Consider the following 461373-nt stretch of genomic DNA (forward strand, 5'->3'; position numbering starts at 1 on the left):
CGAGATAAAAGGTGCCTGTACCGCAAACCGACACAGGTAGGCGAGGAGAGAATCCTAAGGTGTGCGAGAGAACTCTGGTTAAGGAACTCGGCAAAATGACCCCGTAACTTCGGGAGAAGGGGTGCTTTCTTAACGGAAAGCCGCAGTGAATAGGCCCAAGCGACTGTTTAGCAAAAACACAGCTCTCTGCGAAGCCGTAAGGCGAAGTATAGGGGGTGACACCTGCCCGGTGCTGGAAGGTTAAGGAGAGGGGTTAGCGTAAGCGAAGCTCTGAACTGAAGCCCCAGTAAACGGCGGCCGTAACTATAACGGTCCTAAGGTAGCGAAATTCCTTGTCGGGTAAGTTCCGACCCGCACGAAAGGTGTAACGATTTGGGCACTGTCTCAACCAGAGACTCGGTGAAATTATAGTACCTGTGAAGATGCAGGTTACCCGCGACAGGACGGAAAGACCCCGTGGAGCTTTACTGTAGCCTGATATTGAATTTTGGTACAGTTTGTACAGGATAGGCGGGAGCCTTTGAAACCGGAGCGCTAGCTTCGGTGGAGGCGCTGGTGGGATACCGCCCTGACTGTATTGAAATTCTAACCTACGGGTCTTATCGACCCGGGAGACAGTGTCAGGTGGGCAGTTTGACTGGGGCGGTCGCCTCCTAAAGTGTAACGGAGGCGCCCAAAGGTTCCCTCAGAATGGTTGGAAATCATTCGTAGAGTGCAAAGGCATAAGGGAGCTTGACTGCGAGACCTACAAGTCGAGCAGGGACGAAAGTCGGGCTTAGTGATCCGGTGGTTCCGCATGGAAGGGCCATCGCTCAACGGATAAAAGCTACCCCGGGGATAACAGGCTTATCTCCCCCAAGAGTCCACATCGACGGGGAGGTTTGGCACCTCGATGTCGGCTCATCGCATCCTGGGGCTGTAGTCGGTCCCAAGGGTTGGGCTGTTCGCCCATTAAAGCGGTACGCGAGCTGGGTTCAGAACGTCGTGAGACAGTTCGGTCCCTATCCGTCGTGGGCGTAGGAAATTTGAGAGGAGCTGTCCTTAGTACGAGAGGACCGGGATGGACGCACCGCTGGTGTACCAGTTGTTCTGCCAAGGGCATAGCTGGGTAGCTATGTGCGGAAGGGATAAGTGCTGAAAGCATCTAAGCATGAAGCCCCCCTCAAGATGAGATTTCCCATAGCGTAAGCTAGTAAGATCCCTGAAAGATGATCAGGTTGATAGGTTCGAGGTGGAAGCATGGTGACATGTGGAGCTGACGAATACTAATAGATCGAGGACTTAACCATATAATATGAAGCAATGTTATCTAGTTTTGAAAGAATATAAAAAAACTTGTTGACTTTTAAAGTTAAATAAGTTATAATGATTCTTGTCTTAAATGAATAGAGTCTGGTAATGATGGCAGAGAGGTCACACCCGTTCCCATACCGAACACGGAAGTTAAGCTCTCTAGCGCCGATGGTAGTTGGGACCTTGTCCCTGTGAGAGTAGGACGTTGCCAGGCAAAATGGAGGATTAGCTCAGCTGGGAGAGCACCTGCCTTACAAGCAGGGGGTCGGCGGTTCGATCCCGTCATCCTCCACCATATATGTCGGAGGGGTAGCGAAGTGGCTAAACGCGGCGGACTGTAAATCCGCTCCTTCGGGTTCGGCAGTTCGAATCTGCCCCCCTCCACCATTCTTAATTAATGGGCTATAGCCAAGCGGTAAGGCAACGGACTTTGACTCCGTCATGCGCTGGTTCGAATCCAGCTAGCCCAGCCATTAAGAGCCATTAGCTCAGTTGGTAGAGCATCTGACTTTTAATCAGAGGGTCGAAGGTTCGAGTCCTTCATGGCTCACCATTTTAACAAAATATGCGGGTGTGGCGGAATTGGCAGACGCACTAGACTTAGGATCTAGCGCCTTTGGCGTGGGGGTTCGACTCCCTTCACCCGCACTTTTAATAAAATAACTCATACATGTCTTGCGGAAGTAGTTCAGTGGTAGAATACAACCTTGCCAAGGTTGGGGTCGCGGGTTCGAATCCCGTCTTCCGCTCCAATTTTCAATATGACATGCCGGGGTGGCGGAACAGGCAGACGCACAGGACTTAAAATCCTGCGGTGGGTGACCACCGTGCGGGTTCGACCCCCGCCCTCGGCACCATATGCGCCCGTAGCTCAATTGGATAGAGCGTTTGACTACGGATCAAGAGGTTAGGGGTTCGACTCCTCTCGGGCGCGCTTTTAATAACGGGAAGTGGCTCAGCTTGGTAGAGCACCTGGTTTGGGACCAGGGGGTCGCAGGTTCAAATCCTGTCTTCCCGATATTCCCAAAAACATGGGGCCTTAGCTCAGCTGGGAGAGCGCCTGCCTTGCACGCAGGAGGTCAGCGGTTCGATCCCGCTAGGCTCCACTTTATTTATTATATGTCTCGGAGGTATACCCAAGTTCGGCTGAAGGGATCGGTCTTGAAAACCGACAGGCGGTGAGAATCGCGCGGGGGTTCGAATCCCTCTACCTCCTCCATTTTCTTTTAAAATGGTTTAGACATAAATAATAAAATATTTTTTCCTTCATGGAGGTATACCCAAGTTCGGCTGAAGGGATCGGTCTTGAAAACCGACAGGCGGCGAGAGTCGCGCGGGGGTTCGAATCCCTCTACCTCCTCCATTTTTTATAAAGTAAATATTTTATCATCGCGGGGTGGAGCAGCACGGTAGCTCGTCGGGCTCATAACCCGAAGGTCGCAGGTTCAAATCCTGTCCCCGCAACCAAATGGTCCCGTGGTGTAGTGGTTAACATGCCTGCCTGTCACGCAGGAGATCGCCGGTTCGACCCCGGTCGGGACCGCCATTTATGTTTGGCTCGGTAGCTCAGTCGGTAGAGCAGAGGACTGAAAATCCTCGTGTCGGCGGTTCGATTCCGTCCCGAGCCACCATTTTTTTATGCCGACTTAGCTCAATTGGTAGAGCAACTGACTTGTAATCAGTAGGTTGGGGGTTCAAGTCCTCTAGTCGGCATCCTTTAGGGGCATAGTTTAAAGGTAGAACTGAGGTCTCCAAAACCTCCAGTGTGGGTTCGATTCCTACTGCCCCTGTAAAGTATATGGGCCTATAGCTCAGCTGGTTAGAGCGCACGCCTGATAAGCGTGAGGTCGATGGTTCGAGTCCATTTAGGCCCACCATATATTATTCCGCAGTAGCTCAGTGGTAGAGCTATCGGCTGTTAACCGATCGGTCGTAGGTTCGAGTCCTACCTGCGGAGCCATGGCCCGTTGGTCAAGTGGTTAAGACACCGCCCTTTCACGGCGGTAACACGGGTTCGAATCCCGTACGGGTCATAAAAAAAGAGTCAGCAATATGCTGACTCTTTTTTATTGTGCGTCCATTCTCCTTTATCAACTGATTTTCCTGAAATAAATAAAGGGATTTAGGAAAAGCTATGGTATGTATAAAAAGGAGGAGATACAAATGACACGAGTGAGAGACTTGATGAGCACTCATATTGTACAGTGTACACCGTTAGACAATGTATATGAAGCTGCTGTAAAGATGAAAGAAGAATCGATTGGATTGATCCCGGTTGTTGAAAATGAACAAGTTGTTGGTCTTGTTACGGACCGAGATTTAGTTGTTCGAGGGATTGCTGAAAAACATCCTGGATCTAATAAAATTACAAATGTAATGACAAAAAACATTGTTTCAGTTTCTCCAGATGATCCTATTGAAAAGGCTACAGAGTTAATGGCACAGTATCAAATTAGACGATTGCCAGTAGTTGAGAGTGGTCAACTCGTTGGGATGTTAGCACTAGGAGATTTAGCTATAAAAGAATCGGCAGATGATCAAGCGGGATTTGCTTTAAGTGAAATATCAGAGCATACGGAATGAAGTGAGACTTTAATTAGTGTAATACGTTACGTATAAAAATCAGATACATTATTCTAGTATATAGGGTTAAGCTAATATGTTAGCATGATGTATCTGAGCCATTATATAATAAGTATACAGTTAGTAATTTCGACAGTTTATTTAAATTTGTCATTCCTAATTATAAATAAGAGAAAAAATGATATACTGATAGATATAAGTATTATGATTGATTTCGAATATAACAATATTCATTGTTAATGATGTGATAATGGATTAATATTTCCTATGTAGATAAAAGGGAAGGGGAATTATATGAAGGCTGTACAGCGCGATCCAAATTGGAATTTGGTTACAGATACATATATAGAACCAAATAATTTCGCTGAATTATTTTCTTTGCTTGTACCTTGTCATCCAAAAGGTGAAGGGAAAGAACGAACTATATTAGTGTGGAAAGAAAAAGAATTTTATAAAGAAGAAAATTTAGCGGCATTTATCGTATATGGAATGAATAAAGCAAAGAATTTACCGCAATTTCATAAAGACGAAATTCCAACTTTAGTACGTATTCTTCGCTTATGCCAAGAAATTGGTTGGTATGAAGAAGCGAATACTTTTATGGTAACTCAAGGGCTAGCTGAGTTTGTTCATACTTCATTGGAATATGAAACGTGGGATCTTTTGACGCAGGCGGTTGCTTTAAACTATTTAATAATTAAATATCGTATTGGTGAATTAACTGATGGAGATGTAGAAATTTGGGATAGAGTTAAATTTAATGAGAAATGTATAACAGACTGTAAACATTTATTATCCCATAAAGAAGTATTAGAATTTACATTTTTTTATATGTGTAAGAGAGCTAAGTCACTATCAAAAGAGCAATTAAATAGTGATATGATGAGTTTAGCGATGTATTGTAATACTTTTGTTTATGACTTATATACATATGATTTATTACGAAAGTATCGTAAGTGTACAGACTTTCTATCATATTATGGACCTAGTCAAGCGGTGTTAGCTTGCCAAAGGGCTGTACTTTCTCAAATTTCAGATCGATTAGACCCACTCAAGACTACTCATGTAGATGATTATTTATATGTAATGAAAGATATGATGGAGCATATGACGATAGGGATAATGGATCGATATGATCATTTTATTGGAAAATTATTATCATATGTGCCATTTTTTGAAATGATCCAAGTTCCACAACATGCATATTATTGTGAAGAATTATTGTATATTTGTAAGGGCATTAAATATAAAGAAGAAATATTACGCAATTATATATTTATACAATTACATGACTGTTTACCATCTTTCTTTAAACTGTTTCTTAAAAATAAGCGTTATGCAACGATTCATGATATTCTGTTCTATTGGTGTGATGATGAACAAAGAATGAGCTTAGAGAAAAAATATAATCTTAGCTTTATTTATGAAAAATATGCTTGTGGATAAAGAGCACTTTCTATATAAATTAAAAAGGATCTCAATTGTGAGATCCTTTTTTTATTAGTAAAGCAAGGAGAATGTAATTAAGACGAGAAATAACATTCCATAAAGGAGAAATTGTGCCGTATAGCTTCCTTGTATACCAAAAAAAGTATTTGTTTTTTTATATAAATTCAATATATATTTTATCGGATTATCTTTGAAAGATTGGTACACAGTGTCTCCTCTTTCTAAGCTTCTTGTTCGTGTTTTTTGTTATTAGGGACATGAATGTATCTAGCTATGAATAATAAAACCGCCATAAAAAATACGGGAAATACGGTAGATAAATAAAAACCATTACTAATAATATTTGTTATTAAAGCACTTAATAGAAAAATGGCATTATAAATATGGGCAATTTTTTGTTTTAGTTGAACTTGAAAAGCTTCCATCATAATTTCTAAAGCAACAAAAGCAATGATAATAGATAAAAATACAGTATTTGTATTATAAATTACTAAGCAACAGATTAGGCCTAAAAAGGCTAAGTATTCAATTAAGAGAGGTATATTGATATTGCGTGGCATACAATTTACCTAACTAAATATGGCAGTGGGTTTACTGCATTTGTTTTTTCAAAATTCCATTCTCCATTGTGTAATTCAAAATGAAGATGTTGCCCGTATGAATGACCTGTGTTTCCCATATGACCTACTAATTGTCCAGCTTGTACTTGATCACCAGCTTGTACAGTGCGATCTTTCATGTGAGCATAGACTGTTGTATATAATTTCCCGTTTATTTGATGGGCGATGAACACAACATTGCCATAGCTAGCTGAATAATATGATTTCACGACTTTACCTGCCGCAGCAGCCTGGATAGAGACATTACCCTGAGCTGCGATATCTATACCATAATGCATTTGTTCCCAGCGCATATCAAATGTTGAGCTAATTTTTCCTTGAGTAGGGAATTTGAAAACGGCTGGAATGGAAGTAGGTTGAGTCGTTTGAGCTTGTGATTGCGTTTGATTTTGCACTACATAATGCTTTGCCACATATCCGTATCCTGTGCCAAAACGAATTTTATACCAAGTTCCTACAGTTTCCACTACTTGTAATTGTGTACCATTTTGTAATGAACCAAGTAGTGCGCTACTTGTACTAGCGTTGCTACGCACATTAAGTTTAGGTGTTGCAACTGTGTATTTCGTATTATTTTGAACTGTGATGCCTTTTACTAAAGGCTGTGAACCATTAGATACGAATGCCTTTTGTACGTAACCTGTTTTGCCATTATGTAAAATTTTATACCATTCACCTTGTTCTTCTTGAATAGTAACGAATTTCCCATTTGGTAATACATCTAAAATTGAAGATTCTAAATTAGGTTCAGAACGAACGTTTAATGCATTGGCATTGACGATATATTGATTATTAGATTGAAGTTTGTTTTTTAGTAGAATAGAATCTTTTTGTACGTAACCTACTTTATTATTAACAGATACTTTATACCAGCCATTAGTTGTTTCAAGTATATTCACTTTCGTATTAAAGCGAATTGTATCAATTGATGAGCTATTTGCGTTATCTTTTGTATGTAAGGCTACTTGATCGACTTTGACATATCCAGTTTTCACATTAGATAATTGTTCAGCGTTGGCTGTTTGTACATTTGTTTCTCCCATAGAAGGAAGTAAAGAAGCAATTGCGACAGTAGTTGCTGTTAAAGCAGTAGCTTTCATATTCATATAATAGAGACCTCCTCTAGTTGTATAGTTGTAATTTTATTATAGTATAAAGATATAATATAGTGGGTGTATTCACATAAATGTAATATGAAATCAATATAAAAATAAATTTTTTGAGGATAATGATTCCTTTTTATCCAATTTATTAGGATAATAATTTCTAAGATAGAATATAAGTGTTATATGGTTTTGTTATTTTGTTGACAATTGAGAAAATTAAAACAGTTGATGATGTCTTATTACGGTGTTATACTGACAGTGATAATTTTATAGTTTGCTAGGAGAGCTGGTGTTGCCAGCTGAGAGTAAGACCTTAAGTCTTTGATCCTTTTTATTACCTGATCTAGATTATGCTAGCGTAGGGAAGCAATTCGGACACTAATAATGAGTCCCCGTTTCTTTGCGTATAGAAACGGGGCTTTTTTATTTGAAAATTTCATATTGAAACCACTAGGGGTGCTTGTTGTGCTGAGAGAGGAATAATCCTTAACCCTTACAGACCTGATCTAGATAATACTAGCGAAGGGAAGTGGAGCAACGAATAAATTATAATTTTATTTGCTGTAACCACTTCTTATTTAGAAGTGGTTTTTTATTTAGATATATAAATTGAAAGGGGATAGAGAAATGAAATTTTGCGATAGATTATTAGAAACTGTACAACCAGTTTGGGAGATGAGTCATAATCATCCATTTGTTGTAGGTATGGGGGATGGTACGTTAGAAAAAGATAAGTTTCAGTATTATATTATTCAAGATTATTTATACTTGTTAGATTATGCAAAGTTATATGCGATCGGTGTTGTAAAGGCAACAAATCCACAAGTTATGGGGAAATTTGCTGAACAAATTGATGGGATATTAAACGGAGAAATGACAATTCATAAACAGTATGCAAAAAGACTTGGAATTTCTATAGAGGAGATAGAGTCTGCAAAGCCATCTGCTAAAAATTTAGCTTATACAAATTACATGATGTCTGTATCTCAAAATGGCACACTTGCGGAATTAATAGCAGCACTTCTTCCATGTATGTGGAGCTACTGGGAGATTGGAAAGCGTTTAAATGATATTCCTGGAGCAAGAGATCATGAGTTCTTTGGTGAGTGGATTCAAGGCTATAGCTCTGAAGAATATGGCAACCTTTGTGTTTGGTTAATCGATTTATTAAATGAAATGGCAGTTGGAAAGTCTGAAAAAGAGCTAGATCGATTAGAGGAGATTTTCCTATATTCCAGTCGATTTGAATATTTATTCTGGGATATGTCCTACCGTAAGGAGATGTGGGGATTTGAGGAGCAAGAACATACTACAGTTTCATAATGTTTCTTTTCATTATGATGAGAAGCCAATCATTAATGAATTAAATGCTTCTATACAAGATAAAGAGTTTGTAAGCATTATCGGACCGAGTGGATGCGGGAAAAGTACTTTATTTCGCCTTATTACAGGTTTAGAAGAAGCGAGTACAGGACAGATAGAACTAACAGAAACAAAGAGCCATCCTGTAGGGTATATGCCCCAAAAAGATATGCTCCTGCCATGGAGAACGATTATTGAGAATGCGGCCCTGCCGCTAGAGTGCCAAGGTGTACAGAAGAAAGAAGCACAAATAAAGGCAAAGGAACTGTTACACAAATTTGGTTTACAAGGATATGAGACAAAATATCCGAAAGATTTATCTGGTGGTATGAGGCAACGCGTATCTTTCATTCGAACTTTATTAACAGGCGGAGAGATATTGCTCTTAGATGAACCGTTTAGCGCGTTGGATGCTTTAACGAAGGCATCTTTGCAGGAATGGTTGTTTGAACAATGGAAAGAGTGGGAAAAAACAATTTTATTTATCACTCATGATGTGGAAGAAGCATTGTTTCTTTCTAATCGAATTTTAGTGGTAGAGCAGCAACCGATAACTACTTTAACCGAGAGGATTGTACCGCTTGATCATAATCGGACAAGAAAAGATTTATATAAACCGGAAGTATTAGCGCTGAAAGATGAGCTTCTTAGTATGTTGCAAAGGCAGGTACTCGTATGATGAACCGGTTGAAGGAGCTATTACCTGCTCTTACACTTTCTAGTATTTTACTTGCTCTTTGGGAAGTAGGCGCAAGAATTGTAGATGAAATGTACATTTTACCGTCACCGTCTGCAATTGTAATGAAGATATGGAAACTAAAAGACATATTATTTATGGTTCATTTGCCAGCAACATTATATGTCGTTTTAATAGGGGTGGCTATTTCTATCGTACTTGGGGTAGGGCTAGCGATGTTAATGAATGCGAGTAATTGGATGGAGAGAGCATTTTATCCATTATTAGTTGCCTCACAAACGATTCCTATTACAGCGCTTGCTCCGCTTTTCGTTTTATGGTTTGGATATACGATCTGGAGTAAGGTTGTTGTTACGGTTTTAATTACGTTTTTCCCAATTGCAGTTAATACGTATGATGGACTGCGCAGTACGAAAAAAGAATGGGAAGAGCTTTTAGTTACGTATGGGGCAACGAAAAAAGATGTTTTTCTTAAATTAAAATTGCCGTCTGCACTTCCTTATTTTTTCTCAGCTTTAAAAATTGCAGTACCGCTTAGTGTAATTGGGGCGGCAATTGGTGAATGGCTCGGTGCACAAGCGGGGCTAGGATATTTCAGTAAGAGAATGATGACGCAATTAGACGGGGCAGGTGTATTTGCACCCATTGTATTGTTATCGTTATTAGCTATTTTCTTCGTCGTACTTATTTCGGTATTAGAAAAGAAATTCATTAGTTGGAGGAAGCATTCATGAAATTTTTAAAACGCATCTTTGTGCTTACATTATTAGTTGCAATGATTGCTGGATGTTCGAGTAATTCAGCATCAGATAAGAATAAAAAAGAGAAAGAAATAACGGTCATGCTTGATTGGTACCCAAATGCGGTACATAGCTTTATTTATGCGGCAATTGAAAAAGGTTACTTTAAAGAAGAAGGAGTAAAGGTAAATATTAAATTCCCTTCTAATCCGACTGACCCATTAACGTTAGCAGCTGCAGGAAAAGTAACAGTTGGCTTATATTATCAGCCAGATGTTGTCATGGCAAAAGCAAATGAACAAATTCCAGTGAAATCAATTGGAGCTGTCGTACGTTCACCATTAAATCATGTTGTATCGCTGAAGTCTGCAGGCATTCAATCGCCAAAAGATTTAGAGGGTAAAACAGTTGGGTATTCTGGAACACCTTTAAGTGAGATGTATTTAAAAACGATGGTAAAAGAAGCTGGTGGTAATCCAGATACAGTGAAAGTAGTCGATGTTGGTTTTGATTTAGTACCAGCATTAATTACGAAAAAAGTGGATGCGGTAACAGGAGCATATATTAACCACGAAGTACCTGTTATGCGTCATGAAGGTCATGAACCAGCATACTTTAATCCAGCAGATTATGGTGTACCGAATTATCATGAGCTCGTATTTGTAACAGGTGATAAAACATTGAAAAAAGATAAAGAAGCTTTGCAAGCTTTCTTGCGTGGTACGAAAAAAGGCTATGATTTTATGAAGAAAAACCCAGATGAAGCATTGAATATTTTATTAAATCATCAAGAAAAAGAAAACTTCCCACTTGTGCCAGAAGTTGAAAAGGAAAGTATGAAAATTTTATTAGAGAAGATGGAAACGAAAGATGAGCCATTTTTATCAGATTCAAAAGGGTCATGGGAGAAACAAAATAAATGGTTGAAAGATAAAGGAATGACGAAAGAAATCGTTCCGGCCGATGAGTTATTCGAAAACATTTTAAAGTAGGCGAATGAATATGAAAAATGAGCTTCATGTAATCTCAAATGGTCACATGTCATTCGAAGAGTTAGTGAATGTAGCGATGCAAATTGAAAGTGAAATTGATTATTTGCATATTCGTGAGCGTGAGAAAAGTACGAAGGAATTGTATGAAGGTGTGGAAAGTCTTTTGAAGAAGGGCTTTCCAGCATCGAAAATAGTGATAAATGATCGAATTGATATTGCTATTTTATTAAATATTCCGCGCGTGCAGCTAGGATATCGAAGCGCAGATGTAAGGTCAGTGAAAGAAAAGTTTTCTTATTTGCATGTCGGTTATTCTGTGCATTCTTTAGAAGAGGCGATTGATGCATTTAAGAATGGCGCGGATTCACTCGTCTATGGTCATGTATTTCCGACAGATTGTAAAAAAGGTGTGCCAGCGAGAGGGCTTGAAGAAATTTCAGACATTGCAAGGTGTTTATCCATACCGATTACAGCAATTGGAGGAATCACTCCGGAAAACACTGGAGATGTTCTTACTAACGGCGTCAGTGGTATTGCTGTTATGTCTGGGATTATAAGTAGTAGTAACCCGTATAGCAAAGCGAAATCTTATAAGGAATCAATAAGAAAGTGGGCGGAAAAACATGTGTAAGAAGTATGATGTAGCGATAATTGGCGGTGGTGTAATTGGTAGTTCAGTTGCACATTTTCTAGCAGAAAGAGGCCATAAAGTAGCGATTGTAGAGAAGCAACAGATTGCATCTGAAGCCTCGAAAGCAGCCGCTGGTTTACTTGGGGTGCAGGCAGAATGGGATGAATATGACCCGCTATTTGAACTTGCGAGAGAAAGCCGTGCTATATTTCCACAACTTGCAGAAGTTTTACGCGAAAAAACAGGCATCGATATTGGGTATGAAGAGAAAGGCATTTATCGCATTGCTCAAAATGAAGATGAGAAGGAAAGAATTCTTCACATTATGGATTGGCAGCAGAAAACCGGTGAAGATTCTTATTTCCTAGCGGGAGATCGTTTGCGAGAGAAAGAGCCGTATCTATCTGAGTCAATTATAGGGGCTGTATATTATCCGAAAGATGGTCATGTTATTGCACCAGAGCTTACGAAAGCATTCGCACATTCCGCATCATTCTCGGGTGCTGATATATATGAGCAAACAGAAGTATTTGATATCCGTATTGAAAATAATAAAGTGACTGGAATTGTGACAAGCGAAGGTATGATCACTTGCGAAAAAGTTGTTATTGCGGGTGGCTCATGGAGCACAAAGTTACTAGGTTATTTTCACCGCGAATGGGGTACATATCCAGTTAAAGGAGAAGTAGTAGCGGTCAGAAGTAGAAAACCACTTTTAAAGGCGCCTATTTTCCAAGAAAGATTTTACATTGCACCAAAGCGCGGCGGACGTTACGTAATTGGAGCAACGATGAAGCCCCGTACATTCAATAAAACTGTGCAACCAGAGAGTATTACTTCTATATTAGAGCGCGCGTATACAATATTGCCAGCATTAAAAGAAGCGGAATGGGAAAGCGCATGGGCAGGATTAAGACCACAGTCGAATCATGAAGCTCCTTATATGGGAGAGCATGAAGAAATAAAAGGTTTATATGCTTGCACAGGCCATTATCGAAACGGCATTTTATTAAGTCCTGTTTCTGGTCAATATATGGCTGATTTAATAGAAGGAAAGCAGGAGAATCACTTGCTAGATTCATTGCTTTCTAAAACAGTTTAGAAAGGGGATGAAAGTTTGAATTTAAAAATTAATGGTAATCAAATTGAAGTGCCAGAGAGTGTGAAAACAGTAGCTGAGCTACTTACACATTTAGAGTTAGATAACAGAATTGTTGTAGTAGAGCGTAATAAAGATATTTTACAAAAAGATGATCATACAGATACATCTGTTTTTGATGGAGACCAAATTGAGATTGTAACTTTCGTAGGAGGCGGTTGATTATGTTAAACATTGGACCATTTTCATTTCATTCTAGACTTTTATTAGGAACAGGAAAATTCCCTGATTTTGATGTGCAGCAAAAGGCAATTGATGTATCTGAGGCAGAAATTTTAACGTTCGCAGTACGTCGTATGGATATATTTGATGCAAAGCAGCCTAATTTATTAGAGAGACTTGATGTAAAAAAATATACGTTATTACCGAATACAGCCGGAGCAAAAAATGCTGAAGAAGCTGTTCGTATTGCAAAATTAGCAAAAGCTTCAGGGCTTTGCGACATGATAAAGGTAGAAGTTATTGGTGATGATAGAACGTTATTACCTGATCCGGTAGAGACGTTAAAGGCATCTGAAATGTTACTAGAAGAAGGATTTATCGTACTTCCGTACACATCTGATGATGTTGTATTAGCACGTAAATTACAAGAACTTGGCGTGCATGCGATTATGCCAGGAGCATCTCCAATTGGATCAGGACTTGGTATTGTAAATCCATTGAATTTGAGCTTTATTATTGAACAAGCGACATTACCAGTTATCGTTGATGCTGGTATCGGTAGCCCGGCTGATGCGGCATTTGCGATGGAATTAGGAGCAGATGGTGTGTTATTAAATACAGCTGTATCAGGAGCAAAAGATCCTATTAAAATGGCACAAGCAATGAAATTAAGTATTGAGGCAGGCCGTTTAGGCTTTGAAGCAGGTCGTATTGCACGTAAACGTTGTGCAACAGCAAGTAGTCCTTTAGAAGGAATGAGCGTAGTTGAATAATCGATATTCTCGCCAAGAACTATTTTCTCCAATTGGAGAAGAAGGACAGCAAAAGATAAGGGAAAAGCATGTGCTCATTATCGGTGCAGGCGCACTAGGTAGTGCAAATGCAGAAATGTTTGTAAGAGCTGGTGTTGGCACAGTAACGATTGTTGACCGGGATTATGTCGATTGGAGTAATTTACAAAGGCAGCAATTGTATGCAGAGAGTGATGTGGAAAATAATCTTCCGAAAGCTGTAGCAGCGAAGAAGCGTCTAGAAGAGATTAATAGTGAAGTAAGAGTAGAAGCGCTCGTTCAAGATGTAACAGCTGAGGAGTTAGAAGAACTCGTTACAAACGTTGATGTAATGATTGATGCAACTGATAATTTCGAAACGCGTTTCATTGTGAATGATATGGCACAAAAATATTCTATTCCATGGATTTACGGAGCATGTGTAGGGAGTTACGGTCTTTCTTACACAATCCTTCCTAGTAAAACGCCATGTTTATCTTGTTTATTACAATCGATTCCGCTTGGCGGAGCGACATGTGATACAGCGGGGATTATATCACCTGCTGTATCTCTCGTCGTTTCTCATCAAGTAACGGAAGCTCTTAAACTGTTAGTGGAAGATTACGAATCACTTCGAGATGGACTTGTATCGTTTGATGTATGGAAGAATGAATATTCATGTATGAATGTGCAAAAGCTTCGTAAACATAATTGCCCTTCGTGCGGAGAGAATGCATTATATCCTTATTTAAACAAAGAAAATACATCGAAAACAGCAGTTTTATGCGGGAGAAATACAGTTCAAATTAGACCACCTCATAAAGAGGAAATAGATTTTGAACGATACAAAGAGCTGCTGCATGATCGTGTGAATGATTTAAATGTAAATCCATATTTATTATCATTTTCTGTGGAAGAAAAGAGATTAGTTGCTTTTAAAGATGGTCGTGTACTTGTACATGGAACGAAAGATATAAGTGAAGCAAAAACAGTTTATCATCGTTATTTTGGATAGAAAAGGATGAGTGGGATGAAAGTAAATAAAGCTTTAACAATTGCAGGATCTGATAGTGGCGGCGGTGCCGGCATTCAAGCAGATTTAAAAACATTCCAAGAGCTTGGTGTGTATGGGATGACGGCTATTACGGCAATTACTGCTCAAAACACGCTTGGCGTTCAAGGGGTATATCCAGTTTCGTTAGAAGGTATTACGGAACAGTTGAATTCAATTGGTACGGATTTAACACCAGATGCTGTGAAATTAGGAATGTTATTTAGCAGCGAAATTATTCAAATTGTAGCAGAACATATTAATAAATTTGGCTGGAATAATATTGTACTAGATCCTGTTATGATTGCTAAGGGCGGTGCATCATTATTACAGCAAGAAGCAGTACAAGCGTTAAAAGAATATTTATTGCCAGTAGCAACAGTTGTAACGCCGAATGTTCCTGAGGCAGAAGTGTTAACGGGGCTAGAAATTCATAACGTTGAAGATAGTAAAGAGGCTGCAAAAGTATTGCATGAATTAGGGGCGAAATATGTACTTATGAAGGGCGGACATGCAGAATATCAAGGTAATGAAGTAATTGATTTACTTTTTGATGGAGAAAAGTTTATTGAATTTAGAAGTGAACGAATTCCTTCAAAGCAAACGCATGGAAGCGGGTGTACATTTGCTTCAGCGGTTACAGCTGGACTTGCGAAAGGATACTCAATTGAAGAGGCAGTTCAAGAAGCAAAACAATTTATTAGTATAGCAATTGAAGAGCCGCTACATATTGGAAGTGGTCATGGACCGACGAATCATTTTGCATATAAATTGAATAAAGCACATGTATAAGTAGACAAAAGTCAGTTGTATAACTGGCTTTTTTTTCTGTTTACTTTTTCTAGATACAAGAGTAATATATCAGCCAGAATATATTTTTTGTAATACGCTGAGTCCAATTATATGGAGCGGAGGAACCAATTTGTGCAGTGTCACTAGGGGTGAATCTTTCAATTTTGAAAGTAGGGCTACTCTCAAAGTCCGAATCCGACAGCTAACTTCGTAAGCGTCTTGAGAGAGGACGGTGCCATGATGGATACATCACTTCATCGATCTGATTAGTATAGGGGAATATCAATCTATGTTTGAGTTCTTTTATGCTAAGGAGGATGAGGTACATGGAACTAACACTTATTTGTGTTGGAGAAGAAAGCAAGGTAAATAGTTTAATAGATTTAGTAGCGTTTCAACATGAGTTAATTATTTTTACCGCAAATGAAGAGATAGCGGCTGAAGTGAGGAATTGTGGGTTTGATTGGACGTATAGCTGTAGTAAGGAGCAGGATTTTGCTAGTGTTTGTGAGTGTATTAAGAAGGTGATTTTACTAGGGGATGAGCTTCCAATTATTAGCTTCTTTACAGAACACATTCGCTTTTCTTTTCAAGCACCTATTACTGTTGTTACAAGGAATAAACGATACCCAGCGAGGCTCTATGAAACAATTGGAGCTACATTTGTCGTGTTTACGAATTGTGATAATATTTCTTTTTTATTTTTTGAATAGGGCGGGGGAGAAGAAGATGAAGGTGTTGTTACTAGGAGATATAGCGAATCGTTGGGCGGTATCGGTAGAGCGAGTTCAAGAATTGGTGGTACTTGATCCTATTTTTCCAAGGCCCTATATCATATTGCCATCGAAAGACGCTTTATATTTAAAAACAGATGTTATCGAATATGAGCAGCTACATGCAGAATTGTCACAAGTTTATATTCGCGGGAGAAATTTACGTGCTTTTTTACGAGGAGAATAAATAGTGAATAAAAATAGAGCGAATGCTAAGTGCAACAAGCTATGCACTTCATGTCATTCGCTCTTTTTATTTCGTATTTAAAAGATCATTTATGTGAAAAAGAAAGAAAAGACGAGAAAACAGATGAAAAAATATTAATAACACTCAATGTAAGCGTTTAAATAGATGGATATTTTCTTATTTTCAGTAATTTAGCTCTTTACAAGTGAAAAATAGAGGAGTATATTTACTCTCATAAATCATTCATAAAATTTCCAAAAAAACCTAAAATCGCTGAGTTCCAGAAATGGAGCGGGGGAACCAATTTTGTGCATTGTCACTTGGGGTGAATCTTTCAGTTTTGAAAGTAGGGCTACTCTTTAGGCCCGAATCCGACAGCTAACCTCGTAAGCGTTTAGAGAGGAGGTTTACTTTTTGTTGTTCATTTTTTGAACACTGAGTAGAGCTCAGTGTTCTTTTTTAATATTTTAATGGTAAATTTTTCCAGAAAGGTGAGAGGGTAGCTATGTTAGATGTTGTAATGATCGGAATTTTTGTTGTGTTAGTCGCATCGATGGCAAGTCTTGCAAGTTGGTCAGATAAAGTTGTGAAAGAAGGGAAGCAATCATGATGATTGTTTTATCAGTTATTGTTGCAGCAATTACGGTGTACTTAGTGTATGCATTATTAAATCCGGAAAAGTTTTAATTAGGGGGAGTCATTCATTATGATCTGGGTTGCAGTCGTTATTACAATGCTATTGTTTATTCTTGTGGCAAAGCCAACGGGAATTTATTTAGAGAAAACCTTTCAAGGTAGTAAAAAGCTAGATAAAGTATTCGGGCCTTTTGAAAAACTTATTTTTAAAATTACGGGTGTAAAAGAATATAATCAAACGTGGAAACAGTACGCATTATCATTAGTTTTATTAAATGGATTTATGATTGTTGTCGTATATTTCATTTTCAGACTACAAGGAGTATTGCCATTAAATCCAGCACACATTGAAGGAATGGAGCCTACGCTCGCTTTTAATACAGCAATTAGTTTTATGGCTGATACGAACTTACAGCATTATAGCGGTGAAAATGGTTTATCTTATTTATCACAATTAATCGGAATTACATTCTTAATGTTTGCAGCACCGGCAACGACGTTAGCGCTCGTTATGGCATTTATAAGAGGGCTAGCTGGAAAAGAACTCGGTAACTTTTTCGTTGATTTTACGAGAGCATTAACGAGAGTGTTTCTTCCTATCACATTTATGGCGGCACTAGTCTTTGTCGCACTTGGTGTACCACAAACGTTAGACGGGGCAGTTACGGCGCAAACGATTGATGGCGCGAAACAAAGTATTTTACGCGGGCCAGTTGCATCATTCGTGTCCATTAAGGAACTTGGAAATAACGGCGGTGGATTTTTCGGAGCCAACTCTACGCATCCTTTCGAAAATCCAGGGCAAATGAGTAATATTTTGCAAATGATGCTTATGATGTTGTTGCCAACAGCACTTCCATTTACGTACGGACGAATGGTAGGAAATAAAAAACAAGGTCGCATCCTTTTCGTTTCACTATTCATGGTGTTTTTACTAGGATTTATAACAATTACGACATCTGAATTAAACGGGAATCCAGCTTTAAATGGAATGGGTATCGAACATGTACAAGGAAGTACAGAAGGAAAAGAAGTAAGGTTCGGAACAGTATTTTCTTCACTATACGCAACAGTAACGACAGCTGCTGAAACCGGAGCGGTGAATACGATGCATGATACGTTAACACCAATTGGTGGGTTAGTACCACTCGTAAATATGATGTTAAACACAGTATACGGCGGCGTTGGAGCAGGCTTTGTGAACATTATTATGTATGCGATTATCGCAGTTTTTATATCAGGATTGATGGTTGGACGGACACCGGAGTTTTTAGGTAAGAAAATTGAAGGGAAGGAAATGAAATTAATTGCGGTAACGATACTATTTCATCCACTGCTTATTTTAGGATTTTCAGCATTAGCTCTTTCAACAAGTTTAGGAACGGATGCTATTTCTCATTCCGGTTTCCACGGTTTGACGCAAGTAGTATATGAATATACATCGTCAGCTGCGAATAACGGATCTGGATTTGAAGGATTAGCGGATAATACACCGTTTTGGAATATTACAACTGGTTTAGTTATGTTTTTAGGACGCTATTTCAGTTTAATTACGATGCTAGCTGTTGCAGCTTCATTGAAAGAAAAGACGGTTGTACCAGAAACAGTCGGAACGTTCCGTACGGATAATAGTTTATTTGGCGGCATTTTCATCGGAACAATTGTAATTGTCGGTGCATTAACATTCTTCCCAATGTTGGTACTCGGTCCAATTGCAGAATTTCTTACATTGAAGTAATGGAGGGTAAATGATGAGACCGGTAGTAGTAAAAGAAAAAAGAGTAAATGAGTCGCAAATACATGTTGTAGAAGAGGAAGTTAGACAAGCGAAAACAATGGATCGTGATATCGTGACACATGCGATGAAACAGTCCTTTGCGAAATTGAATCCAAAAGTCATGATAAAGAATCCGATTATGTTTGTTGTAGAAATTGGATTTATCATTACGTTCATTTTATCGTTTCTTCCAAGTCATTCTAGTAGTGTACCAGGATGGTTTAATATAACAGTTTCTTTCATTCTCTTATTTACAGTTTTATTTGCTAATTTTGCAGAAGCATTAGCGGAAGGACGGGGGAAAGCGCAAGCCGATTCTTTAAAACATTCGAAGAAAGATGTGTTTGCCAATGTTGTAAAAGAAAATGGGAACATTGTTCAAGTTTCAGCAACGGATCTGAGAAAAGGTGATGTTGTTATTGTAAAACAAGGAGAAATGATTCCAAGTGATGGGGAAGTCATAAAAGGATTAGCATCTGTTGATGAATCTGCGATTACAGGGGAATCAGCTCCTGTAATAAAAGAAGCTGGCGGTGATTTTTGTTCCGTAACAGGCGGTACGATGGTTGTAAGTGATGAGATTACGATTATCATTACGAGTAATCCTGGTGAATCATTTATTGATAAAATGATCTCTTTAGTAGAAGGGGCTGCTCGTCAAAAAACACCGAATGAAATTGCTTTAAATACAGTATTAACGAGTTTAACGTTTATTTTCTTAATCGTTGTTGTGACGCTGCCGATTTTCACAAATTATTTAGGGTTTCAAATTGATACAGCTGTACTTGTAGCATTGTTAGTTTGTTTAATTCCAACGACAATTGGTGGATTATTATCAGCGATTGGTATTGCCGGGATGGACCGTGTGACAAAGTTTAATGTGTTAGCAATGTCGGGTAAAGCAGTAGAAGCTGCTGGCGATATTAATACAATTATTTTAGATAAAACGGGTACGATTACTTTCGGGAACAGAATGGCTCATACATTATTACCTGTAGGAAATGAAACGATTGAGCAAGTTGGAAAGTGGGCTGCGATTAGCTCAGTTTTAGATGAAACACCAGAAGGTCGATCTGTTATCGAGTATGTGCAAGCGAAATCTATATCATATAATAGAGAACTTGCGGAACAAGGTGAGTTTGTTCCATTTAAAGCAGAAACGAGAATGAGTGGTGTTGATTTACAGGACGGAACGAAAGTGAGAAAAGGTGCTGTCGGTAGCGTGATTGAATGGGTTCAGTCACAAGGTGGAACAATTCCGAAAGATGTAAATCAAAAAGCAGATTTCATTTCAAAAGAGGGCGGAACACCACTTGTAGTTGCAGTGAATAATCGTATTTACGGTTTAATCTATTTAAAAGATACAGTAAAACCTGGTATGCGTGAACGTTTTGAACAGTTGCGTCAAATGGGGATTAAAACGGTTATGTGTACAGGGGATAACCCATTAACAGCAGCAACCATTGCAAAAGAAGCAGGAGTAGATGAGTTTGTTGCTGAGTGCAAACCAGAAGATAAAATTGCAGTTATTAAAGCAGAGCAAGATAAAGGGAAACTCGTAGCGATGACAGGTGATGGTACAAATGATGCGCCGGCATTAGCACAGGCTGATGTTGGATTAGCGATGAATAGTGGTACAACAGCTGCGAAAGAAGCAGCCAATATGATTGATTTAGATTCGAACCCGACAAAAATTATTGAGGTTGTAGGAATCGGTAAGCAATTGTTAATGACACGTGGTGCGTTAACGACGTTTAGTATTGCAAATGATATAGCGAAATATTTTGCAATCATTCCAGCAATGTTTACACTTGCGATTCCGCAAATGGAAGCATTGAACATTATGAAACTAACATCACCACTGTCAGCGATTTTATCAGCATTACTATTTAATGCAGTTATTATTCCATTACTCATTCCATTGGCGATGAAAGGTATCGCATATAAACCGATGAGTTCGAATGCACTACTTGGCCGAAATCTACTTATTTATGGGCTTGGTGGAGTGATTGTACCGTTCATTGGAATTAAAGTAATTGATATGATTGTCGGCTTGTTCATATAAGGAAGAGGGGAAAGAGATGGCGAAGAAACAAAGTATACTATCACCAATCATCCGTATTACTTTTACATTTTTAGTGTTGTGCGGACTTGTATATCCGCTTATTGTTACTGGTATTGCACAAGCAGTAATGAAGGATAATGCGGATGGAAGTCTAATATATAATGATAAAAATGAAGTGATTGGTTCTAAATTAATCGGTCAAAATTTCACAGATCCACGTTATTTTCATGGGCGTGTCTCTAGTATTGAATATAAAGCAGAAGCGTCTGGTTCAAATAACTATGCACCGTCTAATCCAGATTTAGAGAAACGAGTAGAGAAAAGTATTGAAGAGTGGAAGAAACAAAATCCGAGCGTTCCAGTTACAGAAGTGCCAATCGATTTAGTGACAAATTCAGGTTCAGGGCTTGATCCTGACATTAGTCCGAAGGCAGCTTCCGTGCAGGTAGAGCGTATCTCTAAAATAACGAATATTCCGAAAGAAACGCTAAATCAATTGATTAAGGATCAAACAGAAGGTGCGGCACTTGGCTTATTTGGAGAAAACCGTGTGAACGTTTTAAAGTTAAATTTAGAATTACAGAAACTAATGAAATAGAAACAACGCTACCTCAATCTAAAGGATTGAGGTAGCGTTGTTTCAAAAGAAGGGTTGTGAATGTTTTGTATGCGGATGACTATAAACCAACTTTTCAAAGGCGAACACCAGAAGAGTATTTAGAATATATTCGTCAGCAAAACCGCGGGAAGTTAAAGCTATATGTAGGAGCAGCTCCAGGAGTAGGGAAAAGCTATAAAATGCTCTATGATGCTAGAGAGATGAAAAAGGACGGTATGGATATTGTAATTGGTTTAATTGAAACGCACGGGAGAAAAGAGACAGAAGACGCAATTGCTGATTTAGAAAAGGTTCCTTTAAAAGAAATAGAGTATAAAGGGAAAGTGTTTTATGAACTTGATGTGGAAGGAATTATAAAGCGTGCGCCGCAAGTCGTTGTAGTGGATGAACTTGCACATAGTAATATTCCCAGCTCTAAAAATAAGAAGCGTTATATGGATGTACAAGAATTGTTAGAGGCTGGTATATCCGTATTGTCAGCGTTTAATATTCAACATTTAGAAAGCGTTCATGACATTGTAGCTCAAATTACAAATGTAAAAGTAAGAGAACGAATTCCAGATTTTATTTTACAAAAAGCAAATGAAATTCAGCTCGTTGATGCAACGCCGGAAGTACTTCGGAAGAGGTTAATAGATGGAAAGATATATAAAGAAGAAAAAATTCAGCAAAGCTTACAAAATTTCTTTACGCTTAATAATTTAGGAGCACTAAGAGAATTATCACTTCGGGAAGTCGCTGACGATATGGACGAAAAGATTAGTCAAACAGTGATAGAACCAATCGGAGTGAAAGAAAAAATTCTCGTTTGTGTACAGTACAGTTCAACAGCAGAGAAATTAATAAGACGGGGCTGGCGCATGGCTGATCGCTTAAACGCTGAATTGTATGTATTAAATGTTGAAAGAGAAAATATAGACTCTCTTTCAGCTAGTAAAAAACAAACAATTGAAGAGTGGAAGTCGCTCACGAATCAATTTGATGCAAGTTTTGTATTAGAAGAAGCAAAAGGGAGAAAGCCTGCGGATGTTATTATTGAAGTCGCGAAAAGATTGCAAGTAACACAAATTTTACTTGGGCAATCAGCGAGAACGCGGTGGGAAGAAATTCGAAAAGGTTCTATTGTAAATGAAATTATGAGACAGACGAAACATATTGATATTCATATTGTTGCGGATCAAAGAGTTTAAAATAGAGACCATCTGTAGGTCTCTATTTTGCTTTTTGTGTGGCAGGGAAGCATAGCATTTTCATTGCATATAAGATTACAAGTAAAAACATAATTGCGCCTAGGAAGAAAATCCAAAAGTAATTTTGGTTAAATAAAAGAAATCCACCTATAAGTGGGCCTGTGCCCATACCAAGATAGCGGATGAAGTTGTACATACCGATAGCTGTTGCGCGTTCTTGTACGAATTCTTCCGTTAATAAAGTAGTGTGAGTTGGCATAGAAAGTCCCATACTAAAACCGTACAAAGATGTAACGATAATGATGAATGGGATATTAATGCTATATGTGAAAGAGAATAAAACGACACATATAATTTTGAAGAAACTCGTAATAAATAAAGTTTGCTTTGTTGTGAGGCGTTTTTGCAAAAACTTGTAGCAAAAACTTCCCAGCATGATAGAAAGAGACATTGGTACAAACATAAGACCAATTTCATTTACAGTTAAATGAAATGAATTTGTTAAAATACTCGGTAAAAAAACGAGAAAGCAAAAGTAAATACAAAATTGAATGAAGCCAATAAGAGTAATAGAAAATCCAGTTTTATTTTTTAAGATAAACCAGTAATTCTTTTTTGCTTGCGGTTGCTTAATTACAGTAGGTTTTGTTTCTGGAAGTAGTGAAAGGTTTATCATTAATAAAAGAATGCCAAGTATAGATAAAAATAGAAATACGGATAAGTGGCCATTTATACTGCCGAGATAACCACCAATGAGAGGACCAATCGCAGGTGCGAGGGCAAGTAACATTTGGTATAGGCTCATCGCTTCTCCGCGTTCTTTTCCTTCAAATAAATCGCCGATAATCGTTGCTGAAACTACAGGTATAGCCGCTATTCCTATAGCTTGAACAGCTCTAAAAAAGAGAAATAAATAAATGTTTGCCGAAAAAGCACATCCGATTGAACCAATTGTACTAATGACTAAACTAGGGATAAGGACAGATTTTCTCCCTTTTGTATCAATTAAAGGTCCATATACGAGCTGCATAATTGCAAGAATAAATGTGAAAAGTGAAACTGTTACATTTACAAGATAAGGAGAAGTATGAAAAGAACCTTGAATCATGGGCAAGATAGGTGTGTAAATATTTTGAGCGAAGGAACCAAGTAAGGCACTAATACAGACAACATATAAAATGAAATGTAGTTTGGATTTTTTCATTATGTTAACCTCCTTCTTTTTAGTTTCCCGGGAAACTAAATTTATTTTAACATGTTTTTCTAACTTGTAAATATGAAAAAAAGATTTTAAAATGGTATATAGTTAAATTGTTTCTTTGGAAACTTAGGGGGGCGAACGGATTGGATTATGTAACGAAACAAATGGAAATACTTTCGGACATTCGTACACTTTTGCATAAAAGAGAAGAACATTTGAAAGGACAAAATGAGAAGTTTCTTAGTGAGACAGGTGTAAGTGGTATGTCTTTATCTGAGTTACATGTAATTGAGTGTATCGGGAAAAATGGTCTGATGAATGTAACGGCAATTACGATAGAAATGGGAATGACGAAGGGTGCAATCTCTAAAGTTTGTACAAAGTTATTCCAAAAGAAATTCGTTGAGAAGATGCAAATGTTAGACAATCAAAAAGAAATTTTCTTTCGCTTAACGGAAAGCGGAAATGAAATATATAAAGCTCATGATAAATTGCATAAACAAGCTGAAGAAAAGTGGCTGTTACTCTTAGATAGATATACGAAAGAAGAACAAGATTTTATTCAGAGGTTTATAAAGGATGTCTCCGATCATTTGGAAATATAATTGGAAGAAAAAATTCCGTTTTCTCAAGTCTTTTAAATATAATTTCTGAAAGAACTCATATATAATAGAAAAATATACTTAACATGGTGAATAATTAAAGAGTCAATATATATAGAGGAGAGAGTAACATGCTTGAAAATACAGGGTTAGTATTAGAAGGCGGCGGTATGCGTGGTGTATATACGGGCGGGATATTAGAATACTTTATGGAACAAGATTTATATTTTCCATATGTAATCGGTGTATCAGCTGGTGCTTGTCATGCAGCGTCGTATCTTTCCAGACAAAGAAATAGAAATAAAACGGTCAATATTGATTATGCATCACATCCGAAATATTTATCGTATAAAAACTTATGGAAAAAACGTCAGCTATTTGATATGGATTTCATTTTCCATGAAATTCCAGAAAAGCATGTGCCGTTTGATTTTGAAACATACTTTAATAGCCCGGAACGTTTCCTTGTAGGAACAACGGATTGTGAAACAGGACAGTCTGTTTATTTTGAAAAAGAGGGAACGAATGACGATGCACTAAATTTATTACAAGCTTCTAGTTCATTACCTTTCATTGCACCAGTAGTAAATTACCGTGGTAAGCAATTATTAGATGGCGGGATTTCAGATCCAATTCCAGTTCGTAAAGCACAGGAAGATGGATTTAAAAAATCAGTCGTAATTTTAACAAGAAATCACGGTTACGCAAAGAAAAAATCAAGATTTGGGTGGGTTGCTGCGAAAGCTTATAAAAAATATCCGAATCTTGTTAACACGATGCTAAATCGCTATGAAGTGTATAATGAAACACTTCACTACATTGAAAAAGAAGAACAAGCGGGTAATTTATTTGTTATTCGTCCAGAAGTACCGCTTCAAGTAGATCGTATGGAAAAAGATACAGCAAAACTACAAAATCTATATGAGCAAGGCTATGAAGATGCAAAGAGACAGTTTGCAGATTTAAAAGCGTTCTTGCAAAAATAAGTATTAGGCTGTGGAGAAGAAATTCTCTGCAGCCTTTTTTGTATTGCTTGCTTATCCGTTACTTTTTAAAAATGTATAAATGTTTAAGTGTTTAAAGAGTTTGTAAAACATAGGAGTGTCTTATTGAGGAGAATTTACTTGAGAGGTATTATGACGATGTAGCGCTACTAAACTATTAATTTATGAGGTGATTGTTAATGAAAGGAAAAGTTTTTTCAATTACGACTTTAGTATTATTAGCAACATCAATCTCAACAAGTGCATTCTATCCAACTCTAAGCGGTCACAAAAGCGGTAACCTACTATCTTACAGAGCTCAAACGACTACGAATCAAAACGCATCTCGCTGTTCAGTAGCGATTTCTTTTATTAATTCAAAAGGAAGTTATTCATATATTGAAAGTGCTTCGGATAAATTAGGATCGCATGAATCTGGAAGAGCATTAAATGCCACGGTTAGTAATGGCGCATATAACGCCTTTGGTGCAAAGGGGCTATACTCTGAGCATTATGCTAATGAGAGTAATGACTATCAAGAAGATACACACAAAGGAACTTTTGATAGTAACGGTAACTTACGATTACAGTGGTAAAAAGCATTAAACAGTTGTCTTTATAAATATTTGGATAGGGAGAAGGGGATGTTCATCATCTCCTTCTTATCTAAAAGGAGCAGAGACATGTATTTAGCTTTTAAAAATATAAAAAACAACAAACTGTTTTCCGTCATTCTTCTTATGTCATTTTTTATTTCGTTTCTTTCTATATCAATAGCTGCGCTTTTAACAGAATCTAAACGGAATTTCATATCTGCTTTTCAAATCGGCTTTCCAGAAAAGAATCAAACGTTAACTGTTCCGATAGCGAATACAACTGAATTGGAAGCGATAATTCCTGTCATACAAGATATTTTTGTAAAAAGTGATATTTACGTAGAGCATTTAAAAGCATTAAATAGTTCAGGGGCAACAAAGATCATAGCTGTAAACTTAAAGGATGATTATTATTGGAAGCCATATATTTCTGAAGGAAAATATTTTCATCGTGAAAATGTAAACGATATGGTTGTTGGCGATCAAACGAATGTAGAGGAGTTATATGAATTTGATGATACATATCAAAAAATAGGAACTATATCGAGAAAAGACAGTGATATCGGTGTAGCAGGCATATACGTTCCACTTCAAAACTTACCTACTCTATCTAAAAAAAGTATTATCGCGAGTAAACAATTACAATTAACAGTTGTTAATCCTACATCATCTATTCATAACGAGATAAAAACATTTATGAATAAGAGCAAAGAAGTGCTCTCGGGAGATGTTCAAATACTGAATGAACGAGATCTTCAGGAACTACAGGTAGCACATATAGATCCAGCAAATAAGTATTATTATAAATTCATTCTTGTTGCAGTAGTTTCTGGGCTTTCCGCGGTGTTGTTTTGGATTTATAAAAAAGAAAGAGAGATTTCATTAAAAAAGGCAGTAGGTGCTTCTAATATATCTATTTACTGCGAACTATATATTCAAATTTTGTTTATTTCTCTAGTGGCGATGTTGTTGGTTTTTCTGGCGTTAGAAATGTTTTCTGGAACAATTCATACGTATTTTCAGACATACTTATTAAAACCGTTAACACCATATGTATTGGTATGTAATATTGTTTTTATAATTTTTCTTACAATGTTTGTTACTGTAATTCCAATCAAGCACATTATAAATATATATCCCGGAAAACATTTAAGAACGTAGGTGGTCGTCATGTTTTTTATATTTGATTCTATACAGTCTGTGAAAAAACGGTTGTTACCAAGTTTGATTATAGTAATTTCTTTAATTATTGCATTTTCTTCAGCTATAGAATTTATTAGTAATCTGTCGGGATATCGAAAAATGATGACAGTAGCAAATAATTTATCGACTCATAAAAATTTCTACGAACTTTATGCGACGCAAGATATAACATTGTTTAGTGAAGAAAAAGCGAAAAGTGATTATCAACAATTCATTCAAGGATTATCTAATACGATACCAATAACAAATAAAACCAATTATTTGTTCCGTAACTATTCAATTAGTTTAAAAAAAGAAAATGGAACGATAAAGGCTCTTATTGTTGATAAAGATATTAATAAATACTTTCATATACGAATTTCACAAGGAAGATATTTTGAGGAATCGGAATTTCATAAATCAGTATTTGATATTAGACCTGTTATATTAGGGTCTAATTATATAGAAAAGGTATCTATTGGTGATGTTATACAATCTGGAAAAATGAAGTTGAAAGTAATTGGCTTTTTAGAAAAAAATTCACCATTTACATATCCTCGGAGCGGTGATATATCAGATAATCGTATTACATTATTAGATGACATGGCAATTTTACCAATTGGAATGGAAGAAATAGAGTTCTATAGTGTAGACCTTTTATACAATGGGTTAATTATAGAAACAAATGAGAATATAAATGAATTTCAAAAGAAAGTATTAAAGGTAACGGAAGGTAAGGGATATTCGTATTATGTTACAAATCCGAACAAATTGTTAGAAAACGAAAAACAAGGTATTGATAATATGTCATACCCCTTATTATTAAGCGGTACAGTCTTATTTTTTTCGTTTCTATCTATCGTATTAACATCAATGGCCGCACTTTATATGGAGCGTAAAAATATTTCTATTAAATCAGCGTTAGGTGCAAGTACTTTTCAAATATGTCTTCCATTTATTATTGAGTATATGTTGTTATTCATTTTATCGATATGTATAGGCATTATGTATTTTCAATGGGAGAATAGCGGAGTAATTGAAATTCAAAAAGAGCTAGAAAATAGTACAATATCTTTTTTTGGAACGTTACAAGTCTCTATAGAATCATTGATTGTTATAAGTATGTTATCAATTGTAATGATCTTCATTATATATATAATCATTTATTTCAATGTATTAAAAATAAAAAATACATATATGAAAGAGGTGTTATAGATGATTCAGCTTGCAAATGTGGCTAAGGGCTTTGGAAAAAATAATTTTAGTGCTTTAAATGATATTAATCTCGTAATAGAAAAAGGCGAAATGATAGCTATTATGGGACCCTCTGGTTCGGGGAAATCTACTCTCCTTAACATTATTGGCTTAATCGATAGCCCCTCTGCTGGAAAGTATTTTTTAGATGGAGTGGATACGAGTACATTAAAGTCAAGCTATCATAAGTATAGAAACAAGGAAGTTGGATTTGTGTTTCAGAACTTTTCGCTACTTGATGATTATACAGTTGTTGAAAATGTAATGCTTCCGCTTGTATATAGAAGAATTTCTCATAAGAAACGTATGCAAATATCAAAAGAAATGCTGAAAATGGTAGGGCTTGAGAGGCATATTAACAAATATCCTTACGAGTTATCAGGAGGAGAACAGCAAAGAACAGCAATAGCAAGGGCTTTAGCACAAGATACAAAAATTATACTTGCTGATGAACCGACTGGTGCTCTTGATCAAGAAAATGGGGAAAAAATTATGAGTATTTTACAAGAGATTAACAAAGAAGGAAAAACAGTTCTAGTTGTTACACATGATCAAAAGGTAGCTGCATATTGTCAGAGGACAATACGGTTACTTGATGGTTGTATAGCATAATATGGATGATGGTATGTGAAAAGGTGATACATATGGAAAATGTATATAAAAGACTTAGACATACCGGATTTACTGCAATGCTTATTTTTGGAGGGGTATTTCTACTTCGCTGGCTCATACATGATGAGATGCTAATGGATTAGCTTATTGGGTGTAGTGTAGGGATGGTAATGGTTATTTCGTCAGTTTTCATTCAAAAGTATAGTAAAGAATTACAGGTGAATGAGAAATATTAAAGGTTCCTAATCTCTTTTAAGTAGTTTGGACGTAGAGGAGGCTTGCATATGATTTTTTTATTCGCCGTATATTTTGTTTTCATTATGACGTTGGTAATTACGTTTCTTCTTTCACAAAAGTCATATAAGAAGCCAGTTATTAAATATATACCAACGTTAATATTGTTTATTTTGGCTTTCATTTCTTCTGTTATGTTTGTATTGAATAACGGAATGGGAGAGCTGATGATAGCTGTCTCTTTAGGGATTGCAGCGATAGTGAACGGTCTTTTGCTTCTTGTTTTGAAAGTAGTTCGTGTGATTGTTGCAAAGGGAAAAGAGAGCATCGAATTCGATGCTCTCTTTTTATTTACGCTTCTTTTTAATAAATGAAAAGGCTAAAGCTGTAATTAAAATACTGCCTTTAATGATATCTTGTGCATAATAAGGAACGTTCATCATTGTGAGTCCATTTAATATAATTCCAATTAATACTGAGCCGAGAAATGTTCCGACTATATTTGGTTTCTTGGCGCCGAACATTGCGTAACCGATATAGGCAGCTGCGACTGCATCCATTAATAATGGGGCACCAGCTGAAACTTGTCCTGTTCCAACGCGGCTACATAGAATAATGCCGCCAATAGAAGCTAGTAAACCGCTAATCATATAAGCATACACACGGTAACGGTCAGTAGGGATACCGGCTAGTCTAGCAGCTTCTCGATTCCCACCCGTCATATAAAAGAAACGACCGTACGTTGTTTTTTCTAAAAATAGATGTGCAATTAAAACGACGATAAGCATGATAATGACAGGGACTGGAATTCCTAAAACAGAACCCTGACCGATAAATAAAAAGGATGGAATAAAATGTCCTGTTGCACCGGACATTCCTTCATAAATTGAAGATCCTTTTGAAAATGTTAAGTGTAGTCCATTAACGATATACATGATACTTAATGTAGCTAGTAAATCGGGTAGTTTAATTCGGATAACAAGTAGTGCATTAAATAACCCAACTAATACCCCGCAAAGAATAGGAACAAGGAGTGTAACTAATAGTTCTTGTCGATATAAAACGAGACAAGAAGCAGCGGCAATTGTTGCTAAACTAGCGGTAGAGCCGACTGATAAATCAAACCCATCTACAATCAATGTAAAGGTAACGCCGATTGCAAGTAACGTTACGATGGAAATAGAACGTAAAATATCACTAATATTGTTATATGTTAAAAAAGAATCATTGACGATAGAGAAAAAAATTGTAACACCTATAATAATAGCAATTGTACTAAATTGATAAAAAAGATGAGTAGGTAAATTTGGTTTTTTAGTTTTATGAACGAGATTCAATGGAATAACTCCCTTCAGATAAATGTAAAAGCTGTTCAGGAGATAGTTCGTTTGGTAAGTATTCACCTACAAATTCTCCGTTCGCCAGTATAAGAATGCGATCAGCGATATGTAGTGCTTCATCTTGTTCTCCTGTGAAATAAATTGCGGAACTTCCGTTTTCTGTAATGTTGCGAATGAATTGAAAAATGTCTTGTTTTGCAGCGATGTCTACACCTTTAGTTGGTTCATCCAAAAGAAATAGATTAGGTTTGAATCCATCCCACTTTGCAATTGAGACTTTTTGTTGGTTTCCACCACTAAGTGAATGAATAAGGGCTTTTGGGTCATTTGGCGAAATGCTGAAAGAAGAAATTGCCATGGTGGCATTATTTAATTCGGTTTGTTTTCGTCGCCATCCTGATTGGTGTAAATTTGTGTGACCTATAATATTTTCTGTAAGAAACACGCCTTGTTTTCTTCTTTCTTCGGGTACAAGTGCAATTTTCGCTTTAATTGCATCTCGTGGTGTTTGGATTTTTATTGTTTGACCATCTATTTCAGCGTGATAAGTATGACGAGCGCCAAATAAGGTTTCGGCAAGTGTTGTTTTTCCACTTCCAATTAATCCGTATACCACAACAGTTTCTCCTTTTCGTATTGTAAGAGAAAGGGGAGAACGATCTTCGTGTAATTGAAGTTCTTGTACTTTAAATAATTCTTCGCTTCCGGTTTTTGGTGCTGTATTAATAGGGAGTGTAAGTTGTTTTCCAGTCATTGCTTCCACAATTTGCTGATCTGTAATCTTTGTAATAGCTTCAGAAAGGGAAACCTTCCCATTGTGTAATACAGTTACATCATCTGCGAAATTTCGAATCTCGGATAAACGATGAGAAATTAAGATAATGCCAATACCTTTTGCTGTTAAATCTTTTAATAGTTTCCCAAAGGTTTCAACCTCTTTTGGTCCAAGAGAAGAAGTAGGTTCATCTAATAAAAGATAATTTGTATTGTTAGATAAAGCTCTTGCGATAAGGAGTAATTGTTTTTCATGTAATGAGCAGTTTGAAACATCTTCCGAAACATTTAAATTTACCTGTACAGTTTGCAAATGTTGTTTAGCAAGTGCGATTAATTTTGACTTTGAAAATAGTATTTTATTTTGCATTGCTAAATGATCGATTAGTACATTTTCTAATACAGATAATCCGGGAATAAGTCCGTGATCTACTTCTTGTGTTACGAAAGAAATACCATGCTTTTTTGCATCTCGAGGTGAAGTAAAGGAGACAGACTGATTATCAATTTTTATATCGCCAGCAACTGGTTGAATTTCACCAGTTGCTATTTTTAGTAAAGTACTTTTTCCGGCACCGTTCATGCCTAGTAAAGCGTGCACTTTTCCTTTTTGAATATGAATAGAAACATCTTCTAGAACAGGTGTAGCGATATGATAAGAATGTGTAATGTTTTGAAGAGAGAACGTCATCATTTTTTCTCCTTCTCTAATTTTTTCATCCAAGGGGAATATGCATCTTTTGAGTCTCCCCAACCGTTTATATATTTTGATAACTGATCCATTGTTATATTTTCTTTCGGTAAACTATTTTTCTTTACTAAATAAGGTTCTAGTGAATAAATATCTGGCGTTTGTTCACCAGCAATTTTTTTGTATAAAAATCGTACTTGAACCTTACCTACTTCAGCTGGGTCAGTTGCAGCTGTAGCAGTCCAAGGTGAGTTTTCTTTTTGCATAAGTTGTAAATCTTCATTACTTAAGTCAATGCCATATACTTTTATATCTGTACGACCAGCTTGTTCAAGTGCTTTAACAGCCCCTTTAGCAAACTCATCCCACGAAGCGAAAATAGCTTGTAAATCTCCTTTTTTCGGATATTTCTTTAGTAAAGCTTCTACTTGTGTTTGTGTATCAAGCGGTGTGTTATTACTAGCAGTACCGAATCTTGCAACTTCTTTTATATTTGGATACCGTTTATAAAAGGCATCAATGATAACGTTGCGGCGTTCCATTGGAGCAAATCCGCCAACCCATACGACGGCGATATTTCCTTGTCCATTCAAATCTTCCGCTAACGTTTTTAAAGATTTCCAAGCAAGACTATAGTCATCTTGATCGATAATTGTCACACCTGGCAAGCGTAGATCGTTATCGAACGCAACTACGGGAATGTTCGCCTGTAATGCTTTTTCTACTCCGGGTTTTAGTGCTTCAGAACGGCCATGATCAATTAAAATACCATCAACTTTTGAATTAATAGCAGTATCTAAATTTGCAGCCATTTTTGCTAAATCATTATCAGAATTGTAGACTTGTACACTGCCGCCAAATAGCTCAACTTGTTTTTTGACGCCCTCAATATATTGAGAGGAAAAAGTTCCGATGGACATTTGCATAATTAATGCGATTTTTAATGGCTTCTTCATTTGGATTGGAACTTCTGTTTGTAATTGTTTTTCTACCGTTGTAGTTGCCTGCTTCACAGTTTGTTGCTTTTGTGAAGAGATAGCATCTTGTTCATTTGTACAAGCTGTTAATGTAAATAAGAGAAAAATAAGTACGATGGAACATAGTTTTTTCATAAAAAAATCCCTCCTAAACTAAGAAGAGAGAGGAGGGAGTGAAAATAAAAAACGCCTTTTCATATAGAAAAGACGTCTTATCATATTACTCTTATCTTTCAACACAATGTGTTGTAAGAATTAGCACCGTGCCCATAAATGGGTCGGTTGCCGGGCTTCGTAGGGCTCATCCCTCCACCTGCTCTTGATAAGACATCGAATATTTAACTATTTTGAATTATTCCATGATTCTGTATGGTTGTCAAATGTTTTTTGTAAATAAAAAAACCCTCAGAAAGAGGGTTTTTAATGTGGTAAGAAAATCAATTGATAAGCAAACAAAATTCCAAATACATACACAAGTGGGTGAACAGCACGGAATTTACCTTTTGCCACTTTCATAAGTGGATATGAAATAAATCCAAGTGCGATACCTGTTGCGATACTTGATGTAAGTGGCATGCTTAAGATTACTAAGAATGCTGGGAATGCTTCATCAAATGCGTCCCAATCGATGTGGCGAACTGAACCCATCATAAGACTACCAACGATAATTAGTGATGGTGCAGTAATAGCTGATACACCAGAGACAGCACTTACTAATGGTCCGAAGAATGCTGCTAGTGCGAATAGAATAGCTACTGTAACAGTTGTTAAACCAGTACGACCACCAGCTGCAACACCAGCAGATGATTCAATGTAAGCTGTTGATGGTGTTGTTCCGAACATAGAACCGATTGTTGCTGAGAATGAGTCAGATAGAAGAGCTCGTCCAGCTTTGGGAAGCTTTCCGTCTTTCATAAATCCACCTTGTTGTGCAACGCCAAGTAATGTACCTGTTGTATCGAAAAGTGTAACAAGGAAGAATGAGAATACAACGCCGTATAATCCGTAGTTAATTACGTCAGATACAGCAGTAATTGGATTTGAAACGATAATTCCTTCTGGTAATCCAGGCATTGATGTAACACCGTTTGAGAATGATAATTGTCCCGTGAAGAAAGCGATAATACCAGTTAATAGCATCCCGATAAATAGCGCACCATTTACATTTAAAGACATAAGAACAATCGTAATTCCAAGTCCAGCTAATGCTAGTAGTACTGGAGCAGAGTGAAGATCACCAAGTCCAACTAAGTTTGCTTCATTTTTTGTAACGATACCTGTTAAACGTAAACCGATAAAGGCGATGAAAAGACCGATACCAGCAGTAATTGCATGTTTTAAGTTTTCAGGAATTGCTTCCATTAATTTTGTACGGAAAGATGTGAATGATAACAAAATTAAAATCATACCTGCTACGAATACAGCAGAGAATGCAATTGCGAAAGTCATGCTTTCATGAGCCTTTACAACAGAGTAAGAGAAGTAAGCATTTAATCCCATACCTGGTGCAATTGCGATTGGTAAGTTTGTAAAGATCGCCATAAATAATGTTCCGACAACAGCAGCGATAATGGTTGCTGTAAATGCTTGTTCAAATGGAACACCTGCATCCCCAAGGATAACTGGGTTTACGACAATGATATATGCCATTGTTAAGAAGGTAATAATACCTGCCATAATTTCAGTTTTAATAGAAGTTTTATGTTTTGAAAGGTTAAACATATAAACATCCTTTCTGTTTACGAATAATTTTCACAACAGTTATATATAATATTCGTTTTTTAACTATTTTGCAATAGTTTTGCATAAAAAGTTTACAACAATTCATATTTTGTGTCTTAAATTCAAATATTAATCGTAATATGATGTGCGAATTTCAGTTTTTATTATGCACATTATAAGAAAAAGGAGTTGAAAGAAAACTATGCCGCAGCAAAAAAACTTTGTAACAATGCCGGCGCAACATCAAAATAAACAGCCTGGCATTGAATCATTAATGAATCCTCTACCGCAGTTTGAAGATCCAAATTATAAAGGAAGCGAAAAGTTAAAAGGAAAGAATGTATTAATTACAGGTGGAGATAGCGGAATTGGACGAGCTGTTTCTATCGCTTTTGCGAAAGAGGGAGCAAATATTGCGATTGCTTATTTAGATGAGGAAGAAGATGCTAATGAGACGAAGCAGTATGTTGAGAAAGAAGGTGTAAAGTGTGTATTGTTGCCGGGTGATTTAAGTGATGAACAGCATTGTAAAGATGTTGTTCAAGAGACCGTTCAGCAGCTAGGAAGTTTACAGGTTTTAGTAAATAATGTTGCGCAGCAATATCCGCAGCAAGGACTAGAGTATATTACAGCAGAACAGCTAGAAAAGACTTTTCGTATTAATATTTTTTCTTATTTTCACGTTGCGAAAGCCGCACTTTCTCATTTAAAGCAAGGGGATGTCATTATAAATACCGCGTCTATCGTTGCATACGAAGGAAATGAAACGTTAATTGATTATTCTGCAACGAAAGGGGCAATCGTTGCTTTCACAAGATCACTTTCTCAGTCATTAGTGCAAAAAGGGATTCGTGTAAATGGTGTTGCGCCAGGACCGATTTGGACACCACTTATTCCATCGAGCTTTGATGAGAAAAAAGTATCACAGTTTGGAAGCAATGTTCCAATGCAAAGACCTGGTCAACCATATGAATTAGCGCCAGCATATGTATATTTAGCGTCTGGTGATTCATCCTATATTACAGGGCAAATGATACATGTAAATGGGGGCGTTATTGTAAATGGATAGTTTTCATTTATAAGAGCAAAGTAAAGTTAATTCCACTTATTATAGTGAGCGCTAGGGGGGTATAGATGAAAAAGCTATGTTTCGTCATACTATTATTTTTCATTCTACCGGTTAGTGCTTTTGCTAGTACAGATCATTTAATATTAGTGAATCTTACGACAAACCAGTTGTCTTTTTTTGAAAATGGAAATTATACAAAAACATTCCCCGTAACAACTGGAAGAGATCGTACACCTACGCCTGAAGGTAATTTTTGTATTATAACTAAATATAAAAATAAAGAATACCATCGAAAAAAAATAGCTGGTGGTGCACCAAATAACCCTCTTGGTACGAGATGGCTTGGACTAGATAAAAATGAATATGCGATTCATGGGACAAATCGGGAATGGACAATTGGAAGTAGGGAATCAAATGGCTGTATTCGTATGCATGACAGGGATATACAGTGGTTATATGACCGAGTTCAATTACAGACGAAAGTAATCATTTCTCGGTTTCATACGAGCCCGGAATATGAAGCGAATAAGCTTGGTTATCGTGTTGTGAGCTGGAATGGTCGTAAAGTAGAAGAAGAGCAAATTGGTATGCTTACGTTAGTAGATCGCGTGGATATATATTGGCAAGAACCGAATGGACAGCTAACGAAAGTGAAAATGGTATTGCCAAACGAAAGATATGCAGTGTACTCAAAACGAAAAGATGGAATATATTATATAGGAAACAATTTGTATATTGTGGATGAAACAGGAGAAAAAATTCGTTATGAGCAAATTCCTTCTTCAGCTTTAAGTAATATATATAAACGAAAATATAATGTTCCGTAATAGGCTACCGTATTATAGACGGTAGCTTATTTCTACTTCCAGTTTAACTGCAACTATTGTACTTTGCTGAATATAATACAGTACAGATAGGGGGCGGTTACATTATGAAAAGTGAATTTGCGTTTAAAGTTTTCTTAGTAACGACCTGTTTATTTATCGTGTATTTGTATGCTTTTCTCGTCTTTTCGTTTTATGTTCCATACGTTGATTTAATATTGTTCTTCGGATTTATTTGGGCGTTTGTTAAGGCAAGGGAAGGGGAGAAAAGTATATATCGGCGTATTACGTTATGCGGGACAGCCGTTCTCGTTATTTTGTACTTTTTTATTATGCATGATTTTTGGAGGGGAATGTAAAAAAGCATACGATTAGTCGTATGCTTTTATATCTGTTAATGATGGAAGGGAGGCAATTGCACCGTAATTTGTACATGTGATAGCGCCTACTTTATTTGCAAAGGAGATAAACGCTGTTAAGTCTTTGAAATGATACGAAAGTGTGTGTTCACTTTGGGCAATCTGATATAACATTGCTCCGACGAAAGCATCACCAGCACCAGTTGTATCGACTTGTTGAATAGAAATAGAAGAGACAATGGTTTGACCTTCATTTGTCGCTAGAAGGGTACCGTCTTTTCCAAGTGTAATAGCTACTACTTTTGCGCCATAATTTAATAATTTGAGAGCAGCTTGTTGTAAATCACTCTCTTTAGAGAGCATAGTAGCCTCCTCTTGACTTACTTTTACGAAGTGTGCATGTTTTATAAAGGTTAGACAATCTTGAGAGAATTGTTCTGTATTTGTAATGAGTGCACTTCGATAATTTGGATCAAAAGAAATAAAATGGCCGTTATCTTTCGCATATTGTAACAACTGGAAATACGTTTCTTTTAATGGGCTTGATAGTAAAGCTGTCGCTGAACCAAAATGTATTAAATCATTCGTTTGTATTTTTGATAAATTAATGCTATTGAATTGATATTCACCATCTGCACCACGCATAAAAGTAAAATCACGTTCGCCATCTTGATCTATGGATACGAATGCAAGTGTTGTTTGTTTATCTTTTATGAGCATGGAAGTATCGACTTGCGCACGCTGTAAAGTTTGTTCAAGAAAATCACCAAATGGGTCGTTTCCTACTTGGCCCATAAATGTAGCGTGTCCACCTAATTTTGTAATTGCAGCAGCAACGTTAGCGGGTGCTCCACCAGCTTTTTTTTCGAAATCTGAACCGTTTACTAAAGAAACGTTAGTATTTCGGCACACAAAATCAATTAATAGTTCACCTATACAAAAGACATTTCTCATATAATTCCTCTTTTCAGCTTATATTGTGTGATGGTAAAGTTTAGTTTTGCATCTGAAAAGATTGCGATATGATGTTTCATGTCTTTTCGAGGAAAAACTCGGGAAGTAAAGACTGTTGAACCATCATATAAGAAAATTTCCACGATGCTTTTATCTACAAATATTTGTAGTTCTATCGTATCTTGAATATCGATTTTTTTACAGCGTTCAAATCCATATTCTCCGCCAAATTGATGGTAGAAGTTGCCCCTGTCTATAGAAATAGTACCTTGTTCCCGATTAAATGTAATTGGAAAACATTCCTCCTCATTGTGGAAGAGAGAAAGCCCAAAACACTTTGCATCTTCTGTTTTAAGGGAAGCAATTAATTCGTAGGAGCCTTCATCATCAAGCGTTGATAATACATTTAATCCAGCTGTTATATCTCCTGAGATTTCTTTTTTTGTTGTTCGTAGTTTTGTTAATTCTGAAACTGGTTTTTGTTTTAAGATGTTATCTTCTAATGTTAATTCACGTGGAATTGTTAGGCAATGAGCCCACATATAATCATCAGAAGGATATGTGATTTCACTTGATCCTGCCCAAGCAAACAATAGGCGACGACTAGTAAAGTCTTCTAAAGTTTGAGGAGCATAAAAATCGAATCCTTTATCAACTTCGTAATAGGAATCAACATGGAAATATAAATTTTTAATATCGAAATGGCCTATAGCATAAACGACATTGTATACATTGTGAAAGTTTTCTCCGTCTTTTTCAATTCCTTGCGGTGAAAAGAGAAGTACATCTTTCCCTGATAATTGGAAGTAATCGGGGCATTCCCACATAAATCCAAATTCTTTTAAATTTGTTGTAATTTCGCCTTGGAAATGCCAATTGTATAGGTCTTGTGATTTGTATAGTAATAGAGTTCCTGTTTTATTTTCACGTTGGGCACCGAGTAACATATAGTACATATCATTATGTTTCCAGACTTTTGGATCACGTACATGTTTTGTATATCCGTCAGGAATTATATCAATAACGGGATTATTACTATATTTCGTCATCGTATATTGTGAATCCATTGTTGCCATACATTGTTTTGCATCACGGGAATCATCAGGATTTTTTATATTCCCTGTATAAAGTAAATGAAGAAGGCCATCTTTTACGATAGCACTACCAGAATATGCACCGTGTGATTCATAGCTTTCAGTAGGGATGATGGCTACAGGCATACGCTCCCAGTTAATAAGGTCTTTTGACTTCACATGCCCCCAATGCTTCATTCCATGAATGGGACCAAATGGATACCATTGATAAAAAACGTGATATTCATCATTGTAGTATGATACACCGTTAGGATCATTCATTAATCCAAATGGTGGATGGATATGATAAATTGGTTTCCATGAATCTTGGTTTGCAATTTCATATAAAGAATGTAATTCGTCTTTATTAGATTGCAGTATTGTTTTATATTTTGACATAGTTTTTACCCCGTTATTATTTACTTTCTTTATATAAAATGAATGTGGCAACAAAAGCAGTGATAACTGCAATAGTGAAGCCAATTATATAGTGAATCATGTTCATCATGCCAAGAGGTGCAACAATTGTAAGCATCGGAATACCTGTTAAACCGTATGCATTAGCCGCCACTTGCATCCAAACAACGTAAGCGCCTCCAATTGCGCCGCCAATAGCGGCTGCAATAAATGGTTTACCAAGTTTTAAATTGACCCCAAAAATAGCTGGTTCCGTAATTCCTAAAAATGCTGAGGCTGCTGCGGGAATTGCAATTTCTTTCGTTTTTTTGTTTTTTGTTTTGAAATAAACTGCTAAAGTAGCACCGCCCTGTGCAACGTTCGCCATTGACCAAATAGGGAGTAAGAAATTGACACCGATATCTTTATTTGCAAGTAAGCCCGCTTCAATAGCGTGGAAGCTATGATGTAAGCCAGTAAGAACGATTGTTGAATACAATCCGCCGAATATAAGTCCAGCTACTGGTCCTGCAAATTGATAAATTGTATTTAAAAGGTACGTAATGCCGTCACCGATTTTATATCCAATTGGTCCGATAATAATAAGTGATAAAAAGCCAGTTATAATAATTGTTAAGAATGGTGTAACTAATAAATCTAAAGAGTTCGGAACACGTTTTCGAAGTTCTTTTTCAATTGTACTCATAACATATACGCATAATAAAATAGGTAAAACAGTACCTTGATAGCCAATCATATCAATATCCATACCAAGGAAATGTAAAACAGTTGGTTTTGCATTTGAAAGAGTCCAAGGGTTTGTTAAGCTTGGATGAGTTAATATACCACCAACAACTGCACCTAAGAAAATATTTCCACCAAATTCTTTAGCGGCACTCACTCCAATTAAAATAGGTAAAATAATGAAAGCTGCACTTGAGAACATATCAAGTAATTGGATAAGTGAGTGATCTCCAGGAACTAATTTAAACGCTTTCAACATTCCGAGTAGACCCATAAGTAAACCGCTTGCGACGATAGCTGGAATAATTGGAACAAAAATATTGGATAGTGTCTTTGCTAGGCGGGCGATAGGATTCATTTTTTTCTTAGGTATATCGTTTGATGTTGTAGAATCTAGTTCGGCTATCCCAATTAGTTTTGAGAATTCATCATATACTTTGTTTACTATGCCAGTTCCAAAAATAATTTGATATTGCTCGGTCGTTGCGAAAGCACCTTTTACTCCATCGATGTTTTCGATTTCTGCAGCGTTTATTTTCGTATCATCCTTTAATATAAGACGAAGGCGAGTCGCGCAATGTGTGGCACGAACAATGTTTTCCTTTCCACCAATGTTCTGTAATACTTGAGTTGCAATTTGTTTCATATCCATAAAAATTCCCCCTTACTATAAATTCTCTTTTATGGAACCGGTTCCGTAATAAGTTAAAATAAAAAACAGGGAAATGATGTTGAAAATCCTGTTTTTAAAATGTGGAACCGGTTTTAATTTTATTATAGAGCGCCTTTATATTTTGTCAACGCTTTCTTGGATTTTTAATGTATAACGAGAGTGTAATATTTTTGGTATAGTTTTGTTTTCAACAAGCTGTGAAAGAGAAGTGGCAGCAAGCTTTCCAGCATACTCATAGTCAAACGCAATTGTCGTTAAGCTAGGGTGTACCATTTCTGAAATATCATATCCCCCAAATCCTGTTACAGAAATATCACCTGGTACAGAAAGGGAGTGGGAGTGAATAACTTTCATTGCGCCAAGAGCGATATTATCTGTAGCACATACGATAAGAGTTGGGCGATTATTATCTAAAATATGTTGTACTTGTTTCATGGCATCTTCTATTTGGAAAGATGTTTCGTAATAACAAACACTGCAAGTTGGTTCTAAATTTTCAATGGCTTTTTGAAAACCGTTTTTTCGATTTATACCAACAGAAATATCATCTTTTTCTACTCCTAAATAGGCGATATTTCTATGACCTTGTGATAACACGTATGCTCCTAACTCATAAGCTGCATCATAATCATCATGAACGAGGCAATATTGATCTTTATATTCTTGCCCAACGAATAAAATAGGGATATTTGAATTAGCAATAATTTGTTGATGCTTATTTGTTAAAGTTTTGGTTAATAAAATAATGCCAGCTACTCTTTGCTTTATAAAGTTTTCCATTGCTTGTATTTCAGTTTCAATTGTTTGATTTGCATTTGCTACAAGCATTTGATAGTTATTTTCCTGTAACGTATTATCAATCCCGATAAGTGTTTTCATTGTAGCGAAGGAGTCTAATCGGGGGATAATAACACCAATTAAATTTGTTGTTTTTGCTTTTAAGCTTTGAGCAAATGTATTGGGAGAAAAATTTGTTTCTTGAATAATACTTTCGATTTTAAGTTTTGTTTTATCACTTACATATCCACCGTTTAAGTAACGAGAAACTGTGCTTTTTGCAACTCCAGCCAATTTGGCGATATCTGCAATTGTTTTAGCCATAGTATTTCACCTTCGTATTCATAAAAATGTTAACTTTATTATAGGGAGAATTAGAGAAGACGTAAATAAGAAGGGGGAAAGAAAAAACCACCTCACGTATATGAGGTGGAATAATTGTTAATATTTTGGTTTAAAAGTATGACAACAAGTTTCTACACTCGTTGTTACAGAACTTTCTAGCGTCTCGTTTGTTAAAACTGCGCTTGTATACGAATCATTTGTATTCGAACCCGTTTCTTCAGCATCTGGTTGAACAATGATTGCACTTGCTTGACAAAAGTTACCTTGTCCCCAAAATGAGCAATTGGAAACAGAACATTTTACTTCTGGCATAAAACCCCCTCCTTATACATTAGTTTGGAATTTTACGTCCATTTCATGTGTAGAAGGAGTTTCCTTTTCTCGTTATTTTTTCGTTTGTTCAAACCATTCTTTGAACTTTTCTTTTGATTGTTCGCCGCTAATACGGCTTACTTCTTTACCATCTTTAAAATGAATAATTGTTGGTGTTCCTTGGATATTGTATTTATCCCAAGGCTCGTTTAAATTTTCAATATCAATTACTTTCATATCAACATTTAAATCTTTTGCTAAAGGTACAACAGTAGGAGAGACCTTTTGACAATGAACACAAGAGGTTTGATAAAAGTAAATCGTTTGTTCTTTTTTATCTTCTATATTTTTATTGAGATCCTCAAGAGAAATTTTATTTGAGTAGTAACCTTTTTCATCTGTTGATGCGCTTTTCTTTTCCATTTGTGTTACAGCAAAGATTGCCGCAAATAAGACGATAATAATACCGCCAAATATAAGCATTTTTTTCATTCTTTCATCTCCTTATTTGTTTTTGATGACAATAAAGCTACAAACAGCGATTGTAATAAAGCCGATAAGTGCTAAAAACGGGATTGTCACAAAGCCGAACCAGTTTATGTATTCTCCCGTACATGGTACACGGCCGCAAGCTGCCCCTGCAGCCGAAAATGCTGCGATCTTTTGAATTGCATAGTGATATAAAGAAATACAAGCACCAATACTTGCGATTGGTAAAGAATAATTTGCGATGCGATAGTCTTTTTTTACTACAGCGATACCGAGCCATAAAACGAATGGATACATAAAAATACGTTGATACCAACAAAGGACACAAGGCTCAAATTTCATGATTTCGGAAAAGTATAGACTTCCTAGTGTAGCAATAAAAGAAGCTCCCCACGCGGTAAATAAAGCATATTCTTGCTTTTTTTCTCGTCCCATATTTTATACCTCTCTTATAATAGTTACATACTAAATTATAGTATGAAGTGGTACAGAAAAGAAAGAAAAAATATGTTTATCAATAAAAGTTTTATAAGAGGAAACTTTTATTGATATGAACATTTAAAAAAAGCGCTATTCTCCAGAAGAGAATAGCGCTATAGTTTACATTTGAATTTGCTCTACTTCTTCTATATGTGACTTTTGGGATGCGTGGTCAATATATTGAAATAGGAGCTGCAATTGTTTATCAACTTCTGGCAGTTCTTTACTGTATTGATAAGCGTGTAAAAAATGCTCAATACGCTTAGAAAATAATTGATCGTTCGTTTGAACCATGAGAACGAGTAATTTATCCCAATTACAGCAATACGTGTAATAGAGAGCTTTATCATAGTCGTTATATGTTTGCACTGTGTACCCTCCTTACCGAGAGTTATATATAGTGTGTGATAAGTAAGGAGAAATACACTTGAAAGAATTTGTTAAGAAAAAAAGTGAATGAAAAAAAACGAGGTGTTTCCTCGTTTTTTAAGCTTTTGGCATTGGCGTAGGTGTTGGTTTGCCATAGCCTTCTTTGTATTTATTATCGATATAGTTACGAATTTCAAGCGTTGTTTTTCCTTTTTGTTTCATGGAAGCAGATTCAACTGCGATTTCTAGGCAATTGACGCAAGTCGTTGCATGGGAATCCCAAACAACTTCACCATTCTTTTTAATTTCACGAATAAAACAATTTTTATTATTTTTATGTCCTACACTTTCACCGCAACCGCAGTAACATGGAATCCAATCTAATAGTTCTGCATTTTGTCCAGCGACAGTGTAGATATCTTTCATTTGTGGATCAAGCTTGTCTAGGAAGGTGGGAAGTGTGTCGACTCCTTTTGTTTTCTCTTGAATGTCAGCTTGCTGAGTGTGCGATGCATGGTCATGTTCTTCTTTTTTTGATTCAGAAGATTTTTGGTCATTTGTACTAGTACTTCCGCATCCAGCAAGAATTAAGCTTAGTACTGCAAGTAAAGAAAATACATATTTTTTCATTCGCTTGTCCCCTTTACAAATGTATTAATCAAATTGTATCAGAGATTATGGTGTGTCGGGTGAAGATTTTTTTGACCGATTTTTGAAATGCCATCGTAGTGAATGGAATAGAAATAAAATTGGGATATAAGCGTATACAATGTATAAACCAGCTTGAGATAGGACTGTATTTAATGTGTTGATACTTTCACGGTTTTTAAAAAATAAAGAAGCTGTAAAAACGATGAAAATGAAAAACGGTAATGTAAATTTAAATGAAATATGAAATGAACGCTTCATCGTTTGGCATGATGACCAAATAGTTAAACAAAGGTTTGGCAAAATAATCAGAAACCAAACAAAAATAATAATATATTCAAACCGTTGAATGAAAGGAACTTTAATTATTTTTAACATCGTTAAAGTAGGCCAAATAGTATGATTTAATTGTCCTTCACTATAATACATAAAAGATACAATAGCTAAAACTACATAAATCAAAGTGCTAAAAAAAATTCCTGCATGAGCCCATCTTTTTAAAGACTTACCTTTTTCAATAAATGGATAGAAGATAAGGATTGTTTCAAAGCCGAGAAACTCTAATGCAGATTGCTTTGCAGATATAAGCATGTCAAAAGGTGAATGTGTAAAAATAGGTAAAATATTGCGGAAATGAGCGTATTTCATTGGATAGACTAAAAAGAATACAACGAAAAGAGGAAGTACAATACCCCAAAAACATATCCCTGTCACAGAACGGAACCCACCTTTTATAATGTAGTAAGTGACTAATAAAAACATAAGGGTAAGTTTCCATAACTTAATGGTAGGGAAGATCCAAACTTGTATCACTTCCATATATGTACGAAGAACAGTAAGGCAAAATAATAAGCAATAAAGAGTGAAAATGACAGAAAATATAGAGCCAAACCATTTTCCAAAACTTGTTGTATGAATGCTAATTAAATCTCCATCTTTTTCTAACATTTTTAACATACAAAACAGCACAATATGGGTTGCAATCCCCGCAATAATAAGAGAAATCCAGGCATCATAACCAGCGTTTTTTAAAATTACACGTTGATACCCAAGAACTCCTATTCCAATTTGAAGCGAATGTAATAATATAAAGGCAAAGTATGGAGAGACTGTCTTTGCTTTATTCATTGTATTCATTGCTTATTTCACCTCACTATTCCCCGATTCCAGATTGTACAATATTAAGGTCTAAATTTATATCTACGGCTACGTTTTTATACATATTTCGAATTTGTTTTATATTCCATTTTCTCGTATGACTTCTAATTTCATCGCGTATGCCTAAAGGATCAATTTCCTTTTTTTGAAATTGTTTTATTAAATCTTCACAGTCTTTTTCAACATTTCGTTCAATTTGTTTCTTTATATAGTTGATATTTGTTTCTTTTCTTAAATCAATCCAATTAGGAGAGTTTTTAATTAAACCATTTAATTTTAAATGGATTTTTACTTTTGGTATGTCGCCAGTTTGATCTATATCATATTTATTTTTACCAGCTAAGTTTTGTATAACAACCATACCTTTATGTTTATCCTTTGTTATTGCTGCTTCGTAACGTCCATTTTTCGTAGGATTAATAAGTAATTTTGCTAAAACAGAATGTCTTTTATCCGTATACATAACGACTTTATCGCCTTTCAAAAAGGCAAGTCCTTTGACAGCGACAGAATGATTATCGTCCATTTTAATATAAGGAACATAGGCATCACATACAGAAGAGTAATAATTATATAAAAAAATGTTTAATTCGGTTTGTGGAATGTTCTCATTTCTTATATTTTGCTCGAGTAAATCAGCAATATATAAAGAACCATTTTTTTTTCCGTAATTTAAAAGCTCTTCGGCCGTTCCATCTACAATTGCTAGTTGTACATCACGTCCGATATTTGGATCACGTTGTAAGTTAGTAATAATTTCTCCCATTCCGCGTTCTCCTAGAGCCTTTCCAAATAGGACGACACGCATTTGACCTACAACAACATTGTGAGGAGATTTAGCATTCAATCGTGAAGCGATTGTTTCAAGTGAACGAGCAGATGTTGATTGCGTCTCTGGCTTAGACTTTACACCATGTGTGTATTCTGGGAATAAGATAGTTCCTTGGAATTGTTTGTTTTTTGTGATGTCAAATCCAACGATATGAATAATACGCTGTGTATCCACTATATACGTTTGTATACAGCCAGTTTGTAGAATGAAAAAGATAATAATAATGTATAATAAGAGTTTTTTCATTCATTATCACCATCACGTTTTTGCTTCACTTTGTTTGGATTATAGCGCCATTTTGATTTTGGTCTAAGGAAAGAAGGCCTTTGTGCCGTTTGACTAAATGGTAATCGAAGAAAACCTTCTGCTGTACCTAAACCACGAAATGGATATAAAGGTAATAAATAAGGTGATCCAAGTGATTTTAATTTAATTAAATGAGCTAAAATAAATACAAACCCGACAATAAGACCTAATCCACCAAATGCACCAGCTAAAAGAATAAGTGGAAACCGTAACAACCGGATAGTAGAAGACATTTTTACAGTTGGTGTTGTGAAAGATGCAAGAGCGGATAAAGCAACTGCAATTAATAAAATTGTACTTGTTAAAGCGGCTTCAACAGATGCTTGCCCAATTACAATCCCACCAACAATACCAATTGTTTGTCCAACTTTTGTCGGTAAACGTGCTCCCGCTTCACGAAGCAATTCGATTGTAATTTCTAAAAAGAGTGCTTCTAGAATAGGTGGAAAAGGTACGTTCGCTCTTGAGAAAATAATAGGACCTAGTAAATCAGCAGGAATCATTTGATAGTGATACGTTAAAGCCGCTGTATAAATAGCGGAGGAAAAAAGAGAAAATATAGCTCCGAAAAAACGAATAATACGAAAGAACGATCCAATCATCCACGGTAAATAATAATCTTCTGGTGAAATGAAAAAATCTAGTAACGTTGTTGGTCCTGATAAAGCATATGGAGAGCCATCTGTTAAAATTAAAACTTCACCGTTAATTAACGCAAATACAGCCCGATCTAATCGTTCTGTAGGCAATAGAACAGGAAAAGGTGAATTGCTATTATCACTAATAAATTGCTCAATCATAGTTGCGTCAAATGGGACATCAAAGTCAATGTCTTCTAGCCGTTGTATTGCGGTGTTGATAAATTGTTCATTTGTAATGCCTTCTATATAAGCAACTGCTACTTTCGTTTTTGACATAGTTCCGACGGTCACTTCTTTAAATATGAGTTGCTCCGTTACAATATTTCGGCGTAATAAGTGTATATTTGTATCAAGGTTTTCAACGAAACCGATTTTAGGCCCAATTACGCTATATTCATTTTCTGTATCGTTATTTAATCGTATTCCTAAAACAGTACTTTCGGCACGAATTAAAGCATATTGATCGGGATTCGAATTGTTTTTTAAGCGTATTAAAATATATCCACCTAATAATTTCTCACGAATATCATCAATAGAAGGGGAGGTAACAATATCTTCAATAGAGACGATATTACACAAATCAGAGATGTTTTGGATTCGATCCGATTCCTTTTTTAGAGGAGTTAAAATAAATTGTTTAATAATAAGTGCTTCCACGACAGATTTATAATAAAACAAGCATAATGTTTCATTTTCAAGTACGTTATAAGAGACAAAATCGCTAGATTCTGTCATACTTTCTATAAATTCTGGAATAGAACAAAGTGTTTTTGGATTAGTTTTTTTGGATTTCTTAGATGATAAACCGAACATTTTCTCACCCCTAACATATATCATTTTCTTGTGTTAGTTTTTGGGAAATACGGGAATTTATACTTAAAAATTGAAAGTTCATAAAGAGAAGGAAGAGTATTGAAAAACTCTTCCTTTTTGGCGTATTAATTTGTTTTCTTTTCCTTAATAGACTTCACTAATTTAATCATTTCTGCTCGTATATCTTCTTTTTTTACATTTAATTTTTCTGCAATTTGTTTCATATCCATTCCGTCTTTTTTCATTTTTAGTACATCATCAAGGGGAGTATTACTTTTTTGAGAGATGATTGTTAATACCGTGAGGTGACGTAATCCGATATTATATTCTTTCATTTTTTGTTTTAGCCCGTCTGGTGTAGATTTTTGCATATTTGCTAATTGTTGCAGTAGTGCTTTTTTTGTTTCTTTATTCATATGATGCTTTTTCAACTTACTTGGATCTACCCCGAAATGCTCTGCTGTTTTCTCCCAAGAATTATTTTGCTTATAGTAAGCTAAAACGTCTTTAATTTCTTTTTTACTCATTTTTGCAATGTGGGCAGCTTTCCAAATTTCATGTTTGTTATAGCCGAGTTTTTCAAGCGACTGCATTTCTTCTTCTGAAATTGGTTTATGATGATGCAATGTGACTTCTTTTGGCGTAGCAGCGAAAGTAGGGAAGACGGTTGCACCGAATAATAATGTTGCCATAGACATACTTACTGCGATTTTTTTGTACATGTAAACTCCTCCTAGATGGATAATGTGGAAAACTGTACACATATCATTTCCATAAAATGTGAAATGCTTGTGAACAAATCAAGTTTTTTTATTCACAGTATGAAATGACGTTTTTGGAAGTTTTCCAACATAAAACATTGATTAATAGTGAAAAACTAGGGTATAATCGAAATTGAAAATCAATATCAATAATAAACGTATACATATAGATAAAAATAAGGGAGAGAAAAATATGACTACATATACTTCCATCGCAAATGTGATTAAAGAAAGACGTTCTGTTCGTACATTTACAGATAAAGCAGTAGACAAAGAGTTGTTAATTGAACTATTAAACGACGCAACGTGGGCACCGAATCATAAACATCGTGAACCATGGAATTGTAAATTATACATTGGAGAAGGTCGTAAGAAATTGGTAGATGCAGTATTAAACTCTTTCACAGAAGAAGAAAGAGCGAAACGCGGTAAAATTTTATCGGATCGTTTCTTAAGCACGCCAGCACAAATCGTTGTATATATAAATGAAGACCCACGTCAAATTCAACGTGACGAAGATTACGCTGCAACATGTGCATTTATGCAAAACTTCCAACTTCTTGCTTGGGAACGTGGATTAGGTTGTGTTTGGAAATCAGGCGGATTAAACTACAATCCACTATTTATAGAAGGACTCGGTTTAACTAGAGGTCAACGTATCATTGGAATTCTTCACCTTGGCTATTTCGATAAAGCACCAGAAGGAAAAGCTCGTACGCCGATTACGGAGAAGATGGAGATTATTGAAGGTTAATAGATGAGACATTCTCGTTTTTATGAGGGTGTCTTTTTATTATGCAATCAATCCTCATGAAAGCTTGTTCTCAATCATACACTTTCTTAAGGGAAAGTGTAAGGAGGGAAAATAATGAGAGCAAGTGACGATAAAGCACTGCAATATGCAATTGCGGAAATTACGGAAATTGCGACTGGATTTGGGCTTGATTTTTATCCGATGCGTTATGAAATATGTCCAGCGGAAATTATTTATACATTTGGTGCATATGGGATGCCGACGCGGTTTTCACATTGGAGTTTTGGAAAACAGTTTTTCAGAATGAAATTACAATACGATTTAGGTCTTAGTAAAATATACGAACTCGTTATTAACTCTGATCCATGTTATGCCTTTTTATTAGATACGAACTCGTTAATTCAAAATAAATTAATCGTAGCGCATGTGTTAGCGCACTGTGATTTCTTTAAAAATAATATTCGTTTTTCAAATACGAAGCGAGATATGGTAGAAAGTATGTCAGCGACAGCTGAACGGGTGAAAGCATATGAGCATAAGTACGGAAAAGAAGAGGTAGAAACATTTTTAGATGCTGTACTTGCCATTCAAGAGCATATTGATCCGTCGCTCATGCGTCCAAAACTTGCATGGAGTATTGATGATTTAGAAGAGGAAGAAGTAGAAAAGAAAAAGGTATCGCAATACGATGATTTATGGAATTTAGATGATCGCAATAAAAAGAGGGAACGCTCCAATGTTCGTAAAAAGAAGAAAATCCCACCACAACCAGAGAAAGACTTACTCCTCTTTATTGAAGAATATAGCCGTGAGCTAGAAGATTGGCAGCGGGACATATTAACGATGATGCGTGAGGAAATGTTATATTTCTGGCCGCAGCTTGAAACGAAGATCATGAACGAAGGCTGGGCATCCTTCTGGCATCAACGCATACTTCGCGAAATGGACTTAACATCTGATGAAGCAATCGAATTTGCAAAATTAAATGCGGGCGTCGTTCAGCCATCAAAAACGAGTATTAACCCATACTACCTAGGTATTAAAATGTTTGAAGATATAGAGGAGCGCTACAATAACCCTACTGAAGAAATGAAACGACGCGGCGTAAAACCAGGATCTGGTCGAGACAAAATCTTTGAAGTACGCGAAATCGAATGGGATGTATCGTTCCTAAGAAACTATTTAAATAAAGATCTTGTTATGCGAGAAGATATGTACTTATTCCAGCGCCAAGGAAAAGAATATAAAGTAATAGATAAAGAGTGGGAACATGTACGTGATCAACTCGTAAATATGCGTACAAATGGCGGCTTCCCGTACTTAGTAGTAGAAGACGGAGACTACTTAAAGAACGGAGAATTGTATATTAAGCATAGTTACGAAGGAATCGAGCTCGATTTAAAATACTTAGAAAAGGTATTACCATATCTTCATCAGCTGTGGGGAAGAACAGTGCATATGGAGTCGATTGTGGAGAGTAAGGGCGTTGTGTTTTCTTATGATGGGAAGATGGTGCATCGGAAGTATGTGTGATAAGAGACGCCACTATATGATGTAGTGGCGTCTTTTTGTATTCAACTAAGCAGTGCATGCAAAATAAAAGCAGTGCTTAATACGAATTAGTTTATGTCGTCCTCTCTATTTAATAGTTCTATGAAATATGAATTTTCAGGAGAACGATTTTCAATGGCTATTTTATTGGGGATTTTTTCTAAACTTGTTTTTTGCCATAATCTTGTCTTTAGTTCTTCTATTTGTTCAGAGTTAAAGAAAAAATTCAGCTCAGCTTCTTCAGGGGAAGTTATTTTTATTGTTTTTTCATCAGTTAGACAGTCAAAAGTTATATAATTATTATATTTTCCAACCTGAATTTGTGCCGTATATTCCAGCTTAAGTGGTTTAGGGCTATTATTATAATTTCTACCATAGATATGTCTCCATCCTTTCTATTTATTTTTGTTTATTTCTTATTTTAAAACATATGTTTTTCTGTATATAATATTTTTATATATAAATTTATAGAAATGAAATAAATGTTAAATAATGAATCTTTGATTGTTATAGATATTTCAATTTTGTTCAGAGAGAGATTGAGTGAAGGAGTCAAATAGATCTGAAAAGAAGTTTAGTGAGAAGTGATCTATTTAGGGATTACAATTCATAAGGGGGATGTATTGAACAACTATAGTTATAAAGGGTTAGGTATTTGGATATTCCGAAAAATTTATATATAGATCATAGAGAATAAAGGTGCAGTCTTTTCTTATAATAGGAAGCATATTTGGAGAGGATAGGTAAATTTTCACATGAAGAAGAGGATTTTTATGATGGTTAAGCTTATAATTTGAATTTTACAAGGTAATTAAATTGTTGAGATTCCAGCATTTTAAGAATTTAGCTCATATTCTCTATATCATATAAAATACTTTTAAGATATAATTCTCCAAAATTATAATTATCGAATTGGTTATGTGAGTTTAGAGTAATTAGAATGGGGTAATTTAAATAGTTTTAATTATGGTATGAAAAAGAAATCTTAATCTATGATAAAATTTGGTAAGGATATATAAGAGTAATTAACTATATTTAAGGGAGAATGTCATGAATATAAGTGCTCAAGAAGAACATTTTGGTCAAGTTGTTTCCATATCGGGTATGGATATTATTGTAGAAATGAAACAGGAATTATTAAAAAGTAATTTGGAGCAGAGAATTGTTGGAGATGGACAAACAGTGCTTAAGTTGTTTGTTGGAACTGTAGGAGATATTTTTTTAATTGGTGATCCTGCTACAGATGCATTTCATTATGCTATTTTTGAAGAAGTTAAATTAGTTTCGGAGGTAGAGGATCAAGAGAAGACTGGGGCCCCTTATATAATTAGTTCAAAAAAACAAAAAGCGATAGCAATTGCTAAAATTATAGGTTATCAGGATCAAAGAATAAAAGAAAAATTAAGTTTTAGGAGAGGGATTGGACATTATCCAAAATTTAATTCTAAGTGCTATTTATTAACATCTCAAGAAAAAAAAGATTTATTTGCATTGGAAGGTCAAGGGATAAGAGTGGGACATATGTCCAGTATTCAAGAGGAAGAAGTTGTTATACATACTGATAAATTTTTAAGTAAACACTCTGTAATTTTGGGTTCAACAGGTTCGGGGAAATCTTGCACTGTAGCTAGTATTTTACAAAAGTTATTAAGAGCGCATAGGTATAGCCATGTTGTTTTTTTTGATTTACATAATGAATATTCAGCTGCTTTTTCTTCTGATGATTTTAATCATAGAGTTAATAAATTTTCTGCTAATGATTTTAGCTTACCGTATTGGTTTTTAAACTTTGAGGAGTTCCAATCAGTATTCTTAGGGGATATCGATTTAACAAAAAATAATGATGGAATTAGAATATTGAAAGAACAAATTTTAAAGTTAAAAGAAAATGAACACTCTAAAGTGGAACATAACGTAGGTGAAATCCCAAAGATTAATATAAATTCACCTTTGTATTTTAGTATTGATGAACTTATCCAAGAATTAAAATTATTGAATAAAAAAACTTTGTGGAAATCAGATAATATATCAACTTTTAAGCAAGATATTCAAGAGTATTTACCAAGTACAGGGAGTAAAAAAGTTAAGCGAGAAGATAAACAGATTGATGATTATGTTATTCAAGATCAGAATTATTACAATAAGTTAAATCAGGTTATTGAAAAGCTTCAGAGTATAAGAAATGATAGAAGGTTTAACTTTTTATTTTCTGAGAATCATAATTCATCGGAAAGTTTTATTGGGTATTTGAGTGATATTTTATGTATTCCAGCTAATATTGAACAAAAGCAGATAACTATTTTAGATCTTTCTGGTCTACCTTCAGAGATCACCCCTGTTATTATTGGGATGTTAGCTAGAATTTGTTTTGAATTTAAAATTTGGGAGGAGGATCCTAAAAAAATTCCATTATATCTTGTTTTTGAAGAGGCACATAATTATATTCCGAGGGATACAACCTCCATAACAAAACTTCCTAAAAGATATATTGAGCGTATAGCAAAAGAAGGGAGAAAGTATGGTATTTCACAATTAATCATTAGTCAACGTCCTTCGGATTTATCAACTACAATTGTTTCGCAGTGTTCTAACTTTTTTGTGTTGAGAGTAACAAATCCAGATGATCAAACTTTTATAAGAAAGGTACTTCCAGATCATTTGAATGCTCTGACAAGTATGATTCCCTTTTTCCAAAATGGTGAGGTGTTAATTGCTGGTGAATGTGTACCTATACCAATTAAAGCTGCAATTGATCTTCCAAATCCATTGCCTAATTCTAGTGATGTTTCATTTAGCGATGCGTGGAGTAATTTTGTAAAATACGATATTAAGGATACAATATTGAAGTGGTGGGAAGTTAAAGAAGATGAGTAAAATTATTAACAGTATATCATTAAAGAATTATAGAGGGTTTAATGAAGAATGTCTCCTTTATCTAGCGGACTCTAATAATATTTGTTTTTTAGTTGGACCTAATAATAGCGGGAAATCTTTAATTGCTAGAGTTTTATCTGTTTTTACAATAGATAATATACATCAATTTACGGAACAATTTAATGTTAACGATTATTTTTGTGATAATGATTTTCATGCTTTGGATACAGATAAGGCAATAGTAATGAAGTTTAATATTAATACGAAAGTATTTGAAGAATTTCAAGACCCAGATTTAATAAGTTTATTAAATCTGGATGAAATTGGTCTATGTTTTGAAATTAGAAAAATCAATGGAAATTTTTTATGTTGTATGTACTTAGCTAATAAAGATGATTATTCTCATCAATTTAATGAATCTAAAATGAGATTTGAATTTAAACAAAGAAATTCTTTATTAGATCAGCTAGGGCTAGTTAAAGATCAAATTGAAGCATTAATTTGTAAACTATTTCAAGAGATAAAACGAAGAATTTTAGTATTCGATTCTATTCGCTCTTTTGATCGCGTAGAATCATCTTTTTATAAAAATGGTTCAGATTTGATTAATTGGATTAATGAAAGGAAACATCCAGGTGAGATAACAAGAGCAACTAAGCAAGTTCGTGAATGGTTAAAAGAATACTTCAATTTGGATGAACCTAGCGCAATAAGGGCGGATATTTCAAAAAAACAATTGATATTTACATTTGAAGATATGGAATTTTCCTCTCAAGAAGTTGGTACTGGTTACACAATGTTATATATATTACTTATTGAAATCATTAGAAGTAAAAAAGATCTAATTATTATAGATGAAATAGAGAGTCACTTGCAGCCAGGATTAGTTAGGTTATTAATCAATTTAATTAGAAACCATGGGGAATCACAGTATATTATTGCTACGCATTCTGCCCCTGTTATGGAGACTGCTAAAGGAGAGGATATTTTATATCGATTTAATAAAAAAGATGGCATGTGTAAATTTGAAAACTTTTTTAGAAGGGAAGGTGAGGGAGCTTTAGCACTTCGAGAATTGTGTAATGATTTAGGCGTTATCCCTGGAGATGCGTTATTATGCAATGTAGTAGTATGGGTAGAGGGACCATCAGAAATGTTTTGGATTCGTTCATGGTTAAAACATTATCTTCCTCTGTATAAGAAAAAAAACCATAAAGTAGGAAATTTAATTGAGGGCTTACATTATACAATTTTAATGACGGGTGGTAGTAATATATCTCACCTTTCTTTTAATGAAGATGAGATACCGATAGAACATATAGAAGAGGATAATTTATTAAAGGTTTTAAAAGTAAATCCTAATCCATTTGTAATCGTTGATTCAGACAATGCTAGTCATACCTCAAAAAAATTTCTGAGGTTACTTAGAATTGCTGCAGAGCTTAATAAAGTTAATTTATTAAATACAAAAATTAAAGATACTCATATATCTGAAGAGATTACAAAGGATAACTACTCTGAGGTAACTAACTTGTGGGTTTTAAAAGGTAAAGAATTAGAAAATTATTGTCATCCTCAATTAATTAAGGATTTTTACACAGGACGTGCTTCTTATTCAGTATCTAAAATAAAAGGGGTTCAAGAGTGTTTAGAATGGGATGTATTTAGTGATACTCAAGGTACTGGAGAGATTTTAAAGAGTAGAGGTATAACTAATATCAGTAAGGCAAGTGGTACCATTATTCATAAAAATGAATTAGCACGTTTTGTTTTTAATAATTTGAATGAAATTCATTTTCAAGAAAAACCGAAGGGAATACTATCTCCGAATACAGATATGCTAGAGGATCTTAAATTAAATTTAGACAAAATGCTGGGATATATTTTTGAAATAAATGATATAAGTTGATTAGAAAATAATAAAGCATTTAGAAGGTTGATAAATTAAATTTATTTAGTTTGTTAAACAAGATGATCCTGTATAAGAAATTTAAGTTACAATTTAATTATCTAACTAGTGATATCGAATGTTGATGTTTAAATCTATGTAAAGGATGAACATAAAAGATGGTTACACAAGAAAACTACAAAGAAGTATATGGGGATATGGAGATTAAAAGGATAGATAGGGAGTGCTATGTTACATTGAAAAAATATGAAGGAATCTTACATAAATGTAAAGTAGGATTTCTCTTCGTATTTATTTTGTTTTTTATTTTTTGTTTTTCTTATAAAGAAGTTCAGGTAGGACCGCATTCATTTGAAGAGGTGTTTAGTTGGAAACTTATTATAGGTGCCTTGGTTGCACGGATCATATTTTCTTACGTATCGCGTTATTTGATATATATCATGGTGGAGAGTGTGTATAAGAACAGAATAAAAGAGAATCAGGTCAAGAAAAACAGTGATTCTTTTACAATATTAGGAGTAATCAAAGCAAGTATAATTTTAATTTTATCTCCTGATTTGTCAGCAGCAAAATTTTTTAAAAATAAGTTTCATGAATTTGTGAAAAATAATAAGGATAAATTGCATGAACATAGTAATTTTGAAGGAGAAGACCTCCTTTTGAAAGCAGAAGGGCAAGATTCAGTTCAAGGAAAAGACCTCCTTTTGAAAGCAGAAGGGCAAGATTCAGTTCAAGGAAAAGACCTCCTTTTGAAAGCAGAAGGGCAAGATTCAGTTCAAGGAAAAGACCTCCTTTTGAAAGCAGAAGGGCAAGATTCAGTTCAAGGAAAAGACCTCCTTTTGAAAGCAGAAGGGCAAGATTCAGTTCAAGGAAAAGACCCCCTTTTGAAAGCAGAAGGGCAAGATTCAGTTCAAGGAAAAGACCCCCTTTTGAAAGCAGAAGGGCAAGATTCAGTTCAAGGAGAAGACCCCTTTTTGAAAGCAGAAGGGCAAGATTCAGTTCAAGGAGAAGACCCCCTTTTGAAAGCAGAATCAAAAGGCTTATGCAAAACAAGGAGTATTGATAGTGAAACAAAAAATGAATGTGGTAAGAACTATATTGATAAAGATGATTTATGTATTCAATGTAATGACTCTCTAAAATTCATGACTAAATTTCATGTTAAGTTTTCTAATTGGTACAACTTGGTTATATCTATATTTTTAGCAGTTGCTGTAATTTTTATTGGTATACATGGTAATTATTCATATCCAAAAGGCATAATTTATACTTTGTTTATTTTACTATTGTTGAGGCTTGTTTCTAGAACAATAGAAATAGCTAAAGCATTTTATGATGATGTGGTTCAAGTTGGTGTTAGGATTTATAATAAAAAAAATGAAAAGGTTTATTTGCATGATTGGAAAAATACATACATTAGAAAACCATTGAGAATATCCTTAGCTATACATAGTCTCTTAGAGTTAGTATTGATGTTTACATGTGCCTATATACTAACCTTTATCATGTTTGGCAATCAAATAGGTTTTCAAGATAAAGAAAGTGAAAAATCATTTAAACATGAAATGGTTACAGAAGTTAAAAGTGAACAGAATATTACCAAAGTCTATATAGAAAAAGAATCCAGTTCCAGTAAAATCAATGATTATATAGTTGAAGGTAAAGTTTATGAATTTTTTGTATATGCAGTATCGATATGTTTCTTTAATATTTCATATATAAATTATGGTGTTCCGTTGTGGAATATACTTCATGTTTGGCAAGTTACGATGAGCATGGTATTAATTATTTTATGTATTGCTGCTTATTTTGGAAGAAGTGATGATATGTATAAAAGGGAAAGTGAGTTTTTTGCTAGAACACTTGAAGAAGTTAATGGGCAAAATCCCACGAGAGAAAATAAAAAGGATTCTCAATGATCCTTAAATCGTGCAGGGAATTTAAATAGGAAAGAATTAGTATAATAAAAAAGAACGGAATGAAAGTAAATTTGAATTTCATTCCGTTCTTTTTTATTTGGAAAAAGATCAAATATGCTATTCTTGAAAAAAGGGAGTTACATAGAGAAATGGAGCGATTTAAATGAGCAAAATAGGGGTATGCAAGGTGGATATTACGCCGCCTATAGGTATTGATTTTGTCGGATATCATAGAGAGACAGGAATAAATAATATTGAAGAACGTATTTATGGGACAATTTTTGTATTTGAAAAAGATGAAATGAAAACTGTGTTTATAAGTATTGATAATATTGGGATGTTAGTAGAAGATACGAATATAATTCGTGAGCGAGTAGCAAGTAGGCTTCATGTGCCGTTTGAGCGAATAACAGTTGTTTATACACATACACATTCTGGTCCAGAAACTGTTGGTGAGCAATCTTTAGTAAGGTCGTATAAAACGATTTTAGTAAATAATGTGGTGCAAGGTGCTGTTACTGCGAATAACAACTTGAAGCGATGTGAAGTTGGCTGGGGTGTTACGACAGGTGATATTGGAGTAAACCGAAGAGAGAGAACATCTGATGGAAGAGCGAAGATGGGAACAAATATAGAGGGTGTTGTAGATAAACGAATTGGTATGTTAGCAATAAAAGATGCTGAAACGAAGGAATTAACTGGGATTATAGTATTTTGTACGGCCCATCCGAATGTTTTAAAAGGTGATAGTGATGCATTATCAGCGGACTATCCGGGGATGACAAGAGAGATTCTTGAGAAGATCGTAAACTGTCCTGTTATTATTGTTCAAGGTGCTGCTGGTAATGTGAATGCGAAGTATCGAGGTTCTAAGGAAGCATTAACACAAATGGCTTATACGCTTAGTGGACATGTATTAACGATGTTACCGACAGTTACATATAGCCCAATTGTAAATGTAAGAACGATTTCGAGTATGGTGCAAATGAAGTTGAAGAATATCCCTGAAATTGATGAAATACGAAGCATGGCTTGGTTAGCTGAGAAGCAGTGGGGCGTGAATACGGATAAATGGCTTACTATCGTTTTAGAGAAATATAAGCAAGGTATTCGGCATTTAACTATTGATTTAGAAGTGCAACTGTTTCAAGTGAATGATGGTATGTTTTCAGGTATACCGATGGAACCTTTTTCGGAAACGGCATTAGAAGTGAAAGAGAATCTTCAAAATGAATTGGCTTTCTTTGGTGGATATATGAACGGATATATTGGTTACTTGCCGACAAAGGAAGAAATTTCATATGGTGGTTATGAAGTGGAATTAAGCCTTGTTGTGTATGGGCCGGTTACAAATTTATTGATGCCACCGGAGGAAAATACAGCAGATGTAATCGTACAGAAAGCTATAGAACTATACGTAAAAGAACTTAGAGAGATCTAAGTTCTTTTTTGTTTCAAATTTGTGAAAGAAAGACATATTGATTGAAATTAAATTTTTTATAATTTATTATATACCCATACAGGTATAGGTTTTTTGTGAAGTTTGAGAAAATTAAATACTATGGAGGTTTAAAATATGTCCAGAAAAATAGTTGTAGTAGGCGGAGTTGCTGGCGGCGCATCAGTAGCTGCAAGGCTTCGTCGTTTAAGTGAGGAAGATGAAATTATTATGGTTGAACGCGGTGAATACATTTCATTCGCAAACTGTGGATTGCCATATTATATTGGCGGTGTCATTACAGAAAGACAAAAATTATTAGTACAAACTGTTGAAAGAATGTCGAAGCGTTTTAATTTAGATATACGTGTATTGAGTGAAGTAGTACAGATTAATAAAGAAGAGAAAACAATTACGATAAAGAATGTAACGACAAATGAAACATATAACGAGAAATATGATGTGTTAATTCTTTCACCAGGGGCGAAACCAATTGTTCCATCTATCCCGGGTATTGAAGAAGCGAAGGCGTTGTTTACGTTACGGAATGTACCGGATACTGATCGTATTAAAGCGTATATTGATGAGAAGAAACCACGTCATGCGACGGTGATTGGTGGCGGATTTATTGGAGTGGAAATGGTTGAAAACTTAAGAGAACGAGGGATTGAGGTTACTCTTGTAGAGATGGCAAATCAAGTGATGCCACCAATCGATTATGAAATGGCGGCATATGTGCATGAGCATCTTCAAAAACACGATGTTGAGCTCGTTTTTGAAGATGGTGTAGATGCGTTAGAAGAGAATGGGACTGTTGTACGTTTAAAAAGTGGCTCAATTATAGAGACAGATATGATTATTTTAGCAATTGGTGTACAACCAGAGAGTAGTTTAGCGAAGGATGCAGGATTAGCATTAGGAGTTAGAGGGACGATAAAAGTAAATGAGAAATTTCAAACGTCGGACCCACATATATATGCAATTGGTGATGCGATTGAAGTAAAAGATTTTGTTACAGAAACAGAAACGATGATTCCGTTAGCGTGGCCAGCTAATCGTCAAGGTCGTATGTTAGCAGATATTATTCATGGTCATACAGATTCTGTATATAAAGGTACACTCGGAACTTCTGTAGCTAAAGTTTTTGATTTAACGGTTGCTTCGACGGGAGTAAATGAGAAAATATTAAAACGATTAAATATACCCTATGAGGTAGTGCATGTACAGGCAAATTCGCATGCGGGATACTATCCGAATGCTACGCCAGTGCTAATAAAATTAATTTTTAATAAAGATAGTGGGAAAATTTACGGAGCACAGGCTCTAGGTCGTGACGGTGTAGATAAGCGTATGGATGTTATCGCAACGGCAATGAAGGCAAATTTAACTGTACTTGATTTGCCGGATTTAGAATTATCATATGCCCCGCCCTATTCTTCTGCAAAAGATCCAGTAAACATGGTAGGGTATGCGGCAAGTAATATAGTAGATGGTTTTGTGGAAACAGTCCAATGGCATGAAATAGATCATATTGTTGAAAATGGTGGATATCTTATTGATGTTCGAGAGCCTAATGAACTAAAACAAGGAATGATTAAAGGTTCTATTAATATTCCGTTAGATGAATTACGTGATCGTTTGGATGAGGTGCCGGTAGATAAAGAAATATATATTACTTGTCAACTTGGTATGAGAGGGTATGTAGCAGCACGCATGTTAATGGAAAAAGGGTATAAGGTAAAGAATGTAGATGGTGGTTTTAAATTGTATGGAACGGTAGTACCAGAACGTGTTGTATATTGATATTTTTTCATCTTCCACTTCAAAATTTGGTGGAAGATGAAAGCCTATAGATGAAGGTTTCGCTTTGTGTTTTGTGAATGTATAAGGTAAAAGTTTAAAATAGGGGTTTACAAAATACCCTACAGGGTATAATATATTGTCATAAGCTATAAATGGTGACATAATGGTAATGAGGTGATTATACAATGGAATATAATCAAGATATGAAAAATAGATTGAAACGTATTGAAGGGCAAGTTCGTGGTGTGCTTCGTATGATGGAAGAAGGAAAAGATTGCCGAGAGGTTATTACACAGTTAACGGCATCTCGTTCTGCACTTGATCGTACAATTGGACTTGTTGTTGGAACGAATTTAGAGCAATGCTTGCGTGAACAGTTTGAAAGTGGTAATGGTTCAAATGAAGAGTTAATTAAAGAAGCTGTTCAATTACTTGTAAAAAGCCGATAATCTGTCAAACGTAAGTGTTGACAGATTTTCAAAAACATTTTAATATACCCCTACAGGTATATGTATATAAGTTATGGAGGAATCGACTATGAGTATAAAAGTGGATATGAGTTTAGATTGTAAAGGGTTAGCTTGTCCGATGCCGATTGTGAAAACGAAGAAGGCGATAGAAGGATTGGCATCAGGACAAGTGATTGAAATTAAGGCAACAGATAAAGGATCTACAGTAGATATACAAAGCTGGGCAAATAAAGTAGGGCATCAATATATCGGGACGAAACAAGAGGGCGATGTTTTGATGCATTACATTAGGAAAGCACATGAGCATGAAGTGAACGAAGTAGCAAAGTATCCTCATACAATTACGAATACGGAGTTGGAAGAGATATTATTAAGCGATGAAGAGTGTATTGTATTAGATGTTCGAGAAGCAGCGGAATTCGCTTTTGGTCATATTCCATCGGCCATTTCGGTGCCGTTAGGAGAGTTAGACAGTGCAGTTTTAGATCAGACGAAGCAAATTTATGTTGTTTGCCGAACTGGTAACCGTAGTGATGTAGCTTGCCATATGTTGAAAGAGAAAGGTTATGAAAATGTGAAAAATGTCATTCCAGGTATGTTAGAGTGGCAAGGGAATATAAAGAATTAAATTTTTTTAAATGTAAATATACCATAGGGGGTAAAAAGATGAGTGTTAAATCATTACAAGCAAAAGATGTTGCAGAGAAAGTTTTATTCGGAGAGTTGTTTATTTTAGATGTTCGTAATGAGACGGATTATGAAGATTGGAAAATTGAAGGGAAACAAATCTCATCTATAAATAAACCGTATTTTGATTTGTTAGATGGTGTAGATCATATTGTAAGTGAATTACCTAAAGATAAAGATGTTTTAGTAGTATGCGCAAAAGAAGGGTCTTCTATATTTGTGGCAGAGCAATTAACAGAGGCTGGATTAGAAAATATTTATTATTTAGCTGGTGGTATGAAGGCATGGAGTGAATATGTAAAGCCTGTAAAAGTTGGAGATTTAAAAAATGGCGGAAGTATGTATCAGTTTAACCGTCTTGGAAAAGGCTGTTTATCTTATATGGTCGTTTCAAACGGTGAAGCAGCAGTTATTGATGCAGTAAGAACAGTTGAAGCGTATGAAGAATTTGCGAAAGAGCATGCTGTTACGATTACGAATGTAATGGATACACATTTACATGCAGACCATATTTCTGGAGGACGTAAGTTAGCGGAAAAAGTAGGTGGTACGTATTGGTTACCGCCAAAAGATGCGGAGGAAGTTGTTTTCTCATACGAACCGCTTGTTGAAGGATCTGTTATTACGGTGGGGGGTACTAAAATTGAAATTGACGCATTATACTCACCAGGGCATACGATTGGAAGTACGTCATTTATTGTAGATGATTCCTATTTATTATCAGGCGATATTTTATTTGTAGATTCAATCGGGCGTCCAGATCTTGCTGGGAAAGCTGAAGATTGGGTAAGTGATTTACGTAATACTTTGTATAGCCGATATAAAGAACTATCTCAAAGTTTAATTGTGTTACCGGCTCATTATTCAAAAATAAGTGAAATGGACGAAAGTGGTATTGTTAGTGCAAAATTAAAAGATTTATTTGAGCATAATGCAGGTTTAAATATTGAGGATGAGGGAGAGTTCCGTAAAGTTGTAACAGAGAATTTACCACCTCAACCGAATGCATATCAAGAAATTCGTCAAACAAATATGGGACAATTAAATCCAAATAAAGACGAAGAGCGTGAAATGGAGATTGGTCCAAACCGTTGTGCTGTTCATAATTAATTCGGTTTCAAATGAAATAAACACAGGAGGTATATGAAATGAATGCCAAGCAAGTATTAGATGTAAAAGGATTAGCGTGTCCAATGCCAATTGTAAAAACAAAGAAGGCAATGGAAGCATTACAATCAGGAGAAGTGTTAGAAGTACACGTAACAGATAAAGGTGCGATTAAAGATATTCCAGCATGGTCACAAACAGGCGGTCATGAAGTGTTAAAGCATACAGAAGAAAAAGGCGAATTAAAGTTCTGGATTAAGAAGGCTTAATGATAAAAACAGGAGGTATATGAGATGAATGTAAAGCAAGTATTAGATGTAAAAGGATTAGCGTGTCCAATGCCAATTGTAAAAACAAAGAAGGCAATGGAAGCATTACAATCAGGAGAAGTGCTAGAAGTACACACAACAGATAAAGGTGCGATTAAAGATATTCCAGCATGGTCACAAACAGGCGGTCATGAAGTGTTAAAACACACGGAAGAAGATGGTGAATTAAAGTTCTGGATCAAGAAAGCATAGCATTTCAATAATAGGCGGAGGAGCAAATCATCTGCTTATTATTGAAAGTAAAGAGGATAATCATATATGTTCTATATAGTTATATCCCTAATAGTATTGGTGCTGGGAAGTTTAGTAAAACGTTACATTCCCGTTTTAAATGTTGCATATATTTCGTTAGAACAAGTAAGGAAAATTGAAAGTGTTATTGTAGATGTACGAAATTATACAGAGAGCGACAGTGATAACAATTCTAGAATTATGTGTATACCATATGCGTATTTAAAACGGTATTATCATGAAATACCAAATAAGCCTTTGCATCTTATTGTTCATAATAAAGTGGATCGGAATTTAAGTATACGCTTTTTAAGAAAGAAGGGGTTCCATATTCAAAGTTATAGTATGTATTTGGATAGGAAAAAAGTATAGAAGGAGTTTGAATAGCTTTATGGATGTGAAGACAATATTGAATATAATCTTAATTGTACTTGTATCATGGTTTATTATTTCTCGATTCTTACCAGCTAGAGGAGTAAAAAACATTTCAGGAAAAGAATTAAAACGTATGATGGGACAAAATAATAAACAATTTATTGATGTGCGAACAGCTGGTGAGTATAGAGGGAACAATATTAAAGGGTTTCGGAATATCCCATTAAATGAACTAGCTAATAAGGCGCAACAATTAGATAAACAGAAAGAAGTTATTGTTCTTTGTCAAAGTGGAATGAGAAGTAAGCAGGCTGCAAAAGTATTAAAAAAATTAGGATTTCAGCACGTTATCAATGTTTCAGGCGGTATGAATGGTTTGTGAGGAGGAAATGTAAAATGAAAGAAATGACAGCAAAAGAATTAGAAGAAAAATTGTTACGTAAAGAAGCAGTAAATATCGTAGACGTACGTGAAGTAGAAGAAGTAGCTGCAGGGAAAATTCCAGAAGCGTGTAATATTCCACTAGGACTATTGGAGTTTCGTATGCATGAGTTGGATAAAAAGAAAGAGTATATTATCGTTTGTCGTTCTGGCGGAAGAAGTGCACGAGCTGTTCAATTTTTAGAGAGCTACGGTTTTCAAGTGATCAATATGGTAGGTGGTATGTTAGCGTGGGAAGGTAAAGTAGAATAGGGCGAAACAATTTTTTATAAAAATAAAAATACCCCTATAGGTAATTGGAGGGAAAACAACATGGAACAACAGAAGAAAACAACAATCGTTTTATTTAGCGGAGATTATGATAAAGCGATGGCTGCTTATATTATTGCAAATGGTGCAGCGGCGTATGATCAAGAGGTAACTATTTTTCATACTTTCTGGGGATTAAATGCTTTAAGGAAAGATGAACATGTAGAGGTAAAGAAAACTTTCATAGAAAAAATGTTTGGAAAGATGATGCCACGCGGCGCTGATAAGATGGGATTATCTAAAATGAATTTTGCTGGTATGGGACCAAAGATGATTAAAGGTATTATGAAAAAACATAATGCGATGCCGTTACCAGATTTAATTGATTTGGCGAAAAAACAGGGGATTAAACTTGTCGCTTGTCAAATGACAGTAGATTTATTAGGGTTAAAAGAGGAAGAGATTATGGAAGGAGTAGAGTTTGCAGGAGTAGGAGCTTATTTAGCAGATGCTTCGGATGGGAATGTGAATTTATTCATTTAAATCACCTTCTTTTTAGAAGGCGGGGGATATAAGGTGAGTTTAGTCGTATTACTTTTTATAATTGGGTTTATAGGATCGTTTATATCAGGAATGGTTGGAATTGGCGGTGCGATTATTAATTATCCGATGATCTTATACATTCCGGTATTGCTAGGATTTACTGGCTATACTGCACATGAAGTGAGTGGTATTACAGCGGTGCAAGTATTCTTTGCAACTTTCGCAGGGGCATGGGCTTATCGGAAAAGTAATGATATGGATAAAACGCTCGTTGTGTATATGGGAGCTAGTATATTAATAGGAAGTTTCATAGGTAGTTTTGGTGCTAATGCATTAGAGGAACATACGGTCAATGTTGTTTATGCAGCGTTAGCAACAATTGCTGCTATTATGATGTTCGTACCGAAACGAAATAATGGTGATGAATTGAAATATAATAAATGGATAGCAAGTTTGTTAGCATTTATTGTAGGCGGAGCATCAGGCATTATAGGTGCTGGAGGTTCGTTCCTTTTAGTTCCGATTATGCTAGTTATTTTAAAATTGCCGATACGTACAACGATAGCAACATCTATCGCTATTACGTTTATTTCTTCAGTAGGGATTACAACTGGAAAAGTAATAACTGGACAAGTAGTTGTAATTCCAGCTCTTATTATTGCGATTGCAAGTATCTTTGCAGCGCCGCTTGGAGCGCGAGTAGGGAAAAAGATCAATCAAAAAGCACTGCAATATATGTTATCGATTTTGATTGTAGGTACAGCTATTAAGATGTGGATTGATATGATATTGAAATAAAAGGATGGCGCTGCTTGCAGCCCATCCTTTTATTTATGCCCAAATCACTTTCATTAAGTTTTTATATTCGTCATTTGCTAATTTATATAGCATTCTCGTATGTTCAAAGACAAGTGCTGGATTAAAGTTTGGCTCTGAGAATGCAAGAGATGTTGAAATATCAATTGCATTTTGCTTGTTTAATGTGAATTTTGCAAATCGATAAGATGTATTTAATTCATTAATGGTATGTAAAACATCATTTGTTGCTGCTTCATTAGGTACGTGAGCAACATTGAAGCAGTATATATCTACAGTAGGATGTTCGTTTTGGAAAGCAGCGATAAGTTGAATTTTTGCGCCAGCTTCTGTCTCTAATCCTACTGAAAAATGAACAGAACCATCATTTTCATCTATATTTTCTTCCATGTATATATCGTTTGACTTTAAGTAGTCTTTAAAATCTGAGATGTTATGTTTTACTGCAGCTTTCATATGTATGAGCCCCCTGATAATTGGAATAGATTGCTACTATTTATTATAATTTAAAAATATTAAAAAAGATAGTTAGAAAGTTCTGATTTTTAATTGTGACGGAATAAAAAGAAGCAGTACTCTACCTCCATAGAGAACTGCTTCTTTATTATTCATTGTCGTTAGACGATGTTTCTGTATCTTCATTGCTATTTTTATTTTTCATTTCATTGTTACTTGATTCGCGTTCACTTGTATTTTCAGACTTAGATTCTTTTGTTTTCTCTGTACTTGTTTTTTTCGAATCAGAGTCTGTTTTTGTATATGCAGGTAATCCAAGATGAGTACGAAGATCGTTTGTAACCTTTGCTAATTCTTTTTTATCTGGATTGTAGTAATACGTTCGGCCGCCACCAGCGGATTTGCTACATGTATCGTCACCTTTTTCCATATAGCAGTCGTCACCTTGAATTTGTAATTTCTCGATTTCTGAATCCGATCCGTACTTATAGAATGAAAGCATATCATCAAATGTTAAGTTTGTAACGAATTGTCCGTTAATATCATCAATGATGTTGCCAACTTTTGTTACAGAACCAACACTTGTTAGTTTCTTTAAAATAGCCTCGATAACGAGTTGTTGACGTTGTCCACGCATTGCATCACTATCGATGTGTCTTGTCCTAGCAAGAGCAAGAGCTTCTTCGCCATTTAACTTTTGAACACCTTTTTCTAGGTGAATTGCCTCTGCATTATCATTGCTATCTTGCTCAGTAAATTCAACTGGTACATCAACTTCAATACCGCCCAAGTCATCGACGATTTTTATAAATGATTTAAAGTTAAATTTCACAAAATAATCGACAGGAACATTCATTAATTTTTCAACTGCATCAATGCTTGCTTGTGGTCCACCATTTTTTCCATTTTTAGCAGAACCGAATGCATGAGCGTGTGTAATTTTATCTTTTTTCTTTTCTATTGGAATATAAGTATATGTGTCACGTGGGATACTTAATAGTTTTACAGTTTTGCTATCTTTATTAAACGTTGCAAGCAACAGCGCATCTGTTCTAATAGCTTCACCATATTCTTTTCCTCGGACATCGCTTTCATCAACACCCATTACTAAGACAGAGACATTGTTTGTAATAGGTTTTACAACTCTATCACGTAAATCAGATTTATCACCGCGCGCTAAATCATGTGCGGCATTTCGAACAGCAGAAGATGCTTTATTTACTAAAAACCAAGTATAACCGCCGCCTATTAATAAAACGAATAGTATAGCGCTTATAATAACTTTTATTTTTTTCTTATTTTTTTTCGGGTTACTGCGTGTATTTTCTTGCAAAGATGGGTTTTGCTCCATTTCCTGTACTCCTTCATTTGGATTGAAATACGACACTCATATCCACTTATTATAATGAAATTTGACGAAAAAAAACATTACAAAACATTTACATTTCGTAAAAATTCAATATATTTATAAAAAGTCAGATATTCTATATTATATTTTTTAGATGTAGAATAAGTATAAGTTGTTTTAGTAGAAATGAAAATATGTATTGTGAGAAAGTGATAGAGAAGTAAGATTTGTTGAAATATAGCCAAGAAGAAACGAGTAGGTTTACTTATTTCTTCTATATAATAAAGAAGAAATTTACGGATAAAGGAGAGAGCATAATGAATCATACATCATTCCGAGCAATTGTTGTGAACGAAACAGAAAGTAAGCGGTTTGTAAGAAACGTTGTAGCGAGAGAAGTAAGTAGTTTACCTGAAGGGGACGTATTCATACAGGTTCATTATTCTTCACTAAATTATAAAGACGCTCTTTCAGCCACTGGTAATAAAGGTGTTACGAGAACATATCCTCATACGCCAGGAATTGATGCAGCAGGAGTGATTGTGAGTAGTGAAGATGCTACCATTAAGGTAGGAGATAAAGTCATTGTAACGGGATATGATTTAGGGATGAATACTTCTGGTGGTTTTGGAGAATATATTCGCGTGCCGGCATCTTGGATTGTCCCTTTACCAGAGGGAATGTCATTAAAGGAAAGTATGATGTACGGGACGGCAGGTTTTACAGCCGCTTTATCAGTGTATAAGCTTATTAGAGCAGGAGTAACGCCTAGTATGGACGATGTTTTAGTAACGGGTGCTACAGGCGGTGTAGGGAGTGTAGCTGTTAGTATATTAAGTAAGTTAGGGTTTAACGTAGTAGGAGCGACAGGGAAAATGGAAGAGGAACAGATGCTACTACGTCTAGGGGCGAAAAAGGTGATTCATCGCGCAGAATTGAATGATGAATCAGGAAGACCAATGCTTAAAGGAATATACGCCGGAGTTATCGATACTGTAGGTGGACATATGTTAGAAACAGCTTTAAAAACGGTAAAGTATGGCGGATGTATAACGACATGCGGTAATGTGGCAGGCCATGAATTACAAACAACGGTATATCCGTTTATTTTGCGAGGCATAAGCCTGTTAGGAGTAGATTCTGTACAGTGCCCAGTAGATGTGAGAAGAGATGTATGGACGCTCCTAGCAAATGAATGGGAAAACAAAGAGTTACTATCTTATACAGAAGAATGTACATTAGAAGAATTAGATGAGAAGTTTACACTTATATTGCAAGGAAAGTTAAAAGGAAGAACGGTTGTAAAGATGAAATGAAAAAAGAGACGCTTACTTTAGCGTCTCTTTCTTATTATAATGATTGTTTTAAATTGACTTTACCTTGTTCACCTAAAACACCATCGGCAATATTTACAGCGTGATCACCGATACGCTCTAAGTTACTTACCATATCAACGAAGATGATACTTGCATCACCTGAACAGCTACGTTCGTTCAGACGTAATACGTGACGTTTACGAAGAACACGTTCCATTTGGTCAATTTTACGTTCTTTCGCAATAACAGTTTGAGCTAGTTCAGTATCAAAGTTTGTTAAAGCTTCAACTGCGTCGTGTAATGTTGAAATTGTTAACTCAAGCATTTCATTTAGTTCAGCTAATGCGTCGTCTGATAGGGAGACACGGTTTGAAATTTGGAAATCTACAAGTTCTACAAGGTTTTCTACATGATCACCGACACGTTCAATATCTCCAACAACACCTGCTAGGACTGAATGCTTCTCAGAGTCTGTCGGTGAAAGTGGTTTTTCTGATAGTAAAACTAAATACTCGGTAATTTTTTTATCTAAATTGTTAATAGCTCCTTCTAATTGAGTAGCCATATCAGCATGTTTTTTATCTTGTGTGTTTAAAAATTGATTTGCTTCTTTTAGTCCATCTAATGAAAACTCAGCCATACGGATAATTTCTTTTTGAGCTTCTGTTAAAGCGATAGCTGGAGATTGTTCAATAAAGATTGGGTTTAAATGTTGCGGTTTGAAGTTAATAGATGAATCTTCACCACGGATGATTTTTGTTACAATCCATGCTAATACTGCAATGAATGGGAACTGAATAATTGTATTCGTTACGTTAAACGTTCCGTGTGCAAATGCAATTGTCATTTCTGGATTTAAGTTTAATGACGTTTGGAAATATTGAATTAAATTTGTAAAAGGTATTAATAAAATCGTAAAGATGATTGTACCCACAATATTAAAGATAACGTGAACTAATGCCGCACGTCTTGCAGCAATTGAAGTACCGATTGCTGCTAATACAGCTGTAATTGTTGTACCGATGTTATCACCAAACAATACAGGAAGGGCAGCTTGTAAATCGATTGCACCTTGACCGAATAGTTCTTGTAAAATACCGATTGTTGCACTTGAGCTTTGTACAATTAAAGTGAAGACTGTACCAACAACAATACCTAAAATTGGATTATCACTCATGCTAACTGTTAATTCCTGGAATGACTCTAAAGAACGAAGAGGCTTCATACCTGTGCTCATTAGTTCTAAACCGAAGAATAACATACCAAAACCGAATATAACTTGACCTAAAGAATGTACTTTTTTATTTTTAAAGAAGAATAGTAAGATAGCTCCAACTGCCATAATTGGAAGAGCATATTCTCCGATTTTAATTCCGATAATAAATGCAGTAACTGTCGTACCGATGTTCGCACCCATAATAACACCGATTGCTTGTCTTAATGTCATGAATCCGGCACTTACAAGTCCTACTGTTAAAGCAGTTGTTCCTGAACTTGATTGGATTAATACAGTAACTAACATACCTGCTAGTACACCCATCAGTGGGTTTGTTGTAAAGCGATCTAGAATATCGCGAAGACGATCTCCAGCCGCTTGTTGCAGTCCATCGCCCATGTATTTAATCCCGAATAAGAAAATACCTAATCCACCAATGAACTGGAAGATCATATCTTGAACATTATATTCCACGCATTCCACTCCTTAAATTTCATGTACGATGTAATTATTAACTGAACCGTGAGGCAGTGTAAACGGTTTGCTAGTAAAATTTACACTAAATTTACAAAGAGAAGAAAAGTTTACAATCACTTAAAGAAACAGCTGTATTTTATTGGTTTTCATCTTATATAAATCTTAATTTTGTAAAGAAATCACACTTTTTAGAATAGTATTGTTCGGTTGAATATCAAGGAAAGCGTCTGCGAGTTCATCGTATATTTTTTGATGAAAATTTAAAAAATATGTAGGAAAATGCATGTAATTTTATAACATCAAAAATAAGATAAAAAAGCCACTGGAATTATCCAGCAGCTTTTTCTGTGTTTTTATTTCCATGCTTTTGTCTTCTTACACTTGTGATGTAAATGAATAGGAAAGCAATAAGTAATAGAGAGGAATAACGATATACAGTTGCGTAGTTTGTAAAATGTGCAATGAATCCAAAAATAATCGCGCCAGCACCAATTCCAAGGTCAAATGCTGAGAAGAATGTAGCTGTTGCGACTCCTCGTCGGTGCGGTGCTACTCGGTCAATCATCCACGCTTGTAGTGCAGGTTGAATCGCTCCGAAACCACTTCCGTAGCATGCTGCTGCAATAATTAAGCTTGGAATGGTAGTTGTATACGACAATAAAATAATCCCTGTAAACGTAATAATAACTCCTGGAATAATTACGAAGGAATGACCTTTCGCATCATATAACTTTCCGGAAAATGGACGAGTAACAGCGATTGCAAGTGCATTAAATAAGAAGAAGAGGCTTATATCAGCAATGCCGACTTCCGTAGCAAATAACGTAATAAAGCTTCCGATTCCCCCGTACATTAATGTAATACATAATATTAATAATGAAGGAAGTAAAGCTTTACGTTCAATAAATCCATCAAGGAAGGTACCAGATGTTTGCTGTGGTGATTGCGGCGATTTTTTGATTTGAAGTAGTTTCGTTAATATTAATGAAACAATTGTACAGGAAAGTGCACATAAAAAAAGAATCGTGAAGTTATATGTTTGCATAAGCCAAAGTCCGATAAGTGGACCGAGCGCCATTGCAATCGTTCCAGAAAGACCGAAATATCCCATGCCTTCACCGCGGCGAGCTTGCGGAATTAAATCTGAAACGACAGTTCCATATGTAGTCGTTGTAATACCAAAACCAGCTCCGTGTAAAATTCGAACGGCAAGCAATAGGAAAACAGTTGAAGCGAAAAGATAACTACCCATAGCGAGTAAACAAATAGCAGTACCGATCATTAAAATGATTTTTTTGCTGAATTTTTGCAAGGCATTTCCAGTTAGCGGTCTAACAAAAAGTGCCGCAACAGTAAACATACCGACAACAAATCCAATATTGGAACTTGTACCTCCAATTTCTTTCACATAAACAGGTAAAGTCGGAATTAACATTTGAAATCCTAAAAACATACATAAGTTTGCTAGAATTAGCGCAACAAATTCTTTCGTCCATAACGGTTCTCGTTTTACGAGTATTGCTTCTCCCATATATTCATCCCCTATATAAAAATTTCTCTTTTCTTTCGAGTATATGTATTGGCCAATGAAACAGTCAAGGAAGGTGCCTTGAAAACGTACAACAATTTTCGAGGTAAAAAACTGACAAATTTGTGGAAAGACTACCCAACTATGAAAAAAAGATGTAAAGTATAGATGTATAGACTGGTAGTTGTTATGAATGATAGAAATTGTTTTTTCTTTAAAGAAAGCGGATTCAAAAAGTAGTGAATGAGAAGGGGATATATACTTTTTCGCTACATATATTTGAAAAGGTTTACAATATGATGAAGAAAGAGGCGTGTACATATGAGACGATTAGGTATTTCTATTTATCCAGAACATTCAACAGTAGAGAAAGATAAAGAGTATTTAACATTAGCAAGTAAATACGGATTTACTCGTGTATTTACATGTTTATTATCTGTAGATGGTGAAAAAGAGAAAATTATAGAAGAGTTTAAAGAAACGATTTCTCATGCGAATGCATTAGGGTTCCAAGTATTAGTGGATATTAGTCCATCTGTTTTTGAACAATTAGGTATTTCGTATAATGATTTATCATTCTTCCATGAATTGGGTGCGTACGGTATTCGTTTAGATGTTGGTTTTTCAGGATTAGAAGAATCAATTATGACTTATAATCCGTATGGTTTGAAAATTGAGATTAATATGAGCAATGGTACGAAGTATGTAGATAACATTATGAGTCATAGACCAAATCGTGAAAATTTAATTGGTTGTCATAATTTTTATCCGCATCGTTATTCAGGGTTATCATACGATCATTTCATTAAATGCTCGAAACAATTTAAAGATTACGGTATGAGAACGGCTGCTTTTATTTCATCATTTGATGCAACATATGGACCTTGGCCAGTAACAGAAGGATTATGTACGTTAGAGCAGCATCGTGAATTACCAATGACAACACAAGCGAAGCATTTATTTGCAACAGAATTAATTGATGATGTTATTATTGCGAATGCTTATGCATCAGAAGTAGAATTACAAGCACTAGGTGCATTAAATAAAGAGAAACAAACATTTGATATAGAGTTATATGATACAACGACAGAACTAGAAAAAATTATCGTATTAGACGAACCTCATTTTTATCGCGGGGATGTATCTGAATATATGATTCGCTCTACACAAAGCCGTGTGAAATATAAAAAAGAAGAGTTTAAACCTCATCATACACGTGAAATTAAGCGCGGCGATCTTCTAATTGATAATGAGCAATATGGCCAATATAAAGGTGAATTGCAAATTGCATTAAAAGATATGGTGAATACAGGAAAAACAAATGTAGTTGGTCGAATTGTAGAAGAAGAGATTTTCTTATTAGATTATTTGCAAGCATGGGATAAATTCGGATTTACATTAAAGAAATAGATAAAATAAAAGGGAAAAACTACTGATTTCAGCAGCTTTTTCCTTTTTATATATAAATTGCGAGAGGAAGAGCTATGACAAAGGTGCATCAGCGATTAGTTTCTATTTTAGAGGAGTTTTTAGAAGAGAAATCGATGTTAAATCGAGCTTTTTTAGCGAGCCGTTTACATGTATCAACGAAGACGATTCAAAAAGATATAAAATTATTAAATGATATATTGGAAGAAAATGGAGCGAAAATTGAATCGCAAAGAGGGACTGGATACGAACTAGAAATTATACAAGCGAAGAAGTTTGAAGAGTTTTGCGTGAGTCTATTTCAAAAACAGACGGAAAAGATCCCAACTTCTTACGAAGAAAGGATAGCTTACATTCTACAACGTATTTTAACGACAGATGGGTATGTGAAGCTTTCACAGTTAGCAGAGGAGATTTATGTAAGTAAATCGACTGTAAATTTAATTATGAAAGATGTGACAGATATATGTGGTCGCTATCAATTACAAATTGAAAAGAGACCGTATTATGGTATACGTATTGTCGGAGAGGAGTTTCATATTCGTTCTTGTTTATCACAATATGGTTTACCGCGTTATGACCATACTCCGTTTCATGAGCAATTTGAGCAGAATGATACATACTTATCGCTACCTCATATACCGCTTATCCGTTCGATTATATTAAAGTATATCGAAGGAGGAACGATATACTTATCAGATATAGAAATTGATAATTTAGTCATTCATATTGCAATTGCATTAAAGCGTTGTGAAGATCAACATTATATGAAAGGACTACATGTAGAGCAAGCTGAACTTATAATAAAGAAAGAATACACAATTGCGAAACAGATTGTAGGGGATTTAGAGAAAGAGTTGCATCTTTCATTTCCAGAAGAAGAAGTTTTATATGTGACGATGCATTTATTAAGTACTGCTGTTACAGCGAAAGATCGTTATGAAAATGTGGAAGAACTATTAGGAAAAGATCTATATGCATTCATGCAACATATTCTTTTTAAAGTAGCGGAAGAACGGAATCTTATTTTTTATTATGATGAAGAATTATTATTTGGGTTTGGTGTTCATTTAAAAACGTTATTAAATCGTTTGAAGTATAAGTTAAATACGAGAAATCCTCTTTTGGCAGAAGTGAAAAAGAATTATCCGTATGCTTTTGAAATTGCGGTTCTCGTTGGAGATATAATTGGTGAATATACGGGAGAATCGATTCCGGAAAGTGAAATTGGTTATATTGCGATTCACTTCGGCGGAGCGATGAGCCGTTTACAGGAACAGAATCAAAAGAAAAGATGTTTATTAGTTTGTGCAACTGGTCAAGGAAGTGCCCAACTATTGAAATATAAAATTCTATCACAGTTCCGAGATAAATTAGAGATTGTAGGGATTACAGGTTATTATCAATTGAAAGTAGAAAATCTCTACAAAGAAAAGATAGATTGTATTATTAGTACGATTCATATACCAAGTGGTTTACCTGTGCCTGTTATAAAAGTAAACTCAATATTTGATGATAAAGAGATTAAGTCAATTGGTCAGCAGTTATTTACGCATGTGAATACTAGTGTGCAGCAATATATGAAGGAAGATTTAATCTTTTTAAATCACAGTGCTTCTACGAAGGAAGAGGTTATCCAATTTTTATGTGAGAAAGCTGCTGAGAAAAATTATGTACCAGAAAACTTTTATGACTCTGTTATGGAAAGAGAGAATACATCCCCTACAGCGGTTGGGAATTTAGTTGCGATTCCACATCCGATGCAGTTATTAAGTGAGAAAACATTTTTGATGTTTTGTACACTTGATAAAGCGGTTGACTGGGGAGATAAGAAAGTACAAGTTATTATTTTATTTAGTGTAAAGCGCAATAATAATGAAGATTTACAAAAGCTTTATGATTTTTTATATGATATTATGTCTAATCAAAATACGATAGAGAAATTAGCTCAGGCTGAAGTGGTTGAAGATTTTCAAGAGATATTATTATCGTTATAAGAGAAGTATATAAAAACTTCCGTTACACAACGGAAGTTTTTTATGTTTAATTGTATGCGTTTTCATAATAAGATAACAATATAGAAAAAAGATGGCTTGGGGGAATTTAAAATGACTGATATGCAAACTCCATTTGCGTTAATTTTACATGGTGGCAACGCGAGAAGCGCGTCACTTGAAGCAATTGCTTTTGCAAGACAAGGAGATTTTGAGAATGCGAGTGAAAAGATGACACTTGCTAGGGAAGAAATTTCAGCAGCTCATCGTATTCAAACAGACTTAATTCAAGAAGAAGCAAGAGGAAATCATGCAGAAATCAGTTTACTGTTAGTGCATGCACAAGATCATTTAATGAATGCAATTACAGTGAAAGAACTTGCTGAAGAATTTATCACTCTTCATAAACGAGTAGAAGAGAAAGTGACAGTATAAGATGTACATTTTATTATGTTGTGCAGCAGGCATGTCAACGAGTATGGTTGTAAGAAAAATGCAAGAAGAGGCAATGAAACAAGGGAAGGATTATAAAATTAAAGCAGTTGATTCAGAACTTGTGAAACTGGAAATAAAAAATGCTGATGTTGTTTTAATTGGTCCGCAAGTGAAATATTTATTTCCAGCCGTAGAGTTTCTTGCAAATTCATACAATATACCAGTTGCGATTATAGATCAACGAGATTATGGCATGTGTGATGGTTTGAGAGTACTGAAACAAGCAGAACAATTAGCTTTAGCATAATTATATTTTTTTAAATATAAACATTATAATGTTATAACTTTATTTCATCCTTTCATAGAAAAGAGAAAGAGGAGGGGTTTTGATGAATGGTTTTATGAGTTTTATGGAACAAAAGATTATGCCAACAACACAAAAGATTGCCGGACAGCGACATTTATTAGCAATTCGAAACGGGGTTATTTCTACATTGCCGTTAACGATTGTCGGATCATTTTTCGTTATCTTTTTAAACTTACCAATTGATGCATATATGGAGTGGATTGCACCGTTTCGCCATATTTTAGATATTCCATTCCGATTTACAGTAGGACTAATGGCGTTATACGCAGCATTTGGGGTAGGGGCTTCACTCGCCAACTTTTATCAGCTCAATCAGTTAAGTGCAGGGTTATTATCTGTACTCGCCTTTTTACTAGCATCAGTTGAACCAATTCAAATTACGAAAGCCGTACCAGGTGTTATTGAGGCAGGTAGATACATTTCAGTAGGAACATTAAGTGCAACATCTTTATTCGGCGCAATTGTTACAGCTTTAATTGCAGTAGAAATTTATCACTTTATGATTAAGCATAATATCTCGATTAAATTACCAGATAGTGTACCACCAGCAGTTTCAAATTCGTTTGCAGCATTAATTCCAACGTTAGCAGTTATTCTTTTATTCTGGGGCATTCGTTACGGTTTGAAATTTGATGTAAATACAACAATCACATACTTAATCGCACCACTGAAATCAGTATTAGTAGGAAATAATTTATTCGGCGGTTTATTAACAGTATTCTTAATCGTATTTTTCTGGTCATTTGGTATACATGGCCCTGCGATTTTAGGACCGATCATTCGTCCAATGTGGGATTCGGCAATTCTTGAAAATATGGAAGTATTCACAGCTACAGGAAATGCACATCAATTACCAAACTTATTTACAGAGCAATTTATTCAATGGTTCGTATGGATTGGTGGATCAGGCTCAACGTTAGCTTTAGTAATTATGTTTATGTTCTCTAAATCTAAGTTCTTAAAAGAGTTAGGTAGATTATCATTTGTGCCAGGCTTATTCAATATTAACGAACCAATTATTTTCGGGGCACCAATTGTAATGAACCCAATCTTAATTATTCCGTTCGTTATTACACCGTTAGTGACAACGACAGTATCATATTTCGCAGTTGTTTCAGGTATGATTCCGATGATGATGGCGAAATTGCCATTTACGATGTTAGCACCAATTGCAGCGATTATTAGTACGGACTGGACAATTATGGCTGGTGTACTTGTACTTGTTAACTTTGTTATCTCATTCGTTATTTACTATCCGTTCTTCAAAATGTATGAGAAACAACAATTAGCAGGAGAGGAGAAAGAAAAATGCTCGGAGCAATTATCATCTTAATTACATTTGTAGCGGGGCAGTGTATTGCACATTATTCAAAATGGGTACAAAGCAAATCTTTATTAGTTTTACTACTAGTATCAATTGTATTTATCGGTAGTTCAATGGGTGCCTATGTAATGCTAAGCTTACAATCACCGTACGTAATTATTGTACCAACGATTTTATGTGCAACATGTTTATCTGCAAAATATAGATTTACGAGCATGGCATTAATACAACGTGTGAAGGAGATGCAAAAGCATGGAGCGTAAATTAGGAATTTCACTTTATCCAGAACATTCAACGAAAGAAAAAGATATGGCATACATTTCGGCAGCGGCACGCCACGGTTTTTCAAGAATATTCACATGCCTATTGTCTGTGAATCGCCCGAAAGAAGAAATTGTAGCTGAATTTAAAGAAATTATTCATCATGCGAAAGATAATAATATGGAAGTTATTTTAGATGTAGCTCCGGCTGTCTTTGATCAGCTTGGTATTAGTTATAGCGATCTATCATTTTTCGCAGAGTTAGGTGCAGACGGTATTCGATTAGATTTAGGGTTTGACGGATTAACTGAAGCGAAAATGACGAATAACCCGTACGGCTTAAAAATTGAGCTAAACGTAAGTAACGATATTGCGTACTTAGAAAATATTCTTTCGCATCAGGCAAATAAGTCAGCTTTAATTGGTTGTCATAACTTCTATCCGCAAAAATTTACTGGACTTCCATACGAATATTTCATTCGCTGTAGTGAACGCTTTAAAAAACATGGTATTCGCACGGCAGCGTTTATTACGTCACATGCAGCTAACATCGGCCCATGGGATATTAACGACGGATTATGTACATTAGAAGAGCATCGTAACTTACCGATTGAAGTACAAGCGAAACATTTATGGGCGACAGGGCTTATTGATGACGTTATTATCGGAAATGTTTATGCGAGTGAAGAAGAGTTAGAGAAACTAGGAAACTTAAATCGTTACATGTTACAGCTAAAAGTAAACTTTGTAGACGAGGCGACTGAAGTAGAGAAGAGAGCTACGCTGCAAGAATTACACGTAAGACGCGGTGACATAACAGAATATATGGTACGTTCTACAGAAGTGCGTAAAAAGTACAAAGACTATGACTTCCCAGTGCGCGAAAGTGTACGACAGGAAAGAGGGCAAGTTGTAATTGGAAACAATTCATTTGGTAAGTATAAAGGCGAACTACAAATCATTCTAAAAGAAATGCCGATAGATGAACGGAAAAATATTGTCGGTACAATTACAGAAGAAGAGTTATTCTTACTAGATTATGTAGGAGTTTGGACGCAGTTTACTTGTGTGGAATAGGGGAGTGAAAAAAGAGGATGCTGTGGCATCCTCTTTTTTCTGTTGAAATGGTAGTCTATTGATTCTTCCATTAACAAGGATTTTATACAGAGATAGTGCTTATATTCGTTCAACCGTTATTGAGGTGTTAGCAAAAATAGGGGGAGCAGACTTGTAAATAGTCTATATTGAAGCTTTACAGGATAGAAATGTGATGGTGAAATATGAAGCTGTTCGAGCTAGTTATATGAATGGCGACGAAATAGCAATGAGACCAATTTGCGAACGTGTGAATAAAATTGTTGCTAGAAGACGTAAAAATGAAGTAGAGCCTACGGATGAATCAGAGATTATCATTGCTCTTCGTTTCTTACGAGAAAGAGAGAATGTAAGAATCATAAAAAAGAGTCAGCCTCAATGAGACTGACTCTTTTTTTACAAACTAGTTTAATACTTTAACTGTAACTGTTTTACGTCCCCAGTTACTTGATGTACCTTTGTCTGGCATTAAAACATCGATTTTATTTCCTTTAATAGCTCCACCAGTATCACCAGCGATTGCTACTCCGTAACCTTCAACCCATACTTTTGAACCTAATGGAATAACACTTGGATCAACCGCGATTAGTTTCATGTTTGGATTAGCTGTTAAGTTGTGACCTAAAGCTGATTTTACTTGGTCGCCTGCTTTATAACCATTTTCAAGTGGATCTGCTGTGTAAGCTGTTGCTACAACGCGTAACTCACGAGAAGATGATGGTGCACTTGTTTCAGTTTCTTTTGCAACAGGTTGTTGTGTAGCTGGTTTTTGAGCTTTAGCCGCTTCACGAGCTTTAGCTGCTTCTTGAGCCTTAGCTTCTGCTTGAGCTTCAGCTACTGCTTGAGCTGCTTCACGAGCTTCAGCTGCTTCTTGAGCTTTAGCTGCTTCACGAGCTTTAGCTGCCTCTTGAGCTTTAGCCGCTGCTTGAGCTTCAGCTACTGCTTGAGCTTTAGCTGCTTCACGAGCTTTAGCTGCTTCTTGAGCCTTAGCTTCTGCTTGAGCTTCAGCTGCTTCTTGAGCTTTAGCTTCTGCCTGAGCTTTAGCTGTCTCTTGAGCCTTAGCTGCTTCACGAGCTTTAGCCGCTGCTTGAGCTTCAGCTGCTTCGCGGGCTTTAGTTGCTTCCTCCGCTTTAGCTTTTGCTTGCGTTTCAGCTACTTCACGAGCTTTAGTTGTTGCCACGGCTTTAGCTGTATCTTGAACTGTAGTTGTTTTTTCAGCTTTAACTACTGGTTGAACTTTAACTGGAGCTTTACCTGTTAAGTAAGGAACGTGAACGTAAGCTGTTTTTCCGTTATATTCAAATTGGATCCAACCATTTTCAACTTGGTGTGTTGTTTCGATTACGTCATCTTGTTTCAATTTCCCAAGAATCTCTGAGTCTGTGTTTGCACCAGCACGTACGTTTAATACGTTAGCTGTTACGTAGTAAGTGTCTTTTGTGTAGTCAGCGCTAATGAAAGCTTCCTTACCGCTATTCAATTTTACTTTTGACCATCCGTTTTCTGTATGTAAAACGTTAACTTTATATCCATCTAATAATTTTCCGACAACTTTTGATTCAGTAGTTGGGTTTTCTCGTACATTTAGTACATCAGTTGTTACAAACGTTTCTGCTTTAGCAGATGTTGTGAAAATCCCAAGACCAAAAACCGCTGCTGTTGCTATACCCATAAATTTTTTCATAATAGCCTCCATTGCATTTGTTTTCGTTGACCTCATTATAGCAACCATTATTTTCTTATTTGCGAAAAACATAAAATTACAAAGCTTTCGTAACGGGTCATTAATATTCTGTAATAATTCCAGTAATATCCTAAAAGCGCTTTCTTATAGTTTTTAGGGGAGGTTAGAGCATATGATGCATAAAAAAGGTAGTATTTCAATTTCTGATAGGTTAATAGTATTTCTATAGTGTTACGTAATCGTTTCGTAATCATTACAAAAATGGCGTATTTTGCTGTCGGAACAGAAAAGTAGTTATGTAAAAATAACTATTTTAGTTGTGGAGAAATAAAAATGAGGTGAAATTTAATAAAATATCGCTATAATTGTTACAAAATAAGTCGAGGTATGGAAAAAATTACGCCTTGATTTTGATTTAGCACATAGTATTTTTACAATAATAGGATTCTATAATAGCTTTAGTAGGTTGAAATAATGAAAGGTGTTGATAACGTGAAACATATATAATAGAAGAAACACGATTAAATAGATAAATAAAAAACGTAGGAGTGTAAGCTCCTACGTTTTTGTTTATTCATATCGTAAACATTCAATTGGATCCAGTTTTGCAGCTTTGTTAGCTGGCAGTAAACCGAATATAATACCGATTAACATTGAGATACCTACTGCAAGAAGTCCAAGTTCTTTTGAGACAACGAGTGGCCATCCAGCAAAGATTGAGACGATCCAAGCGAAGAAGATACCGAGCATGAAACCGATGAAACCACCGAGTCCTGTTAAAATACAAGATTCAATTAAGAATTGTGTTAATACTTTACCACGCGTTGCACCAAGAGCTTTACGAATACCAATCTCACGTGTACGCTCTGTTACAGATACAAGCATAATGTTCATTACACCGATACCACCAACAAGTAAGGAGATAGCGGCAATACCACCGAATACCATTTTCATCATACCGATTGATTCATCTAATTGCTTCGTAAATTCACCTAAGTCTTGTGCTTCGAATTTGTGCTCAAATTTAGGAGCTTTCATTTCGTTTAAAACAGAAACGGCTTGTTTTTCTACATTTTTACGTTCTGTCGGAGAGGTCATTGTTAATCTTACAGAGTCATACTCAGTTACTCCTGAAATGACAGGGGCGTTTTCAAGTGATGTATAACCTTCTGACATAGCCATTCCAAACTCATTTTTCGTTTCGTACACACCGACTACTTTATAAGGCTTTCCTTTTATATCTGTGTATAAATTTGGTTCCCAACTATTAAACAATTTATTGAAAGCTTCTTCATTTAATATAACAGCAGGGATTGCTTGGTTTAATTCGCTGTCATTTAATTCACGACCGTGAACTAATTTTATTTTCGAATCTGTCATAAAAGCGCCTGTTCCACCTTTTAAATCAAGATTTACATCTTTTGAACCGGCAGATGCTTTCACTTTCATACTTACATCTGGATACACATCTTTAACGCCTGATACAGTTTGAAGACGGTTTAGCATATCAGGTGTGATTTTTGCACTATCTGTTCCGTAATCAGGATTATTGTAGTAAATCGTTACTTCATTATCTTTTCCTTGGCCTAACTCTTTTTTAAACTTTGCATTTGTACCATCACCCATTGAAATGATAGTAATAATGGCACTAATACCGATAATAATTCCTAGCATCGTTAAGATAGAACGCATTTTATGGGCAAAGATAGAGGAAAGGGCCATGCGTATATTTTCACTCGTGTTCAAAATTAACCTCTCCAATCTTGGACGATATTTCCGTCACGAATTACAATTTGACGTGCTGCAGCTTCCCCGATTTCACGATCATGGGTAATCATAATGATTGTTGAGCCTTGTTTGTTTAATTCGTAAAAGAGGTCCATAATTTGTGTACTTGTTTTCGTATCAAGTGCCCCCGTCGGTTCATCGGCTAAAATGAACTTTGGATTATTTACGATTGCACGTGCAACAGCGACACGCTGTTTTTGTCCACCTGATAATTCGTTCGGTAAGTGAGTAGCACGATCAGCTAAACCTACTTTTGTTAAAGCAGCTAATGAGCGCTCACGTCTTTCTTTTTTATCAACTCCAGCGTAAATAAGAGGTAGCTCTACATTTTGAAGTGCTGTAAGTCTCGGTAATAACATAAAGTTTTGGAATACGAATCCGATTTCCTTATTACGAACGCGTGCCAGTTCTGTTTCAGACATGTTTGAAATATTTTGCCCAGCTAGTTCGTACGTACCTGTCGTTGGTTTATCTAAACAACCGATAATATTCATTAAAGTTGATTTACCAGAACCAGATGGTCCCATAATGGAGGTGAATTCTCCTTGGTTCAGTGTTACGTCAATTCCGTGTAATATTTGAACAGATTCTGCACCATTTTGGAAGGATTTCGTGATGCCTTTTAAGTTAATCATTCAACGACAACCTCCATACCATCTTTTAAGTCTTTTTCAGGTTTAGAGATAATTTGTTCTCCTTTTTTCACTCCAGAAACTTTTGCTTCGCTATCAGTCTCGAATTCAACAGTAACTGCTTGTTCTTTCGCTTTACCATCTTTTACAATGAATACAACATTTTTGTCACCTTTTTTCACGATGCTGCTTTTCGGAACAATTGTACCAGTTGCTTCGCCAGATTTACTTGTTACGTAAACGTGGAAGCCGTTTTGTAATTCTTCACTATTATCTAAAGTGACAGTGAATTGATAGTTAGAAACAGTTTTATTTTCGTCCATGCTCTTTAATGGTGTAGAACTGATTTCTGTTACTTTTCCTGTCCAAGTCTTACCAGCGACCGTTTTTGAGGAAACAGTTACTTCTTGCCCAACTTTCATACTAGCAAGCTCATATTCAGAAAGTTGACCTTTTACTTTAAATGGACCAGCGTGACGAAGTGTAATACCGCTCATACCTGTTTTTTCATCAGCGATTTTTACGATATCATCAATTACGCCATCAGCAGGGCTCGTTACAGAAAGTGTATTTACTTTCTCTTTTGCAGCTTTAATCATTTCATCAGATTTTTCAACTTCAAACTTTTTCATTTCAAGCTGTGATTCTAATTGTTGTACTTCAATTTCAGATGCTTTTAATGCTTCAGCAGGAAGGCCTGCATTTTTATCTTTTTGTAATTTTTGTTTCGCAGCATCAATTTGCTTTTGGAACAATGTTACTTCTTTTTGTGCGATTTTCTTTTGCATTTCTGCTTCTGTTACACCTTGTTTCGCAGTAGGGTCATTATATTTAAAAAGGAGTTGCCCTTTTTTCACTTCATCACCTTTTTTTACAGCTAATTCATACGTACCTTTTGTTGGATCAAATGAAATTGTTTCAATTCCGTTTGGAATGACTTCACCGCCAAATTTTTGCGCGTTTTGGATTTGTTTTTCGGTTACTTTATATCCGCTATATGCCATTGCTACTTCTGAACCGCCGCCAGCAAATGCAAAGTATGATCCAGCTGCAATTCCGATTGCTACTACACTAGTAATTAACACTTTATTTTTCTTCTTCATCTATTTATCACCTTTTCGTTCGTTTTAGTATCTACATTAAGTATAGAAGAGGTAAAGAATCTGACAAATCGTTTTAGCTTACAATAACCTTACAGTTTTGTAAGGTATGAATATGTAAATGTAAGGTAGAGCTTGTCCCAGTGTAAGCAAATGAATTGACTCGTTGTTTCTTTCTTACAATAATATTGTATGAAGGAGAGGAGGAAGGAAGATGGAAGCTTATTTTAGTGCGCATCCATTAAAACCGTTTATTCCCTACTCAAGGCAACATGCCATTATATTATTTATTCTGTTGGTGGGAATCGTTTTTTTATATCAATACCAAGATGTATTACGTCAAAATGAGTGGAATATAACGGTTCGATATGTGATTGCATTTCTATTTATAGGGAGTGAAATTGGACTTCATATGTGGGAGTGGAAAGCAGGGATTTTTGAGCTAGCCACTTCATTACCGTTTGAGTTATGTACGATTAGTTTGTTGTTAGCGTCAATTATGATCATAACGAAAAGTTACCGTATATATGAGATTGTATTTTTTACAGGAATTATTGGTGCATCACAAGCCATTTTAACGCCAAACTTGCAGTATGCTTTTCCGCATTTTCGGTTCATTGAATATTTTATCGCGCATATATTGCTCATTTGGGCGCCACTCTTTATGACTTGGGTGGAAGGATATCGTCCGACAGTACAATCTATTAAACGCACAATGATATTTTTAAACATATTGATTCCGATTGTTTCGTTTGTAAATTACAAAACAGGTGGTAATTATATGTTTTTAGCTCATAAGCCAGAAACAGCTTCATTACTTGATATGTTAGGACCACATCCTTACTATATTATTTCATTAGAACTTGCAGCGCTTATTGGATGTTTTATTTTGTATATGCCGTTTGCGAAAAGAGAAAAACAGTTACACAAAGAATCGTTAGGGTCATAACCTAGCGATTTTATATATAATAAATATTTACAATTCAGAAAATTGAGAATAAAATTGAGGAGTAAATTATAAAGAGAGAAGGGCGAAAATGGTCAAAAAAGTATTTTTGAATGGGATGGAAGTGACGATTCAATTTCTTATTTCGATTTTGGGTATTATTTGTTTAGGGACATTGCCGAAACTATTTTATGGATTTGAGCTGCATGCATCACAGTACATAAAGAGTTTACAAGAAGTGTTTGTGAATTTAATGGACATCTCCAATTTAAAATATGTGGGAGATAAATTTTTATTTCCACAGTTGTTTGTCCATTATAAAGAAACAATTATTATATTTTTAGCTGCTTTTTTCATTTCATTATTTGTAGCATTTTGTATTGTTTATGTAATTATGAGTAGTTCACCGCGTATACAACATCGAATTAAATCATTTCTTATCTTCCTAGAATCCATTCCAGATATCCTTCTTATTTTAGTATCACAAATTTTAGTTGTATGGTTTTTTAAACAAACAGGTTTTTTACCTTTTCAAATTGCTTCAATTGGAGGCGAGTCGATTAGGGGGTTGCCAATATTGTGTTTGAGCATCCCGACTACGATTATGTTTGTAAAAATGATCGTGCTTCGTTTTGAAAATGAACTAGAAAAAGATTATGTACTATTTGCTAAGGCGAAAGGGCTGGGGCGCTTTCATATTTTAAATCGCCATATTTTACGAAATGTGTTGCTTAGTACATTATTCTTTGCGAAAACGAATATCTTTTTTATGTTATCTAATTTATATATTATAGAATGGATTTTTAATACGGGTGGTATTTTTATGTTTTTGAAATCGTATTTCGGTATTAGAGTTGAGGTTTTCATTGTTAGTGTGCTTCTTATATATATTCCGATTTTTATTTTATTTAAATTGTTTCATTATCTCATTCCGGCTGCGATGAAGGAGAGATTATAATATGTGGACGTATATAAAACGTGATAAAAGATTTTGGATAAGTATTGGGTTCCTTCTCCTATTAGTTCTTTTGAGCATCGGAAATACGTTATGGAATGATGGACATATTAGACAAGTTACATTGCAATATGATGCGGATGAAAATCCACAAGTGCCACCGTTTCCACCTTCATTACAATTTTTACTCGGGACAGACCGGAAAGGGTATGACCTGTTACATTTAGTCATTGAGGGCGCGAAGTGGACGATTGGTATATCTATTTTAATTGCGGCACTTAGAATGGTAATAGGTGTGTTTTTCGGTGTCGTACTCGGAACGTATATAAAAAGAGGATTTTCAAAAATTGAGGCTTTCTTTGATAGTTTTACAGTTATTCCGACAGTTATGATTGCGTATTTTTTTCTTCAATCTGCAAATACATTTGGAAGCGGAGAGGAGACAACAACCTTTTTTGAAAGGGCTTCGTTTCAAGTGGTATTACTTGTACTGCTTGTAATGCCAGTTATTGCACTGTATGTTGCGAAGGAAGTTCGTAAATTGCGAACGGAAGAATTTGTTGATGCCGCACGCATATTAGGTGGATCGAGAAGACATATTGTTATAAAACATCTTTTTCCGCACCTCTATATGACGTTTATACTCGTATTTCTTCAGCAGTTTACGCAGACTCTTACTATTTTACTGCACTTAGGATTACTTGAAGTGTTCTTTGGTGGGACTGTAATGTTTGGTGGACAAATAAAAGAGGTGGAATCTTATACGCATGAATGGTCAGGTTTAATTGGAGTATACTTTAGGTCATTAACAGTGAATCCGTGGATCCCTCTCGTTCCGATTACATTTTTTGGACTTACTATTTTTTCAGGAAATATGATTGTAAAAAGCATAGAAGAGGCGATGATGAAAGTAAGGTTAGGAGGAGAGCTAAAGAAGGATGTTGCAGAAGAGGAACAATCTGTTGTGCAGTCGAAAGAAGAGTTATTTACTTTTAAGCATACGATGTGAAAATAAACAGAAGCAAGCATGTATTTCATGCTTGCTTCTTTACTTTATTTTGTAGAAACTTCGCCTTCAGCTTCTGTTTGTGGAATAAAGTATCCGATTATACCACCAATTATTGCTGGAACGATCCAGCCGATTCCTAAGTTATAAAAAGGAATCGTGTGTACGATATTAGCGATAAAACTTGGTATCATTCCCACATTATCAAGTGCATGAATACAACTAATAATGAATGCTGCAATCATTGCCCCGATGTAGACAGAAGGTTTACGTTTCGTATATTTATCTATAAATGATACGAAAATTAAAATAATCGTAATTGGATATAAAATAATTAATACAGGTAATGTAATTTTGATTAATAAACTTAAACCTAAGTTTGAAATCACGAAGCTGAAAATACAAACGTATAGTACGAGCTTTTTGTAAGAAACATTTGTTAGTACTGTTGCGAAATAGTTTGCAAATGCACTTACAACACCAATTGCTGTCGTTAAACAAGCGAAGATAATGGCGATACTTAATAAAACATTACCGCTTGTCCCAAAGAAGTGATACATAACAGTCGCTAATAGTTGACCACCGTTCTCGAATTGTCCTAAGTTGCCGTTTGAAGCACCGATATAACCGAGTAAGAAGTACACAATTGTTAAAAATAGAGCGGCAATGCTTCCGCAAATAATTGTATATTTCGCAATTGATTTCTTCTCTTGTATACCGTTTTGGCGAATTGCATTTACAACGATCGTTGATAATACGAGAGCACCGATTGCATCTAACGTTAAAAACCCTTCAAGAAATCCTTTGAAAAATGGAATTTCTTTATAGTCACCAACAGGTTCTGCAAACGTTCCTGGTGAAAGAATTGCTTTTGTTGCCATAATTGCAATAATTCCAAGTAAAATTGGCGTTAATATTTTTCCGATATGATCTACTAATTTTGATGGATTTAATGATAAGAAGTAGACGACTGTAAAGAAAATCGCACTAAAAACTAACATAGAGTACCATTGGTCTGGGAAAAGTGGTGCAATCCCAATTTCGTAAGATACAGATCCAGTTCGTGGAATAACAAATAGTGGGCCGATTGAAAGATAAATAATGATAGCGAATATTGCTGCGAATTTTGGGTGAACACGGCTTGCTAAAGTGTTAAAACTACCACCGGCAAGGGCAACAGCGACGATAGCTAGTAAAGATAAACCGACGTCTGTAATAATAAATCCTGTAATGGAAATCCACATATTTTCTCCGGAAGAAAGGCCGAGAAGGGGCGGGAAAATCATATTACCAGCACCGAAGAAAACTGCGAATAGTAATAAACTAATCGAAAGTATTTGCGCTGGTTTTAAAGTTGTACGCATATAAAGAAAATCCTCCTAATGAGTGTTTTTGTCGAAAATTCAAATAATTTGTCGAGTAACTGTTATTATTTTAAAGGTCTGATGACTAGAAAGCAATAGGGAATTTTGAAAAAATTAAAAAATAATACATTAAATCGAATAAATATACTATTTGTATGTTTAATAAGAAGGATTTAACTTTAAACGTAAAAAAAACACATATCGCTAGGATACGTGTGTTAAAAATAAATCTTTCGATCGCGTTCTTCTTTTAAAATTTCAACTGCTTCTCGGAAACGTTGCGAATGGACAATTTCTCGTTCACGTAAAAAGCGCAAGCTGTCATTTATGTCGGGATCGTCTGATTGGTTAATAAGCCATTGATATGTGGCACGTGCTTTTTCTTCAGCGGCAATATCTTCGTATAAATCAGCAATTGGATCACCTTTAGCTTGTATATAGGTTGCAGTAAATGGAACACCAGCCGCGTTATGGTAATGAAGTGCGCTGTCATGGTCGACGTAATGAGGATCAAGGCCAGCTGCCTTCATCTGTTCAGGAGTCGCATCTTTTGTTAGTTTATAAACCATTGTAGCAATCATTTCAAGGTGCGCAAATTCTTCTGTACCAATATCGGTAAGGAGGCCAATGACTTTATCAGGAATTGTATAACGCTGATTTAAGTAACGGAGTGCAGCAGCTAACTCTCCATCTGCACCCCCATATTGTTCAATCAATAATTTTGCAAGTGCTGGATTGCAAGTTCCTACTTTAACAGGGTATTGTAATTTTTTTTCATAAATCCACATAGTTTCTCTCCTTTATATTTGCCATGGCCAAGGACCTTTGCTCCATTCCCAAGGGGCATTAGAATAGCTATTTCCGTACTGTTGAAGTGGTCCATATTTTTCTTCCATCTGTTGTTTTAGTACTCTTCGTTTATAGGAAAAGTCATTAAATTGATTAATAGCTGCCGTATCATCTGGGTGGGTGTCTAAGTAAAGCGTTAGTTCGACTAGTACAAAGTCTAATTCTTGGAGATTCTCTAAAAGTCGATAATATTCTTCTGGTAGTGGCTGGTTCACGTCAGTCGTCACCGCCCTTTTTTATAAGGATTTTCGTAATAGTCATAAAAAACAGGCCATAAAGTTCCTTTTTGTAGTGCTTCTTTCGGTGAGAATTGTGGTAAATTTGGCGGTTGAAAACCTAAATATAAATTAGGAGGGGTAGAGTAATATTTTTTACCAATAGGAGGACAAGGATCTTGAGGACTATGGTATGGCACATATGATTTCATATATTTATCCATTAATAAACCTCCCTATATTCTTCATCACTACGTATTGTATTCAGACATAATAGGCATTTATGACACATATAAAAAGGTAATAGGTACAGGGGGAATGAATGTGGAGCAATGTATTGTATTAGAAGTGAAGAATTTAAAGGAAACTTTGTATTTTTATGAAGGGATTTTAGGAATTAAGCCTAGTTTAGAAAGACCTCAATTAGATGTAACGGGGGTTTGGTATGATTCTGATTCAAAGAGAATTAGTTTTGTCATGAATCGCATGTTAGGTGGGCGGGAAAAAGGTGTTACAGATTCATGCGAGGTTTTAACATTTACGATTTCTGACATAGAGAAATTGAAAAAGAAGCTAGCATTTTATGAAATTTTATATACAGAAAATGAATGTGCGAGGAGTATTGTAGTACAAGACCCAGATGGATATAAACTTCAAGTAGTAGAGAAGGGTGAATAAAAGGAGGGGATTTAGTGGAGAGAAATTATGAAGAAAGTGCGTTGTTTGAGCATCAATTTTGGCTAAAGGTACTTACTGATCATTCGCAATTTTTACTTGATGCGTTAGCTCCAAAGGAAAAAGAAGATATAAAAAAAGCTACTTATTTTGTTGAGACGTTTACGGACTTTCTAAAAAAAATTCATACTGTTAATCTCATTGCATTTTCAAAAGAGGCAGAACAAGCTGCTAAGGAGATTCGGACGTTTAAATTAAATATTATACAGAAACAGTTGGAAGGAAAAATTACCATTCATTTTACGCCGACTTTTATTAATCATATGGTAAACGAAGTTGAGGAGTATATAACAGTGTTAGAGTTTTTAAAGAAAGGGGAAGTTCCGCCTGTTTTTCATGAATTACATTATCATCTCGTTTGGCTAACGGATGCGGCAGGTCATGCAGGCTCTATTTCTGGTGGGCTAGATCTTGTTGAAAAAAGGTTGAAAGAGAAAAGTGAAGAATTTACGAAGCACTTTGAACAATTTTACTTAAAGGCAGTTGAGATGACTGGCTATTTACGGACAGAGCTTCATCATTTTCCTGCGTTAAAGAAGTTTACAAAAGATGTTTCACTTGAACTAAAATTATTTTCACATTTTTTACATGAAGTTGAAGAACTGGAGTTATCGAATGAAGTATTAAGTGTATTATCAGCGAGAATGGCAGATCATATGGCAAGGGAAGAATGTTATTATTTATTAAAATTAGCTCAATCATCTGGAATTGAAATGCCGAAATGTAATCCGCTTTAAAGAAAAAGAGGTCAATTTTATTTGGCCTCTTTTTCTGTTTTATTGTCTCTTTTTATTTTTGCTTGTTCAATACTTGCCTGTAATGTCTCCATGATATTGATGATGTTTGGAGTAGGAGAGATTGTTTCCGTTTTTTCTTGTTGTTCAATTTTCTCTTCGATTAATTCGGTAAGGGCTTCTTTATACTCATCTGTATACATTTCTTGTTCAAAAGGATTTGTAAGGTGGTGAATTAAATTAATAGCTGCGGTGAGTTCTTGTTTTTGGATAGGATAATTTTCATTACTTGGTAAGTTAGGTGTATTTGTTATATCGCGAATTTCATTAGGGTAGTGAATGGTTTGTAACATAAGTCCATCTTCAAAGTTACGGATAATAGCTAAATGTTGTTTTTTTCTAATGGAAATATGGATCAGACCAAGTTTATTCGTACGCTCAAGTGCTTCTTTTAATAACAAATACGATTTTTCATGTCCTGGGGTAGGTCCTATAAAATAAGAGCGGTCATAAAGAACAGAATCGATTTCTTCATTTTGGACAAAAGATATAATACGAATGGATCGTGGTTCGTGAGCTTTTTGCAACGCAGCTAATTCTTTTTCATCCATAATAATGTATTTATGAGGTGCGTATTCATAGGCTTTTACAATATCTTTATCATCAATTTCTTCATCCGTACAATCAGGGGCAAATTTTTTATATTTAATAGGTGTCAAGCACTCTTTATGGAGACTTAAAAATTTTATATCGTTTTCTTCTACGGCACTATATAGTTTAATTCCTATATTTAATAGTCCAAGTGAAAGTGAACCTTTCCAGACGGTATGCAAATGAAACATCTCCTTTCGTTCAAAAATGATTATGTATATTATGAGATAGTAAGAAATTTCCTATGCGTTTTTTGTTTTTTACGGAAGGGATTGGAATATAAAAGATATTGACAAGCCCTCCAAAATATTTTAATGTGATTGTATAAAATTGTGTATATAAAGGGGAGTAACTTATTACAGTAAAGTCGTCATTACAGGGAGAAACCCTCGGCTTTATTGGCAACGTTTCGTTGTTAGTGAGACCTTTACCAGCAATGGTAAAGGCCCCTTATTGTCTTTTTTAGGACCCTTACCATATTTGGTAGGGGCCTTTTTGTATACAAAGAGAGGAGAAATAAAAATGAAAAAACTGATTAGTAGATTAAGAGTTGTATTTCATGTTCGTCGATTTGTTCCATTCCTATTTGACTTTTTTACTTCAAAAGAGGTTTCAATAAAGAAGAAAATCTTATCCATTGCTTTTTTAGTTGGTTATGTAGCGATGCCGCTCGATTTAATTCCAGACTTCTTACCGTTTATCGGTATTTTAGATGATATTGGAATTGTGTTATTTATTTTGAACCGAATTGTAAAAATGGCGCCAGTTCAATTACAAGAAAAGCATAACGTAAACGTAGGATAGGAGTTGGAGTAGAAAATATGGAGCAAATGATTTTAGATATAATCGAGTTTTTAAAGCAATTTTCTTATTTTGGAGTTGTGCTAGCATTAACGTTTGAATTTATCCCAGCAGAAGTAGTTTTGCCTATGGTTGGATATTGGGTGTACGAGGGTGATATGAATTTTTGGCTAGCTGTATTAGCTGGAACACTTGGCGGAACGACAGGACCGTTAACGTTATATGCACTCGGTTATTACGGTGGTCGTCCTCTATTAATAAAATACGGGAAATACTTCTTTATTAAAGAAGAACAAATTCAAAAAGCAGATGATTTCTTTGAGAAATATGGACCAGTTGTAGCATTTGTTGGACGCTTTGTACCGGGAGTTCGAACACTTATTTCTGTTCCATGTGGTATGGCAAAAATGAATATATGGAAATTTAGTATTTATACATTTGTAGCAATGTTCCCGTTAACGACTTTATATGTCTATTTTGGAATGAAATTAGGTCCACATTGGGAAAAGGCTGCGGATGTTGTTGGACAATATATGCTACCGATATTATTAGTCGTGATTATTGTTGTCGGTGGTATATTTATCTATAAATTTATGAAAAAAAGAAACAGAACGGAATCTATCTAGTCATTTGAATATTTTTTGAAAATAGATGAATAGTACAGGCAAAAGATTCTGGGGGACATACACATATAGGGAATAACAAAGAGAGAGGGGAAAGGCTATGGCTTGTGAATGCTCAAGTACAGTATTAACATGCTGCTCAGATAATAGTAGTAACTTCGTCCAAGATAAAGTATGTAACCCGTGGTCTAGTGCTGAAGCTAGTACATTTACAGTTTACGCAAACAATGTGAATCAGAATATTGTTGGTACAGGATATTTAACTTATGATGTTGGTCCTGGCGTGAGTCCTGCGAACCAAATTACAGTAACGGTTTTAGACTCAGGTGGAGGGACAATCCAAACATTCCTAGTAAATGAAGGGACTAGCATTTCATTTACGTTTCGCCGCTTTAACATCATTCAAATTACAACTCCTGCAACGCCGATAGGTACGTATCAAGGGGAATTTTGTATTACAACTAGATATTTAATGGCATAGAGAGGGGAATTAGTATGGGTAATTGTAGTACAAATCTTTCATGTTGTGCAAATGGACAAAAAACAATTGTCCAAGATAAGGTGTGTATCGATTGGACAGCAGCTGCAACTGCAGCAATCATTTATGCTGATAATATTTCGCAAGATATTTATGCTTCAGGATATTTGAAAGTGGATACTGGAACAGGTCCTGTTACAATTGTATTTTATAGTGGAGGAGTAACGGGGACTGCAGTGGAAACAATTGTAGTTGCCACTGGAAGTAGCGCATCTTTTACAGTTCGCCGATTTGATACGGTTACAATTCTTGGAACAGCGGCTGCTGAAACAGGAGAATTTTGTATGACTATTCGCTACACTTTGTCTTAATATATGGTGATTTAAAGATTACCAAAAAACGTGCAAACGATTCATGTGTTTGCACGTTTTTTAGTAGACTTTTGATTAGATTCAAAAGCAATAATTTTTTTGTTATAGGCAATCTCGCTTTGATTTACAATAAGTTAATTGGAAGCAGTAACGCCCCTCGATATAAATAGAAGGATCTGATGGAATATCGATAACTGAAACGGATTGTAAATCAAAGCCTGTATATGAAATAGTGTTTCCAGGTAAAGCTGTAAAAGTATTTGTGGTAGAACTTATTATTTGGATAGATAGTGCATTGGTACTATTCCTATTATTGTATATAGAGATAGTGCCAGATAATGAAACAATTCCGTCGTTTTTCCAAATGTTTACTGTGGTGTTGGTTTGTTTTAGTTGTTTTTGAGAAATTGGAATAAAATCATTTGAGATAAGAATATCTCCAGCGAACTCATTGGTAACTAATTCGGCGTCGCCTCTTTCAGGTGGGAGAATAGGAGGAGGACAGGGGCAAGTAGGTTGACAAATGATAGATAAAGGAGCAAAACAGCCGATATTTTTATGAGGTTTCAATGGGTTCCCTCCTTTTCATAAGACTGTTTACTATTATTAAATGTAACAGCATGGCCGATGTGTTAAGAATGGATAAAAAAAATAAAATCGTGATAGTTTCATAGGCTCATATCTCTTCATAGTTTTTATAGGAAAAAGTTAGTTATCTATTAGACAAAAAGTACTTGTTTTATGTAAATGTGGCATTTAATATAAAATTGACTGTATATTTACAAAATTTAAATAAAATACATTTTTAGTTTAAATTAAGTTAATATATGTTCGATACAATAACCAATGTAATTAATTTATTATATGAGGAGGATTCATGTGGAAAGAACAGCTTTACGAAAAGTAAAAGGTCTTATTGGATTATTAATGGTTTTTGTATTAGCATTTGTATCATTTCCGTGGAGCACATCAGTTAAAGCGGAAGAGAAGAAGCAAGAAAAGGCACCGAGTGAGAAGAAGATAGTTTTTCCAGTTGTAAGTGATGTACATATTAAGAATAGTGGGACAGATGATACGTTTCGCTGGAAACGAGCAATCGAACAACTGAATACACTTGCACCTAAACAAGATGCGTTTGTAATTGTGGGAGATTTTACTGATTCAGGATCACTGCAACAATATGATCGTTTCATGCAAGTGTATAATGAAAATGCAAATAAAGATGCTGTGCGAATGAATTCTCTTGGTAACCATGATTATTGGAACGGTTTATCTGTAGAGGGCGCACAGAAGCGTTTCTTAGAAAAAACAGGAATGGAATCGATTTACTATCACAAAGTGGTAAAAGGGTATCATTTCCTTGTTATGTCTCCGGAAGATGGGACAACTCATGGATATTATTCAGACAAGCAAATTAATTGGTTAAAAGAAGAAATGGCAAAGGCACAAAAAGATGATCCAGAAAAACCAATTTTCGTATTTTTACACCAGCATATTAAAGATACAGTATACGGTAGCCAAGAGTGGGGAACAAAAGATAGTGCGAAAATTAACGAGGTGTTAAAAGAATATCCACAAGTTATTACGTTTTCAGGTCATTCACATTATCCGTTAGATGACCCGAGATCGATTCATCAAAAAGACTTTACATCAGTTGGTACATCTTCAGTAAGTTATATGGAAGTTGAAGGTGGTAAAGTACAAGGGACGATCCCGCCAGGAGCTAGTACATTAAGCCAAGGTTTATTAGTAGAAGTAGACGATAAAGAAGTAACGATTAATCGCCGTGATTTCCATACAAATTCTTGGACAGGCGAGCCTTGGAAAATTAAATTACCAGCAAAGAAAGACACATTTACACATGTAGAAGATCGTGATAAAGAAAAACCTTACTTTGCTAAGGATGCAAAGCTTGCTGTATCAAATGTAACAGAAAATGCGGCAACGGTAACATTCCAGCAAGCGTTGGACAACCTTCTTGTTCATTCTTATCGTGTACAAGCTAGAGATAAGCAAACAGGAGAAATTAAAAACAAGCTGTTAGCATTCTCAGAGTTTTATCGTGACCCAGTGCCGAAAGATCTTACATTTACACTTGCAGGGTTAGATGGCGGGAAAACATATACACTTGAAGTAGTTGCAATTGATTCGTTTGGTAATGAAAGTGCGCAGCCTTTAACGGCAGAAATTACTACGAAAAAAGATGATATTGATCCGAATGTAAAAGTGCCAAAGGCTGATGTTTTCGATGTGAATTTTGCAGATGGTACATTTAAAGACAATTCACCATTTGGTACAAAAGGTGATGTGAAGGGCAATGTGACTATTGAATATGATAAAGCATTGAAAAAGAATGTGATGAAGCTAAACGGAAAAGCAAATACATTTGGATACCTTCCGTTTTCAGCAGCACAAAAAGAAAAAGTAGCAAATACATTTACGTTAGAAACTGTATTTTCAATGAATGAAATCCGTGGACAAGGTATTTTGCAAAATACAGAGGGTGGCGGAATTGGTTTTGAGTCTACGGGAAGTGGCTATGTTGAATTATGGGCTCACATTGGCGGTAGTTATAAACGTGTTGGCGTTCAATTAGAAGCAAACAAAACATATCACTTAACAGGAACGTATAACGGAAGTGAAGTAGCTATTTATGTCGATGGTAAAAAAGTAAATAGCCAACCAGCTACAGGGAAAGTGTATCATCCAAATGTACCATTTGCACTTGGAGCGGATCCTGATAGCAATGGAAATGGTGGCATTCCGTTAAATGGACAAATCGCGCTTGCGAAATTATATAGTAAAGCGTTAAGTTCTTCAGAAGTATTAGCGGCGTACAATGAGTTTTCTAACCGTACGAAATTAGAGCAAGTAAATGCGTTATTTGAAGAGCTTGGAAAAGTGAAAGAAGTGCTAGCTGGTACGTATGAGTTTGGTGATAAGTCAGGTCAATATTCAAAGGAAGCATTTCAAGAATTAGAGAAAAGCTATAATCATGCAAAACAAGTGTTTGAAAATGTAGCGAGTACGGGAGAACAAATTGTTCAAGCGTATAACGAATTAAAAACTGCAAATCAAACATTTATACAATCTAAAGTAGTAGAGCAACCGAAAACATTGAAAGAAAAATTACAAATTAATATTGAATCTGCAAAAGCAGTATTGAAAAAAGCGCAAGCTGCAAATGTAACGGACGGTTCAGTGAAATCATTGAGTCAAAAAATTACAGTGGCAGAAGCTGTATTAAAAGATGCGAAAGTAAAAGATGCACAAGTAGAAACGATGAACCGTACTATGGAATATGCGATTTCACTCGTTGAAAAAAGCATAAACAAATAAGAGTGAAGAAAAGAAGCTTATCATGATAGGCTTCTTTTTTGTTATACTAAAAGTAGCATAGAATGAAGGAGCGAATAATTTGGAAGAGAAAAAGCTAAAAAGAATTCTTGAATATGTATGGATCGCGGTTGTGCTCCTTGTAGGATATTATTTCTTAAAAGAAAAAAGTATATGGGTTCTATTTTTAATGACGTTTTTATTAGCGGGTTTAGGCACGTTATTTATTAATTTCTTCTTTGATAGTTTAAATGCATGGAAGAAGAAAAAGAAGGGAACGAAGTAAAGGAGGGAATATATGCAAAAGTGGAAGCTCATATATCAGGTGATTATTTTCCTATTACTTGTAGGTATTGGAATTGTGAAATACGCAACGCCAATAGGAAATTGGGCATCGTTTACAGCTTGCATCGGCATATTTTTCATTTTACAATCGTTAACGAAAAAATATAATAGTACAGAAAAATAGCTTGCCGCTAAAACGGCGAGCTATTTTGTTATGCTTTTTTCTTTTCATCATTTGTTTTTTCGGTAGCTAAGTGACTATGCTTTCTAGAGTAGAAGAAATAGAAGCATAAGCCGACTATAAGCCAAACGGCAAAGCTAATCCATGTTGTTTTAGACAAATTGATCATTAAATATAAGCAGCAAAGAATCGCGACAACTGGTAGTACAGGTACGAAAGGTGTGCGGAATCCGCGTTTTAAGTCAGGGTGTGTTTTTCGTAAAATAAGTACTGCACAGCAAACGAATGTAAAGGCTGTTAATGTACCGATGTTTACTAAATTCGCTAATACGTGCAGATCTAAAAGTCCTGCTAATAAAGCGGCGACAACACCAGTAATCCACGTATTTAATAAAGGGATTTTCACTCTTTTATTTACACGTGCTAATGCTTTTGGAAGTAAACCGTCACGGCTCATCGCATACGAAACGCGAACTTGTCCATACATAACGACTAAGAGAACGGTTGTCATTCCAGTCATCGCTCCAACAGCGAGTAGTCCTGCAATTGTATCTTCGCCAACGAAATGTAAGGCAAACGCAACTGGGTCAGAAACATCTAATTGTGTATAAGGAACCATACCTGTTAAAACGAAAGATACGATCATATATAAAACAGTGCAAATAAGAAGAGAGCCAATAATGCCGATTGGCAAATCACGCTGTGGTTTTTTCGTTTCTTCCGCAGCGGTTGCGATTGCATCAAATCCTAAGAAGGCGAAGAATACAGTAGCAGCTCCAGTAATAATACCGTCGTACCCGAATGGAATGAACGGCGTCCAATTTTCAGGTTTTACATATTTTGCACCTGCTACGATAAAGGCGATAATAACGGCTAACTTAATAAGAACCATAATATTATTAATGCGTGCGCTTTCGCGTATACCAAAACTTAAAAGGCCAGTAATGATGAGTAAAATACAAACAGCTGGTAAATCAATGAGACCACCTTTTCCTACGCCAGGGGCCGAGGCGACTATGGCGGGAAGATGGACGTTAAATCCTTGTAGTAAAGATTGTAAATAACCAGACCAACCGACAGCTACTGCTGCAACGGCAAGTAAATATTCGAGCATTAAACACCATCCGACGATGAAGGCGACGACTTCTCCGACTGTCATGTATGCGTAAGTATACACACTTCCTGAGACAGGAATAGAAGAAGCAAATTCAGCATAACAAAAGGCTACACAAGCACAAGTAAATGCAGCAATAAGAAATGATAGCATAATACCAGGACCAGAATGTTTCGCTGCAACAATACCTGTTAATACAAAGATCCCTGTCCCAATTACGGCGCCAATTCCTAAAAACGTTAAATCAAGTGCGGTTAATGTTCTATCTAGCTGCTTTGGTGATTCAGTACTAAGCGCTTTTTTTCGTAATAATGACTTCACTTTGGACTCTCCCCCCGTTTTTTCATTTCCATAACTGCGAATGTAGTATGAGCCCATTAGAAAAGAGTATGTAAGTAAGTGGAGGTACAGTTATGGGGCATAGCTTTTTAAAATTGCTGGATTAATCTTAATATAATTCAGAATATTTTGTCAAATAAAAATATGACAAATAAAATGCGGATCAATAGGGGAAACTACTTGCAGAAATGGACGGGGGTTAACGACCCACTGATTAAAGTTAAAGTAGGAGAAGATGTTATGTTATTTTATTTTGAACTTGTCGTCATTTTACTTTGTACGAAATTAGCTGGTGATATTAGCGTGAGGCTTGGCCAGCCTTCTGTACTTGGTAAATTAATTATTGGTATTATTATCGGTCCAGCTGTACTTGGTATTATAAATAGTTCTGAATTAATCGATGAACTGAGTGAGATTGGTGTTTTGCTACTTATGTTTATGGCTGGACTTGAAACAGATTTAGAAGAGTTAAATCGGAATTTGAAATCATCATTTGCAGTAGCGGCCGGTGGAATTATTTTTCCTTTCATCGGTGGTTATGTAACAGGATTGCTGTTTGGATTAATACAATCTCATGCAATTTTTTTAGGATTATTACTTTGCGCAACGTCAGTTAGTATTACGGTGCAAACACTAAGAGATTTAGGAAAAATGAATACGAGAGAAAGTACAACGATTTTAGGTGCTGCCGTATTTGATGATGTCATCGTCGTTATTTTATTAGCGTTTGTTATGAGCTTTTTAGGAACGCAAGATGTGAATATAACACTTGTTATCGTAAAGAAAATTATCTTCTTTGTTAGTATTGTTTTTATTGCATGGAAAGTTGTTCCTTGGATTATGAAAATGCTCGTGCCGCTTCGTGTAACAGAAGCGCTAATTAGCGCGGCTCTTATTATTTGTTTTTCTTTTTCGTATTACAGTGAAATGATGGGAATTGCAGGTATTATTGGAGCATTTGCAGCCGGAATTGCCATTTCTCAAACAGAGTATAAGCACGAAGTAGAACATAAAATTGAACCGATTGCTTATGCGATATTTGTGCCGGTGTTCTTCGTAAGTATCGGAATGGAAATTACATTTCAAGGCATTGGAAGTCAGCTTTGGTTCATTATCATTATGACGCTCATTGCGATTTTCACAAAGTTAATCGGATCAGGTTTAGGAGCAAGGTTAACAGGATTCAACCTTCAATCTTCTATAAGTATTGGTGCGGGAATGGTGTCGCGCGGAGAAGTAGCACTTATTATCGCAGCAAATGGACTTACAGCGAATTTATTAGCGAAAGAAAATTTCACAGCGATTGTTATTGTTGTTATATTGACGACGATTATTACGCCGCCGCTTTTGAAGAAGTATTTCGTGTAAAGAGGAAGAGCTTATCTGAAGTAGGTAAGCTCTTTTTTTATTGCAAAAAGCAATGGTCATGTGGCATGAAAGGTCTGTAATTATGGTAAAATCTATGTATGTGATATGACAAGGAGAGGGATGTGTTTGAGGATTACGAAGGGAAAGATTATAGGTGTAATTATACTTCTTTTATTGTGCATACCCTTTACTGCATGGAAAGAATCAAAAGTGAAAGATTTTCCGGTTTCTATTTTCTCGGAAGAAGCAGATGGTGAGTACGATCAGAAGCTGAAATATACTGCTTTTTTACCTGATGTTGCGATTTGGATGAACGGTTGGGAAAAGAAGTGGACAGAAGGGGAAAGAACTGTTTATCAAAAAGGGAATCGCATTGTAAATGTGTTTCATCCTCCTGGCGATGATGGTTTTTACCTTCTTGAAGCAAGAGAAAATCAGTGAACGCAACCGTAAGAAGTGGAGGTTAAATAGTGAAAGCTTCAACGTTACTATTTAAAATTGAAAGTAATATGGATCAATTTTCACCAGCTGAAAAGAAGGTTGCCATGTACATAATGGAGAATGCAGAGATTGTTCCGAACTTAACGACGAAAGAAGTGTCAACGAATGCGGGCGCAAGTGAGGCGAGTGTTGTTCGCTTTTGTAAGTCGATTGGAATCGGAAGTTTTAAAGCATTTAAAATCGCGCTCGTTCGCGAATTAACGATTGCTGATTATAATATTAACGATTTTTCAGTGATGAATACGGAAGATGGACCGTACGACTTGTTTAATAAAGTTACATATGTGAATAAAGCTGCAATTGAGGCAAGTGTTACGGCTATTGATAAGAAGGAGCTGGAGAAAGCAGCAGATCATATTGTAAATGCGGATAAAATTATATTTTACGGAGTAGGCGGATCAGCTACTCCAGCGATGGACGGGGCTTATAAATTTACAAGACTCGGATTTACTGCAATGATGCTATCTGATTTTCATATGATGTTGCCGCTTGTGACGAATTTAAAAGAAGGCGATATATTTGTGGCGATTTCAACATCTGGTCGTACGAAAGATGTACTTGAAATGGCGCAATATGCGAAGAGACAGGGTGCAACAGTTATTGCGATTACAAAGCTTGACCAATCATCACCGTTATATAAAGAGGCGGATATTCGTCTTTGTATGCCAGATGTAGAACAAGATCATCGTATTGCAAGTATTGCTTCAAGAATGACGCAATTGAACATGATAGATGCTCTATATGTGATTACCTTTAATCGCATTGGTAATAAAGTGCTAGATCAATTTATGGAAACAAGAGAAGAAGCTTTGCGATTACGGAAGCTGAAATGAGAAGATGGGGAAACCCATCTTTTTTGCATATGGACGGACATAAATTCGTCATGAAAAGAAATTAAATTTCATAAAATAATAAAGCAATATTGATTTTAAGTTTCTTAAAGTTATAATGAAAGTATGAAATTAAATTTCAAAGTAGGTGGGAATATGTTAGAAAATTTATCGACAGAACATCGCAATGAGAAGACGATGAATTTAGATGAGATGAGCATAAAAGAAGTTTTGCAAAGTATGAATGAAGAAGATCGAACTGTTGCATTAGCAGTTGAAAATGAAATAGAGCAGATTGAAAAAGTTGTGCAGACTGTTATTAAATCTTTCGAAGAAGAGGGCCGATTAATTTACATTGGGGCTGGTACGAGTGGCCGTTTAGGTATTTTGGACGCAGTGGAATGTCCGCCGACATTTGGCACAGACGATAAAATGGTGCAAGGATTTATAGCAGGTGGATTGAAAGCGTTTACTAAAGCGGTAGAAGGTGCAGAAGATCGCGAAGAATTAGCAGAAGAAGATTTAAAAAGTATTGGATTAAATGAGAAAGATACAGTGATTGGAATTGCAGCAAGTGGTCGAACTCCTTATGTTATTGGTGGCTTGAAGTACGCGAATAGCGTAGGAGCGAGTACAGCTAGTATCTCCTGTAATAAAAATGCTGAAATAAGTAAATATGCAAAACTAAACGTGGAAGTAGAAACAGGCGCAGAAATTTTAACAGGATCAACGCGTTTGAAAGCTGGTACAGCGCAAAAACTAGTGCTCAATATGATTTCAACAGCATCTATGATTGGTGTAGGGAAAGTATATAAAAACTTGATGGTAGATGTTCAATCTACAAATGAAAAGTTAATAGAACGATCAAAACGAATTATTGTGGAAGCAACAGGTGTTAGTTATGAAGTAGCGGCAGAGCATTATGAAAAAGCAGAACGTAACGTGAAAGCTGCGATTGTTATGGTGTTATTGCAGTGTGAGTATGGGGAAGCACTGGAGAAACTAAAAGAAGCGAAAGGGTTTGTGAAGAAGGCACTATAAAATAATAGGGAGGGGGATTCTATTATGAAGAAAGAAGAGAGAATGGCCAGAGAAATTTCAGAGCAACTTGGGGGAGTAAAAAATATTCGTGGCATTGCTCATTGTATGACGAGACTACGATTAACGCTTCATGATGAAAGTAAAGTGAACATGGACCTTTTGAAAAAGGTTGAAGGGGTTATGGGCGTTATTGAAGATGAGACGCTTCAAGTTGTCGTTGGTCCGGGAACGGTAAATAAAGTAGCAGCAGAGATGGAAGGTTTAACGGGACTGCGAATTGGTGAGGTGGCAGATCATCACCTTGAAGATCTTGGGCAAGAGATGAAGTCAGAGATTAAGAAGAAAAATAATACACCGGTGAAAAACTTTTTAAGAAAAATAGGAAGTATTTTCATTCCGTTAATTCCGGGTCTTGTTGCGTCAGGTATTATAAACGGGGTTGCTAACTTTGCGAAAAACGCAGGCGCTGATCCGAATGCAACATGGCTACAAATGTTACTACTTATTGGCGGCGGTATCTTTACATTCTTAGGCATTTTAGTCGGTTGGAATACAGCGAAAGAGTTTGGCGGGACACCAGTTCTTGGGGCAATTGCTGGTATTTTAATTTTCAATCCGGCGATGGCGAACGTAAAGTTATTTGGTGAAGCGCTCGTACCCGGACGGGGCGGATTGTTTGCAGTTATTTTTGCAGCGTGGCTTATGGTTGTAGTGGAAAGACAAGTTCGAAAAGCTGTACCAAATGCAGTTGATATTATCGTGACACCACTCATTACTGTGTTAGTCGTAAGTATCGTAACGATGTTAGCAATTCAGCCGGTAGCAGGTTTCTTATCTGAAGGAATTACAAACGGAATTAATGGCATTTTAAATATTGGCGGCGCGTTTGCAGGAGCAGTGCTTGCCGGAACATTTTTACCGCTCGTTATGGTCGGATTACATCACGGTTTAACACCGATTCACATGGAGTTTATTAATCAAACGCACGTAACGCCTTTATTACCAGTACTAGCAATGGCTGGAGCTGGGCAAGTAGGAGCTGCGATCGCCATCTATGTGAAAACAAAAAACAAACGACTTCGTAACGTAATTAAAGGTGCATTACCAGTTGGCTTTTTAGGAATTGGCGAACCGTTATTATACGGGGTTACATTACCACTTGGGAAACCGTTTCTTACAGCTTGTTTAGGGGCAGCTGTCGGCGGTGCATTCCAAGCAGTTATGAAAACAGCCGCACTTGGAATTGGCGTATCAGGATTATCATTAATTCCGTTAATTGCTGATAATAAATATTTATTATATTTCCTTGGATTAGTCGTTGCATATACTTTCGGATTCATCTTTACGTACTTCTTCGGATTTAAAGAAGAAATGGCAGAAAACATATAGAGAAAGGGATTCCTTTCTCTTTTTCTATTTATAGAAAGGGAGATTCATATGATTGGAGTTTCAATTTACCTTGCAAAAGAACGAGTAAAGAAGCAAGAAGAGTGGCTAAAAGTAGCGAAGGAAAACGGGTTTTCATCTATTTTTACATCATTGCACATTCCTGAAGATGATCCAAATACGTATAAAGAGTTAATTCAAATACTTGGAAAGCAAGCTCTCGAAAATGAAATGGAATTAATGGTTGATGTTTCTCCAAAGTCGTTACACCATTTAAGTATGACGTACGAAAATGTGGAAGAGTTAGTAAACTGGGGCATTACTGGTTTACGAATGGACTATGGCATCACGCCGAAAGAAATTGCACGCGTATCTCATAAAATGAAAGTAGCTTTAAATGCGAGTACGATTACAGAATCATTTTGGAAAGAGTTAATCACTGAAAAGATACGGGTAGAGAATGTAGAAGCATGGCATAATTTTTATCCGCGCCCAGAAACAGGACTAGCAAAGTCCTTTTTACAAAAACAAAACGAATATTTACATGCGTGCGGAATAAAAACAATGGCATTTATTCCAGGGGATGGGGAGAAACGGGGCCCGTTATATGAAGGATTACCAACGTTAGAAAAGCACCGCAATATGCGCCCGCTTGAAGCGTATTTAGAACTTGTAAAAGATTGTGGTGTCGATAAGGTGTTAATCGGGGATATAAGCGGAAGTCTAGAAAGTGTACAAGAGATAGCGAGTGCGAGTAGAGGGATTATTCCGCTGCGGTACAAATCGTTTATAACTGATAAAGAAGTATTAAAAATAGTGGAACGAGTGCATACAAATAGGCTGGATCCAGCCCGTGATGTCATTCGGTCTGTAGAATCACGAGAAGAACATAAAGTGATTTTACAGCCGATGCATACAATTACAAGAAAGAAAGGCAGCATTACAATTGATAATGAATTGTACGGTAGATATGCAGGAGAGATGCAAGTTGCTATACATGATTTGCCTGCAGATGAGAAAGTGAACGTTGTTGGCATGGTTGTAGAAGAGGATATTTCTTTATTGCCGTATGTTGGCGCTGGAAAAATGTTTCAAATTTCTTGTGTAATAGAGTAAAAGCCTGAATTAGCGCTATTTTGTAAGAAAACATTATCCGTAAAACGGATAATGTTTTTTGTTTTCTTTAAAAAAGTATTTGACGAATGAAATGAAATACCGTATTGTTTTGACTTGTAAATAAAAGTTCACCCTAACAAAACAAAAAGGAGAGAAAAAAATGAATCAATATATTGGGAATTTAATTATTCGTATCGTGTTAGGAGTAACGTTCTTTGCACATGGTTTAGCGAAGTTTCAATCAGGTATCGATAACGTAGCAGGCTGGTTTACAAGCATTGGCTTACCAGGTGGTCTTGCATATGGCGTAGCAACAGTTGAATTAGTTGGTGGTATATTATTAATTATCGGTTTAGGCGTAAGATATGTAGGATTGTTATTCGCTCTTATTTTAGCTGGAGCTATCGTAAAGGTAAATGGAGCAGCAGGTTTATTAGGAGATGGAAAGAATCCAGGATATGAATTAGACCTTGCATTATTATCAATGGGTGCGTATTTATTCGTTGTAAAAGCAGAAGGATATGTAGATCGTTTCTTAAAAGAGAAAGTAATGAAAACGAAGTAGATTTTATTTATAAATTGTTGACTTAAAGGATTATTGTAACTATAATGATTACAACTTGTGGATTAAGAATAAAACAATTTAATATTTTTTTACACAAGATGTAACTACACGTGTTACATCTTGTGTAAAAATAAATAAAACGGGAGGAAGTAACATGTCTAAATCAAATTTAGAAATGATTCGAAGTACATATGAAGGATCAGCTTCTTCAAATGCAAAACATTTAGTAGAAGCTCTCTCTGAAAAAGCAGAATGGACAGAGGCAGAAGGGTTTCCGTACGGGGGAACTTATATCGGTGTAGAAGCAATAATGGAAAATGTATTTAGCCGATTAGGATCAGAATGGGATGATTATAAAGCAAGTGTAAATACATATCATGAAGTAAGCGGAAAAGATGTAATTATTGCTGAAGGTATGTATTCAGGAGTTTATAAAGAAACGGGAAAATCATTTGAAGCAGCATTTGTTCATGTATGGCAACTTGAGAACGGAAAAATTGTGAAGTTTAAGCAATATGTAGATAGTCATCTTGTTAGAGAAGCGATGAAGAGTTAATGCTTTTTAAATGGGGCGTAGGTATATGCATTACAATTATAATAATTTTCTCGTCTATAGTTGGCGGAAAGAAATTGCTTGCATATGTGGAAAAAGAAAATAAAAATATTCAAACCCAGCAAGTGGCAAACGAAAAAGAGAAGAAAGTTGCAGAAGAATCTCCGCAAGTTAGTGAAGGTGAAATTATTTCTACTATGCACAAAATGGTACACCAAAAGGTAAAATCCTCTGAAAAATGGGGATTTGTAGAAATGACAAACAAGGAAATTTCTAATGTGAAAAGAGATATTGAAAATAGCACAGGTTTTCAATATAAAATGAAGTTATTTTCTATTATAAATAGATGGGAAAAAGGAGATTTTTCTCAAACTGTTGAGGAGCATAACTTTTTATGGAGCCTTCAAGGTGGAGATACTGGCAAGGCGACGGAACGTTTATCGCCAGAAGAGGAAAAGCAGTATATAAAAGAAATGAAGAGAAAATAAAAACATCGCCAACCCAGATGACGATGTTTTTTCATTAAGAATGTTTTCGCATTAAAGGTCTAACAGGCTGAACGGCAACTGTTTTGAAATGAGAAAATAAATAACATCCTGTCACAACGATCATTGTCCCTAAAATTTGAATCCACGTTAATTCTTCTCCGAGGAAAAGGAATGCTAAAATAGCTGTGAAAATGGGATTGAAGTTTAGAAAAATGCCGGATGTAGTTGCTCCTAATTTTTGTACGCCAACATTCCAAAATACCATACAAAGAACTGTGGAAATGAGTCCTGTATATAAAAGTGATGTTATAAAAGAAGTGTTGATATTTGTAACAGTGAAGCTCCCAATGTTAAATGGCAGTAATAAAATAACGCCGAAAATACCAGAGTAAAGCGTCGCCATAAGCGGTGTCGTTGTTTTTGTTGCCCATTTACTACAAACAGAATAGATTCCCCAAATGCAAACAGCCGCAATCATCCATAAGTCACCGCTATTAAAATGTAATGAAAATAAAAGTGCAAAGTTACCTTTTAATAGGACAAGAATAACCCCAAAGAATGAAAGAATCATGGATAGAATTTGAAGTGTATTTACTTTTTCTTTTAGAAATAAGACAGAAAATAGTGCAATAGAAATCGCGTTTAATGTAGAAATAAGCCCTACATTTGTTGCGGATGTTTTTTCTAATGCTAAAAATTGAAAGATGTTAAAAAGAGCAACCCCTGAAATTCCCATCAATATTAACGGAAGTATCGCCGCGCGTGGTGGAATGATTTTTTTTTCTTTAAACCATACCATTGGTAATAAACAAACAATCGCAATCATCCATCTTAAACTTGTAAGTGTCATTGGAGATGCGTGATCAACAAGTGATTTTCCAACGACAAAGTTTCCTCCCCATAATAAGCTCGTTAGTAATAGTAAAAAGACATAAAAATAAGGCATATTAAAATCCCCTTTGTTGTAATCAATGTGAATTGTAAATAATTTTAGCATTTTTCTTTATTGTGTAATATATTCTTTTGTATAATGGATAAAAATCGATAAAATGTTTTGTTATGAATGATATTTAAAGAAAGATGTTCAGTTTTATATAAGTTATAAGGTGTTTTTTCGAATAATCATCGGTAAGAAATAAGGGGGAATTATAATGGAGTCGTCTGTTATTAAAGTGTTGGATGATTTAGATGTACAAATTTTAGATATATTACAGAAGGAGTCACAAGTAAGTAATGCAGAGCTTGCGCGACGTGTTAATTTATCACCAGCTGCGATGCATGCGAGAATAAAAAGATTAGATGGAGAAGGATTCATTGATAAGCAAGTAGCCATTTTAAACCAAGAAAAGCTTGGTTTTGATTTGTTATGCTTCATTTTTATGAGTACGAATATTCATCAATCGGATAAACTTGAAGTGTTGGAAAAAGAATTAGAAGCGATGCCTGAAGTGTTAGAATGTCACTGCTTAACAGGAGAATATGATTATTTATTAAAGGTCGCAAATCGTGATCGTAAAGAATTAGAGCAGTTTATTAGAAAGCTGAATAAGCTTGGTATTACAAAGATACAGACGAGTTTAGCACTTCGTGAAATTAAATATTCGACGGTATTACCGATACGAAATGAGGAACCGAGCATCGATTAGATTGCTTGGTTTTTTGTTTGTATAAAGTGATTGACGAGAAGAAAAGAGAGATGTATTATTATATAAAATTATGTATTAAAATTCATTTAGAGTTATAAATATTAATATCGGGGGCAAGGGAATAGCATATGAAAATCTGTAATGCGGTTACGAGTGATGTGAAAGAAATTTATAGTCTCATTGAAGTTTATGCAAAAGAGGGAGTGGTTTTACCGCGTTCTCTTTTGTCTCTCTATCAATATTTACAATGTTTATATGTTATGAAAGAAGAGGGAGAAATCGTTGGAGTTGCTGGTTTACATGTGTTAGGAGAGGATCTTGCAGAAGTACGATCGTTAGTCGTTTCGCATACATATGCAGGAAAAGGGATCGGACGTATGTTAGTAAACCATGTAATAAATGAGGCGGCGAAAATAAAAGTGAGTAGAGTTATTTCTTTAACATATGAAACGGAATTTTTTCAAAAGTGCGGGTTTGATTTTGTGAATAGAGATGCATTACCTGAGAAAGTGTGGATTGATTGTAGACATTGTCCGAAGGTTGATTATTGTGATGAGGTGGCGATGATTCGGTATGTTGGGTGAAATAAATGTAAAGAAGAGCAGCTAGCAAAAGCTAACTGCTCTATTTAAGGGATCTCTCCAAGGGGGAGTGGAGAAAATATTATGTTACTAGCAGTATTGACAGATTATTAGGAAATATACAAATCGGATGAAAGAAATTTTAAATAAACTTTCGGCATTGACAGTTTTTACAATATTCATGTACAATACACATGAATGACATTCAGTCATTTTCTGAGGCAGGATGTCATTTGCTTGGAAATGTAACAAATACAATAGTAAATGAGGATGATAGTTGTTTATATAGTAGTAATGAAAGATCATATTTTTTTAAAACAAAAATGACTGATAGTCAGTCATAAGAGGTGAGAGGTATGAAAAATAGAGCTTGGTTATATGTCATATTAACATGTATCTTTGAAATTTTTTGGGTGTTTGGTTTTAATACAGCCAATACTTGGTGGCATTGGATTATTATTTTAGGCGTTATCGCTGTTGATTTTCACTTCCTTTCTAAAGCGTGTGAACATCTTGCAACAGGGACTGTATATGCTGTTTTCGCCGGAGCTGGTACGGTAGGTACTTTCTTAATGGATGTATTCCTTTTCGGCGGGAGTTTCAGTGTAGGAAAATTATTCTTTATCGTGATGGTTGTAGCTGGCGTTATCGGTTTAAAGCTAGCTGATAATAAAGAAGATACTATGGAAGGAGCTGCTTAAAGATGGGTTGGTTTTTCGTATTTTGTGCTGCAATTAGTGAAATAGTCGGTGTGATCGGTCTGAAAATGTATAGTAAAGATAAAACGTTAGCAAATGGTGCACTTTATATAGGTGGGTTTGCTACATCCTTCGCATTCTTGTATACATCTTTCTTATTTTTACAAGTAAGTGTCGCGTATGCAGTTTGGATTGGTATCGGAACAGCAGGTGCCGTTTTATTAAACATGTTCTTGTTTGGTGAGTCGAAAAGTAAAGCACGTATCATTAGTGTGGCTCTTATTGTATGTGGAGTGACAGGGTTAAAGGCTCTTTCTTAAAGGTACTTGGCATTTTTATCTCCTAATTTTTTGTTAGGAGATTTTATTATGAAAAAAATGATTTCCTCGCAAAGTTCACTATCATTGACAGTACAATCGATTATCTTATAAAATGAGTGACAGTCATTCAATACGCGTTTGAAAGGGTTTAGATGATGAATAAAAAAGAGAAAATTGTCTATGCAGCTATTGAAGTGTTTCAGGAAAAGGGCGTTGAAAAAACGAAGATTTCTGATATCGTGAAATTGGCTGGCATTGCACAAGGAACTTTCTATTTATATTTTCCTTCTAAGTTATCTGTTATGCCTGCAATAGCAGAAGTGATGGTTGAAAAGATGATACTTGCAGTGAAAGAAAAAGTGCAAAATGATGCGCCTTTTTCAAGTAAAGTGACGCAAGTAATAGATGCGGTGTTTCACTTTATAGCGGAATATCGTGAAATACAAGCTTTAATGTATGCTGGTCTTGCATCTACAGAACATATAAAAGAATGGGAAGCTGTGTATGAGCCTCTTTATATGTGGTTAAGCGAGTTTTTAAGTGCGGCGAAAGAAGCTGGTGAAATTCGTGATTCGGTTCACGCGGAGCGAACAGCGAAGTTATTTATCGCTCTTGTTGAATCAGCAGCGGAACAAGTGTATTTATATGATCATAAAGATGATGAGCAAGTTGAGTTACAAAAGGCAGAAGTACTAGATTTTTTAACACATGCACTACATATAAAGAAATAGTGGGATGAACCTGTCTGAGAAGGTAGGTTCATTTTTGAGGAAAACTGAATGATAGTCATTCACCTAATGAGTATGTATGTGTGGAAGGATACAGTGAAATTCTAACGAGTAGGGGCATTTCTACTCATGATTAGCCCACAAATAGCAGGATAAAGAAAAAGCTTCTTGGGTATTATTTTTTTGAGGGGAGCTTACGGGAAGAGGTGTTGAAAGTGAAGAAACCGATAAAAGAACAAAAGATGGTACTGGTCATTCTTTTGAGTAATATATTTATCGCTTTTTTAGGGATTGGATTAATCATTCCGGTTATGCCGTCCTTTATGAATGATATGGGTTTAACAGGTAAGACGATGGGATATCTCGTTGCAGTGTTTGCAATGGCTCAGCTTATTGCTTCACCTATTACAGGCCGGTGGGTCGACCTTTATGGTAGGAAGAAAATGATAATCATTGGATTATTTATTTTTGGTGTTTCAGAGCTTCTGTTTGGATTAGGAACAGATGTATGGATGCTCTATGCAGCGAGGGTGTTAGGCGGAATTAGTGCTGCGTTTATTATGCCTGGTGTTACGGCATATGTTGCGGATATTACATCTATACAGGAACGTCCAAAGGCGATGGGATATTTATCTGCTGCTATTAGTACCGGCTTTATTATAGGACCTGGAATCGGCGGATTTATTGCAGAATACGGTATACGTGTGCCGTTTTTCGTTGCAGCAGTAATTGCCTTTGTAGCATGTGTGATCTCGATCTTTATTTTAAAAGAACCGTTAACGAAAGAAGAGCTTGCAGAGATTTCTTCTAATACGAAAGAATCAAGCTTTATTGGTGATTTAAAGAAATCATTACATCCAATGTATGCAATCGCATTTATTATCGTATTTGTACTTGCGTTCGGTTTATCGGCATATGAAACGGTGTTCAGTCTGTTTTCTGATCATAAGTTTGGATTCACACCGAAAGATATTGCGGCAATTATTACAATTAGTTCAATCTTTGGGGTAGTTGTGCAAGTATTTATGTTTGGAAAATTAGTTGATATATTCGGTGAAAAAGTGTTAATTCAAATCTGTTTAATTGTAGGTGCAGTATTAGCGTTCGTTTCAACTGTAGTCTTTAATTATTGGATTGTACTTCTCGTTACGTGCTTTATTTTCCTTGCATTTGATTTGCTTCGCCCAGCTTTAACGACGTTTTTATCAAAAGCAGCTGGAAAAGAGCAAGGATTCGTTGCTGGTATGAACTCGACTTATACGAGTTTAGGAAATATCGCAGGACCAGCAATGGGCGGAATATTATTTGATATGAATATTCATTATCCATATGCATTTTCAGGAATTGTTTTAATAGTTGGTCTCGCTATTACATTTATGTGGAGAGAAAAACAGCTAGCTGAAAGTTTTGCGAAGTAATCAAACCCCTTACAACGGTAAGGGGTTTTTGTTTTATAAACTTAATCCAAACCGTTTTAATTCAATAAATATCCCCTCTAATTGCTTTCCTTTATCCGTTAATGTGTACTCTACACGAGGCGGAACTTCTGGATATACTTTTCTAGTGATAATGCTAATGCCTTGTGCTTCTAATTCTTTTAGTCGAAGCGATAATGTTTTCGGGCTAATCCCATCCATTGATTTTTGTAAATCACTAAAGCGTAATGTTCCTTCGATAAGAAGGTCACGGATGATTAAAAACGTCCATTTTGTACGAATTACATCAAGCGTTTTAGCGATAGGACAAGGTATGCCGGGTAAACCTTTCATTAATTCAACTGGATTTATATCGTTCATGGAACTAGCCTCACCGCCATCAACCTAAGCAATACAAATACCCTCAAAATGAAAACATGAATATTTTATTACAAGTTAGTACAAAATTTCGTTCTAGGGGTACTATATACTATAAAATTTCAGCTGAATAACGATGTGGTGGGACCAAAAAAATGCGTTTTAGTCTTTAAACACGCTCAGTTTTTCAAATAGATCTCCCAGGATATTGATAAACATTTCTTTTTCCTCATCGCTGTAGTTTTCCATTACCGCAGAGATTTTACTGAAATGACCGGGTAGAAATTGTTTCAGTTGTTCTTTTCCCTCTTTTGTCAGTTCAATGCTGATTTTTCGTTTATCCTTATTTTGATGCGTGCGGCTGACAAAACCGTCCCTCACCAGCCCGTCCAGCAAACCTGTAATCGTTGCTTTCGTAACGTTTGATTGCTTTGCAAGTTCTGTCGGACTTAACGAGTGGTCTTTTGCGTCGAAGAGTAGCATCAGGATTTTGAATTTTCCTTCAGACAGCCCTCTGCCTGCAAAGTAACGCTCCATCACATGATTTATTTTTTTTGATATATCAAATAGAGATAAAAACAATTCAAGAGAACTGGCATCTATATTGGAATACGTCTCGGTGTGTTCTGTTAAATATTTATATTTAGGTAAATGTTTTAATTCCATTAAAATAAGCTCCCGTTCGTTAGTTATGACACGATTATAAAGGAGTTAATATCATAATACAACCTGACTTAAAGATGATTGACAATTTTTCTGAGGATGTAGTAAAGTAATGTAGTTAGGCGCCTAACTATTTTTAAAGAACTAAAAGGGGTTATTTATATGAAACATATTTTGATAGCTGGTGGGGGAATTGGCGGATTGTCAGCGTCTATTTCCCTTAGTAAAGTAGGATTTTCTGTTACCTTGTGCGAGGCGGCTTTAGAAAATCGCAAAACCGGTGCGGGGATTCTTATGCCGCAAAACGCACTGGCTGTCTTGAAAGAATTGGATGTATTTGAAGAGTGTTGTGAACATGGCTTTCAAACAAAATGGCTGAAAACATTTGATGCACAGGGGAATCTGCAGTTTCAAGTCAGTGAATCCTTTTTAGACGACACACTTCCAGGGCGCAATAATATCCCGCGAAAAACATTAAGTGATATTCTCATCAAGCATGCTGATGCAGCGGGTGTAGATATCAAGTGGGGGAAAAAGGTTGTTGCTTATGAAGAAAGGGCTGAATCGGTCTCTGCCATATTTGACGACGGAGAAAAGATAAAGGCTGATATTTTAGTAGGTTTTGACGGCATTCATTCAACTGTAAGGAATATGATGCTGCAAAAGGAAATAGAAAAAGAGCATCTCGGTATGGGAGCGTGGCGATTTTATTTCGAGCTTCCTGATTACAAATTTGAGGATTCGTCATTGATGTATATAAGCGGAGAAACGCAAATCGGCGTCGTACCATTAGCTGAACGCGCCGGCTATGTCTTTGTGCTCCAGCCTTGCGCCAGCGATTACTGGGATGAGGAAGATACCCGGTTTAATAGAGTCAAAGAGATTCTCTTAGGCTTTCCGGGACTTGATTTTATTACAAAGCATATGTCAAAAGATTACCCTGTTATTTTTAACAAATTGGAACAAGTCGCAGTGCAAGAGCCATGGTACAAAGGCCGCGTCGTCATTGGAGGAGACGCCGCCCACGTCGGAGCTCCGACTCTTGCGCAAGGAGGAGCCATGGCTATTGAGGATGCAATCGTTCTCGCCGAAGAGCTCAAAAACAATAATGACATTGAAGCAGCCTTTCAGGCATACTTCGAAAGAAGAGCACCAAGAGCGCTCAAAGTCCAGAATCTATCCTCAGAAATCGTTCGCCGTAGGCTGAAAGGCCAGACGGGAATAGAAGAGCTGATTTGGGAGTGCCACGAGGTGTTAAGGAAAGGTTATTAAAATCGAAAATTCAAATAAAAGAATTAGGTAAGAGAGAGGAAGACAATTTAATATGGGGAATCAACAAACAACAGCAGAGAACTCTAACATCAGAGCTCTCCCGATTATTACGTCATTTCTTATTGCTGGATTTATCGGCTTGTTTAGTGAAACAGCCTTAAATATGGCGTTAAAAGATTTAATTACAGGTTTTGATATTCTAGAGACAACAGCACAGTGGCTGACAACCGGCTACTTATTAACATTAGGAATTCTTGTGCCAATTTCAGGTTTAATTCTTCAATGGTTTACAACAAGACAGCTTTTTATCGCATCTCTTGTATTCTCCATTATCGGAACATTAATTGGAGCTATTGCACCAACATTTAGCGTATTAATGATTGCCCGCATTGTACAAGCAGTAGGAACAGCTTTACTTTTACCACTTATGTTTAACACCATTCTTGTTATTATTCCACCACATAAGCGTGGAAGAGCTATGGGAATTATCGGGCTTGTCATTATGTTTGCCCCAGCTGTTGGACCAACCGTCTCAGGGTTGATTCTAAAAACGTTAACGTGGCACTGGATTTTTTGGATTTCACTCCCATTATTAATTATCGCATTAGTATTTGGTACATTCTTCATGCAAAACGTAACAAAACTAACAAAGCCAAGAATCGATATTTTCTCAATCATTCTTTCAACAATTGGTTTTGGCGGTATCGTATTTGGTTTCAGTAGCGCTGGAGAAAGTGGAGGCTGGGGAAGCTCACACGTTATTCTTTCTCTTGTTATTGGAGTCGTTGGATTAATTGCATTTTCCCTTCGTCAAATGAAGATGGATGAGCCAATGTTAGACCTTAAGGCTTTTAAATATCCAATGTTCGTTATTGGACTTCTCTTAATTTTAGTATGCATGATGGTGCTGCTTTGTACGATGATGATTTTACCATTATACTTACAAACATCATTAGCGTTATCAACGTTTGCAGCGGGTCTTATGCTTCTACCGGGAGGAATTATTAATGGAATTCTTTCGCCTGTTATGGGGGGATTATTTGACCGTTTTGGTCCTAAATGGCTAGTTATTCCTGGACTTGTCATTGTAGCATGTGCACTGTATGGTTTCTCAACTTTAACATTGGAAACATCTACAGGATTTATTGTTGCACTACACATTGCACTTATGGTTGGAATTTCAATGATTATGATGCCAGCTCAAACAAACGGATTAAATCAGCTGCCACCTGAACTATACCCGCATGGAACAGCGATTATGAACACCTTACAACAAGTTGCTGGTGCTATTGGAACAGCTGTTGGAATTTCAATTCTTTCCTCAGGTTCAAGAAGCTTCCTTCAGACAGTATCTGATAAAGAAAATCCATTAAACCAAGTTCTGGCCTTTACAAACGGTGTTCAAAATACCTTTATCTTTGCTATCATTGTAGTAATTGTTGGATTAATAATCTCGTTCTTTATTAAAAGAGTCAATGTTGAACAGCGAGCATAATAATAAAAAAGTACTGGCATTGCCAGTACTTTTTTATCTCTATAAGACTTAGTGACAGAGGAGCTGCTCTCTTCATAGACTCTTTCTCTTATTTTTTACTATATGCTATATAAAATCCTCATATATATTTAAACTTCTGTTTTTTGTAATGCTCGCTTTAATGCACCGATATATTCTTCCTCAGCTCTTTGGCTAATTTCAGCATTGGGCACTATTAATTCGAATCCATGGTAGCCACCAGGATAAACATGAAATTCTGTTGGTACTCCAGCTTGCATTAATCTATTCGCATATTCAATTGTCTCGTCTCGGAATAAGTCTATTTCACCCACCATTGTATAAGTTGGTGGAAGTCCTGTAAGGTCAGTTGCACGAGCTGGAGCAGCGTATGGGGATACCTCTTCACCGTAAACTGAACCTAAATACATTTTCCACCCAGAGATATTAGTTTTTCTGTTCCATAATTTTGAATCCGTTATCTCAAAAGCAGAAGGTTTTATATTACGATCATCAATCATAGGGCATAGTGGCATTTGGAATATAATTGAAGGTCCCTTTCTATCCCTTGCTAAAAGGGCAAGGGCTGCTGTTAGTCCACCTCCCGCACTCATTCCGGCAATTGCAATTCGAGAAGAATCGACACCAAGATCTTCCGAATTATTAGAAACCCACTGTAAAGCTGCATAGCAGTCCTCAAGTGGTGCAGGGAATGGATTTTCCGGTGCTAATCGATAGTCAACCGAAACCACTATACAGTTGGCTTCCAATACGAACTTTTCACAAAGTTTGTCATCCATTTCGGGTGATCCCACTTGATATCCACCACCGTGTATCCAAAGGACCCCAGGTAAAGCTTTTGTTTTTTTAGTTGGCTCATAAATGCGAACTCTAACTTCAGGCGCTCTTTCAGGCCCAGGTATAAATCGATTAGATACAGTAACTTCATCATTCGATGATAGAACTGTTGCAGTAAAAGATTCTTTAGCCCATTTCCTATATTGTTGGAAATTTTCCGGACTATTATCTACTTCAGGTAATACAGAAAACATTTCTCTTAATTCTGGATGAACTCTATTCTTCATTAAAAATTCTCCTTTATTATGAAATTTTTTGTAGCTACCTTAGTTACTTTCTTGCGAAACCAGTTTTAACTGCTCGCACATAATCATTCCAAGCGTGAATAGATATATCAGTATCCGGATGCATCATTTCGAACCCATGATAAGCTCCAGGATATAAATGGAACTCGACATCAACACCAGCTTCTGCAAGTTTGGTTACATAGGTTAATGTTTCACTACGGAATGGGTCCAATTGACCAACGCATGTGTAGGTACGTGGTAAATTACGATAATCTTCTGCTCGAGCAGCGGCTGCATAAGCGGGAATATGATCCGTTCCATGTAATTCTCCTAAATACATTTTCCAGCCAGCTTCATTTGATTTTTGATTCCAAACAAACCCTTCTTTAATTTCATTGGCAGAAGGTGTGTTATTACGATCATCAATCATTGGATAAAGCGGCATTTGGAAACAAATAGAAGGATATTGGCGATCACGGGCTAATAATGTTAATGCAGCTGTTAGTCCGCCACCAGCGCTCACTCCTGCAACACCAATTCGATTCGAATCAATGTTCAATGTCTCCGCGTTATCAGCAATCCATTTTAATGCTGCATAACAATCTTCAATTGGAGCTGGATAAGGATGTTCAGGAGCTAAACGGTAATCTACAGAAACGACCATACAGTTAGCCTCTTTTGCAATTTTTACAGCAAGATCATCGTTATCATTTATAGATCCCAAGATATATCCGCCACCATGTATCCACAACAGAGCAGGTAAGGATTCATTATTTGATTTTGGACGATAAATTTTTAATCGTAATGGATTTGCATCAGGTCCCTCAATGACTTCATTTGTTACAGAAAGAGTTTCATCAACAATGGTAGGAGGGAAGACTTTTGATGCTTCTTCTCTCATTACTGGCAAACACTCTGGGCGTAAATCTTGATCTGGATACATTTCTAAGCCTGGTAATAATGCTGGGTTTACTCGGTTCTTCATTTTAAAAACTCCTTTTTATTTTTTATGAAAGGTGAAATATTATTTTTAGAAATATAATTGTAAGCTAGCTATGTATAGCAATTTATCATAGGCATTAGAGGAAAACGATAATCAAAAATGTTTATGTGTTTCAAAATGCGACATATATCTCAAAGTGGTTCATTTTTTAATGGGTTTTTAACGATATAAAGTATACACAGTACTAAAACTAGCCTGTATGAAATATTCATTTTCTTGATTTTTTATATGTATTTTGACTGTTATTCTCCTTTTCCGAGGGGATAGGAAAAGGGAAATTAACTATCTTGAAATGGATTGATGTGGGATTTATAAGTTGTATTGTAAAAAAAGAAAAAGCATGCCCTTCTCGCAGTATAAAGAAGGGGCATGCTTTTTCTTTTATTCCAGCTGCTTTAACACCTGGAAAAAATAAAACTGAATGAAATGTACAAAATGAAGCAACAAAGCGTAGGGCTTGATTAAAATTTAAGGCTTTAAAGATTTCAATGCTAAATTCATATAAGTATTCATTCTCTGTTCTAGTGAGTATTTTCCATCTAAAAGACACCAATCTAATATAAGTCCTCTAGCAATTGTAAAAAGATACGTTGTTATTTCTTCTACACTCATATCATTTGTTAATTCTTTTTCAAGTTGTCCTTTGTAAACAAAGCCATTTAGAGCTTCGTAAATGAGTGAAGGCTCATATATAAATGACCTTTTGTTGAAATCGTTAAGAAGATTTATATGTAACTCTAATTTAGTTGTATATTCAGCTATGCATTGGAAGAAAGTTAAAATAGTTGTTTGCATTGTTGTATGTTGATCTATATTTTCTAATTCAACATGTAGATTTTCTTCAATTTGTTGAAATAATTTTTTATAAATATCCTCTTTGGAAGTGAAATAATGATAAAAAGTTCCTACTGATACATTTGCTTTTTTACAAATATCTTCAATTGTTATATTTTCAAATTTCTTTTCTCTCATTAAATTTAAAAACACATGAAATATATTGTTCTGTGTTAGTAAAGCTTGTTGTTTTCTATTTGTCAGAGTTTTTTTGTGCAATGTCTATTCCCCCTTATTTATATATTAACGGATATTTTAAAACCGAAAAAGTAGTTTGAATATTTTGGTTCTTGTTGTATAATCCTCATTACACCGAATGACATTCGGTGAATATTATTCGGTGTAATGAAATTTTTTTGAGAGGAGATTGTTGTATATGAAAACACCTTATCAATCAGTTGTTATGATTCCTACAAATAAGTTGATGGGAAAAAAGGCTTTAGAAGATCCGTATAAACCATTTGCATGGTATAAAGAGATGCGAGAAAAGGAGCCTATTTGTTTTAATCATCAGGCAGACATGTGGAATGTTTTTTTGTACGAAGATGTAAAAACTGTCTTAGAGGATAAAGAGTACTTTTCTAGTATTATGCCTGAGAAGAAAAAGTCTCCATTTCCACAAAGTATTCTTGGGATGGATCCGCCAAAGCATACGCAAATTCGGTCTATTGTAAATCGGTCTTTCACTCCTAAAGCATTAAGGGAATGGGAACCTAGAATCCAGCAAATCACAAACGATATACTCAATCAATTATCTAATCGTGAAACTTTTGATATTGTTAGAGAGTTATTTTATCCGTTACCAGTTATAGTAATTGCTGAAATGTTAGGTGTTTCTGCTAAGGATATGGAAAGGTTTAAGAGATGGTCTGATATTATCGTAAGTTCACCGAGTCATGATGATTCGGATTATTTGGAGGAATTTTTTAATACACGTTTACAAGCAGAAAATGAATTAGGAGAGTTTTTTGAAGAAATTATACAATCCAATCGAGGGAAATCCAAAAAAGATTCAAATAACATTATTTCTTTATTAGTTCAAAGTGAAGCGGACAAAAATATTTCAGGAAAAGAAATAGTACCGTTTTGTAAACTACTTTTAGTAGCGGGAAATGAAACAACAACCAATTTACTTGGAAACGCTTTATATTGCTTCATAGAACATCCAAATGTTTATGATCAATTACAACAGGATGTATCTCTTGTTCCGAAAGCAATTGAAGAAGTATTGCGGTATCGTTCACCAGTTCAAAGAATTGTACGCAGAGTAAAAAAAGAGATTCAATTAAAAGGACAAACTTTACAAGTAGACCAAATCATTTCAGCTTGGGTTGGATCAGCTAACCGTGACTCGCATCAATTCAAAGATGTCGATAGTTTTAACATATATCGTAGACGTAATCCTCATCTTACATTTGGACATGGCATCCATTTTTGTTTAGGTGCTCCTCTAGCTAGATTAGAAGCGAAAATTGTATTAACGGAATTAATAAAAAGATATAAATCATTTTCATTTATTGACCAGGATCTTCCTGTTCCTATCTCAAATAGTAGTTCTATATATGGATTACATTCTTTCCCTGTAAAAAGTGAACTAAATTAAATATTTTGGCTCTGGTATATTCGCGCCAGAGCCAAATTTATATGATCCATCTCAGTTTCATAAAAGGATTATATTCGTGGGGAAATGCCAGATTATCATTAATTTAGGCATACTAAAAGGAGATAAGGATTAGGAAAACAATTACAAATTCATGCAGTACTTAGATTCAATATAGGAGGATACTAAAATTGAGTAATTTCACACGTTTACGCACACAAAACATAATAAAAGATGCGTTTATGGATTTATTAAAAGAAAAAACATTTTCATCCATCACAATCAATCATATTTGTGAAAAAGCAATGATTCATAGAAGCACATTTTACCGTCATTATGAGGATAAATATGAATTATTTAGCGATGTATCAAATTCCATCGCAATCAATCTTTTTGAACAAACAAAAGAAGGATTGGATTTAGAACATACATTGTTTGAGGAAATAATTGAATACATAGATGTTAATCGTGCATTGTTTTTTAATATTACTAGTAAAAATAATAGCCTTGAGTTATACGAAAAATTGATTCGATTTGGTGCAGAAAATTTATATGAAAACTCAATGGAATATAATGATCCGCTTTCGAAAAAAATCCAAAACTCAGATTATCCAATGGTACTGTGTGATTTTTACTGTAGTGGCTTTTTTGAGATTATAAAAAAATGGTTAAGCAATGAATATTCCTATACAAAAGAAGAGTTGATTCAGATTTCTAAGAACTTATTGATAAATGAACCAAATTAAAACAAATGTCTCAATTCGAGACGTATATTATTTTTTGCTCATCGTCTTCCTTAAAAACCTATGATAGATTATTGAACATAGCAAAGGAGGAATGAGTAAGGTTAAAGAGCAAAATAAAATTACCGTTATGCTTTAAAAAACGAATTACGATCTAATATTAAATGAAAATTATATATAATATTCCAATTATTTGAGGGAGGATTTTTTATGAAAGCCGCAGTGTGGTATGGTGAAAAAGATATTCGTATCGAGGAAAGAGAAACAAAAGAGTTACAACCCAATGATGTAAAAGTTAAAGTGGCATGGGCTGGTATTTGTGGTTCTGATTTACATGCATACTTGCATCCAGATTCAGTACCAATGAATAAGAATATGGTAATCGGACATGAGTTCTCTGGTGAAATTGCAGAGGTTGGTTCCCTGGTAACAAAATTTAAAGAAGGGGACAGAGTATGTATTTATCCAATGATGCTTAAAGATCCTTCAAATGCTGAAACTGAACGTTTTATCACTTTAGACGCAGTAGGTGCACAAATCGACGGAGGGTTTGCTGAATACGTGATACTTCCACAAAAAACGATTTTTAAAATTCCAGATAATTTATCACTAGAAGTAGCAGCAATGGTAGAACCAGCAGCTGTATCATTCCAATCAATTAAGGATTCAAATGTAGGAGAAGGAGATACTGTTGTTGTTTATGGCGCCGGCCCTATTGGGCTATTTGCTGTTTTAGGTGCAAAAGCTGCAGGTGCTTCTAATATTATTGTTGTTGATTTATTTGATAGTCGGCTTGCCAAAGCAACCGAAGTGGGTGCGACGCATGTCTTTAATGCTAAAGAAGTAAACCCTGTAGAAGAAATTCGTAAATTATTCCCAGATGGAGCAGATGTGACAATTGAAGCTGCAGGTGTTGAGTCAACATTTAATCAAGCCATTCAATCAACTAAAGTTCGTGGCACAATGATGGTTATCAGCTTCCATACTCAAGATATCCAATTTAATGCTCCTGCTTCCTTACTCTTTAGTGGCGTAAAATTATTGGGATCTGTGGGGTACAGTAATGAAACTTATAATGAGGTCATTCAATTACTCGCTAATGGAAGATTACCTGCACAATCCATTATTACAAGCAAAGTTGATATAGATAATATTGCTGAACAAGGTTTTGAAGCGTTAATTCATGATAAAGCGCAAGCAAAAATTTTAGTTAAATTAAGTGGCGCACATTAATCATATTTTAGATAAAATAACTTGAGAAGATTGAAAAAGAAATAATTAAAAATATAGAGAACTCTTAACTATTTACTCAAGAAATTCAATTCTTTTATCCTCTAATATTTTACGAGATCCTGCTAGAAATGTAGGGTTTGTGCAACGAACTAGTAAATAACAAGCCAAAGATTTAGTTGCTTTGCGTGTATACCCCATGTCCATCAAGCTAAACAAGTAACTTACTAGATATGAAACGATTCTTGGTTCAAAACTAGTAATTGATAGAAAAATAGGCATGCTAAAGAAGCCTATTAAAACGTGATTTTTTCGCTAGGCAGCTTATCTATGCTTCACTGTCGTTTTATACACAATCCCTAGAATATCAAAGACGGTCATCTTCTTATACCTATGACATTTACGACCGTTCTTTTTGAGCAGCTGATAAAGGCGATGCAAAATTTTTAAAAGTTTTTCTGTGCCAACGGCTATCGCTTGAAACAGTAATGGAAAGTAATCTTTAATCATATAAATCGCTTTGTATTCACTCAGCTCTTGTTTTTTCTTTTCAAGCAGAAACTGACGCATTTGAAACATCGTAGAAGAACAGAGGAGAATGCCGATGAGTTGTCCATATAAATGGCACTCTAGGCGTTCTCTTTTTATATTTTGACATTCATCAATTTTAAAGAGTGACTTCCACGTTTTAAACAAAATTTCAATCTGCCAACGAAGTGAATATAATGGATGCACGTAGTTCATCGGTACTTCTTCTAGCGACGTGTTCGTGATATATACATTCATGCCCATTAAACGTTTACTTTTATCCTTCATGACAATGCCTTTCTTCTTTTCACGTATCGCTTGGTTTTTCAGACGTGTTTGCGTTTGATCATCGGTTAAACGATGGATAATAACACGTGCTGGAAGTTTCTGATTTTGACCAATGTATGCCTCGGGGATTTCCATCGTTTCACCAGGGATTAGACCAGACAGCATTTGTGTCATATCAAGCTGGATGTATTCTGTTTGCTTTTTTAACATACCATTGTTGAAATATTCTGGTTCAGGGTTCTTGATATAAATGCGCGTATTCAACTTCAACCGCGAGATGTAGTAAGCCCCTTTATCATGAATAGTTTGTAAGTCTCCTAAATCGAAGTAACCAAGATCACGTAAACACAAATCGCCGGTCTCTACGGTCTCAAGGCAGATGGTACCGTATGTTTTATCATTATTCTTTCCTGGTCCAAGCTGCACGTTAAGAAATTGACCACTAAGTAAATCATATTCCAATTGGATTTTTACGCCTGCCGTATTACTACTCCCACCTGAACCTTGATAGTCAGTAGCCAATTGATCAGGCAGTTGAAACACTGTTGCATCCAAAATACGGATACGATTGAAAGTAGAGATCATATGTGCAGAAAGTGATTGATTTGAACAGAGTTTTTGTTTGAGAAGAGAAGTAAAGACTTCTCGAAGAAATGCGACAGCTGCTGGATTAAAGCGTTGATTCAGTCCTTCTGGGCTCATGAGTGTAGCTGTATTTGTATAAAGCTGACTGCATAATCGAGTAAGAGAATCGCTTGCTACGTGTTGACTAATCCAAATACATAAAGCGGCCAAATCACGTGCGCCATATTTACTTTTACGTTTTACGAAACCCGTCTCCTGTGCGAGCTGTTGAAGGATGCTTGGGGATAGATATCGCTGTAATTCTTCAGCGAATAAATGAAACTCATATTGAATCGATAGAGTCATACAAAACGCCATCCTTTCTGTATTTTTCTACAAAAAGAATAGCGTTTTTTTCGTTATATAGATACAAAGTTAGCTTGAATTTCTTTAGTTGGTCACTTAGCCATAAACTAGGTACAGAAATTCCAATTACTTGCCCTAAGTTTCGTATTATGTAAATACAGTGAGTGATAAACTGAAACCAAATTCAAAAATACCTGTAATTGCTATTCGTCTAATGAATATTTTGCCTAACCATTTTTCAGATAACATAGGTCCAAGTGGGTATGTGATGGGCCACTTTGTGTTTATGTACTTCGAATTAAACAACCCTATTTCTTCTGTAAGCTACCTCTGCTAAAAAAATATCTCCCCCTCATAAACAGAAGATACTTTTTATGAGGAGTATTTATTGAATTTAAGTTTATAAAAATTGAATGAAGGCGATGCAAGTTCTCACTTATTTAGAATAAGAGTAAAGATGATGCTTTATTTGTTCAATGAAATATTGATGGTGTATATTATCGTTAGATACTCGACTTGCCATAATAGCTCCCTCCATTGAAGAGGCAAGAAAAGAAGCGAGCGATATAATGTCTATATCTTCTTTAAGTTCTTGTTTCTCTATTCCTTCCTTTATGAGAGAGGCCATTAACATTACTGTATCATCATAGCCTTTTGCTGCTGCTTTTTGTAATTCTGGAAATACGCCAGTACTTTCAATGGCGCTATTAAGTAATGGACAGCCTCCAGCAATAGGAGGATTATTAGCTGCATCTTGATATACAAGGAAAATTGCAAGGATTTTATCGATTGCTGTTTTTTTATTTTCCATTGCTTTATGAAAATGACTCCACATAATCTCACCACTTTTGTCGTAGGCAGCAAGAACAATTTCTTCTTTATTTTTGAATCTACGATAAATAGATCCTTTCGGTAGTTCAGTGGCTGTCATTATATCCTGAATGGATGTGCGAGTTATCCCATTAGTATTAAATAAATATAAAGATGTTTCAATAATTTTTTCTTTTACCTTATCAACTTTAGTCATGCTTTGTAATCCTCCTAATGAAAACGATCCTAATATTCTAGGTAATGTTTACCCTCTATTTTCTTGATTTTTTTGTAAGTATAAATAAGTTCGGAACAGAAATATCTTATCAATCCCTATCTTATGAAAATCTCAAACAATACAGTTTGAAAAGAAGTTAATCAAATTATATTATCCATGTAAAATAAGTGAATTTGTTGGTTTGAAATTAAGTTTGATTAAAATTTAAGCGAAACCATTGATTTCATCACAAAAAAATCTCACGCATTTTGAAAAAAATTTGATTAAAATGCGTGTGTTGAAATTTTACAAGCTATTTATTTTTATAATAAAGTTTGATAATTTCGGTAAGCGAATTGTTAAAATTTGCCCTCTAATATTATATTTTATTAATTAATTTATCTAATTCTAATTCAGATATAACTTTAATGCCCTTACTTTCTAATAGAGCAGTCGTTACGCCGACTCCTGTTACCTTTTTTCCAACAAACTCACCACTATAAATTTCTTTACTGCCACAAGAAGGGCTATATTCTTTTAAAACTACATGGCTAGCTTGCATTTCTTGTGCTAAATTTAAAGTCTTCATGGCACCATTTATATATAATTCCGTCACATCATTACCGGAACGTTCCATTACTTTTGCTTTGCCCTCTAAAACATCATATCCATCTCCGCCCAAGATTTCAGCTGGTTCTCTCGGTGTAACAAAACCACCTAATAACTCCGGGCAAACAGGTATCGCTTTCTTTTCATCAATTAATTTTTGAATTGTATCGTTTAAACATGCAGTACCATTATATCTTACTGGTTTTCCAGCTAAGCAAGAACTAACTAAAATCATGATGTACATCCTTTCAAATTCATATTCAATTATTACAACAACATTAAAAACTACCCTTTTCTTAACTATGCGAACATCTTAATATTTTTGCTTTTATTTTTATTTTATTAATAATTTATAAAAGGGGTTTAAAAAATTAGAAACTTATAGTATCATTAGTTTTCGAACCGAACCGTCCGGTTTGGTATTTATATAATTATATTTTAGAAGGAGAACCTAATGCAACAAGAAAAATCAAAGATTCTAAGTAATTTCATTATGGAGGTAATAAAGTGAGCTTTATAAAAATGAATACAAAAGAACTTGTTATGCTAATAGTTTATATACTGTTTGCACTACTTCAAATTGGCTTGTTCATATTATTTGGCATATCCCTTTTAACTAACAGCAACTTAGTTGAATCAGAATTTGCTCTTAGTGCCATCGGTTTGACTGTACCTGCTATTGTAGGAATCATTTTCTTTAGGAAAGAAATTATTGAAAGTTTTACTTATTTTAAAGAGAAAACAATTTTGAAAATAGTAAGCGTTCCTATGGTGGTTTTACTTATGGTAATTGTGGAAAATTCTATTATGCATTTTCTAAACATAGGTCAGCTAGAGAACCAAGAACAGGTCCTTACAAAGGGCGCAGAGGTGCCTATTATATTCACAGTACTTCTATTTGGGATTATAGGACCAATAATTGAAGAAATTATATTTCGTCATATATTAGTAAATCGTTTTTCAGAATATATTGGTACTGCTATTGCATCCATCGTTTCGATTATAATTTTTGCAGGTCTTCATTCAAATCAACTTTCGGATCTTGCTATATATTTACCTGGCACGGTGATGCTTACTGCGGCTTATCTTATTTCTAATAGATCCCTTGCATATGTTATAGCGATACATATGTTAAACAATTTTAATGCTATTTTTTAATTACATATGTGATAGAGAGACACATGTAATTGAAGATTGTAAAAAATAGGAGGGTGTCAAACATGATTGTAACAACAACTTCTGGAATTCAAGGTAAAGAAATTATTGAGTATATTGATATTGTAAATGGTGAAGCTATTATGGGGGCCAACATTGTACGCGATTTATTCGCTTCAGTTCGTGATGTTGTCGGTGGCCGTGCTGGTTCTTATGAAAGTAAGCTAAAAGATGCTCGTGATATTGCGATGGACGAAATGAAAGAACTTGCAAAACAAAAAGGTGCGAACGCTATCGTTGGTGTTGACGTAGATTACGAAGTAGTTCGTGATGGAATGTTAATGGTTGCTGTAAGTGGTACAGCTGTACGTATATAAGTAAATAAAAAACGGATCTCCCCTTGAAATTTATAATTTGAGGGGAATCCTGATTCAGTTGCAAATTTTAAAGAATAAAACGAGATGTTGATAAATCATTGTACGTCGAAAAACCACAGTTTGAGTGTAAACTGTGGTTTTTTATATAGAGGCCCCATCCTATTACTATCAGGCAAAATTTTTTTAGTACCTCCTGTGTAGGGATAATAAAGTTGTTCAATTTCAGTAGAATAATTATTAAACAACCTTTCTTTTTCCGACAAGGTTTACAAGAATATTGTGTTAAATGATAATAGTAGTTTTAGATAGAATAAAGATGTTTTTAAATGTAAAGTTCTAATTGTATTTTATAGTAACTTCAGTAATGTAAACGCAAAGGAAGTGTACAACATGAAATGGATACGAATTCCTGTAGGACCACTTAAAGCAAATGCATACATTTTATCTAATGAAGATAAAGCATGCGTAATAATTGATCCTGGTGGCGGTGCGACACGTTCCTAAGTGAAAAGCTTAGGCATTGTCGAACTTACAGTTCAACAGTGAACTGTCATTCCAAGAAGTCAAATGATAGGGTAACGCCTTGAAGGGCTTCCTTTAATACTCCGACATGCAGTGAAGTTAGCAAGAACTGAACTGTATGAAGCTCGGTGAAGTCGGTTGAGAGTTACCGTAATCCTATAGGATACGAAAGTCACTCAGAGGTGGGTGGTGTAACCTATAAACCGGAAGTCTATAAATTACCTATGGTTAGTATGCACTATGAACCAATAGAGTATGGTATGTGCGGACGAATCTCTGATGGTACGGGTCTATATCGGAAGTAAGTCGAAAGGCTTACTGACACAATTAGTGTCGCTACTGTGGATGAGTAAAACTCGCCTTTATGAAAGTCCATATATTGTTACAGGCAATATCAAGGTAGCAGGCTCATAGGAGAAACCTAACGGTATATGCACAGATAGGAATGACGGAACGTGGTAAGCTGTCAACACTGAGGGCTTGCTTCCGATGAAGTGGTTCTAGGGAAAACAATTGTAAATTGTATAACCTAGGTTTATGACAGTGAAAGTGGTGGCACAGTACCTATGAAACGTGTAATGAACGTGGAGGGATAGCCACTAGTCGATTGAAAACTGACTGTTACTTATGGTTGACATGGTTTCGAGTAAGACTAAAGAGATGTAAACCTCCAGTAAATAAGGGGAGGTTACAGCCCATGTTAAAGAAAACTAAACTAAGGCACAGTGAATATTACGACATGCAAAGAAAGTATGATGAGTTATATTCTAATAGCCTTAATGGTAACAATTTCTATAAATTAATTGATATTATCGGTTCGGAAGAAAATATTAGATTAGCATACCGCAACATCAAAACTAATAAGGGGAGTAACACGGCTGGAGTTGACAATTTAACCATTAAAGATATTTGGCACCTAAACGATACAAAGATTATTCATGAAGTTAGGAAACGATTAAATAACTATCAACCACAAGCAGTTAAAAGAGTCCTTATCCCAAAAGAGGGCAGTGATAAGAAGCGACCCCTGGGGATTCCAACAATTTGGGACAGATTAGTACAACAATCTATCCTCCAAGTATTGGAACCTATTTGTGAAGCTAAGTTTCATAACCATAGTTATGGATTTAGACCGAACAGAAGTACACACCATGCACTAAGTAGAGTTGTAAGTCTTATTAACATAGGTCACCAACACTACTGTGTTGATATTGACATTAAGGGGTTCTTTGATAATGTATGCCACAAAAAGCTATTAAGGCAAATGTGGACTCTGGGAATAAGAGACAAATCACTTCTATGTGTTATTTCAAAAATCCTTAAATCTGAGATAGAAGGAGAGGGTATTCCCAATAAGGGTACTCCGCAAGGAGGAATTATTTCTCCTTTACTTTCCAACATTGTTCTAAATGAACTTGATTGGTGGATAAGTAGCCAATGGGAAACCTACAAACCTCACAGAATCTCTACTCGGCATTTAGGGTTTCGACAATATGCTAGGAAGTACACGAATCTAAAATGTGGTTATGTAGTGAGATACGCGGATGACTTCAAAATAATGTGTCGGACTTATGATGAAGCACAACGCTTTTATCATGCGACAGTTGATTTTCTCAAATCCCGCTTGGGATTAGAAATTAACCCCAAAAAGTCCAAAGTGGTTAATCTCAAGAAAAACTCGTCAGTTTTCCTTGGATTCAAAATCAAAGTGGTTAAACAAGGTAAAGCTAAATTTGGATATATTGCAAAAACCAGTATGTCCGACAAAGCTATTACAAAAGCTAAAAGACAACTAAAAGAACGAATCAAAGGAATTCAAAAGGAGCCCACTTCAGAGAAAGTTACTCAATTTAATTCAACCCTTCTTGGTATACAAAATTACTTTAAATATGCGGTTACAATTTACATGGATTTAACGGAGGTAAATTACTCTCTGCGAAGAGTCATAAGAACCAGACTTAGAAACAATATGAAGCACATGAAGTTCTGTGAAACATCTGTGAATTTTAAAAGGAAGACCAAAGGAATACAACCTAACACTAAGATTTACGTTGTACAGAACACTCCACTCTTACCAGTTACAGGAATACATCATAAAAACCCGTGGAATTTTTCGCAGGTTATCTGTAACTATACGGAAACGGGGCGTAATAAAGTACATAGTAATCTTAAGGCAATACCTAAGGATGTTCTCAACCAAGTTATGAGGACTTATTCGAAGAATAAAAGTATTGAGTACAACGATAATAGGATATCAAAATACGTTGCTCAATATGGTAAGTGTTATGTAACTGGTGAGGAAATTGGTATTGAACGTGTTCATTGTCATCACATTGTTCCCATTAAACAAGGTGGGGATGACAAGTACAACAACTTGGTAATTGTAGATTGGTTTATACACAAACTGATTCACATGACGAATCTTAATAAGATTACACATTACCTTCGGTCTTTTAAACTTAACAAGAAACAAATGGATAAACTGAATGTGCTAAGAACTAAAGCTGGAAATGAACCGATAGTAACATAATTTGATTTTAAAGTCAGTTGGAAACGATGGAACGCCGTATGCTAGGAAACTAGCACGTACGGTGTGAGGTGGGGGAAAAGGTGGAGATTACATCAAAGCCTTACCTATCATCATAATCAGACAAAATTAATCAATACATAAAAAAACATGATTTAATCCCCAAAGCTATTCTTTTAACTCATGCTCATTTTGATCATATTGGGGCAGTAGATGAAGTAAGAAGCAAGTGGAATATCCCTTTGTATCTTCATCAGGCAGAACAGGATTGGCTCACTAACACAGAATTAAATCGTTCTGCTTTACCTGGTAGAATTAAAACTACGGCAAAATCAGCAGATTATCTGATTGAAATAGAAGAAGAGATTCATATCGATTCCTTTTCATTCAAAGTATTGTTTACCCCTGGGCACTCACCTGGAAGTATATCTTACTATATAAAAGATGAAAGTATTATTATCTCAGGAGATGTACTTTTTAAAGGTGGTATTGGACGAACGGATATAATCGGAGGAGATCAAAATAGATTAATGAAAACAATTCAGGAAAAACTATTTAGTCTGCCTGAAAAAACACTTGTTTTAAGTGGGCATGGAGACATCACAGATATTCAGACTGAGCGAAAACAAAACCCGTTTCTAAAAAATCTTAGATAATATTTCACCATAAAATAAAAAAAGGATATTCTATAGGGTATTTCTTGTATAATAAAAGGAAAGTTTGGAATAGATATCAATGGAATTTATAAAAATGACTCCTGTTGGATACAGAAATCATCTTCTTGATGTTGCCAACTTTTTTCACAATGTCCTTTTATAGAAAAAGAAAAATCACGCATACAGAAACTAAATTATTTTTTTACATGATTTTATTATAAATTAAACGACTTTATTATTTTTCAATAACTTTATTATTCGTGATCATCTCCAGAACGAAATTTTGTGTTAATTTGTAACAAAAAGTTCTTTTTTCATTTTGTGTTAATTTGTAACAAAAAGTTCTTTTTTCATTTTGGGGTAATTCTGAATTCTTAAGTTGATGCACACATATGGAGACGTTTAATAGTGTGAAGATAAACTAATAAAATATAAATTTATACGCTACTTAGTGACAGAATAAAGGTGGACAAAGTTCCCCCTCATATTCTAAATTCTTTTTGTATATATCTGCATAAGCAATCTTCAATTGCTCACGTAATTGTTTCTTCTCTTCTGTTAACTTTTTAATCTTACGTTTCAAAGAGGCTATAATTACTTCTAATTATAGCCTGTTTAACAATGGTAAGGTTTTTTGGTTTATAAACTTAATCCAAACCGTTTTAATTCAATAAATATCCCCTCTAATTGCTTTCCTTTATCCGTTAATGTGTACTCTACACGAGGCGGAACTTCTGGATATACTTTTCTAGTGATAATGCTAATGCCTTGTGCTTCTAATTCTTTTAGTCGAAGCGATAATGTTTTCGGACTAATCCCATCCATTGATTTTTGTAAATCACTAAAGCGTAATGTTCCTTCGATAAGAAGGTCGCGAATGATTAAAAACGTCCATTTTGTACGAATTACATCAAGCGTTTTAGCGATGGGACAAGGTATGCCAGGTAAACCTTTCGTTAATTCAACTGGATCTATATTGTTCATGGAACTAGCCTCCATAAAATTTTTTGAATGAATTTGCTTTATAGTATCACAAAACTATACTTTTGGTAACTATATGAAAAAAATATCACTACTTCTATAAAGGAAGTTAGTGCATATACAATAGCAATATGAAATACAAAGGGTTTAGATGAGGGGGAGGTGATTTTCATGGGGGTAAAAAAGTTGTTTGGATTTCTTAGTTTGTTTGTTATTTGTATTGTGCTTGTAGCATGTGGCGTGGAGGGAAAAACTGAAGTACAGTTATTAAAAGAAATGCCAAAGGCAAAAACAATGACAATCGATCCTTCACTAAGTAAAATGGAAGCGACCGAAATGGTTCATGCAGCGCAGCGTTTTTATGCATTTTGGGATACAGGTAAAGAGGAGCTTCTTTCGCAGACTGTTACGAAAGATTTTTTCGATAATACGTTGCCAAAAGGGCGACCACAAGGCATTGAAGGGTTAAAGTTTGCAGCACAAAATTTTCGTAAAGTTGTGCCTGATATACATTGCAAGATTGAAGACTTATTGGTTGTTGGTGATAAAGTAACAGCTCGTCTTTCTTTTGCAGGAACGCATAACGGTAAAAATATTAGCTTTTCTGCAATAGATATTTTGCATGTGAAAGACGGAAAGATTACGGAAGACTGGCATTTAGAAGATAATCTTACGTTGAAACAGCAACTTGGGTTAATAAACGAGGAATAGAGTAGGGGAGAGAAAAACGATGAAAAATATATTTATTATAAATGGACATGAAAAATACGGTACAAAGGAAGGACGATTAAATAAAACATTAGTGGATCATATGGTGACGGTATTAAGCGAGAACCATCAAGTGAAAACAACAACGATTCAAGATGGATACAATATAAAGGAAGAACAAGATAAATTTTTATGGGCTGATGTTGTGATTTATCAAACACCGATTTATTGGTTTAGTGTTCCAGGATTATTTAAAACGTATATGGATGAAGTATATGAATACGGTTTGTTCTTTAAAGGTGCAGATGAATACGGAACAGGTGGTTTATTAACAGAGAAAGAGTACATGTTCTCTACAACTTGGAATGCACCTGAAAATTCATTTGGAGATAAGACGAAGTTCTTTGAAGGGGAAAGTCTAGAATCAACGCTTAGTCATTTACACCGCGTGCAGAAGTTTCTTGGGATGAGTCCGTTAAAGAGTTTTGCTTGTTATGATGTGGTGAAGAATCCGGATATTGAACAATATTTATTGAACTTGAAAGATCACTTAGATGAAGTAATTAAATAATAGTTTATATTTGTATGTGAAGAAGGTACTACTATGGATGTAGTACCTTCTCCTTTTATAATGAATCGCATTTTAAGACATGGATGGCTGTATCCATAACTTCGCAAAATTTGCCCAACCGAATGAATCAATTGTTACGTTTTTTAAAGAAGAAGGGTATGTCTTTCTTTTTAAAACGTGATAGTTAAATAAAATGATGTGTTCTGTTTGTAAAAATTCTTCGATCTCATACATGAGCTCGTAGCGCTTTTCTTTATTTTCTTCTAATAAAAATGTATCTAACAAACAGTTAATTTGTTTTTCATAGTGCGGGTCCATGAACCGGTTTACAAAGCAACTTTTATTTTTAAATACATTTAAAAATGCAAGTTCATGATCGGCAGCAAACACTTCTCCGATGAAAATAATATCGGCATGTTGATCGATAGAACGGTTCATATAATCTGAAACGAGAAATGGGTGAAGCTCTACTTGTATACCTAAACTTTCACATCGTTCTTTTAAGAAATATGCATCATTTGCACTATCTTTAAATGCGAAGAAGTAAATATGTATCGTCTCTCCATTATAGGTGCTCTTTTTTAAATACTCTTTCGCTTTTTCTAAAGAGTAAGACCTTTTAGAAGCTTGGCGACTTCTTTCAGGGAAAAAGCTTGATGCAGCAATTGTTCGTCTACCCTCTATGCTACGAAGTATCGTTTCAACATCATATAGTTCTCTCCAAGCCTTTCGAAAGTAAATGTCGTGATGGGGACCAGGTTTTGTAAAGTTGAAGCCAGCATAAATACAACCTATTTCTTCTATTTGTATATCATGCCTTTCATTTTCTTCTTCATTTGGTAGTTCATAATCAGCATCGATTTGCACATGATCAGGAATACTCCAAAATTCAATACGGTCTAATAAAGCGCGCTCTTTAAAATAATGAGAGAATGCTTCGAGTACGATATTATCTTCAGAGTAATGAGAAAGTTTGAAAGGTCCAGTACCTATATAATGGTGATTTTGAATAACTGCATCACGCGGCAAAATTGCTAGTTGTATGGAACTTACATAGTGTAAGAAAAATAAATTTGGTTTTGCTAAATGAAATCGAATTTGCAGTGGTGATGGTGTTTCAATTTGAACAATTTCTGCTGTTAACCATTCGAAAGGAGAGTGAACTTCCTTTAGTCTTTCAAATGAAAATTGTACATCTTTAGAAGTTAAAACTGTTTCGTTATGAAAATGAATGTCCTTTCGTAAATAAAAAGTCCACGTCAGCCCGTCTTCACTTAATTCCCACGTATGCGCAATGTGTGGTTCCATTTTTTCCGTAACATCGTTATAAACGACTAACGTATCAAAAATTTGATTCGTAAGATGGCTCTCTGTAGTTACAGCCACAAAAGCCGGATCTAAGGGGAATATCTTTCTCGATATAGGAATTTTTAATATGTCGTACATATCATTTGAAGGTTCGTATCCAAAATGATGATGTAGTTTATTTTCTATCTTTTTTTGAAGTGCAAGGGGTAGGGGTTCTTTTAAAAGAAGAAAGATATCTTTTAATTTTTCTTGCGCTAACAGTTCATCTGTATAGGACTCAATCGCTTCTACGAAATTATGTATAAATAGAATTTCTGTTTTATTTCCACGTCCTCGCCCTGGAGTCCAGCTAATTAATTGTTCCTCACTCATTTTCTTTAATAAAATCTTTACGTTTTTCGTACTGCAATATAAAACATCTGCTAATTCTTGTAAGCTATTTCGCATATGTTGTTGATCTTGTGCATGTAGTCTTAGTCTAATGTAATAGTCCATAATTTTCATATATACACTTCCTTCTATCATAAAAGGGGAAACTCTTTAGAATATTCTAACCTTTTTCTTCCTTTTTTTCAAAGTAAAATAAGTAAGCGTAAGGAGGGGGAAACAATGGGATTTTGGAGTATGCATCGAAATATAAAAATTAGAATTATAACTTCGTTTTTAACACGTACTGTATCCACGATGATTTTTCCATTTATGGCGATTTATTTTTCAATAAAGTTAGGTAGTGCGATTGCTGGTGCGTTACTACTTATTAATGTCATAGCTTCATTAGTAATTGGTTTATACGGTGGATATGTTGGAGACCGGCTCGGTCGTAAAAAAGTAATGATTATCGGTCAAAGTATACAAGTCATTTCCATCGCTTGTATGGGGATTGCGAATTCCGATTATGTAGATTCACCGTGGCTAACATTTATATTTATGTTAGTGAATAGTTTAGGATCTGGACTTATGAACCCTGCGACAGAGGCAATGTTAATTGATGTAAGTACACCTGAAAATCGAAAAGTGATGTACAGCATTAACTACTGGGCGATTAATTTATCCATTGCAATTGGCGCGATATTTGGAGGACTACTATTTGAAAACTATAGATTACAATTGTTTATCGTATTAACGCTTGTTGCAATTATTACTTTATATGTGATGGCTGTATATATGGAAGAGGTGTATGTAGCTAGAAAAACAGTAGAGAAGAAAAATGTATTAAAAGATATGGCACATAGTTATAAAGTTGTGATGAAAGATAAAGCATTTTTAATTTTTTGTGCAGCAAGTATATGTACATTATCGTTAGAGTTTCAGATTAATAATTATTTAGGAGTACGTTTGCAGAAGGAATTTGAAACGGTGCACTTTTTATTCGGGAATGGTGTTACGTTTGATTTAACAGGTATTCGCATGCTGAGCTGGATTTCTGCAGAGAATACAATTTTAGTTGTATTATGTTCAGCACTTCTTATTAAAATGCTGAAAAGCTTCAACGATTTGAAAATATTATATGTAGGCTTATTCATTTATACAATAGGATTTACAATACTCGGAACGAGCAATAGTTTATGGATTTTATTAATTGCAGGGCTTTTCCAAACGGTAGGCGAGATGATGTATGTGCCAGTGCGTCAATCTATTATGGCAGATATGGTACCAAATGAGGCGAGAGGTTCATATATGGCGATTAATGGAATGGTCTTTCAAGTGGCAAAAATGAACGGGGCATTGGGTGTTATGCTAGGTTCATTTATCGCATCTTGGGGCATGAGTGCTCTGTACTTTATCGTTGGTATGAGCAGTATTTTATTATTTATGAAGGCGATTGGGAGAGAGAAGTATGAGGAGGAGGTTTCTCAAATTGGATAAAACGATATGAAAAGCGATGCTAGAAATCGCTTTTCATATGGCTTTTAAAACGGATCAACTTCAGCTAAATTTGGAGTGGTGCTCGGTTGTAGTAAAAGATTTTTTAACGTTCCTACTTCAGAAAGAGTGACTAATATGTAGCCACTAATCAGTACAATAAGTCCGATGACACGTAACGTTTGTAAGGTTACTTCATTAGTATTCGTTTCCGTTGGATTTGGGGGCGTTGAAGGTGGATTGTTATTCATAAATAAGGCTCCCATCTTTTGTATTTATATATGTGTAAAAGCATGATTTAACTTATGGATAGGAATGATATAGTCATTTTCACTATATGAGAACTGCCTATGAAAAGTGATTAGAAATTTGGGGACGAAGAAGGGGGGAATCCGTAGGTCATTAAAAATGACATTCCTTTTTATTTTTCATACAAATAAAAAGGTTAACCAAAGTAGCTAAACAGCTATTTTGGCTAACCTATAGTAACTATCCTAGTATACGCAATGATTCTTCAATAAACGCTGGGATATCTTCAGGTTGTCTACTTGTTACTAGCTGATTTTGGCATACGACAACCTCTTTGTCATGAAAATTTCCGCCGGCATTTTTCAAGTCGATCTCAATGGATTTATATCCAGTCACATCGCGTCCTTCAAGTGTTTGTGCAGTGATGAGTAGCTGAGGTCCATGACAAATAGCGAAAATAGGTTTTTTCGCATCCATAAATGCTTTACTAAAGCGAACGAAACGCTCATCTGCACGAAGTATATCTGGGGAAAATCCACCCGGTATGAAGAGTGCGTCAAAGTTTTCTGGAGAAACATCATCGATACCTTTATCAATTACAACTTCACTTTTTCCTTGCTTACCGTGTACCGTTTTACCTTTTTCTGCTTCAATAGTTGTTAATTCATATCCCTTTTGTTTAAAAGCTTCTGCTGGCTCTGTGTATTCTGTGTCCTCGAAATAATCCGTTATTAAAATAGCAATTTTTTTACTCATTCTCATCCGCTCCTTACATTATATTATCGGTTCCAGAATCGTCTTTGAGCAATGCGTCGTATTGTCTATTTATTTAATCCCCCCAGTTCGTTTCCCTTGTTAATTTAATACATACCCTTTTTATTAGGACGTAAACATGTATTATCATTTTTTATGTGAAAATTATAAAAATATCGATTGTGCCGGTGATTCTTGTTTGAGAAGGAAAAATAAAAAGCTAAGGAGAGAATTTATTCTCTCCTTAGCTTTTAAGATAATTCTTTTCGTTAAAACGAGGGAACGCGTTGCTTCGTTTTTGGTACAATAATAAATTTGATCCAAAGTAACCCGATAATCATAATGATAAGGCTATGTAAAAATTGACCTGTAGCAATGAGTATAACAATTGAAAATACAATGAGTTGAATGCTTAGCAATATAAAGATTAAGTGAAGAAATTGATTCATTCGTTTCTCAGTATGAATTGGATATAATGCTGCAATAATATTTCCCGAAAAATATTTCCATAGGGAACGGAGCTGCATAGAGATCATATATAGAACGATATATGCGATAGCGCCTTTTACGTATATGTTTGGTATAAAATATAAGGCGAAGGCACCGATCAATCCTAAACGAATATATATACCGAAATAATCATTCCCGCGTAAAAAAGCTAGTGTATGTAAATAGAAGAAAGTTGCTCGTTTTTTATGTAATAAAGGTTCAATCCAAGTTGTAAGCCATTTTCTTTTATTTACTTGCTTATTTAGTTGCGGAACATCGGTGAAGATGCTAGCAAATTGATAAAAACGAACGTTCATTTTTTCTTCTTGTTCAATTATGTAATCCCACGGTATTCGTTTTGTAGGCTGCTTTTTCGTATATAGAAGCAGGAAAGCAAGCAGTAAAAGTAATCCGCCTAATATGAGAATGTTTGCTGAGTAAAACAACATGTAAATGATGAGTGCGTTACAAGTAATACGAATAATGAACCATATGCCGTTTTCATGACTATCACGCCACATCCAATGTATGTACATGTTCCAAGCTTTCGTAATCATTAAAACGATAAAGATTGTACATAAGAAAGGTACAGTTACTTGCAATGATTGTAGCGCAAGTGGAACGAGAATAAGGAACGTAAATAATAATGGGAAAAGCTGAATGATATAATTGTATAGAAGAGATTTTTTGAAATAAGATGTTAATTTCTCTTCTAGTGCTAGTAAATAGACAGCATCAGGTTTTTGAATAAATGTACGGATCGGGCATCTCGTTATAATGAATGTAAGTACAATCGTGATGAGTAGTAAAGATATTCCTTTAGAAGGAGATGCTTTTAGAAACTGAGCATAGTAGTATGCACCAACGCATGAAATAAAGATAAAGCTATATAGTAAACCGTTAATCATACGTGCAAAGTATGTAATGATATTTTGCATATGTTGTTGGAAGCGGCTGCTCCATAGTGATTCAATTGACATGTTTTTCACCTCTTTGTTCTATTATATATGTTTTACAAAAGAAAAAACGAGCAAATTGCGTTATGCAACTTGCCCGTTTTTCTTTTCGTTATTTTTTTTCTGATCACGATTCATTAATGGATAGAAGGCAAAGCCGATTACGAATAAACCAATTCCGAGAAGGAACGTTTTTATATCGGATGCACCCGTTTTAATAACCCATAATGCGTAGCAAAGTGCGATAACTGCGACTATACCATCTGTAATTCTTGCCCGCATTTCATTTTTATACGTTTCACCAGTTGCGACTAGTTTTAACTGGAAGATTGGTGAAACGAGATATGGAATGAGGTAGGCTAGTGTTGATACCGTAATAACGAATGTATAAGCTTCCGCAATAGTCCCTGATAATGTTGAGAATAAGAACACTTGCGACATAATGTTTGTTAATCGTAATGAATAAATTGGACTTCCTTTTTTGTTTGTTTTTGTGAAGAAGGAAGGGAAGAAACCTTCTTTTGCTGCTTGATATGGTACTTCTGAGCTTAATAAAATCCAGCCTAAGATGGAACCGAATAGGGAAGTAAGAGCAAGTAATGCCATCAGTTTCCCGCCGCCATGACCCATTGCAGCGTTTAGTGCGTCTGCTAAAGGACGTTCAGAAGCTTGTAATGTATCAATGTGGAGTACACCCATTGTTAAAATGGTAATTCCTAAGTAAATCGCAACTGTAATAAGTAATCCCGCAACTGTTGCGCGTTTTACCGTTTTTGGAGAAACAGCACGGTTTGATAAAAGAACCGCTGATTCAATTCCGATAAATGCCCAAAGCGTCGTAAGAGCAGCTAAGTTTACTTGTGAAAGAAGGCCATGTGATACACCTGATTTATCGATCATCGGTGTGTACCATTGTCCAAACTTAGAAGCTTCGAATGCAAATAACGTAACGACGATGAATAATAGGAATCCAGTTACTTTCGTTGTTGTTGCTAAGAAGTTTAGCTTTCCAGCTCCGCTTACACCGTTTGTTAATATAATATGAGTTCCCCAAAGTAAGATGGAACAAATCGTAAATGTAATTAGTTTTCCGACTTCTACATTAAAAGAACCGATTGAAAATAGTAGTCGTGTATCTTTCATAATCGGGAAGAAGAGAGATAAATATCCCGCAAATGATGTAATGATGGCAACGTTACTTGCCCAGTTTGCAACCCAATATCCCCATACCATACTGAAACCAGCCATTTTTTTCTTTTTTGGTGTTGAGAATAAAGCATATGCATGACTTTGTGGTCCTGTCGTTAAATCAGGACGACGAATTGCTAAATTACCGAAAACAAGAGCTAGCATTAAAACACCAAACCCTGTTGTTAACCAAGCTAAAGTGACACCGAGAGGGCTTGCTGTTTGTGCCAACGTACTTGGCACCATGAAAATACCAGCGCCAACCATGTTACCGACAACGAAAGCTGTTAGTACCCAAAAGCCCCATTTTTTTTGTTGCATAGAAAATACCTCCAAAGTTAGTATAACCAAGTCAAGCGAGGAGATATGTATGTCTTCCTGAGTCAGGAAGAGAAGTCCCAAACAAAACAAAAAAAGCACGTAATTTGCCGTTACATGCTTTCTATCTTATAAGAAACCCACGACATACCTCTCGATAGCTCTCCACAAACGAAACGTTTGTGACAGTTCTGCACTTATTCAATGCAGACCCAGCAAGCGTGCATGGTGGACACGGGCTTACTTCGGCAATCATTCCTTTCTCATTCGTTCATCAATGCCACTACATCTCCTGAAATGATACTCTTAATGACTGCAACCTCTACCTCACCGAGATACGAATGAGGATTTAAATATTAATTTAACGTATTTAAGAGTAACAAATGAATTTTTATACGTCAATGGATATAGTAATAATCAGATTATAGAGAAGAGTTTGTTATTAAAAGTAAGAGGGATTATTATGCAACATTGAATTTTCATAATATAATAAATGTTATTAGCGCTAGATGATTGAAAAGGGGATGAAGTATATGTCTGTATGTCATAAACATTCAGTAATAGGTGTGTTAGATTCGGGAGTTGGGGGATTAACAGTTGCGAGAGAAATTATAAGACAATTGCCTAAAGAGAGCATTTATTATATTGGTGATAATGAGCGTTGTCCGTATGGGCCAAGAAGTGTAGAAGAGGTACAATCTTTCGTATTTGAAATGGTTGAGTTCCTCAAACAGTTTCCATTAAAAGCTCTAGTTGTAGCATGTAATACTGCTGCAGCGGCTGCATTGACCGCGCTGCAAGAAGCACTTTCTATTCCGGTTATTGGCGTTATACATCCAGGAGCAAGAGCGGCAATTAAAGTGACAAAGAAAGGGGAAATCGGAGTAATTGGAACTGTAGGTACGATAAAATCTAATATGTACGAAAAAGCATTGCATGAGCTTGATACATATTTGAAAGTGCATAGTCATGCGTGCCCGACTTTAGCTACAGTTGTAGAAAATCAATTAGAAGATACAGCATATGTAACCGAGCAAGTGAAACAAGCTTTACTGCCATTAACGAAAGAAGATATAGATACGCTAATTCCCGGATGTACGCATTATCCACTTTTAGAGTCCTATATTAAAAAGGAACTAGGAGAAGATGTAACGATTATTAGTTCTGCGGAAGAAACAGCGATAGAGTTAAGCACAATTTTGCAGCACAAAGGAATTCTGTCTGACAATTTGAATCCGGAGCATCAATTTTTTACAACAGGCTCTGTTTCATCATTTGAACATATTGCGGAGAGATGGCTAGGATATCAAATTTCTGTAAAATGTGTGAATTTACCTATGGAAAAACAACTAGTGAACTAATTTGTATAAAAAGAAGCTGATCTAATTTAAGATCAGCTTCTACATATAAGATTAAACTAAGTTTAATACAGTTACTTTTTCACGTGTCATAGACTCAAGGCTCTTACGAATACCTTGTGCGCCCATACCTGAACCTTTTACACCGATGAATGGGAAGTGGTCAGGGCCGCGCTCTGTGCGTCCGTTAATTTGAACAGAACCAGTTTCGATTTTGTTAGCAATTGCAAATGCTTTGTTAATGTCTTTAGTGAAGACACTTGCTTGCAGACCGAACTCTGATTTGTTAGCAATTTCAATTGCTTGCTCATCTGAAGAAACACGGATGATTGGAAGGATTGGGCCGAATGGCTCTTCCCAAGCAACTTTCATGTCTTCTGTTACGTGGTCGATTAATGTTGGGTAAATTAAGTTACGCTCACGTTTGTTACCGATAACGATCGTTGCACCCTTTTCTACAGCGTCGTCAACTAAACCTTGAACGAAGTCAGCAGATTTATCGTCGATTAATGGAACGATTGTGCTGTCTTGTTCTGGAGATCCAACTGATAGTTTAGCTACTTGCTCTTTTAATAAGCCAACAAGCTCGTCTGCTACGTTTTCGTGTACAAGTACACGTTTAATAGCTGTACAACGTTGACCAGAGTAAGAGAATGCACCGCTTACGATATGGTTTGCAGCATCTTGTAAGTCAGCATCTTCACGAACGATACCAGGGTCTTTACCACCAAGTTCTAATACAAGTGGAATCATTGAAGCTTTTTTCGCTAAATGTTTACCTGTGTTTGTACCACCTGTGAACGATACCATATTGATGCCTTCGTGTTCTACTAAGTAGTCACCAATTACAGAACCACGTCCTGTCGCTACGTTTACAAGACCTTTTGGAAGGCCAGCTTTATGAAGTGCTTCCACCATTTTAATACCACTAATTGCACCTTGAGTTGCTGGTTTGAAAATAACAGCGTTACCCATAATTAATGCTGGTGCAAGTTTTGCAGCAGATAAGTTTACTGGGTAGTTAAATGGTGCGATTGCTAATACAACACCAAGTGGTGCGCGTTGGATAATTGCAAGTTTTGATTTTGTACCGCCCGGGAAGCTATCGCCCATCATGCTTTCTCCGTGCATATGTAAAGCTTCTTCGATCGTATAACGAATGAAATCAGCTGTACGAACAACTTCTTTCTTCGCATCTTTATATCCTTTACCGACTTCTTTCATAATGATATCGGCAATTTCATCTTGCATATTTACGAGCTCATCAGCCCATTTATATAAATACTTTGCGCGATCTTGTAGAGAAGCTTCCGCCCATGATTTTTGAGCTTCTTTTGCAGATGCAATTGCTTCATCTACTTCTCCGCGAGTAATTGCTTGTACTTGTCCAATTACTTCGTGTAAGTATGGAGATGGAATTTCGATTGTTTCTCCTGAAGAGCTTTCTCTCCATTCTCCATCTAAATAAAATTTGTACGTATTGCTAGTTGTCATGATTAGTCCTCCTAAAATAGCAACTTGTAAGAGTGAGTATAAGGTGATTGTATGGGGTTTGATAACATTTTTCAAATGAAATATTTGTGAAAACGATTTCTTATGAAGTTTTTATTTTGTATGCCCTTTCTTACAGAACATTCCCTTATTTCGAAATGATGGATCATATATTTTTATTCAATTTGTAAAAAAACAATTGACAGAATACTCAATAAAGTTATAAGATTATAAATGGAAAATAAATGAAGGGGGTGTGCGTAATGATTGTAATCGTAAATGTAATGGGTTTAGCTCTGTTAAATGGCAGAAAACATTTATATCATTACGCAACCCGTGCGGATATATAGGGCATTTTTGTCTTATAAAAAGCGTACGTTGCGTATATCGTAACGTACGCTTTTATGCATTTTTGTGCATATCGTCAAGCGGCGGTATGCTTTTTTTTGTTTATTTTCCATGTTACTAAATAAAACTTTGGAAGGTGGAAAAATGTGATGAGATTGTATGGGTTACGAAATGTAAATGTGATGGGTCTGGATAGTGGATAGAGAAATGAGAGGTAAACGAGAACGAGAAGGGAGAGATTACATTGTTTTCAGTATTACTAAAGTTAAAGTGGTTTTTTAAAGAGCATTGGAGGAGATATAGTATCGCCATTGGAGCTCTTTTAATTGTGAATATAGTTGAAGTTATTCCCCCGAAAGTGTTAGGGGTTACGATAGATAATATAAAAACAGGAACGTTATCGAACGAAGCTATTATACAGTCTATTCTTATTTTAATTGGGGTTACGATAGTTGGATATGGCCTCACTTTCGTATGGCAACATCAATTGTTTGGCGGTGCATTCGTGCTTGAGAAAACGATGCGCTCTAAATTTATGGGGCATTTACTTAAGATGACGCCGACTTTTTATCAAAAAAATCGTACTGGTGATTTAATGGCGAGAGCGACAAATGATTTAAAAGCAATCGCTATGACAGCTGGTTTCGGTATATTAACGCTCGTAGATTCGAGTTTATATATGCTTACGATTGTCTTTATGATGGGATTTACAATTAGTTGGGAGCTTACATTTGCGGCACTTATACCGCTTCCAATTATGGCGTATGCGATGAATATATATGGAAAGAAATTGCATGAAAGATTTACAGTTGCGCAAGATGCGTTCGGTGATATGAATGATAAAGTACTTGAGTCAATCGCTGGTGTGCGCGTGATTCGTGCATACGTACAAGAAAATGCAGATCAAGAAAGATTTCATCATTTAGGAGATGATGTCTACGAAAAGAATATGAAAGTAGCTAGAATTGATGCACTATTCCAGCCAACTGTGAAAATGCTTGTCGGTCTTAGTTATTTAATTGGTTTAGTGTATGGCGCATATCTTGTATTCCAATCAAAGGTGACACTTGGTGAACTTGTTTCATTTAACGTGTATTTAGGGATGATGATTTGGCCGATGTTTGCAATTGGTGAATTAATCAATGTTATGCAAAGAGGAAATGCGTCACTCGACCGTGTAAATGAAACGTTAGCGTATGAACCAGATGTAAAGGATCCGAAACATCCAAAGCTTGTACAAGAGCCGGATTATATTCAGTTTGATGATGTTACCTTTTCATATCCTTCATCAACTGAAACAAATTTAAAAAAGGTTTCGTTTACATTAAAACAAGGGGAAACGCTTGGTGTTGTTGGAAAAACAGGAAGCGGAAAAACGACGCTCGTACGTCAGCTTCTTCGCCAATATCCGCTTGGAGATGGAGATATTGCAGTCTCTGATGTGACATTAGATCAAATGACGAATGAAAATGTGCTTGGGTGGATTGGTTATGTACCGCAGGAACATATTTTATTCTCAAAAACAGCGAGGGAAAATATTTTATTCGGAAATAGGGAAGCGACTGAAGAGGAACTCGAGAAAGCGATTGAAATTGCAGCGTTTAAAAAAGACTTAGAGTTTTTACCAGAAGGGTTAGAAACGCTCGTCGGAGAGAAAGGTGTTTCTTTATCAGGAGGGCAAAAACAAAGGATTTCGATTGCACGAGCTGTTATTCAAAATCCGGAAATATTAATTTTAGATGATTCTTTATCAGCTGTTGATGCTCGTACGGAAGCGGCGATTATTGAAAATATAAGAACAGAGAGAAGCGGAAAGACGACGATTATTACGACGCACCGTTTATCTGCCGTACAACATGCGGATTGGATTCTCGTGATGGATGAGGGAGAAGTAATGGAAGAAGGTACGCATGATCAGCTTATCCAAAAGGGAGGCTGGTATGCGGAGCAGTTTGAAAGACAACAAGGTGAAAGTGAAAGTGCGGATAGTGGGGTGAAAATATGAGCGTGTCAAAACGATTGTTTCAATATGCGATGAAAGTAAAAGGAACAATTTTTGCAGCGATGCTAATGTTATTTATTTTCGTCATCGCAGAGCTTGCTGGTCCTTTCGTCGCGAAAACGATGATTGACGATCATATCGTTGGAATAGAGAAACCTTGGTATGAAACAGAAAAGAGTGAAGAGGCTGTTTCGTATAATGGCACCTTTTATAAGCGAAGCGATCGCTTCCAAGAAGGTGAGAAAAAAGGAAAAGAAGTACGCGTGATGCAAGTCGGTTTTCAATATTATTTTGTACCGAATAAAGTGAATGTGGAAGGGTCGCGGAATGTAAAAGGTGATATGATTACCGTTCAAAACGGTAAGGCGGTGCAAGTGTATAAAGCGAAAGCATTAACGAAAGAAGAAGTGTTTGCGTTTTATAAACCAGAAATAAACCGACTATTATTACTTGGTGGAGGCTATTTTGCTTTATTAGTAGTCGTTTCATTATTTGCATACGGAAAGCAATTTTTCTTGCAGAAAGCAGCGAACAAAATTATTCAAATTATGAGGGAAGATGTCTTTTCTCATATTCAAACGTTGCCAATTCGTTATTTCGATCATTTACCAGCAGGGAAAATTGTGTCGCGTGTAACGAATGATACAGAGGCCATTCGTGATTTATATGTAACGGTGCTGGCAACATTCGTTTCTAGTATCATCTATATTATTGGGATATTTGCTGCGCTATTTTTACTCGATGTAAAATTGGCGACATTATGTTTACTTATTATCCCAATCTTAATTGTTTGGGCAATTCTTTATAGAAAGTATGCGTCTGTATACAATCATAAAATGCGCTCTCGTTTATCTGATATTAACGGAACAGTGAATGAATCCATTCAAGGGATGCCAATTATTCAAGCGTTCCGTCAAGAGCGTGAAACGAAAAAAGAGTTTGAAGAATTAAATGGTGATTATTTTAAGTATCAAAATAAAATTTTAAATTTAAATGCAGCAACTTCTCATAACTTAGTAGGTGTATTAAGAAATATCGCTTTCACAGGTGTGATTTGGTATTTCGGTGGTGCTTCATTAAGTGCTACAGGCGTCATTTCTCTAGGGATACTATATGCGTTCGTTGATTATTTAACACGATTATTCTCACCGATTACAAATATGGTGAATCAGCTTGCTAACTTAGAACAATCGCGCGTTGCATCAGAACGTGTTTTTGAATTATTAGAGGAAAAAGGGGAAGCAGTAGAAGAAGAACGTATACCTCGCTTACAAGGAAATGTGAAGTTTGATAATGTGTCGTTTTCTTATAATGGAAAAGATGAAGTGTTAAAAAATATTTCATTTGAAGCGAAACAAGGCGAGACAGTCGCACTTGTCGGTCATACTGGCTCAGGAAAAAGTTCCATTATGAATGTACTCTTTCAGTTTTACGAGTTTGAAAAAGGAAAGCTTACAATTGACGGTCATGATGTAAAAGAGATGCCGAAACAAGCAACTCGTGAACATATGGGAATTGTACTGCAAGATCCATTTTTATTTAGCGGAACAGTAGCATCTAATGTTAGTTTAGAAAATGAAAATATTTCAAAAGAGCGCATCGTAAAAGCATTGCGTGATGTAGGTGCTGAAAGATTTGCGAACAATATAAATGAAGAAATTACGGAGAAAGGAAGTACACTTTCAACCGGAGAACGTCAGCTTATATCGTTTGCTAGGGCGCTCGCTTTTGACCCAGCCATTTTAATTTTAGATGAAGCGACATCTAGTATCGATACAGAAACAGAGGCGATGATTCAACAAGCGCTAGAAGTTGTGAAAAAAGGAAGAACGACATTTATTATTGCCCACCGTCTTTCAACAATTAAAAGTGCAGATCAAATTATCGTGCTTGATAGAGGGACGATTTTAGAAAAAGGGTCTCATGATGAATTAATGAAAAAGCGCGGGCGTTATTACGATATGTACAAAACGCAAATGGAAGGGAATCAGAGCGCTTAATAGGTATGGGGAGGAACTTGTGATTTTCACAAGTTCTTTTTTAGTGAATCACGGCAATTAAATAAGAAGTATTATTTTACCTTTCGTACAATAAATGCTATATTAAAAAATGTTACTTATTTTTTGTATGTAGCATTATTTTTCCTTTTTGTTTGATTATGAAGAAAAAGGATAAACTAAATAAGAACATTTTCATTGAAAAATTGTTCAAGATTGCATACAATCAATATAGTTTTTAAATTCCTATCAGAATACTTGGAGGATTACCATCATGAAGAAATTATTTTCAGTACTTGCAGTAACTACATTAGCGATCGGGATTGTAGCCGGCTGCGGTAAAGAAGAGAAAAAAGATACAGCTAGTCAAGACGCGTTACAAAAGATTAAACAAAGCGGTGAACTTGTAATTGGTACAGAAGGTACATACCCACCATTTACGTTCCACGATTCAAGCAATAAATTAACTGGATTTGACGTTGAACTATCAGAAGAAGTTGCAAAACGTTTAGGTGTAAAACCTGTATTTAAAGAAACGCAATGGGATAGCTTACTTGCTGGTTTAGATGCAAAACGTTTCGATATGGTTGCAAACGAAGTTGGTATTCGTGAAGATCGTCAAAAGAAATACGACTTCTCTAAACCATACATTTCATCTTCAGCGGCATTAGTTATCGCAAAAGATAAAGATAAACCTGCTACATTTGCTGATGTAAAAGGATTAAAAGGAGCACAATCTTTAACAAGTAACTATGCAGATATCGCTAAGAAAAATGGTGCGGAAATCGTTGGTGTAGAAGGATTTAGCCAAGCAGCAGAACTATTAGCTTCAGGACGCGTTGATTTCACAATCAATGATAAATTATCAGTGTTAAATTATTTAGAAACGAAAAAAGATGCGAAAATTAAAATTGTAGATACAGAAAAAGAAGCTTCAGAAAGTGGATTCTTATTCCGTAAAGGTAGCACTAAGCTTGTACAAGAAGTAGATAAAGCGTTAGAAGATATGAAAAAAGACGGTACGTATGACAAAATAACGAAAAAATGGTTTGGTGAAAATGTATCTAAGTAGTGCATTGATTTCAGATCGATTGTCTACTTGGATAGATATTATGCAGACTTCCTTCATGCCTATGCTGAAGGAAGCTGTTTTTACGACAATTCCATTAACGCTTATTACATTTATTATCGGTCTTATACTGGCAACGTTAACGGCGCTTGCACGTATTTCAGGTAGTCGTATTTTACAATGGATTGCTCGTATCTATGTATCTATCATTCGCGGAACGCCACTTCTTGTACAGTTATTTATCATTTTCTATGGTCTCCCAACTCTTAATATTGAAGTTGAGCCATATACAGCAGCAGTCGTTGGATTTTCATTAAATGTCGGTGCGTATGCATCTGAAATTATTCGTGCTTCTATCCTTTCAATTCCGAAAGGGCAGTGGGAAGCTGCTTATACAATTGGGATGACATACCCACAAGCGTTAAAACGTGTTATTTTACCGCAAGCAACGCGCGTATCAATCCCGCCGCTTTCGAATACATTTATTAGCTTAGTGAAAGATACTTCATTAGCATCGTTAATTTTAGTAACAGAAATGTTCAGAAAAGCACAGGAAATTGCGGCAATGAACTACGAATTTTTAATTGTTTATTTCGAAGCAGGTCTTATTTATTGGGTTATTTGTTTCTTATTATCAATCGTACAACAGATGTTAGAAAAGCGTTCAGAACGCTACACATTAAAATAATCCTTTTACAAAAGGAGTTTTTGTTTTTATGATTTCAATTCAGCACTTACAAAAAAGTTTCGGAGATAATACCGTACTAAAGCATATAGATTTAACAGTTGAGAAGGGCGAGGTTGTTGTTATTATTGGGCCGTCTGGGTCTGGTAAAACGACATTCCTGCGTTGCCTTAACGTATTAGAAACGCCAAACGCTGGTCATATTCGTATCGGTAATAAAGAGCTTAACTTCTCTCAAAAAGTAACGAAGAAAGATATTGTCAACCTTCGTACGCAAACAGGTATGGTATTCCAGCACCATAATCTATTCCCGCATTTAACAGCACTTCAAAATGTAATGGAAGGGCTCGTTACAGTGAAAAAGATGGGGAAAGAAGAAGCGAAGAAAAAAGCAAACTATTTCCTTGAAAAAGTGGGTCTAGCAGATAAAGTGGATTTATATCCGTTCCAATTATCAGGCGGACAACAACAGCGCGTTGGAATTGCTCGCGCGCTTGCAATGGAACCAGAAGTGTTACTATTTGATGAGCCGACGTCAGCGCTTGATCCTGAACTCGTTCAAGAAGTTCTGAAGGTCATGAAAGAGCTTGCTAAAGAAGGCATGACAATGGTCATTGTAACGCATGAAATGCGCTTTGCACATCAAATTGCGAACCGTGTTATTTTCATGGATGGCGGTGTCGTTGTCGAACAAGGTACACCAGAAGATGTATTTACAAATCCAAAAGAAGAACGTACGAAGAAGTTTTTACAAATGTTGCAATAAATGAAGGAAGGTCTCAAGGCATATGCCTTGAGACCTTTTTGCCATATATATTTATTTGTGGAATCCGCCAAGGCTTTGCTCAGCCATTGCAACTAGACGTTTTGTGATTTCGCCACCAACAGAACCGTTAGCACGAGCTGTAGAATCTGCTCCTAATTGTACACCAAATTCTTGAGCGATTTCGTATTTCATTTGGTCGATTGCAGCTGTTGCTCCTGGTACTACTAATTGATTTGAAGAATTTTGGTTTGCCATAGGAATATATCCTCCTTAGAGTTATAAAAATTTTTTTGGTTGGACTAGCTGGAGTTGAACCAGATTATCGCCCCGTTTGGCGCTAATCCATCGGTAATTAAGTTTGTACTCATAGTATGGATGTTACCTAGAAAGATATACGAAATAATAATTTGTAAATTTTGTAAAAAAATCTTAGTGATTTCGTAAATTATGAAATAAGAGTAATCGTTGTATTTTTTAGAAAGAAGGCTAAACTAAGAGCGATATGAAATATATTTTTCTTTTTGTATCCTGCTATTTTGAGGTAAATGTAAGTAAGAATGGGGCAAGCTGCTCCTATACATAGCTAGATACAATTATATGGAGGAATCGTGATGGGGATTTGCCCGCTTTGCAACGCATTAGAATCACAAACATATTCTTGTCAAAATTGCCAAAGTATACTCCAAGATTATGGGAAGGCTGTAGATTACATAGACGATTATAGTGCGTATATGGACCAAGAATTATTAAGTGCAGTAGATGGATTGACATATAATAATTCAAATGAATATTGCAATCATATTTTTTATTGCGGAGTATGTAACGTGGAAACAGAGTTTGTAGTAAAACTTGTGTAAATAGAAAACTTCCACCTTATGAATGAGGTGGAAGTTTTTGTTTTTGTATTTGTGAGTGAATCATAGGAGACGGGATATGCTCGTTATTTGAGGAAGTCTCTAATTTTATTTGAGACATTTTTTCTTTTGTATCGCGCAAAGAATGTTCAGTTAAGTAGATGGCATATTCGTAAAATAATTGGCGCGTTAGTTCACTCTGTTCTTTTAACTTGGCATCTTGGAATACAGTTCGCCCAGGTTTAGAGTTTGCTTCAAAGAGCCACGGGTTTTCCTGCGTGTCTAAACCGATATCAAAACCGATTTCTCCAATATTTCCGGTTACTTGTTCATCGAGTGCGTAACTAATTTGTAAGGCTGTATGTTTTAATTTATTTTCAATTTGAATTTGTTTCGTTGAATCAGGAAAAAGTTCTTGCAGCAATTTCGTATCGCCACCGCTATTTACATGCGTTGTTAAGCTACCTTTGCCAGCAATTTTTGCGACGATTGCACTGACCATCCATTGGCCGAAATGATTTTTATTTGTATGAATGCGGAAATCAACAGGCTGCCCATCGAAGCGTAGCAAGGAGATACCTTGTTGTACGATAAACTTTTTTAAATCATGTCCTTTTAACACATGGTTCAGAAGTGTTTCTAATGATTGGTACTTTCTTAGTTTATTTTCTTCATTTTCGCGATAACGACAGTAGTAGCAATTCTCTGTTTGGGAATAAAATATTTGATGAATGTTTCTACCGAAGCTACCATGAATCGGTTTCATATAAATGGATTTATACGTTCCGAGAAATCGTTCCACTTGTTCGAAGTGCTGAAATGTTTCTGTGTTTGGTAATAGCGGCATAATGGATTCATCTTTCATAAGAAGTTGATGCACTTCCCATTTATTAAAAAAACCTGGGTTAAACCATGGAATCGCATAGTCATGCTCTAACTTTCTTTTTGCTCTTACGATCGGTTTATAATTTTCGGCTTTCCGATTTGGTAATCGATCGTAAATGACATTCGGTAAAGGGACTTTTTTCTTTATCCATTTTTCCTCATGAAAGAAATACCCTTCAATTGTTTCGTCTTCCCAGTCTATATGTTGCACACCAAAAACGAATACAAATGGTCGTAAGGTGAATGGTGGCGTTAGTAACTCGCCAAGAGAAGTTGAACGGTTCCCTAAAGGATTAGAAGCGTCATCGTTAAAACCAGTTGTGAAAATCCCGATTAATGGTCCGAAAATAATCGTTTGGTTTTGTGTGAATGCATGGATAGTAGTGGAATGAGGCAGTAAAAGTTTCTCTGCAATTTGTTTTCCAATAATGATTTCGCGAGTAAAGGAATAATGAATTTTTACCTCTTCACTTGCAACATGGCGTAGGCCGAAGGAAAGGGATGTAATTGGTGGTGTGATGGAAAAAATATAAGGTAAAGTAATACTATTTGGATGTTCATCTGAAATATTTAACGTATATATGTGCTCTTTCAAAATAGACTTACCCCCTTTCTTTATGGTGTAAAGCGACTAAATTGTAATGGTCCATGATATATTTTTTCGGCTAATGAATCACTATGGCGAATGTAATGTTCGTAAGGGGGAATCGTGTTGACATACATAAGCCAAATTGCCCCTTTTTGATCCATAATAGTGGAAAGCTCTAGCTCGAATAATGAAGAATAAGATGCATCTAGCGTTTGAAACACTTCATTTATAATGTCTTGTAAAGCGTCTTGTAACAATTGTACACCGGTATTAGATAGTACGTATTTAATTTTTGAAAATGCATGCAGAGAGGAATCGTCGGTTACCGAAAGTAAAAGTTGATTCGGAAATGAACTTTTTTGTATAAACTGACCGATAACGTTCCACTTCTGTTCTTTATTTTTTTGTAAAATGGTTCGAATATGGAGTGGGTATGTTAATTGATTTGGAGGTTGCAGCATTGTATGCGTGATGTAACGTGCTGATCGTATATGAGATTTGTACCAAGATATAAATTCATCAGTCCGTTTAATTGGAGTAGAAGTATGGTAGGCATCATTTATCGTATCAACATGAAACGTTTTATTTTTATAAACGACCCGGTACAAACTTTCATTGGAATGTGCGTTAGTAGGACGTATAATAATATCTTTTGTTTTTAATAACAGTTTGAAAACGTTGTGTATCGTTGCTATTTCAAATTTTGGTATATAAGGAGATAATTTTTTATTCGTGAGAAATACATCATGTAGTTTGCTTAAGTCAATGAGTGTGTTATTTAAAAAGGTAGTGGAAGGACGATTGTGTAATGAGCGAATAATTGACTTTGCTTTTTCGACGTCTGTTTCCTCGTTAAAAGAAGAACGATCATATATATAAGAAGGAATAGGGAATATTTGCTCTTTCCATTTTCCTGTATCCGTATCATAAATCAGACCAGAAACAAGATCTGTTTTAGGATCAATACCAAATGGCGTAAACTGGGCAACGACATTATGATAAAGCCGAGCGCGTTTAGCGATTTCGGTGTAATACGTTTGCTCATAATGAGGGTGAGAAGTTAAAATACCGAGAACCAACGAAATCACTCCTTTACTAACAAAATGTTGGCATAATAGGCGAAGCTATATATTGCAAATACGTTTTTATACCATTATACTTTTGTCCGTATGATGATATGCTATAGTTTTGGAGAAGCGAAAGGTTGATTGTAATGAATATATGGTTAAGTATGTTAACGACGACAGGGCTCGGAGCAATTATTGGAGGATTTACAAATCATTTAGCGATAAAAATGTTATTTCGTCCTCATCGCCCTATATATATTGGGAAGTTTCAAGTGCCATTTACACCAGGATTAATTCCGAAGCGCCGCGATGAGCTTGCTGTTCAATTAGGGAAAATGGTTGTAGAACATTTGTTAACGCCAGAAGGAATCGGCAAGAAGTTAACAAATGAAGAGTTTCAAAAAGGTTTAATCCACTGGGCACAAGTAGAAGTGGATAAAGTAATTACGAATGAACAGTCACTGCGACACATGTTAGAAAAATGGGACGTAGCGCATGTAGAAAAAGAAGCAACTGAGAAAATCGAACAGGTGATTACAGAAAAGATTCAGGCATTTTTAGAAGAGTACTATACATATACATGGGAACAAGCTTTACCTCATTCTGTTCATGAGAAAATAGAGAATGCGATTCCAAATGTTTCGGCATTTATTTTAGGGCGAGCAACTCAGTTTTTTGAGAGTGAAGAAGGTAAAGCACGTCTTTCAAAAATGATTGATGATTTCTTTGCTTCTAGGGGGACATTGCTTAACTTAGTCGGAATGTTTTTAGGGAATGTAAGTGTAGTGGATCGTGTTCAGCCTGAGGTTATCAAGTTTTTAGGGCAAGATGGCACAAAGCAGCTTTTAACTGAAGTACTGCAAAAAGAGTTGGAAAAGTTAAAAGGAAGAGATGTAAAAGAAGTAGAAACGTTTGTAGAAAAAGAAATGATTGTAAGCTCCATATTGTCTGCAGTTAAAGTGGAGGAAACAGTAAGTAAATTTTTAAATCAATCTGTGCAGCAAGTATGTGAGCCAGTTCGAGAAACAATTATGGAAAAGGTAGTCCCAGGCGTAGTAACGAAAGGCTTGAAGTGGGGAGCAGAAAACGTAGCGAGTATACTAAATAATCTCCACTTGGCTGAAATTGTGCAGCAAGAAGTGTCCACATTTTCCACGGAGAGACTAGAAGATTTAGTGCTGTCCATTACAAAAAATGAACTAAAAATGATTACGTATTTAGGTGCCTTATTAGGCGGTATGATTGGAATTGTGCAAGGTTTATTACTGTTGTTTCTGAAATAATAAAATACGTACATACAAATAAAAGTGAAATTTCTTCACATCTCTTGCATAGTTTGATATGGTAAGAAGAGGTGCGTATGTAAATGCACGTAAAAGGCAGTGCGTATGATAAGCGCTAGCCTTCTAAAGGAGGAAAATAAAATGACAAAAAACATTCATGATGTAGCATATGAATTACAAAAAGCAATCGCTGAAAACGATGACTTCAAAACTTTAAAAGAGAGCTACGCAGCAGTTCAAGCTGATGCAGCTTCAAAGAACTTATTCGATGAGTTCCGTACAATGCAACTTAGCCTACAACAAAAAATGATGCAAGGTCAAGAAATCACTGAAGAAGACAACCAACAAGCACAAGAAGTTGTAGTTCGCATTCAACAAGATGCTAAAATTACAAAGTTAATGGAAACTGAGCAACGCTTAAATGTTGTAATCGGCGACGTTAACAAAATTATCATGAAGCCACTTGAAGAATTATATAGCGCGCAACAACAAGCGTAATAGTGGAAGACGCCCCTCGGATAGGGGCGTCTTTTTTGTTTAGGGAATTTGATAGTTAGACCACAAAACCTCACTTTCAAAATAGCTATTTTGAAAGTGGTATGTAGTACATCCGTTAATTCTTTTTATTGCTGTTAATTGAAGTTTTAATGTTTTTTTCGTTTAAAAACTTTTCAATCTCTTTTTGCTTCCGTCCATTAGCTTTCTCAAGGTGCTTCGTAAAAGAAAAATCGGCTTTGAATAAGTTACCATCTTGGGCGAGTTTGTTTAATTCTTGATCTAGTTCTACGAAAATAGCCGTAGATGATGACATAAATTCATAGATTTCTTTTGAAGGTTTTTTATAATCAGTAGGTAAATTATTATTACTAATAAACTCATGGAAATTCATATCGTTTTGTTTCGCTAGATCGATTAGTTTTTGTAATTTTTTTCGATCGGAATCAGTGAAATTCTTATCAGGAGTTGTTGAGGCAAGTGGAATGATGTTTTCAGATAACTCCCAGCTATAATCTATATAATCTTTTATATTTTTTCTCATTTCATCTTCATTAATAGTTTCATTCTTTTTTGAGGAAGTGAATATCGTTTCTGGAATTTTAACCGTAACATCTTTAATAGATTGTACATCGTTTTCTTCCTTAGGTTGTGCACTGTTTGAACAAGCTGATAGAAATAAAAGAGTAAGTAGCATGAGTGAATATAAAGTATATTTCTTCATTTTAATCTCCTTTTACATTCATTAGTGTCTTTGTAAAATAGCAATATTCCATTTCAAATACTTTACTAAAAGTGCGTATATATGTTTGACCATTTGGTAAGATATGACGGATATGAGTAAACCGACGCAAAAAGCGATAAACACATTATAAACATCGGAGTAACTAATTTGATGAAACCCTTTAAAAAATCCTAACCCTATTAATAAAATAGGTGAAATGATTAATACTGGAGTAGCAATGATAAGTGCTAGAATAATCGGTAATAAAAAGAGTAGTACGAAAAAGGCGATAAAGATAAAGGCAAAGTTTAAAACACTTAAGCTCATAACAGAAAATAGTGCAGTTATCATATTTTTGAAGCTGCGTTTCTTGTCAGCATTGCTTATTGCATAGGAAACATTCAGTTCTTTCGCGATCGTTTTAGGGTTTCCTAGTTTTCTAGCAATTTCTTCTTCACATTTTCCATCTTGTTTACCACTAATAAAATGAGTTTCATATTCTGAAATAATATCCCCCTTTTCTGAATTAGGTATATTCCGTAGGGAGGAACTAAGTTGGCTTAAAAACTCACTTTTGTTCATTGCGATCACTTCCCTTTATAAAATAATGAATTATAGCTGAGAATCCGCTCTTTGTTGAGAGGGAGATATACTAACTACGAATATCATTCCAATTAATGGGTGTTCCAATATTTACAAATATATCATTTAGTAGTGTTCTTTGCAAGGTACTGTAAACATTTTGGTACCGTGATGAGATGGAAGTTTTTTAGATTTTTTCGAGAAAATATAAAAATATTATTTTAGGATAAATAAAGGGTTGTAAGCGCATTCGTTAATCGGTGTCAAAAAACTGTCAAATTCATATTGTTGGAAAAATAATGTATTTGTAATATAATGATAAATAATACTTCACCACGTTAATTAACTAGGTGAAGTTTAAAATCTTTATTACACAAATTATGAAACAAAGGAATGGTTAGTTTGAGTACAGGTGTAAAAGCAAACGACGTGAAGACAAAAACAAAAGGAGCAGATCTTGTTGTTGATTGTTTAATTAAACAAGGTGTTACACATGTTTTCGGTATTCCAGGAGCGAAGATTGACTCTGTATTTGATGTACTGCAAGAAAGAGGACCAGAGTTAATTGTTTGTCGTCATGAACAAAATGCGGCATTTATGGCAGCTGCGATTGGTAGATTAACAGGAAAACCGGGCGTATGTCTTGTAACTTCAGGACCAGGGACATCAAATTTAGCGACAGGTCTTGTTACTGCGAATGCGGAGAGTGATCCCGTTGTTGCTTTAGCTGGTGCAGTTCCACGTACAGATCGATTAAAACGTACGCACCAATCTATGGATAATGCTGCACTATTCGAACCAATCACAAAATATAGCGTAGAAGTAGAGCATCCTGATAATGTGCCAGAAGCAATATCAAATGCATTTCGAAGTGCGACTTCCACAAATCCAGGCGCTACTTTAGTAAGTCTTCCGCAAGACGTTATGACTGCGGAAACGACTGTAGAGTCTATCGGTGCGCTTTCTAAGCCACAGCTTGGAATCGCTCCCACACATGATATTACATACGTAGTAGAAAAAATAAAAGCAGCGAAATTGCCGGTTATTTTACTCGGTATGAGAGCAAGCACAAATGAAGTGACGAAAGCTGTTCGTGAATTAATTGCGGATACAGAACTTCCTGTCGTTGAAACATATCAAGCAGCTGGTGCGATTTCACGTGAATTAGAAGATCATTTCTTCGGCCGCGTTGGATTATTCCGTAACCAACCAGGTGATATTTTACTAGAAGAAGCGGACCTTGTTATTTCTATCGGTTATGACCCAATTGAGTATGATCCGAAATTCTGGAATAAACTTGGGGACAGAACGATTATTCATCTTGATGACCATCAAGCAGATATTGATCATGATTACCAACCAGAGCGTGAATTAATTGGTGATATTGCCTTAACAGTAAATAGCATCGCAGAAAAATTACCGAAACTTGTATTAAGTACGAAATCAGAAGCAGTGTTAGAACGATTACGTGCGAAATTATCAGAACAAGCAGAAGTTCCAAATCGTCCTTCAGAAGGTGTTACGCATCCACTTCAAGTAATTCGTACACTTCGTTCTTTAATTAGTGACGATACAACCGTTACATGTGACATCGGTTCCCATTCTATTTGGATGGCGAGATGTTTCCGTTCTTATGAACCACGTAGATTATTATTTAGTAACGGTATGCAAACGTTAGGTGTTGCACTTCCTTGGGCAATTGCTGCTACTTTAGTAGAACCAGGTAAGAAAGTAGTTTCCGTATCAGGTGACGGTGGTTTCTTATTCTCAGCGATGGAGTTAGAAACGGCGGTACGCTTAAATTCTCCAATCGTCCATCTTGTTTGGAGAGACGGCACATATGATATGGTTGCATTCCAACAAATGATGAAATACGGTAGAACATCGGCTACAGAGTTTGGCGATGTTGATCTTGTGAAATATGCGGAAAGTTTCGGTGCGACAGGTCTTCGTGTTAACACGCCTGATGAATTAGAAGGGGTATTAAAAGAAGCATTAGCAGCAGACGGCCCTGTCATTATTGATATTCCAATCGATTACCGTGACAACATTAAATTAAGCGAAAAATTATTACCAAATCAATTAAACTAATGGAGGCAGATTTGAGATGACGGTTGCGCAATTAATTGATATTGATGCAAAAAAAACGAAAACGAGTAATGAAGTATATCAAACATCTACAATGCTTGCGCTATTAGATGGTATATATGATGGTGTGATTAGCTTTGAAGATTTGAAAAAACATGGTGATTTCGGTATCGGCACATTTGATCAGTTAGATGGTGAAATGATTGCGTTTGATAACGAATTTTATCATTTACGTTCAGACGGTTCAGCAGAAAAAGTAGAGCCAGAAGAAACAACGCCATTTGCGACTGTAACGTTTTTTGAAAAAGAAATGAGTTATAAGGTAGAACGTCCGATGAAACGTGAAGAAGTAGAAGCATTATTACATGAATTAATGCCGAGTAAAAACTTATTTTACGGTATTCGAATGGACGGTACGTTCCGCGAAGTAAGAACAAGAACGGTTCCAAGACAAGAAAAACCGTATACACCACTCGTTGAAGTGACGAAATCACAACCAATCTTCTCATTTGAAAATACAGAAGGTACGCTTGCTGGATTTTGGACACCAGATTATGCGCAAGGTATTGGTGTAGCTGGATTCCATTTACATTACATTGATGATGAAAGAAGCGGGGGCGGACATGTTTTCGACTATGTTGTTGAAAACTGTACGATCCAAATTTGTCAAAAAGCTCATATGCATTTAGCACTTCCAGAAACAGCTGACTTTATGGCGGCTGAATTATCAAGAGAAAACTTAGAGGATAATATTGCGACTGCGGAAGGTGCGGAGTAAAAAGGGAGAGACTGTTCCATTTTGGAACAGTCTTCTTTTTTGAATAGTTTTTGTTGAATCGTTTATTTCTTTGAAACAAACGGATGCCCTTCATAATAAAAACGCCAAGGATAATGTATAGCTTCTTCTGCGTAGTCAATGTTAATTCGAGGTCCTGCTGTTATTTTATATTGTGATGATATGTGTTCTTCTTCTCGGACGAGTTCAATATGTAATGTGTCACTTTGCAATGATACGCCTCGTTCTTCTAACGTAATTCCGAGAGCACGGCATAGTTTGCCAGGTCCGTTCGTTAAGTTTTTATATTGCGCTTTTGTAATGTCCGTTTTGTTGTAGCGCGCTAGTTTTATTTCTTCTATTCCATCTACTGGCTCAAGGGCTCGAATGAGCACTCCTTGCGGGGTACCAACTGGTGCTGTAATGACGTTAAAACAATGATACATACCGTAAATTAAATATACGTAAGCATGTCCCGGTGCACCAAACATGACTTCTGTGCGATCAGTCCGTCTGCCGCCATAACTATGTGCGGCCTTATCATCGGGACCTTTATATGCCTCTACTTCAACAATGATTCCGCTTCGCTTTATTCCGTTTACAATATGAACAAGTTTTTGTCCGAGTAATTTCTTTGCGACTTCTAACGTATCGCCTTCATAAAAGGAAGGAGGTGCCTGCATTGTACTATCTCCTTTACTGAGTGTATATGTATATAGTAAACCAAATTTTCAGTAGAAATTCTAACTCGTTCTATTTGCTACATTTATTTCATAAATTATGGATAGAGTACAACAGCGAAGAGGGGGAGTGCGACATGATTTATCGCTTACTAGCTCTTAACATAGATGGGACACTACTATACAACAACGGAAAAATTGCAAAAGGATTAAGAGAAACAATTGAATTTGTGAAAAGAAAAGACGTATACGTTACATTATTTACGAGCCGTAATTTTCAGTCCGCTCATAAAGTAGCAAAGGCGTTAAAATTAGATTCGATATTAGTGACACACGGTGGTGCTTTCATTTCAGCAACGTTAGATAAGCCGTACGTTCAAAGAAGGTTATCGGAAGAGAAGACATTTAATATTGTGCAAGTATTAGAGCATTTTGATTGTAACGTCCGCATCTCTCATGAACGGTTTTCAATCGGAAATCGCGAAAGAAATACACCAAACTTAATTGCACGTACTGTGTTATCGAGTGCAGATCCGTTATTTTATCCAGTTCAATTTGTAGATTCATTAGGTGATGCGCTTCGTGATCATCCGGTAGCGGCGCCAAAAATTGATGTTCTTTTCCAAACGAAAGGTGAAAAAGAACGAGGGCTCAATACATTAAGAAAAGCGTTTCAAGATTTAGAGTATGTTGAGTGTGATTCAAAACGAATAGAAATTTTGCCACAAAATGTATCAAAATTACGTGGATTACAATTGCTTGGAGAGCATTTAAATATTTCGCTAAACGAAATGGTTGCCATTGGAGATAGCATGGAAGATTTAGAGGTTATTGAAAATGTGGGTCTCGGGGTAGCGATGGGGAATGCACCTGTAGAAGTAAAACAAGCGGCCGACTGGATTACACGTTCAAATAGTGAGAACGGCGTAGAGTATATGATTAAAGAGCATTTCCGCAAGCAATTCCCGCTTCCGTTTTTGAAGAATCATAAAAATACACCGAAACGATAAAGGAAAAACGTAGCTTTTGGCTACGTTTTTCTTTGTTTAAGCTTCAATAACTTTAAGCATTCGATTTAAAAATGCGGCTGCTTCAGCGCGTGTTGCTGTGCCTTTTGGTACGAATTCATTTCGTTCGTTACCTTTTACAATTCCGTATGCGTAAACATTTTGTAATGCTTTTTTATCGTATGCTAAGTGTTGGTCAGTGAATGGTAATTTCACTTCTTTTCTATAAATCCACTTATATTCTAGTGCACGGTCAATCATAATAACCGCTTCATCACGTGTTATTGTAGCATTGGGATCAAATTTATTATTCCCACGACCATTAATGATCCCTGCGCTAGCGGCGCGGTTAATTCCATCTATTAAAGATGGGTGTGCTTCGTTTAAGTCTGTAAATTTAGCGTTTCCAGTAGGTAATTTTAAAGCTCTCGACATTAAATTTGCAAACTCAGCTCGTGTCACGAGGCGGTTTGGCCAGTAAGAACCATTTCCATCACCGAACATGATTTTTCTAGCAGCTAATTGACGAATGTCTTGTTCATACCAACCACCTGTAATGTCGTCTTTTTCATGAGGGACTTCTGGAGGAATAACCTCTTTACGATGTTCATTATAGTAAGCGTTCGTGCCCTTTAAGAAAGCATCCCATTGCCCGCGTTGAATCATAAATGCAGGACAGTTTTTTCCGCTCCAAAATTGATGCTTTTGAACGTGATCTAGGGAGATATTTAATTCGTTCATTAAGTAAGCCGCTAATTTTCGGGCATTTTCTACCGCTTTCGTATAATTTCCATCACTATTCACAGCAATTTCAATTCCGATAGATTCATAGTTTCCAGTTTTATCTCCAGCATGCCACCCAACTTCATTTAGCGGAAGATGTTGATAAATTTCTTTGTCATCTACTGTAAAATGCCAAGACGCTGAACGATCAGTATTTCCGCGAGCTTGATTATCTAAGTACTTCGCATGATTTAAAGCGTTCGCACCTTTACTTGTATTAGCAGTTTCATGAATTGTAATGTATTTCGGTTCCATTGCGTAGCCAGGGCGAATATTTTCATTTCCTTTTGGAACAATCATTTCTTTAAAAGTAACACCATAAACGTTATTTGTAGGTAAATTAGATGGTGTTTTGAAGAAAGTTGCGCTTCTCTTTTCGATAGCACCTGTTTTTTCAAATAATGATGCTTTCGTACCGTCGAATGTAGCTGAAGGAGCATAAATCCATTTCTCAGTTCCGTTCATTTGAATGTTAAACCAATTCCCAGCTTGTTCAGTAGGAGTTACTGTTTGTGGCTGTAATTTCGTTTCTTCTTTAAACGATTGGAAAGGGAAGGAATATACTGATGCTTCTTCTGTTACGATTAGTTTTTGATTCGAGAGTGTATGAATCTCTTGTACTTCTAAACTATTACTTTCCTTATTAACCCAGCCAGCACCAAACGTAGTTTGTATGTAATATGCATTCCCTTTTTTCTTCGTTGCTTTTACTACTGGTTCAGCAATTTCAATATTTGTTTTCGTTTTTAAGTCATTTGAATTGTATAGTGGAAGTTTTGTTGATAAGTGGAGAAGATATTCACCCGAGATTTCAAGGTCGTTTTCTTCGTCATGTCTATGCTGTTTTGCATGTTCTTCAATGCTTTTTAAAGCTTGTTCATCCATAGACAATTCCGCAGTTTTTTCTATACTTTCTGCGAATGAATGGGTAGGCGCTACAAATGTTTGTAATGCCAAAGATAATGCTAAAATGTTGTAAAACTTTTTTTTCATAGTTGTTTTAACACGTGATAGTCTTTCGTGCGTGTTAAGAGTCCTCCTTTATATGTATTTAAATTAGTAGCAAGTACTAATACGTTCTAGATTGTAACAAGAGTATATTCTAATGTCTATACAGCTAGAGAAAGTTCGTTAAAAATCAATATTCAGTTTGTTTTAAATAGGATATGAAAATAAGGTAAAACCTTCTGTATTGACCTGCAAACGCCCTTCAAGTAAACTAAAGAGAGTTTGCAAATGAAAAGGTGATAATGTTGTTAATTTCAATTAAAACGTTACAAGATGATCGTTTTTTACGTCCGCTACAAAATATTGGCGGCTTATTTTTTGAAGATAGTACGATTGGATTTGAACAAGAGGAAGCAAATCTTATCGTTGATATACACATTGAAGAGAATGTGAAAGCATCAGCTCGTTTAACAGATGTTGCGACTGGAAATGTGTATGAAGAAACATTCGCAAAAGATTTATCTGCTTTTACAGATGAAAAAGAGCGTATGAAGCAAGTGAAGCACGTTGTTTCTTATGTATATCTTTCTGTTCTTCAGCAGTTAACTGGTATTGAACAAAGCTGGGGTATTTTAACTGGAGTTCGTCCAACGAAACTTCTTCATAAAATGCTTCAAAATGGTATGTCAAAAGAAGAAGCACACCAAGAACTTCGTGAAAGTTATTTAATTCATGAAGAGAAAATTGAACTTCTTCAACGTATCGTTGATTGTCAATTAGCGGTAGTTCCGGATTTATATCGTTTGAAAGAGGAAGTAAGTATTTATATCGGTATTCCATTCTGCCCAACAAAATGTGCATATTGTACATTCCCGGCGTATGCAATTAACGGACGCCAAGGCTCTGTTGATTCATTCTTAGGTGGTTTACATTATGAAGTTCGTGAAATTGGTAAGTTTTTAAAAGAAAAAGGTGTAAAAGTTACGACGATTTATTACGGCGGCGGTACACCGACAAGTATTACAGCAGAAGAGATGGATATGCTGTATGAAGAAATGTATGAAGCGTTCCCAGATGTAAAAAATGTGCGTGAAGTAACAGTTGAGGCAGGTCGCCCAGATACAATTACGCCAGCGAAGCTAGAAGTGTTAAATAAATGGAACATTGACCGTATTAGTATTAATCCGCAGTCATACCACCAAGAAACATTAAAAGCAATTGGACGTCATCATACTGTAGAAGAAACAATTGAGAAGTATCATTTAGCTCGTGAAATGGGAATGAACAATATTAATATGGATTTAATTATTGGTCTTCCTGGTGAAGGGTTAGATATTTTCAAGCACACGTTAGATGAAACAGAAAAGTTAATGCCAGAGTCATTAACAGTTCATACCTTATCATTCAAACGTGCTTCTGAAATGACGCAAAACAAACGTAAATATAAAGTAGCAGGTCGCGAAGAAATTACAGCGATGATGCACGAAGCAGAAGAGTGGACGAAAAAGCATAATTACGTACCATATTACCTATATCGTCAAAAGAATATTTTAGGTAACTTAGAGAACGTTGGTTATGCAATGCCGACGCAAGAAAGTATTTACAACATTGTCATTATGGAAGAAGTACAATCAATTATCGGACTTGGTTGTGGTGCATCAAGTAAATTTGTTCATCCGAAAACGGGAGCAATTACGCACTTTGCGAATCCGAAAGATCCAAAATCATATAACGATGGCTTCGTAAAATATACAGAAGACAAACTGAAAATTTTAGAAGAGTTATTTGCATAAGATGAAGGGTGTTCCAAATCGGAACCCCTTTTTTTATATTGTCAGTTTTTGTCGGTAAGTTGATATATTCGAAAAATCGCTGATATAAATTGAGTTGTGGTCGATATATTTGAAAAATCGCCGATATATTTCAAGTTACGTTCGATATATCCGGAAAATCGCCGATATAATTTCAATGACCGCCAAACGGCGCTGTTTGTAAAATGATGTCGATAATAATCAGAAAAATTAGTTAAATCATTAAAGGACAATGTCTACTTATGGACGAAATGATAGATTTATGAAAGAGAAAAGGGGGAAATTGTTGGCATGTACATGACGATAGGGAGAATTTTCGATTTATCTGTTGGTAAGTATCCGAATAAAGAGGCGTTAGTGGAGCCGGAAAAAAATATTCGCTGGACGTATAAACAGTGGGATGAGCAAATAAATAAAACGGCGCACGCTCTATTAGAAGAAGGGGTAAGAAAGGGAGATACTGTATCTGTTTACTTATATAACTGCCGTGAATTTGTAAACGTTTACTTAGCCTGTGCGAAAATTGGTGCAATCTTTAACCCAATTAATTTCCGCTTAAAAGCAAAAGAAGTATCTTATATTCTCCAGGATGCATCCTCGAAAGTAGTTGTTTTTGAAAAAGCAGTTGAGCCAACTGTCGCTATCATTGAACGAGATTTTCCAAATTCGTCTTTTTGGTATGTAGAAGATGATACACCTTCTTATGCTAGCTCCTACCATGAAAAAGTAAATGAAGCATCTTCCGAAAAAGTAGATATTGAAATTGGTGAAATGGATTATTGTTCTATGCTGTATACAAGCGGTACGACAGGTCATCCGAAAGGTGTATTACATCGTCATCGCGAAATGGCTGAGCATAGTATGATTTGTACGTATTTCCTAAAATATAATCGAGATAGTGTTGGGCTTGTTGTAGCACCGTTATATCATTGCGGTGAGTTGAATGCTGGAATTATACCGCGTATTCAAGTTGGTGGAAAGAATGTTATTTTACATCATTTTGACACAGAAACAGTATTACATACAATTCAAGAAGAGAAGATTACGACGTTTTTTGCAGCACCGACGATGTGGAATATGCTGTTGCAAAAAGATTTAACGAAGTACGATTTAACTTCGATGAAGATTGGTATATACGGCGGAGCAGCGATGGCTCCAGCGTTAGTGAAGGAATGTAAAGAACGTCTTTATATTGATCTTGTACAAATTTATGGAATGACAGAAATGGGACCTGTTGTTGCATTTCTCGTAGAAGAGGATCAAATTACGAAAGCAGGTTCAGCAGGAACACCGTGTTTTAGTCACGAAATTCGAATTGTGAAACCGAATGAAGATGCACCGGCAGAGCCAAATGATATATTGCCTCCTTATGAAGTAGGAGAGATTATTTTGCGCGGTCCAACTATGATGGCTGGTTATCATAACCGAGAAGAGGCAAATGCAAAATCGATGTATAAAGGGTGGTATCACTCTGGTGATTTAGGTTACTTCGATAAAGACGGCTATTTATTCGTCGCAGATCGCGTGGATGATATGGTGATTAGTGGCGGCGTTAATATTTATCCGCGTGAAATTGAAGATTTCCTTCATAGTCATCCTGGTATATTAGATGTTGCTGTGCTCGGTGAGCCAGATGAATTATGGGGAGAACGTGTTGTAGCAGTTGTTGTAAAGAAAGATGAACATATTACAGAGGCTGATTTAGAAACGTATTGTAAAGAAAGTGATGAATTAGCGGATTATAAACGTCCGCGTCATTATTTATTTATGGATGAACTGCCTCGTAATGCGAGTGGAAAATTACAAAAATTTGTCCTGAGAGAGTCGTTGAAAGGCGCAAAACAATAAGGAGTAGAACAGTCGTCTATACAGATAAAGCTACCTTTTCTAATACGAAAAGGTAGCTTTATTTTTGAAAAATGATTAAAAAAATGATATTTATCTTTTAGTCAAATCCTCTTTTATTATTATACTAAAATACTTTTTATGGCATTGCACTTTGATTAAAAACGCTTTATATTGCGCTTTAAATAAGGGGTTAGTAAATTACTTAGGTGAGTTTTATAGATGTTGAAATAATAAATTTAGTTAGAGTGGAATGAAGTTATGAAGGAGAATTATCGGTAAAAGATAAAGAAATTCAGTCATCAGATGACCTGATGAACAAAGTGGTCATTTAGTATATTTTGGTAGCATGAATATAGTAACAAATTAATATGTAAATGAACAGTCTTGTAATGTACTTTTATTGGGACTAGTATTTATTGTTGGCTGCCCGAAAAAAGTAGAAATGAACGCAATATAAGTTAATGAATTGTGCTGTTTATTACTTTATGTTTTAGAACTAACGATGGTTTGATGCTGCAAATAATCTTTAGTCCGTACCCCCTTAGTTTAAGGGGTATTTTGGGTGGAATGGATCTCACGGCAAAAAAGATTAACAATTAATATTGGAGGTTTTATGAGTACATATTTAAAAAGAATATCTGTGATTTGTTTTATTTTTACTGTTCTTATTGGACAAATTTTTATGCCTATCATAGGGCATGCTCAAGAATTAAATACGACAGGATTTGTTGATAGTTTTGCATTTGAAAAGACGAAATTAAATTATGGAGAAAAAACCACGATACATGTAGACTTTAGTGAAAAACCTGGAAAGAAGATGAAGTCTGGGGATACATTAACGTTAGCACTTCCGCCAGAATTAAAAGGTTATAGTGGCACAATTCCATTAAAGGATGATTCGGGTCGTATTTTTGGTACGTGCCAGATTAATGCAAATAATGTAGTTTGTACATTTAATGATACGGTAGAAAAGCTTGAAAATATTAGAGGGAACTTTAATTTCACTGTTCAAGGTACGAATGTTGAAGCCGGAAAGACGAAAGATGTACAAACGAATTTAGGGACAGATTTAGAAAAACAAATGGTAAGTATTACGCATCCAAAAGGAGAGGGTACAGAACCGGGGATCTTTTTCTATAAGTCTGGTGATATTCAGCCAGACAAAAGTAATGAAGTGCGTTGGTTTTTAAATATAAATTTAAAGAAACAATATTTACATGACAACATCGTTTTAAAAGATACGTTACAAGAAGGACAAACGCTAAATAAAGATAGTTTTACTATTACTATCAATAATAAAGAGTATTTATCTCTTAAACAATTTCAAGACCGAGGTTATGGATATATTAAGCTCACTAGTGATAACTCATTTGAAGTAGTAATTTATAGACATATGGCGAACGCTACGTCGTTTACCATTTTCTATACATCAACGATTACTGATAGTGGGAAAAAGTTGAAACATCTACAGAATGACTACAAGCTTGATTATCAAATTTTATATGAGAAACCGATTTCTGAATCTAATAGTGTAAAGGTTGAAAATATATCATTTGGCGGCGGGGCTGAAGGGGTTTTACCTGCGAAAGGAACGCTGCAAATTGTAAAACATATTGAAGGAGACGAGAAGAAGTTTATTCCAGGTGTTTCTTTTAAATTGTTTACAGAGTCAGGACAGCAAATTGGTGATTCCTATACAACAAATCGAGACGGAATAGTTGAAGCACCAAACCTTACTCCAGGTAATTATTACGTACAAGAAATATCTGCTCCGAACTATGTAGAGTTTGATTCACAAGCGAAAATTCCTTTCACAATTAAGACGGATGCTACAAATGGAATAAAACTTATGGTTCCAAATAAGTTAAAAACTACATCTGTTGCAGGAACGAAAACGTGGGAAGGCGATAAAGTAAACGATCGCCCGAAAACGATTAAAGTAGATTTACTGCAAAATGGTAAAGTCATTGCAACGAAAGAAGTTACGGCAGAAAATGATTGGAAATATGAGTTTGGAAAGTTACCAGCAGTTGATAGTGAAGGAAAAGCTCATACGTATGAAGTGAAAGAACAACCAGTATCAGGATATCAATCGAAAGTTAACGGATATGATCTTACAAATATAAAAATCCACGAAGTAACAGAAGTAGAAGAACAAGGTAAAGAAGAATCGTTAGAAGAACTGGAAGCTCCAACTAACCCAGAAGAACCGAAAGTAACAGAAGAGCCGAAAGAGCTAGAGAAGCCAGAAGTTACGGAGAAGCCGGAAATTCATGTGAAACCAGAAGAAGAGCAAGTTGAAGAAGAAACAACAGAAGAAATTAAAGAAGAAAAACCGGAAGAACCAAAGGTGACAGAAGAGCCGAAAGAGCTAGAGAAACCAGAAGTTACGGAGAAGCCGGAAATTCATGTAAAACCAGAAGAAGAGCAAGTTGAAGAAGAAACAACAGAAGAAATTAAAGAAGAAAAACCGGAAGAACCAAAGGTGACAGAAGAGCCGAAAGAGCTAGAGAAACCAGAAGTTACGGAGAAGCCGGAAATTCATGTAAAACCAGAAGAAGAACAAGTTGAAGAAGAAACAACAGAAGAAATCAAAGAAGAAAAACCGGAAGAACCGAAAGTAACAGAAGAGCCGAAAGAGCTAGAGAAACCAGAAGTTACGGAGAAGCCGGAAATTCATGTAAAACCAGAAGAAGAGCAAGTTGAAGAAGAAACAACAGAAGAAATTAAAGAAGAAAAACCGGAAGAACCAAAGGTGACAGAAGAGCCGAAAGAGCTAGAGAAACCAGAAGTTACGGAGAAGCCGGAAATTCATGTAAAACCAGAAGAAGAACAAGTTGAAGAAGAAACAACAGAAGAAATCAAAGAAGAAAAACCGGAAGAACCGAAAGTAACAGAAGAGCCGAAAGAGTTAGAGAAGCCAGAAGTTACGGAGAAGCCGGAAATTCATGTGAAACCAGAAGAAGAGAAAGTAGAAGAACCAAATAAGTCAGAAGTAAAAGAGCAGCCAAAAGTTTCAAACAAACCAGAGATTCAAGGTAAAGTAGAAGCAGAAAACAAACAAGATGTACAAAATAAAAATGAAGTATCATCTAGTAAAGAAAGTAATAAGCAATCAAAATTACTTCCTCAAACAGGTGGAGCGGCAGCGGAATCTACTTCCATTCTTGCAGGTATGTTCGCATTAATTTTGGGAGCGATCATGTTTAGACGCCAAAAAAATTAATGGATGTGAGAGCATTAATTTTTTATGTTTTTAGTTTGGGAACAAATGTATAGAAAAAAGCGGAGACGATAAGTCTCCGCTTTTTATATTATTTACGTGAAAATCCTTCTTCATCAAGGTATTCCGCAGCTTCTGGATAAGAGTTGAATGTACCGTCTAAATTTACACCAGCGTACACGTTCCACATATCGTCCTCTGAGATAAGAGTAAGGATATGACCGTCTTCGTTCTGCCATTCTTCTTCTTTTGCAGGTTCTGCAGGAACTACGATTTCTTCTTGTGATAATAGTTCAATTGATTGCTCAATTACTGAACGTAACTCATCTGCTGAAAATTCGCGGATGTTAACCATGCCTTTATCATCCGTTTTGTAACCTTTAATACCACTTGCATATACAAATCCGTTTCCATTTGGATGTAAATGATATACAACGTTCTTTTTATCTAAACGACTTTCTTCAAAGTGAAAGTTCACACGTTTTAATGATACGTTTTTTCTTTCTAATTCTGGGAAAGATTCAATGATCGATAATTTTTCTTCAAAAGTTAGCATAGTGCCTCCAAATATATAATAAAAGATTTAATTTATCTATTATAGCACAGTTACAATGGTTTCCAAAGATGCGATAGGTACTTGTAATTGAATGCGTTTACGTCACGATACTGTAAAAAGTGGACTAACGAATGTATCTATTTAGGTGTACAATGGAAAATGGACTTTATACAAAGGTGGTTATTATATGTTTCAAAAAATAGCAAAGGAATGTTTAGCTGGTTTTACTGTTGCAATTGTTGCGTTGCCACTTGCCATTGCATTTGGTATTGCAGCAACGGGAACGTCTGAGGGAGCACTAGTTGGATTGTATGGTGCAATTTTTGCAGGCTTATTTGCGGCGTTATTTGGTGGTACACCTGGGCAGGTTACAGGCCCAACTGGACCGATTACGGTTATCGCAACAGGGGTTATTGCGACGCACGGATTAGAGGCGAGTTTTATAGCATTTATGATGGCGGGACTATTTCAAATTTTATTCGGTGTATGTAAGCTTGGCTCGTACGTTCGTTACATTCCGTATCCTGTCGTTTCAGGATTTATGAACGGTATCGCATTAATTATTATTTTAGGTGAAATGAAACATGTGCAAAATAGTTTTCTACTCGTCGTATTAACGATTATTGTCATGATTGTTTCCGGAAAGTGGATTAAGGCAATCCCATCTAGTTTAGTCGCATTAGTAGGTGTGACAGCTATGCTTCCTTTATTTTCTTCTGCGTTAGAAGGGCTTACAGTGAGGTTACCGGTTATCGGAAATTTGTCATTAAATAAGGTGATTGAAAAGATTGGGACGATTCCAGAAGCGATGCCAACGCTTCATATTCCATCTTTAAGTGGAACAGGCGTAGCAGAACTTGTTTTACCAGCGCTTAGTATTGCTTTATTAGGATCGATTGACTCGTTGTTAACATCGGTCGTAATGGATAACGTGACGGGGACACGTCATAAAAGTAATAAAGAACTTGTCGGACAAGGTATCGGTAATATGATGAGCGGATTGTTTGGCGGATTAGCAGGGGCAGGTGCGACTGTACGATCTATCGTTAATATAAGAAGTGGCGGTAAAACGGCGTTTTCAGCAAGTATGCATAGTGTTATATTATTTATTTTCATTATGGGACTTGGATCAGTCGTACAATACATTCCACTTGCTGTATTATCAGGTATTTTAATTTTAACTGGTATTGGCATGTTTGATTGGGAGAGCATGAAGAAAATGCATGTAGCGCCAAAAGGTGATGTCGTTGTTATGCTCGTAACGATGATTGTCACAGTGAAGTTTGATTTAATGATCGCGGTTGCGTTCGGTATTATTCTTTCATTCATTATATACATGGTGAAATGTAAAGAACGTAAAGTTTCTATTGTAAAAGAAAAGGAAGCAACATATAAAATTAAGGGACCACTTTCGTTTTTAACAGTGGATCGTGTTTTTTATGCTTTACAAGACGTAAAATCTCCGGTTGTTTTACGTATGAAAGATGCACGCTATATGGATGTATCAGGAGCTATGGCGTTATTGAATTTCATTGAGCAGTCGGATAAGTCAGGATTGAGTGTAACGTTAGAGCAAGTACCTGCTCATATTAAAAAGACGTTAGTAGTGATGGCGAGTAATGAGCAGAAAGATAAATTACTATTTGTAAAAACGGAAACTATATGAAGAAACACCCTTATATAAGGGTGTTTTTGTTGTTTGTAACATTTGTATATCAAGATGTTATGCGTCTGTTGACATTTATTCCTCTTAGCAGTATAGTAACATTCTAGATTAGGTATGTGATATTATAGTAATGTATATGAATTTTGAGATTCCTTTTTTTTCAGAAGGAAGAGCTTTAAGCTGGAGGGAATAATTGATGTACAAACAGTTACCACACGGAGTGAAGATTGGGATTACACGCTCAATTGTTGTTTCTTTTGAGAAGTATATGAAAGAAATTGAATGGAACGAAGAAAAGTTTGATATGCAACAATTTGTTGAACAGTGGAAACAGTATTTATACACAAAATCAACTTGGATCAATAAAGTAGATGACGAGTTGAAAGGACATCCAGATTTCCATCAAGCGTTAGCAATGAAAGTAAATGAAAAAATTAACGAGCTTATTAATGAAAAACCGAGCGAAGAACAAGTGGAGCAATTAAAAAGAAATAAAGTAAAGCATGCAGATGAAATGTGCAAATTAGAAGCTGAATATCATATTGAACGTTTATTCGTAACGAAATAAATTTTACATAAAGAAAAAGCCTGTCCAAAGAGGTGTGATGACCATCTTTTTGAGCAGGCTTTTTGTATGAAAAAAAGTAAGAGAGGCGAGCTTCTCTATGATTAGTCTTGTGGTACAAGTGCCTTCCAAGAAGATAGGTCCATATCTTCTTTTAATATAGATGAAGCAGGGAAGACAAATGACCACGGTTTTGTAGTGTTCGCTTTAATTTCAAGGTTCGGTAATGTGAAAGCGCCTTTAACAACAACTGCACCTGTGGCATCTTCAATATGAAGAGGAAGTTGCTCTAGTTGAATGTTGTCTTTACAACCGTTACGAATAAGAAGCGTTGTATGTAAATCGCCGTTTTCTTTTCGTGCAGCTTGCAGACCTAGGAAGTTAATTTCACCATCATTTGGAGGTGTTAAATTGTCTACGAAATTACGTAAAGCTTCTTTGCTTGCTTCAGGTAACTGAGCTTCCCAAGATGGATCTAAATCTAATACATGCTTACTTTCAAGTTCGAACGCTAATTCCCAATCCGTTTGCGATAATTCAGCATCTGTAATTGTTTCTTGCTCAAATGTAAAGATAAACGGCATATTTACATTTGCAGGAATATCTCCTAATGCAGAAAGGTTGAATGTTTTTCGTGCGCATAATTTTTTCTCTTTATTTAGAAGAATTAATGTAACTTCTTCGAAAGAAATTGGTTTCGGAACAGTGCTGCGAATAAATACAGCTACGTCATAACCGTTATCACGCTTTTCAATCTCAATTCCAGATAAAGAAATTTGATATTCTTCTAAACGTGGTAGTTCTTTATGTAAAAATTGATAAATGTATTTTTGTTCTTGTCCTACTGCACCCCAGCTAGGGTGGAAGTAAAGCGTTGGTTTTACAGTTTTATTTTCAGTATTTGTGCTTTCTTGTCCGAATAGTTGATTACTAGAGACAGTCGTATCTTTTCCGTTTTTCTTCGCTTTTTTTAGGAATGATAACATAATCTTTCACCTCGTTATTGTACGTTTTCAGGAACACCTAAATGTCTTGCAACATAGCGGCACATTTCTTTTTCGAAATTACCATATGTGTATAAAAAGATATCTAAAGCTTCTTTTTGATAAAGACGAGTAGGGTCTTCTTGTTGATATTGTCTTAGTCCGATGCCTTCTTTTAAGTGAGTCATTGCATCTAAGTGATTGACCCAGTTTTGATCTAGGAAATGAAGGGCAACATATCGTAGCGACTGTTGTAAATCAGTATGGCTATCTAGCTCATTTACGCGCTCTTTATAAAGAGATAATGTTTCTTTCAAAACGGATTGTAAATCTTCCGGTGAATGTACATTATTTGCTGATAATGATGGCATATTTTCTACTGATAAAATTTCGTTTAGACTTGCTGTTAAACTAGCAAAATCCCATTCTTCTGGAAGCATACCTTCTACAAGATATTGCTTAGAAATGGCTTCTACAGCATGATCAATCATTGGAATAATAATTTCAATCATATTTGTATCTTCTTGTAATAAGTTATTACGTAATTTATAAATAACGTTACGTTGGTCATTTATTACATCGTCTAACTTTAAATTGTACTCACGCATGGAGAAATGGCTACCTTCACAAATTAATTGTGTACGGTTTACAAAATCATGGACTTTAGAAGTTAGAATAAGTCCTGTTTCATCTGTTTTCAGTGATTTCATTAATTTCTCGACTTCTTCTTGTGCGAAACGTTTTAGCATTTCATCTTCTAAAGAAAGGAAGAATTGAGAGCTACCTGGGTCACCTTGGCGACCAGCACGACCTTTTAGCTGATTGTCAACGCGTCGCGATTCATGGCGTTCTGTCCCGATTACATGTAATCCACCAAGTTCGTGAACACCCTCACCTAGTAAAATATCAGTACCTCGTCCGGCCATATTCGTCGCAATTGTAATTTGACCTTTTTGTCCAGCAGTTGCGATTAAATCAGCTTCTTGTTCTGCGCTTTTTGCATTTAATAATTGATATGTAATATTTGCTTCATCTAAGTAACGGGCAACGGTTTCTGATTGTAAAATAGACATTGTCCCAATTAAAATCGGGCGTCCTTGTTTATTGTGCTTTAGAACATCTTCACGTACAGCTTTATATTTTGCATCGGCTGTTACGTATACGACGTCTTTTTTGTCTTCACGAATGATTGGACGATTTGTCGGAATCGGCATAACTTCCATGTTATATACACGGTTAAATTCTTTTTCTTCCGTTTTTGCTGTACCTGTCATACCAGATAGTGCTGGATACATACGGAAGAAGTTTTGAATTGTAATGGATGCTTGTGTTTGATTTTCTTCAGTGATTTCTAAGCCTTCTTTTGCTTCAAGAGCTTGGTGTAAACCGTCACTTAAAGAGCGACCATCCATAACGCGGCCCGTGAAAATATCTACAAGTAGAATTTTTTCATCGTGTACAATATAGTCAACATCACATTGGAAAGCGACATGAGCTCGTAATGCTTGAATCATATAATGATATAAAGTTTGATGCTCTAAATCATATAGGTTATCGATATCAAATAAATCTTCTATTTTTGTAATACCGTCTTCTGTAAAACTAGCAGATTTCGTTTCTGCATCGTATGTGTAATGAAGAGTATCTTGGAATGATTTAATAACTTTTGCACATAAATAGTGTAAATCAGAGCTGCTTGATTTTTTACCGGCGATAATAAGAGGCGTCTTCGCTTCATCAATTAAAACGCTATCAATCTCATCGATAATAGCAAAATGATAAGGACGTTGCACCTGCTCATCTTTTGAAGCAGCCATATTATCACGTAGATAGTCAAAGCCAAATTCTGTTCCAATACCGTATGTAATATCAGCTTCGTAAGCAAGTTTCTTTTCGGCAGGATCGATTTGAGGAATATTTAATCCAACCTTTAAACCTAGAAATTCATGAACTTGGCCAATTAATTCTTTATCTCGTTTTGCTAAATAGTCGTTTACAGTAATAACGTGAACGCCTTTTCCTTCAAGAGCACGTACGTATGTTGGAAGAGAAGAAACTAATGTTTTTCCTTCACCAGTTGGCATCTCTGCAATATTACCTTCTAATAGTACAAGGCCACCAATTAACTGTACATCGTAGTGACGTAATCCAAGTACACGTTTTGCTGCTTCACGTACAACAGCGAACGCTTCAACTTTTATATCATCCACTGTTTTTCCGTCACGAAGCATGTTTTTAAATGTGATTGTTTTATGACGCAATTCTTCATCAGATAAATCAGATAGTTTTTCTTCCAGATTATTAATTTCTTGAACAAGTTGTTCATACTTTTTTAGTTTTCTCTTCTGAGAATCTCCTAACAGCTTTTTTACCGAATTCAGCATGTTGTAAACACTCCTCTTACTGACAATAGCTACATTATAGCACATGTTTATCCCGAATAAGTAGAAGTAGTAAATTGAAGAAATAACTGGATATAAATAAGGCGTTAGTGTACATACTATATTTAAAACATAGAAAGAAAGAGAGTATTCAATGTATAAGAAATTTGGTATGATAGCTAAATGAGATAAAGTGAAATTTTTCAAAAAAGAGAAGAATATAGCTATCTCGTTTTATGTTGTAATATGTATGGAAATTATATATTGAAAGAAAAGAGCTAGAAGATGAATAATAAGTTTGTGAAAGGCGCTGCGATTTTAACGATTACAACGTTTCTATCGAAAGTGTTGGGAAGTTTTTTTCAAATCCCATTACAAAATATAGCAGGAGATGAAGTACTGGGGATTTTTCGCCTTGTTTTTCCTGTGTATATGATAGCTTTAACTTTATCAGTAGCGGGAGTACCGCTAGCTATATCAAAATTAATCGCTGAACTTCATGAGAAGAATGACGAGAACGGAATTGCCAAACTATTTACTTCAGCATCTATTATTGGAGTAATATTTGGAGTGCTTGGATTTTCAGTTATTATGATTGGATCAAGTATGTTTGCAAATATGCTTGGTGGACAAGATACAAGACTTCCATTAATCGTAACTTCGTTTGCGTTATTAATCGCACCATATATGGCGGTATATCGAGGATATTTCCAAGGTTTTGGAGATATGATTCCTACCGGGGTGTCACAAGTAATTGAGCAGTTCATTCGTGTTTTCTTTATGTTAGCAATTGCATTTTTATTTGTATATTGGAATAAAGAGAGTGATGTTGTAACAGGCGGCGCAATGATTGGTTCTTGCCTTGGAGTAATTACGTCACTTATCTATTTGAGAATGAAGTATGTAAAAAGTATATATCGTTATAAAAGTAATACATATTCACTACAAGATTTTAAAGATAATGCAAAAAAGATACTTCAGGTCTCGATTCCAATTGCAGTTGGAGCATTATCGATGCCGGTGTTAAATTTAGTTGATTCTGTAACGATTCCACATATGTTGCATGAATCCACTACAACGATTCAAGAACAATTTGGTATATATAGTCGTGGATTTGCGTTTACACAATTAATTGTCGTGTTTGCAAGTGCGATGGTATTTCCGTTAATCCCGTTGTTAACGGCTGCATTAACAAAGAAGGATGTAGCGTTAGCAAAACAAACAATTGAACGAACAAATGAGCTTGCCCATGTTTTAACAACGCCGATAACAATCTGGCTCATGGCACTTGCAGTCCCGTTAAATGTTGGATTGTTTACAGATGCGAAAGGGAGCGGAATGTTAGCTATTTTAATTGGTAGTTCGTATTTCACATCACTTATGGTATTATCAATAGGAATTTTGCAAGGAATTAACCGTTCTAAGCAAGCGGCGTGGATAGTTGTTGGAGCGAGTTTTGTAAAAGTCATATTAAATATAGTACTTGTAAGTCAATTTGGCATAACTGGTGCGGCTTATAGTACACTTATCATATATATCATGATTTGTATCGTAAACTATATATACATTCGAAAAGAATTGGCTTATTCAATTCACATGGGGAGATTTTTTGCTGTAATTGGGGTATCTAGTATAGTAGGTATAGGATTATATTTCACATCTACTTTCATAAATGTGGTAGATTCTAGACTTATTGCAATAATATATAGCGGTGTAGCGTTTTGTGTGGCCTTGTTCATATATGGCATATGCGCATTAAAGTTGAACTGGATATCCAAAAAGCAAATCCCATTTTTACGTAAGTAAATGAGTCCATAAATGAGTATGGCTATTTGTATGTTTGTGAAAGAAATCAATTTAAAGTTATCCAACTTTTCTTATTAAAGAGTTGATAGCGATTTGTTGAATGACAAAAAGTTGATTGCGAAATGTTGGAGGAGATTAAGAGTGCGGTTAGTTTTATCAGGATATTATGGTTTTTATAATGTTGGGGACGAAGCAATTTTGCAATCAATTATTCAAGCGCTACATGAAGAGGATCCTACTCTTGAGCTTGTTGTACTTTCGAATGACCCCGACTATACAAGAAAAATGTACGGTGTAGAGGCAGTAAATCGCTGGGATATAAGAGCAATTTATAAGGAAATAAAGAGAAGTAATGGCTTAATTAGCGGAGGAGGAAGCCTCCTTCAAGATAAAACGAGTATTAAAAGTATTTTGTACTATACGGGTATTATGCGAATTGCTCGTTTTTTGAAGAAGCCGTATTATATTTATGCGCAAGGAATTGGTCCAATTACGAAAAGACAAAATCGTTTATTAGTGAAATGGCAAGTATCAAAAGCGGAATATATATCAGTTCGTGATGAAGATTCATTTTTGTATTTAAAAGAAATTGGTATTAAGAAGGATATCGAACTAGTTCCAGATCCGGTATTGGCATGTCAACCAGAAGGAATGAAGTCGGAGTGGTTGCAAAAACATGCGATTCAAGGGAAAGTAATTGCAGTTAGTGTGAGGTATTGGGACGCGAAAGAAGATTATATGAAGAAGCTAGCAGATACGCTGAAAAAATTTAAGCGTGATGGATACCATATTTTATTCGTACCAATGCATGGACCATTTGATCAAAATGCATCACGCGATATTATTAATTTAATGGGAGAAGAAGCTCATATGCTTCCGTATAAGCTCGATATTCATGAGAAAATTTCAATTTTGTCGGAATGTTCGCTTCTAATCGGTATGAGACTGCATGCACTCATACTATCTGCGGTTGCTAATATTCCTATGGTCGGTATTTCATATGATCCAAAGATCGATTCATTTTTACAACAAGTAAATCAGCCGATTATCGGAAACGTAGATGGTGATTGGACGTCTGAAACTTTGTATAATGTCGCAACGAAGCAATTAGAACAAAAAGAATATGTACAAGAAACATTGGAACAAAGAGTAGAAGAATTACGAGAGCAAATTTCAACAGCGTCTCGATACATCATAAGTGACTTGAATTCAAAAGAGTTCAAAAAAAGAGGAATGGGATCTTAATTTAAGAGGACATCCTCTTTTTTATTTTTTGAAAAAGAAAATGTCGAAAGAAAAAAATGAATTTGTAGAAAAATGTCGAATTACGTAAGTGATTGTAAATGTATGCTCATAAAGAAAGAAGTTTGAGAGATAAGATGTACGTTTAAAAATCCTAACATTAATATATATTGAATGTTTGTATTTAACGTTTTATTTAGTAAATGATAAAAAAATAGGTATGGTAATTTTGGGAAATCTGATGGTAATAAAAATGTCGAATCATAGAAAAATAAGTTGTCGATTAATATCGTAATATCTTTATAGTTAAATATTGAAATTGGAAACGTTTTTCTGTTATAGTTGTAAATGGTTATAAGAAGATTGTTATAAATGTAATTCAGACGCGTTTTTCTATTCATTTAAGATATTCAGATTTTGAAATCTGGATTCTTTAAAACAAAAGTCGAAAAAACGATCGTTTCGAATTGTGAAAATTCACTTTTTTGTCGAATTTAAGGTTTTAAATTAGATGAAAAGAGTGTATGATTTCTTTATGATATCTTTAATACGGGATATTCTATTATTCTGTACAAGAAATATTTTAACCACATTTATATCTACTAGTTTCAAAAATAAATAGAATATCTATTTAAAACATTATGTAACTAGTATTACATTCCTAAGGAGGAAATATATAAAATGGCAAAGACTAACTCTTACAAAAAAGTAATCGCAGGTACAATGACAGCAGCAATGGTAGCAGGTGTTGTATCTCCAGTAGCAGCAGCAGGTAAAACATTCCCAGACGTAGATGGTCACTGGTCTAAAGAATCAGTTTACTACCTAGTAGAAAAAGGCGCTATCGCAGGTAACGACGATGGTACATTCGCTCCTGATCGTGAAATCACTCGTGCAGAAGCAGCTACAATGATGGCTAAAATTTTAAACTTACCAATCGAAAAAGGTGCTAAACCATCTTACGCTGATTCTCAAAATCACTGGGCTTCTGCAATCATCGCAGCAGTTGAAAAAGCTGGCGTTGTTCAAGGTAAAGGCGACGGCACATTCGATCCAGACGGAAAAATCGACCGCGTTTCTATGGCATCTCTTCTTGTAGAAGCTTACAAATTAGATACTAAAGTAGACGGTCCTCTAGAGACTAAATTCGATGATTTAAAAGATAGCTGGGGTAAAGATAAAGCTAACATCCTAGTTAAATTAGGAATCTCTGTTGGTACTGGCGACAAATGGGAGCCAAATAAATCTGTAACTAAAGCAGAAGCAGCTCAATTTATTGCTAAAACTGACAAGCAGTTCGGACAAAAAGAAGAAGCTAAAGTTGAGTCTATTAAAGCAATCAATGCTAAAGAAATCGAAGTTAAACTTGGCGCTACAGTGAAAGAAGAAGATGTGAAGAACGCAAAATTCACTCTTTCTCAAGGAACTAATGCAACAGCAGTTACTGCAAAAATTGGTGAAGATAAAAAATCTGTAATCTTAACATTAGATGGAGATGCGAAACTTAAAAATAAAGAAGCTTATGTTCTAACTGTTGAAGGCTTAAAAGCTACTGATGGAAAAGAAATTCCAAAAGCATTAGAAGTTATCTTCTTTAACGATGAAGTAGCTCCAACTGTATCTACAGTATCTACTCCAGACGGAAAACTTAAAGTTGTGTTCAGCGAGAAATTAGATGCAACAAAAGGTGCAACGGTTGTAGTTAATGGTCAAAAAGTTGAGGGTAAAGTTGAAAACAATACTTTCACTTCTACTAATGCTCTAAATCTTGAAAGTGGTAAAGAATTCTCAATCATCGTAACTGGTGCTACAGATTTATCTAATAACGCTATGGAAATGTACGAAGGTAAAGCTACTTATAAAGTAGAAAAAGATACTACAGCTCCAGAAGTTAAAGATGTAAAAGTTAAAGAAATTACTGCTGAAGGAAAAGCAACATTAGAAGTTACTTTCTCAGAAGAACTTGCTGAGAACGGTCAAGGAACAGTTGTAGTTAAAAAAGGTAAAGAAGAATTAAAATCTGCAATTGCTCGTGATACTCAAGACAAAACAAAGGCAGTTATTGAAGTAACAGGTGCTCTTAAAGATAAAGAAACTGCTGCAGATCTTACAGTTGAATTTGTTGGCTACAAAGATTTAGCTAACAACGTAGGTTCTAAAGTATCTAAAGCAGTAAAAGTTTCAAAAGACGTTGTAGCTCCTAACTTCGTAAAAGTTGTAGCTGATCAAGATAAAGCAGCAACATTCACTTTTGACAAAGAAGTAACTGCACAAAACGGAAAACTTCGTGTGATTAACTTAGATACAAGTAAAGATGTAACTGCTGATGTGACTGTTGCACCAGCTAAAGATAATAAAAAGGGTATCACATTAACATTCCCAGAAAAAGGCAACTACAAAGTAGCTGCTGCAAAAGGTCTTGTAAAAGATGCAGCTGGTAACGAGTCTGTAGCATTTACTAAAGAAGTAAAAGTTGTAGAAAAAGAAGCTGAAAAAGAAACAGATAAAGTAGCTCCAGTAGTAAAAGCTGTAGCTTATGATAAAGCTACAAATAAAATTACAGTAAACTTTGAGAAAGAAGTAAAAGGTGGTCAGGTTGCTGAATCAGCTTCTAATGTAAATAATTACACATTAGCTGGTGCTAAATTACCAGAAGGCACTTTAATTGTATTAGACGGTACAAATGCAATTATTGAATTACCATCTACATTTACTTTCGAAAAATCAGAAACAGTTAAATTTACAGTAGCTAATGTTGCAAACAAAGATGGAGTAAAAATGGGTACAGCGAACCTATTACTAGAAGTTAAAGATACAAAAGCTCCTGAATTCAAATCAGCTAAAGTTTCAAATGTAGAGAAGAAAGAAGTAACTCTTACATTCTCTGAAGCTGTAAAAGTTGATGCAACTGATCTTGTGTTTGACTTAAATGGTGTGCCATTTACGGTAGCGGCAGACTCTGCTAAAGCAGCAAAAGAAACTGCTTCTAAAGAAGTAGTACTTAAGTTAGAAACTACAGAGAATGTTAACTTTGCAACTGGTACATTAACTCTTAAAGCTAAAGAACTTAAAGATAATGCAACTTTAAATACAGTTGACACAGAAAATAACAAACTTGTTGCTTTCAAACCAGTAACAGTAACTCGCTAATTGAAATTTATTTCAATAGAAAGAGTCCACATTATGTGGGCTCTTTTTTTGTGATTAATTTTTATATAAAACGATTTCTAAAAAATAAATCATATTTTGCAGATTAGTAGTTCATTTTATTGAGAAACAAATCAAAAGCGCTTTCAAAAATAGAAGAATACCTCATTGATATGTAAAATTTTTGTAAATTAACACCTTTTTCTGTTAAAAAAACATTCGAAAAGAAGAAAAAAATGTCGAAATGAAATAGTTTCAGTCGAATATAGTCTGAAAATTGTATTTATTGTAAAAAATATTTAGGTGATGAAGTGGAAATATGTGCTATAATTCCAATTGTGTATTCGATATGAAAAATATACGAAGCGCATTGAGAGTGGTTTATAGGAAAACAGTTTATTCATTTCTATATTTAAGTATTATCAATATCCTAATAGTACGATCAGAAGACTGAATTATCAGAATGTGTCGAATCTTCTTTTGAGAAAGTTCTTGATAACGAATGGTTTTGTATAGTATGATGAACTTGTTTCAGAAAATGGTATTTAAACCTTATATTTACATCTGACGGTTTGTATCATTTTTTATGTGAACTACTTTTCATTATAGTGTTTTTGTTTATGTTTTTATTGTTTTATGGCTTTTCTAACTAGCTAGTTTTCAAATTTAATATGATGTGAAACTAGTAGCATATTCCTGAAGGAGGAAATATATAAAATGGCAAAGACTAACTCTTACAAAAAAGTAATCGCAGGTACAATGACAGCAGCAATGGTAGCAGGTGTTGTATCTCCAGTAGCAGCAGCAGGTAAATCATTCCCAGACGTTCCAGCTGGACATTGGGCAGAAGAATCTATTAACTACTTAGTAGATAAAGGTGCAATTGTAGGTAAGCCAGACGGTACATATGGTCCAACCGAATCAATCGATCGTGCTTCTGCAGCTGTAATCTTCACTAAAATTTTAAATTTACCAGTTGATGAAAATGCTCAACCTTCTTTCAAAGATGCTAAAAATACATGGGCTGCTAAATATATCGCAGCAGTTGAAAAAGCTGGTATCGTTAAAGGTGACGGCAAAGAAAACTTCTATCCAGAAGGAAAGATTGACCGTGCTTCATTTGCTTCTATGTTAGTAAGTGCTTATAACTTAAAAGATAAAGTTAATGGCGAGTTAGTTACAACATTTGATGATTTAAGAAAACATTGGGGTGAAGAAAAAGCAAACATCCTAATTAATCTTGGAATCTCTGTAGGTACTGGTACGAAATGGGAGCCAAATAAAACTGTAACTCGTGCAGAAGCAGCTCAATTTATCGCATTAACAGATAAAAAGTATGGTAAAAAAGATAATGCACAAGCATATGTAACAGATGTGAAAATTTCTGAACCAGCGAAATTAACATTAACAGGTACTGGTTTAGATAAACTTTCTGCTGATGATGTAACTCTTGAAGGAGATAAAGCTGTTGCGATTGAAGCAAGTGCTGATGGTACTTCTGCTGTAGTAACACTTGGTGGCAAAGTAGCTCCTAATAAAGACTTAAGCATTAAAGTTAAAAATCAATCATTCGTAGCGAAATTCGTATACGAAGTGAAAAAATTAGCTGTAGAAAAACTTACATTTGATGATGATCGTGCTGGTCAAGCAATTGTCTTCAAATTAAACGACGAAAAAGGTAACGCTGATGTTGAGTACTTAAACTTAGCAAACCATGACGTCAAATTTGTAGCAAATAACTTAGACGGTTCACCAGCAAACATTTTTGAGGGTGGAAAGTCAACTTCTTCTACAGGTAAACTTGGTGTTGGCCTTTCTCACGGTGATTACAAAGTAGAGGTTCAAGTTACAAAACGCGGTGGTTTAACTGTTTCTAACACTGGTATTATTTCAGTGAAAAACCTTGATACACCAGCTTCTGCAATTAAGAGTACTGTATTTGCGGTAGATGCAGATAAAAACGGTGTAGTATACGGTAATACATTGACTGGAAAAGACTTCAAACTAAACAGCCAAACGTTAGTGGTTGGTGAAAAAGCACAAATCCATAACGTAGTTGCTACAATCGCTGGAGAAGATAAAGTAGTTGATCCAAACTCAATTAGCATTAAATCTTCAAACAGCGGTATTATCTCTGTAGTAAACAACTACATTACAGCTGAAGCTGCTGGTGAAGCTACACTTACTATTAAAGTAGGCGACGTTACAAAAGACGTTAAATTCAAAGTAACGACTGGTTCTCGTACGTTAAAATCAGTAAAAGCTAATCCAGATAAATTACAAGTTGTTCAAAATAAAGAGTTACCTGTTACATTTGTAACAACTGACCAATATGGCGATCCATTTGGTGCTAACACAGCTGCAATTAAAGAGGTTCTTCCAAAAACTGGTGTAGTGAAAAAATTAGATGTAACAACAACTGATGCTGGCTCAATCGGTACAAAAACAATTGGTGTTACAGGTAATGAAGTAGGCGAAGGTACAATTCACTTCCAAAATGCTAACGGTGAAACTTTAGGTTCATTATATGTGAACGTAACAGAAGGTAACGTTGCATTCAAAAACTTCGAACTTGTATCTAAAGTAGGTCAATACGGTGAATCACCTGATTCAAAACTTGACTTAAATGTGGCTAACACAGTTGAGTATCAATTATCTAAGTACACTTCAGATCGCGTATATTCTGATCCTGAAAACTTAGAAGGTTATGAAGTTGAGTCTAAAAATCCAGCAGTAGCTGAAGCTAAGATTGTTGGAAATAAAGTTGTTGTTAAAGGTTTAAAACCAGGTAAAGTTGATATCCACTTAACGAAAAATGGTGCAACTGCTGGTAAAGCGACATTAGAAATCGTTCAAGAGAAAATCGCTATTAAATCTGTAGACTTCAAACCAGTTCAAACAGAAAACTTCGTTGAGAAGAAAATTAACATCGGTACTGTATTAGAACTTGAGAAGAGTAACCTTGATGATATCGTAAAAGGTATTAACTTAACAAAAGAAACACAACATAAAGTACGTGTTGTGAAGTCTGGCAAAGATAAAGGAACTCTTTACCTTGATACAAATGGTAATGCTCATTATGACATCTTTGACCAAAAACTTGGCGATGTAACAGTAACAGCATCAAGTGATTCAGTATTCAACAACTTTAAAGCAGATATTTATGATGCTTTAACTACTAAGTACACTGACAAAGGTACATTAGTATTCAAAGTATTAGGCGATAAGAATGTTGTAACAAGTGAAATTGGTTCACAAGCAGTACAAGTGAACGTTCTTAACAATCCAAATCTATAAGTCGATTATAGATAAAGTAAAAAATCAGTGGGGATTCATCCCCGCTGATTTTTTAATAGAAAGAAGGCTCTTGTAAATTTACAAGAGCCTTCTTTCTATTTCTTAAACTTAAACATATCCCCACTCAAATTCGAATCACTATACACGAACAATACCATGTTAATGTTGTTGTCTTGAATGTATTGATATACATCTTTTTCGTGATAGTGACGCAGGTCGAGGATAGATGTGTGTTTGAAACTTTGTGCTAAGTGTGGCACGATTGCGTTTGCGAATGAGTCTTTTAGGACTAGGGCGCGTACTTCATTTTGTGCATTGTTATTTTCGATGACGATTTCTGGATAGTCATCTGTGTAATAACCTGCGTATGATGTTGTATCTTTTTGTTTTTCTACGCCGTATATTTCATCTAAGTTTTGGTGAATAGTACCTTGCACATCTTTTGCGGTTACGCTTGTGAAGTTGAAACCGTCTTTCGGTGTGTAGTAGCACAATTTTTCACCATTTGCATCTATGAGTTGGTATAGTTGGTTGTTGAAGCTTCCAACTAAATGTTTGTTTTGCGCACATGTACGAATATAATCTTCTTTTTTTATTTCTTTTCCTTTATATATAGAAGATTGTTGCCCGATTGTGTTCATTATATATTGGTAGCCTAAGAAGGCACCGTCCATATTCCAATGATGGTCTGTTTTGAAATACATGTCTTGTATTTCTTCGTTTGTATAGTTCTGTTTAAAGTGTTCCATCAGTTTTATTGGCTTTACGTCTGCTGGAAGCTTCTTTAGAAAGTAATTTAAATTTTCCTGTGCATATGTGTGAATATGAGAAGGTAATTTAAATGATAATGCATTCGTTTTTGACGGTGGTAAAGCAAAGTAAAACTCAACGTTTTGTTCTTTTAAAAACTGCGACAAATCGTTTATAGCAGGCATGGATTGGTCAATTTCATTATATTTTTTTGTCCACGCCGGGTTTTTCAGGAGCCATTTATCATCAGTTAAAATAATGTCGTTAATGAGAGATTTGCCCATATTAATTTGAGCAATTGTATAGTTTTTAATAAGCTCATCTCGTCCGATTAGTTGATCATTTGTGTATGTTTCGACATCTTTAAAGAAGCTACCAGTTAGGAGAGCTTCTTTCGTAAGTGCTGGTTTTTGAGCGAGCGGCCGATTTTCAACTGGTGAAATGTCTCGGTCTGTTTTGAGTAACGATAATATGCCAAATGAAAAGATAATGGTGAGAAAACCGATAAACAGGATGAGGTTCCCAAATTTTTTCATAATAACGTTTCCTTCCTACATCAGTTAAAACCTGAAATAAATAAATGGATTATATGTTGAGTTAATCAAGTACATAACCGAAATCATAAATAATGTTAGTAATAATATAGGACGTACAAATTGCATTGTGAACATATACGTTTTTGGCGCAAGTTCTAGTATGTTTTTCATTCGTTTTAAAATTGGTGTCGCTGCGATAAAGGCAATGAGAAATACGATAATGTATTCATGTACGTATAACATCGTATTGTCATCGATGAAAGATTGGCCACCTATGCCGAACATCGCTTTTAAATATTGGAAAGAGTAAGCGAAGTTGTCAGCTCGGAAGAAGACCCAACCGATCATAACGATTAGTAATACGTATGCATGTTGCAGAGGCTTCCATAGTTTGTTTAATATTTTTTCGAATCCAGCTTTTTCAATTGAAATAATAAAGCCGTAATATAAGCCCCAGGCGATAAATGTCCAGCTCGCCCCGTGCCATAAACCAGTTAACCCCCATACGATGAAAAGGTTACGATAATTCGCCAGTTTTGAAACGCGGTTTCCGCCGAGCGGGATATATATGTAATCGCGGAACCAAGAGCCGAGTGTAATATGCCATCTTCTCCAAAACTCTGAAATAGATTTAGAGATGTACGGATAGTTGAAGTTTTTCGGGAAATCAAATCCGAACATTTTTCCAAGTCCGATTGCCATATCAGAGTATCCTGAGAAATCGAAATAAATTTGCAGGGTATAGGCGATAATACCAATCCATGCCGTTCCAACACTCATTTCAGATGGTGGTAAGGCAAAGATTTTATCAGCGACAAATCCAACTTGGTTAGCGATTAATATCTTTTTTGCTAGTCCGAGAACGAAAATTTGAATACCTTCTGTGAATCGTTCAAAAGAATGGATGCGCGTTTTAATTTGCTCAGCGACAATATTGTAACGAACAATTGGTCCGGCAATAAGCTGAGGGAAAATAGAGATATATAGCGCTAAGTTAAGTGGATTTTTTTGAACATCCCCATCTTTACGGTATATATCGATGACATAGGACATCGCTTGGAATGTATAAAATGAAATACCAATTGGTAGTGGAATAGGTTCCACATGAATAGATAAGTGCAATGCGTTGTTTAAAATGTCTGTGAAAAATGAAATATACTTAAAATAAGAAAGTAATAGTATATTTCCGACTACAGCCATAATTAAAAATGTGACTTTCATATTTTTTCGTTTATCATAATGATGCACGAGTAGGCCGAAGCAGTAGTTTAATACGATGGAAAAGAGCATTAAAAGAACGAAACGTGGTTCGCCCCATGCATAGAAAATTAAACTAAATGCAAGTAATACGAAATTACGTAGCTCGGCACGCACTATAAAATAGAGAAATAATACGAGAGGTAAAAAGATAAACAAGAAAATCGAACTACTAAATACCAAAGGACTCTCCTCACTTTTTCGAAATACATTTCGTAAAAAAAACGACATATCTATTATATATTCTTTTTTATAATAGTGCCTTTAATATTTTAGCATGTTAATAATTCGATTAAAATAATTATTCTATATAATAGAAGAAAAGCGGTATGGAATCCTTTTGACACCCACTATCTGGATAAGATAAGATGAATAAGGTGTGATTTGTTTAGAAGGGAAGAGATGGTGTGTTATTTAACTCGTTTGAGTTTATTTTTTTATTTTTACCGATAGCATTTCTTTTATATTTTTTATTAAATAAATTTGGACAAACTACTTTAGCAAAAGCTTGGCTTGTGGCAGCATCTTTATTTTTCTATAGTTATTGGAACATAAAGTATTTGCCGCTTATGTTAATATCGCTCATTGTGAACTACTTTATCGGAATGAGGCTCGTGAAGCATAAGAGTAAACTTCTTTTAACAGTAGGCTTACTATTTAATATAGGAATGCTTAGTTATTTCAAGTACTATGATTTCTTTTTGCAAAATGTAAATTCGTTATTTGGAACTCATTTTACATTATTATCATTAACGTTACCGCTTGCGATTAGTTTCTATACATTCCAAAAGATTGCGTTTTTAGTAGATACATATCGCGGGGAAACGGAGGCATGTCATTTTCTTGATTACGCTCTGTTTGTAACATTTTTCCCGCAACTTATTGCCGGACCAATTGTACACCATGCGCAAATTATGCCGCAATTTGCGGATCGTAGTAAAAAGCGTTGGCAATCAAATTATATCGTTCTCGGTATTTTTGTATTTGCCATCGGTATTTTCAAGAAAGTAGGGATTGCAGACGTTTTATCTCCTGTCGTACGGGAAGGGTTTGATGTACAGCAGTCGCTAACCTTTGTTGAAGCTTGGCTTTCATCATTAGCGTTTACATTTCAGTTATACTTTGATTTCAGTGGATATAGCGATATGGCAATTGGAATTGCGTTAATGTTCAACATTAAATTGCCTCAAAACTTTAACTCACCTTATAAAGCGGTGAGTATACAAGACTTTTGGCATCGTTGGCATATGACATTAAGCCAGTTTTTAACGAAATATGTGTATATTTCTCTTGGAGGAAATCGAAAAGGTATTACGCGTACATACGTCAATATTATGATTGTCTTCTTAATAAGTGGACTTTGGCATGGGGCTGGTTGGACATTTATTTTCTGGGGATTTCTGCACGGATTAGCTTCTGTCGTTCATCGTTTGTGGAACAAAGCAGGAGGGCGCATGCCGGCCTGGGTGGGATGGCTCGTGACGTTTTTCTTCATTAATATAACGTGGGTATTCTTTAGAGCAACATCGATGCATGATGCGGTGAAAGTGTTAAAAGGAATGTTTGGATTTAATGGATTCGAACTAGCCAATAGCGTATTCCCGGTATTTATTATTGAGAAGCTACAATTTTTAAAAGGGTACGGTGTTTCATTTACTGAAGCATACCATGTTTCATTATTAAATACGGAAATAGTAGCGTATATTTTCGGAGCATTATGTATTAGTTTCTTCTTGAAAAATTCAATTCAGTTAAAAGACTCATTCCGTCCGACAGTATGGACGGCGTTATTTACTGCAATATTACTTGTGTATAGTGTATTGCATTTAACGAGTATTAGTGAGTTTTTATACTTTAATTTCTAGGTGGAGAATATGAAAAACAAACAGTGGCTTATTTTCGTTTTTGTATGTGTTTTTGTTCCACTTGCAGGTGTTGGAATATTTAATGGCTATGCAGATTCACTTTGGTTATTCTCTCATAAAAATAAGTGGAATAATGTTCAGTTTGGGTTTAATGAGAGACAACAAAAAACGAATTATATAACATATCGTCCGTTTACTTATGATGGCGTTATACTTGGAAGTAGTAGAACAACGTTTATCAATGAGAATGATTTTACTGGATTAAACGCATTTAATTATGCGGTAAGTAGTACAGATCCGCGTGAGTACGATGCGTACATTGAATATGCAAAAGAGAGAAAAGGTAGTGAATTATCTTCTATTGTGATTGGTTTAGATTTCCTTGGAACGAACAAAAATAGAGAAATCGGTTTTGAAAAGCCAGAAGTATATATTAATGAGGCACAAAGCTTACTATATCCAATTAAATCGTATGTGAGTATGGATGGGATTACATATTCCCGAAATACAATTCAAAACTCTATTCATCACAATAAGACTATTGATGTATATAATCGCGATAACATAAAATCGATGCGTGAGTATACGAAAGAAGAGCGTGACACACAAATTGCCGCGCAAGTAGATAAATTTAGTAGAGAGATTTATGGCGGGAATTATGAGTATCAAAATATGAAGGAAATATTAGGAACTGTAAAATCTCATAATCCGAATACAAAGTTTTATATTTTTACAACTCCTGTTTCAGAGCCATTGTTCCGTGCGATGATTCAATCAGGGCGTTGGGAAGATTATAAAAGGTGGCTCCATGATACTGTCGATGTATTTGGAGAAGTACATCATTTCATGTATTTAAATTCAGTAACAAAGAACTTAGATAACTATATGGATGGACATCATTTCAGACCAGAAGTCGGAAAGATAATTGCACATAAAGTTGTAAATGAAGAAGATCGTAATGTGCCGAAAGATTTCGGTATTGTTATTACGAAGGATAATATTGATGAGGTGCTGGAGCAGATTCATGCATCGTTTCAATAGAAAGAAATAGTTTTGTTTCAAAGGTCGAATCGTAATGTGATTCGATCTTTTTTTAGTAGTCCACAAAAAATTTAATTAAGCGAGAAAAAGCAATTATGACTGGAGTAGAAAGAAGCAGCATCTAAATAGATGCTGCTTCTTTCTATTCTATTTCTAAATCAACAATTAAGTAAGCAAGTATAACGACGAAAAAAATGCTAACAGATGGCGCTGTTAATACGTGACCGGACATAAAGCCAATGCCAAGTGATAGGATGAGTGTACTAGCTAATAGCATATGTTTTACAGTTATAATTTTCTTAAAGTTTGTGATCATACGGATGAATAGTTTAATACCGAAGTATAGAAGTGGTATTAAGTAAATAAGGAAACCGATAATTCCAAAGGCGAAAAATAGGTCATGGAAGTCCATTTCAATTAATTTAATTTTAACTGTGTAGTTACCAGCGTAACCCATTCCAAAAAGTTTTTGTGAGAGCGGTGCTTCTTTATAGTATTGTTTGTATACTTTTAAGAATTTGTCCCGATCACTATAAATTAAACTCTTCACTTCAGAGTCTGTTAGTTCACCTTTTGCGTGTTTTTTTGCATCCTCTGGATTTTCTTTAATTACTTTTCCTTCTTTTTTATCCTGTTCTTCTTGTACTGATTTTTTGTATTCGTATATTTGCATGTGGATTCCCATATTTTTTGCGATAGGAGTATGCGGTGTAAGAACAATTAAACCTCCTAGTACAACTGCTGCAACGATGGTGTTTACAAGATATGTGAATCCTTTTTTTTCTTTTTTACGGTTTATTATATATTCAATGAACGAGAAGAAAAGTGCTACGCCTAATGTTAGCACAATTGCACCATATCCAACTTTTGTTCCGACCATAATACTTGCATACATCGCAAGTATTGTTGGAATCCAGTAATATATTTTCGAGAAAGAAGTTGTTTTATAAATCGAATATAAGACAACGATTGGGAACATAATCGCGAAGAGAGCACTTAAATCATTTCCAGCAAAGAACCAACCTCTTGAGCCAATTTTTGAGTGAGGATAGCTTGGGAAATCAGTGCCAGTTTGCATTGCGATAATCATTGTGATGCTTAAAATTAAAGTTGCATATAAGAAATATGTAATGATTTTATGAAACACATATTCTTTATTTTTTAGCTCTTTAAAGACGATAATATATCCAAACAGTAGCACAATTGGATATATGCTCTTTAAAATAAATTTAACTTCTTCTCCAAATGAAACTGGAGATTTAACCATCATATTATTTACAAGACCGATTGCCAGTGCAATGCCGAGTAAACATAAATAGAGAATGTACTTTTTCGCGCCTTGTTGTTTATGATGAAGAAGTAGATAACCTAATGCAAGAAGCATAAAGGCGAAACGGACTACGATTCCGACTGTTGCGCTCATGTGTAATATATAGATTGAAAAAGACGTTAATAAATCTAAAATTGGTTGAAACACGATGAATAGCAGTAGGAAATGCGGGAAGTAGTTATCCGTCTGTTTTAACTTAGTAACCATATGTTCCTCCATTTCTTCATTCCTTTATTTCAGCACCCCTCTATATAATAGGAAGGGGAATGAATTTCTATATTTAATTTTTATATCAGACTTAAGAATACACCATTTCATTGTAATGGTAAATAGATGAAGAGCCGGGATAAACCGACTTTAATTTCTATATTTTTCAACGAAATTGTATGTTTTATGCAAAGTGATATACAAATTACGAGATTATTAGACAGAAAATTAAGAAAAAAGAAGGGTTTTTCACATCCTTTCTATAATTATATAAGTATAATCTTTGTGTAGAAAAGAGGGGTATATATAATGGAAGTAACAAGTAAAACAGAATCTGTCATTGTGAAATATGAAGGGCACGTTGCAACGGTTATGGTCAATCGCCCAGAGGTGTTAAATGCATTAGATGAGCCAACGTTAAAAGAGCTATTACAAAAATTGAAAGAAGTAGCGGAGAGTTCTGCACACATTGTTGTGTTATGCGGGAACGGCCGTGGTTTTTCTGCGGGTGGAGATATTAAATCGATGCTTTCAAGTAATGATGAAAGTAAGTTTGATGGTATTATGAATACTATTTCTGAAGTTGTTGTGACTTTATATACGATGCCGAAGCTTGTTATTAGTGCGATTCATGGACCAACTGCTGGTCTTGGATTAAGTATTGCACTAACAGCTGACTATGTGATGGCAGATATATCATCCATTATTGCGATGAACTTTATTGGAATCGCTTTAATTCCAGATGGTGGCGGCCATTTCTTCCTTCAAAAACGCGTCGGTGAAAATATGACGAAGCAAATTATTTGGGAAGGAAAGAAATTATCGGCGAGCGAAGCGCTTGAAATCGGTTTAATTGATGAAGTAATCGGCGAGGATTTCCAAACGGCTGTGAAGCAAAAAATTAGTGAATGGTCACAAAAGCCGATCAAAGCGATGATTCAAACGAAGCAAATTTTATGTGAAGTAAACCGTTCTAATTTAGAACAAACACTGCAGCTTGAAAAACGCGGCCAATATGCGATGAGACAAACAGCGGATCATAAAGAGGGCATCGCTGCATTTTTAGAAAAACGTTTGCCAGCATTTAAAGGAGAATAAAGTGTAGTAATAGTTTTACTAACGGTTAATTTAAGGTAAAGGGGAGAAAGTGCTAACACATTTTAGTATAATTGTGTTAGCACTTTTTTTAGGAGTAATATATGAAGAAAATTATTGGTGTTATCGTTATTATTTTACTTACATATTATGCTTTGCATAGTACACCATCTCTTGCGGTACGGACTGCACTATTCTTTGAAGGGCATCCAATTGTTGCTTTCTCAGGTGAAGTGAAGAAAGAACGGGATGTGAAAAAAGAGGCGATTCCTGATGAGTACCAAACCTTATATGGCGATAAGAAAGAAGAACCAGAGCATTATTTCTTTCCGGCAGTAAGGGCACACGGATCAGGAATTGATATGTTAAGTGCTTGTGTGAAAAAAGAGTGGTTATTTTATAAGGCAGAGCTCGGCTGCTATTAAACATAGGAGGAAATAACAGTAAACAAAAATTTATAAAACACTCTAAAATTTTATAATTACGGGTTGTGTATTTTACAGAATTTAACATACAATATTTTTAGGTGACGAAAATGAAGAATTATATTTCAATTGGGAAAGCTGCAAACATATTAGGTAAAACACAACAAACTTTACGGAATTGGGATAAAGAAGGTGTTTTTATTGCGGATAGAACATATTGAAAAAAACGAAGAATCCGAATTAGTGGAAGATCTTATAGCAATCACAACCTCTTTTTCTGCAAAAATTCATGGGAAAAGAGGAGGTAGAAAATTAGAAAATGCAATAAAATCCGTATTAGAAAAGGGTGAAAAGGATGAAAACAACGCGGACTTGTAAGATCAATTCTATTACAAAAGAACAAATAGAAGATTTAATTTCTTTAATTCGCACCTTCGAAAGTGCAAAACGATATAGTTTTAATCGTTTAATTGAAGGAGAAAACGAGAAAGAATTGATTAAAAAACTACAACTTAAATATTTGTTAAACAAACGCTTTTGTGAAGATGCAGTTTTGCAAGCACAAACCATCCTTTCCTCCCAAAAAGAACTTCTTCCTGTTTACCTAGAAAACAATCAAAAAAAATTAGAAAAAACATTACAAAAAAAAGATGATTATGAAAGTGGCAGGAAAAACCCAAAAAAAGTTTCATTAGAAATGTGTCTAATTGGATTAAGAAAAAGACAACAAAAATTAGAACAAAAAATTGAAATGTATGAAACACATATTAAAAATGGAACATTACCTCCTATTATTTTTGGTGGACGGAAAAATTTCTATGAAAGAATGAAAGATAAGATATCCAATCAAGAATGGAAAGATTTACGTACAAGGCAATTATATTCTCGCGGAGATAAAAGTAAAAAAGGGAATTTGAACATGCGCATTACAGTTGATGATTGTGGGCAAGGATGGTTAGAAATTGCAAATCCATTAGGACGAACAAATGGAAAAACAAAAAGCCCACGAATCAAAGTTCCGATTATCATTCCATATCATTTTTATCATCAAATCACAAATGTCGTTATGGGAAAGCAAATCGGTGTAAATCCAAAAGGAAAACCGATTATAGAGCATCAAAAATATAGTGTAGAAATCATTCGTAAACAAAATGAATTTTATGTAAATATTACGTTTGATGAAACAGAAATAGGTCGTGTACTAGATTTCAAGGAAACACCACAATCAGATGTAATTGCAGGAATTGATGTAAATCCGGACCGCATTGCAGTTAGTTTATGTACAAAACAAGGTAATTTTAAGGGTTCGAAGATTTTTTACTTACACAATCTTGATACATTTTCAACAAACAAACGCACAACAGTAATCGGACAAATCGTACAACAAATCAAAAAATGGTTAATAGAAAACAATGTAGGTGGTATTGTTTTAGAGGATTTGAAATTCCAACAGTCTCATGATACTGATAAATACAGCAATCGTAAATTTCATCAATTTACGTATAAAAAAATGTTGGATAGTTTAATTCGTATGGCTCTTCGTAACGGATTTTCTGTCAAAACAGTAAATCCTGCCTATACAAGTGTGATCGGAAAATTAAAATATAGTAAAAAGTTTGGTATTAGTGTTCACGAAACCGCTGCGTTCACAATCGTAAGACGTGGATTAGGTTTCCAAGAAAGATTACCTAAAGAAGTTGTTCTATTATTAAAAAACAAAATTACAACAAAACTCCGTATTTTTGTCGCTTCAATGGAAGAAAGCGAAAAGGATACGAATACGAAAAAAGTATATAAAAAATGGCTACAAACGATTAAAACATGGAAAGATCATCACAATTGGAAATTGTGGAGTATTCTTCACAAAACTGTTTATATGAACAATCAACAATTATTATTTAAAATTTAAATATAGAAGGGAGGTACTGGTTTATTTCTTATAACCTCTTGCATATTGCTGACTTGGATGAATGGTAGTATGCAAGGACAGATCGTTCCTAACAGGAACCTGCCGTCATTCTTTCACAATAGGTGGATGAAAAGGTCACAAATCTTACGGACAGGAAAAAGGTGAGATTCCTTTTCGGTAGTTGGCATTTGACTTGGTTCGCCAACAATTTATAGATTTTTATAAGAATTTTAAACCAGGATGGATGATGTCAGCATATAACAAGTTAGTAAGAGATCGTGTTCCAGAGAAAATCTTAATGTCTGGAAAAACATATACAGCACAAAAATTAACAGGACAAGCATACATACAAGCTTTAGCGAAAATTGGAACAGAAGAAATTCGTGAATTTGCTTCTATGAAAGAGCGTGAACATGCGCTTGATTCTCTTGCGGATGCACTGGAAGTAATCATATCATTAGCGCGTGCAGAAGGTGCAACAATTGAAGATGTAGAACGTCTTCGTAAGCAGAAAGAGATAGAGCGCGGTGGGTTTGAAAGAGGTATTTACTTGTTGGATGTTTCAGAAGAATAGATTTGTAGGGAAAGCATAGCATTACTCATTAACGCTATGCTTTTTTGTTGCAATTAAGCTAATAATGAAGAAGATAGCTGTTAATACCCAGCCGGTTGTAATAGAAGTAGTAGTATGAACTGCATAAGAAACTTGTAAACAAAGTAATGATGCTAGAAACAAAATGAGTGTAATGTGTACATATTTTTTTGATATATTCATATTGTATAACTCCTTTTATATACTAAAGTGAATTTTACTATAATTTAGAAAATTAAGCTATATGAGTAGAGGATTTATAGTAAATTCGGTATACTAAATAATAGGAAAAATGAGGAGGAAATGACAATGGCACATCATACGAAAGAAACGATGGAATTGATTAAGGAGCTTGTCTCTATTCCAAGTCCATCTGGAAATACAGAGAAAATTATTCGTTTTATTGAAAACTATGTAAGTGAGTGGAATGTAGAAACGAAGCGTAACAATAAAGGTGCTCTTATTTTAACGGTAAAAGGGAAAAATGATGCACAGCATCGTTTATTAACAGCACACGTTGATACGTTAGGTGCGATGGTAAAAGAAATTAAGCCAGATGGTCGTCTCAGTCTTTCTATGATTGGCGGATTTCGCTGGAACTCTGTAGAAGGGGAATATTGTGAAATTGAAACATCAAGTGGTAAGACGTATACAGGAACGATTTTAATGCATCAAACGTCTGTACATGTATATAAAGATGCAGGTGAGGCGAAACGCGATGAGAAAAATATTGAGGTTCGTATTGATGAGCGCGTATTTTCAGCTGATGAAGTACGTAAATTAGGAATTGAAGTAGGAGACTTCGTTTCATTTGATCCACGCGTTCAAATTACAGAGAGTGGGTACATAAAATCACGTCATTTAGATGACAAAGTAAGTGTTGCGATTCTATTAAAATTAATTAAGCGATTACAAGATGAAAACGTAACATTACCATATACAACTCATTTCTTAATTTCTAACAATGAAGAGATTGGATACGGTGGTAACTCTAACATTCCAGAAGAAACGGTTGAATATTTAGCGGTTGATATGGGAGCGCTAGGTGATGGACAAGCATCTGACGAGTATACAGTATCTATTTGTGCAAAAGACTCTAGTGGTCCGTATCATTATGCACTACGTAAACATTTAGTAGAGCTTGCAAAAACGAACAATATTGAATATAAAGTAGACATTTATCCGTACTATGGATCGGATGCATCAGCTGCGATTCGCGCTGGATTTGATGTGAAGCATGCATTAATTGGAGCAGGTATTGATTCTTCTCATGCATTTGAGCGTACACATGAAAGTTCGATTGCTCATACAGAAGCACTTGTTTATGCATATGTATTATCAGAGATGATTGCAGAATAAGAAAAGAAATAGGCTACCTCTAGTAGCCTATTTTTTGTGTGCAGAGAAATCGACTTTATTTAACAAAGAGTAAATTAATTGTAATTTATTTTACAATATTAAGAAATTAGGTTTACTACATAATTCGAGTATTATAAAATAATAGAGGCGCACTAATTTTTTTTGTTCGGATTTGAAGAGATTTATATATTAAGATTACGCGTTATTAAAAGATGATTGTCGAGAGGAGTATTATTTTTTATGAAGTATCGTGCAGTCGCGGCAGGTATTTTAGCCGCAAGTTTATTATCGTCTCCAGTAAGTAGTTTCGCAGTAGCGAAGAAGTTTTCGGATGTCCCTTCATGGGCGCAACAATCAGTTGATTATTTAGTAGGAAAAAAGGCGCTTGATGGAAAGCCAGATGGAACGTTTTCTCCATCTGAAGCAGTAGATAGAGGGTCAGCTGCAAAAATTTTAGCAGTCGTTCTTGGTTTACCAATTGATCCAAAAGCAAAGCCATCTTTTAAAGATGCACAAAACCATTGGGCAGCTCCGTACATTGCTGCAGTGGAAAAAGCAGGTGTAATTAGTGGAGATGGTACTGGTAAATTTAATCCATCAAGCCAAATTAACCGTGCATCTATGGCATCTATGTTAGTACAAGCATACTCATTAGATAAGAAAATTATTGGAGAACTTCCAACACAGTTTAAAGATTTGGAACCTCATTGGGGTAAGAAACAAGCTAATATTTTAGTAGCTTTAGAGATTTCTAAAGGTACGGGAAATGGCTGGGAGCCTGAAGGAACTGTAACTCGTGCAGAAGCAGCTCAGTTTATTGCGATGGCTGATCAAAATAAAACAGATACATCAAAAAGAATGTATATGAACAGAAACTTTATTACATATCATCAACCATCATTATCATCTGGTATTACTGATGTTCAGCATAAGCCACAAATGGTTGTAGTGAAAGAACAAAGAGCAGACGGCTGGTTAAAAATTGTAACAAGTAAAGGTGAGAAGTGGACACCTCTAACAGAAAAAACAGAAACAATTAACCAAGACTTTACTGCATATGAATTAGCTTCACATAGTTCTAAAGTGCTAGGTACATATAATGCACAAACAGTAACGATTATGGAAGAGAGTGGAAGCTGGATTCGTATCCGCGTAGGCGCTGGTTTCCAGTGGGTTGATAAAAATCAATTAAACCCAGTAAAACAAGAGAACTTCTTAGAAGGTAAAGCGATTATTATTGATCCAGGTCACGGTGGAATTGACTCGGGTAATGTTGGTTATTATGAGAAAGAAAGTGAAACTGTATTAGATGTATCATTACGATTAAAGAAAATCTTTGAGCAAAAAGCACCATTTACTGTTATGTTCACTCGTACAGATAATACACGTCCAGGAGTAAACTCAACAGATTCATTGAAAAAACGAGTAGAGTTTGCACAGGAACATAATGGAGATATTTTTGTAAGTATCCATGCTAATGGCTCTCAATATAAAAATGGACAAGGTACAGAAACATTATATTATCAGTCAGCAAGAGCAAAAGTAACGAATCCGCATGTAGAAGACAGTAAGTTATTAGCACAAAAAATTCAAGACCGTCTTGTAGCAGCACTTGGAACAAAAGATCGTGGTGTGAAACATCAGGACTTATACGTAACTAGAGAAAATACAATGCCAGCTGTATTAACAGAATTAGCATTTGTAGATAATAAGAGTGATGCAGATAAAATTGCTACACCAAAACAGAGACAAGCTGCAGCAGAAGCGATTTATCAAGGTATTTTAGATTATTACGAAGCAAAAGGTAATAACGTATCTTCTTTCCGTTAATAAATAAAAAGAGATTGCCAATTGGCAGTCTCTTTTATTTATTAACGTTTCTCTTTATTTCAGGCATGTGATATCATTTAATTTTATACGAAAAAGTATTGTAATTATAACGATATAGAGGATGATAATAGATTGAATAATCATAGTAAAACACCTGCATGTATATATACGTATGCATTTCGCGAGGAGGAGCGTGCTTTATGTTACTTGGAAATGCGCTCGTTCTTTGGAATGGAGTCTCACGTTAATATTTTGAAAAGTGATGTCAAAATTGACCCGAGTAGAAGTCCTTTTATGAAAGAGCGCGTTGAGGTTATGTATGAAGGAGACAACTTAGAAAGTATTCTAAAACAAGTGGAACAAATTGATTTGGCGGGAGCGTCGTTTAAAGTTATTTTCGTTAAAATCAATGACCTCATTGGAGAAAATAAAATTGAATATGGAGAAAGACGTCTCATTGAACGAGACCTCGGCATGCATATTGAAGGAGAAGCGGATGTTCGTAATCCAGAGCGTGTATTCGGGATTGTTCCTCTTGGAGGACGTTGGTATTTCGGACACTATGTAGAAAGTGAGCCAGTTTGGTATCATCACATAAAAAAACCGCATAGTTATTCGACATCTCTTAGCACACGTGTTGCGAGATCAGTTGCAAATATCGCTGTACCAAATCCAGATGGAGTACGAGCAATTGACCCGTGCTGCGGCATTGGAACAGTAGTAGTAGAAGCACTTTCTATGGGGATTAACATCGTTGGTAGAGATATAAATCCACTTGTAGTGCTTGGAACGAGAAAAAACATCGCACATTTCGGGTTTGAAGGAACAGTAACAAAAGGCCCAATCGAGGAAATTACTGAGAACTACGACGTTGCAATTATTGATATGCCATATGACCTATTTACGCACGCAACACCAGAAGATCAATTCTCCATTCTTTCAAGCGCGCGCCGCATTGCTAAAAAGGTAGTCGTTGTCACAATGGAAACGATGGACGACATGATCCATGAAGCAGGATTTGAAATTACAGATCGCTGCATTACAAGAAAAGGATCATTTACTAGACAAATTCTTGTTTGTGAATAAGAAAGGAAGGTCACCCGTTTGGGTGACCTTTTTTGCTTTGTATGAATGTGTGATTGGTTGGTGGAATGGAGGAGTGGTTTGACGAAATTTGTCGGTAAGTCGATATTCCATGTCGAATCGTCGATATATTTAAAAAATCGCCGATATATTGTGTGGAATCGCTGATAAATTTAAAAAATCGCTGATATATTCTAAGAATCGCCGATATCGTTACATTAGAATATTACTGTTCTTTTAATTTCTCTTGCTGTGCAAGTAATAAATTGCGTAAGACGTGTCCGCGGTAACTTTCTAGTTTTCTTCCTTCATGATAGCGAACACCTAATTTTTTTAGTTCAGCTACGTACCAGCCTTTTGTTCCGTAATACATGGGATCACTTCCTTTTTGCTTTTGAACAGTATATGTTGGGGATGGAAGTAACTTTCCATTGAAAATAATAAGCCTGGCTGTATCGAGTGGTTCCATAAAATAGCTTCTGGATCGTGTATAAAAAAATAGACAGTACTGTATGCTTTTTTAAACAATGTATACAAATTCATACCCTATGCGTTGGCATGATATTTGCAATGAAAAGAGTATCAACATATAGGGGAGAGATAGAAATGAAGGTTAGTAAAGTGTATACGACGATTGATGCTCACGTAGCTGGAGAACCGCTTCGAATTATTACAGGCGGTGTGCCGGAAATAAAGGGAGAAACGCAGCTAGAAAGACGTGCATACTGCATGGAACATTTGGATCATCTTCGCGAGATTCTTATGTATGAACCGAGAGGACATCACGGCATGTACGGTTGTATCATTACACCGCCAGCAAGTGCACACGCTGATTTTGGAGTATTATTTATGCACAATGAAGGCTGGAGCACGATGTGTGGTCATGGCATTATTGCTGTTATTACAGTAGGAATTGAAACAGGCATGTTTGAAGTGACAGGTGAGAAACAAAAGTTCATTATTGATAGCCCTGCTGGGGAAGTCATTGCGTACGCAACATATAGGGGGAGTGAAGTAGAGTCCGTATCATTTGAAAATGTTCCTTCATTTGTATACAAAAAAGACGTTCCTATTAAAATAGATGACTATGAATTTCAAGTAGATATCGCGTTTGGCGGAGCATTCTACGCTGTTGTGGATAGTAAAGAATTTGGTTTGAAAGTTGATTTCAAAGACTTAGCTGCTATTCAAACGTGGGGCGGTAAAATTAAGCACTACATCGAGAGCAAAATGGAAGTAAAGCATCCACTTGAAGAAGGGTTAAAAGGAATATACGGCGTTATTTTCTCAGATGAACCGAAAGGGGAAGACGCAACGTTACGAAATGTAACAATCTTCGCTGATGGGCAAGTAGACCGTTCTCCTTGCGGCACAGGAACTTCCGCAAGAATCGCAACTCTTTTTGCAAAAGATGCCCTGCAAAAGGGAGAAATTTTCGTCCACGAATGTATTACTGACGGGAAATTCGAAGGGGAAGTATTGTCGGTAACAGCGGTACATACATATGAAGCTGTCGTTCCGAAAGTAACGGGGAATGCATTTATTACAGGATTTCATCAGTTCGTTATAGACCCGAGAGATGATTTGAATCGGGGATTTTTGTTAGGATAAGAGGAGGAGGTGGAAATATATGCTAGTTATAAGCGCGAACGAACAACGAAACTTAGTAAATATGAATGAAGTCATTGCATACGCGGCGCTTGCTTTACAAGAATTTTCCGCAGAAAGAACGATCACACCAATACGTATTTCACTACCATTTGCGAATGAGAAAAATACGGCATTAATTATGCCTTCAGTAGCGGAAGGACTTGAAGCACTTGGTCTAAAAGTAGTAACAGTAGTCCCGCAGAACAAAAAGATAGGAAAGAAAACGATAAATGGGATTGTAATGCTATCAGACTTTCAAACGGGAGAACCGCTCGCACTTTTAGAAGGATCCTACTTAACGATGATTCGAACAGGCGCCTTATCCGGAGTAGCGACAAAACATCTAGCTCGTCATAACGCAAAAACTTTATGTATTATCGGGACAGGAGAACAAGCGAAGGGAATTGCCGAAGCAGTATGTGCGGTTAGAGATATTGAAAAAGTCATTTTATACAATCGAACAGAAGAAAAAGCGTATGCATTTGCGCAATATATACAAGAGAAATTCAATACACCTGCTTATGTTAAAACAAATGCAAATGAAGCAATAAGCGAAGCAGACATCATCGTCACAACTACGAACGCATCCACACCAGTCTTCTCAGAAAAACTACAAAAAGGCGTCCATTTAAACGCCGTCGGCTCATTCAGGCCGAACATGCAAGAACTACCATCTCACGCCATTGCTAACGCAACGAAAGTAGTAGTTGAATCAAAAGAGGCAGCATTAGAAGAAACAGGAGACCTTCAAGTCCCGATACAGGAAGGTTTATTTGAAGCAAGCGACATCCACGCTGAACTTGGTCAAATTATAAGCGGAGAAAAAGCTGGTAGGGAGAACAATGAGGAGATTACTGTTTTCAAATCGGTTGGTTTGGCGGTAGTGGATATAATTGTGGCGAAGTATTTGTATGAGAGAGCGGTGGAGCGCGGAGTTGGGAGTAGGATTGAGTTTTGAGGGAGACTGCCTTTTTGGTGGTCTTTTTTGTTGATAGGGTTGGTGCTTGGGTGGGATTGGTTGCTAGTTTGGAAGGTAGTTTTTGCGAAATTTGTCGGTAAGTCGATATGCTGTAGCCACGATCTTCTGGATCTGCCACATGTTTATGAATCTCATCTAATATCTTTTGGATTAGCTCTTCACGAGAGGGCGCAAAACAACTACATCAATGCTCGATGAATCTCCATATATAAGATTTTCGCTTTTTTGTAGTTCCTTCCGAATCTATATATGATTCAAATCCGAATAATACATAGTCCTTCTTAATTTTTGTATTAGAAAATAATATTGTACAAGTAGTTATATATTCATTTTCCTTGCATATTTTTAAATGATATGGAATAAAGGGGGATATGAAAAATGTATATTTTGAATGATATAAATCTTGAAGAAGATACACTTTTAGAATCTTATCCAGTTTGTATGAAGGATAAATATAATGGAGAGATCTCTTGTATGGGTATATTAGTGAAAAGGGAAATAGAAAATCATCATTCAAAATTGGAAGGTACACACTATTATCAATTTGTCTATTTTTATGGAAAAAGCCCTATTAATTTTTCTAAATCAGACTATAAGGAATTGCAAGAAAGAGTCTGCTTTGATATGAATATCGAAATGGTTGCGGATTTTCGATATTCTTTTAGTGAATATAGTTCATCTCCAGGATTGAGTACATCAATTAAAAATAAGAACTCTTTATCGGACATATTAGGGAATGATATTATGCAGGTTAGCTATGAATACCGCATTTAGGAGATGTTCCTCTTAGTACCTGTAAAAACTAAACAGCTTAAAAGTTAAGATTAGAAAGCGCTTATAATGGGTGGTTGAGTCTGTTCATATGGGAAGGATGAACTATAAGAAAGCAGCCGACTTTTATATAAAAGTCGGCAATTTTTCTTTCTATTTAATCTTTAAAAGATATGTTTTAACGGTATAGGTGATTTATGCCAAAAGTCCCCTGGAAATTAGGGTGCTTTAGTTATATATATTTATGGTAGTATCTAATTAGAGAAATGTATTTGTTAAGAGAGATACTTTAAGAAAATAAATTAATTCTATTCAGAGAGGGATAATTATGGGGATATTCAATACAATCAAGAAGTTATTTTCTAATCCGGCTGTTAAGGAACCTAATAATGGTCCAATGGTAAATTTAGAGCGTCATTTAGGTGATATTAAACAAAATAAATATTATGATTTTATTGATAAGGATACAATTCGACCAATATCAACGATTCTATTACAAACGGATAGCAAGCAAACATGGGATTCGTTCTTTTCTGTAGCCAAGAAAAATCCTAAATTAATAAATTTTGAAACCAGGTCTCGTAGGAAATTTCGTCATCTTTATCATAATCAAGATTTACTTGTTGTCGAAGCGGCAGGAACTATTGAAATGATTACTAAAGAGCAAGTACAACAAATCAATTTAAAAGAAACAGCATTAGAAAAAATGCATCCTGTTGCTGTGAATCACATGGGTGCTCTGCTTCACGATAAAGAAAAGGTTGCTTTTGTACATTATAAGAATAAGCAAGCTATTGTATATGAGTTTCAATGGCAACCTTTTAGATTTGCGATAGGTAATGATTTTTGGCTAGTGGGAACCCGGGAAACATATGACGGTCCAGGTAAGCTCTATTGTTTTGACTTTAATGGAGATCTAAAATGGGGAATTGCTTTTAAAGAAACACTCTCTACGATGTTTGGTGAGCTTAGTTTTATGCCTTATTTACTTGAGGTGTCAGCGGATTCAACCGATATTTTTGTCTCGAGTATGGATAGATTGTATAGATTGGACAATAACGGTAATTTAAAAGCTAGAATTGCTATTTCTGAACTGAAAGAAAAAGAATTACAACAAAAACAAGAAGAACTTCAACGTGAATTATCTGCCCCGCCAAAAACTGAAGAAGAAGCAATAAGTATGTTTGCTAAACAATTAGCAGCTCAATTTTCTATGGGATTTGAGAGAATGAGTTTTAATTCGCCATTCGCTGGTTTCGCACATGATCACAAAACTGACATGGTGTTCATTTTAGAAGAGAAGGGGCGAGTTTCTGCCTGGGATAGTAGTGGGAGGCTCAAATGGATTAATGCATTTAAAAATGAAGGTAGATATATTTGTTGGATAGAGAATAAATTGGTTGTCTCTTTTCAATCTGGAGAAACTTTCTGGTTAAACAGAGAAGGGAAGTTTATTTATGGCGCGCAGCTACCAAAACAAGCCACTACTATTCAATTGATTCCTAATCAAGAAAAATATTTAGTTGTGTGTGAAGATAATCGATTATATGAACTACACAAAGACACTGGAAATCTCATAAAAGGTTCAGAAGGGCATCCTGGAATGAAATTATTCATTTTATCTGGTCAAAATGTATTTTTTGATGGAGGGATTCATAATCAAGGATACTTTTGGTTAGCTCCTGAAAATCACCAATGGCAACATTTTGAGGCTAAAACCTTTACAGATGTAGAAAAGATTGATGTTCAAAGTGAGGTGGCACCTGAGATTACTGTGACTAAGCGGTTCTCAGGAAGATGGGAGATAAAGAGTAAAAAAGAGTGGTTTGGTAGTCGGGTTATTGACATGAAAAATCAAAGGGTCTACGTGGTTGAGGAAGGACCGCAGAAATCAATTAATGAATTAGCAAAGTTATCTGATAAACAAAGAGAAAAAGACCGTTTGAGCCATAAATTAGTATGTTATGACCTTGGTGAAAATGTTATTTGGGAAAATCATATATATTCATCTATGCGGTCGCTATTCTTATCTTTAGATGGAGAGGTTTTGTTTACAAGTATACCTTCAGGATCAGAAATTACTTATCTTCCTGGGCATATTGTTACCTATTCAAAAGATGGTCAACAACTTGATAAATTCAAAGTGGATGCTCATGGATTTAATCTGGATTTTATTTCCGAGGACAGGGCTATTGTTCATTTTGCTTCTGATAGAGGGGAGAAGTCTGTTTCTGGTATATTCGAAATCGACGGCAAAGGAAAATGGAGACTAAAAATAAATGAATCCGATGTTGAAAGTGAAAAACGGAATGTGTTCGGCGCAGGATTAAACGATGTAAGTTTACCTAACTTCAGATTAAAAAGAACAGATAAGAAAAAATATGAATTGGAAAGTCGAAATAGTAAAATAGAATTAAAGTTTTCGGCGGCTATTTATGAAGCTTATGAAACAATGGAACATAATTTGGTATTGCGAATAGGAACAAGATTGTTATCGTTCTATAACACGGATTTAGAGAAAATCCTTGAAGTTAAAGAACAAGAAAGTATTCAATCTGTTACATTGGGATCGAGTAGCTTAGTGGTTGTCACAAAAGCAGAAGTAAAAGGTTACAATTATCAAGGTGAAGTCTTATGGAGGTATAGCGCTCTTCCGAAAGCGTTCGAATCAAGGGTATTATGGATTCCGAGTAAGAACATTTATCTATGGATAGTATCAAATAATTTGGAAACAATAGTCGCGGCTATACATGAGAATGGGAACGTGTTAAAAAGTCATTCGTTTAACAAGAATAGTTATCATCATTCTATCTTGGTCTATCCTGAAGAGTGTTGTTTTGTAGCTCAGACAAATGAAATTATTCAAGGATATAGTATTTAATAATTATTATGGAACATTTACGTGAGTAGACGGGAAGAGGGGGGATTTTTTGGCAATCACTACGCATTACAAATGTAATGCAAAAGCTAGTGTTAGGGCATTCACAAGTAGTTGTTGAACTCCTTCGCAAGGGAGAGCTTGAATGATAAGAAAGCAGCCGACTTTTATACAAAGAGTCGGCTGTTTTTCTGTTTATTTAATACTCTAAAGATATACATCTTAAAGAATATAAGATATTTATGTTCAGAACGCCTTGGTAATTGATTAGAGAAATGAGTTTGGAAAATAGATTAATTTTAGTTAGAGAAGAAGAACTTAGAAAAAAATCTAATCATATTATTGATTTTAATATATATCAGTATTTGATTCTATTGGAGTTATTTTTGTTTGTCCCTTATTTTCAAATTGGAGAATAAGGGACAAAGTTTTATGAAGGAGTAAATTTAGACACCAAGAGTATGCAGCTTTTTTACCATTCTCGCCATTCTTCTGTGATGTCTTCTTCGGATTCTAAGCCAGCTATTTGTGCTGCTGTATCGATAAAATCATAGAGATCTTCTCTTGCCATTGTTTCGATAAAGTTGTCATGTTCGACGTTTAATTCATTTATGTTAATAACGACCTCTTGGACGACTTGCATTATTTCGACTTCGGTTGGGTTGTTTCCTAATTTTTGTAAATTGTTGATGTAAGTGTCAAGAACCTTATTTGTTGCACTTATATTTTCTTCAGTGAAAAATTCCCCATCTTCATCATACTCAACCCATGAGGTTGTTGGTTTGTTCTTTTTCAATTCATCAAATGTCATGATAACCTCCTAAATGTGTTTTTTATCTTTAATCTCATTCTACATTTTCGATCATATATAACAACCATTTTAGAGGGGATTTTTTTGTAGATTGGTAGTTTCTACGGAATTTGTCGGTAAGTCGATATGTTGTGCCGAAACGTTGATATAATCGGAGTGGTGTTCGATATAATTGTAAGGTTTTTTTTGTCGCCCATTACATACATTGTTCTTTAAACATTTCGTTGTACTATCTTTTGATTTGAAATAGCTCTTTATATAAATTAATGTTATTGGATTGATTGAAAACTTAAGTTGTTTATCGGAGGAAGAGAAAAGAGAGGGGAAATTATTGTAATGTTCTTGAACAAGATACAAAATATAGAATAGTAGTTAAGTTTATGCTCCAATTACTACAAAGTGCAAATATTAAGGTGCTTTCTAGGAGGGATATTGCAAATGGATAGATGGAAAAAGTTTTCGATGATTGTAGTTAGTATCGTGGTATTTGGTATATTTATAGGATATATGGTAGGAATGTTTTTCAATCCTGGAAGTGAAAATAAGCAAATACAAGAGAGAACAGTTGATGCCAAAGGTGAGGAAATTGACGATTTGGTCAACTCTGAGGGTGTCATAATCGACTCTATGCACAAAATGTTGCATCAAAAAGTAATAGCTGATAAAAAGATTGGTTTTATCGTAATGTCCCCTGAGAATATTAAAAAGCTTCGTCACTTGTTAGATCAAAGCGATAAAATAATTGAAAAAGAAAAATATGTTGTGATTTTAAATCGTTGGGAAAAAGGTGATTTTTCTCAAGCGGTTGAGGAACATAATTATATGTGGGAGCAAGCAGGTGGAGAAAGTACGGGAAAAGCAAAAAGATTAGCTACTCCAAAAGAAGAAACAGCATATCTCAAAGAACAAAGCAAAAAAGAAGGTTCTAGTACAAAAATAGAATAAAGGGTAATAAAGTGTATAGATTCCTAATGGAATTGTATCTTATGCTGCAAGTTCCAAAAATTGATCGATGAACTCTTTCTGATTTTTGACAGACTTGTCCCGTAAATCAACTTGTTCTTTTTTATCTGCTGTTATAAAGTTTAAAAACCTCTACATATAAGTAGAGGTTTTTAAATTGCATATTAATGAATTATACTTTTTCAGATAAACGAAGATCATAGAATACATACTTTTAACTAGATTTATTATTAGCTAGTTTATCCCCACCACCAAGCTCCGCCTCAATCTGCGAAGTTTTCGATGACTCTGCCATACGCCAATACGTAATAAAACTGATTGCGATACATCCAGCTACGTAGAAGTAGAATAGTGATTCCATTCCGATACTCTTTAGCCATAATGCGATGAACTCAGCTGTTCCTCCGAATATCGCAACTGTTAGGGCATATGGTAAACCTACGCCAAGTGCGCGAATTTCAGTTGGGAAGAGTTCTGCTTTTACAATTGCGTTAATCGATGTGTAACCAGTAACGATAATGAGGCCGACCATCATAAGTAAGAACGCCACGATTGGTTCTGTCGTTTTTTCCATAAAGAAGAAGATTGGTGCTGTTAGTAATGTTCCGAGAATACCGAATGCCATTAATAGTGGGCGTCGTCCAATTTTATCGGATAGTAGCCCCGCAATTGGTTGAAGCACAACGAAAATAAGTAGTGCGACAAAGTTAATCCAGCTTACAATTTCTTTAGGAAGACCGACTGTGTTTACCATGAATTTTTGTAAATATGTTGTGTACGTATAGAAGGCGACAGTGCCCCCAAGTGTTAGACCGACTACTGTTAATACTGCTTTCGGATGTTTCATAAGCGCGCGAACGGTTCCTGCACTTTCGCGTTTTTGTGATTTTACGTTTGCGAATTGCTCCGATTCATCCATCGTGCGGCGAAGCCATAATACAGCTACTGCGCCCATCGCTCCAATAATGAATGGAATACGCCATCCCCAAGCTTTCATATCTGGTTCGCTTAGTAATTGCTGAAGAACAATTTGAACGCCTAACGCAACCATTTGTCCAGCAACGAGCGTTACATATTGGAAGCTTGAATAAAAACCGCGGCGACCACTACTAGCCATTTCAGATAAATACGTTGCGGAAGTGCCGTATTCTCCGCCAAGCGATAATCCTTGTAGTAAACGAGCAAGAACTAAAATAATTGGTGCCATAATACCGATGCTTTCATAACTAGGTGTACAGGCGATAATGAAAGAACCACCGGCCATAACTGTAATCGAAAGTGTTAATGCTGCCCGGCGTCCGTGCCGATCTGCATAGCGTCCCATTAATAAACTGCCGATAGGGCGCATTAAAAATCCAACTGCGAAAATAGCTGCTGTGTTCAGTAACTGACTTGTTGGATCTCCTTTAGGAAAGAACTCTGCTGAGAAGTAAACAGCGAAGGCAGAGTAAACGTACCAGTCATACCATTCAATTAAATTGCCGACTGAACCTTTGAAAATATTGCCGGCGACTCGTTTTGAGTTTGCTTGAGCCATAATCATTCCTCCTCTTGCTTAGAAATAAAAGGTATATATGAAAGCGTGTTCATTGTAGTTGAATTGTACTGTCTACGGAATAAAATCTCAATATTATGACAATTTTATTCTTTTTGTACTTTATGTACATGGAGAGTTTTAATGGTTGCTTCATTATTCGTTTTGTCATAATAATAGAAAAAGGAGATTGATAGTTTCGAATATTTTATCAAAGGGTATGGGGTATGAAGAAATCACGCAAAGTGTCATTACAAACGAAAATAGTAAGCTTAATTATCGCGTTAATTTTATTTGTTGTTCTCCTATTAGCAGGAATATTTGTTTACATTCAGTCCGTTGATACGAAGCGCCAAGTGGAGCAGTTAGCACTGCAAACAGCTAAATCTCTATCTTTTATGCCAGCTATAAAAGAAGCTTTTCAAAATAATGAGCATAAAAGTACCATTCAATCTATTGCGGAACAAGTTCGTGAGCAAGCTGGTGCAGATACTGTCATTGTAGAAGATCGCTCTGGGGTTATGTATTCACATTCTAATTCTGAGTTGATTGGAACAAAGAGTAACAATCCATATAACTATGAAGCACTTACTTTTGGCGGTTATTATACGCTCGAAGGAAATGGTGTAAGTGGTCTGGCTTTAATGGCGAAAGCACCCATTATTGTTCATAACGGAGACTATGATCAAGTAGTAGGTGTTGTGACAGTGGAGTTTTTAATAAAAGGCATTGAATCTAACATATTGAGCAGAACGAAAGAAATTATACTCTTTTCTTTAGCTGTATTACTAGCTGGAATTGTTGGTGGCATTCTTTTAGCACGTAGTATTCGTAAAGATACACTCGGTTTAGAGCCGAATGAAATCGCAGCGCTATACCGGGAACGAAGTGCAATATTACTATCTATAAAAGAAGGAATTATTGCTATTGATCAAAATGGTTTTATTACGATGATGAACACATCAGCAGAGGAAATGCTTCATGTAAATGGTGATTATATGCAGCAGCACATTTCAAAAGTTTTACCTAATTTTAATATGGGGAGAGTGCTAGAAAACGATCAAGAAATCGCGTTTCAAGATAAAGTGTTTATTTTAAACATGACACCAATACTCGAAAATAATAATACGGTAGGCGTTGTATGTAGTTTTAGAGATAAAACTGAACTGCAAAATTTAGTGAATACAATATCTGAGGTAAGAAAGTATTCAGAGGACTTGCGTGCTCAAACGCATGAGTTTACAAATAAGCTTTTCGTCTTATCGGGATTATTGCAATTAGGGCATTACAAAGAAGCGATTGAATTTATTCAACAAGAATCTAATATTCATCAAAGCCAAAACCATATTTTATTCCATCAAATTCACGATGCGAAAGTACAAGCTATTTTATTAGGAAAAATCGGAACAGCGTCTGAGAAGAAAATTGATTTTCATATTGAAGGAGATAGTGCACTTCATCCGTTACCAGACCATATAAAAGTTTCGCACCTTATTACGATACTTGGAAACATAATCGACAATGCATTTGATGCGGTGAGTGAACGAGAGGAAAAGAATGTTTCCTTCTTCGTTACGGATATTGGGCACGATATTGTGTTTGAAGTGATAGATAGCGGAGTAGGAATACCAGCTGAAAAAATCACGACCATTTTTCAAAAAGGATTTTCAACGAAAGGAAACAATCGTGGTTACGGACTAGCAAATGTGAAAGAAATGGTAGATGTACTAGAAGGAACAATTGAAATTCAAAATGAGAAAAATGGGGGAGCTATTTTTACAATTTACCTTCCGAAAACATTGAAAGAAAGTACATGACAAACAGGGGGATGGGCATATGTTGAAGGTTGCAATTGCAGAAGATGATTTCCGCGTAGCGCAAATTCAGGAAGAGTTTTTATTAAAAATAAAGGACGTAAAAGTGATCGGAAAAGCATTAAACGCAAAAGAAACGATGGAACTACTACAAAGGGAAGAAATCGATTTGCTTTTATTAGATAATTATTTACCAGATGGAATTGGAACAGACTTATTGCCGAAAATCCATGCTGACTTTCCAAACGTTGATGTCATTATGGTTACTGCGGCGAATGAAAACCATATGCTAGAAAAAGCAATTCGAAACGGCGTAAGCAACTACCTTATAAAACCGGTCACATTAGAAAAGTTCGTTCGCACAATTGAAGACTATAAAAGAAAGAAGCAACTATTACATAGTAGCAATGAAGTAAATCAAGCAATCATTGATAACTTTTTTGGCACTTCACAAACACAAGACATAAAAAACTTACCAACAGGTGTCGATCCGTTAACACTGCAAAAAGTGAAAGGAATTATAAAAGGGTTCGACGAGGGCATTACAATAGAAGAAATGGGGGAGCAAATGGGGGCCTCCAGAACAACCGCAAGAAGATATTTAGAATACTTAGTGGCGACAAACGAGTGCACAGTAGAATACACATACGGAATAATTGGACGACCAGAACGAAAATATCGAATAGGACGAGGGCTATGAAAAAACGATTATTACTATGTATATGGATCATGACAGGAGTAATAGTTGGTTGTTCCTCAGAAAAATCCCATACGAATAAAGTGAACATCGACAAATTAGAAATCGTTGCACCGAACGTTCAAGGGGCAGGCTGGGACTTAACAGCGCGGGCGATGCAAAAAACGCTCGCAGAAGAAAAAATCTTCACAAAACCAATCACAGTCACAAACAAAGTAGGTGGCAGTGGTGACGTCGGATGGAAATATACGAAACAAAAAGGCGGTCACGTGCTGGCGATTAACTCAAGCTTACTCATAACGAACAACCTACTAGGCCACAGTAAACTAACATATAAAGACTTCACGCCGCTCGCGCTACTAGCATCAGACTGGGAAGTCGTTGTCGTATCAAAAGACTCAAACATAGAAAACGCAAACGAACTAATGGAACAACTAAAACAAAACAAGAAAAACTTCAACATCGGAGTTGCCCCAGGCTTAGGAAACGACGATCACCTATCCTTCGTACAAGTAAGCAAAGCCTTCGGCATAAACCCAGCCGAACTACAATTCTTCGTCTACGAAAACAAAGAAAAAATCATAAACGCCCTAACGAACAAACAAATAAACGCCGCAACCATGACCCTATCTGAAGCCGAAAAACAATACAAATCCGGCAAAATAAAAATACTAGCCGTATCCGCACCAAAACGACTAGATCGACTACCAGAAATCCCAACATGGAAAGAACAAGGAATCAACGTCATATTCCAGCACTGGAAAGGAATTATGGGCCCAAAAGATATGACGGAGGAAGAGGTTGCTTATTGGGATAGCATTATTAAGAAGATGGTTGAGAGTGATAGTTGGAAGGGGATTTTGAGGGAGCGGGGTTGGGAGAGTTTTTATAAGGGGAGTGGGGAGACGAGGGGGTTTTTGGAGGAGAGTAGTGGGTGGTATGGGGGGATGGTTGGTGGAGATAGAGGAGATAAGTAATTTTAGTGCTTTGTACTTATAAAATATCGATATCACTCTTAGTATATACATTTATATAAAAATTTCCCTTTATAAAAATAATACGTTATTATAATTTTATAAGTTAAGATAGAAAGGGAAATAAAATGGATGTTAATAATATAGAGTTACCAAAATCACTAAAAGAAGTACTTTGGGACGGGTGGATACTCCTTGGTGTCGTATTTGTTGTATGTACCTTGCTAGTAATTATTAGATCTTATATACCAGATGATATGCTACCTATCATTAAAGGTGCTATAGCATTAGTTATTTTAGGTGGGATATTTTATATAGGTTATTAAAGTAATTATTATGGTTTATGAGTGAAAAGGAGTTAAGATGGCTAAGCGAAAGAAAAAGCAAGATGAATCGATATTGGGATCTTTACTAGTTATGACGTTTTTCGGGGTGTTGTGGAAACCGGAATTTTTAGTACCGATAATAATGGTATCGGCAGCAATTATATTATTATATATGTATGTGAATGTAAAAAAGCTAAGAGAACTTCGGCAATCAGGAATTTATGATATCGATAAAATGAGCGGACACCAGTTTGAAAAATATTTAGGACGTCTATTTCAGGCTTTGGGTTATAAAACAGAGGTTACTAGAGCATCTAACGATTTTGGTGCAGATTTAATTTTGAGAAAAAATGATAGAAGAATTATTGTACAGGCAAAACGCTATAAGAATAACGTTGGAATTAAATCTGTTCAGGAGATTGTTGGTGCAAAAGAATTTTATAAAGCTGATGAAACATGGGTTGTTACAAATAGTGAATTTACAGCTGCAGCATACAAACTCGCTAAAGTGAATCGAGTTGTATTAATTAATCGAGAGAAACTTATTAAGTTAATTAGTCAGGGCAAACGAGAAAAGAGAAATTAGTGATACAAAAGGTTAGGTATAGACTTATGGAAAAGGCACTATGAAAAGTGTCTTTTTGTTTTGGATATAGAAAAATAATCCAGAAAACTTATATTTTAGTATATAATTTAAAATTAGAATGGCGTGTAATAATAAAAGAGAACTTTTGATCATTTTTTATTATTATAAATTATTTATTTATATATATTTATATTTAATTTATATAAATGTAAAACGCACATAATATTAAAAAAGAGGGGATTCTTGTGAGTTTACATATTATACCGAATGATTTGCCGAGCTTAACTCCAGGTGAGAGAAAAGTACTTGAAAAGGTTCGGTCTTTATATAAAGATGTGCAAAGAGAAGCGTATTTATATATTCAGCCAAGAATTAGACATTTAGAACCAGATTTTATTTTAATTGATTCACAAAGAGGTGTAACAATCTTTGAAGTGAAGGATTGGGAACTTTCTTACATTAGTAGAGCGGATAGAAGAAAAATAAATTTAGCAGATGGGAAACTGGTAGATAATCCGTTTTGTAAAGCTAACTTATATCATACTGCAGCACAGAGATTATTTAGTTTGCAAGATGTTTTAAAAAATGAACGGAATGAATTAAAGTTTAAATTACATACTAACGTTATATTTCCGTATCTTCATTCTAATAAGATTGAAGAGAGTGGATTAGATCAAGTATTTAATCAGCCACCAGCGCAGTGTATTTCATCTGACATGTTAAGTGCAGTAAATATAAATCAATTATTTAAAAATGAATTTAGTTTTGTAGAAGAAGATGAAATTATTGCAATACGAACACTATTATTTCCAGAAATTAAGGTTAGTTGTAGCGATAATCAAATCAGTACAAAAGAATTAATTACAGCACTAGATGCAGAGCAAGAGCGTTTCGCGAAGCGTGTACCGTACGGACACTATATGGTAACTGGAGTTCCAGGTAGTGGAAAAACAGTTTTATTGCTAGCTCGTGCAATTCATCTAGTACGTGAACATCCAGAATGGAAAATAAAAATATTAACGTATAATAGGTCGTTAAAAACAAAAATTGAAAACAAATTGAATTCCTTAGCAGCTGATCTTGCCTTTATGAATGTGCGCTTGGAGAATATAGACGTTAGCACTTTTCATAAATTTGCGCTAGATACAGCAAGTATATGTGTACCCCCAAAAAATACAGTGAAGTGGTGGAATGAAGAATTGCCGGAAGTAGCTATACAGCGAGCGCAATCATCATATGATGCTGTTTTAGTGGACGAATACCAAGACTTTCTAGATGATTGGATTCGATTATGTGTGAAGTCTTGTAAAGAACATACTTATGTTAATAATCAAAAGGAAACTGTTACTGGGATAAATTTATTTTTAGCAGGAGATAGACTACAGAGCATTTATAATAACTCAGATCATAGTTGGAAGAGCTTAGGTATTGATATGCGCGGGAGAAGTTCTTTATTAAAGAAATCTTATCGTGCCGGTAGTCAACATATAGATTTAGCCCTTAATTTCTTGAAACAAGAAAAGAAATTGGAAGAGGAAGTAAATAAATTTTATTGTCCAATGAGTGAACTATCTTTTGAGAACGAAATGAAAGATGGAGTTAGTTTTATTGAAGGATCATATGAAGATATTAGTAATAAAGTTTACGAGCTTATTAAGCGCGAGGGCTATAAGCCAGAAGATATATTGATTTTATGTAGAGAGCGAAAAGATTGTGAGAGTATACAGGAAAAACTAAATCATGAAATACGTCAAAAAGTAAAAGTTACAAAAAATATTACTGAAGGACATTTAATTATAACGACATATCATTCATCAAAAGGTCTTGAGGCACCAATTGTATTTTTAGTTGATGTAGACAAGTTTGAGAGAATGCAGATCGAACAAAATGATATTAAACTACGTAAGCTATTATATGTAGGCATGACAAGATCATCTGAGCATTTATACATTCATGCTGGAAGTTATGATAAACCGTCCTTTGGACAAGTATTAAGGAACGAAATATCTTGAGGGTATCCTTGAAAATCTAAAGAGGAGTATAATTGAACTGAATGTTAAAACATTAAAGGTGTAGGACGGGGGAATTATGATGATACATACTTTAGTAAGGGGACAAAAGATAGACGTTACTAATAATCATCCGGAGATTAGAGGTTTACTGGTAGATTTAACTTGGAATGCCCCGATGAATATGGATGTAGATGCATCAGCTTTTTTAGTAGGGTTTAATAGGAAAATTACTAAAGAAGAAGATTTCGTTTTCTATGGACAACCTTATTCTAGTTGTCGATCTGTTCAATTGAATCAAAATGAAACAAATGGAAGTAAACAAAGATTTTCGATAGATTTTACTCATATAAAAGATGAGGTACAAAAGATTGTCTTTTCGATTACAATTCATAATGCGGAAGAGAAGAAACAGGCGTTACGAGATGTTTCCCATATTCAATTGAAAATAAGTAACGCACAATCAGGTTTAGAAATTATTCATTTTCCTATTACATATCCATTTACAGATGAAAGTGCCATTATTGTTGGAGAGCTATATCGACATGGAGGAGGATGGAAGTTCAATCCTATTGGAGCTGGCTATTTTGGAGGGTTAGCTGCATTGTGTACAAATTTTGGAATAGAAATCGCAGAAGATGAAAAACAATTTACTCCTCCTGTAGAGAAGAAAATAGTTCCTACTAAGCCTCCAGTACAAAAAACTATTAACGCAGTGAAGGTTGAATTGAAGAAAAAACAATCTATCAATATACAAAAATCTAAAATGGTAACAGCTACTTTAGAGTGGGAAACAAATAAAGATTTAGACTTATATTGTTTTTACGTAACAACGAATGGAGAGATAGGAAAGGTTTATTATAAAAATCTAGGTTCGTCTAAAGTGTCGCCGTATATTGTGCTGGATGGTGATTCGCAACAACCAGGAAAAGAAACAATTCGTATTTATCGACCAGAAGCTTTAAAATATGTTTTATTTGCTGCGTATAGTGCTGTTGGAAATGGTGTAGGAAGTTTTTATTCTATGAGAGCAAAAGCTGTTGTCGATAATCATATGGGAAGCGTTGTAACAGCACCGTTATTAGAAATAAATGACCATGCTTATTGGGTGTGCATTGCTCATATTGATTTCACCAATTCAAATGAGATGAAAATTTCACACGTAGAAAGTTACTCAAAAGACCATTCAGAGGCTTCACCACTATTGTACGAGAATGGAAAATTCCGAATGGATGTTGGGCCGATTGAATTTAAAAATGAAGAGGATTATCAGAAGTATTTTAAATAGTAGAGTAGAAAATCATACATTAAATTGTATGATTTTTCTTTTATACATAGTTTGGTAAAATAGTAGTAATTGTAATTAATTGTAACGGTGGGGATGAAAATGTTGGAGCAACTCATAATTGAATTAGCTAAAACAACGAAGCAGGTTGAAGATATAAAAGGTGATAAAACTTATTGGATTATAAACAAGGATGATAAAGGATTAGATGTTCAAACTAAAACTTCAAGTGGACAATATGCAAAAGAAGAACCATCTTATTTTAACGTGAGTTTTGAGCTTCTTAAGAATGCTTGGGGAAAGATTATCGCTATGCGTACGGTAAAGAGTAAAGATTTCGGACAAGTGAGTGAATGTAATGCTTTCTTATTAGCCTTCTTTTCACAGCTGCCATTTGTGAATGTAATGGAATCAGGAGCTATTACATTTAAAGAATTCAAAACCGATAACCTACCAAGTGAAAAATATGATAAAGTCATGCTCTTTTTAGAAGAGATAATGAATGGTACATATAATCCAAGTACGTTACGTGAACAAACGGATGAGAATTTATATAGAGTAAAATCGAATGCACGCCAAGATTTGAGATTATTGGGATTTTTGAATGAATCTCATGAAATGAATCAGCTTTTATTAAATGAATATGTTCAATCGGAAGATAAGAATGCTTATATAGCACAGCTAGTTTTAAGGCAGGAATATTTCCGTCATGCTTTATTTGTTCTTGGATTGTTAGAGAAGTATTCAAAGGATGAAAAGAAAGAAGCTTTAGTAGGTTTGGGAATGACGATTGTTCGAAATTCTTTAGGTGATAATCTAATGGTTGAATCGGTAGCGAAGAGGCGTACCGGTAACTTACTAGATTGGCTTGAACAAGTAGGGCTAATTAATGGTGAATGGATTCCTGTTGAACAATATGCAAAAGACGATGGAGAAAAGGGCGGTAGTATGGACAGTAATTTGCGTGAAAAGTTTTTAACGGTTCTGAATGAGTATTTACAGGCAAGAACAGAAAGATTTGCGGGGCATAAAATGGGATCGTTTGTTAGGAATGAAATGACAACGGAAATAACGAGATTACCATTTATTGATCATAGTCAGTATGTTGTTACAGGGTCAGTGGGACAAGGGAATTGGGCTGCTGTTCCATGGCTTGCGATTATGAATAAAGATATTACGACATCTACGCAGAGAGGTTATTATATCGTTTATTTGTTTAGTGAAGATATGGAGCGATTATATTTAACGCTGGCGCAAGGTGTGACAGAAACGACTAAAGAAGAGATGCAAAAAATTAAAGAAGAGATTCGTGAACAAATACATATGTCCCAAAAGGTGAAAAAAGATGATGAGATTTTCCTAGGAACAAGCTCAAAAGCAAAAGGATATGCGAATTCAACAGCGGCTTATATTGCGTACGATGTTAATAAAATGCCAAGTGAAAAAGAGTTAGTAGAGGACCTAGAAGAAATGCTTCGCTATTATGAGGGGTTCATAGCTTATAAAGAGGAAGGAACGAAATATGAAATGATTTATGAAAGGAAAGAAGTGTATTTAGATCAACAATCAATTATCGATCATGTGTCTTCTTATATTCAAAGTAAAGGTTTCTTTTATGAGAAAAATGATCTTGTTAATTTCTTCCTTTCGTTAAAGACGAAGCCATTTGTGATTTTATCAGGTATTTCAGGTACAGGGAAAACGAAAATTGTTCAGTGGTTTGCGGAAAGTTTAGGAGCAACGGAAGAGAATGGACAATTTACACTTATCCCGGTTCGACCTGATTGGAGTGATAGCTCTGATTTACTCGGTTATGTGAACCTTCAAGGCGAGTTTCAAGAAAGACCGTTAATTAAAGTTCTTGAAAATGCAGATGCAAATCCAAATAGACCTTATTTTGTAGTGTTGGACGAGATGAATTTAGCTCGAGTGGAATACTACTTTAGTGATTTCTTAAGTGTAATTGAAAGTCGTAAATGGAAAGATGGAAAAATTGTTACGTCACCAGTTATTCCAGAATCGATTACTAATAAGCACATTACGATTCCATCAAATGTATATATTATCGGAACGGTAAATATGGATGAAACGACACATCCGTTAAGTAAGAAAGTATTAGATCGTGCGAATACAATTGAGTTTAATACCGTTAACTTAGATTATTTTAATTTCTTAATGGATGTAGAAGAGAAGGAAGCTGAAATTGTTTCTGATAGCTCTTTAGCGACCAAGTATCTTCATTTAAAAGAATGCTTTAAAGAAAACGAAGATCTTGTGAGAAATATATCGAACATTTTAATAGAAGTAAATAAAACACTTGAAACAGTTGGAGCTCAAGTTGGGTATCGTATACGAGATGAAATCTGTTTCTATATGGCATATAACGAACAAGGAAAGTTATTGTCATTCGATGAAGCACTTGATTATCAAATATATCAAAAGATTTTACCGCGTCTTGCAGGGAGCGATGGACGAACAGAAGAGGTATTAAAGCAGTTGTATGTATTATGTGCAAATGAAGAATATGATAGTGGCAATAATGACGCTTCATATGCTAAGTATCCTCGTTCAGCTAACAAGCTGTCTCATATGTTAAGGAGGTTCGAGTATGATGGTTTCACCTCTTTCTGGATCTAATAATGAGATAGAGCTAGTTAAGATTGAAACAGAGGAACTATCATTGACGATTAAAGGAAATCCTTATCATGAAAAATATGAGAGTCTAAAAGAATATCACGCTATGAACGCGGATGAAATGATGTATTTTCATGTAGATGGGAAGGTAGAATCTGTATCTGTATCTGTATTTGATGCGAGATTGCAGAGGTTAGATGAAGGGAACGAACACCCGCCAATCTTTTTTGAAAATAGAAGTTATCAGCTTGTTGTTGTTCCGAAAAATAACAAGCAGCTCTCTTTTTATCATGAACATCCAGGATTTCGAAAACAAGTTAGTTCTATTCAAATGGGATCACTTCATGTGTTAATGGGGAATCTTTCGTTTCCGAATGAAGTAGGAAATACAACGTTTGAAATTAAAGACGAGCAAGATACTTTATTAACTGTTACATTTGAAGTTTTCCCGACAAAACTTGATTATAAGGATGATTACAGAGCTTTATTAGATGAAGTAAATGATGAAATTTATAATTTAGCATTTCATTTACTAAAGAGAACTTATTTAGGAGCATCTGCAATTTACGCTACAAATCCATCGAAGAGTGAATTTTATCGTATTTTAAGTGATTCCTTTGAGCGATTTATGAAGTCAATCTCTCATATTAAAAGACAACCGCATCATACGCTTATGACTAGACATCAACTAGTACGAGGAGAAAAAATTCGTAAATTGGATTCTGTCGGAATGAATTATTTACGAAAGCGACCACACTTGCTGCAAGGAGAAAATAATATACCGACTAAAGGCATTACAGCTTATAAGGAAGTTTCTTATGATACGCTGGAAAATCGATTTGTTAAATGGATGATTCAAAGAGTCGTACATAAAATAGATGATTTACTTAAGGCGCTAGAGCCAAAGTCTAGATATACAAGTGGTGTAACGGATGAAGATTTATTAGAACGTGTAAAAAATATGAAGTATCGAATGAAAAATGAATTGAACGATCCATTTTGGAGAGGAATCGGAAAATTAGATCGCTCAGTTTTTTCACTCGTTATCCAAATGGCTGCAGGCTATAGAGATGCGTATCAAATCTTCTTAATGCTATCGCGAGGTTTAACGTTACGAGGACAAATTTTCAAAATGTCAGTAAAAGATGTGGCTAGATTATATGAATACTGGACATATTTAAAACTTGGACAAATTTTATCAAAGAAATATATACCGCTTCATCAAGATGTTATTCAAGTTAAGCAAGATGGTTTATACGTAACACTTGATGAAAGTAAAACTGCCAAAAGAACGTTTAAGCATCCAGAAACAGATGAGACAATCGAACTTTACTTCCAAAAAAGAAACGGTCGACTGCCAACAGTTACACAAAAGCCAGATACGATGCTCGCTATAGAGAAAAAGGGAAAGAGTTATCAATACCAATACATTTTTGATGCGAAATATCGAATTGATTTTGCTGAAATATCTCATTATAAAGGGAAGTATGGCGCTCCTGGCCCAATGGAAGAAGACATTAATACAATGCACCGTTACAGAGACGCACTAGTAATAGAAGAAGAAGGACCATTTGAACGAACAGCTTACGGAGCATACGTATTATTCCCATGGAACCAAGAGGAAGTGTACGAGACCCATCCATTTTATAAAAGTATTGAAAAAGTAAATATCGGTGGCTTCCCGTTCTTACCAAACGCGACAAGATTAGTAGAACAATTTCTAGATCGTCTCATTGAAAAAAGCCCAGAAGAAATTATAAGAGAAGGCATTCTTCCAAGAGGAACAAAAGAAGAATGGCACTCTTCATTAGAAGAAAAAGTATTAGTAGGCAGTGTGAAAACTGAAAGTGACTATGAAACATATAGAAAGAATGGCGTATATCGGCTACCAGTTACACAACTAAAACCAGGATGGCAAGAAGCAAAGTACATAGCATTATATGCACCGAAAAAATGGCACGGAGAAAAAGGTGGCATTCAATATGTAGCCAAAATTAAACACATTCAAATGCAACAAAACGATGATTATGTACATTTCGAACTAGAGCCATGGAAAAAACTAGACCACCTCATCCGCCCAGTAGGATATGGCATTCAAACATATACAATAACAACTATGTCGTTGTTAAAAGAAGTACAAGAACTCCCAGAACTATTTATGAAATCAAAAGAAGAACGAACTCTTTGGAAAACACTGCGCCGTTTTACGAAGCAAGTTAAGGTTGAGCTGGATCATCGCAATTTAGATGAAGCATCTTCTATTAAGAGTTATTATGTGCAGGATGTTCAGATTTGGGTTGATTATGAGAATGTGGTTGTTATGTTGGGGAGAGATGGGCGAGTTAAGGAAGTTCCTTTGGAGTTGGTTATTGGGAGGGGATCGGTGTTGTTTAGGGAGGTTTTAGAGGTACTAAATGTTAGGGAGTAGTAAAAGGGGATTAAATAATGAATAAGAGACCAAATTTATTTTCACATGGAACAAGTGAGTTGTCGCAAGATGCTTTTATTTGTTGGCTAGCAGAGTGGGCGAATCCAGTCTATAAAGAAACCGATGAATGCTTATATGAAGCTGGTATAGATTTTATTAGAAGAATATATGACTTACATAAAAAGAACTTTCCAGCCGCTATTAAAGAAATTAAGATTACAAAACAATTCAAAGGTTTAGATATACTCATTGAAATTAACGGTAATCAGGCTATTTTAATTGAAGATAAAACGTATACAAAAGAACATTCTAATCAATTGAAGCGTTATTATGAAGATGTAATGAAATTTAAAAAATATGAAGAAAATGACCTGTTGCCCATTTATTATAAAATAGGTAATCAAAGTGATTACTCAGCGGTAATTGATGCAAAGTATATGTTGTTTACAAGAAAACAAATGCTTGAATTTTTACAAGAGAATATAGATAGAGGAGTTCAAGATCAAATATTTTTAGACTACTATTTTTATTTAAGAGAAATAGATCAAAAATATGATTCATATAAGACACTTCCATTAAGCGAATGGAAAGGTGAAGCTTGGGAAGGATTTTATGAGGAGTTAAAGCAACGTGGGATCGAAGGCCAATATGGATATGTAGCTAATCCGAATGGTGGATTCTATGCCTTATGGTGGAATGAACAAGAAGATAATAATTGTAAGCAGTATTTGCAGTTAGAAGAAGGACGTTTATGTTTTAAAATACATGTTGCTGATAAGGATAGAAGAAAAGAACTTAGGGATAAGTGGAGTAAGGCGCTAATCGAACGAAGTCATAATTATTCTTTTAATGTAGAGAAACCTAGGTTTGGTAATGGGCGATATATGACTGTTGCTGTGGTGAGGGATTATAGAGTGGAGGATGGACAAGGGAGAATTGATATTTTGGGAACGATGGAAGTTTTAGGGGAAATAGAGAAATTTTTAAAAATGATAAATGTAATTGTGAAATAGATTAGATAAATATTAGTCGGATAAATTGTAAATAACGGGGATATGAAATTTTAAATGATGACCTCCACCCTTTCAAGGTGGCGCTCTCCCTGCTGAGCTACTGGAGAAACATTGATTTAAAGGTGTTTTTACGGGTTTGTATAAACGGAATTCTATTAAAAAAGCAGTGATTTTTGCAAGCTATGTGACCAGTTCGTGACCACAAAATTATGTGCTTAGCTGTCTGTATAATGGTAAGGGGAATGAGGAGACCCATTCCTTTTTTTGATGTAGAGGAGGGATAATTTCCACAATTAGAGGAGGACTTGTGGAGAGAAGAGGCATAGGTTGGTTCAGACACATGGTATGGAAATGTTGAGTGTCCGAGAAAGAAATATGAGAGCGTGGAAGCTGAAAAAGAAACTTGACAATAGAAGGACAGAAATCGAAGAGATTTTAAATCTTGTTGATAATAAGAATTAATTAACATCAGAAGTTGATAAGCTAGGAAAAGATGTTGGGGCTAAGAAAGTCGAGATTAATATGATTTACATCCCAATAAAAACAATTAAACTGTATGAATTAATTAATTAATTAATTCATTGATTTATAACAGACACAAAAAGGAGAATTATCGTGAAAACAAAAAAATGGACAATTTGGGGAATTATCTTTTATATCCATTCAGCAGTATTACTTTTCTTAGGATTTGATAGACTCGGAGGATATCAAAATTCTGAAACATATACCGATTCGAATAAATATGCCTACGTAGGCGGAGATGCGTATAATTATATTATCAATACAAATGTACTTACAGGTTTCTTTGTACTTAGTGCGTCATTCTTTGTAGCAGGTACGATGTTAATAGCAACTGGTTCAATTTTAAGAGCTATCAAGGAAAAGTAAGTGGAGAACAAATACTTGAACCGCCAATAACACTAGATAATTAAAAATGGACTTCCTTCGGGAGGTCTTTTTTTTTATCGTTACCTTTGATTCTATGAAGCAGGACATGACTTACGGGATAGTACAGATTCAACTCTCTGCTCATTACAAGGAGAAGAATGAAGCCTCTAGAATTGTCTGCTAAAGGGTTGTTACAGTTAGAACTTGAGGAAAGAAAAAGAACCACTCTGCCGACCAAGCCGATGGGATGGATATTAGTGACTGCGGAGAAAAGGTAAAGCAGCTTATAGAGGAGCATCTTGCGGCAGTAGGTATTAATGTTGTTCATGAGTCAATTGATATTCTTTCGAATCGATTTGAAAAACAGATAGAGGAAACGAAGACACCAGAAGGTAAAGCGGCTGAAATGGAACATGCCATTCGTCATGAAATACGAGTTAAGTTGGAAGAGAATCCAGTCTACTATACATCTTTAAAAGAACGGCTTGAAGAACTACTTCAACGACGCAAAGACCGCCAGATGAATATCGACGAGTTGTTCGCAGAATATCGTAATATGGTGAATGACATGCGAAATACAGCCCAAAAAGGTGAAGAACAAGGCTTTACCCGTGAACAATATCCATTTTATCAAATGCTGGAGAAAGAAATGCCGCAATATGATGAAGCAGAGGATTTGAAAGCATTAACGCATCTTATAACGGACATCATTCAGCAGGAAGTAGATATAGTGGAATGGACGACTAAAGAAGATGTGAAACGTGAAATGCGAAAGAAGATTAAGAAGCAGCTCCGTGTAAGTCCTTGTCCAAAAGAAAAATTGGAGAGTCTAACACAGCAATTGATTGACTTAGCAACAGTGCATTATAGGAAATAGCATCAGTAACGAAAATAAGCCATCTTTCTTGAGATGGCTTTCCTTCTATTCCAGTGTTAAAGTAGGTCCGTTTACACGTAACCAATCTTTACGTTGTTCATAGTCGGGGAGGATAGAGCGCACAAAGTTCCAGTAGTCATTACTGTGATTCATATATCTTAAATGAGCCAATTCATGCACGAGTACGTAGTCTATAATAGACATTGGTGACATGATAATTCTCCAGTTTAAATAAATGTTACCTTCAGATGTACAAGAACCCCAACGCATTCTCTGCTCCTTAAGTTGCACATCATTAAGTGTAACGCCCATCTTAGCACAATACAGCTCTAAACGTGACTGTACCTTCGCTTTACCGTGTTCAAGATACCGAGCTTTGAACAAGTCTAGCAATTGTTGTCTCTTCTCTTTTTCGTCTAATCCCACTGGAACGGTTGCGATGAATTTACCTCTTACAAAATTTAACTGAACTTTTTGTAGACCTTCTTCTCTATATACTTTTAATCGATAGTTTCGTCCTAAATAAGCAAATTTTTCACCGCTAACAAATTTTTTTGGAAAAGGAGGCTCAGTTATCTCATTCACTTCTTTTAGCTTCTGGAAGATAGTAGGTGCTTTCTTTCGCACAATATCCTCAATTTGTTCGTCGGTAATACCTGTAGGGACTACGAGTCGAGTGCTTTCCATCCATTCAACAATAATAGATACGTCTTTTTTATCGTCGGCATATTCGATGTCATACTCAATAGCTGTAGTTCCATATTGAAAAGTCGGCATATTATAACTCCTTCCCATGCATATCATTATTTTACGGATAGGAACACATTGTGACAACTGTAATTGCAATTGTAATTTTTACTAGGTGTTGTTTTGTATGCTTGTATGCATCAGCATAATTGAGCGTTATAGGTGGTTATGAGAGGATGGCGTATTATATCAGGAGTGAAAAGGTGAGGGGGATTTTCAAATATAGATGGGGACTATTATGAGAAATAGGAGTTGTAATTTGGTATAACTTAGCGACAGAATTAATAGAAGGAAATAATATGGAATACGGTCACAATAGATTTCTACCCGGCGGCTAGAGTTAGAGGTGTAAGTAAAGGTGCTGAAGGAGAAAGGCTATGTAGCATATATGAAGAGGAATTCATTGATATAAAAATAGATTATCCACAATTCACATAGCTGTTTTAAAAGAGTGAAGCATTGGTCATTGTAGAGGTGCATGATATTCAAAATACAGAGAAAAATATATATTGAATATTCTATAAAAAATCTAGGAGAAAATATAGATATATGAGGATTGGAAGGTATATAATTCTAGTTAAGTAGAATTTATCTAGAAGGTGGAATTGAACATGGAGAGCTTTTTTGAAGTTATAGATTATCACAATCTTTCTAAAACACGGCTACGGGAAGAGGTAGGGAAGATGTCACTATCTCAGATTGGAGATATTGCTGAATCGCTATCAGAAACTGTTAAGGCGTCAACATCCCACCAGATGAAGCGTGAAGATATGTTTGATTTGTATCTAGGTGGTTCTTTGAATGGGAGTAGTGATTTTGGTTGCAGGAATTTGTCTTGTCGCTTAGATACTTTAAAGAAAGCAGGAGCATTTAGTGTGCTTTATTCAAATAAAGCCTATATTCCAGATTACTTTAACTCTTATCACCATCTAGTGGGAAAATTAGATGAATCTCAAATGAAACAAAGATTTTTTGATGATCTAATTGTTATAAATGAACTTAGAGGTGCTTTTGAGAAGGGGAAACTGGAACTATTTCATCTAGACCTTTGTCCTACCTGTGCTTCTGTATCATTAGCTGGATTTGATAACATATTTACTAAGGAGTATATTGAGGAACTGACAGACTTTTATTTGGATAATCTTGAAGCTGAAGTTAGGTTTTATAGGGGTGGAAAGCTTTTAAAGATTGAAGATAAATCACAATCCCTATTAGACCATGAGGGGATATTCAGGAATGATAAAATATTACAGAACGTCCCTGATGGAAAAGTTGGCAGAGAGGTTTTGAAGGAGATTGGCCTTGTTAAAAAGCTGATTATGAAAGAATTATCAGTGTTAAAGTTTCACTATGCAAATTCGAGTTACTTAGGAACTCCATTACTCACTGATAGGAATGCGCATGACAAGTTTTTAAGTCAAGTAAATATTCAAAATGAGTATAGTAAATATAATTCAGTTATGCAGCAACTACACCTTGAAACTCCAATTGTTGAAAATGTATCTATTGACAGCATAATTAGGCTCAAAGAAGCAGAAGAGGATGCTTTTGAAAATTATAAAATCACTCTTAAGAAATCAATACAATCATTTGTAAAAGAGAAAGATAGTATTACATCAGAGATGATTCAAGAATTCTATAATGATAATATTGCTTCAGAATTAATAAATCTTAACAGGAAGATGCGGAATAGTAAATCATTAGCGACTAAAAAAACTTTAGGTGGTGCACTTATCACGGGTGTAGCTTTAGGAGTAGGTCTTACTACTCAATTTGTGTCACCTACAGTCCTTCAAACCTTAGGTTTGTTCACCTTCTTAGGAACAACTGGAACTTCAGCTATTGATATGTTTCAAACTCCAAATGATATAAAGAATAGTAACTACTACTTTTTATGGAAATTGCAAAATTCAAAATAGTCATTTGTTAATAATAAGGAGAAAATATAGAATTACGATGTATAAATAGTTACTTAACGACATTATGAGGGTCTAATTATGGTGAAAAGTGACCAATATACATAATCAAGAAAAAACTAGATGCCTCAAGGATTGAGTACCGCAAAACATGGCTATAAGCTATCGGCCTGGAGTCAGAATTCCTGTTAGGGCATGAAAAAAGACAATGCATGTGCATTGTCTTTTTTGTTTGAAATAGTATTTTAATACGTAAGTTGGCAGACTAGGTGAAAATCTAAATTACAGTTAAGGAAAGCGTTTGTTCACAGCCTCAAGAGGATATTGGAACTCTCTTGAGCATACAATAGATTTGGAATTCATTGTGTGGAATGAACATAAAGTATAATCGTTCTTGAAAGCTGCGCATGATAGTAGATATTCTATTATCTTTCATATGGCCCTTGTAAATGGAATGAGACAGGGCGAATTGTTAGGCTTGCGATGGAAAGATGTTGATTTAGACAAGGGACATTTAACCATTAGTCGAACGTTAAGTCATGACGGGAGGACGTTCTTGCTTGGAGGAAAAACAAAATCAAGTTTAAGAAAGATACTATTGCCTACATCAACAGTAGCAAAGCTAAAAAAGCATAGAGCAGTCATATTGAAAGAAAAACTGAGTAAAGGTCTAATTTTATCTATATTAGTGTTACTAATTTATATATAATCCCCTTGCACCTCCCCCAACGTCACCCCCTAACCTAAAGAAGACAAAATAAAAAGGGGGGACCAAACTACTCATGAAAATCACCACAAAAGAAAAAAGAAACACCATCATCATGCTAATACTCTCAGCCGCAATAGGAATCTTTTCACCACTACTCATGTACATTACACTGGCACGGAAAAATGAGGTGTACAAATACCATTGCCGAAAGGCTTTCAACTTTCATTTGTTAATTTTTCTTCTATTTAATATTAGTTCGCGTGTTAGTGATGTTTTGTTTTGGCTTGTGTTTGCCTTTGAGGTCGTTCAAGTGATTTTTGTTGCGTGGAAAGTAATACGCGACGAACCATATCGCTATTTCATTCGAATACCGTTATTTAAAGAAGATAAGTATGCGGTGGAAGGAGAATAGGTGATGAAACAAGAAGTGGAGATAAGGGGAAAGCGACTTTTGGTTATGATTGCAGTGTTGTTTATTGCGATTTATATTGTTTTACGAAAAAGAAAGTATGAGTGCTTTTATGATGGTATTAGTGAGTATGAAAAACGTTATGGAGATAATGTTCCTTTTGTATTGCTTGTCGTAGGTTTGTTTCAATATTGTAGGCAGAATGAGATGAGTTTTTCTCATATGCTTCAGTATGTGAAAGAGAAGTTATCGGAGTAGGTGATGATATGGCGTGGATGATTAGTGAGTTTGCAAGTGTTGGGGATGTTACGGTGCGGACGCTTCGTTATTATGACAAGATTAATTTATTAAAGCCGAGCGATTATACTGAAGGTGGGCATCGGTTATATACGAAAGATGATCTGTATGTGTTGCAGCAAATTCAATCGTTTAAGCATCTCGGTTTTTCGCTTGGGGAGATTCAAAATATTATATTACAGCGGAATGTAGAGATTGAAGATTTTTTAAGACAAATGCATTTTCAAAGGGAATTGCTTTTGGCAGAGCAAGAAAGAATTACGAAAGTACTTTCGCATATGGATGAGATGACGAAGAAGTTTCAAAGGGAAGAACGAGTGGATGTCGCTTTGTTTTCTTCATTTTTGCAAACATTCATATGGGAGAAAGAAAATAAGGAATGGCTAGGGGAACACTTTTCAACGGATAGTGTTCGAGCGTTTTATAATAATAAGGAACTAAAAGAAAAGTTTGAACAGCGATTTATGGATGTGATAGGGAAGTTGAAAAAATATAAGGTAGGAGAGAAAGATCCGGGTCATCAAGACGTTCAAGTTACCTTGAAGGAATTTTTCAATGTAATAGAAGAGGTAATGAACTATCTGGATACATCTCAAAGTGATGTAGAGGATATAATTAAACAATCAAATTTTCCATTATCCGAATTCCCAACCCTTTTCACAACTGAAGAAGAAAACTATATAAAAGAAGCAATGAAGCAGTTTAACAACTAGTTAAACTGCTTTTCCATTATAATAGAAGAAAAACCAAACGGAGGAAACCCACATGCCAACCTACAACAAACTAATCCGAAACAAAATCCCACAAATAATAAAATCCAACGGAAAAACACCCACAACAAGAATTCTACCCGAAGAAGAATACATAAAAGAAATCTGCAAAAAAACAGAAGAAGAACTAACCGAATATCTAGAAGCAACAACAAAGGAACATAAACTCGAAGAACTATCCGATCTACTAGAACTAATAAACGCCCTAGCCGAACACGAAGGCACAACACTAGAAGAAATCAACAACATCCGTAAAAAGAAAGCAGAAGAAAGAGGCGGCTTCTCAGATCGAATCTTCCTAATCGAAGTAACCGATAACTAGCCCCTCCTAAGCCCCTTACAAGCCCCTACCAAGTAATAAATCACTAAGAAAAAACATAACAAAACAAAAACACCAACAAACACCGGAGTAGGAGTCGAAAAAATTTTTGAAATAACACGCCAAAAACCCAGCCCTCCTTCCTATATATAGTACAAAGAGGAAATTTTCATTTTTGAATTAGGACGGGAGGAATTGGGATGGCGGTGTATCGTACTGTGCAGGTGAATTTTTGGCAGGATGATTTTGTTTTGGATTTGACGCCGGAGGAGCGGTATTTTTATGTGTACTTATTAACTTGTTCGAAGACGACGCAATGCGGGATTTTTCCTTTTCCGAAGCGGTTAGCTGAGATGGAGACGGGTTATAATCGGGAGACTGTTGATAAGCTTGTGCAGCGCTTTGTTGATTATGGAAAGATTCTTTATGATGCGGATACGCGGGAGTTATTCGTTTTGAATTGGCTTCGTTATAATCCGGTAACAAATACGAATGTGGAGAAGTGTGTGCTTCGTGAGCTGAAGGGTGTGAAGAATAAGGAGTTTGTACATATGTTTCTTCAGAAGTGCGTGGAGGAGGAGCTGAATGTTCCGATGCTTTTAGCACATTTCGGTATGCCTGGTGATTTGGCTGTGGATGATGTTGATCCAGTTTGTGAGGAGGCAGAGGAAGAAGAGGAAGAAGAGGTTGTTCAGGAAGAGACGGGAAGTAAGGTGTTCACGTTTTATGAGCAACATTTTGGTAGTTTGTCTCCTTTTACGGTGGAGGAATTGAATGCATGGATGAATGATTTGTCAGAGGAGCTTGTGCTGAAGGCTCTTCAAATTTCGTATGAGAATAAAAATCGGAAGATGGCTTATGTGAAGGGGATTTTGCGTGGTTGGTACGGGAAAGGGTTTACGAAAGTGTCTGAGGTTGAGGCGGATGCTGCGAATTTCCGGAAGAAGGGGTCGTCTGTTAGTACGGGGGAGACGGAGGAGTTTTTGGCGAGGTGTGAGGAGTGGGAGAAGAATACGCCGTCTGAGGAAGAGTTGCAGCGCTTTTTAGCGGAGCGCGGGTGGCGTCCATGAGTATTCAAAATGTGGAGGCGGAAAAGACGGTGTTAGGCTCTCTATTACTTGATGGAGAGCTTATTAAGGAGTGCCGTTTGACGGAGCAGTATTTTTCTATGCCGGTGCATAAGTCTATATTTCAGTTAATGCGAAAGATGGAAGATGAGGGGCAACCGATTGATCTTGTGACGTTCACTTCTAGAGTGGATCCGAAGTTTTTGAAGGGGATCGGGGGAATGGAGTATTTTATAGGGTTAATGGATGGTGTGCCTACTACTAGCAACTTCTCTTATTATGAGGGGCTTGTTCGAGGTGCCTGGAAAATGTATCAGGCTGGTGTTCTTGGGCACAAGATGGGAGAGCGTCTTATTGCGGAGAAGAATGAGAAAATTATTGGTGAGACGATTACGGCACTTTGTGAGTTAGAGGAGAAGGACTGTGTATGTGAGTTTGATTTGAAGGATGCGCTAGTTGATTTATATGAAGAGCTTCATCAAGATGCGAAAGAGATTACTGGTATTGAGACTGGTTATACATCGCTAAATAAAATGACGTGCGGATTGCAGGAAGGTGATTTTGTTGTTCTTGGTGCGCGTCCTTCTATGGGAAAGACTGCGTTTGCGTTAAATGTTGGACTGCATGCGGCGAAGTCTGGAGCGGCGGTTGGATTGTTTTCATTAGAGATGAGTAGTAAGCAATTGTTAAAAAGGATGGCATCTTGCATAGGTGAAGTGTCAGGAGGTAGGCTCAAAAATCCGAAGCACCGTTTTGCGATGGAAGACTGGGAAAGGGTGAGTAAGGCGTTTGCGGAGATTGGTGAGTTACCTCTTGAGATTTACGACAATGCAGGGGTTACGGTGCAAGATATTTGGATGCAAACTCGTAAGTTAAAGAGGAAGCACGGTGATAAAAAGATTTTAATTATTGTAGATTATTTGCAGCTTATTACGGGCGATCCGAAGCATAAGGGCAATCGTTTTCAAGAGATTAGTGAGATTTCTCGTAAACTTAAGTTATTAGCACGTGAGTTAAATGTTTGTGTAGTAGCATTATCGCAATTGTCTCGTTCAGTAGAGTCGCGTCAAGATAAGCGCCCTCTTTTATCTGATTTAAGAGAGACAGGACAAATTGAGCAAGATGCGGATGTCATTATGCTTATGTATCGCGAAGATTATTACGATAAGGAAACGAAGCAGAAAGAGATGACGGAGATTCATGTGGCGAAGCATCGGAATGGGCCTGTGGGTAGTTTTAAGCTGCGGTTTATGAAGGAGTTTGGTCGGTTTGTGGAGGGGAAATAGTGAAAAGACTTGAGTATTACTTTGCATATAAAATAAAGCATAAGTTTTCCACTGTATTCACTTATGCTTTATTTTTTGAATATGTTTCTTATTTCCCCATAAAGAAAGATCGTCTCTCCGCAGTAATCCATTGCTCCAAGTCATCTTGGCTACGTCGGACAAGTCGATTCACTAAAACATCATGCCATACATAATCCTCTAATAAGTATATATGAACGGGGTCATCTGTATAAAAAGCAATATTACGCTCTTCAAGTGATGGGCCATAAATCATTTCTTTAGAATCTATTGATAAAATAAACCAATGCCCTGTAGAGAGGGTTTCTGTATAAGTTGTTATACGATGGGCTTCTAGATTTTTAATAGGATTTTCAACATGCAAGGTAATGCCTTGTACTGTGACTTTATCAGCTACCTCAGCTAGGTCCTCTTTTAACGCTTCATACATTTCATCCCACATCGAAATGACAATACGTCGTTCTGCTTTTTTTATTAATGTTTGACAGTAGCTAATGATTGTTTGATTGTCTTTTAAAGTAATGACTCGATTATCCGTTTTTTCCTCGGAAGTTTCTAGTTTTTTTAATGAATCGCTAATTCCTTCATAAGTAGACTGCCATTCTGATTGAGCCTTCTGTAAAAAGATTTCAACGGGTAGGGGTGAATAGCGAGTGGTGTCATTTATTTCTTCCTTCATGACAATTCCTTTTTCTACAAGGTTACCTAAAATCTCATAAATTCGCGCTCTAGGGACACCCGAATCTTTACTCACTTGGTAGGCTGTGACAGGCCCCTGTTTAACAAGAGATACATAAGATTTAGCTTCATATTCATTAAAACCCATTTTTTTAAGCTGTTGCACTATGTAGTCCACTTTTTTGTCCTCCGATGTTTGCTGTTATATTTCAACGTTACAATAACTCTTTACATTTAGCAAATTGATAGTTACTATTACAATAGTGACTAAGGGGGAGGCTACTAGTATGGATTTTTATTTAGACCCATCTGTATTAATGATTTTGATTGTTTTTGGGTTTGTGGCTGCATTTATTGATTCAGTTGTAGGTGGTGGTGGATTGATCGCCTTACCAGCTTTATTATTTACAGGATTGAATCCAGCAAGTGCAGTAGCCACGAATAAATTAGCATCAACAATGGGGAGTGCAACTAGTAATATTGTGTTTTATCGTTCTGGTAATCTTGATTTGAAATCGGCTTTAAGATTATTTCCAATCACTTTCATAGGTTCCATAATAGGGGCATGGACCGTTCATTTAATGAATCCAGAAGTACTGAAGCCATTGATGCTGATCATGCTTGGCGCAGTCGCTATTTATACGATATTCAAGAAGGATTGGGGAAGTATTTCCACTCATAAAAAATTGTCTGGTCGACACGTCATTATTTTTACCTTTTTTATTTTTGTTATTGGTTTTTATGATGGATTTCTAGGTCCTGGTACAGGTTCATTTTTAATGTTTGCTCTTTTATTCATTGGGTATGATTTTTTAAAAGCAGCAGGTACGGCGAAGTTTCTTAATTTAGGAAGTAACGTTGGTGCATTGTTCATGTTTATGTATGTAGGTCAAGTAAACTATGCGTATGGATTCATAATGGGAATTGCTCAAATTGCTGGAGGAATCGCCGGATCCAGATTTGCTATAAAAAAAGGAAGCGGGTATGTTCGCGCCCTTTTCATTACCGTAACTTGTTTGTTGTTAGCGAAAAATCTGTATGACTATGTGCAGTAAGTAATCTAAGTGAAGAGAATGAAAATAATATAAACTCATATTTTTTCATATAAAATTTCATTTGTTTTATTTACATAATATCTTTACAATCATTTGATAAAATAAAGTCAACTGCGTATTGTGAGGGTGGGTGGTTATCCCTTCTTTCTATTTGGAAGGAAAGGGGGGGATAATATGGACTTTTTGTTTGACCTTGTAAAAGAGTTTGTCAAAGCGACTATATGCGAAGTTTCAGCGTATTTTTTGCGGAAGCAACTTCTAGATAAGGACAACAAAAAACCCACTCCGCGCCGTAGGAAGCAAAAGGGTGGGGTTCGCAAAAAATAATAACGTATAATAACCACTACCCTATACGGTAGCAGTTAAGGAAGAGATGTTAGCGCATCTCTTCTTTTATTATATGCCATTTTAGTGATAGCACTCTACCGAAAATATATCATATTCCTATTTGGTGGTCAATTTGATTGCATGATTGAAAAGGTGCAGTCTTATTCCTTTTCAAACTGAAAAATATCCCGGTTAATAAGTTGGTGGAGATACATATCCATTTCAGCCGCAGAAACTTTTCTTTCATTTTTAAACCACCATGCGCTTAATGAGGTGATTGCCCCTGAATAAAATTCAATGATTAAATCATTTGGCATCGTATGATTTTTGCGCAGTTGATGTAACGCTTCTATTTCTTGTTTTCTCGTTTCGTGACTTAAATACTGTGTCCGGTTAATAAATTGTTCATCAGACATTTGCGTCTCTAATATTTTACCGAGTTCTTCATGGTGTAGAAATTGTTCCATTACTTGAAATGGTTTACTTAATCGATCTGAAACGGGTATTTCAGCAATCATCTTGCTGTATCGTTTAAATCCAAAGGCTAATAAAGCATCTTTATCTTCAAAGTGTTTATAAAAGGTTGTTCGGTGTACCATCGCGCGATCACATATTTGGTTAATCGTGATGGTACTATATTTCTGTTTTGATTGCGTCATTAATTCAAATAAGGAATCCCATAGTAATTTATGTGTACGTCTAATACGTAAATCAATTTGTTTTTCATTATCGTTCATCTACAATTCTCCTTTTTTGTAGATTAAATATACAGTGGCTGAAAATTGATTCTCCCTTTTTAATCTACATATGTATATTATATTACATGTGTTTAGGTATATTTAAAGTTTTTTAAGTAAGAAACAGGAGGAGAATTTGCAAATGAATATAACAACTAAGGGCCCTGTAAGTGGCAAAGTTGATACTTCTAATTTGAAACATACCCCCATTTTAATTGCATTACTTTTAGGGGCAATGGTTGCGTTATTAAACGAAACGTTACTTGGTAATGCGTTAACAGTATTAATGAAAGAATTTGGTGTAACAGCTTCAACGATTCAATGGCTTTCTACAGCATACATGTTGGTGGTTGGGGTTTTAGTCCCAATTACAGCGTTACTTCAGCAATGGCTTACAACGAGACAGATGTTTTTGATCGCTATGGTAACGTTTTTAGCTGGTACATTAATTGCGGGATTTGCACCGACATTTTCTGTTTTATTAATTGGCCGTATCGTCCAAGCAGTAGCGACGGGGTTAATTTCACCGTTATTAATGAATACGATTTTAATTATTTGTCCGCCTGAAAAACGTGGTGCCACAATGGGATTAATCGCACTTGTGATGATGGCAGCTCCAGCAATTGGTCCTACATTATCTGGAGTAATCGTCGACTCATTAAATTGGCGCTGGTTATTCTATATCGTTATTCCTATCGTGATCATTTCAATTATGATTGGGATGAAGTACATTCAAAATGTTTCAGAGTTAACAAGACCGAAAGTAGATTATCCATCTATCCTTTTATCGACATTAGGATTTGGCGGGCTTGTATATAGCTTTAGTGCATCAGGTGATTTAGGATGGTCCGATGTGAAAGTATATGGCGCTTTAATTGTTGGGCTTATCTCATTATGTATTTTCGTCGTTCGACAATTAAAAATTGAGAATCCAATTTTAGAATTACGCGCTTTTAAAGTTCCGATGTTTACATTATCAGTTGGATTAATCGTCATTGTGATGATGTCGTTATTCTCAACGATGACTTTATTACCGATGTTCTTGCAAACAGTTTTACTCGTTACAGCTTTTAAATCAGGAATTATCATGCTTCCGGGAAGTATGATTAGCGCCATAATGGGACCAATCGCAGGTAAACTATTTGATAAATTTAGTCCGAAAGTTATTATCGTTCCTGGGATTGTTTTAGTAGGAATTGCAATGTTCTTATTTAAAGGCATTACGCCTGACACATCAATGTTACAAATTATTATTATGCACAGCGTATTAATGGTTGGACTCATTTTTGTCATGACAGCACAAACATACGGTTTAAATCAATTAACACCAGACCTATATCCGCACGGAACAGCACTGTTTAATACACTGCAGCAAGTAGCTGGCGCAATTGGTACGGCTATTTTTATTTCAAAAATGTCTTCAGGAACAGCTAGCTATATGGAAAGCTCTGCAAATCCAATGGACCCAGTAGAGAAGTTAAACGGTTTAACATCTGGGTTCCAAGGTGCATTTGCACTTGGATTAATCTTTATCGTTGTTGCTTTTATCGTATCGCTATTCTTAAAAGAAGAGAAAAAGGGAGTAAAGGTAGCAGGGGTTTTACAGAACGAAAATTAAGGTTTATATAAAAAGACATCTTTATGATTAAAGATGTCTTTTACATTTCCTCCGTAACATCATACCTTAGCAACTCTTCCTGATTATAAAACCTCTCAAAAATAAGCCCCATTACATAGAAGAATACTAGCCCAAAGCAAATATGAATGAGTGTAAAAGTAGCTCCAAATGAAGAAAATTCATACACGAGAATTGGCAATTTCGCAGTTGTCCAAACGCCTAAGAAAAATACGATGTACCGAATGCTTGCACCTTTTTTTAAGAGTAGTGCTGCGATTGGAAAGGCGATGTAGAGGGGACCAGCTGCAATGCCTCCTAATAATAGAGAAAACAAGATTCCGTACATACCTGATTTTTCACCCATATATTTCATGAGCGTTTCTTTTTTCACCCATTGATCAAGTAGCCCTACAAATAGTAAGACAGGAGGGAGGAGAAACAGCATATCTAAAATGCTATTCCCTGTTAGTTGTAATGCACTCCATCCTAAAGATTGATTTATAAAAGTTAATATAAAGAGCCCGAGTAGTAAGACGAAAAAGAAGCGATATCTTTTTAGTTCTTTCATACCATCACCATCCAAATGATATAGGAGAATAGAAGAGACATGAGCAAAGCAGCTGCATTACGTGCGTAAGCAAAGCTTCGCCCAAATATCTTTTGTTCCATCGGCATAGTTGTAATTCCTACTGACATGAATGTAGACATAAGTGCCGCAACTTGAGGTAGGCCTGCACCGTGTTGGACTAACGTATGACCAAGAGGGAACACGACAAAGCTTGGAATAAGTGCAACGGAGCCGAGTATTGCTGAATACACAATGCCGATAAACCCTGATTGCTCCCCAATAATAGAAGAAATAAAGGACGGCGTTAATATAGAAAGCGATAAGCCAACGAAAAGCATGATGGAGAGCATCGCAGGGAGAAGGTTGCGAAACATTTTCCATGACTTCATTAGAGCATCTTTCGTTTTACTGCGGTCCTTCATAAAAGAAATCCCCGTAAGAATAATGGCTAACGTGTAAAGAATCACGCCGTTAATCATGATCAGATTCCTGTAAGTCTTTATATTTACCCAGGAAAAAGGATAAGTTCTTCATTTTTTCTGCAATATCCATTTGGAAATGTGCCAATTGTTCCTTTCCAGCAGGTGTAATTTTGTACATCTTTCTCGGTTTGTCTTGATGATCTGTACTTACGTAAGATTCAATTGCACCTTCGTTTTCTAATTTTTTTAGTGTGCGATATAAAATGGCGCTATCGATTGGATTGACGGGAAGTTCTTCCTCACACTTTTGCAATAATTGCCCACCATAGTTATCGCCCTCAGCTAAAAATAATAAAAGAAATGCACCTGTATGTCTTCCTGTATGTTTCATGGTTCTTCCTCCTATAATGAATTAAAATTTATACTGTTAATGACAGTATACTGTTTTTAACAGTATATGGTGCATGAAGTGTTATGTCAATTTTAATGTTACATGTACTGAAGAAGGTGTAAGAAAACTTGTTATGAGGAAAGCGTAAATGAGAATGAAATAAAGGAAAGACAGGAGATTTAAAATGAAGCGCACAACAGAATTGGTACGGGTTTATTGGGGGTGCATTTAGGGACGCATCTCATGTAATGAGGGGAATAGCACTAATAATAAAAATGATAAGTACACAAGAAATAGAAATACTTCCTTATCTGGTGAAATTCTATCTAATTGTTTATTCTCAACGAATAGGATTCCCAAGTGCATAAGAAGGTTATGGATTGATCTAATTCAAATAAATAAAAAAGGCACCTTAGTATGCCTTTTTATTATCGCGCTATGATATGTAGTTAATCATAAACTAATAAACTTCTTCATTTCTCTCTTTGTTGGCAAATATAGTTTTTCTAACATTGAATGTTATGATTGCAAGTATAGAAATAATAATAATATTAGTAAGCTCACTGAAAAACTTATTATTTAATAACTGCGGTAAATTTCCTATCAAGATAATACAGATTGTGGCATACACTAAAAATGTTCCAATCCAAGCAATAATGTAATTAATTAATGCGGCTAGTCTAGGAAAGTTAATAACTAGATAATTTAAAACAATGTAATATAGAACACAGGAAACGATGAAAAATAAAATATCCCAAAAATAAATGGCGTATCCACTTGCTATTGTTACCGATACAGACTTATGTAATGAATAAGCAGCGAATCCTCCTAAAAATAAAAAATCAACTAAAACAGCTACGGTTCTACTCACCATTTTAGAAATTTTAACAAGGATTATTAATAAGAATAATAACAGTATAGGTAATAATAGAATCATTATTTATTCACCTCCAATTTATTTATATAAAATAATTATAACAAATATAGAAAAATTAACCATATGAATAGGGTTAATTTTTTGAATTATCAATTATATGGAGTTACCTTATTTAGGCGAAAAAATACGAAAGATTCTTATCTATCTGTTCCACATTCTACAGAAGGGAGGGGCTGTACATCCAAAAATACAAAAAAAGACACTCTCAAGAGTGCCTCCCCTTAGCAGCCGAATCCGCCGCCCCAACAGCTAGCGCCAACGATGATTAATAAAATAAACAGTACAACAAGTAAAGCGAAACCGCCGCCGAAACCGCAGCCTCCACCACAACTACCGCCATAGCCCATATTAACTCCTCCTTCCATAAAGACCATTTAATAATGGATTTAATTCACTTTATGTTTTTACGGATAATCTTGAGCAGGTCCTTTTGAAAAATAAAGGTGCTTAGATTTTAAGAGAGTTGACGACCTTATTTTTGTCACCGTTATTCCGCTGATGACATATTGTATTTTATTCTGTGTATTGGGGGAAGGAGGATCTTTATGGCTAATTCTGAAATGATTTTACGTTTACTTACAGATTTAAAGATTGAACAGCAAGCTTTAAAAGAACAGCTGGAAAAAATGCAAACAGCTGTGAATACTCTTGAAGAAAAATCATTGATTGTGGAAGAAAAACCAAAGACTATTGAAGAAAAACCAGCTGTTGCTGCTGCAAAGCAAAGAGCTCATTCTGGACACCCAACATCTTTTCGTGCTTGGAGAGCATCTGCTCAAAGGAATTCATAAAAATATAAGAAAAGAAGACATCTAGTAAGATGTCTTCTTTTGCTTGTACAATCCAAATGCGATAAGAAGGTATATATCCATATTGCTTTAAAACTAAGAAGAAAATAACGATTGTCGACTCCTATTTTAGTATAGCATGTAATAATGAAATTCCTCTATGTAATATTGCATATATATGAATTATGCAATTTTTATCGTATATATTTTAGTTGTCTGTTATTTGTTTTAATTCATTGACTTATATTATTTTTTGAGCGCCCCAGTAATGGGGCCTTTTTTTATAATTGTTTTAAAGCAAAAACCCCTCAAGTATAGTGAGAGGCTACATGACTAGATAAATGAATGATGATTAGTGTTTAATGAGCTGAAGTTCAGGATATTGCTTCTGAATTTCTTCTAAATGATTTTCGTTTATTCCTTTTAAATTTTGATCAAAGAAGCTAGTTACTAGCTTATTAATGAGTGTATAATTTGCGGCTACATCTTCGTCAGGTTCGTTAATAATAGGTGAAAATGCTGCTAAATCTGTAAAACTAGTATGGTTTGTTTTTGGAATTACCACTGTGTACACGCCCGGTTTTTCAATAGTTTTATTTCTTAAATAGACTATTTCCAATAATTCATTTTGGATTCCGGTTATCTTTTGATTCTTAGCCTCTTTCATAAAATGAATCGTAGCTTCAGCATTCATCAACATGAATGGTTTTTGAGGACCGTCTTTAGGTAGTGGATCGCCATACAATCCGCCATCCATATCAATTGCAGCTTTAATACGCGCATCCTTTACTAACATTTGTGCGGAAGTTGCTCCGCCAAAAGAGTGACCGAACATTCCGATTTTGTCATAGTTAATTAAGTTTGCGATAGTTTTAAAACTTTTATCGAAATTACCTTCTATTACTTCGTTTAAAACAAAAGTAGTATCCTGTTCCCATTTTTGAACTAGAGTATTTAAAGCCGTAGGTGTATATTCAATTGGTATAGAGTCCACACGGTTTCCGTTAGGGAAAATAGTTGTTGCTGCGTATCCTGTGAAATTAAGAGCGATTACTACATAGCCTTGACTAGCTAATTCCTCTAACTGGAATGTATTTTGTTGACCATATAATCCCATCCCATGGCCGAATAAAAGGAGGGGGAATTTTTCTTTAGCTTGAAGTGGCTTAGCATCTTGATAAGAATGTGTTTTTGTCAGCCCTAAATGTGTCGTTACGATATACGGAGCACCGTTTGTTACTGCCAATTGTTCAGCGAGAGCGTTTATGTTCTCAAAATAGGTAGAAGGGTTCCCTGATCCTTTTTCGGCAGGATAATATACTTGTATCATTAACTCACGATTTCTATGATTATTTGGTACAGTGGTTTCTTTTCGATTTTTATCAATTAAATGAAAAGCTTTCGTTCCTACTGTATATTTTCCAGTAGGCTCAGGGAGTGTTATGATCGGAAAAAGTAAAGGTAATGTAAACATTGCGATAGCAGTTACGATAATTCCTAAACCTTTTAAAACTTTCATCACTAACTTTTTAGAAACAGCTGTAGTTTTTGGTTTCAAAAAAACTTGTAATGTTAAAACGAACAATAAGAAATAGGCGGGGATCATACGCCAGTTTGCACCAATTACAATGATGGTGGCAAATAAGAATGCATAATTGATCAGTAAAATGGCTACATTTTTTTTCGTTAAACCACGTTCGATAAAAATGAGAGTGATGCTAGATAAAAGTAATACAGCAACAAAAATGATTTCTAACATTTTCAGATTTTAGCTCCTTTCCAAATCACGTTGTAATAGATTGATAATTTACAACCTTCTCAATTATATAACTATCATTGGTGATTGTATGCATGTAAGTAAGTTTAGAATGTTTTTACATGACATTTTAAAAAAAGTACTCATACGAGTACTTTTTCTTAAATGGATTATTATTTATTTTTAAACCGTTCCCCACAAATGATAAACCATACCGAAAACAAAAAATGCGAGTCCTACAAATAAAACGATTAAAGCAAGCATTCCATTTTTATTATGTTCCATACAGTTAGCTCCTTTTTAGTTATATAGAAAAAAGCCTTTAGTCGTAATTATAGCTAAAGGCTTTGATCTTCATACTGTGTATTTTATAAAAAAGTTGTACTTCTGTATGAATTTGGAATATGATTATTTAAAGAGTAGGTGATGAGTACATGCAGGAAACAAAACAATTCCCGCTTATATCTGGAAATCTCTCATTAGATTTAGTGAATACAGAGCTAGTTAGGCGTGGACAACGTTATGATTTATTAATAACGGATAAAGATGTATTAGAATGGCTACATGTAATAAAGGTTAATCTTCCTTTTTGGAATGAAAAAACACTTATAGGAATTCAAGAACGAATGGATCAAGTTACATCTAGCATATTAGAGGCAAGAGAAGTACTGAGAAAACAGTTTGAGACAATTGCTGATCAGCACGAAATTTCTAATGATTTTATTACGTATTTGGAAAAACAAATTGAGAAGGCACCATTTACATATAAAGTCATTGAACAGAGTCTAGTACCTATCCCAGTTGGAGAAGTTGAGGATGTACTTGTATCGATAATTGCATTTGATGCTTTAACCTTAGTAGCAGAAAATAAACTTATTTTCCTTAAAAGGTGTTCAAATCCCGACTGTGTTTTATTATTTATAGATAAAAGTGGGAAACGAAAATGGTGTTCTATGAAAATATGTGGGAACCGAAAAAAGGTAGCAAAATTCCAGGATCGAAAATGTGAAGAAGTTTAGGGGATCAACTTATAGCAGTTGATCTTTTTTTATGCATTTTAAAACTAACCCCTAAAATTAATGTTGATCGGTTAGTTTGTTTGAAATATAATTGTTGGTAAATAAAGGAGGAGAATGATGAATCATATAACAGCAGCTAAGCAGAAAGAGGCTCCACCAATAAGTGTACGATATTTTGCAAAAATGAAAGGGAAAGGAAGAAGTCCGTTACAAGTAAACATAAAGGACTCTTTGACGGGACTATTAGGTGGATTTTTAACAATTCTCACCTTAACATATTTAACGAGTATGACTTCTACAGAATTGTTAATGGCTCCATTTGGGGCGAGTTGTGTATTAGCGTTTGGAGTTTGGAGTGCACCGTTATCTCAGCCGCGTAATATTATTGGAGGACATTTGATTTCAACTTTCATTGGTCTATCAATATATCATTTGTTTGGGAATGAATATTGGACAATTGCTTTAGCAGTTGGGATGTCGATTGCTATTATGATGTTAACGAGAACAACGCATCCTCCAGCAGGGGCCGATCCAATTATCGTTATTTTAGGGGCATACAGTTGGAGTTATTTAGTAACACCGGTTTTAGTTGGCTCTCTTGTTATTGTAGTTATTGCTTTATTTATTAATAATATGAGTAGTAAAAGGAGCTATCCAACTTTTTGGATATAATTAATAAGGTGAAAAACAATTTGAGTAAGTATCCCGTTTTTACTATGTCTTCATTTCATATACTTTTTAGTTTACAAAGAAAAGACACCCATATAAGAGTGTCTTTTCCAATAGTTTGTTTAGCAGAAGCAAGCAGCTCCAACGATGATTAATAAAATGAATAACACAACTAATAATGCAAATCCTCCAGCAAAACCGCAGCCTCCGCCGCAACTACCACCAAATCCCATAATAGTTCCTCCTTTAATAAGAGGGGAAAACAAAGGGTCACTCGTGTTTTTTAACGGATTCTATTTACTTTATGTTTGACGCATGAATGTGAGCAAGTCCTTTTGAAAATAAAAAAGGACACATTGAGGTGCCTTCTGTCCCATGTATGTAATCAATATTCGTTAGCATAAAACTCTTTTATTAGCTTTATTTCATTTGTATCTGGGTTAAATTTAAATATTTTAATTTGATTAGATTCGTCTTTATAGGCAAATGTATTATCGCCAACTTGGGTCATATTGCTAGTGTTTAAGATAGGGTCACTATCATGATCAGTGATTTCCACAGGTTTGTCACGATCCCAAAATGCAATGACAATGATCAAGATAATAAGACATATACGTATGTTACGTAGTTCTCTTGCTAGAGGATGCTCCATATGATAGTCTCCTTTTTCATTTGCTAGATTTTGTGTATAAAAGAGATATTTTCGATGAGAATATAAATAAAAAAGACACTGTAAAAAGTGTCTTTGTTATTTGATTTATGCGCATTGCTTAATAAGACGCTAGTTCCTCAAGTTAAATATGAGTAACTATGTAGGGTGATTTCATTATAACATTTTAACCAGTAATGGGTCTATATGGAATTTTATCGATGGTTATGTTTGATTATTCAGAATGGTACATGTAGTGAAAGATATTTATTGCCTATAGTAATTGTAAAATATAACGATGTATATAACTAGTCTTGTAATGAATTTTTATTATATTTAAGATTGAAATAGAAATGAAAAAAGCACAAAGAAGGAGCTGTAGCATATGGGCGCTTGGGGAACTGGATTATTTGATGATGACACGACTTGTGATGTGAAAGATCAATTTATTGAGTATATAGAAGAGGGAAATAGTGCGGAAGAAGCAACTAAGTTCATTTTAGAAGAGTGTGTAGATGAGTTTGATATAGAGGAAGAGTTAGAAGAAATATCTTTAGTATATATTGGTCTTGCGGCAATACAATTGGAGAAAGGCTGTCTTCAAGAAGAAGTTCGTAACAAGGCAATTGCATTAATTGAACGTGGGGCTGACCTTGAGCTTTGGGAAGAAGCCGATACGGAAGATTATGAAGAGAGAAAGAGAGTTTTAGATGAATTTAAGCAACAGTTGATTAACGGTTAGTAGTTTACAACATAAAACTTATATATTGTCTAATATATAAGTTGAGGTGAGAGAAACACTTTTGCTTGTATAAAGATGTAATTGAGAAGAATAGTGAAAGTTTAGAGCTTTACGTATGAGAAGGAGACATCTTAATGGATGTCTTCTTTTTTAAAGTATGGAAATTGATTTCCCTTTACACAAACATAACGGTATAATATAGTTAAGTTAAGTTAAGTGAACTTAACTATTAAACGAAACAAAATAACAGCATGGAGGAAGAGTGCTATGACGAGAACATATAAAGAAATAATTAATGAAATGAACAGAGCCTATAATGAATTTTACATTTTACTATTCCAGGAGTTGAAAGATGAGTACGGTCTTACAGGACAGCAAGAGAGTATGCTATTTCATATTCATTTAAATGAAAACACGACAGCAAATCACATTGCGACTACTTTTAATATATCGAAAAGTGCTGTGAGCCAAGTTTTATCGAAATTGGAAAAGCAGAAGATGATTTCAAAGCAAGTAAATCCTAATAATAAAAGGGAGTATTTCCTTACACTTGGTCCAAACGGTAGTAAGTATATGGAGGAGTTGTCTGAGTTAGATGATGTATTAATTGAGAAGTATTTTTCTAAAATCGATATCGGTGCTTTAGAACAAATGACGGATACGTTAAAGAAAATAAATAAAGTTATATTGGAAGAAAAACAGAAGGATCTTGATTGTAATGAGTAAGAACTTAGATGAGGTAATGAGTAAAAAGGAGGGGAAGCATGTGATGAGTTACATACCAAATATGATTACGATAGCAAACTTTGTATGTGGACTTCTCGCTATTCACGCTGTTTTCGTTCACGATATGTATGGTGCAGTTATATTCATTATTACAGGTATGGTATTTGATTTGTTTGATGGCATGGTTGCTCGGAAACTAGATGCTTTTTCGGAAATTGGCGGAGAGTTAGACTCATTTGCGGATTTAGTTACGTTTGGCGTGGCACCGTCTATTTTTGCCTATAGTGTTGCGCTAAAAGATTTGCAGTCTATTGGGATGATATGTGCGCTCGCTTACAGTATTTGCGGAATGCTGCGGCTTGCGAGATTTAATACACAACAAAGCAAACTCCCGACATTCATCGGAATGCCAATTCCATTCGCAGCCATGTGTCTCCTCATTTTATGCTTTTTGAATAATCCAGTTTCCGTGGCATTTGGTACATGCGTACTCGCGTATTTAATGGTGAGTAAAATCAAATTCCCTCATTTTAAAAAAGATATATCTGAAAGTTTGAAGTCCGAAAGATGGGACTAACGAGAAAGGTAAGGAGTATAACATGATTCGTATGGCATTAAGATCATTCAAAATACAAATATATTGTTTGCTAGGCGTGATGTTATTGGGATGGGCGATTACACCTTTTCGAGCCCAGTTTGTAGGGATAAGCATTGGCCTTTTAGTTAGTATGTACTGCGCCTGGATTTTAGGAAGACGTATCGAAAAATTTGGAAATAGCATTGTAAAAAAAGAAAAAGCACCGATGCTCGGAATGATGAACCGGTTCGCAGCCGCAATTCTCGGCGCGATTATTATGTATGAAATTGAACATCGTGAGTACATGTGGACATTTGCTGCTGGAATTATGGGTGGGTATTTCTTGATTATTATTAATTTGGGGTATTACAGTATGAGGGATGCGGAGGAATAGATGAGTAAACTCTCAAGTATAGAATGATATACTTGAGGTTTTTTTATTATATAAAAAGTTTGCTCATTTTAAATGTATCTATTACTTGTTGCAACATATCCATTAGCCCCCCCATTTCAGTACCTTTAACAATATAACATATATATTCATTATTTTTGAAATCTTAATCTATTACATGTCTCTTTTTCGGAGGTATTTCATTTGTCTAGAAGGATTTTCTATTTTTTACAAGAATGAACAGTAACGTATAATCTAATTTTCATGAATGTAATAGGGAGGCAGTGAAATTTGAACAGGAAAATTTGGTTTGTATTTACTTGTTTTGCTCTTTTAGTATCTGGTTATATTGTTGTCCAATATTTTATTATGGATGGATTTCAAACAGGGCTTGTAAAAGCGAAGCTTATGTTTGGATCTAAATTAAGTGAGTTCTGGTATAGTATGTTATTGACGCATATTACAACGAGTATAGTAGCATTAGTAATTGGTCCGTTTACATTATCCACTAAATTTAGAGAAAGGAATATCAACCGTCATCGAATAGCTGGGAGAATCTATATGGTTGGTATATTATTAGGAGGCATTTCTGGACTGTACCTGTCCTTTTATGCTACGGGAGGATTGGTAGCAAAGCTAGGTTTCGGTTTGTTATCCGTATTTTGGTTAACATCAGCATATCAAGCGTTACATAGAGTTAAGAATAAAAAAATGAAAGACCATCGAAATTGGATGATCAGAAATTACTCTTTAACCTTTGCGGCAGTTACATTAAGAATTTGGCTACCGTTGTTTATCGTTCTATTTGGAATAGAACATTTTGAACTTAGTTATGCTATTATTGCTTGGTTAGCGTGGGTACCTAATTTAATTGTTGCAGAATTATTCATAAGAAAAAGGCTTAATAAAGGAAAATACGAAGGAAATGAGGATTTACATTTTTAATGTAAATTTGCTGTAATATTGAGTGCAGAATTCTTCAGTAATTGAATTTTTCTCATAGCTGAATTACGTACAAAAATAGGATGGCCAATTGAAACCATCCTATTTGTATTACCAACTAGCAGTTTCCGTATTTTCTTTCAACCACTTCACCCAATCCAAATCCTCTATCTTAAGCAAACTGAGTGAAACACCTTTCATATCTAAAGAAGTTAACAGTGTACCGACCTTTACGAATGTAACTTGTAATCCTTCCAGCTCACACAAACGACGAATGTCATTTGCGAAAATGTATTGTTCCATTAAAGGTGTTGCGCCGAGTCCATTAATAAGGATGGCGAAGTTGTCGCCTTTTCTCCAGCGATAAATGCTTTTAAGTTTGTTCATTAGTTCAATCGCTAATATTTCAGAAGAGGATAGTGCTTCTTTACGGTAACCTTTTTCGCCGTGAATACCGACGCCGTAAAAGACTTCATCTTCGTTTAATGTGAATGAAGCTTGTCCTTTCACCGGATCGTTGGCAGGTGAAAGGGCGACTCCTAATGTGTGTAAGTTTTCAGTGATAGAACGGCCGAGTGCAGTCAGTTCTTCTAAAGAATGACCTTCAAGAGCGGCCGCACCTAATATTTTTTGAACGAAAACAGTACCAGCGACGCCGCGTCTTCTTTTATTAAAAGAAGCATCATCTTCAATTGAAACGTCGTCATTTACGATGATGTGGTCAATTTGTCTTCCTTCTTCTTTTGCGATTTGTTCTGCCGCTAAAAAGTTAGCTACGTCATCTTTAAAGTTTTTTATGATGAATAGTATACTTTTTTCTTTTGGCATGAGGCGAGTTGCCGCCACAATTTGTTCCACTGTAGGCGGAGTGAAGATGCTGCCGTTTACGGCCGCCGTAAGCATTCCTTTTCCTACATAACCAATATCAGCAGGCTCGTGTCCGCTACCACCTCCGCTTATAATGACAACGCCTTGCTTCATTTTTTCGATATCTTTTACATAAATGATGTTATTTGTTTCGTCGTAATTTACTTTGTCGTTATGTTCAAAATAAAAGCCATGCATCATATCTTGAACGATATTTTGTACATCATTCATAATCTTTTTCATTGCTTTTGCCACCCTTTAATTACTTTGCTGATTGCTCCAGTAATAGTAGTAATTGATTGTTTATCATATTTTTCATAAGAGAAGACATAATGGAAGGATCTACTTCGCACTTACTTTCAATCCAATCTTTTATCGTTCCAACGAAGCCGTGACTATAAAAAGAGGCAATTGTATTTTTTGTCTCATCAGAAAGGATGAATCCGCAGCTCACAGATAGTTCATCAATAATCTTCATATATAAGTTTTTCGTATGCTCAAATAAATAGTGATTAAACGAGTTTTGTTCAATGACTTTAAAAGCGTTTCGGTAAAATTTTTGATTTTCATAAAAGTAATCAAATAATAAATCGAAAATATTTTCCCATGTTTCATAGTCGAGAAAGTCGATAATGTTTTCTTTCGTTTCTTCTCTATAAATCCAGCTTAATAGTTCAAATTTATCTTTAAAATGATAATAAAAAGTTTGCCTACGCATTTGACAGTGTAACATAATATCGCTCACTGATATTTTATGAAACGACTCTGTTTCCATTAAATACTTCAATGAATTCGCGATTATCTTTTTAGAAATTATAGAAGAGGTCATGTGAATCATCCCTAGAATGTTAGTAATATGAAAATCCTACCCATAAATGAGAGCGGTGTCTTTAGACAGATTGTCCATTTTGTCCGTTTACTATAAAACGCTTTCATTTTAACATGGATAGTAAGAAGAAGATTTCAAATATATCACAATATATTAAAGGAATTGAGGGAGAAGCACAATGAAAAAGATTATAAACAAACCAGAAACATTAGTAATGGAAATGTGTAACGGAATGGTTATGGCTCATCCAGAGCTTGAGCTTTTGAAAAAATATAAAGTCATTAAGAAGAAAGAAATGAACGAAAATAAAGTAACATTAATTAGTGGCGGCGGTAGTGGTCATGAGCCAGCGCATGCAGGATTAGTCGGAAAAGGAATGTTAGATGCGGCAGTGTGCGGAGATGTGTTTGCTTCGCCTTCACAAATTCAGGTATACCAAGCGATTAAAGAGACAGCTAGTAAAAAAGGTACGTTATTAATTATTAAAAATTACAGCGGCGATATTATGAATTTCAAAAACGGTGCGCATTTAGCGACGGAAGATGGAATTGAAGTCGACTATGTAAAAGTGGACGATGATATTGCGGTAGAAGATAGTCTATACACAGTAGGACGCCGCGGCGTTGCGGGCGTTATTTTAGTCCATAAAATTGCCGGTGCAGCAGCGGAAGCAGGTATGGATTTAGGAGCGGTGAAAGCTGTAGCGGAAAAAGCAGCTGCTAACGTGCGTACAATTGGTTTAGCGTTAACATCTTGTACAGTTCCAGCGAGCGGATCACCTACTTTCACACTTGCGGAAGATGAAATGGAATACGGCGTAGGTATTCACGGCGAACCAGGAATTAAGCGTGAAAAAATGCTGTCGGCTGATGAATTAGCGAACCGTATGACAAATGATTTAATGAAAGATTTAGGAGTAAAAGATGGCGAGGAAATTGCACTGCTAGTTAACGGTTTTGGCGGAACACCACTGCAAGAACTTTACTTATTTAACAACGCAGTGACGAGAGAACTAGCTGCTAGAAACATTAAAATTAATAGAGTATTCGTCGGTAACTATATGACGAGTATTGATATGGCAGGTATGTCTTTAACGGTAATGAAGTTAGATGATGAGCTAAAAACATTACTATCGAAAGAATGTAATACACCAGCGTTTAAAGTAGACGGGCCAGTTGAAAGTGTTGAGTATGTAAATGTACTTGAAGAGGCAGAAGAGAAGGAAGTCTCCTTTGAACTAGAAACGGCGGAAGAGCACGCTGTGATTAAAGAGAATGTCATTACATTAAACAACATGATTTATCTCGTTGATAAAATGAGCGATATTATTATTAAAAATGAAGTACCGTTCTGTGAGCTAGACACGCATGCTGGTGATGGAGACTTCGGAATGAGTGTAGCAAAAGGATTTAAGCAATTAAAACGTGAGTGGCATTCGATTGTAGAACAAGAAAACGTAACGATCGGATCATTCCTTGACGGTTGTTCCATGATTATTATGGAACATTGCGGCGGCGCATCTGGTCCAATTTGGGGCGGTGCATTCCGCGCAGCTAGTAAAGCAGCAGGCGAAAAACGTGAATTAACAGTGAAAGAGTTCGCTGAAATGTTACAAGCAGCACTGCAAGGCATACAATCGATCGGGGAAAGATCATTCGGCAGAGGAGCGGTAGTTGGTGACAAAACACTTGTTGACGCACTTGCTCCATGTGTAGACTCTTGGTTAGCTAGCGCTTCAAGCGAAGAAGACATGAAAACTGCCTTTGAAAAAGGAGCAGAAGCAGCGGTCAAAGGAGCAGAGTACACAAAAGAAATCGTAGCTCGCATGGGCCGCGCCGGTACAGTAGGTGAAAGAAGTTTAGGATATCCAGATGCAGGTGCACATGCGCTTGGGGTTATCTTTACGGAGATTGCGGGTAGTTTGAAATAGGAATTGGAGAGTCCCCTCTGCCTTAAGGTGGAGGGGTTTTTCTGTAGTTGATTGATATATATAATTTCGCTAGATGTTTTCTCCGTAAAGATATGTATGTTTATAAATAATGAGATAAGGATTTTAAAAGAAGTAACGTGAGTTCTCATATAAATATGGAATTCACGTTGTTTAATTGTATTTTGGGCTTCAAAATTATGGTGGTACACCTTATGAAGTGCTTTGGAAGAGATGGAGAGATTGTTTCATAAGGTGTACCTTTTGAAATGTTAAAGTCTACCATTGGATAGGGTTTTTATGTTCAGATACATATCTATGATTAATCCCACTATGGAACCCTTATATCCTAAAAAAACAAGATGCTTATAAAAAATAATGGAATAGAGAAGTTGTTATCCAAAATGAATTAATTATTTTTTCTGAATTTTGTCAATTTTCTTTATTGATATGTAGATTTCTGCGCGGTTTTATGTAATTTATACCATATTTTTGAAATTTTTATGGTATAAATTACATAAAAAGGATGGTCTAAATTATGAAAAAGAAACTTGCGACAACTGCATTAGCTTCGGTTTTATGATTAAGTCCACTATATTCTTACGCACATGCTGATTCACAAACAGTGGAGAAATCAAACTCACAAACAAGCCCTCTTACTACTAATCATGATACTACTACATCAGAAAACTTCTCACAGGCAATTCCTACTATTATCGCTGCTCAAAATCTAGAAGATAATGTTGTCTACAGTGAAAGTGTTGTTTATGATGAAAAAGGAAATGTTGTAGATAGACAAGTATCTGGTACAGAAGCGAAACCCTCTAGTTCTCAAGGATTAGTAATAGCGGATGGAAGTTTCAATTGGAAATATGTTGGTTCCAGAGAGTCTAGTAATAGAATAAATAGGGATAGTTACAATGTTGCTTTAATTTTAACGGGTGCATTCTCCGGTTATCTTCCTGGTAAACTTTATCCCGCTATAGCTAAAGCAGTTGCAGGCGGTCTAATGTACTTCAATCAACCTTCGCTTTATAGATATTATACTGATAATTACAGGGATTTTGATGCGGTAAATGAGTATGTAAAATCTGTAACTGTTACAAAAAGTGAGGGTGGTACGCGATTGTATTCTGATACTAAAGTACAAAAATTTGTTAAATAATAAAAAGAAAACCGAACTAGACTATTTATCTAGTTCGGTTTTCTTTTTGTTATTTATTGTATCTATTAAATCCATAACCCAGTTATTAATAATGATTAATGTAAAAATAACCAAAATTGCAATGATACTTTCATTTGATGCTATATAAGGTATAAGTGTACTTCGCATTGCGAAAAATAATATGAGAGCAAAGGCAATAGAATAAATAAATTTAATCATCAATTCATCCTTTTCAATTTAGTTTACTATAAATATACCACATTACATCGAATTATATACAGAAAACTTAAATAAATCTGACTATTTAGGTTCAGGTCTGAATTTACCCTGATTATTGGATATTTATAAGGGAACTAGTAAACAACAAGTAAACTGATTTACCCCCAAGAAATATACGTGATTTTCGTGTTAATTAGATTTTATTAGATAGTAAAGAAGAGCTGATATGATTGGGTAAAAGAATATGCTTATCTATTAGGTAATATATTCTATGGTTCAGAAAATCACGAAAAAGCCAGCAAGTATTTACACATTGCTTTAGATGCAGACAAAAAGAGCATAGAAAGAAGGGCGCTAAAATGAAAAAAGCAATCTTATTAATGATGATGTTATCCGCTGTTTTTACTTTTGGTCTTACTAATGTAAAAGACGTACCACAAAGTGAATCTATTCAAGTGTTTATGGATCATGGAGAGCATATTTAATTACCTGAAAAAAGAGGGAGCTGTGTGGGCACCCTCTTTTTTTATTATGACCATATTAATTTAGAAATACGGTTTCTGAATCTAATAAGCGATATAATAGGATTCTTGAAGAGTTTTTAAATCTTCAAATGAGATGGATAGGCTAAATTTGGATTAAAAAATGAATTAAGTGTCGGCTTTGGTATTGGTTTAGAAATAAAGTTTGGCGTAGAGAAAGGTTAAATTGTTGTATTTATTAAAGAGGAAGTGTTTTTGCTTTCATTACAGGTATTTAGGAAAATTTTAATTATTTTTGGTCTTATTGCTGTTCCTCTTAGTTTATTAGCCCTTTGGTTTGGAGCAGATGCTACATTTAAAGAGAAAATGATGTTATCTTTAGTTTTTGGAGATTGAATGTATGGTATAACAAGAAACATAATGTTCCTAAGGTTTTTCAATGGTTTCCTAGAAAATGGGGTAAAAGAAAAGTGTCAGAGCATTTATCACAATTGAATGAAAAGCTAGCGGCTGAAGGTAAAGGTATTTGGGTTACAATCTATGCTATAGATTTATACATTGTAACTATTCTTTGTACAGTCAAAAAATATAAATCTTAATAAGTATATAAAAGGTCTTTTCTTTTTATAAATTTTAGAAGTGATTTGTTGAGTCCATGTGTTTATGCGGAGAAAGTCACTTGAGTGTGATGAAATAGAGGGAGATTGTAGTGAAGTGAACCGTGTAATAAAAAGCTGTAGGGCGAGATCTTAGCAAAGGGTAAAAAAACAACGGGGGTTATTTAAAATGATAATCAAAGATTTGGATTTTTTGTGATGAATACTTATTCATGCTTGATTAACATAACGCCCTATCATCGGTAGCAAGAAAAAGGCGAATTCCAAACTTCAAAAGGAATTCGCCTTTTTCTTTTTCTATAACCCTATCCATCTCTTTATACATTCCTATCATGGCGGTACCCCATTTATAGGTTATGAGAAAGGGTGTTTTTTGCACTATTATCTATTCTTAGATATTATTAATAATATCTATATGAACTTCTTTTTTATTAAAAAAGGTTTGGCGGTGTGTAAAATGATGAAAGGGATTAAAAATATTGAAACGAAAGAACCGATAAACATGTTTCTATTTATTCCCTGTAGTACTCTTTTGTTTGATAATATTTATCAACATTTTATTCTTGGAAAGGATTTTACACTAGAGAAGCTTTTATTTGAACTCGTATTTTTATTTATTTTCATTTCATTTTTTTTATGTAATAAGTGTTTACAAAAAATGAATAAACAAATGTTTACAAAATATATTTTTCTTGGTGTTAGTATTATTTATCTTTTGGCATATGATCTTATGTTTATAAGTGATCCAGGTTCGTCTTTACATATCCCATATTTAGAGTGCTTCCTAGTAATTTCTGCACCTTTATTTTTAAGTATTTATTATCTTCTATCGGTATCTATCTGTATGATATGTAGATTTTTAATTGCTATTTATTATTTTGAAATTAACTATCCAATATCATTAATATTATTGTTTCTAACAATTTTTGTTACGTCATTTTTTGTATTTCTTTCATTAAAATTTTTAGTACAAAAAATTAAAGCATCCTATGAAAAACAAATGAAAGAAACAGCTTTATCGATAATGAGGATAATGGAATTAAAGGATCAATATACGAAAGGACATAGTGAACGTGTAGCCAATTATGCTACGATTCTTGCTAAAGAAACAAATGAATATGATGATAATTATTTAAAACAATTTCACCTTATCTGTTTATTACATGATATAGGGAAAATAGGTATTCCTGATGAAGTTTTAAAGAAAGCATCTTCTCTTACAGAAGAAGAATATAATATTATTAAGACACACCCACAATTAGGATTAGAAGTTTTTAAAAATATATCTTTAATAAAAGGTAATGAAGACATAATTCTTTCTCATCATGAAAGATGGGATGGAAAGGGCTATCCCAAAAAACTAAAAGGAAATCAAATACCATTATGCGCAAGAATTGTTGCGATAGCAGATGCATTCGATGCAATGACTTCTTCAAGAGCATATCGTTCGGCTCTATCTCCTGAAGAAGCGTATAGACGTATTATAGAAGGATCTGGTACACAATTTGATCCTTCCATGGTAGAGATTTTCAAAAAGGTATTTCCTTTGTGGGAAAAAATGGTCCCCAATTCTTTTCGTTAAAAACACATGTCTGAAATCGATTCTTATTTCAGGTATGATGAATACGAAAAATGAAAAAACAAATTCAATCGTGATAAAAATTTGGAACTAGATAATGAATAAGGCATATAAAGAAAAGGTACCCATATAGGTACCTTTTCTAATAGTTTTTTAGCAGAAACAACTGCATCCGATAATGATTAATAGAATAAATAATACAACTAATAAAGCAAATCCTCCAGCGAAAGCAAAGAAGTTAGGTGGGGGATCAACTGCCCATAAAAGTCCGATTGGTTCAACTAATAATCAGTGGAGGATAAAGAACCCCCCGCTGATTAAAGTTTCACTTTATTATGCACTGTTACATACTTCTCTAAATTCCTCTATTTTTCATTTGATAAAATGGAATCCTAATATTACCAAAAATCAAATAAATATTTCTACATATTCAAGATATTTACATAAGTTACAAAAGTGATACATTTAAGTTGTAAGCTATAAAAACTATTAAAGGGGGATTTATTATGTTTAAGAAATTAGTAGTAGGGCTATTGGCAACTGGTATTGCATTAACAGGAGGAATTGGAGCGGCTTCAGCTGATACGCAAAAAGCTGTGAGTTCTCCGAAGCAAGCAGCATGCTCAATTCCTTATGAGTATTCTAATGGTAAATTTAAAAGAACTCTTTATTACTCAAATGGAGTATATGCTAATAGTTTTAATGAAAATGTTTGTGGCGGGACGATTACATGGTATTTAAAGCATGTTCAAAATGGAGTTGCTTTTTACGAAGGTAATTTAAAATAGTAGATTTTTTGAACCTCATTTATTGAGGTTCTTTTATTTTTGATTTTTAAACTGATTCTCTATAAAAAAGCTAGGATTTCTCTTAGCAAAAGAGTTATATGTCATACAGAAAGACAATTGTATGCAAACTGGATATTTTCAATTTTATTATATAACGTTTATTGAGGGATTAATTGAATTATAGCAATCTTTACGTAAGTTTTATGTGATATTAAAGTTTTTGGGAGAGGTTGAAGTAGGATTTTGTACAAATAAGTAGGAAGTATGGGGATAATATTATAAAAAAAGGGTTCAATCCTCAAAAGGGAGAGAGTTGAGCCTGAAGAGGTAATTACTAAGCTCTCGGGTTGATGAAAACTAGTAATTAAATAAAATCGCCCTAGGTTTAGGGGGTCTAGGGTTTCACGTTTTGGTATATCTCACACGACATTATAAAAAGAATAGAACGTACTGAAGGTAACACATGAATGTTTCATAAATGTATCAAAAAAATGAACAAATTGTGTTTGAAATAAAAAAGGTCCTTACTATTATGTAAGAACTCCATAAACAAAGAAAAAAGTCGTATGTGCCTCTATATTAGAATCGAAATAACATTTTTAATATTCAATTATATATAGTTTTCTATATAACTTAACGTGATGAAGTTAAATAAAAATGTTATTTTAATACAAAACGAAATTGAAAGTTAGCAAGCAATACTTAAATAAGTAAAAGCGGCAAATCCATAAACTAATAAGCTACTAGTAGCAAGGAATTTTATAATTTCATTTGTAGAAATAATAGTTAAACATATTGCTATAGATGCACCTATAAAGAATTGATACTTCGTATGTATATTTGTAAGATTAATTATTACAAGTACAGTTAAGAAAAGTGAAATGAAGTTCAAATATCTTTTCATTGTCATATTTCCTTTCAATATTTGATCTGTATTTATTATACCGGATGGTACCAGTAATAACATACTTTGTAATAGATCGGAATAGAAATCTCATTTTGCCATAAATAAAAAGACGGTTGTTTCCGCAACCACCTTTCAGCAAAATAAAGCACTTTTTCAGAAATAAAATATGGATAATTCCTGAAAATGTTATAGGATATAATCCCATTTTTATAATTCAAGTGACGAGCTTAATTTATAAGAAAGGAATGACTACATTATATGAAAACTTGTCTAACAAGGTTACAAATAAAAGAGCAGCTAGCAAAGGCTAACTGCTCAATACAAGGAGATACAGAGAAAACTAAATGGGTTTTGGCATACAGCCTATCAACATTATGGACATAATATTGAGTTTTATTCGAAGGAATTCATGTTTTGTAAATTAGATTATAATAATAGATAATTTAATAAATGCTACGATTGGTTTAGGGTTAGTAAGGCAATACATCGCTCCACAGAAATTAGAAAAGGCTGTAGCTTGTATAATGAAATAAGTGATGATATGGCACGAAAGCAAACGCGAGAGTCTCTTAGTATTGTACTAGATAAAACGATAAATACGTTTATAAAAATGAGGAATAAAAGAAAGGACCCCCTGAAGTTCGGGTCCTTTTAGAAGTGATGATGTTTTCTCGGCTTGGGAAACTGAGAAAATACAAAAATATAATACATTGAGATTTAGAGGATTTCAATACTAAATTAGAGATTATCATGAGGGAGTTATAACGAGTTACTATTTATATATCCACAAGTAAAACAACATAATATCACCATGAATCCCTATAACAATATGAATTTTTGCATATTTCAAAACCTAATATATCCTTCAAAAAATTTTAATAGTATAATATGTTTTGTCATATTCTTTTAGATTTTTCGACAAAAAATAACATAAATAGAAACGATATTGGGAGAAGGAATTATGTACACAAAACTACTAAAATCAATTACATCATTATCACTTATTGGTGGTGCTTTACTGTATACAAACGGCAGTGATGTGAGAGCTGCTGAGGCGGGTATTTTTTCCGATGTGCCTACATCGCATTGGTCGTATCCAGCAATTAAAGATTTAGCGGGTAAAAATATTATTTCTGGTTATGGAAATGGGAAGTTTGGTTTCGGTGATGTTGCGACGAGAGAGCAAGTTGCAGCTTTAATTTATCGTGCGTTGTTACCGAATAAGCAAGGTGGTACGTTTAGTAATGATGGTGCTCGTTACGTATTACAAGATGGATCTACTTTAAATAATCCGTATCGAGATATTCGCTCAGGATCCACATTGTTTCCAGAAGAGGTTTTAACGTTAACGAAATTAGGGATTTTTAACGGGGATGGAAACGGAGGTTTTAGACCGAAAGATTCTGTTAGCCGTGCAGAAATGGCGCAAATTATTAAAAACGCTTTTCAAGTTTCGGCTAAGCAAAAGCATACATTTAATGATGTTCCGAATGGTTTTTGGGCAGAAGGGGCAATTAGTGCGGTGCAGTCAAACGGGATTGCATCTGGTACAGGCGACGGGAACTTTGAACCCGCTAAAACGGTAACGCGTGAACAATATGCACAGTTTTTATATAATGCTTTGCAGTATAAAAAGCCTGCGGTTGCGGTGCAAAATACAGGAGATGCAGCACTATTAGCAGCATTCAAAGATGAAGTGCAGAAGCGTATTAATGCGTACGAAACGAATATTACACTTCCATATAAAACGACAAATAGTAATACAAAAGAAGTGATGAATACACTTTTTAACGCCTATAAAGAAGTGGCAAGTAAAAATGAGTATACAAATAATAATAGATCGAATGTTTCATATGGACTTTCTGGATCACCTGGAAATTATACGTTTACGCTAAAAATTACATATCGTGAAACGAAAGAACAAACAGAATATGTAATGAAGCAAGCGAAGGCAATTGTTTCTTCTATTACACAAGTTGGGATGGATGATCACGAAAAAGTGAAAGCGATTCATGATTATGTCGTAAAACATGTTTCTTATGATACGTCTTATAAAGCTTACACAGCATATGAAGCACTCGTAAATCGTTCTGCGGTTTGCCAAGGTTACGCACTATTAACTTATCAATTATTAAAAGAAGCGGGAATTGAGAATCATTTTGTAGTAGGAACTGGAGACGGTCAGCCTCATGCTTGGAACTTAGTGAAAATCGAAAACAAATGGTATCACCTTGATACAACATTCGATGATCCTGTGCCAGATGAACAAGGCCGCGTAACATATTCCTATTTCAACTTATCAGATGAGCAAATCGCAAGAAATCATGAATGGAACAGAAGTGACTATCCGCAAGCTACAACAAATTATTATGATACATTGACAAGTAAAATCGCAGGGGGTAATGCTAAAACAGCTGCATACCAACAGATTTTAAAAGATACAAAGTTAAATTATTTAGGAAATGAATACATTGCAAATAACTATAATGAATTCAAAAATAAAATGCAGCAGCGTTATAACGAAAAGTTACCAAAGATTGAAATTCTTTATAAACAATCAATGGATGGCGCATTGCAAGATGTGAAAAAAGCAATTGGGGAAATCGGTTATCCGCAAGGGGCAAGCCGTGTTTCTTATAAAGCGGAGCCGTATAATGCGAAAGAAGGGTATTCTTTAGTGACGATTACGTTTATGTAGTGAGAATGAGAAAAAGCATCTGTTTCAGATGCTTTTTTTAATTGCTGAAAAAGAGATTTAACAAATTATATAATTTATTCCGCACTGATTAAAGTTTCACTTTTTTCATGTAATTCTCTTGAAGGAATCGTAAAATTAATCAGCGTTTAGCATGTTAGTAAATTCATCACCTAAGGGGACAGCGTAAAGTCTTTTCGTACCAGAAGCTGAGCTTCTTGATGTGGCAGCAAATATATAACCAAGAGATTCACTAGACATTCTATCAAACCATGCACCGCCACTAGAACCTTTTGTCATCCCGCAATTCATATATGCATCGTTTGAAAAAAGGCCATCTTTAAAAGTGTCACCATAACATGAATAAGGAAGTTGGCCATCATAAGGGGCATCAGATGGATATCCTGTTATCCGCACATCTGTCTGATATTGACTAGCGTTAGTCATCCAACCATTTGACCCTAGATAATTCGCAATTTTGGTACCGCTATTATTTGGTCTCATTCTTATAATGGCTTTGTCATAATCATATTTACCTGAATTTGTCCAGCCATATGGTGCATGGACTTTTTCCCATATCCAACTACCATATGGTCGTTCACCATTAAAGTACGCTGGAACAAATAAAAAGTCCGTATACCAGGAACCTTTAGCGCCATCGTGAACACAGTGACCTGCTGTTAATATTGCGTTATCTTCATTAGAAGTAACTACAGATGCAGAGCATACCGACGTTTTAGAATTAGGGGTCTCGCGAAAATATAGCTTTCCTGTAGTTTTTGGGACTATTGATTTAGTAGGAACAGGATCATTGCTGGGATAAGTTGGTGGTGCAAATTGTTGCTTTTTATCTTTTTCTTTCATAGGTGGTTTCTCAAATGATGGATTTAATTTGATGGAGTTGTCTGGTGTTTTTGTTTTATCTTTAGGTATGGCGTTTTTGAGGTCCTCTTCTGTATAAAGGCCTCCTGATTCTTCATATAATGAATCTTTACTTTGAATATAGTTTTCGGGTTTGGAAGGTTCATCGGGATTCATTATTGTTACTGGAGTTTCTGGATCTTCTGCTGCCATTGCTTGTTGTGATGATAGTGATGAAAAGAATATAGAAAATAGGATAGTAGAAAAGATACATACATTCTTAGGGATAAAAGATGTAATCATAATTTTCTGCTACTAAAAATATAGACAAATATACAATCTGCTGCACCCTAAGCATATTTATATCTATATTTGCTCTTTTGTTAGTAACAGATTATTCACCTCGCTTTTTTATATTTTCAAATTTACGTGATAAAGAGCGTTGTTCACGTTTGCTTATGTTTTCACTTACTGTTGTTACCTCCTTATATTTGATGAAATCATTATATCACTATTTTAATGAAAATGATAATCAATATCATCTATGAAATGCGCTTGCAAATTTACGGAAATAAACAGAGCTATTTTCAATATTTGTTTAGAGTGTTTTTATGAAAAATAGAAAAGGACTTATCCTATTTTGTTTTAATTCGACGTAATGCGACAAAAGAACATGCTAGCATCTGTTATGATGACCTTGGTAATTTTACATTTTGGAGGATTAATAATGAACAAAAAGAAGATTGTTGCTGCGTTAATAGGAATTATAGTGTTACTTGTAATTATTAATGTAGTTATTACGAAGGGAAAAACGACATCAACTAGTGAAAAAATGTACACTGAGAAAGAATACAATACATTAGTAGATGAGCATTTTGAAGAAATGCAAAAGTTAAAAAGTGATAAGAGTGTATTAGAAACTGAAAATAAATCTCTGGATGCACAAGTTAAGAGGTTAAAAGATGAATTAGCGAAAAAAGAGCAACCAGTAGTGCAACAGCCAGTTCAACAAGAACAACCGAAGCAACAACCAGCTCCACAGCCGGAAACGAAAGAAGAGCCTAAACAAGAACAGCCTACAGGCGCATTCGCAAATCCTGTGAAAAGTATAAATAAAACAGATGCAATGAACAAAGTGAAAGAAAAAGCGAAGCAAGACTTTCAAGATGATTATATGACGCAAAACTTTGTTGCGGATGAACAATCAAAAGCATTTGATTTCTTAAATGGAGTAGAGATCAAATCACAAGAAGAATTGAACGTGATGAAGAAGGCGTTGAGGGATTTTCCTAACGATTTTATGACCGCAAAGTTTGTTTATGAAGAGCAAATGAAGGCAAAGAATAAGCAAGGGTAATATAAAAACGCTATCTTTTTAAAAAGGTAGCGTTTTTGTTATGGGTAATGAAGTTATTTCTGCATTTGACATATACAGTCGAACTGTATAAAATCAAACTATACAGTTCGACTATATAGTTTAGCTATATATTTATCGTTACATTGGAGGTCTTTATGAATAGAGATAAGAATTTACCATTAACGGAAACAACGTATTACGTTCTTTTAGCTTTATTAGAGCCAGCACATGGTTATTTAATTATGCAAAAGGTGGAGGAACTGAGTAATCATCAAGTGAAAATCGCAGCGGGCACATTGTATGGGGCGGTTGAAAATTTATTAAAACAAGGGTTAATAGAATCGGTAAAAAGTGAAGATAAACGAAGAAAAGTGTATGTCATTACGGAACGCGGGAAAGAAGTATTGCATTTAGACTTTATGAGAATGCAGCACATTATTGCGGTTACAAAAAGTTTATCCCACTTTAATGGGCAGTAAGACCCCCACCTCAAAATGCAGCGAAAGCAAAGAAGTTAGGTGGGGGATCAACTGCCCATTAAAGTCCGATTAGTTCAACTAATAATCAGTGGGTGATGAAGAAAACCCCCACTGATTAAAGTTTCACTTTATTACACGTATAGTTAGGGGGAAACAATGATGTGGAAATTGAAATTCTTTTTAGACTTTGAGAAAGAGGAAAAATGGTTAGAAGAGATGGCTTGGAAAGGCTATCAACTAGAAAGCAATACATTTGGTTATACATTTAGATATACAGAACCGGAAGATGCGACGATTAAAATAGACCATAGGGTATTTAGTAGAAAAAGTGAATTTATGAATTACTGTACATTATTTGAAGATAGTGGCTGGGAGCATATAGCTGGTAATTGGTGGTCAGGTACGCACTATTTTAAAAAGGTAAATGAGGAAAATGAAGATGACATTTTTTCAGATCAAATGTCACGAGCAGGGAAATATAAACGTCTATCTAAAACATTTTTAGAATTAGCGATATGTTCTATTCCGATATTAATTCTATTTATGTTTAATGACACGATTCGTTTAGGAGCACTTGCAAATCCGAAAGAACTATATTTTACGCCAGGACTATGGGATAAGCAAGGTGTATCATTTCTATGGGCATTCTTATTTGAAACACCACTTGCATTGATGAGAGGCTTTGCATGGTTGTTTATCCCTGCTGCAATTGTTATGTATTTAGTTTGTTCGTATAAAGCAAATCGATTATATGAAGAGAGAAGATGATAGGATGGGTCCCCTTAAAGCTGATGCTTTGAGGGGATTTTTTGCATTTATAAATTGTATTTTTTTAAATGGATAAAGGAAATGAGTGCGTATTGGAAGCAAGTTAGTACGATTTTAATTTAGTTGTATAAACATTATATGCTGGAATAACCTTCTTTAAATATTCCATAATTAACCTACAAAAAACATTTTTATATGTTAATATTAAAAAATATGTACGGTATTTTTTTAATATATTATTTTAAGAATAAGGGGATTCAATTATGAATTTTAAACAATTAATTTTAGCAGGGGCAGTTATTGCATCAACAACACTAACACCTCTAACAAATGTGCAAGCAGAAAATACACTAGGATTTAAAGATGTTCCTGAAAATCACTGGTCTTATCAAGCAATTATGGATTTAAAAGAGAAAAATATTGTGGCTGGTTATGGAAACGGAATGTTTGGTTTTGGTGATAATATTACACGAGGACAAGTAGCTAGACTAATATATGCCTACTTGAAGCCAGTAGATGAACTTAATACACAAAACCCTTTCACAGATATAGAAGAGCATATGTTTAAAAAAGAAATTTTAGCTCTTAATAAAGCTGGTATTATGAACGGATTTGGTGATGGGAAATTTGGTCCAGATAACGTTTTAACGCGTGAACAATTAGCTGTTGTATTAACAAAGGCTTTTAACTTCAAAGCAACATCTACTACTACTTTCAAAGATGTAGATAAAAATTACTGGGCAACAAATGCTATCAGTGCATTACAAGAAAATAAAATTACGACGGGCACAGGTGATAATAAGTTTGAACCACAAAGTCTCGTGACTCGTGAGCAGTATGCACTATTCTTATACAATGCAATTAATAAATCGGAAAAAGAGCATGAGTCAAAGCCTACTGCTATCCCACAAGATTTAGCAGACGAGCTCATTTATTATCATGAAGGTTGGATGGATAGCTCTTCGGTATTAAAAAAATCTATATCTAAGGAAGCACAAAATCTTATTACTGAAATTAACGCAAAATATAATGCGGAGCTAAAATATATAGGGATAGGCGGTCCACGTTCAGAGGTCGTGTTATTCTCTCCGGTATTAGAAGGGATTCCAGAATTTAATGGGAATTTCACTGTAGAAGGCGATAATGAAAGTAACTTTACCGTTAATTTTGTAATTGATAGAGGTCAAGGTAAGAAGGCGTTAGTAGAGTTAGGGAAAAAATGGATCAATATGATAAATCCAAACTTAGATTTGAGTACAGAGATTGATAATATAGTGGCTTCTAATACACGCACAGGTAATTTTGATATAAATAAAAACAATCTTAAAATAGAGATAAGCTTAGAGAAGCAAAATTCTAGTAGCGATCTAATGAGTGTTAAAATCCACAAGTAAAAAAGAGGAGTGAAATTTCACTCCTCTTTTAATTATATTATTTTTACTGTTATCCCTCATTTGCCTGTAAATGCTCGATAGGTTCAATTAATAATCAATGGGGAAGGGGGCTTACCGCTGATTATAGTTTCACTTTATGTTTGGTGACGCTATATAATTGGAATTGAAAATAGTTTGTTTAGGGTTAATTGTTATTTATATCCTTTTTTGTTTGAGTGTGATAAAATTAATAATAATATTCCTTAGGAGGATGATCATCATTCATACACTTTTAGGTATTATTGGAGCAATTGTTTTACTCGCTTTTGTTATCCACCCCGGTGTTCCAGACAAACGTGTCCCTCTAAAAAATAAACTCGCAGTAACCCTTCCATTGATTGTTATAGCCGGTTTCATTTCCTTGTATATATAATGAAAATAAGCACTTATCAAGTAACATTAAGGTAGATAGAGAAGTATATATCTATTTTTCTCCCTATGTGTAGTCCCATAGAGAGGTTGCTTATAAGGAGATTTAATACATACTCAGTACTGCTTATGTTTCTATCCATTGGTTCAAGCAAGGACTTTTAGGTGTCATTACTACTATTGATTTTTTGTTAATTACTACATGGACTACAAAAAGATCTCATATAGACAACCAGCACAAGTAAATTATTGTATTTCTCAATAAACAAAAACAACTTAACATGGTAAAATAATAGTTGGATGGGAGTCCAATACATATTATTAAAATTAAGATGGTTCAAGTCGGAGGAAGGCACTTTAGGGTGTCTTTTCTTTTTTCTAAAAGAGAGTTTTTCTTTAAAGAAGACAAATTTTCAATGGATTAATGCCATGCGTATATAGATAAAGTTCATCAATACATGTATGTTCATGAATATGTATAATTACATGAAATTTTAGAGAAAAAGAGAGTATACTTTCTTATTGTGTAATAAAGATAAAGCCCGCCTACGGAAATAGGCGAGCTTTTTTAACATATAAAGAAAAGCAACTTTTAAGGTGCCTTCCTTCGAGTTAAAACATTTTACTAGGTTAAGTTTTGTGATGATTGTCTCTTTTCATTTACATAAACTAAAGTAGTGCATCACTTTAGTTTTAAGCATCCTTCTCAACAAATATGAATATTTTCATTATCCTTTTCACTACAAAGGGTAGTAATTTAGAAGCTAAAAATGCAAGCACGAAAGCAATTGCCCATGTTTTTATCCATGATTTGAGAAATAAAGCTGTATACCCAACATTCATTGAAACCATGACGAAAGAGATAATACTAGATATACCTAAAATCATAAAGAGATTAAAAATTATCGGTTCAAATTTTTTATTGATTTTCAAAATTAACACCTATTTTCTATATATACTTTGCTGTCCGATTTCACCAACATCTAATCTTACAGTTTGAAATCTATGTTGTCCAGCTTGTTGTACTCTTCTGCAATAGCAATTATTGAGATGTTAACTAGTTTGTCTGGGATGGGAACTCATGATATTGCTATCAAGCTAAGGTTGTATAAATGAACACTTTATCTTTTTTATAGCATCGAAGTTCATTTTGGGGGCGAATGTAATATTATATCATTAAAGTATTAGTTACACTTGAATTTCTGCATATCGCATGTCTTTTCCAATAGTTTTTTAGCAGAAGCAAGCAGCTCCAACGATGATTAATAAAATAAACAATACAACTAATAAAGCAAATCCTCCCGCGAAGCCATAACTATCACCAAAGCCGAGAACAGTTCCTCCTTTAAATAGGAGGGGGAAAACAAAGGATCAATTATGTGTTTTAACGGATTCCATTTACTTTATGTATTTATGAATGGAGCAGGTTCTTTTCAAAATAGATTTATTCTTTGAAGGAGTTCAAGGACAAAATAGGAGAATCTATATTATTTATTAATAGGGAATAAGTGGGAAAAAAATTTCCAAAAACACAGATAGAAATCCGCTTTTATACCTTTCATTAAAATAATACTAGCATTATATATTGTAAGGAATACTTATTCTTAATTGTAAATGAAAGGGGGGATTGGTATGAGTTATGGCTATGATCATCCTCCTGAAAAACATCATAAACACCACAATGAAACTTTGTCAACGGGTGTATTACGTAGACATTCCGCTACGTTGTTTCTTACTGTAGAAGCTATGAATGTTGATCCAGATGATACTCATACAGTAACTGTTGAAATGTTTGATTGGTCATCGGGTTCTCCGGTATTGTTACCATTAGTAGACCCTTCAACACAAACATTGGCACCTAATCGACGTGTTACTTTTCGTTCAGCAGCTCTTCCTTCAGGTGTTTTTGCTTATGAAGTAAGAATCATTCGTTCGAAAGATAGAGATGTTGTTACGAATGTTTTTGGTCTTAGTGCAATCGTATTTAACCCACAAGAAGGAAATAATGTTTTACAACATGATTTAGCAAAATTAAATCTTAAATAGCTTTTATAAAAGTTTATTTATTGGACAAGATTAAAAAAGAGTAGGATTACATCCTACTCTTTTTTAACATCAATTATATTAAAATTTTAAAAGAAATCCTTCATCATTTTCACATCTTTAATATTCACTGTTACACCTTCAACCTTATCCTTCTTCTCATCTTTAGCAATCGTAATTTTCTCATTATTATCAACCCAAACAAGAAACTCTTCTTTGGAGTCATCTTTATATGTAACGGTAATAGTAGAATGTGCCGATTCTCGCTTTTTTTGATCTAAAGTGATTGTTTTAGGCGTGCCTTTTTGAACTGCTGAAACGATAGATTGTATCATTTCTTCGTTGTCTGTTTGAGATTTTGAAACGTTGTTATTTATTGTGCTAAGTATTTCAATGTCTGTAATATTTGCGGATTTTAATTGAAAGGTAGTTTGTGTATGTTCTTGCTTAGCTTGTGAAGCTTTATTTGTAGCTGAGGTGCTTGTACAGCCTATTACAGTGAAAGATAGAGCGGTTAGAGCGCATATAGATATGATTTTTTTCATAGTATCCCTCCTTAAGTTTAATTATAACAATTTTCTGTTAATTTAGGTAGTTATTGTAAGAGGATTTATTTTACTAGTTTTAGGATAGAGAAAGTTCAAGAGGAGGTTAACCGTAAATAATAACCATCAGGGTCTACAATACGAAAATCCTTCATTCCCCAAGATTGCATTTTAAGGTTAGATTCCACTGGATAATTTTTTTCTAATACATGTTGGTATATTTGTTCAATATTATCAAAAACTATGATAACCTCAACACCTTTACCTTTTGGCTTAAGTCCACCTGTTTTTAAATAATGATTTTCATTGAGAATATAATCAGGGGTTAATAATAAAGAAAAATCCCCTAGTTTAATCATTGCACTAGTTGCATTCTTTTTTGAGAATACAAGGGTAAGGATTTCCTCATAAAAACGAATAGATCTTTGCAAATCTTCAACAAATAGCTCTAGACGAAAGTGCATATGTACTCTCCTTTTCATTTTTTTCAAATTTTATGTTTAACATTTCGAAAATAGGTGTACTACATATAATATAACAAATAATTCATTTTAAAGGAGGAAGTTAAAGATGGAAACGAAGTATAGGAAACCTTTTGTATATGAATTTATTACGGAGAAAGAGGTCATGAATGCGGCGAATGATCTAGTAAAGAAAGGAATAGACCAAAAAGATATTTACGTATTAACACACGAGAAAGAAAGGACAGATAGAATCGCAGACAATGCAGACGTGAATACAATTGGTATACAAGAGGAGGGACTTGGGACAAGTATTATTAACGTCTTTCAAAAAACGGGAGATCAGTTAAGAAATAAGATGCAGGAGTTAGGGCTTAATGAGGAAGAAGCGAACTTCTACGAAGAAAAGCTAGATGAAGGAAAAATCTTGTTATTCGTTAAAGATTTAGAGAGAGTCGGTGAATGGTTACAAGAAAGAAGATGCATGTATTCTATTTAAATTTGTATCCTGTAAATCTATAAATCTATTACGAAAAGGAGATGGGAAATATGAGTGAGAGCGGACTAAAAGAACAAATTACTGGTAAAGTGGAAAAGAAAAAGGGACAAGTAAAAGAAGGAATTGGTGAAGTTACAGAAGATAGAAAGTTGAAAAATGAAGGGAAGTGGGACAAGACGAAGGGAACGATAAAAGAAAAAGTCGGAAAAGTGAAACAAAAGATAAGTGATGGGTTGGATCATAAAGAATAATACATGTTTATCAAGCTTTGGTTACATACCAAAGCTTGATAAATACAATATAAAACGAATATAGGAGGGTTAATTGTGGGACTTATTATTACGTGTATTGTAGGTGGACTTATTGGTGCGTTAGCTGGAATGATTACGGGAAAAGACTTCCCTTTAGGTATAGTTGGTAATGTGATTGCTGGTTTAATTGGATCTTGGGTAGGTAGTGCGTTATTTGGTCATTGGGGTCCTGAATGGGGAGGCATCTTTATTCTTCCAGCTTTATTAGGTGCAATCGTCTTTATTTTAATCGTTACATTCTTCTCTAGAATGTTGCGGAAAGCGTAAGTATGATAATGAATAGTAATCTTAAGTTTATTATATATAGCTATAAAATTAATGAACTGATAAATATACATAAAAAAGCATCCAATTAAACTAATTGGGATGCTTTTTTAATGTAATCTACATAGGAATGAGTGGAGGATGAAGGACCCCCACTCATTGAAATTACAATTTCTATTATGTATTAAACCATCGTTACTTTTTTACAATTATTTATTCTTACGACCTGCCTTGGTTCTATATGAGATAAGTCCTCGTTATTACCTATATCCACTACAATTGTATTCGTTAGTATATTAATAATGGAACCAACTAATTTTGTAGCATGATCGTGTCGATAAGAAAATTGAACAAAATCTCCTTTTTTAAAATTGTGCTCTTCCATAGATAGATCCCCCTAAAAATAATGTTTATAGATTATATATACACAAATTTATAAGGTTTAAACATTTGGTAGTATTTTTTACGTGTTAAGCCGAGAAAGGTGTGGAAAATTTATTTATAATAAAAATAAAAAAATATGTTTAAAACTAATTTTTATGGGTAATTAACATAGTAGTAGTTTGAGATAAGGGGGCGGAAATGATGAATTTGGGAATAAATATTTTGCAAAATGATGTAGGTTATACGGTACAGCTTAATGGTGAAATTGATGCGTATACGGCATCAGATTTAAAAAATAAGATTATGCCTATTGCAGGCGAAAAAGAGGTTCATATTGTCGTAGATTTTACTGAGGTAGAGTATATGGATAGTACAGGTTTAGGCGTGTTTATAGCTCTATTAAAAGCGGTTAAGAAAAATAATGGAAAACTAGAGTTTATTGGTGTATCTAAAAGGTTAAAAAGATTATTTGATATTACAGGGTTAACAGAAATATTAAATTTGAATTCCGATTTTGAAAAAGTAGAAAGAAGGTGACTAGGGATGATGGAGAGATTTGAAAAGATAGAAATGAAAATTCCTGCAAAGGCAGAATATGTGGCTATTATTCGTTTAACAATGGCTGGTGTTGCAAATCGAACGGGCTTTGCTTATGACGATATAGAAGATATGAAAATTGCTATTAGTGAAGCATGTACAAATATTGTACAACATGCATATAAAGAAGACGTTGGAGAAATTGCAATTGTCTTTGGGCTATATGAAGATCGATTAGAAATTATGGTTGCGGATAATGGGGTTAGCTTTGATTTTAACAACTTAAGAAGTAAGGTTGGCCCGTATGATATTAGTAAACCAGTAGAACATTTGCCGGAAAATGGTTTAGGTTTATATTTAATCAATACGTTAATGGATGATATACAAATCATGCATGATGAGGGCATGACAGTTTTAATGACAAAATATATACAAAGAGAGCAGGTGGAGAATGATGGAAATCCAATCTCAACCTACAACTCTTACTAAAGAAGACGTTATTAAACTAATTGCAGAATTTCAACAAAATCAATGTGATGAAGCGCAAGAAAGGTTAGTTGAGCATTATAAAAATCTCGTATATTCCATTGCATATCGCTATTCAAAAGGCGGGCCGATGCATGAGGATATTATACAGGTGGGAATGTTAGGGCTCTTAGGCGCAATAAGAAGGTATGATTATTCGATAGGGAATGCCTTTGAGCCTTTTGCAATACCTACGATAGTAGGGGAAATAAAGAAGTATTTGCGTGATAAAACTTGGGGCATTCACGTTCCAAGGCGAATTAAAGATTTAGGCGGAAAAATTAAACTTGCGATAGAGGAGCTAACAGATCGCCTGCAGCGTTCACCGAAGATTATAGAGATTGCAGATCATTTAGGACTATCCGAGGAGGAAGTACTAGAAATTATGGATGCGAAAAATAATTATCGAGTATCTTCCTTAGATGATGTAGTTGAAAATGCATCTGATGGAAGTTCGGTAGCGAGAATTGAATCTGTAGGTGAAGTAGAGCAAGGATATGAAGAGACAGAAAGGCGTCTCGTTTTAAAGGATATTTTTAACGTATTAAATGATACGGAAAAGAGTGTTATTCATTATATATTTGGAGAAAATTTAAATCAAAAAGATACAGGGGAACGGTTAGGTATTTCACAAATGCACGTTTCTCGTATTAAAAGACAAGCAATAAGTAAATTGAAACAAGCCGCATTTTTAGATACATAAAAAATTAAAAATAATGATGTTTAAAACATGAGAAAAGGGGTACGTATTAAGTATAGGAGGAGATATAAAAATGTCACACGATGTGAAAGAACTAATCGAAGGATTGAATGAAGATTTAGCAGGAGAATACTCAGCAATTATTATGTATAACCATAATGCAGCTACAGTTTCTGGTATATATAGACAAGTGTTAAAACCTTTCTTTGAATCTGAAATTAGTGATGAACAAGGACATGCCCTATATTTAGCGGAGAAAATTAAGACGTTAGGTGGTACACCTACTACGATCCCTTTACCAGTGAAACAAGTAGAAGACGTTAGAGAAATGTTAGAAGAAGCTAGAAAGTCAGAATATGAAACAATTAAGCGTTATGAAAAGAGAAAAGAACAAGCAGCGAAATTAAATATGACAGAGTTAGTTGTAAAGTTAGAAGATATGATCGCAGATGAAACAAATCATATGGAAGAATTGGATCGTCTTTTAAGTGATAAAGCAATGGTGCTAAATTAAAAGTGGAAACTTATAGAGTGAAAGAACAAACTCTCATTTCTGGGGGTTTGTTCTTTTGCTATATAAAAAATATGTTTGAGTAGGAAATTTTCATTTTATAACTGAGTATGTAATACTAGAAAAATAGAAAATAATAATCGATTTACATTTTATATAAGAAAAGGGGAAATCACTTGTGTCCATTTTAATTGTAGATGATAATCCGGTGAATATCTTTGTAATTAAGAAGATTTTAAAACAAGCCGGATATCAGGATCTTGTATCACTTAATTCTGCACAAGAGCTTTTCGAATACATCCATTTTGGAAAAGATTCTTCCAGGCATAATGAAATAGATTTAATACTATTAGATATTATGATGCCTGAAATTGATGGACTTGAAGTTTGTAGGCGATTACAAAAAGAAGAGAAGTTTAAAGATATTCCTATTATTTTTGTAACAGCTTTAGAAGATGCGAATAAATTAGCTGAAGCACTTGATATAGGTGCAATGGATTATATTACAAAACCAATAAATAAAGTTGAATTGTTAGCGCGTATGCGTGTAGCACTACGCTTGAAATCGGAATTAAATTGGCATAAAGAACAGGAAGAAAATCTTCGGAATGAACTAGATTTAGCTACGCAAGTACAAAGAAACTTATTAAGTAGCCCATTAAGAGAAGAACACATAAAAATCGAAGCAAGTTACTTACCTTCATTTAAACTAGCTGGAGATATGTATTACTGGTATAAAATCGATGAAAACCGCTACGGTATTATATTATTAGATGTGATGGGACATGGTGTATCTGCTTCCTTAGTTTGCATGTTCATTTCGTCTGTATTACGTGAAACGATTAAATGTTTAATCGATCCAGAACTTGTCATGAAAGACTTAAATAAATATATGACTCTTTTACATAATGAGAATGACAATATTCCATATTATTTTACAGCGATATACTTAGTAGTTAATACAGAAGATAGAACGATTGAATATGTAAATGCAGGACATCCTTCTGGATATGTTTTAGTTGATGAAACAAATGTAGTGGAACTAAATCGCGGGAGTTGTGCGGTAGGATTTTTTGATGAGATAAAAGTTGAAAAGACAGTTATACCTTTTGAGAAAAATGCTCAAATCGTATTGTTTACAGATGGTGTACTTGAAGCAATAGCAAGTGATGAGTTTGAGGCTGAAGAGAAATTACGTAATTTTACAGAAAGAAAATGGGGAGAGTTAGAAGAAGAGATAGAAGGGTTTTACAAGGAAGAACAGAAGGAAGCACAATCAGATGATATGTGTCTTATCATGATACAAGCGAATGCGAAATAAAAAGCGTATGAAATCCAAATAGAGGATTTCATACGCTTTTATTGTATTTTTTGATAGATTTGTTCGTGTGGATTAAATTGCGTATAATGCGGCATGATATCCGAGAAACGAAGAGTTTCTTTATTTCCTAAACATAGGAATCCATTGTGACTTAAACTTTCATAAAATAGTTGCTGTACTTGGTTTTGAAGTTTACTTGTAAAGTAAATTAAAACGTTACGGCAAAGGATAATATGAAATTCGTTAAAAGATTGATCGGTTACTAAATTATGTTGTGCAAAAATAATGTTTTGTAACAGTGAAGGATTAAAATAAGCAAAACGACTATCCGTTGAATAATAGTTAGAAAATGCTTGTGTACCGCCAGCTTGTAAATAATTTTTCGTATAAGTTTGCATTTTATTTAATGGAAGAATACCTTGTTTTGCTTTTTCTAACACATCTGTATTCATATCTGTTGCGTAAATAATAGCTTTTTCACTTAATCCTTCTTCATGAAGTAAGATGGACATAGATAATACTTCTTCACCAGTTGCGCATCCAGCGTGCCAAATTCTAATTTCAGGATGCTTTCTTAATTCAGGAATAACATGCTCTCTTAGCGCCTTAAAAAAGATAGGGTTACGGAACATCTCAGTTACATTAATCGAGAAATCATTTAATAACTGTTCTAAAACCCCTTCCTCGTGAATTACTTTTTCTATTAATTTTGAAATGGTAGGGATATTAGAAATCTGCATTCGATTACAAATCCGCCTATAAATAGATGTGCGAGCGTATTGGCGAAAATCAAATCCTGATAGTTTAAATACCGCTTCTAATAGTAAGTCAATTTCTAAGTTCGTACGCTTATCCATATCTACTGATGGATCAAAATTATAATACTTATTTTCCACTGAAACGAAACCTCACTTATTTTATTAACCATACACTCATTACCGAATAGAGTTGATGTAAATTTAATGGTTTACTTATATAATCTGAAGCGCCAGCAGATAAACATTTTTCCTTATCATTTGGCATTGCTTTAGCAGTTAATGCAATAATAGGTATTTCATGTAACCCTAAATTCATTCGGATATGTTCCATCGTTTCATAACCGTCCATATTTGGCATCATAATATCCATTAAAATAAGGTCGATATTTGTATTGTTTTTTAGTATTTCTAAACACTCTAGGCCGTTTTGTGCAGTAATGATATTGGCATGGTGTTTTTTTAATGCATTTTGTAATGCAAATATATTTCGATGATCATCATCGACAATTAAAATGGTTTTCTCTTGGAAGACATTATGTGTTTCTGGAAGAACGATGGTTTCCTCAACAACTTCAGCAGGAATAACTTCATCTACTGTTGCTGCGACTTCTAAATTGGATACTTGTATATCAGTTAATCCGTTTGGAAGGTTAGGAATATATACGGTGAAAGTACTGCCTTCTCCTACATGACTTTCTAACGTAATCCAACCACCTAATAGTCTAGCAAACTCTTTACAAATAGATAAACCTAATCCTGTACCACCATACTTCCGAATCGTTGCGCCATCTGCCTGTTGAAAGGCTTCGAAAATAAGTTGATGCTGTTCTTTAGCGATACCAATACCAGTATCTTTTACTGAAATTGATATCCAGTCTTTACTTATAGACTGCATATCATGACTCAAGTTGCTTGTTTCTACCGAATCGAAATGTAAAGAGACGGATCCTTTTTCCGTGAATTTAAATGCATTGGATAATAAGTTTTTAATAATTTGTTCAATCCGTTTTGCATCTGTATAAAACAGATCAGGAATCGTGTCACTGTCTTCAACAGTAAATTCAACATTTTTTTGTGCAGCGATATGTAAGAAGTTTTGATGCATACTTGCTGCCATATCACTTAGATTTGTTGCTTCAAAAATAACATCTAGTTTTCCAGCTTCTACTTTAGATAAATCTAGTATGTCATTAATTAAAGTAAGCAAATCTTTCCCTGATGAATGAATGACGGTTGCTAATTCAATTTCATCATCGGATAAATGATTATCATGATTTTCTTTTAACATTTCAGATAATAGTAAAATACTATTTAGTGGTGTACGTAATTCATGTGACATATTTGCTAGGAATTCTGATTTGTATTTTGAGCTACGTAACAACTCGCTTGCTTTTTCTTCTAATTCTAATTTAGTCACTTGTAAGTCAGCTGTCTTTTGCTCGGCCTCTTCCGTTCTAGACTCTAACTGTTCGTTCGTTGTTCTTAATTCCTCGGCTTGCATTTGTAGTTCTTCCGCTTGCGTTTGCAATTCTTCAGATTGAACTTGTAACTCTTCTGTCATTGCTTGTGATTCATGTAAAAGAGTTTGAATTCGCATACGTCCCATAATACTATGGATTGTTAAACCTAGATTATCAACAGTTTGGTGAATTAAATCTTGATGTAAATCTGAAATGTCAGTTACACTCACTAACTCCATTACTGCAATCACTTCATCCTCAAATAAGACAGGGATGACTAGTAAATTTTTAGGGCGTATTTCTAATAATCCAGTAGTAACGTAACGAAACTCTTCAGGTATGTCCCTAAGAATAAAACTTTTCTTTTCTAAAGCAGACTGTCCAATGAAACCTTCACCCATTTTAATAGATTGTTTTCCAATATCAATACCTTGATCGGCGAAAGAAGCTTTTTTCACAAAGTAGACAGTTTCTTCAACTTCTTCACGTACATAGAATGCACCGCAAGAAGTCTGCGTTTTTTGTATAATGCCACTCAAAATTTTGTTACCTAACATCTCAATAGAAGATACACCTTGATACATTAAAATTAATTCTGCAATCTCCGTTTGTAACCACTCTCTTTTCGATATTTCGTCTAGCAGATGGTTCGTTGTATGAGCAAGATCTTTTATTTCATCATGTGTATTTACATGAATTCTTTCCGTAATTTTTTCTTTAGAAGAAATGGATTTAATAGCTTGAATTACATTTTTAATCGTTTTTGTAATGGAATTGGAAATATAAAGTGAAACGATAATAGAAATACAAGATAGTAAGAACAATAAACTGTATAACCAACGCTCTAATTTATTATTTTCAGTATCTAATTGTGCAGCTCTTTTTTTCGTTAGTTGTTCCTCAGTGCTCCGGAAGTCAGTTAGTTGTGATTGTAATGATTGGATTTCGGTAGTGTCGATTTCTTGTATTTTATTACTATTATGATTTGCAATTAACGGGTGAATCTCTTTATTCATCCAATTAGTAATGTTTCCATTAATCTCTTTTAATTTTTCTTGCTGAGATGGATTATCTTCTAATAAAGAAAAAAGATTATGGTAATGTTTTTCATAATCTCTTTCGGCAGAGTTAAGAGATTGCAAATAGTTCGCGTTATTAGAAGTGATAAAGCCTTTCGCTTTATTTTCAATTGTTAGCAAGTCTTTCTCCACTTGATTCGTTAAATTGAGAACTTTAAAATCGTGATCAATAATAAAATTGCGAGATTTTTGTAAATTGGAAATCTGATTGTTTAACATAATAAAAGAAATAAGTAAAAACAAAATGATAACTAAATAACCAGCCATAATTTTGTAGCGAATACTAAATTTTGCTTTCGATTTCATTAAAAATTCCTACCTTCAAGGTTATTAAAAGTTTTCTATTTTAAAGAATGAAAAACGTAATATATATTATATCAGTTTTCATAGGGCTAAACTAGAAATCCCCCTATTGTATTAGGGGGTCTCGTTTTGAATAGAGGAAATCATTTTGAAGTATAAAACTATGTATGAAAAATAACAATCGAGGGAATAGGGGATAATAAAACCTTTAAGAAGGAAAGAGTGTTCTTAAAGCTCTTTTTGCATCTATTCCTTCAAATATAAATAATACAAGCTCTCTCTTTTTTATAGTAAGGAAAAATGATACTAATGTGCTTAAGTTTTTAATAGAAGTAAGTGTTCCTCGTTTACTTATAAATACATTCGTTTGAAATGTTGTCATTAAAGCATAAAAATGATGAATCTGCGTTATTGTAGGTGTTTCATTATAAAGAATAGTAGTAGAGTGAATGGCGTTCATCGTAATTTTCCTTTCCATATAATAAGCATAACAATATAAACGTACCCGTTTTAAAAAAAGTTAAACATATAAATAAGAAAAAATATAGTTATAGTTTTTTACGTTTAGAAAGGGGGAAGAAGGGTATACATATACCATAAAGAGATTGACCGAAGATGGATTGTAAAGTTTTAGTCTATAAAAATATACTTTTACTTTAAATAAAAAGGAGACTGTTACATATGGATAAAATGATAACGGATATTACATTTGATTTCATTTACTTGTTAAGTAGTTCTCTTGTAGTCCTTTTATTATTAGCATTTTTCGTAAATGGTTATGTGAATAAAAAAATTAGTGTATATAAAAACGAAGAGTAATAAAGATACGTTATATAAAATTTTAGGAGGTTAATAGTTATGAATATGGATAGAAAAATAGTAGGTGTTTTTCCAACAATTGATGATGCGGCACTCGTTATTAATGAATTAAAGGAAAAAGGATACTCGGCAGATAACATTTCAGCTATTGCGAAAGATCAAAAGGAAATTGAACATCTGGAAGAAAAATCAGGTGAGAAAGTGAATCATGAAACTGCACATAAAGGAGATATCTTTTCAGCGACAGGGCTTGTAGCTGGAGGAGTAGCAGGCGGACTCGGTGGTTTATTAACAGGTCTTGGTGTACTTGCTGTATCTGGACTGGGCCCAATTGTAGCAGCGGGACCGATCGCAGCAGCTATTGGGGGAGCCGGTATTGGCGGAGGAGCTGGAAGTTTAATAGGAGCATTTATTGGCTTAGGAATCCCTGAAGACCATGCTAAGAAATATGAAGAATACATTTACGATGGAAATATATTGATTTTAGTAGATGCAAAATTAGATGATAAGTTAGAAATCTATAAAATATTTGATAAGCATCATGCTTATAACTCTGATTTCTTTAAATAAGCAAAGTGAATATCATTTTTTGATCTTACAACTTTGGCGCGACCGAGGAGTCGTATGACTATAAGAGAGGAAGGGCTTATAGTAAAAGATCAAGTTCTATTACGTTATTTTAAAAGGAAAGAGGTGTCTATTCGTGATTGTAAAAATATTAAAAGATAGTAGTAATAGTTTCCTTTGTACAGTTCAAAATAAAAATGGAGATCAGTATGTGAAGAAATGGTTTCGTAAACATGAAAACAATGAAGAATTAGGACGACCAACTTTTAAAGAAGTAGAACGCGACTGGAAAGAAAATAGGGAATCATTTATATATCCTAATGTTAAAGCGCTTTATTAAACATAATAGGCATTTTATTCTTACAAAACTGTCACATTCCTGTAAGGTAATTCAATAGATTCGTTGTTTGTTCCATGTCATAATAAAGACATAAGAAAGCTTATTCAAACTACAACTTATTAGGAGAGTGTCAGTCATGATTGTAACAACAACGTCTGGAATTCAAGGTAAAGAAATTATTGAGTATATCGATATTGTAAATGGTGAAGCTATTATGGGTGCAAATATTGTCCGCGATTTATTCGCTTCTGTTCGTGATGTTGTCGGTGGTCGTGCTGGTTCTTACGAAAGTAAGCTAAAAGAAGCTCGTGATATCGCAATGGATGAAATGAAAGAACTTGCAAAACAAAAAGGTGCGAACGCTATCGTTGGCGTTGACGTAGATTACGAAGTAGTTCGTGATGGAATGTTAATGGTTGCTGTAAGTGGTACAGCTGTACGTATATAAGTAAATAAAAAAACAGGCTCACCCCTCGAAGATTATGCTTCGAGGGGATTTTTTTGTTCATAACTAAAGGTAAGAGGGAGAAGAGCCAATATACTAGCCGGCTTATTTCAAATGTAGTATATTATTTTTAAAGGTAAAAGTAATAATATGGAAAAATATTAACTTTATGACAAATAATAAAATTGTCATTTGAGGTAAGAAGAGAAATAATGGTATGAATAGCCTTAGAGAGTGTATAGTTTATAGAAATAAACGATTGAGCATGTAAAGAGTTATAGTACATAAAATTTATCCCGCGCTAACGGACAGTAAAACTCTCACCTCAAAATTTCAATTGGAGCAAAGAAGTTAGGTGGGAGATCAACTGTCCGTAAACGTCCGATTGGTGAGATCTGATTAAAGTTTTACTTTATAAAGGATTGGAGGCAATTACATTATGTTTTGGTTAGGGGGTTTTTTAGGCTACATTGTAGGTTCAGTTATTACATGTGCTTTACTTTACTATGGATATAGATCTAGTGAAAATAAAAAAGCGGATATACGAAAGAGGGAGGAGAGGAAAATCAATCAAAAAGGTGTATAGGATGTGGAACGTAAGGTGATTACGTTGATGCCAAAATAAAGGACAGTACATATTGGATATGACGACTATGTACTGTCCTATTTATTCTTTTTGAATTAGGAAAAGTTATTTGCTGTCTTACTATAAATTTTATAGGCGAAATAACCAAATAAATAGCCTATTCCGGTCCCTAAACTAACTGAAAGCAGGGAGAAGTCCGGGAAAAACATGCCGAAAATCAAGCCGATCATACAACCAATAAACATTCCTATTGGTATTAAACTGTCTAATAAAATTTGAGCCTCATTTGATTTTTTCTTACCCAATTTGCCGTGCTTATATTTATGTTCCAATCTTTTTATTACAAATACTACAATTCCCCCGACTATTAGAACAGGCGCGATTGCCGAAATGAACCACATGTTAGAAGCTCCTTTCACCTTTTAATAGAATTATACCAAAAAATTACAATTATAGACTGCTAAACGTACTATCTAGTCTATTTAAAAGGTAAATGCAAAAGACTTCTTCTTTTGCATTTAATAACTCGTCAAAAACACTTTCCGATACGATAAACTTAACTAAATCTATACAATTCAATCAAATTTATCTTGTTCAACTAAGGGCGCAATTCCTTAGCCAGTTCTCTTATGAACTTCTCATGTTTTCACATGAGCGCAGACTATATGTTTATCTCTTTAAAGATAGAGGATTTTTCCATCACCATAGGCTTGTGATGTAATCTCGTCAGTTATACGAGATAGTCGTTGAACGTTCATCTTATCACTTTTGACTTAGATGATTCGAGGCGGAAGACCCATTGTTCTAGTGTTTAGGATTTAACCTTGCACGATCTGATTGATTTTTTCTGCTTTCGCAACATTCACGCTCGCCATTTCTAGCCACGTTGTAGTTCAATCAGCTTTAGGGATTGCCCGCAGTTAACCCTCACTACTAGCCAATCACTTGACTAGCAGGGCTTACTGATATATTTAATTAACTTTCGTTATAATTGGTTAAATAAATCATAACAGTTAGTTACCCTTTCGTTTTCTCAGCGGACTGTACAACATCAACCGCCGTTTTCACATCCGCTAAGTCATATGTAGAATGTACTTTCATAAAACGTAATTGCTTATTTTCTACTAAGTGAATTAAATGACGAAACGTTTCTTGCCATTTATATGGTGACACTTCTTTATTCCAATGTCGTAAATGAAATATGTTCGCGTGCACTTTTGCTTTCGTGACAATCTCTGCCCAGTTAACTTGTACACCTGATAGAAGGCCGATCGTTAAAAAATGCCCGTTTGGACGTAAGGAGGAAGCTAATTCATTTCCATCTGGTCCCCCGATAGAATCAATTGCAGCATCCGCACCGAGCCCGTTCGTTAATTCCATAACGGTTTCATAAAGCGGGGTAGTGGAAGTATCGATTACATGATGAGCGCCAAGCTGAAGTAATTCGTCTGTATGTTTACTATTTCTTGTTACGGCAATGAGTTGGAAATTTAAAATTTGCGATAACTGCGCAAAAAGATGGCCAATAGCGGATCCACAAGCATTTACTAATAAAACGTCATTTCGTTTTAAGTTTAGCGTTTCTGTACATGTAACCCACGCTGTAAGGGGATTAATATACATTTGTGCCGCTGTGAAATCATCAATGGTATCAGGAATAGGGATTACAAAATCAGCTGATGTTTTCACATATTCTTGCCAAGTACCTTCTCCGCGTAACGGTAAAACACGTTTGCCGATCAGGTCTCTAGAAACAAAAGCTCCCACATCTTCTACAATACCAACACCTTCATAACCAGGTATGTTAGGTAACGGAATTCTATGTGCATACGCTCCGGTTATTGGAATTAAGTCAGATGGATTAATCGGTCTAACTAACATACGAACTAGCACTTCATTATCTCTTAATGGTTCTATATTTTTATATTCAACTTGTAGTACATCTTTTGGATTGCCAAACTTGTGAAATTGAATGTGTTTTCCGTGCAAGATAAATGTGCCCCCTTAGTTTGATTGGGTTTATTATAGCATTTATAGCTTGTGCACATATCGCGTTAACGATAGATAAAAGTGAACAGAAAGGTGTTATATATACATTTGATGGAATTGAGAGAGAAATTTTAAATAAGGTAAATTTTCCAGAGTAATGTAGTTATAGGAGGTAATTAATAGTTTTTTTTACAAATAAACACTTATTGTTCCATATAAAGGTGAAAAGGGAGTATTTACCCCAAAAATGTCGTTTTTTAATTTTTCCTTCGACAAAATACGACATAATACAATCAGGTCATCTGATATGATAAGTTCGTAAATCTTACATATTATCATTGGAGGAAATATTCATGGGTAAAATTTTTAAGTTTGGATGTTTAGGATTCATCGGTTTAATCGTACTAGGTATCATTGGATCGGCATTAGGTGGCGGAGATGATGAAAAAGAAAAATCTTCTACAGAGCCAAAGCAAGAAACTAGTGCTCCAGCTACTAAAGAAGAACCTAAAAAAGAACTTTCTAAAGAAGGCGAGTCTTCTAAAGTTAAAATCGCTGTAGGATCTGTTGAATCAGTGGATTCTGTAGGTGGCGAATATTTAAAAGAAAAAGCACAAGGTGTGTTTAAAGTAGTTGAAGTTACAGTTACAAATAATCAAAAAGATGCTATTACTGTTGATGCTAACAGCTTCAAATTAGTTGATAATAAAGATCGTGAATTTACGTACTCTACACAAGCTCAAACAGCTTTCGATGTAGGTAACGGTGGTAAGTCTGATTTCTTCTTAAAACAACTTAACCCTGGTTTATCTCAAACAGGTAAAATAATCTTTGATGTTCCTGCCGACGCACAAGGATTAGTTTTAAAAGCTCGTGGCGGTATGACAGGAAAAGAAATTAAATTAAAAGTGGAATAGTTAAAGGCACTCAAATGAGTGCTTTTATTTTTCCTTCCCAAATACAATTTAACAATTACGCATAAATGGAGGAATCAGCATGAACAAAAAGGTAATCGGAGGGATTTTAGGTGTTATTGTAATCATCATAGCTCTTGTGAGTATGAACGTATTACAAAAAAACGCTAAAGAAACCGAAGAAAAAAAGAAGCGTGAAGCTAGTTATGTTCAAGCAGCAGCGGAATTTTATGATAATATCGGACTAATGGGATTTGTTGCTGATCTTGTTTTACCACAATATTCACAGGCCTGGTCTAAAGCTATTGATGATCGCCGAGATTTTAATATCGCTGTAAATGCTAAGAAAAACTCAAATGATACAATAATTTCCCAAGCAGCTGTAATATATAATGATATGGAAGGGCAATTAAAAACTGTTTCTGAAGCTGCAAAAGAAAATCCAGATAAGTATAAAGAACTTTATGATGAATACAAAAAGATGTATGGGACCATTACATCTTTAAAGGAACAAACTGAATCACCTAGTGGGACCTTAATGACATTTAACCAAAATGCAAATATGTTATTTCAGGAATACAAGAAGTATAAAGGAAATATCGATGTGGTTGTATCTGAGGATATAAAAAGTGAAGTTGAAAAGTTAAAAGAAAAAAACAAGAAATAATTAAAATCGTAATTGAAGTTTTCAAAAGCAAGAAGCTACTTTTAGAGTAGCTTCTTCTATTTTTTATTAAGCCGAAGCTCTCTTCATTCTCTCAAGTAAACTAGATAACACATGCGTACGATACGATTCTAGTTTTTTGCCTTCATAAGTACGGATACCTAATTTTTTTAGTTCTTTTACATACCAACCTTTGCTTCCGAAATACATGTGATCGCTCCCCTTCAACTTTGTTTTTATTTGTTCTGATTGCATATGGAGGTACAGGATTATAATGAAGGAAATGAATTTCGCGCGAAAATGGTTAACTTTGTTGCAAAAGACATATATACTAAAGATAGTATACAACGAGGTGGACAAGACGTGATTATAGAGAAGCACGAAATTCAAATTGACCAAATTACGAGCGGTAAGGTGAATATCTTTACTTTCTATCGAAATAGAAAGCAAATTGATGATCATTTTTTACGATTGCAAGAACCATCGCTTACAGCAAACTACTTCTTCCATTTTCATTTTGATGCAGAGAGCTTGCATCTACTGCAGGAAGAGTTTCAGGGCGTATATCCGTACGACGGTAGTGAAACGATTCACGACTGGACGGAAAAGATGAAAGCAGAATTGCAACATCAGATCCAAACAGGAAAATGGAATAAGCGCGTACGTATCGGTAATCGCATTCTAGATGTGGTGTTTACGTGGTGTGACGAAGATATAGTAGAATGAAAAAGAAGCGGATGACGCTTCTTTTTTTAGCGCTGGAATAAAACGAGCTTACCTGCAGAAGATGTGCAGCGATGTGTTTTTTCATACAATCCTTTTTCTCGTAAAATAGATTCACCTTTTGTTTTCGCTTCTTTTTCAGTTGCCGCCTCGAATGATTCGTCTAATGCTTTTGAACCATCTTTTTCAAAGACTGTTAGAACGTATACTCCCATGAAAATTCCCTCCAATAATAAAAATCAGAATCTTATAACTATTTTGGCATAAATCACTAGAATATGCAAAGAAATATATGACATTGCGTGTTAAAATAGAGTGAAAGTTTTATGGACACTAGATTTACTATTTGTAGTAAAGTACGGAAAAGAAAGGATCGTTATTTGTGAAACAAGTGAAGTTTATACATGCGGCTGATTTGCATTTGGATAGTCCGTTTAAAGGAATGGAGATGAATGTACCGCAGTCTGTTTGGAAGAGAATGAAGCAAAGTACGTTTGAATCGTTCGAACGTATTGTTGATAAAGCGATTCAAGAGCGCGTTGATTTCGTATTGCTAGCCGGGGATTTGTATGATGCGGAGACGAGAAGTTTGAGGGCGCAAGTGTTTGTGCGCGAGCAAATGAAGAGACTATCGCAGTACGATATCCCTGTTTTTATTATTCACGGTAACCACGATCATTTAGGGGGAAGCTGGGCAGCAATTGAATTTCCAGAAAATGTTCACGTGTTTACGGAGCCTTACGTAGAAGAGAAATCATTTTATAAAAATGGTGAGTTGTTAGCTTCTATTTACGGGTTTAGTTATTTGCAGCAAGCGGTAACGGATAATATGACAGCGCAGTATACGAAAATGAGTGATGCGCCTTTTCATATTGGCATGCTTCACGGAAGTGTGGAAGGGGATGCAGAGCATAATCGCTATGCACCGTTTCAAATTCGTGAGCTAAAAGAAAAGCAGTTTGATTATTGGGCTCTCGGCCATATACATAAACGTGAAATTTTATCAGAAGAGCCGTGCATTATTTATCCAGGGAACATACAAGGGCGCCATCGTAAGGAAACGGGCGAAAAGGGCGCGTACTTGATTGAACTCACGAAACAAGGAACGCAATGTTCATTTTTCCATACGGCGGATGTTGTGTGGGATGAGATAGAAGTGAGTATCGATGGACTTGAAACTGTTGATGAACTTATGACGAGCGTATCGAGTGCGATGAATGAGTGCCGAAGAGAAGAGGAAGGAACGCTATTAACGGTCTTATTTACAGGACAGGGGCCACTTTCTCCTTATTTACGCGATGAAAAACGTGTGGAAGAGATTTTTCATATTTTAGCAGCGGGCGAAGAGCGAAAAGATTTCGTATATGCGATGAAGTGGAAAAATGAGACGGTTTCTTTTGCAGAAATCGAGCGTTTGAAAGAAGAAAATCATTTCGTCGGTAGTGTGCTAAAGGAGTTAGAAGCTTTCACAAATATGGACGGAGTATTGCGAACCATTTGGACATCTCCTGTAGCGCGTAATAGTATTGAATCTTTTACAGAAGAAGAGAAGAAAGAGATTCAGAAGGAAGCGGAAAATATTATTTTAGAACAATTATTCCAGCAAGAGAGGGATAAGAAATGAGAATTGAAAAACTCCATATTTATGGGTACGGAAAATTAGAAAATGTGGAAATGGATCTTTCATTGCTGACCGTTTTATATGGTGAAAATGAAGCGGGGAAATCGACAATTCGTTCATTTATGAAAAGTATTTTATTCGGTTTTCCAACGAGAGGACAACGCCGTTATGAGCCGAAAGAAGGCGGCAAGTATGGCGGTGCGATCACTGTACAAACAGAGAAGTACGGCCTTTTGAAAATTGAACGATTACCAAAGACAGCCAATGGCGAGGTAACCGTTTATTTTGAAGACGGGAAAACGGGTGGCGAAGAAATTTTACACGATATATTAACCGGGATGAATGAAAGTTTATTTGAATCGGTCTTTTCTTTTGATATGCATGGCCTTCAAAACATTCATCAGCTAGGCGAAGCGGATATCGGCAATTATTTATTTTCGGCAAGTGCAGTCGGAAGCGATGCGCTATTACAGCTCGATAAAAAGCTAGAAAAAGAAATGGATCAGCGCTTTAAGCCGAGCGGGCGTAAACCGGAAATTAACGTGTCACTGCAAGAGATGAAGAAACTTGAAGAGAAGATGAAAGAGTGGCAAGGGAAAATTGGCACGTATGAAAAACAGGTCGAACAGTTAAAAGAAAGTGAAGAGAAGCTTGCTTCTGTTCGCGCAGAAAAAGAGAGTGCAGAAAAACGAAAGCAAGATTATGAAATATTAGCAGCGCTTGAGCCTCTCGTTATTGAAAAGCGTGCGTATGAGAAAGTGTTAGAAAACGAGAAGGGGCAGTTTCCTGTAAACGGAATGGCGCGTTATGAAGCGATTAAGGCGAAGATGGAGCCGCTCCAATTACAAGTTGATTCGCTCCATAAAAAAATAGAGACAGTGCAATCGGAAATGGAATCGATTCAAATAGATGAAGAGTTTTTACAAAAAGAAAGTTATGTAGAAGAACTTCGCATGCAGCATATGTCGTATGAAAATGCACGCCAAGAAATGCGTGATATAACAGGAACGATTACGAATATAAAAGAAGAGCTTGCAGAACTCGAGCAACAAATCGGTGCTACTTTTGAAAAAGAAACAGTCCTTTCGTTTGATATGAGTTTGGCAACGAAAGAGTTAATTACGCAGGCAGTACAAAAGGCGCGCGAATTAGAAACGCAAAAAGCACAGCTTGATGATCGTTTTAAAGTAGCGCAAGAGCAATTAGAAGAACAAGAAGAAAACATAAGACAGATTCAGAAGCAAATGTTAGCGGATGAAGAACGAAATGCGTTAGTTGAGAAAGAAAAATCGTTCCAAGATGCGGCGTTTATCGGTATGGGTGCTGAGAGAATGAAGCGTAAGTATGAGGAAAAAGCAGGAGCGGCGATGCAAAAGAAAAAACAGTGGCAAAGAGTTTGTCTTCTGTTACTTCTTATTAACACATGCGTGTTATTCACAAGCTTATTTATAGATAACCGAGCACTCTTATTTATTAGTGTCATTATTTTTGTAGGGATTGTTCTTGCCCTCGTTTTATATAAAGATCCGTCAAGTGGATTACAAGAAGAACTTCTTACTCTTCAGCAAAGTGCTGGCGGGAGACAAAGTGAAGAAGCGATGTCTGTTCGTTATGAGTTAGAAAAAGACGAAGAGATTCGTAAGTTATTTGAGCGTGAGTCTTATAAATTGCAGCAAATGGAGCGAGCGTATGATAAAGTCGTTTCATCGTATGAGGAATGGGAGAGAGAAACGTTCCGCACGAGCGAACAAGTAAATGTGTATAAAAAGCGCTATACGTTCCCTGAATTTTATACGTATGCGCACATATTGCCGGCGTTTGAGCGTATGGAAAAAATGCAGCAATTATATCGTGAATTAGAGAAACAAGGCACGCGAAAATCTTCATTATATGAAATGATTTCCCAATTTGAACATAAACTAGAAACTGTTATCGGTAGTGCGGAGTATAGTAAGCTGCACGAGGCACAAAGCCGTATGCAAAATGAGAAAGAGAAGCGCCAAACTTGTAAGCAGTTAAAAGAAAAACTGACGGAATGGCAAGAAGAATATGAGTTCATGCAAGAACAATTAAAGCAATTACTAGTAGAACGAGACAGTTTATGGCATATTGCAGAAGCTACAAATGAAGAGATGTTTTTAGAAGCAGGTAAACTAGCGGAAAAACGTGAAGATGCGGAGAAGCAAGTAGGACGTTTATTACCGCAAATTGATCTTTTAGAACAACGTTTAACGAGTTTATCATTAGCTGAACATTATGAAGCTGACGGTTATGATGAAAAATTAAAGCAAGAACTGACAGCCGCGCAAAACTGTCTGGCACAAGAAAAAGAACTGACAGAGCGTATTGCACAGCATCGTATGGAAATTGCGAATTTAGAAGAAGGTAGTACGTACGGAGATTTAATGCATGAATGGGAAATGAAAAAAGCGCAAGTGCGTGAACAAGTGAAGAAGTGGGCTGCTTATGCGGCTGCAAAGACAGTGTTAACGAAAACGAAGCAATATTATCATGAAGTACATCTTCCTCGTATTTTACAAAAATCAGAAGAGTATTTCGTCTATTTAACCGGCGGACGATATAGTAAAATCTTTTCACCGTCAGAGGCGGAGCCGTTTATTGTAGAGCGTAACGATGGTATGCGTTTTTATAGTCATGAACTAAGCCAAGCGACAGCTGAGCAGTTGTATTTATCGCTGAGATTTGCGTTAGCAAAAACATTTGAGCATGATTATCCATTTATTATTGATGACAGTTTCGTGCACTTTGATGCGGTAAGGACGAATCGGACGATTGAACTTATAAAGGAAATTGCAAAGGATAGACAAGTGATCTTCTTTACATGTCATGCGCATTTACTCGCGTATTTTACAGAAAAACAGATTATAAAATTAACACATATGCGTAAAGAAAATGAGTTGTAGTGTGCTATACTAAAAGTAACTGATTTGGTGGAGGAATTCGAATGAAAAAGAAAATTGCAGAGTATGAAGTTGGTGAACAAGTCGATATTTTCTTGTTAATTAAAACAGCGACAAAAGGTATCGCGAGCAATGGAAAGCCATTTTTAACAGTAATCTTACAAGATCCAAGTGGAGATATTGAAGCGAAATTGTGGGACGTATCACCAGAAGTTGAGAAACAATATGTAGCGGAAACAATCGTGAAAGTGGCTGGAGATATTTTAAACTACAAAGGCCGTATTCAATTACGTGTGAAACAAATTCGTGTTGCAAATGAAAATGAAGTAACAGATATCTCAGATTTCGTAGAAAAAGCACCAGTGAAAAAAGAAGATATGGTTGAGAAAATTACGCAATACATATTTGAAATGAGAAATCCGAACATTCAACGTCTAACAAGACATTTATTAAATAAGCATCAAACCGAATTTTTAGACTATCCAGCAGCGACGAAGAACCATCACGAGTTCGTATCTGGACTAGCTTATCACGTCGTATCGATGCTTGATTTAGCGAAAGCTATCTCAAATCTATATCCATCATTAGATAAAGACTTGCTATATGCAGGCGTTATTTTACATGACCTTGGTAAAGTAATCGAGTTGTCTGGTCCAATTTCCACAACGTATACGTTAGAAGGAAATTTATTAGGCCACATTTCGATTATGGTGAACGAAATTGGTAAAGCAGCAGACGAGCTGCAAATCGATGCAGAAGAAGTATTAATTCTTCAACACATCGTCCTTTCTCACCACGGAAAAGCAGAATGGGGTAGCCCAAAACCACCATTAGTAAAAGAAGCAGAAATTCTGCATTACATCGATAACTTAGATGCAAAAATGAACATGATGGACCGCGCATTAGGACGCACAAAACCAGGTGAATACACTGAACGTGTCTTTGCTCTTGATAATCGTTCGTTCTATAAGCCGTCGTTCCATAATTAATAGTATGAATAAAGTGGCCTCATTAAGTGTTAATACGCTTAGTGGGGCTGTTTTTGTATTGAACATTAATGTAGAAGTGCATGTGTTATATGGAAGAATTGATCTCAAGATGTTTTTTTCTGGACTTATCGTTCCAGAAAAATTATACTGAATTATATAATAGGGGGGTGTTATTAATTGGGTAGAAAAATTAGCTTTAACAAAGAACATGCACTAAATAAAGCTATGCATTTATTCTGGGAGAAAGGTTATGACGCTACATATATATCAGATCTTATTGAAACGATGGGTATAAGTCGCTCTACTCTTTACGATAGCTTTGGAGATAAGGATGCACTATTTAAACTCGTTTTAGAACAGTATAAAAACTATGGTTCTCAAAAGAGAAATTTACTTTTTAGTGATACAAATACGAAAGAATCACTGAAATCCTTTTTTTATCAACATATTGAAAAATGTTATTCAGATGACATTCCAAAAGGTTGTATTATAACTAATTCTTCATTGCTGATTGGGCAAATTGATCCTTCCATAGAAGAAATACTCATAAATGATTTTAATGAACTTGAAAAAGCATTTAAGCAAGTTATCGAAGAAGGAAAAAAGAAAGGAGAAATTTCACAAGAGGATGACACTGAATTAGTTGCATATTCTTTATTAAGTTTAAATCATAGTCTTAATTTAATGTCTATGTATAAAAAAGAGAAAAAGCTAGCATATAATTTAGTTGATAAGGCTATTGCAGAGCTATAGTCTTTCTTTTTTAATTGTTTTGGAACGAACGTTCCGAAAGTGGAAGGAATGATAAATTTGACTAAAAAGACAAATTTTCTAATATTCATTTTAGCAATTAGTTGTGGCTCACTTGTTGCGAATATTTATTATGCACAGCCAATTGTACAATTCATTGCAAAAGACTTGAATATCGCTTCGGATTTATCTGGATTGCTCACTACTTTGACGCAAATTGGATATGGATTGGGCTTGTTTTTTATCGTACCAATGGCAGATTTATTCAAAAGTAAGAAAATAATAGGTATTCTTATCGGACTCACTATTATTTCATTGATTGGTACGCTAATTTCGACAAATGGAATTGTTTTTTTAATACTAACAACTGTAATTGGTATTGGAGCCTGTGCAGCTCAAATGTTAGTTCCGCTAACAATGAGGATTGTACCTATTGAAGAGACGGGTAAATATGTGGGTAAAGTAATGAGTGGTTTATTAATTGGGATTATGATTGCTCGCCCATTATCTATCGGAATAACTGAATGGTTCGGCTGGAGAATGGTATTTCTTTTTTCACTAATCATTCTAGTTGCTGTATTACTGTTACTTATAAAATTTTTGCCCAACTATGAAGTAGTATCAAATAGTAACATGTCATATTCAAATTTAATAGCTTCTATGGTAAAACTGCTACTACATACTTCTCCGTTACAACAAAGAGCTTTTTATCACGCATGTTTATTTGCAACATTTAGTCTTTATTGGACAGTTATTCCAATCTTATTACGGTCAGAACCATTACATTTCTCAAATAATGAAATTGCATTGTTTGGATTTGCTGCAATAGCTGGAGCTTTATTAACTCCTACTATTGGTAAAATCGCAGATAAAGGCTATATTTTTACAATGACTAATGTATCAATGGCGCTCGTACTATTATCTATCGTACTATTATTTTTTGTTCAAGATCATTCACTTTTTAGTGTGATTGTAATACTTATTTCAGGTATTAGCATCGATATTGGTGTAGCAGGAAATTTATTATTAGGTCAAAAAGTTATCTTTAGTTTGAATCCTGAGATAAGAAACAGACTGAATGGATTATATATGACCATTTTCTTTTTGGGAGGAGCCTTTGGTTCATGGATTGGAAGTTATACGTACTATAAATTTAATAGCGAAGTACCGTTACTCATTGGAGCGGCTTTACCTTTAATCGCCTTATTTGTGCATTTAATAAAAAATAATGCGATACATTTATCAAAAACGAAAAATAAATATATGTCTTAACGTTATACAGTTTAGACAATGAAAGTACTTGAATGAAATAGTAGAACAAAACCATCGTTCTATAATTAAGCTTGTAAATAGAACGGCCTCATTAAGTGTTAATACGCTTAGTGAGGCTTTTTTTTATAGGAAGTAAATCATAAGATACAAAAAATATCTCGAATTTGAGATAAATCACTTGCTTTTTAATCACTTGAGGTGTAAAGTGATAGTAACGAAAGCGATTGAGTCATATGAAAAACATACACTCAGTTGCTTTCGAGTTAAAAACGAAAGTAACTTATGCAGTAAAAACTAAGATGAATTTACAAAAATATAATGAAGAATAAATTGAAACGTTAAAAACCATATTAGTTGTGGGAAATGTTATTTTTTTAGTCATCACTTGACTAGTAAAACGAAACGGAGGAATAAACAATGTATGAAATTAAAGGGCATCATCACATTTCAATGGTTACGAAAAATGCAAATAAAAATAATCACTTTTATAAAAATGTACTTGGCTTACGTCGCGTGAAAATGACAGTAAACCAAGATGATCCGTCAATGTATCATTTATTTTATGGAGATAAAACAGGAAGTCCAGGTACGGAATTAACGTTTTTTGAAATTCCTTTAGTAGGAAAAACATATCGCGGTACGAATGCCATTACTCGAATTGGATTACTTGTTCCTTCAGAGGATAGCTTGCATTACTGGAAAGAACGATTTGAGACATTTGATGTGAAACATAGTGAAATAACAACATATGCAAATCGTCCTGCTTTACAATTTGAGGACGCTGAAGGTCTTCGCTTAGTATTACTCGTTTCAAACGGAGAAAAAGTAGAGCACTGGGAAACTTGGGAGAAATCAGAAGTTCCTGCAGAGCATCAAATTCAAGGAATGGGTTCTGTGGAAATGACAGTTCGTAGACTTGATAAAATGGCGAGCACACTTACAGAGATGTTTGGTTATACAGAGGTTAGCCGTAGCGAAGAGGAAGCAATTTTCCAGTCCATTAAAGGAGAGGCTTTTGGAGAAATCGTTGTGAAATATTTAGATGGTCCTACTGAAAAACCGGGCCGCGGTAGCATCCACCATTTAGCAATTCGTGTGAAAAATGATGCAGAGCTTGCTTATTGGGAAGAACAGGTGATACAAAGAGGCTTCCAGTCTTCAGGAATCATCGACCGTTTCTATTTTAAAAGCTTATATTTCCGCGAATCAAACGGAATCTTATTTGAAATTGCAACAGATGGACCAGGATTTACAGTTGATGGAGATGTGGAACATTTAGGAGAAAAACTTGATTTACCACCGTTCCTAGAAGATCAGCGTGCAGAGATTGAAGCGAATTTAGTACCTATAGAAGAGAAGTAATAGAAGAGAAAATATAAATTTTAAAACCATTGGAGGAATATAAAATGAACCAATTAAAAGGAATTCACCACGTTACAGCGATTACAAGTAGTGCAGAAAAGAACTATGAGTTTTTCACTCACGTTTTAGGAATGCGTTTAGTTAAAAAAACAGTAAACCAAGATGACATTCAAACGTATCATTTATTCTTTGCAGATGATAAAGGTAGTGCAGGAACAGATATGACATTCTTTGACTTCCCAGGTATTCCAAAAGGAGTACACGGTACGAATGAAATTTCAAAAACTTCATTCCGTGTTCCAACTGATGTGGCATTAGAGTATTGGGTAAAACGTTTTGACCGTCTTGAGGTCGAACATACAGGAATTAAAGAGCAATTTGGTAAGAAAACTCTTTCTTTCGTTGATTTCGATGATCAACACTATCAATTAATTTCAGATGAACTTGATAAAGGGATCGAATCAGGTACACCGTGGCAAAACGGACCAGTTCCATTAGAATATGCAATTACTGGTTTAGGACCTGTATTCATCCGTATTGCAAACTTTAGTTTCTTCAAAGAAGTGTTAGAAAAAGTTTTATTATTTAAAGAGGTTGCGCAAGAAGGAGAATTCTATTTATTTGAAGTAAACGAAGGCGGAAACGGTGCATCTGTCATTGTAGAACATAATACGGTTCTTCCAGAAGCACGACAAGGTTTTGGTACAGTGCACCATGCTGCATTCCGCGTAGAAGATCGCGCTGTATTAGAAGAATGGATTGAGAGAATCAGTAGCGTAGGGCTTCCTTCATCTGGCTACGTAGATCGTCACTTCTTCGAGTCATTATACGCAAGAGTTGCACCACAAATCTTATTTGAATTTGCAACAGACGGACCAGGATTTATGGGAGATGAGCCATACGAAACACTTGGCGAAAAATTATCTTTACCTCCATTCCTAGAGCCAAAACGTGAAGAAATCGAAAAATTAGTTCGTCCAATTGATACAGTGAGAAGTACGAAGGAATTTATTAAAGAGTAAAAGTAGAGGTAATAAGTAGGAGAGCAAGTAGTTTTAGCTGATAGCTGGAACTGCTTGCTTTTTTTGTTTTCGCTTTATAAGTATTTTGCTAAAATGAATGTAAAACTGATGGAGGAATAGAATGACGAAAATTAATGGGTATACTTGTAGATGCTGCGGTACATATCATGAAGAAATTCCAACGAGCTATGGATCAGCAGCTCCTTTTTATTATTATGATGCTGAACCTGAAGAGCGAGAAGATAGATTTGAAATGAACGATGATTTATGCGTGATGGATGGAGAACACTTCTTTATGCGAGGGAGTATTGAAATTCCTATCATTGGCACAGATGAACATTTCATATGGGGTGTATGGGTTTCATTAAGTCAAGCAAATTTTGATAAGGTGAATGAATGCTGGGATAAACAAGAACTGTTAGAGCCAATGTTTGGGTGGCTTTCTACAGATTTACCATATGAGCTGGAAACAGTCAATTTAAAAACGATGGTTCACCCAAGAGCCGATGGCATTCGTCCTTATATTGAACTAGAGCCGACAGACCATCCTCTAGCAGTGGAGTTTAGAGAAGGAATAACGATGGAACGGGTACAAGAAATAGCGGAACAACTGTGTGTAAATAACGAGGATGATGAGGAAGAGTGCTGATATTTGTTCAGTGCTCTTTTTATTATATGGAATAAAATAATTGACTTACTTTTCATTTGTAACTATAATGGTTACAAAGAAACTGTCAGTAATAGAAATGAGTAATATTTTTTTAATATAGTTGTAACCATTATAGTTACAATTAAAAATAATTATAAAACAACCAAATAATGTAAAAACTTTAAATAGCAACAAGAGAAAGGAGACGGGAATGTTGAAACGGTTTAAGTTTTATATGATTAGCGGTATTGTGCTCGTTTTACTTATCGTATGTAACTTCGTTGATAAGCCAATCGCGAAGGTTGGAGAAGTGAAAGATACTGTTATGATGAAGCTGAATACGAAAGAGAGTATGGCGCAAATTGATGGGCAGACGATTTATTTTAAGAAAATTGGTGAGGGGAAACCACCTTTACTTATGCTGCACGGGTTTGGTGGTTCTTCAGATGGATTTAGTGATATTTATCCGGAACTTGCGCGGGACCACACGATTATTGCAGTGGATATTTTAGGGTTTGGGCGTTCTTCTAAGCCAATTGATTTTGAGTATTCGTTTCCTGCACAAGTGAATTTATATTATAAGTTAATGAAAAAGCTCGGATACGATCAGTTTGCGGTGCTCGGTCATTCAATGGGCGGAGAGATGTCACTGAATTTAGCGTATTTATATCCGGATGCAGTGACGCATCTCATTTTGGCGGATGCTACAGGGATAGAGTCTTTCCAGCAAAAAGAAAGTTATGAAGTGCCGCCGTTATCGACAGACTTACAAACTGTAACTGAGATTACGGATTACAATAAAAATGAAGTGAAAAATAGTCGTGACGATAAAGAGCACTATGATCAGCTGACGAAAATGAGAGAGCGCCGCATTGCGATGGAAGCCGATAAAATTAAGGTGCCGACTTTAATTATATGGGGACGACACGATAAGAGTGTTTCTTGGAAAAATGGTGAACTGTATCATGGACTATTTGCAAATAGTACGTTTCATATTATTGAAAAGGGATACCATGCACCGTTTCGCCAGGAACCAATCGAGTTTATGGAATATGTACAAGCGTTCTTCGCGAAGAATCCACAATGATAAAATTTTAAGCATAAATCTACTTCTTTCCTCATACAGTGAAACTAATAAGGCTTGTCTAAGGAAAGGAATGAAGTAGAGTGGAAACTTTACCATGGTGGGTGTATCTTGTAATCGTTGGGATCGTATTAAGTGGCTACATGGTTTTATATACTTCAAAAAAAGAGCAAGAGATGGATAATGAGTTTATTGAAAAAGAAGGCGAAGTGTACATGAAGCGCTTAGCAGAAGAGCGCGAGAAACGTAATCAGGATAGTGATAAAGATTCTGTATTGCTTTAATAGAAATGTTGAAAGGCTATTATCTAGTAGAAGTTTACATCTAGGTGGTAGCCTTTTTCTTTGTTGGGAAGCATGTATACGAAATTCATTATGAACTTTTATTGAGGGCATTTATATATATGTTTCTTCATAAGAATGGAACTAGCGGGGTATTTTACTGGGGGGGATTAACAATGCATAGGGATGAAACTCCATTACATCCGGATACAGGTGTTACATCTGTAATGTTTGTTGAGCGTTCATTAAATGAAATTCGTTTTTGGTCTAGAATCATGAAGGAGCATTCTCTTTTTCTTCGCTTAGGGTTTAGATGCGAAGATACGCAACTAATTGAAGAAGCGAATCAATTTTATCGATTGTTTGAACATATTGAACAAATAGCGCATTCCTACACAAATGAAACAGATCCTGAGCAAATCAAAAGATTTAATGCAGAAGTACAACAAGCCGCAACTAATATTTGGGGGTTTAAACGAAAGATTTTAGGGTTGATTCTCACATGTAAATTGCCAGGACAAAATAACTTTCCACTGTTAGTTGACCATACGAGTAGGGAAGCTGATTATTTTAGAAAACGTTTAATGGAATTAAATGAAGGGAAATTAGATGCTCTTCCTGATGCTATTATTAAAGAAAATGTTTTCTTTTTGAGGATTATGGCAGACCATGCTAAATTTATTGGTCATCTTCTTGATCCATCGGAAAGAAAGCTTGTAGATACAGCACGAAATTTTAGCAATGATTTTGATGCATTAATGTATCAAGCAATTGACTTAGAATCTATGAAACCACAATCCCAAACAGTCCCTCTTTTAGATCAATTTTTAGATCAAAATCGTGTGTCGGTTGCATCTCTTCGGGACTTTAAGAAAACAGCACGTGATTTAATTGAGCAGTGTAAAATAAAGAGTATCATCCACCCATTATTGGCAGACCATGTCTTCCGTGAAGCTGATAGATTTCTTGAAATCATTGATATGTATGATGTTCATCTTACAAATATTCAATCACAACCTAGATATTAGAAGATGAAGAAAGATAGTATTTTACTTTCGGTTGAGAAGTTAACAATTTATTGTTAACTTCTTTTCTTTGTGATTAAAATTTTCTTTTAAGGACTACATAAATCCCTTTGATCAAATATATAATTATTTTTAGAATAATATATTTTATTTATATATATAAATAAAAACGTTATGAATATACAGTTAATATATAGATAGTAGATTTTAATAAATTATTCGGGGGGAATTTATTAGTTAAGTATATTAACTTTTTTGTGCTAAATTTTACAAATAAAGGGGTATTAGTAATCATGAAAGCAAAAAAATTAGTAAGTTTAGCATTACCAGTTATGTTATTGAGCGGTTGTATTACAATTGAAACGGATGGTAAGAAAGCCGAACCAAATAGATGCTGTTAGCTATCACAAAAAGCCAATGTGCATATGCGAATGGAAACAAAGACAGGCCATAGTATAGAAAAAATCTATATTATGGCCTGTTTTTATATATACTTTGGTTTTCTTATGCATATGTATTTTTAGATAATCAAATAGATTAACATAAAAATGAAAATGTAATTGATTTTTACTAGAGAGTAATTTATATTCAATTTATGCAATATATAGTTTTAACATTATTGGGAGGGATGTATTATGAAAAAAAGTAAATTTCTTAATTTAACAACGGCCGCCACACTAAGTTTAAGCCTTTTATTCACAGGAGCTGTATCCGCCGCTACTGAAGAAAAATTCAGTCCAAAACAAATTAGTTTAGATAAAGTTACATCTGAAAAAATTGATATGTATCAACTAAATCAAATTCAAGATACATTTACAAAAAAAACTGAAAATCAGGTAACTTTTTATTGGAAAAATACACAAGGTATAGAGGAATCAATTGATTTATCTGTTCGAACAGATGCTAGAGGAAATATAACTTCCGTAAACGAAGTCACTACACATGACAACCTAGTTGATTCTCTAGTTAAAAAGAAAAAACCAGGGAAACCAGGGAAAGGTTCGAGTCCAAAGGTACCATATAAATTAAATGGTGGAACAAATAAATCTAGCTTTATTAACGAACACGCTTATAATAGACATAAATATAATCCAAAAGAAAAATCTACTTCTAGCAAAACTCAGTATGGTCGAGATGTTGACGTGAAAAAGTTAAGGGAGGAAACAATGCATAATTATGAAAATAAGTGGAGTCAAACGGATAACAAGGGTAACAGAACAACAACTTATGCTAAACAATTTGATGGTAATTTAAGCACTTCTGATTCATCAACAAGTCATCATAGGGTTATAATCAATCATTCTGACTCATCAAGAAGTACACAATTCCCATTGTACTTAAAGAACTAACATGAATACAAAAAAATTTCAAACCTATGTGGCGTTGTCAACAAAAGACTGGAGTGCTGAAACATTTGTAAGAACCTTAGAAGAGATTGTATCTTCGGCAAAAGAATATGAAAATGATTATATTGAAGTCCATCAAGTATTAGAAATGGTAGTAACAGAAGTTGAAGTTGAGTATGTAATCATTTTAAATCATACGAGAAACTTAGATGATTTGGGGAAATATCTTAAATAACACATTTCAAATACTGTTTATAAAAAGTATGTAATCAGTATGACAAAGGAAAAACTTTCGGTCGTTTTACGTGAAAAGAAGGCGAAGTTTATAGGAGACGTTGAGAAGAAGAGCGAGAGAAACGGAATCAGGATAGTAATAAAGATTCGGTGTTATTATAATAGTAGAGAGAAGTTATCTGAAAAGGGTGTGAGATACAGTCTGTTTTAGATAGCTTCTTTTATTAATGGAAGTTTGGATATTTGTATCTATAGAGAGAAAAAATTAGTGTAAAGTTGATATGAGAAAGAGTGGGAATTATTTTGAATTAGAATTTGAAAGGAACTGGATAGGGTATTTTTTGCTAAAACAACGAATAATTGAAACTTTATATAGTTGATTCTTGATGATTAAAATAAAATGAATGATATATGTGTTGATATAAAAAAATCATTGGTTTTTTTATAGGTTTTTGAAGATTTTTTGTTGACTATAGTCAACGTTTTTGAAGAATAAATTTAGTTTAAAAGAGGAAATTAGATAGGTTTTTGAAGAATAAATTTAGCTGGAATAGGGGATTAAATAGGTTTTGGAGATTAGATTTAGTTTGAATAAGGAATTAAATAGGGTAAATAATAGATTTTTTTATGGAAGGTGTTTTTTGATAGTTTATTTATGATGGGTGTATTTTTGTTTGTTACAAAAATCGTTGTCTGGATATTAAATAAGTTTACTGGGGCGAGCATTACACTTGTAGCAGATGCACCGTATGTAATGAACTTTTTACCTCTCATATTAATGGTTATAGGTGGTATAGGATCTGATAAGTTGAAGAAAATATATATAGATAGAGGAAATAATTCCCCACACTAGCTGTTCTTTCTACTCAAATTGTGTACTATAAAGGATAGGACGACATAAAGAAGGGGATATAGAGAATGGAATTTCATGAACAAAAGATTTTGCCGGCAGTGAGGCAAATTAAAGATTTGGAAAAGCTATTACATAGTTCGTATGAGTATATCGTTATTTTAGATATTCATGTCGGTCAATTGAAGAGTGTTATATCACTTGCGAAGCAATATTGTAAAAAGGTGTTTTTACATGTGGATTTAATTCATGGCTTGCAGAGTGATGGGCATGCGACGGAGTATTTATGTCAGGAGTTTAGACCGTACGGGTTACTTTCAACAAAGGCGAGCGTCATTATGAAGGCGAAGCAAAAAGGTGTTGTGGCAATTCAGCGTATCTTTTTAATCGATTCGAGTGCAATGGAGAAAAGTTGCAATCTTTTAGAAAAGACGAAGCCGGATTATATAGAGGTGCTCCCAGGAGCGTTAACGGATGTGATCGCTGAAGTGAAAGAGCGTACTGGTGTACCGATTTTAGCGGGTGGTTTCATTCGTACTGTTGATGATGTAGAGAGAGCTTTAAATGCTGGTGCGACAGCAATTACGACATCAAAACGCGAACTATGGAAACATTACCAAAAAAAGTGACGAAAATGTGAAATAATTCTGTTGACACCGCTTTCATTAACGGTTAACATTATAGACAAGTTAATAAACGTGACGGAGAAAAGTAGAGATCCACATTTCATTGTTTCTATATAAATTTATATAGAAGCGTGCAAAGCTGTGGGTCTTTTTCTTTTGACAAAAACGAATGGCCATTCATTTTACCTCTATCACATTTGAAAGCGTTTAAATTGATTGTGGAGGGATACTATGTCAGCATTTTTAGGAGAGTTAATAGGGACTGCGTTGTTAATCGTACTTGGTGGCGGCGTTTGTGCTGGTGTAAGTTTAAAGAAGTCGTTTGCGAAAGATTCTGGTTGGATTGTTATTACAATGGGCTGGGGCTTAGCGGTAGCGGTTGCAGCGTATGCGGTTGGATCAATTAGTGGGGCACATTTGAATCCAGCTTTGACGATAGGATTAGCATTTAAGGGAGCGTTCCCATGGAGTGACGTACCTGGCTATATCGCAGCACAAATGATTGGGGCAATTATCGGGGCAGTTATCGTATATTTACATTACTTACCACACTGGAAAGAAACAGAAGATCCAGGAACAAAGTTAGGTGTATTTGCAACAGGTCCAGCAATTCCGAACACATTTGCAAACCTTTTAAGTGAAATGATTGGGACATTCGTTTTAGTATTTGGTATATTAGCAATTGGTGCAAATAAATTTGCAGATGGATTAAATCCATTTATCGTAGGTTTCTTAATTGTAAGTATTGGTTTATCATTAGGTGGAACGACAGGATACGCAATCAACCCAGCACGTGATTTAGGTCCGCGTATCGCGCACTTCTTCCTTCCGATTGCAGGAAAAGGCGGTTCAAACTGGAAATATGCATGGATTCCAGTAGTAGGTCCAATTTTAGGTGGATCACTTGCAGGATTATTCCATCAAGTTGTATTTGAAGGAAAACAAAATGCAGCACTTATTTATGTGATTATTGCAACTGTGATTGTACTAGCAATCTCTTATATGACAAGCAAAAAAAGTGGAAGCAATACAAATAGTAGAAAAGTAGCATAAGGGGGAAACCATTATGAAAAAATATATTCTTTCATTAGACCAAGGAACAACTAGCTCACGCGCAATTCTTTTCAATAAAAAAGGTGAAATTGTTCATTCAGCTCAAAAAGAATTTACACAACATTTTCCAAAGCCAGGCTGGGTAGAGCATAACGCGCAAGAAATTTGGGGATCTATTTTAGCGGTTATCGCAACTTGTTTAAGTGAAGCTGATGTAAAGCCAGAACAAATCGCTGGTATCGGTATTACGAACCAACGTGAAACAGCGGTTGTATGGGATAAAACGACTGGTAAACCAATTTATAACGCAATTGTATGGCAATCTCGCCAAACAGCTGAAATTTGTGATGAGTTAAAAGAAAAAGGTTATAGCGAAATGGTTCGCGAAAAAACAGGTCTTTTAATTGACGCATACTTCTCTGGTACGAAAGTAAAATGGATTTTAGATAACGTTGAAGGTGCAAGAGAGAAAGCAGAAAACGGCGATCTATTATTCGGAACAATTGATACGTGGCTTGTATGGAAACTATCTGGTGGTAAAGCGCACGTAACAGACTACTCAAATGCGTCACGTACATTAATGTTTAACATTCACGACTTACAGTGGGATGATGAGCTTCTAGACATGTTAACAGTACCAAAGAGCATGCTTCCAGAAGTACGTCCATCATCTGAAGTGTATGGAGAAACAATTGACTATCACTTCTTCGGTCAAAATGTACCGATTGCAGGTGTAGCTGGTGATCAACAAGCGGCATTATTTGGACAAGCTTGTTTCGGTGAAGGTATGGCGAAAAATACTTACGGAACTGGTTGCTTCATGTTAATGAACACTGGTGAAAAAGCAGTAGCTTCTGAGCACGGTCTATTAACAACAATTGCATGGGGAATAGATGGTAAAGTAAACTATGCATTAGAAGGAAGTATTTTCGTAGCAGGTTCTGCAATTCAGTGGTTACGTGACGGAATGCGCATGTTTAAAGATGCAAGTGAGAGTGAAGTGTACGCTTCTCGCGTTGAATCAACTGACGGTGTATACGTTGTACCAGCATTCGTAGGTTTAGGTACACCTTACTGGGATAGTGAAGTACGCGGCGCTATGTTTGGTGTAACGCGCGGTACGACGAAAGAGCACTTCATTCGTGCAACACTAGAATCTTTAGCTTACCAAACAAAAGACGTATTATGCGCAATGGAAGCAGATTCAGGTATTGAACTAAAAACATTACGCGTTGATGGCGGAGCAGTTAAAAATAACTTCTTAATGAAGTTCCAAAGTGATATTTTAGACGTTCCTGTAGAGCGTCCGGTAATCAATGAAACAACAGCTTTAGGTGCAGCGTACTTAGCTGGTCTTGCGGTTGGATATTGGAAAAACCAAGATGAAATTAAAGAACAGTGGCATATGGACAAACGTTTTGAACCAACGATGGAAGCGGAAACAAGCGAAGAGCTATATGCTGGATGGAAAAAAGCAATTGAAGCAACAAAAGCTTTCAAATAATCATAAACAGTGTTATAATGGTGACAAGTTAATAATTCGGTAGGAGATTTGGAGAGACCACAACACGCTATAGAGGCGAAATCTATAGCGGAGTTTGTGGTCTCTTTTTTCGTTATCAAAGGGAGGAATTACCATGAAATTTTCAAGTAAACAACGTAAAGACGTATTAAACGGAGTAAATAAACAAGAATTAGATGTGATCGTAATTGGTGGAGGTATTACTGGTTCTGGTATTGCATTAGATGGAGCAACACGCGGGTTATCAACAATTGTGTTTGAAATGCAGGACTTTGCAGCAGGTACATCAAGTCGTTCAACGAAGCTTGTACACGGTGGTCTACGTTATTTAAAACAACTTGAAGTGAAAATGGTAGCAGAGGTGGGGAAAGAGCGTGCGATCGTATATGAGAACGGTCCCCATGTAACAACACCAGAGTGGATGTTACTTCCGTTCCATACAGGCGGTACGTTCGGATCATTCAGTACATCAATTGGTCTTCGTGTATACGACTTCTTAGCAGGTGTAAAACGAAGCGAGCGCAGAAAAATGTTTAGCCGTGAAGAAACGCTGAAGAAAGAGCCTCTTGTAAAACAAGAAGGATTAAAAGGCGGCGGTTACTACGTTGAATATCGCACTGATGATGCGCGTCTTACAATTGAAGTAATGAAAGAAGCAATTGAGCACGGCGCAAAAGCTGTTAACTACGCAAAAGTAGACGGTTTCTTATATAAAGATGGAAAAGTATGTGGTGTACGTGTAATCGATTTACTAGACGGAGAAGTATACGAAGTTTACGGTAAGAAAATTGTAAACGCAGCTGGTCCTTGGGTAGATACACTTCGTGAAAAAGATAACTCGAAAAAAGGAAAAGTACTTCAGTTATCAAAAGGTGTTCACTTAGTAATTGATCAAAAACGTTTCCCATTAGGTCAAGCGATTTACTTCGATACACCAGATAAACGTATGGTATTCGCGATTCCGCGCGGAGGAAAAACATATGTAGGTACAACAGATACGTTCTATGATAAAGATGCAGCTGTACCACAAATGACAACAGAAGATCGCACATACATCATTAATGCGATTAACTACATGTTCCCAAGCGTAAAAATTACGGAAAAAGACATCGAATCAAGCTGGGCTGGTGTACGTCCGTTAATTTATGAAGAAGGTAAGAGTGCATCTGAAATTTCTCGTAAAGATGAAATTTGGACTTCTGAATCTGGTTTAATTACAATCGCAGGTGGTAAATTAACAGGATACCGCAAAATGGCTGAAATGGTAGTAGACTACGTAACGAACTTACTACAAAAAGAAGGCCATAGTGCATATCCGAAGAGCACAACGAAACATATGCCAATCTCTGGTGGACATGTAGATGGCTCTAAAGGGTTACCAGCATTTATCGCGAAAAAAGCAGGCGAAGGTACGAAATACGGTTTAACAACAGCACAAGCAGAAGAATTCGCGAAATTCTACGGCTCTAACGTTGACGTACTATTCGACTTAGCAAAAAAACATAAAGACGAAGCGAAAGAATACAACATGCCACTAGACGTTCTAATCCCACTTGTATACGCAATGGATTACGAAATGACAGCAAAACCAGTTGACTTCTTCGTACGCCGCAGAGGCGCTGTATTCTTCAACATCCACTGGGTATACGAGTGGAAAGAAGCAGTAATCAACTACATGGCTGCGAAACTAGGCTGGAGCAAAGAAGAACAAATGAAATACACAGCAGAACTAGAAAAAGCATTAAGAGACGCTGTCATTCCTGTAGATCAACAAGAGCATGCAGCTGCGTTAGCATAAAATAGAGAAACACCTGAAGAGAAACTCTTTAGGTGTTTTTTTATCTTGACTAAAAATAAATAAAATGTGTTACAATGATGGTAGAGTATATAGTATGAATTTTGCATAAAATAAAGAAGACAGAAGCCTGAGAAACTTCTGCCTTTGTAACCTAACTTGCTATTGTGGTGGTAGTAGGTGCGGTTATAAGACAATTACATTAACGTTTTAGCCGAGAACCGCCCTTACCTGAACTGGACCCGAAAAGTTAGACATATATTTAAGCAGCTAATAAGGATTGAATTCTGTATTTTACAGGAGGCAATCCTTTTAATTTTGCCTTAATCCTTTTATTATTGTAATAATAAATATAATTCTCTAGTTCTTCCCTAAAGTGTTCCATACTTTCAAAATCTTTAAGATAAAGTAATTCAGATTTTAATAAGCCAAAGAAATTTTCAATGACTGCATTATCTAAGCAATTTCCCTTACGGGACATACTTTGAGTTATATTATTTTCTCTTAAAATATATTGATATCTATCCATTTGATAGTGCCAACCTTGATCTGAATGAAGGATAGGAGTATCTTCTTTATCCAAGCATTTTAAAGCCTTATCTAACATCCTTTCGACTAGAAGGAATGTAGGGCGTTTCTCAATATTATAGGAAATAATCTCACCATTAAACAAGTCTAGAATAGGAGATAGGTAGAGTTTTTCACCAAACAAATGAACTTCAGTAACATCTGTAACCCACTTTTCATTAGGCTTAGAGGCCTTGAAATCACGCTTCAAGACATTTGGCGCTACCTTCCCAACCTTCCCGCGATAAGAGCGGTATTTAGTGATTCTTACCAACGATTTTAACCCTAATTGATTCATTAAGCGAAGGACGGTTTTGTGGTTAATGGTATAGCCCTGATTACGTAATTCAAGTGTGATACGCCTATAGCCATATCGCCCTTGGTGTTCCTGAAAAATCTGCTTAATACTTTCTTTAACCTCGTTATATTTATCTTCACGACTCATTTGTTTCACCCAGTAATAATATGTACTACGAGCCATTTCAGCCGCTTTAATCAAGTCGATAATTTTATATTCATGCCTTAACTCATATATTATGTGTGCTTTGTCTTTTCAGAGATTGTTGTTTTTGTTGAATTAAGGCGTGTAACTTTTTTAAATAAGCATTTTCCATGCGTAAGTATTCAATTTCTTTTTGTAAATCATTTTGAGAGTTAATATTTTGTTTTTTCTTAGGTGCAATAGCCTGTTTCTTCTTCACAGTGGAGTACCCCTTACTTGTTTTACGAAGAGCATCTATCCCCTGTGATTCTAGCATTGATCGCCACTTCCTAACGGTACGAGGAGATGGAACGTTGAACATAGCGGCCGCTTGTAGGGGCGAAGCTCCTGTATTGTTCATAAAATTCAATACTTCCATTTTAAACTGAATGTCATACCTTGTACATTTAGAGTTTAAGGACTCTATTCCTTGTTCTCTAGTACGTGCCACCCACTCTTTTAATAACGATATACTGACTTGATATTTTTTGGCAGTCACTTTAAAAGAATCATTTGTATTTAAATAATGTTCAACGGCATTTCTTTTTAATTCGAATTTATATTTTCTAGACATAATAAAACCGCACCTCCAATTGTTAGTTATTTGTCTAACAAATTGGGTGCGGTTCAACCTTTTCCACGAAGCAGGGTGGTTCTCGCTTTTTTGTATACAGAAATTAGCCATGGACCAACGTATCTTCTACCGATGACAACGCCAGCTCCGGTTAGGATACCATACACTAATTTAATGACAAACATCGCGATCATATTATCACCTCCCCCTTTTTTCAAGATGGAAGAGATGATTACCACACCTACTAGTTATAGCTTATTAAGTCACGTATTCATTGTATTATGTTTTAAAATAGGGAACAAGACATATAGATAAAAAGCCCTAGCGTTCAAACTCAAACCCCCACTGAAAGGCTTTATCTCAGTGGGGGTAGTTGACTCCTTGTTAAATAAACATAACTAAAAAAATAAAGATACTGATAACAATATCCAAATGAAATACACGGCAGAACTAGAAAAAGCAATAAATCAACAAGAACAAACAGCTGCGTTATGTATAGAACTTCAAATACTACACTTGTATGAAGAATGTATCGGTTTTGATATTATCGATCCATCTTTGTATGGCCATGAAATATTAGATTCTTTAAGTGAGTGTTAGAAAGAAGGAGGACTCGATTAAATCGGTTCTCTTTTTCATTTAGCGATAGGAAACGAAGACGCCCCTCTTATTGCAAACTTAAAGAGCGCCGTGGGAGAAAGACGCTCTTTAGGTGAATGTAGTGTAATAACTATTCGGTTTATTATATGTAAGTTGCTGAGGAAGTGTTTTATAAAAAACGTTATTACCCTCTGTATTTTTTATAAATTTATAAAACTTTTCCATACAGTGCGTCGTCTAATATATGGGAAGGAGGGAAGGCTGTGGATGAATTAATGATAGAAGCGTTTGAAATAGAAGATAAGGAGGACCTTATCGACGAAATCATGAACAAGTATGGACAAGAAGTCTTACAGCTTGTGTATTCATATGTGAATAATAAAGAGGTTGCGGAGGATTTAACGCAAGATATATTTGTGAAATGTTATAAATCTCTTCATACATATAAAGGGAATTCGAACTTAAAAACATGGCTATGGAGAATTGCAATTAATCATTGTAAGGACTATTTAAAAAGTTGGTATAACAAAAAGGTCATCGTGACAGAGGATGACTTTACGTATATGGGGAGTCAAAAAGAAAGTGTGGAACAAACTGTCATTCAAAATGCGGAGGATCGTGAACTGGCTTCTGCAGTAATGAATTTACCGATAAAATATCGAGAGGTGATTTATCTATTTTATTATGAGGAATTATCAATTAAAGAGGTTGCTATTGTAATAGAAGTGAAGGAGAACACGATAAAAACGAGACTGAAAAAAGCAAAGGAGCTTTTGAAGAAAGGATTGGAGGAATAGTCAAATGGAAGATCGATTAAAAGGCTTACGAAAATCAATGGAGAACACAACTTTTAAACATTTGAGTTTTTCTGATCAGCACCAGAAGCGGGTGCATAAAAAAATCAATCAATCGTCCGAAAAAGAAGAAGATATCCTTTTAGCAGTGTTGCAACTTCTTATGAATGAAAAAACAGGCTATGAATTGATGCAGTTACTGCGGGGGAGAGGAATTCAAACATTCGAAGGTGATGAAGGATCTCTATACACTTTATTACATCGTCTAGAGCAGAATCGCTTTATCCAATCTAGCTGGGACCACGCGGAAGCTAAATATTATCAATTGAATGATAAAGGAAATAAAATGCTGCGAAAGGCAGAGAAGAATGCTACGAAGGCACGATTTATATTAAAAGGATTAGTACAGGAGTGAGAACAAATTGAACAAAAAAGGGGAGCGTTTTTTAAAAGAAGTTACGAACCATATTAAATCAAAAGAAGCAAAGGACTTAGTGGCAACGGAACTAGACTTTCACTTGAAACAGACGAAGGATATGTGGATAGGGAAAGGGTTAAGTGAGGAAGTTGCTGAAGATAAGGCTGTTGAACAAATGGGGAGTCCGATTAAACTGGGGCAGGAACTTAACAAACTTCATAAGCCAAAGGTTGATTGGTTTTTAATTGGTTTATTAGTGGCTGCGATGGGGTTAGGGTTTTTGCCGGTTATAGCTTTTGGATATATGAATGATTTACTAATGGATAAAGTGATATTTGTTGTTCTTGGTATTGCAACAGCGTTAGGGATGATGCTGATTAATTATCGGAAGTTAGAGAGATTAGGATGGTTGTTTTATACAATTGGTGTACTTATCTTGTTAATGCTATACTGCTTTCCGAATGCTGGGATGCTTGGAGAACCGATAATAAAAGTTGGTCCTATTGCAATTGACCGTTTAATGGCAGTGCCGTTCTTTTTTCTAGCTTGGGCTTCTTTTTTCAATAATAGTAGGATAAAAGTAATGCATCTTGTGGCTCTTTATTTATTTTCTTTGTATTTATTTTTAATTGGCGCAGCTTTTTCAGTGATTTTTATTTATATCACGATGGTATTCGTTATGCTTTGGTGGAGTAAGTTAGGGAAGAAAAAGGCATTAATTATTACAATTGTACCAATCTGTTTATTGATTATAGGGGCCTATTTTTTCTGGCACACAGTAAAAGGAGTTTATTTGGATAGATTTTTAGGGTATTTGAATCCAGAGCGTGATGCACAGGGCGCAGGATTTATGTATATACGTTTAAAGGAGGTAATGTCGTCAGCAGGTTGGTTTGGTACATACGGAGATGTAAAGTTCATCCCTAATCCAGATACTGATTTTGTATTTGCAAGTTTGACTTATTATTATGGATATGTGCTTGCACTGGTCCTTGTCTTAATTCTTTCTCTTTTTGTAGCACGGTTAATCTTCATATCTTATACAATAAATGACCGATATGGTAAATTGCTTCTCATTGGAGGCATGACTCTTTTCGTAGTACAATTCCTTTATAACGTCGGTATGATTTTAGGTTTATTACCGATTACTGCTATATCATTACCTTTTATTAGTTATGGATTAACACCAACTGTATTTCATGCGCTTTTAATGGGAATCGTACTGAGTGTATATCGACGTAAAGATATGTCGTTTAGAATAAGAAAAACACCTTGATACTTATATAAATTGCATGTAAAAGATTGTATTATTATGATCAAGTATAGACATAAATAGAGAGCAGAAGAGGGGTATGATAAATAACCCTCTTTTCGTGTTTAAATAAGTGCACTCTCTTTAATAGAAATACATAATTCAGAACGAGAAATTGATTCAGCTAGCTGCTGTAAATAGGCGTATTCTTCCGCGTCTTTTTCGGAAGTGTTAGGATCCAATACAGGTGAAGAAAGAAGTACATCAATCGTAAGTATGTCTGCATCATGAGAAATGATGTTATAACCTGCAAATACAGGTTGTTTTAAGTCTTTTACTTTTTGAATCATCTGATGGAATTTCGTAACACTTATATGAATTTGTGCGAATGGAAAGCATTTTTTGGTAGGATTCTCGATGGTCTTTCTAATTTTATAATCGTATACATAGTAGTACTTTTCTTGCTGCTTGAGTGTTTGAAACTCTTTCGTTAATAAGTGGTATTTGTCTGTAAGTCCAGTTGTAAGTGCATCGTGTTCTTCGCCAACTAATAATGTGAAAGGTCTTGGTGAGGGGATTGCAATGGTGCGGACGTTTAGGTCAGTAAAAGTGTGCTTAGATTGTAAAATGGTATGTAATTTTTTGGAAGGGAATTCACCGTCATAAATAGCAATAAAATAATGGTTCATCTTTTCGCTCCTTAACTTTTTTCTAAACTGATATATTCTACTTTAAAGGTGTAAGTCCTGCATAAAAAAGAAAACACCTTGATTGTTATCAAGGTGTTGTAATAAGCTCAAAACTCTCCGAATCAGCCTCAAGAATAAAAGGACTAACCTCGCCAACGCTATAAAGTTGTAATTCATGCATTGCGCGCGTACAAGCAGTGTAGAATAATCTACGAACGCTCTCATCGCTGTATACATCTTTAGAAGCATTGTAAATAATAACAGCATCAAATTCGATACCTTTCGCTAAGTAAGCGGGGATCACGACGATGCCTTGCTCATACTCAGCTGAGTTACTCTTCACGAGTTTAATATTCTCGATATGACTAAGCGCTTCGTATGCAGCGGCACTTTCAGCTGCGGATTTACATATAATTGCGATCGTATTGTGCTGCTCTGTTTGTAGTTCAGCAACTTTGGCAGTAATATGCTCATGCAGTTGGCTGTCACTGGATGCTTTCATCACTGTAGGTTTCTCGCCGTCACGTTCAAATGCGTGAATGTTTTTTCCTTCCGGTACGAGAGCCCGTGTAAATTCAATAATCGGTTTTGTTGAGCGGTAGCTACGAGTTAAGTTAATGCCGTTCGTTTCATCCGGCCCGTATAAATTTGTAAGTGTATCGAAATTCACCGTTTCACTCGCATGAGCAAATATTGCTTGGTTAAAGTCTCCAAGTACCGTCATTCTTGCAGCAGGGAAGAGACGTTTTAAAAACTCGAACTGAAATGGTGAATAATCTTGCGCTTCGTCTACGAGTACGTGCTTAATCGATCTATTTGTTTGGAAGCCTTCAATTAACTCTTTTAAAAGTAAAAATGGAGTTGCGTCCTCGTAATATAGCTTTCCTTCATCTAACATGTTTACTGTTAATGAGCAAATGTCATCCCATTCTTTCGGTTTTTCTCCAGTAACCCATGATGCATCTGTGAAGAGGTGTTTATATATGCCTGTGAAATTGATAAAGCGCAATGTTTGAACACCTTTGCGAAGTGGTTTCAATTTTTTACGGACAATCATACGTCCAAGTACTTTCGCTTCTTTCTCAAAATCGTTAAAGGAGTTGTCGTCAAACTCACCTTTTTTCTGTAAATATTTATAAGCCTTTTGATATTCATCTTTACTAAGTAGTTCAATTTCTTCTTCTACCCAAGGCTTTTTCAGTTCTGCTTTTTCAAGTGCATCTATTTGCTTATTTAGCCAATCCGTTAACTTCTCAATTCGGCTATGGAAGCGGAGAGAGGAGTCAGTATTATAAAATTGCTCTGTAATTTCTTTCGCAGAGACAATTAGCTTTCCTCTAAATTTCATTCCTCTAAATAGCATGCCTGATGATTCAAGAGATTGTCTGTACGCTCGAATCATTTCGAAAAATTGAGTAGATGCTTTAAAGCGAATGCTTGCATTTCTTGTTTTATAGATAGGGCTATTTGTTTCAGTGAGCATATATTCTAATTGCTCGTATGGATCTTCCACGTCAAATGACTTACTTAGTCTATGATTTAAATATTCTTGGAATGTCACTTGCTGCATATTTTCTTCGCCGAGTTCAGGTAGTACGTTAGATACGTAGCTATTGAACATAGAGTTAGGGGAGAAGAGAATAATTTGATCTGCTTTTAGCCATTCGCGATATTTATATAGTAAGTAGGCGATTCGTTGCAGGGCAGCGGACGTTTTACCGCTACCAGCAGCTCCTTGCACGATAAGAAGTCGGCCTTCATCGTGACGAATAATTTCATTTTGCTCGCGCTGAATCGTAGCGACGATACTTTGCATATGTTTGTTTGTACCTTTTCCGAGCGCTTGTTGCAAGATCTCATCGCCAATTGTAAGGCTCGTATCGAACATAGAATCAATCTCGCCATTTTGAATAATATATTGTAATTTTTTCTCCACGTTACCGTGGATTACGCCTCCTGGTGTACTATATTCAGCTGGTCCTGGTGGATAATCGTAGTATACACTCGAAATAGGTGCGCGCCAGTCATATATAAGAAAGTTTTCTCCACTAGCATCCGTAAGTGTAGCAACGCCAATATAAATTTGTTCCGCAGCAGATTCTCCTTCTTCTTTGAAATCAATTCGTCCGAAATAAGGTGCTTTATGCATGCGTTTTAGTGCGGCAAGTCGATTAAAGGTGTGCTTATGGGTAATTTGTGTGACAGCTAGTGACTGAGCTTGTTGTCTTAAGTTGATAACTGTTTCAAGATAATCATCAAAAGTATCAGTATTCACTTTCACGTCATCCCAAAAGTGTTTACGAATATGGATTACTTCTGCCCGGCGTCTGCCAGTTTCGTTTTCCAGTTTATCAATTTGCTGCGTAATCGTTTCGATTACGGTATCCAATCTTTTTTGCTCTAAATCAAGTTTTTTGTTCATACGGTAAGCACTCCTTTAAAAGTGAAAAATAGAGGTTGACTGAAGATGTGTTTTGGTGTAAAATTAAGATACGGATAAATACGTTCTTTATATTTAGTGAAACGTGTTTCTGTACTAATTTAACATAGTTTTTGAATTTAATCAATGATAATAAGATAAACCTTGGTTCCGTGTGGCGTGGATCAAGGTTTTTTTGTGTTTTAAGAGGGGTTCGCAGTTATTGTCAGTTTCTGTCGGTAAGTCGATATATTATGAAAATCGCCGATATAATTGGAGTTGTGGTCGATATATTTAAAAAATCGCTGATATAATTCATTCAGAGGACCAACTATATAATTTCATTTACCGAATCTAGATATAACTACCGAGAGAAGAGGGGATAAAAAAAGCTCGGGCCTAAGCCCAAGCTTTTTATTTCATTATTTCTTTTCTTCTTTTTTAGCGTCAGTTTTCTTCTCTTCGAAAAGATCTTTCAAATCTTTATCGTCAACTTTTACGTCAGCTTTTTTGATTTCTTTCATCATAAGATCGTTCATGAATGCGCCATCTTGTGCTTTCTTTTGAACGATTTCTTTTTTGATGTCAGCTTTAGATTGTTCGAATGATTTTTCTGGCTCTTTAATGTCTGTTACTTTAATGATGTGGTAACCGAATTGTGATTTCACAGGTTCGCTTACTTCATCTTTTTTCAGTTTATAAGCAGCCTCTTCGAATTCTTTAACCATTTTGCCAGGTCCGAAGAATCCTAAGTCTCCACCTTTTTCTTTTGAACCAGTATCTTCAGAGTATTGTTTTGCTAACTCTTCGAAAGATTTACCTTGTCCAAGTTCTTCTTTAACCTTTTTCGCAGTTGCTTCATCTTTTACAAGAATGTGGCTTGCTTTAATTTCAGGCTTGTAGTTATCTTTTAATTCTTTATCAGTGATTGTTTTCTCAATAGCTTTTTCTTGCGCTAATTGAGCACGTACACCAGTTTTTAACGTTTCTTCTTTAATACCTTGTTGTTTTAATAGTGTATCGAATTGATCACCGTATTGTTTTTTCATTTCATCGAACTTTTTGTCTACTTCTTTGTCTTCAACTTTGTAGTTTTTAATAAGTACTTTTTCCATAACCATGTTGTTTAGTACTTGTTTACCAGCTTGTGTCTTCATTTGCTCGTAGAATTCTTCTTTTGTAATGTCACCAGCTTTAGATGTAACGATTTTGTCTGATGATGATGTTCCACATGCTGATAATGCGATTACACTTGTTGCGGCTAAGGCAAGCATAGCTTTCTTCATTCGATAAACACTCCTACTATTATGTATTTTTAATTTATCCTATACCAATGAATTTTAGTTCATTAGAGCCCGATTAAGTCTCACTGATACTTTTGCTTTTTTTGTTGGTAAAGCTCGCTTAACAGGGCTTACCGAGGCTTTAGGATAAAGTTAAGATGCGTGTCATGTATTTCATAGTATAAGCAATATGTACAAAATTTAATATATCATATTTCGACGTGTTTTCATATTGATAAAGAAAATTTAACCAGTACGTGTCAGATTTTGAAGGTGTACCATATTGGGCGTATGCCGCATATACAGAATAGAGGAGGGGATGGGGATGAATTCTCAACTTATTTTATTACTTGTACTGTTTATTTTATTGGTTATAGTAGGTATAATTTGCTTATAGAGGAAAAAAGTGAGGAAGGGGCTTTCCTTCCTCACTTTCCATGAAATATAATTTCTATATAACTAGAAATTAATAAAATTGTTATACATACATTAATAACCCGAAAGACACCGGGTTGGCGGCTCGCAGATATTTGTTTTCGTTCACACAGTGTATGTGTCATGAAATTCGTGTAAAATATAACAAGAAGTGCGAATGCGACAAAAACAACTGTTATAAGTGTCATGAGGCGAGACCTCCTTTTGGCTAAAATACATATACTTTATATATTGTATCATACGATATTTTGTTCGTGTTATAAAATTCAGAAATAGAAGACTTTGTGTTAGAAAGTGAGGGAGAAAATGGACGTTGTTAGAAGATTAGAACAAGCTGAATACTACGTAGACCTACTATTTAAAATGATTGATGAAGAAAAGTGTCCATTTTATTCTTTGATCATAAAGAAAAAAGCTCGTAAAAAAGATATTGAACGTATACTAAATCTTTGTGAAATACTGAACGAACAATATGTAGTGGAAAAAGCAGAAGGACTTCTTTTGTTCGATGCGCTGTTAGATCAATTTGAAAAAGCGCTTCCACATCAGCTCGAAGTACACGAAACTGCGGAAGCGCTAGCAAAACAAGGTTTATTCAAACCGCTTATGAATGAATTCTTAAGCATGATTGCGAAAAAGTAAATAGATTACTTCTTAACTAACTTTTGATCGGATTCTGTAAAGTTCTCTTCAATATCTTCTAATGATTTCTCAAAAATATCGATGAAGTCTTGTCCGTAAATGTTACGCAAGATAGCAATCAGTTCGATATTTTCTGGGAACTTCCCATAAAAATTACGAAGTGCAAGAGCCCCATTAAACACTGAATTATTTTCAGGGTCATACTCCTCCATTAAGCGAAGTAGTAATTCTTCCCCTTTGTCTGTAATTTCGATGTACGTATTTCGTTTATCATCTTCTTTTTTCGAGAATACAAGATAGCCGCGTTCTTCCAACTTTTTCGAGAAGTTAAACGCCGTTGATACGTGCATAACTCCAAACTTAGCAATCTCAGAAATAGAAGCCCCTTTTAAATGATAAGCGATTGTTAAAATATGATGCTCATTAATGTTTAAATCATAAGGTTTAATCCACATCTGCCAATCTTTCTCTACACATTTCCATAACGCTTTCGATAATTGAGCAATGCGTTGGCTGAAAATCATCGCTTCTTTTACCGAGTAATCTTTTTCTCCACTTTTCATATACTCACCCACTTTAACATTCTTTTTCATTACTATCTATTATGCCAGTAAAATAAAAATTAATAAAGTCTTTTTGTGAGAATTGTGAAAATTTTTTGGAAAAATGACATTCTATACAAATCATGCATAACTATGGAAGCGGTTTATGAGTCGTGAATACATGTGTTGTCCATACATGTTAAGTGATAACATATATTGTAAATGCATAAAAACACGGCATATCTATGTGATATGCCGTGTTAAGGTCAATTTATATAAAAAATATTTGTTATATGCAAAAAACTAAGCAGGAATTTGTTTACGCTTTTTCCGGAACAGCTTCTTGTAGTTTCTCAATTGATTTTTGAATGTCCAAAATCTCTTTCTCAATATGTCGTTTGTTTTGAGAAATATCTTGCTTCCAGTTAGAAAGTGTATCGTGCATATCGTCTTTTAATTCTTGGAACACTTCTTTACCTTCTGAAGCAGTTTCAACGATTTGACGTTTTAATAATTTTGTATCAGCTGTAATATCAGCTAAAGTCTTTTTAATATCATTTCCTTTTTCTTTTAACTTACCGCGCATGTCTTTGCCCGAAGAAGGAGTTGAGAAAAGAACAGCTAGTCCAGCAACTGCTCCGCCGCAAATGACACCTGTAATAAAGGATTTAGCTTTTGACATAAAAGGAGACCTCCTTATTTTTTGTTCGTATTCATGATGTGAAAAAATATGCATATCTTTAAGACGAGGGAAAGGAAAGTGTGCAGTCCCCAGCATCTTAAGTGGAGAAACAAGCCGTGCCATATTTAATCACGTTAGGAAAGTGGCTTGTTATGTATGACTTCTTATTATAGTGTCACTATTTCACACTATTTGCAATTGTACTTGCGATGTTTTGTAAATTTTCCATTGTGTATTCATTTTGATGTGATTTCCAAACAGCACCGAAACCATCGTTTTCACCGTAGCGTGGAATTAAATGAAGGTGGAAGTGGAACACAGTTTGTCCAGCTTTTTCACCATTATTATTAAGTAGGTTAAAGCCAACTGGATTAAACTCTGCTTTAATCGCATTTGCGATTTTCGGAACGACAGAAAAAATGTGTGATGCGATTTCTGGCGTTAACGCAAAAATGTCTTGTTTGTGAACTTTTGGAATAACAAGAGTATGTCCTTTTGTTACTTGACTAATATCTAAAAATGCAAGCACATGTTCATCTTCGTATACTTTTGAGCAAGGGATTTGCCCGTCAATGATTTTACAAAAAATACAATTATCTGCTGTATGATTCATCGATCTCATCCTTTCAAATATCCTTAGCCGTATTTTACCATAATTACATAAGAGAACAAACACGAAAAACAGGAAGCTGACTCAGCTTCCTGTTTTCTGAAGATGGATTGAAAAAGCATTATCGTAATTTACGTTTCGCAGACACCTCATTTATTTTAAGAAATGCACGGTAAATCGGCTAAAGTTTCTGCCGTAGACACCCCATTTTCAAGTGAAATGAATTGCAATCTTTTTAAATGAAATTGTTTACTTTTTAAAACAGTATATGCTCTTTCGGAGACACCCCGTTTCGAAAATAAAACAAATAATCTGGTTATGTGTAAATTCCTTTGTCCAACTTGGACACCCCATTTCATGATGACTTCACTATGTTGTTGTACTCATCAATAGGTGGTCGCTTTTTCAATGTGTTCCTTCTTCCTTAATTATGATGTCCGCTTTCGGGAAAATATATGCGAACAAATTTAAATTTTTTTGAATGCATCGATACTATGTAGTACAGCGTAATTTTTGGTAAGATGAATATAGAACGAATATAAATGAAGAAAGTGGTGTCGTATGAGCGAGTTATTGCGTGTAGAAAATGTTACAGGAGGATATACGAAACGACCTGTATTAAAAGATGTTTCGTTCTCTGTGAATAAGGGTGAACTTGTCGGCTTAATCGGTTTAAATGGAGCAGGTAAAAGTACGACGATTAAACATATTATCGGTTTAATGGAACCGAAAAAAGGAACTGTCACGATTAATGGGAAAACAATTCGTGATGATATGACAGCGTACCGTTCTAGTTTTTCGTTCATCCCAGAAACACCTGTATTATATGATGAGCTAACGCTAGAAGAACATTTGAAGCTAACAGCGATGGCTTACGGTGTCGATGAAAAACAATATGAAGAACGTGTAGGACAATTATTACAAGAATTCCGTATGAAAAATCGTTTGAAATGGTTTCCGTCTCATTTCTCAAAAGGGATGAAACAAAAAGTAATGATTATGAGTGCGTTTTTAGTAGAGCCATCTCTTTACATTGTGGACGAACCGTTCGTTGGGCTTGATCCGTTAGCAATCCAATCACTCCTTCAAATGATGGACCAAATGAAAAAGAGCGGTGCAGGTATTTTAATGAGTACACATATTTTAGCGACGGCAGAGCGTTATTGTGATTCGTTCATTATTTTGCATCAAGGCGAAGTGAGAGCGAAGGGAACATTATCTGAGCTGCAATCACAGTTTCATATGCCGGATGCAACGTTAGATGATATTTATATTGCATTAACGAAGGAAGAAGATTATGAATAGCACAGCATTATGGAAAGAACGATTTCGTCACTTTCTACAAGAAGTTCGTACATATAGTAAATACGTATTTAATGATCATTTAAAATTTATTTTCGTATTCATTATCGGCGCAGGAGCATATTATTACCAGCAATGGTTACAAACGTTAACACCTTCGTTTCCGACGGCCCTCGTTATGGCAGTGTTGCTTGGGCTCGTATTAACGACCGGATCCATTCAAACGTTGTTAAAAGAAGCGGATCTCGTTTACTTACTGCCAGTGGAAGAAAAGTTAAAACCGTACTTCACAAAGGCATTTCTTTTTACGTTTATGATTCAGTTATACATAATTGCAATCGTAGCAGCAGCGCTTGCTCCGTTATACTTCCAACAAATGAAGCAAACAGGAGCTGGTTACATATGGATCGTACTCGCATTTGTCATTGTAAAAGCGTGGAATTTATTTGTAGCGTGGGAAAAGTCATTTTTAACAGATCAAAATATACAAAGAGCCGATTGGTTCATTCGATTTATTTTAAACGCCTTATTTGTTTATTTCCTTGTGGAACGTACTTCAGTTATGTTTATTGCCGGAATCATCCTTCTGATGGTGTTATACCTCGCTATTCTGCATCAAATGGTGAAGGGGAAACCACTAAACTGGGAGTATTTAATTTCTGAAGAAGGTAAGAAGATGATGCTGCTGTACCGCATCGCGAATATGTTCGTTGATGTACCAGCATTAAAAGAGAGAGTAGCACGTAGAAAATGGCTTGATTTCATTCTTTCGATGATCGGTGAAAAGCGTACCTATTTATACTTATATACGAGAACGTTCTTAAGATCTGGTAATTATTTTGGCTTATATGTGCGCCTGCTCGCTCTTGGCGGAGTTATTCTTTACTTCATTCCGTTTTTATATGGACGATTTATCGTAAGCCTTATCTTCCTATACTTAATCGGTTATCAGCTATTAACTTTATGGAAACATCACCGCATGAAAATTTGGCTTGATTTGTACCCAGTAGGCGGAGAAGAGAAGAAGAAAGATTTTCTTACTTTATTAAATGCAATTCTCATTATTGGCAGCGTTGTATTTACAATCATATTTGCACTTGCTACGAAAGATTTCATGATGACGGGAATTTTATTAGTCGTAAGCATAGTATTTAGTATCGGTTTCGTTTATCAATACGGGGCAAAACGTATTGAGCGTTTAAATTGAAGGGAATGAACCTATGATTACATATGAAGAAAAGGTTATAAAAGAACTGGAGCAGTGGAAAGCTACATTCATGAAAGATTCTTCTATGATGACACGGTTCTCAAAGAAAGTGCAGACGAAAGTACAACAGCTTATTCCGGCGAAAGTACAAAAAGTATTAACAGAAACGATTCGGATGATGGTGCAAACAATTAGTGCCGGATCGAACTTTATAAAGCCGAAATTAAAAGAGACGAACTGGTCGTTGCAAAGACGAGATGATGAAGTACGTAAAAAAATGGATGAGTATAAAAAAATAGCAGCGGCAGAAGGAGCGGGGACGGGAGCAGGCGGTATTCTCCTTGGCCTTGCTGACTTTCCGCTGTTACTCGGCATTAAAATTAAATTTTTATTCGATGCAGCAACATTGTACGGATTTGATACGAGCGATAAAGAAGAGCGCCTTTTTATCCTTCACGTTTTCCAACTTGCCTTTTCAAGTGACGACCACCGAAAAGAAATATGGAAAGCAATCGAAACGTGGGATACAGAAGAAGAAAATCATATGGACTGGGAAAAGTTCCAAACAGAGTACCGAGACTATATCGATTTAGCGAAGATGCTTCAGCTCGTCCCGGTAATCGGTGCCCCGGTCGGCGCGTATGCGAACTATCAATTACTGCAAAGACTTGGAGAAGTAACGATGAATTGTTATCGTATGCGATTGTTGAATAAGGATTAAAAACAAGGCGTCCTACATGTGTAATGTAGGACGCCTTTTCTTAGAAGCCAAGTCCGATATAGCTAACTCCAACTATAATCAATACGACAAAAAGTACAATGAGTAATGAAAATCCACTTTTGCCAGCTTGTCCAGCTTCACCGCCGCCATTACCACCACTACCGCCTTTACCACCAAGTCCCATATGATATCCTCCTTATTGTTATATATTGCTTTTGTTTTATATTTTTCTCCATTTACCAATAAATTCCTCCTGGGGCGCTAACTAACTTGAAAATCATTTCGTTTCATTTTATAATTTACTTACCGACCGGTAAGTAAAAATAAGTGAGGTACAGTATGACAAAGAATTTACAAACATCGCAAAACATTGTAGAGGCTTCATTTAAACTTATGGCAGAGCACGGCATTGAGAAGATGAGCCTTTCCATGATTGCGAAAGAGGTAGGTATTTCAAAACCGGCCATTTATTATCATTTTTCTTCTAAAGAAGCGTTAGTCGATTTTTTATTTGAAGAAATTTTCTCTGGGTATCATTTCGTGAGTTATTTCGATAAAGAGCAATATACGAAAGAAAACTTTGCAGAAAAGTTAATCGCAGATGGTTTACATATGCTCTCTGAGTATGAAGGACAAGAAGGAATACTGCGCGTCATAAATGAATTTATCGTAACTGCGGCGCGAAATGAAAAGTATCAGAAACGCTTATTTGAAATACAAGAAGAGTTTTTAAATGGTTTCCACGAATTATTGAAGAAAGGCGCGAGACTAGGCGTTGTGTCACAAGATGCAACGGAAGAAAACGCTCATACGCTAGCGCTTGTAATTGATAATATGAGTAATTACATGCTCATGGGATTTCAGTTAAAGTATAAAGAAATTTGGATTCGAAATGTGAAAAACGTCATGAAGGAGGAGTAAAGATGAAAATGCAAAAAAACTGGTGGCTCGGTTTTCTTGGATTCATTGGGGTGTATAAAATTCCAGGCATGATAGAAGCTTTTCAAGCGGATGGAAATTGGATGAAGTTAATCGGTTTCATTTGGCTACTTTGGTTCGGATATTTTATTCCTGAGAAGAAAGAAGATTGAATTTCAATTTTCTGTAAGGTTATGTAAAATATAGATTGAGACTATTCATATATTAGATTACTAGATTTGGAGTGGTTACATGGATCCATTGAAAAATGAAATTCACCCTGACATGGTCAAGGTGTGGAAAGTTCGGGCTGTAATAGAAGAAGGGATCGGTATTCTTGTCATTTTAGCTTACCTTTTCCTCATGATAAAGTTTGATTGGTGGGCGTGGATTTTGTATGTGATGATTGGGCTAACAGTTGTGTTCGCACCATTTTCGTACTTTTTATTCCCAAAACTACGTCAGCGTTATTACAGCTACCAACTAAATGAAGAAGAACTTGAAATTCAACACGGTCTTTTCGTCGTAAAGCGCGTATTAGTACCGATGATTCGTGTACAGCATGTGACGATTGAACAAGGGCCGATTATGAGAAAATACGGTTTAGCAGAATTACACATTTCAACAGCAGCAACTTCTCACAGCATCCCAGGCTTAACGATGTATGAAGCAGAAATGTTGAAAACGAAAATCGCAGAATTAGCGAAAGTGAGTGATGAGGATGTATAAGAGGCAGCATCCGATCACGATGTTATTGGAATTAAAAATAACAGATTTTATACCATTTATTATTTTTCTCCTTAGTTTAAAAGGAAAGTTCCCATTTTGGTATTTAGTTCCTATCGGTTTTGCGGTAATCACGATTGTTTCAGCTATCGTAGGCTGGTATTACAAAGTATATTGGATTGAAAATAACGTATTACATGTGAAACAAGGTCTCTTTGTGAAGAAGGAGAGCTACTTAAATAAAGAACGTGTGCAAACAATCAATACAAGCTCTAACGTGTTATATCAAATGCTTGGCTTAAAGAAAATCCAAATTGAAACAGCTGGCGGGGGCGATGATGCGGAGGTTAGCTTAGCCGGTATTACAGTAGAAGAGGCAACTGAGCTTATTGCTTTGCTAAATGAGCCAACTCTAGAAGTGAAAGCAGAAGGAACGCTAGACGAAAAAGCGGAACATGCAATAGAAAAAGAAATCGTTACAGAAGAAAAACAAACGACAGAATATAAATTGACTTGGAAAGAAATTTTACTAGCCTCTGTTACATCGGGGCAGTTTGGACTATTATTCTCGTTAATCTTTTTCGTGTATCACCAAGTAGAGGAATACATTCCGAAGTGGATAGAGAATAGCGTAAAGTCATATGTAATGCAACATGATATATATGGCTGGATTTTCATGGTAGCTATTTTACTCGTCCTTTCGTGGATTATATCTACAATCGGTTATGCGCTAAAACATGGAGATTTCACAGTAAATCGAAGAAATGACGAAGTCCGCATTTCACAAGGATTACTTGAGAAAAAAGAACTCGTCTTAAAGTTACATCGTATTCAAGGGATTACGATAAAAGAAAGTATTTTACGTCAGCCATTCGGCTATTGTGCTGTGCAAGTAGAAGTGATTCAAAGTAAGGGAACGGATGATGAAAAAGAAAAAGTTACACTGCATCCAATCATCCGAAAAGATCGAGTACAACAGTTACTCGCGCATTTACAATTACCATACGAACTGCATACAAATATGATTTCATTACCAAAAGCAGCATTACGCCGCTATCTCATTGATAGCTTCATCTTTTTCGTAATAATAGCTATCCCGCTTATTGGTATAAGTATATACTTTGAAAAGCACTTCATCATGTGGGCACTCATTCCGCTTGCGATTCTCATCTTTATACTTGGATACGCAACATTTAAAACAAATGGTTACAGTGTAAATGGAGAGCAAATTACGCTTGTATATCGTAGCATCGGAAAATATACAGGACTTGTTAGAAGAAGACACGTCCAATCAATGGAAAAGACGCAATCATACTTCCAGCGCCGCGCGGATTTATGTACGTATAAGTTTTCGAGCGCATCATCGAGTTATAAATTAGAGCATACGAGAGTAGAAGATGCGGAGAGAATGCAGGATTGGTATAAGAAGAGAATAAGTGAGAATTAAATGGAATGGCTCGTCTTTTGCGGAAGGCGGGCTGTTTTTTTATGTAAAGCTGATGGAAAATAATTTTAATTTCATATTTTCATTTTATTAATTCTATTTATTTTAATAATGTTTCTTCAAATATACGATGGTAAGGAGAAATTTTTTTGTTTTTATGAATAGAGTTCGTTCCTAAAACATTTGTTATAGGGACGTTAGTATTCTTTTAAAAGTATTCATATGATGGAGTATAGGTGGTTTATAAATCAGCAGTTTGTATTTATTACAACTTAGGATTAGAAAAGGCTGTATAATCACCCGTTAAATCGCTCATAAACGTAGCAATCGGAAGGTGGATGTGTTTCTTTTCTTAAATAAAATACTGGCAGTAAATCGATAAATATAAGTGAAAATCAGAAAAATGTCTGAAATACGGACAAGGCAATACATATATTCGAGATTGTGGTAAAATAATTGTATACCAACTTTATCCTAATTAGTAAAAATTTAGATTTCGTTTGTGATATATTTAAGCATTTGTTGTTAAATGTTGTTTTAATAATATATTTATAAGGTGGAATGGTCATGAAAAAGGAAGAATTTTTGTTGTATTCCGAAAATAGAATATTACCAACAGTTATTGAATTAGAAGGAAGATATTATCCTGCATATGCTAGTAAATTACACCCTTTTTGTATAACTACTTTGGGAGAGCATAATATTACCATCACACTTTGTGAGGCACTTAGAATTAAAAAAAAGAAAGAGCCGGTAGAAGAGTTTATGTACAGCGAAATTAGCAATATAGAGGTTTCTGTTGTTAAGAAGCCCACCGCTGTTCTTTTCCTTCCTGGGACTCGAATTAATTTAGACTTAATTCTCAATTTGAAAAATGGAAGACGACTACATTTAGAGTGCGAAACTATACGTGTTTTGCCACAAATCATAAATCTTTTTTCTAAAAAAAGTATAACGGTTAAAGATCCTTTGGATTTAGAACATATTTTTCTGTCTAAAGATTCTATTGAAGATGTCTATGAATATTTAGAGAGTAATCTTGAAAACATGGCTAAGGAAAAAGGAATAAGTATATTTCGATTAAAGCAAACTGAAGATTAATTATACATTTTAATGGATTGGAGAATTTTTAGTGGTTGAGTTTATAGGAAACCTTTTGATTATTTATTTTGTAGTTTAAGACTGATAACACTAATATACATAAATAATAGGATTCCTTTTTGATAATCAAGTGAATTAAATGCTATATAAGAAAATAACGTTGCGAAAGTTTGGAAGCAAAACCAAATCATGTTTGGGTAGATGATTCTAAATCTCCATATTATAATACGCTACAAGAAAAGCCTGTAAGAGGTAGATGGAAGTCAGCTGAAAATATGTATATCCCAGCATATGATTATGGATTCGTAATTAATTATAATACGGAATCACGTACACCATACAAAGGAAGCGCAATTTTCTTCCATGTCTCTACTTCATGGACAGAAGGATGTACAGGTGTAGATAAACAAAATGTGATTGATATTTTAAGGTGGATTGATTCAGGAAAAAATCCTGTTATTATTCAAACACCTGAAAATGAACTGATAAATTATTAAGTTAATAACCTAAAAAATTTAAGTCTACTTTCATTAGTAGGCTTTTTTGTTAAGTATGCAATTTTTGTTTTGTTGGTGTAATCCCATGCCCATAGAGCTAGCAAAATGGATTGCCCCTAAAATAATAAAAATGATATAAAATTTTCGTCTTTGGAGACAACTAATTATTAATTTGATGATTTAGTTGATTTTTTTTGTAGTTATTGAAAAACACCATAGTTTCTAGAGAGTGAACAGGGGTTTTGAATTGATTTAAAGTTGACGGAACAAAATAAAACGAATTGAGCAAAAAAACTTGCAAAACTAAAAGAGGAGTTGTATATTAATTGATGCATCAAATATTGATGTATCAATTAATGTTTTAATAAGTAAGAAGGAGGAATTTTCGAAAACGTGTTATTCAGACGATGTCGGATTTTTATATAAGCTATAAGATTAAAGCGAAGATAGAGGGGGCACAATACTGTGGAAATAATCGCAGCTATTTTAGTCGGGATCGTAGCATTAGAACATTTATTTATCATGAGCCTCGAAATGTTTTTTATGAATTCAAAAGTCGCAAAACGTGCTTTTAAATTACCGGAGCATTTAGAAGGAGATCGAAACGTAGCTATTATGTTTGCAAACCAAGGTTTATATAATGGATTTTTAGCCGTTGGTCTCATTTGGGGACTTATACTTGGTCTCAATTCAATTGGTTATATGGTTCAATTATTCTTTGTAATGTGTGTGGTAGTAGCAGCTCTGTTCGGCGGTTTCACATCTAATAAATCAATTATTGTAAAACAAGGACTTCCAGCTATATTAGCGTTGATTGCCCTTTTAATTGTGATATAGAACTAAAGCGTTTGTATAAAAGAACTCATTTTTGAAAAATACGTTATTCTTTCTTCCTATAGGCTCATAGGAAGAAAGAATAGCGTATTTTTTCTTTTTAAGGGGGTATATCCTTCAATTTAATCAAAAATGTAAATTCTTTTTTAGCGCGATTGTTATGAAAATACGTATTACATTAAGGATTGGAACCGGATTAACGCTTTAAAATATAGAAAGTGGGGAAAATAATGTAAAAAAAAACTATTGTATGTTTAAAAACCATGTGTTACATTTGTGTTACAAAATAGTTACAAACTGTAACTTATATTGCAGTTTGTTTTCTTTTTGTTTTTCGGTATGTTACAAATCGGAGTGTGTATCAAATCGTCAGAAGATATATGAAGTTCAAAAGTTTTTCTATGTGTATAAGAGTGTGTGTAGTAAAGAGCTTGGTGAGAACTTTGCGCACATTATTAAAATTCCTTTCTGTCTTTAAAAGAAGAAAACCAAATATTTAGGAGTTTTAAGTAATGATAGTAAATGAAATGTACTTCCTTTCCCGCACATAAAGTACATATTTACGCTCAGTCTAATTACTACACAGACTTTTATACATATAAAGCTATTGTTTTAGGGGATATATAGGAGGAGAAAAAATGAAAAAGTTATTAATGGTAATTGGACTTACATTTTTAATGTTAGCTGGATGTAGTAATGGGAATTTTGACAAAGTAATGGATGAAGGAAAGACCGCGTTAACGAATAAAGAGTATAAAAATGCCTTATCATCATTTGAAAAAGCACTAGATGAGAAGAAAGATGATTCAGATGCAAAGGTGCTTGTAGAACAAACAAAAGCAATGATTGAAGCTGTGAAGTTAAAAGAAGAAACAAAGGTAGAAGAATCAATCAAGTCATTTGAAAAAGTAGAGAACATGAAGGATGGAAATAGTACGTTAGTAAAACAAGCGAAGGAAGAACGAACAGCATTATTAGCTATCGTCGAACAAAAAAAGAAGTATAGCGAGCAACTAGTGAAAAGTGAAGAGTTAATAAATAAGAAAAATTACGCAGAAGCGAAAGATATATTAAATAAGCTAGTTTCAGAAACAAAAGATAACAAAAATCTTGAAGAATATAATAAAAAGGCTTCAGGATTAATTACTAAAATTGGTGAAGCAGAAAAGAATGCAACGGTAGCGAAGGCAGAAAAAACTAATGTAGCAACGAATCAAAAGGTAACAACAGAGAAGCCTCAAAAGGTAGAAGCAGAAAAGAACCAAAAGGTAACGGCAGAGAAGACTCAAAAAGTAGAAACAGAAAAGAACCAGAAGGTAACGACAGAGAAGAACCAAAAGGTAGAAACAGGAAAGACTCAAGATGCATTTACTTTTGAGAAAGCGAAAGAATATATTAAAAATGAATATAAAGAAGACTATGATTATACGCTAGAAAATACGCAAGTAGAGAATGGAAAGAAATATTATCAAATTAGAGTGCGTACGACATATAAAATAGAAGGCGCAGCTGGATCAGGATTTACTGGCGTATTTAAAGTATTTGAAGATGGTACAATTGTTGAAGTGCACTAAATTAATGGAAAGGTATCCTCAAAGTGTTTGAGGATACCTTTTTAGCGTAAAAAAAAGCATCTAGCAAAAGTACTAGATGCAAATAAAAACACAAGGGAAGACAAAATTCTTCCCTTTTCCCGTAAGTAATTATATCAAAAAATTTATAAAAAACTAGCTTTATTTTTAATATAATTGATGTGTGAAGCTATGAAAGTATAAGATTACACTATTTTTGTAGTGTTTTGTTGAAAAAGGAGCCACGTATATGATTAATTTTAAACCAGAAAATTTGAACCAACTATTAAAAGTAATGTTAATTAGTGCCAATAAGTCTTACGATGCGATTAAAGAGTATGAATGTACGGGAGAAGCAGTCGTATTCTGTGTAGACTTCGAATATATTGACGTTTCTCTTATGATTGTAGATATGCTAGGAAGATCGGCTTCTAGATTTAACATTTTGCCATTTGCTAAGCCAGATACGAATGAGATAGATTACATTCAGTTTCAAGTGCATTCCATTAATGAAGGGAATTTTAAAGAAGTTCTCGATACGATGTAAAAAACTATAATTTTACAAATATGTATATACCAACTAATATATAAGTAATACATTCATATAATTGGAGTGATGAGATGCAGCCGTTAGAAAGGGAGATTCATTCTAATATGCTGAAAGTGTGGCGAATTCATGCTTTAATTGGGGCGGCAGTTATACTAGCAGTCGTAATTGCGTATTTCTTTTTTATGATCAACTTTAATTGGTGGGGTTGGTTGTTTGGCTTGTTAGTCACAGGAGCTATTCTATTTATTCCGCTTGATTATTTTGTATTTCCAAATTTACGTCAACGCTATTATAGTTACAGATTAAATGAAGAAGAAATTGAGATTCAAAAGGGAATGTTCGTTGTAAAACGCGTGCTCATTCCGATGATTCGTGTGCAGCACGTAACGATTGAGCAAGGCCCAATTATGAGAAAGTATAATTTAGCAGAATTACATATTTCAACAGCAGCAACTTCTCATAGTATTCCAGGTTTAACGAAGGAAGAAGCAGAGCAGTTGAAAAGACAAATTGGAGAACTTGCGAAAGTGAGTGATGAGGATGTATAAGAGGCAACATCCGATCACGATTTTATTAGGTATTCGAGTTGCGACTTTGTTGCCTTTTATTTTTCTTGTTTTATTTCGATCAGATGGTGAAGTAGAACCATGGTATTTCTTGCATCTTGTTCTTTTGTTTGTATTATTCATTATGGCTATTTTCTCAGCTATAAAATGGTATTTTAAAGTGTACTGGGTTGAAAATAATATTTTACATATTAAACATGGCGTCTTTGTAAAGAAAGAAAGTTACTTAAATAAAGAACGTGTGCAAAATATTAGTACGTCTTCTAACATCATCTATCAAATATTTGGACTGACGAAATTAAATATTGAAGCGGCAGGCGGCGGTACTGAGCCAGAAGTGATGTTAGCTGGCATTAGAGAAGAGGAAGCGAAGGAACTAATTGCCTTATTACATAAAGAAAGAAGCGTTGTGAGTGAAGAAGCGCCAGCGGCAGAAGGAAGTAAGACGGTTTATCAGTTAGCTACGAAAGAAATTTTAGCAGCATCTATTACATCTGGCAGATTTGGATTAGTGTTTTCTATGTTAGTCATCCTTTACACAGAGTTTAATCAATTTCTACCAGAATGGCTCATTAATAAAGTAGAAGCGTATGTGATGGATAACGGTGTTTATGAATTAATCGTTATGGCCGCGATTTTAATGGCAATTTCGTGGGTCATTTCTACAGCTGGCTATGCGTTAAAATATGCGAACTTTAAAATAGAGCGAAAAAGAAATGAAGTTCGCATCGTACAAGGATTATTTGATAAGAAAGAGTTTGTATTAAAATTACACCGCATTCAAGCGATTACGGTGAAAGAAGGCATTCTCCGCCAGCCTTTCGGATATTGTTCTGTCGAAGTAGAAGTCATTCAAAGTATAGAAGCGGCAGGAAATGAAGTGATGCTACATCCTTTTATGAAGAAAACAGATGTGCAGCAGTTACTTACGTATTTGCAGTTGCCGTATGAAATGGAAGCGGAAATCGTTCATTTACCGAAAGCAGCATTACGTCGTTATGTCATCATGGGCTGGATTACAAGTGCCGTACTCGCTGTGCCAATCATAGGTGCGAGTATATATTTTAAACAAAATATTGCGTTATTCACTCTCATACCACTATGTATTATATTTACGTTACTTGCATACGCGCGGTATACAAGTAGTGGTTATATGATACGAGACAATCAGTTAGTCATGGTATACCGAGGACTCGCGAAATATACAGGAATCATGCGAAGAAGGCATGTGCAAGCAGTCGGATACAGTCAGTCGTATTTTCAAAAGAAAGACGAGCTATGTGCAGCTGTCGTATCAGTAGCAGGGCATCGTTATAAAGTGAAACATATGCAAAAAGAAGATGCGCTTCGTATATATAATTGGTACAAAGAAAAAGGAAACACCGGTGTGTAACGGTGTTTCCTTTTTGTGTCGTCATTTGTCGATAAGTCGATATTCTTTGTCGAATCGTCGATATATTGAAAAAATCGTTGATATATTCGAAAAATCGCCGATATATTCAGAAAATCGTCGATATAATTTCACATACCGTGACCTTCAAACTTCGAACTCCAAAACCCTAAACTAACACATCAAAAGTAGTCACGAAAGACGGACGAGAGAAAATACTCTTTTGCTGTTCTGCATGTGGATGCGCCGGAGCTTGTCCTTCTGCTTGTGCGGGGCGTTTTTTATGAGCATTTTCGAATGAACGTGATTCTGTCCAGTCTTTAAAGTTTTGCTCTGTTTCCCACATCGTTAAGATGACGTATGTATCGTTACTTAATGGGCGTAGAACGCGGATCGCTTGGAATCCTGGTTCGTTTTCAATAAGGCCTGCGCGGTTTTTAAAACGGTTTTCAAATACTGGGCGACCTTCGTCTGTTACAGAAATGTTGTTACAAACGATATAGCCAGGCTGTCCTTTAAATTCTCCAACAGCGTCTAGTACATCATACTTAAGAGATCCTTCTACAGATTCTTCTGTATTTTCTTTATAAAACATATTTTTTTCATCATTTTTTGCAGTGAAATGTGCTTGTTCTAGAGGTGTTTCGTATGAAATAATAGCCTTCATTTTAATGCCCCCTTACTTATTTGTTTCTATTATATCAACTCTCTTAAAAAACTTCGAAGATTATATACATAAAGATACTTCTTTTTCAAATAATAAATGTACCATCATTTGGAAAGAAGGCCGATGTATGAAGAAAGTAAAGTGGACTTTATTAGGTGGGTTAGCAACGCTTGTACTAGCGATTGTCCTTTATAAACTAATTGTGTTAGCTGGTGGCTATATGATGGATGAAAAGCAGCTCGTTTTCCACTCTTCATCACGTATCGTTGACCAGAAAGGGAAAGAAATTACGAAATTATACGTAGAAAATAGAGACCTCGTACCAATCGAACAAATTCCAAAATACGTGCAGCAGGCGTTTGTTGCGGTGGAAGATTCTCGTTTTTATGAGCATCAAGGAATTGATTACCCGTCTATATTTCGTGCTCTTTATAAAGACACGTTAGCTGGAGGGAAGGTCGAAGGCGGCAGTACGATTACGCAGCAACTTGCTAAAAACGTCTTTTTAACTCGTGAAAAAACATTTACGCGCAAGTTGAAGGAAGTCGCAATTTCCCTTCAATTAGAGCAAAAATATACGAAGCAACAAATTCTTGAAATGTATATGAATCATATTTATTTTGGCCATGGAGCTTACGGTATTCAAGCAGCAGCAAAGTTATATTTTAATAAAAATGTAGAAGATTTAACAGTAGAAGAAGGAGCAATGCTTGCAGGTCTTCCGAAGTCGCCAAACGGTTATTCACCTTATTTTTCTCCAGAGAAGAGTAAAGAACGCCGCGATCTCGTATTGTCACTTATGCATAAACAAGGCTATTTGACTGCCGAAGAAAGCGTACGTTATCAAGGAAAGACAATCGCTCTCTATAAAAACTTAGATGAGAATGAGCTCGCATATATGCCGTATATTGATATGGTCATAGATGAAGCAGCACGTTTATACGGATTGTCTCATCAAGAAGTGCTTCGCGGAGGATATACGTTTGTCGTACCGATGGATGAAAAAATTCAAAAGGTAGCATATAACCAGTTTCAAGATGCAAGGAATTTCCCTGGGAAAGAAGAGGGAGCGCAAGGTGCTTTTTTATTAATGGATAATCGTACAGGCGGCATTAAAGCGGCGATTGGCGGAAGAAAGTACGTTCCGAGAGGGTTCAATCGTGTTTTTGCAAAAAGACAGCCCGGTTCTGTGCTAAAACCACTTATCGTTTATGCGCCAGCACTCGAAACGAAAAAGTATAATCCGTATTCTTTATTAAAGAATGAAAGACATTCTTTTGAAGGTTATGAACCTCGAAATTATAACCATGAGTATTCGAAAGAAATGACGATGTACGATGCGATTGTAGAGTCAGCAAATGTACCAGCAGTTTCTTTATTAAATGAGTTAGGGGTAGAAGAAGGAAAGCAATATTTAGAGAAAGGAAATGTTCACATTGCTGATGCTGGCTTAAGTACAGCGCTTGGCGGATTGAAAAATGGTGTTTCAACATTTGATCTTGTGAAAATGTACCGTGCGTTTTTAGCAAATGGTGATATTATTGAGCCGCACGTTATTGATAAAGTGTTAAATAGACACGGCGCAGTCATTGGAGAGTCGCCAAAAGTAGAAACGAAAATTTTCTCGAAACAAACGGCTTGGTATATGACGAAAATGTTAGAAGGAGTTGTAAAGGAAGGGACAGCGAAAGTCGGTGTATATAGCGGGGCGTTAGCTGGGAAAACAGGTACAACTTCCTTACCAAATGACGATAATGGGGCGAGGGATATGTGGTTCGTTGGCTATACGCCAAATTTAGTAGGCGCTGTTTGGATTGGTTATGACCGCATAGATGAAGAGCATAAGTTGCAAGGAGAAAGTGCATCAGCAACAAAATTGTTTAAGAAAATTTTAACGAAAGCAAATGTAGAACAGAAAGAGCAGTTTAGGAAACCAGAAGGTGTGGAAACAATCGGTGCTCCAATTCGGCTGCGCAAGATTGAAGATGTGAAAATGAAATTAGCATTTAGCCCTTTCGGTTTATTTAAAGCGAAATTAAGCTGGACACCACTTCCAGATGAAAGAATTATGTATCGTATTTATAGAGTGGAAAATGGAATTCATACGCATGTAGGTACTGTAAATGGTGCCGGGGAATATGAGGAAAAGTTCGTTAACATCTTTTCAAAACCGAGTTTTTACGTTGTGCCATATAACACACAAACGAATCGCGAAGGAGAAAAGTCAAAAGTAGCTAAACCATAGTTTTTCTCTGTGTTATAATAAGAATGTTGTGAAAATAGTAAGCGTTTTTAAGAATGTTTGTGTCAATTTAATGAACAACGTACATAATATTATGCATTTTGTTTTTACAAGCTGTATAGTAAAAAAAGATAAATATCGAACGTATTCGAAGCATTGTGGTAAGGAAGGGAGCTAGGGTCTTGGTAAGAACTATAAATGAGACATTTTTAAAAGCATGTAGGGGGGAACGTACTGATTATGTACCAGCGTGGTATATGCGTCAAGCAGGTCGTTCGCAGCCGGAATATAGAAAGATAAAAGAAAAGTATTCTTTATTTGAAATTACACATAATCCAGAGTTATGTGCTTACGTTACAAAACTGCCAGTTGATCAGTATAACGTAGACGCAGCAATTCTTTATAAAGATATTATGTCACCACTACCTGCAATTGGTGTGGATGTAGAAATTAAATCAGGTATTGGCCCAGTTATTGATAATCCAATCCGTTCTTTACAAGACGTAGAAAAACTAGGGGAAATCAATCCAGAAGATGACGTACCGTACATATTAGATACAATTCGTTTATTAACGACTGAAATGCTAGACGTACCGTTAATCGGTTTTTCAGGAGCTCCATTTACGTTAGCGAGCTATATGATTGAAGGCGGTCCATCTCGTAACTACCATAATACGAAAGCGTTTATGTATGCAGAGCCGAAAGCTTGGTTCGCTTTAATGGATAAGCTAGCAGATATGGTTATTACATATTTAAAAGCGCAAATTAACGCAGGAGCAAAAGCAGTTCAAATTTTCGATTCTTGGGTTGGAACAGTAAACGTAGCAGATTATCGCGTATTTATTAAACCGGCAATGGAGCGTATTTTTGCAGAAGTTCGCACGATGGGTGTACCGATGATTATGCACGGCGTAGGAGCTGCACACTTAGTAAATGAATGGCACGACTTACCGCTTGATGTAGTCGGTTTAGACTGGCGTTTACCAATTGAAGAAGCACGTGCACGCGGCGTTCACAAGGCGGTACAAGGTAATATGGATCCTTCGTTCTTACTTGCACCATGGTCTGTTATTGAAGAACATGTAAAAGGTATTTTAGATCAAGGGATGAAACAGCCGGGTTATATCTTTAACTTAGGTCATGGTGTATTCCCAGAAGTAAATCCAGATACATTAAAACGTTTAACTACATTTATTCATGAATACTCTAAAGGGCAGTTAGCGAAGTAAAGGAGAATTGCTGTATGAAAAAGAAAATTGGTTTGCTTGTAATGGCATACGGAACGCCATATAAAGAAGAAGATATTGAACGTTACTATACACATATTCGCAGAGGAAGAAAGCCAAGTCCTGAAATGCTAGAAGATTTAACAGAGCGTTACCGTGCAATTGGTGGTATTTCTCCTTTAGCTACTATTACATTAGAGCAAGCTAAGAAGTTAGAGAAGCGTTTAAATGAAGTACAAGATGAAGTCGAGTACCATATGTATCTTGGCTTAAAACATATTGAACCGTTCATTGAAGATGCGGTGAAAGATATGCATAACGACGGTATACAAGATGCAATCGCACTTGTTCTTGCGCCGCACTATTCTACGTTTAGCGTAAAATCATACGTTGGACGAGCACAAGAAGAAGCTGAGAAACTTGGAAACTTAACAATTCATGGCATCGATAGCTGGTATAAAGAACCGAAATTTATCCAGTATTGGGTTGATGCAGTGAAAGGTATATATAGCGGTATGTCAGACGCAGAACGTGAAAAAGCAGTATTAATCGTATCAGCTCATAGCTTACCAGAAAAAATTATCGCAATGGGCGATCCCTATCCAGATCAATTAAATGAAACAGCGGACTATATTGCAAGAGGCGCTGAAGTAGCAAACTATGCAGTAGGTTGGCAAAGTGCAGGAAACACACCAGATCCTTGGATTGGTCCAGATGTACAAGATTTAACGAGAGAACTAAATGAAAAGCACGGTTATACTTCATTCGTATATGCACCAGTTGGATTTGTTGCGGAACATTTAGAAGTTTTATATGACAACGACTTTGAGTGTAAAGTGGTAACGGATGAAATTGGCGCGAAATATTATCGTCCAGAAATGCCAAACGCATCGGATGCATTTATTGACTGCTTAACAGATGTTGTAGTAAAGAAAAAAGAATCTGTACTGTAAGAAGAAAGGGGGAGCCTGCTTGAGGAAAAAAGTTGTGATCATCGGCGGAGGCATCACTGGATTAACAGCAATGTATAACTTACAAAAAAATATTCATGAAAAAAACTTGCCGATTGATACATTACTGATAGAAGCATCGGGTAAACTTGGCGGAAAAATTCAAACCGTTCGAAAAGATGGATTTACAATTGAGCGCGGACCGGATTCTTTCTTAGCACGAAAAGAAAGTGCAGCTAGATTAGTGAAAGAATTAGGTCTTGGCGATGAACTTGTAAATAATGAGGCCGGTCAATCATTTATCCTCGTAAACAATCGGTTACATAAAATGCCGAATGGATCAATGATGGGAATTCCAACGCAAATTACGCCGTTTCTATTTTCCAGGCTGTTCTCCCCAATTGGTAAACTAAGAGCTGGTTTTGATCTATTAATGCCGAGGTCAAAGCCAGTATCTGACCAATCACTCGGGCACTTTTTCAGACATCGCCTCGGAAATGAAGTGGTTGAAAATTTAATAGAACCATTACTATCGGGTATTTATGCAGGGGATATTGATGAAATGAGCTTAATGTCAACATTCCCGCAAATGTATCAAATTGAGCAGAAACATCGCAGTATTTCACTCGGTATGCGTACGCTCGCTCCGAAAGAAGAGAAAGCTGAACCGAAAAAAGGAATCTTCCAAACAGTGAAAACAGGTTTAGAATCTATTGTAGAATCTCTCGAAGCAAAGATGCATGAAGGTACGATAATAAAGGGAACTCGCATTGAAAAAGTTGCAAAACAGGGTGATGGCTATACGATTACTCTTAGTAACGGAAAAGAAATAGAAGCGGACGCGGTCGTAGTGGCAAGTTCACATAAAGTATTGCCATCTATGTTTGCACAGTACAAGCAGTTTCGTTTCTTCCGCAACATTCCGTCCACATCAGTTGCGAATGTAGCAATGGTTTTCCCGAAATCAGCCATTCAGCGAGATATTGATGGTACAGGATTTGTTGTCTCTCGAAATAGTGATTACACAATTACAGCATGTACGTGGACGCATAAAAAGTGGCCACATACAACGCCAGAAGGAAAAACGCTTCTTCGATGTTACGTTGGACGACCTGGTGATGAAGCAGTTGTAGAACAAACAGAAGAGGAACTCGTTCAGCTCGTACTAGAAGACTTACGAAAGACGATGGATATTACAGAGAATCCAGAGTTTACAGTCGTAAGCCGTTGGAAAGAAGCAATGCCCCAATATACAGTAGGCCATAGCGAGCGAATGAAGAAACTCACAACATTTATGGAGAAAGAGTTGCCAGGTATATACTTGGCAGGTAGTTCTTACGCTGGTTCTGGTCTGCCGGACTGTATTGATCAAGGTGAGAGGGCTGCAAAGCGTGTACTCTCTCATTTGGAGAAAGTAATGAATACGGAATTAATCGCACAGTAAAGAGAAACGCCTTCAATCATATTGAAGGCGTTTTGTTACTTATTCACCAATAAACATATATAAGTTATTTGGCTTTATAACGGCATCTCCTGCATAAATAACCCATTCTGTTAAGTCATCAAAATCTAAATGATAACTATTTCCTTCACTCATATCTTCTATAAAATATGGTTCATTAATGAGTATTCCTTGAATAAAGTCTTCCGTAATATGTTGCATTTCAAACCACATATGCTCGCTTTTATCCTCTTCATAGGAAACGCCAAACTTAGCGAGAAAACGAAACTCCTCATTTGATTGTTCAATTTGAAAAATGTTGCTGAAATACCCGAAAGTATTCTTCGCATTGTAAGCCATACGAGCCGTTTCACTATTTGTTTTATAGAACATGAGCCCTGTAGCTTCCTCGTGTTCTTTGAAAAAGCTTTCGATACATTCTTCTGAAGTATCAAATTTGAACAAGAGAACAGATGGCGATTGATGGTATTCATCTCGGTCATCCATCCCGCCTAAGAATGTGTTTTGTGCATCTATTGGTTGTAGCTTCACTTCTTCATTCTCAATTGAAGATAATTGATCTATACTCGTTTTATGCCCAATATAAGATAATCCTTTTTCCCACGGAACAGCTACGGTATGTATAGAGCCTTGCTGACTATGTGCGATAACGATAGGCTCATTCATAGGGACTTGTCCATTTTCAACGGCATTATTCGCAAATGTTTGAAAGAGGTCACCAATGCCATAGTAGGAAGGAATGCGATTTGGAATAATTAATTCTATTTCTGTTACGCCCGCTCTTAAAAGGCCGTGTGTATGAAACCAATATTGCGTAGGCTCGCCTTCTTTATCGTCTTCATAAACGGAATGAATAACGTACAAGTCAGGAATGTCAGGTAATAATTCATTTTCAACGTGATATTCAATATAGCTTCTAGATATTACCTTCATTGCTGCACTTGAATCAATTACAAATAACAAATCTGGCGCAAGGTTCCATAAAAAATGTAACTGCTGGAAAAAGCAGTCCAGCACATCGCCTACAAATAGCGTACGGGTGAAAATTTCAGTCCCGAAAGCCGCATCTTCAAAATTACGATCTACGATTGTAGAATCTTGTCTATTGTACAGTTTATATTCTTCTGGGTCATTCGCCTCATCAATATGCAGTTCATACGGTATGACTTTTTCATCCATATGTAACTCAACAATAAGGCTTGTCTCATCACTATAAACAACTTTTAACTCATCAACTTTAGTAGCGATAGTTTCTAGCCGTTGTTTTAACTGCTCAATTGTAATTCTAGTCGGTATAACAGCAATCATATCTGAAAAATGACGTTCTAATGTTCCATTCATAGCTGCGCGGTATGTTTCTGTTTGTACTTCCATCCAATCACTCCTATTCAAATGAATCCATTTTACATGCCAATGAAATATCGATATTTTCTGTTTTCTCTCTCTAACATTATAGAGTGCATTCGTAGAAAGTGTAAAATTATTATTTTGTATTATAGTTTGAAAACGAGTAAATTAGATTAATTTTTTGTAAAACTTGTCGAAATATCATTCTATATAACGAATCATTTGATATGATAGACATGCTGAGAAAATATGAAATAGGGAGAGGAAAATGGCTGTGAAGAAATTGTTAAGTATCTTTTTATCATTCATACTATTGCTTTCATTTACTGGAACTTTAGTACAAGCAGAAGAAACTACTTCTATGTCAGTAGAAAAAGCAATTCAAGTATTTAAGCAGCAAGGGAAAACGAAGGGGACAGTGGAAGGGTATATCGTCGGATATACGCAAAGTCCTTCGAAATACACGAAAGATCCGGCTAAGTTTGATGATACAAACGTAGCAATTGCTGATTCGCCAAATGAAACGAATCCAGACAAAATCATGCCTGTTCAGTTACCAAAAGGCGATGTGAGAGCGGCAGTAAACGTGAAAGATCATCCTGAAAATATCGGGAAGAAAGTTAGTTTAACAGGGACGCTTGAATTATATTTTAGTAGCCCAGGTTTAAAATCAGTAACAGCTCATAAGTTTCAAGGGGAAGAACAAAACCGTGTTAGTGATGTAGTAGCTTCACCGAATGGAGGAGAAGTTGCGAAAGGAACAGCAGTAACGTTAACAACGAATACAGAAGGAGCAACAATCTATTACACGTTAGATGGCTCTAACCCTACAAATAAAAGTGTTCGTTATAACGGACAAATTATCGTGAATGAAAATAGTGTGATTAAAGCAATTGCAGAGAAAGAAGGGCTTACTTCTTCAGCGATTTCAACATTTTCATTTGTTATCGTAAACAATGAACCAGTTCGTATTCATGATATTCAAGGAAAATCACATATTTCTCCTTACAACGGGAAGAAAGTATACAATGTGGAAGGCGTTGTAACAGCGCTTGATAAAAATGGTTTTTATATAGAAGATAATCAGCCAGATAATGATCCAGCTACTTCAGAAGGTATGTATGTGTACAAAAAGGATGCGAATGTAGCAGTAGGAGATCTTATTCAAGTTGATGGAGTAGTAGAAGAATATGTTGGGCCTGGATATGCAGAAAGGTTTGACACAGACTTAACGACGACTGAAATTAAAGCGAGCCGCGTTGCTGTAATCGCAAAAGATCAAGTTTTACCAGCACCGATTGTACTTGGAGAAAACGGTGTGAAAATTCCTGATCAAATTATCGATAATGATGCATTTGGTTTATTTGATCCAAATGAAGATGCAATCGATTTTTATGAAAGTATAGAAGGTATGCGCGTTACGATGCCAACGCCCAAAATTATTGCACCTCAGAAAAACGGGAATTTATATGTAACAGTGAAAAATGGCGGGAATAAAGTTGTAACGAAATATGGCACACCTGTATTAGATGAAAATCAATTAAACCCAGAGCGTCTTTCTGTAAAAGTACCTCGTGATTATGTAGCAAAAGTAGGAGATACTTTCACAGGAGATATAACAGGAGTAGTCGGATATGATTACGGTGCGTTCCGCATTGCGCCAATAACGGAATTACCATCTGTAATAGACGGCGGATTTAAGCAAATAGGAGCAAATATTCAGCCGCGTCTTGATAAGTTAACGGTTGCTACATATAATATTGAAAACTTCTCGGCGAATAAAAAAGAAACAACAGATGAAAAAGTAAAAGCGTTAGCGTATTCTATTAAATACAATTTAAAAATGCCGGATATTATCGGTGTAGAGGAAATGCAAGATAATAACGGAACGGTTAATGACGGTACAACAGATGCTTCGTTAAGCGCAAAACGTATCATTGATGCAGTGCTAGAAATTCGCGGGCCAAAGTATGAGTATGTAGAAATTGCTCCGAATAATAATTTAGACGGGGGAGCACCAGGCGCTAACATTCGCGTCGGGTTCTTCTATAACCCATCACGCGTGAAATTAGCGACAGTACCGAAGTTGCTTGATAAAAACGTTGTCCGTATTGGAGACGAAAACCCATTGTTTGAAAGTACACGTAAACCGTTAGCGGCAGAATTTACGTTCCAAGGGCAAAATTTAGTTGTTGTTGCAAATCACTTAAACTCAAAAATAGGAGATGCAACACCATTTGGAAAAGTACAGCCGCTCGTATTAAAAAGTGAAGAAAAACGAGTTCAATTAGCACAAGAAGTAAACAATTTCGTACAAGGTATTCAGAAAAAGAATACGAATGCACCAGTTGTTGTGTTAGGGGATATGAACGATTTTGAGTTCGCTAAACCACTAAAAACATTAGAGGGAACAAACTTAAAAAATATGTTAAACACAGTGCCAAAAGAGAACCGCTACACGTACATCCATGAAGGAAATGCACAAGTGTTAGATCATATTTTAGTAACAAACAACATCGCACCGCACACAATCGTAGATCCATTACACTTAAACTCAAACATTATGAAAGAACACGGACGTGTAAGTGACCACGACCCAGTACTTGCTCAAATTGATTTGAAGAAAGCTTCTTAAATAGTTGAGAAAGAGCGCTTAGAGATATACTGAGCGTTCTTTTTCTGTAAAAATCATGTTAAAATTATTTAAAAATTCAGTATTATTAACGAGGAGGTTGAAGATGCAAGCATGGTTAAATGGAAAATTAATGAATCAGCTTGCAATTTTTTTTAGTACAATCGTCATGCTTCAATTTGTAGCGGAGGTAATAGGACTTACGCAAAGTTTAGATATTACATATAACTTAATACATACAGCGGCATCTTATATAACATTTAGTTTGGCAGTTATTTTTACTTTAATTGGCGCAAGAAGAGAATTAAGTAAATATGCAATTATTTCATTATGTTTAGTGGTAGGTATTAAAGCGATTTATTTTGTAGCGGTCGTTATTTTATGGGGATTGGCTGGTACGCCGTAAAGGGGAGGGTGATGATATGAATAGTGAAAATATACGATTGATACATGTAAATGATAATAAGAGCGTAATTCTCTAATCTAAATTAGGGAATTACGCTCTTATTCGTTCAATGATTTAGTCTGAAATTACTTGAAACGCTTTTCTACACCGATCTCTTCTTTGCAGTCTTCTTCTATATTTTTTTCTATCCCGCTTTACTCCTTGTATATACATAAGTAAGCTAACGAGAAGGAAGAAAGCACATTGCATCGTTAAAATGTACGGTGACATGCCTTGCAATGGTTGCTTTGGGTCATATAAATGAATAGGTGCTCCGCCTATTGTAGGGAATATTGTATTTAGCAGGACGTACGGAATGGAGTTAACTGCAAATGGAAATAGAATCGCCATATAGTCCTTTTGTGACCATGCAGATGCAGCGAGTCCTAAGAGGGCCATTAAACCTGCAAATAAAAAATTAATTCCGATATATACCGTAATGTAAGTGAGAGGCGCATCTAAATATAGGTTTGCGAACATTCCATCATCATTTATGATGCCTGAACCAGCTATAGGTTCTCCGTCTGGAATTGTTAATTTGCAAAATAATAATGATAAGATGAACGGAAATGTATAAAGAAATCCTCCGCAAAAAAACGTAACGATATATTTCGTTATTGAATAAGGAAATAACGAAATTCCTTTACTTACGAACGGTTTAAAACCATCTGACTTATCGGAATTGTAACTTGTACTAAAGGGGAAACTCGCAATAACTGGCATTAATAATAAATAAACATCCATTTCATTATCACGAAATCCAATCCATTTTATATCTGTTGATATAGGTCCGCCCGCAGCGTTTCCTAAATAACGAATGACATAATAATAATGATAAATACAAATAAGAACGAATCCACTAAACAAAATAATTAAAGAAACACGATTACAAAAAGCTTGCTTTATATTTAAACGAAGTGCACGCATCATGACTGAAAAAGCCCCCACTGATTATTAGTCTTCACCAATCGGACTTTTATGGACAGCCCGATTCCCACCTAAATTCTTTGCTTTCGCTGAATTTTGAGGTGGGGTCTTACTGCCCGTTAAAGTCGGATAAACTTGTCTATTTTCTATATTACTATTAAATGTAAAGATTTTCTTGTTTTTTTATTTGATTATTTGAAAAAAGAGAAATTTGTTGTTTGTAAGTAAGGTTTAGCTGTATATCTCAAGAACACCTTTTCCTTTTCTCTTTTCTTCTGATAAACTATGGAAAGTATGATATAACTTGACTGAAATTTTTTATGATGGAAATAATAAAAAAGAGAACTTGTATAGAATGTAAGCGTGTGGTAATATCAAAGATGTACTGATTGACTAAATTATCCAATTGGTCATTTTTGGAGGTGACGATGTGGCGATAGATCGAAAACGTTCTATTATTGAGGCTGCAACAAAGTCTTTTTCAGCATTCGGTTATAAAGCAACAACGATGGATCAAGTAGCGAAGTTAGCGAATGTAGGAAAAGGAACGATTTATACTTTTTTCAAAAATAAAGAAGAGCTATTTGGCGAGATTATTTCTAATTTAATTACAGAAATGAAGCAAGTTGCAGAAAATGCAATTCGTTCAGATGTTTCATTTTTTGAAAATGTACATAGAGCATTATATAGCATATTAGAATTCAGAAAAGAACATCAGCTCATGATTAAGTTAATTCAAGAAGAGCGCGATATGGGAACGAAAGAAGTACAAGAAGTGATGCAACAAGTAGATGTGGAAATCGTTTCTGTCATTCAATCGTATTTAAAGATTGCGATTGATAAAGGTGAAATTAGCAAATGTGATCCAGAAATTACAGCATTTATTATGCTTCGCTTATATGTATCGCTTATTTTTGATTGGGAAAAAAATCATGAGCCGCTAGAAAAAGAAAAAATTGCAGAATTATTTGAACTTTATTTATTAAAAGGATTGTCAAACTAAGATAATCCTTTTATTATTATAAAAAAAGTGACCAATTGAACAAAGTGGTCATATATTTAATTTAGGAGGGATAATAGAAATATTCACTTCATAGTAAGGAACAGTTGCATAGTATAAATTCGGGGATAAGGCATATGTATGAATAGGTATAGCCTTTTTGTTTGGGTAAAAATGACTAAATGAACAATATAGTCATTTTAAAAAGGGGGATAAATGATGAAAGGAAATCAGTTACTTCGTAAAGAGTTCACACAAATTATAAAAAGTAAAAAAATATTAATTCCAATTATCGCGGTTTTATTCGTACCGATTTTATATGCAGGCATGTTTTTATGGGCCTTTTGGGATCCGTATAAACAGTTAGATGATTTACCAGTTGCGGTAGTCAATTTAGATAAAGGTGCAGTGTTTGACGGAAAACCAATTGAGGTCGGAAAAGGGCTCGTTGATAATTTAAAAGATAATACAAGTTTTAAATGGGAGTTTGTAAGTGAAAAAGAAGCGAAAAAAGGAATGGAAGGTAGAAAGTATTACATGTTAGTACGCATTCCAGATGACTTCTCAAGTAACGCTACAACATTATTAAAAGATGAACCGAAACCATTAAACTTAGAATATATTCCAAACGAAAGCTTAAACTTCTTATCTTCACAAATTGGCGGAACAGCCATTGAAAAAATTAAAGGTGAAGTAGCAAGTACGTTAACGAAAACATATGCAGAGAAAATGTTTGATTCCATTCAAGACGTCTCAAAAGGATTAGCAGATGGGGCGGAAGGAGCAAGTAAACTACATGACGGATCAAGTGAGCTGCATGATGGTTCAAGTAAAGTAACAGATGGCCTTCATACACTTCAAGGAAAGTCTGGGGAGATGAAGGATGGAGTAGGGAAGCTATTTGATGGATCTGGGAAAGTGACAGTAGGTTTAAATACGTTAAATGGCAAAACAGGTGAGATGCAAATAGGTATTGGAAAATTAGTAGATGGGTCAGGAAAAGTAACGAACGGTTTAAATACGTTAAATAGTAAAACAAGTGAGATGCAAACAGGTATCGGAAAATTAATAGATGGATCCGGAAAAGTAACAGCAGGTTTAAATACGTTAAATAACAAAACGGGTGAAATGCAAAAAGGAATTGGCGAATTACATGATGGATCTGAAAAAGTGACCGGTGGTTTGAACAAATTAGTAAGTAAATCCGGTGAATTACAAAAAGGAACAACGGATCTATCAAATGGTATGGGAAAACTTGCTGAAGGGCAAAGTCAATTAGAAAAATGGTCTCAAGAGATTCAAAAGGGATTGCAAGATTTAAATAGTAATGTACAAAAATCTGTTGCAGGATTGGGGGAAATGCAGTCGAAAGGCCCTTCTATATTGAATACAGTAAATGAGAAAATAGATGGTGCTGGGGCGAATGTAAATCAGTTAAATGAGCTTACGCAATCAACAGAAGAAGATGCAAAAAATGCAGCGCAAGATGTAGCGAATTTACAAAAGCAAATTGAAAGTTTACCGAAAGAATATCAAGAGCAGTTACAACCATTCATAACAAGTGCTGTAAAAAGTACAGCGACAGTTCAGCAAAAAACTACTGGAGTAGCAGGCGGAACAAATAAATTAAATGAAGAAGTAAAACAATTAAAAGGCGAAATAAATCAAAAAACAGGGGATGGACAAAGCAAACTGCCGAATGCAGCAGAGTTACAATCCTTAACTGCTGGTATTGAACAATTATCTAGTGCACAAAAAGGGTTTGTTGAAAAATTTCAAGGATTTGGTGTAAAGTTAAATGTTGCTAAAGAAGGCGCAAATAAATTTAAAAATGAATCCGGTCAATTAATTGATGCGATAAATCAATTAGCAGATGGCTCAGGTAAAGTAACAGGCGGTTTAGGAACTTTATCTGCAGGAGCAAATCAAATGGCAGGTGGAGTAAATCAATTAGCAGATGGCTCAAGTCAAGTAACAGGCGGTTTAGGTGCATTATCTGCAGGAGCAAACCAAATGGCAGGCGGAGTAAATAAACTAGCAGATGGTTCAAGCCAAGTAACAGGCGGTTTAGGTACATTATCTGTAGGAGCAAATCAAATGGCAGGTGGAGTAAATCAATTAGCTAGTGGCTCCGGTCAAGTAACAACAGGCTTAGGTGCATTATCAACTGGCTCAACCCAGTTAATCGACGGAGTAAATAAACTAGCAGACGGTTCCGGGAAAGTAACGGATGGCCTTGTAAAAGTAAACGACGGTTCAGGTGAACTTGCTGAGAAACTAGGCGAAGGGGCAGAGAAAACGGGTGAAGTAAAAGGAACGGATAAAACGTATGATATGTTTGCAAGCCCTGTAAAAGTGAAGACAGAGAAAATGGCGGAAGTTCCAAACTACGGAACTGGATTCACACCGTATTTCTTATCACTCGGTTTATTCGTTGGGGCATTACTATTATCAATCGTATATCCATTACGTGACACAGTTGGTGTTCCAAAATCAGGGTTTAGCTGGTTTATTAGTAAGTTTGGCGTATTACTATCAGTCGGTATTATTCAAGCAGTAGTAGCTGATGTCATATTACTGTTCGGATTAGGTGTAGAAGTACAAAGTATTCCGTATTTCATACTCTTTAGCATCGTTACAAGCTTAGCGTTTATCGCGTTAATTCAATGTTTAGTAACAGCATTCGGTGATGCAGGGCGTTTCATTGCCATCATCACATTAATTATTCAGCTTACAACAAGTGCCGGAACATTCCCACTAGAATTAATTCCAAAATTTTTACAACCATTCAATGCTTGGTTACCAATGACATACTCTGTATCAGGATTAAAAGCAGTCGTATCAAGCGGAGACTTTGACTTCATGTGGCAAAACATAGGAATACTCATGATTTTCATCGTTGTGTTATCACTTGGAACAATTGCTTCATTAACTTGGATGCATAAACGACAGTTTAAAAATATTGCTGAAAATCAATCGGTTGAAGCGTAGAAAAAAGCACCTTTTTGGTGCTTTTTTTATTGTAATACAGGGCATCTTTTTTGTAGTTCGGATATGAATCTTTCTAAAAACTATAGAAACGAAAGAAAAGGAATTACAACAATTTACAGAGAAACATAGAGTAGAGGAGCTGATACGATGAAAGGAAATCTTACTTATTATTTTATCTTAAATCCGCTAATCATCTTTCTTGTTTACGCCCTTTCACCTATCTTGTTTCATAAAGAAAAATATATAAATATGAAAGATGCACTAGGAATACTTACAGTTTACTATGTACTAATTAGCGGGTATTACCTTATGGATGTTATAAGTAAAAGAATGAAGAAAAATAGTAAGGACAAATAAAAAATCAGTACATAAAAAAACGATGGAGGACAAAAAAATGACTGAAAGTGACATGAAATTTAGGGATACGACCATTCGTAACTTTTTTGGTAAAGAGGACCGTCTAAAATCGATTCCAGGTCAAAAGAAGAAAAAACTAGTATTGTTAGAGCATTTAATTAGCAAATTAAACGCTGAAAATCACTATACAGAAAAAGAAATGAATACATTTATAAAACAATATCACGATGATTTTTGTACGATTAGACGCGAGTTTATTGTGCACGGGTTTATGGATCGCGAGGATAATATGTACCATATAAATGGGAGAGAAGTTTGGACGAAGTGGGAAGAGTTATAAATGTAATGAGGAAGGGGGATTTTCTTGCAAGTTAGTAGTCTTATACATGAGAGTCCGGAAAAACATCGATGTTAGGGATATCATTTAATACTTCAAATGAAATAAACGGATGCTATATTTTCCAAGCATCCGTTTACACCACAATCTAGCTTTCGCCCCAAAAATTTATCCCCAAAAACTAAAGTTATTTTCAAGAATACCATCTGGGTTTGTTTGTATATAGCCACCACCGTTTTCAGTGGTTGCGTCTATATCTGTGTTGCCATCACCATCTCGCCAATATCCTTCAACATGAGTTCCGTCTTGACGATCATAACTAGAAACGAAATGTGGCTCTACAAAATGATCTCCAGCATAATCAACATTTGAAGTATCAGTAACATCTGGATTTGCACTGGTGAATGGATTATTTACCTCAGAAATACCGGTCATATCTATGGTATCCATCTGATCAAATGAATCAGGAGTAGCTGTATTGTTAGGATTAAATGGATTACGGAACATAATTTTCAACCTCCAAACGGAATGTGTCTACGTGCTTTTCAGCATGGTTTTCATTTTTATTTGCTAATTCGATAAGCTTCTGTTTTTTCATTGTAACAGACTCATCGATTGGCAAGTTTTTAAATGTATAGAGCTGTGTCATTTTCATTAACATGTGTTCTCGAACTTCTTCGTTGTTTTTAATAGGCTCATAAAGAGCATGAACTTGCTTATAAGTATGGAAAACGGCATGATTCACTTCAGAAATATAGAAAGGCAATAACGTCTGAATGAAATGTTCGAAGGAATCTTGTATTTTAGAAGTATAGAATTCTAAACGTTGATTCTCACTTTCTTTTCGAATTCGCTCTCTCATTTCATGGTCTTTCTTACTATAATAAGTATTAATCCCGGTCATAGCTATTCCAATTAAAGCGAGGGGGCTAAGAGCTATTGCGGCTACCCCATACAAAGCACCATTGATTATTCCTCTGTTGATTATTTGATTAGAAATGTTTTTCTCATAGTCCTCTCTAGGAATAAGTGCAAAAGAAACTGCTGAAATAGAACTCTCCATTTCATGAAGAGAACGATGAATTTGAGATGTAATACCCATAAGTTTTTTTTGTAATGATTTAAATGATTGATATACCTTTCCTTGACCATGTTCCTTTAAAATATCTTTTTCCATTTGTTCAAGCATTGCTGGAAGATAAATAGATACCTTATCCAAATGTTTCTTTTGAGACTGTGTAGCATAATATAAATAGTTAATGATTTGTACATTCTTTAGTTCTTTGTCTTGTGTAGTAGCCTGAATTTCTTTCAAACCTTCGTACATTGCGAAAAGTTGTCCGAAATAATGATATAAGATATGGTTGTTAATTTGCCGACTATAACTTAAAAATAGTTGATCAGATGAAACTTGTGGCAGACTTGCTTCTTTCTTAAAATAATAGGCTTTTGACATTATCTCTTTAATACGTTCATTATAAACGTTCAATTTATATTGTTTCTGATTATTGAGCGTTACTGTCAATTCAGAATAAGATGATGATTCATTACCATAGTTGGTTACAGAAATATCTACAATTTGTTCATGATATAAATGTAAGAAATCCTTTTGAAGGGATCGTTTTAATGTGATAGCGTCCATCGATTGTTCTAGGAAAAACGGCTCATTATGGCCCGTAAAACAAATATTCATTTTTAACGGTTCTGTTATAGCTTCAAATTGTATGTAATTATGTAATTTGAATTTATTCTTCGTTTTTATAAGCGCTATTTCACCTTGGTGGATGAAAATGACATTCTTACCGTCTCGAATAAATTGGGCGTTTACCAACCTCACTACACCGATAGAATTCAAAGTATCTGCTAGAATAAATTCAATTTCCTCTTCATTTATTGCCATTATTATATTCACATTTGTGTATTCCTTACCTAATAAGGTACCAGTGAAATCTCCAAAATTCGAAATGAATCTATGATTTGGTTTGGTGAACTTTTTTGAAATTTGATTTTCTAATCCATTATAATCTAGTGAAAGTATAAATCGAGCCATTTGTCGCTGTTTATGCATGATCAATATTTGTTTTGACAGCGAATTGTAATAGCTATCGTATTCTTTGAAAGGATGTTGACTTATAATCTTACGTTTTGCTTCATCCATGACAACTAAGTCATCATTGAAAAGTGCAAATACTAGCTCTTGATTTCGTACGAACTGTCGATGAATGATACCGTTTGTTACAGCAGTGTACAGTAAATTTGTATTACCTATATCTTCAAAGATACTTGGGGATTGTTCTAATAAGCTGATTAATTGATTAATTTTATTATCAAAAGGGATAAAAATCTTAATATTCTCCAAATCACCGACCGATTTATTATAGAATTTTCCATTCAATTCTATAATAGAATCCGTCTTTTTGTATGAATAGATTCTATAATAGTATATGTCGGTAAAAGGGCCGTTCATTAATACTATCTTCTGATCTTTTATTATAATATCGCTGGAAAACATTTCAGAATGTTCGCTTTCAAAGTTGTTTGATATTAAACACGGTGCACTAGTAGCTGTTTCACCAACAATATGCCATCGTTTTTTTCTTACTCCTGATGTATATAACTTGTAAAATTGTCCATGAGTTATAGAAATATGAAATGTAAAAGAATCTGTTTTATAATTAGATAATTGCACATCAGATTTTGAAAATTTTACTTTAATCTTCCCTGTATATTCCCAGCTTTGTTCAGAAGAAAATAATCCGCCAGAATCATACCCCAATACTCGACCAGAATTGGTTATATATAGTTTCTTGTCTCCTATAATAGAATTGTTTGGAGCGGAAAACCCTCCGTTAACCTCTATAACAACATATTCTGTTTTCGTTAATTTATTATAAATCATACTGGCTGTCATAAAGTCCCTCCATAAGATATAAAATGAATTTCCATATTTAACTATATTATTCATTTTAAAATCTGTCTATTTTTATATTTGAAATTAATTGTATATTTTTATAAGCGAAAATATTACTAGATCATCGCTCTGCATCTGTACCGTCTTACTAGTTGATACGCATTTCCCTATACTATTTCAAATTGCTTAACAGATTTTTTTCGTTTATATAGACGTAGGAATATTGCATCAAAAGTGAAGAGACTGCCAATATTGGCAGTCTCTTTTAGTGGAAATGTTAACACTTAGAAAACCTTAAGTTCCAATCTTTCTTTCTGACGAAGATGATGTGCAAAATGCATAGAAATAAGTTGGAACCATTCTGCTGCATGTAAGTAACCAAGCCCAGGGTGTTCGACTTTACAATCACTTGGAATAGAAGAAAGTGTTGGCTCAATGTCTTTAACAACTGTAATTAATTCTAGCATACGTTTTTGTATTTCTTCTTTATTAGAGGGATTTTCAGGTGTATATCCAGGATGATTTGGTACTTTGATTTGTATATCCGGGAAAGCACCAAGTTTATATACTTTTTCACCCATATCCGTTTTCTTGTTAGTTGCTGATGGTGTTTCAGTTTTACATTTCGCGATTGCATCTAACTGCATATATGTAGAGGCAATTAAATGACTATACATTTGACCGAGGGACCATTCTTCGCTAGACGGCTTCGTCCTAAATTGTTCTATAGAGTACCTTTCTAATTCCTCTATGTAATACGTAGCTAATTCCTCAAATTTCTTCATATTGTTAACCCCTTTTTATAAAAATGTATTTGTTAATACCTACTATAAAGGAGGGCTACTGACAGCATTATGTCAGTAGTGAAATTAAAGTTTTAACATTTTTTTTGCTTCATCACGGATTTTCTCAGAAAGAATTTTTGGCTCAAGTACTTGCACTTGGCTCCCCCAGCTCAATACCCATTGAAACACTTCGTCTATATTTCTTGATTTCAAAAAGACGTGAAAACCGTTATTTCTATGTTCATATGAATCTATAAAATAATATCGTGATTCAATAATTTTATGTGCAATATGAGATGGAAACAATAAATGAATCATAACAGTACGATTGCTTTCAGGCTTATAGTTTTGTAAAGAAAAGTCTTTCGGTTTTGTGAAAAATTCTTGTTCTTGCTGTAACGTATCCATACGATCTAAACGAAAATTGCGTATTTGTTTTCGAAGTAAGCAATGTGCAACGATGTACCAAATTCCTGAAATATTGACTAAGCCATAAGGATGAACGGTCCGCTTTATTTTTGTAGTTTCTCTCGGTTTCCGATAAGAAAAAGAGATAGCTTGTTCTTTTTGAATAGATTCTTGCAATAGGAGAAGTTGATTTTCTAGTTTTTCTTGTTCAGATTGCTGATGTGAAAACATAGGAGAAAGGAAACGAAAAGTTTCTCGTAATTCCTGGGCTTTCTTTTGTTGATCAGCAGGGAGAACAATTTCAAGTTTCTCTTTTGCTGATCGTGCATGTACAGAAAAAGAAGAAGTGAAAGTTTTCTCGATATAATCACCGCCTAGTAAAAGAGTAACAGCCTCTTCAGGCGTAAGCTGAATGGGGGGCAAGAAATAACCATCCATTAATGAATAACCGTGACCAGGCATTGAATAAATAGGAACACCCGATTCGTTAAGTGCATCCATATCTCGATAAATCGTTCTTATACTTGTCTCAAATTTTTCCGCTAAGCTTTGTGCTGTAACAGTTTGTTTTCTTTGTAATTCAATTAATATAGCTAATAAACGATCTGTCCGATTCATGAAATATCACCTTCAAATTTTTATAAATATGTTTACTATAAACTTCTAAAAGCAGTATGTTTTCCCCTCCCATTAACAGACTTTTCCCTATGTATAATATTAATATAGTAAAATCATAAGAAGCCGTATTGCAGTTTCCAATAATATACTATATAATCAATTTAAGAAAACGTTTTCATGCAAAGGGGGAGAATTTCGTGTCGACTATAGAGGACGTGGCGAAATTAGCGGGGTTATCAAGGACAACGGTTTCTAGGGTGATTAATAATCATCCATATGTTTCAGATGAGAAGAAAAAAAGGGTTCAATTAGCGATGAAGCATTTAGGCTTCGTTCCTAATTCTGCGGCGAGAAGGCTTCGTAAACAAAAAACGGAAACAATTGCGGTGCTAGTTCCAAGGATTACAAATCCTTTCTTCAGTAGATTTATTGAAGCAATTGAGATTGCTGCTTCTGAACATAAATATAAACTGATTATTTGTCAAACAAGATATTTACCGGAAAAAGAGATGGAGTATTTACAATTATTATCTACGAAACAAGTAGATGGGATTATTCTATGTTCACTAGAAAATTCATGGGAAGATGTAGAGCCATACTTACAGCACGGTCCAATCGTGTTATGTAATGAATATATTGAGGAAGCAAATGTTCCAACAGTGAAGTTTGATCATGCGCAAGGAGCATACATAGCTGCTAAGCATGTGTTAGAACAAGGGTATCGTAATCTTATTTTTTGCCGTGGTAACGAAACCAAAGTGGTTAGCCAACAGCGAAAAATGGGCTTTTTACGTGCGATAACAGAGAAAAGCCGCCAAGTAGAAGCGATCGATTTTCTTGAAAACGCTTTCTCTTGGGAAGATGGAAAACGAATATTCCATGAAGTATTAAAGGACAAAAAAAATCCTACCGCGATTTTGGCAGGAGGCGATGAGGTAGCAGCTGGAATTATTTCAGAGGCGAAACGCCATGACTGGAGCATTCCAGATGATCTCGCTGTTATCGGTTTTGATAATCAAATTTTATCACAGATTACAGAGCCAGGTATTACGACAATTGAACAGCCAATCGATGAGATGGCCCGAAAAGTTGTCGACCTGATGATGGATAAAATCCATACGAAAAATTATCGAAAAAAAGAATTGTATGAGTTTGAATTGGAGCTCTTGGTGAAAGGTTCAACGATGAAGGATACGATGTTATTAGCCTAGTAGACTATGTCTGCTAGGTTTTTTTCTGTTCACAAACTACTATTCTTCGTGAACGCAGTCATCACATTTGTTATGGTATGCTTCGTGTTGCTCATCAATTTCTTTCCCACAGTGCGCACAAGTTTTCGTCGGTAAATTTCTGAAAAACTCCATTGGTTGATCGATCATGTCAATCCCTCCATTTCCATTTCTTACTATCATTGTATTAGTACAAAAAACAAAAGTCAACAACTGTTTTATAACAAAATTGAAAATTAATGAAAAAGTTTAGGAAATGGATTATAGTTAACAATGTAGAATGTAAGTGAAACATGCATTTCTACTCGGTTTTAGAAAGGATGGATACATATGAAAATGACTGTTGTCGGCTTTTGGGGCGGCTTTCCAGAAGCGGGAGAAGCAACGTCGGGGTATTTGTTTGAACACGATGGTTTTCGTTTACTTGTAGACTGTGGTAGTGGTGTACTAGCACAGCTTCAAAAATATATAACACCATCTGATATAGATGCAGTTGTACTTTCGCACTATCATCACGATCATGTTGCAGACATTGGGGTATTGCAATATGCGAGACTAATTACGAGTGCGACAAAGGGACAACTACCGGAACTACCAATATACGGTCATACGTTTGATGAGAGTGGATTCCATTCTTTAACACATGAACCGCATACGAAAGGAATCGCGTACAATCCAGAAGAAACACTTCAAGTTGGACCGTTCTCGATCTCATTCTTAAAAACTGTTCATCCTGTTACATGCTTTGCGATGCGTATTACAGCAGGTAATGACGCTGTAGTATATAGCGCAGATTCCAGTTATATTCCTGAATTTATTCCATTCACAAAAGATGCTGATCTTTTCATTTGTGAGTGTAATATGTATGCACATCAAGAGGCTGCAAAAGCAGGGCATATGAATAGTACAGAAGTAGCAAGTATTGCGAAAGATGCGAATGTAAAAGAACTTTTATTAACGCACTTACCGCATACAGGCAATCCAGCTGATTTAGTAACAGAAGCAAAACAAATTTTCAGTGGCCATATTACGCTAGCGCATAGTGGCTACGTATGGAACTCATGAGGTGATACGATGTTATTTATTGATAATAAAGGGATTATAGATCCTAGAATAAACTTAGCGATTGAAGAATATTGTGTGAAGAATTTAGATATTAACGAAACATATTTACTTTTCTACATTAATGAACCTTCGATTATCATTGGTAAAAACCAAAACACAGTAGAAGAAATTAATGCAGATTACGTAAAAGAAAAAGGTATTCATGTCGTTCGTCGTCTATCAGGCGGAGGCGCAGTATATCATGATTTAGGAAACTTAAATTTCAGCTTTATTACGAAAGATGATGGAGACAGTTTCAGCAACTTCAAAAAATTCACAGAGCCTGTAACGAAAGCGCTTGGTAAATTAGGCGTAAATGCAGAACTAAGTGGTCGTAACGACATTTTAGCTGAAGGCAGAAAAATTTCAGGTAACGCGCAGTTCTCAACGAAAGGTCGTATGTTCAGTCACGGTACGTTACTATTTGACTCTGAAATCGATCACGTCGTATCAGCACTGAAAGTAAAAATGGATAAGATCCAATCCAAAGGAATTAAATCAATCCGTAGCCGCGTTGCGAACATTACAGAGTTCCTAAACGAAGAAATGACGACAGAAGAGTTTAGACAACTTCTTCTAGAAACAATTTTTGAAGGAGAAACAGAAATTCCAACGTATGAATTAACAGAAGAGGATTGGAAAGAAATCCACAAACTTTCTGAAGAGCGCTACCGCAATTGGGACTGGAACTATGGAAAATCTCCGAAGTTCAACTTACAACATTCACACCGCTTCCCAGTTGGACAAGTTGACGTTCGTCTTGAAGTGAAAAAAGGAACAGTAACAGAATGTAAAATTTACGGTGACTTCTTCGGTTCACTAGATGTGCATGATATTGAAGAACGTCTAACAGGCGTACAATTTGATAAAGATGCATTCACTGCAGCTTTAGAAGGCGTAGATATCGCACGTTACTTCGGTAATATTACAACAGAAGATTTCTTACATTTGTTCTTCTAAAAATAAGGGAGGCTACCGTAACTGGCAGCCTCTTTCTTTTTGCGTAGATTGTCACGTTTTGTCGGTAAGTCGATATATTTTAAAAATCGCTGATATATTTCGAGTTGCGGTCGATATATTTGGAAAATCGCCGATATATTTCGAGTTGCGCTGATATATCTGAAAAATCGCCGATATAATTTTATATACGATAAAATCACAGGACATCTGCCTCTTATAAAAGAATATACATATTCAAAAGGAGGCGGATCGAAATGAAAAGAGTAATGTACGTTGTATTATTGCTCAGCTTCGTTATTGGAATAGCAGCTTGTAACGATGAAACGTCCTCAAGTCGCATACTTTTATCGATTGGAAAACCAGCGAAAGATAATGTTATATATTTTACGCATACAGATAACAGACGAAAGATACAGGAAATACAAGACATGTTTCAAAATAAGAAGTGGAAAAGAAATGAAACATTCAGCACTGTTAATAAGACACCAGATGTCGTCTTTTCAATAGATGAAGACAATGCAGGGTTACCAGCACTATATGTTACGGTGTATTTTCATGAAGATGGAGCGGACGCGATTAACTTGTTTGGAGAGCATACGACGTTAAATAAAGAGGAACTTACTAAACTGAGAGAAAAGATGAGTGCATATTATCCTAAAATGATTTTTGGTCTAGTTTCATAAATTACTTGCAAATAAAATTCCCTTATCCTTCCAAAGTAAATGAAGAGGAGGTGATCTGTTTATATGCAGTTAATGGAATAACACTTGCCACTTTAATTTTCTTTTAATATAATTAATTTAGAATTTTTAAATATTCTAAATTTTATAAAGGTGGGGTTTGTGTGAATCTCGTTCAATCTTTGGCTGAAACGGCGAAAAAGAAGGGGGATAAACCGGCTTATATATTTATGGATCAGTCGGTCTCATATGACCAATTAAACAAAATGGTCACAAGGTTTTCTAGCAATTTAGCAGAAATGGGCATTGGAAAAGGGGACAATGTTGCATTAGTTGTTGGAAATTCACCACATTTTTTGGTCGGTTTATACGGAACAATGAAAGCGGGAGCAACTGTTATTCCAGTTAATCCAATTTATACAGCAGACGAAATGCATTACATTTTACAAAATGGAGATGTAAAAACAATCATCGTACTCGACGTCCTTCTACCTGTTATACAATCTCTTACAACAAGACTTCCTTCACTTGAGAACATCATCATATGCGAAACCTCATCAGATTTTAACCATACAGAAACCGAAAAAATGAAAACGTTTACTACAATGATAGGGGCTGGAGATTTAACTTACGAAGGCCCAGAACTAGATGAAGAAGATGTAGCGGTTATTCTATACACTTCGGGCACAACTGGAAAACCGAAAGGCGCTATGTTAACTCATAAAAATTTATATAGTAATGCGAGCGATGTGGCGTCGTATTTACAATATACGGCTGATGATCGCGTCGTTGCGGCATTGCCGATGTTCCACGTATTCTGTTTAACAGTGGCGGTCAATGCACCAATTGTGAACGGAGCGACCATTTTAATGTTACCGAAATTTAGTCCGAAAGAAGTATTCCGTATTTGTCGCACGTATGAACCGACGATTTTTGCCGGTGTACCGACAATGTACAATTATTTATATTTATTCGAAGAAGCGAGCGCAGAAGATGTGAAGACGCTTCGTCTTTGTATTTCAGGTGGTGCTTCAATGCCTGTTGCTCTTCTACAAAACTTTGAAAAACGTTTTGACGTTATCGTTTCAGAAGGATACGGTTTATCAGAAGCATCACCAGTTACTTGTTTCAACCCGCTAGATCGCCCGCGTAAGCCAGGGTCAATCGGTACAAATATTTGGCATGTAGAAAATAAAATTGTAAATGAACTTGGGGAAGAAGTACCTGTTGGTGCAGTTGGGGAATTAATTGTTCGCGGGCCTAACGTTATGAAAGGATATTATAACGCACCAGAAGATACAGCTGCGACATTGAAAGATGGCTGGCTGTATACAGGAGACTTAGCAAAAATGGATGAAGAAGGTTACTTCTATATCGTTGATCGCAAAAAGGATATCGTCTTAGTTGGCGGTTATAACGTATATCCTCGTGAAGTAGAGGAAGTATTGTACATGCACGAATCAGTGGCGGAAGTTGTCGTAATCGGTGTTCCTGATGAAAACTTAGGAGAAGCAGTGCGAGCGTACGTCGTTCTGAAACAAACGAACGTAACAGAAGAAGAACTTATGCATTACTGCACATTACATTTAGCAAAATATAAAGTACCAAAGAGTATTGAATTTTTAACAGAACTGCCGAAGAATACGACAGGTAAATTGCTGAGAAGAGCTTTGAGAGAAAAAGCGATGCAAGTTTAAATATAGGGGCAACCATCTTTATGAAGATGGTTGCCTTTCTATTTTTTAGCATTGGTTAAGCTATGGTGCCATATATTTAAACCGTAATATGACTAATAAGGAGGAGATATAAGTGGAACAGAAGGAATTACGTTTACGGCGAGTACAATATCTTATTTGTGACATTATGGATGAAATGAATGCGGAAAGTGAGAAGAAAAACTTAGAGATTTTGCAGCAAGTCATTGATCACCTTTCAGGAGCGATAGGTGATTTAGTGGATCCATCAAGCTCTTATTCTATCGATTATTTAGAGAGGAAAGTTCATACAGCGCATTATTTACTTTTTAAAAATGAGCGGAAAGCGTACTTATGTAGGAAATAATAGTATTATTTTCATTTGACATTGATAATCATTATCAATATGATAGTTGTGTTAAGTATATTTATATAAAGGGAGATGTCATATTGATAATGATTAAGAAAAAATATATGAATGCATTTGTTATAGCAGCAACGTTAGTAGTTCCATTTAGCGGTATGATGGCACCGATTGCGAAAGCAGAAGCGGTAGTAGAAATGAAAGCAGCTAGCAAATTAGCAGATGGCACGTATGACGTTATTTTAAAGACTTATAAAGATCAAACGAATGATACATCAGTTGCTTCTACATATTTAAAGAATGCAAAAGTAACCATTCAAGGTGATAAAAAAATCGTTACGTTAACAGTTCAAGATAGTAGCTATTTCCAGTATCTTAGAGTAGAAGATCCAAAAAAATTAGGGACATTCCATGATGTAAAAGTAATTTCCGAAGATAAAGCAAATAACGGTACGAAAGTTGTTCAATTTGAAATTGATGAGTTTTCGAAAAAATATAATATGCAAATGCATATATTAATTCCAGCAATTAAATATGATCATACATATCAAGTACAGTTTGAAATCGATGCGAGTGCAATTGAACAGAAGCCTAAATTCTCTGACGTACCAACTTGGGCACAAGAGTCAGTTCAATATTTAGTAGATAAAGGAGCAGTACACGGTAAGCCAGATGGTACGTTTGCACCAGCTGAAAATATTGATCGTAGTTCCGCTGCAAAAATAGTAGCAACTGTTTTAGGGCTAGAAATTAAGAAAGATGCAAAGCCATCATTCCTTGATGCACAAAATCACTGGGCAACGCCGTATATTGCTGCTGTTGAAAAAGCAGGTATTGTAAAAGGTGATGAGAGGGGTAACTTTAATCCGAGCGGGTTAATTAACCGTGCATCAATGGCTTCTATGTTAGTAAATGCATATAAATTAGAAAGAAATGAAAATATAAAACTACCGAAAGAATTTGCTGACTTAAACAATCATTGGGGTGCGAAGTATGCCAATATTTTAATCCAAGAAAAGATTTCAATTGGAACAGATAATGGATGGGCTCCAGATAAAGCGGTAAGCCGTGCGGAAGCAGCACAATTTATTGCGAAGGCGGATAAGTTGAAGAAATAAATGAAATAGAATGAGAAATGAAGGCGCACAACGTTCACTTTTGTGAATGGATTGTGTGCTTTTTTGTTGTGGGTTTCATTAATGGGATAGAGGTAGATAAAGTATTGCCTCTTTGGATAAGGGGGAATACTTTATTTCAATTTAGAAGAGAGAATAAAGGAAAAGTTTGGTTTGATAATATTCGTTTACTAGAAGGAAACGCTCTTATTAAAAACGAGTACGACAACGACGGAAATGTTATTGCCGCGTATGATGAAGAAGGGCAGAAGAATACATTCACATACGATGCATCAGGAAATAAAAAGAGCGAAACCGATGAAAAAGGAAATACAAAACTATATGATTACAACAAAGATAATCTATTAACGAAGGTTACATTAAAAAATGGTACCTCTGTAAATTATCGTTATGATCATAATGGAAACACAACAGAGAAATCTGTCATGTTTGGTGGGAAAACACAAACACACAAATATGAGTATGATGTAGATAACAAAAATACAGTGTATATCGACGCGTTAAACCGTCGTATTGAACATACGTATGATGAAAATGCAAACAAGATTAAAACGAAAATGCCAAATGGTTCTATCTTAGAGTCTGTATATGATACAGCTGATCGCGTTGTTGGTGAAAAGCGCAACGGAAAAGATTCATTTACATTTGAACGTGATCAAAATGGACAAGTTACGAAAGTAAAAGACCATGTCAATGGCGTAGAACGTACAAAAACATACGACAAGGCAGACCGCGTTACAAGTGCAACAGATAGCCGAGGCGGAAAAGTTGACTGGGCATATCACGACAAAGCAAACAGTAAGACAGAAAAATTAAAAGAACAAACAGTAACGCAAGGTGGATATACAAATAAAGTATCGTATGACTACAACACGTTAGATCAAAACATTCGTGTAACAGACGGTTCTCAAACGTATCGCTTTGATTATGATGATCAAGGAAACGTTCGTACGTACACAGCTGGAAATGGTTCAGGTTCTACATTCAACTATGACCATGCGAACAAAATTAAAGATTTAGTAGTAGGTACATCAAACAGTATTCTACTTTCTGAACGCTATGAATATGACCAAGCGGGCAACCGTACGAAGATTAAACATGAAGGTACGGGTGGAAAAGTAACAGAGACAAACTTTGTATATGACCCGATTAACCAATTATTAAATGAAGCACTACCAAACGGAACAACTAAATCATACACATATGATGGATTTGGCAACCGTACAAGTGTGAAAGTTGTAGAGAATGGAAAAGAAACAAAGTCTATAGCGGCAACATTCAATGAAGGAAATCAACTTGTAAAATTCGGGAACGAATCGTTAACGTATGATGCGAATGGAAATCGTACATCAGATGGAAAGTACAAGTATACGTGGAATGAAAATGACCAAATTGTAGCCATCACAAAACAAGGTGAAAGCAATGCATTTGCAACATATAAGTATGATGAGGATAATCGTCGTATTGAAAAGAGTGTAAATGGTCAAGTAACACGCTACTTCTATGACGGAGACAGCATTAACCCATTATATGAGACAGATGGTAGTGGAAATGTACTTCGTCAATATGTATACTCTGTAGACGGTTTACGTTTGGCTATGAAATCGAATGGACAAACGTTATACTATCACTATAACCCACGTGGTGATGTCGTTGCGATGACAAACCAGGATAAAGAAGTTGTAGCAACATATGAATATGATTCATGGGGTAACGTATTAAAGAGCGACGTAAAAGGTGTTGCAGCAGACAATCCATTTGGATATGCGGGATACATGTATGATAAAGAAATTGGGATGTATTATCTGATTGCGCGTTATTATGATCCAGAGCATGGTGTGTTCTTATCGGTGGATCCTGATTCAGGTGATAGTGATGATCCGGTTACAATGAATGGGTATACGTATGCGGATAATAACCCGGTAATGAACATTGACCCAGATGGGCATTGGGCAATGGCTGCAGGCATATATTTCGTACCAGGTTTGGGACAAGCGGCATTATTAGCAACTATAGCGGTTGGTGGTGCATATGCGGCTTGGCGTATTGGTGCAAAAATCAGAGTCATGCAGGCCCGTAGTAAACCATCTGGACCAGACCCGAAGGCAAAGGGAAGTCCACATACAAGATATAAAACTAAAAATGGAAAAGTGACTGAATACGCAACTTATGGACAAGGAGGAGTGTTGAGGAAACAATTTCGTGGAGAAGGAAAACCGCATGGTGATGTTCCACGACCAAATGTTAAAACTAAAAATCAATACAATAGAAACCCTATAACTAAGAAGAAGTATCCGAAAGAAAAAGTGAGAAAACCATTTAAAAAGGAATATCCAAGAGGGTATTAAAATGAATATAGTTATTGAAGAATACTTGTATTCATAACAGGAAGGAGGGATGGGCATGAAATATTATAACGGTGGATTTATGATAATTTCATATGAAAAAGAGCTTATTTATCAAACTTGCATAATTGAGGGGCTTTCCTCGATTATTTTAACAATAAGTAATAGCGTACGGCCAACATTTCCTGATTATTGGTTTTTCCCTTGGGCCAATACAAATGAAAATGAATCGATTACTAAACTAATAAACTCAAGATTAAGGATCAGTAAAGAGGAGCATGAACAGGCGCGATGTTTTTTAGATACATTGATAGAGGAAAAAAGGTTCTCCTGGCCCAATGTTTTTAGGGATTTAGAGGATGCTAGATTTTTTAAGAAAAACTATTTAAAGGGTATAGAGGATTTGGAAATTGTTAGTTTAAATCTTTCAGAAGAGTATCGGGCGGATTTTTTATTGAATGAGCGAGAAGAGAATGATTTTGATTGTTCTATATATCATTTTATGGAAGATGCATTGCCATTCTGTATCAATAACGATGAAATGTTAGGTTTTGATATATGTGGCTATAGTAACAATAATTTTTATTCGTTTATTCATAATAAATTACAGACGGATTTTAGAAAGTATGGTAAGAATTTAAATGAATTATCACTTATCGCTAATTATGAGGATGCACAATATGTTATTCATTTAATTGATAATCAAAAGATAGAGGCGGAAGAGATATTGTGGTATCCTTGGTTAATTTTGAGGTGCTCATAATTTATAAAGAAAATATAAAAGATTTTTAGGGTTATATAGGTTTTGAGAGAGTAAGATATATTGTTTGTAGATAAATAAATTATAATTGAGGGTAAGCGTCAAACTTATTAAAATTAAGGGATTTTGACGCTTATTTTTTTTATATGGAGTTTGAGAGGGTTATAATCTGTTGTGGATAAATGAACTCTGGTTATGTAACCTCGCATATTATAAATGTCAACTAGATAATATGCGAGGTTAAGTTTGTATGAAAAGGATTTTATATAATTTAAACTTTTTTCCTACAATATTTTAATTTCCTAGTTCATACTTAAATTGAACATAAACACAAATGGCGTAGAACGAAAACATACGACAAGGCTGACCGCGTTACAAGCGCAACAGATAGCCGAGGCGGAAAAATTGACTGGGCGTATCATGATAAAGCAAACAGTAAGACAGAAAAATTAAAAGAACAAACAGTAACACAAGGCGGATACACAAATAAAGTATCGTATGACTACAACACGTTAGATCAAAACATTCGTGTGACAGACGGTTCTCAAACGTATCGCTTTGATTATGACGATCAAGGAAATGTTCGTACGTACACAGCTGGAAATGGTTCAGGTTCTACATTCAACTATGACCATGCGAACAAAATTAAAGATTTAGTAGTAGGTACATCAAACAGTATTCTACTTTCTGAACGATATGAATATGACCAAGCGGGTAACCGTACGAAGATTAAACATGAAGATGCAGGCGGAAAAGTAACAGAAACAAACTTTGTTTATGACCCAATTAACCAATTATTAAATGAAACATTACCAAACGGAACAACTAAATCATACACATATGATGGATTTGGAAACCGTACAAGTGTGAAAGTTGTAGAGAATGGAAAAGAAACAAAATCTATAGCAGCAACATTCAATGATGGGAATCAACTTGTAAAATTCGGGAACGAATCGTTAACGTATGATGCGAATGGAAATCGTACATCAGATGGAAAGTACAAGTATACATGGAATGAACATGACCAAATTGTAGCTATTACAAAACAAGGTGAAAGCAATGCATTCGCAACGTATAAATACGATGAAAACAATCGTCGTATTGAAAAGAGTATAAATGGTCAAGTAACACGTTATTTCTATGATGGAGATAGTATTAATCCGTTATATGAGACGGATGGTAGTGGAACTGTACTTCGTCAATATGTATACTCAACAAGTGGTACGCGTCTAGCGATGAAATCAAAAGGACAAACGCTATATTATCACTACAACCCACGTGGTGATGTCGTTGCGATGACAGATCAAAATAGAGAAGTTGTAGCAACGTATGAGTACGATTCATGGGGTAACGTATTAAAGAGTGACGCAAAAGGTATCGCAGCAGACAATCCATTTGGATATGCGGGATACATGTATGATAAAGAGATTGGTATGTATTATCTGATTGCGCGTTACTATAACCCAAATCATGGTGTGTTCTTGTCTGTGGATCCTGATCCGGGTGATGAAGATGATCCGGTTACGATGAATGGGTATACGTATGGTGATAATAATCCGGTGATGAAGGTGGATCCGGATGGGCATCTTGCATGGTGGATCGCTTCTGGAGCTGTTGGTGGAATTGCTAATGTGGGCAGTTATGTAATAGGGCATTATGCAAAACATAAAACTTTAAAAGGAATGAATTATAAAAGACTGGGTAAGGATTTCCTTTGGGGGGTAGCCGGTGGTATTATAGGAGGATCAGGAGGTCATGTTGCTAGGCATTTAGGCAAAGGAGCTCGTTTATTTGTTAGTACTCATACAGCAGTACCTGGGTATGCTGTAGCGAATGCTGGAAGTGGTGTACAAAGAAAAGGGCAAAGTGGTTATAGTGGAAAAGGTATGGCTCGAGATGTAGCATATTCTATGACTGGAAGTAAAGGTTATTTAGGATTAACCTTTGCTACTGCATATCGTGATAATCGTTCTACTAAAAATGTAAGTAGTAAGAAGAAAAATACAAAAAGTAATAAAAAGGCTGCTAAAAAAAGGCGAAGATAGTTTTTAATAGAAAATTGAGGTTAGTATATTAGTTAGAAGTTATTTTATTATTATGAGTAAGATGAATGTTTATGAATAATATCCATTAAGTGAAAATATATTTTTCACTTAATGGATAAGGTCCTTTAAAAAATAATAAAGTAGGAGAGATATATGGAAGACATTTTTTTTATGGTACTATGTTTTTTTATAGCCTGTGGAATTATAATTTTTGGAATTATAATAGATAAAGAAACTTTTAAAAAGCAGCGTGTTAACTCACTGTTATTTTCTTTATTAACACCATTCCCAATCGTACTGTCTTTCAGTTTTTATTTGTTTAAGATATTTTCAATCGGTGTAGGAGTAGCTATATTATATTCGATCTTTTATGATGTATATAGTTATTTTGGATTATAACTTAGTGTGTAAGTACTTGAGAGGTTAAGGAGAAAATAATTATTGATGATAATATAAGAATTTAAAAAGAAAGAAGAGCTGAAATGCAGTGTCCCCTGTCAAGTAGACAGGGAGCACTGCAAACTTTTAAGCTCTTCCTTTTTTATATGTTATAAATTAGGATATTCTTTAGAAGTGCTCTATACGGCTGAATGTACATCACAGTTTACGATAATATTCAATTATATATAATTGAAATAAGATCTTTATAAAACAGTATGCATCTAATTTTTAAATGGGGTATTTTTGGGGGAATACATTGTACAACGTGAATATATCGCTTTTTCCTTAAAAGGAGCTTGAAAATAAGTGGGATAACAGTAATCAGCTATACGAACGAGCTAGAAGGAGAAACCATGGACACATACATCGAAATACACAAGCCTGCAACGGAAAAAAACGAATATTTTCTAGTGTTGGATGAACATGATAATTTTGAAAATGATAAAATCCTGAATTTGTTATCAAAAATTAATAGATATATAGTTGATGTTGATACAAGCATGGAACAATTTATGAAAACAATGATGTCGAAATTTCATTTATATATTTTAGTGAATTGTGAAGGGATTCAAGAGGAATTAACAAAGGTGCAAAATTACATTTGGGAAAAAGAATTAAAAGAGTTAAACTGGAAAAAGTCGATTGTGAAGAGCACAATTTTAATAAACCAGTATGATCCTGCAACTGATATTTTCGATGTGATTTCTCCTGTATGTATGGAAGGGAGCCTCATGTTCCTTTTCTCTGAAAAAGAAGTAAACGATAATGAGTTAGAGAGTATCATAAAACATATAAATTTTGATCGGACAAGAGTATATTTCAATAAAGAAACAATTGAACTGGCGGGGGAAATGGGGTATATAGTAGGGCATTTTGAAGATGAGTATTATGTAGTATCTTTACGTTCGGAAAAGCAAGTATTTGTTTGTTATGCGGAAGAACGTATTATGGATTAGAATGAAGCCGCAAAACATGAAGTTTCTACATTGAGAATGAAAATGCACCTGAATTTTTGGGTGCATTTTTTACAACCTTTATGTGTAGAATCAATGAGAGGATTTTATTATTAGAAGAAAATAGTTTCAATGAAAAACAGTTAGAGTGTTATAGGAGAGAATAAATGGAATCAGTACTATTCAATGAATTAAATTATACGTTACAAATCGGGAGAATTCGTATGTTTATACCGGATTTTAGTTCAAAAGAATATATCATTTTTGAGGATTTAGCCGGGCTTTTAGATTTAGAGACAAATTATGATGCAATGGTTTTTATACGAAATCAAGTTAAAGAAGCGGGAATAAAAGGTAAAGTCCGTTTTGATTCAGAGAGCGATTGTGTAGAGATATATTCAACAAATGGAAAGAAAATGTTACAAGTTGCGATTTTGGTGAATAAGCTTATAGACGAAGAATTTACATTTGAGAATAAAAGAGAGTATGAACAGTTCATTGAATCTTGGAAACGACCTAAAAAGCAAAAATGGAAAGTTGGGGATGTATTTTCTATCTCTTTACCAAATGAAACATATTTTTTCGGACAAATTGTTGAATTGATGGAAGACGTGTTTCCTTTATGTGTTATATTCGATTTGCATTTGAAAACAGTGCCTACTAAAGAGGATATTGATAATGCTAACATTTTAACAGCATTGATGCTTAATGGAATGGTATTTGACGATTATACTCTTAAGGTTATTTTTGATATGGAAATAATGGGAGAAATCAATGAAAACACTAGGAGAAATCCAGTTCGAAATGTGACTTGGTCTACTTCTCATTTAATAGATTTCTGCATGGAATACAAGTTAGAAAAGAAACAAAAGTTTGTAGAAGAGATATCCGCTAATAAAAATTTTGTAATTGAGTATAACTGAAGGATAACAACTGTTATCCGTATTATAAAGTGGAGGCAAATATATGAATAAATTAGGGTTTAGAGTTATTCACGGGGAAGAGGGATATAGCCATTATTTTGGTGGAGAAACTTGGAAAGTTCCTATATGTCCGCAATGTAATGAACAAGTGCATCAAATATTTACCTTTGATTTGAATGATTCTAGATTAGAGGAACTTAAGACAGAAGAATTAAGAGAGTTGCCATTAATCACTTGCTTAAATTGTTCCTTATATGAAGATATACAAAATTTCAAAATAAATATAATGGAAAGTTCTATACATACCATTACTCAAAGTGAGATGTTTGATTGGAAGTATGAATTAATTGATAAGATACCAGTTCCTTTGCCAAAATATGATATGAAATTAGTAACGATGGAGAATTATGATGTCCCTTGTGATGAAGATGAAAATGACCAAGCTTTAGATGCTATGGGAAGAGATTATATTTGTAGAATAGTTGGAGCGCCCCTATACATAGAAGATTCTATAGAGGCAACGTGTCCTTGTTGCTCGAAAAGTATGAACTATGTGGCTATGTTGACCGGAGAAGATTATGGGAATGAAGGGGGACTTACAGGAGGAATAACGTTTCAAATAGGAGAGAGTTTTTTATATTTCTATCTATGTAAAGAATGTTTAATCATACAAACTTCCATGCAGAGCACTTAAGTTTGTTCCGCGGTCTGAACGGTTTATTTGAATGAGAAGAGAGAGCGCACCATTTATAAATGTAGAAAAAGAATAAGGGATAATAGAACTTTTATCAATGGTTTGAGTTACGTTAGGATGTATAAAAGAGGTGGTATCAATGTTAAAACGAGAGCCTTCAAAGCTCGTAATAGAGGGGAATCAATTTTATATACCTTGGGTGTATTGTGTCATACAGGATAACTGTATTGTTGTGGATTCTAAATCTCGAAAGTTACAGTTTAAAATTGTATGTCCAACATATAAGACTTTAGTAGAAGATGATTATTTAGATATATATTTAAATAAGTACCCTGATTTTATTCATAAGGAACAAAGTTATTACTATAGAGAGTTTAATTTTCAAGAATCGGAATTTAATATAGAGGGAGAAACTTTTACGGTCCTTAATGGAAACATTCGAATTAGTTATTTATCAATAAGGACTTTTTCTATAGCAATGGAATTAGAATTAAGAGCGAGTAATGGTTTAAGAACGATGGCTACTTTATATTTATATCCCCTTATTAAGGAATCAGTAACGAGTGAGAGAAATATGTACTTTAGCAATCTTATTCCTAAAATAGTGAAAGAGGCAGGATCGCCGGTGGGTTCAATTAATGGAAAACCGATAGAGGAGCTAAGTCTTGAAGATTTTTCTTTTTCATCCATTTGGGAATGGGACTTAGAAAATGAAAGCTTTGAGTATCAAGATGAATCTTGGATTAGACCATCAACTGTTAAGAGTATATTTGAATTAGATAATACGGATGTCTTTATAAAAGCAGACTTATTATTAGAGGACGATGATAGTTTATACAAATGTATTTTAAATATAGATGTAGACCAAATAGCGCAGACTTTTTCTGTTATAGAAGGGGCTGCATTTATAAATGAAGAGTATATCGATTTGAGAGATTTTTTATTCAATCCAAAAGTAAATATACAAAAGATAGTTTTTTATATTCAAGATCAAACATTTGAAAAGATGAGTCCAATAAATTATAGAAAGCAACAATGGGATTTAACATTTTCTTGGAGTAAGTAAGGTGAAGTATATAAAATTATAATGGAGGATAAGCGTCAAACTTATTAGAATTAATGGAGTTTGACGCTTATTTTTTATGTTTAGAATCAATGAGAGGGTTTTTTATCTATATGAAAGATATCGTATGCAAAGAGTTCATCAGTTTTAAGTCTATTGTTGAAGCTTATCAATTTAGAAAAAATGAACGTGGACTATAAACAAAATATAATTTTATTAGTACAAGATCATCAGGATCGCCCTTGTATTATTTATTTGGATAAAAATAATGGGAGTATAAGTAATATTAATTTAAATGTGGATATAGATGTTGAATCTGTGATATGTATGCAGCGAATCGGAGAGAGATGGCTATTTATATTTAATTATGAAGATAAGAATGCAGTTATTTATAATCCAGACGGAAGTGAATATGTTGAGTTTTATGCCGGAGAAGAAATTACAATAGAGTTATTTAATAGTGAAGAAATAGAAGAAGGACAGGTTGGATACAGTATTACCGATAATGGGGAAAGTTTAATGAGTAATGAAGAAGGATCTTGGCAAGAAAGTTGGATTGTAATTGGCTTAGATTCATATATAGGAGATCCTATTTTTGTAGATACTAAAGATATAGGGTGTGCAGTGTACACTGCTGAACATGGAGAGGGAATGTGGACTCCCGTGCTTGTAGCAGAAAGTATAGAAAAGGTAATTCAAGTGGTTAAGGAGAAAAAATTGCTGAAGAAGGTGATTCAAAAGGTCATTAAAAATGCTCTTTTGGAGACACCTTCTTTCTTTATCTAGACAGATGGCTCGCAAACGTATCGCTTTGATTATGACGATCAAGGAAATGTTCGTACGTACACAGCTGGAAATGGTTCAGGTTCTACTTTTAACTATGACCATGCGAACAAAATTAAAGATGTAGTAGTAGGTACATCAAATAGTATTCTACTTTCTGAACGATATGAATATGATCAAGCAGGTAATTGCACGAAGATTAAACATGAAGGTACGGGCGGAAAAGTAACAGAAACAAACTTTGTATATGACCCGATTAACCAACTATTAAATGAAGCACTACCAAACGGAACAACTAAATTATACACATATGATGGATTTGGAAACCGTACGAGAGTGAAAGTTGTAGAGAATGGAAAAGAAACAAAATCTATAGAGGCAACATTCTAATAAGTTTTACTTCATATATGTCGCTCTTGGGTTACAAAATTAATATAGTGATATTCGTTTTTTTAGGAATTAGTTTGTTTTTAGCTGGTATTTTTGAAAAAGAAAAGTAAAGTCGATTCGGTGTATTTCAAAATCTAAACAAATAGTTTGATTTTGGGATACACTTTTTAATTTTGAATAACTTATTACTTCTATAATCTGATTTTTTATTGTATGTTGCTATAAACAGGCTCTTATATATTTACATAAGAACCCGTTTGCATGTGTATCACTGTTTTATGTACAATAAAAGAAAAGCATCTTATGAGATGGGGAGAGGAAAACCCATGTCCAATCAACAATTAGTAAATTTACGAATTGATTTCGCTTTTAAACAATTATTTGGTACAAGTGGAAATGAAGACATTCTAATTGCTTTTTTAAACGCAATGTTACGAGATTCTTTAAAATCGCCAATTGTTGCGTTACAATTAGAAGATCCACATTTGCATCGAGAACATGAAGAAGATAAATTATCGATATTAGATATTTTAGTTACATTAGATACAGGTACGAAAGTAAATATTGAAATTCAGTTGAATAATGCTCACAACATGATTAAGCGCAGTTTGTATTACTGGGGAAGGTTATACACATCCCAACTTCAAAAGGGAATGCCGTATAGTTCTCTTCGGAAAACCATCACGATTAATTTGTTGAATTTCGTTATGTTTCCTGAATATGAAGCATTCCATACAATAGGAATCCTATGGAATCAACAGCAACAGAAAGTATTGAGTGATGATATTGAAGTTCATATTGTAGAGTTTCCCAAACTTATGCAACAGTGGCGGAATGAACAAGTAAATCCCTGGGAAGATTCATTTGTTCGTTGGTTATTATTACTCCCAGCGAATGAAGATGAACAATTAACCCAAACATTGGAGGATATTGCAATGAACCAAGATCCGATTTTACAAAAAGCAATGAATAAATGGGAACGTATGAGTCAAGATTCTTCTTTTCGACAAGCGTATGAAGCAAGGGAAAAAGCTCTGATGGATGAGGCAGCAAAGTATGCACATGCCCGTAAGGAAGGGATTGAAGAGGGGAAAATACAACTCATTCGTGGTATGAGTAAAAATGGAATGTTGATAGAAGATATTGCAAAGTTTACAAATTTACGCATAGAAGAAATACGAAACATTTTACAAGTCTAAAAGAGTTATGAAAATAAGGGATGTAAAAGTGTTGATTTAACGACATTTTTACATCCCTCTTTACGAAAGTGAAAGATCTTGTCAACGGTGTAGAACGCACGAAGACATTAGCATTTGAAAAACGACACATGAAACAAACATCTCAAGAACCAATAGAACAACTCAATACTTCTAATTTTACACAACAATTCCCCGCTAATTCATTTACACTCTATGATGACAAATAGCATTGGAGCAATATATTCCTATAGGGGAGTGTAAAGCATCTTTTTTAGTAAAAAGGGATATTTATATGAAGAAAAAACTAGAGATATTGAAAAAACACTAAAAGAATTTTAACCTGGGACAGCAGAGGAAATGAATGGTGAAAATTAAATGAAAAATAATTTGTAGAAAGAAGAGCTGATATCGGCTTTTCTTTTTTATAAATATCTTATATAGCTGATTGTTATGCAATAAATGTGCTAGATGGAGACGTTTGGCTCTATTATTCAGAATTTCCTTTAGTTCAAATGAAAGATAAAAAATTTCATATGTCTTGGAATGAAATAAATGTAATTAAGGAAATACGGTCGGAAAGTTTTGCGGTTGCTCAGGACAAAGTAGTATTTATTACGCAAGATAAAAAGTTGGTTGTTTATGATTTAAATAATAATCATGTGCATGATGTGAATCTTCGTAATGAACTAGGAGAACCGATTCAATTTGTTGCTTATTATAGCCGCGGATCTGTTATGTATTTTCAGATGGATGATAGGCTGTATTATGTTGATACAATCAATATATGAGATGATAACAAAGCGCACTCAACAATCTGGGTGCGCTTTTTCATAACCGTTATATATTCCTCCTCATCAACTCCCCAACTTGCGTCGCAACAAACGCAACATCACTATCAATTTCGTCTAACACGTAAGATTCCAAAATGCCCATTACAGCCGTTCCTAAAAATTTTAAAATGATGTGTTTATCGATGTTGTTATTTATTGATGTGTTTGTGTTTAACTTTTTCTCTATTTCATCCATGATGAAAGTTAATAACTTTTTTTGAAACGATAATGTGCTGTTACTTTTAAATAACGCCGCGAAAAATGGTTTGTGTTCTTTGAAGTATTCAAACCATATGATCGTTCCTTCTATAAACCCTTTGTTTTGTTTCTCATAGCATATTTCTTTTAATTGGTCTAAATGATCGTCCACAATTTTATCTAATAAATTGTACTTATCTAGATAGTGTAAGTAAAAAGTTTTTCGCCCGATGTTTGCTTTTTCGGTAATGTTTTTTACTGTAATTTCGTCGAAACCATCTGTAATTAACATTTCTATAAATGCCGATTGAATGGCGTTTTGTGATTTTATAATTCTTCGATCGATTTTCTCCATATGGTGTTCCTCCGTTGTTGATACACATATTTCGTTATGTGTGTATTATCACCCAAATGTGTAAATGTGGTCATTGAAACAAGATTCTACTCATTTTATTATAAATATACACGTGAGTAATAACTCTCACAAGTGTAATATTAAATATGAGATAAGGGTGGTTTTATATATGGCAGTTACGAAGGAAAATGTACGATTTTATGCAAGAGGTTTACAAGTTGCAGGTATTTTGAACATTCCTGAAGGTGCTGAGGAAAAGAAACAAAATCCAGCGATTGTTTGTGTGCATCCAGGTAGTAGCTGTAAAGATCAAACAGCAGGATTGTATGCGGAAAGGTTAGCAGAACAAGGGTATGTAACACTTGCGTTTGATGCATCGTATCAAGGGGAAAGTGAAGGTGCACCGAGATATATGGAAGAGCCAGCTGCGCGAGTTGAGGATATTCGCTCAGCAGTAGATTATGTAACGACTCTACCTTATATAGATGAAGAACGTATCGGTGTGTTAGGTGTTTGTGCAGGCGGTGGTTATGCGGTAAATGCTGCGATGACAGAGCGCCGTATTAAAGCGGTTGGTACAGTTGTTGGTGCAAATATCGGTCGTTTAAATCGTGAGTCTAACCCGATTGGTGTGTTAGAGGCAATTAGTAAACAACGTACTGCTGAAGCACGCGGAGCAGAGGTAATGATTACAAATTGGATTCCTAAAAATCAGGAAGAGTTAGCGGCAGCAGGTATGACAGATATAGATATTGTAGAAGCAGTTGAGTATTACACAACGCCGCGAGGTCAAAGTGTGAACTCGCCAAATAAGTTAAACTTTACGAGTATGGGATCGGTAATTGGTTTTGATGCGTTCCATTTAGCAGATGCGTTATTAACGCAGCCACTGCAAATTATTGTCGGCAGTAAACAAGGTGCATTCGGTTCTTATAAAGATGGTCATGAGCTTTATGAGAAAGCAGCATCAGAGAAAAAAGACTTACTTGTTGTGGAAGGTGCGAGTCACTACGATTTATATGACCAACCAGAACCAGTAAAAATTGCAGTTGAAAAATTAACAAGCTTCTATAACGAAAATCTGTAAAAGTAATTTTGTTTTGAATTGCACCTCTAATTGTTAGGTTTGCATCTAGCAATTAGAGGTCTTTATTGTGAAGATTGCTGTGCTTAATATTTACGCTATAAGTGCATAACAAGATATAATAGAAGAAATGAATAAGGAGGCTAGTTGTGAAGAATCTTCGTTATCTCAATATATTTACGATATTAATTATATACACACTACTTATGCTCTACATCGGCTGGAACGGATGGGTTTGGCTTCATGCGGTATTTGGCTGGGAGTCTTGGGGATATTACGCTTTCGTTGTTGGCTTCATTTCCTATGCGTACATTCTCGTGCAAGTGTTTAAGTTTTTGCCTTTCCTACGAACGATAGGTTCGATTTGGTTTGCGGTTATACAATACGCGCTTATGTTATTGCCGTTAGCTAATATTACAGTCTTTCTTTTACAGTTTGTAGTAGAGAAAGAAGCGGCAATTATTTGGACAGGGGCAGCTGTGTTAGCTGCATTTATTTTTATCTTTGCGTACGGAGTATTTAATGCATATAGCCCGGTAGTAAGAAAGTATGAGGTGCACATTCCGAAAAAAGTAGAGGGACGTAAAAGCTTACGGATTGCGATGGCTTCTGATATGCATTTCGGTAAATTATCTGGCGTTTCGCATTTGAAAAGGCTTGTTCGTCATGTAAATGAAATGGAGCCTGATATTATTTTACTGCCAGGTGATATTATCGATGATCATCCAGGTGTGTTCATTCAAAAAAATATGGGACATATTATGAAACAAATGACAGCGCCACTAGGCGTATATGGTGTGTTAGGAAATCACGAATATTACGGACGAGCAGTTCCAGAATTCCTGCAAGAGATGGATAAGATCGATATTCGCATTTTATTAGATGAAGTAATTACAATTGAAGATCAGTTTTATCTCGTTGGAAGAAGAGATAAAACTGAGCGAGATCGCCAAAGTTTTGAAAATCTAATGAGTACAGTAGATAAAACGATGCCAGTTATCGCAATGGATCATCAACCATTCGAGTTAAAACAAGCAGCGGATGCTGGCGTAGATTTACTATTATCCGGTCACACGCACCGCGGACAAATGGCACCAAACCATATTGTAACGAGAAGAATGTACGAACTAGACTGGGGCTACGCACAAAAAGGTGCATTTCACGCAATTGTTTCTTCAGGCTTCGGATTTTGGGGACCACCGCTTAGACTTGGAAGTAGGTCGGAGATTGTACAGGTGGAAGTTACGTTTGAATAGTAGGATAGAGGGCCAGCTAATAACAGTTGGTCCTTTTTTCTTTAGTTTTTTCTAAAATCATATGTGTCCGTTTCTACATTTAATTTATGTTTATTAATCATCAATGTATGATCGTCTAACCATTTGACGGTTGCAGTTTCTTCACGATAATTCCAGTATATATTTTTCTTGTTCATAAACTTTTTATTATTTGTTACAAGCTCTCCTCTTATAGCATAGCTAGTTGTTGCTCCGCCATTATGCCTGTATATATGTAACGATACGTTTTATTTGGGGAGTGTATGGATTGAATCTTTTCACCGCCTGAAAGCCCAGATAAAGTGAAGAATTTCCAATATCCTAAACTAATTAATACAATAATGATTAATAGAATGGTAAAGAAAATCTTTTTCATGTTTCCCCTCTTTCCCTTAATAGCTATATATGTATTAAATCAAAAAAGAATGAAACTAACAATATTATCCTTTTTGAACTAGAATATGTATGTTCCTATTTTTAACGTCCTGTTCACGATGTAAACGAATCCTTTCTCGTGCTTGATTTGAATGAGGTTCTTTATTTTTTCAATAAAAAAAGGCTCCATATAAGGAGCACTCAATAAAAATAAATGAATTAAAACAAATAACAGACATGTATAATATACAACATTAGTAATTTAATATCAATATATTAAGATTTATTATTTATTTTGGTGTCAATTTCATAAAAGAGGTACGATTATAAGACGAGGTTGAAATAAAGGGGGATTACAATTGATCATATCAGATGTACTATACGGAGAACTTGAAGTGGATCAAGTGTTAGAAGAATTAATTTTAAGTAAGTCTGTGCAAAGACTTAAAGGTATTCATCAAACTGGCGCAAGTTATTTAGTGAACAAGGAATGGAATGTAACGCGCTTTGATCATTCAGTTGGCGTTATGTTGTTAATTAAGAAACTCGGTGGCTCAGTAGAGGAACAAATTGCTGGTTTACTGCACGACGTATCGCATACTGCTTTTTCTCATGTGATTGATTATGTTTTTGATAACAAAAATGAAAGTTATCATGAAGAAATATTTAGTGCTGTTGTGAAAAATTCAGAAATTCCAGCAATTCTTGCGAAGTATGGCTATAACTATGAAGAGATTTTGTTAGATGATTCGAAGTGGACGTTACTGGAAAGGTCAGCGCCAGAATTATGTGCAGACCGAGTGGATTATACGTTACGAGATATGTATACATATGGGTATATTTCTTTAGAAGAAGCTCACAGTTTTTTAGAAGATGTAATTGAAGTAAACAGAAAAATGGTCCTTCAAAATATCGAAATAGCAGAGTGGTTTACAGAAACGTATTACAAAGAAGTCATCGATTTCTTTATGCAACCAATGAATATTTATGGAAATGATATGTTAGCAAAAACGCTAAAGTTAGCTCTACACAAAAAGGTTATTCATGCAGATGATTTTCTTCTTGAAGATGATGAGCTAATTTCGAAATTGCAGCAATGTAGTGATTCAGAAGTACATGCTTTATTAAGCAAAGTCCACCCGAATGTAATAGTAAAAGAAGATAGAAACGATTACGATTTGTATCAGAAAAATAAAGTACGTCTTATTGATCCACCGTTACTTTGTGAAGGGGAAGTCGTTCCATCGTCTGTTGTGTCAGAAAACATAAGACAGATGAGTGATAGCGCTTATGAAAAAGCGGTGAAAGGGATGTATGTGAAAGTGATTTCAGATTAAAAAGGAGAGCATCACTCCTAGATGCTCTCCTTTTCCCACATCACTGATCAAACCAATTCCAAACCTCAATATCTCCAAGAGTTGCATAACGAACGTGCGGCGAGTTTTGTAATTTTAATAACTCTTTCGACGGGCCAGTAATGACAATGCCATATACTTTTACGCCGTTATCTTTTACATACTCATAACGTTTATCTAAGTTCAGCTCTTTTTCAGGAGTCCAAGTAGTTTTACTTACAGTTTTTTTATGCTCAGAAAGAATGCGCATCATTTCGATTACCTCATCTTCTTTTGTCTTCGGTCGTTCTGCTTCACTATCAGGGAGGTTTATATGTTCTGGAAATCCGATAACCTCTCCGCCATGTAGGATGAAATCTTCCTCATCTATTCTCTCTTGTCCTGTGTCTAAAGCGTACCATACAGGAGTTGGTGGCATTTCTTGTGCTTCAAATGTGCTATATAGAATGGATTCTAATTCTTGTAAAGTGTAAGGTTTGTCAAAAGATATCGCTACTTCTGCAACGGTGCCCTCATGTATCTTTCCGAGTGTACTCCAAACTTTTTTAGAGATTTCTTTCAAATGATCACCTTGCTTTATTTTCGGATGAACAAAGGAAAGTTTAGAGTAATTCAATTTGTTTGCCCAAGATTTATTTGTAGCAGTTACAGACGATAAGAAGCTTTTCGTTGTTACTGTACCGAATTGAACTTCTTTTTTGCCGACAGTTTTAACTAAATTCATTTCATTTTCTGTACGGAAAAAGGGTTTGATTTTTGTACTGCCTCCAGTGGAACGACTATTTGGAATTGTTGCTTCTAGTGCGAGTGCTGGAATCTCATTTACTTCAGCTAACTTTTTCATATTATTGAAGTAAAGAGAAGATGAAAAATGCTCGACAAAATAGATCGCTATACAAACCGCAAGGACAAAACTAACGGTTTGCCAACGTTGTTTCCATTTTATTTTCCAAAACGGAACTTTCAGGTTTTGTGGTGGTAGTTTTTTCTTTATTGTTTCACTTTTTGAAAGCAATTGATCTAAGTAAGCCTCGCATTCTTCACATGTCTCAATATGATTTTCTAACAGTTTCTGTTCATCATGCGTGAGCGTTCCGTTTTCGTACTTCTCCCATAGTTTTTTAAATTCTGTACAACCCATCCGTATCACTCCTTTATGCTTTTCATTTCTTTTCGACCACGGTGTAATTCAATTTTCACTTTCGCTAGTGAGAGACCGGTCATCTCTGCTATTTCTTTATATGAGAATCCGTAGTAATCTCGTAGTAACAGAACATTTCGTCTTTCAAGCGGAAGAGAAGATAAACCTTCTAACCAACTAGCAATCTCATGTTTTACGAAATATTCATGTTCTGTACTTGGTACGTTTGGTAAATGGAATTCTTCCACTGTAGTTGTTTTATATTTTTTCTCTTTTCGATACCAATCGATAAAGGCGTTGTAGGCAATTGTAAATAACCACGGTCTAATTTCTTCGCCTTTGTAATAGTCAATATGGACGAGCATGCGGTAAAAGGTTTCTTGCATGAGATCTTCAGCAAAATGGGAATCTCCGGTTAGGGAGAGAAGATAGCGAAATAAATCTTGCATATGTTCTGAATAAATTTCTTCTAATGATTGTTTACGTTTCACTACATTTCCCTCCCTTCACACATAACAACGAAAAACATATAAAAAAGTTACAATTTTTTATGGAATTATAGTAAAAAACGTCAAGAATTGGATAAGATTCTCTTTTATCATAATACATATAAGGCGGGTGAACAGAGATGGAAAGCTATGAAACACAAATTCAAAGGTCCATTGATTATATTGAGGAAGATGTAATGGAAAAACAGACGCTGCGTAAGTTAGCTCGCATTGCAGGTTTTTCTGAGTCGCATTTTCATCGTGTATTCCAGGCGTTAGTAGGTGATACGGTAATGGAGTATGTTCGAAAGAGGAGGTTAGCCCGGGCAGCTTATCAACTTTCTCATACGGATGAAAAAATTATTGATATTGCATTTGAGCATGGCTTTCAATCTCACGAAACGTTCACGAGAGCCTTTAAAAAATTATTTCAAATGACACCGAGTGAATATCGAAAGCAAGAAATAGAAACGCCGATGTATTACAGCGTGAATGTAAAGCAAAGAAAATTAAATCCGTATTTAGGGGGCATACAAATGGAATATCGTATTGTAAATAAACAAGAATTTTTAGTGGCGGGTTATGAACTGAAGACGACAAGTAAAGAAGGGAAGAACCATCAAGACATTCCAGCATTTTGGCAAGAATATTTACAAAAAGATCTTGGAACAACGATTCCGAATCGTAAAGATACGAGCCAATGGGTAGAGCTTGGATTATGTACTGATTTTAATTTAGAAACAGGGGACTTCACTTATATTATCGGAATGGAAGTTACAGACTTTGAAAATGTACCAAATGAAATTGCAAAGCGTAAGTTCCCAGTAGCAACATATGCAGTATTTACAACGCCGAAAGTTCCTCATGAAGAAATGGTATCGTCTATTCACCAAACATGGAATGCAGTATTCTCAGAGTGGTTCCCGCATTCAGGATACGAACATTGCGGCGTTACAGAGTTTGAATTATACGATGAGCGTTGCCACGAAGATAAAAGTGAGTTCGCTCAAGTAGAACTTTGGATACCGGTGAAGAAAAAATAATAGATTGAGAGCGAGTCATTGAGAAATGGTTCGCTTTTTTATAAAGGGGGAAATAGGACGATGTTCAAAAAACTAGAATGTGTATCTATACATACGAAGGATATAGAAAAATCCGTTTTTTTCTATAAAGAAATGGGAATGGAGCAAAACTGGATTATAGAGAGAGAACTAGAAGAAGGGGTTATTTGGACGTTAATCGGATTGAAGTTTCCAGATGAGAAAAGTTCGAAGTTAGTAATAAGCAATCATCCGGATATTCATTTTATGGAAGTCGAAGTATTAGTAGAAGATGTGCAACAAACGTATGAAAGTTTAAAAGATACTAAAGATGTTAAATGGATTCGTGAACCATTTCCAACAGAATCAGGACACGTTGCGGTAATGGAAGCACCTGATGAGAATGTGTTTGTATTGGTAGGAAAATAGCTGAAGTATGGAGTGACCTTTCATAGTGAGTTATGGAAGGTTATTTTTATGAGTGGATTGTTAAATTTGTATTGCTTTATCTTGTAATACATTCGAAAATGGTAAAATAAAATAGCAATTAAATATTGCGGGTGGAAGGTTATGCCCTTTCTTCATTTGGTGAAGAAAGGAGGTGTAATCGTATGGAATTTCTTTTGCAAATTTTGTTGGAAATCACAAAAACTATAGCTAGAGAAGGTATAGTTATGGGATTTAAGAAATTAACGGCAAAAAAGCGCAAAAAGAAGACCACCCGTCTGCCTGCGAAGCGTGGGAAGTCTTCTAAGCGCAAATAAGCTTTAGTTGCAACCTTCCACCTTGCGGTAATTAGTTGCAGTGACGGGGTGTTGGAAGCACCTCGTCTACTTCATTTTATGCAAAACTTAGTTAGTTTATACTTCTATTTATAGTATAACAGTTTAGAAATGTATTTGTTAATAGTTTTATTTTTACTTTGTATAGTAGAGGAAGTAGGTTAGCGTTGTCGGTTTTTGTCGGTAAGTCGATATATCTAGAAAATCGCTGATATAATTTGAGTTGCGCCGATATATTCAAAAAATCGCCGATATAATTTCATATACCGCTAAAACACTTTAAAAAACGATCCGTATAATTTCATATACCGCCGAACGCCTCTATAAGAAAAGACGCCACATAGCGCCTTTTCTACGAACGAAACGGAAACACAAGTATAATTGTCGTTCCTTTTCCAAGTTCGCTATCGATAGAAATCGTTCCGTTATGAGCATGAACGAGCTGCTTTGTAATGGCGAGGCCAAGTCCCGTTCCGATGTTGCTTTCTTCTGTATTCGTTCCTCTGTAATATCGCTCAAATAGAAGCTCTTTCGTTTTATCATCCATTCCTTTTCCATTATCTGAAATAGATAGTGTGAATGAAGTAGCGTTTTGCGAAAGTTTTACGATGACATTAGTCGTTTCATTATTATGTTTTACCGCGTTTACGAGTAAGTTTTCGATAATACGTTGGAACCATTTTTCTTCAATGAAATATTGAATTTTATTTGAGCTTGGTACGAACTCAATATTTTGATTTTGAAGTGTCGGATTATTAATGAATTGTAATAATACTTTTTGGACGAATTGATTCATTTCAATGTTTACATGCTGTGCAGGAAGACTATTATTTTTTAATTGATACGTTAAGCTTAAGTCATCAATTAGTGTGGTCATATATTGAGATTTCTCTTTCATAACGCTACCGAATTGCTGAATGTCACGATCAGTCCAGTTATACTGTTTTGATTCTAGTAATAATGCGTAGCCGTATATAGAACTTAGTGGTGTTTTTAAATCGTGCGTTAGACCAGTAATCCATTCTTCACGTGTTTGCTGCAGTACTTGCCTCATCGCATCATTTTTTTTGAGTGTAATAGAAAGGTGCTCTAGTGAATTTGTAACATCACTAAATAAGCGGAATGACCATTTTTCTTTACCAGATTTCCTGAACCTGATAGGTTTTCCTTTTTTACTAACAGGCTCTTCGTACTTTCCACCAGCTATGTTTTTAAGCCAGCGCATCGCATGTAATAACGGTTTTCCAAATTTATTACCGTACCAAATAGAAAGAATGACTAAATAAACAAATACGATAAGAAGGATTAATCCGCATCCGATTAGAAACTTTTTAGCAAATACATCGTCTATTTCATCATCTGGGTAGTAGTACTCATTTTTGGCAGTTACAACGAGAAGATGATTGCTATTTGTGTCATAAAAGCTAGACGTGTTTTCCTTATGATTCCACGGCTCTTTTTCGCTAAGAGCGGCTTGTATAACAGAAAATGTTTTTTTCTTTCCGTTTGGATAGGAGAATACTTCTTCGCCAACGCTATTAAAGATTTGAAGTGTTGCTTTTTCTTTAGAAAGTAACTGTTTTTCTTCTTCTGTTAATGTGAACGAATCTGTAGATACAGAAGGGTGCGCTTTCTGGATTGTTTTTAGTAATGCATTGCTTTTTAACATACCACCGTAAATAACAAGTACGTTTTTTTCTTCTAATTCAATTTCCCAATATGAAAATGTATAAGGACTTTCTATGTGATTCTGTATATACGAGAATAAAGATGTTTTCGTATAAGATGTCGGTACGTCACTAGGTGTATTAAAGTGATAGAGAACTTTTCCGTTTTCCTCTACAACTTGAATCCAATCATTTTTCTCTTTAATTAAGTCTTTTACTTCAGCTTTTAACGAAATATCGCCATCTTCTGAAGAAATGTATCTTGCAATCATAAAATTTTCAGCATCTGGAATGTTAGGTTCGTATGAAGTACTCGTAACAAGAAAAATTAAATACGTGAATGCAGCTACTACAGCAATCAGTAATGTAACTAAAACAAATACGTGTTGCATGATAAACTGGATAATAAGTCGTTTATTAAAGTTCATATCGTCACCCTACTTTGTAATGAACTTATAGCCAAGCCCGCGAACGGTTTTTATATATTCTGGTTTACTTGGGTCTTGTTCAATTTTTTCACGTAGTTTTCGAATGTGGACCATAACGGTATTATCATCGCCATTATAGGCAGGTGCTCCCCAAACTTTCTCGTATATTTCTTCTTTCGAAAATACGTAGTTCGGATTCTCGCAAAAGAAGAGTAATAGCTGAAATAGCTGGGCGGAACATTCGACAACATGTCCATTTACTGTAAGCTCTGCGGAATATCGATCAATTTCAAATCTGCCAAATGAACTGGATTGTGCTTTTTGTTCGTGTGGCATAACTTGCTTCATATGTCTTCGGAGTTGTGCTTTCATACGAGCTACTACTTCAAGTGGATTAAATGGCTTCGTAATATAATCATCTGCACCGTGTGAAAATCCAGATATTTTATCTAAATCAGATGTTTTAGCTGTGAGGAAGAAGATAGGGCAATCTGTTTTTTTGCGAATGATTGGACAAATATCAAAACCAGATTGTCCAGGAAGCATGACATCTAAAATAATTAAATCGTAATCGTTTTGCTGAGTAAGAGATAAAGCCATTTCAGCTGATGTTGCAGTTGTAATATGAGAAAAACCTTCTTTTTCAAGAATGGTAGTTAGTAATTGTAAAATTGCTGTTTCATCATCAACGAGCAAAATATTTGCTTCATACATAAAAATCCCTCCTAATTTCCTCGAATATCATATCATCTTTCGGTAACTTATGGAATTTTTAAGGAAATTTTAAGGTTTTCTTTCTCAAAAAATTAAGAATCAAATGATATGATAAAAGTAACATAGGGGAGGAGATGAGTGTGAATCCGTTTCAAACGATGCGAGCTAGATATTTTTTAATTGTATTTGCACTATTAACTGTAGTTGCAAGAGCCAGTAATGAATTGATAGAAAATACATTTCATATGCAAAATTCTACTTTTATAAATATTCTTATATTCTATATCCTGCCGATTATGTGGATCTTTTTTGAGTATAAAAAACACCGTGTTGCATTTTCATTATTTATTAATAGAAATGAAACATTTAACCTGGTGCAAGTTTTATACATTACGATTATGTTATGTGTGTTTAGTTATGGATATCTTATTTTGTACATGTATAGCTTTGCATGGATTACACCGACATTTATTATGAACGCATTACGCGAACCGATTATGGATAGCACTGGAGGATATGTTTATCAAGTTATTATGGTCGTATTCATCGCACCAATTATTGGGGAATTTGTTTTTCGCGGATTTTTACTGCAACGCTTCGCAGCAAAATGGGGAACGAGTATAGCAATCATTGTTGTAGCGATATTATTTGCATTGTTACACGTTGATTTTCTAGGCGCAGTTGTATTTAGCATTGTACTATCAATCGTATATATTCGTACGAATAGCTTACTCATGCCAATTGCTATTCACATGTTAAACAATGCATTTGTAATTGGTCTTTCTTTTCTAATAAATAAAGAAGAGATAATGAGTTTTGCAGATTTCTCAAATTATACGACGTTCTTTCCAGGACTTATTATTTTTATAACAGGATTAAACTTAGTACTCATCTTTTTATTTGTTAACCGCAAGTATTGGAGTAAAGAAATGCCCGCTATATATGTAGAGCAGGAAAAAAGTTTTTCAGACGTAGTGGGGAGTAAATGAGATGAAGAAGACGATTGAAAAAATATTGAAAGACATTATAGATGCTACGTCTCTTACAGATATGTGTGATAAAAGCGTTTGTCATTGGCTGCAACCTGTAGTAGATACGATTGTGTTTCCAGAGTATTACTTATTTTCTAGTACGCATGTAAAAGAAAATATTATTTCTCTTCTCATTGTGTTAGGAGTTTTACTACTATTTGGTCTAATTGTAGAAGAAATGATGAAGCGCATCTTCAGAAAGAATGAAGAGAAGTATATGTGGGTTCATAAAGTATTCGAGAAAGTAATAGTGGCTTTCCTTTTGTTTTATAGTATGAAAGCAATCATTTACTTTATAGCCTTGAAACATCATTAATTCAAAATGTGAAAGGGATGTATAAAATTATATGAATGAAACAATATCATCAAATAAGTTTTTTTATTTGATTGTGCTTAGTATAGTGCTAATAACGACAGTCAACGTTATTCTTCGCTGGGAGGAAGCTTATTTCTTTATGTATTTAGCACTTCATTTGCTAGGGATTTTATGTATTAGTGGCGGTGTAGTTGCTGAAAAAAAGAGTGAAGAAAGCGTTAATTATATGTGTGTGACCGGCCTTATTTTACTTTTAGCTGTACAAGGTATTATGAAATATAGTTCTTTTTCTTTACAAGATTTTAGCTTATTAATGGATGTACTTCCTTAAGGAGGCACGTTATGTTATCTAAGAAGCAAATAGGATATGTACTAGTTTTAATTGGATTTTTTACGCTTATTGTAACGACTTTATTTTTTCAAGACTATGAATATATACGCTATATAAAAGGCGCTGGTTTAATATGCTGGGTTGTAAGTACGTTTCTTATCCCAGAGTATGAACCGAAGAAAGCGTCTAAAGGTAGGTAAAACTCTTCTATTTGTAGAAGAGTTTTTTTATGTAAATAAAAGGATCTCGAGCAATTCGCGTAATAAGCTTGTTCTAATTTAGCATGTACGAACTTACAATAATAATAGACAGGCAGCATAGAGGAGGGAATAGCGTGAGGAAGGTTATCGGGTGGTCGCTTTTTTTGTACGTTGGGTTTGCGTTATTTATATATTGGTATTTATTTGGATGGAATCATGAACTAATTCCTGACATGTACAAAGGAACGAGTGCAGATCCAGAAACGTTTATGAATGCAAGAGAGCTTACGCTAAGCCAAGATTATTCGCGCGTGAAAAATTTACTGTATTTTTTAGCGACGCCTCTTGAATGGATTATTTTATTATTTGTACTTGTGCTCGGTATTTCAAAAAAGTTTGAGAAATGGTCGAAGGAAACGACGAAAATAAGTGTCCTGCAAGTTGCGATTTATTTCTTTTATTTATCATTACTTACAACAGTTCTTGCCCTGCCAATGCAATGGATTAGCCGAAAAGTGTCCGTTGATTACGGCATTTCAACGCAAAGTACACAAAGCTGGATAAAAGATCATGTTATCGGTTTTTGGGAGAGCTATGCGACGATGTTAATTGTAGTTGCCGTTCTGTTATGGCTTATCCGTAAATTCCCGAAGAGATGGTGGTTAGCAGGGTGGGCGCTCTCTGTTCCGTTTACAATCTTTTTAACATTTATACAACCTGTTGTGATTGATCCGCTATATAACGATTTCTCGACGCTGAAAAATAAAGAGTTAGAAACGAAAATTTTAGCGATGGCAGATAAAGCTGACATTCCGGCAAAACACGTATATGAAGTAAATATGTCGGAAAAAACGAATGCGTTAAATGCTTACGTAACAGGAATTGGGCCTAATGCCCGAATTGTAATGTGGGATACAACGCTTAAGCAATTAAAAGATAAAGAGATTTTATTTATAATGGCCCATGAAATGGGGCATTATGTTATGAAACATATATATTGGGGCGTTGCGAGTTATGTGTTGCTATCGTTTATAGGGATGTACCTCATTAGTCGTATTATAAATATGTGTATTCGAAAATGGGGGGATACGCTGCAAATTTCAAAAGCAGCATGTTTCTCAATTTTACCTTTATTTTTCTTAATTTCTTCTGTCCTCTCTTTTGTATCACAACCAGCAACAAACTATGTTTCTCGTATAGAAGAACGAGCGGCAGACCAATATGCTTTAGACATGACGAAGGACGGGAAATCTGGTGTAAAAACGTTTCAATATTTATCAAAAACGAGTTTAAGCCAAGTAAATCCTCCTGCGTTAGTGAAGTTTTTCTTATACACACATCCACCAATTTTCGAAAGAATTCATACATTTGAACAATATGAAAAGGAAAAGAAGCGGTAGTGTACTGCTTCTTTTTTTATGCGTTATTCGAGTTTTGGAAAATTATAGTGTATAATATATGGAATATTCAGTGAAATGTTTAGGAGGTTAATATTTTGTTTCATTCAAAATCAATGCCGGCTATAAAAATGATCCTTTCGATGTCTATTTTCGGATCAATTGGATTTTTCTCTGTTCAAACAGGTTTACCGTCTTTTGAATTAGTATTCGTTCGTTGTATTTGTGCGACTATATTTTTAGCATTATGTTGGCTCGTAACAGGACAATATAAAAGTGAGCAATGGAATAAAAAAGAAGTCATGCAAATATTAGCATGCGGTGTATTTCTCGTTTTTAACTGGGTATTTTTATTTAAAGCATTTGAAGTTATGTCGATTACAATTGCGATTTCAGTTTATCATCTAGCACCTATTATCGTATTAATGATTGGTAGTATTGTATTTAAAGAGAGACTTACAATGTTTGCTGTTTTGTCCATTGTTATTTGTTTTATCGGTACAGTGTTAGTGGCTGGAGTAGATGGAAGTCTATCACTTGAAAAACTGATGTCATCTGGCATGGTATGGGCACTACTTGCGGCACTATTTTATGCTTTTACTACTTTACTAGGAAAAGGAATTCAGCATACGAGCGCCTATGCGATGACATTTTTACAAACATTTTTAGGTATATTTTTATTGCTACCATTCGTAGACTTTGGCAAGTTTCAAGGGTTAACAGAGATGAATTGGATGATGATTACAGCGACAGGTCTTATACATACGGGATTTGTATATTACTTATTTTTTGACAGTTTAAGAGATTTATCGACGAGATTAATTTCTGTATTAGTGTTCTTAGATCCTGCGGTTGCAATACTATTAGATATAGTCTTTACCGGGTTTAGACCGACTAGTATGCAAATAGTAGGAATTGTTCTTATATTTGTAGGAATGGCATTTACTTTTCGAAAAACGAAGGATGAAAAAATAGTAGTAGAAGAAAAATTCTATTCTTAATTGTAAATAATTATGTTGAAATGAATTTATAATTTTCAGATTTATTGTATAATATAATTTGCAGGGAAATAAAGGAAAAGGTAGATGAGAGAGATGAAAAAGCTAGTAAAGATAGCGACATCGTTAACACTAATGGGAGGAATATTTGTAGGTGCAAATGGTGTGTCTGCAAATACAGGTATTATCCAAAAATCTAGTCCTAATATTATGATAAAGTTTGATGATGTAACAACAGATCATTGGGCATATGATGAAATTACAAATTTAGTATATCATCGCATTATGTATGGCTATGGAAATGGTAAGTTTGGGACGGAAGATCATATAACACGTGAACAAGCGGCAGCAGTATTGTACCGCGCACTTCATGTGAAAAGAAGTGCGACTATTGGAAATCCATATGGAGATATTAGTGCGAAATCAACCATGTTCCCTTACGAAATTTTACGCTTAACACAGCTTGGTATTTTTAAAGGAGACGAAAATGAGAATTTCCGTCCGAAAGATACATTGACCCGTGCAGAATTAGCACAAATTTTAACGAAAGCATATGATTTGAAAACAAAGAGTCCACATACATTTACAGATATACCAGAAAATCATTGGGCAAGGGATGCAATTAGCGTATTGCAGTCTAATAAAGTAGCGGTAGGAACAGGAGATGGCAAGTTCCAGCCTGAAATGCTCGTTACACGTGGGCAATTTGCAAAGTTTTTACAACGATCAATTGATAATTCTCCAGGGAAAATGGAATAGATAAAGAGAAAGCTCATAATTTGTGGAAGAGGTATCTTTCGCTCATTATGAGCTTTTGTTAATAGAGAGGCTACTATTGTCGTATGTTGTAGTTAAGTCGATATAATTGCATTTTTTGTCTAGAAAATGAACTCTTAAAACGTGAAGGATTTCTTTTGAAAAAAGTAGAATATTTATATTATAGAAACACCTTTACATGAATACAGGAAAGAAAATTAGTTTGCGTACAATTCGGTATAAAAATTGAAATTGAGAGCGAATTGGCTCTCCTTTAGTAGTGATTTTCACAATAATAGATTTTTTAAATGTAATATATTGCATAAATGGTGCAAAGGCAACATATGTAATATTGGAAAGGATTTCAGTCTATTATTTTCCGTTTTTTCAAATGGAGGTAAAGGGGAGAGGACAATGAAGAAGAACATGTTACGTATAATGGCAACGGTAACTATTATGGGTGGTTTGTTTGTAAGTACGAATGTTCCCAACGTAAAAGCAGAAGAATATCCAGAAATGATTGTGTTTGATGATGTTCCAGTAAACTACTGGGCATATGACGATATAATGGATGTAGTATACAATAAAGTAATGTTAGGGTATGGAAATGGTAAGTTTGGTGTAGGTGATAATGTAACAAGAGAACAAGTAGCAGCAGTGCTGTATCGTACATTGAATTTGAAAAGGGAAGGTCCTTTAAAAAATCCATACAAAGATATTTCTGAGAGAGCAACAATGTTTTTAGATGAAATTTTAGTATTAACAGAGCATGGTATTTTTAAAGGTGATGAAAAAGGAAACTTTAGACCAACTGCACCAGTAACACGCGCAGAAATGGCACAAATTCTTACGAATGCATTTACATTTGAGGTGAAGAAGAACCATACATTTAAAGATGTACCAAATAATCATTGGGCAAAAAATGCGATTAGTGCACTACAGTCTAATCATGTCATAGTAGGAACAGGAAATGGGAAATTTGAACCGAATAAAGTTGTAACACGTGAGCAATATGCAACGTTTTTAAATAGAGCTGTTTTTTATTTTCCAGTAAAAGATGAAGATTATGAATGAAAGTTAAAATATAAGGATGTTTAAGTTATATCAATATAATATATATCGAGAAAAAAGCGCGGGAATTCCACGCTTTTTTCTTATTTAAAATTATTTGTAATTATATCGATTTTCTATTCGTAATTTAGTTTTTCGATTTTAGTGGATAAGAAGAGTTTGAATAAAGTAACTTTTTATTGTTTAAATATACGGTTTAGTAACTTTATTGTTAATAACGTGTAAATAAAAGTATGTGAAATATAGTTCATAAATTAGACAAAAATCACATGAAAATTATATTGTTACGCTTCCATTAATTCTTTATATTAGAAAAAAATATGTTTTTAGGGAGAGAATACTTTGAAGAAAAAGTTTTTAAAAGTAGCAACAGCTTTAACAATTATGGGTGGAGTGGCATTTAGTGCTGAAGGGACAACAGCAAAAGCTGAATTAGCTGCAAAGCCACAACAAGCAAGTCAGGCATTCTTTAAAGATGTACCAGCAGGACATTGGTCTTATGAAGCAATTCAAACTTTAGCAGAACAAGAAATTATGCTTGGTTATGGAAATGGTGTGTTCGGTTTTGGACATAACGTAACACGTGAACAAGTAGCCGCTTTAATTTATCGCACAATGGATTTCAGTGAAGTATTCGAGGAAGGCGATATTCTTGAAAATCCATACAAAGATATTAATGAAAGATCAACAATGTTCTTAGAAGAAATTTTAGTATTAACAGAATTAGGTATCTTTAATGGTGATGGAACTGGAAACTTTAGACCGAAAGATACATTAACACGTGCAGAAATGGCACAAGTGCTTACAGTAGCATATGAGTTAGAAGTAAAAGAAACAAAAGGATTTAAAGATGTACCAAAAGGACATTGGGCAGAAAATGCGATTAATGCAGTAGGTTCAAATGGTATTTCGGTAGGAGATGGAAAGGGTAACTTTGCTCCAAACATGAAAGTAACACGTGAACAATATGCGCAATTCTTATTTAAAACAATTTTTGAATAAATAATAGAAAAAGAAGCTGGTGTTGTATAACACCAGCTTCTTTTTTATGTGTAATACCGGTGGAAGAATACAGTTTTACAAAAAAACAATTAAATTTTCAAAAAAAACTTCCTTTTCTGAAGATTTGTTATATAATATAAAACATAAAATCAAATCTGTTATAAAACAGTTTAAGAAGGGGATGCTAATATGTCGACGCAAACTTCACGGGTTACATTGCCCGGAGAAATGTTGCCAGCGTACAACGAAATATTGACACCTGAGGCGCTTAGTTTTTTGAAGGAACTACATGGAAATTTCAATGAGCGCCGCATAGAACTTTTACAAAAGCGTGCGGAGAAACAAAAGAGAATTGATGCAGGGGAGTTTCCGAAGTTTTTAGAAGAAACGAAGCACATACGTGAAGCTGATTGGACAATTGCTAAATTGCCAAAAGATTTAGAGGATCGCCGCGTAGAGATTACTGGCCCGGTAGATAGAAAGATGGTTATTAACGCTTTAAATTCAGGAGCACATCTTTTTATGGCGGATTTTGAAGATTCGAATTCACCAACTTGGGAAAATGCGATTGAAGGTCAAATAAACTTACGAGATGCAGTAAAGGGAACGATTTCACATAAAAATGAAAACGGAAAAGAATATCATTTAAATAGTAAAACAGCAGTATTAATTGTGCGTCCAAGAGGATGGCATTTAGAAGAAAAACATATGCAAGTTGACGGAAAGAATATGTCTGGTAGCTTAGTAGATTTTGGACTTTATTTTTTCCATAATGCGAAAGCTCTTTTAGCAAAAGGAAGCGGTCCATACTTTTACTTACCGAAAATGGAAAGCCATTTAGAAGCAAGGTTATGGAATGATGTTTTCGTATTTGCTCAAAAATATATCGGTATTCCAAACGGAACGATCAAAGCCACGGTGTTACTGGAAACGATACATGCTTCGTTTGAAATGGATGAAATTTTGTATGAGCTTAAAGATCATTCTGCTGGATTAAATTGCGGAAGATGGGATTATATTTTTAGTTTTCTAAAGGGTTTCCGTAATCATAATCAATTTTTACTTCCAGATAGAGCGCAAGTCACGATGACGGCGCCATTTATGCGCGCGTATTCTTTGAAAGTCATTCAAACATGTCACCGTCGTAATGCACCAGCTATTGGAGGAATGGCAGCACAAATTCCAATTAAAAACAATCCAGAAGCAAATGAAGCAGCTTTTGAAAAAGTTCGTGCGGATAAGGAGCGCGAAGCTTTAGACGGTCATGACGGGACTTGGGTTGCCCACCCGGGACTTGTACCAGTCGCGATGGAAGTATTTAATCACATTATGAAAACGCCGAATCAAATTTTTAGAAAACGTGAAGAAATACATGTTACAGAAAAGGATTTATTAGAAGTACCAGTGGGAACGATTACAGAAGAGGGTCTTCGTCTGAATATTAGCGTAGGTATTCAATATATTGCATCTTGGTTAAGCGGCCGAGGAGCAGCACCAATTTATAACTTAATGGAAGATGCAGCAACAGCGGAAATTTCTAGGGCACAAGTATGGCAATGGATTCGCCATGAAGGTGGAAAATTAAATGATGGCCGTAATATTACACTTGAATTAATGGAAGAGCTAAAAGAAGAAGAGTTAGCAAAAATAGAAAGAGAGATTGGTAAAGAAGCCTTTAAGAAAGGGAGATTCCAAGAGGCGACAACGTTGTTTACAAATCTCGTTCGGAATGATGAATTCGTACCATTTTTAACATTACCGGGTTATGAAATTTTATAAAAAGTGAAAAGGGGATGGAACAAATGAAAAACGAAAGAATCGAGAAATTACAAGAGAGCTGGGAACTAGATACGCGTTGGAAAGGGATTACACGTCCATATTCGGCAGAAGATGTAATTCGCCTGCGCGGGTCAATTGATATTGAACATACGTTAGCGCGCCGCGGTGCTGAAAAGCTTTGGGCATCGCTTCATACGGAAGATTACATTCATGCACTTGGCGCATTAACAGGAAACCAAGCGATGCAGCAAGTAAAAGCTGGGTTAAAAGCAATTTATTTAAGTGGATGGCAAGTAGCAGCAGATGCGAACCTTTCTGGCCATATGTATCCAGACCAAAGTTTATATCCAGCGAACAGTGTACCTGCTGTAGTAAAACGAATTAATCAAACACTTCAACGTGCGGATCAAATTCAGCATATGGAAGGAAGCGGTGATACAGATTATTTCGTACCGATTGTAGCAGATGCAGAAGCTGGATTTGGCGGACAATTAAACGTATTTGAACTGATGAAAGGTATGATTGAAGCGGGTGCATCAGGTGTGCACTTTGAAGATCAATTATCTTCAGAGAAAAAATGCGGTCATTTGGGCGGAAAAGTATTACTACCAACGCAAACAGCGGTGCGCAATTTAATTTCGGCACGCCTTGCGGCAGACGTAATGGGAGTACCGACAATTATCGTTGCAAGAACAGATGCGGATGCAGCAGATTTAATTACGAGCGATATCGATCCTGTTGATAAAGCGTTTATTACAGGAGAAAGAACACCAGAAGGATTTTACCGTACGAAAGCAGGTCTTGACCAAGCGATTGCACGTGGTTTAGCATACGCTCCTTATGCAGACCTCGTTTGGTGTGAAACATCTGAACCAAATTTAGAAGATGCAAAACGATTTGCGGACGCAATTCATAAAGAGCATCCAGGGAAATTGCTTGCATACAACTGTTCACCTTCATTTAACTGGAAACAAAAACTAGATGAGAAAACAATTGCGAGCTTCCAAAAAGAAATCGCATCTTACGGTTATAAGTTCCAGTTCGTAACACTTGCTGGATTCCACTCATTAAACTACGGCATGTTCGAATTAGCACGCGGCTATAAAGAGCGCGGCATGGCAGCGTACTCTGAACTACAACAAGCAGAATTCGCAGCAGAAAAACACGGCTACTCTGCAACTCGCCATCAACGAGAAGTAGGAACAGGTTACTTTGATGAAGTAGCACAGGTGATTACAGGTGGTACTTCATCAACGACAGCATTAAAAGGATCTACAGAAGAAGCACAGTTTACGAAATAAAAGGAAGGGGCCCCTTTTTGAAGGGTGCCCCTTATTATTTTTCGCACGATTCGAGAGTAAATAAAAATATATCGACGATTTTTTCGATATATCTATCATAACTTAAAATATATCAACGATTTTTCAAATATATCGACGATTCGACAAAGGATATCGACTTACCGACAAAAAAAGACAATATGATCAAATCCACTCAGCTCCATGATCACGAATAAACTTCATATCTTTTTCATAATGTTCTAAATGTCCTTCGTCAATCATTCTTTGGAAATTGATGTCGCCTTCGTTTGCTTTACTTTTCATATATGTACATAATGCTTCTAGACGTAGTAGTACCATACCTAAGTAATCTTCATCCATACTTTTACCGTAGGACTGGACGAATAATTTTATTCTTTCTTTCATACGGCCAGCATGTTGTGCCGATTCATAATGAATTGTCTCGCCTGATTCCGTATAATACACTCTACTTAAAGGCACACAAGTATACAGTGTATAAGCGATATCCCAACTTCTTGGTCCAGGGGCAGCAACATCGAAATCAATAATTCCTACTGGCTTCTCGTTATTAAATATAATGTTATATATAGCAAAATCATTGTGGCATAAAACCTCAATATTATTTGGGGTATGGTCCATAGGTTTCCAATCATCTAATAACGGAAAGTCACTTACAGCATCATGATAAAGGCGAAGCATCTTTGCTATTTCTTTTAACACATCATTAGATCGCATATATTCTTTTAAAGGATAATTCCCAGCCTCTCCTTCAATAAAAGATAAAATCTCTCTATTTTTCTCATCTATACCTAAAAACTTTGGTGCGTAATGAAAACTTTTGTTTTCTAAATGCTGTAATAACTTATGAATTTTTACACTGTCTGGCTTCAATTCTCGCCGAACAGTATTTTTAGAACGATATACGTTTGAGACGTTTCCCCCTGTAAGCTTTTCTTCGTTTGTGTAGTTTGACATTTCATCCCCTCCAGTAAGTACTGTCAGATTACATTTTAACACGTAGAAAAAGGAATATAGTGGCATTCGAAAGATTTGTTTATTTTTATTCAAATAAGATATTGATAATTGCATACGTGATTTAATTTGTCAGTTATTTTCAAAAAAGATTGTACATTTTATTTTAATGTGCTATGATAATGTCAGTTGAATAGTTAAATTAAGCAATCCATATATTATCAAGTGCTGAAAACGAACGAGAAAAAGTATGTGAGAACTAGTTTATGTTTCGTATTTGATAATGTGTGGATTCTTTTTTTAGATAGGAAAACTAAAAATTTAAAAAAATGTATTTTCTTAGGAGGAAATAATTATGGCAGTAACAGGACAAGTAAAATGGTTTAACAACGAAAAAGGCTTCGGTTTCATCGAAGTTCCAGGCGAAAACGACGTATTCGTACATTTCTCTGCAATCGAAACTGACGGTTTCAAATCTCTAGAAGAAGGTCAAAAAGTTAGCTTCGAAATCGAAGATGGTAACCGTGGACCTCAAGCTAAAAACGTAATCAAACTATAATTTTATAGTTGATGATGGAAAAAAGGATGGCTAATGCCATCCTTTTTTTAGGTTGTGGAGAAAGTTTTCCCAGAGCCTGTTTTTATATCTAAATCTCTTTTTCTATGTTACAACGGGTGAAAAATTATCTGGAATGCGTATTAGTTTCTGTAGAAGAATTAGTTCAGCAAGAGCATTTGCTGCGTATGATAGTAAATAACTATAAATTTGTATTCTCTGTTGAAATAGGGAAATCTTTTCCAGATAGACCTTGAGTAACATCTTTTTTGTTAGTATTGTTGTTAGAATTTTGTTCGTCTTGAGATGATGTTTCTAACATTTGTTCTTGCTCCTTACTAGGGGTATTCAGAGCATCTGATGGGACGCTATTAATCTGTTGGCTTAATAGACTTTTTTTCTCCATATTATACAGCTCCTTTTTGGAATTAGATAAAAAACGAATGTAATCATAAATAATCACTTACATATTTTGTGTTTTGAAGTGGAATTATATACAAAACTTATATTGCAGATTTAACGAGTTAAAAAGTTGCTAGTGATTTATAAAGGTGAAGTTCTTAATGAAAATGGGTAACACGTACAAGTACTTTTTAACGTAGTGGATAATTTTTTATATGTAATAATATTAGAAAATAAAGGGGATACAGGGACACTCGGAAGAAAATATGAATATGAAGAAGAGTAAAAGGCTTTCCAAAATAGAAAGCCTTTTACTCTTCTTTTTCAACTTTTTTCTTCGCGCTTTTCTTACATTCAGAGCATTTCGATTTACGAAAAGGCTTTGCAAAAAATAATAGAATGAAAAATAAAGCGAATATAATGCTAGCTGGGTTGTTCACGATCACAATGCTGCTATTTTTCATGTGAATCGTTGGTTGCATTTCTTTTTCTTTCATAGTGGACCTCCATATATTGGATTTTTATTTTAATTATAGCAAAGTTAATTGTCTTAATGATGCGAAATGAGGAAGTAGTTGTAAATATTTATAGGTAGTATAAATAGATTTTGTATAGGTTTATTATTATAAAAATAATATATTTTTATTTTATAATTTAAAAGGTATTTGACAAATAATAAAGTATTGTAAAAAAGCGGAATCTGTAAGCCATTTCCTTTTCATAGATGCTAAAATTATACATGCAGCTGCTAATATAAATAGAAAAAAGGAGATAGTGGAATATGGAAAGTAAAGTAGAACGCTACGTCGAAAACTATGTTGTAAATAAAAATACAATGGCCTTACTTCCTGTAATTCTCAGTGAAAAGAAAATTGTTACGCGAGTTGTTGAAGTGCAAGACTCTTTTTTCGTATTTCAAAAACCTCTAGATATTATAGAAAGAAGTTGTCGCAAGCATGGTTCTAGTTTCTTAGGCAGAAAAGAAGGAACGAAAGAGTTAACTCACATTACACATAAAGCACCAATTGCAATTAGTCCGACCGATCAACTTTATTTTTTCCCTACCTATTCGTATTCTAGAAAAGAGTGCGCGTGGTTATCTCATTTTTATATTGAAAGCAATAAAGAATTAAAAGATGGAAACCTTATTATCCGATTTATAAATGGTTTTGCTGTGAAGTTAGAGATATCGAAAACTAGTTTTGAAAATCAACAAAATCGTACTGCGAAATTGCGAACGGAGTATGAAGATCGTAGGAAAAAACAAGGGAATCCTTGCTTTAAAGAGGTTGATCAAAGGGATGAATCAACATTAAGACCAGCTTATGAGAGAGTGTATGTTGTTAGAGAAGAGGATGTGTGAGAGGAAAAGGATGAGGTGACTCATCCTTTTTGATTTCATTATATATACAGTTTACGTTGTAAGATTTATAAACAAAATGAGAGAATGTAAAAACTTTTGTTCTCGAAGGGTTCAAGATAATATATAATTACAATATAATGGAAAAATTATACATATTTACTATAGTGTGAACATACAGTATATTTTTTCATTCTGTATAAAAAGGAGATGGTATGTTGAAAAGGAACCTGTTATTTTGGGCGCAATATATTCTTGCTTTGCCTATATTTTTTCTTACATTTGTGTTTACTAGTTTCACTGGTAGTCAGTTGATGATAGTCGCTGATAAACGATATTTTGTTTTCACACCTCAAAATACGACAGATTATAGTCAAATTAGTGAAATTGATAAATTGCTATTTGCTTTTTCAATTCAACCGTTTGTCACTATAGTATGTTTTCTGTCAATCGTGTATGTACTGACACTTATTGTCTTTCAAATTATTGAATGTAAGAAGAAAAGAAAGATATTACATAGCCTGCAATATATGATTCTTATACCAATTTTTCTTTATTTGTGGTTAGGAACGATGGAATTTTCCGCAGTTAATTTAACGTGGATAGATAACTGGAAAGATTATCTTATCTTCACTCCTGCAACTATAACGAATGAAGAAGATATATATATGATTGATAAATTTTTATACAAATTTCGAATGATACCTATTCGGAGTACATTATTAATACTATCTTTCTTACATATGTTAATACTTATCGTGATTGACAGTGTACGCTTGCTAAAAAAATTGCTTGTAAGAACTAGCCATTAGAGGATTGTTTGAAGGTAAAATAATCATCCGTCGCTACCTATATGAAAAAGACTAATTATTACTTTTTGCATTTTCTTCTTTCTCATAAAATATAACCATTAAGCTATAATCGGCGCATGTTATTTAAAATAACTTCACGTCCTGTCGAATATTGATAGATTATCATAGCATAATAATGAAGGAATTCTCATGAAAGATATGGAAACTTAATAATTACATCTCCATATGTCGTATCTACCATTTCCTCTTTCATATAGGCAATGATACAGTAGAGGTAGTACTTAGAGTAAAGGGGTAAAGTGTAGAATGGATTTTCAGACAATCAAAGAGTATTTTTCACCAGAAAATATGGATCATATCGTTGAAAGCTATAAAGCGTTCGGACCACTTCTTGGTATTGGGTTACCGATGATAGAGGCGCTAATTCCAGCATTGCCACTTATCGTATTTGTACTGGCGAATGCTGTTGCATTTGGATTTTGGCTCGGTTTTCTTTATTCTTGGCTTGGATCAGTAATGGGTGCCTTACTTGTCTTTTTCATAATCCGCCATTTTGGCCGAAGTCGTTTCTTTTCTTTTGTAAATAAGCATGAGAAAGTACGAAAGGCAATGGGGTGGATTGAAAGGAAAGGGTTCGCACCGATTTTCGTCATATTTTGTTTTCCGTTTACACCATCTGCGCTTATAAATGTTGTTGCTGGTCTATCTCGCATTAGTGTAAAACAGTTTGGCCTTGCGCTCGCGTTCGGAAAGCTTGTGATGATTTTTATTTTAACGTATATCGGTCATGATTTAATGTCATTTATTCATAATCCGGTGAAATCAGTCATTGTAGCAATTGGTATTTTTATTTTATGGTATGTCGGTAAGAAAATCGAAGTAAAGTTAGAACTACATTAAGAATAGTCTTCTTTGTAAAGGAAAGCTTCATTATTAAAGGATAAGGGGAGAAGCGGATGAAGAAAACTTTGAAAAAAGAAGGCATAGAGTGGATACGAACAATTTTAATTGGTGTATTATTAGCTGTATTTTTTCGAACGTTTTTCTTTTCAACGTACGTTGTAGAGGGGAAATCAATGATGCCGACATTGCAAGATGGCAATATGCTCGTTGTAAATAAGGTGAGTTATCAAGTGGGGGACTTGAATAGGTTTGATGTTGTTGTGTTTCATGCGAATAAAAAAGAGGACTACGTAAAACGAATTATCGGTTTACCTGGGGATCATATTGAATATAAGCATGATAAACTATATATAAACGGACAATTCGTAGATGAACCTTATCTAGAGAAATATAAGAAAGAGATAAATGGACGACAACTAACAGGTGACTTTACGCTAGAAGAGTTAACGAAGGAAAAAACGGTGCCGCCTGGATATATTTTTGTAGTAGGTGATAACCGCCTCGGGAGCTGGGATAGTAGACATTTTGGTTTTGTAAAAGCTGATACAGTTGTCGGTAAAGTTGATTTACGATATTGGCCAATTCAAGAGGTGCAAACGAATTTTTCAAAAGGTTGATATAATAGGTAGAAGTATAGAAAAAGACAAACTACTCCGTTTGTCTTTTTTCGTGTCCTATAATACAATTATAGTAGCAAACTAACGTTCGTTATGTAAGTGAAAGGTGGGGTTACATGTCACTTCGATTTGTGATTGGTAGAGCGGGAAGTGGAAAAAGTACACTTTGTTTACACGAAGTGCAAGAAGAGTTAAAACAGCGCCCAAGAGGGGAAACAATATTATATCTTGTGCCAGAACAGATGACATTCCAAACGCAGCAGGCGTTAATTGGTAGTGAAGATGTTAGAGGTTCTATTCGGGCACAAGTTTTTAGTTTTTCACGATTAGCGTGGAAAGTATTGCAAGAAGTTGGCGGAGCGAGTCGTCTTCACATTGATGAAGCGGGCGTACATATGTTACTTCGTAAAATTGTAGAGTCTCGTAAAGATGGATTATCGGTATTCCAAAAAGCAGCGGAGCAAAATGGTTTCTTTGAACATCTTGGCAGTATGATTGCGGAGTTTAAACGATATAACGTGACGCCATCAAACGTATATGAAATGTGGCAACAATTAGATGCACATAGTAGCAGTGCTGAACAAAAGCTATTAGCGAATAAAGTGTATGATTTACAGTTATTATATGATGATTTTGAACGTGCTTTAATCGGAAAGTACTTAGATTCAGAAGACTATCTGCAATTGCTAGTGGAAAAGCTTCCGCAGTCTGAATATGTAAAGGGAGCTGAAATTTATATAGATGGCTTCCATTCATTTTCACCGCAAGAACTAGAAATTGTAAGACAGCTTATGATTTGCGGTGCGAGAGTGACAATTACATTAACGATAGATGAAAAAACGTTAGCGCAGCCAGTAAATGAACTAGATTTATTTTATGAAACGACGTTAACGTATGAAAAAATAAAACAAGTAGCGCGTGAAGAGAAAATAGAAATTGAAAAAACGATTCCGCTTATGGAACAACCGCGTTTTCATTCTCCAGCATTAGCGCATTTAGAAGCTCATTATGAAGCGCGTCCGAATGAGAAATTTAACGGGGAAGCAAGTGTAACGATTCATACAGCCGCGAATTTACGAGCTGAAGTAGAAGGCGTTGCTCGTGAAATTCGTAGACTTGTGGCAGATGAAAACTATCGTTACCGGGATATTGCGGTTCTTCTTCGTAACGGGGAAAGTTATTACGATGTAATGCGGACTCTATTTACAGATTATAATATCCCGCACTTCATCGATGAAAAACGCCCGATGTCACACCATCCGTTAGTAGAATGTATTCGTTCTGCACTCGAGATTATTAGCGGGAATTGGCGTTATGATGCAGTATTTCGCTGCGTGAAAACAGAGCTTTTATATCCATTAGACGTAAGAAAAGAAACGATGCGCGAAGAGATGGATGAGTTTGAAAACTACTGTTTAGCGTACGGTGTACAAGGGAAAAGATGGACTTCTGAAGATCCGTGGATGTATCGCCGCTATCGTTCTCTTGACGATACGGACGGGATGATTACAGACAGTGAACGTGAAATGGAAGAGAAAATAAATCGATTGCGTGGCGTTGTAAGAACGCCTGTTATTCGTATGCAAAAAAGACTGAAGCGTGCGGGAACGGTTATGCAAATGTGCGAAGCTGTTTACTTATTTTTAGAAGAGCTTGACGTTCCGAAAAAATTAGAAGCATTACGTATTCGTGCAGAAGAGAGCGGAGATTTCTTATTTGCGACAGATCATGAACAAGTATGGGAAGAAGTAATGAGTCTTCTTGATACGTTCGTTGAGATGCTTGGCGAAGAAAAAATGTCACTTTCTATGTTCACAGACGTTATGTCGACAGGTCTTGAGGCGCTTCAATTCGCAAACATTCCGCCGTCATTAGACCAAGTGTTAATTGCGAATATTGATCGTTCTAGATTATCAAATGTGAAAGCAACATTCGTCATTGGAGTGAATGAAGGTGTGATTCCAGCAGCACCGATGGATGAAGGTATGCTTTCTGATGAAGAAAGAGATGTTCTTAGCGCTGCAGGTATTGAACTCGCACCAACGACGAGACAAACTTTATTAGAAGAACAGTTTGTTATGTACCAAATGGTAACGAGAGCAACTGAGAAATTATACATTTCATGCCCGCTTGCAGATGAGGAAGGAAAGACGTTACTTGCTTCTAGCTTTATTAAGAAAATAAAAAGAATGTTCCCTGATGTGAAAGATACATTTATTACGAACGACGTAAATGATTTATCACGTTCGGAACAAATTTCATATGTAGCAACACCAGAAGTAACGTTGTCATATGTTATGCAGCAACTTCAAACGTGGAAGCGATATGGATTTGAAGGCAACTTAGACTTTTGGTGGGATGTATATAATTTCTACGTTACTTCAGATGAATGGAAGCAAAAAAGTAGCCGCGTATTATCAAGCTTATTCTACCGAAATCGTGCGCAAAAGCTAAGTACAGCTGTAAGTAGAGATTTATACGGAGATAAAATAAAAGGAAGCGTTTCTCGTATGGAATTATTTAACCGTTGTGCGTACGCTCATTTTGCGCAGCACGGTTTATCATTAAGAGAGCGTGATATTTTCAAACTTGATGCGCCAGATATCGGAGAGCTCTTCCATGCAGCGCTGAAGAGAATTGCAGATAGGCTATTACGTGAAAACCGTACTTGGGCGGATTTATCAATAAAAGAGTGTGAGCATCTTTCTGCTGTAGTAATAGAAGAGATTGCACCGTTATTACAAAGACAAATTTTATTAAGTTCAAACCGTCACTTCTATTTAAAACAAAAACTACAACAAATCATTTTCCGTACGTCAATCATTCTTCGTGAACATGCGAAGTCTAGCGGTTTCGTACCAGTTGATCTAGAAGTGCCATTTGGTATGGGCGGTACAGGATCACTTCCGCCAATGGAATTCTCGTTACCTAATGGTGTGAAGATGGAAGTAGTTGGACGTATTGACCGTGTTGATAAGGCAGAAGATGAAAACGGAACATTCCTACGTATTATTGACTATAAATCAAGCTCAAAAGCGTTAGACTTAACGGAAGTGTATTACGGATTAGCACTTCAAATGTTAACGTATTTAGATGTTGTTACTTCAAATGCGCATACGTGGATGAAAAAAGGCGGCACGGCATCACCAGCTGGTGTATTGTATTTCCACATTCATAACCCAATTGTGGAGGTAAAAGGTGACGCATCTGAAGCAGAAATTGAAAAGGAAATTTTAAAGAAATTCAAAATGAAAGGTCTCGTACTAGGAGATGCTGACGTTGTTCGTTTAATGGATAACAAACTTTCAACAGGAAGTTCTGATATTATTTCTGCTGGTCTGAAAAAAGACGGTAGTTTTAGTGCGCGTTCAAGTATTGCCAGTGAACAAGAGTTTAACGTCCTGCAAAAATACGTACACCATACGTTTGAAAATATCGGGAAAGACATTACAGAAGGCGTTATTGATATTGCTCCTTACAAAAAGGGGAATAAAGCGGCATGTACGTTCTGTAACTTCAAATCTGTTTGTCAGTTTGATGAATCACTTGAAGATAACCAATTCCGTACGCTAAAAGATATGAAAGATAGCGAAGCGATGGAGAAAATTAGAGAGGAGGTTGGCGGAGAATGATAGAAAATTGGCCTAAAAAACCAGAAGGTAGTCAGTGGACAGATGACCAGTGGAAAGCGGTTGTAGCGAACGGACGTGATATTTTAGTCGCGGCAGCAGCAGGATCAGGGAAAACAGCAGTATTAGTTGAACGTATTATTAAAAAGATTATTAATGAAGAAAACCCAGTCGATGTCGACCGCCTGCTCGTTGTAACATTTACGAATGCAGCGGCGCAAGAGATGAAAAACAGAATTGGGGAAGCGTTAGAAAAAGTATTAATTGATGAGCCTGGCTCTCAGCACATCCGAAAGCAGCTGAGCTTATTAAATAAAGCTTCCATTTCAACGATCCATTCATTTTGTTTACAAGTCATTAGAGGATATTATTACATGCTTGATGTTGATCCTCGTTTCCGCATTGCGAATCAAACCGAAAATGAATTGTTAAAAGAAGAAGTGCTAGATGACATATTAGAAGAAGAGTATGGGATAGAAGATAATACGATATTCTTTGAACTCGTTGATCGTTATACGAGTGACCGTAGTGACGATGATTTACAACGTATGATTTTAGCGCTTCATACAGAATCAAGAGCGCATCCAAATCCGGAAAAATGGCTCGATAAATTAGTAGAAGCATATGACGTCGAAGGAAAGACAATTGAAGATTTAGTGTACGCCTCTTACTTATTAGAAGATGTGAAATTCCAGCTTGAAACAGCGGAACAGCATATTCGGAAAGCAACGGAACTCGCAATGCTTCCTGACGGTCCAGCGCCTCGCGTTGAAACCCTGCAAGCAGATTTAGCTTTACTTGGAACGTTATCATCAGCTGCTCGTGAGTCATGGACAAGCGTATATGAAGCGATGCAAAACGTATCGTGGCAAACGTTAAAGCGTATTAAGAAAAGCGATTATAACGAGGATGTTGTGAAACAAGTAGACTCTCTTCGTAATAAAGCGAAAGATGAAGTAAAGAAATTACAAGAAGAGCTATTTAGTCGCAAACCTGAAAGTTTCTTACGAGATTTTCAAGATATGCATCCTGTATTAGAAAAACTCGTACAGCTTGTAAAAGTATTTACAGAGCGTTTCCAAGCGATGAAGCGAGATAAAGGAATGGTCGATTTCACAGATTTAGAGCATTTCTGTTTACAAATTTTAAGCGAACAAAGTGAAGAAGGTGAAATGAAGCCATCAGCTGTAGCACTTCAATATCGTAATAAATTTGCTGAAGTATTAGTCGATGAATATCAAGATACGAACTTCGTACAAGAATCGATTATTAAATTCGTAACGAAAGATTCTGAGAGTGAAGGAAACTTGTTTATGGTTGGTGACGTGAAGCAGTCGATTTATCGTTTCCGACTAGCAGAACCAGGATTATTCTTAGGAAAGTATAAACGCTTCACGCAAGAAGGGTTAGGCGGCGGAATGAAAATTGACTTAGCGAAAAACTTCCGTAGTCGTCATGAAGTGTTAGCGGGTACAAACTTTATCTTCAAACAAATTATGGGCGAAGAAGTTGGGGAAATTGATTACGATGCTGACGCTGAATTAAAGCTAGGTGCTAGTTATCCAGAAGGTGAAGATGTAGCAGCTGAACTATTGTGCATTCAGCAAACAGAAGAAGAAGTAATAGACGGTGAAGAAGGTGCGGAAGTAGAAAAAGCACAGCTTGAAGCACGTCTTATGGCGCAGCGCATTAAAGCGATGGTTGATTCAGGTTATGAAGTGTATGATCGTAAAACGGATAGTATGCGCCCTGTACAATACCGCGACTTCGTTATTTTACTTCGCTCCATGCCGTGGGCACCGCAAATTATGGAAGAGTTAAAATTGCAAGGAATTCCAGTATACGCTGATCTTGCGACTGGTTACTTTGAAGCGACAGAAGTAAATATTATGATGAACGTATTCCGCGTTATTGATAATCCGATGCAAGATATTCCGCTTGCAGCAGTACTTCGTTCCCCAATCGTTGGATTAAATGATGAAGAACTTGCAACGCTTCGTGCTCATGGGAAGAAAGGATCGTTTTATGAAGTAATGAGCTCATTCTTAAAAGGGGCACCGCTTGAAGAAGAAAAAGAACTACATGATAAATTAGAGTGGTTCTATAACTTATTACAAGGATGGCGTGAATTTGCGCGCCAACAGTCTCTTTCTGATTTAATTTGGAAAGTGTACGGTGAGACAGGTTATTATGACTTTGTCGGTGGTTTACCAGCTGGAAAGCAAAGGCAAGCAAACTTGCGTGTACTATATGACCGCGCAAGACAATATGAAGCAACATCGTTTAGAGGACTATTCCGCTTCTTACGCTTTATTGAGCGTATTTTAGAACGCGGTGATGATATGGGTACGGCGAGAGCTTTAGGTGAACAAGAAGATGTCGTTCGCATTATGACAATTCATAAAAGTAAAGGACTTGAGTTTCCAGTCGTATTTGTCGCTGGACTTGGTCGTCGCTTTAATACACAAGACTTAATGAAGCGTTTCTTACTGCATAAAGACTTCGGTTTTGGTTCGCAATTTATCGATCCTCGTAAACGAATTAAATATACGACATTATCACAACTTGCAATTAAGCGTAAAATGAAAATGGAATTAATTGCGGAAGAAATGCGCGTCTTATACGTAGCGTTAACACGTGCAAAAGAGAAGTTAATTTTAATTGGAACAGTTAAGGATGCAACTAAGGAAATGGAAAAATGGCTGGATGCGAGAGAGCATAGTGAATGGTTATTACCAGATCATATACGTGCCGGAGCGTCTTGCTACTTAGACTGGATTGCACCTTCATTATATAGACACCGTGATAGTGAAATACTTCTTGAATTAGGACAAGGAAGTGTTCCAGATGAAATTTATGGGTATGACACTAGCTGGAAAGTAGAAGTTGTTGACGGTAACACGTTACTCGCGCCAGAACCGGTTCAAGAAGAAAAACAAGAATTGTTAGAAGCACTTCGTGAGAAAAAGGCCGTTCCATTAGAGAGTGAACGGAAAGAAGAGGTGTACGATAGATTAATGTGGAAGTACGGATATGAGGAAGCGACATCTCATCGTGCGAAGCAATCTGTTACAGAAATAAAGAGAAATTATCAATCTGAAGAAGGTAGCGATAATGCCTTTATTAAAAAATTACGTGCACCAATTAGGACACGTCCTCGTTTTATGGAGAAAAAGGGATTAACATATGCAGAGCGCGGAACAGCAGTACATGCCGTTATGCAGCATGTTGATTTGAAGAAGCCGATTACAGAAGAAGTGATTCGGGAGCAAATTGCTGGAATGGTAAATAAAGAATTATTAACATTCGAGCAGGCGGAAGAAATTGCGATTGAAAAAGTAATTTCATTCTTTGATAGTGACCTAGGTAAAAGGGTATTAGCGGCGAAAAGTGTTGAGCGTGAAGTACCATTTACGATGATGCTTGCAGCAGAAGAAGCGTATCAAGATTGGCAAGGGCAGAGCGGGGAATCCATTCTTGTCCAAGGGGTTATTGACTGCATGATTGAAGAGGAAGATGGTATTACTTTAATCGACTTTAAAACGGATACGATTGAAGGGAAGTTCCCAGGTGGATTTGATCAAGCGAAACCAATTTTAGAAGAGCGATATAAAGTCCAGCTTTCGTTATATGCAAAGGCACTTGAGAAAAGCTTACAACATCCTGTGAAAGAGAAATGTTTATACTTCTTTGATGGTAATCATGTTATAAAAGTTGAGGAATAGAGGGGCTTGCAAATGGTAACGGAAAAAACGTTAAGAACGTGTGAAAAAGGACATGAGTACTATAAAAGTAACGATTGTCCCACTTGCCCAACCTGTGAGAAAGAGAGAACGCCAAAAGAAGGGTTTCTTTCCCTTCTTTCAGCGCCAGCAAGAAGGGCGCTAGAGCATCATGGAATTCATACTGTAGAAGAACTCTCAAAGTATAGCGAGAAAGAAATTTTAAAGCTACATGGTATGGGACCAGCATCTTTGCCAAAGCTTAGAAAGGCTTTGGAGGAAAGCGGGTTATCATTTAAATAAAAGAAAAAGTAGGAGATATTCTCCTACTTTTTTTACGCTGTTCCAATCTGGTCTTGATCCGCCACATCAGAATCAAACGTATTTGTTGCACTAACACCGTTAAAAGTATTCACGACAAATCCAACATTGGAAGCTCCGGATCCATTATAAGCTTTCGTATTTTCTTTCGGAGACACGTTATAAAAATCCCCTAAATTGAAAGAACCATTACTGTTTTGCACGACGAGATTTCCAACAACAGAAGGCATACCATCCACCTACTTTACTAAGCTTTTTAATTACTATATGAATTATTGTGCGGAAGGTTCATCCGTAATATATTGGCGAATTTGCATAATACGAGAGTTATTAAAAACATAATCAACATTTCCAATTTGAAATCCACCAGAGTTTAAAAGTGTGCGCAATTCAACGTTATTCACTTCAATAAAAGGACATTCATTTATAATGTTTAATTTTACATCTGTCGTTCGTTTTGGGATTGTGATGTATTCATCTGTAAAGATTTCAAATGCATCTAAGCGGCCTTCGTCTTTTATATAACAAGGGAATTCCCGGTGGACGGCAAGAGCTCGACTTTTTAATTCCATTTGATTGGCATCTCCAACTTGAAATACGGCAGCAATTCCTAACGAAACAATAGAAACATTTTGGACAGCAGACACATGATGTAACATAATCTATCAGTCTCCTTAACCTGGAGTAGGAGGGACATCTGTTACTAATGGCACAAATGGACCCTCTGTAACAGTTTCAAACGGCGTATCAAGAATAGAAGATAGAATGAGGAAATTTGCATCCCCAATTAAAAAGAGTGCGGACGACGATACACCGTTCATTTTAATCTGTCCGACTTTGAACTCGCGGTTTACAACGTTAAGGTTCATACATACTTACTCCTTTCGGAAATTGCCCGGTATGTGTTGAATAAACGAAAGGAAGGCCTTGTCGATATCATGTTTCATAGCTTGAATAATGATATCTCGTAAATAATCTGGATCTGTTGAAATCCCTTCATGTGATTGTGCTTGTGATAAATAATAAGGAAGTCTATGCTCCATCTGTTTCTTTATGTCGTCAACCATCATTTGTCGATACATTTCATCGAGTGGCGTTCTCTCTTCTTGTTCAAAATGGAGAATTCGATTATATGCTTCTTCATCTAAGTAACGATGCATTTCCTGAAGGATACCTTGGTAAAAGTCTGGATTTGTGTCAGTTTCAGGATTGACCTTCAAAGTTTCCGTGTCAACTTGAAAATCCTCAATTTGTTGTCCTTTTGTTGAAAATGGATTTAATCCAATATTTAAAGTGCCATTTAAATTTTCTACTTTTAATTGATCGAATTTATATTCCACTTTTCCTATAGAAGAGGAGGGGCGACTTTTTAATTCATTAAGCTCTTCTTGTAATTGACGAACTTGATCTTCTAAGTTAAGAATGGTCGCTTGTTGTGCTTGAAGAGCTTGTTGAAGTTGGTGTAAGTAAGTATATATATCTTGATTCATTTGTGAAACCTCCTTTTCAATAGGGAGGGTAAATATATTCCTACTATATATTTATGACAAGGATGTCTTAAGAAGAACTAGTTGATGGTTTGATAGAAATAATTTGTCCTTTTGCCTGTAATGGGCGAAGGGGTTCTGTAAATCCGCCAGTATTTGAGAATTTAGATAGGGCTTTAATACTTCCGGCAGTACCAATTTGGAATACAGAAGAGGTTGTAATGCTATCAATTTTAATACTGTTAATGATGATGCTTTGGTTTACATAAAAATTCAATACAATCGCCCCCTTTAAGTTGAACCAATTATCGCTTGATCAACAACATCTGAATCATTAACAGTCGTTGCGCTTTGATAATTGTAGACAGAAACGTTATCTCCAACATTAAAAGAGCCGGCCCCAGCGAAAGCGCGTGAATAACTAATAGGCCTAATCGCAAATACATCTCCAATATGAAAAATACCACTTGATCCAATATTAACGATACGAATATGTCCGACCATAGCTGGCATACAAAACACCTTTCGTTTTTAAAATTTTCTTTTCTACTATTGTATGGGCGTTTTTAATAAAATGTGTGTTTTTTTGAAATAAAAGAAACACACACGTTATTGTGTGTGTGTGTGTCGAGTGTTTGATTAGGGTGAAAATCCGTATGTACATGCCAAATTGCATTTAAGAGCCTGTCCAGTTCTTGGCTACAATCCACTGTTTTTTGAGAAGTCATTCCGTAGCGTTCAGCAAAATAAATCATTTTTTCACGTTTTTTTTCAATCGCTTGCTCAAACATTGAAATCGGCTCCATCTCTAAATGAAATTTTTAGTATATATGTAGTACATATTATACAAAAAAACATAAAAAAGAAATGCATTCGCTAAAAAAAGTAAAATTTCTACATTTTATGCCAAATGATAAAGGAGTAACGAATCGGATATGAGAAGAATATTGTAAAAATTAGCGTGTATGAGAAGGTTTTTTTCTTACAGATGCGAATACAATTAAAAGGTATGAGTTTTAGGATGGAGAGTGGAAATGTTGCGTTTGGTAACGGCGAAAAAAGAAGAAAAGGTATTTGTAGGTATTGTGGATGAAGAAGAAGAAAAGGTATTGCACTTAAGAGAAGCGCAAAGGCAAAAGGGAGAAAAGGTTACAATCCCTATTACAATGTTAGAATGTATTGAAAGAGGAACCGAATGTGTTGAAAAAATGTGTGAAATTGTCAATTGGGCGAAGGAAAATGAAGGAACGGCGTATTACCCGTTAACTGAGGTGAAAATATTAGCACCAATTCCAAGGCCAAGAAAGAATATTCTTTGCGTTGGAAAAAATTATCGTGAGCATGCGATGGAAATGGGCGGCGTAGAGTCAATTCCAGAAAATATAATGATCTTTACGAAAGCACCAACGACAGTGATTGGAATGGATGAAAAAATTAATAGTCATCCCCACGCAACAAATGAATTAGACTATGAAGGGGAACTAGCTATCGTCATTGGTAAGCGAGGGAAACAAATAAAAAAAGAAAAAGCGCTTGAGCATGTTTTTGGTTATACCATTATAAATGATATAACTGCTCGCGACATTCAAAGGAAGCATAAGCAATTTTTTCTTGGAAAAAGTTTCGATACATTTTGTCCGATGGGACCGTATTTAATTCATAAATCGATGGTTAGTGCGCCAAATGCATTACACATTGAAACGGTAGTAAATGGAGAAGTAAGACAAACTTCAAATACAAATAAAATGATTTTTTCAATAGAAGAAATCATTTCAACGATAAGTAAAGGAATGACATTAGAACCAGGAGATATTATTGCAACAGGAACCCCGGCTGGTGTTGGAAAAGGTTTCACACCACCGAAGTTTTTGCATGCCGGTGATGAAGTAGTTATTACAGTAGAAGGAATTGGTACTTTGCGAAATGTAGTGAAGTGAAGAAAAGAGCTATCTTATTACTAGATAGCTCTTTTCTATGGTCTTGGGTGATAGAGGTAATCGATAACGGAAAAAGTGTAAAGACCAATGACTGCAAGTGTACAAATGCCAAATAGTATAACCGTAAGTGCGCTTTTTTCGCGTCCAAAACCAATGATAGTAAGAATAACAGTAGTCCAAAATGATGCTTTCAGTAGTGTGAATGTAGTGGGAGTTGAGTAGTGACTAAGCGATGTTACGGAAAGTAGGAAGCCAAAGAATGTAACTAAAAGAAAAGTTGTAGCTAAATAGTTAATATGTTTGCCGTATCTTAATAACATATCGCACCTCCTTTATGATTTTAAAATACAGAAAATTGCAATTTTATTTTAGTATAAATCAATATAAAATGAAAGAGGTTGTCCTAACATGTAGGACAGCCTCTCTATTATTACGATAATACCGCTTTAATTTTTTGGAATGCCCACTCTAAATCTTCTTCAGAGATTACTAGAGGTGGTGCGATACGAATTACATTTTCGTGCGTTTCTTTACATAATAGACCCGCTGCTTTTAGTTGTTCACAGTAAGGACGGGCTGGCTCGTTTAATTCGATACCGATAAATAAACCTTTACCGCGAACTTCAGTAATCATTGGGTTATCGATTTCTTTTAATTGTCCAACTAATTTTTCACCTAATTGAAGAGAACGCTCTGTTAATTTTTCTTCTTCTAACACTTCAAGAGCTGCGATAGAAACAGCACATGCAAGTGGATTACCACCGAATGTAGAACCGTGAGAACCTGGCTCAAATACCCCTAAAATGTCGCGGTTTGCTGCAACGCAAGAGATTGGGAATACGCCGCCGCCAAGTGCTTTACCAAGTATGTACATGTCAGGAGTTACACCGTCCCAGTCACAAGCAAATACTTTACCAGTACGGCCTAAGCCAGTTTGGATTTCATCTGCTACGAATAAAACGTTTTCTTTTTTACATACTTCAAGAGCTTCTTTTAAGAAACCAGCTGGTGGGATGTTAATCCCTGCTTCACCTTGGATTGGCTCTAAAATGAATGCAGCTGTGTTTGGTGTAATAGCAGCTTTTAACGCTTCTAAATCACCGTAAGGAATTACAACGATGCCAGGAAGCATTGGACCGAATCCGCGCTTGTACTCTTCGTTTGAAGACATAGAAACAGCGCCCATCGTACGTCCGTGGAAGTTATCTTCACAAACGATAATTTCAGCACGGTTTGCTTCTACTTTCTTCACATCATAAGCCCATCGGCGAGCTGTTTTAATTGCAGTTTCAACAGCTTCTGCACCTGTATTCATTGGAAGTACCATTTCTTTATTAGTTAGTTTCGCAACTTTTTCGTACCAAGGGCCTAATTGATCGCTATGGAAAGCACGAGAAGTTAACGTAACACGATTAGCTTGGTCAATTAAAGCGTTAATAATTTTTGGGTGACGATGCCCTTGGTTTACTGCAGAATATGCACTTAATAAGTCCATATAGCGATTTCCTTCAGGATCTTCTACCCAAACGCCTTCCGCTTTAGAAATAACGATTGGAAGTGGGTGATAGTTATTTGCTCCGTATGTGTCTGTAAGTTCGATAATATCCTTAGTTTGAATCATGATTGTTCCCCCTTTTGTTATTACAAGAAGTTTGTAAATACTCTAAATATTATATCATTTAAATGTAAAAAAGCGAAACATTTCCTGAAAATAAATGAACATGTTATCATATAGAGTGAAAAAGTGTGAAAAGAGGAGGTAAGGGATACGATGGTACATATGCATATTACAGCATGGGCGTTAGGTTTAATTTTATTCTTCGTTGCGTATTCACTTTATTCAGCAGGAAGAAAAGGGAAAGGTGTACATATGGGGCTTCGCCTAATGTACATTATCATTATTGTGACGGGCGTTTGGTTATACCTAGATCAAACTATAGTTGATAAGAGCTATCACATGTGGTACGGTCTAAAAATGCTAGCTGGTATTTTAGTTATCGCTGGAATGGAAATGGTTCTTGTGAAAATGAGCAAGAACAAGGCAACGGGGGCATTCTGGGGATTATTTATTATCGCGCTTGTAGCGGTATTTTATCTAGGACTGAAATTACCGATTGGTTGGCAAGTATTCTAATAAAGAAAATAAAACCACCTTATAATCTCAAATATTTGGGAAATAAGGTGGTTTTTTATTTTATGTTGCATCGATATGCAACTCTTCTCCGTTTACTTTCGTAAAACGAAACATATTTTTATTTGACGTAGCGTGACGAACGAAATGGTGCTGCAATGTACAAATCATCTCTTCGTTATCAAATAAAAGAATATTTACTCCTTCGCATGCTTCCTCTTTCGGTAAAAAGGATAAATAATTATGACAATACATGCAATCATATAAAGAGTAATGAAGTGATTGCAATGCCTCTGTTAATAAGGCAAAGACAGAGTCAGGTAATTCCTCAAGCCATTCTGTATAGCTAAGGAGTAATTTTTTACGAATGCGTATCATTTCCCCATTTTGCAAATGGTGCTGTTCGTTGGCGATTTGTAATATATCTTGTTCATAGAAACGAGCCGGTAGCCAGTTGTTGTTATATAAAATTTCAAATCCATCTTCGGCAATATCTTCTAATAAAAATGCTTCCTCATTTTCATCATCAAAGAATACCCATTCATTGTTTATATATTCTACATTACCGACCGTATGAGCGCGAGGCTGGTTATATAAAATATGTTTACGTTGTATCATACACGATTTCTCCTTTTGAAAAGTAGTTATTCCTGTTATAGACAGTTCGTGCATTCTTTATAACTAGACACATCTACACATAGGTGGGCATACAATAAAACACGTTTTACTGAGTGAAAATGCTATTCCGTATATGGATAGTAGGTTATCGTCAAGTTTTTCATTTTGTAATCCGCACCTCTTAGGGTGGGGATTACTGCACGTTCAAGAAAAGAAATAAGATGGAAGGATGATTTATATGTGCGGGATTACAGGATGGGTGGATTATAAACGCTCATTAGAAGGAGAACGGGATGTCGTTACGAAGATGGCTGAGACGTTAGCGAAGCGTGGCCCAGATGATAATAAAGTTTGGATTAAAGGCAATGTCGCATTTGGGCATAAACGGTTAATCGTTGTTGATCCTGAAGGTGGTAAGCAGCCGATGACTTGCTTAAAGGACGAAGCGAATTATGCAATTTGCTATAACGGCGAACTGTATAACACGGAAGATATTCGAAAGGAACTATTAAGAAGAGGATATACGTTCAAAGGTCATTCTGATACGGAAGTACTATTAGCATCGTATATGGAATGGAAAGAAGAATGTGTCGATCATTTAAACGGTATATATGCGTTTGCTGTATGGGATGAACAGAAAGAACAAGTGTTTATTGCACGTGATCGATTAGGTGTAAAACCGCTATTTTATAAATATGACAGTGGGCGATTACTATTTGGCTCAGAGTTAAAAGCGATATTGGCGCATCCAGATGTGAAGGCGGAAGTGACGTTAGAAGGATTATCTGAAATATTTGGCCTTGGACCATCTAGAACGCCTGGTCACGGCATTTATGCTGGTATAAAAGAATTACGTCCAGGTCATGCGATGACATTTTCAAAGAACGGTTTATGCATATGGAGATATTGGAATGTGGAAAGTAAAAAGCATGAAGATTCTTTTGAAGAGACAGTAGAGAAAACGCGCTTTTTATTACAAGATGCGATTACAAGGCAGCTCGTTTCTGATGTACCACTGTGTACTTTTCTATCAGGTGGTGTAGACTCGAGCGCGATTACAGCAATTGCTGCGAAAGAATACGAAAGATCAGGAAAAGGGCAATTACACACATATTCGATTGATTACGAAGATAATGACAAATACTTTAAAGCAAATGCGTTTCAGCCAAATTCAGATGCACCATTTATTCATTTGATGACTGAAACGTTTCAAACAATCCATCATCGCTGCGTCATTTCAAATGAACAATTAGCGCAGTATTTAACCGAAGCAGTGCTCGTTCGCGATTTACCTGGTATGGCAGATATTGATTCGTCATTATTATGGTTTTGTCGAGAGATTAAACAAGATTTTGTCGTCGGTCTATCGGGGGAATGTGCAGATGAAATATTTGGTGGTTATCCGTGGTTTTATAGAGAGGATGATTTACAATCGAGTGCATTTCCGTGGATGCGCTCTACAGAAGCGCGTGAACAACTGCTAAAAAAAGAATGGAGAAATAAATTAAACTTACAACAATATGTACAACAGCGCTATGAAGAGTCCATTCAAGAAGTTCCTATTTTAGAGGGAGAAAGCCCAATTGAAGCAAAGAGACGACAATTATTTTATTTAAATATGGTATGGTTTATGACAACATTATTAGACAGAAAAGACCGTATGAGTATGGGTGCAAGCTTAGAAGTACGCGTTCCATTTGCGGATCACCGACTTGTCGAATATGCTTGGAATATTCCTTGGGAAATGAAAATGTATAAAAATCGCGAAAAAGGTCTATTACGTAAAGCGTTAGAAGGATTACTTCCAAATGACATCTTATATAGAAAGAAGAGCCCGTATCCGAAAACACATAATCCGCACTATACGAAAGCAGTAACAGTATGGCTACAAGATTTATTAACAGATAAAGGATCGATTTTACACGAACTATTTGATAAAGAACAGCTGAGCGGATTAATTGAGTCAGGCGGCAGTGCATTCCAAACGCCATGGTATGGTCAATTAATGACTGGGCCACAACTTTTAGCTCATTTAGCACAAATTCACGTTTGGTTTAAAGAATATGGAGTAAATATTAAAGAATAGGAGAAAAGCGACTTACTTTATAAGTAAGTCGCTTTTTATTAAATAAATTGTCATATAAAATTCAAAATCATATTAGAAAAAATACTTATTTAGAATAATTATCTTTACGTACTTATTATTAGTTGTTATAATTGGAAACAAATGTTCTTGAAAAAGATTCTCATTTATAAAATTGAGGTGTTATATAGATGAAAAAGAAAAAAATAGGTTTACTCGTAATGGCGTATGGAACGCCGGATTCATTAGATGAAGTAGAGGCATATTATACACATATTCGTCATGGGCGTAAGCCGTCCGAAGAAGCACTCCAAGATTTAATTGGACGTTATAAAGCGATTGGTGGAATTTCACCGCTTGCAAAAATTACGAAAGAGCAAGCGCATAAATTAACAGACTCAATGAATAATATGTTTACAGAGTATGAATTTAATTGTTACTTAGGCTTAAAACATACTGCTCCGTTTATAGAAGATGCAGTAGAAGAGATGAAGCGCGATGGAATTGAGCAAGCGATTAGTATCGTATTAGCGCCGCATTATTCTACCTTTAGCATTAAGGCATATAACGAGCGTGCAATTCGTCTCTCGGAGGAAATAGGTGGTCCTGTTATTGAGCCGATTGACCAATGGTACGATGAACCGAAGTTTATTTCGTATTGGGCAGATCAAATAAAAGAAACATTTACAAAAATTGAAGATAAAGAGAAAGCGGTCGTAATTTTTTCAGCGCATAGTTTACCAGAAAAAATTATTGCAGCAGGTGATCCTTATGTGGAGCAATTGCAACATACAGCGGATTTAATCGCAGCAGCTGCAAATATTCAAAACTATACAATTGGTTGGCAAAGTGCCGGCAATACATCTGATCCATGGATTGGACCGGATGTACAAGATTTAACGAGAGATTTATTTGAAAATCATAGATATGAAGCTTTCATATATTGCCCAGTCGGTTTTGTGGCAGAGCATTTAGAAGTTTTATATGACAACGATTACGAGTGTAAAGTTGTGACGGATGAATTAAATGCTACGTATTTTAGACCAAATATGCCGAATGCACAATCTATATTTATTGATTGTTTAGCTACAATTGTTTCCAAAAAAATGAAAGAAATAGTTGACAAAGAACTAATTTTGAATAATAATTAATTTATAATAATTTTAAATAAATAATAATTACTATGAAAGAAAGAGGAGGATCCCCCTAGATGAATCCAAATAATCGCTTAACAACAAACCAAGGTGCTCCGGTCGGAGATAACCAAAATTCTCGTACAGCTGGTCGCCGTGGACCAGTATTATTAGAAGACTATCATTTAGTAGAAAAACTAGCTCACTTTGATCGTGAACGTATTCCAGAGCGTGTTGTGCATGCACGTGGTGCAGGTGCTCACGGTGTATTCGTAACGAAAAACAGCATGAAGAAATATACGAAAGCAGCATTTTTACAAAATGAAGGAACTGAAACACCTGTGTTTGTTCGTTTTTCAACGGTTATTCATGGTCAAGGTTCTCCTGAAACAGCACGTGATCCACGTGGGTTCGCTGTTAAATTTTATACAGAAGAAGGAAACTATGATATCGTAGGTAATCATTTACCGGTCTTCTTCATTCGTGATGCAATTAAATTCCCTGATATGGTGCATTCTTTAAAACCAGCACCTGATACAAATATTCAAACACCAGATCGTTACTGGGATTTCATGACGTTAAGTCCAGAATCTACACATATGATGACATGGGTATTTTCTGATTACGGTACACCAGCAAGTTATCGTGAAATGGAAGGTTTCGGTGTACATTCATTTAAGTGGATTAATGCAGAAGGTAAAATCGTCTACATTAAATATCACTGGAAACCACAGCAAGGTGTACGTAACTTAAATGCAAAAGAAGTGCAAGAAGTACAAGGAAAAGACTTTAACCATGCAACTCGTGACTTATTCGATGCAATCGAAAAAGGGAATTATCCAAAGTGGGATTTACACGTACAAGTGATGCAACTAGAAGAAACGGATTCTTTAGATTTCGATCCGTTAGATCCAACGAAAGTTTGGCCAGAAGATCGTTTCCCGTTAATGGAAGTAGGGACAATGACGTTAAATCGTAACCCGAAAAACTTCTTTGCGGAAGTAGAACAAGTGGCGTTCTCTCCAAGTGCAACTGTAAATGGTATTGAACCATCTGAAGATAAATTATTACAAGGTCGTTTATTCTCTTATCCAGATACACAGCGTTATCGCCTTGGTGCAAACTACTTACAAATTCCTGTAAACTGCCCATATGCAGCTGTTCATAACCAACAACGTGATGGTGCGATGCAAATAAATCAAAACCCATCTACAATCAACTACGAACCGAGCCGTCATGCTGAAAATCCAGTTGAAGACCCAGCTTACCGCGATTCAACTATGAAAGTAGAAGGCTATGTATCTCGTGAGAAAATTGACAAACCAAATGATTTCAAACAAGCAGGTGAGCGTTACCGTTCATTCTCTAAAGAAGAGCAAGACAACTTAATTGCAAACTTAACAAATGACTTAAAAGACGTAAATGAACGTACGAAATTACTAGCTGTATGTAACTTCTTCCGTGCAGATCAAGAGTACGGTATGCGTTTAGCGCAAGCATTAAACGTTGATATTACGCAATATGTAGGAAATGCTCCGAAATAAATTGGAAAAGACGACTGTTATGAAACGGTCGTCTTTTTTGTTTATGCAAAGTTACACGCGGGTATTCTTCAGTTTCGTTATGTCGGAATTTGTTGGTAAATCGATATATCGTGTCGAAACGTCGATATATTGAAATAATCGCTGATATATTTGAAAAATCGTCGATATATCCGAAGAATCGCTGATATATTTATATTAATACCGCTCAGGGTATGCTGCCGGCAAGTCTAATAAAAAGAGATGCAATCTACTATCAATAGATTGCATCTCTTTTTTTAGTTCACTCGCTCAGTATACTCATAAGCTTTCTCCCCATGCATCGAAATATCAAGTCCCATATGTTCCTCGTGCTCATCTACCCGGACAGGGAGGAAGAAGTTAATTGCTTTAATAATCGCGTACGTCATTATAATTGTGAACGCATATGTTGCGCCGATTGCTACAAGTTGTTTCAACAGCAGCGCGGCGTTCCCGTAAAATAATCCGTTAGCGCCATCGCCGTTTACTGCAGTAGTTGCAAATAGTCCTGTCGCAATACCGCCCCAAGTTCCGCCGATGCCGTGACATCCGAATGCATCGAGTGTATCGTCGTATCCGAATTTTGTTTTTAAGAAAAAGACCGCTCCGAAGCATAATACGCCGCCAATTGCTCCGATAAGAAGAGCGGAGAAAGGTGTAACGAACCCACAAGCTGGTGTAATAGCGACTAGACCAGAAACAACGCCGCAAGCAGCTCCCATCGCGGTCGGTTTTGATTGGAAGAACCACTCTGAAAGCATCCAAGTTAATGCGGAGGCAGCGGCAGCTATATTTGTATTAATAAATGCAGTTAAAGCTACATCATTTAAAGATAATGCGCTTCCGACGTTAAAACCGAACCAGCCGAACCATAGTAGCCCAGCGCCTAACATTGTAAATGGTAAATGATGAGGAGACGAACCGTTTATGTTTTTGCGTTTTCCAAGGAAAATAGCTAATACGAGGCCAGCCACGCCAGATGTAATATGAACGACATTACCGCCAGCGAAGTCTAATGCGCCAAGTTCTCTTAGCCATCCACCAACGCCCCATACCCAATGAGCGACAGGATTGTAAACGATTGTTGTCCATAGAAGGATGAAAATAAGGAAAGCTGAAAATCGCATTCTTTCGGCAAATGCTCCTGAAATTAGAGCGGGGGTTAGAATAGCAAACATGAGTTGAAACATCATAAATAAATTGTGAGGAATAGTAGATGAGTAGTCTGGATTTGGTGCGTAGCTAACTCCGTTTAAACCGAACCAATCGAGTGTGCCGATAAGTCCGTGCCAATCTGGTCCGAATGATAAAGAATAACCAATGACAATCCATTGAATCGAAACGATAGCCATTGCGCTATAACTATGCATTGTTGTACTGAGTACGTTTTTGCTGCGAACCATACCCCCATAAAAAAGTGCTAATCCTGGTGTCATTAACATGACCATTACTGTCGCTACAAACATAAAAACCGTATCTCCTGTATTCATTCTCTCTCCTCCTATAATGTTAGAAAAAATAACATCAATTTGTTATGTTTCATATCATATTCGAAATAAAAAGGAAAATCAACTAAAAATTCAGAAAATTTTATGTGTAATGTTAGAAAACCTAACATTTATTAATTTGATAAGAATGAAATCAACGTATGCGATTCGTTTGGATAATTGGTATAATATTCTTACAATTAAAATACATGGGGGATGCGTGTGGGGAAAATACATACTAGGAAACTATTCATTTGTTTTTGTTTAGCTGTCGTTTTGTTTGTACCAATACATACATTTGCAGACGAAAAAAGAGAGTGGCGAGACGAAGTTATATATTCCATTATGATTGATCGTTTTAATAATGGGGAACCGAAAAATGACAAACAGTTAGAAGTTGGCAATTTAGAAGGATATCAGGGCGGAGATATAAGAGGTATTATAAAAAGACTGGATTACATAAAAAAAATGGGATTTACTACTGTTATGCTTTCGCCGCTTTTTGAAAGTGTAAAATACGATGGGTTAGACGTGCGCAATTTTCAGAAGGTAAATGAACATTTCGGAACAGAAAATGATGTGAAAGAACTTTTGCAAGAAGCACATGCAAAAGGAATGAAAGTTGTATTTCAATTTCCACTTGGTGAAAACGAACAACAAGTAATCGACTCGATGAAATGGTGGCTCAAAGAAGTTGATTTAGATGCAAGTTATGTAATACATAGTGAAAAAAAATCACCTGCTTTTTGGGATGATGTGCAAAAAGATATGCAAGTGATAAAGAAAGATTTTCGAGTTATGACAAAAGAAGATAGTGAATACAACGAAAAAATAGTAGATGCGTTTTCCAAAGCGGACGTATCGGTGAAACCTTTATATGATGTAAGTAAAAAAGACGGAGCAGCCGCTACATTTTTAGATAATCAAGATACAAAAAGATTTGCTCGTATTGCAAAAGAGAATATGAATTATCCACCATCTCGTTTGAAACTAGCTCTTACATATTTATTAACAACACCAGGTATTCCGAATTTTTATTACGGAACTGAAATTGCATTGGATGGAGGAGGTACGCCAGATAATAGACGATTAATGGACTTCAAATCAGATGAAAAGTTTATGCAACATATAACGAAACTCGGTGAGCTTAGACAAGCGAGGCCATCTTTACGCCGCGGTACGTTTGAGCTTCTATACGATAAAGATGGAATGAGTGTAATAAAGAGAAAGTATAAAGATGAAGTGACAGTAGTAGCGATTAATAATACGAAAGAAACACAAAAAGTTGCTTTACCTGCAAGTGCGATTGGTGAAAAACAAGAGCTAAGGGGATTGTTAGAAGATGAAATTATAAGAGAAGAAAACGGAAAATTTTATCTCGTTTTAAAGCGTGAGGAATCGAATGTGTATAAAGTTAACGGGGAAACAGGTGTGAATTGGCTATTTATTTCTTTAATCGTCGGTGTGAACGTATTGTTTATTGCTTTTTTAATTGTGGTTAAAAAGAGGCGGAAATAAGGGGAGATTCTCTTTTATGTTCAATTAAAAGTGCGTGATGAGGTGAGATGTTTAAGTCTTCTTATCGTATTCGTAATTCTGTATTTTGGGGATAACAGTGACGATGGGGAATTTGTTTGGTGGGACAGGCTAAGGAGAAAACTTTCTCTCTAGTCTGTTTTTCTTTGAAGTAAGACTCTCACCTCGAAATGCAATTGAGCAAAGAAGTAAAAAAATCGATAGAAGCAACAATAATTGAAAATATACTAATTTTACATTACATTAAAGGGTGAAAAGTATTTTGTTACTCATTGAGGGCTATATTTGAGGAGGAAAAATGGAATTTTACGATTTGGGTATTACCATTAAAGAACTTAGAATGAAAAAGAATATATCACAATCTGAATTGTGTCATGGAATATGTTCGCAAAGTCAAATTAGCAAAATAGAAAAAGGTATCATTTATCCATCTAGCGTATTGTTATATCAATTATCTGAAAGACTTGGTATTGATCCAAATCATATTTTCGCACTAACTCAAAACAAAAAACTAAAATATGTAGAAAATGTAAAATGTGTAATGAGAGATTGTACAAAACAAAAACAATATAATGAACTTTATGAAATAGTGAAACAAGAGAAAACCGAAAATAATTTCCAGTTAAAAGAAGATAAACAATTTCTAATATGGCATGAAGCGATTGCTATATTTTATGTGAATAAATCAATAAAAACTGCTTTAAATCTTTTAAATAATGCACTAAAACTAACTGTAACGAATGGTGATTTTTTATCGGAAAGAGAAATAGATATTATGCAGTCGATGGCTATATTTCATTGGGCAAATAAAGAATATGAAAAGAGTATTACTATATTAAGAAGATGTTTAACTGATTTTAACAAGTTAGATTTCCCTAGAGATAAAGAGATTAAATTAAAAATCATTTTTAATTTAGGGAAAATGTTAGGTCATGCAAATCAACATGAAGAGGCAATAAAATACAATGATATGGGTATTAAATTAGCTATTAATCTAAATACTTTATATTTATTAGGCGAATTATACTACGGGAAAGCTTGGAACATGCTAAAGCTGAAACAATGTAATGAAGAAGATGTAGCTGATAATATGAAAAAAGCATTATTTATCTTTGAATTAACAGAAAAAGAAGATCTGATAAAAATAGTTAAAGAAAAATATTTTGAACAACAAAATAAAAAAATCACTCATAATTTCTGATGAACATCTTATTATTCTCTATAAAAAAAGCACCATATGGTGTCTTTTTTATGACTTATATCATCGATTATTACAGTTCGTAGGTTTCTTATACCAAGCTTTGTTGATGTATTTACAATTCGCAGGTGTTGAAGTTTTAGATGTATCCCCAGGTGTAGTTATATTATTAGAACACCCTGCAATATATAGACAGAATGTAGTTAATAAAAAACATAGTATTAATTTCTTCAAATAACCACTTCTAACTCTTTTTAATTAACATTTTTCATAAAATAAATTCCTTACTAATTTTACATTACAGGAAAGGGTGGAAAATATTCTTATACTCATAATTTGTTACATTTGATTGGGGAGGGAGGTTTTTGTTTCGATTTTTAAAAGGTTCTTCTTCATTTATGCATAAAATTTATCCGATTGCCCGTAAGCTTAGACTTTTACAAGCTAAAAAGAAAAACATCCTCTACATAGAGGATGTTTTTCTTTTTAGCGGTAGTTAATAAATTGTACGTCAATTGGTAAATCAGCGCTACGAACTGCTGCGATAACTGCTTGTAAGTCATCACGGCTTTTCGCTGTAACACGTACTTGATCATCTTGTACTTGTGTTTTTACTTTTAATTTCATTTCTTTAATGATGTTGTTAATTTTTTTCGCGTTATCTTTATCGATACCTTGTTGAAGTGTTGCACGTTGGCGAACAGTGTTACCAGCCGCCGCTTCAACTTTTCCGTAATCTAAGTTCTTAATTGGAACGTTACGTTTTACGAGTTTAGAAATAAGAACGTCTTTTACTTGCTCTAATTTGAACTCATCGTCAGAAGTTAAAACAAGTACTTCTTTCTCAAGTTTAATATCACTTTTACTTCCTTTAAAGTCATATCGGTTTTGGATTTCTTTTAATGCAGTGTTAATTGCGTTTGTTACTTCAGGTAATTCTACTTTCGAAACGATGTCAAAAGAACTATCTTTTGCCATAGTTAGCACCTCCAAATAAATTTCTAATCTTTTTATGTACTGTACATACTAAAGTATAGCTGAAAACGAGCTTAGACTTAAGTGTTTTCATGCTTATAATGATGTAACCTCATTTTATTATAGTGAATTTTGGGCAGTTGGACAAATAAAGAGAAAATCGTGTTATAATTAACTTTTGTTTGGAATGATAAAAATATAAAAAGTTAAAAAAGTTCATTTTATATATAGAGAAGGGAATTAAAAAAATATGTATTTACAAATAGGATCGATTGAGCAGGTAACTGTTTTACGCGAAACGGAAATCGGATATATGGTTGGGAATGAAGAAGAAGAAATTTTCCTACATAAAAATGAAGTAGCTGGAGAAATTGAAGAAGGCGATACGATTGATGTATTCTTATATCTTGATCACCAAAATCGTATTTCGGCAACAATGAAGGAACCAATTATTACAACGTATGATTGGAACTGGGTAAAGGTTGTAGAAGTCATTCCTAGTCTAGGTGTGTTTGTTGATATTGGTGTATCAAAAGATATACTAATTCCAGCTGATGAATTCCCAATTTATATGCCAGTATGGCCAGAAGTTGGAGACGAATTATATTGTACGTTAAAATTAACGAATCGTGATCGTTTAATTGCTCTTCCAGCAAGAGATAGTGATATGCAAGAAATCGTTGTAGATGCGACACCATCTATGCGTAATAAAAACGTAAACGGACGTGTGTATCGTTCACTTCAAGTTGGTTCGTTCGTATTAACAGATGAGCATTTCCGTGCATTTTTACATCATACAGAAAGAAAAGAGCAAGTTCGCATCGGTCAGCGTGTAACGGGACGAATTATTGATGTAAAAGATGACGGTACAATTAACATCTCTCTTCTTCCTCGTAAGGAAGAAGGAATGGAAGATGATGCTGCAGTGATTTATGCATATATGGAAGAACGAGGCGGAGCAATGCCGTTTTGGGATAAGAGCTATCCAGAAGACATTAAAGAACGTTTCAATATGAGTAAAGCTGCATTTAAGCGTGCACTTGGTAAGTTGATGAAAGAAGAAAAGGTTTACCAAGAAGAAGGTTGGACGTACTTTAAGAAATAAAGGAAATAAAAAGCACCACCTTATATTTTACCTATAAGGTGGTGCTTTTTTAATTCCCTTGCTCATGTACAAGAGTGAACGTATCTTTCAACTCACTATCGTTTATTTTAATATTTGCTTTTTTTAATTCATTTTGCAATAGTTTTTTGCCGAATATAGGGTCAGAGATACGTTCTTCTTCTAAGTTTTTGCGAATAGAGTCTTTCACTTCATCATAAGGCTTTAAAGCTTTTTTATCAGTTAATTTAATAATATGATAACCGTTTGGTGATGCAACGGGATTGCTAATTTGTCCGACCTTTAGTTTATAGGCAGCAGTTTCAAATTCAGGTGCCATTCTACCTGAATTGAAGTATCCAAGGTCTCCGCCTTTCTCTTTTGATAGTAGGTCTTGCGATTCTTGTTTTGCTAGTTCTTCAAATGAAGCACCAGCATCTAATTTTTTCTTTATTTCTTTCGCTTCATTTTCGTCACTTACTAAAATATGGCTTGCTTTAATTTCAGGTTTATAGTGGTCTTTCACGTCTTTTTCTGTAATACTTTTCTTAATCGCTTCATTCATAGCAAGTTTGAACTTAATTTGATTTTTGAAATCAGCTTCATCTTTTAAACCATTGTTTTTCAATACGTTTTTAAATTGGTCTCCGTATTGATTTTTCGCTTTTTGTAATTCTTTATCTACATCATCGTCAGATACTTTATATTTTTTCGTGATAACGTCTTGCGCCATCATTTCGTACAGCATGTCTTTTCCGTAACGATCTTTTAACTGTTTTTCGAAGTCGCTCTTCGTAATGGTTGAGTCTGTTGCTGTAGCGACTGTATCTGAGTCGTTTTTTTGTCCACAAGCAGATAGCATTAATATACTTAGTAGTGCAGTAATAATGAAAATGTGTTTCCCTCTCATGCTAACACCTCATCCGAATATGTTATCGCTATTGTAGAATATAGAAGTGAACATGAAGTGAATTTTTAATGTTTTTTCCCTGTAAACTGTAAAAAAGTACACCAACAATATTGTCGGTGTACGATGGAATCAAAGGTGATCAGTCTTTTTAGAATAGGCACGCTTACCTTGTTCTATATTCTTTTGTTCTTGCTCATTTTTTTGCGCGCGTTTTGCATTATTATCGCGTGCTTTTTTGTCGTTATCACTCGTATGTGGCATATGTATCAACTCCATTTCTAAACGTTGTACGTTTATCATTTCCTTTTTCGTAAAGACTATGTATAGCAGTGTACTCATGAATAATGAAGGTGGATTGGAAATGGATTTGAAGTTGAATTATACCGAACTTATAAAGAAGTTAATCGTTGTAATCGTCGCAGGTTTGTTAAATGCGATTGGAATGAATTTATTTTTAACGCCAGCGAAAGTGTATGCAAGTGGCTTTGCTGGATTGTCTCAATTGCTATCACAAATATTAGGTGATTTTTTATCTATTCACATATCAACCGGGGTATTATTTAGCTTGTTTAACATTCCAGTCGTTATTTTAGCCTGGAAAAAGGTTGGAAAGGCCTTTACTTTCTTTAGTTTTCTTTGCGTTATCTTTATGACTATGTTTTTAGAAATTATCCCAGTTAGAGCAGTTTCAAACGACATCATATTAAATGCGATTTTTGGTGGGCTTATTTCAGCAATCGGGGTAGGGATTGCGTTGAAGTGGGGGGCTTCTACAGGTGGTTTAGATATAATCGCCATGATTTTATCAAAGATTAAAGACAAGCCTGTCGGTACGTATTTTTTCTTCTTTAATGCACTGATCATTATCGCTGCCGGCTATGTGTATGGATGGGAAAAAGCATTATATACTTTAGTGACTTTGTATGTGTCAACGCGAATCATCGATGCAATTCATACGCGTCATGTGAAGATTACGGCGTTAATCGTTACGAAGAATGGGGCGGATGTACGAAAGGCGATTCACTCACGCTTAGTGAGGGGGATTACAACTATACCAGCAACTGGTGCTTATACGAATGAAAATAAGGAAATGTTAATGATTGTTATTACTCGTTACGAACTGTACGAATTAGAGAGGGTTATTAAACAAGTGGACCCAGGTGCATTTACAAACGTACTGCAAACGGTTGGGGTGTTCGGATTGTTTCGAAAAGATTAAAGAGGACCAAAGCTGGTCCTCTTTTTTAATGTGCATTCGTAATGTTTTGCAACTGCTCTTGCATTTCACGTAGCTGAGCTTTTTCAGCTGTTGAAGAGTTTGCGTATGCAGAGTGCAAAGCGTTTTTGGCTCTATATACGAGATCTTGTTGCTCGGCACCGCTTGAACAAGATACGGCATTTGCAACAGCATCTCTAGCTTGTTGAAATAGTAAGTTCCCCATTTAGACCCCTCCAAAAGAAGAGTTACTTCTCGCTTTTTCTGCCTCAGCTAATGTACCTCGGTACGGGAATCTTGCATCATGCTTCATAACAGCATCGGCTCCTTGTTGGATAAAACGTTTTGATTTATTCTTTTTACCCATTCGAAAAACCCCCTTTATTTAGCTGAAAACAATCGACGCGCTAACTTTTGCGTCTAATGATAGTATGAGCGTTTGGCGAGAAACTATAAGTAGGGAATTTTTAGATTACAACCCAAGAACCTCTTCTAAATATAGTGCAATGCCATCTTCTTCGTTCGTTAGCGTCGTATGGTTTGCGAGCGATTTTAATTCAGGGATGGCATTTCCCATTGCGATGCCGTGACCAGCAAATTCAATCATTTCAAAGTCGTTATCTTCATCACCGAAAGCGATAATTCGCTCTTGTGGAATGTTGTAATGACTAGAAATTTTTTGTAGTCCAACGGCTTTATTTAATCCGCTTTTTACAATTTCAATAATCGGCCAAGGTGCGCCCCATTTTCTATGGTCAATTACTTCAGCATGCATATCAGTTAAATGTTGACGAATTGCACTGGAATGCTCGTCATGTGCGTCAATTAATAAGCAAGTTGGATGATCGTTTAAAATATTTAATAAGTCTCCTGTAAAAATGTTTGGAGAACCGAATTCAAAAATATGTTTTTTATCTTCATCAATTTCACGAACATACACATCATCCATTACTTCAGCGTATATATTTTTTACGCCAAAATCAAAGCAAGCTCGGACAATTTCTTGCGCTGTTGCTAGCTCAAGAGGAGAGTGATGTGTGCCCCACTTTGAATCAAGAGGGTGATGTACGTAAGCGCCATTAAAGTTTACGATTGGTGTATTTAAACCAAGTTCTTTATAGTAATCATAACTAGCGCGGAATGGACGTCCTGTTGAAATAACGACAATATGTCCTTGTTCCTTTGCTTTTGCAATTGTATGTTTCGTTCGAGTGGAAATTATTTTGTTGTCTGTTAATAAAGTGCCGTCTAAGTCTAGTGCGATTAAATGCTGTTTGTTCATAATTTCACCTCTTATAATAATTTATTTTTGTTTCTATCTGTATTTCCGTTTTAATATGCAGAAATAAGAGGTTAAGCTGGGTGAGACCACCAAAGATGGAAACTTCACTATATATCCATCTTACGTCGCAAAGTGTTACGGTGTCTACTATTTCTCGCTGGAAATTAAGAAAAGTCAACATCTTTTTAGAAAGTTCAAACAATGTTTCTTTCATTATGGACAAATTGTGAAAAGGGTTACATTGTTCGTAGGATGAGGCTTATAATGAACATGTAATCTTCTCGTATATGTTTGACTCTCCTTTGAAACTGGCCTATAGTAGGTTGGTTTCTTTTTTTTCTACAAATAGGGAAGAAATCCCTGCTTTAAGCTTGTGTCATTCATGTATATGTACAAGAATGAAATGTAGTACTTGTTTCCTAAACATGACAGACAAGCTTTCTTTTAAAATGGATATACTAATGAGGCAAAGACGTCATGGAAGGAGAATGGAAATGGGGCAAAATCGTAGGTTTCGTTCTGGACAAAAAGCGCCGAATGATGGCATTTACGTAGAAATTGGTGAAACGGGAAGTATGGTGAAAGATCCGCAAATGGTAAAATTAACTGCTGGTGAAAAGTTTCCAGATAACACAAATCATAACCGCCAGTGGACATATAAAAGAAAACCGTAAAAGAAGCCGCAATTATTATTGCGGCTTTTTTGTCGTCATCCATTTTAATTTCATTTACCGTATATTTTTCAGTCGTATCATGCATGCTCCCTTTTTCTTTTTCTAATAATAAGTTTGAAAATACATAATCAAAATTATTGTATAAAAAAGTCAGTTGGCGTATAATCAAATCAAAGGTCAAAGAAAGTCAAACATTTGGAGGACTGTAAAGATGGACTTAAATCAAATGACAACAAAAACACAAGAGGCGATTATGAGTGCTCAATCTTTAGCGGTATCTCATCATCATCAAGAAGTAGATACTGTTCATCTCTTGTTTACATTATTAGAAGAGCAAGATGGGCTAGCAGTACGTATTTTTCAAAAAATGAATGTCGATATAGAAGCGTTAAAACAAGGTGCTGAAGGTTTAATTAAGAAAAAGCCCTCTGTAACGGGAAGCGGTGCAGAAGCAGGTAAATTATATATAACAGGTGCTTTGCAACAACTGCTTGTAAGAGCAGGAAAAGAAGCAGAAAAATTGCAAGATGATTACATTTCAGTTGAACATGTATTACTTGCTTTTACTGAAGAAAAAGGCGATATAAACCAATTATTTACAAGATTTCATATTACGAAAGATAACTTATTACAGTCTTTAATGACAGTTCGGGGGAATCAAAGAGTGACTAGTCAAAATCCAGAAGCAACTTATGAAGCGTTAGAAAAATATGGTCGTGATTTAGTGGCGGAAGTAAGAGCGGGGAAAATTGACCCTGTTATCGGCCGCGATAGTGAAATTCGCCGCGTAATCCGCATTCTTTCACGTAAAACGAAAAACAACCCAGTTTTAATTGGTGAACCAGGTGTTGGTAAAACAGCAATTGTTGAAGGGTTAGCACAGCGTATTGTGAAAAAGGATGTACCTGAAGGATTAAAAGATAGAACAATTTTTGCATTAGATATGAGTGCGCTTGTAGCTGGAGCGAAATTCCGCGGTGAGTTTGAGGAGCGTCTCCAAGCTGTATTAAATGAAATTAAAAAGAGTGAAGGTCGTATTTTACTATTCATTGATGAACTTCACACAATCGTCGGCGCTGGTAAAACAGAAGGCGCAATGGATGCAGGAAATATGTTAAAACCGATGCTTGCGCGTGGTGAACTGCATTGTATCGGGGCGACGACGTTAGATGAATATCGTAAATATATTGAGAAAGATCCAGCGCTAGAAAGACGTTTCCAACAAGTATTAGCAGAAGAACCAACTGTTGAAGATACAATTTCCATTTTACGTGGTTTAAAAGAGCGCTTTGAAATTTATCACGGTGTAAATATTCATGACCGCGCGATTGTAGCAGCATCAGTTTTATCAGATCGATATATTTCGGACCGTTTCTTACCAGATAAAGCAATTGATCTTGTCGATGAAGCGTGTGCAACAATTCGTACAGAAATCGATTCTATGCCGACAGAATTAGATGAAGTAACGCGCCGCATTATGCAGCTAGAAATTGAAGAAGCGGCTCTTGGAAAAGAAAAGGACTTTGGTAGCCAAGAACGTCTAAAAACGTTGCAACGTGAATTATCGGATTTAAAAGAAGTTGCAAGTGGTATGAGAGCCAAATGGGAGAAAGAAAAAGAAGATATTCACAAAGTTCGTGACTTACGTGAACATTTAGAGCGTCTGCGCCGTGAATTAGAAGAAGCAGAAGGTAATTACGATTTAAATAGAGCAGCGGAACTTCGCCACGGAAAAATTCCTGCAATTGAAAAAGAGTTAAAAGAAGCAGAAGAAATGGGCGCGCATAATAAACAAGAAAATCGTTTATTACGTGAGGAAGTAAGTGAAGAAGAGATTGCTGATATTGTTTCACGCTGGACTGGTATTCCTGTCGCAAAACTCGTTGAAGGTGAACGTGAGAAATTATTACGATTAGAGCAAATTTTATCAGAGCGTGTCATCGGACAAGAGGAAGCGGTAAGCTTAGTATCAGACGCAGTTCTTCGTGCGCGCGCAGGTATCAAAGACCCGAACCGTCCGATTGGTTCCTTCATTTTCTTAGGACCTACTGGTGTTGGTAAAACAGAACTTGCAAAAACGTTAGCGCAGTCATTATTCGATAGTGAAGAACAAATGATTCGTATTGATATGTCTGAGTATATGGAGAAACACGCGGTGTCACGCTTAATTGGTGCGCCTCCTGGATATGTTGGATATGAAGAGGGCGGTCAATTAACAGAAGCGGTAAGACGTAAACCGTATTCGGTTATTTTATTAGACGAAATCGAAAAAGCACATCCAGAAGTATTCAACATTTTATTACAAATGTTAGATGACGGTCGCATTACAGATTCGCAAGGACGTACAGTAGACTTTAAAAACACAGTTATTATTATGACTTCAAATATTGGATCTGCTCATTTATTAGATGGATTAGAAGATGATGGCTCCATTAAAGAGGAATCAAGAGAGCTTGTAATGGGACAATTAAGAGGACATTTCCGACCAGAGTTTTTAAACCGTGTCGACGAAATTATTTTATTCAAACCTCTTACAACGAATGAAATTAAAGGTATTGTTGATAAAATTGTAAAAGAATTACAAGGTCGTTTAGCTGACCGTCACATTACGGTAGAATTAACAGACGCAGCGAAAGAGTTTGTTGTCGAAGCTGGCTTCGATCCGATGTACGGAGCCCGTCCATTAAAAAGATATGTACAGCGTCAAGTTGAGACGAAATTAGCGAGAGAATTAATTGCAGGAACGATTACTGATAATAGTCACGTAGTTGTTGATGTAGAAAATAACGAATTAGTCGTTCATGTGAAGTAAAACAAAAAAGAGTTCGGATAAAATCCGGACTCTTTTTTTAGTGTTGTTCTACTGGCTCGTTTGGAATTGCAGCTGCAATTGCTAGTACGAATACTGCAAGAACAACTGAGAAAATAGACGCTTGGTTAAAATCGTATGTACCGCCAGTCATAGAGCCGATTACATAGCTCATCATATGTACAAGCAAGAACGACCAAATTAATGCCCAAATGAAACGCATATTTTACACCTCTATTCGTTCAATCTGTCCTTATTGTAACACAATTGAAAAAAGAATATAGAAAAATATTTGTAGATTTTTCAACGCAAATTTGCATTCCGTTCATACATTATAAAAGAGTACTTTTATACGTTTAGAAAATAAGGCGGGGGAAAAATGAGTATTACGGAACGTTTTTTTTACTTAGAAAAAGAACCATGTGTCATTTATTTACCGGAGAAGCCAAATGGATTTTCTGTCATGCTCCTAGGTGATTACAACTACTTTATTGAGAATGGTACAAGTTTATGGACACAGCATGCGGGTAGATCTTATTTTTTACATGGCCTTATTGAGGAAGGCTATACGGTCTTTTCTTCTAATTTATACGGAAGACATTGGGGAAACGACCAATCTGTTCGTCTAGCGAAACGTCTATATGACGTTGTTCTGAGAAAAGAGACATTAAATGCAAAAATGCACATTATGGCAGATGGTATGGGGGCACTTGTTGCACTTGAAATGATGAACAAATACCCTGAATGTATACGTTCTGTCATTATGTTAAATCCGTGTTTAGATTTACCAGAATATGTGGAGTTTGAGAAAGAGCATAAATTTTTTTACAAGAGACTCTTGAAGGAATTAAGTTTAGCGTATGATGCTAAAGAAGAAGAATTAGAAGCGAAAATAAATAAGAAATCATTTACGCTTCTTCCGTCTTGTGTACCTGTTAAAATTTTTGTATCAACACAAGAAAAAAGAGGAAGAAAACAGCTGCTACGTAAATACGAGAAAATGAGGCAATTGAACCAATGCGATACTTCTGTCTTATTCCATCTGCAAGATGTGAAATATAAAATGGTTAGGCAAACGACTGATTTCTTTAAAAAATATGAAGAAGAATTGTGAAGCTCCCATATACATAAATGAGGAGCTATTTGTTTCAAGGAGAAAGGGTTGGTGGTATGGAACGCGTGCTAATTATAGGTGCACTTACGTTTGTAGGTTATCACCTTGTGAATAAAATGATTGCAGAAGAAGTAGAAGTATATGGTCTTGATTTTGATGAATTCGATAATATGACAAAAATTAATGAAGAGAAGTTATTGTTAATTGGGCGAAATGCGTTATTTACGTATTATTCGATAAGAGATGAAGACGGATGGAGATCCGTAGAGGAAGAGAAATTTGATGCCGTTTACTTTTGTCTGTATGAGCCTAACCAACAAAGTGGCTTTCGAAATGAAAGAGTTATATTACAGTATTTAAAGCGAATGATAAGACTGTGTGAAGAACATAAAGTGAAGTTAAATCTAATTTCTTCTATTGAAGTAGGAAACGTAGATGAGTCCGAAAATAAACGTCTATTTGCGAAAGTGGAAGAAGGATTGAAAAAAGGAGAGGTACAATATAGTGTATTTCGAGTTCCTACATTATATGGGCCATGGCAACCATCTTTTATGATGTATCATCAGCTCATTTTATCAGAACTGGGTGAGAAAGAGTGCCATTATACGAGTGAGGAAAACGCCAGTGATCTACTGTACGTTGAAGATGTATGTGAATACTTATGGGAAAATGGCATGAACGAGGAATATCTCGGTATATATAATTTACTTAGTGGTAAAAAATCATTATGGAAAAAAGGTATGAACCTTTTACGTGCAGAGGATAAAGTGAAAAAAGAGAATCTAGAAGAAAGAGATGGAACAGTAGAGGTTATTTCGATAAAAAGAAATACTCCGTTAGAATACGGTTTAAATAAACAATTGGCACATATGAAAAAATATAAAGAGTTATACGAAGGATAGCGAGCGTGTTACACTATGTATGTGAAAGTTTTAATGGAGAGGAAGAACATAATATGAATGAGAAAAGCATGCAATTTTTACAAATCGCAATGAAGCATTTACCAGAAGCAAAGGCCATTTTAGATGATAATGGAATTGCGCTTGATATGGAGAAAGCTCAACCAGTATTAGAGTTATTGATGAAAGTTATGAACGAAGCATATGAGCTTGGGAAAGCAGATCAAGAATAAAAAGCATAAAAAGCATCTTTTTAAGATGGAAGAGAGGCCCGAACCGTGGATAGAAGCGGTCAGGGCCTTTTTTATTCTCGCCTGGGGGAAAACCAGATATATGAAGAGGCTAAAGAAAAAGTAGTAAGGAAAACTCTCTAGTTTAGAAGGAAAGCAGATCAAGAATAAAAAGCATAAAAAGAATAAAAAGAATAAAAAGCATCTTTTGAGATGGAAGAGAGGCCCGAACCGTGGATAGAAGCGGTCAGGGCCTTTTTTATTCTCGCCTGGGGGAAAACCAGATATATGAAGAGGCTAAAGGAAAAGTAGTGAGGAGAACCCTCTAGTTTAGAAGGAAAGCAGATAAAGAATAAAAATTTAGATGGAAGAGAGGCCTGAACTGTAAGTAGAAACGGTTCGAGCTTTTTTATATTTCGAAAGAACAGGTAAAGGTATGTTTCCGTTTCTTTTCATAAACAATAAGGTGAATAATGCGTTCGCTTTATGTTTTAGCAGAAATATATTCTAGACAAAAATACATTTATGTTTTAAAATTAGTACCAAGTCATAATAATTGATATAAAACGGAGGGCTGCGATGTGAACGTGGGCATTTTAGGGATCGGAAGATATGTGCCGGAAAAAGTAGTCACAAATCACGATTTAGAGAAAATAATGGATACATCCGATGAATGGGTTCGTACGAGAACAGGTATTGCGGAAAGACGCATTGCCGATGATACAATAGATACTTCATATATGGCCGTAGAGGCTTCTAAAAAAGCACTTGAAGATGCAGGGATTAGCGGAGAGGATATCGATCTTATTTTAGTAGCAACAGTAACGCCAGATCGTGCTTTTCCAGCAGTAGCTTGTGTTATTCAAGAAGCGATTGGCGCAAAACATGCAGCTGCAATGGATTTAAGTGCAGCGTGTGCTGGTTTTATGTACGGAATGATTACAGCGCAGCAATTTATTCAAACGGGAACTTATAAAAATATACTAGTAGTTGGTAGTGATAAACTATCTAAAATTGTAGATTGGAACGATCGAAATACAGCAGTACTATTTGGAGACGGAGCCGGTGCGATCGTAATGGGAGCTGTTTCAGAAGGTAAAGGCGTTCTATCTTTCGAATTAGGAGCGGACGGAAGTGGCGGTAAGCATCTTTATCAAGATGAGTATGTTATGATGAATGGCAGAGAAGTCTTTAAATTTGCTGTTCGTCAACTTGGGGATTCTTGTCTTCGCGTTCTAGATAAAGCTGGTCTTACGAAAGAAGATGTGGATTTCTTAGTACCGCATCAAGCGAATATTCGTATTATGGAATCTGCAAGAGAGAGATTAAATTTACCACAAGAAAAGATGAGTATGACAATTGAGAAGTTCGGTAATACATCAGCTTCTTCCATTCCGATTGCAATGGTAGAGGAATTGCAAAACGGACGTATTCAAGATGGTGATTTAATTATACTTGTTGGTTTTGGCGGCGGATTAACATGGGGAGCAGTCGCTCTTCGTTGGGGTAAATAAGGACTGAGAGAAAAAAAGGAGTGTATTTTGTATGGAAAAAAAGAGGGTCGTAATTACAGGACTAGGAGCTGTTACACCGGTCGGTACAGATGTTGAAACAGCGTGGGAAAACATTAAAAAGGGTGTATCTGGAATCGGACGACTTACAAGAATTGATCCGGAACTATTTCCAGCAAAAGTAGCAGCAGAAATTAACGACTTTGAAGTCGAGAAATATATTGATAAAAAAGAAGCGCGTCGTATGGATCGCTTTACACAATATGCAGTAGCAGCAGCGAAAATGGCAGTTGCAGATGCAAAGCTTGAGATTACAGAAGAAAATGGACCTCGAATTGGTGTATGGATTGGTTCTGGTATTGGTGGTATGGAAACATACGAAGAACAATTTAAGATTTTTACTGAGAAAGGCCCGCGCCGCGTGAGCCCATTCTTCGTACCGATGATGATTCCAGATATGGCAGCAGGCCAAGTATCAATCGCAACAGGAGCAAAAGGAATTAACACTTGTTCTGTAACGGCTTGTGCATCTGGTGCAAACTCAATTGGTGATGCGTTTAAAGCAATTCAGCGTGGTGATGCTGATGCAATGATTACAGGTGGAGCAGAGGCGCCGTTAACAAGTATGGCATTCGCAGGATTTAGCTCAGCGAAAGCATTAACATTCAATGAAGATCCAGCAACAGCTTGCCGCCCATTCGATAAAAACCGTAGTGGTTTCGTAATGGGTGAAGGTTCAGGTATTTTAATTCTTGAAGAATTAGAGCACGCATTAGCTCGTGGTGCTCACATTTATGCGGAAATCGCTGGTTACGGTGCAACTGGTGATGCATTCCATATTACAATGCCAGCTCCTGGCGGTGAAGGCGGCGTGCGCGCAATGCGTCAAGCTTTAGCGGATGCAGGTCTACAGCCAGAAGATATTGATTACATTAATGCGCATGGTACAAGTACGGATGCGAATGAAAAGTATGAAACGATGGCAATTAAAGAAACGTTCGGTGAGCATGCGTATAAAGTAGCAATCAGCTCAACGAAATCAATGACAGGTCACTTATTAGGGGCAGCTGGTGCTGTTGAAGCAATCTTCTCTATTAAATCAATTACAGATGGAGTAATTCCTCCAACAATTAACTATGAGACACCAGATCCAGAATGTGACTTAGATTACGTACCGAATAATGCGAGACATCAAGAAGTAAACGCGGTGTTAAGTAATTCATTAGGATTCGGTGGTCATAACGCAGTATTAGTATTTAAAGCGTATAAATAATAGATGAAATAAGGAGTTTTTTCGTAACATATTGCGAAAAAACTCCTTATTTATTTTTACGCCTTTTTCTCCTTTTGCATATACATAAGAAAAAGGAGGGATAAAGATGGGGATTGTTGAAACTGCTGAGTGGTTACATCTATATTATGGACGGCCAGAAAAGCTGTGTGAGAAGTTTACGAAGTATATCCCGCTGCCAAAAGAAAGGTTGTATCGCTTTTTAATTTCTAAAGGTATGTATCGCCCTGTTATGCGAGGAGAACGAGAAATTAAAGAGTTAGAGAAAAAGGAAGTTTGGAAAGAGTTACGTGCGGAGTATGAGAAACTGAAAAATTGGTTAAAAGGTCCAGATGTCCCTGTTTTTATTCTATTATCAGATTCCTATAATCGAACTGTACAAGAAGAGTATAACGGCAGGGCTGGATTATCTATGCGTCACGTTATTTTCTTATTCGTATGTGGGCGGAATTCGGTGGAAGAATTAAAAGTGCTATTGGCGCATGAATATCATCACATATGCAGGTTGCATCAAATTGAGACGAAAGAAACGGAATATACATTACTTGATACGATGATTATGGAAGGGTTAGCTGAGCAAGCGGTAACGGAAAGATATTCAGAAAAAAACAATGCACCGTGGACGACGTATCTTTCAAAAGAAGAGGCTATATATTATTGGAAAAATGTTGTACATGAAAGAATAAGTATAAAGCGAGGAACAAGGGAGCACGACATCTTATTAAATGGATTTCACTCTTATCCGAAGATGCTTGGCTATGCGCTTGGATTTCATATTGTCAAAGATTGTGTAACTTTGCAAGGAGAAGATACACTTTCTTTATTGCCTATAGATGCGAAAGAAATATTAAATAAAGCCAATACATTTCATATATAAAAAAACAGGAGCTCTCTTTCCTGTTTTTTTAGTATTAATAGAAGAAAAAATAATAATTAGAATATATTTCCTTAGGTGGAATAAAGTTAAGAAAAATTGAACATAATGATGGATACAAACAGTAGTGAAGTGAGGGGTAGTGAATGTTATATCTACATGATGTATGGGTAAATTGGTTTGAAGGTGAAGAGAATGGGTATAACGTTTGTCATTTTTACGAATGGCGGAAAGATGATACGATTGAGCTATTAGATCAAGTGCCATTATTAAAAGTAGATTCCACATTATATCATTACATCGAGAACGAATTGTTAGAGCTTCCGCAAAAAATGTTGGAAGACGTACATCATAAGGCTTATATTCGTAAAAATCATGAACGTTTGCAGCAAGAGTATTGCTTTGTAGTTACAGATGGAAAAGGAATTATTGCAATTGATACAATTGGTTACAACGTGCCAATTCGAAAGAGCAGACTTATACCGCGCCAAGAGCAGATGGTATATGAGATGGTAGAAAACGTACAAGCAGAAAAGTATGAGTTCCAAGTAGAAGAAATGGAAAAAGAACATCATATTTTATCACCATCACCTTTCATTATGAATGGCTTAACTCGTAAAGAAAGGCAGCTTAAACAATTACTATTTATGGCGTTAGATCAATTACATACAACGAAAAACACAGCAGAAATTCGCTATTGGTTCACAGAGTGGGATCCATCAGCATACGGAATGGTTCAACATATGGAATTTGAAGATATTTGGGCTAAGCTGTATGAGGAAGCGAAAACAGGTTGGTCTGAGAAGCACGAACAATTATGCGAGCGTCTCGTAAAAGGACAGCCATTTTTTGAAAAGTTATGGGAAATGGAAAACGAGCAAAAGGTAAATTAAAAAACCGCCGATTGGCGGTTTTTTTAATTTGTTGTAGTCTTGCTCCAGCGGCAAGCTCTTCGTGTCTAAGAACCTTCCGCATAAGAAGGCAAAAAGCGCCTTTTATGCGAAAGAACCTTAGCCAGTCAGAGCTGAACGAGCCGCCTCCGCTTTATAAATTACCTACGTTTTCTGCTTAGTCCCATTGCGTTTTCTACTTTGCGTAGTTGTTTGAATGCGACGCGGTTTGCTTTTTCGGCACCTTTGTCTAGAATTTCGTCTAGTTCTGGTGAGTTGATTAGTTCGTTATATTTGTCTTGGATTGGACGAATCGCTTCTACGACTACTTGTGCTAGGTCGCCTTTGAAGTCGCCATATCCTTTTCCTTCATACATTGCTTCGATTTCTTCAACTGTTTTTCCAGAGAATGAAGAGTAAATTGTTAATAAGTTAGAGATGCCAGGTTTGTTTTCTTTATCGAATTTCACGATACCTTCAGAGTCAGTTACAGCACTCTTAATTTTCTTTTCAATTGTTTTTGGTTCATCAAGCATGCTGATCATTGATTTTGGATTCGGATCAGATTTACTCATTTTTTTCGTAGGCTCTGTTAGTGACATAACGCGAGCTCCTACTTTTGGAATGCGAATTTCAGGAATTGTGAATACTTCACGGAAGCGTTTGTTGAAACGCTCTGCTAGGTCACGTGTTAATTCCATATGTTGCTTTTGATCATCACCAACAGGCACGATTTCAGTGTTGTAAAGTAAAATATCAGCAGCCATTAATGGTGGATACGTTAGTAATCCAGCTGGTACTGAATCTCTACCTGACGCTTTATCTTTATATTGCGTCATACGCTCTAATTCTCCAACGTAAGCAACTGATTGCATAATCCATCCTAGTTGAGCGTGTGCCGGTACTTCTGACTGTACAAATAACGTAGCTTTTTCAGGATCAATACCGCATGCTACATAAAGTGCAGCAAGACTGCGAATGTTTTTACGAAGCCCGACGGGATCTTGAGGCACTGTAATCGCATGTTGATTTACAATACAGAAATAACAGTCGTGTTCATTTTGAAGCTCTGTAAATTGTTTCATAGCTCCTAAATAGTTTCCAAGTGTGATCGTTCCACTCGGCTGAATACCAGAAAAGATAACTGACATAAGTAATTCCTCCTAAATTTGAATGCGTGATAGAGAAGAGAAGGCAAACAAAAAAGCCCATTCATCCCAAAAAACTATAGGGACGAATGGACCGCGGTACCACCCTAATTATTTCACTACTGTGAAATCTCTCTAATCCATAATAACGTTTGGATATAACGCCAAAGCCTACTACTTTCGGTTCGGTTTGGAGCTCAAAAGCCCATTCCATACTGTACAATTACTTGTTCACACCAGCCACAAGCTCTCTGAAATTGCCTCAATATGTACTCTTCTTTATCATCGCATACATATAAATTTATTTATTGTTACCTGAGCTCTTTAAATATGAAAGAACTAAAGTTTTATAACAAAATGTTTTGCTGATTATTATATCATATGGGATAGTGTTTGCAAACTACATCAAAATAGTAAAGCTAATGAAGGTCGAGAACAACCCAAGAACGATACCGGTAATGCAAATTGGATACGTCCATTTGAATGAATATGTTTTATAAATACGTTCTTTCTTATCGACAGGTTCCTCTACTTCTTCAATTAAAGAGTCGATTTTTTTGTTCGTACCAAATACTCTTTGGAAGGCGTAAATTGTTACATTAAAAAATCCATTTTGAAATATGAATAAAAAACCGCCTATAAGAATAAAAAATAGTGCGATATAGAACGAGATGTTGACAAAATTCAACAAAAACTGCGATGAAACAAGGAATGCGCCAATACTAGAAGCAATTATCGCTATGAAAATTAGTATACAAGTATGAAAAAAAACTTTATTCAAAATGTTCCCCTCCGTCAAAATGTTACTAGAATTATTATACTATAAAAGCTATAATATGTACTAGAATTAATTTTTTGAAAATTATACGCAATTAAAGGTCTGATTGCAAGATGATGGTAGCAATGTTAACGTATCCCTTTACAAAAAAATAAAAATATAAACATTTTATTAAAAATTTTAACAAAAAAACAAAAAACTATATTCACAATCGTCATATTATATGTATAATGAAAATTGTAGAAACTTGGAGATTATTCTTTCAATTCTACTTTTTTACAAGTGAGGGTACAGGAAGTGCAATTAGGGGAGGCAACACAACATGAAGAAAAAGATACCGTTATTACTTGCATCGACGTTGACTGTCAGTATGTTAGGAGCTTGTAGTTACCAAAAAGAGGATAATAAAGCAGGCGCGAAAGAAAAATCCTCAAACAAGCAAGTGTTAAATCTAACTGAGACAGCTGAAATCCCAACTATGGATACTACGTTATCAACAGATGCAACATCTTCTAACATCATGAATAACACAATGGAAGGGTTATATCGTCTGGGGAAAGATGATAAACTTGTTCCGGGTGTCGCTAAATCTTATGAGAAATCAGAGGATGGCAAAAAGTATGTGTTTAAGTTACGTGAAGATGCGAAATGGTCTAATGGTGAACCTGTAACAGCGAAGGACTTCGTTTATTCTTGGCGAAGAGCTGTAGATTCAAACACGGGTGCCAAGTTTGCTTACATACTATTTGATGTTAAAAATGCGGAGAAAGTTAACAAAAAAGAATTACCAGTTGAAGAACTTGGTGTAAAGGCAATTGATGATCATACACTTGAAGTGGAATTAGATAACCCTGTTCCTTATTTTGTAAGTTTAACAGTCTATCCAACATTATATCCTTTGAATGAGAAATTTGTAACAGAACAAGGAGCAAAGTTTGGATTAGAATCCAATACGACACTTTATAATGGTCCATTCGTATTAAATGAATGGAAGCATGAACAAAGTTTCAAGCTTAAGAAGAATCCAACGTATTGGGAAAATAAAGAAGTAAAACTTGAGGAAATAAACTTCAATATTGTTAAGGATCGTTCAACTGCTATAAATTTATATGAAACGAGAGCAATTGATCGTGTAGTCTTAACATCAGAGTTTGTAGATAAATACAAATCAGATGCTGACTTTAAAACGATTAAGAGACCATCTACACAATTTATTCGCTTAAATGAGAAAAATAAATTTTTAGCAAATAAAAATATCCGAAAAGCAATTGCAATGTCCTTTGAACGTGAAAACATCGGAAAAGTAATCTTAAACGATGGTTCAGAGGGTATATATGGTTTTGTTCCGAAAGGCTTAGCAAAAGGTCCGAATGGAAAAGACTTCCGTGAAGAAAACGGAAAGCTTATAAAAGAGGATATAAAAGAAGCACAAAAATACTGGGAAGCTGGTAAAAAAGAACTTGGTGTAGACAAAGTAGAGTTAGAGCTATTAAACTTTGATACTGATGATGCTAAAAAAATCGGAGAGTATTTAAAAGGCCAGTTTGAAAAGAACTTACCAGGTTTAACAGTTCCAACAAAAATGCAACCATTTGCACAAAAATTAAAACTGGAAGCAAGTGGAGATTATGCAATGTCATATGCGGGATGGAGTCCAGATTATATGGATCCAATGTCATTCCTTGAAATGTATACGACAGGTAATGCGCAAAACAAAGTACATTACGCAAACCCAGCGTATGATGATTTAATTAAAAAAGCAAAAACAGAAGTTGATGTACAAGCTCGCTGGGATGCATTATTACAAGCGGAAAAACAACTGCTTGAAGATGCGGCGATTGCTCCAGTATATCAACCTGGAAAAGCATATTTACAACGCCAATCTATTACTGGCCTATTAGAACATAAATATGGCGGGGAATTTAGCTATAAGTGGGTTGAACTCAAAAACTAAAAATGGTTTCCATCATGAATAAGGGTATATGCCTATGATGGGCATGTACTCTTATTTTAAAAAAATAAAAGTAAGAATATTTTAAACTATCTTATTGCTTTTGAGAAAAACGGGGAGGTGCTTGACTATGGGACGTTATGTATTAAAACGTTTCGTGTACATGGCTTTGACATTATTTTTAATTACTACGTTGACTTTCTTTTTGATGAAATTACTTCCAGGTTCTCCGCTTAAAAATCAGGAGAAGTTATCACCGGCACAAAAAGAAATCATTCTTGAAAAATATGGTTTAAATGATCCAGTACCAGTTCAATATGCACGTTACTTAGGTAACTTAGCAAAAGGGGATTTAGGGGTATCATTCCAATATGATAACCGTCCGGTAACAGATATGATTGTGGATCGCATTGGACCATCAGCACAACTTGGTTTACAAGCGATTATATTAGGAACATTTATCGGTTTAATTTTAGGAATCGTTGCGGCACTTCGTAACAATACGTGGGTCGATTATGGAGCGACAATTATTTCCGTACTCGGGATGTCGGTACCATCGTTCGTATTCGCCGCATTACTACAATATTTCGTAGGGGTAAAACTTGGATGGTTCCCAGTAGCATTCTGGAAAGGGCCAGAGTTTACAGTAATGCCTACAATCGCTTTATCGATGGCAGTTATCGCAACAATCGCACGTTTCGCTCGTGCAGAGTTAATTGAAGTTATGCAAGCTGACTACATTTTAACAGCGAAAGCGAAAGGAATTAGCCAAGGCGTTATCATTATTAAACACGCCCTTCGTAACGCGTTAATTCCAGTTGTAACAATTTTAGGACCAATGGTTGCAGGGTTAATTACAGGTACATTAGTTATTGAGCAAATTTATGCTGTACCAGGACTAGGGGAACAGTTCGTTAAATCTATTACAGTGAATGACTATACAGTTATTATGGGAACTACAATTTTCTATAGTGCGATCTTCATCTTAGTTATTTTCATTGTTGATATTTTATACGGAATTATTGATCCTCGTATTCGTTTAGCGGGAGGGAAAAAATGATGAAAGATGTACAAAAATTATCTCCAGACTTATTTCAACAAGCTAATCAAAATAATGTGGATAATGAAGTCATTGCCCGTCCAAGCTTAACGTTTTGGCAAGATGTAAGAAGACGTTTGTTCCAACATAAAGGAGCAATGTTTGGTTTAGTTTTATTAACGCTTATTATCTTACTAGCAATCTTCGGACCGATGGTAAGTAAGCACTCGTATAAAGAGCAAGATTTAGGACGTGCAAAATTGCCACCGAAAATTCCAGTTATTGAAAATGTTCATTGGTTACCATTTGACGGTACAGATCAATATGGTGTTGACCAATATGAAAAACGTGATATTAAAGAGTATTTCTGGTTTGGTACAGATGATCTTGGACGCGATTTATGGACAAGAACATGGGAAGGTACACGCGTATCATTATATATCGCTCTTTTAGCAGCAGCAATTGACTTAGTAATTGGGGTTGCATATGGAGGTATTTCAGCGTTCTATGGCGGTAGAGTAGATAACATTATGCAACGTATTATGGAGATTATTAACGGTATTCCATACTTAATCATCGTTATTTTAATGGTAATCATTATGGGATCTGGTATATGGTCAATTACACTCGCAATGGCAATTACAGGTTGGATAGGGATGTCGCGTATCGTTCGTGGACAAATCCTTAAATTAAAAAATCAAGAATACGTATTAGCATCTCGTACATTAGGTGCAACAAATACACAATTAATTGTAAAACACTTAATCCCGAACGTAATGGGACCAATTATCGTAATGACAATGTTTACAATTCCAACAGCGGTGTTTGGTGAGGCGTTCTTAAGCTTCATCGGTTTAGGTATTCAGCCACCATTCGCATCACTTGGTTCTCTTGTAAATGACGGTTATAAATCAATTCAAACGTATCCGCATATGATGTTCATTCCTGCGGTTGTCATCAGTATATTAATTTTAGCGTTTAACTTAATGGCAGACGGATTACGCGATGCGTTAGATCCAAAAATGCGTAAGTAAAAGAGGGGAGAGGCAAAGATGAAAACATTGTTAGAGGTAAAAGATTTACAAGTCTCCTTTGATACACATGCAGGTGAAGTACAAGCTGTACGCGGCGTTACTTTTGATTTGAAAAAAGGGGAAACATTAGCGATTGTAGGAGAATCTGGTTCTGGGAAATCAGTTACTTCTAAAGCGTTAATGGGATTAATTCCGAATCCTCCTGGACGCATTAAAAATGGTGAAATCGTATTTGAAGGTCGTGACTTAACGAAATTAACAGAAAAAGAAATGCAGCAAGTACGTGGTAAAGATATCGCGATGATTTTCCAAGATCCAATGACATCATTAAACCCAACGATGACAATTGGAAATCAAATTATGGAAGGCCTTATTAAACACCAAGGAATGAGTAAAGCAGACGCACGTAAAGTTGCGTTGGAATTAATCGACCTTGTAGGTATTCCAAATCCAGAAGCTCGTTTAAAACAATATCCGCACCAATTCTCTGGTGGTATGAGGCAGCGTGTAGTTATTGCGATGGCATTAGCTTGTAACCCAAAACTATTGATTGCCGATGAGCCGACAACAGCGCTAGACGTTACAATTCAGGCGCAAATTTTAGAGCTTATGAAGGACATTCAGCAAAAAACAGAAGCAGCAATCATTTTCATTACGCATGACTTAGGTGTAGTGGCGAACGTTGCGGACCGCGTAGCAGTTATGTACGCTGGTAAAGTTGTTGAAATCGGAACTGTAGATGAAATTTTCTACAATCCAAAACATCCATATACTTGGGGCTTAATCGCATCTATGCCAAGTTTAGATGGTTCAGAAGAAGAGTTATATGCAATTCCTGGAACGCCTCCAGATTTATTGAAGCCGCCAAAGGGAGATGCTTTTGCACCACGTAACCCACAGGCACTGAAAATTGATTTTGAAATGGACCCACCTTTATTTAAAGTAAGTGATACACACTATGCGGCAACTTGGTTACTTCATGAGCAAGCTCCAGAAGTAAAACCGCCGGCAGTCGTTGAAAAACGCATTCTTCAAATGAAAGCAGGTGAACAACATGACTAAACAACGTGAGAAATTAATTGAAGTAAAAAATGTAAAGCAGCACTTCGACGTGAGTGGTGGTGTTGTCAAAGCGGTTAATGATATTTCATTTGATATTTACCGCGGAGAAACATTTGGTCTTGTAGGAGAATCGGGTTGCGGTAAATCAACAACTGGAAGAACGATCATTCGTTTATATGATGCAACTGCTGGTGAAGTATTGTTTGATGGTGAAAATGTACATGGTAAAAAATCACGCGCAGAACTGAAGAAATTCAACCGTAAAATGCAAATGATTTTCCAAGATCCATATGCATCATTAAACCCGCGTATGACAGTAGGGGATATTATTGCAGAAGGTATTGATATTCACGGATTAGCGAAAAACAAAAAAGAGCGTATGGACCGTGTTCATGAATTATTAAACACAGTTGGTTTAAATAAAGAGCACGCAAACCGTTTCCCTCATGAATTCTCAGGTGGACAACGTCAACGTATCGGTATCGCTCGTGCACTTGCTGTAGAACCTGAATTTATCATTGCCGATGAGCCAATCTCAGCACTTGACGTATCAATCCAGGCGCAAGTTGTAAACTTACTGAAAAAGTTACAAAAAGAAAAAGGTTTAACATACTTATTCATTGCCCATGATTTATCAATGGTAAAATACATTAGTGACCGCATTGGCGTAATGTATCGTGGTCAAATTGTTGAATTAACAACAAGTGATGAGTTATATGCGAATCCAATTCATCCATATACTAAATCACTATTATCAGCGATTCCACTTCCAGATCCAGATTATGAGCGTAATCGTAAACGTATCGTATACGATCCATCTCAGCATAATTATGGTAGTGAAGAACCGACAATGCGTGAAATTCGCCCGGGACATTTCGTACTATGTTCTGAAGCAGAGTATAAGAAATATAAAGAGATTTATCAATAATAAAAAATCCATTCTTCTATCACAGAAGAATGGATTTTTTTACTATATAAAAGAGTTGTCAATATTTCTCGGTAAGTCGATATATTTAAAGAATCGCAGATATAAGTTTCCTATACTAAAGACTACGCCTTAATTAAACGAGTATTATTGCACCTGAACAGAAACAATCTCCTCTTGTTCTTCAGGTTTAACAAGTGCATAACGCTCCCATGCTCTACTTTTCCAGCGGAAGAACATAATAATAGCACGTGTCCATTCATCAATAGCTATTGCTAGCCAAATACCAACGAGTCCCATATCTAAATGGAAGGCGAAAAAGTAACCGAGTGGTAAACTCATTAACACCATAGAGAATGCGCCGATTAAAACTGGGTATTTTGCATCACCAGCTGCGCGAAGTGAATTGATGATGACGATGTTCATCGTACGCCCTGTTTCAAGTAGTACACTTAGTAAAAGAACTGACGCACCTAACGCAATAATGTGCGGATTATCTGTAAATAGTCCCATTAATTGTGTGCGGAATGTAATAACGAGAGCAACCATACATAAAGTGACACCAATCGCCCACTTTACACTTTTCCATACACGTTCATACGCTTCATCTTTTTCACCACCGCCAACGAGGCGTCCGATAATAATTGCAGTTCCCATACCGATTGCAATAGCGAATAAATAAGTGAACATAGAGATGTTCGTAGCGTATTGTCTAGCCGCTAACGATTCCGTTCCTAAATATGTTGCATAGTATAAGAAGACAATTTGGCAAGCTTGATACATAACCTGCTCAAATGCAGATGGAATCCCAATCTTTAAAATTTTCCCGATGTATTCTTTTGATAAGGTGAAGTAGTATTGTAATTTTACACGGTACTCCATAACGCGGTACAGTAACAAGAAGAAAACGATAAGCGCGATTAGCCTGCTGACAGCAGAAGAAATGGCAGCCCCTTGTACACCGAGTTCTGGGAAACCAAATTTCCCGAAAATGAGTACGTAGTTTCCAGCGATATGAATAATATTCATTCCAAGTGAAATAAACATCGCTTGCTTTGTGAAGCCATGTACGCGGATAATTGCGGCTAATGAATTAATAATAGCTTGAAGGAAAATAGCTCCTCCGACGATAGATAAATAGCTCTGTGCATACATAAGTACATCGCCTTGTAAGTTCATCGCCATCATCATATGTTTTGAAAATAAAAGAAAACCAGCACTTATAACGAGTCCGACCACTAAATTTAATGTGACGGCTAAAGCTGATATTTTAGATGCTTCCATAAAACGTTTGGAACCGAGGTATTGAGATACGACGATAGCTGCGCCGTTCCCGATGACTTCTAGTACCAAAATAGCGATATGGAGATATTGATTCGCTGCACCAACCCCAGATACAGCATCATCTGATAATGCACTTAACATGAAAGTATCAGCGATCCCCATTAACATAAATAGAAAAACTTCTAGAAAAATAGGCCATGTTAATAAGAATAAACTTAATTTCTCAGTAGGCCCGTTTTTTGCCTGAATTGCTGCCATGTCCGTCCCCTCTTTACCGATATCTATTTTTAGCAAAGTGTATCGTAACATACTTTCTTAACCTTTGCACTCATTTTAACCTACATATCTTTATTATGAAGGGAGAGCTATTTTATGATAAAAACAGAAGGATAATTATGCGCAAAGTATTATAAAATATAAAATTTGCTTTTATCTAATAATTTGGAAAAATATAAAAATAATTATTTCTGACACTTCAGTAAGGAAAATCGGCAATATGAAACGTTTACAAAGGATTAAGTTTTAACAGAAAATTTTAATAAAATAGAAATATAAATATACAAAAAATATATTTGTGTGTATAATATGAATTGTTAGAACATATATATATTTCTTTTTGTTTGAAAATGAAAGGGCTAACATTTTTGTGGAGGGTGGAAGTATGAAAAAAAAGATGCCAGTTTTTGTAGTATCAACAGTAGCAATGAGCATGATGTTAGGGGCATGTAGCTACCAAAAAGATGAGCCGCAAGCGAACGCAAAAGGGGATAGCGGGAAAAGCGGTGCGAAGCAAGTTATTAACTTAATTGAAACGCAAGAAATTCCAACGATGGATCCAGCGTTATCAGCTGATGCGGTTTCTTCAAGAGTAATGACTAATACGATGGAAGGCTTATACAGTTTAGGAAAAGATGATAAGCTAGTTCCTGGTGTAGCAAAGGAATTTAAAAAGTCAGAAGACGGTAAAAAATATACATTTACATTACGTGAAGACGCAAAATGGTCAAATGGTGAGCCTGTGACGGCAAAAGATTTCGTATACGCATGGCAAAGAGCGATTAACCCAGATACAGCTGCGAAATCAGCGTACATTATGTATGATATAAAAAATGCAGAGAAAATTAACAAAAAAGAGATGAGTCCGGACCAATTAGGGGTAAAGGCGATTGATGATTATACATTAGAAGTGGAATTAGACAATTCCATTCCATACCTTGTAGATTTAATGGTATATCCAATCTTCTATCCTGTGAATGAAAAGTTCGTGAAAGAGCAAGGTACGAAGTTTGGTTTGGAAGCGAATACAACACTTTATAACGGACCATTTACATTAAGTGATTGGCAACATGAACGTAGCTTTAAAATGACGAAGAGCTCGTCATATTGGGATAATAAAGAAGTGAAGATTGAGGAAGTAAACTTTAATATTGTTAAAGATACGTCTACACCAATTAATTTATATGAAACAAACGCAGTCGATCGAGCAACGTTATTAGCGGAGTTCATCGATAAATATAAAGGAAAACCAGATTTCCAAACAGTAGAAGATACATCTGTATTCTTCCTTCGTTTAAATCAAAAAGATCCAGCGTTAGCAAATAAAAATATTCGTAAAGCAATTTCACTTGCTTTTGAACGTAAACCGTTCGTTGATACATTATTAAATAACGGTTCTAAGCCAGCAACAGGATTAATTCCTGATAACTTCATTAAAGGACCGGATAAAAAGGACTTCCGTGCTGTAAATGGAGATATTGTAAAACCAAACGTGAAAGAAGCGAAGAAATATTGGGAAGCTGGTAAAAAAGAGCTTGGTAAAAATGAAATCGAATTAGAGTTATTAAACGAAGATGTTGAATTATCGAAGAAAACAGGGGAATATTTAAAAGGTGAGTTAGAAAAGAATTTACCAGGTTTAACAGTGAAAATTAAACAACAACCATTCGCGCAAAAACTAAAATTAGAAGATGCGGGCGATTTCGTCATGTCATTCTCTGGATGGAGTGCAGACTTCCCAGATCCAATTACATATCTTGATATGTTTGTAACTGACGGATCACAAAATAAAATGAAATATTCTAATCCGAAATATGATGAGATCATCATGAAAGCAAAAAAAGATGGAAGCGATGTAAATGCTCGTTGGAAAAGCTTACTAGAAGCAGAGAAAATGTTACTTGATGACGCTGCGATTGTACCGGTATATCAACGTGGTAGAGCATACTTACAAAGAGATTCCATTAAAAATATGTACAACCATAAATATGGTGGCGATTTAAGCTTTAAATGGGCGTCAGTAGAGAAATAAGAAAAAAGCAGGTAATTGCCTGCTTTTTTTAATACGTACGTTTCTTATAAATACCTTTCCCACCAACTTGGTTCCAGCCGGATTGTACATCCAAACTTTTATTAACAAACTTCATCTTTTCTTTTCCGCCAAAGAGTTTTTCACCAATACTATTTGTAATGACGCCAATCAATGCTGTTATTCCGATGATGAGGGCAGCAACAGTGACAAAATCAATAAAAAAAGCAATCATTTGCAAATTCCCCCTTTGCCTGTCTGTATTTTTATTGTATGAGATAAAAGATGAAAAAGAAAGAAATGTCAGAAAAATTTTTGATTTATTTTAGAAATCGTATGGACATGAATGAGAATGTTTGTTAAAATGAGAACAAATGTTCTTTTGATTCTCACTTGTATAGTCTTACATTTCTTAATTGATTTATCAAAAAAAGGTAAGAAAACGTTCTCTTTTTCATAGGAAAGATTATGAGAGAATAACTATAAATCATATGAAAAATCTATGAAAAGCAAGCGTTAAGAGGGTTGAAGATTATTGTTAAAGAACAGCTGAAGTAAGTGTGATTATGTTACATAGCAGTGAAATGCACGGAAGAGTTTTCTCAATTAGAAGGAAATTTACTGTATATTTCTTGCAAAATCTATTGTATAATGATTATAGAAGTTACTTATTAAAAGTAATTGTTGTTTACTAAAAGTTGTTGCTTACATGAAAAGCAATTTTTGCACTTTGTTTTAAGACAAGGTATCGCGAAAAATTGCTGAATTTAGAAATTTAAACTGTAATTAGTACAGAATTTGTACTCTTTAAGGAGAGTGAGCTTTGTATGGTAACATTATATAGTTCTCCAAGCTGTACGTCTTGTAGAAAGGCGAAATTATGGCTAGAGGAAAATCATATTCCTTATACAGAACGTAATATTTTCTCAGATCCATTAACGATTGAGGAAATTAAAGAGATTTTACGTATGACAGAAAGCGGAACGGATGAGATTATTTCTACTCGTTCGAAAGTTTTCCAAGAATTAAATGTAAACTTAGAGTCTTTACCACTTCAAGATTTATATAAGATGATTCGTGACTATCCAGGGATTTTACGTCGTCCAATTATGATTGACGAGAAACGCCTCCAAGTAGGTTACAATGAAGACGAAATCCGCCGTTTCTTACCACGTACAGTAAGAACGTTCCAATTACGTGAAGCACAGCGTCTTGTAAATTAATTATAATAATATGAAAACCTTCTACCTATTATATAGTAGAAGGTTTTTTTTAATGTTTCAAATTTCGTAATCGAACTCGTTGAACGATAAAGCCGATGCATAAGATGGTGAAAATAAATAAGTAAGGAATGCCTGCAGTGAAACTTGGGTTGTTATGAAAAAAGGTTGCAAGTCTGTCTTCATGTGTGACCATTTTACCTGCTGTATAAGCGAGAATTGCTGCCCCGCAATAAATGAGGAGTGGAAAGCGTTCCATAAGTATTAAAATGAGTTTGCTGCCCCAAATAATAATCGGGATAGAAATGAGTAAACCGATTATTACGAGTAAAAATCTTCCGTGAGCTGCCCCTGCAATGGCGATAACGTTGTCAAATCCCATAACAAGGTCCGCGAATACAATTGTACGCACAGCTTGAAATAAAGTTGTTTTTCCTTGAATAGAAGAAAGATCGTTGCTATTATCAGTTAGTAAATTTACTGCAATGAATGTAAGTAAAATGCCCCCGATAAGTTGCAGAAATGGAATGTCGAGCAAATAGACAGCTAGTATAGTAAGGATAATTCTTAGTACGATTGCTAAAAGAGTACCGATCAAAATAGCTTTATTTCGTTTCGATTCAGGTAAATTTCGGCTAGCTAGTGCGATGACAATTGCGTTGTCACCACCTAATACAACATCGATACCGACAATCATTAGTACAGATGTTAAAAACTCTAAGTCCATTCGTCTGCCTCCATTTATGATGTTTTAATAAGCGAACTATATGTATGTGGTGAAAAGGACTAAAGCATCTTCTCTAATAAAAGTTTCACTTTATTACAGTGTACGGGGGAAGATGGAAATGTATGTCCAAATTTTTTATAAGTGAGGCATCGCGACAATGATATATTTGTGTATACCATTGAATGAAGATAGGTATATAACTATTTTTGTAAAATAAATCGATTTTATTTCCATTCTGGAGAATCTTATCATAAAATGAGAGTACAAGAATCTATTGATTTGTCATATGAGTGGGGAATCCCTTCATAACAATTCTAAGCAGGAAGGGAGAGTTGTATTTTGGATATTGAAAGAATTAATGATCATACGATGAAATTTTTTATTACGTACATTGATATAGAGGACAGAGGCTTTAATCGTGAGGAAATTTGGTATGACCGCGAAAGAAGCGAAGAGCTCTTTTGGGAAATGATGGACGAAGCTCGTGATCATGACGATTTCTTTATTGATGGGCCGTTATGGATTCAAGTGCAAGCAGTCGATAAAGGGATTGAAGTACTTGTAACGAAAGCAGAACTTTCAAAGGATGGACAAAAGCTAGAACTACCAATAGGTGTAGATAAAATTATAGACATTCCTCTAGATGAAGGTATTGAATCATTATTCCAGCAAGAATTAGTGGAAGAGGTAGAGGAACAAGCAGGTACAAACTTTAACGAAGATGGTACGTTTGGCTTTTTAATTAAGTTTAATGATTTTGAAGATGTCATTTCATTAAGTCATCGTCTTATCTTTGAAGATATAAAAGATGAGCTGTATTCATTTGAGGACCGCTATTATGTATATGTGGAATTCGATGAAGTGCTACATGATGAAGAAGAAATTGATCGCATTTTAAGCATTGTTTTAGAATACGGGGAAGAATCAACTTTAACAATTCATCGTGTAAGTGAGTATGGGAAACAAATTGTGAAAGAGCATGCGCTTGAAACAATTCGCAATAATTTTCCTGCTAAAACGTAGGCCGATTTCTGTAGTATGAAATCGGCTTTTTATATGAAGAATAGGAAAGCTTTCTTAGTAAGGAGGTAAGAGATGAAAAATACGTTAAAGTTGATTTTCTTTGTTTTACTATTGTTCGCATTATTTGTGTCATTACGTATGTTTATTGATGTAGCGTTTTATTCGGATGTAATTGGGATAAAAGATGTTTCGATTTTAGGTATTATTAGTATTTTATTTACGGTATCTGCATTTTTAATTGGTTGCGTTATTTTCTTAGAGAACCGTCATCCGTCAAAAACACTTACATGGCTCATTGTGTTAGGGATTTTTCCGGTATTTGGATTCTTCGCTTATTTATTATTCGGACAGAACTTTCGGAGGAAGAGAATGTTCCAAAAGAAGGCGTTGCTCGATGAACAAGCGTTTTTACAATATAAGGGGCATGAAGATTACGAAGAACGGATTTTGCGCAATCATAAGCATCAAGAGCTGTTATTTCGTTTAGCGGATCGCTTAGGCGCTTTAAATATTTCATTTCAAACTGAAACGAGAACATTAACAAATGGAGATGAAACGTTTCAGGCTATTTTAGATGGATTAAAACGAGCGAAACATCACATTCATATGGAATATTACATTGTGCGTGATGATAAACTTGGAACAGAAATTAAAGATATTTTAATACAAAAATCAAAAGAAGGCGTAGTCGTTCGTTTTTTATATGATGCGGTTGGAAGTTTTAAATTATCAAAATCATATATTGAAGAATTAAACGACGCAGGTGTCGAAATGATTCCGTTCTTCCCTGTACGTTTTCCGATTTTAAACGATAAGATTAATTATCGAAATCACCGAAAAATCGTTATTATCGATGGGAATGAAGGATTTGTAGGTGGATTAAATATTGGTGATGAATATTTAGGAAAGGATAAGTACTTCGGCTTTTGGCGAGACACGCATTTATATTTGCGTGGGGAAGCTGTGCAAAGTTTGCAGCTTATTTTCCTTCAAGATTGGTTTTATATGACTGGCGAGGCTGTGCTAGCCCCTGAATATTTACAAGCGAAAGCAGTTGAGGGGGAGCATTGGGGCGGCGTGCAGCTCGTTGCAGGTGGGCCGGATAATAAATGGGAAACAATTAAACATTTATATTTTGCCATGATTGCTTCTGCGCGGAAATCCATTTGGATTGCAACGCCGTATTTCATTCCGGATGATGATATTTTATCCGCATTAAAAGTAGCGGCACTTGCTGGTATTGATGTTCGGTTGTTAATGCCGAGTAAGCCTGATAAGCGAACTGTCTTTTACGCATCGAGATCGTACTTCCCAGAGCTTTTAGATGCAGGGGTAAAGATATATGAATACGAAAAAGGTTTTCTCCATAGTAAAGTTGTCATTGTCGATTCTGATTTAGCTTCAATTGGGACAGCGAATATGGATATGAGAAGTTTTCATTTGAACTTTGAAGTAAATGCCTTTTTATATGATACAGATAGCATTCGAAAACTTGTTCAAGATTTTAAAGACGATTTAGAAGAATCAAGTGAAATTCATGTCGATCGTTTTCATAAAAGGCGTCTTCATAGACGAATTGTTGAATCAACGTACCGGTTATTATCGCCTTTATTATAAAAAGAGATGTCCAAAATTGGGACATCTCTTTTTTAAAAGGAATTTGTAATAAATTGTAGAATATAAGGAGCTGAAAGGGTGTGATTCCAATATTTATCGCAAAAAGAGAAAACGGAGAAAAAATTCATCTACTCGATCATCATGATGAAGAGCTTTTACACCATATGCGTAAAAGGGAAAGTTTCTTTTGCATAGCTTGCGGGAAGGAAGTACTAATGAGATTAGGAAAACAAAAAAGGTGGCATTTTGCTCATAAGAAAGTAGATTCATGTTTAGCCTTTTATGAAGCAGAATCTACATATCATATGTACGGTAAAGAATTGTTATATCGGTGGTTCAAACGTCAAAAAGTTCATGTAGAGATAGAGCATTATCTACCAGAGATTCAGCAACGACCGGATATTTTTATAGAGAGAGCAGGGAGAAAAATTGCGATTGAATATCAATGCGCCAATCTTTCTATAGAGCAGCTCTGCAAACGAACCTATTCGTATTGGAAAGCTGGTATACAAGTCATTTGGATTATTGGTGGAAATCAATTGAAAAAGCACTCTGCATACTGGATGAAATTCTCCTCAATTATGGCTTTCTCCTTACAATCTTATCCTCAGCCACTTCTTATTTTCTTCTGTTCGAAACAAAAATCATTTATGAAATGCACGTTTATTACATCATTTTCTACAAGCGTTGCTTTTTCACATATTATATATTTACCAATTGAAACGACTACTTTTGAAATGCTCTTTTCTCCTGTTCCTTTCCAAAGGGAAGTATTAAACCGAGAATGGAAGAAGCGAAAGGATTATTTTCGTCAAAACGCTTTGCCCATCTTGAATTATAATGATAAATCACTATTACGCCTCTTATATCAATGTAAATGTACCCCAGCAAATTTTCCTTCTGAAATTGGTGTGCCACTCCCGTCCTCATTTGCTTTTCAAACAAATTCATTTATATGGCAAGCTTTTCTATATATGAAGTGTATAGGTGAGCTTGCGGTAGGGGATTGTATTTCCCTCAAGTACGTGTGTAGTTATATAAAAAAGTATACGAAAAGGCGTATGCTCCCGTACTTTTCACAGCATATATGGAAAGTGGCAGTTACTGAATATATGACATTTTTATGTTATGTAGGTGTCTTGCAGAGAGTAGGGACTTATAAGTACCGGAAAATACGGGGGATATCCATGTTAAAAACAGAGGAGGAAGTTATGAAATATGATGAAAGGAGTTTAGCGTATGCCTTATCTTTATTTGAGGCAAAGTACAACATGAGAGAAGGAAAAGCGGATATAATAAAGACTGATCGTGAAGGAATTACATAAGAAAAATCGAATTGTATGTAAGTAGAGATATTTAAAGGAGGGCTTAAAGCATGTCTGAACAAAACACAGCAAAAACATTACCGGATCGTAACGAAATTGAAGAATCAAGTACGTGGCGATTAGAAGATATTTTCCAAACAGATGCAGAATGGGAACAAGAATTCCAAGCTATTAAAGAGCTATTACCGAAGTTAACTGAATTTAAAGGGAAACTTGGTGACTCTGCGAACAATTTACTTGAAGCATTGCAATATGAAGATGAAATTTCAATGCGATTAGGTAAGCTATATACATATGCACATATGCGTTACGATCAAGATACAACAAACTCTGTGTATCAAGCGTTAAATGACCGTGCAACAAATTTATATTCACAAGTATCTAGTAGCACAGCATATATTGTGCCTGAAATTTTATCGATTTCAGAAGATACATTGCAAACATTCTTGAAAGAAAATAGAGACTTAAGTGTATATGAACATGCGTTAGAAGAAATTACGCGTCAACGCCCTCACGTATTATCTGAAGCGGAAGAGGCTTTATTAGCAGAAGCATCTGAAGTAATGAGTGCGTCAAGTAATACATTTGGTATGTTGAATAATGCGGATTTGAAATTCCCATCTATTAAAGGTGAGGATGGAGAAGAAGTAGAAATTACACATGGCCGTTACATTCAGTTTTTAGAAAGTGATGATCGTCGTGTGCGTGAAGATGCATTCAAAGCTGTATATGAAACGTACGGGAAATATAAGAACACATTTGCAAGTACGTTAAGCGGAGCTGTAAAGCGTAATAACTTTAATGCACGCGTTCGTAAATATGACTCTGCACGTCAAGCAGCATTAAGTAATAATAATATTCCTGAAGCGGTGTATGATCAACTTGTTCAATCTGTAAATGACAATTTACACTTGCTACATCGTTACATTGATATTCGTAAGCGTGCACTAGGGCTTGATGAGCTTCATATGTATGATTTATATACACCACTTGTACCAGAAGTGAAAATGAATGTGAAGTATGAAGAAGCGCAAGACATGTTATTAAAGTCTTTACATGTACTTGGTGATGAGTATGTTGATATTTTGAAAGAAGCATATGAAAATCGCTGGGTAGATGTGTATGAGAATAAAGGAAAACGAAGCGGAGCATATTCATCTGGTGCCTATGGAACAAATCCTTATATTTTAATGAACTGGCATGATAATGTAAATAATTTATTTACACTTGCTCATGAATTTGGTCATTCTGTCCATAGTTACTACACAAGAAAAACGCAGCCGCACGTATACGGGGATTATTCAATCTTTGTTGCGGAAGTAGCATCAACTTGTAATGAAGCGCTTCTAAACGATTATTTATTAAAAACGACAGAAGATAAGAAAGAGCGTCTATACTTATTAAATCATTATTTAGAAGGATTCCGTGGTACTGTATTCCGTCAAACGATGTTCGCAGAGTTTGAGCATATTATTCATAAGAAAGTACAAGAGGGACATGCGGTAACACCAGACATGCTAACGGAGATCTACTATGATTTAAATAAGAAATATTTCGGTGATGCTTTAGTAATTGATGAAGAAATTGGTTTAGAGTGGTCTCGTATTCCGCACTTCTACTACAACTATTACGTATACCAATACGCAACAGGATTTAGTGCAGCAACGGCTCTATCTAAACAAATTTTAGAAGAAGGGCAACCAGCAGTAGAACGTTACATTAATGAGTTCTTAAAAGCAGGAAGCTCAGATTACCCAATTGAAGTGCTGAAAAAAGCTGGAGTAGATATGGCATCTCCAGAACCGGTAAAAGAAGCATTGCAAGTATTTGAAGAGAAATTAAATGAATTAGAAGCATTATTATTTGAAGAGAAGTAATAGAAAAGACGAGGAATTTGCCTCGTCTTTTTCTTGATGTCATTTTGTCGATATTTGTCGAGAAAATAAATCGAATTGTCTTCTTTTTTCTAAACTAGAAGGCAGTTTTACAGTTCATTAAAACCCTTTAAATCGTTTTTTATGGTTGAAATAAGAGAGAGCGATGACAATGACTCCAAATAAAAGAGGAAAGGCAATCATTTTAGGAAAAGCTTGTAGTAGGGAGAGGATGTACAAGAAAAAAGAAACAATGATAGCTAGAATGATAAGTAAAATATACGTTTTTTTCATACAAAACACCTCCAAAATAGCTTTTTTATAGCTTATTCAAAAATGAAAACGTTTAGAATGTGACAAAAGTGTGAAATTCGACAAAAGGGGTTGTCATCTGACGTCGAATCTTGTAATATAATAAGCGTGAACGAATTCACATACAAACATATACCCCTTTGTTTGAACGTGAAAATTTCTCCCATCCCCTTTAATATTTTTATAAGCCGTAAAGAAGAAGACCTGGTGTTTACACCAGGTCTTTTTCTTTTGCTATCCATTTCCAATAACGCTCACATTTTACGTCAATCATTTGTACTTTTCGTTTCAGTTGTAATTTTTTTAGTTCACGTTCAATTTCTTGCTTCGAGCAGTCATATATAAATGCTACTTCTTTTGAAGAGATAAATTGTGTCGCTTCCAGTAATACTTCTAAAGGTGGTAATGGCTCTGGCTCGATTTCACATTTTACAAGTTCTTTCAATAATTGTACGTAGACGTCGTAGGAATACGTTCCAGCGATTTTAATACCTTCTTCATCTGAATTTGCATGAAAGAATACGAGAGAAGGTATTTCTGTAATATGCATCTCATTTGTGAATTTTAAGTCACATTGGAAAGCCTTTTTTGCGCTAGCGGAATATAGGTCTTTTTTAAATTCTTCTACATCAATATTGCTATCTTTTGCGCATGCAAGTAATAATTCGCAGTCAGGATTTGATACATTTTCAAGGAAAATGTATTCTTGGAGTTTTCGCAAAAACTTCGAACCTGCTTTTCGGCCCTGCAACTCCGCTGCTTTAATTGCCATCGAAACTAAATATGGTGTTGACGATGCTTCTTGCATATGTACCTTTCCATCACATGAAAAACCTTGTAAACTTGTTGTCTTTTCCCACACAAATCGAATATTAGCAGGTTTATTCCATTTGTGTGAGGAAGCGTTCGTTCCGTCCACTTTTCCTGTTACGATATGACGAATAGAGAAGTATTTCCCGTATTCAAGCCATAGTTTAATAATAAAGGGCTCAATTTCCCAGCAATCTTTACAAAGTGGATCAATAAATAAATATGCTTCTACAGACTTATGCTCACATGCGGAAGGAGATGGCATATTGATATGCTTTGCTTCCTGTTTATCCATTATATTTCACCTGTTTCGTCTGGAGTATTAACCATATGCTGAGCAGTTAATGCTAAACGTTCAAAAACGAACTCTCTTATATGACCGTCCACTCCTGTGTCATCCATTGCTTGCTCCATGCACGATAGCCAAGCCTCTGCTCGTTTTGGAGTAATCTCAAACGGGAGATGGCGTGCTCTTAACATAGGATGACCATGTTCTTCCGTGTACAAATTAGGACCACCTAAATATTGTGTTAAAAATTGCTTCTGCTTCCTAGCTGTTTCTGTTAAATCATCCGGGAAGATGGGAGATAGGTCAGGGTGTTTACTGACATAGGAATAAAATGTGTCTACTAATATTGCAATGCATTGTTCACCGCCAATTGCTTCAAATGGTGTCATCGGTTGCTTGCTCATCCTTTTAAACTCCTTTTTCCATGAAATGTATATCTATTGTAGCAATGGAATGTTAGGGAGGGCAAATAAACCGCCTTCATAACGTTCTTTGCTTATTCTACAGATGTAAAAGAATCTTTTCTTTTTCAAAAAGTGAGATGTATCCACTAGTAGAACGTATTCACTAGTGGAATTTTCACTTTAGCGTGCTTTGTTTTGTTTGGCAAGGAAAAAGCGTTTTACTTTATTATTTGTATGACGGATTGGTATGTCGTGTTGCTTTAACAAATGAATAAAGGCAGCTTTGCCTGCTTCTTCATCTTGCACTTCAAATTCAATTTCATAATCATCGTGATTGTAATAGAAACTATGATCAAAGACAAGCGTTCCGCCTTCAAATAGTGTTTCGGCTCTTTCAGTTGTTAAACTACCCATATAAGTTAAAGCAGAAACAGGAATTTGTAATGTGTGTAGTTGATCTACTACAGCGCCTTGAATAATTGTATTTGTTTCCATCATCAATCTTGCTTCATCTGCTGTTATAACTTGATGCGTTTCTAACAAGCCGACTTCTGCAGGTTGTTTTAATGTTAATGTATAAGTTTCTCCTTTATGACGAATACGAAGTGCAGAGCCAGCTTCTTTTAATGAGAAGCTCGGTGTTTCAAAGTAGTGATTCACCTGTTTCGTAAATCCTTCAATAGAGAATGATTTACATAATGTATTGAATTCTTCTTCTGTAACAATATTTTTAAATTCAATTTCAATTTCTTGTGTCATTGTATGCGCGCTCCTTTTGAAAAATAATTCTTTACACATTATCGCTTTTTCACAAATTTGGTTCAATGTTTTATTTGTTTGCGTCCATGTTATGATACAATAATACTGTTAAGTAAGACAGGAAGTTGAGATGGAGGAGTTAGAGCATGCAAAATAAAATCCAAGTTAAGAGCGTAGAAAAGAGAGAGAATGCTCTTATTTTTTGTGCGGAAAATAGTGAAATAGAGGTAAAGGAGTTAAGTGCGCGTAATCACGTACTTGTAGACTCAGATAATTTATCATTTTTATATATCTTAGAAAACGAATCATCTTTCATTTATGTAAGCATTCCGCATACATGCTGGGAAGCAATGCATGAAGCGATGAATAACGACGTGGTTATGTTCGTTCGCGTGAATGACATTGAAATGGAATTAGAAGGTTTAAAAGAAGAAGTAGAATATTTAGTTGAAAATATTGAAGGTAATGCAAATTACGGAGAAGAACTAGTAACTGCTGTAGAAAAAGTATTTCTATAAGCAAATGGATTGATTTTGGTGGTGGTTGAAATGAATCGAAATTGGGAAGAATTTTTAGCACCTTACCACCAAGCGGTGGCAGAGCTGAAAGTGAAACTAAAAGGAATGCGTACTCAATTTGCAATGTTAACAGAGCATTCTCCAATTGAGTTTGTAACAGGAAGGGTAAAGTCGGTTGCAAGTATTATTGATAAAGCGGAGAAGAGAAATGTACCGTTAGACAGGCTAAGAGAAGATATGCAAGATATCGCGGGCCTTCGAATGATGTGTCAATTTGTTGATGAGATTAAGCCTGTTGTAGAATATCTTCGAAAACGAAATGACTTTGAAATCGTGGAAGAACGTGATTACGTCACGCAGAAGAAAGATAGCGGTTATCGTTCTTATCACGTTGTCATTAGTTACCCAGTTCAAACGATTCAAGGTGAACAAAAAGTATTGGTAGAAATCCAAATACGTACGCTAGCAATGAACTTTTGGGCAACAATTGAGCATTCTTTAAATTATAAATATAGTGGACGTTTTCCTGAAGATATTAAAATACGCTTGCAACGTGCAGCGGAAGCAGCATTTTTATTAGATGAAGAAATGTCTTCTATCCGTCTTGAAATTCAAGAAGCGCAGAAAGCTTTTTCAAGAAAGCAAGAAACGAAAGATTCCGAATCATAAACTAAAGGGTGTTGGGCGATGAAATTTACAATTATGTCAAAGGGAGATCAATCATCAGATGCACTGGCAAGCACGATGAAAGAATACTTGCTAGATTTTGGATTTATAATGGATGAAAAGGAACCCGATATTGTAATTTCTGTTGGGGGAGATGGAACGCTTTTATATGCGTTTCATCGTTATTATAATCGATTGGATGAAACAGCATTTGTTGGTGTACATACAGGGCATTTAGGTTTCTATGCAGATTGGTTACCGACAGAAGTAGAGAAATTAGTAATTGCAATTGCTAAAACACCATTCCAAGTGGTGGAATATCCGCTTTTAGAAGTGATTATTCGCTATGTGAATGGGAGTAAAGAGTCGCAGTATTTAGCGATGAATGAAGCGACTGTAAAAAGTGCAGAAGGTACATTAGTAACAGAAGTGGAAATACGCGGAGAGTACTTTGAAACGTTCCGCGGGGATGGCCTTTGTATTTCTACTCCTTCGGGAAGTACTGCGTATAATAAGGCGCTTGGCGGAGCAATTATTCACCCTTCTATTGAAGCGATTCAAATTGCGGAAATGGCATCTATTAATAACCGGGTGTTTCGTACGGTAGGTTCGCCGCTCGTATTGCCGAAACATCATACATGCGTGCTGAAGCCGACTGCAGGAATGAACTTACAAATTACGGTGGACCATTTAACGATGGTTCATCAAGATGTGAAATCAATTCAGTATCGCGTGGCAAATGAGAAAGTACGATTCGTTCGTTTCCGTCCATTTCCGTTCTGGAAACGAGTTCGTGACTCGTTTGTTGCAGATAAATAGAAAGGGTTTATATATTTGAACAGATTTACATTGAAATGGGATATAGACTCGGCTGAGGAAGGAACTTTAGTTAGAGAATTTTTAAAAACAAAAGGGATCTCCAAAGCCGCATTAACGGATATAAAGTTTCATGGCGGATCTATAGAAGTAAATGGTCAACATGCGAGCGTTCGTCATCAGTTGCAAGCTGGTGAAGAATTACGTGTCTTTTTTCCAGTAGAGGAAAGAAGTGAAGGGATGATTGCTGAAGATATTCCTTTATGTATCGTATATGAAGATGATGCAGTTCTTGTCATAAACAAAGAGGCAAACATGTCAACGATCCCGTCTAGAGAACATCCGGCAGGAAGTGTTGCGAATGCGCTCTTATCTCATTATGATAAGCGACATCTTACAAGTACGGTGCACATCGTAACGAGGTTAGATCGTGATACTTCAGGGCTTATGCTTATTGCAAAAAATCGTTTCGTACATCATCTTTTATCGAAACAGCATCAACAAAAAGCTGTGAAAAGAACGTATGAAGCGATTGTTCACGGTGAGATGGTAGAAAGAGAAGGAACGATTGACGCACCGATTGGACGAAAATCGGATAGCATTATTGAGCGAACCGTTTGTGAGGAGGGGCAAAGAGCCGTTACTCATTTTAGAGTGATCGATAGCGTCAATCATAAGACGCACGTATCACTTGAGCTCGATACAGGGAGAACGCAT

General features: G+C 35.5%; 460 protein-coding genes, 20 tRNA genes, 2 rRNA genes, 16 pseudogenes, 6 riboswitches and 1 other annotated feature (2 of these 505 running past the window's edge). Of the genes and pseudogenes, 346 read left to right on the forward strand and 152 right to left on the reverse strand.

All coding sequences use genetic code 11. From position 1 onward, the window contains the following. The 24 genes from EGX95_RS02430 to EGX95_RS02545 all read left to right on the forward strand — a co-directional run. Window positions 1–1289 (forward strand): 23S ribosomal RNA (locus EGX95_RS02430); it begins 1634 nt to the left of the window's first position. A gap of 102 nt (window positions 1290–1391) precedes the next feature. Then, window positions 1392–1507, forward strand: a 5S ribosomal RNA gene (gene rrf / locus EGX95_RS02435). Between the two features lie 5 nt (window positions 1508–1512). Further along, window positions 1513–1588: transfer RNA gene (locus EGX95_RS02440), tRNA-Val, on the forward strand. Between the two features lie 8 nt (window positions 1589–1596). After that, window positions 1597–1680 (forward strand) — tRNA-Tyr (locus tag EGX95_RS02445). Window positions 1681–1691: 11 nt separating this feature from the next. Beyond that, window positions 1692–1766 (forward strand) — tRNA-Gln (locus tag EGX95_RS02450). A 4-nt stretch (window positions 1767–1770) separates the two neighbouring features. Then, a tRNA-Lys gene (locus tag EGX95_RS02455) sits at window positions 1771–1846 on the forward strand. A gap of 14 nt (window positions 1847–1860) precedes the next feature. Beyond that, a tRNA-Leu gene (locus EGX95_RS02460) sits at window positions 1861–1941 on the forward strand. A gap of 29 nt (window positions 1942–1970) precedes the next feature. Then, window positions 1971–2045: transfer RNA gene (locus EGX95_RS02465), tRNA-Gly, on the forward strand. Window positions 2046–2061: 16 nt separating this feature from the next. Next, a tRNA-Leu gene (locus EGX95_RS02470) sits at window positions 2062–2150 on the forward strand. A 3-nt stretch (window positions 2151–2153) separates the two neighbouring features. Then, a tRNA-Arg gene (locus tag EGX95_RS02475) sits at window positions 2154–2227 on the forward strand. A 10-nt stretch (window positions 2228–2237) separates the two neighbouring features. Continuing rightward, a tRNA-Pro gene (locus tag EGX95_RS02480) sits at window positions 2238–2311 on the forward strand. A gap of 15 nt (window positions 2312–2326) precedes the next feature. Continuing rightward, window positions 2327–2399: transfer RNA gene (locus EGX95_RS02485), tRNA-Ala, on the forward strand. A gap of 20 nt (window positions 2400–2419) precedes the next feature. Continuing rightward, window positions 2420–2512: transfer RNA gene (locus EGX95_RS02490), tRNA-Ser, on the forward strand. 51 nt (window positions 2513–2563) lie between these two features. After that, window positions 2564–2656 (forward strand) — tRNA-Ser (locus EGX95_RS02495). Window positions 2657–2683: 27 nt separating this feature from the next. After that, window positions 2684–2760, forward strand: a tRNA-Met gene (locus tag EGX95_RS02500). A 3-nt stretch (window positions 2761–2763) separates the two neighbouring features. Next, window positions 2764–2839: transfer RNA gene (locus EGX95_RS02505), tRNA-Asp, on the forward strand. Window positions 2840–2848: 9 nt separating this feature from the next. Further along, window positions 2849–2924: transfer RNA gene (locus EGX95_RS02510), tRNA-Phe, on the forward strand. A gap of 9 nt (window positions 2925–2933) precedes the next feature. Next, window positions 2934–3006: transfer RNA gene (locus EGX95_RS02515), tRNA-Thr, on the forward strand. A 6-nt stretch (window positions 3007–3012) separates the two neighbouring features. Beyond that, window positions 3013–3083 (forward strand) — tRNA-Trp (locus EGX95_RS02520). Window positions 3084–3093: 10 nt separating this feature from the next. Next, window positions 3094–3170: transfer RNA gene (locus EGX95_RS02525), tRNA-Ile, on the forward strand. A gap of 8 nt (window positions 3171–3178) precedes the next feature. Continuing rightward, window positions 3179–3253: transfer RNA gene (locus tag EGX95_RS02530), tRNA-Asn, on the forward strand. Between the two features lies 1 nt (window position 3254). Continuing rightward, a tRNA-Glu gene (locus EGX95_RS02535) sits at window positions 3255–3326 on the forward strand. Between the two features lie 130 nt (window positions 3327–3456). After that, window positions 3457–3876 carry a CBS domain-containing protein gene (locus EGX95_RS02540; protein WP_000199015.1) on the forward strand — a complete coding sequence of 140 codons (420 nt, stop codon included), beginning with the start codon at window positions 3457–3459 and terminating at the stop codon, window positions 3874–3876. Window positions 3877–4170: 294 nt separating this feature from the next. Next, entirely contained in the window at window positions 4171–5322 is a 1152-nt protein-coding gene (locus EGX95_RS02545) for a DUF3965 domain-containing protein (RefSeq protein ID WP_000648924.1), read from the forward strand. A gap of 224 nt (window positions 5323–5546) precedes the next feature. Here the strand turns inward: EGX95_RS02545 and EGX95_RS02550 are convergent, their stop codons facing one another. After that, the gene (locus EGX95_RS02550; protein WP_001137811.1) at window positions 5547–5885 is read right to left on the reverse strand and encodes a hypothetical protein; all 339 of its coding nucleotides are present in this window, start codon (window positions 5883–5885) and stop codon (window positions 5547–5549) included. A 5-nt stretch (window positions 5886–5890) separates the two neighbouring features. Continuing rightward, entirely contained in the window at window positions 5891–7051 is a 1161-nt protein-coding gene (locus EGX95_RS02555; RefSeq protein WP_001056061.1) for an SH3 domain-containing protein, read from the reverse strand. A 269-nt stretch (window positions 7052–7320) separates the two neighbouring features. Then, window positions 7321–7433: riboswitch (TPP riboswitch) on the forward strand. A 60-nt stretch (window positions 7434–7493) separates the two neighbouring features. Further along, window positions 7494–7596: riboswitch (TPP riboswitch) on the forward strand. An 82-nt stretch (window positions 7597–7678) separates the two neighbouring features. Here EGX95_RS02555 and tenA point away from each other — a divergent pair. The 18 genes from tenA to kdpDN all read left to right on the forward strand — a co-directional run bounded on the left by tenA (window position 7679) and on the right by kdpDN (window position 22654). Next, on the forward strand, window positions 7679–8374 hold the full coding sequence (gene tenA, locus EGX95_RS02560) for a thiaminase II (protein WP_000666831.1): 696 nt from the start codon (window positions 7679–7681) through the stop codon (window positions 8372–8374). Next, the gene (locus tag EGX95_RS02565) at window positions 8343–9092 is read left to right on the forward strand and encodes an ABC transporter ATP-binding protein (RefSeq protein ID WP_001256806.1); all 750 of its coding nucleotides are present in this window, start codon (window positions 8343–8345) and stop codon (window positions 9090–9092) included. Before tenA ends, EGX95_RS02565 begins: the two co-directional genes overlap by 32 nt. After that, the gene (locus tag EGX95_RS02570; RefSeq protein WP_002027054.1) at window positions 9092–9844 is read left to right on the forward strand and encodes an ABC transporter permease; all 753 of its coding nucleotides are present in this window, start codon (window positions 9092–9094) and stop codon (window positions 9842–9844) included. Before EGX95_RS02565 ends, EGX95_RS02570 begins: the two co-directional genes overlap by 1 nt. Next, window positions 9841–10842 (forward strand): ABC transporter substrate-binding protein, encoded by a 1002-nt coding sequence (locus EGX95_RS02575; RefSeq protein ID WP_123805441.1) that lies wholly within the window; start codon window positions 9841–9843, stop codon window positions 10840–10842. Before EGX95_RS02570 ends, EGX95_RS02575 begins: the two co-directional genes overlap by 4 nt. Before the next feature lie 10 nt (window positions 10843–10852). After that, a complete protein-coding gene (tenI, locus tag EGX95_RS02580) occupies window positions 10853–11473 on the forward strand; it encodes a thiazole tautomerase TenI (protein WP_000787181.1) in 621 nt (206 codons plus the stop codon). Beyond that, window positions 11466–12575: a glycine oxidase ThiO gene (gene thiO, locus EGX95_RS02585; RefSeq protein ID WP_000335190.1), complete on the forward strand. Its 1110-nt coding sequence runs from the start codon at window positions 11466–11468 to the stop codon at window positions 12573–12575. The genes tenI and thiO overlap by 8 nt, the downstream gene beginning before the upstream one ends. 15 nt (window positions 12576–12590) lie before the next feature. Continuing rightward, complete coding sequence (thiS, locus tag EGX95_RS02590) at window positions 12591–12794, forward strand: sulfur carrier protein ThiS (protein ID WP_001049505.1); 204 nt, start codon at window positions 12591–12593, stop codon at window positions 12792–12794. Window positions 12795–12796: 2 nt separating this feature from the next. Continuing rightward, window positions 12797–13567: a thiazole synthase gene (thiG, locus tag EGX95_RS02595; RefSeq protein WP_000931987.1), complete on the forward strand. Its 771-nt coding sequence runs from the start codon at window positions 12797–12799 to the stop codon at window positions 13565–13567. Continuing rightward, window positions 13560–14579 carry a thiazole biosynthesis adenylyltransferase ThiF gene (gene thiF / locus EGX95_RS02600; RefSeq protein ID WP_001065434.1) on the forward strand — a complete coding sequence of 340 codons (1020 nt, stop codon included), beginning with the start codon at window positions 13560–13562 and terminating at the stop codon, window positions 14577–14579. The genes thiG and thiF overlap by 8 nt, the downstream gene beginning before the upstream one ends. A gap of 15 nt (window positions 14580–14594) precedes the next feature. After that, entirely contained in the window at window positions 14595–15407 is an 813-nt protein-coding gene (gene thiD / locus EGX95_RS02605) for a bifunctional hydroxymethylpyrimidine kinase/phosphomethylpyrimidine kinase (protein ID WP_000867406.1), read from the forward strand. Between the two features lie 85 nt (window positions 15408–15492). Beyond that, window positions 15493–15640, forward strand: a riboswitch (cyclic di-AMP (ydaO/yuaA leader). Between the two features lie 93 nt (window positions 15641–15733). Next, on the forward strand, window positions 15734–16120 hold the full coding sequence (locus EGX95_RS02610; protein WP_000424071.1) for a hypothetical protein: 387 nt from the start codon (window positions 15734–15736) through the stop codon (window positions 16118–16120). A 16-nt stretch (window positions 16121–16136) separates the two neighbouring features. Next, window positions 16137–16367 (forward strand): hypothetical protein, encoded by a 231-nt coding sequence (locus EGX95_RS02615; protein ID WP_000866315.1) that lies wholly within the window; start codon window positions 16137–16139, stop codon window positions 16365–16367. Between the two features lie 261 nt (window positions 16368–16628). Then, window positions 16629–16774: riboswitch (cyclic di-AMP (ydaO/yuaA leader) on the forward strand. Between the two features lie 98 nt (window positions 16775–16872). Further along, entirely contained in the window at window positions 16873–16977 is a 105-nt protein-coding gene (locus EGX95_RS02620; RefSeq protein WP_000887889.1) for a SipW-dependent-type signal peptide-containing protein, read from the forward strand. Next, window positions 16977–17054 carry a K(+)-transporting ATPase subunit F gene (kdpF, locus tag EGX95_RS02625; RefSeq protein ID WP_223153441.1) on the forward strand — a complete coding sequence of 26 codons (78 nt, stop codon included), beginning with the start codon at window positions 16977–16979 and terminating at the stop codon, window positions 17052–17054. The genes EGX95_RS02620 and kdpF overlap by 1 nt, the downstream gene beginning before the upstream one ends. A gap of 19 nt (window positions 17055–17073) precedes the next feature. Next, window positions 17074–18741 (forward strand): potassium-transporting ATPase subunit KdpA, encoded by a 1668-nt coding sequence (kdpA, locus tag EGX95_RS02630; protein WP_000638367.1) that lies wholly within the window; start codon window positions 17074–17076, stop codon window positions 18739–18741. A gap of 13 nt (window positions 18742–18754) precedes the next feature. Beyond that, window positions 18755–20845, forward strand: coding sequence for a potassium-transporting ATPase subunit KdpB (kdpB, locus tag EGX95_RS02635; protein WP_001248030.1), 2091 nt, complete (start codon window positions 18755–18757; stop codon window positions 20843–20845). 16 nt (window positions 20846–20861) lie between these two features. Further along, entirely contained in the window at window positions 20862–21443 is a 582-nt protein-coding gene (kdpC, locus tag EGX95_RS02640; RefSeq protein ID WP_001085553.1) for a K(+)-transporting ATPase subunit C, read from the forward strand. A gap of 56 nt (window positions 21444–21499) precedes the next feature. Then, window positions 21500–22654, forward strand: coding sequence for a KdpD-like non-kinase potassium sensor (gene kdpDN / locus EGX95_RS02645; RefSeq protein ID WP_002027046.1), 1155 nt, complete (start codon window positions 21500–21502; stop codon window positions 22652–22654). A 22-nt stretch (window positions 22655–22676) separates the two neighbouring features. Here the strand turns inward: kdpDN and EGX95_RS02650 are convergent, their stop codons facing one another. Then, entirely contained in the window at window positions 22677–23858 is a 1182-nt protein-coding gene (locus tag EGX95_RS02650; protein ID WP_000748682.1) for an MFS transporter, read from the reverse strand. Window positions 23859–23998: 140 nt separating this feature from the next. Here EGX95_RS02650 and EGX95_RS02655 point away from each other — a divergent pair, with 140 nt between their 5' ends. From EGX95_RS02655 to EGX95_RS02685, 8 genes and pseudogenes are all read left to right on the forward strand, one after another. After that, entirely contained in the window at window positions 23999–24460 is a 462-nt protein-coding gene (locus EGX95_RS02655) for a MarR family transcriptional regulator (protein WP_000386829.1), read from the forward strand. 128 nt (window positions 24461–24588) lie between these two features. After that, window positions 24589–25443, forward strand: a complete 855-nt coding sequence (locus EGX95_RS02660) for a patatin-like phospholipase family protein (RefSeq protein ID WP_000892670.1) — start codon at window positions 24589–24591, stop codon at window positions 25441–25443. Window positions 25444–25640: 197 nt separating this feature from the next. Further along, window positions 25641–26036: a hypothetical protein gene (locus EGX95_RS02665; RefSeq protein WP_046952046.1), complete on the forward strand. Its 396-nt coding sequence runs from the start codon at window positions 25641–25643 to the stop codon at window positions 26034–26036. Window positions 26037–26123: 87 nt separating this feature from the next. After that, the gene (locus EGX95_RS02670) at window positions 26124–27197 is read left to right on the forward strand and encodes an ABC transporter permease (protein ID WP_000280217.1); all 1074 of its coding nucleotides are present in this window, start codon (window positions 26124–26126) and stop codon (window positions 27195–27197) included. Between the two features lie 9 nt (window positions 27198–27206). Further along, on the forward strand, window positions 27207–28433 hold the full coding sequence (locus tag EGX95_RS02675; RefSeq protein WP_000465063.1) for an ABC transporter permease: 1227 nt from the start codon (window positions 27207–27209) through the stop codon (window positions 28431–28433). Then, window positions 28434–29084 (forward strand): ABC transporter ATP-binding protein, encoded by a 651-nt coding sequence (locus tag EGX95_RS02680; protein WP_000615287.1) that lies wholly within the window; start codon window positions 28434–28436, stop codon window positions 29082–29084. It abuts the gene before it with no gap. Window positions 29085–29116: 32 nt separating this feature from the next. Further along, a pseudogene (locus EGX95_RS30645) lies at window positions 29117–29320 on the forward strand (hypothetical protein). A gap of 48 nt (window positions 29321–29368) precedes the next feature. Further along, window positions 29369–29692, forward strand: a complete 324-nt coding sequence (locus tag EGX95_RS02685; RefSeq protein ID WP_000576474.1) for a hypothetical protein — start codon at window positions 29369–29371, stop codon at window positions 29690–29692. Here the strand turns inward: EGX95_RS02685 and EGX95_RS02690 are convergent. From EGX95_RS02690 to EGX95_RS02705, 4 genes are all read right to left on the reverse strand, one after another. Beyond that, complete coding sequence (locus EGX95_RS02690) at window positions 29666–30655, reverse strand: ABC transporter permease (RefSeq protein WP_001054971.1); 990 nt, start codon at window positions 30653–30655, stop codon at window positions 29666–29668. The genes EGX95_RS02685 and EGX95_RS02690 overlap by 27 nt on opposite strands. After that, window positions 30639–32126, reverse strand: a complete 1488-nt coding sequence (locus EGX95_RS02695; RefSeq protein WP_002081655.1) for a sugar ABC transporter ATP-binding protein — start codon at window positions 32124–32126, stop codon at window positions 30639–30641. Before EGX95_RS02695 ends, EGX95_RS02690 begins: the two co-directional genes overlap by 17 nt. Continuing rightward, window positions 32123–33235, reverse strand: a complete 1113-nt coding sequence (locus tag EGX95_RS02700; RefSeq protein WP_000732069.1) for a sugar ABC transporter substrate-binding protein — start codon at window positions 33233–33235, stop codon at window positions 32123–32125. The genes EGX95_RS02695 and EGX95_RS02700 overlap by 4 nt, the downstream gene beginning before the upstream one ends. Window positions 33236–33323: 88 nt before the next feature. Further along, a riboswitch (SAM riboswitch) is annotated at window positions 33324–33429 on the reverse strand. Between the two features lie 91 nt (window positions 33430–33520). After that, window positions 33521–34822 carry an NCS2 family permease gene (locus EGX95_RS02705; protein ID WP_063246800.1) on the reverse strand — a complete coding sequence of 434 codons (1302 nt, stop codon included), beginning with the start codon at window positions 34820–34822 and terminating at the stop codon, window positions 33521–33523. A gap of 202 nt (window positions 34823–35024) precedes the next feature. Here EGX95_RS02705 and EGX95_RS02710 point away from each other — a divergent pair, with 202 nt between their 5' ends. The 3 genes from EGX95_RS02710 (at window position 35025) to EGX95_RS02720 (ending at window position 37074) form a co-directional block, all read left to right on the forward strand. Beyond that, a complete protein-coding gene (locus EGX95_RS02710; RefSeq protein WP_001136274.1) occupies window positions 35025–35891 on the forward strand; it encodes an SDR family oxidoreductase in 867 nt (288 codons plus the stop codon). A 65-nt stretch (window positions 35892–35956) separates the two neighbouring features. Next, the gene (locus EGX95_RS02715; RefSeq protein ID WP_000732024.1) at window positions 35957–36718 is read left to right on the forward strand and encodes a L,D-transpeptidase; all 762 of its coding nucleotides are present in this window, start codon (window positions 35957–35959) and stop codon (window positions 36716–36718) included. A 104-nt stretch (window positions 36719–36822) separates the two neighbouring features. Beyond that, on the forward strand, window positions 36823–37074 hold the full coding sequence (locus tag EGX95_RS02720) for a hypothetical protein (protein ID WP_000834195.1): 252 nt from the start codon (window positions 36823–36825) through the stop codon (window positions 37072–37074). A gap of 12 nt (window positions 37075–37086) precedes the next feature. Here EGX95_RS02720 and EGX95_RS02725 read toward each other — a convergent pair whose 3' ends face one another. From EGX95_RS02725 to EGX95_RS02785, 13 genes are all read right to left on the reverse strand, one after another. After that, the gene (locus EGX95_RS02725; RefSeq protein ID WP_001246637.1) at window positions 37087–38028 is read right to left on the reverse strand and encodes a carbohydrate kinase family protein; all 942 of its coding nucleotides are present in this window, start codon (window positions 38026–38028) and stop codon (window positions 37087–37089) included. Beyond that, window positions 38025–39500: a beta-fructofuranosidase gene (gene scrB / locus EGX95_RS02730; protein ID WP_000049744.1), complete on the reverse strand. Its 1476-nt coding sequence runs from the start codon at window positions 39498–39500 to the stop codon at window positions 38025–38027. Before scrB ends, EGX95_RS02725 begins: the two co-directional genes overlap by 4 nt. 16 nt (window positions 39501–39516) lie before the next feature. Next, window positions 39517–40893, reverse strand: coding sequence for a sucrose-specific PTS transporter subunit IIBC (locus EGX95_RS02735; RefSeq protein ID WP_000367325.1), 1377 nt, complete (start codon window positions 40891–40893; stop codon window positions 39517–39519). 135 nt (window positions 40894–41028) lie between these two features. After that, entirely contained in the window at window positions 41029–42015 is a 987-nt protein-coding gene (locus tag EGX95_RS02740; protein ID WP_001140405.1) for a LacI family DNA-binding transcriptional regulator, read from the reverse strand. 117 nt (window positions 42016–42132) lie between these two features. Next, window positions 42133–42348: a DUF1540 domain-containing protein gene (locus EGX95_RS02745; protein ID WP_001115394.1), complete on the reverse strand. Its 216-nt coding sequence runs from the start codon at window positions 42346–42348 to the stop codon at window positions 42133–42135. Between the two features lie 72 nt (window positions 42349–42420). After that, window positions 42421–42840: a thioredoxin family protein gene (locus EGX95_RS02750; RefSeq protein ID WP_000738463.1), complete on the reverse strand. Its 420-nt coding sequence runs from the start codon at window positions 42838–42840 to the stop codon at window positions 42421–42423. 12 nt (window positions 42841–42852) lie between these two features. Beyond that, on the reverse strand, window positions 42853–43272 hold the full coding sequence (locus EGX95_RS02755) for a disulfide formation protein C (RefSeq protein WP_000532254.1): 420 nt from the start codon (window positions 43270–43272) through the stop codon (window positions 42853–42855). Between the two features lie 165 nt (window positions 43273–43437). Next, on the reverse strand, window positions 43438–43686 hold the full coding sequence (locus EGX95_RS02760) for a YhdB family protein (RefSeq protein WP_001195458.1): 249 nt from the start codon (window positions 43684–43686) through the stop codon (window positions 43438–43440). A 117-nt stretch (window positions 43687–43803) separates the two neighbouring features. Beyond that, a complete protein-coding gene (locus EGX95_RS02765; RefSeq protein ID WP_000761037.1) occupies window positions 43804–44316 on the reverse strand; it encodes a PCYCGC domain-containing protein in 513 nt (170 codons plus the stop codon). A 45-nt stretch (window positions 44317–44361) separates the two neighbouring features. After that, a complete protein-coding gene (locus EGX95_RS02770; RefSeq protein WP_001095020.1) occupies window positions 44362–45471 on the reverse strand; it encodes a GerAB/ArcD/ProY family transporter in 1110 nt (369 codons plus the stop codon). Between the two features lie 16 nt (window positions 45472–45487). Next, window positions 45488–46570 carry a Ger(x)C family spore germination protein gene (locus EGX95_RS02775; protein WP_063246799.1) on the reverse strand — a complete coding sequence of 361 codons (1083 nt, stop codon included), beginning with the start codon at window positions 46568–46570 and terminating at the stop codon, window positions 45488–45490. After that, a complete protein-coding gene (locus EGX95_RS02780; protein ID WP_000467478.1) occupies window positions 46567–48084 on the reverse strand; it encodes a spore germination protein in 1518 nt (505 codons plus the stop codon). Before EGX95_RS02780 ends, EGX95_RS02775 begins: the two co-directional genes overlap by 4 nt. 125 nt (window positions 48085–48209) lie before the next feature. Then, entirely contained in the window at window positions 48210–48806 is a 597-nt protein-coding gene (locus EGX95_RS02785; RefSeq protein WP_000276976.1) for a hypothetical protein, read from the reverse strand. A gap of 232 nt (window positions 48807–49038) precedes the next feature. On the opposite strand from EGX95_RS02785, the gene EGX95_RS02790 reads away from it, so the two are divergent. From EGX95_RS02790 to EGX95_RS02870, 18 genes are all read left to right on the forward strand, one after another. Beyond that, window positions 49039–49599, forward strand: coding sequence for a nitroreductase family protein (locus EGX95_RS02790; protein WP_000214806.1), 561 nt, complete (start codon window positions 49039–49041; stop codon window positions 49597–49599). A gap of 114 nt (window positions 49600–49713) precedes the next feature. Next, on the forward strand, window positions 49714–51132 hold the full coding sequence (spoVR, locus tag EGX95_RS02795; protein ID WP_001202713.1) for a stage V sporulation protein SpoVR: 1419 nt from the start codon (window positions 49714–49716) through the stop codon (window positions 51130–51132). A 153-nt stretch (window positions 51133–51285) separates the two neighbouring features. Continuing rightward, window positions 51286–51447, forward strand: a complete 162-nt coding sequence (locus EGX95_RS30165; RefSeq protein WP_012580650.1) for a hypothetical protein — start codon at window positions 51286–51288, stop codon at window positions 51445–51447. 753 nt (window positions 51448–52200) lie between these two features. Continuing rightward, window positions 52201–54024: an ATP-binding protein gene (locus EGX95_RS02800; protein WP_001026698.1), complete on the forward strand. Its 1824-nt coding sequence runs from the start codon at window positions 52201–52203 to the stop codon at window positions 54022–54024. Next, on the forward strand, window positions 54017–55933 hold the full coding sequence (locus tag EGX95_RS02805) for an ATP-dependent nuclease (protein ID WP_000034769.1): 1917 nt from the start codon (window positions 54017–54019) through the stop codon (window positions 55931–55933). Before EGX95_RS02800 ends, EGX95_RS02805 begins: the two co-directional genes overlap by 8 nt. 158 nt (window positions 55934–56091) lie before the next feature. Next, window positions 56092–57852, forward strand: coding sequence for a collagen-like domain-containing protein (locus tag EGX95_RS30650; RefSeq protein ID WP_000258624.1), 1761 nt, complete (start codon window positions 56092–56094; stop codon window positions 57850–57852). Window positions 57853–58015: 163 nt separating this feature from the next. Then, window positions 58016–59293 carry a neutral/alkaline non-lysosomal ceramidase N-terminal domain-containing protein gene (locus EGX95_RS02815; protein ID WP_002081645.1) on the forward strand — a complete coding sequence of 426 codons (1278 nt, stop codon included), beginning with the start codon at window positions 58016–58018 and terminating at the stop codon, window positions 59291–59293. Between the two features lie 135 nt (window positions 59294–59428). Further along, window positions 59429–61093 carry a CoA-disulfide reductase gene (cdr, locus tag EGX95_RS02820; protein ID WP_000087596.1) on the forward strand — a complete coding sequence of 555 codons (1665 nt, stop codon included), beginning with the start codon at window positions 59429–59431 and terminating at the stop codon, window positions 61091–61093. 185 nt (window positions 61094–61278) lie between these two features. Then, on the forward strand, window positions 61279–61542 hold the full coding sequence (locus tag EGX95_RS02825) for a metal-sensitive transcriptional regulator (protein ID WP_000456206.1): 264 nt from the start codon (window positions 61279–61281) through the stop codon (window positions 61540–61542). Between the two features lie 88 nt (window positions 61543–61630). Next, window positions 61631–62191 (forward strand): sulfurtransferase TusA family protein, encoded by a 561-nt coding sequence (locus tag EGX95_RS02830; protein WP_000023963.1) that lies wholly within the window; start codon window positions 61631–61633, stop codon window positions 62189–62191. A gap of 38 nt (window positions 62192–62229) precedes the next feature. Further along, the gene (locus EGX95_RS02835) at window positions 62230–63360 is read left to right on the forward strand and encodes an MBL fold metallo-hydrolase (protein WP_000114200.1); all 1131 of its coding nucleotides are present in this window, start codon (window positions 62230–62232) and stop codon (window positions 63358–63360) included. A 38-nt stretch (window positions 63361–63398) separates the two neighbouring features. Next, a complete protein-coding gene (locus tag EGX95_RS02840) occupies window positions 63399–63626 on the forward strand; it encodes a sulfurtransferase TusA family protein (protein ID WP_000992270.1) in 228 nt (75 codons plus the stop codon). A gap of 24 nt (window positions 63627–63650) precedes the next feature. Then, complete coding sequence (locus tag EGX95_RS02845) at window positions 63651–63878, forward strand: sulfurtransferase TusA family protein (RefSeq protein ID WP_001101368.1); 228 nt, start codon at window positions 63651–63653, stop codon at window positions 63876–63878. A 66-nt stretch (window positions 63879–63944) separates the two neighbouring features. Continuing rightward, window positions 63945–64289: a hypothetical protein gene (locus tag EGX95_RS31010; protein WP_000499415.1), complete on the forward strand. Its 345-nt coding sequence runs from the start codon at window positions 63945–63947 to the stop codon at window positions 64287–64289. Between the two features lie 19 nt (window positions 64290–64308). Further along, a complete protein-coding gene (locus EGX95_RS02855; protein WP_000382692.1) occupies window positions 64309–64674 on the forward strand; it encodes a rhodanese-like domain-containing protein in 366 nt (121 codons plus the stop codon). Window positions 64675–64688: 14 nt separating this feature from the next. Continuing rightward, the gene (locus EGX95_RS02860; protein WP_000661793.1) at window positions 64689–64985 is read left to right on the forward strand and encodes a rhodanese-like domain-containing protein; all 297 of its coding nucleotides are present in this window, start codon (window positions 64689–64691) and stop codon (window positions 64983–64985) included. Window positions 64986–65045: 60 nt separating this feature from the next. After that, window positions 65046–65525 (forward strand): DsrE/DsrF/DrsH-like family protein, encoded by a 480-nt coding sequence (locus EGX95_RS02865; protein ID WP_000437720.1) that lies wholly within the window; start codon window positions 65046–65048, stop codon window positions 65523–65525. Window positions 65526–65558: 33 nt separating this feature from the next. After that, the gene (locus EGX95_RS02870; protein WP_000060723.1) at window positions 65559–66323 is read left to right on the forward strand and encodes a sulfite exporter TauE/SafE family protein; all 765 of its coding nucleotides are present in this window, start codon (window positions 65559–65561) and stop codon (window positions 66321–66323) included. A 33-nt stretch (window positions 66324–66356) separates the two neighbouring features. Here the strand turns inward: EGX95_RS02870 and EGX95_RS02875 are convergent, their stop codons facing one another. Together EGX95_RS02875 and EGX95_RS02880 are read right to left on the reverse strand one after the other, a co-directional pair. Further along, window positions 66357–66797: a YbjN domain-containing protein gene (locus tag EGX95_RS02875; RefSeq protein WP_000642365.1), complete on the reverse strand. Its 441-nt coding sequence runs from the start codon at window positions 66795–66797 to the stop codon at window positions 66357–66359. Window positions 66798–66945: 148 nt separating this feature from the next. Beyond that, the gene (locus EGX95_RS02880; protein WP_000437434.1) at window positions 66946–68148 is read right to left on the reverse strand and encodes an LCP family protein; all 1203 of its coding nucleotides are present in this window, start codon (window positions 68146–68148) and stop codon (window positions 66946–66948) included. A 314-nt stretch (window positions 68149–68462) separates the two neighbouring features. Between EGX95_RS02880 and EGX95_RS02885 the strand changes: the two genes are divergently transcribed. Next, window positions 68463–69461, forward strand: coding sequence for a YhdH/YhfP family quinone oxidoreductase (locus EGX95_RS02885; RefSeq protein ID WP_046952048.1), 999 nt, complete (start codon window positions 68463–68465; stop codon window positions 69459–69461). Window positions 69462–69495: 34 nt separating this feature from the next. On the opposite strand, the gene EGX95_RS02890 is transcribed toward EGX95_RS02885, so the two are convergent. Continuing rightward, entirely contained in the window at window positions 69496–71151 is a 1656-nt protein-coding gene (locus EGX95_RS02890; RefSeq protein WP_000456262.1) for a Na/Pi cotransporter family protein, read from the reverse strand. Between the two features lie 331 nt (window positions 71152–71482). Then, complete coding sequence (locus tag EGX95_RS02895) at window positions 71483–72685, reverse strand: MFS transporter (protein ID WP_000503266.1); 1203 nt, start codon at window positions 72683–72685, stop codon at window positions 71483–71485. Between the two features lie 318 nt (window positions 72686–73003). Between EGX95_RS02895 and EGX95_RS02900 the strand changes: the two genes are divergently transcribed. The 8 genes and pseudogenes from EGX95_RS02900 to EGX95_RS30655 all read left to right on the forward strand — a co-directional run. Continuing rightward, entirely contained in the window at window positions 73004–74092 is a 1089-nt protein-coding gene (locus EGX95_RS02900) for a DUF871 domain-containing protein (protein ID WP_001253352.1), read from the forward strand. 74 nt (window positions 74093–74166) lie between these two features. Next, window positions 74167–76107 carry a BglG family transcription antiterminator gene (locus EGX95_RS02905; RefSeq protein ID WP_000169843.1) on the forward strand — a complete coding sequence of 647 codons (1941 nt, stop codon included), beginning with the start codon at window positions 74167–74169 and terminating at the stop codon, window positions 76105–76107. A gap of 111 nt (window positions 76108–76218) precedes the next feature. Continuing rightward, window positions 76219–76539, forward strand: coding sequence for a PTS lactose/cellobiose transporter subunit IIA (locus EGX95_RS02910; protein ID WP_000131337.1), 321 nt, complete (start codon window positions 76219–76221; stop codon window positions 76537–76539). Between the two features lies 1 nt (window position 76540). After that, on the forward strand, window positions 76541–76846 hold the full coding sequence (locus tag EGX95_RS02915) for a PTS sugar transporter subunit IIB (protein WP_000275648.1): 306 nt from the start codon (window positions 76541–76543) through the stop codon (window positions 76844–76846). 82 nt (window positions 76847–76928) lie between these two features. Next, window positions 76929–78239: a PTS sugar transporter subunit IIC gene (locus EGX95_RS02920; RefSeq protein WP_001013064.1), complete on the forward strand. Its 1311-nt coding sequence runs from the start codon at window positions 76929–76931 to the stop codon at window positions 78237–78239. Then, complete coding sequence (locus EGX95_RS02925) at window positions 78215–78493, forward strand: hypothetical protein (protein ID WP_000900037.1); 279 nt, start codon at window positions 78215–78217, stop codon at window positions 78491–78493. Before EGX95_RS02920 ends, EGX95_RS02925 begins: the two co-directional genes overlap by 25 nt. After that, on the forward strand, window positions 78483–79568 hold the full coding sequence (locus tag EGX95_RS02930; protein ID WP_063246796.1) for a DUF871 domain-containing protein: 1086 nt from the start codon (window positions 78483–78485) through the stop codon (window positions 79566–79568). Before EGX95_RS02925 ends, EGX95_RS02930 begins: the two co-directional genes overlap by 11 nt. Window positions 79569–79629: 61 nt before the next feature. Continuing rightward, a pseudogene (locus EGX95_RS30655) lies at window positions 79630–79935 on the forward strand (HEAT repeat domain-containing protein); the annotation flags it as partial. A gap of 54 nt (window positions 79936–79989) precedes the next feature. Here the strand turns inward: EGX95_RS30655 and entC are convergent. From entC to EGX95_RS02955, 4 genes are all read right to left on the reverse strand, one after another. Beyond that, window positions 79990–81393 carry a cell wall-binding protein EntC gene (gene entC / locus EGX95_RS02940; RefSeq protein ID WP_033669754.1) on the reverse strand — a complete coding sequence of 468 codons (1404 nt, stop codon included), beginning with the start codon at window positions 81391–81393 and terminating at the stop codon, window positions 79990–79992. 447 nt (window positions 81394–81840) lie between these two features. Then, on the reverse strand, window positions 81841–82992 hold the full coding sequence (locus tag EGX95_RS02945; protein WP_012580661.1) for an ABC transporter permease: 1152 nt from the start codon (window positions 82990–82992) through the stop codon (window positions 81841–81843). Window positions 82993–83018: 26 nt separating this feature from the next. Next, window positions 83019–83693, reverse strand: coding sequence for an ABC transporter ATP-binding protein (locus EGX95_RS02950; protein WP_000609103.1), 675 nt, complete (start codon window positions 83691–83693; stop codon window positions 83019–83021). Beyond that, window positions 83690–84793, reverse strand: coding sequence for an efflux RND transporter periplasmic adaptor subunit (locus EGX95_RS02955; protein ID WP_000728831.1), 1104 nt, complete (start codon window positions 84791–84793; stop codon window positions 83690–83692). The genes EGX95_RS02950 and EGX95_RS02955 overlap by 4 nt, the downstream gene beginning before the upstream one ends. A 211-nt stretch (window positions 84794–85004) precedes the next feature. On the opposite strand from EGX95_RS02955, the gene EGX95_RS02960 reads away from it, so the two are divergent. The 3 genes from EGX95_RS02960 (at window position 85005) to EGX95_RS02970 (ending at window position 87700) form a co-directional block, all read left to right on the forward strand. Continuing rightward, window positions 85005–85739, forward strand: coding sequence for a YwaF family protein (locus EGX95_RS02960; RefSeq protein WP_000388677.1), 735 nt, complete (start codon window positions 85005–85007; stop codon window positions 85737–85739). 88 nt (window positions 85740–85827) lie between these two features. Beyond that, on the forward strand, window positions 85828–86694 hold the full coding sequence (locus EGX95_RS02965; protein ID WP_000239680.1) for an ABC transporter permease subunit: 867 nt from the start codon (window positions 85828–85830) through the stop codon (window positions 86692–86694). Window position 86695: 1 nt separating this feature from the next. After that, on the forward strand, window positions 86696–87700 hold the full coding sequence (locus EGX95_RS02970) for an ABC transporter permease (protein WP_000269961.1): 1005 nt from the start codon (window positions 86696–86698) through the stop codon (window positions 87698–87700). Window positions 87701–87744: 44 nt separating this feature from the next. Here the strand turns inward: EGX95_RS02970 and brnQ2 are convergent, their stop codons facing one another. The 4 genes from brnQ2 to EGX95_RS02990 all read right to left on the reverse strand — a co-directional run bounded on the left by brnQ2 (window position 87745) and on the right by EGX95_RS02990 (window position 90349). Next, on the reverse strand, window positions 87745–89061 hold the full coding sequence (brnQ2, locus tag EGX95_RS02975; RefSeq protein ID WP_001260904.1) for a branched-chain amino acid transport system II carrier protein BrnQ2: 1317 nt from the start codon (window positions 89059–89061) through the stop codon (window positions 87745–87747). A 218-nt stretch (window positions 89062–89279) separates the two neighbouring features. Further along, a complete protein-coding gene (gene cotJC / locus EGX95_RS02980; protein WP_000265278.1) occupies window positions 89280–89849 on the reverse strand; it encodes a spore coat protein CotJC in 570 nt (189 codons plus the stop codon). Between the two features lie 12 nt (window positions 89850–89861). Continuing rightward, window positions 89862–90125, reverse strand: a complete 264-nt coding sequence (cotJB, locus tag EGX95_RS02985) for a spore coat protein CotJB (RefSeq protein WP_001075543.1) — start codon at window positions 90123–90125, stop codon at window positions 89862–89864. Between the two features lie 8 nt (window positions 90126–90133). After that, window positions 90134–90349: a spore coat associated protein CotJA gene (locus EGX95_RS02990; RefSeq protein WP_000362188.1), complete on the reverse strand. Its 216-nt coding sequence runs from the start codon at window positions 90347–90349 to the stop codon at window positions 90134–90136. A 94-nt stretch (window positions 90350–90443) separates the two neighbouring features. Between EGX95_RS02990 and EGX95_RS02995 the strand changes: the two genes are divergently transcribed. Both EGX95_RS02995 and EGX95_RS03000 read left to right on the forward strand, forming a co-directional pair. Beyond that, on the forward strand, window positions 90444–90803 hold the full coding sequence (locus tag EGX95_RS02995) for a VOC family protein (RefSeq protein ID WP_014297665.1): 360 nt from the start codon (window positions 90444–90446) through the stop codon (window positions 90801–90803). A gap of 14 nt (window positions 90804–90817) precedes the next feature. Next, a complete protein-coding gene (locus EGX95_RS03000) occupies window positions 90818–91597 on the forward strand; it encodes a DUF2935 domain-containing protein (protein WP_000440985.1) in 780 nt (259 codons plus the stop codon). A gap of 17 nt (window positions 91598–91614) precedes the next feature. On the opposite strand, the gene EGX95_RS03005 is transcribed toward EGX95_RS03000, so the two are convergent. Next, complete coding sequence (locus EGX95_RS03005; protein ID WP_000557764.1) at window positions 91615–92427, reverse strand: non-homologous end joining protein Ku; 813 nt, start codon at window positions 92425–92427, stop codon at window positions 91615–91617. Window positions 92428–92767: 340 nt separating this feature from the next. Here EGX95_RS03005 and EGX95_RS03010 point away from each other — a divergent pair, with 340 nt between their 5' ends. From EGX95_RS03010 to EGX95_RS03025, 4 genes are all read left to right on the forward strand, one after another. Continuing rightward, window positions 92768–93049 (forward strand): YkvA family protein, encoded by a 282-nt coding sequence (locus EGX95_RS03010; protein WP_000733844.1) that lies wholly within the window; start codon window positions 92768–92770, stop codon window positions 93047–93049. A 17-nt stretch (window positions 93050–93066) separates the two neighbouring features. Continuing rightward, entirely contained in the window at window positions 93067–93672 is a 606-nt protein-coding gene (locus tag EGX95_RS03015; RefSeq protein WP_000437068.1) for a DedA family protein, read from the forward strand. Between the two features lie 97 nt (window positions 93673–93769). Next, a complete protein-coding gene (locus tag EGX95_RS03020) occupies window positions 93770–94150 on the forward strand; it encodes a DUF3992 domain-containing protein (RefSeq protein WP_000742049.1) in 381 nt (126 codons plus the stop codon). A gap of 14 nt (window positions 94151–94164) precedes the next feature. Continuing rightward, complete coding sequence (locus EGX95_RS03025; RefSeq protein WP_000526007.1) at window positions 94165–94518, forward strand: DUF3992 domain-containing protein; 354 nt, start codon at window positions 94165–94167, stop codon at window positions 94516–94518. A gap of 102 nt (window positions 94519–94620) precedes the next feature. On the opposite strand, the gene EGX95_RS03030 is transcribed toward EGX95_RS03025, so the two are convergent. Continuing rightward, the gene (locus EGX95_RS03030) at window positions 94621–95088 is read right to left on the reverse strand and encodes an S-Ena type endospore appendage (protein WP_000802321.1); all 468 of its coding nucleotides are present in this window, start codon (window positions 95086–95088) and stop codon (window positions 94621–94623) included. A gap of 309 nt (window positions 95089–95397) precedes the next feature. Here EGX95_RS03030 and EGX95_RS03035 point away from each other — a divergent pair, with 309 nt between their 5' ends. The 3 genes from EGX95_RS03035 (at window position 95398) to EGX95_RS30170 (ending at window position 98323) form a co-directional block, all read left to right on the forward strand. Next, complete coding sequence (locus EGX95_RS03035; protein ID WP_000442460.1) at window positions 95398–97857, forward strand: LamG-like jellyroll fold domain-containing protein; 2460 nt, start codon at window positions 95398–95400, stop codon at window positions 97855–97857. 79 nt (window positions 97858–97936) lie between these two features. Beyond that, the gene (locus EGX95_RS03040) at window positions 97937–98140 is read left to right on the forward strand and encodes a hypothetical protein (protein ID WP_000391504.1); all 204 of its coding nucleotides are present in this window, start codon (window positions 97937–97939) and stop codon (window positions 98138–98140) included. Between the two features lie 12 nt (window positions 98141–98152). Continuing rightward, on the forward strand, window positions 98153–98323 hold the full coding sequence (locus EGX95_RS30170; RefSeq protein WP_001174836.1) for a hypothetical protein: 171 nt from the start codon (window positions 98153–98155) through the stop codon (window positions 98321–98323). A 28-nt stretch (window positions 98324–98351) separates the two neighbouring features. Here the strand turns inward: EGX95_RS30170 and EGX95_RS03045 are convergent, their stop codons facing one another. Then, window positions 98352–99755 carry a branched-chain amino acid transporter BcaP gene (locus tag EGX95_RS03045; protein WP_000838719.1) on the reverse strand — a complete coding sequence of 468 codons (1404 nt, stop codon included), beginning with the start codon at window positions 99753–99755 and terminating at the stop codon, window positions 98352–98354. Window positions 99756–99917: 162 nt separating this feature from the next. Between EGX95_RS03045 and EGX95_RS03050 the strand changes: the two genes are divergently transcribed. The 9 genes from EGX95_RS03050 to EGX95_RS03090 all read left to right on the forward strand — a co-directional run bounded on the left by EGX95_RS03050 (window position 99918) and on the right by EGX95_RS03090 (window position 107621). Next, window positions 99918–101141: a cation:proton antiporter gene (locus EGX95_RS03050; RefSeq protein ID WP_372465558.1), complete on the forward strand. Its 1224-nt coding sequence runs from the start codon at window positions 99918–99920 to the stop codon at window positions 101139–101141. 126 nt (window positions 101142–101267) lie between these two features. Beyond that, a complete protein-coding gene (locus EGX95_RS03055) occupies window positions 101268–101582 on the forward strand; it encodes a hypothetical protein (protein ID WP_001223244.1) in 315 nt (104 codons plus the stop codon). 29 nt (window positions 101583–101611) lie between these two features. Then, window positions 101612–102475: a MurR/RpiR family transcriptional regulator gene (locus EGX95_RS03060; protein ID WP_000648157.1), complete on the forward strand. Its 864-nt coding sequence runs from the start codon at window positions 101612–101614 to the stop codon at window positions 102473–102475. 153 nt (window positions 102476–102628) lie between these two features. Then, a complete protein-coding gene (gene murQ / locus EGX95_RS03065; protein ID WP_000892365.1) occupies window positions 102629–103513 on the forward strand; it encodes an N-acetylmuramic acid 6-phosphate etherase in 885 nt (294 codons plus the stop codon). Between the two features lie 24 nt (window positions 103514–103537). Beyond that, entirely contained in the window at window positions 103538–104902 is a 1365-nt protein-coding gene (locus EGX95_RS03070) for a PTS transporter subunit EIIC (RefSeq protein WP_000711319.1), read from the forward strand. A 48-nt stretch (window positions 104903–104950) separates the two neighbouring features. After that, complete coding sequence (locus EGX95_RS03075) at window positions 104951–106015, forward strand: DUF871 domain-containing protein (RefSeq protein WP_000580609.1); 1065 nt, start codon at window positions 104951–104953, stop codon at window positions 106013–106015. A 160-nt stretch (window positions 106016–106175) separates the two neighbouring features. Continuing rightward, a complete protein-coding gene (locus EGX95_RS03080) occupies window positions 106176–106580 on the forward strand; it encodes a DoxX family protein (protein WP_001077751.1) in 405 nt (134 codons plus the stop codon). A gap of 154 nt (window positions 106581–106734) precedes the next feature. Further along, a complete protein-coding gene (locus tag EGX95_RS03085) occupies window positions 106735–107136 on the forward strand; it encodes a nuclear transport factor 2 family protein (protein WP_000045925.1) in 402 nt (133 codons plus the stop codon). Continuing rightward, the gene (locus EGX95_RS03090) at window positions 107136–107621 is read left to right on the forward strand and encodes a PRK06770 family protein (RefSeq protein ID WP_000897971.1); all 486 of its coding nucleotides are present in this window, start codon (window positions 107136–107138) and stop codon (window positions 107619–107621) included. The genes EGX95_RS03085 and EGX95_RS03090 overlap by 1 nt, the downstream gene beginning before the upstream one ends. Window positions 107622–107655: 34 nt before the next feature. Here the strand turns inward: EGX95_RS03090 and EGX95_RS03095 are convergent, their stop codons facing one another. Continuing rightward, window positions 107656–108567, reverse strand: coding sequence for a DMT family transporter (locus EGX95_RS03095; RefSeq protein WP_001146277.1), 912 nt, complete (start codon window positions 108565–108567; stop codon window positions 107656–107658). A gap of 205 nt (window positions 108568–108772) precedes the next feature. On the opposite strand from EGX95_RS03095, the gene EGX95_RS03100 reads away from it, so the two are divergent. The 6 genes from EGX95_RS03100 to EGX95_RS03125 all read left to right on the forward strand — a co-directional run bounded on the left by EGX95_RS03100 (window position 108773) and on the right by EGX95_RS03125 (window position 113012). Continuing rightward, the gene (locus tag EGX95_RS03100; protein ID WP_000446103.1) at window positions 108773–109267 is read left to right on the forward strand and encodes an Lrp/AsnC family transcriptional regulator; all 495 of its coding nucleotides are present in this window, start codon (window positions 108773–108775) and stop codon (window positions 109265–109267) included. 128 nt (window positions 109268–109395) lie between these two features. Beyond that, entirely contained in the window at window positions 109396–109851 is a 456-nt protein-coding gene (locus EGX95_RS03105) for an N-acetyltransferase (RefSeq protein ID WP_000686672.1), read from the forward strand. 353 nt (window positions 109852–110204) lie between these two features. Continuing rightward, on the forward strand, window positions 110205–110549 hold the full coding sequence (locus tag EGX95_RS03110) for a DMT family transporter (RefSeq protein ID WP_000796021.1): 345 nt from the start codon (window positions 110205–110207) through the stop codon (window positions 110547–110549). A gap of 2 nt (window positions 110550–110551) precedes the next feature. Next, complete coding sequence (locus EGX95_RS03115; RefSeq protein WP_000539674.1) at window positions 110552–110866, forward strand: DMT family transporter; 315 nt, start codon at window positions 110552–110554, stop codon at window positions 110864–110866. Between the two features lie 152 nt (window positions 110867–111018). Further along, window positions 111019–111597: a TetR/AcrR family transcriptional regulator gene (locus EGX95_RS03120; protein ID WP_001993037.1), complete on the forward strand. Its 579-nt coding sequence runs from the start codon at window positions 111019–111021 to the stop codon at window positions 111595–111597. A gap of 212 nt (window positions 111598–111809) precedes the next feature. Next, window positions 111810–113012: an MFS transporter gene (locus EGX95_RS03125; RefSeq protein ID WP_000742940.1), complete on the forward strand. Its 1203-nt coding sequence runs from the start codon at window positions 111810–111812 to the stop codon at window positions 113010–113012. 33 nt (window positions 113013–113045) lie between these two features. Here the strand turns inward: EGX95_RS03125 and EGX95_RS03130 are convergent, their stop codons facing one another. Continuing rightward, window positions 113046–113390, reverse strand: coding sequence for a winged helix-turn-helix transcriptional regulator (locus EGX95_RS03130; protein ID WP_000997911.1), 345 nt, complete (start codon window positions 113388–113390; stop codon window positions 113046–113048). Window positions 113391–113549: 159 nt separating this feature from the next. Continuing rightward, on the reverse strand, window positions 113550–114053 hold the full coding sequence (locus EGX95_RS03135) for a transcriptional regulator YetL (RefSeq protein WP_063246632.1): 504 nt from the start codon (window positions 114051–114053) through the stop codon (window positions 113550–113552). Window positions 114054–114212: 159 nt separating this feature from the next. Between EGX95_RS03135 and EGX95_RS03140 the strand changes: the two genes are divergently transcribed. Beyond that, complete coding sequence (locus tag EGX95_RS03140) at window positions 114213–115322, forward strand: FAD-dependent oxidoreductase (RefSeq protein WP_000680551.1); 1110 nt, start codon at window positions 114213–114215, stop codon at window positions 115320–115322. Between the two features lie 52 nt (window positions 115323–115374). After that, window positions 115375–116817 (forward strand): DHA2 family efflux MFS transporter permease subunit, encoded by a 1443-nt coding sequence (locus tag EGX95_RS03145; RefSeq protein WP_000528112.1) that lies wholly within the window; start codon window positions 115375–115377, stop codon window positions 116815–116817. A gap of 128 nt (window positions 116818–116945) precedes the next feature. On the opposite strand, the gene EGX95_RS03150 is transcribed toward EGX95_RS03145, so the two are convergent. Together EGX95_RS03150 and EGX95_RS03155 are read right to left on the reverse strand one after the other, a co-directional pair. Next, the gene (locus EGX95_RS03150; RefSeq protein WP_000797638.1) at window positions 116946–117899 is read right to left on the reverse strand and encodes an alpha/beta hydrolase; all 954 of its coding nucleotides are present in this window, start codon (window positions 117897–117899) and stop codon (window positions 116946–116948) included. A 43-nt stretch (window positions 117900–117942) separates the two neighbouring features. Continuing rightward, window positions 117943–118884, reverse strand: a complete 942-nt coding sequence (locus EGX95_RS03155; RefSeq protein ID WP_000797646.1) for an alpha/beta hydrolase — start codon at window positions 118882–118884, stop codon at window positions 117943–117945. Window positions 118885–119189: 305 nt separating this feature from the next. On the opposite strand from EGX95_RS03155, the gene EGX95_RS30175 reads away from it, so the two are divergent. Beyond that, window positions 119190–119327, forward strand: a complete 138-nt coding sequence (locus EGX95_RS30175; protein WP_000871114.1) for a hypothetical protein — start codon at window positions 119190–119192, stop codon at window positions 119325–119327. A gap of 43 nt (window positions 119328–119370) precedes the next feature. On the opposite strand, the gene EGX95_RS03160 is transcribed toward EGX95_RS30175, so the two are convergent. After that, window positions 119371–119955 carry a TetR/AcrR family transcriptional regulator gene (locus EGX95_RS03160; protein ID WP_000549137.1) on the reverse strand — a complete coding sequence of 195 codons (585 nt, stop codon included), beginning with the start codon at window positions 119953–119955 and terminating at the stop codon, window positions 119371–119373. 157 nt (window positions 119956–120112) lie between these two features. Between EGX95_RS03160 and EGX95_RS03165 the strand changes: the two genes are divergently transcribed. The 3 genes from EGX95_RS03165 to EGX95_RS03175 all read left to right on the forward strand — a co-directional run bounded on the left by EGX95_RS03165 (window position 120113) and on the right by EGX95_RS03175 (window position 123312). After that, window positions 120113–121339: a cytochrome P450 gene (locus EGX95_RS03165; RefSeq protein ID WP_000856909.1), complete on the forward strand. Its 1227-nt coding sequence runs from the start codon at window positions 120113–120115 to the stop codon at window positions 121337–121339. Window positions 121340–121527: 188 nt separating this feature from the next. After that, window positions 121528–122082 (forward strand): TetR/AcrR family transcriptional regulator, encoded by a 555-nt coding sequence (locus tag EGX95_RS03170; RefSeq protein WP_000064552.1) that lies wholly within the window; start codon window positions 121528–121530, stop codon window positions 122080–122082. 207 nt (window positions 122083–122289) lie between these two features. Then, window positions 122290–123312, forward strand: coding sequence for a 2,3-butanediol dehydrogenase (locus tag EGX95_RS03175; RefSeq protein WP_000642452.1), 1023 nt, complete (start codon window positions 122290–122292; stop codon window positions 123310–123312). 321 nt (window positions 123313–123633) lie between these two features. Here EGX95_RS03175 and EGX95_RS03180 read toward each other — a convergent pair whose 3' ends face one another. The 3 genes from EGX95_RS03180 to EGX95_RS03195 all read right to left on the reverse strand — a co-directional run bounded on the left by EGX95_RS03180 (window position 123634) and on the right by EGX95_RS03195 (window position 126926). Continuing rightward, complete coding sequence (locus tag EGX95_RS03180) at window positions 123634–125055, reverse strand: IS4 family transposase (protein ID WP_000175817.1); 1422 nt, start codon at window positions 125053–125055, stop codon at window positions 123634–123636. A gap of 436 nt (window positions 125056–125491) precedes the next feature. Beyond that, window positions 125492–126082, reverse strand: a complete 591-nt coding sequence (locus EGX95_RS03190) for a TetR/AcrR family transcriptional regulator (RefSeq protein WP_000169642.1) — start codon at window positions 126080–126082, stop codon at window positions 125492–125494. 379 nt (window positions 126083–126461) lie between these two features. Further along, window positions 126462–126926 carry a 2-thiouracil desulfurase family protein gene (locus tag EGX95_RS03195; protein WP_000604767.1) on the reverse strand — a complete coding sequence of 155 codons (465 nt, stop codon included), beginning with the start codon at window positions 126924–126926 and terminating at the stop codon, window positions 126462–126464. 272 nt (window positions 126927–127198) lie between these two features. On the opposite strand from EGX95_RS03195, the gene EGX95_RS03200 reads away from it, so the two are divergent. The 5 genes and pseudogenes from EGX95_RS03200 to EGX95_RS03225 all read left to right on the forward strand — a co-directional run. After that, window positions 127199–127849 (forward strand): CPBP family glutamic-type intramembrane protease, encoded by a 651-nt coding sequence (locus tag EGX95_RS03200; protein ID WP_123805447.1) that lies wholly within the window; start codon window positions 127199–127201, stop codon window positions 127847–127849. 62 nt (window positions 127850–127911) lie between these two features. Continuing rightward, window positions 127912–128223, forward strand: coding sequence for a YbjQ family protein (locus EGX95_RS03205; RefSeq protein WP_000637509.1), 312 nt, complete (start codon window positions 127912–127914; stop codon window positions 128221–128223). A gap of 390 nt (window positions 128224–128613) precedes the next feature. Next, window positions 128614–128727 carry an MBL fold metallo-hydrolase gene (locus EGX95_RS03215; protein WP_000871250.1) on the forward strand — a complete coding sequence of 38 codons (114 nt, stop codon included), beginning with the start codon at window positions 128614–128616 and terminating at the stop codon, window positions 128725–128727. A 715-nt stretch (window positions 128728–129442) separates the two neighbouring features. Further along, window positions 129443–131275: a group II intron reverse transcriptase/maturase gene (ltrA, locus tag EGX95_RS03220; RefSeq protein WP_000914978.1), complete on the forward strand. Its 1833-nt coding sequence runs from the start codon at window positions 129443–129445 to the stop codon at window positions 131273–131275. Window positions 131276–131394: 119 nt separating this feature from the next. After that, window positions 131395–131928, forward strand: a pseudogene (locus EGX95_RS03225) (MBL fold metallo-hydrolase); the annotation flags it as partial. A 448-nt stretch (window positions 131929–132376) separates the two neighbouring features. Here EGX95_RS03225 and EGX95_RS30895 read toward each other — a convergent pair. Then, complete coding sequence (locus EGX95_RS30895; protein ID WP_001992992.1) at window positions 132377–132511, reverse strand: hypothetical protein; 135 nt, start codon at window positions 132509–132511, stop codon at window positions 132377–132379. A 56-nt stretch (window positions 132512–132567) separates the two neighbouring features. Continuing rightward, a complete protein-coding gene (locus EGX95_RS03230; protein WP_001059467.1) occupies window positions 132568–132912 on the reverse strand; it encodes a winged helix-turn-helix transcriptional regulator in 345 nt (114 codons plus the stop codon). A gap of 168 nt (window positions 132913–133080) precedes the next feature. Here EGX95_RS03230 and EGX95_RS03235 point away from each other — a divergent pair, with 168 nt between their 5' ends. Both EGX95_RS03235 and EGX95_RS03240 read left to right on the forward strand, forming a co-directional pair. Then, window positions 133081–133620, forward strand: coding sequence for an ester cyclase (locus tag EGX95_RS03235; protein ID WP_000538346.1), 540 nt, complete (start codon window positions 133081–133083; stop codon window positions 133618–133620). Between the two features lie 19 nt (window positions 133621–133639). Then, a complete protein-coding gene (locus EGX95_RS03240) occupies window positions 133640–134188 on the forward strand; it encodes an NAD(P)H-dependent oxidoreductase (RefSeq protein ID WP_000789166.1) in 549 nt (182 codons plus the stop codon). A gap of 72 nt (window positions 134189–134260) precedes the next feature. Here the strand turns inward: EGX95_RS03240 and EGX95_RS03245 are convergent, their stop codons facing one another. Further along, window positions 134261–136021 carry an SgrR family transcriptional regulator gene (locus tag EGX95_RS03245; RefSeq protein ID WP_000569514.1) on the reverse strand — a complete coding sequence of 587 codons (1761 nt, stop codon included), beginning with the start codon at window positions 136019–136021 and terminating at the stop codon, window positions 134261–134263. An 84-nt stretch (window positions 136022–136105) separates the two neighbouring features. On the opposite strand from EGX95_RS03245, the gene EGX95_RS03250 reads away from it, so the two are divergent. Then, entirely contained in the window at window positions 136106–137362 is a 1257-nt protein-coding gene (locus tag EGX95_RS03250) for an MDR family MFS transporter (RefSeq protein WP_000508193.1), read from the forward strand. Window positions 137363–137406: 44 nt separating this feature from the next. On the opposite strand, the gene EGX95_RS03255 is transcribed toward EGX95_RS03250, so the two are convergent. From EGX95_RS03255 to EGX95_RS03270, 4 genes are all read right to left on the reverse strand, one after another. Beyond that, window positions 137407–137610, reverse strand: coding sequence for a hypothetical protein (locus EGX95_RS03255; protein ID WP_001063869.1), 204 nt, complete (start codon window positions 137608–137610; stop codon window positions 137407–137409). Window positions 137611–137848: 238 nt separating this feature from the next. Beyond that, a complete protein-coding gene (locus EGX95_RS03260) occupies window positions 137849–138364 on the reverse strand; it encodes a type 1 glutamine amidotransferase domain-containing protein (RefSeq protein ID WP_046952052.1) in 516 nt (171 codons plus the stop codon). 266 nt (window positions 138365–138630) lie between these two features. Further along, entirely contained in the window at window positions 138631–139830 is a 1200-nt protein-coding gene (locus tag EGX95_RS03265) for an ABC transporter permease (protein ID WP_000021411.1), read from the reverse strand. A 60-nt stretch (window positions 139831–139890) separates the two neighbouring features. Next, window positions 139891–141315: an amino acid permease gene (locus tag EGX95_RS03270; RefSeq protein ID WP_001186314.1), complete on the reverse strand. Its 1425-nt coding sequence runs from the start codon at window positions 141313–141315 to the stop codon at window positions 139891–139893. Between the two features lie 147 nt (window positions 141316–141462). Continuing rightward, a riboswitch (Lysine riboswitch) is annotated at window positions 141463–141645 on the reverse strand. A gap of 200 nt (window positions 141646–141845) precedes the next feature. On the opposite strand from EGX95_RS03270, the gene racE reads away from it, so the two are divergent. Continuing rightward, on the forward strand, window positions 141846–142673 hold the full coding sequence (gene racE / locus EGX95_RS03275) for a glutamate racemase (RefSeq protein WP_000109641.1): 828 nt from the start codon (window positions 141846–141848) through the stop codon (window positions 142671–142673). 51 nt (window positions 142674–142724) lie between these two features. Here racE and gapN read toward each other — a convergent pair whose 3' ends face one another. Further along, window positions 142725–144164 (reverse strand): NADP-dependent glyceraldehyde-3-phosphate dehydrogenase, encoded by a 1440-nt coding sequence (gene gapN / locus EGX95_RS03280; protein WP_000213613.1) that lies wholly within the window; start codon window positions 144162–144164, stop codon window positions 142725–142727. Window positions 144165–144753: 589 nt separating this feature from the next. On the opposite strand from gapN, the gene EGX95_RS03295 reads away from it, so the two are divergent. The 5 genes from EGX95_RS03295 (at window position 144754) to EGX95_RS03320 (ending at window position 151028) form a co-directional block, all read left to right on the forward strand. Continuing rightward, window positions 144754–146514, forward strand: a complete 1761-nt coding sequence (locus tag EGX95_RS03295; RefSeq protein ID WP_000493203.1) for an ABC transporter ATP-binding protein — start codon at window positions 144754–144756, stop codon at window positions 146512–146514. After that, on the forward strand, window positions 146511–148511 hold the full coding sequence (locus tag EGX95_RS03300; RefSeq protein WP_000116632.1) for an ABC transporter ATP-binding protein: 2001 nt from the start codon (window positions 146511–146513) through the stop codon (window positions 148509–148511). The genes EGX95_RS03295 and EGX95_RS03300 overlap by 4 nt, the downstream gene beginning before the upstream one ends. Before the next feature lie 271 nt (window positions 148512–148782). Continuing rightward, window positions 148783–149580, forward strand: coding sequence for an amino acid ABC transporter substrate-binding protein (locus EGX95_RS03310; protein ID WP_000732854.1), 798 nt, complete (start codon window positions 148783–148785; stop codon window positions 149578–149580). After that, window positions 149567–150265: an amino acid ABC transporter permease gene (locus EGX95_RS03315; protein ID WP_002091752.1), complete on the forward strand. Its 699-nt coding sequence runs from the start codon at window positions 149567–149569 to the stop codon at window positions 150263–150265. Before EGX95_RS03310 ends, EGX95_RS03315 begins: the two co-directional genes overlap by 14 nt. Window positions 150266–150293: 28 nt before the next feature. Then, entirely contained in the window at window positions 150294–151028 is a 735-nt protein-coding gene (locus EGX95_RS03320) for an amino acid ABC transporter ATP-binding protein (RefSeq protein WP_000623601.1), read from the forward strand. 51 nt (window positions 151029–151079) lie between these two features. On the opposite strand, the gene sasP is transcribed toward EGX95_RS03320, so the two are convergent. After that, window positions 151080–151283: a small acid-soluble spore protein, SasP family gene (sasP, locus tag EGX95_RS03325; protein ID WP_000013338.1), complete on the reverse strand. Its 204-nt coding sequence runs from the start codon at window positions 151281–151283 to the stop codon at window positions 151080–151082. A gap of 356 nt (window positions 151284–151639) precedes the next feature. Between sasP and EGX95_RS03330 the strand changes: the two genes are divergently transcribed. After that, the gene (locus tag EGX95_RS03330; RefSeq protein WP_000510471.1) at window positions 151640–151885 is read left to right on the forward strand and encodes a hypothetical protein; all 246 of its coding nucleotides are present in this window, start codon (window positions 151640–151642) and stop codon (window positions 151883–151885) included. 16 nt (window positions 151886–151901) lie between these two features. Here the strand turns inward: EGX95_RS03330 and EGX95_RS03335 are convergent, their stop codons facing one another. Both EGX95_RS03335 and EGX95_RS03340 read right to left on the reverse strand, forming a co-directional pair. Continuing rightward, window positions 151902–153362, reverse strand: a complete 1461-nt coding sequence (locus EGX95_RS03335; protein ID WP_000658078.1) for a YheC/YheD family endospore coat-associated protein — start codon at window positions 153360–153362, stop codon at window positions 151902–151904. A gap of 20 nt (window positions 153363–153382) precedes the next feature. Beyond that, window positions 153383–154435, reverse strand: coding sequence for a YheC/YheD family protein (locus EGX95_RS03340; RefSeq protein ID WP_000242717.1), 1053 nt, complete (start codon window positions 154433–154435; stop codon window positions 153383–153385). Between the two features lie 134 nt (window positions 154436–154569). Between EGX95_RS03340 and EGX95_RS03345 the strand changes: the two genes are divergently transcribed. Both EGX95_RS03345 and EGX95_RS03350 read left to right on the forward strand, forming a co-directional pair. Then, entirely contained in the window at window positions 154570–155706 is a 1137-nt protein-coding gene (locus EGX95_RS03345; RefSeq protein ID WP_001992996.1) for a DUF445 domain-containing protein, read from the forward strand. 141 nt (window positions 155707–155847) lie between these two features. Beyond that, complete coding sequence (locus tag EGX95_RS03350) at window positions 155848–156204, forward strand: YlbF/YmcA family competence regulator (RefSeq protein WP_000164606.1); 357 nt, start codon at window positions 155848–155850, stop codon at window positions 156202–156204. A gap of 115 nt (window positions 156205–156319) precedes the next feature. Here EGX95_RS03350 and EGX95_RS03355 read toward each other — a convergent pair whose 3' ends face one another. Then, window positions 156320–156925, reverse strand: a complete 606-nt coding sequence (locus EGX95_RS03355; RefSeq protein ID WP_000760974.1) for an NDxxF motif lipoprotein — start codon at window positions 156923–156925, stop codon at window positions 156320–156322. 21 nt (window positions 156926–156946) lie between these two features. Next, the gene (locus EGX95_RS03360) at window positions 156947–157507 is read right to left on the reverse strand and encodes a DUF1700 domain-containing protein (RefSeq protein ID WP_001042992.1); all 561 of its coding nucleotides are present in this window, start codon (window positions 157505–157507) and stop codon (window positions 156947–156949) included. A 402-nt stretch (window positions 157508–157909) separates the two neighbouring features. Here EGX95_RS03360 and alsS point away from each other — a divergent pair, with 402 nt between their 5' ends. Together alsS and alsD are read left to right on the forward strand one after the other, a co-directional pair. Then, the gene (alsS, locus tag EGX95_RS03365) at window positions 157910–159598 is read left to right on the forward strand and encodes an acetolactate synthase AlsS (protein ID WP_000103498.1); all 1689 of its coding nucleotides are present in this window, start codon (window positions 157910–157912) and stop codon (window positions 159596–159598) included. 16 nt (window positions 159599–159614) lie between these two features. After that, window positions 159615–160373, forward strand: a complete 759-nt coding sequence (alsD, locus tag EGX95_RS03370; RefSeq protein WP_000215015.1) for an alpha-acetolactate decarboxylase — start codon at window positions 159615–159617, stop codon at window positions 160371–160373. A gap of 62 nt (window positions 160374–160435) precedes the next feature. Here alsD and EGX95_RS03375 read toward each other — a convergent pair whose 3' ends face one another. After that, window positions 160436–161053 carry a DNA-3-methyladenine glycosylase gene (locus tag EGX95_RS03375; RefSeq protein ID WP_001148815.1) on the reverse strand — a complete coding sequence of 206 codons (618 nt, stop codon included), beginning with the start codon at window positions 161051–161053 and terminating at the stop codon, window positions 160436–160438. A gap of 134 nt (window positions 161054–161187) precedes the next feature. Here EGX95_RS03375 and EGX95_RS03380 point away from each other — a divergent pair, with 134 nt between their 5' ends. Then, on the forward strand, window positions 161188–162060 hold the full coding sequence (locus EGX95_RS03380; protein WP_000640406.1) for a Cof-type HAD-IIB family hydrolase: 873 nt from the start codon (window positions 161188–161190) through the stop codon (window positions 162058–162060). Window positions 162061–162096: 36 nt separating this feature from the next. Here EGX95_RS03380 and EGX95_RS03385 read toward each other — a convergent pair whose 3' ends face one another. Beyond that, window positions 162097–163833, reverse strand: coding sequence for an S-layer homology domain-containing protein (locus EGX95_RS03385; RefSeq protein ID WP_000726517.1), 1737 nt, complete (start codon window positions 163831–163833; stop codon window positions 162097–162099). A 257-nt stretch (window positions 163834–164090) separates the two neighbouring features. On the opposite strand from EGX95_RS03385, the gene EGX95_RS03390 reads away from it, so the two are divergent. The 3 genes from EGX95_RS03390 to EGX95_RS03400 all read left to right on the forward strand — a co-directional run bounded on the left by EGX95_RS03390 (window position 164091) and on the right by EGX95_RS03400 (window position 170673). Continuing rightward, the gene (locus tag EGX95_RS03390; protein ID WP_002027104.1) at window positions 164091–165581 is read left to right on the forward strand and encodes a coproporphyrinogen III oxidase; all 1491 of its coding nucleotides are present in this window, start codon (window positions 164091–164093) and stop codon (window positions 165579–165581) included. A 309-nt stretch (window positions 165582–165890) separates the two neighbouring features. Continuing rightward, window positions 165891–167447: a fatty acid--CoA ligase gene (locus EGX95_RS03395; protein WP_000281994.1), complete on the forward strand. Its 1557-nt coding sequence runs from the start codon at window positions 165891–165893 to the stop codon at window positions 167445–167447. 613 nt (window positions 167448–168060) lie between these two features. Beyond that, window positions 168061–170673 carry a Cna B-type domain-containing protein gene (locus EGX95_RS03400; protein WP_123805449.1) on the forward strand — a complete coding sequence of 871 codons (2613 nt, stop codon included), beginning with the start codon at window positions 168061–168063 and terminating at the stop codon, window positions 170671–170673. Between the two features lie 88 nt (window positions 170674–170761). Here the strand turns inward: EGX95_RS03400 and EGX95_RS03405 are convergent, their stop codons facing one another. Next, window positions 170762–171226 carry a hypothetical protein gene (locus EGX95_RS03405; protein WP_000955012.1) on the reverse strand — a complete coding sequence of 155 codons (465 nt, stop codon included), beginning with the start codon at window positions 171224–171226 and terminating at the stop codon, window positions 170762–170764. Between the two features lie 187 nt (window positions 171227–171413). Here EGX95_RS03405 and EGX95_RS03410 point away from each other — a divergent pair, with 187 nt between their 5' ends. Together EGX95_RS03410 and EGX95_RS03415 are read left to right on the forward strand one after the other, a co-directional pair. After that, window positions 171414–172892, forward strand: a complete 1479-nt coding sequence (locus tag EGX95_RS03410; protein WP_000486688.1) for a SulP family inorganic anion transporter — start codon at window positions 171414–171416, stop codon at window positions 172890–172892. Between the two features lie 196 nt (window positions 172893–173088). Next, entirely contained in the window at window positions 173089–173460 is a 372-nt protein-coding gene (locus tag EGX95_RS03415) for a hypothetical protein (RefSeq protein ID WP_000278023.1), read from the forward strand. Between the two features lie 101 nt (window positions 173461–173561). Here EGX95_RS03415 and EGX95_RS03420 read toward each other — a convergent pair whose 3' ends face one another. Further along, window positions 173562–174443: an accessory Sec system S-layer assembly protein gene (locus EGX95_RS03420; protein ID WP_000948199.1), complete on the reverse strand. Its 882-nt coding sequence runs from the start codon at window positions 174441–174443 to the stop codon at window positions 173562–173564. 14 nt (window positions 174444–174457) lie between these two features. After that, a complete protein-coding gene (secA2, locus tag EGX95_RS03425) occupies window positions 174458–176824 on the reverse strand; it encodes an accessory Sec system translocase SecA2 (protein WP_000935184.1) in 2367 nt (788 codons plus the stop codon). A 282-nt stretch (window positions 176825–177106) separates the two neighbouring features. Between secA2 and EGX95_RS03430 the strand changes: the two genes are divergently transcribed. The 4 genes and pseudogenes from EGX95_RS03430 to EGX95_RS03445 all read left to right on the forward strand — a co-directional run bounded on the left by EGX95_RS03430 (window position 177107) and on the right by EGX95_RS03445 (window position 186313). Continuing rightward, the gene (locus EGX95_RS03430; RefSeq protein ID WP_001060185.1) at window positions 177107–178627 is read left to right on the forward strand and encodes a putative polysaccharide biosynthesis protein; all 1521 of its coding nucleotides are present in this window, start codon (window positions 177107–177109) and stop codon (window positions 178625–178627) included. Window positions 178628–178768: 141 nt separating this feature from the next. Then, on the forward strand, window positions 178769–179872 hold the full coding sequence (csaB, locus tag EGX95_RS03435; protein WP_001241616.1) for a polysaccharide pyruvyl transferase CsaB: 1104 nt from the start codon (window positions 178769–178771) through the stop codon (window positions 179870–179872). Window positions 179873–180550: 678 nt separating this feature from the next. Next, window positions 180551–181580: pseudogene (locus tag EGX95_RS31100) on the forward strand (S-layer homology domain-containing protein); the annotation flags it as partial. A gap of 2153 nt (window positions 181581–183733) precedes the next feature. Beyond that, a complete protein-coding gene (locus EGX95_RS03445; RefSeq protein ID WP_001140723.1) occupies window positions 183734–186313 on the forward strand; it encodes an S-layer homology domain-containing protein in 2580 nt (859 codons plus the stop codon). 95 nt (window positions 186314–186408) lie between these two features. Here EGX95_RS03445 and patB1 read toward each other — a convergent pair whose 3' ends face one another. After that, window positions 186409–187599: a secondary cell wall polysaccharide O-acetyltransferase PatB1 gene (patB1, locus tag EGX95_RS03450; RefSeq protein WP_000713397.1), complete on the reverse strand. Its 1191-nt coding sequence runs from the start codon at window positions 187597–187599 to the stop codon at window positions 186409–186411. A gap of 24 nt (window positions 187600–187623) precedes the next feature. Beyond that, a complete protein-coding gene (locus EGX95_RS03455) occupies window positions 187624–189039 on the reverse strand; it encodes an MBOAT family O-acyltransferase (protein ID WP_000232137.1) in 1416 nt (471 codons plus the stop codon). Between the two features lie 224 nt (window positions 189040–189263). On the opposite strand from EGX95_RS03455, the gene EGX95_RS03460 reads away from it, so the two are divergent. Both EGX95_RS03460 and EGX95_RS03465 read left to right on the forward strand, forming a co-directional pair. Then, a complete protein-coding gene (locus tag EGX95_RS03460; protein WP_000898512.1) occupies window positions 189264–190721 on the forward strand; it encodes an MBOAT family O-acyltransferase in 1458 nt (485 codons plus the stop codon). Window positions 190722–190730: 9 nt separating this feature from the next. Further along, complete coding sequence (locus EGX95_RS03465; protein WP_000792078.1) at window positions 190731–191762, forward strand: hypothetical protein; 1032 nt, start codon at window positions 190731–190733, stop codon at window positions 191760–191762. A gap of 142 nt (window positions 191763–191904) precedes the next feature. Here the strand turns inward: EGX95_RS03465 and EGX95_RS03470 are convergent, their stop codons facing one another. After that, entirely contained in the window at window positions 191905–193299 is a 1395-nt protein-coding gene (locus tag EGX95_RS03470; protein WP_000256699.1) for an O-antigen ligase family protein, read from the reverse strand. A 309-nt stretch (window positions 193300–193608) separates the two neighbouring features. Between EGX95_RS03470 and EGX95_RS03475 the strand changes: the two genes are divergently transcribed. The 6 genes from EGX95_RS03475 to EGX95_RS03500 all read left to right on the forward strand — a co-directional run bounded on the left by EGX95_RS03475 (window position 193609) and on the right by EGX95_RS03500 (window position 197302). Next, complete coding sequence (locus tag EGX95_RS03475; protein WP_000454172.1) at window positions 193609–194397, forward strand: enoyl-CoA hydratase; 789 nt, start codon at window positions 193609–193611, stop codon at window positions 194395–194397. A 101-nt stretch (window positions 194398–194498) separates the two neighbouring features. After that, window positions 194499–194819: a hypothetical protein gene (locus EGX95_RS03480; RefSeq protein ID WP_000720156.1), complete on the forward strand. Its 321-nt coding sequence runs from the start codon at window positions 194499–194501 to the stop codon at window positions 194817–194819. A 110-nt stretch (window positions 194820–194929) separates the two neighbouring features. Continuing rightward, on the forward strand, window positions 194930–195040 hold the full coding sequence (locus EGX95_RS03485) for a MerR family transcriptional regulator (protein ID WP_000800785.1): 111 nt from the start codon (window positions 194930–194932) through the stop codon (window positions 195038–195040). After that, complete coding sequence (locus tag EGX95_RS03490; RefSeq protein WP_226805553.1) at window positions 195012–195197, forward strand: resolvase; 186 nt, start codon at window positions 195012–195014, stop codon at window positions 195195–195197. Before EGX95_RS03485 ends, EGX95_RS03490 begins: the two co-directional genes overlap by 29 nt. Beyond that, the gene (locus EGX95_RS03495; RefSeq protein WP_000859055.1) at window positions 195175–196728 is read left to right on the forward strand and encodes an IS200/IS605 family accessory protein TnpB-related protein; all 1554 of its coding nucleotides are present in this window, start codon (window positions 195175–195177) and stop codon (window positions 196726–196728) included. Before EGX95_RS03490 ends, EGX95_RS03495 begins: the two co-directional genes overlap by 23 nt. 247 nt (window positions 196729–196975) lie before the next feature. Then, complete coding sequence (locus EGX95_RS03500; RefSeq protein ID WP_001277353.1) at window positions 196976–197302, forward strand: nucleoside triphosphate pyrophosphohydrolase; 327 nt, start codon at window positions 196976–196978, stop codon at window positions 197300–197302. A gap of 21 nt (window positions 197303–197323) precedes the next feature. Here the strand turns inward: EGX95_RS03500 and EGX95_RS03505 are convergent, their stop codons facing one another. Continuing rightward, the gene (locus EGX95_RS03505; protein ID WP_001027104.1) at window positions 197324–197503 is read right to left on the reverse strand and encodes a hypothetical protein; all 180 of its coding nucleotides are present in this window, start codon (window positions 197501–197503) and stop codon (window positions 197324–197326) included. Window positions 197504–197629: 126 nt separating this feature from the next. Here EGX95_RS03505 and EGX95_RS03510 point away from each other — a divergent pair, with 126 nt between their 5' ends. The 3 genes from EGX95_RS03510 to EGX95_RS03520 all read left to right on the forward strand — a co-directional run bounded on the left by EGX95_RS03510 (window position 197630) and on the right by EGX95_RS03520 (window position 201595). Continuing rightward, window positions 197630–198679 (forward strand): M42 family metallopeptidase, encoded by a 1050-nt coding sequence (locus EGX95_RS03510; RefSeq protein ID WP_000930098.1) that lies wholly within the window; start codon window positions 197630–197632, stop codon window positions 198677–198679. 240 nt (window positions 198680–198919) lie between these two features. Further along, on the forward strand, window positions 198920–200509 hold the full coding sequence (locus tag EGX95_RS03515) for an N-acetylmuramoyl-L-alanine amidase (RefSeq protein WP_000877275.1): 1590 nt from the start codon (window positions 198920–198922) through the stop codon (window positions 200507–200509). A gap of 132 nt (window positions 200510–200641) precedes the next feature. Then, complete coding sequence (locus tag EGX95_RS03520; protein WP_001059325.1) at window positions 200642–201595, forward strand: TRM11 family SAM-dependent methyltransferase; 954 nt, start codon at window positions 200642–200644, stop codon at window positions 201593–201595. Between the two features lie 223 nt (window positions 201596–201818). On the opposite strand, the gene EGX95_RS03525 is transcribed toward EGX95_RS03520, so the two are convergent. Then, window positions 201819–202061 (reverse strand): YflJ family protein, encoded by a 243-nt coding sequence (locus tag EGX95_RS03525; protein WP_000433494.1) that lies wholly within the window; start codon window positions 202059–202061, stop codon window positions 201819–201821. Window positions 202062–202198: 137 nt separating this feature from the next. On the opposite strand from EGX95_RS03525, the gene EGX95_RS03530 reads away from it, so the two are divergent. From EGX95_RS03530 to EGX95_RS30180, 6 genes and pseudogenes are all read left to right on the forward strand, one after another. Then, window positions 202199–203203, forward strand: a complete 1005-nt coding sequence (locus tag EGX95_RS03530; protein WP_000868751.1) for a proline racemase family protein — start codon at window positions 202199–202201, stop codon at window positions 203201–203203. 19 nt (window positions 203204–203222) lie between these two features. Next, window positions 203223–204200 (forward strand): ornithine cyclodeaminase family protein, encoded by a 978-nt coding sequence (locus EGX95_RS03535; protein ID WP_000960297.1) that lies wholly within the window; start codon window positions 203223–203225, stop codon window positions 204198–204200. A gap of 399 nt (window positions 204201–204599) precedes the next feature. Continuing rightward, window positions 204600–204995 (forward strand): hypothetical protein, encoded by a 396-nt coding sequence (locus EGX95_RS03540; protein WP_000275657.1) that lies wholly within the window; start codon window positions 204600–204602, stop codon window positions 204993–204995. A gap of 325 nt (window positions 204996–205320) precedes the next feature. Then, window positions 205321–207873, forward strand: coding sequence for a hypothetical protein (locus EGX95_RS03545; protein ID WP_000510862.1), 2553 nt, complete (start codon window positions 205321–205323; stop codon window positions 207871–207873). 65 nt (window positions 207874–207938) lie between these two features. Then, window positions 207939–208019, forward strand: a pseudogene (locus EGX95_RS31105) (hypothetical protein); the annotation flags it as partial. A gap of 114 nt (window positions 208020–208133) precedes the next feature. After that, window positions 208134–208289 carry a hypothetical protein gene (locus EGX95_RS30180; protein ID WP_188235403.1) on the forward strand — a complete coding sequence of 52 codons (156 nt, stop codon included), beginning with the start codon at window positions 208134–208136 and terminating at the stop codon, window positions 208287–208289. A gap of 53 nt (window positions 208290–208342) precedes the next feature. On the opposite strand, the gene EGX95_RS03550 is transcribed toward EGX95_RS30180, so the two are convergent. Beyond that, entirely contained in the window at window positions 208343–208681 is a 339-nt protein-coding gene (locus tag EGX95_RS03550) for a hypothetical protein (protein ID WP_000141774.1), read from the reverse strand. Window positions 208682–209119: 438 nt separating this feature from the next. Here EGX95_RS03550 and EGX95_RS03555 point away from each other — a divergent pair, with 438 nt between their 5' ends. Further along, entirely contained in the window at window positions 209120–209626 is a 507-nt protein-coding gene (locus tag EGX95_RS03555; protein ID WP_000376387.1) for a PRK06770 family protein, read from the forward strand. 232 nt (window positions 209627–209858) lie between these two features. On the opposite strand, the gene EGX95_RS03565 is transcribed toward EGX95_RS03555, so the two are convergent. Next, entirely contained in the window at window positions 209859–211181 is a 1323-nt protein-coding gene (locus EGX95_RS03565) for an MFS transporter (protein WP_000035889.1), read from the reverse strand. A 224-nt stretch (window positions 211182–211405) separates the two neighbouring features. On the opposite strand from EGX95_RS03565, the gene EGX95_RS03570 reads away from it, so the two are divergent. The 12 genes from EGX95_RS03570 (at window position 211406) to EGX95_RS03625 (ending at window position 226709) form a co-directional block, all read left to right on the forward strand. Beyond that, the gene (locus EGX95_RS03570; protein WP_000749637.1) at window positions 211406–212995 is read left to right on the forward strand and encodes an ATP-binding protein; all 1590 of its coding nucleotides are present in this window, start codon (window positions 211406–211408) and stop codon (window positions 212993–212995) included. A 19-nt stretch (window positions 212996–213014) separates the two neighbouring features. Continuing rightward, on the forward strand, window positions 213015–213692 hold the full coding sequence (locus EGX95_RS03575; RefSeq protein WP_000921524.1) for a response regulator: 678 nt from the start codon (window positions 213015–213017) through the stop codon (window positions 213690–213692). After that, window positions 213689–214666, forward strand: coding sequence for a tripartite tricarboxylate transporter substrate binding protein (locus EGX95_RS03580; RefSeq protein ID WP_000746666.1), 978 nt, complete (start codon window positions 213689–213691; stop codon window positions 214664–214666). Before EGX95_RS03575 ends, EGX95_RS03580 begins: the two co-directional genes overlap by 4 nt. Window positions 214667–214791: 125 nt before the next feature. Next, window positions 214792–214989 (forward strand): hypothetical protein, encoded by a 198-nt coding sequence (locus EGX95_RS03585; RefSeq protein ID WP_000383011.1) that lies wholly within the window; start codon window positions 214792–214794, stop codon window positions 214987–214989. A gap of 37 nt (window positions 214990–215026) precedes the next feature. Further along, a complete protein-coding gene (locus EGX95_RS03590; protein ID WP_001129146.1) occupies window positions 215027–215575 on the forward strand; it encodes a restriction endonuclease in 549 nt (182 codons plus the stop codon). Window positions 215576–215820: 245 nt separating this feature from the next. Continuing rightward, window positions 215821–217587, forward strand: coding sequence for a UvrD-helicase domain-containing protein (locus tag EGX95_RS03595; protein WP_000052105.1), 1767 nt, complete (start codon window positions 215821–215823; stop codon window positions 217585–217587). Between the two features lie 79 nt (window positions 217588–217666). After that, window positions 217667–218872, forward strand: a complete 1206-nt coding sequence (locus EGX95_RS03600; protein WP_000582016.1) for a TerD family protein — start codon at window positions 217667–217669, stop codon at window positions 218870–218872. Between the two features lie 99 nt (window positions 218873–218971). Then, on the forward strand, window positions 218972–221506 hold the full coding sequence (locus tag EGX95_RS03605) for an MrcB family domain-containing protein (protein ID WP_000893110.1): 2535 nt from the start codon (window positions 218972–218974) through the stop codon (window positions 221504–221506). Then, on the forward strand, window positions 221481–223931 hold the full coding sequence (locus EGX95_RS03610; protein ID WP_002080981.1) for a restriction endonuclease-like protein: 2451 nt from the start codon (window positions 221481–221483) through the stop codon (window positions 223929–223931). The genes EGX95_RS03605 and EGX95_RS03610 overlap by 26 nt, the downstream gene beginning before the upstream one ends. A gap of 17 nt (window positions 223932–223948) precedes the next feature. Then, window positions 223949–224944, forward strand: coding sequence for a PD-(D/E)XK nuclease family protein (locus EGX95_RS03615; protein WP_001042632.1), 996 nt, complete (start codon window positions 223949–223951; stop codon window positions 224942–224944). 615 nt (window positions 224945–225559) lie between these two features. Next, the gene (locus tag EGX95_RS03620) at window positions 225560–225832 is read left to right on the forward strand and encodes a hypothetical protein (RefSeq protein WP_000850455.1); all 273 of its coding nucleotides are present in this window, start codon (window positions 225560–225562) and stop codon (window positions 225830–225832) included. 247 nt (window positions 225833–226079) lie between these two features. Further along, on the forward strand, window positions 226080–226709 hold the full coding sequence (locus EGX95_RS03625; protein WP_000355000.1) for a type I restriction enzyme endonuclease domain-containing protein: 630 nt from the start codon (window positions 226080–226082) through the stop codon (window positions 226707–226709). A 45-nt stretch (window positions 226710–226754) separates the two neighbouring features. Here EGX95_RS03625 and EGX95_RS03630 read toward each other — a convergent pair whose 3' ends face one another. Beyond that, on the reverse strand, window positions 226755–227486 hold the full coding sequence (locus tag EGX95_RS03630; RefSeq protein WP_001141936.1) for a M48 family metallopeptidase: 732 nt from the start codon (window positions 227484–227486) through the stop codon (window positions 226755–226757). 581 nt (window positions 227487–228067) lie between these two features. Here EGX95_RS03630 and EGX95_RS03635 point away from each other — a divergent pair. The 8 genes and pseudogenes from EGX95_RS03635 (at window position 228068) to dnaB (ending at window position 234229) form a co-directional block, all read left to right on the forward strand. Beyond that, window positions 228068–229375: a hypothetical protein gene (locus EGX95_RS03635; RefSeq protein ID WP_000443291.1), complete on the forward strand. Its 1308-nt coding sequence runs from the start codon at window positions 228068–228070 to the stop codon at window positions 229373–229375. 325 nt (window positions 229376–229700) lie between these two features. After that, window positions 229701–230042, forward strand: a pseudogene (locus EGX95_RS03640) (tyrosine-type recombinase/integrase); the annotation flags it as partial. Between the two features lie 112 nt (window positions 230043–230154). Then, window positions 230155–230493 (forward strand): magnetosome magnetite crystal formation protein family, encoded by a 339-nt coding sequence (locus tag EGX95_RS03645; protein WP_000705661.1) that lies wholly within the window; start codon window positions 230155–230157, stop codon window positions 230491–230493. 3 nt (window positions 230494–230496) lie between these two features. Continuing rightward, window positions 230497–230748, forward strand: coding sequence for a hypothetical protein (locus EGX95_RS03650; RefSeq protein WP_000808325.1), 252 nt, complete (start codon window positions 230497–230499; stop codon window positions 230746–230748). 8 nt (window positions 230749–230756) lie between these two features. Beyond that, window positions 230757–231500 (forward strand): MerR family transcriptional regulator, encoded by a 744-nt coding sequence (locus tag EGX95_RS03655; protein WP_000312442.1) that lies wholly within the window; start codon window positions 230757–230759, stop codon window positions 231498–231500. Between the two features lie 52 nt (window positions 231501–231552). After that, complete coding sequence (locus EGX95_RS03660; protein WP_001143679.1) at window positions 231553–231879, forward strand: nucleoside triphosphate pyrophosphohydrolase; 327 nt, start codon at window positions 231553–231555, stop codon at window positions 231877–231879. A gap of 197 nt (window positions 231880–232076) precedes the next feature. Continuing rightward, window positions 232077–232946 carry a DnaD domain-containing protein gene (locus EGX95_RS03670; RefSeq protein ID WP_063246572.1) on the forward strand — a complete coding sequence of 290 codons (870 nt, stop codon included), beginning with the start codon at window positions 232077–232079 and terminating at the stop codon, window positions 232944–232946. Next, the gene (dnaB, locus tag EGX95_RS03675) at window positions 232943–234229 is read left to right on the forward strand and encodes a replicative DNA helicase (RefSeq protein WP_000027334.1); all 1287 of its coding nucleotides are present in this window, start codon (window positions 232943–232945) and stop codon (window positions 234227–234229) included. Before EGX95_RS03670 ends, dnaB begins: the two co-directional genes overlap by 4 nt. A gap of 88 nt (window positions 234230–234317) precedes the next feature. Here dnaB and EGX95_RS03680 read toward each other — a convergent pair whose 3' ends face one another. Next, entirely contained in the window at window positions 234318–235103 is a 786-nt protein-coding gene (locus EGX95_RS03680) for a TrmB family transcriptional regulator (protein ID WP_000384631.1), read from the reverse strand. A gap of 109 nt (window positions 235104–235212) precedes the next feature. On the opposite strand from EGX95_RS03680, the gene EGX95_RS03685 reads away from it, so the two are divergent. Together EGX95_RS03685 and EGX95_RS30185 are read left to right on the forward strand one after the other, a co-directional pair. Then, window positions 235213–235980 (forward strand): TSUP family transporter, encoded by a 768-nt coding sequence (locus tag EGX95_RS03685; protein ID WP_000348463.1) that lies wholly within the window; start codon window positions 235213–235215, stop codon window positions 235978–235980. A gap of 174 nt (window positions 235981–236154) precedes the next feature. After that, the gene (locus tag EGX95_RS30185; RefSeq protein WP_000346669.1) at window positions 236155–236307 is read left to right on the forward strand and encodes a hypothetical protein; all 153 of its coding nucleotides are present in this window, start codon (window positions 236155–236157) and stop codon (window positions 236305–236307) included. Window positions 236308–236468: 161 nt separating this feature from the next. On the opposite strand, the gene EGX95_RS03690 is transcribed toward EGX95_RS30185, so the two are convergent. Beyond that, on the reverse strand, window positions 236469–237044 hold the full coding sequence (locus EGX95_RS03690) for a TetR/AcrR family transcriptional regulator (RefSeq protein WP_000999278.1): 576 nt from the start codon (window positions 237042–237044) through the stop codon (window positions 236469–236471). 142 nt (window positions 237045–237186) lie between these two features. On the opposite strand from EGX95_RS03690, the gene EGX95_RS03695 reads away from it, so the two are divergent. Beyond that, on the forward strand, window positions 237187–238662 hold the full coding sequence (locus EGX95_RS03695; RefSeq protein WP_123805451.1) for an MDR family MFS transporter: 1476 nt from the start codon (window positions 237187–237189) through the stop codon (window positions 238660–238662). 40 nt (window positions 238663–238702) lie between these two features. Here the strand turns inward: EGX95_RS03695 and EGX95_RS03700 are convergent, their stop codons facing one another. The 5 genes from EGX95_RS03700 to EGX95_RS03720 all read right to left on the reverse strand — a co-directional run bounded on the left by EGX95_RS03700 (window position 238703) and on the right by EGX95_RS03720 (window position 241327). Further along, window positions 238703–239230: a permease gene (locus tag EGX95_RS03700; RefSeq protein WP_000661321.1), complete on the reverse strand. Its 528-nt coding sequence runs from the start codon at window positions 239228–239230 to the stop codon at window positions 238703–238705. Next, window positions 239227–239709 (reverse strand): hypothetical protein, encoded by a 483-nt coding sequence (locus EGX95_RS03705; RefSeq protein WP_000607002.1) that lies wholly within the window; start codon window positions 239707–239709, stop codon window positions 239227–239229. Before EGX95_RS03705 ends, EGX95_RS03700 begins: the two co-directional genes overlap by 4 nt. Then, window positions 239702–240043, reverse strand: coding sequence for a PadR family transcriptional regulator (locus EGX95_RS03710; RefSeq protein ID WP_000683192.1), 342 nt, complete (start codon window positions 240041–240043; stop codon window positions 239702–239704). The genes EGX95_RS03705 and EGX95_RS03710 overlap by 8 nt, the downstream gene beginning before the upstream one ends. Before the next feature lie 460 nt (window positions 240044–240503). After that, window positions 240504–240980, reverse strand: a complete 477-nt coding sequence (locus tag EGX95_RS03715) for a hypothetical protein (RefSeq protein ID WP_000601992.1) — start codon at window positions 240978–240980, stop codon at window positions 240504–240506. Between the two features lie 221 nt (window positions 240981–241201). Next, window positions 241202–241327, reverse strand: coding sequence for a YjcZ family sporulation protein (locus EGX95_RS03720; protein ID WP_000540377.1), 126 nt, complete (start codon window positions 241325–241327; stop codon window positions 241202–241204). 198 nt (window positions 241328–241525) lie between these two features. On the opposite strand from EGX95_RS03720, the gene EGX95_RS03725 reads away from it, so the two are divergent. Then, the gene (locus EGX95_RS03725) at window positions 241526–241771 is read left to right on the forward strand and encodes a hypothetical protein (protein WP_000013680.1); all 246 of its coding nucleotides are present in this window, start codon (window positions 241526–241528) and stop codon (window positions 241769–241771) included. Window positions 241772–242120: 349 nt separating this feature from the next. Here the strand turns inward: EGX95_RS03725 and EGX95_RS03735 are convergent, their stop codons facing one another. After that, window positions 242121–243527 carry an alpha/beta hydrolase family protein gene (locus EGX95_RS03735; RefSeq protein WP_000889705.1) on the reverse strand — a complete coding sequence of 469 codons (1407 nt, stop codon included), beginning with the start codon at window positions 243525–243527 and terminating at the stop codon, window positions 242121–242123. 431 nt (window positions 243528–243958) lie between these two features. Here EGX95_RS03735 and EGX95_RS03740 point away from each other — a divergent pair, with 431 nt between their 5' ends. Both EGX95_RS03740 and EGX95_RS03745 read left to right on the forward strand, forming a co-directional pair. Beyond that, complete coding sequence (locus EGX95_RS03740; RefSeq protein WP_001158443.1) at window positions 243959–244543, forward strand: CGNR zinc finger domain-containing protein; 585 nt, start codon at window positions 243959–243961, stop codon at window positions 244541–244543. A gap of 117 nt (window positions 244544–244660) precedes the next feature. Beyond that, entirely contained in the window at window positions 244661–245215 is a 555-nt protein-coding gene (locus EGX95_RS03745; RefSeq protein ID WP_001015681.1) for an HPP family protein, read from the forward strand. 119 nt (window positions 245216–245334) lie between these two features. On the opposite strand, the gene EGX95_RS03750 is transcribed toward EGX95_RS03745, so the two are convergent. Together EGX95_RS03750 and EGX95_RS03755 are read right to left on the reverse strand one after the other, a co-directional pair. Beyond that, window positions 245335–245445 (reverse strand): YjcZ family sporulation protein, encoded by a 111-nt coding sequence (locus tag EGX95_RS03750; protein WP_000505679.1) that lies wholly within the window; start codon window positions 245443–245445, stop codon window positions 245335–245337. 152 nt (window positions 245446–245597) lie between these two features. Then, window positions 245598–245864, reverse strand: a complete 267-nt coding sequence (locus EGX95_RS03755; RefSeq protein ID WP_000400945.1) for a YmzC family protein — start codon at window positions 245862–245864, stop codon at window positions 245598–245600. Between the two features lie 382 nt (window positions 245865–246246). Here EGX95_RS03755 and EGX95_RS03760 point away from each other — a divergent pair, with 382 nt between their 5' ends. The 5 genes from EGX95_RS03760 (at window position 246247) to EGX95_RS03780 (ending at window position 249242) form a co-directional block, all read left to right on the forward strand. Continuing rightward, on the forward strand, window positions 246247–246603 hold the full coding sequence (locus EGX95_RS03760; RefSeq protein ID WP_123805453.1) for a MarR family transcriptional regulator: 357 nt from the start codon (window positions 246247–246249) through the stop codon (window positions 246601–246603). Window positions 246604–246870: 267 nt separating this feature from the next. Beyond that, on the forward strand, window positions 246871–247329 hold the full coding sequence (locus EGX95_RS03765; RefSeq protein WP_000198926.1) for a MarR family winged helix-turn-helix transcriptional regulator: 459 nt from the start codon (window positions 246871–246873) through the stop codon (window positions 247327–247329). Further along, a complete protein-coding gene (gene pssA, locus EGX95_RS03770; RefSeq protein ID WP_000042030.1) occupies window positions 247322–247906 on the forward strand; it encodes a CDP-diacylglycerol--serine O-phosphatidyltransferase in 585 nt (194 codons plus the stop codon). The genes EGX95_RS03765 and pssA overlap by 8 nt, the downstream gene beginning before the upstream one ends. Window positions 247907–247928: 22 nt before the next feature. Further along, window positions 247929–248300 (forward strand): ATP synthase subunit I, encoded by a 372-nt coding sequence (locus tag EGX95_RS03775; protein WP_000620579.1) that lies wholly within the window; start codon window positions 247929–247931, stop codon window positions 248298–248300. Window positions 248301–248588: 288 nt separating this feature from the next. Beyond that, complete coding sequence (locus EGX95_RS03780) at window positions 248589–249242, forward strand: DUF2306 domain-containing protein (protein WP_001080287.1); 654 nt, start codon at window positions 248589–248591, stop codon at window positions 249240–249242. 108 nt (window positions 249243–249350) lie between these two features. On the opposite strand, the gene dhaQ is transcribed toward EGX95_RS03780, so the two are convergent. Further along, entirely contained in the window at window positions 249351–250349 is a 999-nt protein-coding gene (dhaQ, locus tag EGX95_RS03785) for a DhaKLM operon coactivator DhaQ (RefSeq protein WP_000723395.1), read from the reverse strand. Between the two features lie 19 nt (window positions 250350–250368). After that, window positions 250369–250935: a dihydroxyacetone kinase transcriptional activator DhaS gene (gene dhaS / locus EGX95_RS03790; protein ID WP_000204219.1), complete on the reverse strand. Its 567-nt coding sequence runs from the start codon at window positions 250933–250935 to the stop codon at window positions 250369–250371. Window positions 250936–251113: 178 nt separating this feature from the next. Between dhaS and dhaK the strand changes: the two genes are divergently transcribed. From dhaK to EGX95_RS03825, 6 genes are all read left to right on the forward strand, one after another. Continuing rightward, window positions 251114–252865, forward strand: coding sequence for a dihydroxyacetone kinase subunit DhaK (gene dhaK, locus EGX95_RS03800; protein WP_000720719.1), 1752 nt, complete (start codon window positions 251114–251116; stop codon window positions 252863–252865). Between the two features lie 622 nt (window positions 252866–253487). After that, window positions 253488–254027 carry a hypothetical protein gene (locus tag EGX95_RS03805; RefSeq protein WP_000415759.1) on the forward strand — a complete coding sequence of 180 codons (540 nt, stop codon included), beginning with the start codon at window positions 253488–253490 and terminating at the stop codon, window positions 254025–254027. Window positions 254028–254605: 578 nt separating this feature from the next. Continuing rightward, on the forward strand, window positions 254606–254731 hold the full coding sequence (locus EGX95_RS03815) for a hypothetical protein (RefSeq protein ID WP_000709204.1): 126 nt from the start codon (window positions 254606–254608) through the stop codon (window positions 254729–254731). Between the two features lie 252 nt (window positions 254732–254983). Beyond that, window positions 254984–255124: a hypothetical protein gene (locus EGX95_RS30190; protein WP_000950218.1), complete on the forward strand. Its 141-nt coding sequence runs from the start codon at window positions 254984–254986 to the stop codon at window positions 255122–255124. Then, a complete protein-coding gene (locus EGX95_RS03820; RefSeq protein ID WP_042469612.1) occupies window positions 255103–255327 on the forward strand; it encodes a hypothetical protein in 225 nt (74 codons plus the stop codon). The genes EGX95_RS30190 and EGX95_RS03820 overlap by 22 nt, the downstream gene beginning before the upstream one ends. 475 nt (window positions 255328–255802) lie before the next feature. Then, window positions 255803–256927 carry an HD-GYP domain-containing protein gene (locus EGX95_RS03825; protein ID WP_000975383.1) on the forward strand — a complete coding sequence of 375 codons (1125 nt, stop codon included), beginning with the start codon at window positions 255803–255805 and terminating at the stop codon, window positions 256925–256927. A 150-nt stretch (window positions 256928–257077) separates the two neighbouring features. Here the strand turns inward: EGX95_RS03825 and EGX95_RS30665 are convergent. Then, window positions 257078–257152: pseudogene (locus EGX95_RS30665) on the reverse strand (YjcZ family sporulation protein); the annotation flags it as partial. A 278-nt stretch (window positions 257153–257430) separates the two neighbouring features. Between EGX95_RS30665 and EGX95_RS03835 the strand changes: the two are divergent. Beyond that, a complete protein-coding gene (locus tag EGX95_RS03835; protein ID WP_000473834.1) occupies window positions 257431–257712 on the forward strand; it encodes an LCI fold-containing protein in 282 nt (93 codons plus the stop codon). Between the two features lie 688 nt (window positions 257713–258400). Here EGX95_RS03835 and EGX95_RS31015 read toward each other — a convergent pair. After that, a complete protein-coding gene (locus tag EGX95_RS31015; RefSeq protein WP_000833256.1) occupies window positions 258401–258616 on the reverse strand; it encodes a hypothetical protein in 216 nt (71 codons plus the stop codon). A 964-nt stretch (window positions 258617–259580) separates the two neighbouring features. On the opposite strand from EGX95_RS31015, the gene EGX95_RS03850 reads away from it, so the two are divergent. Then, on the forward strand, window positions 259581–261317 hold the full coding sequence (locus EGX95_RS03850) for an S-layer homology domain-containing protein (protein ID WP_063246571.1): 1737 nt from the start codon (window positions 259581–259583) through the stop codon (window positions 261315–261317). Window positions 261318–261452: 135 nt separating this feature from the next. On the opposite strand, the gene EGX95_RS03855 is transcribed toward EGX95_RS03850, so the two are convergent. Beyond that, window positions 261453–262478: a trypsin-like serine peptidase gene (locus EGX95_RS03855; protein WP_000633062.1), complete on the reverse strand. Its 1026-nt coding sequence runs from the start codon at window positions 262476–262478 to the stop codon at window positions 261453–261455. A gap of 34 nt (window positions 262479–262512) precedes the next feature. Then, window positions 262513–262632 (reverse strand): annotated as a pseudogene (locus EGX95_RS30675) (RNA-guided endonuclease TnpB family protein); the annotation flags it as partial. A gap of 270 nt (window positions 262633–262902) precedes the next feature. Between EGX95_RS30675 and EGX95_RS03860 the strand changes: the two are divergent. The 5 genes from EGX95_RS03860 to EGX95_RS30195 all read left to right on the forward strand — a co-directional run bounded on the left by EGX95_RS03860 (window position 262903) and on the right by EGX95_RS30195 (window position 266585). After that, on the forward strand, window positions 262903–263532 hold the full coding sequence (locus EGX95_RS03860; RefSeq protein ID WP_001035234.1) for a hypothetical protein: 630 nt from the start codon (window positions 262903–262905) through the stop codon (window positions 263530–263532). A gap of 155 nt (window positions 263533–263687) precedes the next feature. After that, window positions 263688–264011, forward strand: a complete 324-nt coding sequence (locus EGX95_RS03865; RefSeq protein ID WP_001078064.1) for a PadR family transcriptional regulator — start codon at window positions 263688–263690, stop codon at window positions 264009–264011. 156 nt (window positions 264012–264167) lie between these two features. Further along, complete coding sequence (locus EGX95_RS03870; RefSeq protein WP_001993041.1) at window positions 264168–264779, forward strand: DUF2812 domain-containing protein; 612 nt, start codon at window positions 264168–264170, stop codon at window positions 264777–264779. Between the two features lie 263 nt (window positions 264780–265042). Next, window positions 265043–266173, forward strand: a complete 1131-nt coding sequence (locus tag EGX95_RS03875) for an S-layer homology domain-containing protein (protein ID WP_001009750.1) — start codon at window positions 265043–265045, stop codon at window positions 266171–266173. Between the two features lie 250 nt (window positions 266174–266423). Continuing rightward, window positions 266424–266585: a hypothetical protein gene (locus tag EGX95_RS30195; protein ID WP_000583844.1), complete on the forward strand. Its 162-nt coding sequence runs from the start codon at window positions 266424–266426 to the stop codon at window positions 266583–266585. Between the two features lie 689 nt (window positions 266586–267274). On the opposite strand, the gene EGX95_RS03880 is transcribed toward EGX95_RS30195, so the two are convergent. Both EGX95_RS03880 and EGX95_RS03885 read right to left on the reverse strand, forming a co-directional pair. Beyond that, on the reverse strand, window positions 267275–267514 hold the full coding sequence (locus tag EGX95_RS03880) for a DUF2798 domain-containing protein (protein ID WP_000700215.1): 240 nt from the start codon (window positions 267512–267514) through the stop codon (window positions 267275–267277). 300 nt (window positions 267515–267814) lie between these two features. Then, a pseudogene (locus EGX95_RS03885) lies at window positions 267815–267898 on the reverse strand (YjcZ family sporulation protein); the annotation flags it as partial. Window positions 267899–268213: 315 nt separating this feature from the next. Here EGX95_RS03885 and EGX95_RS03890 point away from each other — a divergent pair. After that, window positions 268214–268627, forward strand: coding sequence for a hypothetical protein (locus tag EGX95_RS03890; protein WP_000120199.1), 414 nt, complete (start codon window positions 268214–268216; stop codon window positions 268625–268627). An 86-nt stretch (window positions 268628–268713) separates the two neighbouring features. Here the strand turns inward: EGX95_RS03890 and EGX95_RS03895 are convergent, their stop codons facing one another. Together EGX95_RS03895 and EGX95_RS03900 are read right to left on the reverse strand one after the other, a co-directional pair. Next, window positions 268714–269169 (reverse strand): hypothetical protein, encoded by a 456-nt coding sequence (locus EGX95_RS03895; RefSeq protein WP_000720870.1) that lies wholly within the window; start codon window positions 269167–269169, stop codon window positions 268714–268716. 95 nt (window positions 269170–269264) lie between these two features. After that, window positions 269265–269633, reverse strand: coding sequence for a VOC family protein (locus EGX95_RS03900; RefSeq protein WP_000545704.1), 369 nt, complete (start codon window positions 269631–269633; stop codon window positions 269265–269267). Between the two features lie 106 nt (window positions 269634–269739). Between EGX95_RS03900 and EGX95_RS03905 the strand changes: the two genes are divergently transcribed. The 3 genes from EGX95_RS03905 to EGX95_RS03915 all read left to right on the forward strand — a co-directional run bounded on the left by EGX95_RS03905 (window position 269740) and on the right by EGX95_RS03915 (window position 270707). Continuing rightward, window positions 269740–270129, forward strand: a complete 390-nt coding sequence (locus tag EGX95_RS03905) for a YflT domain-containing protein (RefSeq protein ID WP_000448798.1) — start codon at window positions 269740–269742, stop codon at window positions 270127–270129. A gap of 50 nt (window positions 270130–270179) precedes the next feature. Further along, on the forward strand, window positions 270180–270380 hold the full coding sequence (locus EGX95_RS03910; protein ID WP_000004265.1) for a CsbD family protein: 201 nt from the start codon (window positions 270180–270182) through the stop codon (window positions 270378–270380). 75 nt (window positions 270381–270455) lie between these two features. Further along, window positions 270456–270707: a GlsB/YeaQ/YmgE family stress response membrane protein gene (locus EGX95_RS03915; protein WP_000522902.1), complete on the forward strand. Its 252-nt coding sequence runs from the start codon at window positions 270456–270458 to the stop codon at window positions 270705–270707. A 181-nt stretch (window positions 270708–270888) separates the two neighbouring features. Here EGX95_RS03915 and EGX95_RS03920 read toward each other — a convergent pair whose 3' ends face one another. Beyond that, window positions 270889–271089 carry a hypothetical protein gene (locus tag EGX95_RS03920; RefSeq protein WP_000390995.1) on the reverse strand — a complete coding sequence of 67 codons (201 nt, stop codon included), beginning with the start codon at window positions 271087–271089 and terminating at the stop codon, window positions 270889–270891. Window positions 271090–271286: 197 nt separating this feature from the next. Here EGX95_RS03920 and rsbV point away from each other — a divergent pair, with 197 nt between their 5' ends. From rsbV to EGX95_RS03945, 5 genes are all read left to right on the forward strand, one after another. Then, window positions 271287–271625, forward strand: a complete 339-nt coding sequence (gene rsbV / locus EGX95_RS03925; RefSeq protein WP_001993064.1) for an anti sigma b factor antagonist RsbV — start codon at window positions 271287–271289, stop codon at window positions 271623–271625. 6 nt (window positions 271626–271631) lie between these two features. Then, window positions 271632–272114 carry an anti-sigma B factor RsbW gene (gene rsbW, locus EGX95_RS03930; RefSeq protein ID WP_000970586.1) on the forward strand — a complete coding sequence of 161 codons (483 nt, stop codon included), beginning with the start codon at window positions 271632–271634 and terminating at the stop codon, window positions 272112–272114. Next, complete coding sequence (sigB, locus tag EGX95_RS03935; protein ID WP_002080971.1) at window positions 272077–272853, forward strand: RNA polymerase sigma factor SigB; 777 nt, start codon at window positions 272077–272079, stop codon at window positions 272851–272853. The genes rsbW and sigB overlap by 38 nt, the downstream gene beginning before the upstream one ends. A 70-nt stretch (window positions 272854–272923) precedes the next feature. Beyond that, complete coding sequence (locus EGX95_RS03940) at window positions 272924–273364, forward strand: ferritin-like domain-containing protein (protein ID WP_000017748.1); 441 nt, start codon at window positions 272924–272926, stop codon at window positions 273362–273364. 175 nt (window positions 273365–273539) lie between these two features. After that, window positions 273540–274682: a fused response regulator/phosphatase gene (locus EGX95_RS03945; protein ID WP_000025554.1), complete on the forward strand. Its 1143-nt coding sequence runs from the start codon at window positions 273540–273542 to the stop codon at window positions 274680–274682. 38 nt (window positions 274683–274720) lie between these two features. Here the strand turns inward: EGX95_RS03945 and EGX95_RS03950 are convergent, their stop codons facing one another. The 3 genes from EGX95_RS03950 to EGX95_RS03960 all read right to left on the reverse strand — a co-directional run bounded on the left by EGX95_RS03950 (window position 274721) and on the right by EGX95_RS03960 (window position 278742). After that, window positions 274721–275578: a CheR family methyltransferase gene (locus tag EGX95_RS03950; protein WP_000429026.1), complete on the reverse strand. Its 858-nt coding sequence runs from the start codon at window positions 275576–275578 to the stop codon at window positions 274721–274723. Window positions 275579–275594: 16 nt separating this feature from the next. Beyond that, entirely contained in the window at window positions 275595–278285 is a 2691-nt protein-coding gene (locus tag EGX95_RS03955) for an ATP-binding protein (RefSeq protein WP_123805456.1), read from the reverse strand. Between the two features lie 205 nt (window positions 278286–278490). Continuing rightward, entirely contained in the window at window positions 278491–278742 is a 252-nt protein-coding gene (locus EGX95_RS03960) for a hypothetical protein (RefSeq protein WP_000991341.1), read from the reverse strand. A gap of 221 nt (window positions 278743–278963) precedes the next feature. On the opposite strand from EGX95_RS03960, the gene EGX95_RS30200 reads away from it, so the two are divergent. The 5 genes from EGX95_RS30200 (at window position 278964) to EGX95_RS30205 (ending at window position 281039) form a co-directional block, all read left to right on the forward strand. Continuing rightward, window positions 278964–279101 (forward strand): hypothetical protein, encoded by a 138-nt coding sequence (locus EGX95_RS30200; protein ID WP_000359816.1) that lies wholly within the window; start codon window positions 278964–278966, stop codon window positions 279099–279101. A 39-nt stretch (window positions 279102–279140) separates the two neighbouring features. Then, the gene (locus EGX95_RS03965) at window positions 279141–279671 is read left to right on the forward strand and encodes a general stress protein (protein ID WP_001055602.1); all 531 of its coding nucleotides are present in this window, start codon (window positions 279141–279143) and stop codon (window positions 279669–279671) included. 133 nt (window positions 279672–279804) lie between these two features. After that, entirely contained in the window at window positions 279805–280008 is a 204-nt protein-coding gene (locus tag EGX95_RS03970) for a DUF4028 family protein (RefSeq protein ID WP_001970570.1), read from the forward strand. 136 nt (window positions 280009–280144) lie between these two features. After that, window positions 280145–280456: a YbjQ family protein gene (locus EGX95_RS03975; RefSeq protein WP_000637511.1), complete on the forward strand. Its 312-nt coding sequence runs from the start codon at window positions 280145–280147 to the stop codon at window positions 280454–280456. Window positions 280457–280892: 436 nt separating this feature from the next. Continuing rightward, complete coding sequence (locus EGX95_RS30205; protein ID WP_000498643.1) at window positions 280893–281039, forward strand: hypothetical protein; 147 nt, start codon at window positions 280893–280895, stop codon at window positions 281037–281039. A 95-nt stretch (window positions 281040–281134) separates the two neighbouring features. Here the strand turns inward: EGX95_RS30205 and EGX95_RS03980 are convergent, their stop codons facing one another. Together EGX95_RS03980 and EGX95_RS03985 are read right to left on the reverse strand one after the other, a co-directional pair. Beyond that, window positions 281135–281440, reverse strand: coding sequence for a hypothetical protein (locus EGX95_RS03980; protein WP_000264236.1), 306 nt, complete (start codon window positions 281438–281440; stop codon window positions 281135–281137). 616 nt (window positions 281441–282056) lie between these two features. Next, a complete protein-coding gene (locus EGX95_RS03985) occupies window positions 282057–283028 on the reverse strand; it encodes a zinc-dependent alcohol dehydrogenase family protein (RefSeq protein ID WP_000546064.1) in 972 nt (323 codons plus the stop codon). A gap of 20 nt (window positions 283029–283048) precedes the next feature. Between EGX95_RS03985 and EGX95_RS30210 the strand changes: the two genes are divergently transcribed. The 3 genes from EGX95_RS30210 to EGX95_RS03995 all read left to right on the forward strand — a co-directional run bounded on the left by EGX95_RS30210 (window position 283049) and on the right by EGX95_RS03995 (window position 284609). Further along, window positions 283049–283186, forward strand: a complete 138-nt coding sequence (locus EGX95_RS30210; protein ID WP_000578943.1) for a hypothetical protein — start codon at window positions 283049–283051, stop codon at window positions 283184–283186. Between the two features lie 195 nt (window positions 283187–283381). Continuing rightward, window positions 283382–283945, forward strand: coding sequence for a DUF4352 domain-containing protein (locus tag EGX95_RS03990; RefSeq protein ID WP_000515998.1), 564 nt, complete (start codon window positions 283382–283384; stop codon window positions 283943–283945). A 79-nt stretch (window positions 283946–284024) separates the two neighbouring features. Continuing rightward, entirely contained in the window at window positions 284025–284609 is a 585-nt protein-coding gene (locus EGX95_RS03995; protein ID WP_001036904.1) for a hypothetical protein, read from the forward strand. A 66-nt stretch (window positions 284610–284675) separates the two neighbouring features. On the opposite strand, the gene EGX95_RS04000 is transcribed toward EGX95_RS03995, so the two are convergent. Beyond that, window positions 284676–284816, reverse strand: coding sequence for a YflJ family protein (locus EGX95_RS04000; protein WP_000273537.1), 141 nt, complete (start codon window positions 284814–284816; stop codon window positions 284676–284678). 153 nt (window positions 284817–284969) lie between these two features. On the opposite strand from EGX95_RS04000, the gene EGX95_RS04005 reads away from it, so the two are divergent. Beyond that, window positions 284970–285332, forward strand: a complete 363-nt coding sequence (locus EGX95_RS04005) for a hypothetical protein (RefSeq protein WP_000582778.1) — start codon at window positions 284970–284972, stop codon at window positions 285330–285332. Between the two features lie 26 nt (window positions 285333–285358). Here EGX95_RS04005 and EGX95_RS04010 read toward each other — a convergent pair whose 3' ends face one another. Beyond that, window positions 285359–285544 (reverse strand): YhzD family protein, encoded by a 186-nt coding sequence (locus tag EGX95_RS04010; protein ID WP_000539555.1) that lies wholly within the window; start codon window positions 285542–285544, stop codon window positions 285359–285361. A 167-nt stretch (window positions 285545–285711) separates the two neighbouring features. Between EGX95_RS04010 and EGX95_RS04015 the strand changes: the two genes are divergently transcribed. From EGX95_RS04015 to glpD, 19 genes and pseudogenes are all read left to right on the forward strand, one after another. Beyond that, window positions 285712–286953: a metallophosphoesterase family protein gene (locus EGX95_RS04015; RefSeq protein WP_000815727.1), complete on the forward strand. Its 1242-nt coding sequence runs from the start codon at window positions 285712–285714 to the stop codon at window positions 286951–286953. Beyond that, window positions 286950–289874, forward strand: coding sequence for an ATP-binding protein (locus EGX95_RS04020; protein ID WP_001217596.1), 2925 nt, complete (start codon window positions 286950–286952; stop codon window positions 289872–289874). Before EGX95_RS04015 ends, EGX95_RS04020 begins: the two co-directional genes overlap by 4 nt. Before the next feature lie 41 nt (window positions 289875–289915). Next, window positions 289916–290860 (forward strand): 3'-5' exoribonuclease YhaM, encoded by a 945-nt coding sequence (gene yhaM, locus EGX95_RS04025; RefSeq protein ID WP_000726640.1) that lies wholly within the window; start codon window positions 289916–289918, stop codon window positions 290858–290860. A gap of 177 nt (window positions 290861–291037) precedes the next feature. Then, window positions 291038–291613: a TetR/AcrR family transcriptional regulator gene (locus EGX95_RS04030; RefSeq protein WP_000532764.1), complete on the forward strand. Its 576-nt coding sequence runs from the start codon at window positions 291038–291040 to the stop codon at window positions 291611–291613. A 48-nt stretch (window positions 291614–291661) separates the two neighbouring features. Beyond that, window positions 291662–292882 (forward strand): MFS transporter, encoded by a 1221-nt coding sequence (locus tag EGX95_RS04035; RefSeq protein WP_000609256.1) that lies wholly within the window; start codon window positions 291662–291664, stop codon window positions 292880–292882. 417 nt (window positions 292883–293299) lie between these two features. Continuing rightward, window positions 293300–294244, forward strand: a complete 945-nt coding sequence (locus EGX95_RS04040; protein ID WP_000272996.1) for a ring-cleaving dioxygenase — start codon at window positions 293300–293302, stop codon at window positions 294242–294244. Between the two features lie 44 nt (window positions 294245–294288). Next, a complete protein-coding gene (locus EGX95_RS04045) occupies window positions 294289–295266 on the forward strand; it encodes a ring-cleaving dioxygenase (RefSeq protein ID WP_001072561.1) in 978 nt (325 codons plus the stop codon). A gap of 121 nt (window positions 295267–295387) precedes the next feature. Continuing rightward, the gene (locus EGX95_RS04050; RefSeq protein ID WP_000161563.1) at window positions 295388–295915 is read left to right on the forward strand and encodes a DUF2199 domain-containing protein; all 528 of its coding nucleotides are present in this window, start codon (window positions 295388–295390) and stop codon (window positions 295913–295915) included. A 214-nt stretch (window positions 295916–296129) separates the two neighbouring features. Next, the gene (locus EGX95_RS04055) at window positions 296130–297002 is read left to right on the forward strand and encodes an alpha/beta fold hydrolase (protein ID WP_123805808.1); all 873 of its coding nucleotides are present in this window, start codon (window positions 296130–296132) and stop codon (window positions 297000–297002) included. Window positions 297003–297082: 80 nt separating this feature from the next. Continuing rightward, window positions 297083–297283, forward strand: coding sequence for a sporulation YhaL family protein (locus EGX95_RS04060; RefSeq protein ID WP_000449227.1), 201 nt, complete (start codon window positions 297083–297085; stop codon window positions 297281–297283). Between the two features lie 173 nt (window positions 297284–297456). Beyond that, on the forward strand, window positions 297457–298308 hold the full coding sequence (locus EGX95_RS04065; RefSeq protein ID WP_000554476.1) for a DUF2935 domain-containing protein: 852 nt from the start codon (window positions 297457–297459) through the stop codon (window positions 298306–298308). Between the two features lie 254 nt (window positions 298309–298562). Then, window positions 298563–298706, forward strand: coding sequence for a hypothetical protein (locus EGX95_RS30215; protein WP_002027173.1), 144 nt, complete (start codon window positions 298563–298565; stop codon window positions 298704–298706). Window positions 298707–298940: 234 nt separating this feature from the next. Then, window positions 298941–299654, forward strand: a complete 714-nt coding sequence (locus EGX95_RS04070; protein ID WP_000748572.1) for a hypothetical protein — start codon at window positions 298941–298943, stop codon at window positions 299652–299654. A 1-nt stretch (window position 299655) separates the two neighbouring features. Then, on the forward strand, window positions 299656–299886 hold the full coding sequence (locus EGX95_RS04075; RefSeq protein ID WP_001093032.1) for a hypothetical protein: 231 nt from the start codon (window positions 299656–299658) through the stop codon (window positions 299884–299886). A gap of 627 nt (window positions 299887–300513) precedes the next feature. Continuing rightward, window positions 300514–300738, forward strand: a pseudogene (locus tag EGX95_RS04080) (hypothetical protein); the annotation flags it as partial. Window positions 300739–300803: 65 nt separating this feature from the next. Next, window positions 300804–301364 carry a glycerol uptake operon antiterminator GlpP gene (gene glpP, locus EGX95_RS04085; protein ID WP_000394287.1) on the forward strand — a complete coding sequence of 187 codons (561 nt, stop codon included), beginning with the start codon at window positions 300804–300806 and terminating at the stop codon, window positions 301362–301364. A 228-nt stretch (window positions 301365–301592) separates the two neighbouring features. Continuing rightward, window positions 301593–302414 carry a glycerol uptake facilitator protein GlpF gene (gene glpF, locus EGX95_RS04090; RefSeq protein WP_001272193.1) on the forward strand — a complete coding sequence of 274 codons (822 nt, stop codon included), beginning with the start codon at window positions 301593–301595 and terminating at the stop codon, window positions 302412–302414. Between the two features lie 13 nt (window positions 302415–302427). Further along, window positions 302428–303918 carry a glycerol kinase GlpK gene (glpK, locus tag EGX95_RS04095; RefSeq protein ID WP_000759995.1) on the forward strand — a complete coding sequence of 497 codons (1491 nt, stop codon included), beginning with the start codon at window positions 302428–302430 and terminating at the stop codon, window positions 303916–303918. Between the two features lie 133 nt (window positions 303919–304051). After that, window positions 304052–305734, forward strand: a complete 1683-nt coding sequence (gene glpD / locus EGX95_RS04100) for an aerobic glycerol-3-phosphate dehydrogenase (RefSeq protein WP_000672842.1) — start codon at window positions 304052–304054, stop codon at window positions 305732–305734. Window positions 305735–305993: 259 nt separating this feature from the next. Here the strand turns inward: glpD and EGX95_RS04105 are convergent. Beyond that, window positions 305994–307353: pseudogene (locus tag EGX95_RS04105) on the reverse strand (IS3-like element ISBce15 family transposase). A gap of 53 nt (window positions 307354–307406) precedes the next feature. After that, window positions 307407–307547, reverse strand: a complete 141-nt coding sequence (locus tag EGX95_RS30220) for a hypothetical protein (protein ID WP_000561153.1) — start codon at window positions 307545–307547, stop codon at window positions 307407–307409. 238 nt (window positions 307548–307785) lie between these two features. On the opposite strand from EGX95_RS30220, the gene EGX95_RS30225 reads away from it, so the two are divergent. The 4 genes from EGX95_RS30225 (at window position 307786) to EGX95_RS04120 (ending at window position 310441) form a co-directional block, all read left to right on the forward strand. After that, window positions 307786–307953: a hypothetical protein gene (locus tag EGX95_RS30225; protein ID WP_000877815.1), complete on the forward strand. Its 168-nt coding sequence runs from the start codon at window positions 307786–307788 to the stop codon at window positions 307951–307953. Between the two features lie 263 nt (window positions 307954–308216). Beyond that, on the forward strand, window positions 308217–308750 hold the full coding sequence (locus tag EGX95_RS04110) for a sigma-70 family RNA polymerase sigma factor (RefSeq protein WP_000343925.1): 534 nt from the start codon (window positions 308217–308219) through the stop codon (window positions 308748–308750). A 4-nt stretch (window positions 308751–308754) separates the two neighbouring features. Beyond that, window positions 308755–309162, forward strand: coding sequence for a PadR family transcriptional regulator (locus EGX95_RS04115; RefSeq protein WP_000390157.1), 408 nt, complete (start codon window positions 308755–308757; stop codon window positions 309160–309162). Window positions 309163–309169: 7 nt separating this feature from the next. Continuing rightward, window positions 309170–310441, forward strand: coding sequence for an FtsW/RodA/SpoVE family cell cycle protein (locus tag EGX95_RS04120; RefSeq protein WP_001034623.1), 1272 nt, complete (start codon window positions 309170–309172; stop codon window positions 310439–310441). 101 nt (window positions 310442–310542) lie between these two features. Here the strand turns inward: EGX95_RS04120 and EGX95_RS04125 are convergent, their stop codons facing one another. The 4 genes from EGX95_RS04125 to EGX95_RS04140 form a co-directional block, all read right to left on the reverse strand. Next, window positions 310543–311106, reverse strand: coding sequence for a hypothetical protein (locus EGX95_RS04125; protein WP_001017085.1), 564 nt, complete (start codon window positions 311104–311106; stop codon window positions 310543–310545). Between the two features lie 88 nt (window positions 311107–311194). Continuing rightward, window positions 311195–313528 (reverse strand): RNA polymerase recycling motor HelD, encoded by a 2334-nt coding sequence (helD, locus tag EGX95_RS04130; protein ID WP_123805458.1) that lies wholly within the window; start codon window positions 313526–313528, stop codon window positions 311195–311197. Window positions 313529–313947: 419 nt separating this feature from the next. Further along, the gene (gene prsA, locus EGX95_RS04135) at window positions 313948–314811 is read right to left on the reverse strand and encodes a peptidylprolyl isomerase PrsA (RefSeq protein ID WP_000710070.1); all 864 of its coding nucleotides are present in this window, start codon (window positions 314809–314811) and stop codon (window positions 313948–313950) included. A gap of 425 nt (window positions 314812–315236) precedes the next feature. Then, window positions 315237–315431, reverse strand: coding sequence for a hypothetical protein (locus tag EGX95_RS04140; RefSeq protein WP_000172692.1), 195 nt, complete (start codon window positions 315429–315431; stop codon window positions 315237–315239). Window positions 315432–315549: 118 nt separating this feature from the next. Here EGX95_RS04140 and EGX95_RS04145 point away from each other — a divergent pair, with 118 nt between their 5' ends. After that, window positions 315550–315885 carry a DUF1878 family protein gene (locus EGX95_RS04145; RefSeq protein ID WP_000383651.1) on the forward strand — a complete coding sequence of 112 codons (336 nt, stop codon included), beginning with the start codon at window positions 315550–315552 and terminating at the stop codon, window positions 315883–315885. Window positions 315886–315890: 5 nt separating this feature from the next. Here the strand turns inward: EGX95_RS04145 and EGX95_RS04150 are convergent, their stop codons facing one another. The 3 genes from EGX95_RS04150 to EGX95_RS04160 form a co-directional block, all read right to left on the reverse strand. After that, a complete protein-coding gene (locus tag EGX95_RS04150) occupies window positions 315891–316448 on the reverse strand; it encodes an HTH-type transcriptional regulator Hpr (protein WP_000834918.1) in 558 nt (185 codons plus the stop codon). A 298-nt stretch (window positions 316449–316746) separates the two neighbouring features. Then, window positions 316747–317109, reverse strand: a complete 363-nt coding sequence (locus EGX95_RS04155) for a YtxH domain-containing protein (protein ID WP_000030300.1) — start codon at window positions 317107–317109, stop codon at window positions 316747–316749. A gap of 178 nt (window positions 317110–317287) precedes the next feature. Then, on the reverse strand, window positions 317288–317722 hold the full coding sequence (locus EGX95_RS04160; protein ID WP_001016840.1) for an HIT family protein: 435 nt from the start codon (window positions 317720–317722) through the stop codon (window positions 317288–317290). A gap of 558 nt (window positions 317723–318280) precedes the next feature. Between EGX95_RS04160 and ecsA the strand changes: the two genes are divergently transcribed. Genes ecsA through ecsC form a run of 3 tightly spaced genes read left to right on the forward strand, consistent with a single transcriptional unit; the run spans window position 318281 to window position 320949 of the window. Further along, window positions 318281–319024 (forward strand): ABC transporter ATP-binding protein EcsA, encoded by a 744-nt coding sequence (gene ecsA, locus EGX95_RS04165; RefSeq protein WP_001292601.1) that lies wholly within the window; start codon window positions 318281–318283, stop codon window positions 319022–319024. Continuing rightward, complete coding sequence (ecsB, locus tag EGX95_RS04170) at window positions 319017–320228, forward strand: ABC transporter permease EcsB (RefSeq protein ID WP_001089153.1); 1212 nt, start codon at window positions 319017–319019, stop codon at window positions 320226–320228. The genes ecsA and ecsB overlap by 8 nt, the downstream gene beginning before the upstream one ends. A gap of 13 nt (window positions 320229–320241) precedes the next feature. Next, a complete protein-coding gene (gene ecsC / locus EGX95_RS04175) occupies window positions 320242–320949 on the forward strand; it encodes an ecs operon protein EcsC (protein ID WP_000634128.1) in 708 nt (235 codons plus the stop codon). A gap of 40 nt (window positions 320950–320989) precedes the next feature. Here the strand turns inward: ecsC and EGX95_RS04180 are convergent, their stop codons facing one another. Further along, a complete protein-coding gene (locus tag EGX95_RS04180) occupies window positions 320990–321133 on the reverse strand; it encodes a YjcZ family sporulation protein (RefSeq protein WP_000522746.1) in 144 nt (47 codons plus the stop codon). A 155-nt stretch (window positions 321134–321288) separates the two neighbouring features. Here EGX95_RS04180 and EGX95_RS04185 point away from each other — a divergent pair, with 155 nt between their 5' ends. The 11 genes and pseudogenes from EGX95_RS04185 (at window position 321289) to EGX95_RS04230 (ending at window position 330549) form a co-directional block, all read left to right on the forward strand. Further along, the gene (locus tag EGX95_RS04185; protein ID WP_000164850.1) at window positions 321289–321870 is read left to right on the forward strand and encodes a TetR/AcrR family transcriptional regulator; all 582 of its coding nucleotides are present in this window, start codon (window positions 321289–321291) and stop codon (window positions 321868–321870) included. Window positions 321871–321872: 2 nt separating this feature from the next. Continuing rightward, on the forward strand, window positions 321873–322040 hold the full coding sequence (locus EGX95_RS30230; protein WP_000783813.1) for a hypothetical protein: 168 nt from the start codon (window positions 321873–321875) through the stop codon (window positions 322038–322040). Between the two features lie 79 nt (window positions 322041–322119). After that, a complete protein-coding gene (locus EGX95_RS04190; protein ID WP_000371358.1) occupies window positions 322120–322596 on the forward strand; it encodes a PH domain-containing protein in 477 nt (158 codons plus the stop codon). Further along, window positions 322589–324040, forward strand: coding sequence for a PH domain-containing protein (locus EGX95_RS04195; RefSeq protein WP_000278189.1), 1452 nt, complete (start codon window positions 322589–322591; stop codon window positions 324038–324040). The genes EGX95_RS04190 and EGX95_RS04195 overlap by 8 nt, the downstream gene beginning before the upstream one ends. Window positions 324041–324604: 564 nt before the next feature. Then, window positions 324605–325138: a hypothetical protein gene (locus EGX95_RS04200; protein ID WP_000711253.1), complete on the forward strand. Its 534-nt coding sequence runs from the start codon at window positions 324605–324607 to the stop codon at window positions 325136–325138. 182 nt (window positions 325139–325320) lie between these two features. After that, a pseudogene (locus EGX95_RS04205) lies at window positions 325321–325635 on the forward strand (L,D-transpeptidase family protein); the annotation flags it as partial. Between the two features lie 465 nt (window positions 325636–326100). Continuing rightward, window positions 326101–326472, forward strand: coding sequence for a DUF1304 domain-containing protein (locus EGX95_RS04210; protein WP_000402494.1), 372 nt, complete (start codon window positions 326101–326103; stop codon window positions 326470–326472). Between the two features lie 635 nt (window positions 326473–327107). After that, window positions 327108–328043: a hypothetical protein gene (locus tag EGX95_RS04215; protein WP_000735179.1), complete on the forward strand. Its 936-nt coding sequence runs from the start codon at window positions 327108–327110 to the stop codon at window positions 328041–328043. A gap of 247 nt (window positions 328044–328290) precedes the next feature. After that, entirely contained in the window at window positions 328291–328587 is a 297-nt protein-coding gene (locus EGX95_RS04220; RefSeq protein ID WP_000606815.1) for a hypothetical protein, read from the forward strand. Window positions 328588–328661: 74 nt separating this feature from the next. Beyond that, window positions 328662–329138: a PH domain-containing protein gene (locus EGX95_RS04225; protein WP_001182705.1), complete on the forward strand. Its 477-nt coding sequence runs from the start codon at window positions 328662–328664 to the stop codon at window positions 329136–329138. Continuing rightward, complete coding sequence (locus EGX95_RS04230) at window positions 329131–330549, forward strand: PH domain-containing protein (protein WP_000278156.1); 1419 nt, start codon at window positions 329131–329133, stop codon at window positions 330547–330549. Before EGX95_RS04225 ends, EGX95_RS04230 begins: the two co-directional genes overlap by 8 nt. A 166-nt stretch (window positions 330550–330715) precedes the next feature. Here EGX95_RS04230 and hmoB read toward each other — a convergent pair whose 3' ends face one another. After that, window positions 330716–331213: a heme-degrading monooxygenase HmoB gene (hmoB, locus tag EGX95_RS04235; RefSeq protein WP_000644055.1), complete on the reverse strand. Its 498-nt coding sequence runs from the start codon at window positions 331211–331213 to the stop codon at window positions 330716–330718. 127 nt (window positions 331214–331340) lie between these two features. On the opposite strand from hmoB, the gene EGX95_RS04240 reads away from it, so the two are divergent. The 4 genes from EGX95_RS04240 to hemY all read left to right on the forward strand — a co-directional run bounded on the left by EGX95_RS04240 (window position 331341) and on the right by hemY (window position 337075). Next, window positions 331341–333458, forward strand: coding sequence for a transglycosylase domain-containing protein (locus EGX95_RS04240; RefSeq protein ID WP_000756269.1), 2118 nt, complete (start codon window positions 331341–331343; stop codon window positions 333456–333458). Between the two features lie 179 nt (window positions 333459–333637). Further along, complete coding sequence (gene hemE / locus EGX95_RS04245; RefSeq protein ID WP_000252614.1) at window positions 333638–334684, forward strand: uroporphyrinogen decarboxylase; 1047 nt, start codon at window positions 333638–333640, stop codon at window positions 334682–334684. Window positions 334685–334698: 14 nt separating this feature from the next. Then, a complete protein-coding gene (hemH, locus tag EGX95_RS04250) occupies window positions 334699–335634 on the forward strand; it encodes a ferrochelatase (RefSeq protein WP_000726786.1) in 936 nt (311 codons plus the stop codon). A gap of 19 nt (window positions 335635–335653) precedes the next feature. Beyond that, window positions 335654–337075: a protoporphyrinogen oxidase gene (hemY, locus tag EGX95_RS04255; RefSeq protein WP_001228068.1), complete on the forward strand. Its 1422-nt coding sequence runs from the start codon at window positions 335654–335656 to the stop codon at window positions 337073–337075. A gap of 39 nt (window positions 337076–337114) precedes the next feature. Here hemY and EGX95_RS04260 read toward each other — a convergent pair whose 3' ends face one another. Beyond that, window positions 337115–338467: a DUF4026 domain-containing protein gene (locus tag EGX95_RS04260; protein WP_000453737.1), complete on the reverse strand. Its 1353-nt coding sequence runs from the start codon at window positions 338465–338467 to the stop codon at window positions 337115–337117. Window positions 338468–338708: 241 nt separating this feature from the next. Between EGX95_RS04260 and EGX95_RS04265 the strand changes: the two genes are divergently transcribed. Continuing rightward, the gene (locus EGX95_RS04265; RefSeq protein WP_000279233.1) at window positions 338709–341075 is read left to right on the forward strand and encodes a DUF6359 domain-containing protein; all 2367 of its coding nucleotides are present in this window, start codon (window positions 338709–338711) and stop codon (window positions 341073–341075) included. Between the two features lie 103 nt (window positions 341076–341178). Continuing rightward, window positions 341179–341478, forward strand: a complete 300-nt coding sequence (locus tag EGX95_RS04270; RefSeq protein WP_001149499.1) for a hypothetical protein — start codon at window positions 341179–341181, stop codon at window positions 341476–341478. 114 nt (window positions 341479–341592) lie between these two features. Here the strand turns inward: EGX95_RS04270 and EGX95_RS04275 are convergent, their stop codons facing one another. Further along, window positions 341593–342447 carry a hypothetical protein gene (locus EGX95_RS04275; protein WP_000984138.1) on the reverse strand — a complete coding sequence of 285 codons (855 nt, stop codon included), beginning with the start codon at window positions 342445–342447 and terminating at the stop codon, window positions 341593–341595. A gap of 427 nt (window positions 342448–342874) precedes the next feature. Between EGX95_RS04275 and EGX95_RS04280 the strand changes: the two genes are divergently transcribed. The 4 genes from EGX95_RS04280 (at window position 342875) to EGX95_RS04295 (ending at window position 347132) form a co-directional block, all read left to right on the forward strand. Next, window positions 342875–343447: a TetR/AcrR family transcriptional regulator gene (locus EGX95_RS04280; protein ID WP_000963375.1), complete on the forward strand. Its 573-nt coding sequence runs from the start codon at window positions 342875–342877 to the stop codon at window positions 343445–343447. Between the two features lie 216 nt (window positions 343448–343663). Next, window positions 343664–346435, forward strand: a complete 2772-nt coding sequence (locus EGX95_RS04285) for a YhgE/Pip domain-containing protein (RefSeq protein WP_000678104.1) — start codon at window positions 343664–343666, stop codon at window positions 346433–346435. A 147-nt stretch (window positions 346436–346582) separates the two neighbouring features. Then, a complete protein-coding gene (locus EGX95_RS04290) occupies window positions 346583–346792 on the forward strand; it encodes a hypothetical protein (RefSeq protein ID WP_000678005.1) in 210 nt (69 codons plus the stop codon). A 37-nt stretch (window positions 346793–346829) separates the two neighbouring features. After that, entirely contained in the window at window positions 346830–347132 is a 303-nt protein-coding gene (locus EGX95_RS04295; RefSeq protein WP_000140256.1) for a DUF2087 domain-containing protein, read from the forward strand. Between the two features lie 165 nt (window positions 347133–347297). On the opposite strand, the gene EGX95_RS04300 is transcribed toward EGX95_RS04295, so the two are convergent. From EGX95_RS04300 to EGX95_RS04315, 4 genes are all read right to left on the reverse strand, one after another. Further along, window positions 347298–347636 (reverse strand): hypothetical protein, encoded by a 339-nt coding sequence (locus tag EGX95_RS04300; protein WP_000489542.1) that lies wholly within the window; start codon window positions 347634–347636, stop codon window positions 347298–347300. Continuing rightward, the gene (locus EGX95_RS04305; protein ID WP_000127291.1) at window positions 347626–350040 is read right to left on the reverse strand and encodes a hypothetical protein; all 2415 of its coding nucleotides are present in this window, start codon (window positions 350038–350040) and stop codon (window positions 347626–347628) included. Before EGX95_RS04305 ends, EGX95_RS04300 begins: the two co-directional genes overlap by 11 nt. Before the next feature lie 284 nt (window positions 350041–350324). Continuing rightward, the gene (locus EGX95_RS04310; protein ID WP_000713025.1) at window positions 350325–350825 is read right to left on the reverse strand and encodes a DinB family protein; all 501 of its coding nucleotides are present in this window, start codon (window positions 350823–350825) and stop codon (window positions 350325–350327) included. A gap of 84 nt (window positions 350826–350909) precedes the next feature. Beyond that, complete coding sequence (locus EGX95_RS04315) at window positions 350910–351851, reverse strand: helix-turn-helix transcriptional regulator (RefSeq protein WP_001082246.1); 942 nt, start codon at window positions 351849–351851, stop codon at window positions 350910–350912. Window positions 351852–352048: 197 nt separating this feature from the next. Here EGX95_RS04315 and EGX95_RS04325 point away from each other — a divergent pair, with 197 nt between their 5' ends. Continuing rightward, window positions 352049–353062, forward strand: coding sequence for a LacI family DNA-binding transcriptional regulator (locus EGX95_RS04325; protein ID WP_000103731.1), 1014 nt, complete (start codon window positions 352049–352051; stop codon window positions 353060–353062). A 39-nt stretch (window positions 353063–353101) separates the two neighbouring features. Here the strand turns inward: EGX95_RS04325 and yhfH are convergent, their stop codons facing one another. Then, window positions 353102–353230, reverse strand: coding sequence for a protein YhfH (gene yhfH / locus EGX95_RS04330; protein ID WP_000567010.1), 129 nt, complete (start codon window positions 353228–353230; stop codon window positions 353102–353104). A gap of 180 nt (window positions 353231–353410) precedes the next feature. Here yhfH and EGX95_RS04335 point away from each other — a divergent pair, with 180 nt between their 5' ends. The 17 genes and pseudogenes from EGX95_RS04335 to EGX95_RS04420 all read left to right on the forward strand — a co-directional run. Beyond that, window positions 353411–354145: an MBL fold metallo-hydrolase gene (locus EGX95_RS04335; RefSeq protein WP_000784661.1), complete on the forward strand. Its 735-nt coding sequence runs from the start codon at window positions 353411–353413 to the stop codon at window positions 354143–354145. Window positions 354146–354154: 9 nt separating this feature from the next. After that, window positions 354155–355144 (forward strand): lipoate--protein ligase, encoded by a 990-nt coding sequence (locus EGX95_RS04340; protein ID WP_063246626.1) that lies wholly within the window; start codon window positions 354155–354157, stop codon window positions 355142–355144. 254 nt (window positions 355145–355398) lie between these two features. Next, on the forward strand, window positions 355399–355827 hold the full coding sequence (locus EGX95_RS04345; RefSeq protein ID WP_000832616.1) for a hypothetical protein: 429 nt from the start codon (window positions 355399–355401) through the stop codon (window positions 355825–355827). A 161-nt stretch (window positions 355828–355988) separates the two neighbouring features. Next, window positions 355989–357521 (forward strand): fatty acid--CoA ligase family protein, encoded by a 1533-nt coding sequence (locus EGX95_RS04350; RefSeq protein ID WP_001055180.1) that lies wholly within the window; start codon window positions 355989–355991, stop codon window positions 357519–357521. 112 nt (window positions 357522–357633) lie between these two features. Beyond that, complete coding sequence (locus tag EGX95_RS04355; protein ID WP_000435468.1) at window positions 357634–357885, forward strand: hypothetical protein; 252 nt, start codon at window positions 357634–357636, stop codon at window positions 357883–357885. Window positions 357886–357974: 89 nt separating this feature from the next. After that, the gene (locus EGX95_RS04360; protein ID WP_000592124.1) at window positions 357975–359000 is read left to right on the forward strand and encodes an S-layer homology domain-containing protein; all 1026 of its coding nucleotides are present in this window, start codon (window positions 357975–357977) and stop codon (window positions 358998–359000) included. Window positions 359001–359017: 17 nt separating this feature from the next. After that, window positions 359018–361366: an RHS repeat-associated core domain-containing protein gene (locus tag EGX95_RS04365; RefSeq protein ID WP_002080942.1), complete on the forward strand. Its 2349-nt coding sequence runs from the start codon at window positions 359018–359020 to the stop codon at window positions 361364–361366. Between the two features lie 55 nt (window positions 361367–361421). Then, window positions 361422–362126, forward strand: coding sequence for a hypothetical protein (locus EGX95_RS04370; RefSeq protein ID WP_000878667.1), 705 nt, complete (start codon window positions 361422–361424; stop codon window positions 362124–362126). A gap of 527 nt (window positions 362127–362653) precedes the next feature. Next, window positions 362654–364168, forward strand: a complete 1515-nt coding sequence (locus EGX95_RS04375; protein ID WP_000129428.1) for an RHS repeat domain-containing protein — start codon at window positions 362654–362656, stop codon at window positions 364166–364168. Between the two features lie 794 nt (window positions 364169–364962). Next, complete coding sequence (locus EGX95_RS04385) at window positions 364963–365565, forward strand: hypothetical protein (RefSeq protein WP_000382053.1); 603 nt, start codon at window positions 364963–364965, stop codon at window positions 365563–365565. A 164-nt stretch (window positions 365566–365729) separates the two neighbouring features. After that, a complete protein-coding gene (locus EGX95_RS04390; protein WP_000446714.1) occupies window positions 365730–366485 on the forward strand; it encodes an Imm26 family immunity protein in 756 nt (251 codons plus the stop codon). Window positions 366486–366528: 43 nt separating this feature from the next. Continuing rightward, on the forward strand, window positions 366529–367179 hold the full coding sequence (locus tag EGX95_RS04395) for a hypothetical protein (RefSeq protein WP_001037219.1): 651 nt from the start codon (window positions 366529–366531) through the stop codon (window positions 367177–367179). A 139-nt stretch (window positions 367180–367318) separates the two neighbouring features. Continuing rightward, entirely contained in the window at window positions 367319–368245 is a 927-nt protein-coding gene (locus tag EGX95_RS04400; RefSeq protein ID WP_000919184.1) for a hypothetical protein, read from the forward strand. A gap of 324 nt (window positions 368246–368569) precedes the next feature. After that, window positions 368570–369028, forward strand: a complete 459-nt coding sequence (locus EGX95_RS04405; protein ID WP_002027198.1) for a hypothetical protein — start codon at window positions 368570–368572, stop codon at window positions 369026–369028. Beyond that, a pseudogene (locus EGX95_RS04410) lies at window positions 369029–369412 on the forward strand (hypothetical protein); the annotation flags it as partial. A 329-nt stretch (window positions 369413–369741) separates the two neighbouring features. Then, the gene (locus EGX95_RS04415; protein WP_000070889.1) at window positions 369742–370614 is read left to right on the forward strand and encodes an Rpn family recombination-promoting nuclease/putative transposase; all 873 of its coding nucleotides are present in this window, start codon (window positions 369742–369744) and stop codon (window positions 370612–370614) included. Window positions 370615–371051: 437 nt separating this feature from the next. Next, window positions 371052–371402: pseudogene (locus tag EGX95_RS04420) on the forward strand (hypothetical protein); the annotation flags it as partial. Window positions 371403–371451: 49 nt separating this feature from the next. Here the strand turns inward: EGX95_RS04420 and EGX95_RS04425 are convergent. Then, window positions 371452–371997, reverse strand: coding sequence for a TetR/AcrR family transcriptional regulator (locus tag EGX95_RS04425; RefSeq protein WP_000411000.1), 546 nt, complete (start codon window positions 371995–371997; stop codon window positions 371452–371454). 169 nt (window positions 371998–372166) lie between these two features. On the opposite strand from EGX95_RS04425, the gene EGX95_RS04430 reads away from it, so the two are divergent. Both EGX95_RS04430 and EGX95_RS04435 read left to right on the forward strand, forming a co-directional pair. Further along, a complete protein-coding gene (locus tag EGX95_RS04430) occupies window positions 372167–373084 on the forward strand; it encodes an alpha/beta hydrolase (RefSeq protein ID WP_000301541.1) in 918 nt (305 codons plus the stop codon). A 146-nt stretch (window positions 373085–373230) separates the two neighbouring features. Then, a complete protein-coding gene (locus EGX95_RS04435; protein ID WP_000793759.1) occupies window positions 373231–374337 on the forward strand; it encodes a metallophosphoesterase in 1107 nt (368 codons plus the stop codon). Window positions 374338–374378: 41 nt separating this feature from the next. Here the strand turns inward: EGX95_RS04435 and EGX95_RS04440 are convergent. Beyond that, window positions 374379–374731: pseudogene (locus EGX95_RS04440) on the reverse strand (DUF5412 family protein). 358 nt (window positions 374732–375089) lie between these two features. Here EGX95_RS04440 and EGX95_RS04445 point away from each other — a divergent pair. Further along, window positions 375090–376067 (forward strand): HD domain-containing protein, encoded by a 978-nt coding sequence (locus tag EGX95_RS04445; protein WP_000587084.1) that lies wholly within the window; start codon window positions 375090–375092, stop codon window positions 376065–376067. Window positions 376068–376107: 40 nt separating this feature from the next. Here EGX95_RS04445 and EGX95_RS04450 read toward each other — a convergent pair whose 3' ends face one another. Both EGX95_RS04450 and EGX95_RS04455 read right to left on the reverse strand, forming a co-directional pair. Further along, a complete protein-coding gene (locus tag EGX95_RS04450) occupies window positions 376108–377226 on the reverse strand; it encodes an anti-sigma factor (RefSeq protein ID WP_000501928.1) in 1119 nt (372 codons plus the stop codon). Window positions 377227–377231: 5 nt separating this feature from the next. Continuing rightward, window positions 377232–377717, reverse strand: a complete 486-nt coding sequence (locus EGX95_RS04455; RefSeq protein WP_000823994.1) for an RNA polymerase sigma factor — start codon at window positions 377715–377717, stop codon at window positions 377232–377234. 137 nt (window positions 377718–377854) lie between these two features. Here EGX95_RS04455 and EGX95_RS04465 point away from each other — a divergent pair, with 137 nt between their 5' ends. From EGX95_RS04465 to EGX95_RS30235, 3 genes are all read left to right on the forward strand, one after another. Further along, a complete protein-coding gene (locus EGX95_RS04465; protein ID WP_000446823.1) occupies window positions 377855–378757 on the forward strand; it encodes an AraC family transcriptional regulator in 903 nt (300 codons plus the stop codon). 60 nt (window positions 378758–378817) lie between these two features. Continuing rightward, complete coding sequence (locus EGX95_RS04470) at window positions 378818–379183, forward strand: VOC family protein (RefSeq protein WP_000473630.1); 366 nt, start codon at window positions 378818–378820, stop codon at window positions 379181–379183. Between the two features lie 182 nt (window positions 379184–379365). Next, window positions 379366–379518: a hypothetical protein gene (locus EGX95_RS30235; RefSeq protein ID WP_000394950.1), complete on the forward strand. Its 153-nt coding sequence runs from the start codon at window positions 379366–379368 to the stop codon at window positions 379516–379518. A 370-nt stretch (window positions 379519–379888) separates the two neighbouring features. Here EGX95_RS30235 and EGX95_RS04475 read toward each other — a convergent pair whose 3' ends face one another. Further along, window positions 379889–381631, reverse strand: coding sequence for a sensor histidine kinase (locus EGX95_RS04475; RefSeq protein WP_001010465.1), 1743 nt, complete (start codon window positions 381629–381631; stop codon window positions 379889–379891). Between the two features lie 9 nt (window positions 381632–381640). Beyond that, a complete protein-coding gene (locus EGX95_RS04480) occupies window positions 381641–382345 on the reverse strand; it encodes a response regulator transcription factor (protein WP_000272690.1) in 705 nt (234 codons plus the stop codon). A 134-nt stretch (window positions 382346–382479) separates the two neighbouring features. Here EGX95_RS04480 and EGX95_RS04485 point away from each other — a divergent pair, with 134 nt between their 5' ends. The 11 genes from EGX95_RS04485 to aceA all read left to right on the forward strand — a co-directional run bounded on the left by EGX95_RS04485 (window position 382480) and on the right by aceA (window position 392527). Continuing rightward, a complete protein-coding gene (locus EGX95_RS04485) occupies window positions 382480–383334 on the forward strand; it encodes a CPBP family intramembrane glutamic endopeptidase (RefSeq protein ID WP_002027206.1) in 855 nt (284 codons plus the stop codon). Window position 383335: 1 nt separating this feature from the next. Continuing rightward, window positions 383336–383692: a hypothetical protein gene (locus EGX95_RS04490; protein WP_000750873.1), complete on the forward strand. Its 357-nt coding sequence runs from the start codon at window positions 383336–383338 to the stop codon at window positions 383690–383692. Between the two features lie 31 nt (window positions 383693–383723). After that, window positions 383724–384023 carry a hypothetical protein gene (locus tag EGX95_RS04495; protein ID WP_001006054.1) on the forward strand — a complete coding sequence of 100 codons (300 nt, stop codon included), beginning with the start codon at window positions 383724–383726 and terminating at the stop codon, window positions 384021–384023. 11 nt (window positions 384024–384034) lie between these two features. Then, on the forward strand, window positions 384035–384223 hold the full coding sequence (locus EGX95_RS04500; protein WP_000949420.1) for a hypothetical protein: 189 nt from the start codon (window positions 384035–384037) through the stop codon (window positions 384221–384223). Between the two features lie 134 nt (window positions 384224–384357). Then, a complete protein-coding gene (locus EGX95_RS04505) occupies window positions 384358–385623 on the forward strand; it encodes a M48 family metallopeptidase (protein ID WP_001233281.1) in 1266 nt (421 codons plus the stop codon). Window positions 385624–385718: 95 nt separating this feature from the next. Further along, on the forward strand, window positions 385719–386621 hold the full coding sequence (locus tag EGX95_RS04510) for a DMT family transporter (RefSeq protein ID WP_000469091.1): 903 nt from the start codon (window positions 385719–385721) through the stop codon (window positions 386619–386621). An 84-nt stretch (window positions 386622–386705) separates the two neighbouring features. Further along, window positions 386706–387377, forward strand: a complete 672-nt coding sequence (locus EGX95_RS04515; RefSeq protein WP_001208792.1) for an S-layer homology domain-containing protein — start codon at window positions 386706–386708, stop codon at window positions 387375–387377. Window positions 387378–387788: 411 nt separating this feature from the next. Next, window positions 387789–388448, forward strand: coding sequence for an S-layer homology domain-containing protein (locus EGX95_RS04520; protein ID WP_000739939.1), 660 nt, complete (start codon window positions 387789–387791; stop codon window positions 388446–388448). Between the two features lie 339 nt (window positions 388449–388787). Further along, a complete protein-coding gene (locus EGX95_RS04525; protein ID WP_000726288.1) occupies window positions 388788–389447 on the forward strand; it encodes an S-layer homology domain-containing protein in 660 nt (219 codons plus the stop codon). A gap of 189 nt (window positions 389448–389636) precedes the next feature. Then, a complete protein-coding gene (gene aceB, locus EGX95_RS04530) occupies window positions 389637–391226 on the forward strand; it encodes a malate synthase A (protein ID WP_000107304.1) in 1590 nt (529 codons plus the stop codon). Between the two features lie 23 nt (window positions 391227–391249). After that, window positions 391250–392527 carry an isocitrate lyase gene (gene aceA, locus EGX95_RS04535; protein WP_000787352.1) on the forward strand — a complete coding sequence of 426 codons (1278 nt, stop codon included), beginning with the start codon at window positions 391250–391252 and terminating at the stop codon, window positions 392525–392527. Window positions 392528–392710: 183 nt separating this feature from the next. Here the strand turns inward: aceA and EGX95_RS04545 are convergent, their stop codons facing one another. Next, a complete protein-coding gene (locus EGX95_RS04545) occupies window positions 392711–393502 on the reverse strand; it encodes a phosphotransferase (RefSeq protein ID WP_000074040.1) in 792 nt (263 codons plus the stop codon). 352 nt (window positions 393503–393854) lie between these two features. Here EGX95_RS04545 and cspA point away from each other — a divergent pair, with 352 nt between their 5' ends. Further along, window positions 393855–394058: an RNA chaperone/antiterminator CspA gene (gene cspA, locus EGX95_RS04550; RefSeq protein ID WP_000301518.1), complete on the forward strand. Its 204-nt coding sequence runs from the start codon at window positions 393855–393857 to the stop codon at window positions 394056–394058. Between the two features lie 199 nt (window positions 394059–394257). On the opposite strand, the gene EGX95_RS04555 is transcribed toward cspA, so the two are convergent. Further along, window positions 394258–394461, reverse strand: coding sequence for a hypothetical protein (locus EGX95_RS04555; protein ID WP_000412679.1), 204 nt, complete (start codon window positions 394459–394461; stop codon window positions 394258–394260). 307 nt (window positions 394462–394768) lie between these two features. Further along, on the reverse strand, window positions 394769–394954 hold the full coding sequence (locus EGX95_RS04560; protein ID WP_000659564.1) for a hypothetical protein: 186 nt from the start codon (window positions 394952–394954) through the stop codon (window positions 394769–394771). Window positions 394955–395238: 284 nt separating this feature from the next. Between EGX95_RS04560 and EGX95_RS04565 the strand changes: the two genes are divergently transcribed. The 7 genes from EGX95_RS04565 (at window position 395239) to EGX95_RS04595 (ending at window position 405803) form a co-directional block, all read left to right on the forward strand. Then, complete coding sequence (locus EGX95_RS04565) at window positions 395239–395820, forward strand: competence protein ComK (RefSeq protein ID WP_000444431.1); 582 nt, start codon at window positions 395239–395241, stop codon at window positions 395818–395820. 212 nt (window positions 395821–396032) lie between these two features. After that, window positions 396033–396629 carry a DUF4306 domain-containing protein gene (locus tag EGX95_RS04570; RefSeq protein ID WP_002027215.1) on the forward strand — a complete coding sequence of 199 codons (597 nt, stop codon included), beginning with the start codon at window positions 396033–396035 and terminating at the stop codon, window positions 396627–396629. 306 nt (window positions 396630–396935) lie between these two features. Continuing rightward, entirely contained in the window at window positions 396936–397529 is a 594-nt protein-coding gene (locus tag EGX95_RS04575; RefSeq protein WP_000347516.1) for a TVP38/TMEM64 family protein, read from the forward strand. 56 nt (window positions 397530–397585) lie between these two features. Next, window positions 397586–398149 carry a signal peptidase I gene (gene lepB, locus EGX95_RS04580; RefSeq protein WP_000751900.1) on the forward strand — a complete coding sequence of 188 codons (564 nt, stop codon included), beginning with the start codon at window positions 397586–397588 and terminating at the stop codon, window positions 398147–398149. 116 nt (window positions 398150–398265) lie between these two features. Continuing rightward, window positions 398266–401781 carry a helicase-exonuclease AddAB subunit AddB gene (gene addB / locus EGX95_RS04585; RefSeq protein WP_000058550.1) on the forward strand — a complete coding sequence of 1172 codons (3516 nt, stop codon included), beginning with the start codon at window positions 398266–398268 and terminating at the stop codon, window positions 401779–401781. Next, window positions 401778–405503, forward strand: a complete 3726-nt coding sequence (addA, locus tag EGX95_RS04590; RefSeq protein WP_000572275.1) for a helicase-exonuclease AddAB subunit AddA — start codon at window positions 401778–401780, stop codon at window positions 405501–405503. The genes addB and addA overlap by 4 nt, the downstream gene beginning before the upstream one ends. Window positions 405504–405515: 12 nt before the next feature. Further along, window positions 405516–405803, forward strand: a complete 288-nt coding sequence (locus EGX95_RS04595; protein ID WP_000255716.1) for an RNA polymerase alpha subunit C-terminal domain-containing protein — start codon at window positions 405516–405518, stop codon at window positions 405801–405803. A 32-nt stretch (window positions 405804–405835) separates the two neighbouring features. Here EGX95_RS04595 and gerPF read toward each other — a convergent pair whose 3' ends face one another. From gerPF to EGX95_RS04630, 7 genes and pseudogenes are all read right to left on the reverse strand, one after another. Next, complete coding sequence (gene gerPF, locus EGX95_RS04600; protein ID WP_001141566.1) at window positions 405836–406051, reverse strand: spore germination protein GerPF; 216 nt, start codon at window positions 406049–406051, stop codon at window positions 405836–405838. Window positions 406052–406093: 42 nt separating this feature from the next. Continuing rightward, window positions 406094–406480 (reverse strand): spore germination protein GerPE, encoded by a 387-nt coding sequence (locus EGX95_RS04605; protein ID WP_000902314.1) that lies wholly within the window; start codon window positions 406478–406480, stop codon window positions 406094–406096. 15 nt (window positions 406481–406495) lie between these two features. Then, window positions 406496–406690, reverse strand: a complete 195-nt coding sequence (gerPD, locus tag EGX95_RS04610) for a spore germination protein GerPD (protein ID WP_001052802.1) — start codon at window positions 406688–406690, stop codon at window positions 406496–406498. 6 nt (window positions 406691–406696) lie between these two features. After that, window positions 406697–407311, reverse strand: coding sequence for a spore germination protein GerPC (gene gerPC / locus EGX95_RS04615; protein ID WP_001070747.1), 615 nt, complete (start codon window positions 407309–407311; stop codon window positions 406697–406699). Between the two features lie 67 nt (window positions 407312–407378). Beyond that, a complete protein-coding gene (gene gerPB / locus EGX95_RS04620) occupies window positions 407379–407585 on the reverse strand; it encodes a spore germination protein GerPB (protein ID WP_001012508.1) in 207 nt (68 codons plus the stop codon). Window positions 407586–407599: 14 nt separating this feature from the next. After that, window positions 407600–407821: a spore germination protein GerPA gene (gene gerPA / locus EGX95_RS04625; protein ID WP_001111188.1), complete on the reverse strand. Its 222-nt coding sequence runs from the start codon at window positions 407819–407821 to the stop codon at window positions 407600–407602. Between the two features lie 104 nt (window positions 407822–407925). After that, window positions 407926–408099: pseudogene (locus EGX95_RS04630) on the reverse strand (aspartyl-phosphate phosphatase Spo0E family protein); the annotation flags it as partial. 243 nt (window positions 408100–408342) lie between these two features. Here EGX95_RS04630 and EGX95_RS04635 point away from each other — a divergent pair. Further along, the gene (locus tag EGX95_RS04635; protein ID WP_000945297.1) at window positions 408343–409245 is read left to right on the forward strand and encodes a fumarylacetoacetate hydrolase family protein; all 903 of its coding nucleotides are present in this window, start codon (window positions 408343–408345) and stop codon (window positions 409243–409245) included. A 35-nt stretch (window positions 409246–409280) separates the two neighbouring features. Here the strand turns inward: EGX95_RS04635 and EGX95_RS04640 are convergent, their stop codons facing one another. Both EGX95_RS04640 and rocD read right to left on the reverse strand, forming a co-directional pair. Beyond that, entirely contained in the window at window positions 409281–409565 is a 285-nt protein-coding gene (locus EGX95_RS04640) for a hypothetical protein (RefSeq protein WP_000926868.1), read from the reverse strand. 110 nt (window positions 409566–409675) lie between these two features. Next, window positions 409676–410866 (reverse strand): ornithine aminotransferase, encoded by a 1191-nt coding sequence (gene rocD, locus EGX95_RS04645; protein ID WP_000616655.1) that lies wholly within the window; start codon window positions 410864–410866, stop codon window positions 409676–409678. Window positions 410867–411016: 150 nt separating this feature from the next. On the opposite strand from rocD, the gene EGX95_RS04650 reads away from it, so the two are divergent. Continuing rightward, window positions 411017–411379 (forward strand): YisL family protein, encoded by a 363-nt coding sequence (locus EGX95_RS04650; RefSeq protein WP_000233503.1) that lies wholly within the window; start codon window positions 411017–411019, stop codon window positions 411377–411379. Between the two features lie 60 nt (window positions 411380–411439). On the opposite strand, the gene EGX95_RS04655 is transcribed toward EGX95_RS04650, so the two are convergent. Further along, the gene (locus EGX95_RS04655; RefSeq protein WP_000616053.1) at window positions 411440–411994 is read right to left on the reverse strand and encodes a DUF2777 domain-containing protein; all 555 of its coding nucleotides are present in this window, start codon (window positions 411992–411994) and stop codon (window positions 411440–411442) included. Between the two features lie 238 nt (window positions 411995–412232). Between EGX95_RS04655 and asnB the strand changes: the two genes are divergently transcribed. The 3 genes from asnB to katB all read left to right on the forward strand — a co-directional run bounded on the left by asnB (window position 412233) and on the right by katB (window position 416754). Next, complete coding sequence (gene asnB, locus EGX95_RS04660; protein ID WP_000333977.1) at window positions 412233–414080, forward strand: asparagine synthase (glutamine-hydrolyzing); 1848 nt, start codon at window positions 412233–412235, stop codon at window positions 414078–414080. A gap of 188 nt (window positions 414081–414268) precedes the next feature. Then, a complete protein-coding gene (gene hemH / locus EGX95_RS04665) occupies window positions 414269–415228 on the forward strand; it encodes a ferrochelatase (protein ID WP_000727364.1) in 960 nt (319 codons plus the stop codon). A 59-nt stretch (window positions 415229–415287) separates the two neighbouring features. Next, entirely contained in the window at window positions 415288–416754 is a 1467-nt protein-coding gene (katB, locus tag EGX95_RS04670; protein ID WP_001069153.1) for a catalase KatB, read from the forward strand. Between the two features lie 275 nt (window positions 416755–417029). On the opposite strand, the gene EGX95_RS04675 is transcribed toward katB, so the two are convergent. Beyond that, on the reverse strand, window positions 417030–418262 hold the full coding sequence (locus EGX95_RS04675) for an ammonium transporter (RefSeq protein WP_001091650.1): 1233 nt from the start codon (window positions 418260–418262) through the stop codon (window positions 417030–417032). A gap of 213 nt (window positions 418263–418475) precedes the next feature. Between EGX95_RS04675 and EGX95_RS04685 the strand changes: the two genes are divergently transcribed. Beyond that, window positions 418476–419777, forward strand: a complete 1302-nt coding sequence (locus EGX95_RS04685; protein ID WP_002027227.1) for an alpha-amylase family glycosyl hydrolase — start codon at window positions 418476–418478, stop codon at window positions 419775–419777. 316 nt (window positions 419778–420093) lie between these two features. Continuing rightward, complete coding sequence (locus EGX95_RS04690; protein ID WP_000397897.1) at window positions 420094–420996, forward strand: helix-turn-helix domain-containing protein; 903 nt, start codon at window positions 420094–420096, stop codon at window positions 420994–420996. Window positions 420997–421479: 483 nt separating this feature from the next. Here the strand turns inward: EGX95_RS04690 and EGX95_RS04700 are convergent, their stop codons facing one another. Continuing rightward, on the reverse strand, window positions 421480–421971 hold the full coding sequence (locus tag EGX95_RS04700; RefSeq protein WP_001040153.1) for a YajQ family cyclic di-GMP-binding protein: 492 nt from the start codon (window positions 421969–421971) through the stop codon (window positions 421480–421482). Window positions 421972–422218: 247 nt separating this feature from the next. Between EGX95_RS04700 and EGX95_RS04705 the strand changes: the two genes are divergently transcribed. Then, entirely contained in the window at window positions 422219–423073 is an 855-nt protein-coding gene (locus tag EGX95_RS04705) for a CvfB family protein (RefSeq protein ID WP_000281266.1), read from the forward strand. A gap of 49 nt (window positions 423074–423122) precedes the next feature. On the opposite strand, the gene prsA (EGX95_RS04710) is transcribed toward EGX95_RS04705, so the two are convergent. Both prsA (EGX95_RS04710) and EGX95_RS04715 read right to left on the reverse strand, forming a co-directional pair. Next, window positions 423123–423980 (reverse strand): peptidylprolyl isomerase PrsA, encoded by an 858-nt coding sequence (gene prsA / locus EGX95_RS04710; RefSeq protein WP_001214227.1) that lies wholly within the window; start codon window positions 423978–423980, stop codon window positions 423123–423125. 129 nt (window positions 423981–424109) lie between these two features. Next, window positions 424110–424241, reverse strand: a complete 132-nt coding sequence (locus EGX95_RS04715; RefSeq protein WP_001120845.1) for a DUF3941 domain-containing protein — start codon at window positions 424239–424241, stop codon at window positions 424110–424112. 100 nt (window positions 424242–424341) lie between these two features. On the opposite strand from EGX95_RS04715, the gene EGX95_RS04720 reads away from it, so the two are divergent. Next, window positions 424342–425199 (forward strand): YitT family protein, encoded by an 858-nt coding sequence (locus EGX95_RS04720; protein ID WP_000364453.1) that lies wholly within the window; start codon window positions 424342–424344, stop codon window positions 425197–425199. A 25-nt stretch (window positions 425200–425224) separates the two neighbouring features. Here EGX95_RS04720 and EGX95_RS04725 read toward each other — a convergent pair whose 3' ends face one another. From EGX95_RS04725 to EGX95_RS04735, 3 genes are all read right to left on the reverse strand, one after another. Next, entirely contained in the window at window positions 425225–425422 is a 198-nt protein-coding gene (locus EGX95_RS04725; protein ID WP_000527391.1) for a DUF3813 domain-containing protein, read from the reverse strand. Then, window positions 425423–425563, reverse strand: a complete 141-nt coding sequence (locus tag EGX95_RS04730; protein ID WP_000516816.1) for a hypothetical protein — start codon at window positions 425561–425563, stop codon at window positions 425423–425425. Between the two features lie 105 nt (window positions 425564–425668). Next, window positions 425669–426478 carry a Cof-type HAD-IIB family hydrolase gene (locus EGX95_RS04735; protein ID WP_001041235.1) on the reverse strand — a complete coding sequence of 270 codons (810 nt, stop codon included), beginning with the start codon at window positions 426476–426478 and terminating at the stop codon, window positions 425669–425671. A 494-nt stretch (window positions 426479–426972) separates the two neighbouring features. Here EGX95_RS04735 and EGX95_RS04740 point away from each other — a divergent pair, with 494 nt between their 5' ends. Both EGX95_RS04740 and clpB read left to right on the forward strand, forming a co-directional pair. Then, window positions 426973–427152, forward strand: coding sequence for a YjzC family protein (locus tag EGX95_RS04740; protein ID WP_000531421.1), 180 nt, complete (start codon window positions 426973–426975; stop codon window positions 427150–427152). Window positions 427153–427363: 211 nt separating this feature from the next. Next, on the forward strand, window positions 427364–429964 hold the full coding sequence (gene clpB, locus EGX95_RS04745; protein WP_000365370.1) for an ATP-dependent chaperone ClpB: 2601 nt from the start codon (window positions 427364–427366) through the stop codon (window positions 429962–429964). Between the two features lie 37 nt (window positions 429965–430001). On the opposite strand, the gene EGX95_RS04750 is transcribed toward clpB, so the two are convergent. After that, window positions 430002–430184 (reverse strand): YjzD family protein, encoded by a 183-nt coding sequence (locus EGX95_RS04750; RefSeq protein ID WP_001211114.1) that lies wholly within the window; start codon window positions 430182–430184, stop codon window positions 430002–430004. Window positions 430185–430340: 156 nt separating this feature from the next. On the opposite strand from EGX95_RS04750, the gene EGX95_RS04755 reads away from it, so the two are divergent. The 7 genes from EGX95_RS04755 (at window position 430341) to EGX95_RS04785 (ending at window position 436773) form a co-directional block, all read left to right on the forward strand. Beyond that, a complete protein-coding gene (locus EGX95_RS04755) occupies window positions 430341–431075 on the forward strand; it encodes a lipase family protein (RefSeq protein WP_000028698.1) in 735 nt (244 codons plus the stop codon). 29 nt (window positions 431076–431104) lie between these two features. Further along, window positions 431105–431977: an NAD-dependent epimerase/dehydratase family protein gene (locus tag EGX95_RS04760; RefSeq protein WP_000486161.1), complete on the forward strand. Its 873-nt coding sequence runs from the start codon at window positions 431105–431107 to the stop codon at window positions 431975–431977. Window positions 431978–432030: 53 nt separating this feature from the next. Further along, on the forward strand, window positions 432031–432207 hold the full coding sequence (locus tag EGX95_RS04765) for a ComZ family protein (RefSeq protein WP_009879752.1): 177 nt from the start codon (window positions 432031–432033) through the stop codon (window positions 432205–432207). 578 nt (window positions 432208–432785) lie between these two features. Continuing rightward, a complete protein-coding gene (fabH, locus tag EGX95_RS04770; RefSeq protein WP_001100543.1) occupies window positions 432786–433718 on the forward strand; it encodes a beta-ketoacyl-ACP synthase III in 933 nt (310 codons plus the stop codon). A gap of 31 nt (window positions 433719–433749) precedes the next feature. Then, a complete protein-coding gene (fabF, locus tag EGX95_RS04775; RefSeq protein WP_000412651.1) occupies window positions 433750–434988 on the forward strand; it encodes a beta-ketoacyl-ACP synthase II in 1239 nt (412 codons plus the stop codon). 106 nt (window positions 434989–435094) lie between these two features. Continuing rightward, window positions 435095–435883, forward strand: coding sequence for a DUF2268 domain-containing putative Zn-dependent protease (locus tag EGX95_RS04780; RefSeq protein WP_000513292.1), 789 nt, complete (start codon window positions 435095–435097; stop codon window positions 435881–435883). Window positions 435884–436026: 143 nt separating this feature from the next. Then, on the forward strand, window positions 436027–436773 hold the full coding sequence (locus EGX95_RS04785; RefSeq protein WP_000966138.1) for a YjbA family protein: 747 nt from the start codon (window positions 436027–436029) through the stop codon (window positions 436771–436773). 158 nt (window positions 436774–436931) lie between these two features. Here EGX95_RS04785 and trpS read toward each other — a convergent pair whose 3' ends face one another. Both trpS and EGX95_RS04795 read right to left on the reverse strand, forming a co-directional pair. Further along, window positions 436932–437921 carry a tryptophan--tRNA ligase gene (gene trpS, locus EGX95_RS04790; RefSeq protein WP_000110985.1) on the reverse strand — a complete coding sequence of 330 codons (990 nt, stop codon included), beginning with the start codon at window positions 437919–437921 and terminating at the stop codon, window positions 436932–436934. A gap of 75 nt (window positions 437922–437996) precedes the next feature. Continuing rightward, window positions 437997–438213 (reverse strand) — a binding site (T-box leader). Window positions 438214–438318: 105 nt separating this feature from the next. Beyond that, window positions 438319–438699, reverse strand: a complete 381-nt coding sequence (locus EGX95_RS04795; protein WP_001044991.1) for a DUF3899 domain-containing protein — start codon at window positions 438697–438699, stop codon at window positions 438319–438321. Window positions 438700–439018: 319 nt separating this feature from the next. On the opposite strand from EGX95_RS04795, the gene EGX95_RS04805 reads away from it, so the two are divergent. From EGX95_RS04805 to EGX95_RS04825, 5 genes are all read left to right on the forward strand, one after another. Then, window positions 439019–440650 carry a peptide ABC transporter substrate-binding protein gene (locus tag EGX95_RS04805; protein WP_000727230.1) on the forward strand — a complete coding sequence of 544 codons (1632 nt, stop codon included), beginning with the start codon at window positions 439019–439021 and terminating at the stop codon, window positions 440648–440650. Window positions 440651–440777: 127 nt separating this feature from the next. Beyond that, complete coding sequence (gene opp3b, locus EGX95_RS04810; protein ID WP_000534165.1) at window positions 440778–441707, forward strand: oligopeptide ABC transporter permease; 930 nt, start codon at window positions 440778–440780, stop codon at window positions 441705–441707. Beyond that, a complete protein-coding gene (opp3C, locus tag EGX95_RS04815) occupies window positions 441704–442720 on the forward strand; it encodes an oligopeptide ABC transporter permease (protein ID WP_000974101.1) in 1017 nt (338 codons plus the stop codon). Before opp3b ends, opp3C begins: the two co-directional genes overlap by 4 nt. Window positions 442721–442738: 18 nt before the next feature. Beyond that, entirely contained in the window at window positions 442739–443782 is a 1044-nt protein-coding gene (locus EGX95_RS04820; protein ID WP_000854346.1) for an ABC transporter ATP-binding protein, read from the forward strand. Next, window positions 443775–444710 carry an ABC transporter ATP-binding protein gene (locus tag EGX95_RS04825; RefSeq protein WP_000166346.1) on the forward strand — a complete coding sequence of 312 codons (936 nt, stop codon included), beginning with the start codon at window positions 443775–443777 and terminating at the stop codon, window positions 444708–444710. Before EGX95_RS04820 ends, EGX95_RS04825 begins: the two co-directional genes overlap by 8 nt. Window positions 444711–444854: 144 nt before the next feature. Here EGX95_RS04825 and EGX95_RS04830 read toward each other — a convergent pair whose 3' ends face one another. Then, on the reverse strand, window positions 444855–446300 hold the full coding sequence (locus tag EGX95_RS04830; protein ID WP_002027240.1) for an MATE family efflux transporter: 1446 nt from the start codon (window positions 446298–446300) through the stop codon (window positions 444855–444857). 352 nt (window positions 446301–446652) lie between these two features. On the opposite strand from EGX95_RS04830, the gene EGX95_RS04835 reads away from it, so the two are divergent. Next, window positions 446653–448299: a peptide ABC transporter substrate-binding protein gene (locus EGX95_RS04835; protein WP_000728616.1), complete on the forward strand. Its 1647-nt coding sequence runs from the start codon at window positions 446653–446655 to the stop codon at window positions 448297–448299. 28 nt (window positions 448300–448327) lie between these two features. On the opposite strand, the gene EGX95_RS04840 is transcribed toward EGX95_RS04835, so the two are convergent. Next, a complete protein-coding gene (locus EGX95_RS04840; RefSeq protein WP_000559978.1) occupies window positions 448328–448531 on the reverse strand; it encodes a hypothetical protein in 204 nt (67 codons plus the stop codon). Between the two features lie 592 nt (window positions 448532–449123). Here EGX95_RS04840 and spx point away from each other — a divergent pair. After that, a complete protein-coding gene (gene spx / locus EGX95_RS04845; protein WP_000258267.1) occupies window positions 449124–449519 on the forward strand; it encodes a transcriptional regulator Spx in 396 nt (131 codons plus the stop codon). 49 nt (window positions 449520–449568) lie between these two features. On the opposite strand, the gene EGX95_RS04850 is transcribed toward spx, so the two are convergent. Continuing rightward, the gene (locus EGX95_RS04850; protein WP_000362603.1) at window positions 449569–450243 is read right to left on the reverse strand and encodes a TerC family protein; all 675 of its coding nucleotides are present in this window, start codon (window positions 450241–450243) and stop codon (window positions 449569–449571) included. A 339-nt stretch (window positions 450244–450582) separates the two neighbouring features. Here EGX95_RS04850 and mecA point away from each other — a divergent pair, with 339 nt between their 5' ends. The 4 genes from mecA to pepF all read left to right on the forward strand — a co-directional run bounded on the left by mecA (window position 450583) and on the right by pepF (window position 456085). After that, window positions 450583–451266, forward strand: a complete 684-nt coding sequence (mecA, locus tag EGX95_RS04855) for an adaptor protein MecA (RefSeq protein WP_000350710.1) — start codon at window positions 450583–450585, stop codon at window positions 451264–451266. 72 nt (window positions 451267–451338) lie between these two features. Then, the gene (locus EGX95_RS04860; RefSeq protein ID WP_000799204.1) at window positions 451339–452883 is read left to right on the forward strand and encodes a cardiolipin synthase; all 1545 of its coding nucleotides are present in this window, start codon (window positions 451339–451341) and stop codon (window positions 452881–452883) included. Between the two features lie 80 nt (window positions 452884–452963). Then, window positions 452964–454208 (forward strand): competence protein CoiA, encoded by a 1245-nt coding sequence (locus tag EGX95_RS04865; RefSeq protein WP_000612264.1) that lies wholly within the window; start codon window positions 452964–452966, stop codon window positions 454206–454208. A 50-nt stretch (window positions 454209–454258) separates the two neighbouring features. Next, complete coding sequence (pepF, locus tag EGX95_RS04870) at window positions 454259–456085, forward strand: oligoendopeptidase F (RefSeq protein WP_000003390.1); 1827 nt, start codon at window positions 454259–454261, stop codon at window positions 456083–456085. A gap of 117 nt (window positions 456086–456202) precedes the next feature. On the opposite strand, the gene EGX95_RS30240 is transcribed toward pepF, so the two are convergent. The 4 genes from EGX95_RS30240 to EGX95_RS04885 form a co-directional block, all read right to left on the reverse strand. Beyond that, on the reverse strand, window positions 456203–456376 hold the full coding sequence (locus EGX95_RS30240) for a hypothetical protein (RefSeq protein ID WP_000754592.1): 174 nt from the start codon (window positions 456374–456376) through the stop codon (window positions 456203–456205). Between the two features lie 229 nt (window positions 456377–456605). After that, on the reverse strand, window positions 456606–457499 hold the full coding sequence (locus tag EGX95_RS04875; protein ID WP_000360652.1) for a ClpXP adapter SpxH family protein: 894 nt from the start codon (window positions 457497–457499) through the stop codon (window positions 456606–456608). Next, a complete protein-coding gene (locus EGX95_RS04880; protein ID WP_000043379.1) occupies window positions 457499–457897 on the reverse strand; it encodes a globin domain-containing protein in 399 nt (132 codons plus the stop codon). Before EGX95_RS04880 ends, EGX95_RS04875 begins: the two co-directional genes overlap by 1 nt. 180 nt (window positions 457898–458077) lie before the next feature. Beyond that, window positions 458078–458656 (reverse strand): CYTH domain-containing protein, encoded by a 579-nt coding sequence (locus EGX95_RS04885; protein WP_000191110.1) that lies wholly within the window; start codon window positions 458654–458656, stop codon window positions 458078–458080. 146 nt (window positions 458657–458802) lie between these two features. Here EGX95_RS04885 and EGX95_RS04890 point away from each other — a divergent pair, with 146 nt between their 5' ends. The 4 genes in view from EGX95_RS04890 to EGX95_RS04905 are tightly spaced (at most 30 nt apart) and all read left to right on the forward strand, a layout consistent with a single transcriptional unit that may run on beyond the window. Continuing rightward, complete coding sequence (locus tag EGX95_RS04890; protein ID WP_001180003.1) at window positions 458803–459174, forward strand: UPF0738 family protein; 372 nt, start codon at window positions 458803–458805, stop codon at window positions 459172–459174. 30 nt (window positions 459175–459204) lie between these two features. Next, window positions 459205–459843, forward strand: coding sequence for a GTP diphosphokinase (locus EGX95_RS04895; protein ID WP_001081482.1), 639 nt, complete (start codon window positions 459205–459207; stop codon window positions 459841–459843). A gap of 18 nt (window positions 459844–459861) precedes the next feature. Beyond that, window positions 459862–460659: an NAD kinase gene (locus EGX95_RS04900; RefSeq protein WP_000673184.1), complete on the forward strand. Its 798-nt coding sequence runs from the start codon at window positions 459862–459864 to the stop codon at window positions 460657–460659. Window positions 460660–460674: 15 nt separating this feature from the next. Further along, window positions 460675–461373, forward strand: partial view of an RluA family pseudouridine synthase gene (locus EGX95_RS04905; RefSeq protein WP_001079095.1) — the 5' portion only. 195 nt of this gene lie beyond the right edge of the window; 699 of the gene's 894 nt are visible here — the first part of the coding sequence; it begins with the start codon at window positions 460675–460677; its stop codon lies beyond the right edge, outside the window.

Origin of the sequence: Bacillus sp. FDAARGOS_527, from assembly GCF_003812125.1 — a bacterium.
In the GTDB taxonomy this organism is placed as follows: domain Bacteria; phylum Bacillota; class Bacilli; order Bacillales; family Bacillaceae_G; genus Bacillus_A; species Bacillus_A paranthracis.

Bases quoted from the DNA above. Each gene is read 5' to 3' on its own strand.
- EGX95_RS02540 (WP_000199015.1), top strand. From the start codon at position 3,457: ATGACACGAGTGAGAGACTTGATGAGCACTCATATTGTACAGTGTACA.
- EGX95_RS02545 (WP_000648924.1), top strand. From the start codon at position 4,171: ATGAAGGCTGTACAGCGCGATCCAAATTGGAATTTGGTTACAGATACA.
- EGX95_RS02550 (WP_001137811.1), bottom strand. From the start codon at position 5,885: ATGCCACGCAATATCAATATACCTCTCTTAATTGAATACTTAGCCTTT.
- EGX95_RS02555 (WP_001056061.1), bottom strand. From the start codon at position 7,051: ATGAATATGAAAGCTACTGCTTTAACAGCAACTACTGTCGCAATTGCT.
- tenA (WP_000666831.1), top strand. From the start codon at position 7,679: ATGAAATTTTGCGATAGATTATTAGAAACTGTACAACCAGTTTGGGAG.
- EGX95_RS02570 (WP_002027054.1), top strand. From the start codon at position 9,092: ATGAACCGGTTGAAGGAGCTATTACCTGCTCTTACACTTTCTAGTATT.
- EGX95_RS02575 (WP_123805441.1), top strand. From the start codon at position 9,841: ATGAAATTTTTAAAACGCATCTTTGTGCTTACATTATTAGTTGCAATG.
- tenI (WP_000787181.1), top strand. From the start codon at position 10,853: ATGAAAAATGAGCTTCATGTAATCTCAAATGGTCACATGTCATTCGAA.
- thiO (WP_000335190.1), top strand. From the start codon at position 11,466: ATGTGTAAGAAGTATGATGTAGCGATAATTGGCGGTGGTGTAATTGGT.
- thiG (WP_000931987.1), top strand. From the start codon at position 12,797: ATGTTAAACATTGGACCATTTTCATTTCATTCTAGACTTTTATTAGGA.
- thiD (WP_000867406.1), top strand. From the start codon at position 14,595: ATGAAAGTAAATAAAGCTTTAACAATTGCAGGATCTGATAGTGGCGGC.
- EGX95_RS02610 (WP_000424071.1), top strand. From the start codon at position 15,734: ATGGAACTAACACTTATTTGTGTTGGAGAAGAAAGCAAGGTAAATAGT.
- EGX95_RS02615 (WP_000866315.1), top strand. From the start codon at position 16,137: ATGAAGGTGTTGTTACTAGGAGATATAGCGAATCGTTGGGCGGTATCG.
- EGX95_RS02620 (WP_000887889.1), top strand. From the start codon at position 16,873: ATGTTAGATGTTGTAATGATCGGAATTTTTGTTGTGTTAGTCGCATCG.
- kdpF (WP_223153441.1), top strand. From the start codon at position 16,977: ATGATTGTTTTATCAGTTATTGTTGCAGCAATTACGGTGTACTTAGTG.
- kdpA (WP_000638367.1), top strand. From the start codon at position 17,074: ATGATCTGGGTTGCAGTCGTTATTACAATGCTATTGTTTATTCTTGTG.
- kdpB (WP_001248030.1), top strand. From the start codon at position 18,755: ATGAGACCGGTAGTAGTAAAAGAAAAAAGAGTAAATGAGTCGCAAATA.
- kdpC (WP_001085553.1), top strand. From the start codon at position 20,862: ATGGCGAAGAAACAAAGTATACTATCACCAATCATCCGTATTACTTTT.
- EGX95_RS02650 (WP_000748682.1), bottom strand. From the start codon at position 23,858: ATGAAAAAATCCAAACTACATTTCATTTTATATGTTGTCTGTATTAGT.
- EGX95_RS02660 (WP_000892670.1), top strand. From the start codon at position 24,589: ATGCTTGAAAATACAGGGTTAGTATTAGAAGGCGGCGGTATGCGTGGT.
- EGX95_RS02665 (WP_046952046.1), top strand. From the start codon at position 25,641: ATGAAAGGAAAAGTTTTTTCAATTACGACTTTAGTATTATTAGCAACA.
- EGX95_RS02670 (WP_000280217.1), top strand. From the start codon at position 26,124: ATGTATTTAGCTTTTAAAAATATAAAAAACAACAAACTGTTTTCCGTC.
- EGX95_RS02675 (WP_000465063.1), top strand. From the start codon at position 27,207: ATGTTTTTTATATTTGATTCTATACAGTCTGTGAAAAAACGGTTGTTA.
- EGX95_RS02680 (WP_000615287.1), top strand. From the start codon at position 28,434: ATGATTCAGCTTGCAAATGTGGCTAAGGGCTTTGGAAAAAATAATTTT.
- EGX95_RS02685 (WP_000576474.1), top strand. From the start codon at position 29,369: ATGATTTTTTTATTCGCCGTATATTTTGTTTTCATTATGACGTTGGTA.
- EGX95_RS02695 (WP_002081655.1), bottom strand. From the start codon at position 32,126: ATGATGACGTTCTCTCTTCAAAACATTACACATTCTTATCATATCGCT.
- EGX95_RS02700 (WP_000732069.1), bottom strand. From the start codon at position 33,235: ATGAAAAAACTATGTTCCATCGTACTTATTTTTCTCTTATTTACATTA.
- EGX95_RS02705 (WP_063246800.1), bottom strand. From the start codon at position 34,822: ATGTTTAACCTTTCAAAACATAAAACTTCTATTAAAACTGAAATTATG.
- EGX95_RS02710 (WP_001136274.1), top strand. From the start codon at position 35,025: ATGCCGCAGCAAAAAAACTTTGTAACAATGCCGGCGCAACATCAAAAT.
- EGX95_RS02715 (WP_000732024.1), top strand. From the start codon at position 35,957: ATGAAAAAGCTATGTTTCGTCATACTATTATTTTTCATTCTACCGGTT.
- EGX95_RS02720 (WP_000834195.1), top strand. From the start codon at position 36,823: ATGAAAAGTGAATTTGCGTTTAAAGTTTTCTTAGTAACGACCTGTTTA.
- EGX95_RS02725 (WP_001246637.1), bottom strand. From the start codon at position 38,028: ATGAGAAATGTCTTTTGTATAGGTGAACTATTAATTGATTTTGTGTGC.
- scrB (WP_000049744.1), bottom strand. From the start codon at position 39,500: ATGTCAAAATATAAAACAATACTGCAATCTAATAAAGACGAATTACAT.
- EGX95_RS02735 (WP_000367325.1), bottom strand. From the start codon at position 40,893: ATGGATATGAAACAAATTGCAACTCAAGTATTACAGAACATTGGTGGA.
- EGX95_RS02740 (WP_001140405.1), bottom strand. From the start codon at position 42,015: ATGGCTAAAACAATTGCAGATATCGCCAAATTGGCTGGAGTTGCAAAA.
- EGX95_RS02745 (WP_001115394.1), bottom strand. From the start codon at position 42,348: ATGCCAGAAGTAAAATGTTCTGTTTCCAATTGCTCATTTTGGGGACAA.
- EGX95_RS02750 (WP_000738463.1), bottom strand. From the start codon at position 42,840: ATGAAAAAAATGCTTATATTTGGCGGTATTATTATCGTCTTATTTGCG.
- EGX95_RS02755 (WP_000532254.1), bottom strand. From the start codon at position 43,272: ATGGGACGAGAAAAAAAGCAAGAATATGCTTTATTTACCGCGTGGGGA.
- EGX95_RS02765 (WP_000761037.1), bottom strand. From the start codon at position 44,316: ATGAAAAAATATGTATTTTCTTTACTTGCAGTACTAAGCTTAATTCTT.
- EGX95_RS02770 (WP_001095020.1), bottom strand. From the start codon at position 45,471: ATGAATACAATGAATAAAGCAAAGACAGTCTCTCCATACTTTGCCTTT.
- EGX95_RS02775 (WP_063246799.1), bottom strand. From the start codon at position 46,570: ATGAAAAAACTCTTATTATACATTATTATTATCTTTTTCATTCTACAA.
- EGX95_RS02780 (WP_000467478.1), bottom strand. From the start codon at position 48,084: ATGTTCGGTTTATCATCTAAGAAATCCAAAAAAACTAATCCAAAAACA.
- EGX95_RS02785 (WP_000276976.1), bottom strand. From the start codon at position 48,806: ATGTACAAAAAAATCGCAGTAAGTATGTCTATGGCAACATTATTATTC.
- EGX95_RS02790 (WP_000214806.1), top strand. From the start codon at position 49,039: ATGACTACATATACTTCCATCGCAAATGTGATTAAAGAAAGACGTTCT.
- spoVR (WP_001202713.1), top strand. From the start codon at position 49,714: ATGAGAGCAAGTGACGATAAAGCACTGCAATATGCAATTGCGGAAATT.
- EGX95_RS30165 (WP_012580650.1), top strand. From the start codon at position 51,286: ATGGCTATTTTATTGGGGATTTTTTCTAAACTTGTTTTTTGCCATAAT.
- EGX95_RS02800 (WP_001026698.1), top strand. From the start codon at position 52,201: ATGAATATAAGTGCTCAAGAAGAACATTTTGGTCAAGTTGTTTCCATA.
- EGX95_RS02805 (WP_000034769.1), top strand. From the start codon at position 54,017: ATGAGTAAAATTATTAACAGTATATCATTAAAGAATTATAGAGGGTTT.
- EGX95_RS30650 (WP_000258624.1), top strand. From the start codon at position 56,092: ATGGTTACACAAGAAAACTACAAAGAAGTATATGGGGATATGGAGATT.
- EGX95_RS02815 (WP_002081645.1), top strand. From the start codon at position 58,016: ATGAGCAAAATAGGGGTATGCAAGGTGGATATTACGCCGCCTATAGGT.
- cdr (WP_000087596.1), top strand. From the start codon at position 59,429: ATGTCCAGAAAAATAGTTGTAGTAGGCGGAGTTGCTGGCGGCGCATCA.
- EGX95_RS02825 (WP_000456206.1), top strand. From the start codon at position 61,279: ATGGAATATAATCAAGATATGAAAAATAGATTGAAACGTATTGAAGGG.
- EGX95_RS02830 (WP_000023963.1), top strand. From the start codon at position 61,631: ATGAGTATAAAAGTGGATATGAGTTTAGATTGTAAAGGGTTAGCTTGT.
- EGX95_RS02835 (WP_000114200.1), top strand. From the start codon at position 62,230: ATGAGTGTTAAATCATTACAAGCAAAAGATGTTGCAGAGAAAGTTTTA.
- EGX95_RS02840 (WP_000992270.1), top strand. From the start codon at position 63,399: ATGAATGCCAAGCAAGTATTAGATGTAAAAGGATTAGCGTGTCCAATG.
- EGX95_RS02845 (WP_001101368.1), top strand. From the start codon at position 63,651: ATGAATGTAAAGCAAGTATTAGATGTAAAAGGATTAGCGTGTCCAATG.
- EGX95_RS31010 (WP_000499415.1), top strand. From the start codon at position 63,945: ATGTTCTATATAGTTATATCCCTAATAGTATTGGTGCTGGGAAGTTTA.
- EGX95_RS02855 (WP_000382692.1), top strand. From the start codon at position 64,309: ATGGATGTGAAGACAATATTGAATATAATCTTAATTGTACTTGTATCA.
- EGX95_RS02860 (WP_000661793.1), top strand. From the start codon at position 64,689: ATGAAAGAAATGACAGCAAAAGAATTAGAAGAAAAATTGTTACGTAAA.
- EGX95_RS02865 (WP_000437720.1), top strand. From the start codon at position 65,046: ATGGAACAACAGAAGAAAACAACAATCGTTTTATTTAGCGGAGATTAT.
- EGX95_RS02875 (WP_000642365.1), bottom strand. From the start codon at position 66,797: ATGAAAGCTGCAGTAAAACATAACATCTCAGATTTTAAAGACTACTTA.
- EGX95_RS02880 (WP_000437434.1), bottom strand. From the start codon at position 68,148: ATGGAGCAAAACCCATCTTTGCAAGAAAATACACGCAGTAACCCGAAA.
- EGX95_RS02885 (WP_046952048.1), top strand. From the start codon at position 68,463: ATGAATCATACATCATTCCGAGCAATTGTTGTGAACGAAACAGAAAGT.
- EGX95_RS02895 (WP_000503266.1), bottom strand. From the start codon at position 72,685: ATGGGAGAAGCAATACTCGTAAAACGAGAACCGTTATGGACGAAAGAA.
- EGX95_RS02900 (WP_001253352.1), top strand. From the start codon at position 73,004: ATGAGACGATTAGGTATTTCTATTTATCCAGAACATTCAACAGTAGAG.
- EGX95_RS02905 (WP_000169843.1), top strand. From the start codon at position 74,167: ATGACAAAGGTGCATCAGCGATTAGTTTCTATTTTAGAGGAGTTTTTA.
- EGX95_RS02910 (WP_000131337.1), top strand. From the start codon at position 76,219: ATGACTGATATGCAAACTCCATTTGCGTTAATTTTACATGGTGGCAAC.
- EGX95_RS02915 (WP_000275648.1), top strand. From the start codon at position 76,541: ATGTACATTTTATTATGTTGTGCAGCAGGCATGTCAACGAGTATGGTT.
- EGX95_RS02920 (WP_001013064.1), top strand. From the start codon at position 76,929: ATGAATGGTTTTATGAGTTTTATGGAACAAAAGATTATGCCAACAACA.
- EGX95_RS02925 (WP_000900037.1), top strand. From the start codon at position 78,215: ATGCTCGGAGCAATTATCATCTTAATTACATTTGTAGCGGGGCAGTGT.
- EGX95_RS02930 (WP_063246796.1), top strand. From the start codon at position 78,483: ATGGAGCGTAAATTAGGAATTTCACTTTATCCAGAACATTCAACGAAA.
- EGX95_RS02945 (WP_012580661.1), bottom strand. From the start codon at position 82,992: ATGGCCCTTTCCTCTATCTTTGCCCATAAAATGCGTTCTATCTTAACG.
- EGX95_RS02950 (WP_000609103.1), bottom strand. From the start codon at position 83,693: ATGATTAACTTAAAAGGCATCACGAAATCCTTCCAAAATGGTGCAGAA.
- EGX95_RS02955 (WP_000728831.1), bottom strand. From the start codon at position 84,793: ATGAAGAAGAAAAATAAAGTGTTAATTACTAGTGTAGTAGCAATCGGA.
- EGX95_RS02960 (WP_000388677.1), top strand. From the start codon at position 85,005: ATGGAAGCTTATTTTAGTGCGCATCCATTAAAACCGTTTATTCCCTAC.
- EGX95_RS02965 (WP_000239680.1), top strand. From the start codon at position 85,828: ATGGTCAAAAAAGTATTTTTGAATGGGATGGAAGTGACGATTCAATTT.
- EGX95_RS02970 (WP_000269961.1), top strand. From the start codon at position 86,696: ATGTGGACGTATATAAAACGTGATAAAAGATTTTGGATAAGTATTGGG.
- brnQ2 (WP_001260904.1), bottom strand. From the start codon at position 89,061: ATGCGTACAACTTTAAAACCAGCGCAAATACTTTCGATTAGTTTATTA.
- cotJC (WP_000265278.1), bottom strand. From the start codon at position 89,849: ATGTGGATTTATGAAAAAAAATTACAATACCCTGTTAAAGTAGGAACT.
- EGX95_RS02990 (WP_000362188.1), bottom strand. From the start codon at position 90,349: ATGGATAAATATATGAAATCATATGTGCCATACCATAGTCCTCAAGAT.
- EGX95_RS02995 (WP_014297665.1), top strand. From the start codon at position 90,444: ATGAATGTGGAGCAATGTATTGTATTAGAAGTGAAGAATTTAAAGGAA.
- EGX95_RS03010 (WP_000733844.1), top strand. From the start codon at position 92,768: ATGAAAAAACTGATTAGTAGATTAAGAGTTGTATTTCATGTTCGTCGA.
- EGX95_RS03015 (WP_000437068.1), top strand. From the start codon at position 93,067: ATGGAGCAAATGATTTTAGATATAATCGAGTTTTTAAAGCAATTTTCT.
- EGX95_RS03020 (WP_000742049.1), top strand. From the start codon at position 93,770: ATGGCTTGTGAATGCTCAAGTACAGTATTAACATGCTGCTCAGATAAT.
- EGX95_RS03025 (WP_000526007.1), top strand. From the start codon at position 94,165: ATGGGTAATTGTAGTACAAATCTTTCATGTTGTGCAAATGGACAAAAA.
- EGX95_RS30170 (WP_001174836.1), top strand. From the start codon at position 98,153: ATGCAAAAGTGGAAGCTCATATATCAGGTGATTATTTTCCTATTACTT.
- EGX95_RS03050 (WP_372465558.1), top strand. From the start codon at position 99,918: ATGACAAATAAAATGCGGATCAATAGGGGAAACTACTTGCAGAAATGG.
- murQ (WP_000892365.1), top strand. From the start codon at position 102,629: ATGTTAGAAAATTTATCGACAGAACATCGCAATGAGAAGACGATGAAT.
- EGX95_RS03070 (WP_000711319.1), top strand. From the start codon at position 103,538: ATGAAGAAAGAAGAGAGAATGGCCAGAGAAATTTCAGAGCAACTTGGG.
- EGX95_RS03075 (WP_000580609.1), top strand. From the start codon at position 104,951: ATGATTGGAGTTTCAATTTACCTTGCAAAAGAACGAGTAAAGAAGCAA.
- EGX95_RS03080 (WP_001077751.1), top strand. From the start codon at position 106,176: ATGAATCAATATATTGGGAATTTAATTATTCGTATCGTGTTAGGAGTA.
- EGX95_RS03085 (WP_000045925.1), top strand. From the start codon at position 106,735: ATGTCTAAATCAAATTTAGAAATGATTCGAAGTACATATGAAGGATCA.
- EGX95_RS03090 (WP_000897971.1), top strand. From the start codon at position 107,136: ATGCTTTTTAAATGGGGCGTAGGTATATGCATTACAATTATAATAATT.
- EGX95_RS03095 (WP_001146277.1), bottom strand. From the start codon at position 108,567: ATGCCTTATTTTTATGTCTTTTTACTATTACTAACGAGCTTATTATGG.
- EGX95_RS03100 (WP_000446103.1), top strand. From the start codon at position 108,773: ATGGAGTCGTCTGTTATTAAAGTGTTGGATGATTTAGATGTACAAATT.
- EGX95_RS03105 (WP_000686672.1), top strand. From the start codon at position 109,396: ATGAAAATCTGTAATGCGGTTACGAGTGATGTGAAAGAAATTTATAGT.
- EGX95_RS03110 (WP_000796021.1), top strand. From the start codon at position 110,205: ATGAAAAATAGAGCTTGGTTATATGTCATATTAACATGTATCTTTGAA.
- EGX95_RS03115 (WP_000539674.1), top strand. From the start codon at position 110,552: ATGGGTTGGTTTTTCGTATTTTGTGCTGCAATTAGTGAAATAGTCGGT.
- EGX95_RS03120 (WP_001993037.1), top strand. From the start codon at position 111,019: ATGATGAATAAAAAAGAGAAAATTGTCTATGCAGCTATTGAAGTGTTT.
- EGX95_RS03130 (WP_000997911.1), bottom strand. From the start codon at position 113,390: ATGAACGATATAAATCCAGTTGAATTAATGAAAGGTTTACCCGGCATA.
- EGX95_RS03135 (WP_063246632.1), bottom strand. From the start codon at position 114,053: ATGGAATTAAAACATTTACCTAAATATAAATATTTAACAGAACACACC.
- EGX95_RS03140 (WP_000680551.1), top strand. From the start codon at position 114,213: ATGAAACATATTTTGATAGCTGGTGGGGGAATTGGCGGATTGTCAGCG.
- EGX95_RS03145 (WP_000528112.1), top strand. From the start codon at position 115,375: ATGGGGAATCAACAAACAACAGCAGAGAACTCTAACATCAGAGCTCTC.
- EGX95_RS03150 (WP_000797638.1), bottom strand. From the start codon at position 117,899: ATGAAGAATAGAGTTCATCCAGAATTAAGAGAAATGTTTTCTGTATTA.
- EGX95_RS03155 (WP_000797646.1), bottom strand. From the start codon at position 118,884: ATGAAGAACCGAGTAAACCCAGCATTATTACCAGGCTTAGAAATGTAT.
- EGX95_RS03165 (WP_000856909.1), top strand. From the start codon at position 120,113: ATGAAAACACCTTATCAATCAGTTGTTATGATTCCTACAAATAAGTTG.
- EGX95_RS03175 (WP_000642452.1), top strand. From the start codon at position 122,290: ATGAAAGCCGCAGTGTGGTATGGTGAAAAAGATATTCGTATCGAGGAA.
- EGX95_RS03180 (WP_000175817.1), bottom strand. From the start codon at position 125,055: ATGACTCTATCGATTCAATATGAGTTTCATTTATTCGCTGAAGAATTA.
- EGX95_RS03190 (WP_000169642.1), bottom strand. From the start codon at position 126,082: ATGACTAAAGTTGATAAGGTAAAAGAAAAAATTATTGAAACATCTTTA.
- EGX95_RS03195 (WP_000604767.1), bottom strand. From the start codon at position 126,926: ATGATTTTAGTTAGTTCTTGCTTAGCTGGAAAACCAGTAAGATATAAT.
- EGX95_RS03205 (WP_000637509.1), top strand. From the start codon at position 127,912: ATGATTGTAACAACAACTTCTGGAATTCAAGGTAAAGAAATTATTGAG.
- EGX95_RS03215 (WP_000871250.1), top strand. From the start codon at position 128,614: ATGAAATGGATACGAATTCCTGTAGGACCACTTAAAGCAAATGCATAC.
- ltrA (WP_000914978.1), top strand. From the start codon at position 129,443: ATGTTAAAGAAAACTAAACTAAGGCACAGTGAATATTACGACATGCAA.
- EGX95_RS03230 (WP_001059467.1), bottom strand. From the start codon at position 132,912: ATGAACAATATAGATCCAGTTGAATTAACGAAAGGTTTACCTGGCATA.
- EGX95_RS03235 (WP_000538346.1), top strand. From the start codon at position 133,081: ATGGGGGTAAAAAAGTTGTTTGGATTTCTTAGTTTGTTTGTTATTTGT.
- EGX95_RS03240 (WP_000789166.1), top strand. From the start codon at position 133,640: ATGAAAAATATATTTATTATAAATGGACATGAAAAATACGGTACAAAG.
- EGX95_RS03245 (WP_000569514.1), bottom strand. From the start codon at position 136,021: ATGATAGAAGGAAGTGTATATATGAAAATTATGGACTATTACATTAGA.
- EGX95_RS03250 (WP_000508193.1), top strand. From the start codon at position 136,106: ATGGGATTTTGGAGTATGCATCGAAATATAAAAATTAGAATTATAACT.
- EGX95_RS03255 (WP_001063869.1), bottom strand. From the start codon at position 137,610: ATGAATAACAATCCACCTTCAACGCCCCCAAATCCAACGGAAACGAAT.
- EGX95_RS03260 (WP_046952052.1), bottom strand. From the start codon at position 138,364: ATGAGTAAAAAAATTGCTATTTTAATAACGGATTATTTCGAGGACACA.
- EGX95_RS03265 (WP_000021411.1), bottom strand. From the start codon at position 139,830: ATGTCAATTGAATCACTATGGAGCAGCCGCTTCCAACAACATATGCAA.
- EGX95_RS03270 (WP_001186314.1), bottom strand. From the start codon at position 141,315: ATGCAACAAAAAAAATGGGGCTTTTGGGTACTAACAGCTTTCGTTGTC.
- racE (WP_000109641.1), top strand. From the start codon at position 141,846: ATGTCTGTATGTCATAAACATTCAGTAATAGGTGTGTTAGATTCGGGA.
- gapN (WP_000213613.1), bottom strand. From the start codon at position 144,164: ATGACAACTAGCAATACGTACAAATTTTATTTAGATGGAGAATGGAGA.
- EGX95_RS03300 (WP_000116632.1), top strand. From the start codon at position 146,511: ATGAGCGTGTCAAAACGATTGTTTCAATATGCGATGAAAGTAAAAGGA.
- EGX95_RS03310 (WP_000732854.1), top strand. From the start codon at position 148,783: ATGAAGAAATTATTTTCAGTACTTGCAGTAACTACATTAGCGATCGGG.
- EGX95_RS03315 (WP_002091752.1), top strand. From the start codon at position 149,567: ATGTATCTAAGTAGTGCATTGATTTCAGATCGATTGTCTACTTGGATA.
- EGX95_RS03320 (WP_000623601.1), top strand. From the start codon at position 150,294: ATGATTTCAATTCAGCACTTACAAAAAAGTTTCGGAGATAATACCGTA.
- sasP (WP_000013338.1), bottom strand. From the start codon at position 151,283: ATGGCAAACCAAAATTCTTCAAATCAATTAGTAGTACCAGGAGCAACA.
- EGX95_RS03330 (WP_000510471.1), top strand. From the start codon at position 151,640: ATGGGGATTTGCCCGCTTTGCAACGCATTAGAATCACAAACATATTCT.
- EGX95_RS03345 (WP_001992996.1), top strand. From the start codon at position 154,570: ATGAATATATGGTTAAGTATGTTAACGACGACAGGGCTCGGAGCAATT.
- EGX95_RS03350 (WP_000164606.1), top strand. From the start codon at position 155,848: ATGACAAAAAACATTCATGATGTAGCATATGAATTACAAAAAGCAATC.
- EGX95_RS03355 (WP_000760974.1), bottom strand. From the start codon at position 156,925: ATGAAGAAATATACTTTATATTCACTCATGCTACTTACTCTTTTATTT.
- EGX95_RS03360 (WP_001042992.1), bottom strand. From the start codon at position 157,507: ATGAACAAAAGTGAGTTTTTAAGCCAACTTAGTTCCTCCCTACGGAAT.
- alsD (WP_000215015.1), top strand. From the start codon at position 159,615: ATGACGGTTGCGCAATTAATTGATATTGATGCAAAAAAAACGAAAACG.
- EGX95_RS03375 (WP_001148815.1), bottom strand. From the start codon at position 161,053: ATGCAGGCACCTCCTTCCTTTTATGAAGGCGATACGTTAGAAGTCGCA.
- EGX95_RS03380 (WP_000640406.1), top strand. From the start codon at position 161,188: ATGATTTATCGCTTACTAGCTCTTAACATAGATGGGACACTACTATAC.
- EGX95_RS03385 (WP_000726517.1), bottom strand. From the start codon at position 163,833: ATGAAAAAAAAGTTTTACAACATTTTAGCATTATCTTTGGCATTACAA.
- EGX95_RS03390 (WP_002027104.1), top strand. From the start codon at position 164,091: ATGTTGTTAATTTCAATTAAAACGTTACAAGATGATCGTTTTTTACGT.
- EGX95_RS03395 (WP_000281994.1), top strand. From the start codon at position 165,891: ATGTACATGACGATAGGGAGAATTTTCGATTTATCTGTTGGTAAGTAT.
- EGX95_RS03400 (WP_123805449.1), top strand. From the start codon at position 168,061: ATGAGTACATATTTAAAAAGAATATCTGTGATTTGTTTTATTTTTACT.
- EGX95_RS03405 (WP_000955012.1), bottom strand. From the start codon at position 171,226: ATGCTAACTTTTGAAGAAAAATTATCGATCATTGAATCTTTCCCAGAA.
- EGX95_RS03410 (WP_000486688.1), top strand. From the start codon at position 171,414: ATGTTTCAAAAAATAGCAAAGGAATGTTTAGCTGGTTTTACTGTTGCA.
- EGX95_RS03415 (WP_000278023.1), top strand. From the start codon at position 173,089: ATGTACAAACAGTTACCACACGGAGTGAAGATTGGGATTACACGCTCA.
- EGX95_RS03420 (WP_000948199.1), bottom strand. From the start codon at position 174,443: ATGTTATCATTCCTAAAAAAAGCGAAGAAAAACGGAAAAGATACGACT.
- secA2 (WP_000935184.1), bottom strand. From the start codon at position 176,824: ATGCTGAATTCGGTAAAAAAGCTGTTAGGAGATTCTCAGAAGAGAAAA.
- EGX95_RS03430 (WP_001060185.1), top strand. From the start codon at position 177,107: ATGAATAATAAGTTTGTGAAAGGCGCTGCGATTTTAACGATTACAACG.
- EGX95_RS03445 (WP_001140723.1), top strand. From the start codon at position 183,734: ATGGCAAAGACTAACTCTTACAAAAAAGTAATCGCAGGTACAATGACA.
- patB1 (WP_000713397.1), bottom strand. From the start codon at position 187,599: ATGAAAAAATTTGGGAACCTCATCCTGTTTATCGGTTTTCTCACCATT.
- EGX95_RS03465 (WP_000792078.1), top strand. From the start codon at position 190,731: ATGAAAAACAAACAGTGGCTTATTTTCGTTTTTGTATGTGTTTTTGTT.
- EGX95_RS03470 (WP_000256699.1), bottom strand. From the start codon at position 193,299: ATGGTTACTAAGTTAAAACAGACGGATAACTACTTCCCGCATTTCCTA.
- EGX95_RS03475 (WP_000454172.1), top strand. From the start codon at position 193,609: ATGGAAGTAACAAGTAAAACAGAATCTGTCATTGTGAAATATGAAGGG.
- EGX95_RS03480 (WP_000720156.1), top strand. From the start codon at position 194,499: ATGAAGAAAATTATTGGTGTTATCGTTATTATTTTACTTACATATTAT.
- EGX95_RS03485 (WP_000800785.1), top strand. From the start codon at position 194,930: ATGAAGAATTATATTTCAATTGGGAAAGCTGCAAACATATTAGGTAAA.
- EGX95_RS03495 (WP_000859055.1), top strand. From the start codon at position 195,175: ATGAAAACAACGCGGACTTGTAAGATCAATTCTATTACAAAAGAACAA.
- EGX95_RS03500 (WP_001277353.1), top strand. From the start codon at position 196,976: ATGTCAGCATATAACAAGTTAGTAAGAGATCGTGTTCCAGAGAAAATC.
- EGX95_RS03505 (WP_001027104.1), bottom strand. From the start codon at position 197,503: ATGAATATATCAAAAAAATATGTACACATTACACTCATTTTGTTTCTA.
- EGX95_RS03510 (WP_000930098.1), top strand. From the start codon at position 197,630: ATGGCACATCATACGAAAGAAACGATGGAATTGATTAAGGAGCTTGTC.
- EGX95_RS03515 (WP_000877275.1), top strand. From the start codon at position 198,920: ATGAAGTATCGTGCAGTCGCGGCAGGTATTTTAGCCGCAAGTTTATTA.
- EGX95_RS03525 (WP_000433494.1), bottom strand. From the start codon at position 202,061: ATGGAACCACTCGATACAGCCAGGCTTATTATTTTCAATGGAAAGTTA.
- EGX95_RS03530 (WP_000868751.1), top strand. From the start codon at position 202,199: ATGAAGGTTAGTAAAGTGTATACGACGATTGATGCTCACGTAGCTGGA.
- EGX95_RS03535 (WP_000960297.1), top strand. From the start codon at position 203,223: ATGCTAGTTATAAGCGCGAACGAACAACGAAACTTAGTAAATATGAAT.
- EGX95_RS03540 (WP_000275657.1), top strand. From the start codon at position 204,600: ATGTATATTTTGAATGATATAAATCTTGAAGAAGATACACTTTTAGAA.
- EGX95_RS03545 (WP_000510862.1), top strand. From the start codon at position 205,321: ATGGGGATATTCAATACAATCAAGAAGTTATTTTCTAATCCGGCTGTT.
- EGX95_RS03550 (WP_000141774.1), bottom strand. From the start codon at position 208,681: ATGACATTTGATGAATTGAAAAAGAACAAACCAACAACCTCATGGGTT.
- EGX95_RS03555 (WP_000376387.1), top strand. From the start codon at position 209,120: ATGGATAGATGGAAAAAGTTTTCGATGATTGTAGTTAGTATCGTGGTA.
- EGX95_RS03565 (WP_000035889.1), bottom strand. From the start codon at position 211,181: ATGGCTCAAGCAAACTCAAAACGAGTCGCCGGCAATATTTTCAAAGGT.
- EGX95_RS03570 (WP_000749637.1), top strand. From the start codon at position 211,406: ATGAAGAAATCACGCAAAGTGTCATTACAAACGAAAATAGTAAGCTTA.
- EGX95_RS03575 (WP_000921524.1), top strand. From the start codon at position 213,015: ATGTTGAAGGTTGCAATTGCAGAAGATGATTTCCGCGTAGCGCAAATT.
- EGX95_RS03580 (WP_000746666.1), top strand. From the start codon at position 213,689: ATGAAAAAACGATTATTACTATGTATATGGATCATGACAGGAGTAATA.
- EGX95_RS03585 (WP_000383011.1), top strand. From the start codon at position 214,792: ATGGATGTTAATAATATAGAGTTACCAAAATCACTAAAAGAAGTACTT.
- EGX95_RS03590 (WP_001129146.1), top strand. From the start codon at position 215,027: ATGGCTAAGCGAAAGAAAAAGCAAGATGAATCGATATTGGGATCTTTA.
- EGX95_RS03600 (WP_000582016.1), top strand. From the start codon at position 217,667: ATGATACATACTTTAGTAAGGGGACAAAAGATAGACGTTACTAATAAT.
- EGX95_RS03605 (WP_000893110.1), top strand. From the start codon at position 218,972: ATGTTGGAGCAACTCATAATTGAATTAGCTAAAACAACGAAGCAGGTT.
- EGX95_RS03610 (WP_002080981.1), top strand. From the start codon at position 221,481: ATGGTTTCACCTCTTTCTGGATCTAATAATGAGATAGAGCTAGTTAAG.
- EGX95_RS03615 (WP_001042632.1), top strand. From the start codon at position 223,949: ATGAATAAGAGACCAAATTTATTTTCACATGGAACAAGTGAGTTGTCG.
- EGX95_RS03625 (WP_000355000.1), top strand. From the start codon at position 226,080: ATGGATATTAGTGACTGCGGAGAAAAGGTAAAGCAGCTTATAGAGGAG.
- EGX95_RS03630 (WP_001141936.1), bottom strand. From the start codon at position 227,486: ATGCCGACTTTTCAATATGGAACTACAGCTATTGAGTATGACATCGAA.
- EGX95_RS03635 (WP_000443291.1), top strand. From the start codon at position 228,068: ATGGAGAGCTTTTTTGAAGTTATAGATTATCACAATCTTTCTAAAACA.
- EGX95_RS03645 (WP_000705661.1), top strand. From the start codon at position 230,155: ATGAAAATCACCACAAAAGAAAAAAGAAACACCATCATCATGCTAATA.
- EGX95_RS03650 (WP_000808325.1), top strand. From the start codon at position 230,497: ATGAAACAAGAAGTGGAGATAAGGGGAAAGCGACTTTTGGTTATGATT.
- EGX95_RS03655 (WP_000312442.1), top strand. From the start codon at position 230,757: ATGGCGTGGATGATTAGTGAGTTTGCAAGTGTTGGGGATGTTACGGTG.
- EGX95_RS03660 (WP_001143679.1), top strand. From the start codon at position 231,553: ATGCCAACCTACAACAAACTAATCCGAAACAAAATCCCACAAATAATA.
- EGX95_RS03670 (WP_063246572.1), top strand. From the start codon at position 232,077: ATGGCGGTGTATCGTACTGTGCAGGTGAATTTTTGGCAGGATGATTTT.
- dnaB (WP_000027334.1), top strand. From the start codon at position 232,943: ATGAGTATTCAAAATGTGGAGGCGGAAAAGACGGTGTTAGGCTCTCTA.
- EGX95_RS03685 (WP_000348463.1), top strand. From the start codon at position 235,213: ATGGATTTTTATTTAGACCCATCTGTATTAATGATTTTGATTGTTTTT.
- EGX95_RS30185 (WP_000346669.1), top strand. From the start codon at position 236,155: ATGGACTTTTTGTTTGACCTTGTAAAAGAGTTTGTCAAAGCGACTATA.
- EGX95_RS03690 (WP_000999278.1), bottom strand. From the start codon at position 237,044: ATGAACGATAATGAAAAACAAATTGATTTACGTATTAGACGTACACAT.
- EGX95_RS03695 (WP_123805451.1), top strand. From the start codon at position 237,187: ATGAATATAACAACTAAGGGCCCTGTAAGTGGCAAAGTTGATACTTCT.
- EGX95_RS03700 (WP_000661321.1), bottom strand. From the start codon at position 239,230: ATGAAAGAACTAAAAAGATATCGCTTCTTTTTCGTCTTACTACTCGGG.
- EGX95_RS03705 (WP_000607002.1), bottom strand. From the start codon at position 239,709: ATGATTAACGGCGTGATTCTTTACACGTTAGCCATTATTCTTACGGGG.
- EGX95_RS03710 (WP_000683192.1), bottom strand. From the start codon at position 240,043: ATGAAACATACAGGAAGACATACAGGTGCATTTCTTTTATTATTTTTA.
- EGX95_RS03715 (WP_000601992.1), bottom strand. From the start codon at position 240,980: ATGATTCTATTATTACCTATACTGTTATTATTCTTATTAATAATCCTT.
- EGX95_RS03720 (WP_000540377.1), bottom strand. From the start codon at position 241,327: ATGGGCTATGGCGGTAGTTGTGGTGGAGGCTGCGGTTTCGGCGGCGGT.
- EGX95_RS03725 (WP_000013680.1), top strand. From the start codon at position 241,526: ATGGCTAATTCTGAAATGATTTTACGTTTACTTACAGATTTAAAGATT.
- EGX95_RS03735 (WP_000889705.1), bottom strand. From the start codon at position 243,527: ATGTTAGAAATCATTTTTGTTGCTGTATTACTTTTATCTAGCATCACT.
- EGX95_RS03740 (WP_001158443.1), top strand. From the start codon at position 243,959: ATGCAGGAAACAAAACAATTCCCGCTTATATCTGGAAATCTCTCATTA.
- EGX95_RS03745 (WP_001015681.1), top strand. From the start codon at position 244,661: ATGAATCATATAACAGCAGCTAAGCAGAAAGAGGCTCCACCAATAAGT.
- EGX95_RS03750 (WP_000505679.1), bottom strand. From the start codon at position 245,445: ATGGGATTTGGTGGTAGTTGCGGCGGAGGCTGCGGTTTTGCTGGAGGA.
- EGX95_RS03755 (WP_000400945.1), bottom strand. From the start codon at position 245,864: ATGGAGCATCCTCTAGCAAGAGAACTACGTAACATACGTATATGTCTT.
- EGX95_RS03760 (WP_123805453.1), top strand. From the start codon at position 246,247: ATGGGCGCTTGGGGAACTGGATTATTTGATGATGACACGACTTGTGAT.
- EGX95_RS03765 (WP_000198926.1), top strand. From the start codon at position 246,871: ATGACGAGAACATATAAAGAAATAATTAATGAAATGAACAGAGCCTAT.
- pssA (WP_000042030.1), top strand. From the start codon at position 247,322: ATGAGTAAGAACTTAGATGAGGTAATGAGTAAAAAGGAGGGGAAGCAT.
- EGX95_RS03775 (WP_000620579.1), top strand. From the start codon at position 247,929: ATGATTCGTATGGCATTAAGATCATTCAAAATACAAATATATTGTTTG.
- dhaQ (WP_000723395.1), bottom strand. From the start codon at position 250,349: ATGAAAAAGATTATGAATGATGTACAAAATATCGTTCAAGATATGATG.
- dhaS (WP_000204219.1), bottom strand. From the start codon at position 250,935: ATGACCTCTTCTATAATTTCTAAAAAGATAATCGCGAATTCATTGAAG.
- dhaK (WP_000720719.1), top strand. From the start codon at position 251,114: ATGAAAAAGATTATAAACAAACCAGAAACATTAGTAATGGAAATGTGT.
- EGX95_RS03815 (WP_000709204.1), top strand. From the start codon at position 254,606: ATGAAAAAAGCAATCTTATTAATGATGATGTTATCCGCTGTTTTTACT.
- EGX95_RS03825 (WP_000975383.1), top strand. From the start codon at position 255,803: ATGATGAAAGGGATTAAAAATATTGAAACGAAAGAACCGATAAACATG.
- EGX95_RS03835 (WP_000473834.1), top strand. From the start codon at position 257,431: ATGTTTAAGAAATTAGTAGTAGGGCTATTGGCAACTGGTATTGCATTA.
- EGX95_RS31015 (WP_000833256.1), bottom strand. From the start codon at position 258,616: ATGAAAAGATATTTGAACTTCATTTCACTTTTCTTAACTGTACTTGTA.
- EGX95_RS03850 (WP_063246571.1), top strand. From the start codon at position 259,581: ATGTACACAAAACTACTAAAATCAATTACATCATTATCACTTATTGGT.
- EGX95_RS03855 (WP_000633062.1), bottom strand. From the start codon at position 262,478: ATGATTACATCTTTTATCCCTAAGAATGTATGTATCTTTTCTACTATC.
- EGX95_RS03860 (WP_001035234.1), top strand. From the start codon at position 262,903: ATGAACAAAAAGAAGATTGTTGCTGCGTTAATAGGAATTATAGTGTTA.
- EGX95_RS03865 (WP_001078064.1), top strand. From the start codon at position 263,688: ATGAATAGAGATAAGAATTTACCATTAACGGAAACAACGTATTACGTT.
- EGX95_RS03870 (WP_001993041.1), top strand. From the start codon at position 264,168: ATGATGTGGAAATTGAAATTCTTTTTAGACTTTGAGAAAGAGGAAAAA.
- EGX95_RS03875 (WP_001009750.1), top strand. From the start codon at position 265,043: ATGAATTTTAAACAATTAATTTTAGCAGGGGCAGTTATTGCATCAACA.
- EGX95_RS30195 (WP_000583844.1), top strand. From the start codon at position 266,424: ATGATCATCATTCATACACTTTTAGGTATTATTGGAGCAATTGTTTTA.
- EGX95_RS03890 (WP_000120199.1), top strand. From the start codon at position 268,214: ATGAGTTATGGCTATGATCATCCTCCTGAAAAACATCATAAACACCAC.
- EGX95_RS03895 (WP_000720870.1), bottom strand. From the start codon at position 269,169: ATGAAAAAAATCATATCTATATGCGCTCTAACCGCTCTATCTTTCACT.
- EGX95_RS03900 (WP_000545704.1), bottom strand. From the start codon at position 269,633: ATGCACTTTCGTCTAGAGCTATTTGTTGAAGATTTGCAAAGATCTATT.
- EGX95_RS03905 (WP_000448798.1), top strand. From the start codon at position 269,740: ATGGAAACGAAGTATAGGAAACCTTTTGTATATGAATTTATTACGGAG.
- EGX95_RS03910 (WP_000004265.1), top strand. From the start codon at position 270,180: ATGAGTGAGAGCGGACTAAAAGAACAAATTACTGGTAAAGTGGAAAAG.
- EGX95_RS03920 (WP_000390995.1), bottom strand. From the start codon at position 271,089: ATGGAAGAGCACAATTTTAAAAAAGGAGATTTTGTTCAATTTTCTTAT.
- rsbV (WP_001993064.1), top strand. From the start codon at position 271,287: ATGATGAATTTGGGAATAAATATTTTGCAAAATGATGTAGGTTATACG.
- rsbW (WP_000970586.1), top strand. From the start codon at position 271,632: ATGATGGAGAGATTTGAAAAGATAGAAATGAAAATTCCTGCAAAGGCA.
- sigB (WP_002080971.1), top strand. From the start codon at position 272,077: ATGATGGAAATCCAATCTCAACCTACAACTCTTACTAAAGAAGACGTT.
- EGX95_RS03940 (WP_000017748.1), top strand. From the start codon at position 272,924: ATGTCACACGATGTGAAAGAACTAATCGAAGGATTGAATGAAGATTTA.
- EGX95_RS03955 (WP_123805456.1), bottom strand. From the start codon at position 278,285: ATGAAATCGAAAGCAAAATTTAGTATTCGCTACAAAATTATGGCTGGT.
- EGX95_RS03960 (WP_000991341.1), bottom strand. From the start codon at position 278,742: ATGAACGCCATTCACTCTACTACTATTCTTTATAATGAAACACCTACA.
- EGX95_RS30200 (WP_000359816.1), top strand. From the start codon at position 278,964: ATGGATAAAATGATAACGGATATTACATTTGATTTCATTTACTTGTTA.
- EGX95_RS03965 (WP_001055602.1), top strand. From the start codon at position 279,141: ATGAATATGGATAGAAAAATAGTAGGTGTTTTTCCAACAATTGATGAT.
- EGX95_RS03975 (WP_000637511.1), top strand. From the start codon at position 280,145: ATGATTGTAACAACAACGTCTGGAATTCAAGGTAAAGAAATTATTGAG.
- EGX95_RS30205 (WP_000498643.1), top strand. From the start codon at position 280,893: ATGTTTTGGTTAGGGGGTTTTTTAGGCTACATTGTAGGTTCAGTTATT.
- EGX95_RS03980 (WP_000264236.1), bottom strand. From the start codon at position 281,440: ATGTGGTTCATTTCGGCAATCGCGCCTGTTCTAATAGTCGGGGGAATT.
- EGX95_RS03990 (WP_000515998.1), top strand. From the start codon at position 283,382: ATGGGTAAAATTTTTAAGTTTGGATGTTTAGGATTCATCGGTTTAATC.
- EGX95_RS03995 (WP_001036904.1), top strand. From the start codon at position 284,025: ATGAACAAAAAGGTAATCGGAGGGATTTTAGGTGTTATTGTAATCATC.
- EGX95_RS04000 (WP_000273537.1), bottom strand. From the start codon at position 284,816: ATGTATTTCGGAAGCAAAGGTTGGTATGTAAAAGAACTAAAAAAATTA.
- EGX95_RS04010 (WP_000539555.1), bottom strand. From the start codon at position 285,544: ATGGGAGTATACGTTCTAACAGTCTTTGAAAAAGATGGTTCAAAAGCA.
- EGX95_RS04020 (WP_001217596.1), top strand. From the start codon at position 286,950: ATGAGAATTGAAAAACTCCATATTTATGGGTACGGAAAATTAGAAAAT.
- yhaM (WP_000726640.1), top strand. From the start codon at position 289,916: ATGAAAAAGAAAATTGCAGAGTATGAAGTTGGTGAACAAGTCGATATT.
- EGX95_RS04035 (WP_000609256.1), top strand. From the start codon at position 291,662: ATGATAAATTTGACTAAAAAGACAAATTTTCTAATATTCATTTTAGCA.
- EGX95_RS04040 (WP_000272996.1), top strand. From the start codon at position 293,300: ATGTATGAAATTAAAGGGCATCATCACATTTCAATGGTTACGAAAAAT.
- EGX95_RS04045 (WP_001072561.1), top strand. From the start codon at position 294,289: ATGAACCAATTAAAAGGAATTCACCACGTTACAGCGATTACAAGTAGT.
- EGX95_RS04050 (WP_000161563.1), top strand. From the start codon at position 295,388: ATGACGAAAATTAATGGGTATACTTGTAGATGCTGCGGTACATATCAT.
- EGX95_RS04065 (WP_000554476.1), top strand. From the start codon at position 297,457: ATGCATAGGGATGAAACTCCATTACATCCGGATACAGGTGTTACATCT.
- EGX95_RS04070 (WP_000748572.1), top strand. From the start codon at position 298,941: ATGAAAAAAAGTAAATTTCTTAATTTAACAACGGCCGCCACACTAAGT.
- EGX95_RS04075 (WP_001093032.1), top strand. From the start codon at position 299,656: ATGAATACAAAAAAATTTCAAACCTATGTGGCGTTGTCAACAAAAGAC.
- glpP (WP_000394287.1), top strand. From the start codon at position 300,804: ATGGAATTTCATGAACAAAAGATTTTGCCGGCAGTGAGGCAAATTAAA.
- glpF (WP_001272193.1), top strand. From the start codon at position 301,593: ATGTCAGCATTTTTAGGAGAGTTAATAGGGACTGCGTTGTTAATCGTA.
- glpK (WP_000759995.1), top strand. From the start codon at position 302,428: ATGAAAAAATATATTCTTTCATTAGACCAAGGAACAACTAGCTCACGC.
- glpD (WP_000672842.1), top strand. From the start codon at position 304,052: ATGAAATTTTCAAGTAAACAACGTAAAGACGTATTAAACGGAGTAAAT.
- EGX95_RS30220 (WP_000561153.1), bottom strand. From the start codon at position 307,547: ATGATCGCGATGTTTGTCATTAAATTAGTGTATGGTATCCTAACCGGA.
- EGX95_RS30225 (WP_000877815.1), top strand. From the start codon at position 307,786: ATGAAATACACGGCAGAACTAGAAAAAGCAATAAATCAACAAGAACAA.
- EGX95_RS04115 (WP_000390157.1), top strand. From the start codon at position 308,755: ATGGAAGATCGATTAAAAGGCTTACGAAAATCAATGGAGAACACAACT.
- EGX95_RS04125 (WP_001017085.1), bottom strand. From the start codon at position 311,106: ATGAACCATTATTTTATTGCTATTTATGACGGTGAATTCCCTTCCAAA.
- helD (WP_123805458.1), bottom strand. From the start codon at position 313,528: ATGAACAAAAAACTTGATTTAGAGCAAAAAAGATTGGATACCGTAATC.
- prsA (WP_000710070.1), bottom strand. From the start codon at position 314,811: ATGAAGAAAGCTATGCTTGCCTTAGCCGCAACAAGTGTAATCGCATTA.
- EGX95_RS04140 (WP_000172692.1), bottom strand. From the start codon at position 315,431: ATGACACTTATAACAGTTGTTTTTGTCGCATTCGCACTTCTTGTTATA.
- EGX95_RS04145 (WP_000383651.1), top strand. From the start codon at position 315,550: ATGGACGTTGTTAGAAGATTAGAACAAGCTGAATACTACGTAGACCTA.
- EGX95_RS04150 (WP_000834918.1), bottom strand. From the start codon at position 316,448: ATGAAAAGTGGAGAAAAAGATTACTCGGTAAAAGAAGCGATGATTTTC.
- EGX95_RS04155 (WP_000030300.1), bottom strand. From the start codon at position 317,109: ATGTCAAAAGCTAAATCCTTTATTACAGGTGTCATTTGCGGCGGAGCA.
- EGX95_RS04160 (WP_001016840.1), bottom strand. From the start codon at position 317,722: ATGAATCATACAGCAGATAATTGTATTTTTTGTAAAATCATTGACGGG.
- ecsA (WP_001292601.1), top strand. From the start codon at position 318,281: ATGAGCGAGTTATTGCGTGTAGAAAATGTTACAGGAGGATATACGAAA.
- ecsB (WP_001089153.1), top strand. From the start codon at position 319,017: ATGAATAGCACAGCATTATGGAAAGAACGATTTCGTCACTTTCTACAA.
- ecsC (WP_000634128.1), top strand. From the start codon at position 320,242: ATGATTACATATGAAGAAAAGGTTATAAAAGAACTGGAGCAGTGGAAA.
- EGX95_RS04180 (WP_000522746.1), bottom strand. From the start codon at position 321,133: ATGGGACTTGGTGGTAAAGGCGGTAGTGGTGGTAATGGCGGCGGTGAA.
- EGX95_RS04185 (WP_000164850.1), top strand. From the start codon at position 321,289: ATGACAAAGAATTTACAAACATCGCAAAACATTGTAGAGGCTTCATTT.
- EGX95_RS30230 (WP_000783813.1), top strand. From the start codon at position 321,873: ATGAAAATGCAAAAAAACTGGTGGCTCGGTTTTCTTGGATTCATTGGG.
- EGX95_RS04190 (WP_000371358.1), top strand. From the start codon at position 322,120: ATGGATCCATTGAAAAATGAAATTCACCCTGACATGGTCAAGGTGTGG.
- EGX95_RS04195 (WP_000278189.1), top strand. From the start codon at position 322,589: ATGTATAAGAGGCAGCATCCGATCACGATGTTATTGGAATTAAAAATA.
- EGX95_RS04200 (WP_000711253.1), top strand. From the start codon at position 324,605: ATGAAAAAGGAAGAATTTTTGTTGTATTCCGAAAATAGAATATTACCA.
- EGX95_RS04215 (WP_000735179.1), top strand. From the start codon at position 327,108: ATGAAAAAGTTATTAATGGTAATTGGACTTACATTTTTAATGTTAGCT.
- EGX95_RS04220 (WP_000606815.1), top strand. From the start codon at position 328,291: ATGATTAATTTTAAACCAGAAAATTTGAACCAACTATTAAAAGTAATG.
- EGX95_RS04225 (WP_001182705.1), top strand. From the start codon at position 328,662: ATGCAGCCGTTAGAAAGGGAGATTCATTCTAATATGCTGAAAGTGTGG.
- EGX95_RS04230 (WP_000278156.1), top strand. From the start codon at position 329,131: ATGTATAAGAGGCAACATCCGATCACGATTTTATTAGGTATTCGAGTT.
- hmoB (WP_000644055.1), bottom strand. From the start codon at position 331,213: ATGAAGGCTATTATTTCATACGAAACACCTCTAGAACAAGCACATTTC.
- EGX95_RS04240 (WP_000756269.1), top strand. From the start codon at position 331,341: ATGAAGAAAGTAAAGTGGACTTTATTAGGTGGGTTAGCAACGCTTGTA.
- hemH (WP_000726786.1), top strand. From the start codon at position 334,699: ATGAAAAAGAAAATTGGTTTGCTTGTAATGGCATACGGAACGCCATAT.
- EGX95_RS04260 (WP_000453737.1), bottom strand. From the start codon at position 338,467: ATGGAAGTACAAACAGAAACATACCGCGCAGCTATGAATGGAACATTA.
- EGX95_RS04265 (WP_000279233.1), top strand. From the start codon at position 338,709: ATGGCTGTGAAGAAATTGTTAAGTATCTTTTTATCATTCATACTATTG.
- EGX95_RS04270 (WP_001149499.1), top strand. From the start codon at position 341,179: ATGCAAGCATGGTTAAATGGAAAATTAATGAATCAGCTTGCAATTTTT.
- EGX95_RS04275 (WP_000984138.1), bottom strand. From the start codon at position 342,447: ATGATGCGTGCACTTCGTTTAAATATAAAGCAAGCTTTTTGTAATCGT.
- EGX95_RS04285 (WP_000678104.1), top strand. From the start codon at position 343,664: ATGAAAGGAAATCAGTTACTTCGTAAAGAGTTCACACAAATTATAAAA.
- EGX95_RS04290 (WP_000678005.1), top strand. From the start codon at position 346,583: ATGAAAGGAAATCTTACTTATTATTTTATCTTAAATCCGCTAATCATC.
- EGX95_RS04295 (WP_000140256.1), top strand. From the start codon at position 346,830: ATGACTGAAAGTGACATGAAATTTAGGGATACGACCATTCGTAACTTT.
- EGX95_RS04300 (WP_000489542.1), bottom strand. From the start codon at position 347,636: ATGTTCCGTAATCCATTTAATCCTAACAATACAGCTACTCCTGATTCA.
- EGX95_RS04305 (WP_000127291.1), bottom strand. From the start codon at position 350,040: ATGACAGCCAGTATGATTTATAATAAATTAACGAAAACAGAATATGTT.
- EGX95_RS04310 (WP_000713025.1), bottom strand. From the start codon at position 350,825: ATGAAGAAATTTGAGGAATTAGCTACGTATTACATAGAGGAATTAGAA.
- EGX95_RS04315 (WP_001082246.1), bottom strand. From the start codon at position 351,851: ATGAATCGGACAGATCGTTTATTAGCTATATTAATTGAATTACAAAGA.
- yhfH (WP_000567010.1), bottom strand. From the start codon at position 353,230: ATGATCGATCAACCAATGGAGTTTTTCAGAAATTTACCGACGAAAACT.
- EGX95_RS04335 (WP_000784661.1), top strand. From the start codon at position 353,411: ATGAAAATGACTGTTGTCGGCTTTTGGGGCGGCTTTCCAGAAGCGGGA.
- EGX95_RS04340 (WP_063246626.1), top strand. From the start codon at position 354,155: ATGTTATTTATTGATAATAAAGGGATTATAGATCCTAGAATAAACTTA.
- EGX95_RS04345 (WP_000832616.1), top strand. From the start codon at position 355,399: ATGAAAAGAGTAATGTACGTTGTATTATTGCTCAGCTTCGTTATTGGA.
- EGX95_RS04360 (WP_000592124.1), top strand. From the start codon at position 357,975: ATGATTAAGAAAAAATATATGAATGCATTTGTTATAGCAGCAACGTTA.
- EGX95_RS04365 (WP_002080942.1), top strand. From the start codon at position 359,018: ATGAAGGCGCACAACGTTCACTTTTGTGAATGGATTGTGTGCTTTTTT.
- EGX95_RS04370 (WP_000878667.1), top strand. From the start codon at position 361,422: ATGAAATATTATAACGGTGGATTTATGATAATTTCATATGAAAAAGAG.
- EGX95_RS04385 (WP_000382053.1), top strand. From the start codon at position 364,963: ATGGACACATACATCGAAATACACAAGCCTGCAACGGAAAAAAACGAA.
- EGX95_RS04390 (WP_000446714.1), top strand. From the start codon at position 365,730: ATGGAATCAGTACTATTCAATGAATTAAATTATACGTTACAAATCGGG.
- EGX95_RS04395 (WP_001037219.1), top strand. From the start codon at position 366,529: ATGAATAAATTAGGGTTTAGAGTTATTCACGGGGAAGAGGGATATAGC.
- EGX95_RS04400 (WP_000919184.1), top strand. From the start codon at position 367,319: ATGTTAAAACGAGAGCCTTCAAAGCTCGTAATAGAGGGGAATCAATTT.
- EGX95_RS04405 (WP_002027198.1), top strand. From the start codon at position 368,570: ATGCAGCGAATCGGAGAGAGATGGCTATTTATATTTAATTATGAAGAT.
- EGX95_RS04415 (WP_000070889.1), top strand. From the start codon at position 369,742: ATGTCCAATCAACAATTAGTAAATTTACGAATTGATTTCGCTTTTAAA.
- EGX95_RS04425 (WP_000411000.1), bottom strand. From the start codon at position 371,997: ATGGAGAAAATCGATCGAAGAATTATAAAATCACAAAACGCCATTCAA.
- EGX95_RS04430 (WP_000301541.1), top strand. From the start codon at position 372,167: ATGGCAGTTACGAAGGAAAATGTACGATTTTATGCAAGAGGTTTACAA.
- EGX95_RS04450 (WP_000501928.1), bottom strand. From the start codon at position 377,226: ATGGGTTGTACAGAATTTAAAAAACTATGGGAGAAGTACGAAAACGGA.
- EGX95_RS04465 (WP_000446823.1), top strand. From the start codon at position 377,855: ATGGAAAGCTATGAAACACAAATTCAAAGGTCCATTGATTATATTGAG.
- EGX95_RS04470 (WP_000473630.1), top strand. From the start codon at position 378,818: ATGTTCAAAAAACTAGAATGTGTATCTATACATACGAAGGATATAGAA.
- EGX95_RS30235 (WP_000394950.1), top strand. From the start codon at position 379,366: ATGGAATTTCTTTTGCAAATTTTGTTGGAAATCACAAAAACTATAGCT.
- EGX95_RS04475 (WP_001010465.1), bottom strand. From the start codon at position 381,631: ATGAACTTTAATAAACGACTTATTATCCAGTTTATCATGCAACACGTA.
- EGX95_RS04480 (WP_000272690.1), bottom strand. From the start codon at position 382,345: ATGTATGAAGCAAATATTTTGCTCGTTGATGATGAAACAGCAATTTTA.
- EGX95_RS04485 (WP_002027206.1), top strand. From the start codon at position 382,480: ATGAGTGTGAATCCGTTTCAAACGATGCGAGCTAGATATTTTTTAATT.
- EGX95_RS04490 (WP_000750873.1), top strand. From the start codon at position 383,336: ATGAAGAAGACGATTGAAAAAATATTGAAAGACATTATAGATGCTACG.
- EGX95_RS04495 (WP_001006054.1), top strand. From the start codon at position 383,724: ATGAATGAAACAATATCATCAAATAAGTTTTTTTATTTGATTGTGCTT.
- EGX95_RS04500 (WP_000949420.1), top strand. From the start codon at position 384,035: ATGTTATCTAAGAAGCAAATAGGATATGTACTAGTTTTAATTGGATTT.
- EGX95_RS04515 (WP_001208792.1), top strand. From the start codon at position 386,706: ATGAGAGAGATGAAAAAGCTAGTAAAGATAGCGACATCGTTAACACTA.
- EGX95_RS04520 (WP_000739939.1), top strand. From the start codon at position 387,789: ATGAAGAAGAACATGTTACGTATAATGGCAACGGTAACTATTATGGGT.
- aceB (WP_000107304.1), top strand. From the start codon at position 389,637: ATGTCGACGCAAACTTCACGGGTTACATTGCCCGGAGAAATGTTGCCA.
- aceA (WP_000787352.1), top strand. From the start codon at position 391,250: ATGAAAAACGAAAGAATCGAGAAATTACAAGAGAGCTGGGAACTAGAT.
- EGX95_RS04545 (WP_000074040.1), bottom strand. From the start codon at position 393,502: ATGTCAAACTACACAAACGAAGAAAAGCTTACAGGGGGAAACGTCTCA.
- cspA (WP_000301518.1), top strand. From the start codon at position 393,855: ATGGCAGTAACAGGACAAGTAAAATGGTTTAACAACGAAAAAGGCTTC.
- EGX95_RS04555 (WP_000412679.1), bottom strand. From the start codon at position 394,461: ATGGAGAAAAAAAGTCTATTAAGCCAACAGATTAATAGCGTCCCATCA.
- EGX95_RS04560 (WP_000659564.1), bottom strand. From the start codon at position 394,954: ATGAAAGAAAAAGAAATGCAACCAACGATTCACATGAAAAATAGCAGC.
- EGX95_RS04565 (WP_000444431.1), top strand. From the start codon at position 395,239: ATGGAAAGTAAAGTAGAACGCTACGTCGAAAACTATGTTGTAAATAAA.
- EGX95_RS04570 (WP_002027215.1), top strand. From the start codon at position 396,033: ATGTTGAAAAGGAACCTGTTATTTTGGGCGCAATATATTCTTGCTTTG.
- EGX95_RS04575 (WP_000347516.1), top strand. From the start codon at position 396,936: ATGGATTTTCAGACAATCAAAGAGTATTTTTCACCAGAAAATATGGAT.
- lepB (WP_000751900.1), top strand. From the start codon at position 397,586: ATGAAGAAAACTTTGAAAAAAGAAGGCATAGAGTGGATACGAACAATT.
- addB (WP_000058550.1), top strand. From the start codon at position 398,266: ATGTCACTTCGATTTGTGATTGGTAGAGCGGGAAGTGGAAAAAGTACA.
- addA (WP_000572275.1), top strand. From the start codon at position 401,778: ATGATAGAAAATTGGCCTAAAAAACCAGAAGGTAGTCAGTGGACAGAT.
- EGX95_RS04595 (WP_000255716.1), top strand. From the start codon at position 405,516: ATGGTAACGGAAAAAACGTTAAGAACGTGTGAAAAAGGACATGAGTAC.
- gerPF (WP_001141566.1), bottom strand. From the start codon at position 406,051: ATGCCTTCTGTTGTTGGAAATCTCGTCGTGCAAAACAGTAATGGTTCT.
- EGX95_RS04605 (WP_000902314.1), bottom strand. From the start codon at position 406,480: ATGTTACATCATGTGTCTGCTGTCCAAAATGTTTCTATTGTTTCGTTA.
- gerPD (WP_001052802.1), bottom strand. From the start codon at position 406,690: ATGAACCTTAACGTTGTAAACCGCGAGTTCAAAGTCGGACAGATTAAA.
- gerPC (WP_001070747.1), bottom strand. From the start codon at position 407,311: ATGAATCAAGATATATATACTTACTTACACCAACTTCAACAAGCTCTT.
- gerPA (WP_001111188.1), bottom strand. From the start codon at position 407,821: ATGCCAGCTATGGTCGGACATATTCGTATCGTTAATATTGGATCAAGT.
- EGX95_RS04635 (WP_000945297.1), top strand. From the start codon at position 408,343: ATGTTGCGTTTGGTAACGGCGAAAAAAGAAGAAAAGGTATTTGTAGGT.
- EGX95_RS04640 (WP_000926868.1), bottom strand. From the start codon at position 409,565: ATGTTATTAAGATACGGCAAACATATTAACTATTTAGCTACAACTTTT.
- rocD (WP_000616655.1), bottom strand. From the start codon at position 410,866: ATGATTCAAACTAAGGATATTATCGAACTTACAGACACATACGGAGCA.
- EGX95_RS04650 (WP_000233503.1), top strand. From the start codon at position 411,017: ATGGTACATATGCATATTACAGCATGGGCGTTAGGTTTAATTTTATTC.
- EGX95_RS04655 (WP_000616053.1), bottom strand. From the start codon at position 411,994: ATGATACAACGTAAACATATTTTATATAACCAGCCTCGCGCTCATACG.
- asnB (WP_000333977.1), top strand. From the start codon at position 412,233: ATGTGCGGGATTACAGGATGGGTGGATTATAAACGCTCATTAGAAGGA.
- hemH (WP_000727364.1), top strand. From the start codon at position 414,269: ATGAAAAAGAAAAAAATAGGTTTACTCGTAATGGCGTATGGAACGCCG.
- katB (WP_001069153.1), top strand. From the start codon at position 415,288: ATGAATCCAAATAATCGCTTAACAACAAACCAAGGTGCTCCGGTCGGA.
- EGX95_RS04675 (WP_001091650.1), bottom strand. From the start codon at position 418,262: ATGAATACAGGAGATACGGTTTTTATGTTTGTAGCGACAGTAATGGTC.
- EGX95_RS04685 (WP_002027227.1), top strand. From the start codon at position 418,476: ATGCGTGTGGGGAAAATACATACTAGGAAACTATTCATTTGTTTTTGT.
- EGX95_RS04690 (WP_000397897.1), top strand. From the start codon at position 420,094: ATGGAATTTTACGATTTGGGTATTACCATTAAAGAACTTAGAATGAAA.
- EGX95_RS04700 (WP_001040153.1), bottom strand. From the start codon at position 421,971: ATGGCAAAAGATAGTTCTTTTGACATCGTTTCGAAAGTAGAATTACCT.
- EGX95_RS04705 (WP_000281266.1), top strand. From the start codon at position 422,219: ATGTATTTACAAATAGGATCGATTGAGCAGGTAACTGTTTTACGCGAA.
- prsA (WP_001214227.1), bottom strand. From the start codon at position 423,980: ATGAGAGGGAAACACATTTTCATTATTACTGCACTACTAAGTATATTA.
- EGX95_RS04715 (WP_001120845.1), bottom strand. From the start codon at position 424,241: ATGCCACATACGAGTGATAACGACAAAAAAGCACGCGATAATAATGCA.
- EGX95_RS04720 (WP_000364453.1), top strand. From the start codon at position 424,342: ATGGATTTGAAGTTGAATTATACCGAACTTATAAAGAAGTTAATCGTT.
- EGX95_RS04725 (WP_000527391.1), bottom strand. From the start codon at position 425,422: ATGGGGAACTTACTATTTCAACAAGCTAGAGATGCTGTTGCAAATGCC.
- EGX95_RS04730 (WP_000516816.1), bottom strand. From the start codon at position 425,563: ATGGGTAAAAAGAATAAATCAAAACGTTTTATCCAACAAGGAGCCGAT.
- EGX95_RS04735 (WP_001041235.1), bottom strand. From the start codon at position 426,478: ATGAACAAACAGCATTTAATCGCACTAGACTTAGACGGCACTTTATTA.
- EGX95_RS04740 (WP_000531421.1), top strand. From the start codon at position 426,973: ATGGGGCAAAATCGTAGGTTTCGTTCTGGACAAAAAGCGCCGAATGAT.
- clpB (WP_000365370.1), top strand. From the start codon at position 427,364: ATGGACTTAAATCAAATGACAACAAAAACACAAGAGGCGATTATGAGT.
- EGX95_RS04750 (WP_001211114.1), bottom strand. From the start codon at position 430,184: ATGCGTTTCATTTGGGCATTAATTTGGTCGTTCTTGCTTGTACATATG.
- EGX95_RS04755 (WP_000028698.1), top strand. From the start codon at position 430,341: ATGAGTATTACGGAACGTTTTTTTTACTTAGAAAAAGAACCATGTGTC.
- EGX95_RS04765 (WP_009879752.1), top strand. From the start codon at position 432,031: ATGAATGAGAAAAGCATGCAATTTTTACAAATCGCAATGAAGCATTTA.
- fabF (WP_000412651.1), top strand. From the start codon at position 433,750: ATGGAAAAAAAGAGGGTCGTAATTACAGGACTAGGAGCTGTTACACCG.
- EGX95_RS04780 (WP_000513292.1), top strand. From the start codon at position 435,095: ATGGGGATTGTTGAAACTGCTGAGTGGTTACATCTATATTATGGACGG.
- EGX95_RS04785 (WP_000966138.1), top strand. From the start codon at position 436,027: ATGTTATATCTACATGATGTATGGGTAAATTGGTTTGAAGGTGAAGAG.
- trpS (WP_000110985.1), bottom strand. From the start codon at position 437,921: ATGTCAGTTATCTTTTCTGGTATTCAGCCGAGTGGAACGATCACACTT.
- EGX95_RS04805 (WP_000727230.1), top strand. From the start codon at position 439,019: ATGAAGAAAAAGATACCGTTATTACTTGCATCGACGTTGACTGTCAGT.
- opp3b (WP_000534165.1), top strand. From the start codon at position 440,778: ATGGGACGTTATGTATTAAAACGTTTCGTGTACATGGCTTTGACATTA.
- opp3C (WP_000974101.1), top strand. From the start codon at position 441,704: ATGATGAAAGATGTACAAAAATTATCTCCAGACTTATTTCAACAAGCT.
- EGX95_RS04820 (WP_000854346.1), top strand. From the start codon at position 442,739: ATGAAAACATTGTTAGAGGTAAAAGATTTACAAGTCTCCTTTGATACA.
- EGX95_RS04825 (WP_000166346.1), top strand. From the start codon at position 443,775: ATGACTAAACAACGTGAGAAATTAATTGAAGTAAAAAATGTAAAGCAG.
- EGX95_RS04830 (WP_002027240.1), bottom strand. From the start codon at position 446,300: ATGTTACGATACACTTTGCTAAAAATAGATATCGGTAAAGAGGGGACG.
- EGX95_RS04835 (WP_000728616.1), top strand. From the start codon at position 446,653: ATGAAAAAAAAGATGCCAGTTTTTGTAGTATCAACAGTAGCAATGAGC.
- EGX95_RS04840 (WP_000559978.1), bottom strand. From the start codon at position 448,531: ATGATTGCTTTTTTTATTGATTTTGTCACTGTTGCTGCCCTCATCATC.
- spx (WP_000258267.1), top strand. From the start codon at position 449,124: ATGGTAACATTATATAGTTCTCCAAGCTGTACGTCTTGTAGAAAGGCG.
- EGX95_RS04850 (WP_000362603.1), bottom strand. From the start codon at position 450,243: ATGGACTTAGAGTTTTTAACATCTGTACTAATGATTGTCGGTATCGAT.
- EGX95_RS04860 (WP_000799204.1), top strand. From the start codon at position 451,339: ATGAAAAATACGTTAAAGTTGATTTTCTTTGTTTTACTATTGTTCGCA.
- pepF (WP_000003390.1), top strand. From the start codon at position 454,259: ATGTCTGAACAAAACACAGCAAAAACATTACCGGATCGTAACGAAATT.
- EGX95_RS30240 (WP_000754592.1), bottom strand. From the start codon at position 456,376: ATGAAAAAAACGTATATTTTACTTATCATTCTAGCTATCATTGTTTCT.
- EGX95_RS04875 (WP_000360652.1), bottom strand. From the start codon at position 457,499: ATGGATAAACAGGAAGCAAAGCATATCAATATGCCATCTCCTTCCGCA.
- EGX95_RS04880 (WP_000043379.1), bottom strand. From the start codon at position 457,897: ATGAGCAAGCAACCGATGACACCATTTGAAGCAATTGGCGGTGAACAA.
- EGX95_RS04885 (WP_000191110.1), bottom strand. From the start codon at position 458,656: ATGACACAAGAAATTGAAATTGAATTTAAAAATATTGTTACAGAAGAA.
- EGX95_RS04890 (WP_001180003.1), top strand. From the start codon at position 458,803: ATGCAAAATAAAATCCAAGTTAAGAGCGTAGAAAAGAGAGAGAATGCT.
- EGX95_RS04895 (WP_001081482.1), top strand. From the start codon at position 459,205: ATGAATCGAAATTGGGAAGAATTTTTAGCACCTTACCACCAAGCGGTG.
- EGX95_RS04900 (WP_000673184.1), top strand. From the start codon at position 459,862: ATGAAATTTACAATTATGTCAAAGGGAGATCAATCATCAGATGCACTG.